At 41.3% G+C, this 336618-nt stretch carries 283 protein-coding genes, 1 tRNA gene, 1 other RNA gene and 5 pseudogenes; 134 read left to right on the top strand and 156 right to left on the bottom strand.

What is annotated here, in order from left to right:
- Positions 1 to 207: 207 nt before the first annotated feature.
- Complete coding sequence (locus tag C2M25_RS11840) at positions 208 to 801, top strand: acyl carrier protein phosphodiesterase (RefSeq protein WP_105181193.1); 594 nt, start codon at positions 208 to 210, stop codon at positions 799 to 801.
- Between the two features lie 320 nt (positions 802 to 1121).
- Here the strand turns inward: C2M25_RS11840 and C2M25_RS11835 are convergent, their stop codons facing one another.
- From C2M25_RS11835 to zigA, 3 genes are all read right to left on the bottom strand, one after another.
- A complete protein-coding gene (locus tag C2M25_RS11835; RefSeq protein ID WP_105174744.1) occupies positions 1122 to 1430 on the bottom strand; it encodes a hypothetical protein in 309 nt (102 codons plus the stop codon).
- A 109-nt stretch (positions 1431 to 1539) separates the two neighbouring features.
- The gene (locus C2M25_RS11830) at positions 1540 to 2208 is read right to left on the bottom strand and encodes a DUF1826 domain-containing protein (protein ID WP_105174743.1); all 669 of its coding nucleotides are present in this window, start codon (positions 2206 to 2208) and stop codon (positions 1540 to 1542) included.
- Positions 2208 to 3404, bottom strand: a complete 1197-nt coding sequence (zigA, locus tag C2M25_RS11825; protein WP_105174742.1) for a zinc metallochaperone GTPase ZigA — start codon at positions 3402 to 3404, stop codon at positions 2208 to 2210. The genes C2M25_RS11830 and zigA overlap by 1 nt, the downstream gene beginning before the upstream one ends.
- 172 nt (positions 3405 to 3576) lie before the next feature.
- On the opposite strand from zigA, the gene C2M25_RS11820 reads away from it, so the two are divergent.
- Positions 3577 to 4575, top strand: a complete 999-nt coding sequence (locus tag C2M25_RS11820) for a Kelch repeat-containing protein (protein WP_105181192.1) — start codon at positions 3577 to 3579, stop codon at positions 4573 to 4575.
- Positions 4576 to 4636: 61 nt separating this feature from the next.
- On the opposite strand, the gene C2M25_RS11815 is transcribed toward C2M25_RS11820, so the two are convergent.
- Complete coding sequence (locus C2M25_RS11815; protein WP_158679716.1) at positions 4637 to 7435, bottom strand: TonB-dependent receptor; 2799 nt, start codon at positions 7433 to 7435, stop codon at positions 4637 to 4639.
- Between the two features lie 314 nt (positions 7436 to 7749).
- Positions 7750 to 8535 (bottom strand): IclR family transcriptional regulator, encoded by a 786-nt coding sequence (locus C2M25_RS11810; RefSeq protein WP_063700483.1) that lies wholly within the window; start codon positions 8533 to 8535, stop codon positions 7750 to 7752.
- A gap of 432 nt (positions 8536 to 8967) precedes the next feature.
- Between C2M25_RS11810 and C2M25_RS11805 the strand changes: the two genes are divergently transcribed.
- From C2M25_RS11805 to C2M25_RS11790, 4 genes are all read left to right on the top strand, one after another.
- The gene (locus C2M25_RS11805; RefSeq protein ID WP_062565008.1) at positions 8968 to 10110 is read left to right on the top strand and encodes a Gfo/Idh/MocA family protein; all 1143 of its coding nucleotides are present in this window, start codon (positions 8968 to 8970) and stop codon (positions 10108 to 10110) included.
- Positions 10111 to 10129: 19 nt separating this feature from the next.
- Complete coding sequence (locus tag C2M25_RS11800; RefSeq protein ID WP_105181190.1) at positions 10130 to 11905, top strand: sodium:solute symporter family protein; 1776 nt, start codon at positions 10130 to 10132, stop codon at positions 11903 to 11905.
- Positions 11906 to 12167: 262 nt separating this feature from the next.
- On the top strand, positions 12168 to 13664 hold the full coding sequence (locus C2M25_RS11795; protein ID WP_105181189.1) for a hypothetical protein: 1497 nt from the start codon (positions 12168 to 12170) through the stop codon (positions 13662 to 13664).
- A gap of 263 nt (positions 13665 to 13927) precedes the next feature.
- Positions 13928 to 14929: a family 43 glycosylhydrolase gene (locus C2M25_RS11790; RefSeq protein ID WP_054560730.1), complete on the top strand. Its 1002-nt coding sequence runs from the start codon at positions 13928 to 13930 to the stop codon at positions 14927 to 14929.
- Positions 14930 to 14996: 67 nt separating this feature from the next.
- On the opposite strand, the gene C2M25_RS11785 is transcribed toward C2M25_RS11790, so the two are convergent.
- Positions 14997 to 15809, bottom strand: a complete 813-nt coding sequence (locus C2M25_RS11785) for a DUF2306 domain-containing protein (protein WP_234003579.1) — start codon at positions 15807 to 15809, stop codon at positions 14997 to 14999.
- 224 nt (positions 15810 to 16033) lie between these two features.
- On the opposite strand from C2M25_RS11785, the gene C2M25_RS11780 reads away from it, so the two are divergent.
- Complete coding sequence (locus C2M25_RS11780) at positions 16034 to 17137, top strand: helix-turn-helix transcriptional regulator (protein WP_234003578.1); 1104 nt, start codon at positions 16034 to 16036, stop codon at positions 17135 to 17137.
- 35 nt (positions 17138 to 17172) lie between these two features.
- Here the strand turns inward: C2M25_RS11780 and C2M25_RS11775 are convergent, their stop codons facing one another.
- The gene (locus C2M25_RS11775; RefSeq protein WP_105181187.1) at positions 17173 to 18900 is read right to left on the bottom strand and encodes a response regulator; all 1728 of its coding nucleotides are present in this window, start codon (positions 18898 to 18900) and stop codon (positions 17173 to 17175) included.
- A gap of 1 nt (position 18901) precedes the next feature.
- On the bottom strand, positions 18902 to 19441 hold the full coding sequence (locus C2M25_RS11770) for a heme NO-binding domain-containing protein (protein WP_105181186.1): 540 nt from the start codon (positions 19439 to 19441) through the stop codon (positions 18902 to 18904).
- 192 nt (positions 19442 to 19633) lie between these two features.
- Between C2M25_RS11770 and C2M25_RS11765 the strand changes: the two genes are divergently transcribed.
- Both C2M25_RS11765 and C2M25_RS11760 read left to right on the top strand, forming a co-directional pair.
- Positions 19634 to 21238, top strand: a complete 1605-nt coding sequence (locus C2M25_RS11765; RefSeq protein ID WP_158679715.1) for a sensor domain-containing diguanylate cyclase — start codon at positions 19634 to 19636, stop codon at positions 21236 to 21238.
- 116 nt (positions 21239 to 21354) lie between these two features.
- Positions 21355 to 22941 (top strand): RICIN domain-containing protein, encoded by a 1587-nt coding sequence (locus C2M25_RS11760; protein ID WP_105181184.1) that lies wholly within the window; start codon positions 21355 to 21357, stop codon positions 22939 to 22941.
- Positions 22942 to 22998: 57 nt separating this feature from the next.
- Here C2M25_RS11760 and C2M25_RS11755 read toward each other — a convergent pair whose 3' ends face one another.
- Positions 22999 to 24147, bottom strand: coding sequence for a hypothetical protein (locus tag C2M25_RS11755; RefSeq protein ID WP_105181183.1), 1149 nt, complete (start codon positions 24145 to 24147; stop codon positions 22999 to 23001).
- A 159-nt stretch (positions 24148 to 24306) separates the two neighbouring features.
- Positions 24307 to 25077 carry an AraC family transcriptional regulator gene (locus C2M25_RS11750; RefSeq protein ID WP_105181182.1) on the bottom strand — a complete coding sequence of 257 codons (771 nt, stop codon included), beginning with the start codon at positions 25075 to 25077 and terminating at the stop codon, positions 24307 to 24309.
- A gap of 156 nt (positions 25078 to 25233) precedes the next feature.
- Here C2M25_RS11750 and C2M25_RS11745 point away from each other — a divergent pair, with 156 nt between their 5' ends.
- Positions 25234 to 25482: a hypothetical protein gene (locus C2M25_RS11745; RefSeq protein WP_054560719.1), complete on the top strand. Its 249-nt coding sequence runs from the start codon at positions 25234 to 25236 to the stop codon at positions 25480 to 25482.
- 44 nt (positions 25483 to 25526) lie between these two features.
- Here the strand turns inward: C2M25_RS11745 and C2M25_RS11740 are convergent, their stop codons facing one another.
- Complete coding sequence (locus C2M25_RS11740) at positions 25527 to 26177, bottom strand: tellurite resistance TerB family protein (RefSeq protein WP_105181181.1); 651 nt, start codon at positions 26175 to 26177, stop codon at positions 25527 to 25529.
- A 182-nt stretch (positions 26178 to 26359) separates the two neighbouring features.
- Here C2M25_RS11740 and C2M25_RS11735 point away from each other — a divergent pair, with 182 nt between their 5' ends.
- The 5 genes from C2M25_RS11735 (at position 26360) to corA (ending at position 30105) form a co-directional block, all read left to right on the top strand.
- Complete coding sequence (locus tag C2M25_RS11735; protein ID WP_105174731.1) at positions 26360 to 26743, top strand: hypothetical protein; 384 nt, start codon at positions 26360 to 26362, stop codon at positions 26741 to 26743.
- Between the two features lie 167 nt (positions 26744 to 26910).
- Positions 26911 to 27123: a helix-turn-helix domain-containing protein gene (locus tag C2M25_RS11730; RefSeq protein WP_054560716.1), complete on the top strand. Its 213-nt coding sequence runs from the start codon at positions 26911 to 26913 to the stop codon at positions 27121 to 27123.
- Positions 27124 to 27154: 31 nt separating this feature from the next.
- A complete protein-coding gene (locus C2M25_RS11725) occupies positions 27155 to 27769 on the top strand; it encodes a hypothetical protein (protein WP_105174730.1) in 615 nt (204 codons plus the stop codon).
- A gap of 28 nt (positions 27770 to 27797) precedes the next feature.
- Positions 27798 to 29027 (top strand): serine hydrolase domain-containing protein, encoded by a 1230-nt coding sequence (locus tag C2M25_RS11720; RefSeq protein WP_105181180.1) that lies wholly within the window; start codon positions 27798 to 27800, stop codon positions 29025 to 29027.
- 121 nt (positions 29028 to 29148) lie between these two features.
- Positions 29149 to 30105 (top strand): magnesium/cobalt transporter CorA, encoded by a 957-nt coding sequence (gene corA, locus C2M25_RS11715; protein ID WP_055021294.1) that lies wholly within the window; start codon positions 29149 to 29151, stop codon positions 30103 to 30105.
- A gap of 60 nt (positions 30106 to 30165) precedes the next feature.
- Here the strand turns inward: corA and dps are convergent, their stop codons facing one another.
- The 7 genes from dps to C2M25_RS11680 form a co-directional block, all read right to left on the bottom strand.
- Positions 30166 to 30684: a DNA starvation/stationary phase protection protein Dps gene (gene dps, locus C2M25_RS11710; protein ID WP_063700453.1), complete on the bottom strand. Its 519-nt coding sequence runs from the start codon at positions 30682 to 30684 to the stop codon at positions 30166 to 30168.
- Positions 30685 to 30911: 227 nt separating this feature from the next.
- Positions 30912 to 31331 carry a CBS domain-containing protein gene (locus C2M25_RS11705; RefSeq protein WP_054551886.1) on the bottom strand — a complete coding sequence of 140 codons (420 nt, stop codon included), beginning with the start codon at positions 31329 to 31331 and terminating at the stop codon, positions 30912 to 30914.
- A gap of 79 nt (positions 31332 to 31410) precedes the next feature.
- The gene (locus tag C2M25_RS11700) at positions 31411 to 32316 is read right to left on the bottom strand and encodes a substrate-binding domain-containing protein (protein ID WP_234003577.1); all 906 of its coding nucleotides are present in this window, start codon (positions 32314 to 32316) and stop codon (positions 31411 to 31413) included.
- A gap of 213 nt (positions 32317 to 32529) precedes the next feature.
- On the bottom strand, positions 32530 to 33678 hold the full coding sequence (locus C2M25_RS11695; RefSeq protein ID WP_105181179.1) for a GGDEF domain-containing protein: 1149 nt from the start codon (positions 33676 to 33678) through the stop codon (positions 32530 to 32532).
- 65 nt (positions 33679 to 33743) lie between these two features.
- Entirely contained in the window at positions 33744 to 34214 is a 471-nt protein-coding gene (locus C2M25_RS11690; protein WP_105181178.1) for a CC0125/CC1285 family lipoprotein, read from the bottom strand.
- 11 nt (positions 34215 to 34225) lie between these two features.
- The gene (locus tag C2M25_RS11685; protein ID WP_105181177.1) at positions 34226 to 34918 is read right to left on the bottom strand and encodes an anti-sigma factor family protein; all 693 of its coding nucleotides are present in this window, start codon (positions 34916 to 34918) and stop codon (positions 34226 to 34228) included.
- Positions 34915 to 35406 (bottom strand): RNA polymerase sigma factor, encoded by a 492-nt coding sequence (locus C2M25_RS11680; RefSeq protein WP_105181176.1) that lies wholly within the window; start codon positions 35404 to 35406, stop codon positions 34915 to 34917. The genes C2M25_RS11685 and C2M25_RS11680 overlap by 4 nt, the downstream gene beginning before the upstream one ends.
- A gap of 170 nt (positions 35407 to 35576) precedes the next feature.
- Here C2M25_RS11680 and C2M25_RS11675 point away from each other — a divergent pair, with 170 nt between their 5' ends.
- On the top strand, positions 35577 to 36863 hold the full coding sequence (locus C2M25_RS11675; RefSeq protein ID WP_234003576.1) for a S8 family serine peptidase: 1287 nt from the start codon (positions 35577 to 35579) through the stop codon (positions 36861 to 36863).
- Here C2M25_RS11675 and C2M25_RS11670 read toward each other — a convergent pair.
- Together C2M25_RS11670 and C2M25_RS11665 are read right to left on the bottom strand one after the other, a co-directional pair.
- Positions 36860 to 37774 (bottom strand): surface lipoprotein assembly modifier, encoded by a 915-nt coding sequence (locus C2M25_RS11670; RefSeq protein ID WP_105181174.1) that lies wholly within the window; start codon positions 37772 to 37774, stop codon positions 36860 to 36862. The two genes, C2M25_RS11675 and C2M25_RS11670, sit on opposite strands and share 4 nt — an antisense overlap.
- A gap of 47 nt (positions 37775 to 37821) precedes the next feature.
- On the bottom strand, positions 37822 to 38565 hold the full coding sequence (locus C2M25_RS11665; RefSeq protein ID WP_105181173.1) for a hypothetical protein: 744 nt from the start codon (positions 38563 to 38565) through the stop codon (positions 37822 to 37824).
- A 176-nt stretch (positions 38566 to 38741) separates the two neighbouring features.
- Here C2M25_RS11665 and C2M25_RS22005 point away from each other — a divergent pair, with 176 nt between their 5' ends.
- Positions 38742 to 39011 (top strand): hypothetical protein, encoded by a 270-nt coding sequence (locus C2M25_RS22005; protein ID WP_234003575.1) that lies wholly within the window; start codon positions 38742 to 38744, stop codon positions 39009 to 39011.
- A gap of 59 nt (positions 39012 to 39070) precedes the next feature.
- Positions 39071 to 39412, top strand: a complete 342-nt coding sequence (locus C2M25_RS22000; RefSeq protein WP_234003574.1) for a hypothetical protein — start codon at positions 39071 to 39073, stop codon at positions 39410 to 39412.
- Between the two features lie 21 nt (positions 39413 to 39433).
- On the opposite strand, the gene C2M25_RS11655 is transcribed toward C2M25_RS22000, so the two are convergent.
- On the bottom strand, positions 39434 to 40024 hold the full coding sequence (locus C2M25_RS11655; protein WP_105181172.1) for a LysE family translocator: 591 nt from the start codon (positions 40022 to 40024) through the stop codon (positions 39434 to 39436).
- A 99-nt stretch (positions 40025 to 40123) separates the two neighbouring features.
- Between C2M25_RS11655 and C2M25_RS11650 the strand changes: the two genes are divergently transcribed.
- Both C2M25_RS11650 and C2M25_RS11645 read left to right on the top strand, forming a co-directional pair.
- Entirely contained in the window at positions 40124 to 40573 is a 450-nt protein-coding gene (locus tag C2M25_RS11650) for an Lrp/AsnC family transcriptional regulator (RefSeq protein WP_054551870.1), read from the top strand.
- 98 nt (positions 40574 to 40671) lie between these two features.
- Positions 40672 to 41481: a hypothetical protein gene (locus tag C2M25_RS11645; protein WP_105181171.1), complete on the top strand. Its 810-nt coding sequence runs from the start codon at positions 40672 to 40674 to the stop codon at positions 41479 to 41481.
- 24 nt (positions 41482 to 41505) lie between these two features.
- Here the strand turns inward: C2M25_RS11645 and C2M25_RS11640 are convergent, their stop codons facing one another.
- The 9 genes from C2M25_RS11640 to C2M25_RS11600 form a co-directional block, all read right to left on the bottom strand.
- Positions 41506 to 42207: a (2Fe-2S)-binding protein gene (locus C2M25_RS11640; RefSeq protein ID WP_158679714.1), complete on the bottom strand. Its 702-nt coding sequence runs from the start codon at positions 42205 to 42207 to the stop codon at positions 41506 to 41508.
- Complete coding sequence (locus C2M25_RS11635; RefSeq protein ID WP_105181169.1) at positions 42182 to 44581, bottom strand: GNAT family N-acetyltransferase; 2400 nt, start codon at positions 44579 to 44581, stop codon at positions 42182 to 42184. Before C2M25_RS11635 ends, C2M25_RS11640 begins: the two co-directional genes overlap by 26 nt.
- Positions 44582 to 44600: 19 nt before the next feature.
- Positions 44601 to 45788 carry an MFS transporter gene (locus C2M25_RS11630; protein WP_105181168.1) on the bottom strand — a complete coding sequence of 396 codons (1188 nt, stop codon included), beginning with the start codon at positions 45786 to 45788 and terminating at the stop codon, positions 44601 to 44603.
- Positions 45785 to 47077, bottom strand: coding sequence for a lysine N(6)-hydroxylase/L-ornithine N(5)-oxygenase family protein (locus tag C2M25_RS11625; protein WP_105181167.1), 1293 nt, complete (start codon positions 47075 to 47077; stop codon positions 45785 to 45787). Before C2M25_RS11625 ends, C2M25_RS11630 begins: the two co-directional genes overlap by 4 nt.
- Complete coding sequence (locus C2M25_RS11620; RefSeq protein WP_105181166.1) at positions 47070 to 48614, bottom strand: pyridoxal phosphate-dependent decarboxylase family protein; 1545 nt, start codon at positions 48612 to 48614, stop codon at positions 47070 to 47072. Before C2M25_RS11620 ends, C2M25_RS11625 begins: the two co-directional genes overlap by 8 nt.
- Before the next feature lie 466 nt (positions 48615 to 49080).
- A complete protein-coding gene (locus tag C2M25_RS11615) occupies positions 49081 to 49650 on the bottom strand; it encodes a PepSY-associated TM helix domain-containing protein (protein WP_105174916.1) in 570 nt (189 codons plus the stop codon).
- Positions 49643 to 49924: a hypothetical protein gene (locus C2M25_RS21995; protein WP_234003573.1), complete on the bottom strand. Its 282-nt coding sequence runs from the start codon at positions 49922 to 49924 to the stop codon at positions 49643 to 49645. The genes C2M25_RS11615 and C2M25_RS21995 overlap by 8 nt, the downstream gene beginning before the upstream one ends.
- Before the next feature lie 277 nt (positions 49925 to 50201).
- Positions 50202 to 50837 (bottom strand): response regulator, encoded by a 636-nt coding sequence (locus C2M25_RS11605; RefSeq protein WP_054560701.1) that lies wholly within the window; start codon positions 50835 to 50837, stop codon positions 50202 to 50204.
- A 3-nt stretch (positions 50838 to 50840) separates the two neighbouring features.
- Positions 50841 to 51737 carry a sensor histidine kinase gene (locus C2M25_RS11600; protein ID WP_158679713.1) on the bottom strand — a complete coding sequence of 299 codons (897 nt, stop codon included), beginning with the start codon at positions 51735 to 51737 and terminating at the stop codon, positions 50841 to 50843.
- A gap of 404 nt (positions 51738 to 52141) precedes the next feature.
- On the opposite strand from C2M25_RS11600, the gene C2M25_RS11595 reads away from it, so the two are divergent.
- From C2M25_RS11595 to C2M25_RS11585, 3 genes are all read left to right on the top strand, one after another.
- Positions 52142 to 52954: a MipA/OmpV family protein gene (locus tag C2M25_RS11595; protein WP_105181164.1), complete on the top strand. Its 813-nt coding sequence runs from the start codon at positions 52142 to 52144 to the stop codon at positions 52952 to 52954.
- A 15-nt stretch (positions 52955 to 52969) separates the two neighbouring features.
- A complete protein-coding gene (locus C2M25_RS11590) occupies positions 52970 to 53623 on the top strand; it encodes a hypothetical protein (RefSeq protein ID WP_105181163.1) in 654 nt (217 codons plus the stop codon).
- Between the two features lie 112 nt (positions 53624 to 53735).
- A complete protein-coding gene (locus C2M25_RS11585; protein ID WP_105181162.1) occupies positions 53736 to 55103 on the top strand; it encodes an alkaline phosphatase PhoX in 1368 nt (455 codons plus the stop codon).
- 14 nt (positions 55104 to 55117) lie between these two features.
- Here the strand turns inward: C2M25_RS11585 and C2M25_RS11580 are convergent, their stop codons facing one another.
- The 3 genes from C2M25_RS11580 to C2M25_RS11570 all read right to left on the bottom strand — a co-directional run bounded on the left by C2M25_RS11580 (position 55118) and on the right by C2M25_RS11570 (position 59263).
- Positions 55118 to 55810, bottom strand: a complete 693-nt coding sequence (locus C2M25_RS11580) for an ATP-dependent Clp protease proteolytic subunit (protein ID WP_105181161.1) — start codon at positions 55808 to 55810, stop codon at positions 55118 to 55120.
- 43 nt (positions 55811 to 55853) lie between these two features.
- Positions 55854 to 56774 (bottom strand): alpha/beta fold hydrolase, encoded by a 921-nt coding sequence (locus C2M25_RS11575; RefSeq protein WP_063700404.1) that lies wholly within the window; start codon positions 56772 to 56774, stop codon positions 55854 to 55856.
- 119 nt (positions 56775 to 56893) lie between these two features.
- Entirely contained in the window at positions 56894 to 59263 is a 2370-nt protein-coding gene (locus tag C2M25_RS11570) for a TonB-dependent receptor domain-containing protein (protein WP_105181160.1), read from the bottom strand.
- 415 nt (positions 59264 to 59678) lie between these two features.
- On the opposite strand from C2M25_RS11570, the gene C2M25_RS11565 reads away from it, so the two are divergent.
- From C2M25_RS11565 to C2M25_RS11555, 3 genes are all read left to right on the top strand, one after another.
- Positions 59679 to 60929 (top strand): MFS transporter, encoded by a 1251-nt coding sequence (locus C2M25_RS11565; protein ID WP_105174709.1) that lies wholly within the window; start codon positions 59679 to 59681, stop codon positions 60927 to 60929.
- Positions 60930 to 61114: 185 nt separating this feature from the next.
- Positions 61115 to 64624, top strand: a complete 3510-nt coding sequence (locus C2M25_RS11560) for an ImpA family metalloprotease (protein WP_158679712.1) — start codon at positions 61115 to 61117, stop codon at positions 64622 to 64624.
- Between the two features lie 139 nt (positions 64625 to 64763).
- A complete protein-coding gene (locus tag C2M25_RS11555) occupies positions 64764 to 65237 on the top strand; it encodes a VOC family protein (protein ID WP_105181158.1) in 474 nt (157 codons plus the stop codon).
- On the opposite strand, the gene C2M25_RS11550 is transcribed toward C2M25_RS11555, so the two are convergent.
- The gene (locus tag C2M25_RS11550; RefSeq protein ID WP_105174707.1) at positions 65234 to 66874 is read right to left on the bottom strand and encodes a hypothetical protein; all 1641 of its coding nucleotides are present in this window, start codon (positions 66872 to 66874) and stop codon (positions 65234 to 65236) included. The genes C2M25_RS11555 and C2M25_RS11550 overlap by 4 nt on opposite strands.
- A gap of 235 nt (positions 66875 to 67109) precedes the next feature.
- Here C2M25_RS11550 and C2M25_RS11545 point away from each other — a divergent pair, with 235 nt between their 5' ends.
- The gene (locus tag C2M25_RS11545) at positions 67110 to 68423 is read left to right on the top strand and encodes a DASH family cryptochrome (protein ID WP_105181157.1); all 1314 of its coding nucleotides are present in this window, start codon (positions 67110 to 67112) and stop codon (positions 68421 to 68423) included.
- 115 nt (positions 68424 to 68538) lie between these two features.
- On the top strand, positions 68539 to 70221 hold the full coding sequence (locus C2M25_RS11540) for a sensor domain-containing diguanylate cyclase (protein ID WP_063700393.1): 1683 nt from the start codon (positions 68539 to 68541) through the stop codon (positions 70219 to 70221).
- Here C2M25_RS11540 and C2M25_RS11535 read toward each other — a convergent pair.
- The 8 genes from C2M25_RS11535 to fucP form a co-directional block, all read right to left on the bottom strand.
- Positions 70207 to 70776, bottom strand: a complete 570-nt coding sequence (locus tag C2M25_RS11535; protein WP_063700391.1) for a DUF2799 domain-containing protein — start codon at positions 70774 to 70776, stop codon at positions 70207 to 70209. The two genes, C2M25_RS11540 and C2M25_RS11535, sit on opposite strands and share 15 nt — an antisense overlap.
- A gap of 119 nt (positions 70777 to 70895) precedes the next feature.
- Positions 70896 to 72563 (bottom strand): asparagine synthase-related protein, encoded by a 1668-nt coding sequence (locus C2M25_RS11530; protein WP_158679711.1) that lies wholly within the window; start codon positions 72561 to 72563, stop codon positions 70896 to 70898.
- Positions 72564 to 72668: 105 nt separating this feature from the next.
- Positions 72669 to 74552 carry a propionyl-CoA synthetase gene (locus C2M25_RS11525; RefSeq protein WP_105181155.1) on the bottom strand — a complete coding sequence of 628 codons (1884 nt, stop codon included), beginning with the start codon at positions 74550 to 74552 and terminating at the stop codon, positions 72669 to 72671.
- A gap of 149 nt (positions 74553 to 74701) precedes the next feature.
- Positions 74702 to 76918 (bottom strand): tetratricopeptide repeat protein, encoded by a 2217-nt coding sequence (locus C2M25_RS11520; RefSeq protein ID WP_105181154.1) that lies wholly within the window; start codon positions 76916 to 76918, stop codon positions 74702 to 74704.
- Between the two features lie 4 nt (positions 76919 to 76922).
- Entirely contained in the window at positions 76923 to 77678 is a 756-nt protein-coding gene (locus C2M25_RS11515) for a substrate-binding periplasmic protein (protein ID WP_105181153.1), read from the bottom strand.
- Between the two features lie 84 nt (positions 77679 to 77762).
- Positions 77763 to 78143 (bottom strand): hypothetical protein, encoded by a 381-nt coding sequence (locus C2M25_RS11510; protein WP_105174704.1) that lies wholly within the window; start codon positions 78141 to 78143, stop codon positions 77763 to 77765.
- Positions 78143 to 78514, bottom strand: a complete 372-nt coding sequence (locus C2M25_RS11505; protein ID WP_370626045.1) for a hypothetical protein — start codon at positions 78512 to 78514, stop codon at positions 78143 to 78145. The genes C2M25_RS11510 and C2M25_RS11505 overlap by 1 nt, the downstream gene beginning before the upstream one ends.
- 59 nt (positions 78515 to 78573) lie before the next feature.
- Positions 78574 to 79863 (bottom strand): L-fucose:H+ symporter permease, encoded by a 1290-nt coding sequence (gene fucP / locus C2M25_RS11500; RefSeq protein ID WP_105181152.1) that lies wholly within the window; start codon positions 79861 to 79863, stop codon positions 78574 to 78576.
- Positions 79864 to 80018: 155 nt separating this feature from the next.
- Between fucP and C2M25_RS11495 the strand changes: the two genes are divergently transcribed.
- Positions 80019 to 81149 carry an ROK family transcriptional regulator gene (locus C2M25_RS11495; protein ID WP_105181151.1) on the top strand — a complete coding sequence of 377 codons (1131 nt, stop codon included), beginning with the start codon at positions 80019 to 80021 and terminating at the stop codon, positions 81147 to 81149.
- 33 nt (positions 81150 to 81182) lie between these two features.
- Here the strand turns inward: C2M25_RS11495 and C2M25_RS11490 are convergent.
- Both C2M25_RS11490 and C2M25_RS11485 read right to left on the bottom strand, forming a co-directional pair.
- A pseudogene (locus tag C2M25_RS11490) lies at positions 81183 to 83221 on the bottom strand (prolyl oligopeptidase family serine peptidase).
- Positions 83222 to 83362: 141 nt separating this feature from the next.
- Positions 83363 to 84595 (bottom strand): TMEM143 family protein, encoded by a 1233-nt coding sequence (locus tag C2M25_RS11485; RefSeq protein ID WP_105181150.1) that lies wholly within the window; start codon positions 84593 to 84595, stop codon positions 83363 to 83365.
- Between the two features lie 236 nt (positions 84596 to 84831).
- Here C2M25_RS11485 and C2M25_RS11480 point away from each other — a divergent pair, with 236 nt between their 5' ends.
- The 3 genes from C2M25_RS11480 (at position 84832) to C2M25_RS11470 (ending at position 88065) form a co-directional block, all read left to right on the top strand.
- Complete coding sequence (locus tag C2M25_RS11480; protein WP_063700374.1) at positions 84832 to 85740, top strand: GGDEF domain-containing protein; 909 nt, start codon at positions 84832 to 84834, stop codon at positions 85738 to 85740.
- Positions 85741 to 85799: 59 nt separating this feature from the next.
- Positions 85800 to 86384 (top strand): YqaA family protein, encoded by a 585-nt coding sequence (locus C2M25_RS11475; RefSeq protein WP_063700373.1) that lies wholly within the window; start codon positions 85800 to 85802, stop codon positions 86382 to 86384.
- A 94-nt stretch (positions 86385 to 86478) separates the two neighbouring features.
- On the top strand, positions 86479 to 88065 hold the full coding sequence (locus C2M25_RS11470; protein ID WP_105181149.1) for an L-lactate permease: 1587 nt from the start codon (positions 86479 to 86481) through the stop codon (positions 88063 to 88065).
- Positions 88066 to 88122: 57 nt separating this feature from the next.
- Here C2M25_RS11470 and C2M25_RS11465 read toward each other — a convergent pair whose 3' ends face one another.
- Entirely contained in the window at positions 88123 to 90063 is a 1941-nt protein-coding gene (locus tag C2M25_RS11465; RefSeq protein WP_063700370.1) for a phytase, read from the bottom strand.
- Positions 90064 to 90121: 58 nt separating this feature from the next.
- A complete protein-coding gene (locus C2M25_RS11460; protein ID WP_105181148.1) occupies positions 90122 to 92422 on the bottom strand; it encodes a TonB-dependent receptor plug domain-containing protein in 2301 nt (766 codons plus the stop codon).
- A gap of 284 nt (positions 92423 to 92706) precedes the next feature.
- Here C2M25_RS11460 and C2M25_RS11455 point away from each other — a divergent pair, with 284 nt between their 5' ends.
- On the top strand, positions 92707 to 93624 hold the full coding sequence (locus tag C2M25_RS11455) for a GGDEF domain-containing protein (RefSeq protein WP_063700366.1): 918 nt from the start codon (positions 92707 to 92709) through the stop codon (positions 93622 to 93624).
- Positions 93608 to 94606, top strand: a complete 999-nt coding sequence (locus tag C2M25_RS11450) for an AraC family transcriptional regulator (RefSeq protein WP_063700365.1) — start codon at positions 93608 to 93610, stop codon at positions 94604 to 94606. The genes C2M25_RS11455 and C2M25_RS11450 overlap by 17 nt, the downstream gene beginning before the upstream one ends.
- Before the next feature lie 36 nt (positions 94607 to 94642).
- On the opposite strand, the gene C2M25_RS11445 is transcribed toward C2M25_RS11450, so the two are convergent.
- From C2M25_RS11445 to C2M25_RS11435, 3 genes are all read right to left on the bottom strand, one after another.
- On the bottom strand, positions 94643 to 95713 hold the full coding sequence (locus C2M25_RS11445; protein WP_063700363.1) for a cytochrome-c peroxidase: 1071 nt from the start codon (positions 95711 to 95713) through the stop codon (positions 94643 to 94645).
- Positions 95706 to 98357, bottom strand: coding sequence for a TonB-dependent receptor plug domain-containing protein (locus tag C2M25_RS11440; RefSeq protein WP_105181147.1), 2652 nt, complete (start codon positions 98355 to 98357; stop codon positions 95706 to 95708). The genes C2M25_RS11445 and C2M25_RS11440 overlap by 8 nt, the downstream gene beginning before the upstream one ends.
- 292 nt (positions 98358 to 98649) lie before the next feature.
- Positions 98650 to 101409: a cadherin-like domain-containing protein gene (locus C2M25_RS11435; protein WP_105181146.1), complete on the bottom strand. Its 2760-nt coding sequence runs from the start codon at positions 101407 to 101409 to the stop codon at positions 98650 to 98652.
- A gap of 261 nt (positions 101410 to 101670) precedes the next feature.
- Between C2M25_RS11435 and C2M25_RS11430 the strand changes: the two genes are divergently transcribed.
- The gene (locus C2M25_RS11430) at positions 101671 to 103023 is read left to right on the top strand and encodes a magnesium transporter (protein WP_105181145.1); all 1353 of its coding nucleotides are present in this window, start codon (positions 101671 to 101673) and stop codon (positions 103021 to 103023) included.
- Here the strand turns inward: C2M25_RS11430 and C2M25_RS11425 are convergent.
- Positions 103020 to 103919, bottom strand: coding sequence for a LysR family transcriptional regulator (locus tag C2M25_RS11425; protein WP_063700355.1), 900 nt, complete (start codon positions 103917 to 103919; stop codon positions 103020 to 103022). The genes C2M25_RS11430 and C2M25_RS11425 overlap by 4 nt on opposite strands.
- A 107-nt stretch (positions 103920 to 104026) precedes the next feature.
- On the opposite strand from C2M25_RS11425, the gene C2M25_RS11420 reads away from it, so the two are divergent.
- The 3 genes from C2M25_RS11420 to C2M25_RS11410 all read left to right on the top strand — a co-directional run bounded on the left by C2M25_RS11420 (position 104027) and on the right by C2M25_RS11410 (position 107475).
- Positions 104027 to 105670 (top strand): amidohydrolase family protein, encoded by a 1644-nt coding sequence (locus C2M25_RS11420; protein WP_063700353.1) that lies wholly within the window; start codon positions 104027 to 104029, stop codon positions 105668 to 105670.
- A gap of 94 nt (positions 105671 to 105764) precedes the next feature.
- Positions 105765 to 106502 (top strand): hypothetical protein, encoded by a 738-nt coding sequence (locus tag C2M25_RS11415; protein ID WP_199775176.1) that lies wholly within the window; start codon positions 105765 to 105767, stop codon positions 106500 to 106502.
- 67 nt (positions 106503 to 106569) lie between these two features.
- Positions 106570 to 107475, top strand: a complete 906-nt coding sequence (locus C2M25_RS11410; RefSeq protein ID WP_105181144.1) for a tetratricopeptide repeat protein — start codon at positions 106570 to 106572, stop codon at positions 107473 to 107475.
- Here the strand turns inward: C2M25_RS11410 and C2M25_RS11405 are convergent.
- Genes C2M25_RS11405 through C2M25_RS11395 form a run of 3 tightly spaced genes read right to left on the bottom strand, consistent with a single transcriptional unit; the run spans position 107472 to position 110294 of the window.
- Positions 107472 to 108020, bottom strand: coding sequence for a hypothetical protein (locus tag C2M25_RS11405; protein WP_105181143.1), 549 nt, complete (start codon positions 108018 to 108020; stop codon positions 107472 to 107474). The genes C2M25_RS11410 and C2M25_RS11405 overlap by 4 nt on opposite strands.
- 59 nt (positions 108021 to 108079) lie before the next feature.
- A complete protein-coding gene (locus C2M25_RS11400) occupies positions 108080 to 108775 on the bottom strand; it encodes a response regulator (protein ID WP_063700345.1) in 696 nt (231 codons plus the stop codon).
- Position 108776: 1 nt separating this feature from the next.
- Positions 108777 to 110294 (bottom strand): ATP-binding protein, encoded by a 1518-nt coding sequence (locus tag C2M25_RS11395; RefSeq protein WP_158679710.1) that lies wholly within the window; start codon positions 110292 to 110294, stop codon positions 108777 to 108779.
- A gap of 231 nt (positions 110295 to 110525) precedes the next feature.
- On the opposite strand from C2M25_RS11395, the gene C2M25_RS11390 reads away from it, so the two are divergent.
- Positions 110526 to 111407: a dioxygenase family protein gene (locus C2M25_RS11390; protein WP_105181141.1), complete on the top strand. Its 882-nt coding sequence runs from the start codon at positions 110526 to 110528 to the stop codon at positions 111405 to 111407.
- 63 nt (positions 111408 to 111470) lie between these two features.
- Here C2M25_RS11390 and C2M25_RS11385 read toward each other — a convergent pair whose 3' ends face one another.
- The 4 genes from C2M25_RS11385 to C2M25_RS11370 all read right to left on the bottom strand — a co-directional run bounded on the left by C2M25_RS11385 (position 111471) and on the right by C2M25_RS11370 (position 118912).
- Positions 111471 to 113990 carry a TonB-dependent receptor plug domain-containing protein gene (locus tag C2M25_RS11385; protein WP_105181140.1) on the bottom strand — a complete coding sequence of 840 codons (2520 nt, stop codon included), beginning with the start codon at positions 113988 to 113990 and terminating at the stop codon, positions 111471 to 111473.
- Positions 113991 to 114126: 136 nt separating this feature from the next.
- On the bottom strand, positions 114127 to 115107 hold the full coding sequence (locus C2M25_RS11380; protein WP_082423014.1) for a GGDEF domain-containing protein: 981 nt from the start codon (positions 115105 to 115107) through the stop codon (positions 114127 to 114129).
- A 224-nt stretch (positions 115108 to 115331) separates the two neighbouring features.
- Positions 115332 to 115634 carry a DP-EP family protein gene (locus C2M25_RS11375; protein ID WP_234003572.1) on the bottom strand — a complete coding sequence of 101 codons (303 nt, stop codon included), beginning with the start codon at positions 115632 to 115634 and terminating at the stop codon, positions 115332 to 115334.
- Positions 115635 to 115657: 23 nt separating this feature from the next.
- The gene (locus C2M25_RS11370) at positions 115658 to 118912 is read right to left on the bottom strand and encodes an nSTAND1 domain-containing NTPase (protein WP_105181139.1); all 3255 of its coding nucleotides are present in this window, start codon (positions 118910 to 118912) and stop codon (positions 115658 to 115660) included.
- A 238-nt stretch (positions 118913 to 119150) separates the two neighbouring features.
- On the opposite strand from C2M25_RS11370, the gene C2M25_RS11365 reads away from it, so the two are divergent.
- Both C2M25_RS11365 and C2M25_RS11360 read left to right on the top strand, forming a co-directional pair.
- Positions 119151 to 119579 (top strand): hypothetical protein, encoded by a 429-nt coding sequence (locus C2M25_RS11365; RefSeq protein WP_105181138.1) that lies wholly within the window; start codon positions 119151 to 119153, stop codon positions 119577 to 119579.
- Positions 119576 to 119767 carry a helix-turn-helix transcriptional regulator gene (locus C2M25_RS11360; RefSeq protein WP_054551820.1) on the top strand — a complete coding sequence of 64 codons (192 nt, stop codon included), beginning with the start codon at positions 119576 to 119578 and terminating at the stop codon, positions 119765 to 119767. Before C2M25_RS11365 ends, C2M25_RS11360 begins: the two co-directional genes overlap by 4 nt.
- Before the next feature lie 74 nt (positions 119768 to 119841).
- Here the strand turns inward: C2M25_RS11360 and C2M25_RS11355 are convergent, their stop codons facing one another.
- Positions 119842 to 121032, bottom strand: a complete 1191-nt coding sequence (locus C2M25_RS11355) for an MFS transporter (protein ID WP_105181137.1) — start codon at positions 121030 to 121032, stop codon at positions 119842 to 119844.
- Positions 121033 to 121299: 267 nt separating this feature from the next.
- Between C2M25_RS11355 and C2M25_RS11350 the strand changes: the two genes are divergently transcribed.
- Both C2M25_RS11350 and C2M25_RS11345 read left to right on the top strand, forming a co-directional pair.
- Positions 121300 to 122151: a universal stress protein gene (locus tag C2M25_RS11350; protein ID WP_105181136.1), complete on the top strand. Its 852-nt coding sequence runs from the start codon at positions 121300 to 121302 to the stop codon at positions 122149 to 122151.
- 104 nt (positions 122152 to 122255) lie between these two features.
- The gene (locus C2M25_RS11345) at positions 122256 to 124388 is read left to right on the top strand and encodes a TonB-dependent receptor plug domain-containing protein (protein WP_105181135.1); all 2133 of its coding nucleotides are present in this window, start codon (positions 122256 to 122258) and stop codon (positions 124386 to 124388) included.
- Between the two features lie 479 nt (positions 124389 to 124867).
- Here the strand turns inward: C2M25_RS11345 and C2M25_RS11340 are convergent, their stop codons facing one another.
- The 4 genes from C2M25_RS11340 to C2M25_RS11325 form a co-directional block, all read right to left on the bottom strand.
- On the bottom strand, positions 124868 to 125725 hold the full coding sequence (locus C2M25_RS11340) for an AraC family transcriptional regulator (protein ID WP_105181134.1): 858 nt from the start codon (positions 125723 to 125725) through the stop codon (positions 124868 to 124870).
- Positions 125726 to 125810: 85 nt separating this feature from the next.
- Positions 125811 to 128678, bottom strand: a complete 2868-nt coding sequence (locus C2M25_RS11335) for a prolyl oligopeptidase family serine peptidase (RefSeq protein WP_105181133.1) — start codon at positions 128676 to 128678, stop codon at positions 125811 to 125813.
- Entirely contained in the window at positions 128678 to 129229 is a 552-nt protein-coding gene (locus C2M25_RS11330; RefSeq protein WP_105181132.1) for a hypothetical protein, read from the bottom strand. Before C2M25_RS11330 ends, C2M25_RS11335 begins: the two co-directional genes overlap by 1 nt.
- Before the next feature lie 443 nt (positions 129230 to 129672).
- Positions 129673 to 129819 (bottom strand): DUF2986 domain-containing protein, encoded by a 147-nt coding sequence (locus C2M25_RS11325; protein WP_105174679.1) that lies wholly within the window; start codon positions 129817 to 129819, stop codon positions 129673 to 129675.
- Between the two features lie 156 nt (positions 129820 to 129975).
- Between C2M25_RS11325 and C2M25_RS11320 the strand changes: the two genes are divergently transcribed.
- Positions 129976 to 131466: a dipeptidase gene (locus C2M25_RS11320; RefSeq protein WP_105174678.1), complete on the top strand. Its 1491-nt coding sequence runs from the start codon at positions 129976 to 129978 to the stop codon at positions 131464 to 131466.
- A gap of 62 nt (positions 131467 to 131528) precedes the next feature.
- Here C2M25_RS11320 and C2M25_RS11315 read toward each other — a convergent pair whose 3' ends face one another.
- Together C2M25_RS11315 and C2M25_RS11310 are read right to left on the bottom strand one after the other, a co-directional pair.
- The gene (locus tag C2M25_RS11315) at positions 131529 to 132320 is read right to left on the bottom strand and encodes a putative porin (RefSeq protein ID WP_105181131.1); all 792 of its coding nucleotides are present in this window, start codon (positions 132318 to 132320) and stop codon (positions 131529 to 131531) included.
- Between the two features lie 126 nt (positions 132321 to 132446).
- Positions 132447 to 132875, bottom strand: a complete 429-nt coding sequence (locus C2M25_RS11310) for an OsmC family protein (RefSeq protein WP_105181130.1) — start codon at positions 132873 to 132875, stop codon at positions 132447 to 132449.
- A 245-nt stretch (positions 132876 to 133120) separates the two neighbouring features.
- Here C2M25_RS11310 and C2M25_RS11305 point away from each other — a divergent pair, with 245 nt between their 5' ends.
- The 3 genes from C2M25_RS11305 to C2M25_RS11295 all read left to right on the top strand — a co-directional run bounded on the left by C2M25_RS11305 (position 133121) and on the right by C2M25_RS11295 (position 141891).
- Positions 133121 to 133735, top strand: a complete 615-nt coding sequence (locus C2M25_RS11305) for a DUF1449 domain-containing protein (protein ID WP_105181129.1) — start codon at positions 133121 to 133123, stop codon at positions 133733 to 133735.
- A 56-nt stretch (positions 133736 to 133791) separates the two neighbouring features.
- Positions 133792 to 135879: an SPFH domain-containing protein gene (locus C2M25_RS11300; RefSeq protein WP_063700320.1), complete on the top strand. Its 2088-nt coding sequence runs from the start codon at positions 133792 to 133794 to the stop codon at positions 135877 to 135879.
- 63 nt (positions 135880 to 135942) lie between these two features.
- Positions 135943 to 141891, top strand: a complete 5949-nt coding sequence (locus C2M25_RS11295) for a DNA repair ATPase (RefSeq protein WP_105181128.1) — start codon at positions 135943 to 135945, stop codon at positions 141889 to 141891.
- Here the strand turns inward: C2M25_RS11295 and C2M25_RS11290 are convergent.
- Together C2M25_RS11290 and C2M25_RS11285 are read right to left on the bottom strand one after the other, a co-directional pair.
- Positions 141865 to 142029, bottom strand: coding sequence for a DUF2256 domain-containing protein (locus tag C2M25_RS11290; RefSeq protein WP_082873955.1), 165 nt, complete (start codon positions 142027 to 142029; stop codon positions 141865 to 141867). The two genes, C2M25_RS11295 and C2M25_RS11290, sit on opposite strands and share 27 nt — an antisense overlap.
- Positions 142019 to 143516, bottom strand: a pseudogene (locus C2M25_RS11285) (deoxyribodipyrimidine photo-lyase/cryptochrome family protein). Before C2M25_RS11285 ends, C2M25_RS11290 begins: the two are co-directional and overlap by 11 nt.
- Positions 143517 to 143685: 169 nt before the next feature.
- Between C2M25_RS11285 and C2M25_RS11280 the strand changes: the two are divergent.
- Together C2M25_RS11280 and C2M25_RS11275 are read left to right on the top strand one after the other, a co-directional pair.
- A complete protein-coding gene (locus C2M25_RS11280; protein ID WP_105181127.1) occupies positions 143686 to 143973 on the top strand; it encodes an EF-hand domain-containing protein in 288 nt (95 codons plus the stop codon).
- Positions 143970 to 144437 carry a hypothetical protein gene (locus C2M25_RS11275; RefSeq protein ID WP_063700315.1) on the top strand — a complete coding sequence of 156 codons (468 nt, stop codon included), beginning with the start codon at positions 143970 to 143972 and terminating at the stop codon, positions 144435 to 144437. The genes C2M25_RS11280 and C2M25_RS11275 overlap by 4 nt, the downstream gene beginning before the upstream one ends.
- Positions 144438 to 144492: 55 nt before the next feature.
- Here C2M25_RS11275 and C2M25_RS11270 read toward each other — a convergent pair whose 3' ends face one another.
- On the bottom strand, positions 144493 to 145092 hold the full coding sequence (locus C2M25_RS11270; protein ID WP_063700313.1) for an FMN-dependent NADH-azoreductase: 600 nt from the start codon (positions 145090 to 145092) through the stop codon (positions 144493 to 144495).
- A 188-nt stretch (positions 145093 to 145280) separates the two neighbouring features.
- Here C2M25_RS11270 and C2M25_RS11265 point away from each other — a divergent pair, with 188 nt between their 5' ends.
- A complete protein-coding gene (locus tag C2M25_RS11265) occupies positions 145281 to 147203 on the top strand; it encodes an alpha/beta hydrolase family protein (RefSeq protein ID WP_105181126.1) in 1923 nt (640 codons plus the stop codon).
- 54 nt (positions 147204 to 147257) lie between these two features.
- On the opposite strand, the gene C2M25_RS11260 is transcribed toward C2M25_RS11265, so the two are convergent.
- The 3 genes and pseudogenes from C2M25_RS11260 to yghU all read right to left on the bottom strand — a co-directional run bounded on the left by C2M25_RS11260 (position 147258) and on the right by yghU (position 149878).
- Positions 147258 to 147644, bottom strand: coding sequence for a hypothetical protein (locus tag C2M25_RS11260; protein WP_105174672.1), 387 nt, complete (start codon positions 147642 to 147644; stop codon positions 147258 to 147260).
- Positions 147645 to 147704: 60 nt separating this feature from the next.
- Positions 147705 to 149002 (bottom strand): annotated as a pseudogene (locus C2M25_RS11255) (MFS transporter).
- A gap of 36 nt (positions 149003 to 149038) precedes the next feature.
- Complete coding sequence (gene yghU, locus C2M25_RS11250; RefSeq protein ID WP_055021453.1) at positions 149039 to 149878, bottom strand: glutathione-dependent disulfide-bond oxidoreductase; 840 nt, start codon at positions 149876 to 149878, stop codon at positions 149039 to 149041.
- A gap of 111 nt (positions 149879 to 149989) precedes the next feature.
- On the opposite strand from yghU, the gene C2M25_RS11245 reads away from it, so the two are divergent.
- Both C2M25_RS11245 and C2M25_RS11240 read left to right on the top strand, forming a co-directional pair.
- The gene (locus C2M25_RS11245) at positions 149990 to 150364 is read left to right on the top strand and encodes an STAS/SEC14 domain-containing protein (RefSeq protein WP_105181125.1); all 375 of its coding nucleotides are present in this window, start codon (positions 149990 to 149992) and stop codon (positions 150362 to 150364) included.
- Positions 150365 to 150372: 8 nt separating this feature from the next.
- Positions 150373 to 151392 (top strand): endonuclease/exonuclease/phosphatase family protein, encoded by a 1020-nt coding sequence (locus C2M25_RS11240; RefSeq protein ID WP_234003569.1) that lies wholly within the window; start codon positions 150373 to 150375, stop codon positions 151390 to 151392.
- A 286-nt stretch (positions 151393 to 151678) separates the two neighbouring features.
- On the opposite strand, the gene C2M25_RS11230 is transcribed toward C2M25_RS11240, so the two are convergent.
- The 3 genes from C2M25_RS11230 to C2M25_RS11220 form a co-directional block, all read right to left on the bottom strand.
- Positions 151679 to 151966: a 2OG-Fe(II) oxygenase gene (locus C2M25_RS11230; protein WP_234003568.1), complete on the bottom strand. Its 288-nt coding sequence runs from the start codon at positions 151964 to 151966 to the stop codon at positions 151679 to 151681.
- A gap of 93 nt (positions 151967 to 152059) precedes the next feature.
- On the bottom strand, positions 152060 to 152650 hold the full coding sequence (locus tag C2M25_RS11225; protein ID WP_105181122.1) for a rhomboid family intramembrane serine protease: 591 nt from the start codon (positions 152648 to 152650) through the stop codon (positions 152060 to 152062).
- A 112-nt stretch (positions 152651 to 152762) separates the two neighbouring features.
- A complete protein-coding gene (locus C2M25_RS11220; RefSeq protein ID WP_105181121.1) occupies positions 152763 to 153449 on the bottom strand; it encodes a type 1 glutamine amidotransferase domain-containing protein in 687 nt (228 codons plus the stop codon).
- A 133-nt stretch (positions 153450 to 153582) separates the two neighbouring features.
- Between C2M25_RS11220 and C2M25_RS11215 the strand changes: the two genes are divergently transcribed.
- A complete protein-coding gene (locus C2M25_RS11215) occupies positions 153583 to 154494 on the top strand; it encodes a LysR family transcriptional regulator (protein WP_105181354.1) in 912 nt (303 codons plus the stop codon).
- Here C2M25_RS11215 and C2M25_RS11210 read toward each other — a convergent pair.
- From C2M25_RS11210 to C2M25_RS11185, 6 genes are all read right to left on the bottom strand, one after another.
- Positions 154491 to 155228, bottom strand: coding sequence for a dienelactone hydrolase family protein (locus C2M25_RS11210; protein WP_063700291.1), 738 nt, complete (start codon positions 155226 to 155228; stop codon positions 154491 to 154493). The two genes, C2M25_RS11215 and C2M25_RS11210, sit on opposite strands and share 4 nt — an antisense overlap.
- Before the next feature lie 89 nt (positions 155229 to 155317).
- Positions 155318 to 156547, bottom strand: coding sequence for a glycerophosphodiester phosphodiesterase family protein (locus C2M25_RS11205; protein WP_105181120.1), 1230 nt, complete (start codon positions 156545 to 156547; stop codon positions 155318 to 155320).
- Between the two features lie 35 nt (positions 156548 to 156582).
- Positions 156583 to 157440 (bottom strand): carboxylate/amino acid/amine transporter, encoded by an 858-nt coding sequence (locus C2M25_RS11200; protein ID WP_105181119.1) that lies wholly within the window; start codon positions 157438 to 157440, stop codon positions 156583 to 156585.
- Between the two features lie 99 nt (positions 157441 to 157539).
- The gene (locus C2M25_RS11195) at positions 157540 to 158967 is read right to left on the bottom strand and encodes an amidohydrolase family protein (protein ID WP_105181118.1); all 1428 of its coding nucleotides are present in this window, start codon (positions 158965 to 158967) and stop codon (positions 157540 to 157542) included.
- A gap of 147 nt (positions 158968 to 159114) precedes the next feature.
- A complete protein-coding gene (locus C2M25_RS11190) occupies positions 159115 to 161253 on the bottom strand; it encodes a M3 family metallopeptidase (protein ID WP_105181117.1) in 2139 nt (712 codons plus the stop codon).
- Positions 161254 to 161469: 216 nt separating this feature from the next.
- Positions 161470 to 161679 (bottom strand): hypothetical protein, encoded by a 210-nt coding sequence (locus C2M25_RS11185; RefSeq protein ID WP_063700283.1) that lies wholly within the window; start codon positions 161677 to 161679, stop codon positions 161470 to 161472.
- A 198-nt stretch (positions 161680 to 161877) separates the two neighbouring features.
- Between C2M25_RS11185 and C2M25_RS11180 the strand changes: the two genes are divergently transcribed.
- Positions 161878 to 162750, top strand: a complete 873-nt coding sequence (locus tag C2M25_RS11180; RefSeq protein WP_063700282.1) for a mechanosensitive ion channel family protein — start codon at positions 161878 to 161880, stop codon at positions 162748 to 162750.
- A 23-nt stretch (positions 162751 to 162773) separates the two neighbouring features.
- Here the strand turns inward: C2M25_RS11180 and C2M25_RS11175 are convergent, their stop codons facing one another.
- Positions 162774 to 163322 (bottom strand): HdeD family acid-resistance protein, encoded by a 549-nt coding sequence (locus tag C2M25_RS11175; protein ID WP_105181116.1) that lies wholly within the window; start codon positions 163320 to 163322, stop codon positions 162774 to 162776.
- 156 nt (positions 163323 to 163478) lie between these two features.
- Between C2M25_RS11175 and C2M25_RS11170 the strand changes: the two genes are divergently transcribed.
- The 6 genes from C2M25_RS11170 to yegD all read left to right on the top strand — a co-directional run bounded on the left by C2M25_RS11170 (position 163479) and on the right by yegD (position 171283).
- The gene (locus C2M25_RS11170; RefSeq protein WP_234003567.1) at positions 163479 to 165173 is read left to right on the top strand and encodes a mechanosensitive ion channel family protein; all 1695 of its coding nucleotides are present in this window, start codon (positions 163479 to 163481) and stop codon (positions 165171 to 165173) included.
- Between the two features lie 368 nt (positions 165174 to 165541).
- Positions 165542 to 167803 carry a TonB-dependent receptor gene (locus C2M25_RS11165; RefSeq protein ID WP_063700278.1) on the top strand — a complete coding sequence of 754 codons (2262 nt, stop codon included), beginning with the start codon at positions 165542 to 165544 and terminating at the stop codon, positions 167801 to 167803.
- A gap of 109 nt (positions 167804 to 167912) precedes the next feature.
- The gene (locus C2M25_RS11160) at positions 167913 to 168212 is read left to right on the top strand and encodes a hypothetical protein (protein WP_054551791.1); all 300 of its coding nucleotides are present in this window, start codon (positions 167913 to 167915) and stop codon (positions 168210 to 168212) included.
- 48 nt (positions 168213 to 168260) lie between these two features.
- A complete protein-coding gene (locus tag C2M25_RS11155; RefSeq protein WP_105181115.1) occupies positions 168261 to 168917 on the top strand; it encodes an HAD family hydrolase in 657 nt (218 codons plus the stop codon).
- Positions 168918 to 169008: 91 nt separating this feature from the next.
- Complete coding sequence (locus C2M25_RS11150) at positions 169009 to 169848, top strand: DNA ligase (RefSeq protein WP_105181114.1); 840 nt, start codon at positions 169009 to 169011, stop codon at positions 169846 to 169848.
- 67 nt (positions 169849 to 169915) lie between these two features.
- Positions 169916 to 171283: a molecular chaperone gene (gene yegD, locus C2M25_RS11145; protein ID WP_063700273.1), complete on the top strand. Its 1368-nt coding sequence runs from the start codon at positions 169916 to 169918 to the stop codon at positions 171281 to 171283.
- A 32-nt stretch (positions 171284 to 171315) separates the two neighbouring features.
- On the opposite strand, the gene C2M25_RS11140 is transcribed toward yegD, so the two are convergent.
- The 4 genes from C2M25_RS11140 to C2M25_RS11125 form a co-directional block, all read right to left on the bottom strand.
- The gene (locus tag C2M25_RS11140) at positions 171316 to 171780 is read right to left on the bottom strand and encodes a methylglyoxal synthase (RefSeq protein WP_063700272.1); all 465 of its coding nucleotides are present in this window, start codon (positions 171778 to 171780) and stop codon (positions 171316 to 171318) included.
- An 8-nt stretch (positions 171781 to 171788) separates the two neighbouring features.
- A complete protein-coding gene (locus C2M25_RS11135) occupies positions 171789 to 172421 on the bottom strand; it encodes a LysE family translocator (protein WP_063700271.1) in 633 nt (210 codons plus the stop codon).
- 98 nt (positions 172422 to 172519) lie between these two features.
- Positions 172520 to 174361 (bottom strand): S8 family serine peptidase, encoded by a 1842-nt coding sequence (locus C2M25_RS11130; RefSeq protein ID WP_105174665.1) that lies wholly within the window; start codon positions 174359 to 174361, stop codon positions 172520 to 172522.
- Positions 174362 to 174584: 223 nt separating this feature from the next.
- The gene (locus C2M25_RS11125) at positions 174585 to 175757 is read right to left on the bottom strand and encodes a multidrug effflux MFS transporter (RefSeq protein WP_105174664.1); all 1173 of its coding nucleotides are present in this window, start codon (positions 175755 to 175757) and stop codon (positions 174585 to 174587) included.
- 177 nt (positions 175758 to 175934) lie between these two features.
- Between C2M25_RS11125 and C2M25_RS11120 the strand changes: the two genes are divergently transcribed.
- Entirely contained in the window at positions 175935 to 176411 is a 477-nt protein-coding gene (locus C2M25_RS11120) for a hotdog fold domain-containing protein (protein ID WP_105181113.1), read from the top strand.
- Here the strand turns inward: C2M25_RS11120 and C2M25_RS11115 are convergent.
- The 12 genes from C2M25_RS11115 to bcsR form a co-directional block, all read right to left on the bottom strand.
- The gene (locus C2M25_RS11115) at positions 176408 to 176890 is read right to left on the bottom strand and encodes a bactofilin family protein (RefSeq protein ID WP_063700263.1); all 483 of its coding nucleotides are present in this window, start codon (positions 176888 to 176890) and stop codon (positions 176408 to 176410) included. The genes C2M25_RS11120 and C2M25_RS11115 overlap by 4 nt on opposite strands.
- The gene (locus tag C2M25_RS11110; protein WP_063700262.1) at positions 176880 to 178031 is read right to left on the bottom strand and encodes a M23 family metallopeptidase; all 1152 of its coding nucleotides are present in this window, start codon (positions 178029 to 178031) and stop codon (positions 176880 to 176882) included. Before C2M25_RS11110 ends, C2M25_RS11115 begins: the two co-directional genes overlap by 11 nt.
- A 151-nt stretch (positions 178032 to 178182) precedes the next feature.
- Positions 178183 to 179496, bottom strand: a complete 1314-nt coding sequence (gene fahA, locus C2M25_RS11105; protein ID WP_063700260.1) for a fumarylacetoacetase — start codon at positions 179494 to 179496, stop codon at positions 178183 to 178185.
- Between the two features lie 155 nt (positions 179497 to 179651).
- Positions 179652 to 180698, bottom strand: coding sequence for a 4-hydroxyphenylpyruvate dioxygenase (gene hppD / locus C2M25_RS11100; RefSeq protein WP_063700542.1), 1047 nt, complete (start codon positions 180696 to 180698; stop codon positions 179652 to 179654).
- Positions 180699 to 181012: 314 nt separating this feature from the next.
- Entirely contained in the window at positions 181013 to 183736 is a 2724-nt protein-coding gene (locus C2M25_RS11095) for a metallophosphoesterase (RefSeq protein ID WP_063700258.1), read from the bottom strand.
- Positions 183737 to 183852: 116 nt separating this feature from the next.
- The gene (locus C2M25_RS11090; RefSeq protein WP_063700256.1) at positions 183853 to 185283 is read right to left on the bottom strand and encodes a peptide MFS transporter; all 1431 of its coding nucleotides are present in this window, start codon (positions 185281 to 185283) and stop codon (positions 183853 to 183855) included.
- 244 nt (positions 185284 to 185527) lie between these two features.
- Positions 185528 to 189340, bottom strand: a complete 3813-nt coding sequence (locus tag C2M25_RS11085; RefSeq protein ID WP_105181112.1) for a cellulose synthase subunit BcsC-related outer membrane protein — start codon at positions 189338 to 189340, stop codon at positions 185528 to 185530.
- Positions 189331 to 190446, bottom strand: coding sequence for a cellulose synthase complex periplasmic endoglucanase BcsZ (gene bcsZ, locus C2M25_RS11080; RefSeq protein ID WP_105181111.1), 1116 nt, complete (start codon positions 190444 to 190446; stop codon positions 189331 to 189333). The genes C2M25_RS11085 and bcsZ overlap by 10 nt, the downstream gene beginning before the upstream one ends.
- Complete coding sequence (gene bcsB, locus C2M25_RS11075; RefSeq protein ID WP_105181110.1) at positions 190446 to 192695, bottom strand: cellulose biosynthesis cyclic di-GMP-binding regulatory protein BcsB; 2250 nt, start codon at positions 192693 to 192695, stop codon at positions 190446 to 190448. Before bcsB ends, bcsZ begins: the two co-directional genes overlap by 1 nt.
- Positions 192692 to 195358, bottom strand: coding sequence for a UDP-forming cellulose synthase catalytic subunit (gene bcsA / locus C2M25_RS11070; RefSeq protein WP_105181109.1), 2667 nt, complete (start codon positions 195356 to 195358; stop codon positions 192692 to 192694). Before bcsA ends, bcsB begins: the two co-directional genes overlap by 4 nt.
- A complete protein-coding gene (bcsQ, locus tag C2M25_RS11065; protein WP_063700246.1) occupies positions 195348 to 196070 on the bottom strand; it encodes a cellulose biosynthesis protein BcsQ in 723 nt (240 codons plus the stop codon). Before bcsQ ends, bcsA begins: the two co-directional genes overlap by 11 nt.
- Positions 196067 to 196294 carry a BcsR/BcsP family cellulose biosynthesis protein gene (gene bcsR, locus C2M25_RS11060; RefSeq protein ID WP_063700244.1) on the bottom strand — a complete coding sequence of 76 codons (228 nt, stop codon included), beginning with the start codon at positions 196292 to 196294 and terminating at the stop codon, positions 196067 to 196069. Before bcsR ends, bcsQ begins: the two co-directional genes overlap by 4 nt.
- Positions 196295 to 196415: 121 nt before the next feature.
- Here bcsR and bcsE point away from each other — a divergent pair, with 121 nt between their 5' ends.
- The 3 genes from bcsE (at position 196416) to tyrR (ending at position 201443) form a co-directional block, all read left to right on the top strand.
- On the top strand, positions 196416 to 198041 hold the full coding sequence (bcsE, locus tag C2M25_RS11055) for a cellulose biosynthesis protein BcsE (protein WP_105181108.1): 1626 nt from the start codon (positions 196416 to 196418) through the stop codon (positions 198039 to 198041).
- Positions 198042 to 198210: 169 nt separating this feature from the next.
- A complete protein-coding gene (gene bcsG / locus C2M25_RS11050; RefSeq protein WP_105181107.1) occupies positions 198211 to 199791 on the top strand; it encodes a cellulose biosynthesis protein BcsG in 1581 nt (526 codons plus the stop codon).
- 95 nt (positions 199792 to 199886) lie between these two features.
- Complete coding sequence (gene tyrR, locus C2M25_RS11045; RefSeq protein ID WP_054561931.1) at positions 199887 to 201443, top strand: transcriptional regulator TyrR; 1557 nt, start codon at positions 199887 to 199889, stop codon at positions 201441 to 201443.
- Between the two features lie 66 nt (positions 201444 to 201509).
- Here tyrR and C2M25_RS11040 read toward each other — a convergent pair whose 3' ends face one another.
- On the bottom strand, positions 201510 to 201998 hold the full coding sequence (locus C2M25_RS11040) for a hypothetical protein (RefSeq protein ID WP_063700238.1): 489 nt from the start codon (positions 201996 to 201998) through the stop codon (positions 201510 to 201512).
- 109 nt (positions 201999 to 202107) lie between these two features.
- Here C2M25_RS11040 and C2M25_RS11035 point away from each other — a divergent pair, with 109 nt between their 5' ends.
- Positions 202108 to 202638, top strand: coding sequence for a thioesterase family protein (locus C2M25_RS11035; protein ID WP_063700236.1), 531 nt, complete (start codon positions 202108 to 202110; stop codon positions 202636 to 202638).
- Positions 202639 to 202698: 60 nt separating this feature from the next.
- Here C2M25_RS11035 and C2M25_RS11030 read toward each other — a convergent pair whose 3' ends face one another.
- The 10 genes from C2M25_RS11030 to C2M25_RS10985 all read right to left on the bottom strand — a co-directional run bounded on the left by C2M25_RS11030 (position 202699) and on the right by C2M25_RS10985 (position 223716).
- Positions 202699 to 203943: a DUF642 domain-containing protein gene (locus C2M25_RS11030; RefSeq protein ID WP_063700234.1), complete on the bottom strand. Its 1245-nt coding sequence runs from the start codon at positions 203941 to 203943 to the stop codon at positions 202699 to 202701.
- A 246-nt stretch (positions 203944 to 204189) separates the two neighbouring features.
- Entirely contained in the window at positions 204190 to 208269 is a 4080-nt protein-coding gene (locus C2M25_RS11025; RefSeq protein ID WP_105181106.1) for a poly-gamma-glutamate synthase PgsB, read from the bottom strand.
- Complete coding sequence (locus tag C2M25_RS11020; protein ID WP_158679709.1) at positions 208259 to 212491, bottom strand: hypothetical protein; 4233 nt, start codon at positions 212489 to 212491, stop codon at positions 208259 to 208261. The genes C2M25_RS11025 and C2M25_RS11020 overlap by 11 nt, the downstream gene beginning before the upstream one ends.
- 26 nt (positions 212492 to 212517) lie before the next feature.
- Complete coding sequence (locus tag C2M25_RS11015; protein WP_105174652.1) at positions 212518 to 213261, bottom strand: hypothetical protein; 744 nt, start codon at positions 213259 to 213261, stop codon at positions 212518 to 212520.
- Positions 213251 to 213619: a hypothetical protein gene (locus C2M25_RS11010; RefSeq protein WP_105181104.1), complete on the bottom strand. Its 369-nt coding sequence runs from the start codon at positions 213617 to 213619 to the stop codon at positions 213251 to 213253. Before C2M25_RS11010 ends, C2M25_RS11015 begins: the two co-directional genes overlap by 11 nt.
- The gene (locus C2M25_RS11005; protein ID WP_105181103.1) at positions 213616 to 215514 is read right to left on the bottom strand and encodes a hypothetical protein; all 1899 of its coding nucleotides are present in this window, start codon (positions 215512 to 215514) and stop codon (positions 213616 to 213618) included. Before C2M25_RS11005 ends, C2M25_RS11010 begins: the two co-directional genes overlap by 4 nt.
- Positions 215501 to 218614 (bottom strand): poly-gamma-glutamate biosynthesis protein PgsC/CapC, encoded by a 3114-nt coding sequence (locus tag C2M25_RS11000; RefSeq protein ID WP_063700219.1) that lies wholly within the window; start codon positions 218612 to 218614, stop codon positions 215501 to 215503. Before C2M25_RS11000 ends, C2M25_RS11005 begins: the two co-directional genes overlap by 14 nt.
- Positions 218614 to 220506 carry a hypothetical protein gene (locus tag C2M25_RS10995; protein ID WP_105174649.1) on the bottom strand — a complete coding sequence of 631 codons (1893 nt, stop codon included), beginning with the start codon at positions 220504 to 220506 and terminating at the stop codon, positions 218614 to 218616. Before C2M25_RS10995 ends, C2M25_RS11000 begins: the two co-directional genes overlap by 1 nt.
- A 9-nt stretch (positions 220507 to 220515) precedes the next feature.
- Positions 220516 to 222729: a CapA family protein gene (locus tag C2M25_RS10990; RefSeq protein ID WP_105181102.1), complete on the bottom strand. Its 2214-nt coding sequence runs from the start codon at positions 222727 to 222729 to the stop codon at positions 220516 to 220518.
- A 333-nt stretch (positions 222730 to 223062) separates the two neighbouring features.
- Positions 223063 to 223716 carry an OmpW/AlkL family protein gene (locus tag C2M25_RS10985; RefSeq protein ID WP_105174647.1) on the bottom strand — a complete coding sequence of 218 codons (654 nt, stop codon included), beginning with the start codon at positions 223714 to 223716 and terminating at the stop codon, positions 223063 to 223065.
- Between the two features lie 234 nt (positions 223717 to 223950).
- Between C2M25_RS10985 and C2M25_RS10980 the strand changes: the two genes are divergently transcribed.
- Together C2M25_RS10980 and dapE are read left to right on the top strand one after the other, a co-directional pair.
- Positions 223951 to 225369 (top strand): MATE family efflux transporter, encoded by a 1419-nt coding sequence (locus C2M25_RS10980; protein WP_105181101.1) that lies wholly within the window; start codon positions 223951 to 223953, stop codon positions 225367 to 225369.
- 70 nt (positions 225370 to 225439) lie between these two features.
- Positions 225440 to 226618: a succinyl-diaminopimelate desuccinylase gene (gene dapE / locus C2M25_RS10975; protein ID WP_105181100.1), complete on the top strand. Its 1179-nt coding sequence runs from the start codon at positions 225440 to 225442 to the stop codon at positions 226616 to 226618.
- A gap of 55 nt (positions 226619 to 226673) precedes the next feature.
- Here dapE and C2M25_RS10970 read toward each other — a convergent pair whose 3' ends face one another.
- Positions 226674 to 228392, bottom strand: coding sequence for a lysophospholipid acyltransferase family protein (locus tag C2M25_RS10970; protein ID WP_105181099.1), 1719 nt, complete (start codon positions 228390 to 228392; stop codon positions 226674 to 226676).
- Positions 228393 to 228515: 123 nt separating this feature from the next.
- On the opposite strand from C2M25_RS10970, the gene C2M25_RS10965 reads away from it, so the two are divergent.
- Both C2M25_RS10965 and C2M25_RS22200 read left to right on the top strand, forming a co-directional pair.
- Positions 228516 to 229436, top strand: coding sequence for a 2-hydroxyacid dehydrogenase (locus C2M25_RS10965; RefSeq protein WP_105181098.1), 921 nt, complete (start codon positions 228516 to 228518; stop codon positions 229434 to 229436).
- Between the two features lie 97 nt (positions 229437 to 229533).
- Positions 229534 to 229668, top strand: coding sequence for a hypothetical protein (locus C2M25_RS22200; RefSeq protein WP_267894573.1), 135 nt, complete (start codon positions 229534 to 229536; stop codon positions 229666 to 229668).
- Between the two features lie 62 nt (positions 229669 to 229730).
- Here C2M25_RS22200 and smrA read toward each other — a convergent pair whose 3' ends face one another.
- From smrA to C2M25_RS10950, 3 genes are all read right to left on the bottom strand, one after another.
- A complete protein-coding gene (gene smrA / locus C2M25_RS10960; RefSeq protein WP_063700202.1) occupies positions 229731 to 230312 on the bottom strand; it encodes a DNA endonuclease SmrA in 582 nt (193 codons plus the stop codon).
- Between the two features lie 411 nt (positions 230313 to 230723).
- Entirely contained in the window at positions 230724 to 230969 is a 246-nt protein-coding gene (locus C2M25_RS10955; protein ID WP_054551958.1) for a hypothetical protein, read from the bottom strand.
- A 100-nt stretch (positions 230970 to 231069) separates the two neighbouring features.
- Positions 231070 to 231513, bottom strand: coding sequence for a hypothetical protein (locus tag C2M25_RS10950; RefSeq protein ID WP_105181097.1), 444 nt, complete (start codon positions 231511 to 231513; stop codon positions 231070 to 231072).
- 151 nt (positions 231514 to 231664) lie between these two features.
- Here C2M25_RS10950 and C2M25_RS10945 point away from each other — a divergent pair, with 151 nt between their 5' ends.
- Positions 231665 to 232048 (top strand): response regulator, encoded by a 384-nt coding sequence (locus C2M25_RS10945; RefSeq protein ID WP_105181096.1) that lies wholly within the window; start codon positions 231665 to 231667, stop codon positions 232046 to 232048.
- 99 nt (positions 232049 to 232147) lie between these two features.
- Here C2M25_RS10945 and rpsT read toward each other — a convergent pair whose 3' ends face one another.
- Positions 232148 to 232408: a 30S ribosomal protein S20 gene (gene rpsT, locus C2M25_RS10940; protein WP_036967030.1), complete on the bottom strand. Its 261-nt coding sequence runs from the start codon at positions 232406 to 232408 to the stop codon at positions 232148 to 232150.
- A 243-nt stretch (positions 232409 to 232651) separates the two neighbouring features.
- On the opposite strand from rpsT, the gene murJ reads away from it, so the two are divergent.
- The 16 genes from murJ (at position 232652) to C2M25_RS10865 (ending at position 251708) form a co-directional block, all read left to right on the top strand.
- A complete protein-coding gene (gene murJ, locus C2M25_RS10935; RefSeq protein WP_267894572.1) occupies positions 232652 to 234232 on the top strand; it encodes a murein biosynthesis integral membrane protein MurJ in 1581 nt (526 codons plus the stop codon).
- A gap of 73 nt (positions 234233 to 234305) precedes the next feature.
- On the top strand, positions 234306 to 235232 hold the full coding sequence (ribF, locus tag C2M25_RS10930) for a bifunctional riboflavin kinase/FAD synthetase (RefSeq protein WP_105181095.1): 927 nt from the start codon (positions 234306 to 234308) through the stop codon (positions 235230 to 235232).
- Positions 235233 to 235257: 25 nt separating this feature from the next.
- Positions 235258 to 238083, top strand: a complete 2826-nt coding sequence (ileS, locus tag C2M25_RS10925) for an isoleucine--tRNA ligase (protein ID WP_063700195.1) — start codon at positions 235258 to 235260, stop codon at positions 238081 to 238083.
- Positions 238084 to 238092: 9 nt separating this feature from the next.
- On the top strand, positions 238093 to 238593 hold the full coding sequence (gene lspA / locus C2M25_RS10920) for a signal peptidase II (protein WP_063700192.1): 501 nt from the start codon (positions 238093 to 238095) through the stop codon (positions 238591 to 238593).
- Entirely contained in the window at positions 238590 to 239030 is a 441-nt protein-coding gene (fkpB, locus tag C2M25_RS10915; RefSeq protein WP_063700190.1) for an FKBP-type peptidyl-prolyl cis-trans isomerase, read from the top strand. Before lspA ends, fkpB begins: the two co-directional genes overlap by 4 nt.
- Positions 239030 to 239959: a 4-hydroxy-3-methylbut-2-enyl diphosphate reductase gene (gene ispH / locus C2M25_RS10910; RefSeq protein ID WP_063700188.1), complete on the top strand. Its 930-nt coding sequence runs from the start codon at positions 239030 to 239032 to the stop codon at positions 239957 to 239959. The genes fkpB and ispH overlap by 1 nt, the downstream gene beginning before the upstream one ends.
- Before the next feature lie 38 nt (positions 239960 to 239997).
- Positions 239998 to 241023 (top strand): sensor histidine kinase, encoded by a 1026-nt coding sequence (locus tag C2M25_RS10905; protein WP_063700186.1) that lies wholly within the window; start codon positions 239998 to 240000, stop codon positions 241021 to 241023.
- On the top strand, positions 241020 to 241730 hold the full coding sequence (locus C2M25_RS10900; protein ID WP_325051034.1) for a LytR/AlgR family response regulator transcription factor: 711 nt from the start codon (positions 241020 to 241022) through the stop codon (positions 241728 to 241730). The genes C2M25_RS10905 and C2M25_RS10900 overlap by 4 nt, the downstream gene beginning before the upstream one ends.
- A 180-nt stretch (positions 241731 to 241910) precedes the next feature.
- A complete protein-coding gene (gene pilV, locus C2M25_RS10895) occupies positions 241911 to 242465 on the top strand; it encodes a type IV pilus modification protein PilV (RefSeq protein WP_105174641.1) in 555 nt (184 codons plus the stop codon).
- Position 242466: 1 nt separating this feature from the next.
- Entirely contained in the window at positions 242467 to 243456 is a 990-nt protein-coding gene (locus C2M25_RS10890; protein WP_063700182.1) for a PilW family protein, read from the top strand.
- Complete coding sequence (locus C2M25_RS10885) at positions 243444 to 243926, top strand: pilus assembly PilX family protein (protein ID WP_058585470.1); 483 nt, start codon at positions 243444 to 243446, stop codon at positions 243924 to 243926. The genes C2M25_RS10890 and C2M25_RS10885 overlap by 13 nt, the downstream gene beginning before the upstream one ends.
- A gap of 15 nt (positions 243927 to 243941) precedes the next feature.
- Positions 243942 to 246464: a PilC/PilY family type IV pilus protein gene (locus C2M25_RS10880; RefSeq protein ID WP_234003566.1), complete on the top strand. Its 2523-nt coding sequence runs from the start codon at positions 243942 to 243944 to the stop codon at positions 246462 to 246464.
- An 8-nt stretch (positions 246465 to 246472) separates the two neighbouring features.
- Positions 246473 to 246967, top strand: a complete 495-nt coding sequence (locus tag C2M25_RS21985; protein WP_234003565.1) for a hypothetical protein — start codon at positions 246473 to 246475, stop codon at positions 246965 to 246967.
- Between the two features lie 430 nt (positions 246968 to 247397).
- On the top strand, positions 247398 to 247910 hold the full coding sequence (locus tag C2M25_RS10875; protein ID WP_233999198.1) for a pilus assembly PilX family protein: 513 nt from the start codon (positions 247398 to 247400) through the stop codon (positions 247908 to 247910).
- An 11-nt stretch (positions 247911 to 247921) separates the two neighbouring features.
- Positions 247922 to 251131 carry a pilus assembly protein gene (locus C2M25_RS10870; RefSeq protein ID WP_105174638.1) on the top strand — a complete coding sequence of 1070 codons (3210 nt, stop codon included), beginning with the start codon at positions 247922 to 247924 and terminating at the stop codon, positions 251129 to 251131.
- Between the two features lie 151 nt (positions 251132 to 251282).
- Complete coding sequence (locus C2M25_RS10865; protein ID WP_063700174.1) at positions 251283 to 251708, top strand: type IV pilin protein; 426 nt, start codon at positions 251283 to 251285, stop codon at positions 251706 to 251708.
- Between the two features lie 6 nt (positions 251709 to 251714).
- On the opposite strand, the gene C2M25_RS10860 is transcribed toward C2M25_RS10865, so the two are convergent.
- Complete coding sequence (locus C2M25_RS10860) at positions 251715 to 252254, bottom strand: GspH/FimT family protein (RefSeq protein ID WP_063700172.1); 540 nt, start codon at positions 252252 to 252254, stop codon at positions 251715 to 251717.
- 72 nt (positions 252255 to 252326) lie between these two features.
- A complete protein-coding gene (locus C2M25_RS10855; protein ID WP_063700169.1) occupies positions 252327 to 252875 on the bottom strand; it encodes a GspH/FimT family pseudopilin in 549 nt (182 codons plus the stop codon).
- Between the two features lie 138 nt (positions 252876 to 253013).
- On the opposite strand from C2M25_RS10855, the gene C2M25_RS10850 reads away from it, so the two are divergent.
- Entirely contained in the window at positions 253014 to 253352 is a 339-nt protein-coding gene (locus tag C2M25_RS10850) for a P-II family nitrogen regulator (RefSeq protein ID WP_054551748.1), read from the top strand.
- Positions 253353 to 253410: 58 nt separating this feature from the next.
- Here the strand turns inward: C2M25_RS10850 and C2M25_RS10845 are convergent, their stop codons facing one another.
- Positions 253411 to 254169: an outer membrane protein assembly factor BamD gene (locus C2M25_RS10845; RefSeq protein ID WP_054551747.1), complete on the bottom strand. Its 759-nt coding sequence runs from the start codon at positions 254167 to 254169 to the stop codon at positions 253411 to 253413.
- Between the two features lie 129 nt (positions 254170 to 254298).
- Between C2M25_RS10845 and rluD the strand changes: the two genes are divergently transcribed.
- The 3 genes from rluD (at position 254299) to clpB (ending at position 258679) form a co-directional block, all read left to right on the top strand.
- A complete protein-coding gene (rluD, locus tag C2M25_RS10840) occupies positions 254299 to 255276 on the top strand; it encodes a 23S rRNA pseudouridine(1911/1915/1917) synthase RluD (RefSeq protein ID WP_054551746.1) in 978 nt (325 codons plus the stop codon).
- Positions 255277 to 255281: 5 nt separating this feature from the next.
- Positions 255282 to 256004 carry a peptidoglycan editing factor PgeF gene (pgeF, locus tag C2M25_RS10835; RefSeq protein WP_105181094.1) on the top strand — a complete coding sequence of 241 codons (723 nt, stop codon included), beginning with the start codon at positions 255282 to 255284 and terminating at the stop codon, positions 256002 to 256004.
- 98 nt (positions 256005 to 256102) lie between these two features.
- Entirely contained in the window at positions 256103 to 258679 is a 2577-nt protein-coding gene (clpB, locus tag C2M25_RS10830) for an ATP-dependent chaperone ClpB (RefSeq protein WP_063700164.1), read from the top strand.
- 60 nt (positions 258680 to 258739) lie between these two features.
- Here clpB and C2M25_RS10825 read toward each other — a convergent pair whose 3' ends face one another.
- Positions 258740 to 260254 carry a methyl-accepting chemotaxis protein gene (locus C2M25_RS10825; RefSeq protein WP_234003564.1) on the bottom strand — a complete coding sequence of 505 codons (1515 nt, stop codon included), beginning with the start codon at positions 260252 to 260254 and terminating at the stop codon, positions 258740 to 258742.
- A gap of 279 nt (positions 260255 to 260533) precedes the next feature.
- On the opposite strand from C2M25_RS10825, the gene gshA reads away from it, so the two are divergent.
- Together gshA and C2M25_RS10810 are read left to right on the top strand one after the other, a co-directional pair.
- Positions 260534 to 262108, top strand: coding sequence for a glutamate--cysteine ligase (gene gshA / locus C2M25_RS10815; protein ID WP_105181092.1), 1575 nt, complete (start codon positions 260534 to 260536; stop codon positions 262106 to 262108).
- 135 nt (positions 262109 to 262243) lie between these two features.
- The gene (locus tag C2M25_RS10810) at positions 262244 to 262852 is read left to right on the top strand and encodes a transglycosylase SLT domain-containing protein (RefSeq protein ID WP_063700155.1); all 609 of its coding nucleotides are present in this window, start codon (positions 262244 to 262246) and stop codon (positions 262850 to 262852) included.
- 44 nt (positions 262853 to 262896) lie between these two features.
- On the opposite strand, the gene C2M25_RS10805 is transcribed toward C2M25_RS10810, so the two are convergent.
- The 3 genes from C2M25_RS10805 to C2M25_RS10795 form a co-directional block, all read right to left on the bottom strand.
- Positions 262897 to 263736, bottom strand: coding sequence for a mechanosensitive ion channel family protein (locus C2M25_RS10805; protein WP_063700152.1), 840 nt, complete (start codon positions 263734 to 263736; stop codon positions 262897 to 262899).
- Positions 263737 to 263912: 176 nt separating this feature from the next.
- Positions 263913 to 265181 carry an HlyC/CorC family transporter gene (locus tag C2M25_RS10800; protein WP_138625242.1) on the bottom strand — a complete coding sequence of 423 codons (1269 nt, stop codon included), beginning with the start codon at positions 265179 to 265181 and terminating at the stop codon, positions 263913 to 263915.
- A 61-nt stretch (positions 265182 to 265242) separates the two neighbouring features.
- Complete coding sequence (locus tag C2M25_RS10795) at positions 265243 to 266046, bottom strand: cytochrome C assembly family protein (RefSeq protein ID WP_063700149.1); 804 nt, start codon at positions 266044 to 266046, stop codon at positions 265243 to 265245.
- 243 nt (positions 266047 to 266289) lie between these two features.
- On the opposite strand from C2M25_RS10795, the gene ffh reads away from it, so the two are divergent.
- From ffh to tyrA, 6 genes are all read left to right on the top strand, one after another.
- Positions 266290 to 267666 carry a signal recognition particle protein gene (gene ffh / locus C2M25_RS10790; RefSeq protein ID WP_063700147.1) on the top strand — a complete coding sequence of 459 codons (1377 nt, stop codon included), beginning with the start codon at positions 266290 to 266292 and terminating at the stop codon, positions 267664 to 267666.
- 235 nt (positions 267667 to 267901) lie between these two features.
- The gene (gene rpsP, locus C2M25_RS10785) at positions 267902 to 268150 is read left to right on the top strand and encodes a 30S ribosomal protein S16 (RefSeq protein WP_063700145.1); all 249 of its coding nucleotides are present in this window, start codon (positions 267902 to 267904) and stop codon (positions 268148 to 268150) included.
- A gap of 17 nt (positions 268151 to 268167) precedes the next feature.
- Complete coding sequence (gene rimM / locus C2M25_RS10780; RefSeq protein WP_063700143.1) at positions 268168 to 268701, top strand: ribosome maturation factor RimM; 534 nt, start codon at positions 268168 to 268170, stop codon at positions 268699 to 268701.
- Positions 268701 to 269468, top strand: a complete 768-nt coding sequence (trmD, locus tag C2M25_RS10775) for a tRNA (guanosine(37)-N1)-methyltransferase TrmD (protein WP_063700141.1) — start codon at positions 268701 to 268703, stop codon at positions 269466 to 269468. The genes rimM and trmD overlap by 1 nt, the downstream gene beginning before the upstream one ends.
- 33 nt (positions 269469 to 269501) lie before the next feature.
- Positions 269502 to 269861: a 50S ribosomal protein L19 gene (rplS, locus tag C2M25_RS10770; protein WP_063700138.1), complete on the top strand. Its 360-nt coding sequence runs from the start codon at positions 269502 to 269504 to the stop codon at positions 269859 to 269861.
- Positions 269862 to 270320: 459 nt separating this feature from the next.
- On the top strand, positions 270321 to 271454 hold the full coding sequence (gene tyrA / locus C2M25_RS10765) for a bifunctional chorismate mutase/prephenate dehydrogenase (protein WP_063700136.1): 1134 nt from the start codon (positions 270321 to 270323) through the stop codon (positions 271452 to 271454).
- A gap of 74 nt (positions 271455 to 271528) precedes the next feature.
- On the opposite strand, the gene nhaB is transcribed toward tyrA, so the two are convergent.
- Positions 271529 to 273109, bottom strand: a complete 1581-nt coding sequence (gene nhaB / locus C2M25_RS10760) for a sodium/proton antiporter NhaB (RefSeq protein WP_105181091.1) — start codon at positions 273107 to 273109, stop codon at positions 271529 to 271531.
- 268 nt (positions 273110 to 273377) lie between these two features.
- Between nhaB and fadR the strand changes: the two genes are divergently transcribed.
- The gene (gene fadR / locus C2M25_RS10755; protein WP_054561887.1) at positions 273378 to 274091 is read left to right on the top strand and encodes a fatty acid metabolism transcriptional regulator FadR; all 714 of its coding nucleotides are present in this window, start codon (positions 273378 to 273380) and stop codon (positions 274089 to 274091) included.
- A 55-nt stretch (positions 274092 to 274146) separates the two neighbouring features.
- On the opposite strand, the gene C2M25_RS10750 is transcribed toward fadR, so the two are convergent.
- Positions 274147 to 275028 carry an NAD-dependent epimerase/dehydratase family protein gene (locus tag C2M25_RS10750; protein ID WP_105181090.1) on the bottom strand — a complete coding sequence of 294 codons (882 nt, stop codon included), beginning with the start codon at positions 275026 to 275028 and terminating at the stop codon, positions 274147 to 274149.
- 281 nt (positions 275029 to 275309) lie between these two features.
- On the opposite strand from C2M25_RS10750, the gene C2M25_RS10745 reads away from it, so the two are divergent.
- Positions 275310 to 275915, top strand: coding sequence for a peroxiredoxin C (locus C2M25_RS10745; protein WP_063700129.1), 606 nt, complete (start codon positions 275310 to 275312; stop codon positions 275913 to 275915).
- A 67-nt stretch (positions 275916 to 275982) separates the two neighbouring features.
- On the opposite strand, the gene C2M25_RS10740 is transcribed toward C2M25_RS10745, so the two are convergent.
- Complete coding sequence (locus tag C2M25_RS10740; RefSeq protein WP_234003580.1) at positions 275983 to 278508, bottom strand: TonB-dependent receptor; 2526 nt, start codon at positions 278506 to 278508, stop codon at positions 275983 to 275985.
- Between the two features lie 265 nt (positions 278509 to 278773).
- Positions 278774 to 279252, bottom strand: a pseudogene (gene smpB / locus C2M25_RS10735) (SsrA-binding protein SmpB).
- 133 nt (positions 279253 to 279385) lie between these two features.
- On the opposite strand from smpB, the gene C2M25_RS10730 reads away from it, so the two are divergent.
- Both C2M25_RS10730 and C2M25_RS10725 read left to right on the top strand, forming a co-directional pair.
- Positions 279386 to 279826, top strand: a complete 441-nt coding sequence (locus C2M25_RS10730) for a type II toxin-antitoxin system RatA family toxin (RefSeq protein ID WP_054551726.1) — start codon at positions 279386 to 279388, stop codon at positions 279824 to 279826.
- Entirely contained in the window at positions 279823 to 280149 is a 327-nt protein-coding gene (locus C2M25_RS10725; protein ID WP_063700122.1) for an RnfH family protein, read from the top strand. The genes C2M25_RS10730 and C2M25_RS10725 overlap by 4 nt, the downstream gene beginning before the upstream one ends.
- A gap of 42 nt (positions 280150 to 280191) precedes the next feature.
- Here C2M25_RS10725 and C2M25_RS10720 read toward each other — a convergent pair whose 3' ends face one another.
- A complete protein-coding gene (locus C2M25_RS10720) occupies positions 280192 to 280554 on the bottom strand; it encodes an outer membrane protein assembly factor BamE (RefSeq protein WP_063700119.1) in 363 nt (120 codons plus the stop codon).
- A 117-nt stretch (positions 280555 to 280671) separates the two neighbouring features.
- Between C2M25_RS10720 and C2M25_RS10715 the strand changes: the two genes are divergently transcribed.
- Complete coding sequence (locus tag C2M25_RS10715) at positions 280672 to 280989, top strand: GIY-YIG nuclease family protein (RefSeq protein WP_105181088.1); 318 nt, start codon at positions 280672 to 280674, stop codon at positions 280987 to 280989.
- Here C2M25_RS10715 and C2M25_RS10710 read toward each other — a convergent pair whose 3' ends face one another.
- The 4 genes from C2M25_RS10710 to ilvC form a co-directional block, all read right to left on the bottom strand.
- Positions 280990 to 281901: a M20/M25/M40 family metallo-hydrolase gene (locus tag C2M25_RS10710; protein WP_158679708.1), complete on the bottom strand. Its 912-nt coding sequence runs from the start codon at positions 281899 to 281901 to the stop codon at positions 280990 to 280992. It abuts the gene before it with no gap.
- Entirely contained in the window at positions 281843 to 283027 is a 1185-nt protein-coding gene (locus C2M25_RS10705) for a tetratricopeptide repeat protein (protein ID WP_105181086.1), read from the bottom strand. Before C2M25_RS10705 ends, C2M25_RS10710 begins: the two co-directional genes overlap by 59 nt.
- Before the next feature lie 84 nt (positions 283028 to 283111).
- Complete coding sequence (locus C2M25_RS10700) at positions 283112 to 285025, bottom strand: methyl-accepting chemotaxis protein (protein WP_063700111.1); 1914 nt, start codon at positions 285023 to 285025, stop codon at positions 283112 to 283114.
- Positions 285026 to 285169: 144 nt separating this feature from the next.
- Positions 285170 to 286642: a ketol-acid reductoisomerase gene (ilvC, locus tag C2M25_RS10695; RefSeq protein WP_063700109.1), complete on the bottom strand. Its 1473-nt coding sequence runs from the start codon at positions 286640 to 286642 to the stop codon at positions 285170 to 285172.
- Positions 286643 to 286788: 146 nt separating this feature from the next.
- Between ilvC and ilvY the strand changes: the two genes are divergently transcribed.
- The 6 genes and pseudogenes from ilvY to C2M25_RS10665 all read left to right on the top strand — a co-directional run bounded on the left by ilvY (position 286789) and on the right by C2M25_RS10665 (position 292298).
- Positions 286789 to 287691: an HTH-type transcriptional activator IlvY gene (gene ilvY / locus C2M25_RS10690; protein ID WP_105174629.1), complete on the top strand. Its 903-nt coding sequence runs from the start codon at positions 286789 to 286791 to the stop codon at positions 287689 to 287691.
- A gap of 206 nt (positions 287692 to 287897) precedes the next feature.
- A complete protein-coding gene (locus tag C2M25_RS10685; protein WP_105181085.1) occupies positions 287898 to 288947 on the top strand; it encodes a GGDEF domain-containing protein in 1050 nt (349 codons plus the stop codon).
- 168 nt (positions 288948 to 289115) lie between these two features.
- Positions 289116 to 289949: a MipA/OmpV family protein gene (locus C2M25_RS10680; RefSeq protein ID WP_082873970.1), complete on the top strand. Its 834-nt coding sequence runs from the start codon at positions 289116 to 289118 to the stop codon at positions 289947 to 289949.
- A 1-nt stretch (position 289950) separates the two neighbouring features.
- Complete coding sequence (locus tag C2M25_RS10675) at positions 289951 to 290337, top strand: DUF3019 domain-containing protein (protein ID WP_105181084.1); 387 nt, start codon at positions 289951 to 289953, stop codon at positions 290335 to 290337.
- A 14-nt stretch (positions 290338 to 290351) separates the two neighbouring features.
- Positions 290352 to 291044, top strand: a pseudogene (locus tag C2M25_RS10670) (response regulator).
- Positions 291045 to 291050: 6 nt separating this feature from the next.
- Entirely contained in the window at positions 291051 to 292298 is a 1248-nt protein-coding gene (locus C2M25_RS10665) for an ATP-binding protein (RefSeq protein ID WP_105181083.1), read from the top strand.
- Between the two features lie 113 nt (positions 292299 to 292411).
- Here C2M25_RS10665 and C2M25_RS10660 read toward each other — a convergent pair whose 3' ends face one another.
- The 3 genes from C2M25_RS10660 to C2M25_RS10650 form a co-directional block, all read right to left on the bottom strand.
- Positions 292412 to 292627 (bottom strand): DUF3820 family protein, encoded by a 216-nt coding sequence (locus C2M25_RS10660; RefSeq protein ID WP_062564309.1) that lies wholly within the window; start codon positions 292625 to 292627, stop codon positions 292412 to 292414.
- 138 nt (positions 292628 to 292765) lie between these two features.
- Positions 292766 to 293047: a hypothetical protein gene (locus C2M25_RS10655; RefSeq protein WP_063700098.1), complete on the bottom strand. Its 282-nt coding sequence runs from the start codon at positions 293045 to 293047 to the stop codon at positions 292766 to 292768.
- Positions 293048 to 293331: 284 nt separating this feature from the next.
- A complete protein-coding gene (locus C2M25_RS10650) occupies positions 293332 to 294903 on the bottom strand; it encodes a cation:proton antiporter family protein (protein ID WP_063700096.1) in 1572 nt (523 codons plus the stop codon).
- A 221-nt stretch (positions 294904 to 295124) separates the two neighbouring features.
- Between C2M25_RS10650 and C2M25_RS10645 the strand changes: the two genes are divergently transcribed.
- Both C2M25_RS10645 and C2M25_RS10640 read left to right on the top strand, forming a co-directional pair.
- Positions 295125 to 295868 (top strand): sporulation protein, encoded by a 744-nt coding sequence (locus C2M25_RS10645; protein ID WP_054561870.1) that lies wholly within the window; start codon positions 295125 to 295127, stop codon positions 295866 to 295868.
- Between the two features lie 66 nt (positions 295869 to 295934).
- Complete coding sequence (locus C2M25_RS10640) at positions 295935 to 296375, top strand: GNAT family N-acetyltransferase (protein ID WP_442793013.1); 441 nt, start codon at positions 295935 to 295937, stop codon at positions 296373 to 296375.
- Between the two features lie 30 nt (positions 296376 to 296405).
- Here C2M25_RS10640 and C2M25_RS10635 read toward each other — a convergent pair whose 3' ends face one another.
- From C2M25_RS10635 to C2M25_RS10610, 6 genes are all read right to left on the bottom strand, one after another.
- Positions 296406 to 297758: a sodium-dependent transporter gene (locus tag C2M25_RS10635; protein ID WP_105181081.1), complete on the bottom strand. Its 1353-nt coding sequence runs from the start codon at positions 297756 to 297758 to the stop codon at positions 296406 to 296408.
- Between the two features lie 173 nt (positions 297759 to 297931).
- Positions 297932 to 299221, bottom strand: coding sequence for a sensor histidine kinase (locus C2M25_RS10630; RefSeq protein ID WP_105181080.1), 1290 nt, complete (start codon positions 299219 to 299221; stop codon positions 297932 to 297934).
- Between the two features lie 12 nt (positions 299222 to 299233).
- Complete coding sequence (locus C2M25_RS10625) at positions 299234 to 299941, bottom strand: response regulator transcription factor (RefSeq protein WP_063700088.1); 708 nt, start codon at positions 299939 to 299941, stop codon at positions 299234 to 299236.
- Between the two features lie 13 nt (positions 299942 to 299954).
- On the bottom strand, positions 299955 to 300356 hold the full coding sequence (locus C2M25_RS10620; RefSeq protein ID WP_105181079.1) for a DUF3019 domain-containing protein: 402 nt from the start codon (positions 300354 to 300356) through the stop codon (positions 299955 to 299957).
- Positions 300346 to 301185 (bottom strand): MipA/OmpV family protein, encoded by an 840-nt coding sequence (locus tag C2M25_RS10615; protein WP_063700084.1) that lies wholly within the window; start codon positions 301183 to 301185, stop codon positions 300346 to 300348. Before C2M25_RS10615 ends, C2M25_RS10620 begins: the two co-directional genes overlap by 11 nt.
- A gap of 166 nt (positions 301186 to 301351) precedes the next feature.
- The gene (locus C2M25_RS10610; protein WP_105174622.1) at positions 301352 to 302158 is read right to left on the bottom strand and encodes a hypothetical protein; all 807 of its coding nucleotides are present in this window, start codon (positions 302156 to 302158) and stop codon (positions 301352 to 301354) included.
- Positions 302159 to 302273: 115 nt separating this feature from the next.
- On the opposite strand from C2M25_RS10610, the gene C2M25_RS10605 reads away from it, so the two are divergent.
- Positions 302274 to 303425 (top strand): serine hydrolase domain-containing protein, encoded by a 1152-nt coding sequence (locus tag C2M25_RS10605; RefSeq protein WP_105174621.1) that lies wholly within the window; start codon positions 302274 to 302276, stop codon positions 303423 to 303425.
- Positions 303426 to 303532: 107 nt separating this feature from the next.
- Here C2M25_RS10605 and yhbY read toward each other — a convergent pair whose 3' ends face one another.
- Positions 303533 to 303829, bottom strand: a complete 297-nt coding sequence (gene yhbY / locus C2M25_RS10600) for a ribosome assembly RNA-binding protein YhbY (RefSeq protein WP_105174620.1) — start codon at positions 303827 to 303829, stop codon at positions 303533 to 303535.
- Between the two features lie 89 nt (positions 303830 to 303918).
- On the opposite strand from yhbY, the gene rlmE reads away from it, so the two are divergent.
- The 8 genes from rlmE (at position 303919) to C2M25_RS10560 (ending at position 311354) form a co-directional block, all read left to right on the top strand.
- Positions 303919 to 304548, top strand: a complete 630-nt coding sequence (gene rlmE, locus C2M25_RS10595; protein WP_105174619.1) for a 23S rRNA (uridine(2552)-2'-O)-methyltransferase RlmE — start codon at positions 303919 to 303921, stop codon at positions 304546 to 304548.
- Between the two features lie 66 nt (positions 304549 to 304614).
- Entirely contained in the window at positions 304615 to 306555 is a 1941-nt protein-coding gene (gene ftsH / locus C2M25_RS10590; RefSeq protein ID WP_063700076.1) for an ATP-dependent zinc metalloprotease FtsH, read from the top strand.
- 129 nt (positions 306556 to 306684) lie between these two features.
- Positions 306685 to 307533 carry a dihydropteroate synthase gene (folP, locus tag C2M25_RS10585; protein ID WP_105181078.1) on the top strand — a complete coding sequence of 283 codons (849 nt, stop codon included), beginning with the start codon at positions 306685 to 306687 and terminating at the stop codon, positions 307531 to 307533.
- Positions 307526 to 308881 carry a phosphoglucosamine mutase gene (gene glmM / locus C2M25_RS10580; RefSeq protein ID WP_063700072.1) on the top strand — a complete coding sequence of 452 codons (1356 nt, stop codon included), beginning with the start codon at positions 307526 to 307528 and terminating at the stop codon, positions 308879 to 308881. Before folP ends, glmM begins: the two co-directional genes overlap by 8 nt.
- Positions 308882 to 308950: 69 nt before the next feature.
- Entirely contained in the window at positions 308951 to 309700 is a 750-nt protein-coding gene (gene tpiA, locus C2M25_RS10575; protein ID WP_105181077.1) for a triose-phosphate isomerase, read from the top strand.
- Between the two features lies 1 nt (position 309701).
- The gene (gene secG / locus C2M25_RS10570; protein WP_063700068.1) at positions 309702 to 310049 is read left to right on the top strand and encodes a preprotein translocase subunit SecG; all 348 of its coding nucleotides are present in this window, start codon (positions 309702 to 309704) and stop codon (positions 310047 to 310049) included.
- Positions 310050 to 310125: 76 nt separating this feature from the next.
- Positions 310126 to 310210 (top strand) — tRNA-Leu (locus C2M25_RS10565).
- A gap of 199 nt (positions 310211 to 310409) precedes the next feature.
- Positions 310410 to 311354: a hypothetical protein gene (locus C2M25_RS10560; protein WP_063700066.1), complete on the top strand. Its 945-nt coding sequence runs from the start codon at positions 310410 to 310412 to the stop codon at positions 311352 to 311354.
- A gap of 42 nt (positions 311355 to 311396) precedes the next feature.
- Here the strand turns inward: C2M25_RS10560 and C2M25_RS21845 are convergent, their stop codons facing one another.
- Genes C2M25_RS21845 through C2M25_RS10550 form a run of 3 tightly spaced genes read right to left on the bottom strand, consistent with a single transcriptional unit; the run spans position 311397 to position 312390 of the window.
- Complete coding sequence (locus C2M25_RS21845) at positions 311397 to 311549, bottom strand: hypothetical protein (protein WP_165385100.1); 153 nt, start codon at positions 311547 to 311549, stop codon at positions 311397 to 311399.
- Complete coding sequence (locus C2M25_RS10555) at positions 311549 to 311953, bottom strand: VOC family protein (protein WP_105181076.1); 405 nt, start codon at positions 311951 to 311953, stop codon at positions 311549 to 311551. Before C2M25_RS10555 ends, C2M25_RS21845 begins: the two co-directional genes overlap by 1 nt.
- Entirely contained in the window at positions 311941 to 312390 is a 450-nt protein-coding gene (locus tag C2M25_RS10550; RefSeq protein WP_105181075.1) for a VOC family protein, read from the bottom strand. The genes C2M25_RS10555 and C2M25_RS10550 overlap by 13 nt, the downstream gene beginning before the upstream one ends.
- A 435-nt stretch (positions 312391 to 312825) precedes the next feature.
- Here C2M25_RS10550 and C2M25_RS10545 point away from each other — a divergent pair, with 435 nt between their 5' ends.
- From C2M25_RS10545 to C2M25_RS10520, 6 genes are read left to right on the top strand one after another with little or no spacing between them, the layout of a single operon-like run.
- Entirely contained in the window at positions 312826 to 313263 is a 438-nt protein-coding gene (locus tag C2M25_RS10545; protein WP_234003563.1) for a hypothetical protein, read from the top strand.
- A gap of 29 nt (positions 313264 to 313292) precedes the next feature.
- Complete coding sequence (locus C2M25_RS10540; RefSeq protein WP_063700060.1) at positions 313293 to 313769, top strand: hypothetical protein; 477 nt, start codon at positions 313293 to 313295, stop codon at positions 313767 to 313769.
- A 45-nt stretch (positions 313770 to 313814) separates the two neighbouring features.
- Positions 313815 to 314513, top strand: coding sequence for a molecular chaperone (locus C2M25_RS10535; protein WP_105181073.1), 699 nt, complete (start codon positions 313815 to 313817; stop codon positions 314511 to 314513).
- Positions 314513 to 315214, top strand: coding sequence for a hypothetical protein (locus tag C2M25_RS10530; protein ID WP_105181072.1), 702 nt, complete (start codon positions 314513 to 314515; stop codon positions 315212 to 315214). The genes C2M25_RS10535 and C2M25_RS10530 overlap by 1 nt, the downstream gene beginning before the upstream one ends.
- Positions 315174 to 317621: a fimbria/pilus outer membrane usher protein gene (locus C2M25_RS10525; protein WP_234003562.1), complete on the top strand. Its 2448-nt coding sequence runs from the start codon at positions 315174 to 315176 to the stop codon at positions 317619 to 317621. The genes C2M25_RS10530 and C2M25_RS10525 overlap by 41 nt, the downstream gene beginning before the upstream one ends.
- On the top strand, positions 317611 to 318462 hold the full coding sequence (locus tag C2M25_RS10520; protein WP_063700053.1) for a hypothetical protein: 852 nt from the start codon (positions 317611 to 317613) through the stop codon (positions 318460 to 318462). Before C2M25_RS10525 ends, C2M25_RS10520 begins: the two co-directional genes overlap by 11 nt.
- Here C2M25_RS10520 and C2M25_RS10515 read toward each other — a convergent pair.
- Positions 318443 to 319036 (bottom strand): helix-turn-helix transcriptional regulator, encoded by a 594-nt coding sequence (locus C2M25_RS10515; RefSeq protein WP_234003561.1) that lies wholly within the window; start codon positions 319034 to 319036, stop codon positions 318443 to 318445. The two genes, C2M25_RS10520 and C2M25_RS10515, sit on opposite strands and share 20 nt — an antisense overlap.
- A gap of 526 nt (positions 319037 to 319562) precedes the next feature.
- Here C2M25_RS10515 and C2M25_RS10510 point away from each other — a divergent pair.
- Complete coding sequence (locus C2M25_RS10510) at positions 319563 to 321785, top strand: TonB-dependent receptor (RefSeq protein WP_105181070.1); 2223 nt, start codon at positions 319563 to 319565, stop codon at positions 321783 to 321785.
- A 41-nt stretch (positions 321786 to 321826) separates the two neighbouring features.
- Here the strand turns inward: C2M25_RS10510 and C2M25_RS10505 are convergent, their stop codons facing one another.
- The gene (locus tag C2M25_RS10505; RefSeq protein ID WP_063700049.1) at positions 321827 to 322195 is read right to left on the bottom strand and encodes a hypothetical protein; all 369 of its coding nucleotides are present in this window, start codon (positions 322193 to 322195) and stop codon (positions 321827 to 321829) included.
- Positions 322196 to 322244: 49 nt separating this feature from the next.
- Here C2M25_RS10505 and C2M25_RS10500 point away from each other — a divergent pair, with 49 nt between their 5' ends.
- Together C2M25_RS10500 and ggt are read left to right on the top strand one after the other, a co-directional pair.
- Positions 322245 to 322790, top strand: a complete 546-nt coding sequence (locus C2M25_RS10500; protein WP_105181069.1) for a GNAT family N-acetyltransferase — start codon at positions 322245 to 322247, stop codon at positions 322788 to 322790.
- A gap of 76 nt (positions 322791 to 322866) precedes the next feature.
- Positions 322867 to 324525 (top strand): gamma-glutamyltransferase, encoded by a 1659-nt coding sequence (ggt, locus tag C2M25_RS10495; protein ID WP_063700043.1) that lies wholly within the window; start codon positions 322867 to 322869, stop codon positions 324523 to 324525.
- Positions 324526 to 324583: 58 nt separating this feature from the next.
- Here the strand turns inward: ggt and C2M25_RS10490 are convergent, their stop codons facing one another.
- Positions 324584 to 325786 (bottom strand): aromatic amino acid transport family protein, encoded by a 1203-nt coding sequence (locus C2M25_RS10490; protein ID WP_082873949.1) that lies wholly within the window; start codon positions 325784 to 325786, stop codon positions 324584 to 324586.
- A gap of 406 nt (positions 325787 to 326192) precedes the next feature.
- On the opposite strand from C2M25_RS10490, the gene C2M25_RS10485 reads away from it, so the two are divergent.
- Positions 326193 to 327098: a DMT family transporter gene (locus C2M25_RS10485; protein ID WP_105181068.1), complete on the top strand. Its 906-nt coding sequence runs from the start codon at positions 326193 to 326195 to the stop codon at positions 327096 to 327098.
- 21 nt (positions 327099 to 327119) lie between these two features.
- Here C2M25_RS10485 and C2M25_RS10480 read toward each other — a convergent pair whose 3' ends face one another.
- Complete coding sequence (locus tag C2M25_RS10480) at positions 327120 to 327998, bottom strand: flagellar protein MotY (protein ID WP_054561850.1); 879 nt, start codon at positions 327996 to 327998, stop codon at positions 327120 to 327122.
- Between the two features lie 216 nt (positions 327999 to 328214).
- Here C2M25_RS10480 and rnt point away from each other — a divergent pair, with 216 nt between their 5' ends.
- Entirely contained in the window at positions 328215 to 328895 is a 681-nt protein-coding gene (gene rnt, locus C2M25_RS10475) for a ribonuclease T (protein WP_063700039.1), read from the top strand.
- On the opposite strand, the gene C2M25_RS10470 is transcribed toward rnt, so the two are convergent.
- Positions 328879 to 330504, bottom strand: a complete 1626-nt coding sequence (locus tag C2M25_RS10470; protein ID WP_105181067.1) for a FapA family protein — start codon at positions 330502 to 330504, stop codon at positions 328879 to 328881. The two genes, rnt and C2M25_RS10470, sit on opposite strands and share 17 nt — an antisense overlap.
- A gap of 277 nt (positions 330505 to 330781) precedes the next feature.
- Between C2M25_RS10470 and ssrA the strand changes: the two genes are divergently transcribed.
- The 3 genes from ssrA (at position 330782) to C2M25_RS21730 (ending at position 332029) form a co-directional block, all read left to right on the top strand.
- Positions 330782 to 331140, top strand: a transfer-messenger RNA (tmRNA) gene (gene ssrA, locus C2M25_RS10465).
- Between the two features lie 156 nt (positions 331141 to 331296).
- On the top strand, positions 331297 to 331827 hold the full coding sequence (locus tag C2M25_RS10460; protein WP_158679707.1) for a hypothetical protein: 531 nt from the start codon (positions 331297 to 331299) through the stop codon (positions 331825 to 331827).
- Between the two features lie 61 nt (positions 331828 to 331888).
- A complete protein-coding gene (locus C2M25_RS21730) occupies positions 331889 to 332029 on the top strand; it encodes a hypothetical protein (protein WP_158679706.1) in 141 nt (46 codons plus the stop codon).
- Positions 332030 to 332052: 23 nt separating this feature from the next.
- Here C2M25_RS21730 and C2M25_RS10455 read toward each other — a convergent pair whose 3' ends face one another.
- From C2M25_RS10455 to C2M25_RS10420, 10 genes are all read right to left on the bottom strand, one after another.
- The gene (locus C2M25_RS10455; protein ID WP_105181065.1) at positions 332053 to 333312 is read right to left on the bottom strand and encodes a tyrosine-type recombinase/integrase; all 1260 of its coding nucleotides are present in this window, start codon (positions 333310 to 333312) and stop codon (positions 332053 to 332055) included.
- Positions 333293 to 333496 (bottom strand): excisionase family protein, encoded by a 204-nt coding sequence (xisR, locus tag C2M25_RS10450; RefSeq protein WP_063529155.1) that lies wholly within the window; start codon positions 333494 to 333496, stop codon positions 333293 to 333295. Before xisR ends, C2M25_RS10455 begins: the two co-directional genes overlap by 20 nt.
- 2 nt (positions 333497 to 333498) lie before the next feature.
- A complete protein-coding gene (locus C2M25_RS21725) occupies positions 333499 to 333651 on the bottom strand; it encodes a hypothetical protein (protein ID WP_158679705.1) in 153 nt (50 codons plus the stop codon).
- A 9-nt stretch (positions 333652 to 333660) separates the two neighbouring features.
- A complete protein-coding gene (locus C2M25_RS10445) occupies positions 333661 to 333930 on the bottom strand; it encodes a hypothetical protein (RefSeq protein ID WP_105181064.1) in 270 nt (89 codons plus the stop codon).
- A complete protein-coding gene (locus C2M25_RS10440) occupies positions 333930 to 334295 on the bottom strand; it encodes a hypothetical protein (protein ID WP_105181063.1) in 366 nt (121 codons plus the stop codon). Before C2M25_RS10440 ends, C2M25_RS10445 begins: the two co-directional genes overlap by 1 nt.
- A 1-nt stretch (position 334296) precedes the next feature.
- Positions 334297 to 334644 (bottom strand): hypothetical protein, encoded by a 348-nt coding sequence (locus tag C2M25_RS10435; RefSeq protein WP_016899775.1) that lies wholly within the window; start codon positions 334642 to 334644, stop codon positions 334297 to 334299.
- Between the two features lie 119 nt (positions 334645 to 334763).
- Complete coding sequence (locus tag C2M25_RS10430; RefSeq protein WP_105181062.1) at positions 334764 to 335351, bottom strand: 3'-5' exonuclease; 588 nt, start codon at positions 335349 to 335351, stop codon at positions 334764 to 334766.
- Between the two features lie 11 nt (positions 335352 to 335362).
- Positions 335363 to 335533 carry a hypothetical protein gene (locus tag C2M25_RS21720; RefSeq protein ID WP_158679704.1) on the bottom strand — a complete coding sequence of 57 codons (171 nt, stop codon included), beginning with the start codon at positions 335531 to 335533 and terminating at the stop codon, positions 335363 to 335365.
- Positions 335520 to 336284, bottom strand: a complete 765-nt coding sequence (locus tag C2M25_RS10425) for a hypothetical protein (protein ID WP_105181061.1) — start codon at positions 336282 to 336284, stop codon at positions 335520 to 335522. The genes C2M25_RS21720 and C2M25_RS10425 overlap by 14 nt, the downstream gene beginning before the upstream one ends.
- Before the next feature lie 108 nt (positions 336285 to 336392).
- Positions 336393 to 336618 (bottom strand): hypothetical protein (locus C2M25_RS10420; RefSeq protein ID WP_234003560.1); only part of this gene is annotated, 226 nt, incomplete at its 5' end.

Genomic DNA, 336618 nt, shown 5'->3' with positions numbered 1-336618 from the left:
CACCTAGCACCTAGCACCTAGCACCTAGCACCTAGCACCTAGCACCTAGCACCTAGCACCTGTAATCATTCCTACGCGATATAAAATCGCCGCTACACTCTTGCTAACTTGCTAACTTGCTAACTTGCTAACTTGCACCTTGTGCCCCTAGACCCTTTCACCTGTATTCTTTTACAATGCATAAAATGACTTAATTTAGAGAATGCGTTGAATTACTTGGCTCACCTTTATTTAGCACAACCGACGGCTGATTCACATTTTGGTAATTTGCTGGGGGATTTTGGTGGGCGTCGATATTCAGCACAGTTACCCAATGCGGTTAAAAATGGCCTTGAAAATCATTATTTGGTTGATAGGTTTACCGACTCACATCCCCTAGTAAAAGAGGCTAAACAGTACTTTTCGCCAGCACGTAAACGCTTTGCAAGCGTCGCAATTGATGTAGCATTCGATCACTTTCTTATTCAGCATTGGCAGCGCTTTAATGACCAACCACTGGCTGATTTCAAACAGCACAGTTATGGTCTTTTAAATGCACGCCAAGCCATGATGCCTTCACGCATGCAGCAAGTTGTGACCAGTATGACCAACAATGATTGGTTTAAAGAATATGAAACCCTCGATGGGGTCGGCCTTGCCCTTGATAACATCGCCAAGCGTATTCGCTTTGCCAACAACTTTGCAGGGGCCGCTGACGATATTGCTCGTCACTACCAACAATTAGACGCGGTGTTTTTAGCGTTTTTCCCCGAGCTGGTTGAGCATGTGAAGCAAATGGGAGTGGAAAAACTAAAGCTTTAAGCCGGTAGGTTGGGTAGAACGGAGTGAAACCCAACAAGTTAGCGAGTTACAAGGGGAAAGAGTAAAGGGGAAAGGTACGAGTTCCGAGGGACGAGATACGAGATGTAGGAGGCGTTTTAACGCCGAACAAAAAAGTCGATTGGGTATGGAACCCCCTTACGAATCCAAAACCAACACTATGCTGTTAGCACCTAGCACCTAGCACCTAGCACCTAGCACCTAGCACCTAGCACCTAGCACCTAGCACCTGTAATCATTCCTACGCGATATAAAATCGCTGCTACACTCTTGCTAACTTGCTAACCCGCAACTTATCCCATTTAATCGTCTGGACCTTTTAGGGTAAATACTAAGTGCTTGCGCATGTCTTTTAAAATCACGCCTTTTTTTAGCATTGCGCCACTAAGGCGCTTTTGCCATTTTAATAGCTCTGGGGTCGCTGCATCGAGTGATTGTTGGTTTTCAAATTGAAAACACAAAAGCAATGAGCCTGGGAATAAGTGGTATTCCACATCAAACCAGCATTGCAACATACCTTCGAGCTCTGCGCGACCTTGCTCTTCAAGGGTGTCGGCAACATTTAATACAAGGGCTTGCTGTTTTAATTGTACTTTAGAAAGCTTTTTCATTTAAAAACCAAAATCGAGTCGAAAAGTCGATTATAACTAAGCTTTGATTGCAGCAACAACTTCCTTGTTGTTTAAAACCCTTGATTCCTGAACGGCTGCTTGCCATTCACTAAGCAATAAAGTCGAGGGTTACGAGTAGCCGTTTTTCGCCAGCAACAAGTGCTGGTGAGCGATGTACAAGGCCTTTGCCTTCGTTATTTTGCCAAGTTTCGCCTTTAAGCAGTGCTACGTCACCGACATTAAGAGAGTGGATTTTAGTATTTGCTGTCATTAACCCAGACTCTTCATCGCTTAATCCTTGATGCCCTGCGCCAAGTTTTGTGCGATCAAGTCCTGCATTTTGCAACCACTGTGAGCCACTACCACAATAGGTGCTGACTAACCGGCAAGGAACTCTGTCAACATGAAAACGTGGGCACATGGCACGTTCAAGTACTCTTAGGCGTAATCCGGTGCGCTTTAATTCAAATAAATAACAAAACATATCAACTAACTTTGCCAAATCAGCTTTTAGCTCCTGCGCTGATGGGAGTTTTTCGAGGGCTTTATCAATGTCAGTTCGAATAGAGCCTTCGTTGATCACCGCGTTAATACTGAGATCAGGATTGGCTGCAATACTCTCGGCTACCTCTGCTTGCAGCTGTTCAGCTAAGCTGCGCTGCCAAATTGCAATGTTATGCTCTGGTTTATAAATTTGCGAAAACACCACAGGGCTTAATGCCGTTGCTACTGTTGTTGGGAGGTTATCAGTATCATGTTCAAATGCGTAAGCTGTCATTATGCTTCCTCCCAAACAGGAAATGGATCGGGCAGGGTTTGCCAAAGCGCTTTGCCTGCTAATAGTTCATCGTCGCTGAGTAAGCAGTTATCGAGAGCTTGAATGATCGCTGCTTGATTGAGGTTTTGACCAATAAAAACCAGCTCTTGGCGCATATCACCGAAGGGTTCTTGCCATACTTGGTTAATTGAATCTAAGTAGTCGCTATCTGTTGGCCACTGATCTTTCGATAAGGCTTTCCAAAATATCCCGCCAAAACCATAGCGGGCTATGCCGCCAGCTTGATTCCATTGGCAGGCAAATTGTGGTCGAGAGGCTAACCAAAAATAGCCTTTGGAGCGAAGTAATTTGCCTTCGCGTTGATTGTTATGAATAAAGTTATAAAATTTTTCAGGGTGAAAAGGGCGACGGGCTTGGTAAGTAAAGCTGCTAATGCCGTATTCTTCGGTTTCTGGGATATGCTCGCCGCGCAGTTCTTTTAGCCATCCAGGTGCTTGCTGGGCTTTTTCAAAGTTAAACAGGCCCGTGCCCAAAATTGTTTTGATATCAACTTGGCCATTCTCAATAGCAATAAGCTCTGCAGAGGTATTTAATGAGCTTAAAATGGCTTTTAAACTCTCAAGTTCATCGGTGCTAATTAGGTCTGTTTTACTAATTAAAATGACATCGGCAAACTCAACTTGATCAATCAGTAAGTCGGCAACGCTTCGCTCATCTTCATCGCCTAAATGCTCGTTGGTTTCTTGTAAAAATTTGGCTTCGTTAAAGTCGTTTAAAAAGTTAACGGCATCAACGACCGTGACCATGGTATCAAGCCTTGCAACATCAGACAGTGACACGCCATCTTCATCAGCGAAGGTAAATGTTTCGGCAACCGGAAGAGGCTCTGAAATACCGGTTGATTCGATAACTAAATAATCAAATTGGCCTGTTTGCGCTAAAGCGCGTACTTCAATGAGTAAGTCTTCACGTAGTGTGCAGCAGATACAGCCATTGCTCATTTCTACTAGTTTTTCTTCGCCGCGGCTAAGCGAAACATCGTTTTTAACTGTTGCTGCATCGATGTTTATTTCGCTCATATCATTGACGATTACAGCCACTTTTTTGTCTTCACGATTATTTAAAATATGGCTGAGCACAGTGGTTTTACCTGCACCTAAAAAGCCAGAGAGCACGGTGACGGGAAGTTTGCTCATAGTAGTGACCCTTAATAAGATTAAACAAAATACGCTAAATGTTTTGTTATAATATATCAATTCAATGTCATTTAGGAATAGTAATCGTTGTTCGAGTAAGACTATTTGGCAGTGTACGAATAGGTACAGCTGGCTTAGTCTTTAGCTAATCAACTGCTTATTAAGGATTTATATGCGATTAACCAAACTGTTGCCGCTTTTTATGGCGTGTTTGCCTTATACGTTATCGGCAGAGGAGGTGCTAGCACCTGAGCTCCCTGAGGCTATTCAAGAAATTTACCCAGCAGTCATGAATCAACAGATTTGGGTTGCAGGGGGTATCTCTACCGAGCTGCCAGCATCAGCGGGTAAGATGACCGCAAAAGTCCATTTTTGGTCACCCGAGTATGCAAGTTGGCAATCAGCCCCGAGTTTGCCTGAAGGGCGTCATCACACGTATTTAATTGCTGTAGAAAACAGATTATTTGCCTTTGGTGGTTTTGTTAATAGCCAAGGCCAGTGGACCAATAGCCGTGATGTGTTAATGCTCAATGAAGGCGCTGACGCATGGCAAAAGGTGGCGAGTTTACCTTTTGCGTTGAGTGAAACGGTTGGCGCAGTGCTTAATGGTAAAGTGCATTTAGCTGGTGGCCGCAGCCCACACAGTGAAAAAAATGGGCAATGGCAGCATAGTTTAGATGTGAGTGCGCATTTAGTTTTTGATCCTAACAACTTCACATTTACAGAAGCCGCGCCATTACCTTCGGCTAGAAACAGTGCGGCAAGTGCACAAGTAAACGGCCGTTGGTTTGTGTTAGGTGGCAGAACCGTTGGCGGCGAGCCTATCACTGACATGCTCGAATACTTACCCGAAAAAGACATTTGGCAAGCACATGCAGCACTCCCTAAAGCACGAGCAGGGCATGCGGCGGCAGTTATTGATAATGCTATCACTGTGTTTGGTGGTGAACATAGCCAAGGAGTTGACCGTGAGGTTTTTAGTTATGATTTAACCAAGCAGCAATGGCGAAAAACTTTCGAATGGCAAACACCTCGTCACGGTTTAGGAGCCGTTACGTTAAAAGGCCAAATTTGGCTAGTGGGTGGTGCCACAAAGGTAGGACTTTCTGAAACGAGCCTTGAAGTGAATAATGCACAAGTGATGATAGATAAAATTTATGATGATGCCTAACAAAAAAAGCCTCCTTAAGGAGGCTTTGGGTTAGGCTCATCACCTACAACAACATAATTGCTTAGAAGGTTCCGCGAATACCTACGAAGTATTGGCGACCTGTAAAGTTGGTTGTCGCAATGATTGATTCGTCGTTATTAAAGTAACGGTCGAAACGCTCATTGGTTAAGTTGGTCACGTTAAAGGTCAATGAATAGTTGTCATTGATTTTGTAAGACGTACTTAAATCAAGCTGTTGGTAGTCGTTTACATGACGAGGACCAGCGAAGAAACCAAATGAAGGTTCTAGTAAGTATTTCTCACGGTAGTTGTAAGATAAACGTACTGACGCAGGGCCTTTTTCATAGTAACCAACTAAGTTATATACATTTTTAGATAAACCAGTGTAGCTGAATGTTTGACCTTCAAAGCCATCACCAAAGTCAGTGTCACTGTCTGTGTAAGTATAGTTTGCTAACATACCTAGGCCATCGAATGGTGCTGGTAAGAAGTCAAAAGTGGTTTGGAAGCTAAGCTCAGCACCATTAATTGTTGCCGATGCCGCATTACGTGGACGATCTACCGATGCCCAATCAATTCCGGCAATTGTTTCTGGTGAGCTTGAGTTAAACACAAAGCCATCAATGTCTTTTTGGAACAAAGCAACACTCGCTAAACCTGTATCGTTGAAATACCACTCAAGTGATAAGTCGAGTGAATCAGACTCAAATGGTTCTAGAGCTGGGTTACCCGCAGAGCCTGTGAGTGTGGTGGTGCTAAAAGTAAAACGCGGCGATAACTGCGAAAGCGTAGGGCGCGTTACTGTTTTGCTAGCCCCAAAGCGTAAGTACACTTCGTCAGTTAATTCAGCATTTAAGCTTAAGCTTGGTAACACATTGGTGTAGCTACTGCCTGTTGAGCTGGTTTCACCCACCACATCGAAATCACCGGCACTGCGGATAACGATTTCAACTGGCAATGCACCTGTTGCTTCAACGTCGGTTGTTACCGCACGTACACCCACATTACCTTTAACTGGAATATCGGCAACATCAAAGGCCATGTTCGCTTTTACGTACGCTGCTGCAATATCTTCTTCAACTTTAAACGAGCTGATACTATCGAATTGTCTTTCAACACCGTATTTATTGTGGAAATCAACCGGATCACCAATTACAAAGCTGCGGATAACATTAGCGTTTGGTGCTTCACCTAAAAAGTCATCAACCGGGAAATCAAGTAGGTTAATTGCTGAAGTAGGTAATACTGCTGGTACGCCATTTGAACCAGTAAAACTGTTGCCTACATAGGCTTTGATTTCTTTTGAGCGCTGAGTATAACGTACACCTGTTTCTAGACTTGTGATGTAGTCATTGTCTAAGAAATACTTAGCATCAACAGAAAACGACAGAGATGTATCTTTTACGTCACGTGCATTGGAGTTACCAAATGCCACTCGGAAGTTATCTGGGTCATTTAAGTCGGTGCCTGTAACATAAAGGTCAGGAATGCCGTTATCTGGGTTACGTGCATCATACACTACATCAGCAAACGCTTGTAACAGCACACTTTTAAGGTCGCGAGATTGCTCACCTTTAGAGTAACCAAGATCAAAGTCGAGGATCCAATCTTCATTCGGTGCCCAGTTTACATGAGTGCCCACGGCAAGTGTGTCTGATTCCATCTTCGTTAATTCAGATACGCTTCTAAACTGAGTTTGCGGTGCAACGGCATAAACCAGGTTATCGTTTTCTACCACAGCTTCGGTTACGAGGAATGGGAAAATACCGCCAACACCACGACCATTCGGGTCATTTAGGTCGGCTGCAACCCACAGGCTCGGGTCTTGTGGACCACGGAATTGGAAACGAGCAGGTAACTGTAATGCTGTTTCATCTACATCGAATGTTGCATATAAACCATCGAAGGTAATGTTAAGCTCATCGCTAGGTTGAAATTCAATTACAGCATTTAAACCAGTACGAGTGCGCTCATCACCATAGTATTGAGTCAGCGGTTCGATAGGGTAAAGAGAGTTAGGGTAATCGATACTGCCATCATTCGTACCACCTGGCACTGTGGCAAGATCAGGGCGAATTTCAACACCATCCCCCGTACCTGGGCCAAAGTTTACATTACCCCAAGAGAAGTATTCGTCTTCACGGGTTTGACGTTCTGAGTACGTGACACCAACCAGTACGCCAAGTTTTTCATCGTCTGATTTCCAGTTCACAATGCCTGAAAGACGTGGGTCGGTTGAATCTGGCAGCTCACTGTATACACCTTCGGCTGACCAAGCACCAGAAAAGCCAACTTCATCTGCATCCAGTGGTTTGCGGGTTTTAATGTCTGCATTACCACCAATACCGCCTTCAAGTTGATCTGCTGACACTGTTTTATAAACGTCTAACTGACCAATAAGCTCTGAGGGCAACACATCTAAAGAAAACTGACGGCCAATGCTACGGCCAGATGCTAAAGAGCGACCATTTAAAGTAACCTGAGTAAAATCAACAGGTAAGCCACGAATTTGTACATATTGCCCACCTAGTCGACCATCGGTACTACCATTGGTACCGCCATTTGGGCTACCGCGAGGACGGTCAATTGAAATACCTGGAACACGCTGCAAAGACTGCGCGACGTTTTCATCAGGGAATTTACCCATATCTTCAGCGGCAATTGAGTCGAGAATTTTGTCAGAGCCACGCTTGGTTGCGATAGCTTCTTTTAAACTTAGTCTCACACCGCTGACAGCGATTACTTCAATATCATCTTGTGCAACATCCTTAGCTGTACTGCTTTCCTCTGCCATTGCTGTGCTACCCATCAGGGATAAAGCAACAGATAAGGCTATTTGGCTTTTGGTGAATTTCATCATATTGACCCCCATCGCTCTTGGCGAATTATTCTCGTGAATGTTCAAATGTCCATTCAGTGATATATAAAGACTAAAAAACCGTCAACGCGCTTTGCAGTCTGCGTTATCTAGATTTCTTAGTTAAAATTTCGCCAAGAATGATGTTTTATAAATGAAACAAAATGGTTGCTATTGTGTTAATTGTTATTTTGGGAAAATTCCTAAAATAGTATTAATAAGCTAGGCATTCACCAAAAAAACTGCTGATGCCAAAAGGGTAAAAATAGGCATTTAAATTTGTACGATGGCGGGATCATTAGGAAAAAAAACATCCTTTAGGCCTCTTCGTCAAAGCCCATTTTCTGTGAAATAAGGTGTGAGGTTTCTTTTAACTTTTTTATCACATGTTCAAAATCTGCATTACGCGATTCGTCTCGGTACATAAGAATTGAGGTGAGCAGTACAGCGACAGCATTATGATAATAATCGAAAATAGGCACGCCAATATCATATACGCCAGCGAGAACTGGGCTTGGCATGGCTTCGTGACCTTGTTCTTTTACGCGTAGCCAAATATTTCGCAGTGCCATTAAATCGAGGGATAATTCGGGATGATTTTCTTGGTAGGCTTTGAGCATTCGTTCACGGTTATCGTACGATGCAAACGCTAATAGCACATGGCCTGCACAGTTATCGGTAAGGGGTCCTCTTCCTCCAACAGGTAGGGTTAAGCAGTTACTGTTAGTGTCGTAATCTTGATGCGATAAAATTAATCCACCACCATCTGAATACACCACTAAGTGACAAGATTGTTGAATGTCACTACACAGCTCTTGAATGATAGGGAAGGCAACATTATTCAGGTGGTGAACTGGTGCGTAGCGATGCGTAAGCCGATAAAGCTTAAGTGAGAGTCTATAAACACGTTCAGTTTGAAAAAACTCAAGGTAGTGGAGGTCATTTAGAACCGCCACCATACGAAAAATTTCAGCTTTTGATTTCCCTAATGAGTCAGAAATTTGTGTCAGATTTAACCCTTCCGGGGTTCTTGCGAGTAATTCTATTATCGCCATGCCTTTCTCAAGAGCGGGCGCTTTATATTTAGTTTCTTTCTCTGTCATTGGGTACTTCTAATTACTTATTCTTAGCTTAAAACCTTATACATAAGTGTAGTCTCAAAGAACACTTATGCACTGAAATATCACCTGAACTTGGTAATAAAGTAGTTTGTATATCCCAACTGTTTTGATTTGGTCAATAAACCGTTTCTGATTTTTATTTAAAAATTAAGTAGTTGAAGCCATTTCCAAATAATGATTTGCGTAAAATTTTTGTTACCAAAGTGAGTGAATATGCCGCCTCTCGGTAATTAAGGTTTTTTAACGTACAGCTAATTAGAGTTTGAACAAATTGAAGATTGTTTTGTATGTAAAACCCATGTTGAGCCGAATTTCATAAAAAAAATCCCCTTCACAAAGCGCAGACAAGTGATTGACTGTTTAAGCGCAAGGTAACTAACGTGAGTTATTAACGTGCCTTGTAGGAATAAAATTGTGAAAGTAGGAATTTGTGGTTTAGGTGACCGATTAAGTTATGTTGCCAAAGTGATGCATGAGCTTATTCCAAATTTTGATTTGGTAGCATATGCCGACCCTGAGTCTGTAAAAGTTGAGTACATGCAGTCGCATGGTATCTCGATGCGCGCTTATGACGAACTTGCAGATATGTTGCAAAATGAGCAGCTTGATATGTTGATGATTGGCTCTCCAAATCATATGCATTTAGAGCACCTACGACTCGGCATTGAAGCAGGGTTACTCATTTTTGCAGAGAAACCTATTGTAATGTCTGAGCAACAGACCTACGACGTACTCGAGCTTATCGCTAAACATAATGCCTTCGATAAAATTTTAGTGGGTATGGTGCTACGTTATGCGCCTTTATATAAAGATTTAGTCGCGGCTTTATCATCTAAATTACTGGGTGAAATCACCAGTATTGAGGCATCAGAGCATATTCCGCCAGAGCATGGTGCGTTTTTTATGCGAGACTGGCGCAGACATCAAGGGCTATCGGGCGGCTTCTTATTAGAAAAATGCTGTCACGACTTAGATCTTTATCAGGGCATTGTGAAAAGTCGCCCAGCTAAACTTGCCAGTTTTGGCGGTCGAAGAACCTTCACGCCTGAGAACAAGCACTTAGGCAAGCATCCTGTCTATCATCAGCGCAAGTCGCGCTGGAATGGCATAGATGAAGTGTTTGATAACGATTCTGAGCTGGTGGATCACCAAACTGCACTGATTCAATATGAAAATGGCATAAATCTGAGTTTTCATACTAACTTAAATGTACCGAACGATTACCGACACTTTAGTGTATTTGGCACACTCGGTATGGCTGAAGGTGACTTTGTGCGTAACTATTTCAAAGTGCATGACTGTATTACCTCAGGGGCATTGATTGATAAAACGTACTTACACGATGATTCAATTTCGATGCACTATGGCGCTGAAGAAGAAATGGCGGCAGATTGGATTGCCTTTTTTGAAAGGGGGACTCCTTTACCGGTATCCATTGTTGACGCTTTGCAAGCGGGGCTCACCGCCATCAAGTTAGATGAAGCTAGGCAAACAGGTTCGATTATCGATATGACAGAAACATGGAAAAAATTTGATAGCTACCTAAATAAAAATTAAAACACATTGGGGGATTCACATGGTCTTAATTGATTGGTTAATAGTTGCATTTTATGTAGTAGCAGCGGTTGTTATCGGAATGCTCTTTACAAAAAAGGCCAGTGAAAGTACGGCTGATTTTTTTGTCGCAGGGCGTTCTTTACCTTGGTATATCGCAGGCACATCCATGGTGGCCACCACCTTTTCATCTGATACACCCTTGTTTGTAGCAGGGGCAGTGCGAGAGCAAGGCATTTACGCAAACTGGATTTGGTGGGTAAGTGTAATTGGCGTGATTATTTCGGTGTTCTTCTTTGCTAATTTGTGGCGAAGATCAAAAGCACTCACCGAAATTGAGCTAATTTCACAGCGTTATGATAAGAGCTTAGCCACTGATTTTTTGCGAATTTTTAAAGCTATTTTTGATGGTGTATTTGTTAACTGTATTATCATTGCCTCGGTGACTCTCGCTATGTCGAAAATTATTGTGGTGATTTTAGGACTCTCCCCCGAACCCTTATTCGACATTCCTCTGTTTGGCGCCATCACAGCGACCACGCTTATTTTGATTGTGCTAGCTGTTGCAGCGGTCGTGTATACCGCGATGTCTGGTTTATATGGTGTTGTGTATACCGATTTAATTCAGTTTGCCTTAGCCATTGTCGGCTCTGTGGTATTAGCTGTTATCGTTTATGTCGACTTACAAGATCACGGTGGCATCGTTGCTGCGGTAGAGGCCTCTCCTGGGTTTAATAGCGATACATTAAAAATGATCCCCGATTTTGAATGGGATCTTAAAACTGCGACTTTTGTTATTTTAGTGTGTATCGGCTGGCTAAATTACGCGCCCGGGTTTGGTTTTTTCTTACAACGCACACTGGCTGCCCGTAGTGAAAAAGATGCCATGTTAAGCTTATATTGGTTTGCTTTTTGCCATTTAGTGTTAAGAAGCTGGCCTTGGATCATCGTGGGTGTTGCCTCACTGGTTTACTTTCCGTCGTTGGTAGATGCAGAGCAATCATACCCAATGATGATCGATGAGTTTTTACCTGTTGGCTTAAAAGGCATTATGGTTGCCTCTTTACTTGCTGCTTTTATGAGTACCCTTGATACTCAGCTGAACTGGGGCTCGTCTTATTTAGTCAATGATGTTTACGAGCCTTACTTAGTAAAAGGCCGCGAAAAAGCCCATTACATCAAGGCAGCTCGCGTCAGTATGTTAGTACTAACTCTTTTTGCGCTGATTGTAACGACCCAACTTGAGAGTATTCTCGGCGCTTATGAATATATTTCGGTAATCATCATTCCAATCTCTGTGGTACTTATTGCCCGCTGGTATTGGTGGCGAATAAATGTGTGGTCAGAAATTAGCGCGCTTATTACAGCTGTTATTGTCGGTAATGCGATGATGTACATACTACCCGATGAAGGCGAGGCTAAGTGGTTTGCAGTGCGTATGCTAGCAACCACGATAACAACCTTGGTTGTGTGCTTAGTTGTTACCTTAATAACCTCAAGTAAAACCCCAAGCCCGAAAACTATCGAATTTTATAGCCGTTTAAAAATTCATGGCCACGGCTGGAAAAAAGTCAGAGATTTAACCGGTATTGAACCGATTGCGGCGGGGATTAAAGATAACGCCATAGCCTGTGTTGCGAGCATTGCGTTTATTTATTCGCTACTGCTCGGTATTGGTAATGCCTTATTTGAAGATTGGCAAACCTTTGGCTATTACTTAATTGTGATTGTGGCCTCTGGTTGGGTTGTAAAGCGTAAAATGCCAAAAGTGATAGCCTCATTAAGGCAAGAAGTATAACAATTTAAACTCCTAGTTGTGTCGCAAGCCATACGTTGTTTTTAAACATGCATCGTATGGCTTTTTTATTAACAAGTTTTGATTGGTAAATAAGAAAATTCATATTGATAAGAATGTTTTATTTTTGAATTACCAATAGTTTTAAAGTGTTAGATATGAAACGAATGAGTGGTAGTTGCTTGTTGTTGTGTAATTTAATTGTTGCTCATTTGTAAATTTAATAAGCTCGTTACATTCTTCGTTTTCATGTGGTTTAGTTGTTATGAATAGTAAAATCCATAAAATCATATCGGGTGTTGCCTTAGCAAGTAGTATTAGTGTGGGTGCTGCCGAGTTACCTAAAGAAGTTAAATGGATGCAAGATGCCAAGTGGGGGATTAGTCATCACTATCTTGCTGGTGGCACGTTAGATAATGCATGGTATCAAATCACAGACTATAACGAGTGGAATAACTACGTTAATGGTTTTGATGTTAAACAATACGCGGATAAAGCAGCCAAACTTGGTTATCGGTATGTAATTTTTACCATTACCCAAAACCGCGGTTACCTGTCGACGACCAGTGATATTTACGATTTGCACTCACCGGCATGTCCAAGTAAACAGATTGCACCGGGTTGTATCACACAGGTTAATTCTAATCAGGCTGATTACACGCCAACCCGTGACCTTGTTCTGGATCTGGCGCTGGCGCTTAAAGCAAAAGGCATCAAGCTAATTGCATATCTACCTTCACACTTAGGTGATAGATGGACGGGCAAAAAAGTGAAAGCGCCATACCCAGACTGGTTTATCAATGGCTTTGTGAGTGAAAGAGCACAAACGTGGGGTGACAATATTGCCGGTTGGTGGTTTGACGGTTGGTATCAAGCCCAAGAGTCGGAGCAAGAACTTGCGGCTAATAATGCTTACCCTGTTGCAGATCAGCTTGCGAAATCAGTGCGTAGTGGTAACCCGAATGCTGTGATCACGATTAGTGATGGTTTTGAGTACAGCTTTATTCCAAACGATCCGCAAAGTAACTACACCCAAGGTGAGCATAATGAACTGCCGCCTATTCCAAAATCAGGTGAAGTAACCACGGCGATCGGTACAAAAGTACAGTGGCATGGCTTTACGTATACCTCACAAGAAGACCCATTATTTGGTGGCTGGGGACAAGTTAAACGCAGCTTAAAATACAGCAATAATGAAGTAGCAAACCGAGTAAAAGACATTGCAAGGGCTGGGGGGGTGACGACCTTAGACGTGGCCATTAATCCAAATGGCAGTTGGTTAGTTGACCGCTTAGTGCAAATTCAAACGGTAGGAAACACGGTAGGCACAACAAGTGATACCACCTATTCAGGCCTCGAGCTGATAAACGATAATGACCCTCGAATTAAATATAGCGAAAATGGCAACTGGGTGAGATCTGAGCAAACTAATACTGGCGAATACCAACAAGATTTGCACATGACAACCGTTAACGGTGCGTCGTTTAGTTATGACTTTAGTGGTTCGAGTATTGTCTTTGCGACCTCAAAAGATATTAACCATGGTGACGTTGAGGTTTTCTTAGATGGTAAATCACAAGGCATATACTCTATTTTTGATGGTAACAACTACCGTCAAGTTCAAAGTATTGTGTTTGAAAAACATGATTTAGCAGCTGGAGCGCATACCTTAACGGTTAAAAAAGTATCGGGAGATGTTATGCCTGTTGATGTAGTGCTCTCGAAAAAAGCAAAGAAAATATATAAAGCCAAATCGCTCTAGCGATATCTAAATCAAGGGTGGATGGGGATCCCCCTTTTTATTCAAGCAAGTTTGAGGTTTATCTGAGAAGCCTTAAGCTTGCTGCTCCATATTAAACCTATTCCACGTAATGGTATTCCTTAAATTTCGCCAATAAAGCTTGGGCATCTTATAGCTTGTCCTTACATTTCTTTTCACTGTCTGTTAAAAATAATGTTATATTTGTGTTCTTACTCAAAAGTAATAAAATAATACAAATTAAAATTTAACGATCAGGTTTCAAGATGACATTACAAACAAATAGTCCGTTAGTAGAGCAGCGTGCCGATCCGTTTGTGCATAAGCACAGCGATGGTTTTTATTATTTTACAGGTTCTGTACCAACTTATGATCGCATTGAACTTCGTAAGTCTGCGACATTAGAGGGCTTAAAAGACGCTGAAACCTTTGATATTTGGTTTAAACATGACAGCGGCCCAATGAGCCGTCATATCTGGGCACCTGAAATTCATTACCTCGATGGCAAATGGTATATCTACTTTGCTGCCAGTGAAGAAGATGATATTTGGGCATTACGCCCGTATGTGCTTGAGTGTAAAGGTCAAGATCCGCTAAATGATGAGTGGGTTGAACTTGGCATGATGCAAGCGGCTGAGGGCGATGAAAAGTCGTTCACTGATTTTTCTTTAGATGCCACCATTTTTGAAAACAACGGTAAGCGTTACTTTTGCTGGGCAGAGAAAACCGGCGGTCAATTTGCTGCATCAAACCTGTATTTAGCGGAGATGGAATCTCCAATTAAGTTAAAAACAGCACAGTTTATGCTGACGACACCAGATTACGATTGGGAACGTGTCGACTTTTGGGTAAACGAAGGCCCGGCAGTACTTAAAAATAACGGTAAAATCTTCATTGCTTTCTCTGCAAGCGCAACAGGTGCATGTTACTGTATGGGCTATATGGAAGCCGATGAAAACAGCGATTTACTTGATCGTAATTCGTGGACTAAAACACGTATGCCTGTGCTTGAAACAAGTGTTGAAAAGAAAATTTTCGGCCCAGGTCATAACTGTTTTACAGTAGCTGAAGATGGTGAAACACCACTGTGTATTTACCATGCTCGTGACTATGAGCACGCAGTTGGTGAACCAAGTGTGGTGCCAAAAACAGACACCCGTCCACTTGAAGAGATTGTAAAAGATCCGCTTTACGATCCAAACCGCCACGCTCGAGTTATGGAAGTGAAGTACGACGAAAATGGTCGTCCACTATTTGAACTGTATTAATTTTATAGTGACGTAAATTAAGTTCATAAAGCCACCAATTTAGGTGGCTTTATTGTATGAGAGTCAGTTAGCCAACAATCGCAGGGTACCAGTTTGCCAAAGTCACCCCAAATAAGCCGATTAAGAACACGATTGATATTAGCGTCATTAAACAGGCTGTGCCGATAGTGATAAACGTAATATTTGTACGAGCTGCATAGTGAACAAGCTCGGCTATTAAAAGTGGTACTAAGTAAGAGCAAAGGCTAACAGCAAGTACGGCAGGACCTGTGAATGTGGCGGTATCGACGCCTAAGGTGCCAAATACTAAAAACCATGCAAATATCAGTAATCTAAAAAACAACACACCATTAGCAGCAAGATATAACCGTATAGCCCACCTTTGATGAGCGTTGAAGTTACGAACCCGTGCTGTTTTCACTGCAAATATACTTGATACGATAACAACTAAACCGCCAAACATTGTCAGCGCATGCATCCAGGTATTACCAACGGTGCCCCTTACTATCATTAAATACATGCCAGCAAATGAAATACAGCAAGCTAAAACAACAAATACACGGCCATTGTAGCGATGGAATGCTCTGTAGTTTGCCCTCAGTTTTTCAATGAGTTGTAAGCTTCCGGCAAGGATCATCACTACCGCAAATAATACATGCACTGCATACATGAAATTCCCTGTGGCATCATTAGCAACATAGGCGGTGCTATTAAGTCGGTTCCAACCTGATAGACCTGTAGTTAACCCTGTCATTCCATAACCAAGAATGAGGTAAATCACAAAGCAAGTTTGCGCCATTAGCAGGCTAATAAACCAAAGCTTTTTACTGTATTCGAGCGCTTTTAAAGGTGTGAGTTTGCTATCTTTGTTAAACATCATCAATTCCATTACATTTTTCTAATACCGCTAATATAAAGGGCTAGAGCAAGATTTCTTCTCAAATTCGAAATTTGATCAATGAAATATTGTGTTTACTTTTGAGAACTCACACAGGGTTTGACACATTCACTAACAAACTCTTTTTGCTATGTTGATTTTGAAAAAGTAAACTCATCTGATTGGTAAATAATTCATCAAACTCCCAATTTAAGGTATGTAGAGTTATGCAAAATACTTCCCCTTATTACTTACTCGTTTTTGTTTGTATGGGGCTCATGCTGCTAAATGGTATGAAAAAAGAGAAGCAGCTTATTCATTATCTGTTTGCTGTATTTTGCGGTTCGCTTTGCATGGTTGGGGTGCAAAAAATCAGTGCACCAAGTATTGGTGTTTACAGTTATTTAATCGGCTTATTTACCTGCGCAACCTGTAATATGTCTTGGCTTATATCACGCACTTTGTTTCGTAAGCATAAGCCTATTGCTTCGGTACATATTGCCGTGGCAGTTGCTATTGCGGGTTTAATTATGTTTAACCAAACTTGGCATTATTTGGTGAGTATTGATGTGCAAGTTTTCCCTGAGAGCCAATACATGTGGCGTTTAAAGCAAGGTATGGCCGAAATAACGGTGTTGCTATCTTCAAGTATTCTGGTGTTGTCTTTTTGGGAAGCGTTACGGGGCTATAAAGAGAAATCACAAACGCAAAAGTTACAGGCAAGTATTTTTGCTAGTTGCTACTTTTTAGCGGTATTTAATGCCAGCATACTGCCTAAGTTTTTATTCAGTGAAAGCGAGTTTCAACAATTTGAGCCGCTTATAATTACCTCATCTGCATTGTTGATTGTATTTGCAATGCAGCTAGTAATGTTTTTGCAAAACCGTGCCCACAGTAGCGTGCCTGAAGCTGTTGATAGTAAAGTGGTGAACTCTGAAAAGGTAATAAAAGCTACCCATCAGGCTGAACAATCCGAAAATAAAGAGGTAGAGCCTGAGCTTATTACTGATATAGAAGCACTGATCAATAAGCAGGTTTATTTGCAAACTAATTTGAAAATTTCTGATTTTGCCCAAGCATTAGCAGTACCTGAGTATAAGATCAGCCGGGCTATTCGTTATCATTTTAAAGCCGCAAATTTTAATTTATTTATTAATCAGTACCGAATACAGCATGCGCAAGGGCTGTTACTAAAAGACGAAGCAACTCATTGGAGTATACTCAGTATTGCAATGGAAAGTGGTTTTTCTTCGCTTGCTACCTTCAACCGTGTGTTTAAAAGTATCGTTGGGGTTAACCCAAATGAGTTTCGTAAGCAAAACACTCATTAGTAGAGCAAAAAATCATAGAGCTTACTGACTAGAAGTTACAGCTGCTTTTGCGTTAAATGCTCTGCAATGACCTCAAACATGGTTTGTACTTCTATTGGCTTGGCTATGTAACCTTGCATTCCTGATTCTTTCGCTTTAGTTAGGTCGGCTTCCATGGTGTTGGCGGTCATGGCGATGATTGGAATATGGGCAAACTTTGACTGCTGTTTAATTTTATTCGCTGCGGTATAACCATCCATTCTTGGCATTTGGCAGTCCATCAAAATACAATCGAATGTGCCTTTTTCTACAGCTTCAATCGCTGCAATGCCGTCTTCTGCAATATCAACAACAAAGCCATTTGAGCGTAGTATTTGCGATGCAACTTGTTGGTTAAGTGGGTTGTCTTCAACAAGGAGTATTTTTGAGCCTGCGAGCTTTTTAAAGCATGTGTTGTCGACACTGTTATCTTTTTTCGTGGCAATACCCATCACATGCTCGAGGGTTTTTAGTAAGTTTCCTTTAATAATCGGCTTTAATAATATTTCTTCAACGGTTTTATACAGTGTACTCAGCGTGTCTTTAACTTCTTGGTTTTCAAAAGATGCGAGAATAATGGTTTTTTTAATGTCGATAGAAAGTTGCTTTTTGAGGTTCTCTAGAATGTTATTTTGTTCGCAGTTTAATACGTGCCAGTCTAAAAAAATAAAGTCGTAGTTGTGACTAATATCACCGTTAGAAAGCTTTTCATCCATGCAATCAATCGTCTGTACATTGATGTCTAATGCATTGAGCATGGTGTTTAAAATAGCTTCAGGTTGGCCGCTTTGCTCAATAATAAGAGCGCGTTTATGTTTGAAAATATCTGTGTCGTGGCTGCTTTGCATAACCGATTGCGAAAATAACACATCAAAACTGAAGCAACTCCCTTTGTTTAATTGGCTTTTAACCTCAATATGACCACCCATAAGCTCGATAATTTTTTTACTAATTACAAGGCCAAGACCTGTGCCACCAAATTTACGGGTTGTTGAAACATCGGCTTGTGAAAAAGGCTTAAACACACTATTAACTTGCTCTTGAGACATGCCAATACCTTGGTCAATGACCTGAAAATTAATACAAATACTGGTATCGGTTTGTGATTTTATTGTCATTTTTAGCGTGACATTTTGCTGGTTTGAAAACTTAATGGCATTGCTCAGTAAATTTAATAAAACTTGATTGAGCCTAAGAGCGTCACCGATTAAAAATTCGGGTATGTCATCGTCAATTTCAAAAATGACTTCGATGTTATTTTTCTCAATTAAGCTACTGGCTAAATTAGCTAGGTTAGCGAGAAAGTCGTTCAAGTTAAAATCACTGTTTTCAAGTTCGAGCTTGTTGGCTTCTATTTTAGAAAAATCGAGAATGTCATTAATAATCCCAAGCAGTGATTTGGCCGAAAGCTGAATTTTTTCAACGTAATCATATTGTTTATCGGTTAATTCAGTATCAAGGGCGAGGTGTGCCATGCCTAAAATTGCATTCATAGGGGTGCGGATTTCATGGCTCATATTGGCTAAAAACATTGATTTAGCTTGATTGGCTGCATCGGCCAACTCTTTTGCTTTATTTAAATCTTGTGTGCGAAGAATAACTTCTTTTTCTAGATTTTCGGCCGCATGTTTTAGCGTCATATTGGCTTCATATAACTCTAAGGACTTCTGTTCTAACAAGGCTTCGGCTTGTTTTCTAGCCTGGCGCTCTCGTTCTATTCTACGTTTGTAGAGTTCTTCATCCACACTAATCTTCTTTTGTTAGAGTAAAGGTTGCCGACATATGATCAGCGCTTATATCCTTTTTAATCGTAATTTTTTCATTAAATTTTTCACACGCACCTTCAATTAATCCACCTGCTAAACAGGCGAAAGGGTTTCCAGAGCGATAGAACATTTGCATTTTGCGCTCACTAATACGCTTTGTTTCAAAGCTTGGTAACTCAGCATCGCTGTAAAGCTTTTTAACTTCTACATGAACATGGCGGTCGATGGTATCTAAAAAGTCAAACGTAGTTGAAACACTGGTGAAAAAGTGAGGAAAAAGGATAAAAAAACGATTTAATAAATACTTACCAAAGTGCGTGGCTAATTGTTCTGCAGGCGTATTGACGTGCTTACTTAACGAAGTAATAAGCATGATCATTTCAGCGTTGTCGTAATTACCAACACTGGTATAGGCCCCATTTGAAGCAAGTGAGTTTTCTTCAATGATTTTGTCTGCCACTTCATAAGAAAATTCATTTTCGACCATGTCTAAAAACTCGGTAAAGACGATACCTTTCATACAGTAGCCCTTCATAACTTCATACTAAAAGTTTAGATATAAACAGGGATTTTACAATTTATCAGTCACCAACATTAGTAGAGGTTCTGCCTTTATGAGACTGATTTATTAAAGCTTGGCAAGCAAACTGAGTAAACGCGGTTATACTTTTTAATACTAATGTGCTTTTTATTCTGCTTGGTTTGGTATTTTATGGTGATTGGTGCGAGGCTCAAAAAACGCTTATTACTTGCTTTCACCGCGGCGTGCTTTGCTATTTTGTTGGCGCAAACAATTATTCGGCATTTTTGGATTTTGCCTACGTTTGAAGCGATGACAAACCAAAATGATCGGATTGATATTCAGCGCGTGGAGTCACAACTTCAGCAAGAGATTGATGCGCTGTCAAAAATGGTCTTTGACAGCGCTGCTTGGGATACCATGTATGAAGCTGCACAGCAACGTGATTCCCAGTGGTTTAATAGTGACTATGTTATTGCAGACGCATTACAACGATTAGACGTAAATGGTTGGTATTTATATGATACACAGGCAAATATTATCGGCGGTGGTAGTTTTAATAATGATTATAAGTCTTACTCACCAACGATTTTAGAAACCCCAAATTTGTTGATAGAAAACAACCTAATAATCTTATCTGGCGATATAGATAATAGCCAATCTGAGTTAACTCATAAAGTCCGGTTTATTACCATAGATAACACGCCTGCCGTCACCGTCGCTTACAATGTAACGAAGTCCGATGGCACTGGTGAATTTGTGGCGACATTATTGCTTTGGAGCTTTATTGATGAAGACTTTGTCGAAAATCTAACACCAGGGTTAGCAAATGATATTAGCTTTTATGGCATTGATGAAGCACCTAAATATAGGGATCATCTAATTAGGGTGTTTGGTGAAAAAAGGAGTGCAGTCGAGACGACTCAACACAATCGACGGCTTTACTTAGGAGTCAATGATCAAGCAGGAGACTTACTATTTGTGCTATCTATCGCATCCCGTGAACGGACTTACGACCGAAGCTTGTTTGATAGCTCTTTAATTACCGGTTTATTGATCTCTGGTTCTGTATTTATTTTGTTTTATTTATATATAAATCAACAGGTTTTAAGGCCACTCAGAAAGCTCTACATATTGGTAAATTCAGCAATCAGAAATAACGACTTTAGCGCTCGGGATGAGTATTTTGGCAATAACGAATTGCATCAGCTCGGGCGAGGTATGAATGAGTTATTTACTTTGATAGAAAATCAACGCGCAGAAATTTTAGAGCGCCACCAGAAGTTAAAACATATCAGTAATACCGATTCAATGACGACGCTTGCCAATCGTCGTGCATTAGATAAATATTTTGCAATGCTTGCCAGCGATGTTGATTTAGCTTCACAGCCTATCTCAATGATTGTCGCCGATATCGATCATTTTAAACTCTACAATGACTACTATGGACATGATCAAGGTGACAAAGCGTTATGTGAAGTCGCCAATCTTCTTAAGGAAAATACCCAGCCAAGTAATCACTTTGTTGCCCGCTATGGCGGCGAAGAATTTGTAATTGTGCTCAGCAATACAGATAAGCAGGAGGCACTCAAAGTCGCCGAAACGCTACGAAACGCTGTTGTAACGGCACAGATTACCCACCAAGGTCGTGCAGACTTAAGCTATGTTACCTTATCGATAGGTGTTGCCAGTAAGGCTGCTAATGAGGCGTTTGATTCAGATAGCTTGTTTAAAATAGCAGATGACGCGCTTTATAAAGCGAAAAAGCAAGGTCGAAATTGCTGCGTTGCTGGGTAATTTTTAACATTTGTTTACATAAAATAAACATAGATGAGTGCTTTTGGGTACGGATAAATTAAACTATCTCTTTAATAATGTAATTTTATATTACAAATATAATAAAGGAGATAGTCTTGAAGATTTTAAACCAAACTAAACTGTTAGCATTATGCCTACTAGCAGTTGCGTGTTTTGCTCAGAGTGCTGTTCATGCACAACAGTGTAGTGCTATGCCTGAATCTGGCACTGTATATTCCATTATTAATAGAGGCTCTGGCCTTGCACTTGATGTAAATACCAGTGATTCTAGCTCAGCCCCGAATATTATTAGCTACGAATACTGGGGTGGAAATAACCAAAAGTTTCAGCTTATTCAAGAATCAGATGGCTATTGGATTATACGCTCTAAATTTAACAATAAAGTTCTTGATGTGTTGAACTCATCGCAATCAAATGGTGCAAATATAATTGCTTATGATGATTGGCAAGGGGCTAATCAACGTTGGTTGTTAAAAGCATCTTCATCGGGCGGCTTTAATATCGTCAATAAGTTAACCGGTAAATCTTTGACAGTTGCAGGCTCAAATAATACTGCAAATGTTTATCAAAATGATGATGCTGGGATCAGTTCACAAAGATGGTTTATTAATCCAGTAAATGGCGACTGTGGGACTACCGGAACCACTCCCAGTGACTTAATAGGCTTTGCATCTCAAGCAGGTCAAGATGGATTGAGCACAACGACCGGTGGTGGTAATAACACTGCCATCACAGTATATAGCTGTGATGATTTAAGTACTGCATTGAGTTCTGGCTCTGCTGCGGTTATTCAGGTCCCAGATAACACGGTGATTGATTGTCGAACCGCCAATAGAACGGTACCGGCTTGTCCACTTGATTGTGGTCAATGGGGAGATTACGGTAAAACGTGGTACAGAATTCCCGTTGGTAATCAAAGCTGTAGTGAGTTGGGAAGTAGCTCAAACTCAACCGTGAATGTTACCCGTAATGATAGACGTATCATTGTGCAATCAAATAAAACGCTGCAAGGGTTAGGTAAAAACTCGAAAATAATTGGTGCTAGCCTCGTTATTAGTAATCAGCGAAATATTATTATTAAGAACATTATGCTTGAAGATATTAATCCTGCGCTTGTTGAAGCAGGTGATGCTATTTCAATAGATGATAGTAGTCATGTATGGGTTGATCACATGGCATTTAATAAAATCAGTGATGGTTATATTGATGTAGACAATAGTCAAAACGTTACTTTAAGTTGGAATCGTTTTTATGGATATAACCCTCAAGTTTGCGCTAACCAGCATTGGTATACCCATTTATTTAGAAACTCTCAAATAACGGCGCATCACAATTTTTGGGATACAGCAGCAGGGCGAAATCCTAAAGTGGATGGCTATAATTCACGCGTGCATATGTTTAATAATTACTGGAAGAACATTACTTATTTTTCAATTAGTGCGGGGAATGGCGCCGAGGTTTTAGTGGAAAATAATTACTTTGAAAATTCAGCGAAACCTCACTGGAATCAAGGCTCTGGTTATTTTAGTGCCTCAGGAAATGTTTACACTGGAAGTTCTGCAACTGATCAATATCGTGATAGCGGAGCAACAGTATTCGGTGATATTCAACTTTACCCATATCGATTAGATGATCCAAGTTCTTTGGGCAGTAAAGTGAATGGTGGAACAGGTCCACAATAACTATCAATTGTGAGTTGGAAAAAGCTCAGCTATTGATTAATAGCTGAGCTTAACGCTTTAAATTGCAACCAAGCTCTGCTCAAGCATTGCTTTAATTTGCTTAACAATTTTAGCTTCTGTTTCTGGCTCAAACTGCTGGATACGTGGGGTGTGAATATGCCCTGTAGGGATGTCTGAATTAAGCTCATCACGTAGGCGAATACTACGATACGAAATTTCATTTGATAAGTAGCCGCCGCCACCGCCTTTTACTGCAATCGCACCTTCTAACTCTTTAAGTGATTTTGGCTCAAATGCTTTGTCAAGCGTGACGACTTTATGATTGTCGTTGATTGGGAATGGCCCTTTGGCTTTTTGCATCTGCTGAACTGGTAAGCTGAAAGTGACAAACTCATTGCCCGGAAGAGGGCGGTCGTTTAGGCTCGAAATTTTCGGTGCAGTGGCCGTGCCGCCATACACAATATTGGCGTTATCGGGTGCCGTTACACTGCGGCGTTTACCCGGAAAGCGTTCAAGATCAAAGTCTTTGCTGCCCATACTGATAGTGGCAATCATATCGACATTGTTAAGTGCATAATATGGCGCAAGTAATGATTCGATAATACCTTGGTCAAAGTCTTCGTAGCGTACTGGCACCATCACCGTATTGATCTCAGCGCTAATGCCATTGTAATTAATCACTTGGCCATCAAGTAATAATGCCGCAACACCTGATGGGTTACTTTGATTAATATTTCTATCTAATAAGAAGGGATCAAAACCTGTAATTAAAATGCGTTTGTCGGTTTTTTTACTGTAATCAAGGTCGGTGCGGCCACGGCTGCCATTTTCGAGCATTGTTAATAACTCGGTTTGTTCGCTGTCGGTCATTGCAAACTGGGGTTTGCTGGTACGAATAATCTTGCTTGAAAGTAAACGAGCCCAATACAGCTCTCGGTCGTCGAAGCTGTTGGTTTTAATTATACGTGCTTTGGCATCGCGCCATAATTGTTTAGCGTAATCATCAATAAGATCACTTGCTTGCTGATAATTAGCGGCAGCTTGCCACTGTTTTTCAAATTGGTTCACTTCATCAGAAAAAGCATTTAACACCTTTGGCATGGCTTTGCTGGCTTTTTCAATACGCAGTTCTTCAACGGTTAAATTGGCTGCAAATGCAGTAAATGACGAGGCGATTAAACCGGTGGCAAGTAAAACTTTTTTCATGATTATCCTATTTAGTTACAGCACGTTTAGTAGGCTTGGCTTAACTATCCTATGGATAAATGCCAAGCGCAAATAAAATCGCTCAGTATCAATTCTGTCTAGCACAGAAAATTAAACAGCCCAGTGGTACTTTAATTATTGGCTTCGTTATTTCGGGGACTAGCGCAAAATAAGCTTTGTTTGTTTAGTTTGAGAGTCTTTTAATAACTTGCGGTATTTTGCTGGGGTGATGTGCATTATCGCTTTGAATTCTTTAATTAAATGAGGCTGATCGGTAAAGCCACATTCAAGTGCAATGTCTGCAAAACTCATTTCAGGGTTATCTTTAATTGCTTGTTTAGCAAGTTTTACTCGGTAAATACGCTCAAAATACTTAGGGGTAACGCCGCATTGATCCTTAACTTGCCTTTCGAGCTGACGTTGACTGAGAGGGGCTAGTTGGTAAGCAGTTTCGAGTGGCGTTAACTCAATAAGATTGCGGATAAGGTGCTTTGAGTGTCTGTTACTGTGGTTAATGCTTTTATTATCAGTAAAGTGGCGGCTAATAAGCGCAACAAACACGGCTAAGCTGGCTTCATTTTGCAGACCTTCGGCAATTTCAGATAGGGACTGCTCTGCAAGGAGTGGGTGAGCGTTTCGCTTTAGTTCAGACAATACGGTTGGGTTGAAGCGAATACCACAAAACTGTGCATCGTGTGAAAATGTGATTTTAGATGCTTGAGTGGATGTTTCTTGCACTGCATAAGGGGCAGCAAGCGGCTTATCATCCAGTAAAATCTCGCCAGTAACAGGAAACACAAGGCCCGTTGCACCGTCGCAGGCAAGCCATTGTTCACCTTGAGAATGCGCTGTGGCATACCAAATAGCTTGTATGCTATCGGCAAGATTGCCCTTTGGGGTCATTAATTCGAGCGTTAAATGGTTACTCATTAAACTTTACTGTCTCTGTCGATAGCGAAAGTATCATCAATTGAATAGCGTTGTGTCAATTTTTAGTCCAAAAGTAAGCTACTTTAAGGGCTGTTATTCGCACCCTGTTTTTAATCCTGCTATGCTACGCCCATTAGCAATCACTGAGTATTTGAGATGATTAACGATAACGATGTAATTGAAACATTAGACGAGTTAGAAACATTTTTACGCCTAGTTGAAACTGGCGGTTTAGGGCTTGAGAATGTAACCGGTGTTGCCCTTGCAACCAATAATAGTGATGGCCGCCCATTTATTGCGGTACTTGATGATAAACATCAACTTTTACTTGGCCGTTACGTGACTAGTGAAGTGTATGAAAACGGTAAAGATATGGTGCGTTACGGCACTAAAAAACCGCATTAATCATTACTGGTTACGAGTTAAAGTGGGGCGAAGACGCCCCATTTTTATTGGTATTCGGCAAGCTCTCTGTGAATGCTCATTACCAGTTCACTAGGAATGCATAATTGATTAGCGAGCGTGTCTAAGTAGTGTTTAGAAATAGCTTGGTTTAAATCAATTGCGCTGGCACTAGCTGCATATACTTCAATACCCATTTGTGCGTTAGGCACAGCGGCAACTAACTCTGACAGTTGCATTGGCTTTCTTAGCTCATCGAACAGCATGGCCTTTTCTTGCACAGACAATTGCATTGTTTCTACTTGTGCGAAGATTTTTTGTCTTTCGGTTTCATCAATGTGGCCATCAGCATAGGCGGCTGCAATCATAGCGCGCATGAGTAATAATTGCCCATCACTATGGTTATCGTCGATGACATCATTAAATGACTGCTCGGGCAGCGTGGCGGGGGTAAAATCAAAACTACGAGAACTAGTTTGCTGAACTGGAGCCGCTTTTTGTTCTGAGTATTGTTTATAGGCTTTCCAAGCAAGGCCACCGACAGCAGCAAGCGCACCATATTTTACGGCTTTTTTACTGCTCTTTTTAGTTTTTCCGCCCATTAAGCTCGTTACTCCGCCGCCAGCAACGCCTCCTAAAAAACCACTCAGCGCACCTGATTTATTTAAATTACCCACTAACTTTTGTAAGTCTTTCATTGTTCTCTCCTTGCAGTTATGTGCCCAGACTAGGTGATTTAAAATGAAAAGGAAACGAGATTAATGTTACAAAACACATCAGCTAACAATTATCTGCTTTAGGTACTTATCTTTAGCTTGCTTAAAATACACCCAGTACTATAAGTTAGGGTTTCTGTTTAATTAATAATAAGGAAAAACTCATGGCAGATAATTACACACCACCTGAAGCAAGCCTTCAGATGGCATCTGAAAATAACTCAGGGCAGGGGAAGGTAGACGATTTACCCGAGGGCATTAAAGGCTTTAGTTGGGGCGCTTTCTTGCTAAGTTGGATTTGGGCAATTGGCAACAGCACTTGGATTGGCTTATTGGCCTTAGTGCCTTATGTTGGTTTTATTGTATCGGTGTATTTGGGCTTTAAAGGCCGAGAAATGGCATGGCAAAATAAACGTTGGGATAGCGTTGAGCATTTTCAACGAGTACAAAAACAATGGTCATTTTGGGGCGTATTGATCATTGGTGGCATATTTTTATTGGGTATTGTAGCGGCGATAGCTATCCCTGCTTACCAAGCCAATGTCTAACTTATAAATAGAGCGAAAAGCCAGTATTTACTGGCTTTTTTTATGCCTGAAATGGTCAAAATATGGGTTTAATTACTTACTGGGTTATTATGTTTTTCATTCTTTATTTTATGATAATCGTAAAATAAAGTTTGACAATCATAAATCCGCTGTGTACTTTTTAGACTATGAAAATACGAATCAATCTAGATATAGAATTGGCAAAGAACAAAATGCAGCTGAAAGAGCTATCTCAGCGCATTGATATTTCTATGACCAATTTATCATTGCTAAAAAACGGAAAAGTGAAAGCGATCCGCTTTAGTACCCTTGAAGCTATTTGTGAAGAGCTTAATTGCCAACCCGGCGATATTTTGGTGTACGAACGCGATAGCGAATAACTTTACAACGCAACAGGATTTTGGAGGGCATATGCTCAACCGTGACTATTTACTACCCGGCATAGCAGCAGGATTACTTGCTGTGATTTTTCCCATGTACTGGATCTCAGTTTTTGGCGAAACACTTGATGGCTTAGGAGAGGCGCTTAAGCTTGATTTACAAAGCTTAAACTTTTCAGACCTTGTGTTCGTGCTCATCGGTGCACTTGAAATTTACGTGTACCTGAGTTTACGCAAGGCACTAAAAGATATGTTCGATGTTGAAGGTGTACGCATACTGTTATGTGTGCTTGCGGTGCTGGTATTAGCTTTTCATGCCACTGTGTTATGCGATGTTTATCTTGCTGTTGCAGGTGATAAAGCATCGAATGATGTAATAGAAAGTATTTCAATTATTGCCATGGCGGTCTCTGCTGGGAGTTTAGGCTTGTATGCGTTAGTGGGTTTGATAACAGCCGCTTTATTACTGACAAAGCGCCATGGTATGTCATCGTTGCTAACGGTGTTTTCTATCCTAATGTTGCTGATGTGCATCTTACAGTTAACGGTGATTTTTGCTTATTTAAATGTGTTTTTATTCCCAGCAGCATTATTAATTTTAATGGTGTTCTTTATCAAAAAGCCTGAACAAATCGAAGTGATTTAACAACGCGTTGTAATACAAGGAATAGGGTATGAGCTGGTTTAAAACGATTTTGTTAACGCTATTTTTGTCATCTGTATGGGCTGCTACCTGCGTATATGGTGGTGTCAGTGGCTGGTTTTTAAAACCTATTGCCGAAACGGGCAACACTGAGCAGTTTATTGCAAACAGTCAGGCGCTGATTGCCAACAAACACGCAAACATCGCTTATGTTTTGATTGAAAATGGCCAAGTGTTTTTTCAAGATTACTCAAAAAGCAAAGATGAAATAACCGCCAATACTCTGTTCCCCGTGGCATCACTGAGTAAATTTATTACCGCCTATGGCGTGATGACTCTGGCTGAGCAACAACAAATTCGTTTAGAACGCGCGATTAATGAGCAACTGACGGGCTGGCAGTTACCTGAATCAGAGTTTGATAATCAAACTGTTAGCCTTGCTCATCTGTTATCTCATACTGCGGGGCTTGGTGATGGTTTAGGCTTTGCTGATATTGAGCTAAATGAAACCGTACCAAGCTTGCTTGAGTCACTAAACAAGCCGCTATCATCAACGGGTGTGCGTGAAATTAAAGTCACCAAGCCTGTGGGCGATTTTCAGTATTCTGGGGGCGGCTATTTGATGCTGGAGCTGCTGGTAGAAGAGAAAACGAATCAACGCTTTGCAACTTGGATGGCTGATAACGTCTTTAAGCCAGTTAATATGACTGATGCCAGTTACGATGTACTCACTGAGTTAGACAATATCGCACCTGCTTATGATAAAAGCGGGCAAGCTGCTTGGCATTTTCAATACGCATCGGCAGCGGCAACAGGCTTACTGGCAAGTAGCCATGACTTAATCGCTTTAGTGCAAGCATTAACATCACCTCAAACAGGGCAGTTAAGCCCGCAAATGATCAGTACCATGCGAGAGCCATTGGCTATTAGCTTAGGCGCACCAATTTGGGGGCTAGGTACCATGCTTTATGCGCCAACAGCATCGGGAGATTTTGTGTTTGGCCATGACGGCGCAAATGAACCTGCAATAAATAGCACGCTTCGTATTAACCCAGATAACAATGATGCAATTATCGTACTTAGTAGCGGCGGTGAACATATTGCATCAAAACTCGGGTATGAATGGACGCTTTGGCAAACCGGTTACCCCGACTTTTTAGCGTTTGATGTTGCCCTGCAAAGTGCTTTTATACCTTGCTTATTAGGCCTTGGCATCATCTTGATAGGTATGCTTGTGGTGCGCTTCAAAAAAGCGAAATAAGCAATTGATGTTAGGTTTAAATTATTTTTCTGCTTTACCCGGTAATTAGTAGCATTGTCATTGTTCATTAACGTGAACAGCTATAGTATTTGCTATACATTGATTATTCAGGGTAGGGCGCATGTTACGATTTTTTTCTATAGACCAAGGTGTGATCACAGAAACTGAGCCAGCTGCTGATACACCGCTTGTTACTTCTATTAAAAATGCCCACTGGATTGATACCATAAATCCGACCGAAGAAGAACGGCAAGCGCTGGCAAGCACGCTTAATATCACCTTACCCGGTGCTGATGATGTTGAAGAAATCGAGGCCTCTTCCCGTTGTTTTATCGACCATGAAGGCTTGCATGTGCATGCGCTTTTCATGTCACCAAATGAAGGGCGCTTTAATACGGTAACCGTGGCTTGTTTACTACAAGACAACTGCTTGCTGACAATCCGCGATGATGAACTAGCCGATTTTCGTCTTTTACGATTGCGTGCTCGGAAAGGGCAGGTAGCGTGTGATAATCCAAAGCAACTTTTGGTGACTTTATTTGACCAAAAAGTCGAAAACCACGCTGATATGCTTGAAGACATGCATCACCAGTTAGAAAAACTCAGTGCCTATGTACTTGAAGAGGATGACTCAGACTTAGAAGAAGCTGTTAGTCGAATTTCGCGCCTTGAAGATAATAACGGTAAAGTTCGTTTATGTTTGATGGATACGCGCCGGAATATCTCGTTTTTACTGCGCCATCTAGGAGCGCCGACAGAAGATCGCGAATCACTACGTGAAATTGTACTCGATATTGATACCCTTATGTCTCACTGTACATTTTTGTTTGATAAGGTGAATTTCTTAATGGACTCGACTCAGGGTTTTATTAACATCGAACAAAACCAAATTATAAAAACCTTCTCTATTGCCTCAGTGGTGTTTTTACCGCCGACCGTTGTCGCCAGTATCTATGGGATGAATTTTAACAGCATGCCTGAACTGCAATGGGCATGGGGTTACCCGTTTGCAATTGGCATTATGTTGCTGTCTGGCTTTGCACCTTACTTGTTCTTTAAACATAAAGGTTGGTTGTAACAAAGCATAAAAAAGCCCAGCAAATGCTGGGCAAGGGGTCTTCGGATAGACCTAGGGGGTTTAACCTTTCAATTCGCCGGTAGACGATTCGATATGTGCACGAACAAACCATTGGAATTGTTCTAAGTCAGCCAGTTGGCCGGTGATCATATCTTCAGAAACAGGGTCTAGCTCACCAAGCTTATCGATAGCTGCACGGTGGTCTTTATTAACACCATTATACACTTTATCAAGCGCTGTTAGGTGGTCAGTCACTAAGCCTTTACCAATTGAATAATCTTGCCAAGTACGGCGTTCTACAATTGATTGAGGTGTACCAACCGGTACGCCGCCCATGGTTGCGATACGCTCTGCAATCGTGTCAGTCATCTCTTGCACTGCGCTTACTTGTGGATCAAGCATTTCGTGTACACCAATAAAATTAGGGCCAACAACATTCCAATGAATGTGTTTTAAAGTGAGGTGTAAATCGATTAAAGCGACCATGCGCTGGTCTAGAATAGCAATCGTGTCCGCTGCAGCTTGGTCTTTAACACCAGGTGCTGTAAATTCTGCGACTTTTGATGATGAATTACTCATTACTCCTCCGAGATTATCTGTAAATTTCCTTTCGCTTTTAATCTAAAAAGCATGTGTAATTACATAGAAGCAAGCGTTGTGCCTGATAATCATAAAACTATAAAGTGTTGAATATAAATGGTTAATTTGATTTTTATCTTGGGCTGGAGTAGTTGTGGTTATGAGGGAGTATGAAAACTCTGCACACCTTCTGTAAAAAATTCAGTGTGCAGATACAAAGTTACGAGTTAAGAAAGTAATGCCGCCGCTAAACGAACAAAGTCTGATGAAGTTAGAATTCCCACTAGGTTGTTATCTTTATCAACCACCGGCATGCAGCCATGACGGTTTTCAACAAAAAACTTAGCAACTTCGTGTAGCGGTTGCTCTGGCGAGATACTGGTAAAATCGGTAGCCATAATATCAACTACTTTGGTTTGCTTTTCCTTGCGTTCAAGAGCGCTGGCGCTGTAATTAGCCATGATATTCATTACCTGAGCAATCATGATTTTTTGCGTTAACATGCCAACTAAACCACCGTGCTCATTGATCACTGGGATATGACGGACATTTTTCTCTTTCATTAGATTATGAGCATCATGCAGGGTATTTTGCGCGCTAATGGCGAATGGGTCTGGCGTCATCAAATCACTAACTAGGTGTGTCATGGCTACATCCTTACAATTAATCAAGTTGTGGTAAGTCTAGCGCTTATCGAGTTAATTGCACTTTAGTGAGATCAAAGTTTTAGTGATTAACCGTGCAAGTGCCAGCATTACTTTGCTGACAATAATGAAAGTCTAAATAATAGTGAGACTTAGCTGGGCGTTCACCTTTAGTGAGGTATTGATACATCAACTCGGCAGAAAGTCGGCCCATTTCAAAAGGGTTTTGACCAATATTGGCCGATGATAATCCTTGCTGTAATACTGCTAATTGCATTTGCTCAGTATCGGCAGAAACAATCACCACTTCTTGATTGGCAATACGTTGTTTATGTTTAGCAATCACGTTTGCATAGTTAGGGTTAAATTGAGCAAAACCGGCTACCGCTAGAAATAGTGGTGGATTTTCAAGGTTAAGCAGTTTGTCGAGTTGACCGAGTGACACCCCTCGCTTACCTAAGCTATATAAAGGGCAACGGTCAAATTCACTCCAGCCATTTTCACCGCTTAAACGTTTCTCTGTTTGCCCTGATAAGGCATAGCGAACGCCTTCAATACGCTTGTTTAAATTAGGCGTTGTTGAATGCCCTGATTGAATACACACTTGATTATTTGCCTTGTTGGTGAATTTTTTTAATTCGTTCCCCAAGGCCACACCATAATCAAAATTATTGGTACCCACATAAGCTAAACGGTACTGCTGATCTTCCTCAAGCAGATCAGAGTCAAAAGTGATCACTGGGATCTGGTTATCGTGTAACTTTTTTAATGCTCTTTCAACAAGGTAATTGGAATCTGTGGTTGCGATTAATAAACCACTAATATTATTTCTGCGAACAAGATCGGTGATCACTAATACTTGCGTGCGAATATCTTGAAAATCTTTGGGGCCGTCGTAAATACATTCAAAATCGAGATGCTGTTTTGCAAATTGCTCACAGCCTTTAAAAGCTTGCTGATAAAAGCTATCGTTTTTAGTTTTACCCACAACAGCCACCACATATTTAGCCTGAATTGGTAGGGAAAAAAACCAAAAACTGGCGCACAAAAACACCCAGTTTAATTTAAAATTTAATAATACTTTTAAAGACATAGCACTATATATTGCAAGTTAAGTATAAGCACGAGCTAATTATAGTGGCAGAGTTCGAATTTACAAGATTGATAGAAAGGTATTTGTTTTCGTAGTATCCCTAGTTATTTATTCCTTGTTTTGGCTGTTGGTTTCTATGCGATTACGACCATTATTCTTCGCTGCATAAACAGCTTTGTCTGCGCGGTTTACTAAGCTTTCAAAGCTGTCATTTGGTTGCCAATTGGTTAAACCAAAGCTAGCAGTAACCGATATACGATGTTCTCGATAAGCTATTTGACTGGTTTCAAATGTTTTACGTAGGCCCTCTAAAAATTGCTTAGCCGAGCTGATGTCGGTAGCAAAGAACAACAGTAAAAATTCTTCACCACCAAGGCGGCAACATAAGTCACCTTTATTTAAATGGTGTTTCATTAGATCAGAGAACACTTCGAGGACTAGGTCACCGCCATCGTGACCATAGCTATCATTAATCCGTTTGAAGTAATCAATATCAACAACGCAGGCAAATAAACTAGATGTTTGGCTAGGACTGAATAGCTGCTGCTGTTCAATAATGAATTGCAGTCCGCGGCGATTGTAGAGCCCGGTAAGCGGATCTTTTAGAGACAATTCCAAATAACGCTTTTTTTCATCCACTAACAGAGTTGTGATGAGACCGAGTCCAGTCATAACAAACACGGTTGCATGGGCAATGACGGTTAACGAATACAAGGTCGCTAAGTTATGTTCATGGGTAATAATACTTAGCTGCGAAATAGGCACTAAAAGAAGAATACATTGCGCCATCGATAACACAGTGTTGCCAATATTCTTTTCACATACAGCGCGTTTAGTGGTGAAGTAAATAAGTGCGGGTAACACGCTTAATGTAAAACAAGCTTCAACAAGGGCAAGTTGATTTATATTTTGAGTGAGCAGGGCAAATACAGAAAAAATAGCACCATGCGCAATAATTATCTTATTAAATCGGCTAGGTTCGTCGTGGTTATAAATGGATAATTGTAGCAACGTCATGGAAATCATATAAATCACCACGCCAGAGCGAAAACTTGGTGCAAGGTCTAATAAGTCTTGGATCCACAGCCATGCAAAGCCAATGACACCGAGGTAAAAAAACAGGTTAAATAAGCAAATCGAGCGGTTATTAAAACTACTGCGCATCAGGCGCGTGGCTATAATGGAACAGGTTACTACCGTGATGAGTAAGAAGATAAAAAAGCCGTGGTAAAAGTAATTCTCTACGTTACTAGCCATGAGTCGCACTGAAAAGCTCTAGGTAAATAAAGCTTAGCACAAGAAAAATTACTCACCTTTAAATGTTAGTTTTGTGTGTTGTCGCCTCCCTCAATTAGCGTGTATGCATCATGCGCTTTTTCACTTGGTTTTATGCCTTTTCCTAAAATGATTGTTAATCGTGTGACGATTGTACGCTCTAATAGCGTTGACTCATGCAGTGCTGGCGAAGTTTGACTTGTGTACGTTAACAAACCGCATTGGGCTCTTTGCTCGAAACGAGGTTTGATAGTGGGCTTGGAGCGTTCTACATCAACTGCCTGCTCGGCAACGAGAAACCAGTCATAACCGGTGTCTATCGTAATGTTGGCGGCTTGCAGCATACTTTGCTCAAGCGCTGAGCGCTTTGAACCGTGACGAGTTTCGTATCGAAGGATATATTGATTATCTGCGAGCTGCTTAGTTGTTAGGCCTGGTATACTTTTATCGGTCGAATGTTGGCTGCTGGTGCAGCCAATTAATACAATGGCGAAATAAGCTAATAACACGTGTTTCATGATTGTCTCGCTTATTGCCAATGGTTAGTCAGTGCTTGTTGTTCGGCGTTACGATCTAACGGCTGGCCTTGAATGTGCTCGTCGATGTAACTATCAAGCGCAGGTGTTTTACTTGCTAAGCGATAGCTTTGGCTTGACATTGCGCGTTGCTCGCTCGATGCATGAAGCTGCCAAATTCCTTGTTGTTTACAAGCAATATGTGTTTGCTGGGTACTTTTAGAATACAGCGTGTATTGACGGCAAAAATCGCCATTAGTATTAACAAAGCTAAGCTGTGCAGTTAGGCTTCTGTTTGTATCTATTACCGTGTTGTCGCCACTCAGTTTTTGATCTAATGCGTTGGCAATGGGTTGTTCCAAACCTTGTTGTTGAACAAAGCTAGCAATAGCGACTGTAAAAAGCACTGCAATACTTGCTGCAACGGCCATTTGTTTGCGTCCGGCAAGTTTAATTTGCTGCCATTTGGATAGCGAAACGACATTCTTTTTATTATGTTGCTCGATTGTTTGTGCAAGTTCATCAGACAAGGGCATTATATCAATCTGCGCTGCGTGTTGTTTAACTAGCATGTCAACTTCACATAGTTCAGCTAGGCGTAAAGCGAGTTGCTCATCTTCATCAATTGCATTACGTATTGCTTCCATTTCGTTTGCTGGTAATTCATTGTCTAAAAAAGCACTGAGTGTTTGGTCATCAATCTTCATGCGTTTTCCTTGGTGAAATCAGGCTTAATTAATTGATAAAGTGCGGCTCTGGCTCGTGACAATTTACTCATCACAGTGCCAACAGGTATCTCGAGGGTGTGCGCAACATCTTTGTAAGCCATACCTTGCACTGCCACGAGAGATACTATAGCGCGCTGTTCATCTGGTAAGCTTGTTAAAGCGTTATTTACTCGTTGCAAAGTCTCTTGAGTAGCGAAACTCTCTTGCTCATCGTCACAGACGGGTTCTTGAAGTTCAGTATTTTGAATTGCTTTTAAGCGCACTTTTTGCGAGCGGTATTCGTCGATCCAAACATTTCGACAGATCTTGAATGCCCATTTTAGTGGTTCAATATCATCGGGCATGCCTTTTTGTAAAAGTTTCTCGATGGTCATTTGTACAATATCATCGGCATCTGCTTGATTGCCGGTAAGCGAAAATGCAAAACGTCGCAGCGCTGGTAATAAACTGGTTACTGTATTTGTCATAGTTTCCCTTATTGGTTAGGGCAAGGGCCGATTAATGAAACAACTCATCAATGATTCAGCCAACTCACACTACTATAACGGGCAAGAAAAAGTTTTATTCCCAATAAATGCAATTTTTCTTTCACTGAAACGTTATAGTAATACCTAACTAAATGAGAAGTCACTGTAACATGAAATTGAAATCAGTCATTTTAAGTAGTTTGTTGTTTACTTCAAGTACGCTATCAGCAGCGATTATTAAGCCAATAAATGGTGTGATAGAGCAGATAGATCCTGTTGTTAATAAACTTGAACCGCGCATCACTAGCCAAGTAGAAAGCATACGCAAACATGAGTTAATCGACGACGCAACAGCAATTGTGACCTCGCTACCTATAAGGCTAGAGATACTCAATCAGTTACAGGCTCCTGCATTTGTTGAAGTCGATGTTGAGCATGGTTTTCGTGCAGTTGAAAGGCAATGGATAATGCTGGCGAATGAACAGCATCAGGCAAAACTCTTACAAATTGGCGCACAAATTATCGTCACTAAACAATACACGTCATTGGGTTTGTCATTAGTTCGGTTTGTTGTCCCGACCAATTACGATTCAAAAGCGCATTTGCAACGTTTACTTTCACTCGATGATGCATCGTTATTGGATAGAAATCATATTTATCAAGCGCAAAATGGTTCTCAGCAAGAAGCGCCTTCATCAAAGCCTACAGCAATGTGTGACTGGTTTGTAAAAATAGGCATGATTGATAGTGCGATTGACACGACTCATCCGGGATTTAGTAATACACAGATAAAAACGCAGTCATTTCTTACAAATGACTTAGTATCACCCGATTTGCACGGCACTGCGGTTGCTGGCGTTTTGGTCGGTAAGTATGGGCAGCTCATGCCGTTATTAACTGAGGCAACATTATACAGCGCGGCGGTGTTTTATCAGCAGTCTGATTTATCACAAGGGGCGACATTAGCAGCAATAGTTGAAGCACTTAATTGGTTGGTTGCTAACGAGGTGCCTGTTATCAATATGAGTTTTACAGGGCCCGACAACGCTATTTTAGCGGCAGCAATTAATGCCACAGCGGCTAAAAAAGTAACTTTAGTGGCGGCTGCAGGCAATGAAGGACCTGCTGCGCTGCCACTTTACCCTGCGGCATACCAACATGTCATTGCTGTCACGGCACTGGATAGCCAAAAGCGAATTTATCGCTGGTCAAACAGAGGTGATTATATTGATTTTGCAGCATTAGGCGTCAATGTCATGACGTTAAAAGCTGGAGGGGATCTTGGTCGGGAATCTGGAACCTCTATTGCCGCGCCGCGTATTTCAGCGGCGGCTGCATGTTTAGCGGCAAGGCCTAATACAACTCCTAAAAACATTTACCACGCGTTACAGCAACAAGCGAATGATTTAGGTGAAGTGGGCAAAGATACGGTGTTTGGACATGGTGTAATTGATTAAAAGCTGGCTTTTAATGACAGCGAAGCAATGCTTTGGGTATAGGTGTTTGCTGCCAACTTAGATTGATAATCGCCGTACTCTGCTTCAGTAACAATTTGCAAAGAGTCAAAAACAGAAAGCTGCCAAAATGCGCTGACTACACTGCGACTTTCATCCCGTGTTGGCTCGCTTTGTGTAAGTGATTGGTTGATAACTTCTTGGTAGTTTTTATCTTGATAGCGCCAGCTTAATCCTGCTTTATTGCTTATATCAAACGCTTTAAAACGATGAGTGATGCCCGTATTTAAGCCCCAACTTTTAAAGTTGAATTGCTCTGAATCAGCATTTTCTCTATCTAAACTAGCGCCTAAAAGCAGCATCGTTTTACCCTTATTAATAAAGTAATAAAGGTTTGAATCAAGCCCTAACCCTTTTGCATCGCGCATTGACTGTGTGGCGAATTGTTTATCTGATGCCCTAATCGCAGTGCGCAGATAGGTTGTTGGATTAACGTAATGGCCAACATACAAACTTACCTGATCCAAGGTTAAAAATGTTTCTTTTGCTACTTTTGCTAAAGCACCGTCATAACGTATACCTACATCAGTACCAGAAATGCTATAGCTAGAATCAAGGCTATATTGATGCAATGCCAAGTCATACTGGTCAAGCTGGTGATAATTGGTTTGCTCGTATCGATAACTTGGTGTGAACTTGAGGTTGTCAGTTGCATGTAACTCAGCACTAACACCAGCTTTAAGTATTGAACCTGTATCACTTTGTGAAGAAATATCATCTAACTCTTTAATGGCTAAATCAGAGTTAGTTGTTAAGCCAATTTGTGCATCAGCATGAAAAGTTGCATCCGTAGCAAACACTTGAATGCTTGTGGTTAACGCACTTAAGGTGATGAGCTTATTAATTGTACGCATAATAATCTCCTAAAGGAGCGCCGAGTGATAACCCGGCACGCTATTGGTTAAAGGCCTAAGTTCAGGCTGTTTTGAATGTTATTAACGACTTCGGTAGTTGTCGCTGCGGTTATTTGCTCAGCAACTTGTTGGTTAACGCTGTTGCTAACAGTTGATGAAATGCTTTGCTCAACACTACTTTGTACAGAGTTCATTGCAGCTTGTTGTACATTGCTAGTCAGTGATGATTGCAGGTCATTAGTGATTTGCGAGGCCTGACTTAAGCCTGCAGTGCTTAGCTCACTAGGCTCTAAAGACGTTAATACATCTGTTTGCTGACTCAATTGATTTTGCATTGCGTTGGTTATGTTCGAATTTGTGTTAGCGACGGCCACATTACTAATAGCAGTTGTCGCAGTTGACAGCATTGACTCACCTGCTAGCGCTACGGTATTGGCTGCTTGAGAAGCGCTTGATACTGAGTTTGTTAAACCAAGCTCGGGCATTGTTTCAGCAGGCTGCTGTTCATCGTTTTCAATCGTTGTTTGATTATTTGCTTGTCCGCTATTTGAACTTTCAGTATTCACACCAACTGATGAATTTTGTGTTGTTGCCGAGCCTGACAGTTGAGTTGATTGCATCATTGTCGTATTCGACGCTGCTTGGTTTGAACTTGTCGAAACTTGATTATCACTGGCTGTTTGCTGTTCAGATGCGACTGATAGTTGCACGTTAGCTGCTGATGAAGCCGCTGAAAAGCCTGTTGCAGTTACGACACAGATTGCGATAAGTGATTGTTTTAAATTTGTCATTGTCTCGTCCTCTTTTTTGCGAATTGACATAGAGGTAACGAGTGGGCGAATGGTTTATTCCAAAAAGTTTTAACTTTTTTCAATCAAATTAGCTAACTTATTGAAAGCTAGACAGAGATTTCACTTTTTGTTCATTCACAGGTCGCTAAACTTTAAATTTTAAAGATACCACTGCGATGAAAAAGAGTTTTGTTTTAGCCTTATTTTTTTGTTCTGGGCCAGTTTTGGTCAACAGTGTATGTGGTGGAACGTCTGCCAATGGCTATGTACGTAATGCAGTAAAACTACCCAGCAAAGGTGACAACTTTACCAGCTACAGCAAAGTGGCTGAGCTGGCAGGACGTACGTATGTTCATTCGCAGGTAAAAACATTATTGTTGATGCCTATCAAGCGCTCCAGAAATCCCATCCAGATAAACGATACAAATACGCTGAAACGGGCTTAGAAAATGGCGGGAAATTTAGTCCACATAAAACCCATCAAAATGGTTTGTCAGTTGATTTTATGACGCCGGTTGTTAACGAAAAGGGGCTATCAGTTCATTTGCCTACACATGTGTTTAATCGTTTTGGCTACGATATTGAATTTGATAAACAAGGCCAGTTTGAACAGTTTAAGATTGATTACACCGCTTTAGCAGCTCATATTGTTGAGCTGCATAAATCGGCAACAGCAAAAGGTTACGATCTTTGGCGAGTGATCTTTGACCCAACCCTGCAAGCTGGGCTTTATAAAACCAAGTATGCCGACTACTTAAAAGCGCATATTCAGTTTTCGACTAAAACATCCTGGGTGCGACATGATGAGCATTACCATGTCGACTTTTTAGTGCCGTGTGAAATATAAGCCAAGCAAAGCTTACTCAAATTAAAACAAACTAAACATCACTGAAGCGATTAATAGTATTGCCATTAGGTAGTTAAATGCTTTTAAGCGCTTTGGGTTGGCGAGCCAGTGTTGTAGCTTTTCGCCAAGTAAAGTCCACGAGCTGACACACGGCAGGTTAATTAAGCCAAATACGAGGCTTACGATTAACACTGAGGTGAGGTTTTTGTCTGGGGCATATAAGCTTACCGCGCTTAATGCCATTGCCCACGCTTTTGGGTTTACCCATTGAAATAGTGCAGCCTGAATAAAAGTAAACGGCTTACTCTCACTACTGGCTTTTTGTTGTGTGTTACTTGTGGCAATTTTAAACGCCAGATAGAGTAAGTAAGCAATACAAAATACTTTTAATATCAAATAGCTTGGTGGATACAAGTCAAATAGCTGCATGATGCCAAGGCCTACTAAAACCAGCATCAACATAAAGCCAAGCGTCACGCCAAGTAAGTGTGGTGTGGTTCTTTTAAAGCCAAAGTTAGCACCTGAGCTCATCAACATTAAGTTATTTGGCCCTGGGGTAATTGATGACACTAAAGCAAATAATGCCAAGGCTGTTAAAATTTCAAAACTCATCGCTATCTCTCCATTTGAATTTAGATGCAATTATAAGTTGTAATGCGCGCAATTTTTGCGCTTAATGTTGTTGTGTGTATTTAAAGTTCACAATCAAAAATGAAAAAAGATAAAATTAACGACAGAATATTGCATGAGCTTAAACGCAATGGCCGAATTGCTAATGCCGAGCTGGCAGATAAAGTGGGTTTATCGCCATCGGCATGCCTTCGAAGAGTGCAAGAGCTAGAAAAGCTTGGGGTTATTGCGGGGTATCGGGCGGTTATAAATAATCAGGCTGTTGGCCTAGGATTTATCGCTTATGTTGGGGTTGGTTTAAATGAGCACTCAACAGTATCTCAGCGAGCATTCGAACACGCTCTTGAGTTTATTGATGAAGTAAAAGAGTGCCACAATGTAACTGGCTCGTTTGAATATTTGCTGAGAGTCGAGACGGCGGATCTTAAGTCCTATAAAGCGTTTCATGCTGATGTGCTAGGCTCAATACCACAGGTACGTACCATTACAACTCATGTGGTAATGGAATCACCTAAGGACGAACGCGCTTAATAATAGAGTTTGTACCTTTTTTGTTATTAATTTATTGCGAGCTATAAGGCCTTAGTCTAGAATCTTCGCGTTAAAATAATAATATATAAGGAAATTACGTGAAAACGTTAAAGCCTTTTTTGGCGTTTATAGCATTAGGTTTATTAGCAGGCTGTCAATCGACAACCGAAACAGGTGTATCGATGGCCCGCTTTGAGAGCCCAGAGATCAACAGTGATCCCTTTCATTTTCGTGCAACTGTCGGTACAGATACAAGCAAGATCATTGCGAAAGATACCAGCGAGAGTACATCAACGAGTACAGCGTTAACGACTTCGATGAGTATGACCTTAGGTTATTCGACGGAGCTTACCGTAGGGGTTGGTATTGGTGGCGATCATGATTATGAAAAATACGCTATTAAGCATCAGTTTTATGGCAGCCCTTTAGAATCGGCCGCCGAGAAAAACTTCTCTATGGCCGTCAGCCTAGGCTATATTCGCAGTGAAGATGCGGGGTATGGTCCACTATTAGCGGGTAATTATGATGACGATACCTATGATTGGGATTTGTCGCACGATACTTATGATATTGCACTTATTTCAGGATACCGTTTAAGCTCAAAAGCCTTGCTATACGGCAGTGTCTTTTATCAAAAAGGCTCTATTGATGTTGATTATACCCAGATGTATTACCGTACAGAGGAAGGTGATGTATTTTTATCGGGAGCATGTAGTGATACGCCAGAGCAATGCCTTGATTTTAGTGCTGATCACGACGGTCATAATGCTGGTGTCAGCATCGCACTTGAATATGCATTTACGCATTGGTTCGCTATTACAGGTGAAGCAGTTTATAAATCGATGAACTGGTTTGATCGCAGTGAAAGCGAGACTGCGGCAAATGTAAACGTTGAATTTAGGTTCTAGGTTCGGTTTTTCGAGAAAAAGGCATTAGCAAGCGCTAGTGCCTTTTTTGTTTAACGGGCAGTTAGCGCAATAATCAGCGGCTACAAGTTGATAGTGTAAGCAGCAGGTTTTACGCTTAAATGTCAGCGTATTGTTTTGATCACGAAAGCGATGTTTACCACATAGCTTTTGCCATGGTTGAAAACGTTTTGCTATAAATTCTATCGATTTCTCTGGCCAGCAAGCGATTAACGCTGCGTGGAAAGTATCACTTTGTAAACGCTTTAATAACCCTTCATTTAACCTGTATTGCAATGGCAGGTTATCATTCCAAGCATGCTGGTGATCAATTAAATGATTGGCTGCCAGTTCTATCAAATCTGCATTATTAAAAGAGTCATGTTGAACCATGATTTTTAAATTAGCCAAACCATAAATATGTGAGCCCGTTACCCGCTGCTTAATATTGACCAGATCAGGAATGCAACCAAGGTGCTCTACACTGGCTACTAATAAGTAAATAACTTGCCAGCTCAGTTGTAAGTAGAGATTGATTGCGACATATCCCTCAGTAACATTTGCCCCTCTTAACTTTATAGCGTTAGCCAAATCGGTTAGTTGCTTGCTAGTTAAACATTGACTGCTAAACCATTGTTCATCGTTTGTTGGAGTTAAGAACGTCAGCAGTGAACACTGCTGACGTAAGGCTAACTCAAGCTTATTATGCTGTTGTGTTTGCAAGTGCATATTGCGCCAATGGGTTTTGCAAATCACCTGCATACTGCAAGCTTGAAGCTGGGTCGGTTATATCAACCATTTGTTGATTATTACGCAGCTGTAAGCGGTTTAAGCATGACAATGGGAATGACTCAGCAAATAAATCATGCTCAGCAAACTTGTCTTTTAGCGCTGGGTGGCTCGCCTGATACTGAACAATTGTATCGGCGACGGCTTGCCAAAATTGTTGTTCGGTCAGTAGGCCATCAGTTACTAAAATTGCCGAAAGGTAGCGGAAGAAGCAATCGAAAATGTCAGTAAAAATAGACAACACGGCAACGCCTTCTGGAATGGTTACCTTAATCCGCTTTATTTCATCATTCAGCTCGATGTTACTATTTAATAAGGCAATTTCTTCACCAATGTCTTTAATGAATACGCCTACCGGAACATGATTGTTAAATCGAACGATGAGGTTTTCACCATGTGGCATAAAGACTAAATCATACTGGTAAAAACAATGTAGCAATGGTGTCATATAAGCCTGTAAGTAGTGGGCTAGCCACTTATCAGCACTTAGCCCCGATTTGGCAATTTTAGCACTTACAAATGAACGGCCTTCGCTATCGATATGAAGCAGACTTGCCATAGTGGCAAGGCTTTCATTCTCGTCCATGTATTGAGCGGGATTTTCACGCCAAAGAGCCGCCATCATTTTCTTATAAGGGTTATCGCCAAGCGCAGGATGAGTGTAATATTGCTCATCAAAGCCAAGGGTTGCGACTTCTCTTAAAGGTTGAAACTTCAGTGATTTTAAATAGCTATCTTGGTTTACTAAGTCGAACAACCATTGATTTATTGCCGGAGTTACTTTCATATAGGCGCTCGATAAGCCCCGCATAAAGCCCATATTTAAAATTGATAGAGCGGTTTTAACATAGCATTTGTGTGGTTTGCTGATGTTATACAGGGTACGAATTGATTGCTGCGGTAAATAACTATCGTGCGAGTAGCCTAAACACACAATATGTTTTTGCGAGATGTGATAGCTATAAACATGGACTAATTTGTTAAACCACTGCCATGGGTGCATAGGAAATAACAGATAGTCACTTGGCTTTAAACCTTGCTCAGTCAGTGCTTTTTCAAAGCGTAAACGCTCAGCTACATCAAGCTCATCGGCAATCAAGTTCTCGTATTTATAATCATGGGTACTTTTATAAGTGGTATGCTGTTTGTGACACGCAAGCCATATAATTTGAAATGGGTTTGCGGCTTCCGGCGTATATTGGTGAAAATCTTGTGAGTTAAAACCAATGCGGCCATTGTTGGCTATAAAGCTTGGGTGACCCATGGTCATTTGGGTTTCGATCACTTGAAAATCTGCGTCTGCTAATTGCTGAGCGCTATAGCGATTATTTTTAAATTTAAATGCAAAGCCACTGAGTGTACTCGCGAGTTCTTCGAGATAGGTGCCAAGCATTGATTTGTCTATGTTTAACTTGTCATTACACTCAAGTACAAACGCGATAGCGTCTAATGGTTGGCTGTTGTTAAGCGCCATTTTAGTAATGCTATTTGGCTCAACTTGCAGGTGATTAAGCAACATAGGCTCACCTTTAAACTGATAGCTTTGTCCACCCATGGTATGCAACACATAATGGTTAGGTTTTTCACTGTCGTAGCTAAATAGTCGTTCGTGATAAAACTCACTGAGCATTTTGGCAATGAGCAAACGATTTGCGTATTGCCACGCTTGTTGGTCTAGATGTGAGGTACTGCAAGATGGCGTTGCTTGTTGCACTGCGGGACCTTGCTGTGAAGTGTCGAATCGAGACGAAAGATGCTGTAAGTAATTAAAATGATCTTTTTCTAAACTACCTAGTAATGCAGTTTTCTCACCTAATTTAATAACTTTATGATGGCTGAAACCTGCCTTTAAGTTAAGGCGATGAATTTTATGATTGGCTACATCTGGCTCCACAATCACTCGCTCACATGAGAGGGTATTAAACATAAACTCTAATACCGACTGCATAACAGCAAGGCTAAACCCTGCAACAGAGAACTGCTTTGGAGCGAGTAAAATATGCATGCCCAAATCGCCGTTTTTAAGCGCTAGGTGGTTCTCAAGTTTTAGTATGTGTGGTTTGTAAATTTCAATTAAAGCAATGGGTGTTTGGTTTATTTCAAGCAAATAGGCTTGTTGAGCCTCATCTTTATTGAGTGTTGTATAAAATTCTAAAATTTCTTCGGGTGAATGTTCCATTGCTCCCCAAAACTGAGCTTGGGGGTGTTTTAGCCAAGGGGTAATAGTCGTTAGATCGTGTTCAGGGTTTAATGTTCTGATTTTTACATCACCAAGCAAAGCGTGCTTGATAGGAGTTTCAGTGATGTTTTTCATAATCGTGTTCTCTTAAAGATTAATAACTGTGAATAGGGTCTGTTGAGGTATGTTTGTTGCGTAAAAAAAGCAGATAAAACAAACATAAAGTGATGGCAAAGCCGACAGAACCCGTCAGTAATGGGGTGTTAAGTTCAAAGCGAGATACTAAATCTCCCGCTAAAAATGAGGCGCAGATGACACCGATATTTTGCATAAAATGAAGCTTGGCAAAGTCGCTTGAGTAAAAACGTGGTTCGCTCATTGCAAACAACATGACTTGTAGACGCACGGTTAGTAAAAATAGCCCAATAGCAAATACAACACGGCCGAACACAAGCCATTGCCAGTGTGAACTAAGTTGTATAAATAGGCCGATACTGCTCAACACAAGTGCATAAGCGATTGTTTTACTGTGCTTATTGGTTGCGACTTTGTTTTTGGTTGTAATCAAAATGATAAGTGCAACCCAAGCTGGGATAGCAAACACAGCGCCAGCTAAAAGTGCATTGCTGAAATTGCTTACTTGTTGCCAAAGTAGCGTAAAGTATGGCGTTGCTAAGAACATGCTGAAGTACACGCCCATAGATATAACCCCTAAGCGAATAATGTAGCCAGGGAAACGCTGTCGTTTTACTGATGATGCGGTTAATTCCCGTGGCTTGTAGCTTACTTTTAATAAGTAAATTAAATACAAGCAGAGCATAACCTGTAAGCAGTCACCTGCAGCCATCACTAAATATAAAAAGCGCGGCTCAATACTTTGGATGATCAAGCCACCTAATAAAGCACCGCCAATACCACCAAAGTGTAAAAGCACGCTAAATAAAGCAACGACACCGAGGTGCTGTTGTTTTTCTTCGATACTTAGAACAAAGGGATAAATAAGCAGGTAACTTGCTTTAAATACCAGCATGAGCTGTGATAACAGCCAAAAGCTCCACACGTTTTCGCTGTAAAAGCACGCAACACCCAATAGCCCTGCAATTATTTGGGTGATCACCCATAAATACAGTTCGTGCACGTGCTGCGCTATTTTCGCCCATACAGGGAAAGCACACATCACAGTGATGCAGCAAACAGCGATATAGGCACCAATGTGATTACTTGATTGCAAGCCAAATTGGGCACTAAAAAACTGCGGGTAAAAGGGCAAAATCATGGTGTCGCAAACAACAGATATAATCGTCAGCAGCACCAAGCTTGACTTTAATGCGGGTTGTTTCATGCTATTTGCTTCTGTTTTTCGTTGACAACATCGGGTAAACCAAACTCTTGAAAGGCAATTTGTGTTTCAACAGGGTAGGGGGCATAACCTAAGATTGAGCGCAGAATATGGCTGTTTCTGTAGCAGGCCATGCCTAGATCTGGCGTTACAAAACCATGACTGTGCAGCTCAGCATTTTGTACAAACAACCTTTGTAGCTTGTCGATACTGTAATTTCGCTCAACAGCAAAGCACCCGTTATCTAGCCAATTTATTTCGCTCATTAAGCCACTTAGAAAATCGGGTAGCTGATAACTAAAGCCCGTAGCCATGATGACGTGATTACTATGTAAGCTAAACTCAGCCTGCTGTTCACTGTGTTTAAAAACTAACTTACTGCCTTGTTTTTTAATGAGCTCGCTGTTGGTCAATAACCTTGCTCGGTTTACCCCTTGAATATCAAGTTGGTAGAGCTGATCATAAATCTGATTAATTAACTCTGAGTTGATGCCTTTGTATAAATTACGTTGCTTGGCTAGTAACTCCTGTTTGGTTGTCTGTTCTAGGTTATAAAAGTAATCAACATACTCAGGAGAGGTCATTTCTAGCGTGAGTTTCGTGTACTCAAGAGGAAAGAAACGCGGCGCTCGCGTTACCCAATTGAGTTGGTAGTGATGCTGTTTAATGTCACACAACAAATCATAAAATACTTCAGCAGCACTTTGACCTGAGCCAATCACAGTGATGCTCTTGCTATTTACTAATTCATCCCGCTTATACAGATATTCTGTGGCATGGCAGAGCTGTGTATCTTCAGCCTGAACAGCGGGTGGGTAATAAGGTGAGGGACCTGTGCCCAGTACCAAGTGACGACAATAAAGCGTTTTTGTTTGCTTTGCAGATTCAACAGTGAGTACATAGAGCTGCTTTGTTTGATCAAACTGGCTATGAATGACTTTATGACCAAATTGTATGTTACTTAATTGGCTTGCTGCCCATTGGCAATACTGGTTGTATTGCTCACGCAGTAAAAAGAAGCTTTCTCGAATATAAAACTGATACAGCTTACCTTGTTGTTTCGCATAGTTTAAAAAGCTGTATGGATTGGTTGGATCTGCCAATGTAACTAAATCCGACATAAACGGTGTTTGTAACGTAACACCATCGAGCATAAGCCCAGGATGCCAATTAAATTCATCACGTTGCTCTAAAAATAGCGAATCAAGTGTTTCAATTGGTTCAGCTAAACATGCCAAACTGAGGTTGAACGGACCAAGACCCACAGCAATTAAATCGTACACTTTATACATAGCTAGTTTCCTCAACTTTTAGGCGTGCCTTGATGCTGTAGGCGCAGGCTTTAATATCAGCTGCAATGCTTTTAATGTCTTCAATTTGTGTGTTTGGATTAAGTAACGTGAACTTTAAGTAGTTGATACCTCTAAATTTGGTGCGAGCAATAGCACACTCACCTTGTTTGAATAGCTCATCTTTAATTTGATAATTAAGCAGGTTTAATTGCTCATCACTGAGGCTTTTATCGTTAAAGCGAAACACTAAGGTGCTGAGTTCAGGTTGGTGAATTAGCTCAAATTCAGGGTCTTGTTTGAGCGCCACATAACTACTACGGGCTAATGCCATAACAGAAGAAAACACTTTGCCAATCTGTTCGTGGCCCATAATGCGTAAAGTTAGCCAAAGTTTTAAGGCATCAAAACGGCGAGTCGTTTGAATGCTTTTATCAACAAGGTTTGGCGCTGCTTGTGGGTTGTCGTTAAATGGATTTAAATAATCAGCATGATGAGTTAAATGTTTAAATTGTTTTTTATTAGCAACAATAAATGCACTGCTACTGACAGGTTGTAAGAATGATTTGTGGTAATCTAACGTCACCGAGTCAGCCTGTTCAATGCCATTGAGCAAGTGACGGTGATTGTCTGCAGCAAGTAGTCCACAGCCATAAGCTGCATCGACATGAAGCCATAAATTATCAGCTTTGCACCGCGCTTTTAGCTTATCTATAGGGTCTATTGAACCAAAGTCAGTTGTGCCTGCAGTAGCAACAAGCGCTATAGGAATATTGCCTTGTGCTTTACACTCATTAATAGCTGTATCAAGTGCGGTTAGGTCCATTTTAAATTCTTTATCAACTGTAACCGGAACAACCGCGTTGTAGCCAAGGCCCAGTAAAGCGGCTGACTTTTGAATACTAAAATGGCTGATTTCAGAACAAAAAATACGGTAGCGATGGGCATCAGGACTTAAACCAAAATCGCGAATAAGGTGTCCAGACAAGCGCTCTGCAGCATGGTCTCTAGCAAGTAACAGCGCCATTAAATTAGATTGACTGCCGCCACTTGTGAATATGCCATCGGCAGTAGCACTTAAGCCAATGCGTTCGATACTCCAGTCAATTAACTTTTGCTCAATGAGCGTCCCGCCAGCACTTTGGTCCCAAGTGTCTAACGAAGAATTTATAGCAGTTAATAACTGTTCGGCTATTACCGCAGGGTAAGCAACGGGGCAGTTTAGGTGGGCAACATATTTTGGATGATGAAAGTAGACTGCATGATCTAAATATAGAGATTTTACTTCGCCTAGCGCTTGCTCAACGTTATTGAGAGGTTGATTTAGTTCAATACTGGCAATTTGTTTACTCAGCTCCTTATGACAGACACCAGAATGAACTTGTTTTGCTGAACGCAGTGCTTGATGGATAAGCGACAGTGTTTGCATTGAAGCCATCTCATATTTGAGCAAATTATTTTCGTTAAAAATAAATGCTTGGGGTTGTTCATCAACATTTATTGATGAATGAGTATTAAGCACGGGGGCTAATTGATTCACGACTCAATTCCTTCTCAGTTAATTTGAATCGGGATCGTAATGATAGTGATTCTCAATATCAATAATAATAAATCATTAATTTACTTTACAATTTAATTACCTTTTGTAGGTTGAAGGTGTTTTGTTTTTAATTTTATCTAGTAATAAATAATTGTAATCAGATCAAAGGTTATAACTAAATTAATCCCTTTTTTAGGTTCTAATTGGCAGCGTTGTTTTACTTTTTCGATGAAAATGAGCACAAATAAAAGCAATAAAGCCATCATTTAAGAAAACTTTAATAGGTAGGTGAGAGGTTTTAATCGCTAAGTAAACACATTTTGAGTTGCTATAAAATGCGTAAGCATAGGGAGGATTCTACGAATAGTTATTTTAAAAAAGCTGGGTTACAAAGTGGGTGAGGATTAAATTAAATGAAAATAATCTTGCCATTGCTCTTTACGAGAATGGCAACAGGAACTTTAGCTTATAAAAACACATAAGCAGCAGGGAGTAGCATACCGCTAATGACTAATACAGAGCGGCTGCCCCATGGGCTATTTTTACCCTTGATCATAAACAAGCCGCTGATTGCTAAAAACAGCAGCAGCCCAGCAAAAATATCAGAAAAAATCACCCAAGAAGCGTTTGTCTCGTTCAAGTGTAAACGGTTAAATGCTTGAAATACATGACGAGGCTCAATGGCTTCATAGTTTATGATATCTTTATTGAGTTTAAGGCTGAGGTTGTTACCGTTTTTTAAAAACACCTTAAACTCTTGCGGCGACACCCAATAAGAAGCCTTTACCGGCTCGCTTACATCAGCATGAGAGATAATTTGCTCAATCAGCAACTCGTCATTATCTAATTGCCAAGTTTCATCGCTCACACTGATTTGCTGGTGGCTTACTTTGTAGTTTGGGTTCCAATCATCTTTGTGGTTCACTGCAATGCCAGAAACCGCAAAGATAATTACTAAACCAACACAAAAGTAACCAATATCGCGGTGTAAGTTTCTGTTTAACTTAAACCAGTTGATACTTGATTTATTACTCAATGATTTCAACTCCGCTCGGTACGAGCTGATAAATAGCCATTGCTTCAGTCACTGAGTTTGCATCAAAACTTTCGCCGGCTTGCTGCGCTTTGTGAGCAAGTAGCGCTTTAGTGCGGCCAAGGCTAAGCTGAATTTTATCGAGCTTACCAGTTACGATAGCTTTACTTCCTTTAGCCGTCATCGGGAATACCATGTCGCCATCTTCAACTTTGATACGTAAGTTTTCAAAGCGCTTGTCGATGCAAGCGTCATCCAGCAACCACGTTTTTCGCAAACCCCAGTGATAGTCCCTTCTACGGTAATTGGACTTGCAAGGTAATCGTCTGGTGAGGCCATAACCGTCGAAATTTTAATGAGTTTGTCACTGTCGACTGGATTGCCAAATTGTAAGCTAAAGGCGTGTTGGCTAAAGCTTAAAAGTGCCAATGAGAATGCAATAAATGTTTTTGATTTTAGGAACATAGCGGTTGCTTCTTGAAATAAAATTAAGCCTTAGTTTAAGCGATTTACTTGTATGATAAAAGCTTAATGAGATTAAAAATGATTTGCAATCATATCAAACCTAGATCAATTGCTTTTAATGCTGCACGGGTTCTATCACGTACATCTAGCTTTCTGAGAATAAAAGACACTTGATTACGGATAGTCCCTTCAGACTTATAAAGTGCCTCGGCGATTTCACTATTTGAATAGCCTGCAGCGATTAAATTGAGCACTCTAAGCTCGCTTTTACTTAATTTATCAGGAGTTGCTAAAGAAGTATCGGTTGTTTTAGTGGGCTTATTCAAAATTCGCTCGGTGATCGCAGGAGCTAGCGCTGAGCCACCTTTAGCAAGTGTTTCGATGGCGCTGACCAAGCGCTCTAAATTAATATCTTTTAACGCATAACCTTTAGCACCATAGCGAATACATTCTAGCACTTGTTCACTATCATCAAAGGTCGTGAGTACCAGTACTGGTTGCCTCAGCTGTTGTGCTTGCATACTTTTCAGTACGCCAATACCGTCTAGAATAGGCATGCGAATATCAAGGAGTACAACATCAATAGAATGTTGCTTGAGCATCTCAAGAGCTGTTTGGCCATTGTCAGCCTCAGCCACGACTTGAATATTTGCTTTAAGGGCGAGTAAGCTTTTTAAGCCTTCTCTTAATAATGTTTGGTCATCAACGAGTAATACCCTAATCATTTTTTACGCCAAAGTATGTGGATTAAGTTTATGAGGTAGCGTTGCAGCAATCGCAAACCCATTATTATTTTGTTCAAACTCGATTGCCCCTCGCACTAAAGCTAAGCGCTCTTGCATGCCTGTTAAGCCATTGCCTAAGTTCAGCTTGGGCATTTCGCCGCCGTTATCATAAATAGTGAGATGCACTGAATCAGCTTGGAGGTCTAAGCTTACCGACAGCTCGGTCGCATCACTGTGTTTAATACAATTCGTAATCGCTTCTTGCACAGTATGAAATAACGTTTGTGCCAATAACGTATCACTTATTTTTATATTTTCATCGTAATTGAGTGTGACATTTAAGCCTGTAACATGGTTGCACAATGAATTCAGCGATGCATGTAAATCAATGGTTTGGTTTTCTCGCATTGACGAGACAGAGTCACGCACATCATTTAATAACAAGCGGGTAATTTGCTGTGCTTTAGTTATGTGTTTTGGTGCTTCATGGTTAGCACAATGATTGGCGACTTCTAGGTGAATACTGAGTCCCGTAAGGTGGTGGCCAAGGGTATCATGTAAATCTCTGGCAATACGAATACGCTCATCGCGAGTTGCGGTGTCGTTTAAAAGCGCTTGAGTTGCTTTTAATTCACGTAATAAATGGGCTGCTTGTTCTTTGGCTTTACGCTCAGAAATAAGCCGAGTAGCAAAGCGATAGGCAAAGCTATTGTATAAAGTGAAAGCCAACCCGTTGAGCAATACAAATTGCTTATCAAAGCCATAGTGAAGCGTCAGCGCCATCAAAAAGGGCAGGCAAATGAGTAAATAGAGGCTGGCTTTGTTTGGCTCGTAATCGCTCAATTTAACTAAGAAGATGATCAATAGAATTGCAACAAAGCCAATATTAAATAGCCACATCAATAGCACAACATTAGCGATAGTGAAGTTCAAAATACGGGTTTGATAGTGCTTAAATCGTGATCTGAAAAACTCAAAATAAATTAAAAAAGCAAAAAAGCTTATAAATAACACACTGATCAAAAAAGTATTTATTGTACTAAAACTTAGCTGCGCCGATTCTGCTCTTTGCGACCAAGCGTGCAGAGTATAAATAAACACAAACCCCCAGGTGATTGCTGAGAGTATGAAATCGCTTCGATGTATCAACGTTTGCAAGAGTTTGTTCATACGCTAAGTTTAATCCGCAATTATTCGTTTATGTATATGACAAATGTCACGATTAAATATGTGACATTTGCAGCAAGTCAGCCCTAATGGTGAGGCGTTAAACTACATTAAAACACCAATATAGGGACATTATCATGACCAAACATGAATTTCTGCGAAATAGTCTTTTTTCTTATCTGTTGATCACAGCTTATTTTTTAGCTGCATTATTTGTTGATGATGCCAAGGCCGATGAGCAATCACAGCAATGGCAAATGGAGGTCGGTGCTGCACAATTGGCCATTGATACAGCATGGCGAGATTACGATATTCAAACCATGGTCTTGCCATACTTCAACGCCCGAAAAGGCAACTGGCGCATTGGGCCTAAATATGGCTTAGTGCAATATGCCTTTTTACAAGGCGCTGAATTTGAAGCGTCAATGGGGCTTAGTTTCCGAGATGAAACCTACGATAGCAGTTTAATCTTTAGTGATGAGTTGTCGGATGATGAGGTTTTCACTGACTATAAAGACGGTAAAGGTGAGCTAACCTTCAAAACTCAGCTGCAATATAAACAGCTTTTTGTTCGTTTAGCGCAAGATATTTCGAATCACTCCGATGGACTTACGTTTCTTGCCCGCTATAACCTACCGATTTATGGCCAAGGATTAGGGTTACAGCTAAGTGCTGATCTCGGTTTTTATTGGCAAGATAAAAAATACACTCAATACCTGTATGGCATAGCTAATGGCAATATCGCCCCTGAGTTTGGCAGATATGAATATCAGCCAAGTGCAGCCCTTAACCCATTCACCTCGCTAAACCTGACTTATGTTTTTAATAAGCAGTGGTCTGTTTTTACGAGTTTGCGGTATGAGCAACTTGACTCAACTATCAAAAAAAGCCCGCTAGTGGGAGAAACTGCCAAGCAGCAATTCACTGCAACTATAAATTATCGTTTTTAGAAAAAGGGATGAGCAATGAATTATCTACTGAGATTATGCATTTTACTCTTACTTACTGGTTGTAATAGCGCTGAAGAGGAAGTGTTTGACGAAGACGATTTATACCAAGGTGTCTATGAAAATGACTATTATGTTTATAACTTTAGCGAGTACCCGGTTGATTTTTATATGATGAACCTACGAAATAACACACCAACAAGCGCAATTTATAAGGAGCAGAACTTCCAACAATCAATCGATGGCTACGGTGGTTTTGAAAAGCTTAACTTTAAGCGGTCTGTGGTCGGAAAGGTTGGCTTTGCAGCTTTTTATGATGCTGAAATAAAAGCTCATCTACAAAAGTGGGTTGTTAGTGATATAGCTAATTATGTGATCATTTATATGGATGGCGAAACGCTGAAACTGGCTTTTTTAGCACGCACTGAGGCTGTAGATAGTGGTGATTACCCTGTGGTTAGGCTGGTTAGTTTTATCGGCAATACGAACTACAGCTATAAACTTGCTAATAGTGAATTAACTGAAGCAACAGCAACAGCTTATATACCGCTAACTCATTGCGCTAGTGACTTACAAATTGCCGGTTTTGAATTTGATTTTTGTAACTTAGAGCAGCGTGGTTACTTAATTGTGCTGCTACCTAATGAGCAACTAGCAATCATCAAAGAGTAGTGCTTTATGACAATTTCGTGAATATTGTGATAATGTAACTTTTTATCGTTTCATTGCTTTATAATGCCTTTTTTATTTGTATGATAAAGCTGGTTTTTAGCTTGGAGTTAGCATGGTTTCACGTCGAGAATTTTTAGTAGGGGCGGGCACATTGGCCTTTTTAGGATTATCAAAAAGTGCCATAGGTAAAGTGTCGTTAGGTGATTTAAAAACAACGGCTGTGGGCTTTGGCCCATTAATTCCCGATCCAGATAAATTGCTCGACTTACCTGAGGGCTTTAGTTATCAAGTAGTTTCAAGCTTAGGTGAGAAAATGTCTGATGGGTTTACGGTACCCGATAAAGCCGATGGCATGGGCTGTCTAGCGCTTGGTAATGACCGTGTTGCATTAGTGCGAAACCATGAGCTTAAACCAAAAGACTTAGCGAAAGCTGAAGCAAGTATTGCCAATCATAAAACGCCGCTGGCTTTTGATACTAACAGTGACGGTGTGGCGTTACCGGGTGGCACAAGTCATATCATTTATAACCTAAAAACCCATCAAAAAGAGCAAGAATACTTGTCATTGGTCGGCACTATTCGTAACTGTTCTGGCGGTATCACGCCTTGGGGCACCTGGCTTACGTGCGAAGAAACCACAGATACCAAAGCTGATGGATTTAACCAAGATCATGGTTATATTTTTGAAGTACCCGCAAATAGCAAAGGCTTAATTAAACCTGAGCCATTAAAAGCCATGGGTCGATTTAATCACGAAGCGGCTGCTGTTGATCCGCGCACAGGCATTGTTTATTTAACAGAAGACAAAGGTGATAGCGTCTTTTATCGCTTTATTCCAAATGAATATGGCAAGCTGCATAAAGGCGGGCAATTACAAGCTATGGTGGTAAAAGGTAAGCCACAATTCGATAGCCGTAACTGGAATAATAAAGCCATGGGGCTACATCAAGAGCTTGAGGTTGAGTGGGTCAATCTAGATAACCCTGAAAGCCCGAAAGACGACCTACGCCTACGTGGCTACAAACAAGGCGCAGCATTGTTTGCTCGCGGTGAAGGTATTCACTGGGGTGATAAAGAGCTTTATTTCTGCTGTACCAATGGTGGTAAAAAACAACTTGGTCAGGTTATGAAATATCAGCCATCAGAATTTGAGGGCACAGATAAAGAAGCACAGCAACCTGGTAAAATCTCGTTGTTTGTAGAAAGTACCAGCAAAACCTTTTACAACTTTGGCGATAACCTGACTGTGTCACCTAATGGTCATTTAATTGTTTGTGAAGACCAATACACCGATGTGGTTGATAATCATCTTCGCGGTGTGACACCCCAAGGCCAAGTTTATAATTTTGCCCGCTTAGTGGCGCAAACCGAGCTGGCAGGTGCCTGTTTTTCACCAGATGGTAGCACTTTGTTTGTGAACGTTTACTCACCGTCAAAAACACTTGCTATAATAGGCCCATGGCATCAGTTTAGTGTTTAACAAATAAAAGAGCTTTACTCTAATTCATCAATTATTAGTAACGGAAAGTTCTTTGCTGAGCGGGGCTGCCAATCTGCAAACTCAATATTACTCACATTCAGTGTATTGAGTGCTTGTTTTGAGTAGCTCCAGCCTCTGGCTTTTTGTGCCACAGCTGCACGCTTTAGCTCTTCAGATAAACCAATGGTTAGCAAGTCATGCTTAACACCGCGTTTTGCATAAAAGGCTTTTTCACGTGCCACGGCTTTTGCGATTATTTCGTCGTATTGAGTGCGTAAAGCCTGCCACTTGGTTGTTTTTTCTGGCTCTTTTAAATGGCTTACCATGGCATCAATATCGCTATCTCGCCAGCGAGCTGAAGCGGCATCGCCGTGCCAACCGACAATGGCGTTATTAGCTATGGTAGTAGGGTTTCCTGCAAGCAATACATAATTAGCACACGACGAAAAGCAAAATTGTTTTACATGAACTTTTAAATTATGCGCCAAAATCAATTCTGCGAGATCCATACCCAAATCAACGTTTCCGCCACCACTGGTGATTTGTATGCTGTTTATGTTTGGTTGCTCAGCCAAAAGCTGTGCAACATGTTGATTGTTTTTGGCACTAATTTCGCCCTGATAAATAATGCGCTGCTCGCTTAGTGACACACCGGCAAAGCTTAACCAAGGGATAATTAAAAACAGACTAAAAAATACACGCAACATAAAACGCTAACCTTATAAATTGTATGATAATTCTATCACGCTTTTAGGGTTTTTTAGCGGCTTTTTTGGCGCTGACTTTAGCGGCGTGTTTGGCAATCCACTTAGTCATTTTTTTCATTAAGGCGGGTGGAAAATCATGGCCCATTCCGGGCACAACTTTTAGCTTACTACGCTTTATTAACAGTGCGGTGTTGATACCCGCAGACAGTGGCATAACAGGATCAGCACTGCCGTGGATCACTAATGTAGGGGCTTTAATCTTTTTTAGTAATTGCTCGCGATAAGGCGTTGCGGCAATGGCTGCAAGCTGACGTTTAAAGCCTGTTTGATTCGTGTGAGCCCGCTCAATATAGCGTTCTGCGTTGGCGTATAAAGCGTGTTCATCTTGTGGGTAGGCTGGGCTGCCAATGAGTTGGTTGAGCCTAACATTGTAATCAATAGCGGCTTCTTTATTACTGCTTCGGGGGCGTATTTTAGCGAGCTTTACTAATAGGTTTATGTTTGAACCCGAAAACGATAACGGCGAGCTACTCGACATAATTGAAGTTAAGCTCAGTACACGTTTTTTATACTTTGCCGCGGCAATTTGCGCAATCATGCCACCCATCGACGCCCCCACTAAGTGCGCTTTTTTGATATCCAGTGCATCCATTAATTCTTTTACATCGCGAGCCATGTCATCGAGCGAATAGGGCAGTTTTGCACGAATGGGTAATCGGCGGCTAAGCCAATGCTTTACAAGACTCGGCTTGCCTAACTCATCTAACGATGAGGATAACCCTGCATCACGATTATCAAAACGAATAACCCGAAAGCCTTTTTCGACCAAGCCAAAATAAAGTGACTCTGGCCAAACGGTAAATTGAGCACCTAAGCCAATAATTAAGATGATCACAGGTGCGTTTTCATCGCCTTCATCTTGATAACTAATACTGATACCACTGGCTGTAAGGATATGTTCCATAGACTGACAAATAAGCTTACGCAGGTATCATCAGCTTAGTGTGTGAAGTTGGCAGTTTAGTGACAGCAAGAAAAATAGACAGCACATGACTGCATGCTGTCTATTTTCAGGGAGTTTTCTTAGAAGTAAGCGGTAACGCCAATCCAGAAGTTACGGCCTTTATCTTTAACGTTGTAGTCGTCTGTGAATGTGACTTCACTAATTACACCGCGACCTGTTAGGTACTCATACTCACCATCGCCATTTAGGTCGGTATAGCTTGTGCTATAAGAGGTGAAATCTTCGTCTAATAGGTTGTTTACGCGGGCATTGATTTGCACGTACTCATTTACATAAAACTGCGCACCTAAATTAAGTAGGTTGTAGTTTTTGTAATACAGCGCTTTGTCGTGCACGTTATCCCAACCGCGATAACGGTCTGAACGATATACACCTTGTAGGTATAGGTTCATAAAGTCAGTCGCTTCCCAGTTTAGGGTAAGGTTTGCCATGTGCTCTGCGGAGTTCGTTAGTGGCTGACCTTGTTCAGGGCCGCTCTTTTGTTCGCTATCAGTCCAGGTATAGTTACCGTTAACAGACACTGTTTTGCTGATAGTATATTGGCCTGCAATTTCAACACCTTGTAGGTCTACTTCGTCGATATTGATTTTTTGGCTATAGCTATCGTAGCCAAGTTGATCGTACTGACCTAAGTTCACACAAGGGCGTACATCGTTAGTTTGCTCACAGCTTAAAATAGTGTCGCCGCTGGCAATTTTGTCTTCAAACTTGGTGTTGTAGTAAGTCACATTGATGTTGTGATCGCCATCAAGCGAAGTCCAGTAAAGGGCGATTTCAGAGTTCACACTGGTTTCTGGTTGTAAGTCTGGGTTACCCGCAAACGGGCTTGTGCCTTGACCGCCAAATCCGGTAATACCGTCATAAAGATCAGTGGTTTGTGGTGTTTTATAACCCGTACTTACACCCCCTTTTAGCGTCCAAGTGTCAGAGAGGTTATAGACACCGTAAACGCGCGGAGATACTTGGCTGCCAAATACATCATGGTCATCGTAACGAGCGCCTAATGTGAAGGTAAAGTTATCAGTTGCCATCCAGTTATCTTCGGCAAAGATTGAGTACATGTTTTGCTCTTGTACTTTGCCAGCTTGGTCACTTTCAAGGCCAAATACACCGTCTTTTAACTCGCCATCAATTAACTGTGCGCCAATTGCTAAATTATGGCTACCAAAGCTACCTGTGATAGGAATATCAAAACGTAAGTCATAGGTATATTGACTGCTTTCAAGTGGGCGAGCAGGGCGCGGTAGGAATGTTTCTTCAGCTAAATCTTTACGTGCTTGTTCGCCCATACCTTCGTATTCGCCAGTACCATCGTACATAGCTTGCAGCTCTAGGCGCTCGCTGACACTCAGTGGTAAAGTACGGCCATTATTTTGCGTATCAACATAAGAAACAGAAGCCTTCAGCGTTGCCCAATCAAGCTCGCCATCGTAGCTGATTGACCACCACTCACGGTCAAACTCTTGGTCTGCTGCATAACCTGCGCGCGGGTTTACTTGGCCGCGGCGGTCTTGCCAAATTGATTCAATATTATCTTTAGTGCCAAGCGGGTAAGTAATTGTGCCTGATTCGATGTCGTAGCTTGGCGTGTTGTCGTACACTTGGCTTGAATTATCATAATCAAAACGTAAATGATGAGACTCAAACGGGGTATAAGTTAGAGTAAAACCATACTGCTCGTTTGTGTTATCAACGGTACGACCGCCACTACCAAAACCTAATGAACGAGTATGAACAACACCATTTGGATCGGTTGCTGGTTCAAATGTTGGCGAAGATGCTTGTTGCTCGTAAACACTGCCGCGCACACCTAAGCTTAATACGTCTTTAATAAGTGGACCCATCACACTAAAGTCAGTGGTAATGTCATCGCCAAAATCATCGTTTTGCTGTAATGAACGGCTAAAAGACACTGCACCGCTCCAACTATCAGTGTGCTTTTTAGTGATGATATTAATTACACCACCCAATGCATCTGCACCATAAAGCGTTGATGCAGGGCCGCGAATTACTTCAACACGTTCAATGGCATCAACCGGTGGTACGTGGTTAAACGCGTTGCCACCAAAATTGTTTGGGTATATGTCGCCATGGTTATTTTGGCGTTTACCATCAATAAGTAACAGGGTGTATTCACCTGTTAAACCACGCATACTCACACTGCCTTGGCCCGTTTTATCTCGGGTTGTGCCAATGTCGATACCTTCTAAATACTGCACAGCATCAAGTACTGAGGTGAAGGCATGAGACTTAATATCTTCATTAGTGATAATTGAAATACTTGCAGGTGCTTCGGTAACTTTTTGCTCAAAACCTGTTGCAGTGATAACTAAGCGTTCCATATCTTGTTTTGGCTTAGCGTCATCAGCAAAGGCTGAAAAATGTGTTGCTATGGCAAGTGCCAGTAAGCTTGGTTTTATTGATTTCATTGTAGGTTTCCAGTTCTTTTTGTAGGTTATCCCTTTGAGGGACGTCGCGTATACTACAGAAATGAAAAATACGATCAATAACTATTATTATTTAGATTAATCTTTTTCAAGTTGGCTTAACATTATTCACAATTAAGTTGCGTTTGTTTTTTAGCTAATTAATACCAACCCGCTTAATTAAGTAGTCTATTTTGAGGCAATAAAACCTCGTTGATAGCAAGGCAAAAATTTCGTTATTTAGTTGTTCTAAATGAGAAATTTTTAACGCAGTTAGCGACAGGTTTAATCCCTCAAAATGATTAAGTATTATTGCGGGTTGGTATAACACGCTGTTACAAACAAGTTTTAGATTAAATGCCCAAGGCAGATTCAGTTCCTGTATAGTGTTTTAATCATCATCATAAAAATTAAAATAATGAATTCAGATATCTCTTTAGCGCGCTTTAAGCAGTTCCCAGTGCTTATGTGGATCTTCCTATTTGGCTCATTTATTACCCGTGGTAGCTATTACATGGTGTGGCCATTTCTTGCGGTGATCTTGTACGAAAAGTTTGCTTTATCGGCGACAGAAGTCGGTTTGGTACTTACCAGTGCCGCGGTGATTTCAGTGTTCACCAGTTTTATTGGCAGCAGCCTATCCGATAAAGTGGGCCGGCATACGCTGATGTACATTACCGGCGTGCTGTATATCATTTCTTTCTCGCTGTTAGCTGAGGTAGAAACCGTGGCCGGTTATGTGATTGTAATGACCTTATGCTCGATTGCGACTGCACTTTGGCGACCATTAACCAGTGCGGCGATTGGCGATATTATTGAGGATTCACAAACTCGTGAGCTGGCCATGCAGTCGCTGTACTTTATTGTTAATGTGGGCTGTGCGGTGGGTCCATTAGCAGGGGTATGGCTAGGTTTAACCGGTGAGCAGTCGAGCTTTTATATTACCGCAGGGGCATTTGCTATTTTATTGGTGCTGCTTGTTTGGGGCTTTAATTTTAGTGATAAAGCAGCAAAAAATACCGCAGCAATTGATGAGCCAGAAGAGAAAAAACCAGCTGTACAGGGCAAGCAAATCTTACGTATTCTATTTGCAGATAAGCTGCTGCAGTGTTTAATTTTAGCCAATATTTTGTGCATGTTTATTTATGCGCAAATGGATAGCTCACTCATACAATACCTAACTCGTGCAGAGGCGCCCGACCTACTTGCATTGATTTCTGCACTAATATTTACCAATGCGTTGGTGATCATTTCGAGTCAATTTCTGCTGTTAAAAATGATGGCACGATTTAGCCTAACGGTGCGCATTCAAATTGGCTTGGTGCTATTAATGGTGTCGCAGTTTTGGCTAGCACTTAATCCAATCGATTTATTCTGGGGCTGGATTGGTGCGATAGTGGTGATGAGTTTGGCCGAAACTATTTTGTTTCCGACGATGAACGTTCACCTTGATAGGCTCGCACCTTCTCATCTTCGTGGTGCGTACTTTGGTGCGGCTTCGTTTTATGATTTAGGGTTTGCTTTAGCACCACTCGGTGGTGGTTTAATTTTAGATTATTACAACGGCCCAACGTTATTTTTCGCAGCGGGAGGCCTTTGCCTTGTGGTGATTTATTTATACGCCATACTCGAAAAGTTACCCAGACCCGATTTTGCAAACCCGTCATAACCTTTAAAAAGCCCCTTTATGGGGCTTAAACAATTAATGACAGCGATATCAATTTACGTATTTTTTCCGAGATATTAGTTTGTAGTATCGGCTTATAATGTTAAAAAATTGTTTACCATACCGATAAGAACTCAATGAACGCACCCTACTTTTTGTGCAAACGCTCGCTATTATGCTCGGCTGTAATGCTAACACTTGCTGCTTGTGGCGGCTCAGGCTCAAATGAAACACAAACAACAACCCCTCCTGTAACCGAAACACCGCAAAACCAAGCGCCGCAAATCAGTGGTCAATCACAGACTTTACGTGTTGGTGAAACCCTGAGTTTCAGCCCTGAAGTCTCTGATCCAGATAATGACCCACTTACTTTGTCTGTAACAAACTTACCAAGTTGGCTAAGTTTTAATGAAGCCTCAGCAAGTATCAGTGGCACACCAGAGCAAGCAGGTAAGTATGCAAACATTGAGTTTACAGTCACTGATGGGCAGCTCTCTGCCCAGCTTTTGATTGATATTAATGTAGAAGCCAAACTTATTGAAAATACGCCGCCAACGCTCACGTCCACCCCATCGGATAGCAATGAAGGCCAAGCTTATACTTACCAGCTAACATTTACTGATGCACAAAATGACACTGTGGTAGTAAGTGAAGTTAGTAAACCCGATTGGCTTAGTTTTGATGCAAATAACCTCAGTTTTAGCGGCTCGCCCTTGTTTGCGAATACGGGCGAACAGCAAATTCGTTTTCGTTATTCAGATGGTGAAGTAACGCAGCAGGCAGAGCAAACATTTAACATCGCTGCCAGAGCAAACTCGGCGCCTGTGGTGTCTCCACTGAGTAGTGAAGCGCGTGCTGAGCAGTCATTGAGTGTGCAGTTAATCAGCACCGATGCAGACAACGATGAAGTGAGCTTAACCGTAACAGGTTTACCAACGTGGCTAAGTTTTGATGAGCAAACTAGCATCTTATCTGGCACCGCGAGTAATGAAGACCTTGGTGAACATAAATTCACAATCACAGCCTCTGACTCACGTGTACAAGCAAGCTTCGAGTTTGAGTTAAACATTACTCAAAGCTATGTAGCTGAGGCACTCGAAACTGGTAATGCGCTAGTTGTGCCAAACAGTGAATTGCTACTAGATGCGACACTTAATGAAATTGATAGCCATAAAGCGCGCTTTCAAAGCATTAAAAATAGCTTATTTGGGTTTGGCTCAAGCTCTGCCCTTGATGAATTAAGTTGGTATCCAACATGGGATGCAACGCTATTAACTGCTACGTATCCATTCAATGAGCCAGTACTACTTACCAACAATAGTTGGCAAGATGGTTACGAGACAAAAGTCAGAAACCTTGCCGTTGTCGGGACTAGTAATGGTGAGCAGGGCCGCTACTTGGTATTTGGTAGTAATCCTTATCGAAATACCATTAACGAGCAAATGACTCAGTTTTTGAAAAACAGCACCACCTGGTTAGCTGGTAGAGAAATAACCGCAGAGCAGCCACTCAAACTTGTATTAGCGCAACTTGATCAAAGCTATTACTTTCAAGATAGGATCAAAACGCGAGAGTGGTTTGATAGTCAATATGAAGGCATGGTGAGCTATAACGACAATACAAGTTGTGACAACGACGCTCTAGCGGCGTGTTTAACATCTGACACGGATGTACTGATTATCTCTCAGCATGAGCGTGAAGGATTAAATATTGATAATGTTGTGGCTGCAGTAAAGCAAGCGCAAGAAAACGATATAGCAGTGATCTATATTCAGCGTGATGGTAGCCAAACAGCACTAGGTAGAGCATTATTTGAATTACTCCATGTGAGCGTTGCAGGTGATAACTATTGGCACCGATTAGAACTGGCACAGTGGAACCCAATTACTATCAACGACAGCTTGCCAACTGATGCGCAAACTATTAAAGACTTACTTAGCCGCTTTAAAAGCAGCGAATTTAGTGTTGATTTAAGTGCTTGTGATAACCGTAGCTGCCCAGCTGAAAGCCAATATCAGCAACAATTTAGTGATGCGGCAACGATCATTAATTCGGTTTTTAGAGGTTTTGACCAAGCGAAAACAGATATCTTTACAGAGCAGGGCTATCGCTTTTACCAGTTACTGGCGCTGCTTGCAGATCATTATCGCCAAGTAGTGAACTTCCCGATGGATAAGCTAAGCACCGATAATACAAGCTTCTTTCGTGCCCTGTTTACTGATCATGCGGTATTAAATATACGTAAAGTCAATCCACTTCAAGTTGATATGGGTAATTTCAGCCGTAGTGATTTTAGTCATGTAACACCTAAAACCGTCACCGTGAATATGCAGAGTAAGGCGTATTTTCGCTCAACGGGTGTGTATGCCTTGCCGGGGCAAACGTTTGCTATTAAACGCACCGATAATCAAGCAGTGAATACTAAGGTGTTTGTTAATACTCTGCGTGATGGCGCAACACATTACATGAGCAGCAATGGCTATAATCGACCCGCTAAATTGCAGTCGGTTCATGTGCCTATAGAGACAAATGAAACAGTCTATTTTACGTCACCTTATGGTGGGCCAATTCAAATTGAGTTTGATAAAAATGATTTAGATGTCAGCTTTGAATTTAGCAATGTAGGTGAGCACCCTTATTGGCGTAGCAGCAGTGATGATGAGCGCTTTGCTGAGTTGCTTGAAAAAGGTGACTATGATTGGGCTGAGGTAGCAACCGGTGGCTTTGAAGTGCATTCAAAGCTCGAGAAAATGCGTATTTCAATTAACGATGGTTATTGGCCTGTAGCGTCTGACTTCGCCCATGCAGTAGAGCGTTATACTCATAACTATCCGCATGTACTTGCTGGTTTCAAAGGGCCGGGCATCGATGTGGTTAGCGAAATTCATGACTTTGCGAGTGCACGCAATATCGAAGTGCAAACAATAGATATTGTAAAACATATGAATGCAGACCAACCGACCTGTGGTTGGGGCTGTTCTGGTAATCCGTATGACGCAGGTTGGAATTTTAATCCAACTGGGCATGGCGATATCCATGAATTAGGACATGGTCTTGAAAGAGGGCGCTTCCGTATCGAAGGGTTTGGTGGCCATTCAAATACCAACTTTTACTCCTACTACAGTAAGTCGAAGTTTGAAGATGAAACGGGCTTTTCGGCATCGTGCCAAAACTTGCCATTCGAGAACTTGTTTGATCAGTTACAAGCCAGTAAACAAAGTGCAGATGCATTTGCTTATATGCAAGATTTAGCAATGTCAGAGTGGTCGCAAAGCCACGCTATTTATTTACAAATTATGATGGCCGCACAGGCACACAATAAGCTTGAAAACGGCTGGCATTTATACCCTCGCTTACACATTTTGGAGCGTGCGTTTAATCTAGCTGATAACAGCGAGACTAATTGGCAGGCACAAAAAGATGCACTTGGCTTTTCAAGCTACAGCTTGTCGGAGGCACAAAGCATAGGCAACAATGATTGGTTATTAATAGCGCTTTCAGAAGCAACCGAGCTCGATTTGAGCAACTACTTCAGCATGTGGGGCATGGCAACGTCAGACAAAGCAAAACAGCAGGTTAAAACGAAAAGCTACACGGTATTAGGTGATGTTTACTATGCCTCATCTGCCACCGGCTATTGCACCACGTTAAATCAAACAGAGGTTGCAATAGATGGGGCGCAAAGCTGGCCTGAATAATACACCGCTTTGTTAAGTTGATTGGTATTCATATTTAAAACGCCAGCGAAAGATTTCGCTGGCGTTTTTACTATTAGATTCGTGAAATTAGCTACAGCTGCTACCTTTATAACTCACACATTTATCGTTGAGGTGTAACATGGCTGTTTCTGCAATCCCAAAAGGTTTCCATGCGGTAACCCCGTATTTGATTATTGATGGCGCAACAAAAGCTATCGAATTCTATAAGCAGGCTTTTAATGCCGAGCTTATAATGCAAATGCCAATGCCTGATGGTGGGGTGGCGCACGGCGAGATAAAAATAGGCGACTCCTACATCATGCTTTCTGACACCTACCCTGAAATGGAATACAAATCTCCACAGCAGCTTGGCGGTACACCTGTCAATATGATGCTGTATGTTGAAGATGTCGATGCTGTTTTTGCCAAAGCGTTGTCGCTTGGCGCGAAAGAGCTACGCCCTGTGCACGACCAATTTTATGGTGATAGGTCGGGTACGTTAGCCGACCCTTTTGGCCATATTTGGAACATCGCGACACATAAAGAAGACCTAACTGAACAAGAATTAATCGAGCGCATGGGAGAGCTCATGAGTAAAGAGCAGGATGCTTAAAAAGTTGTTTCAACCGACATTCCTATTTGCCATGAATCAACGTCTTGGTAACTGCCCAGAGGCGTACTAAAGTCGATATGGATCACATTGTCGTTACTTGAGCGCGATGAATATAGGCGAATACCTAGACCTGCACTGGTTAGCATTGAATCTGAAATATTTGCAGTTTCAGTGCTGCCAAAAGCTTGGCCTACATCAACAAAGCCAACAAAGCCTACATCTACAAACTGATACAGATTGATGTTAGGGTACATTCTTAGTTCCGCCGTTGCTTGTACGCTTGAAGTACCATGTTGGTAACTTTCTGGGAAGCCACGCATACCTTCTTCACCCCCAACAGCCAGTGGTTTGTCAGCAAATTCATGGTTTTGCCAATGACCATTTAGATGCGCATAAAAAGCAAATGAGTCTGACCAGCGATAGTTCATTTGTGCTTTTGAATAAAGCGCTAAACGGTCATCAAGCTCAGTTCCGACATTGCCTTTGATTCCAGCGGCAAATCGATACAAGGCGTTATTGTTAAACCACGCTTTGGTAAGGTTTGTATCAAATAAAAAGCCTTGACCAAAATTTACGGTATCGATGGCAAACTTTGAATTTAGCTCCCAACCTAGGTTAACGTCTTCGTTGTGGTTTATTAGGTCAATATCGTGCAAAACGGCGTAATTGTCTTCTAGCCAATGTAATCCGACCCAAGGCGCTGCAATGGTGTAATCGTTAAGGCCTGCAAGCAAAGGCTCTGTTTCAAAAGGGCGGTAACTGACATCTTCGTAATCAATCCCAGCAAGCCAGTGAAAGGTTTGCTGACTGTCTTGCGATAAAATTCCGCCGTAAGCAAACTGGGCGATTAATTCATCAGTAAAAAACTCTGAACGTGTCATGCCATTTTGATAGATATAACTTTTTTGCTTTTGTGATTTAGCAAAGTAGCGCATAAGTGCGTCACTGCTGCGTTGATAAAAAGGCTGATGATAATCCACTAAAAACACTTGCCCGTCATCGTAATCATCAGCTTGTAAAGTGAGGGTTGCATGAGGCTGCCAAGGCACTGGCATTTGCAGCACTGAGTGGTAGCCTGAGCGTTCATGATCTGATTTATACTTTAATGATGCGCGAATACCGTAGCCTAAAAAGTTTTCTTCTTTAAAACCTAAGCTGTATTTATTATTGCCGCTACTACGGCCAAAATTAATGGTTGGCAATAAACTCCAGGTATCCCAGGTATCGATTTGCACCACGCGGGGTTCATCTTCAAGGCAATCTTTTGTATAGCTAACCTTGGCATCTCTTAAATATTTTTTGCTGCGCAGAATACGCTCCGCTTCTTGTAGCTGACGCTCACTGACTTGGTCACCCTCTTTGAAGGTAATTTGCTCACTAACAACTTTGTTTTTGGTATCTATGTGCAGCCAGTTGATAAAGCGATGTAGGGCGGTTGTTTCAGGGTCATTAGGATCGAAAATCGTATGCGTATCAATGTTGAGTTTATCAACAGTGATGTCTTTGTCTTCGCTTAACTCTGCAGTAGGTTTGCTTTTTACTTCACAAACCACATCTAAGCTTAAAGGCTCGTTTGCATAAACAGTCCCTGTAGCAGTGCATGTTATTAATAAAACGGGTGTTATTTTATTCATCATTATTATGCCTACTAAATACCAAGGAGATGCAGCGTGTTTGGCTTTATCAACCTTTAAATTCTTTACAGTTATCAGCATAAAATCGCTAACTTAAGAAAAACTTAACTAAAACTTAAACTTCATTGAAGATTGTAAGTTTATGATTAATAAACGTTATGCTAACTAACTGTGGCGAAGTTAATCGATAAATAGCTGGCTTACGTATGATTTCTTAAGGTTTCTAATTGAGTAAATAATGAAAAAGCGTGTTTTATATTGGCTGCAAAATGATTTACGCCTAGTCGACAATGAAATTCTATCTGAGTTAGCTGATTTTGATGGTGAGCTTGATTTAGTGTTTGTGATTGAGCCGCGCTGGTTTAGGCAAACTAACTATCAATCAAAACCGTATGGGACGCATAAATACCACTTTTTACGTGAAAGCCTAGCAGCATTTGCACAAGCTGTTGAGCAACTCGGGCAAACACTTCATGTAATTACAGGTGAGCCTGAGCAAGTAATCAGTCAGCGATTACAAAAGTACGATATTGAAACTTTGGTTTGTACCGAGCAAGTTGGCGTTTATGAGCAAAAACAGCTAAGTAAAATCACCGCATTATGCCCACAAGTGACGGTAAAAACGTATCAACAAGATACCTTGTTTAAAGCAACGGACTTGCCTTTTCAGCTTGATGATCTACCTAAAAACTTTACTGCCTTTCGCAAAAAGGTAGAAGCTGAGCCAACCTTTATAGCCGCGCCACAGCAAGCGGTTAGCCACTTACCTCATCCTGTACAACTATGCCCTGACAACCTTATTGCTGATGTTGCAACTCAATCGGGCGTTTTTAAAGGTGGTTTACTTGCAGCTCAGCAGCATTGTAATGCGTACTTCTCATCTCAGGCGCCAAGCAGTTATAAAGAAACACGTAATGAGTTAGACGGCTTTAGCAACAGTACTAAGTTCAGTGTATGGCTCGCAGGTGGCACAATTAGCGCAAAACAGCTATACCGAGAAGTGGAAGTGTATGAGCTACAAAACGGTGCGAATGAGTCGAGCTATTGGATAAAGTTTGAATTACTGTGGCGCGAATATTTTAAGTGGCATGCAATGCGCTCTGGCGCAACACTCTTTCAGTTTAAAGGGCAAAAGCACAGTGCACCGCTGACGACTTTTAACAGCCAGCGCTTTAATGCCTGGTGCCAAGGTCGCACGCCATTTGCTTTGGTTAATGCAATAATGCATGAGCTTAATGCGACAGGCTATATTGCTAACCGCTCTCGGCAAATTGCAGCAAGTTGTTTAGTTAACGAGCTTGAACTGGATTGGCGCTATGGCGCAGCGTATTTCGAACAGCAACTCATCGATTACGACGTGGCTGCAAACTGGGGGAATTGGCAATATATTGCGGGGGTCGGCGTTGACCCTAGAGGCGGTCGACATTTTCATATTAATAAGCAAACAGCCCTTTATGATCCTCTGGCGCGGTACATTCGAAAATGGCAAGGAGATCAAACCATCGTAAGCACAATCGACAGTGTTGATGAGGTGGATTGGCCAAAAATGTAATAGCCTGCGTTAGATCAATATTCTTCACGGATTTTTAGTGTTTTTTTATTTTGTTAACTAAAATAATGATTAAGGCTTACTTTTATTTCGGGTGAGCTAGTTAACAAGGCTAATTATGGCATTTAGTGAAGGGTATGATGCGATTAAATCGCAGCTTGGATTAGACATTGCTCAGCTAATTCTCGACAGTGGGGATGCGGGTGTCTGGCTTTGGAATGTACAAACAGGCGAAACCATTTTCAATGATAAGTGGGCCGATATTATCGGTTACACACTGCAAGAATTATTGCCAGTTTCAATAGAAACTTGGCTCAGCTTTGCTCACCCTGACGACCTATCAAAATCGGAACAGCTATTAAACGCTCACTTTAAAGGTGACTCTAAGCGTTATATTTGCGAAGCGCGAATGAAGCACAAACAAGGGCATTGGGTTAAAGTGCTCGATAAAGGCCAAGTGCAAAGTTGGGATGAAAATGGCAATCCTGAATGGATGCTAGGCGTTCATATCGATATTACTGAACAGTGGTTAAAAGAGCGAGAAATTGAGTTTTTACATGCTAAATTGCAAAAGTTTACTGATAACTTACCGGGGTTTGTTTATCAGTATGTGGTGGAAAAAGATGGCACCGCATATTTTCCTTTTGCCAGCTCCAAAGTCTTCAAGATTTATGGCTGCACAGCAGATGATATAAAAAATTCTGCAGATTTAATCATGCAAACGATTCACCCAGATGATTTAGAGCGAGTCGTTAAAAGCATTGAGAAATCGCGAGTCGAATTATCCGATTGGCATGAGGTATATAGAGTTAATCACCCAACTAAAGGTGTGATTTGGGTTGAAGGAAAATCCTCACCTATTGCCCGTGCTAATGGCAGTGTTGAGTGGAATGGTTATTCAGAAGATGTCACTGAAGAAGTTAAAAGCAACGAAAAAATACAGCTGCTTACAGCCGTTTTCTCAACAACAAGCCGCGGTATATTAATAACCACCTCTGAGCCTAAAATTGTGGATGTTAACCCTGCTTTTGAGCAAATTACAGGCTTTTGTAAGGCAGAAGTGCTTGATAAAAACCCATCTATACTTTCAGCTAAGCAGCAACCCACAGAGTTCTTTGAGTTGATGTGGGAGAGTTTAATACACAATGGGCGCTGGCAAGGTGAAATATGGAACAAGCGCAAAACCGGTGAAGTTTTTCCTGAGTTGTTAACCATAGATGCCATGTATGACGAACATGGTCAAGTGAGTCATTACATTGGTGCATTTGATGATATTTCGCAGGCAGTAGAAAAGCGCCAACTGCTTGACGAATTAGTCAATCAAGACCCTCTTACTAAGCTGTTAAATCGGCGAGGTTTAGATATTCAGTTACATTCATTTTCTCATCATGCGGCGAATGAAGGTAACCAGTTCTCGTTGATTTATGTCGACCTTGATAACTTTAAACTGGTGAACGATACCTTTGGTCACGAGCAGGGCGATAATCTACTTCTTGAAATCAGTGAGCAGCTTTCACTTCAGCTGCGTGATAAAGACATATTAGCGCGCATTGGTGGCGATGAGTTTGTGATTGTGTTGCCAACGTTAGCAAAACTCTCTGTTTGCCAAGACATTGCTGGACGCTGCCAAAAAGCAGTAGAAGGCGTAGCAAAGCGCTACGCAACAAAAGTGCCTGTGAGTGCTAGTTTTGGTATCGCGCTTTACCCAGAAGATGGTAAAAACGCCAAAGAGTTACTCGCCACAGCTGACGAGCAAATGTATAAGATGAAGCTTAAACATAAAGCATCACCACTCGGTTGATATTTCGACACTCGGCAATTTATTTAAAAGCGGAAGTAAAGCGCGCTCTTTGCGTAAGTCTTTGCGCTCGTTTTCTAAGTCTTTACGCTCTCGATATAGCGCTTTTTGCTGGCTATTATCAAGCTGATTGCTGTTAAGCTCTGCACGAATATCTTTTAGGCGACGGTCTATGTCGTCAATTCGGTCATCAATGTATATCAGCCTTTGTTGTACTTCGTACCTATCATTACCTTCTTGCCATGCTTTACGAAACGCCGTGCTATTACAAACACCATTGTAAGATGCGCCTTGCATACCAAGCGTAAAGCCATTTTCGGGCTCACAATACACTGCCAGACCTTGATCATATCCCACTTTATATTCAGCAATATCGGCACTTACGCCATATTCGCTGCATTGTGATAAGGCATCTATGCCATCACGATACTCAGTGCCATCTGCACCATGTTTATAACCAATACCATGCCAATTGGCTTGTAAACATTCATCTTTACTGACTGAGGTACAGCCTGCTAATACGATTAATGGCAGTAGAGGAAGTGTCCATTTTCTCATTAAAGTCTCAGCTTAAATTATTAATAACTGACTTGATTCTAGCCTGTAATATTATTTTTTAGAAAGTAGTTTTTGTATTTCATAATAATGCCCTCAGATGAGGGCATTATGACTATCAATTACCACTGACAAAACCGCTGAGCAATGCGTATATTTGGCTGGGCATTCTTTAAGTGAGCTAATTGTAATAAGCATAACGCGGTAAAGTGACTGCGTTTGATCAATTGATGGCGATCAAAGCGCATGATCTCGTACCACAGCTTAAAGAGCTCGCCAAAACGCATCAGATTGTTATTGTTAAACTGCCACTGTGATTGGTAATTTACCTTGATAGGGCAAGGCATATGACCCGGATAAGCTTGCCATGGTGCAAGCATAGCACGTGGGTAACTGGTTTTAAGCCAGCGTTGATAAAAGCGGTGCTTACGAACATATTCAACAGGGACAGCTAGAGGATATTGCAGTACTTTCCACGAATAAAACGGATGGAAGAACTCCATTTTAAATTCGCATACTTGCTCGTTCGGAATGCTTAAATGATGGTGTTGATCATTGAGTAGTAAAAACAATTGGAATGCTTTTTCCAGTGGTAATTCAGCCAAGGGTTTAAAACTAAGTTTTAGGTTATCAATTAGTTTTTGTTGCAGCATAGACGCATTATGAACCACTGACTTTGGCAAATAAGCGTACTGCTGATCTAAATAAGCTTGAATGAGCTTATCAAGATTGTTTTCTTTTGCCGCCTCATAAATAGCGTCGCCATAAAATACGGCACCTAAACCAACACTGCCACCATTACCTGACCAACTAATTTGTGGTCTTGAAACGGTTTTATATTCATTGTGATGTGCTTTGCGCCAGTATTTGCCAAGGCGCTGCTCAACAGAGAGCTTTTGCGTGTCGCGTACTTGCACAACTTCAAGTTTAAGGGCATTTTGCGAAGCATATTGTTTTGCGCAGTAGAGATCTTGGCTATCTGATTGCGAAAAATTAAACGACTTAAGCTCAACACCTTGGCGTAAGAGCTCGCAGTTAATTAACCGTGAATCAAGGCCACCTGACAGAGTGCTCAGCACTTTTTTATCGGTGTGCATCGCTTTTGTTACCACACTGCGAAAAGCCTGAGTAACGCCTTCAATTGCATCGGTCACCTCTCGGTTTTGTTTGGCAAGGGCGACCCAATCAAAGTAACGTTGCTTTACCACGCCGTGGCTGGCATCAAAACGTAATATTTCGCCTGGGTATGAGCATTTAATGTTTTTATAAGGCGTGTGATCTAATAGCGGGTAACCAAGCACAGCAAGTTCTGTGAGTGCTTCGGCATCGCTTTCAAGCTCAATACTCAGTTGTTTAAATATCCCCAAGTTGGTTGAAAACAGTAAGCCTTGCGCCGTTTTTAAGGTGTAAAATGGTTTTAAGCCAAGTGGGTCGGTGGCAAGTACTAAGCTGCCTAATTGGCTATTAAACTGGCAAAAGCTAAAAACCCCTTCACATTGCTGTAAGCAGGTGTTGAGCGAAGCTGTATTGGCCATGGCTTTTAAATCATCACTGCGCGAGCTGCTGAGTAAAGGATGACCAATCAGCGTTGCAATTTGCGACTCAGTTTGCAACCAACTCGCTTGTTGGTAAGCATCAAAGTCATAGTGAAAAATAGCTCCATTATCACAATCAAAGCGCTGAACATCTGCTTTTTTATAGCGATTAAATACATCAGCTAGTTGATTAATATAATGAAATTCTGTTTTGCCTAATTCATTGAATTGGATATAACCTGCGATAACAGCCATGTTAACCACCTTTTCGTTTGCTAACTTACATGTAAAGTTGCAAGCCATAGGCCAAAACGAATAAAGGCCTTAAACAAGGCCTTTGGGTAACATTACAAAAGCTGATCAGCGATTGTTAAGTTGTTGGTTGATTTCATCAAAAATACTTGCATCATCAATGGTGGATGGAATTTGTAGTTCTTCACCATCGACCAATTGACGTAAGTTCTTTCTGAGTATTTTCCCTGAGCGGGTTTTTGGTAAGCGCTCAACATGCAAAATATTCTTTAAGCAGGCAATGGCGCCAATTTGATTTCTTACCGATAGGATCAACTGTTGCTCGACTTCTTTGCTATCGCCAAGGTAATCGTCTTTGAGCACTATCATCGCCATAGGTAATTGCCCTTTGAGTGCATCGTTAACACCAAATACTGCGCATTCAGCAACAGCAGGGTGGGCTGCTACAATTTCTTCCATTTCACCGGTTGATAAGCGATGACCCGCAACGTTAATTACATCGTCGGTACGACCCATAATAAATAGATAACCATCGTCATCAATATAGCCGCCATCACCAGAAAGGTAATAACCCGGGTACTCGCTTAAGTAGCCCGCTTGAAAGCGTTCATTGTTTTGCCAAATTGTTGGTAAACAGCCAGGAGGTAAAGGCAGTTTAATAACCACAGCGCCACTTTCGTTTGCTGCGCACTGCTCACCATTCATATCAAGAATTTGTACATCAAATCCCGGTGTTGGCACCGTCGAACTACCCGGCTTAGTAGCAAGTTGTTCAATACCAATTGGATTACACGCAATTGCCCAACCTGTTTCTGTTTGCCACCAGTGGTCGAGTACAGGCAAGCCGGTGTTGTCTTTTAGCCATTCATAAGTGGGTGGATCTAGGCGCTCACCGGCCAAGAATAAACGTTTTAAACTTGAGGTATCGTATTGTTTAAAGCCCTCGGCGGTAGGGTCTTCTTTTTTAATTGCGCGAAACGCAGTTGGAGCACTGAATAAGGCGGTGACTTTATAATCTTCTACAACACGCCAAAACGCACTGGCATCTGGGGTTCTAATGGGTTTACCTTCATAAAGTACGGTGGCGCAGCGATAAATGAGCGGTGCATATACAATGTATGAGTGACCAACAACCCAGCCAATATCAGAGGCAGCCCAAAATACCTCGCCGGGTTTCATGCCATACACGGTTTCCATGCTGTAATGCATTGCAACTGCGTGACCACCGTTTTCTCGAACCACCCCTTTAGGTGTGCCTGTGGTGCCTGATGTGTAAAGAATATAAAGCGGGTCGTCGCCTGCAACAGGCACTGCATCGACTGCACTTGCTGTATCAGAGGCTGATTGCCAATCGATGTCTCGGCCATCTTGCATGTCGGCAATGGCTTGTTCACGCTGAAATACAATACAGTGTTCAACAGTATGCTTGGCAGTTTCGAGCGCTTCATCAAGCAGTGGTTTATATTCAATCACATGATTAATTTCGACCCCGCAAGACGCAGTAAGCACAAGCTTAGGCTTTGCATCATCAATACGCACCGCGAGTTCGTGCGGTGCAAAACCACCAAATACAACGGAGTGAATGGCACCAAGGCGCGCGCACGCTAGCATACCAATAACCGCTTGTGGGATCATTGGCATATAAATGACTACACGGTCACCTTTGCTAACGCCAAGGGATTGCATGAGTCCTGCAAATTTAGCAACTTGAGTTTGTAACTCGCCATAAGTGTATTGTTGTTTGGTATTGGTAACAGGGGAGTCGTAAATCAGTGCAGTTTGGTCGCCATAGCCTGCTTCGACATGTTGATCGAGGGCTAAGTAACAAGTGTTTAACTGACCATCGGCAAACCAATGGTAAAAATCATTATCGTCATATTGATAAGGGGCACTTGGCTCTTTAAACCAAGGAATTCGTTTACTTTGCTCAAGCCAAAACTGACCCGGATCGCGCTGGAACTGTTGATATTGTTGTTGATATTCGCCCGCCATTGTGAGGCTCCTATACTTTTTAGTGAGAGACCCTAAAAAATGTAGGTGTTTTTTTGATTAAATAATATGCGACCTTGGTCGGCATTAATTGGGCTAAATGTCGTGAAATCGCCCTGTTTAGGGGCGATTTTAGGGAATCGTGGTGCTAATTAAACCTGTTGTTCACTAATAAGCGGTAAGCAAATGAGGATCTTAACGCCACCTAGCTCACTATGCTCAGCTTTAATAGTGCCTTTGTGTGTTTCAATCAGGCTTTTACAAATTGCAAGCCCAAGGCCTGAGCCGCCTGTTTGACGGCTGCGCGACTTATCAACGCGGTATAAACGTTCGAATATTTCAACTAACTGATTATCGGTAACGCCGGGTGGGGTATCTTCAATACTAAAAGTAATACTCTGCTCTGAGGCCGTTGCTATAAATTTAATTTTGCCGGGTTTATCAGTATAAAAAGTACTGTTTGATAAAAGGTTCGTCAGTACTTGCTTAATTTTATCGATATCCCATGTCACTTTGATATCAGCAGCAACGCGAATGTTACTGGTAAATTCAAAACCTTTGTTTTCTACAAAAGCAGTAAAGTCTTGCTGCCAAAGGGATAGTACATCAGCAAGTAAATAGGGTTTTAAGTTCAGGTATAGGCTATCTGAATCTGCTTGTGCTAGTTGATGGATATCACGGATCAGTACATTGATATCGGTAAGTTTTCGATTAATGGCATCGTAAGAGGCATCTATGTCTTTGGCGATATTGTATTGCAATGCTTCAACTTGCAATTGCAGTGCAGTGAGTGGCGTGCGAATTTCATGAGATACATCGGCTAGTAAGCGGTTTTTTTTATCAACGACTTCTTGGAGTAGCTGGGCTCGCTCGCTGGCAAGTTTACGCTTTTTAAATGAGCGGTAACCAAAGCCAGATATCAATAAAATCACGCAGCTTAGGCCCAATAACGACGCTTTAAATTGCCATTCACTTTCGCTTAGTTGGGCCGCTTGAATTTGCTTTTCAGCACTCAATTGGTTGATTTCTTGCTGATTTCGCATAAAAGCTACTTGGCTTTGCATCGCGGCCACGGTTAAGTCGTGCTGATTTTTACCGGTACTATCTTCAAGGGTTTGATAGCGGTTTTGCGATTCAAATGCTTGTTTATACAGTTGTAAAGCAAGGTAAGAGTCAGTGAGTAACTTATTTAAGCTAATTTGATCTTCAACATCTTGTAGCTCATCAGCCTGTTTTAAAGCCTGCTCCGCGGTCTTAATTGCTTCAGCGTGATCATCAAGGGCTTGATTGATACGTGTTTGAGTGATCCCTAAAGAGACTAAATGGGAGCGAAAATTATAGTCAGTAGCGATTGCCAAAGCGCGGTTGATATAGGCTTGCGCTTCACTGATGTTGCCTTGCTTTAAAGCAATTAATGCCATTAAATTATATGAGCGACATAGCCCAGTGTTTGAAGATGATTGCTGATAATAGCTAATCGACTTTTCTGCGTAGTCTGTGGCTGTAGCTAGTTCACCTTGTTTTAGTGCAGCGTAGCCGACCTTCATGGCACTATTACCGATGTCGACTTTAGAGCCAATTTCTAAATCTAACACGTGAGACATTTTAAAGTGCTTTAACGATTGAGCACTGTCGCCCATACGGCGGTAAACTTCGCCAATTTCGTAAAGCGAATCGGCTATGCCTTTTTTGTCATCAAGCTTTTGATGCAAAGAAAATGATTGAGTTAAACTTGCGAGCGCCGCATTGTGATCGCCAATAATGGCTTCGATTATTCCTAGATTTAGTAATGCCGATGCATACGATTTGTCATCATCAAATTCATGTAAGATATTAACAGACTTTTGTGCCTCATTAAGGGCGGCTATGTATTTATCTTGCCAGCGTAAAATGGCTGCTAATCGCTCATAAGACTGAGCAATCAGCACTGAATCTTTTATCTGTTTGGCAATAGCTAATGCATCTCGGTAGTGCTGCTCTGCTGTTAGAAAGTTACTTTTTCTACCTTGTGCGTAGCCCTGAATAAGCATTGCTCGTACTGTGATAGCCTGATTACTTTGCTTTTGTCCGTACTCCAGCAGCTGCTCTGCATAGCTCAGTGCTTGGTCATAATCACCACTGCTGACATTCATAAATGCCAGCGATTCAAGCGCTTCTTGTATGATGTTAGACTCATTGACAAGGGTTGAGTCGTTAGTTAACTGCTCAAATATTTCAGTGGCTTGGTTTGGGTTACTGTTACGTAACGATTGTGCTTCGTTTAGCTTTTCTAATGCTTGTTCAGAAGTTATTGCAAAGGCGCTGAGCGATAAACAGCTAAGTGCACAAGCCAAAGCTAAGCTTTTGTAAAATAATGGAGTATTTTTCATTTTTTTATTTGGGTAAAGGCAACTGCCATTTTTGTAAAATTGCTTGGTATTGACCACTTTGCTTCAACGCTTCAATCGCGTTACTTAATTGCACAGCGAGTTGTTTATCTAAATTAAGATTTGCAGCTAAATAAAGACCTGAAGGAAAGTCATCTAAGTGAAGGCTTTTATGAATGTCACTCGGATCAACCCCAGATAATGCCAGTTCGTTTTGCAAGGTTAGGGTGTTGGTCAGTACAAAGTCGATGCGCTCTTTTTCAAGCAATTGCCAAAGTTGATGGTAATGACTGACTAGCACCAAGTTTTTATCTTCATTAAATCCAGCTTGCTTCAAATAATGCTCACTTGAATAGCCTCGAATAGTCGCGACACGGTATTGCTGAGCTTGCTTCAAGCTAATTATTTTGTGGCTTTTGCTGGTAAGGTCAACAAGGTAAGCGTCCGAAAAATAGGTTTGTGCTAACCACTGAAAGCGGTTTTCGCGAGCTGAGTTTTTTAGTAGCGAAATCATTAACATGTTTGGGTTGTTTTCGAGCTCATGAAAAGCCCGCGCCATAGGCATAATTGCGAATTCGCTAGGGATGTTTGCGTGTGTTAAGGCGGCTTTTACTACTTCAACAAGTGCACCATCGGCTTCGCCTTGTTGGTTTTTAAAATGGTAAGGAGGTAGATCTTCAGCGATAAAGGTCAGTGTTTTCGCCGCCGCTGCACAACTGATGAAACAAAGCAGGGTAGCAATCAGTAATGAGCGAAACAGCATAAAGATCCTTTATCCTTAAACAAGTAATTAACATACTAAAGAATCTTAATGAAAAGGTATAGGTTTTTAATTGGCAAGTCAGATTTAGTTGCTTTTTTTACTGCGGGGTGCCCCTAGCAAGATACCTATATGGCAAACACAGACAGATAGAAAAGCACTCAAGCCCAATGCACCGCCATAGCCATGCAAGCGCGGCACAAGGTATTCAAATAACAAAGCAAACAATATTGAAGCAATGGCTAATGTAAAAATGCCAAAGCGTTTTGGTGCACTCATGCCAATGAAAGTCCCCCCAAAAAACGCCACGCTGTAAAGTTCTACATCAACAGGGAGTAGGCTTAAAATCGCAAATGCAATGATGCTGGTGGCGGCTGAGGCGCGAATGCCATCAAAGCGATTATGATGCGCTAAAAAGTAAGTAGAGTAGGCGCCTAGTAAAGCGGTAATAGCAATAAACAAATCCATTAAAAGACTCCTTTTGCAAGCATGTAAAGCGCCACACTGGCAAAAGCAACGCTACCAAGACGACCACCAAAACCTGCAAATAGATTCATAGTTAATACGTAAAGGCTGGCACCAATTAAAGAGATAAAGCTCAGCTCCCAGTAGCTGTTGATTAAACTCGATGAGCACATACCAGCAAAGCTGCCAGCGTAAATGGCTGCATAAGGGTGGTTACCAAAACGAGCGGGAAAAGGAATAAATGTGCCAACTAATCCGGTAACAGCGGCAGATAATACAAGGGCAACATGGGCTTGATCATGAAGTAAAAAACAGGCAAAACAGCCAGCAGAAAAGGCCAAAAACTTGACCATGAAAAACGTAATATGTGCCATTAATTGACGATACACCTCGCTTAAGTAGGTAAACGAGGTGCATTATCTCATTGATGCGTTTAGTCCTGCAACTGCGCGCTGGCGGGTATTGCTGCTACTTTGGTATGGTGGCCATATAAAGCAACAATTAAAAAGCAAACCAGAGGTACAACAAACGAAACCGCAGTGTTAAAAGCATCTATGGTTGCAGCTTGGATCAGAGGTAAAAATGCGCCCCCTAAAATTGCCATTACTAAACCTGCCGCGCCCACTTTTGCATCTTCGCCGAGGCCTTCAAGTGCTGTGCCGTAAATGGTTGGAAACATCAAAGATAGACAGCTTGAAATAGCAACAAGTGCGACTACGCCCACTAAATTAACTTGGGTGGTAACAATAAAACAAAGCATGGCTGCAACTAAAGCCATAAAACGCAGTAATTTAGCGCCGCTAATAAAGCGCATTAGCCAAGTCATAATGAAACGAGATACTAAAAACACCAGCATAGAATATTGTAAGACTTGGCCGCCGGTGACTTCTGTAGTGTTAAGTGCTTCCATGGTGTAGCCAATGGTGAAGGTCCATACACAGGTTTGGGCGCCAACATTAAAAAACTGTGCCAGCACGCCAAATCGGTAGTGCTTATTTTGATACAAATGTTGAAAGGTCTTTTTAAGTTTACGCGGCTGCGTGGCGGCTTTTGTTACAGCGGCAGGAGAGCGGCTAAAAAAGATGCATAGCCATAGTAAGATTAAGCAACAGGCCATACCCACATACGGCACCATCACAGCATCGAGTTCTGCACTCACAACGGTTTTTAGTTGCGCTTCACTCATCAGGGCACGGCTTGCGCTATCAGCTTGATTTAAGTTCGGTAAAATCAACGTTGCCGCTAAAAACACACCAATATTAGTACCAACAGGGTTAAAAGCTTGTGCTAGGTTAAGTCTACGGGTGGCTGTTTGCTCGCATCCTAACTGCATGACATAGGGGTTGGCAGAGGTTTCTAAAATAGACAAGCCACCTGCAAGAATAAACAGGGCCAATAAAAAGTGGCTATAGAGCATGGTTTGGCTAGCAGGGTAAAACAATAACGCACCACAGGCGGCCATGGCTAAACCCACTAACAGCCCCGTTTTATAATTAAACCGTCTATTGATCATGGCTGCCGGTAAAGCTAAGCAAAAATATGCGCCGTAGTAACTAAACTGCACCAGTGCTGATTGCAACGCACTCATCGAAAATGTTTTGCTAAAAACTTTCACTAATGGGTCTGTCATATTCGCCGCAGTACCCCAAGCAGCAAAGCAAATTGTAAGCAGAATAAAAGGCCAAAGCATTTGGCGCGATACAATAGCGGACTGTGTTTGCATAGTTCACCAGATTAATGTGTTCATATTGTTGTGGCCGACAGTATTCACGACTATAAATAATAAATCAACCTAGTTGATTTATTATTTTGACTGGTAGATAGTACGCCAAAAAGGTCTAATAGGCCGCTAATCAAGCTTGTATCAAGAAGGATGTTATGAAGAGCAGTTTATCGCGAGCACCAAGAAGCAATAACGAGCGCGCAATCTTAAGTTTAATTAGGCAACAGCAAAGCATGCCTAAAGCACAAATAGCGAAAGCGTTAGCCTTGTCTGCTCAGGCGGCAACAGTGAATATCAACAAGCTCGAAGAAGATAAGCTATTGCTTCGTGATGCACCTGTTAAAGGCCGAGTAGGGCAACCTAGTGTGCCATTTAGGCTAAATCCTGATGGCGCATTTAGTTTTGGTTTGAAAATTGGGCGACGACGCTTCGACCTGATACTCGTTGACTTACAAAGCACGCAAACAGCATCTGTATCTGTTGAGGTGAACGAGGCATCGGTTGATGAGCTTAAATCATTCTTAGAAACATATATCCCAAAATTAATCAGTCAATTAGAACCTGAACTGCGCTCATATGTGTGTGGGCTTGGGGTCGCTATGCCGTTTGATATTTGGCAATGGCAAGCAGCTTCAGACTCAGCAACAAATACTCTTAGCCAGTGGCAAAACTTCGACTTAAAAGGTTACTTAGAAAGCCAGTTCCAGTTACCTGTTTATATTAGTAACGACAATAACGCAGCCTGTTGTGCAGAATTAAGCCTTGGTAACCCTAATAACTACAGCGATTTTTTGTATGTTTATTTGGGGGCTTTTTTAGGCGGCGCTGTAGTGATTAATCACCAGCTTCTCGAAGGTAAAAGTGGTAATGCGGGTGCTATAGGCTCAATGCTAAATGCTGATCGGGAGCAGTTACTTAGCCAATGTTCATTACTATCACTGCAAAGCGAGCTTGATAAGCAGCAACTTGGTATTTCTGTGTACGAGCTAACAGACAGTCAGTTTACAGAGCATAAACGACTCGTTCAGCCTTGGCTTGAAAAAGCCGCTGAGGCTATCAGTATTGCCATGCATAACAGTTTAAGTTTATTAGATATGCAAGCGGTGATTATTGATTCGCCACTACCGAGTAAAGCGCTTGAACAGCTCAAGCAGTTATCAATTGCAGCATTTGCACGTTTAGATAGTCGTGGATTACGTAGCTGTGAAGTGAGTTTAGGCGTGTGCGGGGAAAAAGCGCAGTCGATAGGATCTGCTCAACTTGCGCTTAGTCATCATTACTTTTAAGCAGGAGTGAGTGCCTCACTCCTGCTTAATTCATTACTTCTGATATTGCTTGAACCACGCAAGCGTGTATTCAATTTTCGAAATCATACGTGATGGACGACCCGCAATACCATGTGGTGAGCCCGGTACGCGAATAAGTACGGTATCGACCTTTTGCAGTTTTAATGCTTGATAGAACTGCTCTGATTCTGAAATCGGCGTACGGCGGTCTTCTTCACCTGTCATGATCAATGATGGCGTGGTTACGTTACCCACTAATGAAAGCGGCGAACGTTTCCAGTAGTGCTCAACATTATCCCATGGCATACCAGGGAACTGGTTACGAATTTGACCAATGTAGCTGTCGGCAGTTAGTGTTTTACTTAACCAGTTGATCACCGGCTTGGTAATTGCTGCAGCGTTGAAGCGGTTTGTTAAACCAACCGCATAAGCCGTTGCAATACCACCTGCTGAACCACCAGCAATAAACAAGTTATCTTTATCGATAAAGCCTTTAGCAATCATCGCATCAACCGCTGAGTTATGATCAGCAAAGTCTTCTTCAGAGCTGTATTTACCATCTAGCAGTAATGCAAAGTCTTTACCGTAACTTGTTGAACCACGGTAATTCACATACACAACCACATAACCTTCGGTTGCATAACGTTGTAATTCAGCAGTAAAGCTTGGGCCATAGGCAAGATGTGGGCCACCGTGAATTTCAACCATTAATGGGTATTGCTTGTTTTCATCAAAATCAGGCGGCGTGATGTACCAACCTTGAATGGCTTGGCCGTCAAACTGCGACTTAACATTCAGCTCGTGCACTTTACCAAGCTTTTTATGGCCTAACACATCTTCGTTTAATGAAGTCAGTGTTTTACTTTTACCCTTGTATAAGTAGCCTAAATCAGCTGGGCGGTATTCACTGCCTGTGGTGTAAGCAATCGCGCCATTATTGGCCATGCTAAAACTACCACTGATATACGGGCGACCAATAGAAGTGCCCGACACGGTATCAGTTAAATCAGTGACCTTACCGCGGCTTGTTACTTTAGCGAGCTTACGCTTACCAAAATCATCGTATTGAATAACAAAGTCGCCATCGCCTGACCATTTATAATCAGCCACAGAGCGGTCTAGCTTTTCAGTAATATGCTTGACTGATTTGTTATCTAGATCAAGTAACGACAAGGTTGAGTTGATATAAGGCACAGGGGCGTTATCACGAGCAATGAAGGCAAGTTCATCACCGTCTTTAGCGTAATGCGGGTTACTTTCTCTACCTGGTAAATCAGTTAGTTGCGTAAGCTCACCTGATTTTACATTGATTTCATAAAGATCAGACTCTGTTGTACGGTACTCCCAATCAGTATTGCGATCAGCAGAGAAAGCAAGCTTGCTATTGTTCGCGTTCCAAGCCAGTGGGCCATAGTGCTGGAAATCACCTGAGGTTAGCTGACGCGGCGTGCCACCCGAAACGGGGATAACGAAAACGTGACGATATGAAGGTTCTAAGAACCTGCACCATCAGCTTGATAACGCGCTTTCTCAATAACCTTAACAGGTTTTGACCACTCAGCACCTTTTGGTTTTTTTGGCAGCTTTACAGATTTTGCGAACGCAGATTTACCTTCAGGAATACTCATCGTAAACGCAATTTGCTCTGAGTCATTCGACCACGTTAAGTTGCCGACTGATTTTGGTAGTTGCGTTAAAAGTGCTTGTTTGTCTTGCGCTAACCAATAAACGTGAAGCTGATTTGAGCCGCTTGAGTTGCTGGTAAAGGCAATTTTTTGGCTATCTGGAGACCAGGTTGGTTGACTGTAGTTATGCTCATCAGAAAACAGTGGCGTGTGTTGACCAGACTTTAAATCGTACAGCCAAAAGCTACGTTTGTTGCCATCTTTCATGATGTCGTAGCCGCTGCGAACATAAACGATTTTTTTACCGTCTGGGCTTATTTGTGGGTCGCCTGCGTATTCAAGTTGAAAAATATCTTCAGAGACAAACTTGTCGCTAGCATATACCTGAGCAGTCGTTGCTGCGCACAGCAAACTAGCTCCAATAAGGATTGTTTTTTTTAATTGCATGGAATGGTCTTTTTTTAGCCGTAAAATTTTATCCTAAAAGCAGACCATTTACTGCGCAAGCACATTGAGACCAAAATGCCGTAACGAGAGTTAAATTGACTCAAACTCGATTTATGCTTGCTAGTACCTGATTTTAAAGGCTTAGGCAAACTTAAAATAGTCATCCCAACGACTATCTAAGCGCTGTTTGGCCTTAGCTAAATCAACCGCCGAATAAAGATCATTTTGCTGATTAACTAGCTCAAGCTTGATGAGTTTGTCTAAAGCATCATCAATTTCAAAGTCGAGCTGGCAATTATGTTGCTCGTTAAACCACTGTTCAATTTGACTATCTAATTGCTGTGCAGTCATCGCAGACTCGCTTTTTAGTAAAAAGGTGTAGGCGAGCAGCGCCTCTTTTACATCTTCTTCTTCAGCTGCGTCGACTAGGGTATGAAAAACCCCCGCATTGTTATCGAGGTTTTTAAAATATAAGTTGTCGGCCAGTGCTTTCATAAAACGAATTTTACGGTTTTTAAACTTGCTCCATTCTTTAAAAATAAAGCTGCCAAACACTCCCATGCCAATTGCAAAGGTAATAAAGTGCTGCTGACTCATATGCACTTCTTCACTGCGCCAACCACCCCAAAAGGCAATCATGGCAATCAGGAGTAAAATTGACGCACCTAATTTTGTTACCAACACCACAGCACCACCAATCAGTGCTGATGAACCAATAATCAGTTTATCTATTGGACGCATTTTTACTTCGCTATTCGGAAACAGCATTTCTAAATCGGCTTTTGGCACATTCTGGAATAATTTGACGATGGTTGAGTTTGGCTCAAAGCCCACTGGCATTTTGCCTTTTTCTAAAAAGTACTGCTCGTCTTTAAAGCGGATGAATATGGCAACACGATCATAGTTAGTAAATTGAATCTGCTTTTTCTTGAGGCCCCAAAAGCTGCGAAGCGTCTCTGTTTTTTGCGATTCGCCGCGACGGTAAAAGACCACTTCTGCAAAGTCATCAAACTCAACGGCTAAACGCACTTTAAATAAAGACTCTTCATTGAGCGCATCTTGTAAGTCTTGATTGGTAATGGTTTCAAAATTGGCAGCATTGAGTACGGTGGCAAAATCTTTTGCGAAGGCTGACTGGTAGCTGGCACGTTGCTCGTTAGTAATCGGTGATAGAGTGCGGGTGTCGCTATTTGGGTCAAATGGCGCATAGTTGTTTTTTAATGACTCCAGCAGCTCGTGATATTGATAATGGGTCACGCTTTGCAAAAGTGTAGCAAACTCCAAAAACGAACCTGATTGCGGTTCACCTAAATAGGCTTGGCAAAGGTTGATGATGTCGTGTTTTCGAAATGGAATAAATCGTGCGTCGCTCATTAATTCTTGCTGTGTCATTTAAATTGTCAGCGATGATAAAAAAAACACAGCAGAATTGCGACCGTTAGTGGCAAATAGCATGAACTTAGACTTTTTTACTGACTAAAACGGCTTATTTTTAGACTTTTTACTCCAGTAAAAACGCTGGTTTTTGCCCTTTAAAGCGGCTTTATCATGCACTTTTAAATTTGCTTTGCTAATGTTTAAGTCATTGCAGTATGTTGTCGTGATTAGTTATGAATAAACAGTCTTCTCCTCCAGAAATAAAGGCTGAGTTAAACTCAGTGCCACTCATAATAAAGCAGTTCTTTATTAGTTTTTTTATTGTCTTTTTGTTGCTGATAGTGATCACCTATCTGTATTACTTTAATCGACTCGAAAATGATATCTACTTAAATGGTGTGCTAAGTGATGCCATCAATTTGCTTATTTTGATTTGTATTTTTGCCTTTGTGCAAACCTCAGTGGTTGCTAAGCGCAGTTACTTATTTTTAAGTGTGGGTATCTTCCTTTGGAGCGTTGGGCTGACTTTTGATTTTTTAGACGAGCTGGTATTTCAACCAATTTGGGTTGGTATTTATATCGAAGATATTACCCGCACCTTAGGGATGCTAGTAACGGGGTTTGGTCTTTATCTTGCCCTGACTGATTTAGCGAAAACCCGCGAGCAGCTTGAAGAAGAGCTAAAAACAGATGTATTAACAAAGGCGTACAACCGTCGTTATTTTTATCATTATGTGCAGCAAAACCAAGATAAGCCGCACAGTATAGTGATTGCAGATATTGATCACTTTAAAGCGATTAATGATGAATATGGCCATGATGTTGGCGATCAGGTATTGATAGATTTTGTATATCAATGTCATCAAGCGTTAGATGAAAGCATTCTATTTGCGCGAATTGGTGGTGAAGAGTTTGCACTGTATGTTGCCACCGACGACGCTGATAAGTTACGTGCTACCTGTGAGCAACTGCTAAGCCTTGCCAATAATGTGATGGTGACACCGAGTAAAACGCTCAGCGTGAGTGTTGGTTCGGCGATAAAACGCGCCACAGAGACATTTAGCAACACCATGAAACGTGCCGACCAAGCGCTTTATTTGGCAAAAAACCAAGGCCGTAGCCGTTATATTCATAAACCGTAAGGGACGGTTAAGGGTTTTTGTTGTAACCTATATCGCAACAAAAATCCAAGGGATGAATAATGGCAATTGCTAAAAAGATAAAGCAAAAAACACGGCAGTTTATCGACTCTAAACATATGCTTAAATCGATTACGGTGGCATCATTTTTAGAGTCAACCATCGTGCCCATCCCCCTTGAAGCTGTGCTTATACCGTTAATGCAAGCACGCCGCGAAAAGCTCTGGTTAATTGCATTAATGGCGACCATTGGCTGTATTATCGGTGCTATTTTTGGCTATGCCCTCGGCTATTATCTGTTTGATGTAGTGGGGGACTGGGTGATTAATACCTTCTCGAACCCTGAGCAATTCGAGCAAGTTAAACAAAACATGCAAGCACAAGGCTTTTGGTTTGTATTGACGCTCGGTATTGTGCCCATTCCATTTCAAATTGCCATGCTGGCCGCTGGGGCAACTAAGTATTCAATTTTTCTCTTTTTGCTGGCTACGGTCATTGCTCGCTCAATTCGGTACTTTGCCCTTGCTGCCGTTGTTTATTACGCGGGTAATCAGGCTGAGCGAATTATTCAAAAGCACAAAACCAAAGCCTTAGTGGCTATTTCTGTGTTAGTACTGCTTCTTTGGTGGCTCAGTACACTCATTTAATACACTCATTTAACAAATAAAAAATACTGATTATGGTTATCCTGTCTATACTTTGAATTAAGGAAAGCGCTTAATAAAAACAACAGGATGACCCATGAATACCCTAGTGGCTGCACTACCTATTTTGGTGCTGATCTGGATGATGGTAAAACGCAGCCCCATCGCTTCTTATATTGCCTTACCCATAACAGCGCTACTCGCAGCCTTATTGCAACTGTTTTACTTTGAAGCTGATTTAAGGCTGTTGCTTGCTAATTCGTTTGCTGGTGTGTTGTCAGTCATGACCCCCATTTCGATTATTGCTGGGGCTATTTTACTTAACCGCATGTTGGCAATATCAGGGGCCGAAACCACGATTAAACACTGGCTCGAATCTATTAGCAGTAATCAGGTTGCGCAATTGATGATCATAGGTTGGGCATTTGCATTTATGCTCGAAGGCGCATCGGGCTTTGGCACGCCAGCGGCTATTGCTGCGCCTATTTTAGTCGGGCTTGGTTTCTCGCCTTTTAAAGTGATTGTTTTCACTCTTATTTTAAACTCAATTCCCGTTTCTTTTGGGGCTGTTGGCACACCAACATGGTTTGGTTTTTCGGCGCTACAGTTAGATGACCAGCAAGTGCTGGCTATCTCAAAATGGACGGCACTGTGCCATGTTATTGCTGCTTTGGTTATTCCTATGATTGCGCTGTGTCTTGTGCTGCCACTAAAAAAGGTGCGTCAAAATAGCGTATTCATTTATCTAAGCGTGTTTTCATGTGTCTTGCCTTATTGGTTGTTTGCTCAGTGGAACTATGAGTTTCCATCACTGATTGGTGGTGCAGTGGGGCTATTAGTCACTATTTATTTGGCAAGCCGGGGAGTGGGTTTAGATAAATCAGCTGCAAATACACAAAGCTCGAAAAACAAGGCTGAGTTCACACCTAAAACGCTGTTTGTAGCGTTATTCCCGCTATTACTCTTGATTGTTGTGCTGGTCATAACCCGTATTCATCAGCTGGGTATTAAAGCACTGCTTAACGACGAAACGCTCTGGCTGAGTGTCAATTTGGGCTTTGCGCAATTTGAATTAAGTAAAGCGCTGATCTTATCTTTACATGAGATATTCGGCACCTCAGTGGGGTGGTCATATAAAACCTTGTTTGTTCCAGCGCTGATCCCGTTTGTATTGGTGGTGTTGATCTGCGTGCCGTTACTTAATATGAGTAAGCCACAAGTAAAGAAAATGTGCTCAGACACCTTAGGCCGTATTGCTATGCCATGTATTGCTTTAATCGGTGCATTGGTGATGGTGAATGTTTTAATGCAAGGCGGCCATAATGCGCCCATATTTTATATGGCGAGTACCTTTGCTGATTTAAGCGGTGAGCACTGGGTGTTATTTGCCTCGTACTTGGGGGCACTCGGCACTTTCTTTTCAGGCTCGGCAACGGTGTCTAATCTTACCTTTGGCGGTATTCAATATGGTATTGCAGAGCAAGTGGGCTTATCAGAAACTTTAGTGCTTGCGTTGCAATCAACGGGAGCGGCGATGGGTAATATGATCTGCATTAGCAATATTATTGCTGTAGCCAGTATTGTTGGAGTGAATAATCAAGAAGGGCCCGTGCTTAAGAAAACCTTTTTGCCGATGCTGATTTACGGTGCAATTGTAGGATGTTTTAGTTATCTATTTTACTGATTAAATATGTGCAGATAAAAAGGTGCCCAGGTAAACCGAGCACCTTTACGGAGTAATTTATTGAATGGCTTTTTTTACTTCGCGCCAGTCAATAATCTTAAAGTTTTGCGGTGCTTGTGGCATACGGTTGTAACCATCTTGCACAATTAGCACCCCTTCAGGGTAGCCCGGTAGTGCAGCCGGCGTTACCGTTAGGCCATCGGTTTCTGATACGCCATCTATTGCTAACTCTAGGTTATTACTGATTGCAAACTTACCCGCAAACTCAAGGCTAGGGGTATTGCCATCAATAATTTTATAAAGCACATAGCTGTAATCACCTTGGCTAGAAACCACTAAATATCGAGCATCTTTTGCGTGGTAGATTTCCATGCCTTCTACATCATCAACGAGCATATCGTTCACGGTTTGTAGCATTACAGGTTTATTTCCTGCTGTTGGCTCAGCGCCAATAAACCAAATACCTTCGTCTTCTTCACCTAAAAATAGCTGTGCGCTTTTATCATCGGCACTACAACCTTCTGGTTGGCTAGGAACACTAAATTCGCGTACTAGCTGTGCTGATACGCTCTCATTATCACCAGTTAGTTTGTATTGCTGAAACAGGCCTGATTTATCATTCATAAACACATAGTTGCCTGTATTTGATGAATACATACACATACCGTAAATTTCGTTTAAAGTCGTTGGTAACTCAGCAAGATATTGCACTTGATTGTGAGTATCGACACTGTAAACACTGATACTGTTATGAGTACGATTACTTGCGGTGATCCACGTATTGCTTGCGTTGTTGATACTTGCATGTTGGCGCACATCAACATTATTTAAACGGCCTGTTTCTAGCGCTTGTAGCTCTTTGCCTGCAAGGTCATACACCATTAAACCGCGGCGTTTGTCGGTACCTAAGATCAAGCTTTTTGCTGCATTGTGAGGGTTTACCCAAATAGCAGGGTCATCGGCAGCATCACCAAAAGCACGTACCGCATCGCTTTGCGCTTGTGCATTGATATAAGTAACAGCCGCTGTTTTAGCGCTATTTTGCTGCTTGGCTTGTGCTTTAATTTGCCCCTCGATTTGACCTTTTAGGTAATGACCTGATTCATCATCGTATAGCACAATATCAGCTTGATTATTGTTAAAGCGCACTGCGGCAGATTCAATTGCTAGTTCTCCTGCAAATTGCCAGCTACTAAAACGCTTTGTGTTATTTTCGTAGCGATGTAATTGGTTATCTTCAGAGGTGGTAAACCATAAGCTGCCATCATTTGTTGTGCTTAAGCCGCCAACTTCAGGTGCTAAGCTGCCAAATGGCGACATCATAGCAAGGGGCTTTTTATCAGCGCGCGATTCAGCGTCGGCGTTAATTTGCCAAATACCCACTTCGCCTTCGCTTAGGTAAAGGGTTTTACTGTTATCATCAACCGCACAGCCCGATGTTTCACTCACACCGGCAAACTCGCGTAATTCAAGGTTTAACGCGCGCTTATTTGCCATATCAAACACCAGTGTTTCGCGGATAAGACCACGAGCGTCTGCCACAAATGCCGACACAGCCTGAGTGGTCGGGTTGGCAAATAAGCACACTGCCTCAGGCTTTGCTTTTGGTGGGCTAATACGGCTAATTTCAGTTAACTGCCATTTAGCTGCTTTTTGTAAGCTAAAAATCACCGCTTGGTCGGCTTCGTTGTCGATGCTAGCAACAAGGTAACTGTTTTTGTTGATAGCCTTAACAGATAACGCTTCGAAGTTACCTTTTTGTAATGCGTGCTGTTTACCTGTGGCATCAATAAGTTGCAGACCTTGGCTTTGTGAGCTTAAGAGCCAAGCGTCATCAGCAAGGGCTGCTGCTTGTGAGCCTTGCATATTTTCAGTTGTGCCAAAGGCTGTTAATTGGTTTTTACTTGGTGCCTCGGTTGCCGTTGTTTGGCTACACGCTGCTAGGGTGCTTAGTATCACTGCACTGGCAACAAGATTAAGTGGTTTTTTAAAATTCATGGGATCCCCAAATATACAACAAGGCAGCAATTCGCTGCCTTAATAACTCTTTTGTGTATTAAAACGCGTAGCGCAGCATTAACTGAATAACAGGGCCTGCTTCTTCAGACTCTAATTCATACTCGTCAAAGTCGCGGTTGATTTGGTCATCAACCGTGTCGAACTTGTTAAAGGTTTCGTCTTTACTTGCATCTAATAGGTTTGAGCCCACTAAACGAAGCGTGACGTCTTGCCAGCGTTTTTCTACGAATACTTCAAGGTCCGCGCCATAGTGTGTGGTCACTTCTTCACCCACGATACGGCCATAGGCATCACCTTGTTTACGGTAAGTTGCACCGAACGAAGCGCCTAAATCAGGTAGGTCTTGAATAAAACCCACGTTAAACACATAGTCAGATTGGTCGTTGAATTTACGACTACCGAAAGTGTCATCTACTTCTGAATCAAGCCATGAGTAGTTAAAGAATACCCCGGTGTTTGGCATGCTAATGGCGCTTAGCGGCGTTGATAAATCAAGCTCGATACCTTTTACATTGCCATCACCGGTGTTACGCGGTTGCAAAATGTAAGTACCATCACCTTCTGAGCCTTGTTGGCCTGTATTAGCTATTTCGATAAGGTCAGTGACATCACGGTAGAACACGTTGAGTCCTACTACGCCGCTTTTACCTAAGCGATACTCATAGCCTAAGTCCATACCCCACGATGATTCTGGTTGTAAGTCTGGGTTACCTAAAAAGTCGTTATCGCCTAATTCTTTTTCAAGTAGAGCTGGGGTGATGTAATCAAAATCAGGGCGACGTAAGCTACGTGCAACCGAGGCACTAACACGGCCATTTTCAGAGACGTTGTAGCGTAAATGTGCCGATGGTAAGAAGAAGTCATAATCGCTTTTAGCGCTCACACCTTCTACTTTGTCAGTAATGGTTGAATCAGTTGTTTCGTAGCGCACACCTAACTCCCACGAGAAGTCTTGGTCTTCGTGCTTCACTAGTGCAAATACATCTAGGCGGTCTTCTTCGAGTTTATTTACGCCACCGGCGGCTGCTTCAAACTCGTTGTTAAAGCCTGCCAGTGACATTGGTGTTTGGTTAAACTGATCCCAGCTTGTAAAGCTTTGTTCGCTTTCACCTTCGGCTTGATAAACCGCAGTATCGCGCTCTTTACCTTGTACAAAGGCACCGAATTGAATCGTTTTGTTCTCGCCTGCAAATAAGCTATGTTGCCATTGTAATGACCATTCTTTGTCATCAAGGTCTACAGTTTCTTCTTCTTCCTCAAACACCATAGGTAGCTCAGAGGTATCAATTTCTACTTCTTGCTCGTAAACAGACTCTTCAAAGCTTGCAAAACCAAGCTTGAATTTACTGGTGCCACCAAAAAGGGGTAACTCATAACCCGAGTTGATGTTGTAGTTGGTTTGATCAATGTAAGACACATTGGCGTTGTCGGTTTCAAGATTACCGCCTTCAACAATTGAGTTATTGATTGCTGTTGGGTCGTCATATTCAAATGAACGCTCATCTTCAGTACGGTCGGTATCGACCCAAATTGCGCTGATATCAAACTTGCTGCCATTATCAAAAGCAATTTCGTAGCTGGCATTTAGTGAGGTGTCGTCACCATCGCGGGTGTCTGTTTGATCTTCACGGTTATCGAATTCTTCGGTTTTGTAATTGGCGTTATTCTCTGGGCTGTCGCCATAGCGTAGGCTTGATTTTTGTTTTGGGTTATAACGGCCTTGTAAGTTAGCGCCAAGTAATAAACGGCCGCCAGCAAACTCAGTGCCGTAAACACCGGCAAAGCTTTCTTTTAATTCGCCATCATCATAACGCAGGCCACCCGCACGAAGGTAACCACCATCTAGGCTGTAACCGTCACGCAATACAATGTTTAGCGTACCGGCAATGGCATCGGCAGAGCGGTTTGCACTTGAAGCACGAATAATTTCTACACGCTCAATTAGCTCTGCAGGAATACGGTCAACAAAGAATGAGCGGTCTGCGCCTGCACCTGGTACTTCTTCACCGTTAATAAGAACCTTTGTGTAAGCCGGGCTTAAGCCACGCATACGCGCGCCATCAGACTCTAAAACATCCGATAAAAACGTCACACTCGGTACGCGTTTTAATGCATCACCAGCAGTAAGTGGTTCAAAACGTTGAAAGTACTCTTGTGAGTATTCAAGCGTCGGTGCCAGCTCTTGTGAGCGGTTGCGATAACCAATCTCGCCATAGACGACAAGCTCTTCAGAGACTTTTACTTTTTTCTCATCGCTGTTTTGTTCGTCTTGTGCGTATGCGGCAAATTGGCATAAGGCGAGGGCGCTTACTAACGCCTTCGTTTTAAATTGTTTCATGGGGTTGCTCCTGGTTGTCCTTGGTTTGACGAGCAAAGTACGCAGCTTAAATGACGCAAATGTGACAGAAAATCGCTAACAGCCAGTAAAAACAAGTGATTAGCGGGTTTTAAAAGTACTTTTGAGCTGCAATAACCCCATCTTTTTAAGGTAAATACAGTGCTTAGGAGGTTTAACAAGGTATGACTGTCGTTTTGCTGTCACATCATTGAGCTAATATGACCCTGCTGCTTTAAACGCTAACGAGTTAGCATGGCAGCGTGAATAATAGTTAGGTACTGAGAATGCGATATAACCCTTTTACTCATCATCGATTTTTAACCAATGCAGTTATTGCTCTGTTTGTAATTGCGTTTTTGCTAAGCGCGCAAGCAGGAGAATTAAAGTCTCTTGCTGATATCGCATGGTTAGATATTTTAGGTGAGGGGGGCATTGTGCTAATGACCCTTACTTGGATAGCTGCGCTACTTATTTCGAGGCCACCCGGCAAAGTCACCAGCTTTTTAGTGCTTGGGCTTGGGCTTTTTATGTTTTCAGCTTCCCTTGATTTATTTGATGAGTGGTTACATCAACCAACTAACACATGGCTTACTTGGATTGAATCATTGCCTGCGCCGATAGGCATGATTTTCACAAGCCTTGGGCTGTATCAATGGCACCAAGAGCAATACGTACTGAATAGGCAACTAAAACGTCGTGAAGCCCAGCATCGTGAGCATGAATTAGTGTGTTCAATAACAGGACTTTACAAGGCTGATTACTTACAAGCAGTGCTAAAAGAGCAGTTAAGTGAGCCACAGCCGTTGCAACTGGCCGCCATTGATATTCGCGGTTTTGCTGATTTTAACGCTGAATTTGGTTTTATCGAAGGCGACCGCTTACTCCGTGAAGTGAGCGAGCTTTTGTTGATGAATTGCCGCCTTAGCGATGTGGTGTGCCGCTATGCAGGAGACTGCTTTATGGTGCTAATGCCAAACACCAGCGCAGTACAAGCGAAAGAGCTGGTGGCGCAAATTACCTCGGCGCTGAGCCATTGTGCATTTAAGGTCGAAGGCGAAAAACACGCTAAGTTTCAAGATGTAACAGCGGCCTTAGTGGGCAGTATGCAAGGCGATACACCACACAGTTTAAGCTCGCGTTTACACGCTAAGTTACAACAACAAAAACAACAAAGAGTCAGCCATTGTGAAGCCGTATCTTAATCAAGATGACAAATACCTCACCGCACAGGGCCTGATCACCACGCTGGTGGAGCTGGCTTTAAGCCGCGGCATTGCACTGCATAAGTTACTCAGAGGCACTGGGGTGTTTGAGCAAGACTTAATGAGTGTGCAGCATCAGTTTAGTATTTCGCAGCAAGTACGCTTATTGACGCAGTTTAAGCAGTTGATGAAATCTGCCGACAGCGGCTTTTTATTAGGCAGTCAGCTGGCGAACGATACCTCTGTTGCTGCTCAAGGCGTGCTACATGCAGCGCACATCGGCCAAGCTTTAAAGCAGTTACACAATTTGCGCATGCAACTAGCTCCTTTGTTATTTAGTTATAGTTATGTACATAACGAGCAGTATTACATTGTGCTGCAAAATGCAGTGGGCTTGGATGATGAAATAAGCCAGTACGTTATGGAAATTTACAGCGCTGCGTTTTATCAAGTTATTAAAAAAGTGGCGGGTGAGCGAGTCCCTTGTCAGTTTGAGTTTGCCTATAAACGCGCCAGACATAGCCAAGAATACGAGCAGCATTTGGGCCTTAAAGTCGTTTTTGAAAAACCTATAACCCGCTGGGTATTAAATAAACACGCGCTTAGGCTGACTAACCCCGCGTTTAGTAGTTTTAGGTTCTCACAAATTAACTCGCAACTAGCGGCATTAAATTCTGCAAATAGCACTTTTGTGGAAGCCGTAAGCCGATTAATTTATCAAAATCCGGCGTTAAATTTAGACCAAGTCGCCAGCCAATTTGCCATGAGCCCTGCAACTTTCAAGCGCAAACTAAAAGCCCATGGCGTGCGGTTTTCTACCTTGTATGATGAGCAAAGTAAGCGCAAAGCGATTTACTTACTTGCCATGCGCGAGCAATGCAATGAGCAAGTCGCCATGCGCTTATCATTTTATGATATTGCTAATTTCAGACGAGCATTCAAACGCTGGACAGGGCTTACGCCAAGTCAATTAAAGGGGTAAGAGAGCCCACTCTTATTGCTAAGAGCGAGCATGCAGTTAAAGGGTTTCTAAAAATGCGATTAGCGCATTTTTTTCATCCTTACTGAGTGCTAACTTATGCAGTAACTCAGTTGTTTGTGGGTAGTTTGGATCATCTTTAAATTTTTTGCTCGGTTTTGGCCTTGCTCCACCTGCATTATAAAAGTTGACTATCCCTAGCAAATTTTGAAAGCCACCATGGTGCATCCAAGGCGTACTTTGTTGTAATGCTAAAAGAGAAGGGGTTCTAAACTTGCCTATATCAGCGGGGTCTTGAGTGGCATCAAAACGCCCTAAATCTTGAAGTTTTCGACCATAAAAATGCAGCCCCGTAACATGAAATTCATTGTCACTGAGTAAAGCGCCTTCATGGCAAGTCATACACCTCGCTTTGGTTCTAAATAGATGTAAACCTTCAAGTTGTTGATCGTCTAAAAGTGCAACCGCTTCACTAGGGTTCGTTTGTGCTTTATCGATAAAGCGCGTGAAAAGTGATTCAGGAATATCAAAGGTGCGTTCAAAGGCAACAAGCGCAAGAGCCAATAGCTCTTTATTAAGCGCTTCTTTGCCAAAGGCATTAAATATTGGGTTTTTATAGTCCTCAGCACTGTTTACTTTGTTAAGCACAAGCTCAACCGAACTGCCCATTTCTATCGGGTTTTCAATTGGCATTAATGCTTGCTGAGCTGCAGTTTTTGCTCGGCCATCCCAAAAAAATGTTTGCCAATGGTCAACACCAATAATGGCTTGGGTATTACGTGTGCCGACTTGACCATCAATGCCAACTGCTAGTTTACGCCTATCTGTAAACGCTAAACGAGACTCATGACAGCTTGCGCAGCTTACCGTGTTATCTCGTGACAAACGGGTATCGTTAAATAGCTTTTCACCTAATGCGATGATCTCATCACTTTGCTTAAACGGCTTGGCTTTTAAAGGTTTAAGCGGTGCAGCTGGCACATCTTTACTACTAATAATCGTTGGCCACTCATGCTGTGGCTTTGCGTATAATTCGCGTAATGACTGCTCTTGAGTAAAAGCGCTCGTTGTAAAAATGCTGCACGTTAAGAGAAGTAACCACTTATTCATAGTTATAAGACACCCCTAACCAAAACATTCTTCCAGGTTCAATCCCTGAGTTTCCTTCTGTAATAGCATGACTACGGGCGTTGAATAAGTTGCTGACATCAAGACGGAACTCAACAGATTGAGATTGACTTATTTGATAATTCCAACGACTACTTAAGGCAAACATAATGCGAGAATCAAAGGTATGTGCTTCGTATTTTGGTACAAATATTTCAACTGCTTCACACGTAGTACACTCACTACCAATACCAATTTGTTGATCGCTGCTAGACTTAATTGCAGTTGTGTAACTGCCGCTGTAGGTTGCTGTTAAACCAGTTGAAAACGTATCAGTCCAGTTAGTATTCCAACCAAAGTTAGCAGTTACTGGGCGACCAAAATTCGCTTTAAGGGTATCTAATTCAGATAAGCTCATGAGCTCACCTTCATAGTAAACCAGTGTCTCGATAGGGGTGTTGTCAGGAGTCGCGGTGTAGTCGCTATTGCTTTCACTATTTTGGCTATAAGATGCGTTGGCCCAAATTGAATGGTCGCCAAATTTTGCATCCCAAGACAGCGAGTATCGCTCGCTTTCGCCAGTACCATTATTATAAATAGTAATATACTGATAACCGTCGTTTTTTAGGTTGGTTTCTTCATTTCTGGATAACTGGTCTTTTTTGTCGCGATGTACGTATTTCACTGCAAAGTTACCGAAACTCTCGGTAGCATGGCGAAGACCTAACGCAATTTCATCATCGTAAGGGCTTTTCACATCGTCATAAATATAACGAAAGTTACCTGTGTAAGAAGAAGGAAGCCAAGCTTGTAAGTAGCCACTTTGAATAGGGCGGTACTCACGATAAGCGAACTTTTGTTGCTCTTTAATTTTATAACCGAGTAGGCCTGCATCGTAATAACGGTTCAAACCCGCAGTCAGTAGTGTATTGCCATCGTTAAATACGTCATAACCCATTGATAAGCGTGGCGCGATATTGTGATTTTTGAAAAAATCATCGTAGTCGTATCTAACACCTAAATGAAAATCAAATTGCTTCCAGGTGATCACATCGGTAGCATACAGTGCTGCTTTATTTAAGCTTACATCGATATTTTCACGTGGTGTGACAAGACGAGAGTTAAAATACTGAGCAGTTGTCGCGACGTTATTCGAGTAGGCAAGTAAGTGCTCTGGATTATTAAAATCGATACTGCCGCCTAATTGCTCGGCAAGGGTATCTAAATCAACATAAAAACTTTGTTCAACACAATCAAGAGTATAGCCACTACAGTTTAGTTGTGCGTTAGTTGATGAGTATTGAATTGGTGAGTCATACTTATAATAGTTTTGTTGGCGAGTTCGCTCATAATTTTGATGGTTGAGTTCAGCACCCACGCGAATTGCATGTTCGGTATTGCCCCACTTTTTACGCTCAAGTGTTAGGGTGTTTCGCCAATTAAAGGTGGTTTGCGTGTTATCAAGGTTGCCATAGCCGCCGTACTCTGAAACAGGAATTGAGTCGACGCTTTGATCGGCTAATTGACCCCATTCTTTGCCTTTAGCTTGAAGCCAAGTATAAAAATGCGCAGGCCCTGTACGGTTGTTATCACTTTGACTCATATTAAATTTGCTGCTGAAGTGACCAAAGCGTGTTTCTTCAGCTAAATTCGCAGTAAAGCCAAAACTTCCCCCTTCAACTTGATAGTCACTATTGAGCACGTCTTTCAAGTACGAGTCTGAAGTATAAGGGGCATACATAACGCTTAAATCGAGTGAATCAACCCAGCCATCGCGATAGCTGTATTTCAGTAAGGCGTTGATGTTTTCTCTACTTTCGACCTTTTGCGCCGAGAGCGAAATATCCGAAATATCACTTTTTAAATAGCTAACGCTCATTAGTAACGCATGCTGTTCATTTAACTTTTTTTGGATTGAAAAATCGATATTCGTTTTTTCATAGATTGGTGGCGCAAGGTCTTCTTTGCCTTCTGCGGTGTCATCAGACTCATCGTTATCGATTATATGGTACTCCCCCCAATCACTGCGGTTACCACGAATACCAAAGCTCACACGAGTGTCTGTAGAAAAAGGTGAAATCGTTTCGGCATCGACCACGCCACCAGAAAAGTCACCAAAGTCTGCAGGAATGTTATGATCGTAAACAGTAATCGACTCAACAATTTGACTGTTAATGTTCATGCTCTGCACACCGCCTGATACCTCATTTTCAGAGGCCCCAATACGGCTCGCGCTGGCAGGATCAAGACGATTGTTATAATTCATGCCATCAATCATAAAGCCTGTTTGCCAAGGCTTTGCACCCGAGATACTAATTTCAGGGGCGCTAATTTCAGCAAGGTTATCAATCGAGTAGTAGTCTTCACTTAATTGCACGCCCGGCAGTAAGGCAATTAATTCATTAATATCACCATTACCTTTGGGGGTTGCTTCGATAAAGTTTCTATCTAAATAGGCACGACCTATCACCTCAGGTACTTCAATCCCGATGTATTGCCCTTTAACAGTAATGCGCTCTATCTCTTTGCATTGCTTATTGTTCTTATCGTTACATTGAGGATCTGTTGCTTGTTGCTTTACTTCATTAGCGTGTATAGGGGCATTAAGTAAAAGCATCAAACACGCTGATAAGTAGCGCATTTGCATGGTAAAACTCCTGAAATAGTACCAATTAGATTAAAGAGAAGGCCGCATAAGAGCTGGCAATAGTTAATTACCTTTATTAAATTAATTGCTTTATTTGTTGCGTATTTTGCATAAAGGTAAGAGTGGGTGATTGTATCAATTAAAAATGCGAATAGAAATAGATCTCAATTGTATTTTGTTGTTTTTTAGCTTTGCATGGAATATTAAATTCCTTTGTTTGTATATATTTTGAATTTGTTGGGGTTTTAACATAGCGGGCGAGGCTGAAATGCCTCGCCGTATTATGAATGGGTTATTCTCCTAAAGGAGTCACATCGATACTGTCTTCAATACCATCATTGTCAGCATCGTTATCTGCAATTAAGCCGGATTCAGCAATTGCTTGTTCTGATGCGCCTGATAAGAAGAAGTTAGGTTTGCCATCGTGGTCTGTATCGATACTTGCTATCGAAGATGTAGGGAAATCATCTCTTTGAGCGACTAAGTTAGCATAAAGGGCTGTAAGTGATAGCTTATCTGCTTCTGCATTGACTGAGTGAGCAATTAATTCTTTTACCGCGGCATCATTGCCAAGTAGGGTCTGAAAAGTAATCAATGTTTCAAGGTTACTTTGTATAACTTTATCGTCTTGTAAGAGTACAAACGTATTTGCATTGGCTACAAATGGCTTTAACATTTCAATTGTTTCAGCATAAGCTGAGGCATATTGCTCGTTATTTACTTGGAATCTAGCTAATGATGAGGTGAGAGAGTAGCTTTCGAATAGTCCACCACTTGTTTTGCCAGTGCTAAGTGTCGCGTAAAGTGCTTTAGTAAGTAGAGATTTATAGTCATTAATATCAAGGTTTGATTGTTCTGATTGCAGTGTGGTCAAGCTGATATCTAACCAATTTAACGCCATATCAATTAGCCCTGCTTGTACAAGGTATCCGAGTGAACTTAATCGCCATTCTATTTGTGTTTGCTTTTTTTCAAACAAATTAATTAGAGTGTTAAGTTTTTCTGCGGTGTTAGCTATCGATTCAGGTTGAGATACGAGCCCGAAAGTAGCTAGCTGGTGATTCAATGCATAAGCAGCTGAGACGGTAGTGAAGTTAGTATTATTTTCAATAAAGTAAGTATCTATAATATCTGAACAACGCTGTGCGTAATTTTTAGCTTGTTGCTCATTACCTAATGCTATTGCAAGATTGACTAGTCCAGCACAACCATACCGGTCAGTAATGTAAGTAGGTGAAGTTTGACTTAAAATATACTCTTCAGAAAATAGTATATCTGCGGCGTAATTAGCCAGAATTAGGCCAAGTTCATTTTCACCTCGAACTCGAAGAATATCAGCTGCACCAGGTTGGCCTGATGAGGTTATAAGTGTCTGATAGAAGCTAATTGCATTAGGTGATTCGCCACTCATAAAGTATTCTTTCGCGTTTTGTACTGCATCATCTATGGTGATACCCGCTTGTAGCTTGTTAGCTACTTCATAAGCAAAAGAAAATTCAACAGCATCATCTTTGTCATCTTGATCTGTGAGTAAAGCAAAAGCGGGATTATTTGAAAGCTCTACATCATATAAAGCTTTAATATTTGCTGTTAAAACTTCTAATGGATAGGTATATGAAGCTAAAGTTGCTTCTGCATATGGGCTTGCAGTAAAGCTATATGTATTATCAAAACCAACAACACCATAATATGAAAGCGCTAAGTTCGTATAATATTTTGCCAAATCAACTTCATTTAGCTGAATAAAAGATTGAGCAGACCATGCAATGTAAAGTGCCCGCATACGCTCAGTTGGTTGGCCTTTGTAGTCACCTGACTTTTGTATAAAGTAACCGATTTTTTCACTTAATTCGGCCATGGCTTGAGTGACTTTTACTCCTTCATTTCTTACTGTTTCTGTGTGGGTTGCAGCATATTGCTCTTTAGAAGACTCAACGGTTTTTTTGATTGCAGATATGAACCTAATATAAGTCGCATTATATTCTTCTGTATAAACCTCACTTGCATAAAGTTTTAGTGTGTCTAACATAGCTTGAGCGGCCTCAGTTTGGCCAGCTGCGTTGTATTGATTCGTTAGAGTCAGATAAAAGCCCGGATCTGAGCTGCTGATATTTTCCAGTCCTTTTTCAGCAAGGTATTGATTGTAAAGAGTTGCAGCATCTTGTCTAAACGTTAAAGCTTTTTCACTTAAATTTATCAAATCAAGAGATTTAGCTGCATCTAAATAGGCATTTGCTTTTGTGTCTATTGCTGTAATTTTGTTGAAGTGTTCGTCAGCTTTCTCAGCAAAGCCTGCAATAAGGTAACCAATAGCTAATTGTGTGTTTACTTCGTCCATGTAAATATCATCATTGATATTTTCACTAATCGCTTGTGCTTGTTTTAAATGAGACTTATCTGAGCTGTAGTAGTAATTGAGCTTATCTTCGTTCGTAACATACGAAGGTTTTAATTCAATGGTTGCGGTGATAGGCGAGCTAATATTGCCATCGGTAAATTCAATAACAAAACTATCGTTAATTTCTGACAGCGTTTCTGCGGTAAATGTAAATGCCCCTGTTTGTTCATCTAGAGTAAGGGTACCGTTGGTAGGAGGCGTTACTAAAGAGACAGTTACAGTGTCACCGTCGGCATCATTAAAAGTTAATGAACCTTCAGTTGTTGTTGAGGTGGTTACAGTGATTGACTGGCTCGTAAGCGTTGGTGCATCGTTAACGTTGTTAACCGTAAAAGTAAGTACTGCATCAGTACTTAAGCTGCCGTCAGTGGCGGTAACGGTTACTGTGTCTTGGCCTGCAAAATTTTCTTTTGGGGTATAGGTAAATGTACCATCAGCATTTAAAGCAAATACTCCGTTACTTGCTGCAGAGCCGAGGGTATAGCTAACAGCATCATCATCTGCTGCCACAACTTGGCCCGTAATAGATGTATCTTCATCTAGTGTGAACATTAAGTTACTTGTGAACTCAGGTGCATTATTACTATCTGAACCACCGCATCCAGTGAGAGCAAATGCAATTACAAATGGTAAATACTTTATTCTGTTTTTCATGCTGATACCCGTATTTATTATTTAAAAATTATGAAGGGTTGAGATGTTATCATTATAATGCGAATGATAATAGATCTTAATTGCGTTTGGTTGTGCTTTTTTGTGCAATTGTGGTTCTCTAACTTGAACCGTGATTTAAAAACGATGTTTTACAGCTGGGGAGTAATTGCTTAGTTTCAAAAAAATATACCTTTTCAGAGCAGTTATTTTTTGCCAGCTGCGTTAGACTATTGTTATTGATGTAATTAACCGAGGTCTCAAATGATTGAGTATCCAGTTGACCAACTTCCCCAGTTAATTGATGACTTGCTTCAGTGTGACACCACAACACGCAAAAATAAGTTACTTGCTGATGCTAAAGAAAAGCTTTCTACGGAACATTTATCGTTATTGTTCGAAGCGTTACCTAAAGAGCAGCGTTTAGAAATATGGCAATTACTTGATGAAGATACACAACATGAAATCTTCATTAACCTAGGTGGCGATAGCTGTCGTTGGTTATTGCAAAGTCTAGATGAAGCCGAAGGCTTTAAGTTACTTGACGAAGTGAGCGTAGAAGAGTTACTTGAACTTGAAGAAATTATTCCTGAGCGCTTTGTTGATTATGCACGCAGACAACTTGATGAAGTTCAAACAAAACAGTACGACCTTGCACAGCAATATAATCCAGAGCAGTTAGGTCACTGGCTCGATTTTGATGCGCTAAAAGTGTCAGAAAAACTCACAGTGGCAGGCGCGCGTAAAATTTTTCAAAAAGGCTTACCGCAATACACCGAAGTGATTTATTTGGTCAGTCGCAAAGGTACATTAATTGGTGAAGTGGCAATTAATGCATTATTTAAAGCCAATGATAACGACAGCTTGCTGGATTACGCGAACCTAGATGTGTCGGTTTTACATGCTGATGACGACCTGTACGAAGCCGCTGAAGTGGTTATTCACAGTGAACAAATGGCAATGCCAGTTGTGAATGCCGACAACAAACTCTTAGGCCGATTATCAGTGTCATCAGCTTATGAATTGCGTCAAGAAGTGACCGACGAAGCCGCTGCAAAAGCCGGTGGTCTACGTGAAGACGAGGATCTGTTCTCAAGCGTCACTAAATCGGCAAAAAACCGCGGTATTTGGCTTGGTATTAATCTAGCAACGGCGTTTTTGGCCTCTTGGTTTATCGGTTTGTTTGGTGCAACTATCGAGCAAGTGGTTGCGCTGGCGGTATTAATGCCGGTTGTCGCTTCTATGGGCGGTATTGCAGGTAGTCAGACGTTAACGGTTATTGTACGCGGTTTGGCACTCGGTCAGGTTACCGACTCTAACCGCAAAGCGCTGCTGAAAAAAGAGCTTAGAGTAGGGGCGTTAAACGGCTGTGTTTGGGCCTTTGTGATTGGTGTGCTTACTTATTTTTGGTTCAACGATGGCATGTTAAGTTTAACCATCACTATCGCTATCTTACTTAACTTAGTGGCTGCTTCATTATCTGGGGTGGTGATCCCATCGATTTTAGATAAGCTTAAAATCGATCCAGCCCTTTCAGGGTCTGTGATCCTGACCACAGTCACCGACATCGTCGGTTTTGTTACCTTCCTAGGTTTAGGTAGTTTACTCCTTCTTTAAGGGATCGGATGCTGGCTAAAGTAGTGTTTAGCCAGCTCAACAAATGATTTCACCCGATTTGACAGCGCATACCTATGCGGATAAACCGCAGCAATCGTTAATGGTTTTAGGGTGTGCTCTGCTAACACCTCGACTAATTCGCCTGACTTAATAAACGGGGCGACTGAATAACGAGGCGCTTGAATTATCCCACCACCCGCTGCCGCTGCTTCATTTAAAAATCGGCCATTATTAGAGGTCATTGCCCAGTTAAATTTGCGGCAAACATGCTGACCATCTAGCAAAAATATCCATTGGTCATGACGAATATGATGACTGAAAAACAGTAATCTATGTTCAGATAAAGCCGCAATATCTGTTGGCGTACCATGTTTTTTTAAGTAAGCAGGACTGGCCCATAAAGATAATGATGAATGGCAAACCGTCTGCGCTATGTGGCTGGCATCAGGTAATGAAGGAGCAACTCTAAATGCCAGATCAATTTGGCTATCAAATAAATCAACAGGCGTATTAGACAATACAATATCTAATTTCACATCAGGGAAATCATGCTGATATTGACTAACCAAAGGTGCTAAATATTGGCAACCAAATTCAATACTGGCTGAAATAGCTAGCTTACCACTAGGCGTTTGACTAAGCCCGCTAAGCTCAGCATCAACTTCATTAAATTTATTCAGCAATGGCTTCATTTGCAGAACATAGTTTTGGCCTGCATCGGTTAAGCAAACTTTGCGGGTGTTTCGTTTTAGCAGCAAGCAGCCTAAGTTTTGCTCTAACTGTTTAACGTAGCGGCTAACCATGGTGGTAGACAGCTGCATCTGCTTAGCAGCTTGCGTAAAGCTTTGATATTCAGCAACTAAGCATATTGCCCTGACGGCTTCTAGTTTGTTCATTGTTATTATTTTTAAACTATAAGTTCATACACTATAAACTTTTGTGAGATGTAAAACCAAGCAATTCAGGTGTAAGTTGGGGGTTAAAACAAGAATAAGAGGTGATTATGAAATCGGGCATCAACACATTACTTGCCAGCATTGCATTGGCATTATCGTCGTCGGTGATGGCACAAACCATTGCATTACAAAATGTGAACCTAATCGACGTCGAAGCCTTGTCGGTTAATAAAGCACAAACCATCATCATAGAAGATGACAAAATCAAACAAATTGTTCCTGCAAGTTCTCGTCGCTTTGCCGATGATGTCATTAAAATCGATTTAGCAGGAAAGTATGTCATACCCGGTTTAATCGATACTCATGTGCACCATGCTACTTCGCCTGATGACTCAGATAACGATGAAATCACACGCACACGCTTGCGTCAGCTTTTACAGGGGGGTGTAACAAGTGTGCGCGATATGGGCGGCGATACCCGTGCTTTGAGTTCACTTAAAAGACGAGCCGATAACGATATTATTCAATCACCGGATATCTATTATTCTGTGATTATTGGTGGTAAAGCGTTCTTTTCTGACCCCCGCACAGTCGCCTCTGCAAAAGGTGAAATCCCGGGAGCTGTGGACTGGATGCGTGCCGTTGATGAACACAGTGACTTTGATGCCATTATGCTGCGTAGTAAAGGGTTGGGGGCAACCGGCATCAAAATTTATGCAAATGTGCCAGGATCAGTGGTAGCAAAGTTATCTCAAGCTGCTAAAAAACATGACCTCAAGGTGTGGTCGCATGCTTTTATTGGCCCAGCAACACCGCTTGAAGCGGTTAATGGTGGGGTTGAAACAATTTCACATGCTGCCGATTTTGCCGCGCAAGTAATTGAAAATTTCTATGATATGCGTCGTAAAAATGTCGCCTTAACAGAGCAGCAAAAAAGCGATGCAAAGCAACTAGAAGCTTATCAAACACTCATAAAACAGATGAAAAATAAGGGCACAATTCTAGACTCAACCTTAACGGTCTTTGATAAAACCAAAGCCTCACGTGGTGAAAAAGGGTTATTGCTCAATGAGTGGGGCGGGTTGTTTACGCAATTGGCTCATCAAGCCGGTGTAACTATTGCAGCAGGTACTGATGTGACCAGTGATAGATTTAATACTGTAACGCCTATGGTGCACGATGAAATGAAGTTATTAGTTGAACGGGCAGGTTTAACACCTTTAGAAGCTCTACAGGCTGCAACCATTAATGGTGCAAAAGTGATAGGCATTGAAAAGCAAACTGGTTCAATAAAGGCAGGTAAAACGGCGAATCTTGTGGTACTTAACAGTGATCCAAGTATTGAAATCACCAATAGCCAAAACATTGTTCATGTAATTAAAAATGGCCAATTTATCCACTTAGGTGATAATGAAAAATTACCGTTTGTGATGGCGCGTGAAGCGGCTGGGTTATTATTTTTATCGGGGCAATTAGGCAACTTGCCAACCACCATGGCGTTGGCAGGCAATGACATCAGCACCCAAATGACGCAGGCAATGAAAAACATTGGCTTTGTTTTGCAAGATCACAATTTAGATTTTAACGATGTTGTTAAATGCACCCTTATGTTGGCAGATATAAAAGACTGGCCTTTAGCCAATCAAGCCTACACGCCATTTTTTACTAAGTTACCCGCCAGAAGTGCTTTTGCAGCTAGCGGCTTGGCACTTGGCGCAAAGGTTGAAGTGGAGTGTATTGCTGCGTTGTAGCTAAAATTGTAAGCGAACATAAAATAAACACTTTTATTTACCTAATACACAGTTATTATGAATTGTGACTCAGTCAAACTAAAAGGACGTTAATATGGTATTAGGTAAAAAAGCAGCACTGGCTGCTTTATCGGTAATTTCAGTGTTTAGCGCATCAGCAGCACAAACCGCTTCGGGTGAACAAACTAAACTGAGTGAAGATCCCACCAAGGTCGTCACTCAGTTTGGCGCCAGTTATTCTGATGAATTAAGGATCACCGGTTCGCTAAGTTTGGGAGCAGTAAAAAAGCTTAATGCCAGTGTGAGTGCCAATGGTGATGAATGGCGTGTTGGTGGCTCGTGGCTATTTGATATTGGCATTGTTAATTTTAACTTTGGTAAGCAAAGTTATGATCAAGGAGCTGAGCGTACAACCTACAGTGTTGGCACCTTTATGCCACTGAGTTACTTTGATATTGCGCCCTATGGTTGGCAAATTTTCGCTATGGGGGGTTATAGCCATGTTGATGGTGAAATTGCTTGTTTAGCAGGGCAAGGAGCATGTTTAACAACAGAAATACCTGGCCCCGAGGGTTGGGTGCTCATTCCAAACAGCAGTGACGGTGGTTACTTAGGTGCATTTGCTTTAAAGCCATTATCCGAAAAATGGACATTAATGACTGCAGCAGCGTATTCGGTAGGTTCTAACGATTATTCAGGTTATTTCGCAGCCATTGGTGCAAGTTATCAATTTGATAAACAACAAAGTTTCAAGCTTTTTGCTGCAACAGAAGACAGTGATTATGGCTCAGATCAAAACTTAGTACTGGGTTACACTTATCAATTTAATTAAAAAATACTGTTACAAAGCATTAAATTTTGTTAGTTTTCTGAGTGAGTTATCACTGAGAAAATAGTGAATGAAAAAAAAGTTAGCCTTGTTATTACTAGGATTATCTTGCCTTAATGTCAGCGCCTCTGAAAACTTTAGTGATCATGAGATGTTTTGTGAGCAACAACCACAAATTAGTTGCTTAGATTACATTAATCAGCAGCTTGCAAGTAGTGAGTTGGGCTCTGCGCGTTGGTATGAGATTAAATCTTATCAGTTTGATTATTTCTACGACAAAATGGAATTTCAGACCTTGAAAGATAGCACTGAGCCCTTCATTTCAAGTGAAGAATTACCTGTTGTCTTTCAAGTGCAAGTTTACTTTTATTACGCTAAATCAATGCATTATTTAGGCGACTTTGAAACAGGTCGTAAATATGCCACTAAAGCATTTGAAAAACTGCAAGCAATCTTTGACTCTTTTGGTAACCCTATGCGCATGGTCGAATTGGCTAATTTGCAATACGTGTTTGGCAACAAAGAAACGGCACTGCATATACTTGATAGGGCAGAGCGCCGCTTTGGAAAAAGCAAAGATCCCATTTTTCACTTTGAACTGGCTTCGAATAAAGCCAATGTTTTTCATTCATTAGGTGATGTAGATGGCGCACTTGCAAGCCGACAAATCGCCGCTGATTGGATTTTAAAAACCAACCATAATCGCAAAATCTCTGTCGCTTTAGGTAATTTAGCGCGTACCCACCAACTTCTGGCAAATTATGAGCAAGCTGACGCTGTTTATACTCAGTCTCTTAAGTACATGGACTTAGACTCAGATCGCCATGTGATTGCCATTTATACGTTACGCCTAGCTGAAATTAATTGGCAAGCAGGCAAGCCAGAGCAGGCTCTAAAATGGTATAAGCAAGTGCATAAAGAAGACATTCGTCAATCACATGCGAAACTTTATGCACATCTTGGCAACGTACTCTAGATAGTGTAAAAACACCCTGGTTTTTCGTCTTCACCCGGCGCTAAAATTTGTAAATGGGTCGACTCACCTTGTTCCATCAAAGGCTTCATAGTTTTATCAAACTGCTTAGCGGCATGTTCAATTAACTTTGCTTGCTGTTCCAGTGCTTTAAAGTCAGCATCATGAGCAGCCATAAGTTTATTGAGCTCTTTAGCCAACTTATCTTGCTCTTTTAATAAGCTTTTATTAATTCGCAAGTGGTTCTCGTCTTCAATCACTGCTTCTTCAGTGATTGCTTCTATTTGCTCAGAGTACTCAGTAACTTGTAGCTCAATGTCACTAATAGGTTGCTCAAGTGCTTCTAGTTTTACCTGCTCACGTTCAAGCTCTAGGTATGCAGCAATCTGTTCGTTATTGAGGGTACTTTCGCTTATCTTTTTACAGTCTTTAAAAGTGATAACACGATAATCACCTTGGTTGTGTGCTGTACTGGCATTTGAGAGGCCGATACACGCTGTAGTGGCTGTGATTAAGAGTGCACTTGCGCTGATGCGTACTAAATTCATAATGATGTCCTAATGGGTTATGTTATTTAGTTAGTCGTCGCAAGTGTGAAAAAGGTTGTTTAAATTTTAAATTTATATCCCACGCCATAAATTGACTCAATGTAATGGCTATCAGGGTCGGCTTGAATCAGCTTTTTACGCAAGTTTTTAATGTGTGAATCAATACTGCGCTCGTAACTCTCAAAGTACTTCCCTTGGGTCATGGTCAGTAAATCTTGGCGTGAAAAAACTTTATTAGGTGAGGCAATTAATATTTTTAATAAACTAAATTCATTAATTGTAAGTTTCAGTTCTTCATTTTTTACCAGTACTTTGTATTCGCTCGGATCAACAATAATATTGCCTGCTGTGAATGTACTCGGTTTGTTAGTTGGCATTCGGCGTCGTTTTAAAATGGCTTTCACACGCGCCATTAACTCTTTTGGTTTGAATGGTTTAGTAACATAGTCATCGGCACCCACATCAAAACCAATTAAGTGATCAATTTCTTCGACCCGTGCTGTAAGCATAATAATAGGCACATCACTGTATTGTCTTATCTTGCTGCACAACTCGATGCCATTTGTGCCTGGCAGCATGATATCGAGAATAATCAAATCAGGGTTTAGCTCATTAACAGCATCCAGTGCGCAGTTGCCATCGTGAATTAGGCTTGTTTTAAACCCTTCAAGATATAAATACTTTTCTATTAATTCGGCAATTTTAACTTCATCTTCAATAACGAGAATATGCTGTTTAGCTAAGGTTTCTGACATATTAGTGCGCCTCTGCAAGCGGGAGTTTTAACGTTATACACAGACCGCCTAAACGGCTTTTAGTTGCATTTATTTTTCCTTGGTGGGCTTCAACAATTGTTTGGCAAATTGCCAAGCCTAAGCCAAAACCGCCGGTTTTTCTGTTACGAGAACTATCGGTGCGATATAAACGATCAAATAGTTTTTCAAGGGCTTCATCAGGAACACCAGGGCCTGAATCTTCTATCGACAAAAATACATGATGGTTAGACACGGTTAAATCTAACCAGACTTTTTGCTGTTCATCTGTATAGCGTAAATTATTTTCTAAAATGTTTTGTAATACTTGCGTAATACGATTTTGGTCAGCCAAAACCATTACCGTTTGCTCTGGTAAGGTGGCATTAAGCGTGATGTTTTTGGATTGAAATTTAAACGCATATTTATGCGCTTGTAGGGCCACTAAGGCATTAAAATCAATGGCTTCCATGTGATAGTTAAAGCTGTGTCTGTCGAGTGAGCTGACTTTATGTAAGTCGTTCACAAGTCGGCTTAACAGCGCCAATTCTTCTTGCAGTGAGCTTATTGCTTTTTGGTTTGGTTCGATAATGCCATCGTTAATAGCCTCTAGTTCACCCTCTAAAATAGTTAAAGGCGTGCGCAGCTCATGAGAAATATCCATGATCCATTGGCTTTGCTGCGATTCAAAGCGTCTGAGCTCTGTGGCAATACGATTAAAATCATCCGCTAAGGTAGCAAATTCATCACTGCTGTTGACGGTTATTTGGGTCTCAAACTCGCGTTCTGCAAGGGCTTTTGCGCCTTTTTTCAGCTGCGAAATTGGGTTAGTAAAATGACGTGCGAGTAAGTAACTAAACAATAACGCAATTAATAAACCAATCCCTGCTGTCCACAAACTGATATTAATTTGGGTACTAAGGTAATGCTGAGTCAGTGCGCTAACATGATTGCGGTTAGCATGCAGCTGAAGCACCGCAACAACGTCACCATTGTGAGTGATTTCTTGCTCGTTCACGACCTCTGTTTCGGTATAGCCAGCAATCAGTATTTCGCCTTTTGCATCAAGCAAGCTTAGGCGTTTTTCAAAGGGTATAAAGTCATCAGCCATGGGTTTATTGCGAGGCGGTGGCTCACGCATGTCAGCATAGTTTGCAGGCTCGTTAAACTCAGTTGATGGGTCAAATTCAGGTGCTTGATCGAACGATGGTGGCTTCCCAAAATCATCAGGGGGTGGCATAACCTCATTTTGCACATGCTTTTCGGGAGGGCCATTTTGTGTAAAAGGGCCGGGCTCTCTTGGTTGTGGGCTATTAGGCGAAAATAATAAACGGCTTGAATGAAAATTGCGGTTAATTAGCTCATACCACAGGGCTTTAGAATCGATAAACATGCCAATCGAACCCGTTTGCTGATACTGCTGGCTAATTTCAGTGGCTATACGGTTAAATGCTTCGTTATCTATATCTTCAAACACATTATTGAGCATACGCTTATTGGTAATTGCATTCAGGCCAAACATGGTCAATACCAGCAATAACGTAATAATAAGATTAGTAATTAAGAGTTTGTGAATTAACTTCATAGATATAATAGTAAAATGTAATAGCCAATATTGAATATACTATAAATGTCTATTTTTTGGCATGCGCATACTAGTCACTCTATAAAAGCACCACTTTTTCTACACAAAGTCTCTACATTTGTTCTTTATACTCGATGCTAATTACTCATGTTAGCGAAGGGGCACAAGATGACTTTAAAACCTGAACTTTATACTCGTAGAAAAATGCTAAAAACATTAGGTGTTTCAGTTGCTGCTGTGCCTATGTTGGCATTTTTAGGCTGTAACTCAGATACAGTATCATCAACAGATACAACATCAGATACAGACACTTCAACAGGCTCAGACACCAGCACTGATACAGGCGATACAACAACCACGAACGACAGTGATTATGTATCGGGCACAACAGCACTTATTACTGATGACTTTCCTGATGACAGTATTTTTGAAACATCAACAGCATGTGTGTTAGCACTTACTCAAGCAACAACCGAAGGCCCATGTTACTTCCAAGCTGATTCAGACGAAGATATTTCGGATGGTTTAACCGGTTTACCTATGATGCTGTGCTTACAGTTAATTGATAGCGACTGTAACCCATTAGCAAATTACGAAATCTCGGTTTGGCACTGTGATACCAGCGGTATTTACTCGGGCGATACTAGCAGTAGTTCTGATAGCTCACGTTTTGCCGGTGACTTCTGTACTGACGGCGATGCCGAAGCTGAGGCAAGTACTTGGTACCGTGGTTCATTGATCACAGATAGCAGTGGCCGTGTGAACTTTAAAACGCATTTCCCTGGTTGGTATTCTGGCCGTACTATTCATATTCACTTTAAAGTAGCAAACAACAATAACGACTATGTAATTAGCCAGTTCTGTTTTACTGATGCGTTTGCAAAAGAAATTTGTACCACTCACAGCGATTACAAATCACGCGGTGAACAAGATACAACTCTTGCTAGCATCGATAACGTGTTTGGTAGTGATTATGAGCAGTTTATTTTAAACACAGCACAAAATAGTGATGGCACTTTATTGGCGTATCACACTATTCAAATTAGTTAATTTATTCACTCATCATTGTAGGTTAGGGCGTGTTAGCAATTACTGCTTTCACGCCCTATTTTTTTAGAAGCTATAAGTGATGTTACCGTAAATAAAACGGCCATCTAAGCTGTATGGTGCAAAGCCACTATAAGGGAAAATTTGGTTGAAATCGCTATAACCTATATTACTTACAGTATCTTGAGGGTACTGATCGAATAGGTTATTGGCGCCTAATGCAAACTTCCACTGCTCATCAGGGCGGTAAGCCACTTCTAAGTCTGCAATCCATTTAGCATCAAGTACTTCATCACCATCTTCACTGCTTGCAGTATCAACTACTTCACCATAACGAGTTGCTCGTAATGTCGTTTGGAAGTTTTCATAATCCCATGTTGCAGAAAGGTTCCATTTATCGGCTGGAGTACCTTTTTCAAAGCGTGTGATTTCGCGACGAGAGAAATACTCGTAGCTATCGCCAAGCGCTTCTAATTCAGGTGGATTTTCTTTAACGTGTGTTACTTCAGTGTCGTTAAAGTTAACCGCTGCACTTAAGCGTAAATCACCATAGTTTTCTAAGCCTAGTGAGTAGGTCGCAACAATATCAACACCTTGCGTACGTGAATCAATGGCATTAGTAAAGTAACGAACGCGCTGCGTATTTACTTCGCCCGCTTCGGCTAAAATCGCTTCAACTTCTGAGCCACTTAAGTTTTCAGACAAAACGATACGGTCGTCAATTTCAATGCGATACGCATCTAGGGTTAAGCTAAAACCGCCTTGCGTAAAGATGAAACCCGCTGTCATATTTACTGATTCTTCTGCTTCAAGTTCACGTGCACCTAAAGCTTGCGCTGCTGGCTCATCAACTGGGAATAAGCCCACTTCATTTGGCACACCATTTTCAAAAACAGTGCTTACTGATTTATATGAAGTTTGGGCAAGTGATGGCGCTCTAAAACCTGTGCTAATTGCACCACGTAGCGACAGCGACTCGTTAATGCTGTAGCGTGAAGCAAGTTTAGAGGTAAAAGTACTACCAAAATCACTGTAATCTTCAAAACGACCTGCTAATACAAGGTTCCAATCTGTCGTTAGGTAAGTATCAAACTCTGCAAATACCGCAATGTTATGACGGCTTTTATCTGTTGCACTTTCTGGTGAGAAACCAGGTAACACTTGCGCGCCACCGGCAGCAACTGGGTTGCCATCGTCATCTAATACAGTGAGGTAAGAGGCTGTTTCACCTGCTTTGATTTGGTAGTTTTCGTGACGATACTCAGCACCAATAGTAACAAACACATCATCAGGTAAACCTAAATCTAGTGTGTTGCTAGCATCCATGTTTACTAAGTATTGTTCATACACAAGCGAGCCATCATCAAATTCTGTTGGGCTGCTAACACCCATCGAGGTATTTAAGCTGTTGCTTACGCCAATACCAAAATCGTTACGACCATAATTGGTGCTTACATCCCAAGCCCAATCATTAGTTTCGCCATTTAAGCCAATTGCAAATGAGTAGTCATCTACATCGGTATCAATTTGCGGTAAGAAACCGTCAGGGTACACTTCAGTTAAGTTACGTGAATCGTTGGCACGACGATAAAAACCACCTGAGTTACCTTTACGGTTTGAGTAACTAGCAAATGAGTAAAGCGATAGCGAGTTATCAAACTCGTAACCTAGGTTATAAAAGAGCGCGAAGTCTTCGATATCGGCTTTACCAAAACGGTGGTTATAGCGGTCGAAGTCAAATTCACGCGAATCTAAATCGCCATTTTCATCACGGCTATACTGCTCACGTGCATCAAAGCCAGAGCGGTTTGTTGGCTCGTTATTACGTGACTCAATTGACACGTTAATAAAACCATTATCGCCTAGTGCGAAACCTGCATTAGCACTTGCTGTGCGCGTAATGCCGTCGTTTACTTCACGGTCGCTGCCAGTTTCAAAGCTTAAGTTGCCTTCGCTATCTGTTGTAGTGTTTAGTAGCTGAGGAGAGCCTGCCATTTGTGTGTCGTATTCACCGTATGTGTAGCTCACACTACCGCCTTCATCGGCATCTTTTAATACAATATTGATCACACCGGCAATCGCGTCAGAACCGTATTGAGCTGCAGCGCCATCACGCAGAATTTCAACACGCTTAATCGCAGAAGTCGGAATATTATTTAAATCTACGGCCGTTGAACCACGGCCAACCGTACCATTTAAGTTTAATAATGCACCGGCATGGCGGCGTTTACCATTAATCAGAACTAATGTGTGATCCGGAGCAAGGCCACGTAAAACAGCCGGTTTTGCGTGGTCAGTACCATCAGCAATGGTGGCACTTGGGTAGTTAAAGCTTGGTAACTGTGATGCTAATACTTGGCTCATATCAAGCTGACCTGTGCTTGATAAATCGCGGCTTGTTAATAAATCGACAGGCACGGTACTTTCAGAAATACTACGAAGGCTTCGGCGAGTACCAGTAACAGAAATAACTTCAACATCTTGAGCGGTGTTGTCAGTTGTTTGCTCAGCAGCGATTGCAGTCACTGATGTAGCGAGTGTACTTGCAATTGCGAGTTGCAAAGGTACTTTTTTAAAAAATGTCATTGTTGGATCCCTTCTGACGTTGATTTCGCTTCGCAGTTTATCAATAAAAAAGGAACGAACAAATAACATAAAAGTATACTTTATGATTATCTGAACAAGCTATTTAGCTCACTGTTTTTACATTGTATTTACTTTGTTATGCGCTAATGCTTATTTTATTTCTACCCTCTGTTTTTGCTCGGTATAAAGCAGTATCTGCTGCACAAATTAATGCCTCTGAAGTACGATATTGATTATTAAACTCACAGGCAATTCCTTGGCTTACACTTATTCTAAAATCACTTGGTAAACCTATATCAGTAAATGGCATGTTATTTACTTTTATTTGAATATGTTTAGCAATAGCGGCGGCCGTGTCTTTTTGGCAGCGGGGTAATATAATGGCGAACTCTTCACCACCATAACGCGCTGCTAAACAATCACGAGAAGGGAGTGATTCTGCGATTATACTTGCTACTTTTTGTAAGCATTTATCGCCTTTTACATGACCAAATCGGTCATTGAATAATTTAAAGTAATCAATGTCGATTAATATAGTGCTAATGGCTTGGTTGGTTTGTACGCTTTCTTGCCAATGCTCTTTTAATGATTCCTCAAGGGTTAATCTATTTGCAAGGCCGGTTAAATGGTCAGTGGTAGCCTGTTTAATTAAACGATTGTATTGCTCTTTGTGTGATGATAAATCGTGTAATACACAAATAAATAAATTTTCTGCAACGGCAATGTTTTTTGGCAGGCTCGATATACATAAATCCGCCTCAAGGGTTTTACTATCGGCACGGTTTATTTTAACTTCGTTTGGCCCAAGACTTATCGGCGAGTCTTTATGGTCTAACCAACTGAGTAGGGTATACATGTATTTATCGCGGTCTGTGTCGTGTAGGTAATGTAAAATGTTTTGCCCGATTAACGCTTCTTGGTTGTCACCTAAAAGCTGTGCTGCCATCGGGTTTGCAAATTCAAACGTGCCTTGGCCATTAATGATAAACACTCCCTCAGGAATGTTCTGAAACATTTGGGCAATCAGCGCAAGTTGCTCTGAATTGATAGACTGCGGTAGTGCGTTTTTCGCTTCTGGTTTTGCAGTGCTTGGTTGTTCATTTTTGTTAGTAGACACGTTCGTTTCCTTTTTGCCGATGCAAACGATTTTGGTGTCTATAAAGTTACTTAAAAAAGTGCAAATTAACCTTCTGGTAATCTTCTGGTTTTAATTTGTTGTTTTGTAATGTAAAAAAGCTCCTAAAAAGGAGCTTTTCACGAGAGGTATTTAGTCTTCTTTATCATTTTTTACTTGCGGGTCGGCACTTTCATAGCTTGTGCCATTGCACTCTACGATGAAAATCATACACGCAGTACCGCTATTATCATCTGTATCGGCAATCTCAATTGTTTGACCATTGTTAGTGACTTTAAAGCAAAGTCTTGCTCGCAATTACCTTCAAGGTTTGCAAATTTAGCACCTGTAAATTGAAAGCCCGCTTCAACTGTTGCGTTATCAAGTGTATAAATACCTAGGCTGTTTCTTTCATTGACAGTACCGCCACCAGAAACTTGCTGACCGTCTTGGAAGTATGTGAATACAGCTTCATTTTCAGTGTTAAGTGTAATGTTCACTGTAAAATTGTAAGTTTGACTTTCGCTCATTGTTATTACCTTCTAGTTGTTTTTTATAGTTCAAAGTTAGTAATGCCTAACTCTATTAGTTTATTTTTAACTGCGCTTACCTCACTTACCTTATTTAAACAGGTGTAAGCTTGAATAAGTGGGTAAGTTCTTTTTATGCTTTTATTACCATTGTTGTTTTTATAAATTGTATTTATAGTTGCTTGGCAAAATTGTTGTTTTGCTATTTTGTCTTCAGCAAGCTTTGCTTTAATTAAGTTAATCTTTATTAGAATAGAGTTGTTTTCTATTTTTTTAGTATCAGACAATATCTCAATAAAATCTGAGTTTCTTTCTAATTTTAATAAATGGGATTCGGCTTCACTTAAAAGATTTCTATTTATTAAATAATGAATGACACCTATTTGAATGTTTATTAAAGTTGTATTTGAAAACCCTTGGTTATCAATGTAACTCAAAACATCTTTTACCCTTTCACTAGTTTTATTTTTATCTAACAGCATTAATTGGTATGCAAGCGTTCTATAAAAGGTGCGTTGAAAGTTTTGATTTTTTGGATCTTGTATTCTTGCTTGATTAATCGCATTGGTTGCTTTTTCTGCTTTTAAAAATGCCGCTTTCTTGTTTGGGAAGTAGCTCAATAAAAAGCTTTGCTGCATATAAGTGTTTGCTAAATGACTTTGCAAACTTGCATCATTCGGTGATGTTTTAAGCATGTTGACTAGCTGTTGAGAGGCTTGCTCAAGCATTTCGAGTGCAGCGTTTAAATTACCGAGCCTTTCTTCTGTGGTTGCAATCCAGCTGATAGTATCTGTCTTATCGCGTAATAAATTTTTGTTATTAGGTTTAAGTTCAAGAGCTTGGTTTTTAAGTTTTAAAGATTCAGTAAAACTTTGTTTTGCAAGTGCGTAATTAAACTGTTTTAAATACAGCGAGCCAAGTGAATTGTGTGAGTAAGATAGCTCCATAATTGAATTAAAGTCATTAGGGGCAAGTTGATACATCTTTTCACTGTAAGCCAAGTAACTTTTGAACATTGGCTCAGTCGCTAAGTAATTACTTTGCTCATAAGTTAAATTACCAAGCCAAAAAGCATTAGCCCCTGCGAGCATTAGTAAATCAAGGTTGTTGGGTTGAATTTGTAGTAATGATTCTAGGCGCGTTCGCGCATTTTCAAAGGCGGTGAAGGCTTCGTCGGTTTTGCCACGAGAGTAGGCGACTTCGCCCATGGCCTCTAAGGTTTGAGCGTATTGAAAACGGTTATTAAACTCGGCTTGTTTATCGCTAAAGTCAAACAACGACGCTGTTTCTTCGTCTTGATTGGTAAAATACTCAAGGGCTTTATTGCTGATACCATCCAATAAATCCATACGTTCAACGCTTCTGAGTTTATCGGCAAATTCACCAACCATAAAACCCAATAAACTCTCAGCTTCTTGGCGTTTTTGTTTTGCTATTTGTTCGGCGTGATAGCTGCGCACGCTCATAAATGTGGCAATAAAGGTTAAGCACACAAGTGCAGCCGCCGTTATTTGTAACACGCGTTTTTTACGTTTCGCTTTGTTGTTAGAAGCTTTAATTAACGCTTGGTCGTCGCTCGATAAGCTAAACATAGGGTTTTTAACTAGGCTTTGTGCTTCTTGCAGCGGTTTACCTTGGGCTAATAAAAAGTCGCTGTGTTTTTGTTCAATCAGCCAGCGCTCGGTGGCTAGTTGCACACGGCTTTGAATTGCTAAGCTTTGTTGGTGCTCTTGCACCCAATCTATGGCGCGTTGCCAATGGCGTAGCAGGGCTTCGTGGGCAAGGCTAAAACAGGCTTGTTCATTTTTAAGGTGTGATACAAACAAGCGGCTATCGACCATAGCCTGAACAAGCTTGGTCGCAGCTGGGCTGGTTAATTCGCTCCAATGTGCAGCACGGCTGGTGAGCGTTTCGCCATCTGGGTTTAAGGTGATCAGTTTAGAAAGGACTGCGGCAAGTTCAGTTTGTTGGTCTTTGGGTAATTGGCAAAATACCTGTTCGGCTTTTTGGCCGATGGCTCCTTCGATGGTGCCAAGCGCTTGGTATTCAGAAAACAATAATTCGTTGTCTGGGCTGCGCTGCAAGTAAAGCTGCTGCAAGGTGTATTGCAGCATCGGCAATGCATCAGGGTTATTGGCAGTATCGTTACAAAGTTGTTCATCAAGCGGTGTGTGATGCTCTGGATGATGTTGCCAACTTAAGCCTGCTGCAAGTGCTGGCAAACGGATCATTTGCTTAAGCTCAGAGCGAGTTGGCGCTAATAAATCAAAGTGTGCGCCATTGGCTTTACCTGCCATTAAACTTGGTTGACTCACTACTTGCGGGTAAAAGTCATTACGACAGGCACTAAAAATGATCATGCAGCCACTTGTTGCTAAGCGCTCAATAAGTGCTAACAGCTGGTTGCGCTCGTCATCGCTAAATAAAGGTGATGACAATAGCACTTCGAGCCTGTCGATAAATAAAAATAAATAGGGCGTAGTGCGCTCTTTATTTAGCGCTGCAAGTGCTGCTTTACAGCGAGAAATAACCTGTTCTGGATCTGTTAGTAACAATTCAGCCAACGCATCGGCGCTTATATCGCTAAGTACAGGTGCGTCGTTTATTTCTAAATCGAGCAAGGTTGAGGCTAAATCAAGCAGTAAGCGCTCTTTGCTGACATCGGCAAAGTCGAGTTGGCAGTAACTGTGTACTCTAATGCCATCGTAGCCATTACTCGACATTAAAGCGGGCAATACACCTGCGTTAACTAATGACGATTTACCTGAACCACTGGCGCCTAAAATTAAGCAAAATGCGCGACCAAACTCAATTTGAGCCGACACTCGCTGTAACAAGGTGGCAATTTGTTTGTTACGACCAAAAAATACATCGGCTTGCTCTGGTGCAAACGCACTTAAGCCAACAAAGGGCGAATCACCTTGCCAACTGGTTTGGCTGGCTTTTTGTTCTTCGTTGAGTGGAAAGTTGATTTCGGCAATAACCCGATAACCACGTTTACGAATAGTTTCTATGTAATGCGGGTCGCTTGCTTTATCGTCAAAGGCTTTACGTAATTGGGTGATCACTTTATGTAGGGGGTTGTCACCCAGCGCTACATTTGGCCAGCATTGGCTGATAATTTCTTCGCTTGTTAGAAGCTCACCTTGTTTTTCGCAAAGCAGTAGTAATACATCCATCGCCTTGGGTTCAAGATGTTTTGTTTGTTCACCGCGTCTGATTGAATTAGTAGCCGGAGTAACTTGCCATTCGCCAACGAAAAACAGTGCCGTATTCATAGTGTTATCTTCATTGTTATTGTTAGAAATGCAGCCCGATTGGACCGATTTTATATTAGATTACGGAATTCTTTGATTAATACAATATTATGAGGTTAACAGCAAGCGCCTTGCCTTTTCTGACATTAAAAAATCATATTGATGTCGTGTATACAAAACTTTTTGTAAAGTTTGTTTGACTTTTTGTATTGCTAGGTTAATCTTTAGTCAAGTTTACTTTACTTTTAAGGTGAGAATAATGAATCAAACAGGATTAACCTTTAAACAACGTAATAAGCAGAACACGCTAAACCTCGCGAAATGGACATCAGCATGGGTGATTACTTTAGCAATGGCCTCATTTGGGCCGCATCTTTTATGGCAAGAGCAGGCTATTTTTAGTGTTGTGGCAATCTTAATTAATGTAGTAGTTGGCATCATGATGATTTTATCGAACAAACGACAACTACAAGGAATGGATGAGCTGCAGCAGCGTATGCACCTTAATGCAATGGCCATTACCTTGGGTGCAAGCTTAGTATTTGGTTTGGCTTATTCGGTGGTGCAATCAAGCGGTTTAATAAGCTTTAAAGAAGATATATCTCACCTCGTGCTCTTTATGGGTTTAACCTATTTAGTGAGTCTTTTAATGATGAATAAGCAGTTAAACGACGAGGGCGAAGAATGAAAAACCGCTTGAAAGTGCTCCGTGCAGAGCACAACTACACCCAAGCGAAACTCGCAGAGCTTTTGGATGTGTCTAGGCAAACTATTAATGCAATAGAAAAAGGTAAATTTGACCCAAGTTTGCCATTAGCATTTAAAGCCGCGCGTTTATTCAACCTGAGTATCGAAGAGATATTTCAGGATGAGTAAGTCTGATAGCCTTCAGCCTTCAGCCTTCAGCGATCAGACTGAGAGCTGAGAGCTGAGAGCTGAGAGCCGACAGCTTAAGGCTTACAGCTTTGTTTTTTCATCTGCATCGCACTTAACGACCACATTAAAAAACCACCTAAGAATAGTGCCGCCGAAACATAGCCTGTTTGACTAGGCAGTGCGCCTTCGGCAATAGCCATGCCGCCAAGCCAAGGGCCAATCGCATTGGCTGTATTAAACGCACACTGTACTAGCGCACCAATCATGGCATGCCCTTGTGGTGATACATCCATTAGCAGCGATTGGATCACGGTACCTAAACCAACACTAAAACCAATAAAGAAAATCACCGCATATAACAGCCAAATATTATGGCTTGCGCTTACATAACTGGCTGCAAATACCACCGCACCAATCAGCGCTGCGCCTGTGGTTTTCAGCGGTGAGTGGTCGGCGGCTTTACCTAATACGTAGTTACCTAAAGTACAGCCAATACCAAACATGATCATCGCAATAGAGATAGTGTAAGCAGGGGTATGGGTGACTTCTAAAATAGTGTCGGCAATGTAAGTGTAAACACAAAATACACCACCAAAACCAATAATGATGATACCCAGAATGGTCCATACGAGCTTGTTCTTTAATACACTTAGCTCATCGAGAATCGATGTTGGCGCGGTATTTTTTACGTTAGGTACGTATTTCACAATCAATACCAAGGCAACTAACGCAAGTACAGCGGTACCCGCTAAACAATAACGCCAGCTAAAGTTTTGCCCCACTAGGGTGACCATGGGCACACCAACAATAGTGGCAATGGTTAAACCCATAAATACTTTTGACATAAAGCTTGCGCGTTTATCGGCAGGGGCAATGTCGGCTGCCAATAAAATAGCAGCGGCAAAGTAGGCACCGTGTGGTAAACCACTTAAAAATCGAAATAAAATAAGTTGCTCAAGCGAGTTTGCAAAAGCACTTAAGCCATTGAATAAAAACATCATAGTGACAAACATCAACAGTGCATTGCGCTTACGCATGTTGGCGGTTGTGATCATAAATAGCGGTGCACCGACGACTACGCCTATCGCGTAAGCACTAATGGCATAACCACTTTGCGCTGGCGTAGACGAAAATGTTTCGCTGATCAGGGGCAACATTGGCATCATAGAAAATTCTGATAGGCCTAAAATGAATGTGCCTAAAGCCAATACTATCAGAATGGTAAACGTGCTTGCGTTGCCTTGGGAGTTGGCTACGTTAGTCATGTAATTCCTTTAAAATAAATTTAAAAACAAAATAGATTTTTGATAATTGAAAATGCCAGTAACAAATACTTTGTTCTGGAGTAGAGATGTGTGCCCAGAGCTATTGTAATACAAATTAATGGGGTTGATACAGTACTTTTTGGAACGTTCTATATTAGTTTGCTATAAGAAAATAACCTGAACTTCTTAAGTCTTTGCTGTTCAAAATAAATACAGAGAAAAAGCCAACTATACTTGGTTAATTAAATTGGTTTGAAGGAGATTGTAATGAAAAAGATATTTGCTTGTATCGACGGTTCATGCATGACCGATGCGGTGACAGAAGCGGCTATTTGGATTTCTAAGCGCTCCAGCCATCCAATTAACTTTCTGCATGCATTAGAGCCACCTTTGCCGCAGGGCAGTGATGATTTAACCGCAATTATTGGTTTAGGTTCGCAAACCTCATTGTTAGAGCAATTGGCAAAACTTGAGCAAGAACGCAACAAAGTGGCGTCGCAGCATGGTCAATTTTTGCTAGATGAAGCAATGAAAAAAGCCGAGCATGCAGGCCTAACCGAGATTGAGCAACAGCAGCTTTCAATGAGTCTTGTTGATGCCTTACTTGAACATGAAGACAATGCCCGTGTGATGATTATTGGCCGCTCTGGTAAAGGCCATTACGATGATTTTAAAGTACTGGGCTCGCACATTGAAACGCTGATCCGTCAGGTGCATACCCCGGTTGCGATTGTGCCGCCGCAATTTCATGAGCCTACAAATTTTATGCTGGCTTATGATGGCAGCGAAAGTACCGACAAAGCGATTACACAAATTATCAATGGCGGGATTTTATCCGGCTTAGATTGCCACTTGGTGATGGTTGATAAACAAGACGGTCACTGCCAAGACAAACTTGATACTGCCTCAGCAAGGCTGGCTGAAAACGGCTTTAATGTGAGAGCGCGCATGCTCGATGGCGATGTTTACCAAGCGCTGTGGCGATATAAAAGTGACCACGCCGTTGACTTAATGGTGATGGGCGCATTTGGTCACTCTAAATGGCGGCAGTTCTTTTTAGGCAGCACGACCTTAAAAATGCTTGAAGATAGCCGTATTCCTTTAGTGGTGCTGCGCTAAGTTATTCACCTGTGACAGGGTGCGACAATATGTCACGTGTTCAGACTAATTAATGAGTTTTATAATCGGCGTCATTAATTATTTGCTTTGATTTTAAAAGAGTTATGAACACGCAATTTTCTCGCCCTGGTTTTTTATTTTCTAAAATTGCTGCAGCACTCAGCTGTGTATTAAGTATTTCGGCCTTTGCTGATGATTCTATTGAAGTGATAGAAGTACAAGGTCATGCCCAAAATAACCACCAATTAGTTGGCTCTGCAGACGCGTTACTGAAAGATTTAGGTGTTGATTTTTCAGCAGCCGGAGGGGTGTCTAACTTGCCAGTAATGAACGGCATGATGGGCGATAGAGTTAAAGTATTAGTCGATGGTGCTGATGTTACAGCAGCGTGTGCTAACCAAATGAACCCGCCACTCTCTTATGTATCGGCAAACCAAATTGCCTCTTACAGTGTCGTTGCTGGTGTATCACCGGTAAGCAGTGGCGGTGATAATATTGCTGGTGTTATTAGGGTAAATACGATTGCCCCTGAATTTAGTGATACAGACTCAGTGAACTGGCGCGCAGGCTATGTGACAGCAGCATACAAAAGCGTTAACGATAGCCAAGCATATGCGCTAGGTGCCAGCCTTGCGAGCAAACAGTTTAGCTTGTCTTACCAAGGCAGCTTTGAAGATGCGAACAGCTATGATGATGGGCATGGTGAGCGTGTACTTGATACCTTATATCGAGTGCAAAATCATGCCTTAACGGGCGCTGTTCGTGATGAGAAACAACAGCTTGTAGTTAAACTGACGCATCAAAAAATTCCTTACCAAGGCTTTCCTAATCAATACATGGATATGACCGATAACACCAGCTATGGTTTTGTTGCTCAGTATCAGCGTGAGCTTGAAAATGGTGATTTGCAGGTGCAAGTGAATGCGCACGATGTAAAACACGAAATGGGTTTTTTCAGTAATGAGAAAACCGGCATGATGCCAATGAATACCGATGCACAAGATTACAGTTACCAAGTTCATTGGCGCACTGATTTATCAAAACAGTCATCATTAATGCTAGGGCAAGAATATTACGGTTATCGAATTGATGATTGGTGGCCAGCGGTTACAGGGTCAATGATGATGGGCCCAAATGAGTACGTTAACATTAACGATGGCAAACGTGACCGCCTTGCGGCATTTGCTGAGTACCAAAACCAAGTAAACCAAGCATGGTGGGTGTCGGCAGGTGTTCGAGTTGAGCAAGTCACCACAGATGCTGGCGAAGTGCAGGCTTATAACGAAGGTGGCATGAGCGGTATGGCTAATATGGGCTCAATGATGGATATGTCAAAAACCGACGCCCAAGCTGCGATGGAATTTAACCAATTAGACCGTAAACGTGACGACACTTTAGTTGATATCAGCTTGCTTGCTCGCTATCAATTATCGAATAACGATGAGCTGCAATTTGGTTTAGCTCGTAAAAACCGCGCACCTAATTTATATGAGCGTTACAGCTGGGGTGTAGGTACGATGGCAACCACCATGATTGGTTGGTTTGGTGATGGTAATGGTTATATTGGTAACCCAGATTTAGAAGCCGAAACAGCTCACACATTGAGCTCTAGCTACACCAAACTTGCCAAAGACGACAGCTGGCAAGTAACGGCAAATGTTTGGTACACGCAAGTAAATGATTATATTGATGCTGAAGTGACTAAGAGCTTTAATCGCACTGACATGGCGCATACCAAGCGTAATATTCTTACCTTTACGAACCTAGATGCCACTCTTTACGGTGCAAAACTGGCGGGCTTGGTAGAGCTTTACAACACAAAGCAAGCAGGAAAGTGGCAGTTAAAAGGCTCACTAACCAGTACTTATGGCGAACGTGATGATAGCAATGAAGACTTATATCAAATTATGCCACTGCACACTGAGCTGAGCCTAGAGCACGAATACAAAGGCTGGCAAAACGCACTGAGCTGGCAATGGGTTGATAGTAAAACCCATGTTGATGAGCGCCGTTTAGAAAACCAAACCTACAGCTATCAGTTACTGGCTATATCAAGTCAGAAAACGTGGCAAAATTTAACCTTTAAGTTAGCAATTACCAACTTACTTGATGAATACCACCAACAGCCACTTGGCGGTGTAAGTATTGCTAATTATAAGCAAGACATGAGCAATGGTTTTGAGCAATTTGCAGGGCAAGGCCGCTCGTATAATGCCAGTGTGAGTTATAGGTTTTAGAGAGCGAGTTGCTAGAGTAAAGTTAGCAAGCTGCTAGGGGAAAGAGTAAAGAGAGCTGTCAGCTATCAGCCGTCAGCTTTCAGATTAAAAACCAGAGTTTCTAGTTACGAGAGTAAAGTTAGCGAGTCAGGTCACGTGTCCGATACAAATGTGAAATAAGCTGTCGTAGGCGTGAAATTTATTTCGCGCGAGGGTGCTTGTATTGAGTGGTGGTTGAGACGCGCCAAGCAAGCGTGACGCCTACGGTGTAGGAGGCGTTTTAACGCCGAACAGCTTTATTTTATTCACGGCTAAAGCCGCTCCCACGTTTTTTGATGTAGGCGTGAAATTTATTTCGCGCGTTATCTTTTTATATTGCGCGATGTAAAATCGCGCCTACAATCTTTGTCTCGCAACTCGCAACTCGCAACTCGCAACTCGCAACTCGCAACTCGCAACTCGCAACTCGCAACTCGCAACTCGCAACTCGCAACTCGCAATCATTTTATCGGCAAATATATATCCGTTTGCAGGTCACATTCATCAACTTCATGGATGAGGTTGAGGTAATGAAAGAAGCAAGGGAAGTCTCTGACTTCTTCGCCGCTTTGCACCAGCCATTCACGGTATAAGTAGTAAACTGTATCGCTAATGGTGTCATGAGAGCCATTATGACGAACAACGGCGCAGCGTCCTGCTGGAATTTCACCATTTCGCACACCTTGTGGGTTTTCAGTAATCGGTGAGGTGATACTGCCTGCAAAGTCAAAACGAAACGCATGGTCTTCAGTGGTGGCCGGATCGCTATACGGGATCCCATACGTGTTACTGGTTTTAACAGGTGAAAAGCCTGATTCTTTGCGCCACTCAATAAATTGTGCAGCGGTATTCATCAGGGTATTAGCAGCGCCATGGTGGGTTAATAAAGCCACCGGCTGTGCTTTAAAATCAACAATGTTTACATTCATAGGGCAAACCTTTTTGTCAGGTAATGAAAATTCAAACTGTGTGTGCCAATTAGGCCAGTTTGGTTTGCTTCTGAATTCGCTTGGCGACTGCGTAAAGGTGCGCTTAAAAGCACGGCTAAATGCTTCTGGGCTATCAAATTGTGCTTCTAATGCAACATCAATAATTTTAAGTTGATGTTCAAATGCAAGTCGAAATGAGGCACGCTTTAAGCGCGCAAGCTGCGCATATTTGGTAACGCTTAGGCCAACTCCAGCGACAAATAAACGATGAAAATGATATTTCGAACAACATGCCACCTCACTGAGTGTCTCCAGTGATAAAGGTTCATCAAGATGCTGGCTAATGTAGTCACAGACCAGCTCAATGCGTTGTTGTTGCTTCGTTTTCATGGTTACTCGTTAATGCTTTTCAGAAGTGGGGCCAGTTTGCCATGGCCCCTAAGTCGTTACCTGATTGAAATTGCGCATTTTGAGTTTAGTTGATAGCCGTCACCTTAAAGGTGTTTTGATAGAGCAATTGTTGGTTTGCGCCCATCACATCTAGTGTCCACGTACCTGGCGTCGATGTTTCATCTAAAGTGCGGTAGGTAGACCATTCGGTAATTGGGTCGCCCCACAGAGTCTGATAGTAAACAAAATCAGTGAGCGCTTTATCGTCAGGAGTGAAGTGCCATTTGGTAAACACAACAAGTCGATCTCTACGAGTATCGAGGCCATCACGATTCATGTAAAACTCTATGCCAAAGCGTTGTTCATCATCGAGTTTATAGCTGAAATTTAATTGCTTTGATAGCTGTTCTATTTCAGGTTCACCGTTAAACTTATCGGAAAGTACTAGTTTAAATAAGCCTTTGCGTTCTAACTCCAAAATTGCATTCGGGTAATTCAAGCCATAAAGCTTAGTTAAGACACTTTGAAGACCTTTTAGCTCATTCTCGGAGTAGTTTCCTTCTTGCATAATGATTGATATTTGCTCTCGAACATGTTGGCGAGATTCATTATCAACTTTATTTGCATAGCTATTGAGCATAGATAAACACTTATCTACATCTCTGATTTCATTATCAGCGATACAATAGATAGAGGCTAAATTAAATGCATTATCGACACTATGTTCTTTATCAAAGGCCGTTTTAAAGAACTCTTTTGCTTTATGATAATCCGGTTTAACTAGCTTACTCACAGAGTATATATAGCCTAAACGCTCTTGCGCTTGCTCGTAGCCTAAATTTGCCGCTCGAGAGTAATACTCAATAGCTTTTTTAATATCGATTGGTCTATTATCACCACGATGATAATAACTACCGACATTAAACATTGCTCGGTCATGATCTAAGTTGGCAGCTAATTGGTAGTAATCAAAGCTTTCTTTTTTACGATCAGTTTCTATTGTTTTACTGTCAAAAGTATCTGCTAACAATATGGCATCACGTTGAACCGCTTTCTTTTCTGATTCAGTATAATTAGTCAATGTACTGTTTAGATTAAGTTTTCTTTCAAGAAAGTCGTTAGCTAAAGCTGCTTCTATTTGATCGTAATACCAAATCTGATGGCCATGCCCAGAGCGTTCGAAAAACGCTTTTTCAACATCATGACCTAAACGCTTTAAAACATAGTAAAAGCGATTACTTTGCTCAAAGCCCGATATTTCATCTTGTTTACCAGCAATAATAAGAACAGGGGCTTTTAAAGATGTAGCCTGATAGACGGGGGAAATATCTTTTAAATCTTGGCTATATTCACCAACCGTGCGCTCTATAAGCTCTTGATAATCTTTAGTTAAAGCGATATTACTTGCGTTATAAAGTAGAGGTAAGTCATAAATACCAAAACTTGCAATCACGCATTCATAAATATCAGGGTGTTTAATTGCCAGCATCACCGCAGAATAACCACCATAGCTTGCGCCAATAGAGCAGGTATGTTTAAAGCTATATTGTGAACGAATATGAGCCACTGCGGCAGAAATGTCTTGTTCGATAAGGTTACCAAATTGACCAACACCGCTTTCTAAAAATTCTTTACCAAACCCTGCTGAGCCTCTGAAATTAGCACGTAAAATAGTAAAGCCTCGAGAGGCAAGGTATTGCACTTCAGGGCTAAACTCATCACTTTCACGAATACCTATTGGGCCACCATGTGGCATCACTAATAATACCTGCTTATCGTTGTTAATAGGTTTGGTTAAGTAACCTTCAAGATTAGTTCCATCGTAGGCTTTAAAGTTAAAAAACGTTGTTTTAGCGTACGTTGCGTCTTTATTTTTGGCGACAGAAAACATTAACTCTATGTGATTTGTTTCTGATTGGTATAAATAGTATTTGCCAGGCACTGTGGCTGAGTGACTAAATAAAATTTGTGTTTTACCATCGATAGAGCTATCAACCCAAAAAAACTGTTCGCCTCCTAAAGCTTCCGCAACTTTGCTATGCAATTGCTCGTAGGCGTCAATAAAATAATCGGTAGTATATTTACCATGCTTGATATACGAGGCGGCAATAAGATTGCCATTATCATCAAGTTCGGCGGACTGAATGTCATATTTTGGATGTTGATAAAGTGTGTCGGTGATTTCTTGCGTGTTAATATTAAAAAGGCTCACCTGGCTCTTATCGGTATTTTTGTTGGTAATGACGGCAAGGTGATCTTGGTCAGTAAATCCAATTGGAAAAAACTGATAATCTGCGTCAGTGAGAGTAAAAATCGGGATCCACTTATTAGTACCAATAACCTTATAGAAGAACTGTAAACTCTTTTCGTCTTCATCAAATTTCGCAGTAAAAAGCTGTTGTTTGTGCTCGTCAAAGAAGTAGCTAAAGGCACCTTTTAAACCTTTCTCGATGGGAGTATAAGTGCTGTAATCATCACTGTATAAGGCTTTTAAGGGCACTTGATAAAGCAGTGTGTTTTTCTTATCTGGTTTAGCAAATAAGATATGTTCAGGATCACTGAGTAATCTATCTACAATGTAGCCTTTTGCTTTAACTCTATGCTGTTCAATTTTTGGTTTTTTTTCGCCTTCAATAACATTCACGACGACTTCAAAATCGTCACTATCGCGACTTTTTACACTGATAAAAATATCATCATCTGTTAACCATTGATAATTATAAAAATCATTATCCTCGTCGAGTTTGACGATATAGTACATTTTCATCGAATCCATATCGATGATATTGAGAGTTTTGGTTTTGTCTTCCTGCGCTTCTAAAAAGCTGATCCAACGGCCACTGGGCGATACTTTAACTTGGCTTTGATCGGGCGAGTACATTAAGTCTTCACTCGATAACATTTCAGCATGCAAGGGAAAAATAAAAAATAATAAGATAAGTAGCTTTTTCATTATTTTGCTTCCTGCTGCGAAAATGTTTGTTCCAAATAATCAAAGAATGAGTCTTCCCCAGGGCCGCCATAATTTAGCGAGCGACCAGACAAAATCGTTGGGAAGTTTTGTTCCATGTATTGCAGTGCTTCAGAACTACGGTTTTCTAAAACAATATGAGAGCGTGTGTTCCAGTAACCTACAGTTGTTATGTCTAAATGGCCAACATAATTAACTTTGTTAGGGGCAAGTGTGAATTGCCAACTTTCTTCATCGTTATCAAATTTGAGAAATGAGTAATGACTTAAGTTCAAGCGTGTGATGGTGTAATCACCCAATGGTAGATTCGCTAAAATATAATTGCTACCACTTCGAATGTCCTTAGCCGTAAGAACAAGCGACTTTGGACCATCAATATAAATGGCTTTTAAACTGCGGTTAGTTTCAATGCCAATCAGTAGGTAGCCTTCATCGGCTTTAGATAGTGTGTCTCGGTCTTCTTTTATGTTGGTAACTTTAGATGCGCATGCACTTAACAAAAGCGCACAGCTAAGCAGCAATAAACGTCTCATTCCCTTGTATCTTATTGTTGTTATTTTATTAATTTTAAAATACTTAAAAATCGGAACTATGTGAAGCACAATTTGTGAATGAGTGTGAAAAGAGCTGAGTTGCTAGGCGTGAAATTTCTACGCGCAAAAACAGAGTATCTAGCTACGAGAGTAAAGTTAGCGAGTCAGATCACGTGTCTGATACAAATGTGAATTGAGGTGTTGTAGGCGTGAAATTTATTTCGCGCGAGGGTGTTTTTTTGTGTGGTGGTTGAGACGCGCCAAGCAAACGTGACGCCTACGGTGTAGGAGGCGTTTTAACGCCGAACAGCTTTATTTTATTCACGGCTAAAGCCGCTCCCACGTTTTTTGATGTAGGCGTGAAATTTATTTCGCGCGTTATCTTTTTATATTGCGCGATGTAAAATCGCGCTTACAACCTTACCGCTGACAACTAGGTATTTTTAACTTTCCTGCTCAGCTTCTTGCTGTGCTAATTTTTCGCGATCTGCCTTTGAGATGTATGCCGGCTTATTGCTTTTATGCAACTTGGCATTGGCGCGCTTATCTTTTTGCTTAAGTTTAGTGAAGATCTTTTTTCTGCGGTTCATGAGTCTAACAAACGAATTAATAGGGTGAGTGGCTATTGTACCTTGTTGGTATTTTTAAGCGATCTATTTTGCTTGAATTAGAGATGTTATGTCGGCGTTATAAGCGTTACAATCAAGGCGACTTTCTAAAAACCTTCTTAAACTCTGGAGCTTATCTTGAAACATTCATTACTTGCTGCATTTTTATTAAGTGCTTTCTCTAGTCAGGCAGCTGTGTCTGAGCAAAGTGAAAAGCTGGCTAACTACGCGGTAGAGCAATATCAACAAGCGCAAATTCATACCTTAGAGAATTTAGTTTCGTATCCAACGGTAAATAAAGAAGGTCTAGCGACTCCTGATAACCCTGATTTCATTGGCTTTAAGTCGTTCTTAAAAATGAAAGCGGCGCAGTTTGGTTTTGATTATCAAGATTTAGGCTACACAGTGTTAATTGGCATGGGTAACCAAGCTGACAAAGTAACCATAGTAACCCATGGTGATGTGCAACCTGCAGATGCTAGTAAATGGCAGCAAAGTCCATTTGAAATGGATAAAACCTCTGAGCCAGGAAAGCTAATTGCACGTGGTACAGAAGATGATAAAGGTGCAATTGCGACTGCACTGCATGCAATGAAGGCGATTAAAGATAACGGTATTACTTTAAATAACCGTATTGAATTAATGGTTTACCTTGCAGAAGAGTCTGACTGGGCACCACTCGAAGAGTTCATGAAAACCTATCAGCAACCTAAATATGCTGTCACTATTGATGCTTCATACCCTGTGGTTGTTGCAGAAAAAGGCTGGAGCTTAATTGCGCCGACTTTCTCTGCGACCTCAGCACAAACAGGCTTATATGTTAGTGGCTTAAAAGGCGGCGCCTTTGTTAGCCAAATCCCTGAAGATGCCAGCGTGTTAGTACATAACGCTGATGCGGCGACAGTGGCTAAATTACACGACAATGTCGCTCAGCTTAAAAACGTCAAAGTGGCGATGACAGAGCAAGACAATAGCTTGTTAGTCCAAGTGAAGGGGATTTCAGCGCATTCATCTGAGCCAGAAGCGGGTGAAAATGCCATTGCGCACCTTGCAGAAATCTTTAAAGGTATTGATCTTGAGAACAATAGCGATGGCCAAGCAATTGAGTTTATCAATCAGCTAATCGGCCTTGATTTATACGGCGCGCAATTCGGTGAAATTGGTTACAAGCATGACTTTATGGGCCCGATGACTGTTTCGCCAACCTTATTAAGCCGTGACGGTAACGACATTAAACTGTCGATTAATATGCGTCGTCCGGTAGGTAAACAAGAAGCTGTGCTTAAGCAGCAAATTAATGAAGCGCTTAGCGCTTGGCAAACCACTAATAATGTCACTTTAAAAGACACTAAAGTGGTAATTGGTACGCCAATGCTGTTAGATGGTGCGCCTCATGCAGAAGCATTACTCGATATCTTTAAGCACTTTACTGGCGATAAAGACGCGGGCTTTGTGTCAATTGGTGGTGGCACAAATGCTAAACTATTTGATAATGCGGTGTCATTCGGTCCATCAATGCCAGGTAAAAAGTACACAGGCCACTCAGAGCATGAGTTTATTACTGAAGAGCAGTTAGCACTGAACTTAAAAATGTACACTGCAATGATGATGAAGCTAGGTAATATGTAATTCTATAAACTGAAAACGCCGCTTTATAGCGGCGTTTTTTTAAACTGGTGACTCATTCCTATTTAGAATTGGGCAACAAACTTAAGGTTATAAAGTTCAGCAGAGCCGCTTTCAGTGTAATTCGCGGTTAAATAATAGCGATCGTTAATAAAGTACTTACCTTGTAAAACGATTTCAGAATCATCCAACCCTGCACCTATGGCATAGTGATCGCCGAAGTAGTAGCTGATCATGGCATTGCTTGCTGATTCATAAAGGCTGTCTTGGTGGCCAACATCGACGGTAATGTAATGGCTGCCGCTTAAATGATTAAAGTATCTGGCAGAGACATTCCAAACGTCGAGTTCATCATCTGTTTCTGCGCTAAAACCAAGGTAATCCTTATCGTTGATTTGGAGGTTATACTGCGCTTTCAAGCGGAAATAATCATCACCGTAGCTACGCACATCCCTATTTATAGAGACTTTTAAGGCATCGGCAAATAAGTAGCCAATTCCTAGAGTGTAATTGTCTAAATCTCTCACATCCCTCATATCGGCTATAGCAAACCAGTTGTTCAAAAAATACTCGCCTGATAAACCAATATCATTGTAATAGTCTCCCCCTGAGTAATTCACACGAATGTTTGAATCTGTATCTAGGTAGCCATAATCATCGAGCACACCCGAGCTTTGCTGCTCCTCAAAGTAGTAATGACTCACTAATTGGTAACCATTAAAACTATATCTGTTACTCTCTATATGCGTATAGTCGATACTATTGAACCATTGTTTACTCACCTGTTGTTCTGTTGCAATTGAGCAGCTTGAATAAGCAAGTGTTGCCAGAGCAATAGGGGTTAGTTGTTTAAACATACATATCCTTGTTGTATTTAGTTTTGTTTCATAAAGATAATACAACAAGCAGCTACTTACATTGTAATAAAGTGTTGTGGGTCTGTTAGTTTGTGAAAAGGCCAAGCAGTGCTTGGCCTACAGAGATTAATTAAGTGTTGTGGTGAGTGATATTTCGGCATTCATCAGTTTAGAAATAGGGCAGCCTTGCTTAGTTTGTTCACAAAGTTGCTCAAATTTTTCGCTCGAAATTTCTTTTATCTTTGCGCTGACATCAAGTGCAATGTGGCTCACTTCGAAGCCGTCATCAACCTCATCAAGGCTCACTGTTGCTTTGGTAGTTATGTCGTCAGCGACAAAGCTTGCTTCTGTTAGTGCCAGCGATAGCGCCATGCTAAAACAGCTACTGTGTGCCGCTGCAACGAGTTCTTCAGGGTTAGTACCTGGCTTATCTTCAAAGCGAGTGTTAAAGCCAAATGGTTGGCTATCAAGCGCGCCACTTTGACTAGAAATATAGCCTTTGCCAGATTTAATATCACCCGACCAACTCGTATGTGCAGATTTTTTAATCGTCATCGTCATCTCCTTTGTAAATTTTTTCGACAACCGTGAAAGGCTTTCAGGGTTTTGTGCCGAAAACTGTGAGTTAACGATATAAGTGCAACTTAAACGCCAATCTGTATGAAAAAGCTTAATAGTTGCTGAATTTTGTTGTATATATAAATGAAACTTGAATAGGTGAAGTCAATTCAGTGATAATTATTTACCTATTTAAGGGTCTTGATTGGCGCTAAATAATTATAAAAATGGAATGTAGTAATATGGAATTTTTGAACCTCGCTTTTAGTTTTCCTTCGGTTATTTTATCCGCTCTACTTTTTGTTGTAGTTATATTTTGGGCTATCACACTGCTCGGATTCGCAGATATTGATATGTTTGAGTCCGATGTCGATAGTGATGTATCACAAGCAAGTTCAGGAAGCATTTGGCATACATTAGGATTTGGTGATGCACCACTTACTGTATCGGCAAGTGTGTTGGTGATGACCAGCTGGTTAATTACCATTTATGCACACAAGTTTTTTGCAAGTGTACTTGGCAATAGCATTGTTTTTTATGTGCTTGGCGGTTTGTTGTTACTTATTAGCCTTTTGGTCGCTATCCCTATTTCTGCCCTTTTATTACGCCCATTAAGACGCTTTTTTGCGAGTAAAAGTGCATCACAAAGTTCAGATCTACTCGGCTTAGAATGTGTTGTTGCCACAGGTAAAGTGACTGACTCATTTGGTCAAGCGCGCGTTAAGTACCAAGGTACAGAGCAATTGATTGAAGTTCGTGCAGAAAATAATGAGCAATTCTCTTCTGGTGACACTGCCGTGTTGCTTGAGCACATCAAAGATAAACACTGTTACATCATTACCGCAAAGCCTTGGTGATCCTAGGCTTTAAGAAGTAATAAAAAATAAAATCGATAATCACGTTAGGACATAACATGGAATATTTAGATAACTTAATACCAATATTGGTTTTTGTGGGGATAGCGATCGTCGTTATTTTCGCAATTCTATTAATCATCGGTAAGTTCTACCGAAAAGTAGAGCAAGGTCAAGCGCTTATTATCAATAAAATGAAGAACGAGCCCGATGTAACTACAACCGGTGGCATCGTTTTTCCAGTCATCCATAAAATGGAAGTAATGGACATTTCGACTAAGCGTATGGTTCTTGAGCGTAAAGATAAAGGCGGCTTAATCTGTAAAGATAACATTCGTGCTGATATCGCGATTACGTTTTATATTCGTGTAAATGAAAACAAAGAAGATATTTTACGTGTAGCTAAGCAAGTGGGGTGTGCAAGGGCATCTGAGCATGAAACATTGCAAGAGTTATTTGAAGCGAAATTTTCAGAAGCGCTTAAAACAGTGGGCAAACGAATGGATTTCGTTGAGCTTTTCACTCATCGAAATGAGTTTCGCGATAATATCAAAGAAGTCATTGGCCAAGATTTATCAGGGTATACCCTTGAAGATGTGGCTATCGACTACTTAGAACAAACCTCAATAGAAAAGCTTGATCCTCAAAACATTCTCGATGCAGAAGGTATTCGCCGTATCACTGAGATGACTGCAATACAAAATGTTTCGACCAACCAATTAAAATGTGATGAACGTGCAAAAATTGAAGTTCAGAATCAAGAAGCAACTGAAAAATCTTTAGAGATTGAACGTCAACGTGAAGATGCCGTTGCTCGTCAAAGACGCGAAATTGAAACCGTTAAAGCTCGTGAAGAGTCAGAAGCTGAAAAAGTTCGTCAAGAAGAACGCTTAAAAGCAGAACAAGCACGTTTACTAACCGATGAAGCAATTGGTATCAGCGAACAAAACAAACAGCGTGAGCTTGATATTGCAGAGCAAAATCGTCTTCGTGTGCTTGCTATTGAAGAAGAAAAAGTTTCACGAGCTCGTGAAATCGAGGTTATTGAGCGCGAACGAGAGACTGAAATCTTACGGATCAACAAAGAAAAAGCACTGGAAGTCGAGCGCAAAGAAATTGCCGATGTTATTCGTGACCGTGTGATTGTTGAAAAGTCAGTTGCTGAAGAAGAAGAGCGTATTAAAGACGTTAAAGTGCTTGCCGATGCGGAGCGTTCAAAAGAAGCCATCATAATTCGTGCGAAAGCAGAAGCCGAAGAAGCCTTGGTGAAAGATATTGAAGCAGCAAAAGCGCAGGAGCAAGCGGCTGAGTTTAAAGCAAAAGAGCTAGAAACAATGGCCAATGCAGAGCTTCGTATTGCTAATCAACAAGCCGAGTCGAAGAAAATTCTCGCTCAAGCCCAGCAAGTTGAAGCTGCTGCGAAAGGGCTTGCTGAAGCTGATGTTATAAAAGCAAAAGCTGAAGCGAATGCACTGCAAGGTGAGGCAGACGCTAAAGTTCTTCGTCAAAAACTTGAAGCTGAAGCACAGGGTAACCGTGAAGTTGGCTTAGCACAGGCACAGGTTCAAAGTGCAATGGCTGAGGCTAATGAGAAGCAAGGTGAAGTTGAAGCAATTAACCTTGAACGTAAGATGCAAGCAGAAGCGAAAGGTCTTGAAGAGAAACTACAAGCACTTAACTCGATGAATCAAGATGCACGTGATTATGAGAGCTTTACATTACAGCTAAATCAACAAAAAGAATTAGTGTTAGCAAAACTATCAGCAAGCAAAGACATTGCAGAGCACCAAGCTCATGTAATGGCTAAAGCGTTAGGTGATGCTGATATTAATATCATGGGTGGTGATGGTCAGTTCTTTAATCAGTTCATGAGTGCGATAAGTTTAGGTAAATCAATCGATGGTATCGTTGATGAAAGCAAAACGGTACAAACTATCTTTAAAGATCATTTAAATGGTGACCGCAATTTAATTGAAGATTTAAAAGGGGTGTTAGCGGGTGCAAATGGTTCGGCAGAAACACTAAAGAACTACAACATGAGTAAATTGCTTAAACAATTGAGCAATACAACAGCTGCAGAAAAAAGTCAGCTATTAAGCATGTTAGGTAATTTAGGCACCAAAGCAGAACTCGAGTCTAAAGACTAGCCTATTTTAGCCGTAGCATGTATTTGCTGCGGCTAACTTCTTTTAAATATCAGGACTGATTGCATGACGGATCAAACACAACAAGCATTAGAGCAGGGCTCGTACGATTTAATTAAACGCCGTTTAAATAATTTTGGTAGTAGCTTAAAAACACAAGTCGATAACGTTAATAAACAACGAATTGTGGAGTTTGGTAGCACCGAGTTACAAGTTAAAGGGCGGGTAAGAGTTCGTACCGAACAAAACTGTACACCACGCGATATTGCGATTGTTGGCGATAAAGTCATTTTTGCTTACAACGTTTCACTTGGTCTGAAAAAAGAAACGTCTATCAGTGATGTCTTCAGTGTTCATAAGTTAATTGAGCAGGATGAACATTATGAAGTTGAACCTTATCCTGAGCAAACTCGCTTTTTAACGGATAAGCGATTTATTCGCGATTTTGAGGAACTCTATACTTATTACAAGCAAACAAGTCTTCAGCATCTTTACCAGCAGAATGGTAAGTTGTTTGCACTATTCCAAATTGGTGACAAGTTAACGGATGTAAGAGTATTTCGCTGGGAAATTCACCCAGATAACACAATTAATTACATCGATAACCGCGGCGAACGAGATATACAAAATGCCCATGACTACGATTTTGAATGGTTAAAAACAGACCGAAGTCATCACGTTGAAGGACGACACGCCCACGTTAATATCAATGATCAAGTATTCGTAGAAACGCTAGGTGGCACATTAACCATCAAAGTTGAAAACAGTACGGATACGGGAGAAGGCATCTACTTTGAGCCCGTTGATGATAAAAATCAGTCACTCGCTGATAGTGGTATTGAATACGCGCAAGTTGGTGAGCTAATTTTATTAAAGATACTTCCGTATCGTGAAAAGCAATGGCGATACTTTATTTTTAACACGCGCACTCAGCAAGTGATAAGACAAGATGCAATTGGTAGTGCCTGCGTTAGTTTACCTGAAGATCATGGCATTATCTTTCCTGGCGGTTATTACTTACAGTCAGGTCAAGCTCGTTCATTTGAAGAGCAAATTAAGGACTTAGATTTTCACCGTCAAGTTAAAGCGCCCAATGGTGAAGACGTTTTATATGTGTTTTATGAACCAAGCGAAGGGCGCTATGCGCTATTTGCCTATAACATTATTGAGAAAAACCTACAAAATCCAATCTACTGTCACGGCTATGGTATCTATGGTAACGGTTTAACACTAACTTTTAAGGCTGATAAAGACGAAGCCGAACGTGTACACCCAATTCAAATTTGGCAAAGTCCTTTTGTTTCATCGGAATTTGCAGCAAATGCACCGCCTGCAACCAGCTTATTCGGCAAAATAGGTAACCCAGAATTAGTTCGAGGTATTTCTGATTTATACAGTGTCTGTAAGTCTATAAACGAGCAGAATCCTAATGTTTATCATTATGAGGATCTGATTGCATTAAGCCGCAATATCTTCGACCGCTACCATTGGTTGAATGAAACTGATTTTGCAGACATTGCTACTTCTTTACATTCAATTTTTGAAACGGCTGAACAAGTTTTAGACGAATTTGAAAAAGTGACTGAAATTCAAAATAAGGCCAAGCAAGCCTTAGTTGAAATTAATTCGCAATTTACAGAAGTAAGCCGTGAAATTAGGCCCGATAGTTTCAAGTTAGCACCTGAATTTGTCCAAGGTATTGATGCGCTTAAGGTTCTAAAGGGACAAATAATCAGCCTTGAAGATGTTAAATACATTAATGTTGAGGCGTTGTCTCAGCTACAGCAGCAAACGGATGAAAAGCTAGAACAGCTAAGCCAAGCAACTGCTGAATTTTTACAAAAAGATACGGCTCTTGAGCCTTACCATAAAACACTGGCTGAACTTGAAGCGTTAAGTAATAAAAGTGAGAGTGTTACAGAGTTAAAATCGTATGTTGAGCAATTAGATACTCAAAGTAGCGAACTTGATTTACTTAACCACACCATGCTTGATCTTGATATCGCTGATAGTCGCGTTCGTACACAAATACTTGAAGATATCAGTGCGGTATATGCGCTAGTTAACCGTGCAAAAGCAAGTATTGAAATTCGCCAGAAGAGTTTGGGTAGTGTGGAAGCTAAGGCTGAGTTTGCGGCTCGATTTAAATTGTTCTCACAAAGCATAACGAATGCCCTAAACAATGCGAAAACACCAGATGCGTGTGATGAACAGCTTTCTCGTTTGCTTATCCAGCTTGAAGAATTGGAATCACAATTTAGTGACTTTGATGAGTACCTTGCGGAAATTATTGCTAAGCGAGACGATGTCTACGAAAGCTTTGAGGCCCACAAGCAAAGCCTTATTGATGCAAGACAGCGACGGGCACTAAATTTAGCCAATGCGGCTGAGCGGATTTTACAAGGTGTGAATCGCCGTGCGCTGAGCTTTTCTGAGTTAGATAAACTGAATACTTATTTTGCATCAGATCCTATGATCAGCAAACTAAGAGCGTTGTGTAATGAGCTTAAAGACATTGGTGATGAAGTTCGTGCTGATGATATTCAAGCAAAACTTAAAGCGAGTAAAGATCAAGGGATACGTGCACTGCGCGATAAACAAGATATTTACAGTGACGGTGGTAGCACAGTAAGTATTGGTAAGCATGCATTTAGTGTTAATAAACAACAGTTAGATTTAACCTTGTTGCCCCGTGATGAGCAGCTGATGTTGCACTTAACTGGGACTGACTATTTTGAACCAATTAGTGATGAGCAATCACTTAACGTTTTAGCTAAAACACAGCACCTGTGGCAGCAAACGCTCGTATCTGAAAGTGATCTTGTCTATCGAGGTGAATACCTTGCTGCGCAAATGATTCTAGCCTGTGAAAACGCTGAACATCCATTGAGTTTTGATGAGCTTCAACAAGCTGAACAAAATGGCTCTTTACTTAAACTGATACAAAAGTTTGCTGAGCCTCGTTATCAAGAAGGTTACGAAAAAGGTATTCATGACCACGACGCGCATGCAATTATTAAATCACTTTTGCAGCAAAAAACATCCCTCGATTTACTTATCTATCCGGCTAGCTGTCGGGTGATGGCGCAACTATTTTGTGCGCAGTTATCAACACAGGATGTAAATACTTTTTACCATCAAGCAAGTAATGCAATGCTGATGGAGAAGCATTTTAATGCGGGACATTTTGCTGAAACCTTGATGATGCAAATAAGCCAACTTATCGATGCATTTAGTCAACAAATGTTAGGCTTTTGCCAACAATTAACGGATTTCTCATGTGAACTAAGTGCTGAGTATTTAGTTAAGCAATTAGGGCAACAACAAAGCGCAGAGCAGCTTCAATTTGTACTAATGCAGCAAGCTTTAAACTTAGCTAAACAGTTTGCAAGTGATGCAAAAGCGAAGGGGTACTTTGCCGATTTAAATCAAGCATCTGAGAATGTTAGTAATCTAAATGACCGTGCGCAGTTATTTTTAAGCTGGATAAGTGCTTACTGCCAACATCAACCGAGTATGCCATTGGCTGTGCAGTTAGAAGCCGCTAACTATTTACACTTAAGTGATAATACGCCAATCAAGCACAGGGTTTTGGATATTCAGGTTAATACAGCTGTTACGGATTTAATGGGACAACATAAGCGTGTTGTTGAGCAAGCAATGGACGTTAATTATGCGGAGTTTTATGCACGAACTCGGCACTATATAACCAGCCAAGTTCCAGCATTTGAACAGTATCACCAGTTGAGAAATACTATTTTAAATCAGCAAAAAGAGCGTCTTCAGCTAGACGAGTTTAAAGCTCGTCCATTAAGCTCATTTGTTCGAAATCAACTGATCAATAAAGTGTACTTTCCAATTATTGGCGATAATTTAGCGAAGCAAATTGGCTCTGCAGGTAAAGATAAGCGCAGTGATTTAATGGGGATGCTATTACTCATTTCGCCGCCAGGATATGGTAAAACAACCCTGATTGAATATGTTGCGAACCGTCTTGGCTTGACGTTTGTAAAAGTGAATTGCCCATCAATTGGACACGATCAAGTATCGCTCGATCCTGCCCAAGCTATAAATGCAACCGCTGAAAAAGAAATAGCAAAAATCAATCAAAGCTTTGAAATGGGTAATAACGTCATGCTTTATCTTGATGATATTCAGCATACAAACCCTGAGTTTTTACAAAAGTTTATTTCGTTATGTGATGGTTCACGCCGAATTGATGGTGTTTGGAATGGAAAAAGTAAAACTTATGATTTAAGAGGTAAAAAGTTTGCTGTTGTGATGGCAGGTAACCCATATACAGAATCAGGTGAAAGCTTCAAAATTCCAGATATGTTAGCTAACCGTGCTGATATTTATAACTTAGGCGACACGCTAGCAGGTTGCGAGCAAGAGTTTGCCATGAGTTTTATTGAGAATGCGTTAACATCGAATGCCGTTCTTGCTCCGTTAGCAAATCGTAATATGGACGATTTGTATAAGTTGGTTCGTATCTGCCAAGGTGAAGATATAGCTTTAAATGAACTTGAGTACGGCTATTCACAAGCTGAAGCGAATGAAATAAAGGCCGTATTAACTCGCTTGATGACCGTTCGCGACACCGTATTGAAAGTGAATGCTCAGTACATCGCTTCTGCTGCACAAGACAATAACTACCGTACAGAACCGCCATTTAAACTACAGGGTAGTTATCGGAACATGAATAAAATGGCTGAAAAAGTCGTTGCAGCCATGAATGAAGAAGAGCTTGAGAATCTGATCCGAGATCATTACCGCGGTGAAGCTCAGACCTTAAGTAAGGGCTCTGAGGAGAATCTGCTTAAATTAGGAGAATTACGAGGTACATTAACTGAGCAGGAACAGACTCGTTTTACTCAAATCAAAACAGATTTTTGTCGTCTGAATAAGTTAGATGGTGCTGGTAGTCCGGCCATGATGGCTGTCGAGCAAATGGGATTCTTAAACGAGTCTTTAGAGACCATTGCGAGCAAATTAAGTAAGACTAATTTGAGTCATGATTATAGTGAATTACTAAGTAGCCTAGGTATCAATCTAAAAGAATTAGATACCAAACCAGCTCTACATTCATTGCAAAGTACGATTCAACAGGGCTTTGTGCAAGCGCCATATCAAGATAGTTTTGAGCAGTTAAACCAGCTGTTAGCAACAAGCAATACGACTGAGCAGCTTAATGAATTAATTGCGATATTAAAAAACCACAATTATCAACAGCCTTTAGCCGTTTTGGCTGAACAATTCGGGCAACTTGATAACCGTAAAGAACTACAAGAGCTAATTGAAACGCTGAAGCAAACCCAGTGTCAATCACAGCTAGGAGAGTTAACGTCAGCAGTCAAAGACACCGATAATCGGGCTGTATTAAATGCAATTTTACAGCAGCTAGCCAAGCTTGATAGCCGCAATGAGTTAACGGAGTTAACCGAGGTGGTAAAACAATCAAACCCGCAGAGTCAGCTTGCTGATTTGGCTGAGCAGCTTACTAAAGCGATTAATGGAAATAACACTAAGCAAAGTTTTGCTGGGTTACAAGATGCCTTGAATTTGCATACTCAACAAGTAAGCCACCAAGACCAGTTAGCTCATATCGCGCAACTTTTAGAAGTTCATTCACCTAAAGTCGCAATTGAAGAGTTAAAAATGAGTCTATTGGCAGCGTCACAGCAACAACTTCAGCATTTCACAGCGCAATTGGAAAAGCTCATTACTGATAATCAGCAAGATGATTCGCTGCATGCAATTTTAGCTGCACTCAAAGCGTCTGCAGATAACTGCTCTCAATCGGAGTTATTAGGGCAGTTGTCTGAACAATTAGCCGCATCAAATAATCGCGATTTACTTTCGTTAATAGTCGAACAAAATAAAGTGCAGGCTGAATTTAATTCAGACTATGCTGCACGTCTTGAGGCTTTGTTGAATGAACTTAAAAATCAACCAGCCCGCGTTATTGAAAAAGAAACGGTTACAAGCTCATTGCCTAGACAAACTTTGTTGTAATAACTTCGCTTCACGCTTGCAACGCTCTGAGCAGTATTTAACATGCTGCCAGTCGCGTTGCCACTTCTTACGCCACATAAATGGCCTGTCGCAAACGGGGCAGGTTTTACTAGGTAGATTAAGCTTTTTATGAGCCATGGTGTTGCTTTTTAAGGCTTGTAACATGCTGGTGCAGCACGACCTTGGCACCTTGCTTTACATCATCACGTTCTCGAAATGACCATAATCGCTCACGTGCTTGCTTGGCTGCCTGTTCAATATCGACCATGGGCTCAGGGTAGTCTTCGCCGAGTTTAAAGTTATTAAATAAGGCCTCCATTGGCGGCTGTTGCCATGGCTGGTGGAGATCTTCTATAGGTAAATTTTTAAGTTCAGGGCACCATGTTTTAATAAACATGCCATCTGCGTCTTTGTCTTCAGATTGCTTGATTGGGTTGTATAAGCGAATCGTGTTGGTTCCTGTGACCGATGCTTGCATTTGAATTTGTGGGTAATGAATTCCCGGTTCAAAATCTAAAAAATAACGCGATAAAATTAAACTAACAGGATGCCAATGAATGTTCATATGATGGGTCATAAAGCTGACTAACATAGCGCGCATTCGAAAATTAATGTAACCCGTTGCTGCGAGGCAGCGCATACACGCATCAATTAAAGGAATACCTGTTTGACCTTGTTCAAAGCGTTTTAAGTGCTCTGCAACGAGTTCATCATCGCGATAAGGATAGTGTAGGTAGCCAGCATTTTGCGGTGCAAACTCCATGCTGCACTGAGTTTCGAACTTTTGCATAAAATGACAATGCCAGTGAAGCCTAGATTCAAAAGCATGTAATGAACGACGCCAGCTTAAAGGCTGCTTAGCTAAATAGTATTTTAGGGTTTGATAAACCTGCCTAAGGCTCAGGTTACCAAAGGCTAAGTAAGGCGAAAGCCTAGAGCATGAATCTCTACTTTTTGATGGGCTTGAAATGCCACTTTGGTAGTTCATTGCTCGTTCTTCTACAAAGCTCTGTAGGCAAGCTCTGGCTGCATGAGGGCCACCATATTGAAACTGCGGGTCGTGCTCTAGAAAATCATCAACACAGGTCGCTGCTTGGTAATTATTAGGCAAAATTGCATTAAATGCTTGCCAATTTGGCGTTACAAGACGTTGGTTCATCATGCCATGCCAATAAGTTTGCCAGTCAAAGTGTTTAGGTCGCGCGCGCTTAACGCCCCCAAGTGGTGTTTCATACCATGGAATCGCTTTGTTGTTTAGCCAACTCTTCACCAACCTGTCTCGCTCAAAGGTATTGTATAGACCTATTTCTTGATGACTATAAACCCCCTGCAATATCAAAATCTTCACTAAGGGTTTCTAACAAGGTAATCATTTCTTGATTATAAATGGCGATTTCAGCGTTGTATTTTTCAAGTTGTTGGTTGATGTCTTTAAGTGACTGAGCAACAAAACGCCAGTGCCTTAAGCTGTAATGGGGATCTTCGAGTAATAGTGGCTCAAAGTTATAAATCAGTATGCAGGGCAGGTCTGATGCAATCGCATTGGCAAGTGGTTGATGATCAGAGAGTCTTAGGTCACGTTTGAACCAAACAAGATTCACTTTTTGCTTTTTTGAGCCTGCCATAATCGTCGTGTTGGAAAATTGTTTTGCTCTTCATACGTAACAAGTCACAACTTCGATTAATTGCTAACGTAATCCACAAAGTTTCCACATTTGTTGCATATTGCCCACACACTTTTGGATGGTATTCAGATTATGCTTACGGTCAATTGAATGACATAAGAGGTTCGCTATGAAGCATTTATCTGCACTTTCTGTTTTAGCTATTTCGTTGTTAGCCACAGCGCCCGCTTGCTTTGCTCGCGACCATCAAGGCGGTCCACCCCAGCGACCTGACTTTGCATCGATTGATATTGATGGCAATGGGGTGATTGATTTTACTGAGTTTAGTGAACAGCCTATGCCTGAAGATATGCTGCAAACCATTTTTAATGACATGGATGCTGATCAAAATGGTGAAGTAACTGAAGACGAGTTCAACAACCATAAACCACCAAAACGTAAGGAAAATCAACGATGATCAACAGTGTTTCATCGGGTGCGAATTTTCAGCCCATGCAACGACCTCAAGCAGAGCCGTTAACCAGTGAACAAACAGAGTTAATGAATGAAACCTTAGCTCAGTTTGATCCTGAAAACTTAACTGCAGAAGATGCACAATCTATTATGCAAACATTTATGGACGCAGGTATTCAACCGGGTCAAGAGATGGAAGCAATTATGGCTGAAGCTGGCTTTGATGCCGCTGAAGTCGGTGAATTAGGTCGCCCTGAAGGTGAACGCCCGCCTGGTCCACCACCGCCGCCGCCAAGTGGTAACTCACTCGAGCAGGTTGATACTGAAGAAGTTGTCAGTTATTTAGATGAGTTGTTAGCGCAATATTCTGATCAACTGGGAGAAGAAGATAAAGAAGCGATTCTAGCCTCTGTGCAAGAAAAGTTTGGTTTATCTGAAGGTGATTCGCTGTTATCGGTCACAGCGTAAATCACAAAGCGGTCATGATGACCGCTTTTTTATATCTAGCTTTATTAATCACTTATTAAAGCGACGCGGTAAAAGCCTTTATTTTGTTTTGTGCTGCTTCTAAGCTTTGCTCTGCACCCGGCATCGCAAGGCCTTCTGCATAGATAAAGTTAACGTCAGTCATACCCACAAAACCAAGTACATCTTTTAAGTATTTAGTTTGTGTATCCATCTCTGTGCCTTGATACATACCGCCACGTGCAGCAAGTACCACTACTTTTTTGTCTGTAATTAAACCTACTGGGCCTTGCTCAGTGTATTTAAACGTAATACCAGCACGAGCAATACGATCAATCCAAGCTTTAAATGTTGATGGAATACCAAAGTTGTACATTGGCATGCCAATAACAATCAGGTCGTTATCGTTAAGTTCAGCAATTAAATCGTCAGAAATTGCAGCAAGTGCTTTTTGCTCATCGCTGCGCTCGTTTGCATCAGTCATCCAAGCAGCCATTTCTGTCTGCGTTAAGTGAGCAATCGCATTGTCGCTTAAATCGCGAGTTGTTACTGAAATTTGTTGGTTGTTAGCAAGCTGCTCAACAAAATGTTGGCTAAGTTTGCTTGAATTACCTTGTTCACCATTTAAAGATGAATTTAACACAAGTACTTTTTTCATCATGTCACCTAAGAAAACTGAAGTTATGCAGCCATTATAATTAGCAAAAAATAAATTAATAATGCTATTAATCGAGTGTTATGTTCGCTTTAAACGAATGAATGGTGTGCCTAAATTTGTGAACTGGTCTTTTTTTATAATTTAATGTTATTATTGCCGGTACAATAAAAATAGAAATGGACTTTATTATGAAGTACTTACTGCTTACACTTTTGGCAGTGCTCAGCTTAATGCCCCGTGCTGCTGAAAACACCCAACTCCCTGTAGAATCTTTCGCCTCTTTACGGGCTTTTAGCCAAGTAAAATTTTCGCCAAATGGTAAAAATTTATCGTTTATTCGAAATGTAAATGGTGAGTTAGTTTTAATGGTTTATAACCGTGAAACTAAACAAGCTGATTCTATTATCCGTTCAGATAACCACACTATTTTCTTCGATTGGTATGAATGGGCAAATGATGAAGTGCTACTTTTAGGTGCGCGCTATATTCAACGTCAATTTGGCGGTCCTAAATATTCATCGACTCGCATGTATGCCTACAATATTAACGATAAAGGCAAGGCGAAACTAGCCAATGAACCAAACTATAACCGTGATGAACGCCAACCTCAATTTGGCGATCAGGTCATCAGTTTTTTACCTAATGATAAAGATAAAATCTTAGTGCAAGGTGACTTTGATGTTGCCAATGCGCCTGGTGTGTATGAACTTGATTTAAATACACTTCGTAAAAAGAAAGTGCAGCGTTCACGTAACAAAGTCATTGCTTGGAAAGCAGACCGCCAAGGTAATGTACGAATTGCTCTTAAAATGGATGAAGATGAATTTGAATATATTCTTTACGATGAAGATAGAGATAATCGTAAAACGTTATTTAAATATAAAGCATTTAGCCCTGATGTAGTGACTGTTTTGGGCTTCGATAAAGACCCTAATATTCTTTATTTCAAAGCACTTAAAGATGGCTATGATGCGCTTTATAAAATGGACCTAGCAACCATGAAAAAAGAGTTAGTGTTCAGCGATGACAACTATGATTTTGACGGCTCTATTTTTTATTCGCCACTTACCGGTGAGGTAGCTGGTTTTACTCATTCGCATCTAGAAGATGGCATTCGTTATTGGAACGATGACTTGAATAAATTATACACTGCATTACGTGGTGTATTACCAGCAGATAAGTTTGATATTGATATTATTGATACCAGTAAAGATCAGCGTCAATATGTGGTTTATTTGACAAGCGACGACAGCACAGGAACTTACCTGCTTGGGAATCGTGATACTAACGAGTTAACCGTATTTGCATCGGCATTCCCGGATATTGATGACACAGTTTATACTGGTAAAAAGAAAATCAGTTATAAAGCCCGTGATGGCTTAACTATTGAAGGGTATTTAACTTTACCTGTGGGTTACAAAGAAGGGGATAAATTACCCACTATTGTGTTCCCGCATGGTGGCCCTATGGCTCGTGATTATGCTGGTTTTGACTATTGGACAGCATTACTTGCCTACAATGGTTATGCAGTACTGCAACCAAACTTCCGTGGTTCGAGTGGCTATGGTCATGAATTTGAGATGGCCGCAGTTCAAGGTTTTGGTAAAGAAATGCAAGATGACTTGCAAGATGCTGCTAATTGGCTTGTTAAGGAAGGTATCGCTAATGGAGATAAAATCTGTATTGGTGGGGCAAGTTATGGTGGTTATGCCGCATTAATGGCGGTGGTTAAGCACCCAGAAACATTCAAATGTGCAGCAAGCTTTGCTGGCGTTACTGACCTTGAGCGTATTGTTAGTAAGGCGCGACATTTCACTAATAAAGAAATTGTGCGTAAGCAATTTGGTACTGATAGCGATAAACTAGAAAAGGTGTCGCCTGTTAATTTTGCGAAGCAAATCAATCGCCCGGTGCTATTGGTTCATGGCTCAGATGATAACGTGGTGCCTGTTTATCATAGTCGTGAAATGGATGATGAACTTAAAGACGAAGGCAAAGATGTTACTTACATTGAGCTCGAAGATGGCGACCATTACTTATCGCACCAGCCGTATAGAATTAAAACGTTGAAAGCGTTTTTAGAGTTCTTCGATAAGAACCTGAAAAACTAGCAAAGAAAAAGGCGACCTAGGTCGCCTTTTTTAATACCTGATTCTGCGTCAATTTTATTTATAGGCTAATTCAGCATCAATATTGCGCATTAAGTTGGTAACCCAGTTAATGTATTGGCGGTGGATTTTTTTGCCATTGTAATCAAGGTTTATCGAATCTTTGTAATCAATCGAGTATTCTTGTTCGTTAAACGTAATATCAACGCGTAATTGATGTTTACGAATATCAAGTTTACCTAAGATTTGACCTTCAGCGTTTGAACGACACGTCCAACCTAGTTTCATACATGCTTTTAAAATATTGGTTTTGATACTTTCAAGGTCATGTTTACCAGATGCCATTTGCGGTACAGGGTTTGCGTCAAAGTTACGAATAGGCACACTGGTGCTACAAGCAGAAAGTGTAAGTAGCGTTAAAAGTGCAAAAGCTGCCTTTTTCATAGTAAGTCCTTTTTTGGGAATAAAAAACAGCAAGATTATGCGCTTTTTTTAAGGTAGGGTCTAGGTATCAGGTAAAAACCAAGCACTTATAGCACCGACTAAGCCTAAGATACTGTAGAAAAAAATTAATTCTGCCGTTGTTAAAAAACTATTCAATAAGCCAACACTACCTAGCAGTAATAAAATAACCCCGATCACCGTATTACTGACAGAGACGTAGTCAGTGCGCTTGTTTCCTTCAGCCATATCAACAAGGTAGGTTTTACGACCAAGGCGAACCCCTTGATGAGCTACGGTGAGTAAAAAATAACAGAGCGGTAATAGCCAAAACTCATTGAGCGTTTGTGGGCTAAGATAAGCTACTAAATAAACGGCGAAACCGTTGAGGGTGACGAGCATTGCAGCAAACACTAATACTTTGCGGCTCGATAAGTCACTTAATCGACCCCAGATAGGCGCAGAGACTAAGCTGGCAAGCCCAGAAAGCGCCATAAACGTAGCAAGTAGTGAAAAGTCGAAAGCTGTTCACTGGCAAGAACGATATAAAACGGTGCGCTTAAAGCAGAGCATAACAACAATGCTCGAGTGACAATAAAATGAGCAAATTGCTTATCTTGGTAAAGCAGTTTTAATTTTGATAAAGCATGTAAAAAGCCGTTTTCAGCGCCTTCGGTTGCGCCTTTGTATTCTTGAATGCGGCTATAACTGAGTGCTGCAAACAGCCACATTAAAGCGGCCAGCATTAATGCAACATACACCCCATTTTCATAGCCAAGGCTTTGTAGATACCATAAACCAAGACCAAAAGTGAGCGTTGCAAATCCGGCAAAACTCGCAGCAAGACCGCTAATGCTACCACGCTGCTGTTTTGGAATAACCTTGCCTAATACATCTTTTGCAGCGATGGAATTAAAGCCACGGGCTAGGCTAAAGACAATTAAAATAGCGATGATAGCAAACCCAGCAGTTGCACCTTGGAGTGTTAAAGCACAAATCAGCATACCAACAATACATAAAGCCTGCACAATTGCGCCAATCACCCAAACCCACTTTCTGACTGGGAGCTTGCGAATAGCACTGGCGATGGCCAGTTGTGGCAGCATTGAGCCTGACTCACGAATAGGCACAAGCCAAGCAATAAAGCTACTTGGTACATTAATGCTTTGTAATAGCCAAGGTAGGGTCACTTTAGGGTTTAACAAGGCATCTGCAAATTTACTGAATAGCTGACTTACTAATAGAGTAATAAAATTGCCGGGTACCACTTTACAAGCGGCTTCATCAATTGCTTTACAGGCACGGGCGTCTTCGGTGTTACTAAGGCGTTGGTAGATGTCTTCTTTACTGAGCTTTTTCATAGGGTTCAGAGGTTATGAAAAAGGGCAATTAAGCCCTTAAAAATCTTCCTTAGAGTGGCGCTCCGCTAACTGCTCAGCTTCATCACCCCATGTTTTGTTAACTCTGCGACCTCGTTTTACTGCAGGGCGGCGCTCAATTTGTTTTGCCCAGCGCATCACATGACTATATGACTCAACATCTAAGAACTCAGCTGCATCATATAAATTGCCAAGTACTAAGCTGCCATACCACGGCCAGATTGCGATATCGGCGATTGAATATTCGCTGCCAGCCATGTAGTCATGGTCGCTTAAATGACGGTTTAGTACGTCTAACTGGCGTTTTACTTCCATGGTGAAGCGGTCAATTGGGTACTGCATTTTAAATGGTGCATAACTATAAAAGTGACCGAAGCCTCCGCCTAAGTAGGGGGCAGAGCCCATTTGCCAAAATAGCCAATTACGACATTCTGTTTTACTGGCGTGATCGCTTGGGATCAGCGCATCAAATTTCTCAGCCAAGTATTGTAAAATTGCACCTGACTCAAACACGCGAGTAACGGGCGTTGTACTGTGATCCATTAAGGCTGGGATTTTTGAATTAGGATTAACACTTACAAACCCTGAAGAGAACTGGTCACCATCGCCAATTTTAATTAAAAATGCATCGTAGTCAGCTTCATCAATACCAAGCTCTAATAGTTCTTCGAGCATGATAGTCACTTTTTGGCCGTTTGGTGTCGCAAGCGAGTAGAGTTGAAGATCGTGTTTACCAACGGGCAAGTCTTGCTCGTGGGTTGCACCTGAGACCGGGCGATTTGTCTTCGCCCATTCACCACCGTTTTCTGCATCCCATTGCCACACTTTAGGTGGTGTATAACTGTCGGTATTACTCATTGAAACTCCTAAATTGTGCTTTAATGAATGTCATTACGAAACTACCATCCTAGTTGATCAGATAAAGCAAGGGAAGTACAGTTATTAATTATGAATAACAAGGAGGATGACATGAAAAAGCATGGTTTAGCCATTGGCCTTGAGCGCACTGGCACGACTTTTTATCTCACAATGAAAATTGTGGGGAAGCTCACGCATGACGATTACAAAACTCTTACCCCTCTTATCGATAATGCAGTAGCGGCAGTTCCGAGTGCAAAAATAAGAGCCTATGTTGATATTACTGAGTTAGAAGGCTGGGAGTTACAAGCCGCGTGGGATGATTTTAAGCTAGGCCTTAAACACAACAAAGAGTTTTGCCGTATAGCAGTAGTTGGTAACAAACACTGGCAACAAGTGGCAAGCAAAGTGGGTAACTGGTTTATCAGTGGTGAAGTGAAATACTTTGAAGACCCGATTATTGCCACTGAGTGGTTGCACGAATAAGGAATTAAGTGATAGAAAACAGCCAATTAAAGGTGGCGACATTTAATTTATATAATTATTTAGCGCCACCTGACGCATTTTATGATTTTCAGCGCATTTATAGCGCTGAGCAATGGGCCAAAAAGCAGCGCTGGTTGGCCGATTATCTTAAAAATCAGCAGCCAGACATTATTGGCTTTCAAGAAGTGTTCAGTATCAATGAACTGAAACAACAAGTTAACGCAGAGGGTTACCTCTATTTTGCAGTCGTTGATGAGCCAACGGTGATTGATGACTTTATTTATCGCGATCCGGTTGTGGCTATTGCCTCACGCTATAAAATTGTTGATGTCAGTCAGGTTGAGGCAGAGCAAGATGATATTTTAGCGATGGGCTTGAGCGATAATTTTAACTTTAGCCGCAGTATTATTCGCGCGACACTTGAAGTACCTCACTTAGGACACGTCGATTGCTATGTAGTGCACTTTAAATCAAAACGTAGCATGCTCTATCACCAAGATGATGAAAGCCACAGCGAACAGCAAAACTTAGTTATGCAGTTAAAATCGCAAGCCCTTGGGCGCTGGGCATCAAGCATACAACGTGGCAGTGAAGCAGCACTGTTACTCGTTGAAATTATTAAACGCAGAGCGCATAGCAATAACCCTGTGATTGTGATGGGGGACTTTAATAATGAGTTACACGATGGCGTTCTTAACCATTTAATCGCTGATCATCTTCGCTTTAGCGGTCATAGGCAAAATAGCCCATCTCGTTCAGAGTTCAAACTACAAGATAGTTGGCAACTCTATCAGCGCCATGTTGTAACAGAAGACGATAGAGAAGCCACCCACTATTTTGGCAGTAGCAGCTCAGTATTTGATTATATTTTGTTATCTCGAGAGTTTGATGCCGGGTTTCAGGGTAGCTTTTTTGAAGTAGTTGATTATCACACCTATGATCAGCACTTAATCAACCCCCAGTTTGCCTATGATGATCAAAGTACCGACCATGGCGTTGTGATGGTGACAATGAAGTTAAGGAGTTGAAACTGACCACTTTCTGCTGCTAGTGTTGAACTATAAGCTATAAGGGAGCAAGCTTTGATGGTTAAACTCAAATGGAAGTTAGTAGCGGGTATTCTAGGTGGAGTAGTACTACTTTTATTCGTAATAAAGTACACATCTGTTATTGTTCAAATGAAAGATAACATTACTACGTCTTTATTTTACGTATTATTTTTACTTACAGTAGTAGCACTAGTATTGTTATTTAGGTTTTTTATGAGCCTATATAAACAATTGAAATATAGCTCTAAACGTGGGAGTTAACTTATTAATTTTTTATCCAGCCGATACTTAAAAGATATCGGCTGCCAGACGTTACCCGCGTTACCTGATGTTCGCAGATATCAGGACGGAATAATTTGATTCGTGAGCTTTCATAGAGTGGGGCAGAGCAGATAAACTCCCCACCTGCACGCGCTTTTTTGAGTACAATATTAAGCCTGAAATGTTTACCACTAGCGACTTTATCGGTGTGAGCCGCTATTTCACTGCCCTCAGGAAAACGCAAAATATACATATCAAATTTAATTGGCCAGCGGGCTGTGCAAATTAGCATTTTATCGTAGCCTGACAGTTGCCTGCCTTTTTCAAAACGAAAGAGCTTCTTAAATAGTGTAGGTGTGGTCATTATTATTTAAAAGCTGTCAGTTTAAAGCTTAGGGCTCTTTTGCTTATCACGCTTTGCCATAATATAGCCGATTAGTGCGCCGCTAATTGCGCCGAATAAATGGCTTTCGAATGAAATATGAATGCGCTGCGGGAAGACACCCCAAATCAGGCCGCTGTATAACACAACAACCGCAATACTGATTAAAATGGCTTTGAATGAGCGGTGCATAATGCCGTAGCTAATTAAATAGCCCCATAAACCGTAGATAACACCACTGAGCCCTACATGAATATTGCTGCGGCCAAATAGCCATACTAGTAATCCACCAATGAGCGCAGTGCCTGCAAACACCAGCCAAAAGCGTTTTACGCTAAATTGGCAAACTAGCCAGCCGAGAATAGCAAATGGCACTAGGTTACTAAAAAGGTGTGCCCAGCCACCATGTAAAAATGGCGCAAAAAACACCCCTGATAAACCAGACATTTGCCTTGGCAAAATACCTAAACCGTTTAAGTTTATGCCGGGTAGGGTATTAATTATTTGCAGTACCAAGCACATCAGCATAATGCCTAAAATTGCGAATCGCTTACTACTGATAGGAGGAATTTTGACAGCTTTTTTTTCAGTCATGATGAGAAGCTCTTAAATCAATGTGACCGAATGAGTATAACTTATTAAAAGTGAAGGTAAACACCTTGATATGCAAGGTGTTTACTAAAGGTCTAGGTCATGTTGAGCTAGTTTAACCTAATTTGGTTAATAGTTTTTTCGCAGCAAGTTCAGAACTTGCAGGGTTTTGCCCTGTGATTAGTAGGCCATCTTCAATCGCAAGCTCGCCCCAATCATCGGTTTTTTGATACTGACCACCTTGTTTGATTAGCTCATCTTCAACAAGTAATGGCACAACATTGGTAAGTTGTACGGCATCCTCTTCTGAGTTACTAAAGCCGGTTACTTTTTTATCAAATACCACAGATTTACCAGCTGCATTTTTCGCATTCAGTAATACGGCACTGGCGTGACATACTGCACCGACTGGCTTATCTGAATTAAGAAATTGCTCAATTAAATTGATCGAATCTTGGTTATCAACTAAATCCCACAAAGGGCCATGGCCGCCTGGGTAAAATACCGCATCAAAATCATCAGCTTTAACTTCAGCAAGTGGTTTAGTATTGGCCATTAAGGTTTGTGCTGCGCTGTCTTGATCAAAGCGTTTTGTGGCATCGGTTGCTGCATCAGGGGCTGCACTGTTTGGATCAACCGGAGGTTGGCCACCTTTAACAGAAGCTAACGTTACCTCTGCACCGGCATCAATAAAGGCGTAGTAGGGTGCTGCAAATTCTTCAACCCAAAAGCCTGTTTTATGGCCTGTATCGCCAAGTTCATCGTGTGAAGTAAGTACCATTAAAATTTTCTTAGCTGACATAGTGAACCCTCTTTGTGTATTAAACATCGTTGATAACACTATAGGGCTGAAAATTGAGTTAAACAACGCAGATAAATTTGACTTCATTGGTTTAATAATTGATACAATCATTCAGGTTCGGTTAGGAGTCTTTATGAAAGTATCGTTTGAGCAACTAAAAAGTATGGTGGTGTTTGCCCATATTGTGCAGCAAGGCAGCTTAACTAAAGCGGCTCAACAACTTGGTTTATCAAGGGCTGTAGTTAGTTATCATTTAAAGAAATTAGAACAGCAATTAAAGCTCACGTTACTTAATCGCTCAACGCGTACCATGACCCTTACCGAAGCGGGTATGGCTTATTATGAACGTTGTCAGGCTATCACCGAGCACGCTGAGGCTGCTAATTTACACCTTGAGAACTTAAAGAGTGAACCGGTTGGGGTTATTAAATTGAGTTGTCCGGTAAATGTTGGTTTGCAACTTGTAGTACCGGCACTGGCTCAGTTTAGGCGTTTGTATCCGAAAATTGATATCGATTTACAGCTCAGTGATGATGTGGTTGATATCATCAAAGAGGGCTATGACTTAGCGATTAGAGGTGTTGCCCTTGAAAGCTCAAACTTACAAGCGACTAAACTTGCAAGTATGGCGACCTGCTTATGCGGTTCAGTCGATTACTTTACAAAATACCCTATACCAAAAAGCATTGCTGATTTAGCAGAGCATACATGGGTGGTGTATCAACCAAGTAGTGCTGTTGTCACGCTCGAAAAAGATAAACGCCGCTTTGATGTGGCTGTTAGTGGTGGCATAAGTACCAATAATGCCGCTGCGCGAACTGCCTTTGTTGAAGCTGGGCATGGTTTAGCGAAAATCCCAGTTTATGATGCATTGCCAAGGATCAAAGCGGGATTGTTACGCACAATATTAGATGATTACAAAACTGCCGATATTGAACTTTATGGTGTATTCCCGCCAGGGGCGGCGGGAAGCAAAAAACTGCGGGTTTTACTTGATTACTTGAAGGATTATTTTACTAATCAAGTAGCCACTATGACGATTTAAACAAGCGTGCGATTAAATAAAGCAACGGCTTGTTGGTACATGCTGATGGCAAGTACTGGGTCATATCGGTCGCCTTCGTCGCGCATAAACGCATGTTGGGCGTTCACTTCTTGCCACTGGTAATTAATGCCTGTTGCCACAGCTTGTTGGTAAATTTTAAGGCGGCCCTCTTTTGGTACATGAGGGTCTTGTTTACCCCAAACAAAGTGGATCTCACCTTTAATATCTGCCATGCGCTCAAATGAGTTATTACCCGCTTGCGCCGGTAAGGTATCGCTGTGTATATCTGTTGCGTATAAACAAAAAGCGGCTTTGATACTTGGGTTTAATGCAGCACGGTATGCAAGGTGACCACCAATACATACGCCCATGGCACCGACATTTCCTGTGCAGTAATCTTGCTGACGTGCAAATGCAATTAAAGCGTCAGTGTCTGAGTCATGGCTCTCAAGCGGTTTTGCCCATTTGTCGGCATTGCCTTTGTCTTTTCCAGCATCATCATAGGCAAGTACTGTCCCAATAGGATTTAACTCATGAAAAACTTCTGGCACTAACACAACAAAACCATGACCAGCAAGTATTGCCGCAGAGCGTGCAATAGGGGCTGTTTCTTGGAAAATTTCAGAATAGAAAATAACACACGGGTATTTACCTTCTTCTACAGGGCGATAAATACTGGTGCGCATTGTGCCTGTGTTGGTCGCTATGTCGTGGCTATGGTGCTGAATAATCATGTTAATCCTTGTAAAAAACGGTTTAGCTAATAATACCTCAGCCCCACCTTTTGGACGAGTCAAAGCCCTTGAAATTTATTGATGCTCAGCTATTTTATTGAGGCAGGGTACTGCATACAGCTTGCGTAATAGGTAAGAGTAGCAGGCCAGTCAGAGAAAATAGCCATCACACCCACCTGCTTAGCAAGGACGTCTATCACATTCATCATTTGCCCATCTTGTTTAATCACGCTGGCAATCGACTGGTAATAATAACCACCGCCCTTAGTTAATGGACCAGAGCGCTCTAAACTCCAAGTAATGATGTTCAGCCCTGCTTGTTTAGCTTTAATAGCATAAAGCGATGGCACGATTTTACCTGACTCATCAAGGCTTAAAAGCATCCATATTGGCGGTGCGATAATGCGTACTCCATCGTCATACAGAGCCTGCATTGATGGCTGCCAGGTGGTGTCATCCATGGCATCAAAGTCTGCTTGCTCATCTCGGCCATCAAGATAAATACTGTTGTTTGCAAATTCAGGGTGATTGTTTAGCCAATACTTCACATCTTCAAGATTAAATGATTGCGGATACACATCATCGCTATTCACACCTGTAGCTCGGTACTCATCAAGCATTTTTTGCGCATAATCTTGCTGGCTAAAACCGTTAAATGGCATGCTAACTTCTGGGCTTTTTAGCTCGGGTGTCATTTTTACCCCCAGTGATTTGAATAACTCAATGCTTTGCTGGTGGGTCATTACGGTGCCACTGTTTGCGTATAAATCAGTGCGCCAGCTTGGTGTGCCTTGCATATATTCTGCGACCGTTTTGGCATTTGCATTGGCACCATCCATTTTAGCTTTTAAGGTTAAAAACTCAGCTTGGGTGATATCGCTGGTGCAGCATTTAGCCTGAGCTGGTTGGCCGTCTTTGGCCGGGGTAAAAGGTTGGCTGCATTTTGCAGCGAGCTCAGAAATCGCTAAAATGTTGGTAGTGGTGTGTAAATCACACTGTGAATGACGACACACGAGTTGTTTGTCTTTAGTAAAGGCGACGTCACATTCAAGTACGCCAGCGCCCATTCTTGCAGCAGCCAAATATGACTCTTTGCTGTGCTCAGGAAACTGCATAGGGGCACCGCGATGACCAATTACAAAATCAGTTTTATAGAAAGGGCCATTACCGCATGCCGAAAGTTGCTGCTTTAAAGGTCCATCTGTCATCTTGTCGATTAAATAGTAAGGCCTAGCACCCACTTGCACTACCTGCTCCTCAGGCAGATTCTTACAACCTTGAATAACGAAAACTAAACAACATAAAACCAGTGCGCGCATATCAGCATTCCTCTAATCTAATAGAGTTTAGCCTATCATTGCTCCATGGCAGTTTTATTAAGTTTCTGATTTATAATAAGTGCTAATAAGATAATCGCTGCGCCGATGGCAAGCTTGATGATATCGGCATCACGATTCCATATCACAATGTTAACGATGATCCCTGCTGGGATCAGGAGGTTATTCATGACAGCCAAGGCACCTACATTAACGATGGTAGCGCCTTTATTCCAAGCGAAATAACCAAGCCCTGAAGCAATCGTGCCTAAGTAAATTAACACGCCCCACTGTGTCGTTGTGGTGGGTAGCTTACTGGTATCCCCAAATAAACCGTAACAAATCAGTGCGACAATTAAAGCGCCAATAAAGAACCAAGCAAACACCCGAGAGTGGGGGAGTTGCTCATCTTGCATTAAACGTTTGTAAGTTACTTGCCCAGTAGCGAAGCAAATATTGGCAGCCTGCACCATTAACATACCAATAAGATAGTTTTCATCGACGCCTTCATAGCGAATAGCGACGGCGCCTAAAATAGCTAGCATTGCGGCTAATAAAAACTTGGCATTAAAACGCTTTTCAAGCAAATCGTTTAACAAAGTGATGTAAAGTGGCGTCATTACCGTGAATAGCAGTACCTCGGGCACGCTAAGGTACAAAAACGAATGGTAATAGAAGCTGTACATCACACCAAGTTGTACTGCGCCTATTGCCATGAGCTTTAGTGCTAAGGCTTTAGGGGTTTTACGCCAGTGTAAAAAGGGCAAAAACACGCAAGTTGCCAAGCCAATGCGCATTAACACACTAAACCATGCATCCACTTGGCCTGCTAAATAAACACCAATAAGACTAAACGAAAAGGCCCAAAGCAGGGTTACAGCAAATAAGTAGGTCATGTTATTCGAGTTATGTGCAAAAAAGGGCAGTGTATATGAGATGGCTGAAAATTAAAATTGCCCATGACGGATAATACGCGATCATGGGCAATGGGGGGGTTAGGGTTGGCTGGCAACAAAGGCTTTTGCTTGTTGCTTTAATCGCTCGAGTGCGTTGCTATCGTAAAACGTGCTGTGCGAGACAACACCCTTTAGTGTTTGTGTATTACGAATATCAATAAGCGGGTTTTTTGAAAGCAAAATGAGATCGGCTACTTTGCCTTCACTAAGTGCACCGTATTGCTGTTGTTTATTTAAAAATTTAGGCCCCGCGAGTGTTGCAGCTTGCAGCGTTTGCAGTGGTGTTAGGCCATATTCAGTAAAAATACTCAGTTCTTGGTGTAAAGAAAGCCCCGGATAAATATACGAATTTAAAAAGCCTGCATCTGTGCCTGCAATAATGCTCACACCTGCTTGTTGGGCGATAGGGAGTAACTGTGCAGTTTTAATAAAACGCTCTTTGCGCTGTTTGATTTGTGCAGGGGTGTCTTTGTTAGCTCTATCAACTCGCCATTGATACGTCGCTTTTAAACCCTTACCTAAATAATCTAAATAGGCATCGTCCTGATGATTATCTTCATCAATGTAAGCCGTTATTTTGCCACCAATCAAGGTTGGCACCACGGCGGTGTCGTTGTTAGCAAGAACCGTAAACTTCTCGATGGCTGTTGGTTCATCAAACTGCGCGGTGATAATGGGCAGCGCAGTGCGATAACTCAGCTCTTTTGAGGCAACCTTTGCGGAAATATCCGCTTCGTTTTTAGCCGCAGCTTTAAGCATATAGGTCATATGCTCAATGGCATCAAGACCCGCCTTGGAGACATCAGTCACAGACAATGAAAATGGAATATGCCCTGAAATTTGATAGCCACGCTTTTTGACCTCATGCACGGCTTTTAGGTAAAGCTCAGGCGTTAAAGCGCTGTCAGTAATTTTGATAAAATCAACGTCCATGCTGTCTAACAGATCCATTGCAGCATGCATTTCTTCAGTCGTTTCTACTTCTAAATCACCAGGCCAAATAGACCTTTTACCTTCTAATTTCGGGCCTGAGGTGAAAATAGTTGGGCCCACTAACTGACCTTGTTTTACTTGTTCTCGCCAGCTAAGTACAGATTCACTTAAATCAGCCGCAGCATCACGAACGGTCGTTATGCCGTAGGCTAAATACAGTGGCAATAGCTGTTTATTCTCTTCAATAAGTTCATCACCACCGCCAAAGTGGACATGCATATCCCATAGACCAGGCATGACATACTGACCTTTTGCATCAATCAATGTTGAGCTTTGATAGTGGTTACTTAAAGGTTTATCGCTACGTTTGATGATAATTCCATCGCGAATGGCAAGAGATTGCTTTGCTGCGATAGCCCCAGTTTGCATATCAATAATTTGGGCGTTTTCTATCACGATGTCAGCGCGCTGATCTGGGGGGGATGAACATGCAGCTAAAGCTGTGCAAAGTCCTAAAAGTAAAACGTTTTTCATGTGTGAACTCGTGTTTTTCTTTGAGATTAGCAAAAACGAATTAACTGACAACGGCTTTGAGGTGAATAGGAATAAAAGCGGGGTGAAAATCTAATTAATAATTAAAAAGCATGAGGGTTGCCCCTCATACTCTAAACAACAGTGTGATTATTCAACTAAACCACGACGCTTTAATAGTGCGTCTGTTGTTGGTTTTTGACCACGGAACTCAATGTAGCTTTGCATTAAGTCGCGGCTGTTACCTTTTGATAAAATCTCTTTGCGGAAATTATCACCGTTTTCACGTGTTAAACCACCTTCTTCAGTCATGTGTGCAAACGCATCTGCTGCGAATACTTCAGTCCAAAGGTAAGCGTAATAACCCGCTGAGTAACCACCTGCAAAGGTATGGCTGAAGTAGCAAGACTTATAACGTGGTGGTACTGGGTAATATGCAATACCATGCTTGTCTAATGCATCATGTTCAAACTTTTGTACGTCAGTGATGTCAGCATCAACACCAAATGAGTGCCATTCCATATCAAGCAGTGCCGCCGCTAAGTACTCAGTTGTATCGAAGCCTTGGTTGAACTTTTGTGACTCAAGTACTTTCGCAAGTAACGCTTTTGGAATTGGTTCACCTGTTTTGTAGTGCTTGGCGTAGTTTGCAAGTACTGTCGGTTCTATATTCCAGTCTTCGTTTGCTTGTGAAGGGAATTCAACAAAGTCACGAGCAGTTGCTGTACCTGCTAAGCTTGGGTATTTAACATCAGAGAATAAACCGTGCGCAGCATGACCAAATTCATGGAACATCGTTGTTACTTCAGAAAAAGTCATGAGTGTTGGTTGACCTTCAGCTGGCTTAGGAATGTTCTGTGCATTGTAGATCACAGGCATCGTGTCTTTTAGACCGCTTTGACTAACATAGGCACTCATCCACGCACCACCACGTTTACCTTCACGTGCATAAGGGTCCATGTAGAATAGGCCGATAGCGCTACCGTCTTCGTTAAATACTTCAAATACCATGACATCTTCGTGATAAACCGGTAAGTCTTTACGCTCTTTAAACGTAATGCCGTAAAGTTTATTCATCGCAAAGAATAGACCGTCGTGGATCACTGACTGCATTTCAAAGTAAGGCTTAACTAAAGCAGGGTCTAAGTCGTACTTTTCTTGACGAACTTTTTCAGCGTAAAACGCCCAGTCCCAAGGTTGAAGCGCAAACGTTTTACCTGATTTTTTGATTACTTGTTGAATTTGCTCTGCTTCTGCTTCTGCTTTAGCAACCGCTTTCGGCGCTAAGTCATCAAGAATACCGTAAACGTTATCAGTTGTTTGCGCCATACGTGTCGTCATTACATATGAAGCCCAATCTTTGTAGCCAAGTAATGCTGCTTTTTCTGCGCGTAACTTGGTTTCTTTGATGATGATAGGGCCGTTTGTCGCTTGCGCACGCGTTGCCGATGTAGTCCAAATTTTTTCGCGTAACTTACGGTTTTCAAGGCTTTGTAAGATAGGTTGGCGAGTCGTGTTCACGAGTGTGATCATGTAACCTTCTTTGCCTGCTTTTTCAGCAGCGGACGCAAGGCTTGCGATTTCGCCTTCAGATAAACCCGCAAGCTCGCTTTTATCTTTAACTAAAATCACATCTTCTTTGAATGACTTTAAGATGTTTTGTGAAAACATCGTTGAAAGCTTGGCAAGCTCTGCGTTGATTTCACGCATTTTTGCTTTTTCAGCTTCAGTTAGTTTTGCACCCGCATTAACAAACTTTTTGTAGTAATAATCAACAAGGCGTTGATCTTCAGCATTTAATGACGCTTTGTTGTCGTAAATGCTTTGTACGCGAGCAAATAATGCTTTGTTTAAGTAAATATCGTCTGTGTGAGCAGACATAACGGGTGCCATTTTTGCGGCGATACGTTGGTACTCACTGTCAGAGATTAAACCCGATAAATTAAAAAATGCTGCAGAAGTACGGTCTAGTAACTCACCCGATAATTCCATTGCAACAAGGGTATTTTCGAATGTTGCTGGTTCTGGGTTGTTTGCAATCTTTGCAATTTCAGCTTTTTGCTGAGCGATCCCTGCTTCAAACGCTGGCTCGTAGTCTTTGGTTGAAATTTTATCAAACTCAGGAGCCATATATTGTAAAGGGCTTGGCTTGAAAAGAACGTTTTCAACATTGGCTGTTTGTGTTTCAGCGGCAGTTTCAACTTGAGTTTGAGTGTCGGCTTGTTGCGAACTACAAGCAGATAATAAAAGCACACTAGCAATTGTAGTTGCTACTAAGGTCTTACGCATGAGAGCTCCAAAAAAGTGGATAAATCTTTTTTAACTTACCAAATTTTTGGCTAGAAACAATCAAGTTTGTCGTCTGAATGGGGAATTTGAACGCAAATAAAGCTGTTGAGGGATAAAAATGTGTAAAAAGCCATCAATTGTGTATCAATGGCTTGCTTAGTAATAAAGTGGCGCATACTGCCAATTTAAATCCTGCTGGTAATAAATCACCATAGGTTAGTTATAACCCAATACAAATTTTTTCTCTGAGCCAAAGTTTTCTGGCATGGCGTTACCAAACTCTTTGTTAATTAAAGTCAGTGAGTGCTCTTGCTCAGCAAGTAAATTTAGGATTCGGTTACGATACTCTAAGCTTGATTCAAATAAGTTAAGATCAACCAAAGGTTGTAAAGTTGCAAGTTTTTGTGTGAGTGTCATTTGTGACATTGTGTTCTCCTCGTGCTATTCAAAGCCTGTGAAACCTCAAGCTCTCTCTATGTATATAGCAGTTATGGTCTAAAACAGTTAATAATTAGCGCATATTGCGCATAAAGAACTTAGTATTTACCAAGTTTTCACCTATTATGCCGTGCTAAACTTAGTCACAACTGAATCAAACTCATTTTTTACTAGGAATGTTAATTTATGACCCTTGCTGATCTGCAATCTGCATTATCGTTTGTATTGTTCACCTATAACGATGTGCAAATTACCGTACTTAAAGTAATTCAAGTGCCTTTGGTGCTGTTTTTAATGTGGTTTGTGGTCACCTGGATTGGTCGATTAATAAAAAAAGCATTACTGGCAAAAAACCTAGGCCCTGATACGGTTCATCTATTCACGCGTATTTACCTTGTTGTGACCATCGCTGTGCTTGTGTTTACTTCGCTTGAGGTACTCAACATTCCGCTAACAGCGTTTGCATTTGTGTCAGGTGCCATTGCAATCGGTGTTGGTTTTGGTGCGCAAAACATTATCAATAACTTTATTAGTGGTTGGATATTAATGTGGGAGCGTCCAATTCGAATCGGTGACTTTTTAGAAGTAGGTACAGCTAAAGGGGTGGTTGAGACAATTAATACCCGTTCAACGCGTATCCGTCGTAACGATGGTGTGCATATGCTGGTACCAAATAGCCAATTATTAGAAAATACCGTCACTAACTGGACCTTAATTGACCGTAATGCCCGCTCGTTTGTAAATGTTGGTGTTGCGTATGGCTCAGACGTTGTGCTTGTTGAGAAGCTGATGAAGCAAATTCTAGATGAGCATCCTGCTATTTTAAAAACACCTGCATCATCTGTGTTATTTGATGACTTTGCTGATAGCTCTTTAACTTTTAGCGCTATTTTCTGGGTGTGCGCTGAATCAGAAGCACCGCTTCGTCAAGTACGCAGTGAGCTGCGCTTTAGCATTTATAAGGTATTTGCCGAAAATAACATTACTATTGCATTCCCGCAGCGCGATATTCATATCGATGGTGAGATAGCTTTAACAAGGCGTAACAGCCAAAAATAAAAAAAGCGGCTTAGCCGCTTTTTTTATGCTTGTTCATTGAGCTTTTTCAGCTTTAAGGCAAGCAACACCATCATTATGCCAAATACGACGGCATAGGTTGCAACCAGCCACAGTAGGGTAATGATACCCGCGCCAGGGTTAAATATCAGATAACCACCAAAAATAATCGATATAATACCGCTGCCAATCAATAGCCACTCATTCGTGATTTCTTTTCGTAGTTTACTGGCAATAACAATTTCAATAACCCCAATAGCAATGGCCCATGCGGCTATAAAGTAAAGCATTAATATGGCCGTTACATTTGGGGCGAATAGCGTTACAAAGGCTGCGGCAATCGAGATTAAACCACCCACTAATAGCATCCACCAAAGTGGATTTTCGTTTTTTGAAGCAATAGCTAACCAAGTTCTAATGGCACCATCGACAAAAAAGTAAGCGGCAAATATAAACATCAGAATCGCTAATGAGGCTTCAGGGGCGAACCAACCACACAAGCCAAAAATGATGGCGATGCCACCGTGGATCATTAATGATGACCAATGGGGGATCAGTGAACTTGAGATTTGCATAATAGTATCCTTTGCTTAAGTCTCTCTATAACTAACATTTCAGCGCTTACTTGCAAAGATTTTTAATTATTTTTTGTACAGTTACACAAACCATGCTCTAATTTAATTAGATGATTTTTTCAGCGTTAAAAAGTTTTTGCGGACAAGGAATTAAGTGTGAACAGTGGTACGACTAAGTTTTCATTGCAATTTAGCACGTTAGTAGTGTGTTTTTTACTGTTGTTTAATGCGCCTTTATGGGCAACAACCACCCCAGAAGTGACCGTTAAATCCTTAATTGATAAAGACAACAAGGAAGAACAAGCCGAACAAAAGCCGGCCAAGCAAGAGCCTGAAGCGAATACACCTGCTACAACGGAAAAGGTGCAGGAGCCTCTTGAAGATGACTTACCCTATGATGCCTTTGATCGAACTACGCCTCGCAGCTCCATGCAAGGCTACTTAAAAGCAACCCGCGCTCGCGATTTTGAACGTGCTAGCCAATATCTTGATTACCGTAACTTACCGAAAGAAGTTGAGGCGCTTGGCAAAATTCAGCTTGCAGAAAACTTATCGGTGGTGCTGGATCGTACCTTATGGGTTGATGTTGATAGCTTGAGTAACAAGCCTAAAGGTAAACAAAAAGAAAGCGTACCTAGTTATCGTGATCTGGTTGGAGAAATCAGTACATCACAAGGCAAGGTGCAAATTTTATTGCAAATAGTGCCGGATGATAAAACAGGTAATCGGATCTGGAAGATATCGAATGCAACGGTGAGTCAAATTCCTCTGCTCACTAAAGAGTATGGTTATAACCGAGTCGGTGAGTGGTTGTACGATAATCTGCCTGATATTGAGTTTTTAGGTGTGATGCTTTGGCAGTGGATATATTTTGCCTTCTCTTTTGTGTTGTTTTTGGCAATCGCGATTATTATTACCCGTTTAATTACGTTTATTCTTGCACACTTAAAAGTACCTGTAGAAAAAGATGTCATTGGTTTCATTAATGGCCCGATCAGCCTGTTGCTTGCAGTACTTATGGCGCGCTCACTGAACGACCAATCTAATGTCACCATAGCAGTGATGGCGCTATTTCATGGTGCAACTGTATTATTAATTGCATGGGGTTGGATTTGTTTAAGGGCTGTCGATCTCGCCAAGCACAGGTTAAGTCAGCGTTTTATCAAGCAAGACAAGCCACAAGCGGTATTCTTATTACGACCAATTAGTAATGTAGCTAAAACACTGATTGTTATTTCGTTGTTATTTATGTGGTTTGAAAACTTAGGGTTTAATGCCACTACATTATTAGCGGGGTTAGGGATTGGTGGCCTTGCTATCGCCCTTGCAGCGCAAAAAACAGTTGAGAATATCATTGCTGCAATCACACTTTATATTTCTGCACCGGTGAAAATAGGCAGTTTATGTAAGTTTGGCAGCCACCTGGGCACCGTTGAAGAAATAGGCTTAAGGGCTACGCGAATTCGAACCCTTGATCGCTCGGTTATCTATGTGGCGAATGCAAAGTTTGTAGATATGCAGCTTGAGAACGTCTCTGAAAGAGAGCGTATTTCTTATCGACCAAAGTTGATGCTCAACGCTAATACCAAACAACAAAACTTAATCTCGTTTATGCAAGCTGTAAGAGAGCTTTTGGAGCAACATAAACATATTGCCTTTGAACCATGTCGTGTTCGCTTTAAAGGCTTCACACCTTGGGCTTTACAAGTGGATGTACTAAGCTACGTAGAGACCGTCGACTTTGCTTTTTATATGGAAGTAATTGAAGAGTTAAATTTAGCAATCTTAGGCTTATTGAATGAGCACGAATGTGAATTAGCTAATCCAGAATTCGCACGAGTTACTGATTAGTTGCTAAAAAAGGGGTAAATGAAAGGTAATCTCATTTGTACATAATGTCTAAACATTGTTGCATGTGGATGAACAGGACATATGTCCGCTCAAGTGAAAAATAATTGCATAAAATCTTCTAAATGCGGCGATGTTGCCGCTAATTGTTGTAAAAAATTTGTATATTTCTAATTTTTAATGCAGTAAAAGTGTCATAAAGTGTTATAATCGTCAGCGTTCGTTCAGCCTCTTTATCTCGTTTTGCACTCTCGAACTAGAGGTCCGCGCAGCTTATTACAAGGCGCGAAAAATTGGCCGAGCCCGTCAAATGAATTGACGCAACATCATCACCGTTGAATAAGAGTGCATAAAAAAGGTTAAAACCCGACATGAAAGCAATGAAAAGATCTACGTTAGCAACACTTATCAATGCAACGTTGTTCTCTGCCGTAGCAGGTACTTCATTTTCAACTCTTGCTGCAGACGAAGCGCCAGCAGCAAAAAGCAACCAACTAGAAGTTATTCAAATCACCGCTCGTAAACGTGTAGAAAACGCACAGGAAGTACCTGTAGCTGTATCTGCATTACAAGGTGACAGCTTAGATGCTTACAGCTCAGCTGGTATGGATATTCGTTTCATGAACGCGAAAATCCCTAGCTTATCAATCGAATCTTCGTTTGGTCGTTCTTTCCCACGCTTTTATGTTCGTGGTCTAGGTAACACTGACTTTGACCTAAATGCTTCTCAACCAGTTTCGCTAGTTGTAGACGAAGTTGTTCAAGAGAACGCAATCTTAAAAGGTTTCCCTGTATTTGACGTTGCACGTGTAGAAGTTCTACGTGGTCCACAAGGTACTTTATTCGGTCGTAACACACCAGCTGGCCTTGTTAAATTTGATACAGTAAAACCATCACAAGAATTTGAAGGCTATGGTTCAGTATCTTACGGTAGCCGTGGCGCAGTTGATTTTGAAGGTGCTGTTGGCGGTGGCTTAACAGACCGTTTATCAACGCGTGTTTCTGTACTTTGGCAAGAAAAAGACGATTACATCGATAACCGTGCGCCAGGTTTTGAACAAGATGACGTATTAGGTGGTTACACTGAAAAAGCGGCACGTGTTCAGTTCTTATATGAAGGTGACGATTTCACAGGTCTTTTCAACTATCACGTACGTGATATGGACGGTACGCCAATCGCATTCCGTGGTAACGCTATCAAAGCAGGCACAAACGATTTAGCTGATAACTATGAGCACGATGTGGTTTACCACGATGCTGCTTCTCGTGCGACACAGCAAGTTGAATCTCAAGGCGCAAGCTTAAAGCTTGAGTGGGATATCAACGATTTAACTCTTACCTCAATCTCTGCATGGGAAAGTGCTGAAATCTATTCTCGCGCTGACATTGACGGTGGTTACGGTGCAAGCTACTTACCAGATATGGGCCCAGGTTTTATCCCGTTCTACTCTGAAAGTGCTGACGGTATTCCAGATCAAGACCAATACACGCAAGAACTTCGTTTATCTAGCAACTATGCTGGCGACGTTAACTTCCAAGTAGGTGTTTTCTACTTTGACGAAGCGCTAACAATCGAAAACTTCAGCTACGACACTTATGGTTCAACGCCAGGTGAGTTAAACGGCTATGTTATCCAGCAACAAGATACTAAAGCGTGGGCGGTATTCGGTTCATTAGATTACACAATCACTGACGACTTAAAAATCACTGCGGGTCTTCGTTACTCAGATGATGAGAAAGAGTTCTCAGCAGACCGTACTTTAAGCCCAATTGGTGGTAGTGCGTTATACCTTACAGAAAACCCAAGTGACGACCACGTTAGCTGGGATTTATCTGCTAACTACAAGATCAACGATGACGTAAACTGGTACGCACGTGTTGCTAACAGCTTCCGTGCACCAAGTATTCAAGGTCGTATCTTATTCGGTGACGAAGTAACTGTTGCTGAGTCTGAAACTGTGACGTCATTCGAAACAGGTATCAAATCAGACGTACTTGACGGCCAAGGTCGTGTAAATGCAACTGTGTTCTACTACACAATGGATGACCAACAATTAACAGCTGTAGGTGGTGGTGCAAACTTCAACCGTTTAGTTAATGCTGATAAGACAACTGGTTACGGTTTTGAGTTAGACACTGAGTGGGTATTAACTGACAACCTAAACGCTACATTTAACTTAAGCTACAACAACACTGAGCTTAAAGATAAAGACTTAGCCGTTGACGTATGTGCACAGTGTACTGTTACAAACTCATTAAACAGCGCAGGTCAAGCTGTTCTTGATGGTAACAGCCTACCGCACGCACCTGAGTGGATCTCAAACTTAACTTTACGTTATAGCCGCGAAGTTGCTGACGGTGAATTCTTCACTTACGCTGACGTGTCTTATCGTAGCGAAATCAACTACTTCTTATATGAGTCAGTTGAGTTTGAAGGCAAGCCATTAACTGAAGTAGGTCTACGTGCAGGTTATGCTTGGGCAGAAGGCGACTACGAATATGAAGTGTCAGCATTCGTACGTAACATGTTCGACGAGCAGCAATCAATCGGTGCTATCGACTTCAATAACAACACAGCAATGGTGAACGAAGAGCGTTACATCGGTGCTGAGTTCAAAGTAAGCTTCTTCTAAGCTGAAAGATAAGTACTATTAAAACCCGCTGTATAGCGGGTTTTTTCGTTTATAATCGCGTTGGTAACTGCTAAAGTGGCAGGATTAATTTAAGAGAAAGAGAATAGCTATGGCTGGATTTTGGAACTACCGTGTAATTTTTTGTGAAGCAACAAAAGATGAAGCAGCACAATATCAAATTCACGAAGTTGAATATAACTTAAATGGTAAAGTGACTAATTGGTCAGAAACCGGTGCTGCACCATTTGGTAATACAGTCGAAGAACTTGAAGCAGATGCAGATCGTTTAAAAACAGCGTTTTCTAAGCCGATTTTAAAAGTGGTAAGAAAGCAACGTGGCTACGAGCTGGTTGATGTTGAAACCGGCGAAGAAGCATTTGCTGAGCCACCTGCGGGTTTAACAGAATAATCATAATTAAAGGTGCCTTTGGCACCTTTTTACTTTGAAGGAATGAGGATGACTTTAAAAGCAGTATTGTTTGATATGGATGGCACCTTGGTGGATTCTGAAAGTGTGCATTTTAATATTTGGAATTATTTATTAGCCCCTTTTGGCGTGCAATATGATGAAGCCACGTTTTGCCAACGCTTTTCTGGTAGACCCACCCTTGAAGCAGCTAAAGAGGTCGTTACAAATTATGGGCTTACTATCAGTCCAGAGCAGTTAACGGATGAAAAGTACGCTGCGTTTGGGCGTTTTGTTAGCAGTAATTTACCTGCTTATATGCCTCACGCAAAAGCAGTGCTAGAGCAAGTCAAAGCCAGTGGTTTAAAAATGGCATTAGTAACAGGCAGTGCAAAAGATGAAGCCTATCCTATTTTAAAGGGCTATGGCATTTTTGATTGGTTTGATTGTGTCGTTACCAAAGATGATGTTAACAATCCCAAACCTGATGGCGATCCATACCAATTAGCCCTCGATACATTAAATATCATGGCCGATGAAGCCGTCGCAGTCGAAGATACTTTCACCGGCGTCACTGCTGCGAGTAATGCTGGAGTTGCTGTGTATGCGGTGCCGAATCATTTCACGTTAGAGCATGATTTTAGTAAAGCCGCGGGTGTGTTTGCTGATTTGAGCGAGTTTTTCAAATGGCTACAAACTAGACTATAATTAACTGGCTATTGCTAAGCCGCTATTGTTAAGTAGCTATTTTTAACTAGTAATAGCCAACTAATACTCACACATTTGCAAGGAAGCAATGATGGTTATTCTCACTCGCGCGCTGCTGTGCGCAATCACGTTATTTATCGGCATTTCAGCCGAAGCACAACAAGCTCCTTCAGTCCTCTTAGCGAACGTTTATGAAGCCGAAAAGGTTAATGTAAGCGATTATTTAGTTAGTGAAAAATATGATGGTGTTCGGGCCATTTGGACGGGGAGTCAATTAGTAACCCGGAACGGTAACCCAATTTATGCTCCCAAGTGGTTTACCGCGCCGCTGCCAGGGGTTTGGCTTGATGGAGAGCTTTGGACTAAGCGTCAAGACTTTGCAAACCTAAGCGGTATCGTTCGCAAAGTCACACCTGTAGAGTCTGAATGGCAAACCGTCAGTTACATGATATTTGATATGCCGGATGCGACAAAGCCGTTTAGTCAGCGCTTTGAAAATTACGCACGGTTAGTCAGTCAGCTGAACAGCGAGCATATTAAAGCTGTTGAGCAAAAGCACTTTAACGAGAACACGCAACTGAGCTTATTTATGGATGAGCTAATCGCACAAGGTGCTGAGGGTGTGATGCTGCATCTAGCCAGTGCTAAGCATAGTGCAGGGCGCAGTGATGCTCTTTTAAAATTAAAGCCCTACCTTGATGCCGAAGCGGTTGTGGTAGGTTACATCGCAGGAAAAGGAAAGTACAAAAATATGCTTGGTGCACTCAAAGTTCGAAACAGTGACGGGCTAGAATTTAAAATTGGTTCGGGATTTACCGATCAGCAAAGAACATCACCTCCCGCAATTGGAAGTACCATTACCTATAAATATCATGGTTTTACTAAAAATGGTTTGCCACGCTTTGCAAGCTTTTTACATGAAAGGCCATAGTGTCATTCAAAAATGGCTGCGACTGTGGTAAATTTCGCGGCCTTTTTATTGATGTATAGGTGTTAGAATGTTTGCAGGCTTTGATTACGGTAGCTCAAATTGTGCAATTGGTGTAATGGATAATGAGCAACAAGTGTCTTTAGTGCCCCTTGAGCAAGGCAAACAATATTTACCATCAACACTCTATACTCATCACAGTGCTTTAGTGGTTGATTTTGTAGCAAAACACCTTGCTGGCAGCCCATTTGAGCAGGATTTTAAAACTGAGCGTCAAGCGCTTTTAAATACCATCCCTCGCATTAAATCCGATTTAGATATTCAAGCTGGTGATGACACCTTATTTATTGGGCGAGAAGCGATCAGTGAATACGTGCAATTTCCTGAAGAAGGTTACTTTGTAAAATCACCTAAATCATTTTTTGGCGCCGTGGGCTTAAAGCAAGGACAAATTAACTTCTTTGAAGACATTGCGACGGCGATGATCTTAAAAATAAAACAACGCGCCGAGCAATCACTGCAAGAGTCATTAACCGAAACGGTCATTGGGCGACCGGTAAACTTTCAATCAGTTGGTGGTGAAGAGTCTAATCAACAAGCGCTCGGCATATTAGAGCGAGCGGCAAAACGTGCAGGCTTTAAAGAGGTCTCATTTTTGTATGAGCCATTAGCTGCGGGAATTGATTATGAAACCTCATTACAGCAAGACCAAAAAGTGTTAGTTGTCGATATTGGCGGGGGTACTAGCGATTGCTCATTTGTACAAATGGGGCCGAGCTTCCGTGCAAATCAGTGCCGTGACAATGACTTTTTAGCCCACAGTGGTAAGCGTGTGGGGGGGAATGATTTAGATATTGCGCTGAGCTTTCATGGTTTAATGCCATTGCTTGGTTTAGGCACAGAGTTTAAATCGGGTCTTCCGCTTCCGAATCAACCGTTTTGGCAAGCGTGTAAAATCAATGATGTGAACCTACAAAGCCAGTTTTATAGTGATGCTCATCATCGAGAGTTATTGACCCAGCTGCGTGAAGTTAAAGAGCCAGGACTATTTAAACGCTTAATTCAATTGCAGCAAAATAAGCAAGGTCACCAATTAGTGCAGCAAGGTGAAGCGGCAAAAATTGCATTGTCGTCAGCGAATGAATTTACTACTGATTTGCATTTCTTAGATTCAGAACTAACACAGTGTTTAACGTTGAAAGATTTAGCCTTAGCTGTTGATGACTCGATAAGCCAGATAGTGGGCTTAGCGAAACAAGCGATCAAAGAGGCAGGCACAACGCCTGATGTCATTTACTTAACGGGTGGTAGTGCGCAATCACCGCTTATCAAGGCTGCGTTACAGGCCCATTTAGGTGACATTACTATGCTGAACGGGGACCACTTTGGAAGTGTAACTGCTGGCTTAACTAAGTGGGCGCATAAGCTTTATAGCTAATCGCCCCCACTTTGAGATATCGACTTTAAGAATTAAAGAGTCACTTGGCGCGTTGCGAGATATTTTTCATAATCTGGTAACGTGCGGCACAGCTCAGTTTCCATCATAGGTGAGCTTAATAGCATATCAGCACTGACTTCATTACAAGCAACAGGAATATTCCAAACCGCAGCTAAACGTAGTAATGCCTTTACATCAGGGTCGTGTGGCTGCGATGCAAGTGGATCCCAGAAAAACACTAACATGTGCACTTCATGTTCAGCAATTTTAGCACCGAGTTGCTGATCGCCACCCATAGGGCCGCTTAGCAGCTTAATCACTTCAAGCCCTGTAGTACGCTCGATTAAATGACCGGTTGTACCCGTACCATACAGCGTGTGCTTGCTTAAAATAGCTTGATGCTTTTCACACCACGCCTGAAGAGCTGCTTTTTTGCCATCATGGGCTACGAGGGCAATATTCTTTTTGGCTGGTAAGGCTTGTTGTTTTTGTTCCATAAGTGCTCTTATATCAATAGGTTAATTGCTAATGCAATAAACACCAGTCCCGTGATCCGATCAATCCAAATTTGGGTTTGTGGGTGATCACGAAAATAACTGGCTATCTTATCGCCGAAATAAATATACGTGCAGTCGATTGGAAAAGCAAAAAGCGGGTAAAGTAAGCCAAAAAAAGCGAGCTGAAAGGTCGTTGAAGACAAGCTCGGATCGACGAACTGCGGAATAAATGCAATAAAGAATAGCGCGACTTTTGGATTAAGTACCTCGGTCATCATTGCTTGAAACATCACATTTTGCTTTTTACTGGTACTAACATGAGGCTTTTCATCACAGTCAGGTTCAGGCTGTGTGAAGGTGTCTTTTAAGGTCATTATGCCTAAATAGCACAGGTACGCTGCACCTAAATACTGAACTGTGGTATACGCGACTGTAGATGCTTTTAAAATAGCAGTTAAACCCACCACCGCAAAAAAAGTATGGACCACACCACCTAGGGCAAAACCGAATGCACTTTGCATTCCTGCTTTACGGCCATTGGCAAAGGTTTGTGCCATTAAAAATGCATTAGAAGGGCCGGGAGCCACGGCAATTAAAAAACTGGCGCCTAAAAACGACAGTAACGATTCTGGATTGATCATCGGCACAAAGATAAAAAGCTAGGTAATTGATTTTAACAAGCTTCTAGAAAAAGAAAAAGCGGGCAATCAATGCCCGCTGATTTGGGTTGGGGAAAGTATTAGAATGTCACTGAGCTGTTGTTTGAACAAACAGTTGTGCTTTGTGCTTCACATACTTGGTAAGTGTAAGTGCCGCCACCTTTCGTTGTAATAGTGTCAGTATAGCTGTTAGTGTTTGCCACTGAGCCTACTTTGCTACCATTACGGTACACATCAACAGTGCTTGTAGCAGCACCACTCCAGCTTAAATCAACATACGCAGTGCCTTTTGATTTATAACCTGAAGTAGAAAGGCTAATGTCATCGCTACCCGGTGTTGTGCCGCCGCCATTATCGCCACCACCTGCACAGCCATTGGCTGTTAGGTATGCATCTGCATCAGCTGCTTTAACAATACCGTGACCGAAGTAAACATCGTGACCAGAAGCACCTTGGTCTTGTGCTGTCGCTTTTAACGCATCACGAATTTCTGTACCTGTACACTCAGGATGGTTTGACCAAACTAGCGCTGCGATACCTGAAACAGCAGGCGTTGCCATTGATGTACCGCTCATGAAACCATAATCACTGGTACCAATTGCGATATCAATTGTTGTACTTGAAAGTAGAGCTGAGCGGTCTTCAAGTGCCGCACCTACAGCAGGAATTGTTGTATCGTTAGTATCGCCTAATGTAGCGTATAGCATACCTGCTTCGTTATTGATGATAACGGCGCCGATACCGCCTGAGTTCTCGCAGTTATTTACTTTGTCGTAGAACGAAATATTACCGCGGTCAATCATACAAATTTTGCCCGCTGCGCCAGAATCAACACTTTCAGCAGTACCCATGTAATACGCCGTGCCTGATGCATTACCCGCGTTTTCCATTGATGAAGTAGCAAAGCCTGCGCCATCAGCTGCTAAGCTAGCTGACGTTGCCATACCTGCTGGGTAAGTTGAAAGTGTATCAACACCGCCTGCTGTTACTTCAACACAGATAGTTTCATCGGTAGTTACACGTTTACCACGACCTGTTGTACAGCTAGGGAATTGCGAAAAATCTGCAATTTGGTTGTTCGCATCATTTGCACCAACCATCATGACTGAAGAATAACCTGCAGGGTATGAGCGCACGCTGTTACCATCGTTACCCGCTGCAGCAACCACTAAACCGCCGGCGTTAGTAAAATTAGCAAACGCGTTAGATTCGGTGCTATTTGAACCACCGCCACCAAGGCTCATGCTGATAATATTTGCACCAGCTTGAGAGCATAAGTCCGCTGCGTGTGCTAAATCTGAAGAATAACCCCAGCCTTCAGCATTAAATACTTTGATGATGTGCATTGCCACACCCGGTGCCATCCCAACCACACCAACATTGTTGTCTGCCGCACCAATTGTACCTGCTACGTGAGTACCGTGTGGGCCACCATTGTCGTACCAATTGCCAGTGCCACTGTCGTTATCACCTGTGATATTACCCCAAACGAAATCAGGGTTTGTTGCATCTAGACCTGAGTCAATTACACAGACTTTCATGCCAGCGTTCGCATCGAAGGTAACTTGATCAGCTTGTGATTGATAAACTGCATACGGCGTTAATTGTTGCTGCATTGCATTACCGGCGTCATCGTTATACAGCGCCATGGGTACACGCTTTTGATCTTCTTCAATTAGTTTAATATGAGGGTTGTTCAGTAAGCCTTTTACACTTGCAAGATCATGACCTGTAAATTGCGCTGCAATAAAGCCATTACCATCAACTTTAATATCACCACCGAGCTTTTTAGCGAGTGCTTTAACTACGCCTTTATTGTTGTTGTCTACTTGGATGATGTAACGATCGTTTGCTGCATTTGCAGTTCCTGCAGCACATAGTCCACTGATGATAAGTGCTAATGCTAATTTATTCTTTTTCATAATTCGTATCCCAAACATGTTGTTGAGTTAACTAAATGTTAACGTGAGTAAACAATAGTTTAATGGCGCTATAGGTACAAGCAAAATAATCCACAAAACTGGAACAAATTATTCTAGAAAGATACTTTTTATAACGGTAGGAAATAACAGGATGTCTAAACGGGTAAATAGAGTATAACGATTCTCATTTACCCGTCATGACGAAAAGTATGATAAAACTTTTTTATGACAAGTGCTTATGCTTGAACAATAAGTAGGTAAATGGGATGAGCATTAAAAAGTGCACGCCAATTAATACCGGGGTAGTCAAATTTAAGAATTGCGTTATAAACACTAATAAGCTTGCACCACTCATTTGCATCAAACCAATGAGTGCAGAAGCGGTGCCTGCTTGTTTAGGAAACAAACTTAATGCACGGCCTGCTGATGAGCCAAGTGTCAGTGCAAAACCAAACGCAGCAATAAACATCGGAAACATCAACGCAAGCGCAGTACGTTGTTGGCTAAAGGCCAACATTAAGGCACCTGCGATTACAAGTAACAAGAGTCCTGCTTTTAACGCGCGTTTGGGTTGGCGTTTGATGTACAGTGGCATAATAAAGCTAGCAACAATGCTCAATACTGCATTACAGGTAAACCAGAAAGTAAAGTCGGTCACACTGCCACCTAATTCAGTAATAAGCCAGCCTGGCGCTAGCGTAACGAAGACTAAAATAGCTGACATAGTTACCAAGCAAATTAAGCTATGGAATAAAAACAATGGCGTGCTGATGATTGGCATAAAACGGCGTAGGTCAAGAATATGACCACTATAGACGCTATCGGCAGGGCGGGTTTCTTTGTACATTAACAAGGTTATGAATAAACCGATAAGTGCAAATGCTGCCATGAATAAAAAGTTCATGCGCCAACCAAACTGCACTGTGAGCCAAGCACCTAAAATCGGCGCGAGGGCAGGGATAAAGCAGACGATACCATTGAGATAAGTAATGATTTGACCGCTGCGTTCACTACCAAATCGATCTCTTACAATCGCAAATGCCACGACAAACGTGGCACAGGCCCCCAAGCCTTGCAGTGCTCTTGCCATCATCAGGCTCGCAAAATCAGGTGCTAAATACGCCCCAAAAGCCGCTAAACCATAAATTGTCACACCGGTAATTGCCACTGGCTTACGACCAAACTTATCTGCTAATGGCCCTGCAATGAGCTGTCCAAGCCCAACGGTAAGCATAAAAATAGCGACGGTTTGCTGAATTTGCTTTTCTGAAGCGTTAAATTGTTCTGCAATGGTCGGAAATGCGGGTAAGTAAATATCAATTGCTAACGGGCTAAAAATAACCAGAAGGCCAAGAATAAATAGTAAGCTGAGGTTTTTGTGCTGGCGTGACTGCATTCGCTCTCCTTTAAAACGGTATTTTATGTGCCCCTAAAGGAAAAGAAAAGCGTTCACTTGGCTAAAAGTGTAATACATACGTAATCATTAAAACTGCTTACAAAAACTTTCCATTTCGCTATCTGGTCTGATGTGTTAGTTTTTTATCTCACATCATAAAAATAATGGATAAACGTCGTGAGCTCACCATCATCATTATTAAAAATTTGGACGAAATGTCAGTCACTGCCAAAGGGTAACTGGTTGTTTAGTAAAGCCGTGTGTTTTAAAGCCCCTTACTTTGGGTCAATAAAGCCATTGATCACACATTTAACTGCTGGGCATTGCAGTGCAACCGTTAAAAACCGCCGAGCAATCCACAATCATATAGGGACTATTCATGCAATTGCACAGTGTAATGTCGCTGAGTTATGTGCAGGTTTAATGGTTGATGCCACTGTGCCGGCAAAAACGCACCGTTGGATCCCAAAAGGCATGACTGTGAATTATTTAGCGAAAATTGACACAGATATGCGTGCTGTTGCCCAGATAGACGTGCCGAGTGAGTGGTTAGAAAAGCAGGACTTGCTAGTACCCGTGAAGGTTTATAATAGCCGCGATGAACTTGTTTTCACCGCGGATATCACAATGTATGTAACCGCTAAAAAGCGTTAAGACTTATCAGCGGCTTGTTTGTTAACAAACGACAAGTCGTTGTCGTCATCAGCCAATAATGAAGAACTTGTTTGTTCTTCAGGCTTGATTGGCGCCACATTATCTTCTTCGTGACGATGTTTTAAACTACCTTCAATGATTGCGCCGGCTTCGATGCTCAGTGTGTCATGAAAAACATCACCATGAACTTGTGCTGTGCTTTCAATCGTCACTTTGTTGGCAATCAGTGAACCGATAATTTTACCTTTGACGATAACACTATCAGCCTCAATGACACCTTCAATCATGCCAGTGTGACCAATCACTAAATGTTTAACACGTAAATCGCCTTCGATGCGTCCATCAAGCTGAACTTCACCTTGGCTGCTGAGGCCGCCAGTTAAACGAACGTCTTCAGAAATAATAGAAGGAGTGTGGTTGGTTCTTTTTAAAGATGAGCCAGACGAGCTAGCTGCTGATTGTTTTTTTTTACCGAACACGAGAAAGCGCCTTTGTTATTTTAACCGGGTTGACATGTTTGCCATTCACTAAAACTTCGTAATGTAGGTGAGTGCTGGTACTACGGCCAGTACTACCCATTAAACCAATGACATCGTCTTTAGTCACTGTTTGGCCTTTTTTAACCTTAATTTTATTAAGGTGACCAAAGCGAGTAACGAAGCCATTTTTGTGTTGTAGTTCGATAAAGTTGCCATAGCCGCCATTACGACCAGCACGTAAAACGGTGCCATCAGCGGGAGCAAAAATCTCGGTTTTATGCCAACCTGCTAAATCAACGCCTTTGTGAAAAGCACGGCGGCCATTCATAGGATCTTTTCGAAGACCATAACTACTTGAAATGTAGTAATCGGCAGCAGGAAGTGTTTGTGGTAATTCGCTGAGTAAGTTTTCAAGGTTATTTAATGCCAGCAATTTGTCGGCAATCGCTAAAAACTCAGCGGGAATTTTTGATTCGTCAAATAAATCTAATGGACCACCTTGTGCCGTTTCGCTACCGTCTAAAACAGAACCGTCAGCAAGGCTACTATCAAGGCCTGCACCTTCTAACATGGCAACAATTTCTTGGTGACGAAGCTTAATTTGCTCATCTAATACAATAAAACTGCTGTTATAAGCAGCATCAAGACGCGCTAAGCGCTCAGAAATACTCTCTAAGCGTTTTACTTGTTTAGGTTGCTGTTCATCTTCTAAAGGCGCGTGAAACTCTTCAGCGTGCTCCTGAACAGGCAAAAGTAATGGCTCTGCGTCGGTTGGCAGTGCAGGTTTGTTCATTGATTCTGGAAGCGATTCAATCATGCTTTGCAATAGCGCTTGTTTTTGTTCAAGGACTGCCAATTGCTCTAGCTGTTTTTCATAAACAGCTTGTTGCTGATAATGCTGTTTTTGCCATTCTTGTTGTTTTGTTAGCTGAGTTTGTTCGATGCTAGTGATCTTGTCAGCTTGAGAAATGATTTGCAGTGTTGAAATACTTAACCAAACAAGAGCGGTTAAAATGACTAGTAAGGTCGTTAATTGCACCCAAGGGGCTAATACTAAGTGTTTTACTTCGCCATTTTGACGGATCAACAGCTGACGAGCTGGAAAAAACGTGCGATAAAAAGACTTAAGTTTAACTAACATGGCGTACAAAATTTGACTAATAACCGAGCTAAGATAGCAATCTCATTTAAAAAAGCCAGCAAAAAATTGTAACTCAACTGAAAAAAATGCAAAAAAAAGGGCAAAAAATGCCCTTAATCGTTGTTCTGGAAATAAAAATAGCGAGTTATTTTTATTTGGCAGGTAATACTGTACCTTCGACTGAACCAAAACCAATGCGTGCAAAACCGTCTTTTTCACACCAACCACGCATGATTACGTTGTCGCCGTCTTCTAAGAAAGTACGTTGTTCGCCATTAGCTAGCGTGATCTTTTCTTTACCACCGCGAGAAAGTTCTAATAATGAACCTGCTTCTTCGTGCTCAGGGCCCGATTGCGTTCCTGAACCTAACATGTCGCCTGGTTGGAAGTTACAGCCATTTACAGTGTGGTGAGTGACCATTTGCGCAACGGTCCAGTAAGAGTGCTTGAAGCTTGATTTAGATACCTGTGTTGGTGCTTCGCCAGCTGCACGCATCTTTTCTGTTTCGATTTGTACATCCATTTTGATATCGAATGCACCAAACTCACGGTTATGAGCTGACTCTAAATAGTCCATTGGTTGTGGATCGTTTTCGTCACGTGTCCAGTTTGTTCTAAATGGTGCCAGAGCTTCTGTTGTAACAATCCAAGGAGATACAGTCGAAGCGAAGTTCTTCGCAAGGAATGGACCAAGCGGTTGGTATTCCCATGCTTGTAAGTCACGTGCAGACCAGTCATTAAATACACAGAAACCAAATACGTGGTTTTCAGCATTTTCAATGGCAATCGCATCGCCTAATTCATTCCCTTTACCAAGGTAAATACCTAACTCAAGTTCGTAGTCTAGGCGTTTACAAGGGCCGAATGAAGGGACTTCTGCATCTGGCGCTTTAGTTTGACCGTTAGGGCGGTGGAACGTTTGACCAGAAACATCAATTGACGATGAGCGGCCGTGATAACCGATTGGTACCCATTTGTAGTTAGGTAGAAGTGGGTTATCAGGGCGGAACAAACTACCTACCGCTGTTGCGTGGTAAATAGACGTATAAAAGTCAGTGTAATCACCAATGCGACATGGCAGCGCAAATTCGATGTCTGCTTGAGCGATAAGCGCTTCGCTTAATTGTGCTTGCTCACTGGCACCTTCACGGAGTGCTTTTGATAGAGCAAGACGAAGTGCAGACCAATACTGCTGACCAAGACCCATAAATTCATTGAGTGTAGCTTGGCTTGCTGCTTTAACGGCAACCTGTGCATCACCAGAGAATAAACCAAGCTCATTTACTTTTGCTAAATCGATAACTTGATCACCAATTGCTACAGCGCCACGGAACGCTTCGTCTGAATTTTTACGACGTACTTCTGCAAAAGGAAGGTTTTGAATTGGGAAGTCACAGTTCGCTTCGTTAGCAGATGCAACCCAGCTTTTTAGATTAATATCGTGGGTTTCGTTAATTAGGCTCATACTCTTTCCTTATTTGTTCGCGCTGATTTATTAGTTATCTATATGGAGGCAATCAACGCAATTTAAACAGTTAGTTTAAAACAGAATTTAAAACGACAAAAAGCAGCGTGTGAATTTACCCAAACCACACGCTGCTTTTTATTCATCATGATGAACTAGATTACACCACGACGCTCTTGATCACGTTCGATTGATTCGAAAAGGGCTTGGAAGTTACCTTCACCGAAACCGCCGTCATCTACACGTTGGATCATCTCGATGAAGATAGGACCAAATAGGTTCTTCGAGAAGATTTGCAGTAGGTAACAGTTTTCGCTTTGGCTATCTACAAGGATTTGATGCTTACGGATCTTCTCTTTGTCTTCTTTAACCCAAGGCACACGGTCGAAAATGGTGTCGTAGTACTCAGGGATGATATCAAGCGTGGCAATCGTTGATTGGTCAAGCTTATCAAGTGAGCTTACTAGGTCATTCGTTAGGAATGCTAAATGCTGTACACCCGGACCATTGTACTCGTTTAAGTACTCATCGATTTGGTTGTTGTTATTATCTTTACCTTCGTTGATTGGAATCGAGAAAGTACCGCACGGAGATTTAAGTGCGTAAGATAATAACGCTGTTTTTTGACCTTTAATGTCGAAGTAACGAACTTCAGTAAAACCAAATACGTCTTTATAGAAGTTAGCCCATGTTTCCATCGTGCCTTTATAAACGTTATTGGTTAAATGGTCGATACGGATGAAGCCTTTGTCTTCAACAATGTGTTGCTCGCTTAAATCTTCAAAATCTGACTCATAGATAGAACCTTTGTCGCCAAATTGCTCGATGAAATAGATTAAGCTGTCACCAATACCGTAAATAGCTGGGTAAGGTAAATCTTTATGTGTTGAATCTGTCGCAGGTTTTGCACCGCGCTCAACAGCAACCTCGAATGCTTTTTGCGCATTCTCTACACGCCAACCCATAGAACAAATTGCTGGGCCGTGGCTTTTAGCAAATTCAGCAGAGAAACCATCACGCTCATTGTTTAGTAAAAAATGAATGTCATGTTGGTTATAGTAAACGATGTCTTTACCTTTGAATTTTTTTAGCTTTGAGAAGCCAAAATCAGTAAACACTTTGTCCATGTAATCTGCATCTGGTGTTGCGTATTCAGTGAATTCAATGCCCACTAGGCCTAACGGATTATTTACTTCGCTCATTGTCATTACTCCCGCAATTATAAGCACTGCGCTAAAAAAGAATTATTGTTCTGCAATGAGCGGATGATTAACCAGAATCTCAATAAGGGGAAGATCCCCGCATTATTTAGCCAAAGCCTCTTTTGTAAATTAAATGGGACAATGATTTTAATTTCAGCAATTGCACTATCAAAGGCAGTGAGTAAGCCACTATATTGACTAACAGAGGGTATCCTTTTTTATATCTTCTATATGTATTTAATGGTAAATTTTTGTATTTTTCAGGCAGTAAAAAAGGCCTTGCACGGCCTTTTTTATTAAGTCGCTTGTATTGATTAGTTTACAGTTTGACGTGCTTTGTTAAAAAACTTGCTGCGCTGTTGTAACCAAGGGTTATCTAAAACTTGTGGTGCTGCTTGATAATGGCGTTCAACCACTTGGTTTAGGGTACGGGTTGATTGCGTAAAACTAAGTTGCTGCTGTGCAGCACCCATATTGGCAATCTCGGCATCAGTCATCGCACGACCAGCAAATAACAAGGCGTTTAAGTATCCCGGCTTAGTTTCGTAGTCATTATCGGTTAAAAGTAAGGCCGCATTGTTGATTGCCCAGCGCTCATTGATTTCACCTTCGTCTTTAATACCAATCAGCTTACCATCAAGATAAATTTTCAGTGCGCCATTGTTTGGAGCAGCGTAAAACACAAAGGCAATACGATGCCAGCTGTTTGCCAAAAGCTCGCCAAAGTAACCACTGTCACTAGTGGCAATACCAATGGCGTTATCTCGGCTAACGTACAAGTCTGCGTCATCACTGTTAGTGATATCGGTTTGTAGTAGTGAGCGCCACTCATTGGTGCTTTGTTCTGGCCACATAATATCCATCACTAAGGTGTAATCAGCGATAAGGCCTTCTGTTTGGTAATCACCGTTTGCGGCACTATTAGCCGTTAAGGTTAAGCCTTGCGTTGGGCTATGGCGAGCAAAGGCGAGCACGCCTGAGGCACCCGTTGGTAAATCAGCAATTTCAAGCTCTGTAGTGGTGGCAAATTGACTATCTTCTGGCCCCCAGTTTTTGTCTTCAGGGTCGAAAAAGCTGAGTGTTGCAGGGCCAACGTCACTGCTAAAGCCTTGCTCAGGATTGTTAAAATTCCATACCGTGACTGCATCATCTGTTTTACACGCATTCAGTGTGTTATCGGTATCAAGATATAAACATTGGCTGGTGCGTGCTCGCGCGTAATTATCAAGTAGCCACCAACTTTCAGCAACCAATTGGGCTTCTAAGCTTGGCAGAGCAGGGAAGAACAACCCGCTATTTAGTGCTGGGCCTTTAAATAAAGCAACCTGGTAAGTGCTTGCGTCATCAAGGTTATCTGGCACTAACGAGACCCATTCAGGCTGGCTTTCGCGCATGCTTTTCAACTGGCTGCCAGTCACCTCAACTTGATAAATTGAATTAAAGCCTGGGGTGTTTGATGGTTGGCGTTCAACCTTAAATGCGGCATGGAAGTCTTCTTGGGTTAACGTACCCGGTAGCCAGCGATCTTGTACTTGGCTTGCATCAAGCAAGGCAGCATCAATCTCGGGGAACTGCTGCATAGCAGCTTTGGCAGTAATCGTCGTGAGCTCTTCTGCAGAAGGGTAATTTTCTGAAACCGCAATTTCGGTGTTTGCATCTGGGGCATAGCGACCCATGATTTCATCGATGGCGTTTTTAGTGCTTTCATCTTGGGTCGTAATGCTGGTGGTTGCGACGGTATTGTAATCAACATCCGCAAGTGTTTTGTCTTCAAGGTTAAAAGTTAAGGTAAGATCAGTCAGACCTTGTGCAAAAAAGTTTGGCTGAATAACAATACTGCCGTTATCTAAGGTTTGATAACTTTCACCGCCATGAGTATGCCCACCAAGCACTAAATCAATTCCCGCCACATTTTGTGCAATGCGGGTGTCAGTGCCTTCACCTAAGTGACTGACCATGACCATGTAATCAACATCTTGACGGTATTGGTTTACAATCTGCTCAGCCACGTCTTGCCACTGCCAATTCATTTTAAAATTAGCGATAAAATCAGGAATTGGCTCGTCTTCAACTGGTTCATCAAGTTCATTCCAAGGCACTGAAGTCATGCCAAAAAAGCCGATACGAAGGCAACCAACTTGGACAACAGAAAAATCGACACCGGCAAACGACGTCTCGCTGCTACCATCATATTCGGTGTTACTTGAAAGTACGATGGCATTATCGTCATCGGCAAAGTCCAGCAATTGCTCAGGTCCCCATGCATAATCGTGGTTACCTATGACACGTACGTCAAAGGCCATGGCTTTTATAGCTTCGACAGTGGCTAACCCTTGTGATGTTTGTTCCGCTACGGTGCCTTTTTCATAATCGTCACCACCATTGGTGAATAAAGTATTAGGGTTTTCAACTTTAGCTTTGTCGTAGTAACTGCGAATACGGCTGAATAACTGCTCTTTAAAGCCAAAGCGCGCGTGTAAATCTGCAACATGAATAAAGCGTACCGTTTGGTTACTGGCTGTGTCATTACATTGCTCGCCAATGGTTTTACTGGCCGCAGGAACGGTGCGAGACATTAAAGCAAAACTACCAAATTCTGTAATAGCACTGACAGCAAATCCATCATCGCTTTGTTCAGTACTGAGAGTTTGCCACTGCTCATCAACTAACTGCACTATGCTAAAGGCAAGGTTGGTTTGTTCATCTGGTAACTTAATCGCTAAACTTAATGGCTCAGCAAATATCAGGTTATTTGGGCGAAAGGTATGAATACTCGATACAATACCTTGCTCGATATCCGTGCTTGAAGCGCTTGTCTCTGTATAAGTAAATGTGGTGTCTGTCGTAACTGTGTTACTTATTGCATTAAGTATGACATCGCCCTGTGCAAATTCAGCTGATAAGCCATTTTCGACAGAAATAATCAAACCAGACTGATCAGGAGCTGTTGCGACTTCTTTTGTTGTTTTATCGCCACCGCATGCTGTCAGTAATAAGCTAGTCAGAATAATGACCAGTAGTTGAGTGTTAAAGCGCACTTACTCAGTTCCTTTGCCAAAACAAATTAATATCAGAATATAGTATCAGTTTTAAGGACGCAGAGGGAATAGGGGAGAGAGAAATTCCCCGCAGCGGGCGCTACGGGGAATAAGTATTATTGCTTTTCAGCAGACACTTCTAGCTCTTCAGCTAGGATGTGTTCAGTCGTTTGTGGCTCGTGTTGGCCTTCAGCACCGTGCATCCAAGCGACTAGTTTGTCGCTTAGTAAGTACATGATCACTGCAGAAAGAACCGCAGTTGCGCCTAAGCCAATGAAGATACCCATCGCGTTGTCTAACGCTTCTTCACCTTCACCTAGGAATGAACCTACGAAACCTGCAATTTTGTTTGCAACCGCTGTACATAGGAACCAGATACCCATAAGCATTGAAGCTAAACGTAGAGGTGCAAGTTTACTCACCATAGATAAACCAATCGGCGATAAACATAACTCACCTAATGTGTGGAATAAGTAGAATAAAACTAACCACATCATGCTGATTTGTAGGTGCTCACCTTGACCTTGTGTCATTAGCGCTAGGATCATCGTGATGAAACCAAGTGCTAAGAAAATAAGTGCAATAGCAAACTTAACCGGAGAGTTTGGTTCACGTTTATCAAGTTTCAACCAAATGATGGCAACTAAAGGTGCAAATACAATGATGAAAATTGAGTTTAAAGATTGGAACCAAGAAGCAGGTACTTCAAAGTTAAATAGCATACGGTCAGTGTAATCGTTAGCGAAAAGGTTCATTAAACCGCCCGCTTGTTCAAAGCCCATCCAGAAGATGATACTGAATACACTCATAGTGAAAATAACTTTAATACGGTCAGTTTCAACTTTCGTTAAAGGCTCTTTAGTATTTGATTCAGATTGTGCTTGAGAAAGCTTAGCCGAAGGAACAACACCGATTTCGCCTAAGTATTTATTACTTAGTGCAAGTTGAAGAAGAACTGAGATCACCATACCTACACCAGCTACGATGAAACCCCATTGCCAGCCCATTGCTGCAGCAGCATAACCCGCAACTAGAGGACCTAATGCACCACCTAGGTTGATACCCATGTAGAAGATAGTGAACGCACCATCACGACGTTGGTCACCTTCTTTATAAAGGTCACCTACCATGGTTGAGATATTTGGTTTAAATAAACCGTTACCTAAACAAAGTAGTGTTAAACCAATATAGAAAACGTTTTCTTCTTGGCCAGCTAAATAGCTGTGAGGAACACCCATAGTGAAATGGCCTGCAGCCATTAATAAACCACCAAGTATAATCGCTTTACGTTGTCCTAAGACGTTATCGGCTAACCAACCACCGAATAGTGGTGTGATATATACAGCCATAGTGAAGGTACCATAAAGGCTTAATGCGTCTGCATTTGACCAACCAAAACCACCTTCTTGTACAAGCGCTACTAAATATAAAACTAAAATGGCGCGCATGCCGTAGTAACCGAATCGTTCCCACATTTCTGTGCCGAACAACAGGAATAACCCTTTAGGATGCCCTAAAAAGTCACCTGCTTTAGGTAATGAACTCATATTTACTTCCTAACTCTAAGTTTTTATTTGAGGCCTTATTGTTTTTGCTTTGGTCGTTCTATGTATTTATTTAGTGAACGGGCGGCCATGTTTATTGATGCAGCTAAGATAATGGTTTGTTGCTCAAGTTTTATACTTGAAGGTAAGAGACACACCCTTATCCTAGCTACAAGTGCGCTACAGTATACATAGACCTTATGGTGAGGGGAAGATCTTGCGACACTTGCTCCTTGTGATGCGATGGTTAGTAGCTTGCATAAGGCACAACAGGTTTACCCGGGAATGCCAGCTCGCTATACACCGGATTAAAGTAATAACGGAAGTACAGCTGAGCGTAATTCGGTTCATAAAAATCGGCTCTATCTAGGTTGAAGTAACCACCAAAGAACCAATGAGGCGTGAATCGATACTCAAAACTTGCCCCTAAGTTATACGATAAGCCACTGCTGGTATCGCCCTCAAAGTAAGGCACAACACCCGTTACAGCTGTTTGAGCTTCTGCTTGGCCTTGCAAAATAGGGTCGTTCGGGAAAAATGCGATGTCGTCAGTGGTGGTGGTAGACCAAGACACCCCAGCCCGAAGCCTATATACAAAATTATGACCAATTCGTTTATCAAAAATCACAGGTAAAGACGCGCCCAAGTAGTTTTGTGGGCTGTAATAGCCACCATGCCCCCAGGTTTCTTCACTTAAATTATACTTATATGACCAGTGTAATAAGTTAAGACCTAGGCTTAATTCGGTGTTTCTTTCGCGAATATAGCGATAGTAACTCCCCCCCATTAGGCTGTAGCTTTGGTTGTCTTTGACATTTTTACCTTGCAAGAGTTGATAGTTGGTACTGCCCCAAAACCCCCAATCTAGGCCTAGGTCATGAGATAGACTAAGTTGTAATTGCGTAGCTCTAACACCGCCCCATACTTGGTTGGTAAAGACATCTTCAAGTCCGGCGTAAGATAATACAGAGCTAGTGACTGGGCGTTTATTAAACGTGACGCCATAACCAAAGTCGCCTAAATCACCTTTGTAATTAACGCCCCACACGATATCTTCGACTAAAAAGCCAAGTGGAGTGGTACCAACATCAATGCGCCATTGCTCGTTTTGCCAAGCAAGGCCAATATCCATACCTTGTTGCTTTGGTTTTATGCTTAAAAGTGGGCAGTCAAAAATACAGAGGGCCCCTTGACCATAGCGGCTACCTGCAAAGGTTTCATCAAAGCGGGTTTCTTGGCTCGATATCGTCATTGGGTCTAATTTCACAATCCCAGTGCCACCCCACAGTGGAAAACCGGCTTCGATAGGCGTTGCACCAGCGCCGAGGGTTGACTCATTTTGCGTGCTTGTTTGGCTACTTAAGTTGATAGCGGCTGTGATATAGGCTTGTTCATCGCGCTCGATGCTTTGTAATTGGCGCTTGGCATTATTGACATACCATGCTTCATTTTCATCAAGGGCATACAGCTCATAGTTCTGCTCATCGCTTAAGTTGCTCGTTGCCGTATCTGGATCAACTGCCGCGCGGTACCAGTTTTGAGCAAGCGTAGTTTGTTGCTTAGCTTGTGCAACCGCTGCCGCTTGATAATAAAGTTCTTGGTTATTGTTTGATTTAGCCAGCAATATTTCAGCTAGATTAATGGCACTTTGTGTATCTTCAAATTGTTCAAGTGCGGTCATTAATTGCTGCTGACGATAGCTTTGTTCACTTGAAACCTGATTAATTTGTCCAGCAATGATGCGATCAGCTAAATCATCTCTTTGCTGCTGACGAGCGAGTGTCGCAATAGCTAAAGCAGTATCCGTTGAGACAGTTTGCCCATTTGCGATGTGTTGCTCATAGCGGGTAATAGCTTCTTTACTATTGCCTTGCTCGATATGAGCATTGATCAGCGCCTCTGACAGTTCTGGGTTATCAGGGTAGCGTGTTGCAAGCTCTGAGAGCTTAGTAACTCTAAGATTACTATCACTAAAGCGATTAACGTAATTAACTTGAAGTGCTAACCATTGTGATTGCTCTGCATCGGTTGCGTTACTCGGCAGGTGATAGTCTGCAAACCAGCTATCAGCAGTGTTTTTATCGTTGCTTTCAATTAGCCAATTAGCATAAGTCATATGCCAATAAGGGCTCAAGCTTGGGTCACGATTGAGGGCTTTTTTCAGTTGTCTAATCGCATACTGCTGCTCATTAATTTGTTGCCATTGGCTGGCAAGCTCAGCTTGCATTAAAGGTGTCAATGGCTGTGCTTCTAACTCGGTAAGCTTATAAATCACCGTGGCTTTATTGCTAGCTGTGTTGTTAGCAGACAATCTTTCTAGCTTAGTATTAATACTCAATTGTTCTGTGAGTACATTGATTTGTTCGGTGCGTGCGTTATTAGGAATGTAATCTAAGGTTGCCAATGCTCCTTGATAGTCATTCAACGAACGTAAAAATAGGGCATGGCTATAACGTAAATCTGCATCTAGCGGAAATTGCCACAAGGTTTTTTTATACAGCGCTTTCGCATGATCAACTAAACCCTGTTGCTGGTATAAATTTGCAAGGTCGTAATATAGCCAGCTTTGACGAGGGCTTTGTTTAATTGCCGTAAGTAGCACATCAACCGCTTCATCAAGCTTACCTTGTGAAGTTAGTTCGTCTGCTCGAACTCGTAGTTGCTGTGTTTGTAATAGGGTGTAATCTTCAGTCAGTAGCGCTTGTTGCTGACGAGTTAAGCTATTATAAAATTGATGACTACGAGCATAATTGCCATCTGAGGCCGTTAATTCGAGCATGGCACGCAAAGTAGGCTGTTGCAGAGGATCGTCTTTTAGCACTTGCTTATAGAGATTCATCGCGTTTTGGTATTGCCCAGCTTGTTTGGCAAGTTCAGCGCGGTAAAACAACACGGTATTAGGGTCTTCATTTAACGTATCTGCTAAATCAAGCTTAAGTGCAGCCTGTTTTAACTCATTGCTACTAATGGCCGATTTAGCTTCATCAATGTATTGCCAAAAACGTGCGGTATTGGCGAGACCTTTTAATACCGTTATGCGGTTTGCATCTATGCTGTATTGTTGTGCTTTTTTAAAGTACTGGTAGGCATTGGCATTCCTGCCTTGTCTTAAGTTTAATAAACCTAGGCTATTGTATATTTCAGGATCTTGAGGACGCCCTCGCAGAGCTTTATTGAAGAGCTTTTCTGCCGTATCAAAGTGACGTTTTTCAAGTTCGACACTGCCTTTGAGCCATGCCTGATAAGCAGGATCCGCTTGCTTTTTTTGTTCAGCCAAATGTGCTTTTTTAAAGTCACTAAATTGCAGCTGACCTTTACTGCTTTTAGGGTAGGCAGCAAAGTAGTCTTGATAAGCAAGCTTAGTGTGTTTATTAAGCGGCATGTTTTCAAGCGCTGCAAGCCAAGCAAATTCGGCTTCTACACCATATTGATTGCTGTGTGCATAGTGGCTAAGTAGCTTAATGGCTTCTTTATTCGTTGGGTTCCGTTTTAATAGATGCCTCGCATAGGCAAGCTCAAAACGGCCACTATGAGGGTAGCGTTTCATTAAAGAACGATAACCGCGCAGTGCTTGTTGATACTGACTTGAATCTTGAGCAAGCCAGTTGATGTGCTCAAGCTCATATTCAATATTCGGGTAAGCAGATTTAAATAGGCGGTTGTATATTTGCACTGCTTCGCTGTACTGACCAGCTCTGGCACGAAGCCTGGCTTGTTGAACCACTTCTTTGTCTTGATTATTGACTCGTGCGAGCATAGTTAAGCTTGTTATACACGGATGCGACATCTTACTGAGCTCTGCTAAACGTGCATTGGCTTTATCGACTTCTTTTAGGCTATATAAAACACGCACCTCTGCGCATTGCACTTGGGTGTTTTTAGGTGCAATGCTTTGCAGCTTTTCTAAGCTGTCGCTCATCAATTGATTATCACGCTCAATTTCACCTAGTTGCACTTGGCTAATTAACCAATCAATTGATTGACTATCAAGGTCCTTGTTAACTGCTGCGGATGCACTGGAGCTTGCTAAAACTGCAGCAAGTAGCCACTTTATCGGCATTCATTGCTCCAGTTAGTTGTTAAGGCGCCGTTTTTATCAATACTAAAACGTTTGTTCAATGCGCTATTACCAAATAAATACAACACGCTGTCGTAATAGCGGCTGGTGGTAAAGCGGGTATCCATCATAATTTGCTGCTGTAACGCAGTGACAGCTTGTGATGCATTCTCTTCAGCAAGCAGTGGTAATAAAGCAGCAACAAAACCACTTGGGGCATTGCCTGCTGTTCTGCCCGTGACGGCATTGGTTTCTAATGGCACTTTGCCAGAAGAGACTATGCTATCAATAAAGGGTTTAAACTGCTTAGCAAGGGCATTTTTATAAGGTGCATCTTCTGCCATCATGCTGGCCCAAAGATAAACGCGGATTGCATTGTAACTACCTGTGGCTGGCGTGCTTTTATCATGATAAAAGCCTTTTTCAACGCTGTAATTAACCCAGTCAGGGCTCATGCCTTTTGGTGCTGTATCTATTAATAACTGCGCCGAGTTTTCGTGTAATGTTTGCCAAGGCGAGTGAGGGTATAAATGTGCAAATTGCGCAAAAATAAATAGCGGCGCATAACTTGGATTTAATTTCCAGCTACTGTCTTTTTCAAAGCCTGATGGCCCAGGTAACAAGGTCAGGCCAAGGTTTGGTATCTGCGCGGTTTCTTCACGAATAATGCGCTCAGCAAGCACTGAGCTGAGCACTGCGTAGCGTCTTTCATTCCATAAAATAGCCGCTTGTGACAGGGTATAAGCAATCCATAAATCTGAATCAGAAGCTGGATTAGAATCAATAATTTGCCCTTGGCTTTGTTTAATGCCCCATTGCCATGCTGGTAAACGGGTACTTAAATCACCTTCAGAAAGGTGTACTTCAGTCCATTCAAGTAACTTATCGAAGCTGGCTTTATCATTGGCAAGTAAAGCAAAGAATAACGCATAAGATTGCCCTTCTGAGGTGGTGATGTCGTATTCACTGCCTAAATCAATTACGCGTCCTTCAGGTGTAATGAAGTGGGTTTTAAAGTTATTCCACTGCGGCCAAGCGCTACAGCTTAATTGGGCTAAGGCACTGCTTGAAAAAACAAAAACGAATAGTAAAGAAGCGATAGTTTTCATTATGCCTGATCTCCTTCAGATAAACGTTTTTTGGTCAGTAGCGCAAGCACTCGCCACAACATAAATGAAATAAGTAGTAGTGTAAGTAGCGACAGAATCGCTAACAGGACTGGGCGGTCTGAAAAGTGGAACCAAATAAGTGTATGAATAGGCACATGACCAACAAAATACTGCTCATCTGTTTTAATCGTTTTGATGCCTTGGCTATTGATAATGGCGGAGCTTCCCATTATTTGAGCAGTTTTATCTTCATTTAATAAGGCATCAGTGAGTAGCGCATATGCACTTTCATTACTGGCAATTAAAGATACCACTGAACGGTCTGAATCGAATGGTGACTGAAATCCTGACATCACAGCTAAACGACCAATGCTGCTGATGTTTATTTTAATTTTTTCAGCGCCTTTTGTGTCGTATGCACCATTGTAGATAGCTTGATCAACAATGCGTTGGTTGTTGTTGATAAGCACACTTAGGGCGCTATCTTTGGCAAGGGATGTTAAGAATGAATCAGCCTTACCAATGATAATAATGTCCTTATCGTTTAGCGCTAATTGGTTACTTGGGAATTGAATTTCTAAACGGTGCGCAGGGTAGCCGGTAATAGCGCCTAAATGACCCGCAAAATTAAGCAATAAGCTAATCGCGTTAACCGAGGCGTTAGCTTCCATCACTAAAGTACTTTGGTGTAAATCGGCATATTTTGTAAATGGAAAACCACCACTTGCAAAGGCACGTAAGTTTGGCATGGCAATATAGTGATGGAAGTCACTCACATCAATCGTAGAGCTGCCGTCAATAGCGCCAAATTCACCACCGGCTGGAATGGCACTACATTCACCGGTTTTCACAACAGCAAAGTTAAAGTCATAAGTCAGCTGGTTATTTGTTGTTAAATCTAACCCTGTTAATTCAAAGTCTTGACGAGTTTGAGTTGGATTAAAATCTGATAGAAGCGGCAACAACGTATTGGTTGTTATTGTTTTACCGCCTTCGTTATCAAGAATAAAACCATCCACAAACTTACCGTTGATCAGCATGTTCAAACGCGACAACATGTTTTGTTCAACAGGTGTGTTGCGATAATTCAATGTAATCGGAATACCATTTTCACGCCAAGTAAATAAATCGGGTGCAAAGCGTAAATCTAAACGAACTGGCAGACCGCGATAACCTTCTGACTGCAGTTGAGTAGGGTATTCAATAAACTCATCAAAGCTCACTGGGCGATCAGAGCGCACCCACAGTGGGGCATCGTAGGCTTTTCTAAGTGGTAAATTGCTAATTGCATCAATGGTTGCGCTGCGACCTGTCATCACTTTATAACCAAAGACTAAACCAACAACGGCTTCTTTTAATTGCGCCGTGTCTTTACCTAAAACAAGCAGTACCTTGGCGTAACGGTGAGTTGGGCTGCTGATTATTTCGACTGTTGGTTTATCAACATTAGGGTAATTTAATAAAAAGTCAGGCTTGTTGTCATTGGTGGCAAAAACCACACTATGCTCTGTTGGGGTGGCATTGATTTGCACAGGGAACTGCGCCTTGCGCCATTTTGCTTGCGCGCCAAAAAAGCTTGATAAGGTTGTGGCAGCTTCTAACGTATTTTCATCGGGTTGTGATGCAAAAACGAATGGCAAAGTGACCTTATTGTAGTCGCGAGAGTCAAAAAATGGTGCAGGGAAATACTCTAACAAGCTTTCAAGTGCCAGTGCTTGACGGTCAATAGAAATACGGCTGCTTTTACTCAGCTCAGCCCAAATTGCATTACTATAATCATCCTGACAAACCATGTCGTAATAACCCACTAACTCAAAACGAATTTGGTTAAAGTCTTTAATTAATTTAGGGTTAAGCACGATGCTACGCTCAGCGACAGTGCCGATAGGCGTGTTCTTATCATCGATAGGCAACACAGTAACAAGATTTTCATTTAAGAAAATTTTTAAATGTGACACTCGACCTATCAGGGATGGTGACGTTGTATATGAAAAATCGAGGGTTAGTTTTTTACCTAACTTATCAAGACGGTTCGTAAAATCAACGCGGGTACTATTGCTCACACCATCAAGTTTAAACTTGCTTAATCCAAGCTTTTCAAAGCTTAGCGTCATGCTTTCAATTGGCGCTTGTTCAGGATAACCATGATCAAAAATCGCTTTATTAGAAAGAGGCTCAGCACTTATCGCCCAGCCAGATAAGCTGAGTGTGATAACAGCGAATAACAAGGTTAAAAAAGTTCTTATCATGATGTTTTTAGTACTTTTGTTGGTTTTTTGGGTAATAACGACGCCACAAAGTACAAGACTCTTGATGCAAACGCAATCGCGGGTCTTAATTCATTTGGGGCATGGAAAATCAAGTTCTTAAAGCCTTTAATACTGGTATAAAAAACGTGAGAAAAGCTATACGAAGGCTTGTCGTGTTTAAAGTTTTCTTGCCAATCAAGCCAAGCATCAGCACGTGAGAAAGTGCATTGAATAAAGGCTGTTTGTTTTTCTAAATCTAAATCTCTGAGGGTCAGACCCAACTGCTTATCGCGGGTGTTACAAATATAGGTCGGGAATGAAAACTGTTTCAAGCCACGACTCATTAGCAGCTCTACCTTATCATTTACACGGCACAGATGATTGTGTTCAGTTTCAAGACCAACGCCATTATTTGAGTAGTCCGTAATTTTCACTTTAATGGTGCGGCCATTGGCTAGGCGAATAGCCGCAGGGAAATTTGCTTTGATACGGTGTGAGCTACGTACTTGTTTCGCTTCAGCGGCAACAGCCACAGCAGCACCCAAAATTATCACGTTATAGCTTGCCCACAGCATGCTAATGACGAGTACGCCTATTTGTGAACTATCGCCGAAAAGCAATCTAAATACGCCGTAGGTCATACCTAACACGTTAACCAGTAACAAGATTATATAAGGCTTCGAAATCGTCCAGTCGTAGTGATCTTGCTTGTTTAAGCCACCTTTTTCGGTCACGTTAAACTTGCCCTTATTCGGGTTGATAAGCGCAACTGTAGTGGGTTTTAAAATATACCAAGCAAGTACTGATTCATAAACTTCGCCCCAAAATGAATAGCGGTACTTTCCTTGAATTCGGGAATTGGTGATTTTTACCTGTAACAGCGTTGGCACAATATAAAGAAAGATAGCAACAAACGGTGCATAGATAATTTGCGCATTGAAATAAATTAATGCCAGCGGCGCGGTTAAAAACACAATGCGCGGGATACCCGATAAAAAGTGCAACATAGCGTTTAAGTAACACAGTCGCTGTGCAATATTTAAGCCCTTACCAAACAGTGGGTTATCTAATCGGAATATTTGCGCCATGCCGCGTGCCCAACGAATACGCTGGCCAACGTGGGCAGATAAGCTGTCAGTGGCAAGGCCTGCAGCTTGCGGAATATTAATGTACGTTGTTTTGTAGCCTGCGCGCTGCATTCTAAGCGCGGTATGGGCGTCTTCTGTGACGGTTTCTACCGCAAAACCACCAATTTCTTCAAGGGCACTACGCCTTAACACAGCACACGAACCACAGAAGAAGGTTGCATCCCACATATCATTACCATCTTGGATTAAACCATAAAACAGCATGTTTTCATTAGGGATTTTTCGATGGTTCTTTAGATTGCGCTCAAATGGATCGGCAGAGAAAAAGTGGTGAGGTGTTTGTACTAAACACACTTTACTATCATTGATGAACTGCCCCATTGTCATCTGTAAAAATGAGCGAGCAGGGATGTGATCACAGTCAAAAATAGCAATGTAGTCGCCATTCGTTACTTTCATCGCATGATTCATATTACCGGCTTTGGCATGTTTGTTATCAGGACGAGTTAAATAACCAACACCAATTTGCTTTGCAAATTCTGCAAACTCAGGGCGCTTACCATCATCTAAAATATAAATGTTAAGTTTATCTGCTGGCCAATCGATACTTTGCGCAGCAATCGTAGTGGGCTTTACTACCTCTAATGGCTCATTATAAGTTGGAATATAAATATCAACCGTTGGCCAATTTATAGTGTCTTTTCCTAATGCGATGGGCTTACGGTGCAGTGGATTGATAGTTTGGAAGAAACCTAAGATCAGAACTAACCAAGCGTAACTTTCAGCAAGTAATAAACCAATCCCGAGAGCAAGGGCTAATGGGTCACCCCAGTTCAGGGTATCTGTATAGCGCCACCATAGATAACGTGTTGACGTTGTCACAGATAGGGTGATCATCACAATGGTTGCTATTTGTCCTTCAACACGTCTGAGTGAATAAGCAACCACCAAAATTAAACTAATGAACACTGCTTGTGCTTCAATACTAAATGGTACGGTGATAAAAACAGCTACAGCAAAAATAAGTAGGGTTAAAAACGCGACTTTTAAGGTGCTATTTTGCCAAATGGATGAGCGACTCACCGCTTTATATGATTTAGTTTTGGTTTGTTTTTTTGCGACTAACCAAAGTACTTTAAATGAGCGTACAAGCTTGCTGTCTGCCAGTCTTAATAAGCGTGCAGAGCGTGTTATTTTGCGCCAAGTTTTACGCTGTTCAATGGTTATGTGCTGCTGTGAGGTTGTGGTGGTGTTGAATAGCGCAAGATAAATACTTTGCAATACAATTCGAACACAGTTACTCGGTGTCAAAATAGGTTGAGATACATGGGGGTATAAACGCTGTAATTTATGTTTAATTTCTCGTTTTTTGTTGTTATCTAATTTAATAAATAATGACAAAAAAAGCACAAAGAAAGGCAGTAAAAATGCACCCAACAAGCTCATTTTATGTTGATTGTAATAACCATGAAACTTAATGAATACAAACCGTACAAGCGGCTTGGTTAAAACTAAGCTTAATAGCACTTTTAATAAGCGTTGCGATACACTTACAGAACTTATTTTATTGCTCATTCTGACTCGCACGGCTTACAAGCCAACCTGCTAGCGTTTCAAAATCGTCATTAGCAACGCTATACGGTGCACAGTTAATCGCCACATTGCGAAACGCGGTGGCTTCTTTGATCACTTCATCTTTGTTGATATATAAAGGCGCAATTAACGGCAGTTCACTTTGCCAAAGCTGCAATAGATCTGATTCAAGCTCAGAGGCAGAGTTATATTTATTAGTTAAAAAGTAATGCTGCCATGATGACTCTGCCTGTTTAAGTGTGTTTAAACGCTTGAAAGCAAAGCTGTGACAAATAGCATCACAATTAATAATCTCAAGGAATATATCGTCTTCATTTAGCGGGTAGCGATGCACATCGACATGGGCAGGGCAGTCAAATAAAAACCAGCTGTCATCGCTGTCATTAAGTTGCTGACAGCTCTCGATAATGCTCGAAAAGTCTAAGCCTAAGTTCGAGCGGCTACCATAAGGTAAAAACCTTACACCATCGTTATCTTGGTGGAACTGCTCACATGCTGAAGCGAAGTCTGGGTAATCGCTCCAGCCAAGCAGATGCTCCCAGGCAAGTCCAAGGTGTAGGCCTAAGTCGCCTTTAGGGTCTAAATCGATGGCATACACAGGCACATTTGATTTTCTTAAGGCGCAAGCAAGATTGGCCACAATCGATGTTGTACCTGTCCCGCCTTTAATTCCTTTTAAAAAAATCCGCTTCATTTATGAGTCTTTATTGCGCTTTTGTTAATTTTTTTAGTGCTCTGTGTTTGTGTCGTTGCTAATGCAATATCGTTAAGCAAAGGGTATTTTTCAATCGTTTTGCGATTTTTTTCGACATCAACAATTTCAACATAATCTGTTTCCTTGCCACCAAATTGACGTAACAACTTCTCAATATCATATTGAGTTAAGGTGTGTGAATTTTTTACTGCAAAGTCATTCATCTAAAAAACCGTAATGAGAAAAATTAGCTTAAAAATGTTCACGATCCATGGACATAATTTGCATTATATATAGAATAGCGTTTAAAACTAGTACTAAAGTATCTTTTTTAAGGGTTTGTTAGTGCCTCATTTAAATATTACAGGACTAAACGGAGCTTTCTCTGAGCTTAAGCGAGGCGCAAATTATGCTTTACTTGCCCCGCTAGATAATCAGCTATTAGAGTTAACAAGGCATCTTTTAACCAGTCATAAAGACTCGGTTTTTTTGCTCTCTGAACAAGTCGAACTATTTTTCGAAGGAGAGGGAAGCGAGTTATTGTTCACTTTGTTCGAACAAGGGGTACTACGTCCTTTCCATTTACATCATAATGAGAATGTATCAAAAAGTTTGCATTTTTCCCGTGGTGTTATTAACGAAATAAAACAGTATGAGCAACTAAAAAACAGTACGGTTATCGTGCATGTCGATTCAGAGCAGTTAGTTTCCTTGAATGAGCAACAGCTTGGTGAAAAACTCAAGCTTTATCTGGCTTTGTCACAGTCAAAAAATGTCACTTTAGTGTTTTTAATGTCAGGAGCCCATGTCAGTGAATTGAGGCGCCAGTTGTTAGCTTTAAACCGTTTCTTTGACGGCTTAATTTACATGACTCAAGAAGCATCTATCCGTACCCTTGAGTATGATTATTGGTGCCACAAAGAAGGTGTCATTGCTGGACGCTCAGTCAATTTGCAGCTTTATGATGGTCAGCTTGCATTAATTGAAGAAGAGCAAGAAGCCGATGAAAAGTCGCAGCCAACGGCTCAAGATTTTGATGAAGACGAGGTATGGCTAACTCGCAGTGCTGTGCCTGAGGGGACAAAGCTCCCTGTTTTTTATAAAATTATTGATGACAATGATGCTCTTTTTTCTAAAGGGCTAACTAAAAAGTCAGCGACCTTAGTATTTGCCGTTAGCCGCTACACTGATTTAAAAGTATTAGCCAAAGATTGCTTCTCTCTTCGTAAAAAATGTGGTCGTCGGTTGAAATTGGTTATTCAAAATGTTGATGGCATTATTCGCCATCAAGATGAGTGCCTATTTTTAACCTTAGGGGTTAATCTTATTTTATATAGTTATTCTGAGCCTTCGCGATTACTGTCACAAATTCAGTCAATTCAAGGGTTTCAGTTTTCAAGACCCCTACCAAAATCGATTGATGATGTTCTAAAATACAGTGAAAATGTATTGGCTAAAGGGTATTTACCTCCTGTTAAATTCGCAGAGCAGGTTGCGAAGCATAGTGATTCTGCTGCCAACCTTGGCGTAAGCGGCGTACTTGTTTTGATGCAGCTTTTGCCACGTATTGATGCGATACACCCATTGCATTTATTCCATGTAAAGCGCGAAGGGGATATTTTTAGTTTTGCTGATGGTACGGTTTATCTTTACCTACATGCTTGTCGAGAACACGATGTTGAAAGCGCAATTAAGCATTTATTTAAATTACAGGTGAGTGACTTCTTTATGTCAAAAAATGTCATTGCTGATCATTTTTATATTCAGCAAGAATGTCGCCGCATGCAACGTCATTTTGCTAATACTGAAATAACAGACTTTACTCAGCAATTACAAGAAAATGTAAGCTATATTTTTGACGCAAAAGCATCAGATATAGCAAGTTTAAACACTGAAACACCGGAATTTAAAAAAGTGATTCGACCTATATCCGAGCCAGTAAAAGTGACCTTAAAAGGTGAACTATCATGAGCTTAAATCAGTTTTTTATAACTTTTATCATCGCAATGTTAATCGGCATTCTGCTGAGTAATACAGGTAAGTTATTGTTTAAAAAAGCAGTCGTGCTATACCGAAAACTAACATTTAGGCATGTATTATTAACGCCTTATACGCCAAGACGACTCAAAAAGGATAACAAGTGAGGCTTTCAGGATTAGGTTTTTGGAATTTATATTTTTTAGTTAAGTTTGTTCTGTATAGCCGAGGTGATATTTCGTTTGATTTATTTGCAAACTTAGCTTTTTTTGCTTTTCTCGCTATCTCTTTTCAACATATTTGGTTGGCTCGTATTAAGCAGATTCTGAGTGTGGTAATTGGTGTTGCCTTGTTGTATCACGATTCATGGTTGCCCCCGATTTCTCGGCTCACCAAGCAAGCTGGCAATGTACAAGATTTTAGCATCGGCTATTTTTTTGAGATCACGTCGCGCGTTATTAGTTTTGATTTGATTTTTGCGCTTTTCGCTTTGGTGGTTTTTTATTGGTTTACTGTAAAGTGGTTACGTTATACCAGTATTTCTATTATTGGTTTTCTTTATGCGTATTGGCTCGGTGGGTCAGCTGCAGATAATGAGGTTCCACCTCAGTTTGCAACCAATAGCCACGTTGTACAAAAACAAGTTCCCGTTTTAGTCTCTGACACTGCAGCGCAAAAGACGCCAGATCAACAGTTACAAGACTTTTACCAGCAGCAAAATTTATTACAAAGTCAGTTCCCAAATGCATTTAATGGCCAACCATTTGATGTCGTTGTATTGAATATTTGCTCTTTAGCGACAGCAGATTTAAACGCCATCGGTGTCGAACCCCGTAATCTGTTTGCTGATTTTGATATTTTGTTTAGCCAATTTAACTCAGCAACGTCGTACAGTGGTCCTGCTGCAATTCGTTTATTACGAGCAAGTTGTGGGCAGACAAGTCAAGAGCAACTATTCAAACCGGTTGACGAGCAATGCCAACTATTTACTAACCTTGCTGAACTTGGCTATAAAACCAGTGTGGCGCTAAACCACGATGGTCATTTTGATGACTTTATAGGTTTGATCAGGCAGTACGGCGGTGTGTCTGTGCCTAAACTGGATTTTAGTCAATTTAGTGCTGCGCAATATGGTTTTGACGGCAAACCGATTTATTCTGATGCAGATATCCTTACTAATTGGTTGAAAAAGCAAGGTTCTAGTGAGCAACCTAGAGCTCTTTATTACAACACCATTAGCTTACACGATGGCAATCAAATTGCGGGTCGCGAACGGATGAATAGCTTGGCAAGTTATCCGCTTAGACAGCAGCGCTTATTTAGCGATATTGATAAGTTTATAACTGAGTTAGAAGCACAAGGTCGCAACGTGCTGTTGGTGGTTGTGCCAGAGCATGGTGCGGCACTGCAAGGCGATAAACTACAATTTTCTGGATTACGTGAAATCCCGAGTCCATCGATAGTGTCGGTGCCTACGGCAGTAAAATTCATCGGGCCTGACATTAAACATAATGGGCTTAATGTTGTTGATGAGACAATGAGCTATTTTTCTCTTTCAGAATTAATCAATAACACGATGAAGCTCGATTTGTTCACAGGGACGGTACCCATTAATCGCGTGCTTGATAATTTACCGACCTCAGCCAAGGTCGCCGAGAATCAAGATACGGTTATGATGTACATAAAAGGGCAGCCTTACATTCAGTTGGATGGGGGAGAGTGGACCAAGTATCCGACTAATTAAGTTCTTTTGTCCAAAATAGTTTACAATAGACTACCCAGTTGCAGGGAGTTAGCGTATTATTCTCATACTATAGGTTCCCGTTTTTTGAGGATGTAATGCGTTTAGATATCCACTGTGCTGACCGAATTGGTATCGCACAAGAGATTCTCAATATCTTGGTGAGTTACCAGGTTGATTTAAAAGGCATCGAGGTAGATTCGGTTAATTGTCGAATGTACGTCAGCTTTCCGCCTATTGAATTTGAACAATTCCAAAAAATCATGCCATCTATCCGTTTGATAGATGGTGTGAAAGACGTTCGTACGACTGCATTCTTACCTTCTGAGCGAGAGCATAATGAGTTAAATACATTACTGCGTGCCTTACCTGATGGTGTTATATCTATCGATGCTAAGGGCTGGGTGCGTTTATGTAATGATGCTGCGTGTCGTGATCTGCAATTATCTGAAAGCGAAGTGATTGGCGCTAACATCAATAACTTGCTTAAAGGTTTTAACTTTACGCGTTGGCTTGAAGGCAAAGAAGTTCTTGGTCAAACTACCCGAGTTGAAGTCGCAGGTGAGGACTTTATTGCCGATATTCTGCCTATTTCAGTACCACAAGGTGCTGAAGGGGATGTGTTAGCCGGCGCTGTAATCAACATCAAATCACAAAGTCGCCTAGGTCAACAAGTTAGTGCGTTTCGTCGTTATGGCCAAGAAAGCTTTGCAACCATCCATAATTTTAGTACTGCAATGCGCCGTGTGGTTCGTGAAGCGCGTAAAATGGCACAGCTTGAAGCACCAATCCTGATTACTGGCGAAACCGGTACTGGTAAAGAGTTACTTGCTCGTGCTTGTCATTACGCCTCAAACCGCTCAGTAAAACCATTTATCGCTCTGTCGTGTGCTTCATTGCCTGATGATGTCGCTGAGTCTGAGTTATTTGGTTATGCAGGCTATGAAGAAAACGCGGCACCAAAACGTGGCGTTTTAGAGCAAGCTGATGGTGGCACTGTGTTTTTAGACGAAGTTGGTGAAATGTCGACTCAGTTGCAAACTAAGTTACTGCGTTTTTTACAAGACGGTACCTTCCGAAAAGTGGGTGATGAAAACGAAGTAAAAGTAAATGTGCGTATCGTAGCTGCAACACAAAAAGACTTACCCGCAATGGTGCAAGAGGGGACATTTAGAGAAGATCTCTATTACCGAATTAATGTTTTAACCTTAGAGATTGCGCCATTACGAGATAGAAAAGCTGATATTGGTCCGTTAGCAGAGCACTTTATTCAAAAGTATGCCCAGCAAAATGGTCATTCTGTGCCAGTGATGTCTGAAGATTGTTTACGCTTTTTACAAGACTATCCATGGCCGGGTAACGTGCGCCAATTAGAAAACGCGATTTACCGTGCGGTATCCTTGCTAGATGATAACGAATTGCGTATTGAGCACTTGCAGTTACCAACGTTTACCCATGATTTAGGTTATCTTGAGTCTGACTTTGAAGGAACCTTAGACCAAGCGGTAAAACGTTTTGAGGCGACATTACTTCGCAAGCTTTACCCCGCTTATCCAAGCTCTCGTCAATTAGCGAAAAGGTTAGGTTTGAGCCACACCGCAGTGGCAAATAAGCTGCGCGATTACGGTATTAACCGTAAGACAGTGAAGGTTTAATTATATAGCTTAATTAAGCAAAAAAGGCTTAGGTAAAACCTAAGCCTTTTTCTTTTCGATTAAAAACTATTGCTTGGTACCCATGTCTTTGGTAACACCATCAATGGCGATACTTTTTATACCTTCATCGTCGAACTTAATAACAACACTGATGTTATTGCGGGCAAAAAAGTAGTCTCGATTATCAAGGCTGATAACATAATCACCTTTGACTGAATCGCTGAATTTGCGCTTTTCGAGTTTTAGGGTGTGATCAGCAATCTGCCAGTTGAAGCCTTCAATAAAGCCATTATTAAATTCCTGAACCCATACCTGTTGCTCGTCTTTGCTGAGTGTAATCGCCACTGAGTATGACTCAGGTAATGACATATCATAACTTTTATCACCAATAGTGAACTTCTCAGCATCTTGTTGCCAAGCAAAGCCAAATTTAAAGGCTTTTTCAACACCCGTTGGGTATTTTAAAGTACCGTCACCTGGAAAGTTGAAGTCAGCAAATGCTGAGCTGGTGAAAAAACTTGCAGTGAACAAAGTTACCAAACTAAATAATTTCATTAGGTTATTCTTTTTTTATACTAATATATGCACAGATTAGAGCAGAAAATTCGCCTTAGCAATATGCTGTGATACACTTTGTTCATTATCAACTGGTTAGACCTTTACTGTGAACCTCTATTTTCGACTAATACTGCTGTTTTTTAAAATTAAACGTAATCGTGATTATCAACAATTATTAGACACGATTGATATTGAATTCAAAGCGTTACCGACCGATTGCGATATTAACTTTCATCTGACCAATTCTCGCTACTTAGCAATGATGGATCTTGCCCGTACTTGGATGACTGAGAGAGTGGGCTTGCTAAAGCACATTATGAAGCGCCGCTGGTTCCCAATCGTTAACGCGACAGCTATTACCTACATTCGTGATATTAAACCAATGCAAAAGTACACCGTTAGTACACGCTTGGTTGGTTGGGATCATAAATACTTTTACATTGAGCAAAAGTTTCACTCTGAACGAGGCTTACATGCGATTGCTTATGTGCGCGGTGTATTTAAACGTAAACAAGGTGTTGTCAGCGTTGAAGAGATGCTTGAAGTTGCAGGTTTTAGTGGCGTAGCACCTATTTTGCCCGCAGAAGTGATGCACTGGAAAGAGATGTTAGAACAGAAGAAACTCACAAATAAGTGATACCTCAGGTTAGTTAAAAAAATGCCAGCTAAGCTGGCATTTTATGGCTTTATAAACAGTTTACTCTGCTGCGCAAACTGCTTCACTAACAAACGTTAAGTCGTTTACGTGTGCTGGGCCATCCATTACGAATGTCGCTTCAGCGGTATTTTGATCTAAGGTATAAATTTTCGCGTTTTCGCCGTTTTCTCTACCTGATATGTAAATTGTACCGTCATCTGCAATCGCAATGCCTGACGCCCAGTTTACACCGTGCTCACCGATTTGAGTTAACTCAAGGCTGCCTTCATCTAATGTGTAAAGTGCTTTACCAGTTAATACGTAAAGTACGTTGTAGTCACTTGAATAAGCGATGTCGCCATCAGAGAATGAGTCGCCTTCATACGAAAGCTTACCTAATACCGTTTTCTCGCCTGTAGTTAGGTCAAAATCATACATGTATGTCTTGCTTGTCGCACGTAAAGACAGACCGTCTGCAGTCACTGTTGAGCGGTAAATTGGGAATGATGTCGCATCTGCAACCTCAGCTTGCGTGTCGGTAGCTAAATCTAAGCTATAGATTTTTGACGCTTTGCTGCTGCTATCAAGCTGCTCCATGAAGTACAGCATACCGTCTTTGCTAGCAATATTTGATGCTGTATTGTTTAGACCAGCAACAACCGTTACAGCGCTTGATTCTGGGTTAAAGTGATACACATAGCCTTCAGTCTCAGAACCAAAGTTATTAATACCATATAAACCGGTTACAACTGCACATGGTTCAGGTACCTCAGTTACTACGACGTTATCGATGAATGCACCTACTGAATCAGATGTACCCGCGCCTGCAAAGCTCAACACTGAGCTTGCGCTGTCAGCTTCAACTGTAAAGCTGTATTTAGTCCAGCCTTTTGTGCTGCTGTTGACAACGGCTAATGATTCACCATTCCATAAAACTTCTGCTTTGTTTGTTTCTTCATTACCTACTACACGCGCAGAGTAATAAAAGCTCAATTCGTACTTTTTACCAGCTGCTGTCGCAAGAGCTTGTGTGATGCTGTAGTTAGATCTTGAATCTAGCTCAATGTGCTGCTCACCATCTTGTGCTGGAATAATCCCAAGTTTATTCGTTTGAATTTCAAATCTAGCGTTAGCGCTTCGAGTCCAACCAGGAATTGCATCAAATAACTGCCATTGACCATTGTGATCGGTCACTGTATCTGTATTTTCAAATGATCCGTTTTCTACTAAATTTGTGCCTGCCATTGCAATACCTGACGCAATAGCTAAAGGTAATAATGCTAGTTTAGTAACCAAGCTTTTCATGACACTCTCCGTTATGTGATTAACATAAAATTAATATTGAATAGTATAATTTTACTGCTTTAAAAGGCTTTTGTTCAATTAAGGAACAAGCCGTATTTGCGGTGATTTTACGTTTAATCGGTTAACTTTATGATTTGTAAAAGCTTGTTTTTTGATCGGAAATTTCTGATTTTTCAAGATTTTTTAACAGCTCAAAAAAACCAAACCCTTAAGTGTTAGGGTTTGGTTTTGGCTCTAATTCTAAAGTTAGTCCTGGTTTGACTTGTTCGCGAACCATCCAGACTTTTGATTGCGACTGAGTTTACCTAGTAGCTTAATCGCTCTTTCTAAAGTGATGCGTTGATCTGCAATATCACGATAAATTTGATTTGCGCGCTTTTTGCGTTTTACGGCAGCGCCAGCATCTAAAAATGATTCGATTAGTTGATTAAAGTATTTAACAGGTAATGATTGCTGTTGTTCCTGTTGTTGACTAGATTCATCTTCTTCTAGCTTTTCTAATAGGCTTGATATTTCTGCTTGGCAAAACTCATTTTGCGCAAGATGAGTTTTCTTTAAAACGGCTAACTGTTGTTTCATGTAGTCTATATCTATGAAATTGAAAGCAACAATCATGTTTAGCGTGGTAAGTGCTGTACGAAACTCTTTTGCTGAGCAGCGTTCATCAAATAAATGGCGTATGATTTGATGTATTTTCTGCCATTGTTGCCACGCATACACGTAGTTTAAACCCGCACCTTTAATGTTTTGCATGCCTACAATAACTTGATGCGTATTTGGCAGACCTAATTCGGCGATTGAAGTCGTTAGTTCATCAGCAGATAAATTACTGTTTTCATGCACTGTTAGTTTAGATTTAGTTATAGCTAATAAGCGCTCTTTTATTTCATTCGCATTACCAGCCATATTTTCTTGCAAAGTAGCCAATGCGTTTCGTTGAAACAGGTGACGGAAATTACACAAAATAACACTTATTTGTGAGTCTGAAATATCACCCAAAATTTCTTTTACACACGCTTTATTTAGTGTCCCTTCACTCAACGACATTAATTTATCAGCATTAGCGTGCCCAAAAGCATGTGCAAAACGAGCCTGGACTTGCTCTGTTGTGAGCAAGTTAAGTTGCACCTTCAGGCTTTCGAGATCTTCAATATCATTGTTTTCAATAAGCTTATCAATTCGTTCTGTTAGGGCATGAATAAAATAACTATAAAAGCCATCAACGTTGCTGCCTATCACTACAATTCGGTCAAAACGTAAATCATGGCTCAAAATATTCGCGAATACCTTCGAACGTGCAACACGGTCATTACGATTATTAATCAATGCAATGACTTGTGTTTTGGGGCAATCATTAAGCCTATAAAGGTCAAGTCTTCGCCAATTTTCGAGCGTTGCTAAACGTTCATTAGCAGACATACTATTTACAAAAGACTGCTCTAAATTGTTTATAGGGGCGCGAGGAAAGTGTTGTAATACGCCGATGTCAGGAATAATTCGCGCAGAGGTCTCTTTAAAAACATAGTCTTTACTGAGGCCAATGTGTTTGGCCATTTTGCATACTAAAGCAATATTTGCTGGATGCTCTTGGTATGGATAAAGCGCCCGAATATCATCAGTAATTTGTAAACCATCAGCCCAGTGTACTTGAATTAGGTTAGAATTTTTCTGTTTTGCATTAGTATCAAGTAGCGGCGCCATATTCTGTTCGCTAGTGAATACTAAACTTTTTTCCCCAATGAAATGGCTTGTTTCATTGGCAACATCAATACCTGTTGGCCCTAATATATCTTCATGATCTGGGTATGCATTGGTGATAGTTGAAAAGTTGTCTTGCATCCAATTGCGTAAAATTCTCACATAGCGTGGGGTTAAGCCCATGCATTCCCATAGAAAAACATCAGCTTGTACATTTTTTGCAAAATGTAAAACATCACTTTGCTCCCAAATACTGGCTTTATCAAAAGGTCTAAACAGGGGAATTTCGAATTGTTCACCACTTGCTCTGGCATAGATCATAGTTGCCTCGCAACCCGTCGTTTTACTAACGACTTTTAATGTGAGGCTACTAAATAACGCTGCTTTTAAACGCTCAGTTCCTGATTTTCCTCGTGTACCCCAACCCCCAATTGAAACAGGAATTTGAGCTCTATCAGACTTTATTTGGCGGCTTATCTTCACATGTCTTGCCCAAAAGTAGGCAATAAAGCTAAGCACAAAGAATATAAGCTGGCCTATGCTATTTTGGTAAATCGAATACGCATACTCTTTAAAGCTAGACCAAATATTAAATAGAAAAGGTGTAATTGCGAGCTTGTTGTATAAATGACTGATACTTGCTTCAACGGGGAAGGTGACATCTAGCACGCTGCCATATTGCTGAAATTCCAGCTTAAATCCTTTCTTTTGTAGTATTTCTAAAAAGTGTCTTTGCTCAACTTCAGAGCCATTACGCAACTCGTTTAATTTTTCAAAGTTAAACGATATCCAGCTATAACAGTAAAGTCGTTTAAAAAGGCGCTTTGGAGGCGTGACTATTAGAATACCATCGGGGGTGTAAGTTTTTGCCGACGTTTTTATGTGGTCTTGAGAAAGGCTACTTAATAGAAAGTCGAGTAATGGTAAGTGTTCACGAGCGCTAAATTGTTGTTCATCAAAGCGTGGTTCGCCAGGAACTTCCGTTTGACTAATTTCAGCCACTGTACTGCTAGGCACATGCATAAATGCACTCGGTTTTCTTGCTTGTAAGTGATTGTAGCTTTGGCGTTTATCAGTACTGGGTGTTTTGAATTCATGCCATAGTCGCCAAAAACGAAAGCCACGCTTGTAGCCATGCTGCACTTGCCATGATTTGTTATGCGCATTGACATTGTAGGCTTCGAAATTTTGTGCCTGATTGCTTAATAGCCGACCAAGAACTTGTTCATCCCAATCGGCTAAATTTAGATTATTTTGGGCGCTTAAGTCGACTTCCAACTGAGCCACTTGCTGCTGGTGCATAAAGCTGACAAGTTGTTCCCGTACTCGGCTGATAATTCGACGAATAGCGAGGCTCGGTTCATTTTCTAGGCGCTGATTTAAAAATTCCACAAACGATTTAAATAGGCTATTCGTTTGCTGCTCTGTCTGACAATCCACTTGCAGATTAAACATGATGCGAGGGCTTAATTCGAGTAACAAGCGCTTTTCAGCAAAGCTAACTGTTGCTTTTAATTGTTGCTGCCAAATTTGCAATCCTTGTCGGTGTTCACTAAACCGTGGATCGGCTAATTGTTTAATGAGGGTTAATCGTACAGCTTGCTGTGTTTCATATTGTAAACCCTCTAAGACAAGCTGTTGTGAGCATGACCAAGGTAACACTGCACATTGCTCGTAGACACTTTGTCTTACTCTTGGATATGGATGTTTTGCAAGTAAAAATAATAGTTTAACGTTAACCTCACTGAGGTTAAGTTGTTTGCTTATAATGCTAGCAAAGGCACTGAGTAAAAATAATTGCCTGCGGTCAATTTGCGCGCTGTCAGGTAGCTCCAAATCGATATGAGAGCGCATAAAGTAGCGTGTGAATGTTGGCCTTAAATTAATTAAGATTTCTAAAATATCGACCTTTGCTGCATGCGGTGTGGTAGGCTTTTCAAGAGAATGCAGCAGGTTTTCAACTAAATCTGCATTAAAGTCAGGATCATCCACATATTCACTGAGTAGTTGCACTTGATTAGCCAAAGCGCGAAAAATTGAATTGCGAATTGCTTCATTGTCCGTTTTTTCTAATAACGATAGGAAGAAGCTTTCTAAATTCAGGTTCAGCCATGACTGTGCAATTTCGTCAGCATGAATGCGCAAATATCGATTTGCTAAATCGCCGAGTTTCCCGATTAAAAATTTCAGTGATTGTTCAAGTTCGGAGGTTTTATCTTGGTAGCGATTAATCATTGCACCTTCGTCAAACCAGCGCTGAAAAGCCTCTTGATCTTTTTTGAGCTGTATACGGTCTGCACCTAAAATATATGCGTAATCAAGAATGTGAAACTCACGCTCGGCCTTTAACTCGGCATGGCTTAAGCGCTCTACAAAACGGCGATGATCGGTATCAAGTTTAAGCAGCTGATTCTGTAAAGTGTCAATTTTGTGTGTCAAAAAGGCAATTGCTTGCAGCAAAAGCCAATCATCTTCATCGTCGTCATCAGGTTGGTTTTGTATCAGCTGCCATTGGCTTAATTCATCAACCAGCTCACGATATTTTTGACGGTATAAATCTAACCAAAAACTGGCAATATCCGCAAAAAGCAATGTTTCTAGACGTTGTTTAAGTTGTTTACTGCTCATAATCACTGTGCTCTAGCAAATGGTTAAGTTGAAGTGCAGGGAAAATAATTTCATCATGAGCAAAAGGTGCAAAGCCGGTGTGCTGGTTATTACCCGATGAAAACTCGACACTAATATTATGATTGTTCCAGACCCAGTCTTGCTGCCAACTAAGTTTCAGCCAGCCATTTGTGAAACTGCCTAAATTAACTTGTTTTTGCCATGCAAAGCGAGTGATGTATTGCCACGTCGCAGTGGCTCTATGATCGTCAGCAAAGCGATAGTAGCTATCTAGGCCAACTTGAAAAATGTGGCCATGATAATATTGATTCCAACTTGAGTTGAATTTTAAGTAATCGAGACTTAACCAATCATCATTAGAGCCAGAAGAGACGCCAAAATTAAGGTAGTTATCAACCCAAGGTTGATAACGGTACTGGTAATAACTCAACCAGCCAGATGCATGATTTTCACGGTAGAAGTTGAAAATGCTCGAGTTGAGTTGCTCATCTGCTAGGTAATCATCTAAATCTGCGCTGCTATAGCGAATATAAGGGGTTACTTGCCATTGGTGACGGTGCACGGTATCGCGCTGCCAGGACTGACCAATACTGATACTTGCATCTAATGCATACTGAAGATCAAAGCTGTCATGACTAGGTTGCCAACGTGAGTTGATTTGTGTGTCGATATACCATGGGCTGTTTTCATCTTGCCAAGAGTGGTATCCATTTATGGCAAAAATATCAGCTTGGGTATCGCTCAGTGAGTAATAGCCTTCTAATTGATACCAGTGGTTATCATCATTGACTCGTAAGCGGGCACCTATATCTATTTCTTCACGGGCAGGAATATCTTCGGCACTTTGGAAAATTGTTTGCTGATCGTAGCGAATAAATCCCTGCCAATTTAATTCATCACTATGCAAGTTTACCTGCTCATTGATGATAGATGGCTGCTCTGGGGCTTGATAAGTGATCAGTTCAGGCAGCAAGGTTTTTGCTTGTGAATAAGGCGAAATTTTATTGCTTTGCTCACTCAGCTGCCAGCTATATAGGCGTACGTACTGCAACTTATCAGCAGTAACTTCAATCTTCCCCGCAGGGTGGAAGAACCGCCTTTCTGTGCGCTTAAATTCATTCATTTCTTCTAACTTAATGAGTCTGTCAGCAGGTAACTTGGCCATTAAAGGCGTATCAGGTGTCACAGTGTAAAAGAGTAACGTTGTTGGCAGTGCTAAGTGTTGCCAGCGACCTGCAATATATTGCTCAGCTTCGATTGTTAGATGCTGCGATAGATAGGGGTTCAACCACCTGAGCGAAATGATATTGTTATCCAATTCACGTTTGTTAAATGTGAAAGGAATGCTTTGCTGTTCAGTGACTGACCAAATCTTTTGAACACTTGCTAATTGCAATGACAGGTTAGCAACATTTGCACGCGCCAACTCAGCAGTAGAGAAGTTAAATTTAAAACGGATCTGTTGCCCTTCAGTTTGTGCTAAATCAATGTTTAATGTGTGGAATGGGCGCAGTAGAATGCCTTCATTGGAACCTGCCTGTGTATTAAGTAGTGTAAAACGATCGGCAAAACTGCTTTGCGCAGTACTTTGCATATCAAATAATCGCGTACCAGCAAAGTCGAGCAAACTATCTAATGGCTGCCATTGACCATAACTTTCTATTCTGTTTTGTAAAAAGGTTGACTTAGCATCCGCATCTAAGGTTTCTAAGCGCTGTAGAAGTTGTGTGTATTGGTTATTGGTAAGGCGTTTTTTACTGAGTAAATAAAGCCCATTTAGTAGCAGGTCTGCTTGTGTTGCGTCAGCCGAGTAAATGAGCGACATAATATCGTTTGATGTAGATTTATTTGCTGCATCAGATACATAATCGAACTGGCTAAATAAAGACTCAGGAATGAAATTGACATCAAGATAACTCGTATGGTCAGCTGTTATTGTAAGCGCTTCTCCAGCTTGAAGGCGTACTACCAGAGTGGCTGCCACTGACGCTGCTTGTTGGTTTTTAACAAACAAGGTAGTCGCCGGTATATCGCTAAAAATTGGCATAAGTTTATGCTGATATTGGCTCTGTGCCATAAGCCAAGCCGTTTGATACTCACCGTTTTGCTTGGCTGCTGTGCGTGCCTTAATAACTAAATTAATAGGCGTTTGGGCAGTAAAAAACCACGGCATTGCTTCTGTGATGACGGTATTTTGTAATTTACCTTGGCTGTTAATGAAGGTTTCTTGCGAGCCCGCTTTTAGCTGATACCGAGCTTCATCAATAAAGGGGTGTGCACTTAAAGTCTGATAGTTTAGGGCTTTAAAGCTTTCAGAGACTTTAGTTGGCACAGTTGATGAGTAAGCAAGCCACGCAGCCAAACGATGCTTTTGCTGTTTCACAGCTAAATTAATCAAGATAGGCTGGCACTCTTTTATGGTTGTTAAGTTACCTGCACACAGTGCAAATAGTTTAATATCTTGACGTTCTGTTTGATAACTATCAATCAAGGCTCTTGCTGCAAATTGCTTCAGCTCTAATTGCTGTGTACTTTTGTATAACCCTTCTAAATAACTATTTGCTAAATGAAATTGCTGTTGTTCACGTAAAATTGCCACTCGAAGTTGCCAAGCCTGTTCTGCAATTGCTGTATCAGCATTTTGTGTCAGAGGCTTTAAAAATGCTAAGGCATCGAGTGGTGCGCTCGATGCTAAGTCTTTGGCTGTGAGTAATGATTGTTCTGCATTAAAGGCCGTGACGTTTTTACGTGCTGGCGCATAGGGCTCGATGGCCGCTAAATAATCGGCATGTTGTTTGTGTAGGTCATCTGCAATCAATTTTGATATCGCTGGGCGTAGATTCTTAGTACTGACTGCTTGTTGATATATAACTTCATCACTAGGCAGATCGGTCAGTGTTCTTGCATAGAGCGCAAATTCAATTTGATTCGACTGACTACTTAAGCTTTGAATAGTCAAAGACTGGCTGTTAAGCGGCACTGAAATTATTAATGATTGAAAGTCTTCTGTTGCTTTTAGGTTTACTAACCAGCTATTTTCACCTGAAGACAGCTTTAACTGGCTATCTTTAGTGCTTTTAGCAATTAAGGTTAGCCAAGGTGTTGCACGTTTTTTGCTTGATAAATCAAATAGCTGTGCTGACTGATTTAAAGTGGAAATGAGGCGAAGCTGTTGATTTATACGTGGATAAAACTGATCGTCAACTAAGCGTTGTTCAACGAGTTCTGAAACCATACGACTATTAGTCTCCACTGCGCTAAAAGTGCGGTAACTACCCCAAAGTTGAGATTGCCCAGTCATCATTGATAGCAAGTTATTGTGACGTTTAGTGGCAAGAGGGTTATTTGCTGTAAATACATCATCACTAAGTACGTGTAATGAGTGGTCGTTATAAACCGCTGAAATGGCATCATTTGCGACTTGGTACCAATAAGGTAGCAAGTGTTTTTCTTGTTCTTTTTCAGCAACATTATCATCATAAATCGCACGATGACTTTGCTCTAGTTTGATAAAAGCATCGGTTTTACTTTTTATCGTTAAGTATTGCCCCGCAGCAATTGCTAGGTACTCAGTATTTTCAAGGCCTAGCGACTGTTCTTTATATTCTAAGGCTTGACTATTAATGGTATTTATTTTGGCGACCAATTGTTTATCGACATACGCATAAACAACACCTTTTTCATCAGGTTGTTGCATATTTTGACGAACAGATAATTTAAGTTTTTTCGCCGCAGAGAAAAACAAGGTAACTTCGTCATCTTTGTTTAGTTGATAATAACGCTCACTACCTCGGCGATTTTTAGTTACAACGGAGGGCTTAGCAAGCGATAAAGCACGTCTAAAGCTATCTACATTTTGTGGTATATGACCAACCATGGCTGTGAATGTAGTATCTTCATCCAGATGATTTTGGATGGCGACAATTCGGTTATGGCCCATAGCTGGCAGCTGGCAACGTTTCGTATCGCAAAGTAAGTCACGATGCACTTGCAGTCGTTGTTGTATGTATTGTGTATTCCCCGCACTAATAATAAATTTATTAAGGTGATCAGGGGCAATGTCTAGCCAATGTCCTTTAGGAAGCCAAAGGTAGTGATGCTGTTTGGCATTAAAGCGCATATCTTGGCTGGTGGTAAAGGGTGCGAGCTTAGGCGAAGTTTGCAGCCAGATTGCAGGCTCAAGAACACCTCTATTTATATCAACAGCGTATGTAGGCTGCATTGAAAGCAGCAGTAAAATGATAGCAATTATGAAATAAGGCATTGGTTAAACAACTTTAATAGCTGGTTATTAGAAACTAATCGCTCACGCAACTGGCGACTTAACTCGATATGAAAAAATTGGCTGTTCTTTGGGGCCAGTGATGCAAGAATATTTGTCGTACCTCCGAGTTCTTTAACATCCAGGCCGTAAACCATCGCAGTGATCTTTAGCTGCTCGTTTAGACAGGCAGTTATTGCAATCGTCCGTGTACTAGGTATTACATGACCATTACTGATAATGGCATCTGCCTTTTTACCCTCAGGTGTTTTTCTGTTTTCTTTAGCAAAACCATGTAGTTGATAAATAGAGAATGATTCAACATGTTCAGCGTAGGCAAGAATAAAGGCATTACTCGCGCTTTGTTTATACTTTCCAAAGTCAATAAGTTCTCCATGTTCATCACGGGTGTTACGGTGTTTTGTGTTGCTTAAAAAAACTTGGCAGTGATTAAATAGTGCCTTTGCAATAGTATGAGTATGTTTGTCATAGAAGCGATGAGGTGCATAAGCAATACATTGTTCACCTTGCTGTCTATAATGAATTTCGCCGCCCGAATTTAAAGATTCATTAGCAACTAGTGCACCTTGTTTGGTAGTGAAGTGCGCAAGAGGATATTGCTGATCAGCAAGCCATAACTTTAAGTTCAAGGTTAGTTCATTCAAACTAGGTGTTGCGTGGCATGCGGATACAAACAACCACACTGCAATCAGCATCATTTTAGTTTTCATGGTTCCACCACCTTACCTTTTGCTCTTGCAGAGGGTATTCCTCAAGTACAGAAATCCACACTGTGTCAGTTGCTTGTAGTGTTAGTGAATGTAATTCAGCAATGTCATTAGTGATTGTTTGAGTAATACTCGGATAACTTGTTAATTGGCTATTTTTTGGGTGAATTAAAAATGCATCGAGTAATGCAGATTGGTGCAGCATAAAACGTTGCTTGGCGATGCTGTATTCACTGGTGAGCCCTGACTTGTAGTCAGCATTTTGTGTGAGCGATAACTCAACCGGTTCGCTGCTATTTGCACGAAAGACTTTAAATACGACGCTCATAGGGCGCTGTTGTGCTGTAAACTCAAGTGTCAAAGGCGCACTTTTATCAAGCTGGTAAATACGTTGCTTAATCCAAGGGCGTTCTCCATACCAGTTTGATAGATCGTTTTGGCCTGTGATTGCAATTGCTGCAATGTCTCCACCGATAACTCAGACACTGTGACTTCTTTACTGCTGTTGTTAGATAAGCGATAAACTAAGTTGTTGTCCTCAGAATCGTTATAAGGAGAGTAGTTATTTTTTTTGTATAAACCATAGTTAAAGACTTGTGGTGGCAACTTGGGCATAAAGTAGCGATCAGGGCTTAATACTAAAGCGACATTTGACAGAGGCAGTTTGTCAAATAGCTCTTTAGATTGATAAAAAGTTGTCACTAACTCCGGCTCTTTTGGCGGAGTAAAAGTACGAATATTAGTAAAGTGTGCTAACTGCGTTAACTCATAATGATTTGCAGCTCGTTGCTCATACCAAGCGGCAATATCGTAAAAGCCATTTATCGGTTCAGGTAAATATTGATGAGAAATTGCTCGTTGATAATTAAAATCAGCAAATCGAGATTTTAATCGAACGTAGACATCTTTCTCGGCACTAATTTTCAGGTGATGCGCATTATCAGGGGTACGTAAATAGTAGCTGTTGAGCATACCAACACGCTGCCTTTGTGTATTATCGGTGATCACGCGATCAAAATCGGATACGTCGCCTTTTAAAGTGACACTATAGTGCTCAATCGCCTGGTTATGTTCATCATAAATGATTACGCTGAGCTGATTCGTTTGTAAGGCACGAACATCAATATTGAGATTGCTACTTGGCTCTATATCAAAATTTACACTGGCAAATTCATTCACCAAATAGCTGCCTGCATAACTTGTTAAAATTGCGGCGCCTGATGCGGTTCGCCAACTAGTTAGTAATGGCTCTTCACTGCAAATAGTGACTAGCCCAGCATCAATCAGTTCTGTTTTATAATTATTGTTGTTATCAGTTACCGCGAAACTAATCGGTGTTGGCGCTTTAAATTGATGCTTATCGTGCCAAGTTAGCGATGGTAAATACTGATTTGAATTGACTGTGAAATTAAGGCTATCAGTGACATCTAGGCTAATGCTGGCGCATAGACCAAGTTCCGTGTAATAGGCACCTAAGTCGTGCTGCTGCATACTAAAGTCATAGGTCGTGACATTGTATGGCAGGGTTTCATACAAAATGTCAGATTTAAAGTCGATCCCAGGGATCCCTTGAGGTGCAATTTTTTGCCACCAAAATGCCATTGCATTACTAATTTCGGCGTTGGTAAGTGTGTTTTCGCCCATAGTAAGATAATCAGTGGCGCGTCTTCTTCTTTCTAAAGGGCGTTTAAGCCAGCTATTGAGAGGATCGATACTTTGTTCAGGCGTTTTGGCATGGACACGAACAACCACACCTTGTAGTGATTTTTCTTCTGGGATTAATGTTAAATCTAAAGTTTTTGCATTGGGGTAATGAGTAATTGGCAGATAAAAAGATTGTCCAGAAGCAACATTAAGCGATTGCTTATTCTCAATAATTTGTTTGATCTGTTGCTCTTCACTATTGTTAACTAGCTTTGAAGCGTGATGGTAAATTTTATCTAAAATCACATTACCTTTATCGTCATAAAGAACGTATTTAATTGCGTAATTTACCGGTAATTCAAGAAACACGGATTGGTCAAACACGGCATTCGATAGAATTCGTAATGAATGAGTACGCTGGTTAGAAAATGTAAAACGCAGTGGTTTTTCGCTGCTTAACCACTGTACATTAGAACGTGTTTCCGTATTGCTACGCGCATCCACGGGTTCCGCTGAGTCTAACCACACTAAAAAGCTACGCCCTGCAAACAGCACCGTGAAAAGTAATAACAAAATAAGCATTAGGGCGAATAAACGTTTAATTAAATACACGTTGACCTCCTCCCATTAGCTGATTAAATGCATGAACATCAATTAGTTGATTATTCGTCGGGTTGTAGATGGCAAGAATGCTATTGTTTTGCTTTATCATTAGCGCGAATTTATCAAGGTGTTCCAGTTTGATGGTTTGTAAACTACACGCGGTTATTTGGTGACAAAGATCTCGCAATGATGTGAGGCGTTGATTAGCGACATAGTTATTTACAAGTGTTTGTAGCTGTTGGTTTTTATTATCATCCAATGGTTGCCAGTTATAAGGCGATAAAGTAGCAAGGTTGATTACCTTGACCTTAGAGTTACTAGATATGGCTAATAAACGCTGCAACACGCTACTTTGATCCATCGAAAACTGTTGTTTAAAATCAGAAGCAAGCCACAAGGTTGCCAGCTCACTGTTAGCATTAAATTGCTGATAGCCAGATTGCGGTGAACTGCCAATTTCAAGGCCTCGTGTGGCTTGTTGTCCCATGACTGTTTGATAATTGACACCTAAAGCGATGAGCTCATTATCAAGCTGCTTCATTAAAGGAATCGCAGTATCACTTATTTGTGTTGTTGAGAATGCAATTGCATTTGGGCGTATCCATGAAGGTGCACTATGACTGCGAATTTGAATATTCAAACTAGGCTGATTTTGAGTAAAACGTAAGAAGCTTTGGTGAATGATATTGAATAAAGAGTCAACATTATCTGCAGCTAACACATTTGCTTGTGGATGAGCATAAGGGTGAGCACCTGCGACGAGTAAGTTTGCAGCATTCGCTCTGGCAAATAACTCACTAGCAAAGCTTAACGTATTACTTTCAAACAAAGGTCTAGGGACACTTAAGGTAATTGCTTCGTGCTCGGTTAAATTAAACAAGAAAATCCCTTGGCCTTGTTGTAATGCTACAGGAGTATCTAGCGGGCTCAATAGTAAATAACGTCCACTGTTGTTTTTCACAAGCCTCAATTGATAGCTTAAAAGCTGTGCGGTGCCATTAATTTGTTTTAGCTGATTTAGCATATCTTCATTCAGCGCATCATTTCCGATGCGATCAATCAGCTTATAAAGTGGTGTTAAGACCTCGAACTCCCAAAGCGCTACCTGACTTTTAGAAAGTGGTTGATAGTCAAAACTGCCTTTTTTGCTTATATGGGCAGAAAATTCATCTACTATTTGATTGATTTCTTCATTTAATTCATTGAGTTGTAGGTTGCTGTAATGGAAATTCTCACGGTAAATACTGGCCAAAATGTTGGTGTAATTATCGCCATCTAGAAACATTTCAAACATTGAGCCAGAAAAATTTGAAGAAGGCAGGCTGCTACTGGTTGCCGTACCAAAGAAGGTTGTTTCACTACCTACAAAGTCGTGTAGCTCGCGCTGACTAACGGAATGAGGTAATTGGTTGTAAATCCAATATTGACTGCTTGCTTGTGTGGCAGCATCTGAAAACAACGCTGAGGTATGGCGGTTAGCCTCTCTAATTTGTAGTATTTCCGTACCTTCTAATGCAGAAATAAAAGCCTGATAAAATGGGCTTTGTTGGTTTTCTTTTGCTAAGGTTTTTAGTGGTGTTTTACTTGTGCCGAATACCAAGGCCTTACTTTGCAGTTGTTCGAAAATAAGACCAGCAGAGTCACTGGCTAAACTTTCAGTAATGGGAAATGGCACGGTGACCAATAAAGGGGTTTTAGGATGTTTGTTTAAAACAAACAGTCCTCGCTGCCTATCTTCAATTGTATCAATCAGATAAATATAGTTTTCGTCACTTTGTAGTAAAAAGCCTATGCTTGTAAATAGAGGCGTGAGATCAGCAATACCTTGCTGCTCAATGATGGCCTGATCAAGTTTATACACAGCATATTTAAACTCAGAAACCGTTTGATTCGCTTTATAGCTACTGACGCTTACTTTATTACTTCGGCTTGTATATAGGTAACTTTTGTATTGGCTAACTTGCTGATTTAGCGTAATGACATGCATCTGTTCAGTTTCTGGTTTAAGACTCGGCGCAGAGAGCATCGAGGGTAGAAGCATAACGATAAAACCAACAATAATTGCAAGTAACCCACCCACGATAGAGGTTTGCAATGTTGCTCTGACAACAAGACCTAACGCATTCTTTTGATAGATCTTTAATGCCAGTAACGTTGCTAACATATAGCCAAACGCAAAGGTATCAGTCACTTTTATGGTAGGAAAATACCAAACCACAATGTAGTTAAGGATTAGTTTATAAATAAAGCCGATAGTGAAGAACAGCATTAATAATCTGGCACCTTCAATATTGGCGTGTTTAAGTCTGGTAAAGTGAATAAGCGAGCCACCGATTGCTAAAATTATGGCGGTTTCAGCAAATGAAGTCAGTAATTTACTAGGTTGGGTTAATTGCAGTGCCAACAGAGCTGGCAACATGATTCCGTTAAACTCCCAGCCATATTTAATATTTGCGCGAGAGGCTAGAAAAGCAGTAATGACAAGAATGATATAGGCTTTTGGGGCTGCAATGATGGACGCAGCGACTGCTTCGTACATAATACCCAAATTAGCAATACTAAAGTTTGTAAAAGGCATGAGTACAAAACGTACGAGAATAAATGTAATAAGTAACTGAATAAAGGTTACTTTTAAGCCATATTTAAAGCCTCCGTTCCACATTACATTTGCTGTTAAGGCGATAATGATAAGACCAAGCGAATAGAGCTGTGAAGCATAATCAAAGGTGATATCCCAGCGACTCAACTGATTAGCAATCACTGGCCAGAATAAGGTGTCCATACACACACGGACTAGAATACTTAACAATATGATGGCAAAAAAACGGTCACGACCAAACATTTGGCTGTAGCCAAATTTTTCCATCATATAGTGTGCACTGAATCGCATTAAGGCATAGACAACGATAGCTTCAATGATAATAACTGCTGCAGAGGTCGGGCTAATGATAAGCAAAGGGACTATATAACCTGGTACAACAAGACCCGTTAATGGAAAACCGAAGCGCAAGTTAAGCAAGCATACTACTGCGGTACCTACCCAAACTGTTGTGATAACAGATTGACCAAGGCCACTACCCGCAGGGAAGAGTGCTAACACAAAGTCCATTAAACTTGTCCCTCATTGCGAGCTACATGGTTTTCGATAAACTCGAATAATATACCTGACACTTGGAAAGGCTCACCGGAAGCTGCTTGTGAACCATCAGTATGAAGGGCTTTAATATTCAAGGTGTAACTTTGTTCTCCCAACTTTGCGGGTAAGGCTACTTCTGCTTTGTTCAGAGTGATATAACGTAATTTGCCCTTAGCAATTTCAGCGTCTAAGTCGCAGCTTTTGCAAAGTAAATCCAGTGCAGTCATTTCAAAAATGGCGAGTTGGTGCTGTTTGGCAAATTGCTCAAGGGATGCGTTTGTTTGAATCACTTGACCAAACAAATTAAATAGCACGGTTGCAGAGCGGGTGTGATTAAACACCATTTCTAAGGTTGTTAGCTTTTGCTCCATTTCATTAATAGATTGTTTAACCTGCTCACTAATCGGCTCATGAAGCTTTAAGGTTAGCAACTGATTTAATAGGCTATTGTTACTCGCTTGAGTCGTTTTAAATATATGATAATGGAAAAGCAATTCAGCAACTTGCGCAGCGAATTTATTGACGTTTTTTTCAAACGCTTGCTGGTTGAAGTATTGGTTGGGGATAACAGATAATGCCCAAAAGCCACGGACGTCACCGGCATAAACCAAGGGTGCCATAAATTCGATTTCACCTTCTTTAATATGTGTAAAGAAGGGGCGGGTAATTTGTACAACCCCTAATGATTTTAGAGCTTTGCTGTAAGGTGTGCGCTTGTAATCACGGCGCATTTCTTGAATATCATCTAAATTACAATTAATTGCACGAATTTCAACAACACGATGATCATCTTCTTTTCGAGCAAGGAAAATTGATTTTTCTAAGTCTAATTGTTGGCTAATTAATTGAATGATTGGGTCCCATGGCGAAGCTTGCTCAATAAAGCTTTGTGGAATAAAACGGCCCATCATTTTTTGCTGAATATTGTTTACAACGGTGTTCAGTTCATTATCTTCAGACATCTTTCTAACAATAATCACCCAAAATAAAGTGATAAAGGTCAGTACAATATATTGCCCGATAGGGATGAAAAGTTGGTTCATCTCAATGAATACATAACCTATTAAGCACCATAGCAATACGCTGTTTAAGGCAATAATAAAAGAGTAAATAAGCGACAGCTTTTGAAAGCTAAAAAGCAGTACAAGAACAAGCGCAAGCTCAACGAAAATAGTCAGTAAGCTATTTAACTGTTTTACAGTCGTTTGTTTATCAATACTGTCAGCGAGGTAGGCTATCAGTATTAAAGGATCATTTAGGCCGTCGAGTTTTGGGGCATGAATGAAGACATTAAAAGCGGCCGTTTTTTGGCCAACGATAATGATTTTATTTTCAAGCTGCTCACTCATTACGTCTACATCGAGCACCCGTTCAGCACTAAACTTTGGTAGCGCAGTGACAGCTAAATCAAAGTCGATAAGTTGTACGTGTTCTGCATCGTAATTAAATATCTGCTGCCAAATACTTTTGCATTCAAGCTCATTTGATTGCGGAATGCGCATTTGATAAGTAGCCCAATTATCAATTTTTGGTACGCAAAACTCGTTCCCTGCGTAAGGGTAATAAACATTTTTTTGTTGTACTGCAACTAAAGGTTCATCAGCAAGCACTACAATCGCTCGTGGTTTATATTCAACCAATTTTTCAACGAGTTGCTGGTGATTTTCAGTTAAACTTGCGCTGCTGATCAGGACTACATTGGTTTGCTGAGTGTGACTTAGTGACTCTAAATTTTGATAGAAAAAAGCATTGCTAGCCTGAAAAAGGTTGAACACATTGCTTAACAAGACCACACAAAATAAGCTTAAGGTAAGCCAAAAAGCGCGCACGTTTTTTAAACGCAACAATTGTTGAACAGCAGACACATCTCCTCCTTAATCAAGTATTGTGAATGTAAGTTTTACATTCGTATCATTACTTGCTGAGATCTTTAAAAAGTCAAAACCGTGCATTTTCTCGGTTTGCCATAGTCCATTATCTAAGCTGATAGCATCTTGCCAGCTAATTAGTGCAACATTATCTAAGCGAGAGATTGCTTCACCTGTACTTGGTGCGTAATGCCTAAATTGTAGTTTTACGCCCCTTGGTGGAAGTTCTTTTGGTCCTAAAGTGAATTCATCTGACGGTAAACTAAAGTCATGGCTAAAAGCGTGCCATGCTTGATCACCCCCTTCACTTACATCAATTTTATGCTGTGAAAAAGTAAGGTCGTCAATTTCGGTTGTATAACTCAAAAGCGCATCAATTTTTCCACCGTTTTCTGCTTGTAAATAACCATAAAAAGAGAAGTCTTTACTCAGTAGTGGATCGCCATTTTCATCTGTGAGTTCCATCACTCGCATTGTGTGTCTAAACGGTATTATCGATGGCGTATTATCGAACTCATCTCTACTAGAGCACAGCGCTTGTATGCCTGCATAAGGTTTATCTGTACATGGAAATACACTGTCACTAGTATGATCCCAGCGGCTCACTTCAAATGCTTCGCTGTCGTTATCCCAATCTTCAAAATCGCCAAACACCATTATATCGCGTCCAAATACCGCACTGCTGAGCTCGCCGCTGGTTACTTCTATTGATGATAAAAATGCCGCCGATGAAGGGCTGTATTGTCGTAAGTCAATAATGTCGCTGCTGCCATCTACCTCAATCGTAACGTCAGTTGTGCTCTGTGTTGCTTGGTTTTGGCTGAAATAGACTTCACCATAATTATCACGAGGAATTAAAGTGATATTGTCATCAGAAAACTCAGCAAGGCGTCTTAATAAGTAGTGAGTTAGAAATCCTGTTGTGAACCGTGGTTTATAATCTTCAACAAAAATAGGATAAGCAAAAGCCCGGTTGACGGTTTGCGTATTGGTATTTAAATCGATCATTACTGCAACACCGAGTAAGGTATCAAGGCGAGGTTGATCAAAGACAAAGTTACCCAACCCCAGCACTGCTGGAATATCGTTATAAACAGCAAAACCTTGCGCCACATGAGGGTGATGAGCAATAAGGAGATCTGTATTTTGTTTTGATAATGCTTCAAAGCGACTGCCAATATAGCTTGAAGGTGAGTAGGTGTATTCATCTCCACCATGCATTTGGGCAATGATAAATTGCGAAGAATCCTGTTCTTCTAATGATGATCTAACGGTATCTGAGTTGGTTAAATTTGCGGCCCCGCCTTTTGTTAAATCAGCAATATAACTATATTCATGTTCTTCACCAGTAATCGAGGTAGCGGCAAATAACACCAGAGTTACATTATCGAGCGTTTTACTGGCGGTAGTCATTGCTTGACTCTCATCAAGACCTGCACCGCTATGAAGTAAACCTGCATTGCTTACTTCAATGAGGGTATCTTCTAAGCCGGATTGCAAGTAATCGTAGATATGGTTATTTCCAAGACCAACATAATCTATGCCTATCTCAGTGAGCCCTTGTAGTGAGTCTGGTAGACTAAAAAAGCTAAACTCTTTGGTTGGATGGACGGTTGCAGGATTAGTCGTCACTGGCGACTCTAAATTTACAGACGCAAAGTCAGCATTTTGAAATAACGCTGCGACATCCGCAGTAATTGCAATGCTGTCTGCTCCTGCGGTATCTGGGTGGATCAAGGCATCAGTTACATCGGGAATAGACGTGCCCATGGTTTTTAAATTGGGATCTAAATAACGACGGCCAAACATAGTATCGCCAGCAAATAAAAGGCTTTTACTGCTCGATGCTTTAGTTTGGAGTTGAACTGTCTTTGTTGATGAGTCAGGTTGATTAACGACAATACTTGCTCGCGGAAAATATCCCGCTTGCTCAACCATAATCGCATGATTGCCATAAGCAAGGTTACTAATACTTATTGTACCATCGCTATCAGACTGATAGGTTTGCCCTGCTAAGGTAACACTGATATTGCTAAGAGGTGTTTGATTTTCATCGGTGATCGTAAAAGAAATATTTGCACTACCCGCAAGCAGCTTTTCGCGATCGCTGATTGCGATCTGCGTTTGCTCATCTGGTTTATCTTCGTTCGGGTCTTTTACCTTACATGCTGTTAAATTAAGACACGTAAGCAGAACTAAAGAATTAAAAAATATTTTCAACTAACGCCCCTCGTTATCACGCAATTTACATTCTATACGTCAAAATTATTATGGTTATTTTATAATTGCTGGCTAATAGGGACAACAATTGACCAGCTCTGAAAATTCAGATATTGCCTGCTCTTTGGCATTGTTTCGACGATATTTTATACTGGCGACTTAATAACCAATAATAAAGGTGTAGCTTAGTAAGTAAGTGTAGTTCAATTTTATTGGTTGGAGGAATTTGTCTTAGAATTTAGATAAATAGCAATTTGGTACTAGGAAGCGAGCGAAAATAAAAAAGGCCAATAAATGGCCTTTTTGTGCGTATGGGCTTTCACAAAATGAAAGTTAGAATTTGTATTTCACACCGAACATAGCAACAACTGGGTCAATTTTTACTGTTGAAGTTAGCGCTTTTGCACCGTCTGCATAAACAGTTGCGTCAGTTTCGATATCAATAAGTGAAACCATGCCATGCAGACCCCAGTTTTCACTCATCATGTAGTTAAAACCTGCTTGAGCTGCAATGCCGAAAGAGTCATCTAGTTTAACTTCTACATCGTCAGTACCTAGTGTTGCTTTTAAAGCCGCAGAAGGTTGCTCATCAAAGAAAGTTGTATAGTTAAGACCTACACCCACAAATGGACGGAACTTATACGTTGAGTCTAAAAAGTGGTATTGCGCTAAAAGTGTTGGTGGTAAATGCTTGATAGTCGCGATTTTGTTACCAGCTAAACCACCTGCGCCTTGAACATCATGACTAAATGGTGTTGCTGCTACTAATTCAATTACCCAGTTGTCATCAAGCGCGTAATCTACAGTAATACCTAGCTGAGTATCATCATCCGCACGTAGGCCTAACGTTGGCGCTTCATTGATTTTTGAGCTGTCGTTATCAGGGTTTACATTAATTGCACCTACGTTCACGCTTAAGTTTGCGTTTGCAACAGGAGAGAGTGCTAATAGTGAAGTAAGTAATGCAATGCTTAATTTAGTTTTCATGTTGTTCTCCGCGAACTACTTGTCTGATTTGGTTGAGGCTATTATTACCAAGTTGCAGCGGACAAAACCTGTTCTAGATCAAAGTTTCAAAAATGTTTGAACACAGTGAAGTCATTTATTGATTTAGATTAAGTTTTTAAACAGGTACGGCGAAAAAAAGATTGACTGTTATTGACTCTATATTCAGCTACGGCTGTTAAACTAAGGGTGTTGTTTGCTTATTAGGTGTTTTTCATGGCTGATCCTCAGCATTTATTTCTTCATGGCTCGATTTCAAAAGCGTTACTTAAATTAGGTATCCCGATCATCTTAATCAATATTTTGCAGTCTGCTTATCAATTAACAGATGCATTTTGGGTAGGGCGCTTAGGGGCGGAGCAAGTAGCGGCCGTTTCTGTCAGTATGCCTGTTACCTTTTTAGTGATTGCAATTGGTTCAGGTTTAGCGATGGCGGGGGCTATTTTATCTGCTCAGTACATGGGAGCTGGCCAGCAAGATAAGGTTAATCATGTTGCTGCGCAAACCATGTTGATGGTGACGCTTACGGCTTCGATGCTTGGTTTAGCAGGTTATGTGTTATCGCCATACTTTTTGACTTTGTTAGGCGTTGAAGAGCAAGTGTTTGGTGATGCCCTTAAATTTATGCATGTATCCTTTATTGGTGTTGTGTTTGTGTTTATTTATGCCATGTTCCAAGCCTTAATGCGTGGTATCGGGCAAACCAAAGTGCCACTGTATATAGTAAGCGGTACTGTATTACTCAATTTTGTACTCGACCCTTTACTGATTTTTGGGTTTGGTAATTTCTCTGGGTTTGGTGTAATGGGCGCTGCATTAGCCACACTTATCACGCAAAGCTTAGCGGCTGCAATTGGAGTATGGGTATTTTTGCGGGGGCGTCATGGAATTCAACTTAAACTCTCAAGCTTTAAACCTGACTGGCAATATATGAAGCAAGCCTTCTTTTTAGGGGCACCAGGCTCGGTTGAGCTTTCAGCGAGAGCATTTGGTTTAATCATAATGTCGTTTTTGGTTGCCAGCTTTGGTACGCACACCATTGCTTCTTATGGTGTTGGCTCTAATATTTTGCAAATGGTGATGATCCCTGCAATGGGCCTTTCAATGGCTGTTTCGACCTTGGTGGGTCAAAACATGGGAGCAGGAAACCCGCAGCGTGCGGCACAAATAACACGCTTAGCCTCGCTTTGGGGGTTACTAGGCCTGACATCCGTGGGCGTGATTGCTTATTTGTTTGCTGAATACTTGGTGGCTTTTTTCATTCCTGATGATGAGTCTGTGATTGCTGGTGGTGCAGAGTTTATTCGTGTCATGTGCTTAACTTGGGGCGGGATAGGCGTGCAGCTTTGCGTAGTCGCTGCATTTAGGGCTTCAGGAAACATGCTAAATGCGATGGTAGTGTCACTGCTTTCGCAATGTGTTATTCAATTTCCTGCCGCGTATATTTTGTCTAAGCATACTTCACTGGGACCACAGGGCATATGGTATTCCTTTGCTATCACCAATGTACTTGTGGCAATCATTACTTATCTTTGGTTCGCAGCAGGTCGTTGGCAACGAACACAATTAACCAAAGAAGATAAAGACATAGCCAAGGTGACCCAAGAAACACTTATTGAAGAAGGAAATCATTAATTTAAGTTTCACACTGCGGTCATAAACTCTCGTTGTAATAACCCTAGCTTTCTAACTGACTAGGGTTATTATGAGTTTGATATCAAATGCAGAGTTAGTAACGCACCTGTCGGTGCAATCTGAGGTGGTTGAAACATTACAAACCTTGCTCCGATTTAAATCGGTCACACCTGCTCAAGCGGGTGCAATTGATTGGCTTGAAAGTAATTTAAGCCAGCTCGGCTTTGATTGTGAGGTATTTAGCTTTAATCATGTTTCTAATTTAATTGCTAAAATCACCTTTGGTGAAGGCCCTATCGTTGCTTTTTCTGGCCATATTGATGTGGTACCCGCTGCGCAGGGTGATTGGCGAGTTGATCCTTTTAGTGGCGAGATAGTCGATGGCAGTGTCTATGGCCGCGGCGCAGCAGATATGAAAGGCGGTGTTGCTGCTATGCTTTGCGCAACAAAACGTTTTTTAGCGCAAAAGAGCAATAAGCACGGTACATTCTACTGGTTAATTACCTCAGATGAAGAGGGTGAGGCTGAATACGGCTCCTTATTGATTGCTGAGCGTCTAGCCAAACAAGGTGTTGTGCTTGATGGTTGCCTAGTTGGTGAACCGACGAGTCATCAGCATGTGGGTGATACCATTAAAAATGGCAGACGGGGGGCGTTGTCGGCTCGATTATCTATTGAAGGTAAAGCTGGCCATGTTGCTTATCCTGAAAACACCATAAATGCAGCCCATTTAAGTGCAGAGGTTGTAAAGCGCTTAACGGCAATTAGCTGGCACAAAGATGAAGCCGGTTCGGCAACAACACTACAAGTAACCGGCATTAATATTGCCAATGTGGTGGATAATCTTGTTCCTGCTCAGTGTGAGCTAACGTTTAACGTGCGTTATAGTCATGGCTACAAAAGTAAAGACGTTAAAGAAGAAATTCAGTTTGCGTTGGCAGATTTAGCATCCCAGCTAACGCTTGTTTGGGAGCGCCCGTGCGAATCATTTTATACCTTGCATCGTGCCAGCAATTGCTTGTTGCAGCAGCTTGAACAAGCCGTGCATGAAATCACTGGCAGCTTTCCGATGCTTAGTACTAGTGGTGGCACATCTGATGGCCGCTTTTTTGCTAATGAGCATACTCAGGTGATTGAATGTGGCGTGAGAAACCATACCATTCATCAAGTTAATGAGCATGTCCCAATCGCAGACTTAATCACCATTGAGCAAATATATTCAGCTGCGCTTAGAAATATATTTAGTTAAAAATGAAAAAGTCGGCGAATATGCCGACTTTTTCCTTTTAGTTATTTTATAACGACTATTCTCGTGCCTGTCCTAAGTATCGTTTGGCCTTACTCGCTTTTACTTTATCTAAGTCGACAAGCACTAATCCATCAATGCAGTTATTAAACTCAGGGTCGATGCTAAAACTTAAAAACTGTACGCCACCAGGTTCGCAAAGCTCCGTGTATTGTTTAAATAAGGTAGGGACTTGCGCGCCAATATTGGCAAGTACATGCTTAAGTTCAACAAAGTCTTCTTTAATGTCATCCCCAGCAAATAACTGAGCACATTGTTCTTTTTGTGATTCGGTATGGCGATATTCATTATTGGGGATAGCTAACACTTGTTTAGCACCATAATAATGTTGGTAATAATGAACGAGGAGTGATTTTGCTTGCTCAGGGAGTGCGTTAGACACGCTGACTGCGCCAAACAAATAGCGGTATTGCGGGTATCGGTTCACAAATGCGCCGATGCCAAACCATAAATAATCTAGGCTTTTTCTACCCCAGTATTTGGGTTGCACGAAGCTGCGACCAAGCTCAATGCCTTTTTCAAAATACGGCGTCATAGCATCGCTGTAGCTAAATAGGCTATCGGTGTATAAACCTTTGCGGCCATGTTGTTTTATAATGTCTTGTGCGCAGGCAAGTCGGTATGCGCCAACTAGTTCAAGTTGTTTAGCATCCCAAAGTACAAGGTGTTGATAATCCATGTCGTATTTATCTATATCTCGGCGTTTGCCACTGCCTTCACCGACTGCCCGAAACGCAATTTCACGTAGTCGTCCTAGTTCACGGAAAATTGGTGAGCTACCACAGTATTGGTATAAGTAAATTTTCATACCATCAGAGGTTTCACCTAATAGCTCACACTCTTCAATGGCTTTTTTAAGGTCTTTCGTTGCTTCTGGGCTGGCAATGGGGGTTTGCGTTTTTAACGGCAGCGGTTTTTTAGTGATAAGTCGATACAGTTGCTTTCTTATCAGCTGAGCTATTTCTTTATCTTTTAAATTCTCGATTAAATATGACTCAGGTGGGATGGACGCGCCAATTTCAAACTCTAATGATTTTTGTCGTTGTTTAAACATCTCTTTGACTAATAACAAACTGGCTAAGGGTTTGTAGATCATTGAGGTGCCATAGAATAACGGGCTGTTTTTCGCTTTAATGTAAATTGGCAAAATAGGTGCGTTGGCTTTCTTTGCCATACGTAAAAAGCCAGTATTCCATTTACAGTCTTTAATGCCCGTTGGACTTAAGCGTGACACCTCTCCTGCAGGAAAGATTAATAACGCACCGTCTGATTTTAAATGCTGTTGGATATTAGCCAGCTCTTTCTTTTTGCTTGTACCAGAGAGGTTATCAACGGGTAGGAGTAATGAGTGCATCGGAGTGATTGACATCAGCATGCGGTTTGCAACGACTTTTAAGTCAGGGCGCACACTTGATAAGACTTTTATTAGCGCTAATGCATCAAGAGAACCGATAGGGTGGTTAGCCACAATGACGACATTACCTTCACTAGGAATATGTTCCATTTGCTTTGGCTTGTAGCGCGTGTCAAAGTCTAGCTCATCAAGTACTTGCTCTACAAACTCAAGTCCTTGTAAGTGTGGGTATGCATCACCAAAGGCAACAAACTCTTGCTCATGTAATAAATAACCCAGACCTTTCTTTACTAAGCCTTTTACTTTTGGTGAATTTTCTAACTGTGGTAAATTTGCTTCTATTACTTTATCAACACTGATCATACAAACCTCAAACATAAACGCATTCAGCGATGAGGTTAGGGTAAGAGTTCGCTGTGACAGTTAGGTTGCAGTTGTGTGACTTTTTAAAGAGCGCTTCGAGTACGAGGCAAAATGGAGAAGACAATGATTTTACTTGTAGCTGTAACAGGCCGAGATTGCAGCCAATTAATTGCTCGATTACAAGCGTTATTACCAGAGGTTGACGTGCAGCTCTGGTCTGAATGCACCGACTACGAAGCTGTAGAGTTTGTACTGGCTTGGAATGCCCCTGCTGATTTATGGCCTAAGCTAGTAAATTTAAAAGCAGTTTCTTCATTTGGTGCAGGCGTTGATAGCATCGACTTAACGAAGATAGCTGCGCATGTTCCCGTTGTTAGAATTGTTGATGATAACCTTGCTAATGATATGGCAGAGTATGTGTTGAGCCATGTATTAGCACACAAGCTTAGACTTAAAGAATATTATTTAAAACAATCAGCCTGCATGTGGAAGCCAAAGCGAGCGTATTCACATCAACATGTGGGTATCTTAGGTTATGGCGAACTAGGTAAAGCCTGTGCAAAGCGTTTACTCGCGAATGGCTTTAAAGTGAGTGCTTGGTCTAAAAGTGAAAAACACGACGCTGAAGTAAATACCTATTATACACAGCAGGGATTAGATGACATGCTTGGTCAAATTGATTATCTCGTGTGCTTGTTGCCACTTAACCAACACACTCAGGGTATCATTAACAAATCACTGCTAAGTAAATTGCAAAATCATGCGGTGCTTATTAATGTTGCCAGAGGCAAGCATGTTGTCGATGAAGATTTGCTCGAGGCACTTGATAGTGAGCAATTACGTGGCGCTACCCTTGATGTGTTCAGCGAAGAGCCTTTACCTAAGGTGCATCCTTATTGGTTTCATGAAAAGGTGACCTTAACACCTCACTGTGCTGCATTGTCAGATTTAGAGACTGTGACGCTGCAAATCGCGGGTAATGTCAAAAGGTTAATTGAAGGTGAAAGTCTAATAAATCAGGTTGATAGAACAAAAGGTTATTGACACATTACAAATTAGTTTAATATACACCTTGTTAACATCTGTAACTTTGCTATGCTGTTGTTGCTCAATAAAAAAACAATAATAAAAAAGAGGCGTTATGAAATCTAATCAAGGTGGAGCTAAATTTAGTCTAGTCGTAGTGTCAGTAATTGTTCTTGGTGTTTCAGCATGGTTTAATCAAGCGAATGCATCAGATCAGCCAGCTCAGGTTATTGAAGTTAGCCAATCATAACCAACCAATCACAATTAGTATGTGCAGCATGTATTGATGCTGCACTTTAATCCTTTATTCTCTTAACTTCTTTTTGAATGGATTTCTCTGTTCTCGTGTTTCTTCTCGTCTGACTTTTTAATCATCACATACGTTGCACCGCTACCACCATGATGCTTAAGGGCGCTATGAAAGGCTAAAACCGCTGGAATTTCTTGCAGCCACTTATTGGTGTAGCTCTTTAATATGCCCGGTTGAGATTTGTTTTTGATGCCAATCCCATGACGAATAAGCACGACACGAATATTTCGTTTGTGGCAGTCATCTATAAAATTAAATAACGTACTGCGAGCTCGATTGAGAGGTTGGCCATGCAAATCAAGTGTGGCATCGAGTTGATACTTAGCTAAACGAAGGTTTTTGTATACTTGGCCTTGTACGCCATCTTTTTTGAATGCCAGTATTGCATGGGGATCTAATAGCTCAACGAATTCACTGCGTAAATAATTCTCGTCAATTGCTAAATCACACTCAGCTGCTTTGCGTTTTTCTTGCTGAGCTAAAGAAGGGCCTAGTTTTGTAGAATCAAATTGAACAGTGTCATGTTTGAGAGGTTTTACGTCTTCCATTGATGAAAGAAATAAGTCGAAGTCGTTTAATGACATAATGTACCCCAAAATTTTCTATACCCAAACCATCTCAAGGTGCGAGTTTCAGTTGGAATTAAAAGCGATTTAGGCAAGGCATTGATTGCAAATAATAGTGGTTCTATTGTTAAAATCAATAACGCAGTATAAATCCCTTTTAAACCAACCCTCCGGGCGTTTCACAGGCACTCACTCTCATCGTTGTTACTTCTTAAAAGGGACTACCATTCTTGCAAAGTAACGCCTTGATATTAAGCACCTGTGAAACGCTGAATTCTGCATCTTGAGGTGGCTTGGGTATATATACGCCGTTTATGGTATCTCAGTTCAATTATTTTGTAAGTAAAAAAAAGCCCAAGCAGAGGGCTGCTCGGGCATAAAAGCTGATAGATGGGATAGCCTATTCTATCAATTTATCTTAGGAGAAGATTAACCTTGATTGATATTCAACTGGCCAAATGTGTAGACCTTGAATAAATAAAATGTATTGATCAACACCAAGCTCATATTTGAGATAACGCTCGATGACATGAGATCTAAACTAAACGATAAAAATAATAAACTACACGCGCTAATCGCCGCAAAACGCAGTAATGTAAGCTGGTTAATAAAAAATGCACCTAATCCTAGTGCAAGTAACGTTAAGTTTAAAAGCCAATCTAGCTCGTTTAGCATGGTCGTATCTGATCGTGTCTGTGTTGAAAAAGGAGCGCCATTATGGTGATCTTTTACACAGCTTTCAACCAAGTAATTTTTAATTTTCGGATTAGATTTTTTAATCCATTATTAGTTTTTTCATGGCAGCAAAAAATCCACTTTGTTCTGTCACACGATACTTCTGACAGGTGTCTGGGTTACGCTTATCTTGGCATAGGTAAATAACGTTGCGCCTAAGGTCTGCGCGGGGGCTCAGGGTTGAATCAAATAAGTTTGCACCATAGCCAAATACGCCAGGCCAAAATACACTTTGTGAGACCATGCCAAGCTTTTCATAAGTGATTAGCACGGGCTTTGGCGTAATTAGTAGAATTAATACAACCGCGGCAAGTGTATACCAACGTGTTTTGCTTTTTTTAAGTTCGACTTCAGGTGCGGCTTGTTGCCCAGCTTGTGCGCGCGCTTGTTGTTGATTTAAGGGTCTTTGGCGTTTTGCTTGCGTTGGTTTCTTTCGTGCAGGTGCTTTACCAAGTAAAGATTGTTTTTTTATTTTGTTAGACATAAAGCTTATCTGGCCTTTTAAACATAGGTCTCTATAATGAGATTATAACGAAGTTTTTGATATAATAGTCAAATTCAAATCACTTATAGCTTAAATGCGTTACACTCTTCAGTGCAATGAGTGTTTATCTTCATAGTTTAAGAGGAATAGTATGGATACGCAGCTTTCAATTCTTATTGTGGGCGACGTAGGCACAGTTCGCAGTTTTTTAAATCAAACATTGATGCACCTAGGTATCGATAATGTGCGTGAGGCTTCTACGGCCGCGCAGTGTTTAAGCGCATGTAAAGAAAAAGAGTTCAATATTATCTTCTTAGATATTGAATTACCCGATGGTGACGGCAAAGAGATTATCTCGCAAATCAACGAAATTTCGCCTGAAGCGAATGTTGTGATGGTTTCGGCTCATTCAACGGTCGAAAACGTTAAAGAAGCGATTGAGAAGGGCGCTAAAGGGTTTGTAGTAAAACCTTTCACACCTAAGAAAATTGCCGCCATGCTGAAAAAGTTTTACCCAGAACTCGAAATTGTCTAGCTAACTGGTTTAATGAGGCATAGTGAAAACGTGCCTTGTTAAATTACAGATAAAAAAAAACCGGCATAAGCCGGTTTTTTTATATTCATCAAAAACAAATTATAGCGCTTTGATTTTAGCTGCTAAACGGCTCTTATGACGAGCTGCTTTGTTCTTGTGGATAAGACCTTTAGTTGCGTAACGGTCTAGGATAGGTGTTGCAACAGCGAATGCTGCTTGTGCAGCTTCTTTGTCGCCCGCTTCAATTGCAGCAACTACTTTTTTGAAGTAAGTGCGCATCATTGAACGACGGCTTGCGTTATGTTGACGATTTTTTTCGCTCGTAATAGCGCGTTTTTTTGCAGACTTGATGTTAGCCAAGGTTTGCTCCTAACAATCTTAAAATAAGCTTAATTTAAAGGCCGTGGAATATGCCTGTTTTTATCATGAATGTCAACGAAAATTTGACATCTCAAGAAAAACTGCTCCTTATAACGAACATCAATTTGCCGCTTTAGCAGTTAATATCGCCATTGTAACAAAGGGTCGGGTTCGAGCCTAGTGCTTTAAAGATATTTTAGGCATAATCGCCCATCTTAAAGGTTTTTTGATAATGGGTTTAAGGTGGCAAAAGGATTATTTCGTTCTGGAATGATTGTTAGTGCAATGACAATGATTTCACGTGTTTTAGGGTTAGTACGAGATGCTGTTGTGGCTAATCTGCTTGGGGCCAGTGCCGCAGCCGATGTGTTTTTATTTGCCAATCGAATTCCTAACTTTTTAAGACGTTTGTTTGCTGAAGGAGCTTTTGCCCAAGCTTTTGTACCGGTTTTATCTGAGATAAAAGAGCAACAAGGTGACGATAAGGTGAGGTTGTTTGTGGCTCAAGCAGCCGGCACCTTAGGCACCATTTTATTGATTGTCACCCTGTTTGGGGTGGTTGCCTCTCCAGTCATCGCAGCATTATTTGGTACCGGTTGGTTTATCGATTGGTGGCAAGGAGGCGAAAATGCCGAAAAGTTCGTACTGGCCAGTGCGCTGCTAAAGCTGACTTTCCCTTATTTGTTTTTTGTGAGTCTGGTTGCCCTGAGCGGTGCGGTTATGAACGTCTATAATCGCTTTGCTGTGGCTGCATTTACGCCTGTGCTGTTGAATGTATCAATTATCACGTGTGCTGTTTTTCTACACGATAAATTTTCGGTAGGGGCATACGCACTTGCCATTGGCGTGTTTGTGGGGGGCTTAGTACAGTTACTGTTTCAGTTGCCATTTTTGTACCGTGCCCGTATGTTGAGCCGCCCTAAATGGGGCTGGCAAGATGAAAACGTTAAGAAAGTTCGAAAGCTCATGCTACCTGCCTTGTTTGGTGTTTCGATAAGCCAAATAAACTTGTTACTCGACACCATGATTGCCTCGATGTTGATGACCGGCTCTATCGCGTGGCTTTACTACTCAGACCGTTTAATTGAGTTTCCTCTTGGCTTATTTGGTATTGGTATCGCGACAGTCATTTTGCCCGCATTATCTAAGTTACATAGCACTAATAGCACAAAAGATTTCCAGCTAACCCTTGATTGGGGTGTGCGCTTTGTTATTTTCTTAGGCTTGCCTGCCATGTTTGGTTTAATGGTGATTAGCCCGCTCATTATTACGGTTTTATTTGACCATGGCGCGTTTCAGGATGGTGAAGTTGATCATGTAAAAGCGGTTAGTTATGGAGTGATGGCCTACTCGGTAGGATTGGTTAGCTTTATGCTAATCAAGGTGTTAGCACCGGGTTTTTATTCACGTCAAGATACTAAAACCCCTGTAAAAATAGGTATTAAAACACTGGTGTTAAATATGGTGTTTAACATTATGTTGGCCCCCTTTATTGGCTATTTGGGGTTAGCGTTAGCAACCGCGATGTCGGCCAGTTGTAATGCCTATTTGTTGTATCATCAATTACGTAAAGATGGCGTCTATCAGTTTTCTGCGATGAGCCTTAGCTTTACCTTTAAGTGTTTGTTTTCAAGTTTATTAATGGCTGCTTCAGTGTGGTATGTTGGCCAGCAATTTGCGTGGAAAACATGGCACTTTAGTGAGCAGGTAGTGCTATTGACGGGGTTATTGGCACTTGCTGCTTTTGTGTACTTTGTAGCCTTGTTCATTTTAGGTGTGCGACTAAATACGATAAAAAGTGTTGCAACTACTGAATCAAACTAAAAAAAAGATTATAATCGGCGCTTCAAGCCCGATATCAATGTTTTGGGCTCGCTGATAAAGGCAAAAAGGTGGCATGGAGTTAATTAGAGGTATTCACAATATTCGCGCGCAGCATTATGGCTGTGTGTTGACCATTGGTAATTTTGATGGCGTGCACTTAGGTCATGCAGAAGTGATTAAAGGCTTGCTGCAAGACGCAGAAAAGCATCAATTGCCAAGTACCGTGATGTTATTTGAGCCTCAGCCACAAGAGTTTTTTGCTAAAGATAATGCACCTGCGCGTTTAACTCGACTACGTGATAAGCTCAGCTTACTAGCAAAGCTAGGTGTTGAGCGGGTGATTTGCATTAGCTTCAATCAGCAATTTGCCAATATGGAAGCAGAGCAGTTTGTCAGCCCAGTTTTGGTTGAAAAGTTAGGCGTTAAAGCGCTGACAGTAGGCGATGACTTTTGCTTTGGGAAACGTCGTCGTGGTGATTTTGCGCTATTAAAAACCATGGGCGCTGAGCTAAATATGGATGTGAAAAGTACTGCAAGTTTTCGTAGACTCAATGATAGAGTGAGCAGTACCCTTATTCGCCATGCGCTTGCTGCAGGGCAATTAGAAGATGCAAAAACCATGTTAGGCCATGGTTATGCAATTTCTGGACGTGTTATTCATGGCTGGGAAAAAGGTCGTGAGTTGGGGTTCAGAACTGCCAATATTGCGTTGAAGCGCCAAGTATGTCCTGTAAATGGTGTATTTGCAGTGCGAGCAACCGTTGGTGAAAAAGAATTATTTGGGGTTGCAAATATTGGCAACAAACCCACATTTAATGGAACACGCGCATTGTTAGAGGTTCATCTTTTCGACTTTGCGAAAGATATTTATGGACAATTTATGCACGTGGAGCTAATCAAGAAGCTTCGCGATGAGAAAAAATTCGAGACATTAACACAATTGACGGCGCAGATTGCAGATGATGTAACCGCCGCTAAACAGTGTTTTGGTTTAAATTAGGTAGCCGATACGGAAAGTAGGATTAATGAGCGACTACAAACATACTTTGAATTTACCGGAAACAGCGTTTCCAATGCGCGGCAATTTGGCACAACGTGAGCCAAACATGCTTAAAACATGGTATGAAGACGATCTTTACGGTCAAATTCGCAGCGCTAAAAAAGGTAAAAAAACCTTCATTTTGCATGACGGCCCTCCGTATGCAAACGGTGATATCCATTTAGGCCACTCGGTAAACAAAATTCTTAAAGATATTATTGTTAAGTCAAAAACCCTGTCTGACTTCGATGCACCTTACGTGCCGGGTTGGGATTGTCATGGTTTACCAATTGAATTAATGGTTGAAAAGAAAGTAGGCAAGCCGGGCGTGAAAGTGTCTGCTGCTGAGTTCCGTGAAAAGTGTCGTGAATACGCTAAAAAGCAAGTTGAAGGTCAAAAAACAGACTTTAAACGTCTAGGTGTATTTGGTGATTGGGACAAGCCTTACTTAACAATGAACTTTGACTTTGAAGCGAATGCGATTCGTGTTCTTGGTCGTATCATTAAAAATGGTCACTTACACAAAGGTGCTAAGCCTGTTCACTGGTGTACAGATTGTGGTTCAGCACTTGCTGAAGCGGAAGTTGAATATCAAGATAAACAGTCTCCAGCAATCGATGTACGCTTCGAATTTGCTGATCAAGATGCTGTAATCAATGCGTTTGAACTAGCTGAAGGCCATACAGGTACTGGTGCAGTGAGTACTGTTATCTGGACGACAACACCTTGGACACTACCTGCTAACCGTGCAGTAGCAGTTCACGAAAAGCTTGAATATGCCCTTGTTCAAATTGACGATGAAGGTGCACAGCAGCGTTTAATCTTAGGTTCTGAGCTAGTTAAAGATGCTATGGACCGTTATGGCTTTAAGCATTACCACGTACTAGGTTATGTGAAAGGTGCGGCACTTGAGAACTTACAGGTTGCTCACCCATTCTATGACTTCACAGTGCCTGTGATTGTTGCTGATCACGTTACAACTGATTCTGGTACTGGTGTTGTTCATACTGCACCTGGTCACGGTCAAGAGGATTTCGCGGCCGGTCTTGCTTATGGTTTAGAAGTGGCTAACCCAGTTGGTGCTAACGGTGTTTACTTACCTGACACACCAATGTTTGCTGGTCAGCACGTATTTAAAGCAAATGCGAGCGTTATTGACGTATTAACTGAAAACAATGCGTTATTACATCACCATGCGCTTACACATAGTTACCCACATTGTTGGCGTCACAAAACGCCAATTATCTTCCGTGCGACGCCACAGTGGTTCGTAAGTATGGACCAAGCTAACCTTCGTCAAGATTCATTAAGAGAAATCAAAAAGACTGAGTGGTTACCTGAGTGGGGCGAAAGCCGCATTGCAAACATGGTTGAAGGTCGTCCTGATTGGTGTATTTCACGTCAACGTACATGGGGTGTGCCAATTGCATTATTCGTTGATAAAGACACGGGTGCACTTCATCCGAATACACAAGAGCTTATCGAAGAAGCTGCAAAACTGGTTGAAAAATCAGGTATTCAAGCGTGGTATGACTTAGAGCCAGCAACTTTACTTGGCGATGATGCTGAGCAGTACATGAAAGTACAAGATACGTTGGATGTATGGTTTGACTCAGGTGTGACACACGCATGTGTGGTTGATGCACGTGAAGATTTAACCGGTCCTGCTGATCTTTACTTAGAAGGTTCTGATCAACACCGTGGTTGGTTTATGTCGTCAATGATGACATCGGTTGCTATCAATGGTCATGCGCCATATAAGCAAGTGCTAACACATGGTTTCACCGTTGATGAAAATGGCCGCAAGATGTCTAAATCATTAGGCAACGTAATTTCGCCACAAAACGTGATGAACAAACTAGGTGCTGACATCTTACGTTTATGGGTTGCATCAACTGATTTTACAGCTGAAATGACTGTATCTGATGAAATCTTTAAACGTTCAGCAGACCGTTATCGTCGTATTCGTAACACGAGCCGTTACTTACTTGCGAATTTAAATGGTTTTGATCCTAAAACGGATCAAGTTGCTATTGAAGACATGGTTGAGCTTGACCGTTGGATTGTGGGCCGCGCAGCTGAGCTTCAAGATGAAATCTTAGCGGCTTATGACAAGTATCAAATGCTACTTGTAACGCAAAAGCTAATGAACTTCTGTACTGGTGAGCTTGGTTCTTTCTACCTAGACGTTATTAAAGACCGTCAATACACAGCGAAAAGCGACAGTCATGCGCGTCGTTCATGTCAAACTGCGCTTTATCACATTGCCGAAGCAATGACGCGTTGGATGGCACCGATCTTAAGCTTCACCGCGCAAGAAATTTGGGAAGCATTACCAGGTGAGCGTGACAAGTTTGTATTCACTTCAGTATGGTACGATGGCTTGCAAGCCTCTTCACAAGGTAAATTCAGCAACGATGATTGGTTAACAATCCTAAACGTGCGTGATGAAGTAAACCGTGTGCTAGAAGCCGCTCGTAAAGAAGAAGTTATTGGTGCAACTCTACAAGCAAACGTAAACATTTATGCAGGTGAAGAGCTAAGCGCGAAATTAGCTGCATTAGGTGATGAACTGCGCTTTGTACTATTAACGTCAGGTGTGACAGTTGAAACTGTGACAGCACAGCCTGAAGGTACTCAAGTGACTGAGATTGATGGTTTATTCATTAAAGTTGCAGCAACAACCGCTGAAAAGTGTGAGCGTTGTTGGCACTACTGTGATGATGTAGGTGCTGATCCTGCACACCCTGAAATCTGTGGCCGTTGTGTAAGCAATGTTGACGGCGATGGTGAACAGCGTCAGTTCGCATAGGAGTTGTTTGTGAGCAAACTAGCCGGAAAAAGTGGCTTGGTTTGGTTATGGCTGAGTCTACTACTTTTAGTAGTAGACCATGCGACAAAAACACTTGTCGTTAGTACCATGGCCTACGAAGAGTCGATTGATATTCTGCCGTTTTTTAATTTCACTTATGTACATAACTATGGTGCGGCCTTTAGCTTTTTAAGTGATTCAGGTGGCTGGCAGCGCTGGTTCTTTAGTTTGATTGCAGTGTCGATCAGTGTGCTTTTAGTGTGGTGGCTGAAACGCTTGCCAGCGTCTAACAAAGTATTATGTTCTGCGTATGCGTTAGTATTAGCCGGTGCGATTGGCAACTTATACGACCGCATCGCTTATGGCTATGTCATTGACTTCCTGCATGTATATTACGAAAACTGGCACTTTCCTGTTTTTAATATTGCCGATTGTGCAATTTGTATCGGTGCCGCATTACTTTTATTTGATGCCTTCACAGGCGAAAGTCCTAAGGAGCAACGAGCATGAGCCAAGCTGTAATTGGTGAAAACTCTGAAGTGATCTTTCATTTCTCAATTAAGTTAGAAGATGGCTCAGCAGCCGATTCAACGAAGGTGCATAATAAACCTGCAAAATTGCGAATGGGTGATGGTAGCCTGACAGAAAATTTTGAAAAGTGTTTACTCGGTTTAATGGCTGGTGACAGCAAGTCATTTGCATTAGAGCCTGAAGATGCATTTGGTCAACCAAATCCAGATAACATTTATTATGTAGACCGCAGCAAGTTTGGTGCTGAGACCCCAGCTGAAGTTGGTAATATTATTGCCTTTACTCAACCTGATGGCACAGAGTTACCAGGTCTTGTTCGTGAAGTTCAAGGTGACTCAGTCACGATTGACTTTAACCACCCACTTGCCGGGCAGCGCTTAACCTTTGAAGTTGATATTTTAGAGGTAACAGGTTAATGGATATTTTATTAGCGAATCCACGCGGCTTTTGTGCTGGCGTTGACCGTGCAATTAGTATTGTGGAGCGCGCACTCGATATCTTTGAAAAGCCAATCTATGTGCGCCATGAAGTCGTTCACAATCGATATGTTGTTGATGGCTTAAAAAATCGTGGTGCTGTGTTTGTTGAAGAGCTAGATCAGGTTCCTGACGACAGCATTGTTATATTCAGTGCGCATGGTGTATCGCAAGCTGTTCGTAGTGAAGCAAAGCGTCGCGACCTTAAAGTGTTCGATGCCACGTGCCCACTGGTAACAAAAGTGCATATGGAAGTAACACGCGCAAGTCGTAAAGGCACTGAGTGCGTGTTAATTGGTCACCATGGTCATCCTGAAGTAGAAGGCACAATGGGGCAGTACGACAACGAAGCGGGTGGTATTTACTTAGTAGAAACCCCTGAAGATGTTGCTGGCCTAACGGTTAAAAACCCTGAAAACCTGTTTTACTGTAGCCAAACGACGTTATCTGTAGATGATACGGCAGATGTGATTGATGCACTTCGTACTAAGTTTCCGGCAATTGATGGCCCGCGTAAAGATGACATTTGTTATGCTACGCAGAACCGTCAAGATGCAGTCCGTGACTTAGCAGATAAAGTGGATGTGCTGCTTGTAGTAGGGGCTAAAAATAGCTCTAACTCAAATCGTTTACGTGAACTTGCTGACAAAATGGGCACCACTGCTTATTTAATTGATGATGCGAGTAATGTTGAAGCGGATTGGTTCAACAGTGTCAATGCAGTGGGTGTGACTGCAGGTGCATCTGCACCAGAAGTTTTAGTTCAACAGGTTATTACTCGTTTAAAAGAACTAGGTGGCAATCAAGTTGTTGAAAATCCTGGTGAAGAAGAGAACATAGTATTTGCCGTTCCTGTTGAGCTACGCTAATCTAAGCAAATAGTAGTCAACAGTTAAAAGAGGAGCCCATGAGCAAACAGCCAAATTCAAACGGCTTGCTGATTGCGGCTCTTTTTCAATCCCGAGGTGTCCTTGCCACCCTGATCGTCAGCCAAGTCATTGCTATTTTGCTCGCCTTCTCACCCATGAGTTTAGGTGATGTTTGGTTACGCCTTGCTATATTTAGCTGCTTTTTACATCTAATCTTTCTTTCTAGCTTGTCGATACTGTATGTGTGCCGAGCCTTACTTACAGAGCTGTCACATTCAAAGCAGCTATTTATTCTGATATTCACATTACTGGCATCAACGTATGTTTTTAGTTGGCTGTTTTTGTCAGTGTTTTCAGATGTGTTCGCTATGGAGTCGAGGGCTAACTTTATTGTCAGCAATTTACTGATCATATTTTTGGTAACGGCGCTATTCAGCCAATTTTTACTTATTCATAATCAAAAAGAGCAGCAAACTAAAGCGTTAGCGCAGGCTGAGCTTGATGCCTTACAAGCCAGAATACGCCCCCACTTTTTGTTTAATAGTTTAAACACAGCTGCTGAGCTGACACATTATGATGCTGAGGCGGCTGAACAAGCAATTTTAGCGCTGGCGGCGCTGTCACAGGCTGCTATGCGCAGTGGTAAAGCCATAAAGCTTGTTGACGAAATTACTTTGTGCCAACAGTATGTAGCCCTTGAACGTTGGCGCTATGGCGAACGCCTAGCATTAAGCTGGCAATTACCTGGCGAGTTGCCAGACATTGATATTCCGTGTTTAACAATACAGCCAATTATTGAAAATGCGGTATTTTATGGCGTCGAGCCAGCAGAACAAGGCAATATTTCTGTTGAAATGCATCAATCGGATAAAGCTTATACCTTTATTATAACGAATCCTGTAGCTGCAGAAGTGAATAACTCACGAACAGGAAATGGGATGGCACTGGATAATATCCGCCAACGTTTGGCGCTTTTCTATCAACAAAAAGCACAGCTGACGACCACAATTCGTGATGATGTATTTAGAGTGAAGCTGGTAATACCAAAGCAGAGGGATGCATGATAAAAGTTTTGATTGCCGATGATGAACCACTAGCAAGGGCACGTATAAAACGTTTATTAGCTGCGTATGAGGGTTGCACTATTGTTGGTGAAGCAAGTAATGGTGAGCAAGCAATTGAACTTTGTAAGCAACTACAGCCCGATTTAGTGATGCTTGATATTAATATGCCTAAGCAGTCTGGCCTTGAAGTGGCCGCAGAGCTAAAACAGTTTTCGATCCCGCCTGCAGTTATGTTTTTAACGGCCCATTCAGAACATGCTCTAACTGCATTTGAGCTCGCTGTTGATGGCTATTTAGTTAAACCTGTTTCTGAGCAAGCATTAGCTAAAGCAATGGCACAACTGAGTAAATTAAACCGTACTCAAGTAACTGCCCCCGAAAATAACTACATTAGTTATCAACTTGCAGGTGTAATACGACGAGTTAATGTAGATGATGTGGTTTGCTGTATCGCAGAGCAAAAATATACTCGAGTAGTGTTTTTTGAAGGTGAGGCACTTGTTGAGCAAAGTTTAAAGCAACTAGAGCAAACCTATCCGCTGCAGCTACTTAGAGTTCACCGTAATACACTTGTGAATAAGCAACATATTGTTAGCCTTAATAGCCCATCTTCAGGTGGGCATACAGTTACGATGAAGCAGTATGAAGAGCCTTTGACAGTTAGTCGCCGAGAGCTTAAAAATGTTAAAGCTGTAATGGGTAAATAATAACAATCTTCATTGCAGCATCTTATCTTCAATAATTACTTTCTTATTAGTCACTATCTAACTTTGAGCAAAGTTTAAGTACCGTTTATCGCGCATTTTGACCGCTCGTCCATATACAGATTGTTATTTATTTTTGCCGTAATATTCTTACGGTATGTAAAAGTATCTATTAACTTCATCATGATTAAACATTCTGAGCAGCAAGGCTTTACGCTTATTGAAGTACTTATTGCCTTTGTTATTTTAAGTTTTGGTTTGTTAGGTGCCGTGGCCCTGCAAGCAAAAGCGAAGCAGGCAAGCTTTGATTCTATGCAGCGTGCAGCTGCTGTAGCACTTGGTAATGACATTATCCAGCGTATGCGAGCGAACGACTCACCTGGCTTTGCAGCGTTATATAATGGCACTTTCGATAGTAATACAGCTCTAAACACAAGTTTGAGTTGCTATAACTCAGCATGTAGTGCTCAACAATTGGCAGAATTAGATAAACAACAATGGGTGCGTGCAATTCAGGCTCGTGAAAACACCGGTGCTTTAGACGATGCAACTGTGTGTATAAATAGCACCCCAGTAGCGGCAGGCAATGCGAGTGAATTTAATATTGAGGTTGTGATCAGTTGGCAAGGCCGTCAAGAGCTTAGTGCTAATAAAGATACCGCTGCAATTGATTGTGGTTCTAAAGGCGATAAGCGACGTTTGATTGTTCTACAAAGCTATATTTATTTAAGGTCTTGATATGAAAAAGCATAATGGATTTACTCTCGTCGAGATGATGGTTGCTTTATTCATCGGAGGTGTGGTGCTCGGCGGGGTGATGTTTACCTATATAAGCATGAAGTCAACGACTCGTGACACGATGACAATTGGAGAGCTACAAGAAACTGGCAGACTGGCTATGAATATCATGCAACGTGATATTGAACAGATTGGTTTTTGGGGCACGTTTTATGAAGACTCTTTCTCAGATGCAAATACAAACAGTTTAGGAAATCCCGGTAATGATTGTTCAGAAGGCCTTAATAATGGCAGCTTTCCAGATACAGCTGCAACCAGTAACTTTCGCTCCGTTTATGCAGTGCAAACAACCGGTAACTCAGCCCTTGGATGTATAAACAATGTTGAGAAAAATACAGATGTACTGCAAATTAAGTTTTTAGAAGGCTTACAAATTCAACCTGCCAATACTAGCGATAACTATTATTATTTCATCGCCGAGCAAGAGCTTGCAGAATTTCAGCGCGGCCCAATCGCGGCAGCGGCTGTAAATGGCAATGCCACGATTTGGCGCTATCGACATCATGTTTATTACATCGCCAAGCAAACTTACACCATTAATGACCAAAGAGTGTCTGTTCCTCTACTTCGACGTAAACGCTTAACTCCGGATGGGGGCATGACAACTGAAACGGTTATGGAAGGGGTAGAAAATATGCACTTTGTGTTTGGTCTTGATACTACAAATAACAGTCGTGTTGATACATATAAAAGTATCAGCCAGATGACCAACACTGATTGGGAAAATCGCCGTGGTATTTTGACAGTGCAAGTATTCTTACTTGTGAGATCGCTTTTACCAGATTCAAACCTTAAGTTGAAAAATCAAACTTATACATTGGGTGAAGACGCAAATAGCCGCGTTCTTACATTTGACGATAACTACCGACGCGCACTATTTACGACCACTATCCGCTTGAACAATGTTGGGGCAAACTTATGGCGCATTTAACTATGATGCATAAGCAACAAGGTGTTGTATTAATCGTTGCTTTGATCATGGTTATTGCGATAACCGGTATTGCTGTGACTTTGATGAGCAGCAGTAGTGTAGATATTAAAATCACAAATGCCGCTCAAGAGAGAGAAGCGGCAGAGAATGAATTAATTGGTGATGTACAAAACGTCATTGCTAATGAAGCAAAAAAATTAGGTAACAGCCGGTTTTTCTTTAGTAGAGGGCAAGTTCCTGAAACAGGCCTAGATCTAGGTAATACAAATGACACATCTAATACCATGTTTAACAAAAATGAAGGCCCTATGGCTTTAAGGTGCCCAAGACGTTTTGATGATACTGCAGGCTTAAGATGCAATATGGTTGAGATTAATTCAGTGATTGAATATGGCTCTAAAAGTAAGCATAACCTCACTATTACAACAGGGATTGCTCAAGAAATGCTGAGCTTAAATAGTGGAAATTAATGGAGTAAGGCGAGTATGAAAATGAAGTTAAACAGCCTATTTTTTATTTTTGCATGTGTATTTTGCCAAAACCTTTATGCTGAAGATATAGATCTATATGTAAATTATGACGTAGCGGAAGACGAAAAATTACGGGTCTTACTTGTTTTTGATACATCAAATAGCATGGCATTCTCTATAGAAACGGGCAAAGCCTGTAGAGATAAAGGAAAACTAATACTATGCCCTGAAGGAAGTCGTTTAGAAGTCGCACAGGAGGCGATGATTAAATTAATCAATGACAATACTGATATTGAGTTTGGTTTAATGCGGCTTATTAAAGGTACTGGTGGTTATATTGTCCATGGGATTGGAACAAATCATAATGCGATTAAAAATACTCTCAGAAATTGGGACATCACTGATCTAGAATTAGGGACCCCATTAGTTGAAACTATTACTGAAACATGGCGATACTTAATAGGAGATGACCTTTTTTTCGCGAATCTGGTTGAACCAGCTAAAAGAGATAGTTCAACAGAATCAAATGGTAAGTATATTTCTCCTTTCAAGCAGAACTTAGGTGATCCAGTACGATGCGATAATAGCGTAAATATTATATTGATGACAGACGGTGAACCTTACTATGATGTCGGTCAGGATAAATATATAGAAAACTTATATAAAAGTATTTATGGCACTTCACCTAAAAAAGTGGGTAATAGTCATTTACCCTCAATGGCAACAATTCTTCATGGTAAAGAGAATGAAAATAGGGATATATACCCTGAAACAAGTGTTGTAGATGGCGCAAATGTTTACACGATTGGTTTTGGTAAAGGCTTAGTTAAAAACGCAGGAGACATTTTACAGGCGACTGCTGATAATGGTGGCGGTAGTTATATTTTCGCAGAATCTGCAAAAGCGCTAAGTGATGCATTTGATAATGTTCTTACCGAGATTAGAGAGGTCAACTCAACTTTTTCTTCACCATCGGTAGCATCAAATAATTCAGATAAATTATCACATCGTGATGCAGTTTATTTTCCTATGTTTTTACCTTCAAACGATGCTCGGTGGCGAGGGAACCTTAAAAAGCTAAAAGTGTCTGGTGGTGTCGTAGTTGATGCCAACCTTGACTCCGCTCTTGGTAATGACGGGGCGATTTTATCAACAGCAAAAACATACTGGCAATCTAATAGCAATCTCATTGCTGATGGTGGATACGTTGAGAAAGGAGGCGTAAATGCTTATTTAGCTGAACAATCGAGTATCCCAAATAATGGCCGAAAAGTAATCACAAATTTATCGGGCGGTCGAATGCTCAATTTTACGGCTTACAGAGTCATAATCCATTATGGAAATCGATTTAAGGCTGCCGTTGATTTTGATTCAGATCCGGATGAAGTCTTTGATCTTATAAATTGGTCTCGTGGACTTGATGTTGATGATGAAGATCAGGACGGTTTAACAGACGATTCTCGTCATGATATTTTTGGTGATGTTCTGCACTCTAAGCCTGTGACGGTAGATTATGGCAACAATGATGTTCGTATTCTTATTGGGACTAATGCCGGTTATTTACATATGTTTCAGGACAAGAACGATGTTTTAAGTGAAAGCTGGGCATTTATGCCTGCGGAACTGTACTCAATTATTAAGCCATTACGCGATAAAAAGTTACACACAAAAGTGTATGGAGTGGATGGCCCAATAACCGTTTATTTTGATGACAAAAATGAAGACGGCATCGTTAATAATGATGACAGGGTATGGGCATTTTTCGGGTTACGTCGAGGTGGTAGTAGCTATTACGGTTTAGATATAACTAACCCTAATTCACCTTCTCTGATGTGGGGAGGGCCATTAAAAAGTAGTGATGGAAAATTTTTAGAACTGGCACAAACATGGTCTAAACCTCAAATTACATTTATCAACCTTAAAGGCTATGAAGATAGACCGCTATTGGTATTTGGTGCCGGCTACGACACGAATAAAGATAATTCAATCTCAGCAGATTCTAAAGGGCGAGGCTTATACATTGTCGATGCAGAAACAGGTAAACAAGTATGGGCGTTAACAAATTCAGAAGGTGGCTTTAAAGGTGAGCATAGTATAGCGTCTGACATACATTTACTCGATTCAGATTACGACGGCTACACTGACAGACTGTATGCAAGTGATACTGGCGGTGGGATCTGGCGAGTTGACTTAGCGACAAACAACCTAAAAAATTGGACGCACTTTCAACTTGCAAAATTAGGCAATAATAACCGCCGCTTTTTTTATGAGCCATATGTTTCAAGAACGTTGTTCAGTAAAGTAACAGAAACAACAATTGACGGTGAAAAAACTTACTCAAGAATTGATACTCCTTTTGATGCGGTATTGATTGGTAGTGGTGATCGTACAGATCCATTGAATTTAAAAGTCAGTGATAAGCTCTATATGATTCGAGATGTAAACACGGTAACTCGAAGCTTTGAAGAGGATGAAATTCCAGATTTAATTTGGCAATCAGATTTAATGAATGTAGAAGTGACCCGTTTGCCAAAGTGACCGACAGTTTGAAAGACTTTGTTGAATTAGAAGCTGATTTAGCTGAAAAAGATGGTTGGTTTTATAATTTAGGGTGGGGTGAAAAGGCAACTTCGAAAGCTACCGTGTTAGGGGGCGTTGCTTACTTTACTACCTATAAACCAGATACCAGTTCTTTATCGGATTCTCAGTGCTCAATTGCAGAAGGTCAAGGTTATCTTTATGCATTTCATCTTCACTATGGGACCAAAGTGTATGATTGGTTAAGAACCCCAACAGCGGCAGAACTACCAGATACACCAACTATGTATGTTGAAGATGGTGATGTGTATATATTTCCATTACCAAATAAAGACCCAAATTGTACTGAAAACTGTGAGAAAATTGAGGCTAAAGTAGTTAATGGGCCTACTCCTAGCGTTGACGAAAATGGCAATGTTCAGCTTTATGATGAGGAGCCACTTAAATTAGAAGTTCATCAAAGTTATATTTATAAGCAAGAACAAAATGATAATAGCCAGTGATTAACTGATTTGTTATTTTATTTTAATTTTAACTGAATCCTTCTTTTTCAACCCAGTTCTTCTGGGTTGATATTTTTATTTGTTTTTACTGTGCGCTGCCTTTATTTATATATTTTTTATAATGTTGTCTTGAAATATTTACAATTAACTTATTGTATATAAATCGCTTTTTACGCCTCTCTTTCCTCTGCTGTTAATTATTTGATTTTTAATGGCTTTTATTTCTTTATTCTTATCTGGTTTCTTGTTTTTAATTGGTAAATATTTTAATAAATAAGTGGAATGATATTGTATATTTATTATAATACTTATTGGTTAGCCTGAATTGGTTGTATGTTTTAAATTTAAAAACACTTTTTACCTGTCTTTTTATGCTGACTTAAATTATTACTAGGCGAAATGTAGATGAAATATCACGCGAAGGTTTGCTATGGAAAACTATCAAATTAATCAAAATGTAAAACACAGTGTTTCAAGTATGCACAAACAAAAAGGTGTTGTTTTGATTATTGCACTAATAATGGTTGTTGCGGTGACTGGTATTGCAGTGACCTTAATGAACAGCAGCAGTGTAGATATTAAAATAACGAACTCAGCGCAAGAGCGTGAAACGGCAGAAAATAGCTTAATTGGTACGGTGCAAAAAGTTATCGCTAATGAAGCTGCAGCAGGTGGCAACAGTGCTTTTTTAATGAAAGCATCTGAAATACCTGAAGGCGGTTATGGCATGGGGGATATGGATGGCGCATCTAACACTATGACAAATTTAAATAATGGTGCGCTAGATTTACCTTGCCCACGTAAATTTAACTTCACTGCTGGTGTGTCTTGTAACATGGTCCAAGTCGATACAACGATTACTTATGGCACTAAGAGTAAACATACCTTAACGATCAGCACAGGTGTTGCCCAAGAAATGGCTAGCCTAAATACGGGCGGTTAGTGGAGAAAGTGATGAATATAGAAAAAATTACTCAACGAATACTGCTATCTTCATTAGCAGTCATTAGTTTTCTGGGCCACGCCGAAGATATTGAGTTATATGTAAACCACAATGTTAACTTGGACGAAAAACCCCGAGTTCTTATAGTTTTCGATACCTCAGGTAGTATGGCATTTTCAACCAGCTCTGGTAACAGCTGTGGCTTCTCAAATGGTTTATATATCCCATGTTCAGATAGTCGCCTAGGGGTTGCACAAGACGCTATTACTAAATTGGTTGATGGTAACGATGACATCGATTTTGGCTTAATGCGTTTTAATAGCACTAATGGTGGCTATGTGCTAGCTGGCATTGGTTCACAAATATCGGCCTTGAAAACCACAATTGCGGGTCTTCCTGCCGATGGCGGGACACCACTGACCGAAACGCTATGGGAAGCTTATCTTTATATAACAGGGCAAAGTCTCTTCTACGGCGAAAAGGTTAATGCTGCTCTTCGTGATACTACAATAGAAAGAGGCACGCCTTATACAACATCAGTGCGAGTCTGCTCTGGTAAAGGTTGGAGTAAAGTTTGTTGGTACGAGCCACGTATTGAGTATACCTATTCCTATATTTCACCATTTGATAATTCAGAAGAAGTAAAACGCTGTGATAATTCAGTAAATATTATCTATATGACTGATGGTGACCCGTCGGCTGGCTCTGATAATGAACAGGACTCTAATATTAGTGCATTACACAAGTCGTACTTTGGTAGCTATTTAAGTGATGATGATAAAATTGCTGGTGTGTATTTACATAAGCTCGCAAAAGTTATTCACGGTACTGATGATGTTGAGGTGGATTTAAGGCCAACGACGACTGATATTCACGAAACAGGACGAGTTTATACCATAGGTTTTGGTAGTGGTATGAGTGATAATGGTAAGCGCTTACTATCTGAAACGGCATCAGAAGGTGGTGGTAAGTACCTTCATGCTAATACTGCAGAACAACTTTCTGAGGCCCTTAAAAATACCATTACTCAAATTCGAGAAGTGAACGATACGTTCACGGCACCATCAATTGCAAGTAACAATGTTGACCAAACTCGTAGTCGCGAATCGATTTATTATGCGATGTTTTACCCTAAAACAGGTGCTCGTTGGCGTGGAAATCTGAAAAAGCTAAAAGTATCTGGCGACCAAATTACCGATAGAGATGGTAAGCAAGCTCTCAATGAAGATGGTTTAATTGATAAAGATGCAAAAACTTTTTGGCTGCCTAGCGGTGAGAGCGCTGATGGTAATTCAGTTGAGTTAGGTGGTGTAAACCTGTATTTATCTAACTCTTCGAGCGTGCCAAATGAAGGACGCAAAGTACTAACAAATGTCAACGGCCGCATGCTTAACTTTACCCGTTATCGGGTAGTGTTCCATTACGGAACTATAGCCAAGGCTGCCGTTGATTTTGAAGCTGATCCGGATGAAGTTGAAGACCTTATTAACTGGTCAAGAGGCCTAGATATTGATGATGAAGACAAAGATGGATCGACAACGGATTCGCGTAAAGACATCTTCGGTGATCCACTACATTCAAAACCTGTAACAATTGACTATGGTAATGATGATATCCGAGTTTTAATTGGTACTAATGCAGGATACTTGCATATGTTCCAAGATAAAAACGATGTACTGAGCGAAAGCTGGGCGTTTATCCCTCGAAGCTTGTATAAAATAATAAAGCCACTTCGTGATAACCAAGCAGATACCAAGGTTTATGGTGTTGACGGGCCAATCTCTGTATTTTTTGATGATAAAAATAGTGATGGCATCGTAAATGGATCAGACCGTGTTTGGGCATTCTTTGGCCTAAGACGCGGTGGTAATTACTACTACGGACTCGATATAACTAACCCAGACTCACCAAGTCTGCTGTGGGATCAGCCAATTGTAGGTGGCACAGGTGACTTTAAAGAATTAGGGCAAACCTGGTCTAAACCTTCAGTTACTTATGTGAATCTAGATGGTTATAAAGACAGACCTGTGCTTATTTTTGGTGCTGGTTACGATACTAACAAAGACAATGTTATTCGTACTGATGATTCTCATGGTAGAGGTATTTTTATTGTTGATGCGCAAACAGGCAAAAAAGTGTGGGCATTAACGCCGAGTGAGAATGGCTTTTTAGGAAAACATAGTATCGCGTCAGATATCAGTATCTTAGATTCTGACTATGATGGTTACATTGATAGGCTATATGCAACGGATACGGGCGGTGATGTGTGGCGTGTTGATATGCCTTCTGATAGCCCAACAGATTCAGAAAACCCATGGACACATTTTAAATTAGCAAGTTTAGGGAGTGCGCTTTCAACGCAAGATCGCCGTTTCTTCTATAAGCCTTTGATTGCTAGAACCATGTTTAGCAAAGTTTCAGAAACAACGGTTGATGGGAAGGCAGTAACTACCCGTATTGATACACCATTTGATGCTGTGCTGATAGGCAGTGGTAACCGTTCTAAACCAACCGGTACAGTCACTAATGATCAGCTGTTCATGATCCGTGATATCAATACAGTTACTCAGCCTTTTTTAGGTAATGATGTACCAGCAACCATTACACAAGCTGACTTGATGAATATGGATTCTGATCCATTTGGCAATGCACTGGACGACGTGGATAAATTTACCGATTTAGAAATTGAGTTAGGTGAGTATCATGGTTGGTATTACAACTTATCTTCTGCAGGTGAAAAATCCCTTGCAGCAAGCACTGTGATTGGCGGTGTTGCTTATTTCACCACGTATACGCCTGCTTCAGCGACAGAAACGGCTAATCAGTGCTCACTGACGGGCGGCTCAGGAAGTTTATATGCTTTCCACTTACATTACGGTACAAAGGTGTATGACAGCTTAAAATTTACCACCTCGAATGATGTGCCAGATACGCCTCAACTTTATTTTGGTGTAGGTGACAGCTGTGTAGATGGTAATAGCGATGGTTATTGTGATGACAACACCGATGAAAAGGTTAAAGAACAAAGCCAGTTTTTAACTATAGGTCCAGGTATTAAAGGTGAGCAAAACCCACTGAAAGTACAAGAGATCCAAGGCCCTGGTTTAGTCATCGAAGACGGTAAAATTAAACTAGTTAGTGATGCAGTGCCAATTGGCTTTGGTTTTAAAACACAGCAAACCTTCATCTATAAGCAAGAGATAAACGATAATAGCCAATAATGGATTAAGCGACTGCTCTGCCTTACATGTTAAGGCAGAGCATGTACTGCTATTTGAATACCCGGCTTAATTGCATAATTATTGTTAGGCATCTATGATGGGAACAATGAGAGGTAACTCCTCTAAAAACAACTATATAGGTTTTTAAACTATGAACTTTATAAGAACAAAGGATCATAATGGTTTTACGCTAATCGAGCTGATGATTACCGTAGCTATATTAGGGATTATCGCGAGCATTGCTATTCCTAGTTATTTTGAGCACGTAAAACGTACAGCGCGAACAGAGGCAATTACTTCGTTATTAGATGCAGCTAATAAACAAGAGCAATACTTTGTCGATAATCGTGAATATACAAGCGCAATTGCTGATTTAGGTGTTTCTAGTTCTACAGAAAGTAACTTTTATACGATCACTGTAGAAGTAGACAATAGTGCGGGTACATTTGCATTTAAAGCAACACCTAAATCAGGCCCACCGTTACAAGATACCGAGTGTAAAACATTATCTATATCTGATACGGGTTTAAAAACATCAACAGGGTCTGCTGATTCAAGCACATGTTGGGGTAAATAAGCTTTATCAATTATCAGTTTGGCATTTATCAGTATCAATTAACCTGACCCGTCCAATTGGACTAACGCTTATAGCAAGCCCTTTGAGGCGTGCTTTACTATATTCTGGACAATAGATAAATTTCCCGTTACCTAGCCCCATCGGCATACCTGATGGGCTAAATGTGACTGAATGACGTGGATAAGTCAGCATATCAAATTTATTAATCGCTTCGATTTCCATTAATTTGGAATCACCACTTTCAAATACACCAAGCTCACCTTTATCAACAAAAACAGTTAAAGATTTATGCCATACTTCCTTGTTGCAACGATTGTTTTTTAACGCGCAAAAGGTGACATGGGCATCATTTGTTTGCGCTTTGAGGCGAGTAAATTGAAGCGCTCTTTTTACCGTATGCATGTTGCTATCTAAACGGTTTTTGGCCAGAAGTGGCTTATATTCAAATAAGGCGAAATGCAGCAGGAGTGATAAAATTGATAACACTATTAGGCTTTCAATTAACGTCGCTCCGTTGAGGCTGCGCAGAGTTGTAAGTGCCTTCATCCTTGAAGACTCCAAAATAGCGACTGTTTATTTAACTATAATTCGAGAGTGTGGGCTGTCAATTTACAAAGCTTAATTACATACATCTGTCGTAGTGCCAATATATAAAGCAGTCCCTGAGGTAAATACTTCTAGTTGTTTGTTATTATCGTTATCGGCTTTTGAAGGGCAGTAAGTAAACGTTCCTTGACTTGACGAGAGCATACCGCTGGTATCAAAAATAATAGAATTATCACCAGTGAAATTTAACTGACTATTCTCTGGAACTTCTTCCATGACTCTTAAAATGACATCGCCTACGTTGGGGTTGTAAACACCATTTTGGTTTGAATCAAAGAACACAAAAACGCTGCCATTATCCCAATTTAATAAACAACGAGTGCGTATGTTGGTTTCAATACTGTTGGTGTTACCACTGCAAACAACAATAATTGCATCACTACTTGTTGCTTTTGCGCGTGCAAAACTGAGTGTGCGTTTTAACTCTAATAAATAGCTTTCGGCGCGGTCACTTTCTAGCATGTCAGAGCTATCCCAAAGAGCGATAACGGCAACTATACCAACAATGGCAAGCGTGACCATTAGTTCCAATAATGTAAAACCTCGTTGTAATGATTTCATTGTTGTCTCTATTTTGAATCACTTTGTTTAATAATATCATGATTGCTGATTTAATCACCGTAATTCATAGCTTTGTTTGCCATCAGCAATGGGATTGTCTAAAATCGAGGCAATCGAGAAATAATAAGTAACCCGAAAATGAAAAAAATCGAAGCAATTATTAAACCATTTAAGCTTGATGATGTACGCGAAGCATTATCGGACGTGGGCATCACAGGGATGACGGTAAGCGAAGTAAAAGGCTTTGGCCGTCAAAAAGGGCACACCGAGCTTTATCGTGGTGCTGAGTACATGGTGGACTTTTTACCTAAGGTAAAATTAGATATCGTATTAAGCGACGAAGATGTTGACCGTGCTATCGATGTTATCGTTAAAACATCGCAAACAGGTAAAATTGGTGACGGTAAAATCTTTGTTACTGACGTTGAACGTGTTGTACGTATTCGTACCGCTGAAGAAGACGAAGACGCGATTTGATACTAATCCGCAAACATTAAAAAAGGCGCCTCAGGCGCCTTTTTGCTTTTAGTCTATTTTAACGCTTATTAGCTTCACGTGTTGCTTTAGCGTGTTCACTTAGCTCAGGTAAACCAAGCTTGTTGTAGCTTTTTTCCATGATCTCAAGTGCTTGATCAAGGTAGCTACTTTGTGAGTAGTGCTCAACTACGTATTTGCCACGGTTTGCTGCAGCAAGGTATGCCTCTCGCTCATAGTAGTATTCAGCAACTTTTAACTCATAGCGAGCCATTTTATTCAGTAGCCACACTAAACGTTTTTTCGCTTCTGGTGCGTAGGCACTGTTAGGAAAACGTTTTAAAAGCGTTGATAAATCAGTAAATGCGACACGAGTACGGTTTGCATCTCTGTCAGCACGGTCTACACCAAAATATTCTTGGAATGCATTTTCATCCGCTTTGATATTTACCAAGCCACGCATGTAGTACATGTAGTCTAAATCTTTATGGTTTGGGTTTAAGCGAATAAAACGGTCGATTGTTGCGAGTGCTTGCTCAGTATTACCTGCTTGATAATGCGCATACACTAAGTCCATTTGTACTTGTTTTGATAAAGGACCAAAAGGGTAGCGAGAATCAATAGCGCTTAATAGCTCAATTGCACGGGCATATAAACCAGAATCTAATGTTTGTTTTGCATCTTCATATAAAGCTTGCGCAGATTTATTAGGAACGCGTTGGATATCTTCTTGATCGGGTGCTGATGAACAGGCACCTAAGCCAAGTACAGATACTGAAAAAACTATGGCGAACGCACGTTTCCCTATTTTATTTATCATTTTATTTCTTACCTTCGATGTCTTCGGCTAGGCCAAGTGAGGAAAACCGAGTAAACTATACGTATTATATTAAAGCGATTCTAACCCAGTCGAGCACAGCTTGCACTGGTAAATTGGGTAAAGTTACTAATGTCAGAGCAAATTTCTCTCCAAGCCGAGGTTCCAATTGACCTTGGCGGTAAACGTCTAGACCAAGTATTAGCGCAATTGTTCCCTGATTATTCTCGATCACGTATAAAAACGTGGATTTTGGATGATAAAATCACTGTAAACGGTGAAATATTAAACACACCGCGCGAAAAACTACTCGGTGGCGAAATGGTGAGTGTAGAAACAACCATCGAAGCCCCTCGTGAATATGAGGCACAAAATATCAAATTAAACATCGTTTATGAAGACGATGATATTTTGGTAATTAATAAACCAATGGGATTAGTCGTTCATCCAGGTGCGGGTAACCCAGATGGCACGGTATTAAATGCTTTACTGCACCATTATCCTGATATTATTAATGTACCTCGTGCGGGAATTGTGCATCGTCTAGATAAAGACACCACTGGTTTAATGGTGGTGGCGAAAACAATTCCGGCACAAACACATTTAGTGTCTGCGCTACAAAAGCGTGAAAACTTCACCCGTGAATACGAAGCAATTTGTAATGGCACAATGACTGCTGGTGGCATGGTTGAAAAACCAATTGGTCGTCATGCAACAAAACGTACTCACATGGCCGTGCATGAAATGGGCAAACCAGCGGTTACGCATTATCGTGTTGCAGAAAAATTCCGTGCACATACACGCTTACGTTTACGTCTAGAAACAGGCCGTACTCACCAAATCCGTGTACACATGGCTTATTTAAACCACCCATTAGTTGGCGATCAACTGTATGGTGGTCGCCCACGTCCGCCTAAAGGCGCGACGCCAGAGCTGTTTCAAATGCTACGCGACTTTAAACGCCAAGCATTGCATGCTGTAAAACTATCAATTGCACACCCAATTACGGGTGAGTTAATGACCTGGCAAGCCCCTATTCCAGATGATATGGCAGCTATGACAGAAGCATTACGCGCTGATACTAAAGCAAACCCAAATATCGAGTTTTAAGCGTTATGATCACACCAGCATGGACTGCCCCAAACACTGTTAGTGCACTGAGTACGACCCGAAAGGGCGGTGTATCAGTTGCACCCTTTGATAGTTTTAATGTGGGTTTACATGTTGGTGATGATGAGCAAGCCGTGCTTGCAAATCGCGCGTTACTTACAAATCAGCTACCAAACCCCGCTGTGTGGTTAAACCAAACACATAGCAGCGATGTAGTCGTGATTGATGAAGAGTCTGATCTAAGCCTAGTGCGCTCTGCTGATGCGCTCTACACCCGCTTAGTAAAGCAGCCGCTTGCTATAATGACTGCAGACTGTTTGCCGGTACTACTTTGTTCGAGTTCAGGCGATGAAGTCGCCGCAGTACATGGTGGCTGGCGTGGTTTAGCGCAAGGTATAGTGGCAAACACGCTTTCGCATTTTCAAGCGCCAGCGAGCGATATTATTGCTTGGTTAGGCCCTGCCATTGGTCCTTCGCAATTTGAAGTCGGGCAAGAAGTAAAAGACTGTTTTTGTTCGCAAAACCCACTGCATCAACAAGCCTTTATAGCTAAACATGAAAAATACTTGGCTGATATCTACTTACTAGCACGCCAGCAATTGGCACAATTAGGCGTGGTCAAAATACACGGTGGTGAGCACTGTACCGTCACTGATAAATCACAGTTTTTCTCTTATCGACGCGATGGACAAACAGGCCGTATGGCAAGCTTGATCTGGCGCAATTAATACGCCTTTTTTGCGATTAAATTTTCTTCTTTTACTTGAACAAATCACTAAGCATACCCATTAATTAAGCAATTAGATTTTTTAATAGGTAAACCCTTATGCGTTTAGATAGATTTACAAGTAAATTTCAATCTGCGCTTTCAGATGCGCAGTCATTAGCACTTGGGCGCGATCATCAATTTATTGAGCCTGTGCATTTAATGTATTCATTGCTTCAGCAAAATGGTTCAAGTGTGCGTGCACTACTTGCACAAGCCGGTGTGAGTGCTGATGAGTTAAACACCAAGTTATCCCAAGAAATCGAAAAACTGTTTAAAGTTGAAGGTATTGGTGGTGATGTTCAGCTGTCAAATAACCTGATTTCGTTAATTAACTTGTGTGATAAGTATGCTCAAAAGCGAAAAGATAAGTTCATTTCGAGTGAGTTATTTGTCCTTGCAGCGTGTGACGATAAAGGTCCATTAGGCGATATTTTTAAAGCGCTGAATATTACTTCTAGCAAAATTGAAGCGGCTATTGAGGCTATTCGTGGTGGTCAGAAGGTTGACGACCCAAATGCTGAAGAAACCCGTCAGGCATTAAAAAAATTCACCATCGATTTAACTGAACGAGCAGAGCAAGGTAAGCTTGACCCTGTTATTGGCCGTGATGACGAAATTCGTCGTACGATCCAAGTATTACAACGCCGTACTAAAAATAATCCGGTATTAATTGGTGAGCCGGGCGTAGGTAAAACAGCGATTGCTGAGGGCCTTGCGCAGCGAATTATCAATGGTGAAGTACCTGAGGGCTTAAAAAACAAGCGAGTATTATCGCTCGATTTAGGTGCGTTGGTTGCCGGTGCTAAATACCGTGGTGAATTTGAAGAGCGTTTAAAATCAGTTTTGAATGAACTTGCCAAAGAAGAAGGCCAAGTCATCCTCTTTATTGATGAAATTCATACCATGGTAGGCGCTGGTAAAACAGATGGTGCTATGGATGCGGGTAATATGTTAAAGCCAGCACTTGCCCGTGGTGAGTTACATTGCGTGGGTGCCACAACACTTGATGAGTATCGTCAATACATTGAAAAAGATGCGGCACTTGAGCGTCGCTTCCAAAAGGTGTTTGTTGATGAACCATCGGTTGAAGACACCATTGCGATTTTACGTGGCCTAAAAGAGCGTTACGAGCTACATCACTCAGTTGATATTACCGATCCGGCCATTGTTGCCGCGGCGCAGTTGTCGCACCGTTACATTAGCGATCGCCAATTACCAGACAAGGCAATTGATTTAATTGATGAAGCGGGTTCTTCAATTCGTTTGCAAATCGACTCAAAACCAGAGTCTTTAGACAAGCTTGAGCGTCGTATTATTCAGTTAAAACTGGAAGACAATGCATTGGCGAAAGAAAAAGACGAAGCGAGTCAAAAGCGCCGCACCGAAATGCAAGAACTGATCACTGAACTTGAAGCGCAATACCGCGAGCTAGACGAAGTGTGGAATGCCGAGAAGGCCTCATTGCAAGGCACGCAAGTAATTAAAGCTGAGCTTGAACAGGCGCGTCTTGATTTGGAGGTGGCACGTCGTGCCAGCGACTTACAACGTATGTCTGAGCTGCAATATGGTCGTATCCCTGAACTTGAGCGCAAACTTGACCTTGCTTCACAAGCTGAAATGCAAGAAATGAGTTTGCTTAAAAACCAAGTAGGTGAAGACGAAATAGCGGAAATTCTATCGCGCTGGACAGGTATCCCGGTATCGAAAATGCTGCAAGGTGAGCGTGAAAAGTTACTGCAAATGGAAGATCAATTACACCACAAAGTGATTGGTCAAGATGAAGCCGTTGTGGCTGTTGCGAATGCAATACGTCGCTCTCGCGCAGGACTTGCTGATCCTAATCGTCCAATCGGTTCATTCTTATTTTTAGGCCCGACAGGGGTGGGTAAAACTGAGCTGACAAAAGCATTAGCCAGCTTTATGTTTGACACCGAAGATGCCATGGTTCGCATTGATATGTCGGAGTTTATGGAGAAACACTCAGTGGCACGTTTAGTGGGTGCGCCTCCGGGTTATGTTGGCTATGAAGAAGGTGGCTATTTAACTGAAGCTGTACGCCGTCGTCCATATTCAGTCATTTTATTGGATGAAGTCGAAAAAGCGCATCCTGATGTATTTAACATCTTACTGCAAGTTCTCGATGATGGCCGTTTAACGGATGGGCAGGGGCGTACCGTTGATTTTAAAAATACGGTGATCATTATGACCTCTAACTTGGGTTCAGATATTATCCAAGAGCAAGCGGGTTCAAATGATTATGCTGGGTTAAAAGAAAAAGTGATGGGTGTATTGGTGAGCCAGTTCCGCCCTGAGTTTATTAACCGTATCGACGAAACCGTGGTATTCCATCCGCTTGCTAATGAGCACATTAAAGAAATTGCTGATATTCAGTTAAGTAAGTTACGTGAGCGATTAACGGAAAAAGGCTACATTCTTGAAGTAACGGATGCAGCGCTAAATCGCATCGCTGAAAGTGGTTTTGATCCAGTCTATGGGGCAAGGCCTTTAAAACGTGCTATTCAACATACCATTGAAAACCCATTAGCACAGCGCTTACTTGGTGGGGATTATCAACCGGGTGCTATCATCCATATTGATGCTGACGAGAATGGTCTCGTTTTCTCTAGTCGATAATTGGTATTAAAAACAAAAAGCCGCATCGGTAATGATGCGGCTTTTTTGTATTAATCAGCTTTAAACTTTAAAGGTTAATAGCATATCGTTTACTTTGCGTGAGCCTTCAACAAGTCCCGCTGCATCTTTCGCTACGTTGTAACTATGCTTTAAGTTTTCTTCGCTATGACCTCTGATACTTTCAACATTTTCACGAATATCGGCGCTGACAACTTGTTGTTCCTCAGCAGCTGTTGAGATCTCAGTGGCAAGACCTGATATTTCATTGATCTGTGCAAAAATGCTCGCAAGCTCAGTTTGTGTATGGGCGGTGGTATCAACACACGAGTCTGCTTGCTCTTTTGTTGATTGCATCACTTTAGACCAGCTAAATAATGTATCTTGAATCTCTTTAATCGAGCTATGAATTTGTGCTGTCGCATTTTGAGTGCGTGAAGAAAGTGCACGTACTTCATCTGCTACAACCGCAAAGCCTCGGCCATGTTCACCTGCACGTGCTGCTTCAATGGCGGCATTCAGTGCTAATAAGTTTGTTTGTTCGGCAATGCCTTCAATCTCACTCATTACTTGGCCAATTTTGTCTGCTTCGCTAGCAAGAGAATTCGCGGTGCTTGCTGCTTGTTCAACTTGGTTAGCCAGATCAGACACCATACTGCTGTTATCTTCAATATGCAGTTTGATATCGTTACAGCTTTGATAAGTTGTTTTAACCTTATCAGCAGTGTGATGTGTATTTGCAGAAATCTCACCAATAGTTGCACTCATTTGTGTCATTGCTGTAGCAATGTCACTCAACCGTTGTCCTTGTGCCGCAATACCTTGTTCTGTCAATGACGATTGTTTGTCTAAGTTAGTGGCGATATCTTTAAACGAGTACGTAGAGTCTTTCACACGACCTAATACAGTTCTGAGCTTAGCAAACAGCATTTGCTGATTGTAGGCAGCAATACTGAAAGGGTGTGAACCGCAATAGACGTAACGTGAGACAGAATCAAATTCAGCACGTTGCTGCTTTAAATGGTTTGGTGTAACAACGAGTTCGTCATAATTTAAAGCAAAAAGCAGGACGACAAGGGCGCAGCTAGCTAAGGTAACCATCCACGAGGTAGTTAGCGCTAATCCAACCACGCCAGCAACCAATAAAATCGCAGACAATAATTGTCTGAGCGAAATATTCTCACGAAATGATGAGATAGATTTTCCATCATTAATTTTAGTGTACAGTGCCATCGCACGGGTTTTTAATTGCTCAGATGGTTTGGTACGTACTGATTGATAGCCAACTAATTGGCCATGTTCATAAATAGGCGTAACGAACGCATCGACCCAATAGTAGCGACCATCTTTACAGAGATTTTTTACCATGCCACGCCATGAGTGACCCTGCTTTAATTTATCCCACATCTCTTTAAATGCCGCTTTAGGCATATCTGGATGGCGTACAATATTATGATTTTTTCCGAGTAACTCTTCTTCGGTATAACCCGCAATAGTACAAAATTCCTTATTTACGTATGTGATTACACCGCGTAAATCTGTGGTAGAGACCAACTCCTGTTTTTCGGAGTATGTCACTTCTTGATTGATGATTTCTTGCCTGAATTATTATGTTTAGCCTCAGTCTTTTATATTAGTTAAAAGGTCTAATATCCTCAAGAAATAAGCCTAAATTGTATTTTTCATGATTTTAGCATCAATGAAGTGCCACCAAAGCAATTGTATAATAGCATCCACAATGGCAAGATTGAGCTTCAAGTGTATAGGTACTGAATGAAACTGATTTTTCGCTCTTGAGTAATTATTTTTTGCCCCCATACACTTAGGATTACAGCCACGCGGCTCGAGGAAGCATTTTTGATAAAACATGATTTAAATAAAACGCTAGAAGCGTTAACGGCACAATTTCCTAACGCAATTAATGGGATTAAACGTGGTATCGAGCGAGAAGCTTTAAGGATCAAACCAAGTGGTGTTATTTCACAACAAGGCCATCCACAAGGCGTGGGTAGTGCTTTAACAAATGATCACGTCACCACCGATTTTTCTGAATCGCTTTTAGAATTTATTACACCGGTTAGTACCTCAGCAGAGCAAACCCTCGCTCAGCTTAAAGACCTGCAAAAGTTCACGCTTTCTCATATGGGCGATGAGCTGCTATGGCCTATCAGTATGCCATGCTTTATTGAACACCAAGATGATATTGTATTGGCGCAATTTGGTGATTCAAATATCGGCCGCATGAAAACACTTTACCGTGAGGGTTTGAAAAATCGCTATGGCAGCATGATGCAAGCGATTGCCGGTGTGCATTTTAATATTTCATTTCCTGAGAGCTTATGGCAAAGCCTGTATAGCTTAAATGGCAGTGAAGGAACACTCGCTGATTCTATTTCAAGTGGCTATTTGGGTCTTATCCGCAACTTTAAGCGCGAACTTTGGTTGATCAGCTTTTTGTTTGGTGCATCGCCAGCATTGTGTAACTCTTTCTTGCAAGGCCGTGAAACTGACTTACCTTTTAAAAAGCTAGGTAAAGGCACGCTTTATTTAGAAGTAGGGACTGCACTTCGTCTTGGTAATTTAGGCTATACCAACAGCGCACAATCGTCTCTACGTGTTATGTATAATTCATTAGAAGAATACGTAGCAGGTTTAAAAGAAGCGATTCATACCTCATCTGATATCTACAGCCATATTGACGATTACACGAGCGCAGAGCCAAAACAGTTAAACAAAAATATTCTGCAAATCGAAAACGAATTTTATTCTCCAATTCGTCCTAAACGAAATGCTGCATCGGGCGAAACCCCGACAGATGCATTACTGCGTGGCGGTATAGAGTACATTGAAGTTCGTGCGCTTGATGTAAACCCATTCAGTGAAACCGGTATCGATTTACAGCAAATTCGCTTCTTAGACGTATTCTTAACATATTGCTTATTGAACGACTCTCCAGAAATGGATTGGCAAGAACAAAAGTTAAGCACAACTAACCTTGATGCCGTTGTTAATGAAGGTCGAAATCCAGAGTTAACCCTCAACAAACAAGGCAACAAGGTTCGTTTGACGGACTGGGCTGCGGCAATTTTTAATGATTTAACAGCCGTTGCCCGTTACATGGATAGTGCATACGGCGTGAGCTATTACAGCGAAACCATTGCTGAGCTTGCAACCTGGGTAAACAGCCCTAGTAAAACTTTCTCTGGCAGATATGTCGGAGCACTGGCAAGTAAAAATCAAGATAATGGGCATTTCGCGTTAGCACTTGCAGAGCAATATAAACAAAATCATCTTGATGCTGAATATCAATTTTATGATCATGCTTTTTTAACCAAACAGGCATCTGACTCTGTACTTAAAGAACGTGAAGTGAAAGCGGCTGACAGTGTGTCTTTTACTGCATTTTTAGATGACTATTTTGCTAAAGCTTAGTAAGGTGAGGCATAAAAAAACGCAGCCTAAGGAGGCTGCGTCAAAGATTCTTCAGGGATGAAACAATGCTATACTGCTGCATTCATAAGTTCAGACTGACCTGATAAGAAAAAGTTCAGCGAGATCCATAAAAAAATGAAAAAAAGTATAATTATTTTATCGCTGGCCGCATCACTGGCTGGTTGTGCAACCGCTCCGCCAGAGCAACCTCATGATATATGTAAGATTTTTGAAGAAAAGCCTGATTGGTATTACGATGCACGTGATGCACAAGAAAAGTGGGGCTCACCTAAACATGTGCTTATGAGCATGATGTATCAAGAAAGCTCATTTCGTCATGATGCAGCGCCGCCAATGGAATATTTCTTATGGGTTATCCCAATCGGTCGTGCAAGCTCTGCCTATGGTTATTCACAAGCAAAAACACCAACGTGGTCAGATTACATCCGTGAAACAGGTAACAGTGGTGCGGATAGGGACGATTTTGACGATGCTATCGACTTTATGGCGTGGTTTGTTTACAAAACACATAAAGTAAATGGGGTATCTAAATGGGATGCCTACGCCCAGTACCTAAACTACCATGAAGGGTGGGGCGGCTACAAACGGGGTACCTATAAAAGCAAAAAATGGCTGATGAATGTGGCAAATAAAGTAAAGCATCGAGCTAGTCGTTATGGTGCACAACTTAAAAAGTGTGAAGCCGATTTAGATAAAAACTGGTTCCAACGTTTATTTAGTTAATGACTAAATAGAAAGCCCGCTTCAATTAGCGGGCTTTTTACTATCTATTTACCAGGAAACTGGTGAATATGGACATCCCTTTGCGGGAATGGAATCGTGATATCAGCGGCGTCAAAGGCAATTTTAACGCGTTCGTATAAGCCAAAATACACCGGCCAGTAGTTATCTGACTCAACCCACGCCCATACCAACATACCAATATGGCTTTCACCATGTTGACTAACATGGACTGTCGGTTTTTTATCTTCAATGTCTTTTAATACCAAATCATAATCATCAAGCACGCTCATTAACACGTCACGGGCTTTATGCACATCATCGCCGTAACTGATACCAAATTCGATAGCAACGCGGTGAGTTGGCTCTGCAAACTTATTTTTAACGCAGCCATTTGATAGCGTGCCATTTGGGATAATAATTTTTTCGTTGTCGTAGGTGAGTAAAACAGTGACAAAAATTTGTATCTCAACCACTTTACCCATGTAGCCTTGTGCTTCGATGACATCGCCGACTTTAAAAGGTTTAAAGAACAAGATAAGCACGCCACCTGCAAAGTTAGCTAGACTGCCTTGTAATGCCATGCCCACTGCTAGGCCTGCTGCACCCAGCATAGCTATAAATGAGGTTGTTTCTATACCAATCATCGACGCGACAGATATCAGTAACAGTACTTTTAGAATGACTGAGATAAAGGAAACTAAAAAGTGCGTAAGGCCAACTTCGAACTTGACCTTATTCATTGATTTTTCGGCCATATTGGCAATTCTACCAATTAACCACCAACCTATAATTAAAACTAGGATTGCGAGGATAAACTTTGGCCCGTAAAGCATCAGCAATTCGATAGCTTGGTTATAGATTTTTTCGATTGATATTTCGTCCATTTTCATTCCTTGTTATATCAATGTATATGCAAAAGAAATAATAGTAGACGAATAAGGCTGTTGTGTGTGGCTTGCGTGGAGAAATACGAATTTTCAGATATTTTCGATTTGTCAGTAACAAAAAAGGAGTAACTAGCTACTCCTTTTTTCTAATTTAATGCCGGAACTGTTAACGGTTATTCTGTACGTTTACTTGGAATAACTTTAACCAGTTTCACCATATTTTCTTTTATTTCTAACACTTCGATTGGGTAACCCGCAATTCGTAAACTTAAGTTGGTATCTGGAATATCTTCCAAGTACTCAACGATTAAGCCACTGAGGGTTTTTGGACCATCGATCGGTAATTCCCAACCCATTTCTTTGTTTAGATCGCGAATGTTTGCACCCCCATCGACAAGCACTGAACCATCATCTTGCTCTGTCACTTCTTCACTTGGTGTGCGTGATTGTGTTGTCGTAAAGTCACCTACAACTTCTTCAAGGATATCTTCAAGCGTTACTAGACCTTGAATATCACCATATTCATCAACCACTAAGCCAATGCGTTCTTTCGATTGCTGGAACTTAAGTAATTGCGTGTTTAATGATGTACCTTCAGGAATGAAGTAAATTTCACGAACAGCACGCAGTAGTGATGGTTTATCGAACTGCTCTTTCGTTAATAGGCGTAATGCATCACGTGAGTGAATAAAGCCAACAGCATCATCTATTTGGTCACGATACAATAGTACGCGAGTATGCTGTGCATGCGTAAGCTGACGGCTAATAAGTTTCCAATCATCATTGATATCAATAGCAACAATTTCGTTACGCGGGATCATGATATCTTCAACGGTGACTTGTTCTAAATCTAAAATTGAAGTCAGCATGCTTTGGTGGCGAGCAGGTAATAGTGCACCTGATTCATTGACCACTGTTTTTAATTCTTCTTTACTTAAGCTGTGCTCTTCAATTTGTGCTGTTGTGATACCAAACAAGCGTAACATGCCGTTGGTCATCCAGTTTACGACAAGCACAAATGGGAAAAGAATTTTCAAAAGGCCTTTTAATACAATTGAGCTTGGGAAAGCGACCTTTTCTGGATAAAGCGCTGCCAGTGTCTTTGGCGTTACTTCGGCAAAGATTAAAACCACTAAGGTAAGTGCGCCGGTTGCAATGGCAATACCGAGATCACCATATAGGCGAATACCAATAATCGTCGCAACCTGTGCTGCAGCGATATTAACTAAGTTGTTACCAATCAAGATCAGACCAATGAGTCTGTCAGGGCGACTTAAAAGTTTGCTGACACGTTTCGCGGCACGATGATCTTCTTTAGCAAGATGGCGCAAGCGAATACGGTTAATTGACATAATTCCAGTTTCAGAACCAGAAAAATAAGCAGAAATAAGTATCAATAATCCCAGTATAATAAACAGGGAACTAGTCGATATGTCGTCCAACGATGGATCCTTTTTTTATAAATCAGTGCATATTAAGCTAGAGACAGCTTGCTGAGTCAAGTTAAAACTTATTTAGAATCACTTCTTGGATGAAACGGCTGCCAAAATAAGCAAGTGATAAGATAAAAGCGGCTATCATGATCGAAAACACCACAGGCTTACCACGCCAGCCTTGACGCAAATGTCCCACAGTAACAACCGTGAAAATCAGCCATGCAATTAACGATAAAACAGTCTTATGAATAAATTCACTCGCAAACATACCTTCTAAAAAGATAAATCCAGAAAGAAGTGCAAAAGTGAGCAAGATAGTGCCGAGTGTGAGTAATTGATAAAGCTGACGCTCAACCACCATTAAAGGAGGTAAGTGGCTGTGTACAATTGCCAAGTCTTTGCGTTTTAAACGCTTATCAATAAAGTAGAACTGCACGGCGTAGAGTGTTGATATGATCAATACACAATAGGCCAACAGCGATAACGAAATATGAGTGACTAAGCCAAGTTCGACATCGATTGAATGTAAAATCACATGATGCGGTATAAATAAACTGGCTAAAGTTAGTATGGCTGCAAAGCCATAAACTACGGGCAATAATAATGTAGCAGGGAATTTAAGGGATACTGCCGTCACGGAGACCACAATGACCCAACAGGTTAATAGTGCAACGTTGACGATACTCAAATCTTGTCCGTCAGCACGAAATACAGAATTAACCAGCAATAACATATGAGCAAGGATAGCCACAGTGCTGAGTATCACCGTGAGTTTTTGGCTTGGACCTTGTTTGTGGAAAAGACGTGAAAGCACATGCGACGTTGCTAACACATAAAACAAACTAGCAATAATAGTTAAACTAATAATCATCGTGTTTTGGCCACTTAATTTATATCGATAAATCCTTGTCTCTTTGATGCCATTGTATTTTATAGCAAGGAAAAAGCATAGAGTTTGTAAAAAGAAACTCAAACAGCGCACTTGAACACTGTATTGTCGACCATCATTTACGGTATACTGCTAGGAATTAAATTTTAATATTGCCTGTATGGTCGTCAAACTTGTCTGTTTTATGTACATTGCAGGTGAAACACGTTTTATCGGAACCTTTACATGTTTGAGAATCTCCAAGAACGCTTAGGTAAAACCTTAAAAAATATCAGTGGCCGCGGACGCCTAACTGAAGACAATATAAAAGATACATTACGCGAAGTCCGCATGGCATTTTTGGAAGCGGACGTTGCCTTACCTGTTGTTCGTGAGTTTGTTAAGCAAGTTAAAGAGCGCGCAGTTGGTGTTGAAGTAACGAAAAGCTTAAGCCCAGGTCAAGTCTTTATTAAGATTGTTCGTGAAGAACTTGAAAAGGCCATGGGTGAAGCAAATGAAGAACTGAGCCTTAATGCACAGCCGCCAGCGGTAGTGATGATGGCGGGTTTACAAGGTGCGGGTAAAACCACCAGTGTTGGTAAATTAGCTAAATTCTTAAAAGAGCGTAAAAAGAAATCTGTATTAGTTGTGAGTGCCGACGTTTACCGTCCTGCGGCAATTAAACAGCTAGAAACACTTGCGAGTGAAGTGGGTGTTGAGTTCTTCCCAAGTGACATCTCACAAAAGCCAGTCGATATTGCGACGAATGCTATTTCACATGCGAAGAAGAAATTTATTGATGTGGTGCTAGTCGATACCGCAGGTCGTTTACACGTTGATAGCGACATGATGGATGAAATTAAAGCACTACATAGTGCAATTAATCCAATCGAAACTTTATTCGTCGTTGATGCGATGACAGGTCAAGATGCTGCAAACACCGCAAAAGCATTTGACGAAGCGCTGCCACTAAGTGGTGTGATCTTAACCAAGACTGATGGTGACGCCCGTGGTGGTGCTGCATTATCAATTCGTCACATTACTGGTAAGCCAATTAAATTTATGGGTGTGGGTGAGCGCACTGATGCACTTGAACCATTCCATCCAGACCGTATCGCTTCGCGGATCCTAGGCATGGGTGACGTACTTTCATTAATCGAAGAAGTCGAAATGAAAGTCGATAAAGAGAAAGCGGCTAAAGTTGCAGAGAAAGTATTTAAAGGTGATGGTTTTACATTAGAAGATTTTGCTGAGCAACTTCGTCAGATGAAAAACATGGGCGGTATGATGTCGATGCTTGATAAGTTACCGGGCATGCAAAACCTTCCTGATGCTGTTAAAGGCCAAATGAGTGATAAAACCTTTGTACAAATGGAAGCAATCATTAGCTCTATGACACCAAAAGAGCGTGCTCGCCCTGAAATCATTAAAGGTTCTCGTAAAAAACGTATTGCTGCAGGTTCTGGTACACAGGTGCAAGAAATCAATAAACTGCTTAAACAGTTTACGCAAATGCAGAAGATGATGAAGAAGATGAAAGGTAAAGGCGGCATGATGAAAATGATGCGCGGCATGAAAGGAATGCTTCCGCCGGGAATGCTAGGCGGCGGTCCTAAGTTCTAAGCATTCATGCTTTCATTAAAAAAGGAGCAAGTCGCTCCTTTTTTAATGGATAAATTATGCATAATTGTTACGCTGATGTAATATCTAACGCTCAGATCAGTGTTTAATCAACTTAACTTACATTTTGCCGCAGTTCTTACTTGCAATATTACAAAAAACTCGTACAATTCCCCGGCTTCCCATATTGGGGAGTAAATCTTATTAATGAAAACAGTCAATCTATGTAGAGGACGGTATGGTAACTATTCGTTTGCAACGTGGTGGCGCTAAAAAACGCCCTTTCTATCAAATTGTGGTTGCGGATAGCCGTTTCTCGCGTGACGGTCGCTTCATCGAGAAAGTAGGTTTCTTTAACCCTATCGCTGCAGGTCAGGAAGAAAAAGTACGTTTAGATTTATCTCGTGTTGATCACTGGGTAGGTCAAGGCGCATCTCTTACAGATCGCGTAGCTAAGTTAGTTAAAGACGCTCGTAAAGCGGCTTAATAGGCGTAAGTGTAACCATGAGTCAAGAGAACACCTCGATTATTACAGTAGGAAAGCTCGGTGCCCCATATGGTATAAAGGGCTGGCTTAAGGTGCATTCATTTACTGATGATCCCGAAGGGATCTTCGATTTCAGCCCATGGTTGATAGGGCAACAAGGTAAATGGCAGACCTTAGAAGTGGTCGACTGGCGTCGCCACAACAAAGGCTTTATCGCTAAAGTTGCGCAAGTAAACGACCGAGACGAAGCAATGGCTTTGACCAATGTAGAAATCTCAGTAGATGCAGCGCAGCTACCAGAATTACCGCAAGGTGAATTCTATTGGCGAGATCTCATCGGCATGTCTGTTGTAACCGATAAAGGTTATGACTTAGGTATTGTTGATGACCTAATGGAGACAGGGTCAAATGACGTTTTGGTTGTGAAAGCAAACAAAAAAGATGCATTTGGCCAAGCAGAACGTTTAATTCCTTTCTTAACAGATTCTGTTATCAAAGAAGTTAAGCATGATGCGAGAGAAATTACCGTAGACTGGGACCCAGGGTTTTAATGTCACAAACGAGTTCATTATGGGTTGGGGTTATTAGCCTTTTCCCGGACATGTTTGATGCGATTACCACCCAAGGTGTTACAGGTCGCGCAGTTAAAAATGGTCTAATCGACTTTAACTGCTGGAATCCACGTGACTATGCGACTGATAAGCATAGAACTGTGGACGATCGTCCTTACGGGGGCGGTCCTGGCATGTTAATGATGGTTGAACCATTGAAACAAGCTATCCTTGACGCTAAAAAGGCGGCAGGTGATGGCGCTAAAGTAATTTATATGTCCCCGCAAGGGCGCAAATTAGATCAGCAAGGTGCAACTGAGCTTGCACAATCAGAAAAGTTGATTCTAATTGCCGGTCGCTATGAAGGTATAGATGAGAGAATCATAGAATCATACGTTGACGAAGAATGGTCAATTGGAGATTTTATTCTGAGTGGTGGTGAATTACCCGCTATGACGCTAATTGATGCAGTAGCACGATTAGTTCCAGGTGTGTTAGGTCACAATCAGTCAGCAGAGCAAGATTCATTTTCGGATGGATTGCTTGATTGTCCACACTATACACGGCCAGAGACATTGGATGATAAACAGGTGCCTGCTGTATTACTCAGTGGAAACCACCAAGAAATCGCTAAGTGGCGCTTAAAGCAATCACTTGGTCGAACTTGGCTTCGTCGTCCTGACTTGTTGCATAACCTAGCTCTGACTGAGGAGCAAGCGGCACTACTTGCAGAATTCAAGCAAGAGTACCAACAAGCTTGTGGCTAGAAGACAGTTACACCTAGGAAAGTGAGAAATATAATGGCAAAAGTAAACCAAAACATTATTAAAGCGCTTGAAGAAGAGCAGCTTAAATCAGACGTACCAGCATTCGGCGCTGGTGATACAGTAGTTGTACAGGTACGTGTTAAAGAAGGCGAGAAAGAGCGTCTACAGGCCTTTGAAGGTGTTGTAATCGCTAAGCGTAATCGTGGTCTTCACTCAGCATTCACAGTTCGTAAAATTTCGAGCGGTGAAGGTGTTGAGCGTGTATTCCAAACGCACAGCCCTCTTATCGATAGTATCTCAGTTAAACGTCGCGGTGCTGTTCGCCGTGCGAAACTTTACTATCTACGTGAGCGTTCTGGTAAATCTGCACGTATTAAAGAGAAACTTAACTAATACGCGCGTTTTTACTACGCAAAATAAAACGGGTTGCAGCCTCTGGTTGCAACCCGTTTTGGTTTTTAAAGCGAAAATTTCTCATCACTCCCTTCTCTATAGCATCTCTGTAAACACTTCGTCTTTTGCAGCATTCTATATAATACCAATCCGCAATAATACTTAATCATTTTGAGGGATTAAACCTGTCGCTAACTGCGTTAAAAATTTCTGATTTAGAACAACTAAATAACGAAATTTTTGCCTTGTTATCAACGAGGTTTTATTGCCTCAAAATAGACCACTTTATTAAGCGAATTGGTATGAATCATTTTGTTATTGATTAGCAGCCGGTACATTAGTGTTGTATCTTGCTAGCCCTTTGTACTTCAGTCTTTATCCTGTTACTATAATTCGTATTGAAAGCTTTACTTTTTCGTATATATAAATTTACGTTTTTAGGGTTTGAGGTGTAATAACGTGGTAACAGTGAATGATCTAGCTGATTTAAGAGCTGGAATAGATGAATGTGATGCGCAATTGGTGGCATTACTGGCTAAACGTAATGGTATAACAGAAAAAATTGGGGCAATTAAACAACAAATTGGCGCACCATTACATGCACCTGATCGTGAGGCAGATTTACTTGCTGCTCGTCGACAAGAAGCTGTCGCTCAAGGGGTTAATCCTGAGTTAGTGGAAGATATACTTCGCCGTATGATGCGTGAAGCATATCAAAATCAGCAAGGTAGCCTTGCTTGTGCTGCACCTCAGTTATCGCCGATAGTGATTGTTGGTGGTGAAGGGGCAATGGGCCAGTTATTTGCTCAGCAGTTTAAGCGTTCTGGTTATGAAGTTCGTATTTTAGATAAAGCACAACAAGCACAAAGTGAAGCGATATTAAAAGGGGCTAAATTAGTTCTTGTTAGTGTGCCAATTAATGCGCTTGAGCAAGTTGTTGCCGCATTACCGACGCTTGATGATGATTGTTTGTTAGTTGATATTACCTCGGTTAAACAAAAGCCTTTAAAAGCACTTATGGCAGCTCATAGCGGTCCTGTCGTGGGATTACACCCCATGTTTGGTCCAGATATTTCGCATTGGGTTAAGCAAACGGTCGTTGTCTGTGAGGGACGCAATCATGAAGTAGCGCAAGGTTTATTGGCACAATTACAGGTGTGGGGCTGTCAAGTTGTTGAAATGGATGCTAAAAAACATGATGAAGCAATGCAGATCATTCAGGTAATGCGCCACTTAACGACTTTTGTATACGGGCAGTTTCTTGCAAAGCAAAGTCATACACTCGCAGAGCTTCGTAGCTGTTCATCACCTATATATCAGCTCGAGTTAATGATGGTAGGGCGCTTATTTGCCCAGTCACCTGAGCTTTACTCTGACATTATGCTGGCACAATTCGATGATGTAGAGTCACTACTGGCTAATTACCAAGAAACCTTTGCTGAAACGCTCGAAAAGCTTAAAGCAGGGGATAAAGCATCATTGATTGCAGCCTTTGCTGATGCGAAAGAATACTTCTCAGATGCGACAGCACATTTCTTAACGCAAAGCCGCAGCTTACTCAACAAAGCAAATGACGCAAAGGTACTCGATTAAATTGTGCTAATCGATAAAAAGCCCGCAACTAAGCGGGCTTTTTATTATTTCAAATTCTCTTGAGTCTCACCAATCTAGTGACCACTTACTGAGCCGGGTAACGCACCTGTGTGGTGGTTAATTAAGCCCCATTGATACAGCAAGTCCGTCATGTCTGAAAGGCTGAATAAAGTCATACTTAAACCGACAATCGTCAACACGATGGTATAAGGTAGCGCCATGTAAACCATGCGGCCATAAGATAGCCTTAACACAGGGGCTAACGTCGATGTAAGCAAGAATAAGAACGCAGCTTGTCCATTTGGGGTGGCAACACTTGGCAGGTTGGTACCGGTATTGATTGCTACAGCTAACAAATCAAACTGATCACGAGTAATTTGACCTGCCTGTAATGCAGCAGCCACTTCATTGATATACACAGTGCCGACGAAAACGTTATCGCTGACCATCGACAGAATACCGTTGGCTATAAAGAACATCACCAGTTGTAGCTGACCCTCAAAGGTCAGAACCCAAGATATTACAGGCGTGAATAAATGTTGGTCGATAATCACCGCAACAATCGAGAAGAATACGCACAGTAAGGCTGTGAATGGCAAGGCTTCTTCAAATGCTTTACCAAGCTGATGTTCTTCAATGATACCGGCACTGGCTGTTGCAAAAATAATTACAGATAAACCAATTAAACCAACTGTTGCCAAGTGAAGGGCCAGACCAATGATCAACCAAACAGCAATAAAAGCTTGAATAGCTAAGTTCACTTTATCGCGTGTAGTGCGTTTTTTCTCAAGTTTTTTAGCGTGATCAGCTAAAATCGTGTGAATTGGTGCAGGTAGTTTTGCACCATAACCAAATGCTTTAGTCTTTTCGAGTAAAAAGGTTGTAGCAATACCGGCAAACATCACAGGCAATGTGATTGGCAGCATACGGAAGAAAAATTCGCCGAATAACCAGCCAGCACGCTCAGCAATGATTAAATTTTGTGGCTCACCCACCATAGTACATACACCACCTAAAGCTGTACCGATTGATGCATGCATTAATAAGTTACGTAGAAAAGCACGGAACTCTTCAAGTTCTTGACGGTTTACTGGGCGCACTTGGTTGTCATCATTAATATCATGCTCACTGTTTGAGTCTTTACCAGATGCCACCTTATGATAAATGCTGTAAAAACCCATTGCGACCGCAATGACCACAGCCATTACAGTTAACGCATCTAAGAAAGCAGATAAAAATGCGGCTGAAATGGTGAACGACAGTGATAACACGGTTTTACTACGCACCGAGACAACAAGCTTTGTAAAGATATACAAGAGTAAATCTTTCATGAAGTAAATGCCTGCAACCATAAAGATAAGTAGCAGAATTACATCGATATTTTGAACTATTTCATGTTCAACTTGGCCGGCGGTCGTCATCCCAATAAACAACGCCTCTATTGCTAACAATCCTCCTGGTTGCAGAGGGTAGCATTTCAGTGCCATTGCTAATGTGAATATAAACTCTAAAACTAGCACCCAGCCAGCAACATAGGGATTAAGTTGAAATAAAATAGGGTTAATCAGTAAAAAAGCAACAATGGTGTATTTATACCATTGTGGCGCTGTACCCAAAAAATTCTTAAATATTGCTGTCAAAATGCTTTGTTGCATTGATGTACCCCAAGGTTGAGCTTTATTATTAATGCTAAATTAATGCAGATGTTTCTAGCTGTAAATAGATACTGTTTAATATTTTAGTATATCTAAAGTATTGTTGTTTGGTGCGCTTTTAAGCCAAAAGGTCATTTATTTACCTAGATCTTCTAGATTTTTATGCACACCAGAGTTAGTTTACTTGTTAGTTGCTGATCATCTGGTACAATCAGTGGGTTGATCGCCAAAGGCGGTAAAAGTAGTTGCTAACTCAAGTGGAAATTGAATGAGAATTTTTAAAGCGAAAAGCCCAGCAGGTTTTGCTGAAGAATACATTGTTGAATCTATTTGGAATGGTGACTTTCCGCCTGGCTCAATTCTTCCTGCTGAACGTGAATTGTCAGAACTGATTGGTGTCACACGTACAACGTTACGTGAAGTACTTCAGCGTCTAGCCCGTGACGGTTGGTTAACAATCCAACATGGTAAACCAACTCGGGTAAATAACTTCTGGGAAACTTCAGGTCTTAATATTCTAGAAACGCTAGCACGTCTAGATGAAGACAAAATGCCAGAGCTAACTGATCAATTACTTTCGGCACGTACGAATATCAGCGCGATTTACACTCGTGCAGCAATCAAGCTAGCGCCAGAGCGCGTTATTGAAATTTTATCGCAAAGTGAAGAGCTTGAAGACAGTGCTCAAGCATTTGCTGATTACGATTATAAAGTTCATCACGAATTGGCTGTCGCAGGTAATAACCGCATTTACGTGCTTATCTTAAATGGCTTTAAAGGCTTCTATTCAAAAATTGGCTGCCATTACTTCTCTGATTCACGTACACGTGAATTAGCACGTCAGTTTTATAAAGATTTAACTGAATTGGCAGAGCGCCGTGAACATGACGGTGCGATTTCTATGATGCGTAAATACGGTCATCAAACAGGTGAAATCTGGCAGCAGATCCGTGGTGACATGCCGGAAGATATCATGGACTAAGTGTCTAATATTGATCTATTATTTTAAGAACCCAGCGAAAGCTGGGTTTTTTGTTTTAGTTATTTCTAAGCACCGGAAGCACTTCAGCGCTTTCATCATCAAGCATCGCTAAAACACTGTTAAAATTATGTTTGGGGTACCAGCCTAGTTGCTGCTGCGCTTTAGTTGAATCGTATACTCGGTCCAAACTAGTTGGTAATGCCCAGCCTCGCTGCTTGAACGCACCTGCTAAAGTAGGGATCCGTTCTGCAATAAGTTTATCTGCTTGCCTATACAATTGCTGGCAATCTTCTTTTGAATAGGGCGTAACACCGGAAATGATGAAGCGATTAAAACCATTGAGTTTTTTCTCAATCGCACATAAATGTGCATGAGCAACATCACGCGCGTCTATACCTCTACTATTGCGAAATAGCGCCATAATATCAGCAGGTTCAGGAAAGCAGCGAGACATTTGTAAAACCGTGATAGGCAATGTGTGCTTTATTGAAATCGCCTCAAGTTTGGCTTCTGCGGCAATTTTAGTTTTATGATAAATAGATTTTGGTTTTGGTATAACCTGTTCGGTTATCCAGCCAGTTTTACCTAATGGTGTGGATGCTGAACCATAAAGCGCTGTGGTGCTGGTAAAAATAAACTGTTTTACACCAGCTTCTATACCTAACAGTGCAAGTTGTTCGGTCGCGTCCACATTTATAGTGTAAAAATTATCATCAGAGTGCAGGCCAACATGTGGGGCATGTAAAGCAGCTGTGTGTATTATCATATCTACGCCATCTAGCGCTTGTTTAATTAAATCATGATCACGTATATCCCCCACATAATCAGCAGTGGAGCAGGGGGTTTTATCTAAACCAACCACATCATAATTTGTCATTAACTTAATATAGATTGCACGTCCAACACGACCTGCTGAACCTGTGATCAGGACTTTCATTTTTCTACCAAGTGATTCGCGTCATGCATATTTTATCAGATTTTAGCCGCTGATTTTGCAGCTATTGGCTACTGTTCTATTTTGGGAATCGCTCAATATGGTTACGAATCAATTTTTCCGATTGAGCATATCGCTTTTTTCGATTGTTCATTTGTCTGTAACCTCATTAAACTATCTTGCAAATTATCAATGCTTACTCTTGGTTTTTGCTATTTAGTAACCATATCTAAGTGAGTATTGCATAGGCAATTGGAAATAAACTCAAATATTTGGAGATAAAAATGGGTGTATTAGTTGGCCGTCAGGCACCAGACTTTACTGCAGCAGCTGTTCTTGGTAACGGTGAAATCGTTGAAAACTTCAACCTAAAAGAAACTATCAAAGGTAAAAAAGCAGTTATCTTCTTTTACCCGTTAGACTTCACTTTCGTATGTCCTTCTGAGCTAATCGCTTTCGACAAACGTTTTGAAGAGTTCCAAAAGCGTGGCGTTGAAGTAATCGGTGTTTCTATCGATTCACAATTCTCACACAACGCATGGCGTAACACTGCCGTTGCTGACGGTGGTATTGGTCAAGTTAAATATGCACTAGTTGCAGACGTTAAACACGAAATCTGTCAAGCATACGACGTTGAGCACCCTGAAGCTGGTGTTGCTTTCCGTGGTTCTTTCCTAATCGACGAAGAAGGTAACGTACGTCACCAAGTAGTTAACGACCTTCCTCTAGGCCGTAACATCGACGAAATGCTTCGCATGGTTGACGCACTAGCGTTCCACAGCGAGCACGGTGAAGTATGTCCAGCTGGTTGGACTGAAGGTAAAAAAGGTATGGACGCAAGCCCTGCAGGTGTTGCTAAATTCCTTTCTGAAAACGAAGGCGACCTATAATTTAGGCCTAAGTTAAAGAATTAAAAAACCCGCCAATTGGCGGGTTTTTGTTTTAAGCTCAACGAGGTTAATTAAAACGCATTGTTAGTTTAGTATAGAAATAACGACCACGTGGGTTATGTACGCTTGATACATAGCCATATAAATCGCTATCACCATCACCGATTGCAAACGGAGGATCTTCATCAAATACGTTGTTAATACCAACAGATAACTTTAACTTCTCAGAAAAGTTATACGCAGTTTGGAAGTCCACCAATGTTTGTGAGTCGACAGTTCGAGATGTATTGCTATCAAAATCTAGATTACCATCGAAATCAATGTCAGGAGTGTCTTCAAACTCACCAATGTAACTTACATTAATGTTTGTATTGAAATCACCCATTTCCCAGTTTGTTGAGAAAATCCAACGGTTTTCAGGATAACGATACTCGCCAGTGTAATCACGGCCATCTTTCTTAAATTCGTTTTGGTAAGCCCACTCTAAGTTGAATTTTAAGAAGCCGTAATCGCTCATTGCATGTGTATAGTTTGCTGATACATCGACACCAGACACTTCTTGTGATGATACGTTCTCGAAGGTACTGTAAACCTTTTGAATTACACCTAAACTTAAACCATTTTGCGGCGCTAAACGCACACAAACAGTGCTGTTTTGATCGTTACAGTTTTCATCATAGATTGGGCCAAACTCTTGTTCGTCGATCTTGTTGTCTTGCGTTATGCTCCATACATCGACACCGAAGCCAAATTCAGCAGTTGGTGCCCAAATGAATCCCACATTCCAAGACTCTGATTCTTCAGCTTCAAGGTTCGGGTTACCCGCAAATTGGATATTGTAATCTAGGGCGTTACAGTCAAGTCCAGTTGCCTGACAGCGGTAAGTATCTACAAAGAACTGACTTTCTTCCGACGGACCTAAACCAATTTGTGCCAGTGAAGGCGCGCGGAAACCTTGAGCCCACGAACCACGAACAGTGATCGAATCTGTTGGTGCCCAACGAACAGCCACTTTAGGGTTTGTTGTTGAGCCAAAATCGCTGTAGTCATCGTATCGACCTGCTAATTGAAGCTCTAGGTTATCAGCTAACGGAATTGAAAACTCAATATAAGCTGCGTATTGGTCGCGTTCAGCAGCGGCTGATACAGACTCAGTACCAAAGATTAAACCACGTTGGAATTGATCGTCTGGAATATCGCTTACATCTTCTTCACGGTATTCAATACCAGCAGCCATCATTACTACATCATCGCCAAAGCTAAATGCTTCGCCACTGATATTTGCATCAAATGAGGTCATATGAGACTCACCACGGCGTACTAAGCTTGTAGTAATACGGTCAATAACTGCTTGGTCATTATAGGTGCCACCAAATGGGTTATAGTTACCTGCATCGATTTCTTGTTGCAAGAAATCAGTGCGCACCCAACCTTGGCTTCTGTCACCCGTTTGCATTGATTTACTGCGACCTTTTTGAACTGCAGCTTCCCAGCTCCAATCACTGATCTCACCTTTTAAGCCTGCAACAAAACGCAGCGTATCTGATTCAATATCCCATTGACGAGGGCCGGCGTCTACGGTTCTATAACGACCAATTTCGATATCTTGGCCAAATGGGTTATTTGGATGACTTGCTGGTACGGTTAAACCGGCATCTTCATCAAGAGGCGTCGGTGCACCTGCAGCTTGCGAACTATTGTGTTGTACTGCAACCTCTAAAAATGCCGATATGCCATTATCAAAGTTATATTCAAACTGTGAAATAGCACCAACACGTTCAGATGCAGGGGTTACGTAACCATACGGGCCGTAGTCAAATAAGCAGCTGCCACTTGCAGTTGCATTTTCTGCCGGACAGGCCGGATCAATGGTTTTTTCGCCATCTACATAAAAGTAGCCCGGGAAACCACGGGATGAGCGAAAATCCATACCACCGTATGGTTCTTGATTTGCTGTGCCCAGACGACCCATTTCATCAGAAGAGAGTGCGGTGTTGTTGAAGTAATCAATAATAATTGATGCGCTGCTTTTCTCTGTACTGGTACCCCAAACTAGGCTTGCTGTTTTTTCTTCATAACTCGGTCCATCAGTGCCACCATATCCAAGGTTAACCTCTAGACCGTTAATATCTTTCTTTAAGATAATATTAACTACACCTGCAACTGCATCAGAACCATAAATAGCTGATGCGCCATCCTTTAAAATATCGATACGCTCAATCGCAGAGACAGGGATTGAGTTGATATCAACAAATGAATTAGTAATGCTTTCAGCAAAAGCGCTAATAGATACACGACGGCCATTAATAAGTACCAATGTTGCGTCTGAGCCTAAGCCCCGAAGGCTGACAGCAGCAGCACCATTAGCTGTAGAGTCTTGGTTATTACCGCGAGTAGAGAAAGTACCATTACCGGCAACAGGCATACGCTCTAATAGTTGTTGTAGGTTGTCGTAGCCCATGTTATCGATGTCTGCACGACTGATTGATTGAACCGGTGATGGCCCTTCAATATCAGAGCGCTTAATGCGAGAACCTGTAACTTCAATACGTTCGACCTTTTCAGCTCCGTCTGACTCTGCAGCAGCAGACATAAAACTTGTGCCTGCTAATGCTGCAACTGTAAATGCATAGAGAGGTCGTTGTATAAAGCGATGAGTGTTCTTCATATATTTCAATCCTTGTATAATTGTGAAAGTATTGTGAATTGATCACAGCAAAGATTGATATCATGTAAACGTAGGTGATTGAAATAGCAAAAAAGTATGGGTTTATTAAAGGGGTAGGGTTCTTAAGTAGGGAAAGTCAGGGCTAGTAAGGGGTACGAGCCTACCAAAAAGGTTAGGCTCATTTCATAAATTAAGCTTTATGCTTCATTAGGCGTTCTTTTTCACGTGCCCAATCTTTATTTTTTCCGTCTTCACGTTTGTCGTGCATCTTTTTACCTTTAGCAAGGTGGAACTCCAACTTCACCCAGCATTTTTTCCAGTACATTGCAGTCGCGATTAATGAAAATCCGTCGCGTTCTGTTGCACCGATTAGACGATCGATTTCACGCTTATTTAAAAGTAACTTACGATAACGAAGTGGATCGCAGATTACATGAGTAGAAGCACTGTTGAGAGGCTGAATTTGACTGCCAAGTAAAAATGCTTCGCCGTTTTTAATGTGAATATAAGTCTCAGAGATGTTTACTTTACCAGCTCGGATACTTTTTACTTCCCAGCCCTGTAGTTCAACCCCTGCTTCGAACTTATCGTGTAAAAAATACTCATGACGCGCTTTTTGTTAAGCGCGATGGTATTACTTGTCGATTTAGATGATTTTTTCTTAGCCATAGTGGCTCATATTATACGTAAAAACAGCGTTTTTACATCGCTTTTTTAAGGCTTTGCAGAAATTTTCGCGTCACTAAAATTTGGGGAAATAGCTAAAGCTTGCTAAAATTCGCCGACAAAGTTGGGAGTGAATATGCCGCAGATAGAAAAAAGTGCGCTGGTAATGTATAGCAGCAAAGAAATGTTTGATTTAGTGAATGATGTTGATGCTTATCCTGAGTTTTTACCACATTGTTCAGATGCAAAAATCATTACTCAGCAAGCCAGTGGCATGACGGCCAGTTTGGAGATCTCAAAAGCGGGTTTAAAAAAGTGGTTCACGACTGAAAATACTTTTATTGACGAACAAACGGTTGCCCTTCGCTTAGTTGATGGCCCTTTTAAAAAGTTGCAGGGTAAATGGCACTTTTTACCCCTGGACGATAAAGCATGTAAAGTGCAGCTTCACCTAGAGTTTGAATTTGCCAGTAAACTCATTGAGCTTGCGTTTGGCAAAGTGTTTAACGAAGTGGCTAAGAACATGGTTAATGCATTTACACAACGCGCTAAAACGGTATACGGAGTTCGCCCATGATAACGGTAGAAGTGGTGTTTGCTTTACCAACAACAGCAACCAGTTTATTAGTAGAAGTGCCAGTAGGTACTACTGCTGAGCAGGCGGTTATTAAATCTGGTATTATCGAGAAGTGCCCTGAAATTGATGCAAATGATTTAACTCTGGGTATTTGGAATCGCACATGTAAGCTTAATCAAGAAGTGAAGCAAGGGGATCGTATTGAGATTTATCGACCTCTTATTGCGGATCCGAAGGATGCACGTAGACGCCGAGCAGAAAAAGCAAAAGAAGAAGGCCGAGCTAATAAAATTACAGGCGGGCGCCCACTTAATAAGGCATAAAAAAGGGTAGCTTAGGCTACCCTTAATTAATCCGAATTAATATTACTCTTGTTCTAACGGTGTATTAAATTCGCTAGGTTGCTCATAATCACCCGATAATGAAACAAGCTTATCATTTTCAAAGTTAATAACGAGCGATTTACGCTGTTCGTTACTACGGTCGATATTAAATACATACAGGTAATGCCAAGTATTGTTATCGAAAGAGTCTTCAGCGACAGGCTTTCCTAGTACGTAAAGAACTTGCTCGCGAGTCATATTAACACGTAGCTTATCTACATCTGATTGCTCTAAGAAGTTACCTTGTGGAATATTGATACGGTAAACCCAGCTTGAACACCCTGCTGTAGCACTTAAAGTAAGGGTAAGTACTAACCAAAAAGAAAAAGTTTTAAACGACTGCATTATTTGTTTGAATCCTTATTTTTTATACACTGCATGATACCGATTAGTCACAGAAGGTAAAACCCTTTTCAGTAATTGTTTTTACTGAAATGCGATTAACAATCACGAGGCACAGATTTGACCACAGCAAACCCAGAAAGTTTACAGCAGCCTATAAAAAACAACGATAATTCAGAGACTCTGTGGCATTTGTATATAGTGCAAACACGTTTAGGTCATTGGTATACTGGGATCAGCACCAATGTTGAAAAGCGTTTTATGCAGCATCAAGCAGGGAAAGGAGCTAAAAATCTAAAGGGAAAAGGGCCTTTAACACTTGTCTATCAACAACAAGTGGGCAACCGAAGTGAAGCTACTAGATTAGAAATTAACGTAAAAAAACTCAATAAAGCGCAAAAGAAGCAGTTCGTCTTAACATCTGAACTACCGAAGTAACTAGCTAGGTAGCTTTTCGACAAATTCAGCTATTTTTTTCATCGCAGATTCAAATAAAGTAAAGTCGATGTGCGCCGTAGTGTCGGTACTTTGGTGGTGGTGTTTGTCATGCCCTATGCCAAAGTAAATGTAAGGGATCCCCGCCTTAGCGAATGAATAATGATCGCTTGCTCTGCGCCAATCGACATTGAGGTCAAATAACCGATTTAGTCTTGCAGATGAACTTGTTGCCATAAAGGTTATTTGTTTATCCGATAGGGTTTTAATGTCAGTTTGATATTGTGCTAATGATTGATTATCTAAAAACGCATAGATACGTGGCTTTCTTGGGTTCACAACGAGCATATCTAAATTGATATTAAGTTTTATCTCGTCTTTATTAAGCGTTGATACTAAATATTCGCTACCGTGCAGGCCATTTTCTTCTGCGTCGGTTGCTACAAAAACTAACTGATATTGTTTAGGCTTTTCTACAAAGTAACTGGCTAAATACAATAAAGCAGCAACACCGCTGGCATTGTCATTGGCGCCCGGGTAAAGCCGACTTCCTTTTTGCCCTAAGTGATCATAATGGGCTGTAAAAATGATTTTTTCACACTTCTCGCAATGACTACTTTTGGTCGCAACAACGTTCCGCCCAAAAGCCTTGCCAAAGAGCCCTGACTGATAAGCAAATGTTTGCTCATCAACAGTGTAACCAAGTGAAATAAAACGCTCAGAAATAAACTCAGCGGCTAACTGAGCGCCTTGAGTCGCCGTTTTTCGCCCTGTAAATTGAGCTGATGTTAGCGTGACGACGTCTTGCTCTAAGTTTGTATTGGCAAAAGCTTGCCCGCAGTGAAGCAGCAGGGCACTACTGGTAATGAGTAAGCTTAGCTGTATGCGAGTGAAGCGCTTGTAATTTACCTTCATAACGCTGTTTATCATGATCAAAGTCTGCTTTGTCGTTTGCTAATGTTAAGTGCTTTTTAGCAAGCTTTAGGTCACCTAATTGGTAATAGGTACGTGCTAAACCAAAATCAGTATCATGCAGAGTGGGGTTTAAGTCACGGGCTTTTTTGTAGTGCTTAATGGCATCTTGATAACGGGCCGTTGTATAGGCGTCATTACCTAAAGAAATATGATAATAGGGGTTGGCTTGGCGCTTTTTATCAAGCTTGGCTAATATTGCTTGGCCGAGGTCTTGGCGATCAGTGAGGTTATAGAGCCTTGCTAAATTACCCAATGCGGTGTTGTTATCTGGATCTAAACTAATCGCGTATTGATAGGCTGTTTCAGCATTTTCATAGTCACTTGTTAATCTGAATAACACCCCGAGGTTGCCCCAAGCGCCTGAATAGTTGCTATCAATATCCACAGCCGCTTTGTAATAGCTAAAAGCAATATCATAATCATGCTTTAACATCGCTGCTGCGCCTTTATTGTTATAAAACATTGCTGTGATGCGGGCTTTATTAATGTTACTGGTTTTAAATGCTTCTTGGCGGCTATTTGGGTCAAAATCTATGATTAAAGAGCGTTCTTCTGGATAAATGACTTTACGATTCACCACTTGTTTTTCAGACTCTCTTACTTTTAAGTTGATATGACCGGTAAGTAAATTAAAGCCATTATCAAGTGCCCAATACTCTGGAATGTGTACTTTTTGAAATTGCCCATCAAGGCCAAGGTATTCCGCAAGGCTATACGCTAAAATCGATAACGATAAACAGTTGGCGTTTAAATTTGAATAGGCTTGAGTGGCCGTTAAGGTAGCGCCAGATTGATAGGACAACGAAGCATCACCATTTTGCAACAAAAATTTGAGTAAACGCTTAGTGCTTTGCAATGACCGACTGTCTTTTGGAAAGGCACTATCAAGTTGTGTCCGAACATGTTCGCTCAGAGCAAAGATCTCTTCCTGAGTTTCAACCTCAATTGGACTGAATTCAGTACTTTGCGTTAAAGCTAGTGGGGGAGGTGCTGATTTATTTTCTGTGCTACTACACGCGGTTAATAAGCAAAAGCTTGATACTAAAACGATGGTAAATGATTTCATCTGACCCTCTTAATTCTTGGCCTAATACCATTTAAGTATAGGCCGTGAATGAAAAAGGGTCTGTGTTAACTGTTACAAAACGTGTCAGCGTTTATCGAAGGTAGCAACAAGGTCGTCAAGGGTTTGCGCACTGTTCGCTAAGTCTTTGATTGCTTGCTCACTGTCGATTTGTTCACGCATAACATTGTCACTAATATCACTTATTTGCTCAATGTTACGGCCCACATCTGCCACTACGTTACTTTGCTCTTCGGTCGCAGTTGCTATTAATGTCGCCATATCGTTTATTTCATTAGCAGCATCGTTGATGGCATTGAGCAATTCAACTGAACTTTGCATTGCATCAACACTCAATTGAGCTTGCGATTTCGAGTGGTTGATGTGATTAACCACTAAATCAGACGTGTTCGTTAGCTCACTGATCATGGTTTGAATTTCAGTTGTTGACTGTGACGTGCGATTTGCAAGTGCTCTTACTTCATCTGCGACAACAGCAAAGCCTCGACCATGCTCACCGGCACGAGCAGACTCAATCGCCGCATTAAGTGCTAATAGATTAGTTTGCTCAGAAATCCCTCTGATAGAGTCAACGATACTAGCAATAGCTTGCGTTTTGTTTGCCAGCTCGTTTACTTGCTCGGTGATATTATCGATATCACATGCCAGCTCAATAATTGCTTCTTTACTTTGCGTTACCTGAGTATGGCTTTGTTCAGTGTTCTGCTTACTATTCTCAGTGAGTTTAGCCGTGTTCGCTGCGCTTGAGGCAATTTCTTGCACTGTCGCCCCCATTTCATTAATCGCTGCAGCAACCGAGATAGTTTGCTCTTTTTGATTATCAAGCGCTTCAGAGTTCTTCTGTGCTTGTTTAAATACATGCGCAGCACTTTGTCGGATTTCACTACTTTCTTGGGCAACTTGGCTGATTGCAGTTTCAATCTTAGAGATAAATTGGTTAAAGCCTGCAGATAAGTTAGCAAGTTCTGGCTGCTCGGAAGCAGGTAAACGATAAGCTAAGTTTGCATCACCTGAACCTAAACGCGTAAATAACTCAGCCATTTTCGACAGTGGCGATGAAAGCGTACGAGCAAGCACTAAACCGGCAAAGCTTGCGATCAGCGCAATGACGATTGCAAAGCTAATAATTTGCCATTGTAACACTTGGATACTCGAAAACACTTCATGCTTAGGTACTTGGGCAATAACAAATAAATCAGTGTTTTGAATTGGGCTTGCCGCCACTAAGGTTGCTTCACCATTAAGGTCAATTTCTTGTAAATTGAAGTCGCTTTGCGTTAGCAGTGTACGCGTGATGCCCGTTTTATAAACGTCATCCAATTTAGCTTTAGCGACTTTGTTCTCGTCTTTATGAAGTTGAATTAGCCCGTTTTTGTCTGCAACAAATACAAAGCCTGTTTTTTCAATTTGGAAGCGTTTTAGCATGGCCTGCATATCGTCAATGCTTTTAGCAAGACCTGCTAAACCAATGCCATTAGTTTGCTGGTGGTTAACAAACATTTTTACATCAGTGGGTGATTCTTGATAAATACTGATAGAAAAAGGCTGCGCAGTTTTGGTAAACGCAAAAAACCAGCCATCTTGCTCTTGCGTTAAAACACGTAAGAAGCCGTCTTGGTTCCAATATTGTGCCGTTTCACGATTAGCCCACGAAGCAGTTGCTAAATCGTATTGCTTAACAAGTCGGTTAAGCTCTTTTAGCAGTGTTTTATCATCAGTATTGCCTGAACGCGCCCACTCTAATACAAATTCGTTACTAGAGAGTTGCTCAGCGGCACTGATCATTTGATTTATATCGTGAGTAATATAGTTATCAATTGCTTGAAGTTTGCTAGGTAGCTCAGATTCAATCATTCGTTGTTCGATGATTTGTTTTGCACTGTATATCGCTGTTGCGCCGATTAACGCAGCAACAATGAGCGCAATTGAACTGCCAAGCAGTGTAATTTTTTTAGTAATGGTGAGTTGATTTAACGCCATGAAAGTGTCTTAGTTTACAACATTTAAGTCAGTAATTTTAGCATACACTTTATAGATGACGAATCAATGTAGGGACAAAAAAAAAGCCCAAAGCATATAAGCAATTGGGCTTGGTTTCTAACAAGCGAAACTTACTTTCCAGGGTTAAACAATTTTCTTCATTGCTGACATGTAACCACGTAGCTTGCTACCAATGATTTCAACCGGGTGCTCGCGTAGTGCTTTATTCACGGCAATCAAGGTTTGGTTATCAACTTGGTTGCTAGCACTATCAAGACCTTTACCAATCACATCAGTGTCGATGTCTTTCATAAAGTCTTGTAGAAGCGGTAAACACGCGTGGTTGTATAAGTAACAGCCATACTCTGCAGTATCTGAAATAGTTCGGTTCATTTCGAAAAGCTTCTTACGCGCAATAGTGTTTGCGATAAGCGGCGTTTCGTGTAGTGATTCATAGTAAGCAGATTCAGCGATGATACCTGCTGCAGTCATGGTTTCGAAGGCAAGTTCAACACCTGCTTTAACCATGGCAACCATTAAAATACCTTGGTCGAAGAATGCTTGCTCGCTGATTTCTTGGTCAGTATTTTGTTGCTTTTCGAATGCAGTTTCAGCTGTTTCTGCGCGCCATGCTAGTAATTTTGCGTCATCTTCAGCCCAGTCAGCCATCATACCGCGTGAGAATTCGCCGCTGATGATATCGTCCATATGCTTGTTATAAAGTGGGCGCATTATTGTTTTAAGCTCTTCACTTAATTCAAATGCTTTCACTTTTGCTGGGTTTGATAAACGGTCAAGCATGTTAGTCACACCACCATACTTAAGTGCTTCAGTGATCACTTCCCAACCATATTGGATTAGTTTTGATGCGTAACTTGCATCAATGCCTTTTTCGACCATTTTATCGAAGCAAAGTAGTGAACCTGTTTGTAACATGCCACATAGAATCGTTTGCTCACCCATTAAGTCAGACTTAACTTCTGCAATAAATGATGATTTTAGTACACCCGCACGATGACCTCCGGTACCTGCTGCATATGCTTTCGCTTGCGCTAAACCATGACCTTGAGGGTCGTTTTCTGGGTGAACTGCAATTAATGTTGGTACACCAAAGCCACGTTTGTATTCTTCACGTACTTCTGAACCAGGGCACTTAGGTGCAACCATGATCACTGTTAAGTCTTCACGGATTTGCATGCCTTCTTCAACAATGTTGAAACCGTGTGAATAAGCAAGTGTTGCGCCTTGTTTCATTAACGGCATGATGGCATTAACAACAGCCGTATGTTGTTTATCAGGTGTTAGGTTTAATACTACATCTGCTGTTGGGATAAGCTCTTCATAAGTACCTACGGTAAAACCATTTTCAGATGCGTTTAAGAAAGATTGACGACGCTCAGCAATCGCTGATTCACGTAATGTGTAAGAAACATCTAAGCCCGAGTCACGTAAATTTAAACCTTGGTTAAGGCCTTGTGCGCCACAACCGACAATAACGAGTTTTTTCCCTTTTAAAGCATCTACGCCATCAGCAAATTCTGATGGGTCCATGAATTCACATTGCGCTAATTGCGCTAACTGCTCTCTTAAAGGAAGAGTATTAAAATAATTCGCCATTGTTAGTGTCCTATAAATACAAGTTTGTTAGAAAATCAAAGAACCGACGTAGTGTTCTTTGTATGTGTTAACACTATGCAATTTTTAACCTTGCGTAAAATGATATATTTGAATTAAAGTATTTCATAAAATGAAATGGTGACCGTATGGATCATAAACATCTTAATTATTTTTTAGCTTTAGCTAAGACGCTGCACTTTGCCAGAGCGAGTGAGCTTTGCCATATCAGTGCGCCAACCTTGAGCCGTAACATCAAACAACTCGAAGAAGAGGTTGGGGTGGTATTGTTCAATCGGGATAATCGTACGGTTAAATTAACCCGCGAGGGAGAGTCATTTATTGAATACGCCAATGCGACGCTCGCTAACTGGCATCGTTTCAAAGCAAATGTACAAGAGCCACAACAACATATTTATGGCAATGTCAGTATTTATTGTTCCGTGACAGCCTCATATAGCTTTTTGCATCAAATACTCGAGCAACTGCGAATGCAGCACCCATATATAGAGATTACTCTCAATACCGGTGATCCCGCTCTTGCCATAAACCGCGTATTAGATGGTCATGAAGCGATGGCGATTGCCGCTAAACCAACAAAGTTGCCAGGGCAAATAGCGTTCACCAGTATTGGCTATTCGCCTTTGGTTTTGATTGCACCCAAAATTGCTTGTCCAATTAGCGATAAGCTTTCAGCAAGTGAGCCAATTGATTGGTCAGATTTAGAATTTATTGTTGCAGAGCAAGGTTTATCAAGGCAGCGGCTTGAGCAATGGTGGCGTAAAAAAAATATTCACGGTCGAATTTACGCGCAGGTTGCAGGCCATGAAGCCATGGTTTCTATGGTGAGTTTGGGATTAGGTATAGCCATGGTGCCAAAAATTGTACTGGATAACAGCCCGCTAAAAGATAAAGTACAAATAGTGAGTGATGCAGAGCAGACAATTACGGGTTTTGAAATTGGCCTCGCTGTTTTGAATAAAGAGCGCCACGATCCCGCACTCAATGCAATTTGGAGTATTGCTCAATCGCTTACTCAGCAAGCGATTTAACTTACTTTCTCGCAACTACTACTTTATTGTGAACAATATTATATTGATACAAATATCCTAATTATGCTTAGGTATTTAGTATTGGTTTTTGTAAAAAAAGTTCGTGGTTTTTGCTGGTTTTGCGTTTGCAAAATCCTTTTTCATTGATTTTTTTAAAGGGGTTGATACCGTATTTTAAAATAATAAAATTTTCATGGCGTAGACTCATGATACTCACAGCGCAAGCCGACCATTCTTTAAGCTACTCTAGCCACTGTTTGAAGTTAGCTATCCCGTTTATGGTGAAATATAAAATGCCAATTACGCCACTCAATTACGCGCTTTGGTATTGCTACGTGAGTGAAAAGAATCAAGATTTAAACAAAGAACTTGATAGTATTATTAAAAAATATAAAACCTGTGATCATGAGCAAGCGAAGCGACTCTTCAATAAATACCTTTCTAAAGACGATCTAAGTCTGTTTTATCAGCTCTCCACTGGTTTTAATAATGTCGTTGGCAAAGTGCACCAAGACATCAATGAGGCATTGACTTATTCCGCTGAATTTAATCTGGCTCTACAAGAGTGCCGTGAAACGTTAAATAAAGCAGACATCAGCCAAGAGAGTGGTTTTGATGATGTGCTGGATTGTGTTGAACGCTTAAGCGATGAATCAGCGGCACTGCAAAGCCGAGCTCAAGATTTTCAAAATCAGCTTGCGATGGCTTACTCTGAAATTACAGAACTAAAACAAGAGCTTGTTAGGTCACGAAGTAAGGCAGAAAAAGACCCTCTGACTGGGCTTTATAACCGCGGTAAATTTGATGAAGATATCGCGCGGTTTTGCCAAACCAATGACTTAGCAGAAGTCGCTGTCCTTACTATGGTTGATATCGATCATTTTAAACAATTTAACGATACATTTGGCCATCAAAAAGGAGACCAAGTTTTGCGTGCAGTGTCTGCAAAACTCCTTAAGCATGTCTCAAGTGTCGGTCAAGCTTATCGTTATGGGGGGGAAGAGTTTTGCTTCACCGCGCAGTTTGCAAGCATCAGTGATATGACCAACTTCACTCAACAACTACGTCAAGCTGTAACCAAATTACAAATCAAAGACCCTAACTCTAACAAGGTGTTAAGCCAAGTAACCGCTAGTTTTGGTATTGCGATAAAAGCTAAAAATAGTAACCCAGAACAACTTATAGCAAAAGCTGATAAAGCGCTCTATTTAGCCAAAGAGCATGGCCGAAATCGCATCGAAATCGTCGAAGAGTAACAAACTTAACCGATATATGTATCAAATTTGTGAATAGTTGTAACCTTGCAACGACAGTTTGTTCACATCTTGGTATTATGTTCTTATTGCAGAAATCTCTTTGGTCGTACAATAACAATGAAATCTCAAACGATCAGGATGTGCGCAGTGGTGTATGCCTTGTTTGGCATGCTATTGAGTCAAGCAAGCGCTGATGATTCAACGCGCACTGAACGTGAAAGCCGTGTGGCAAATCAACAGATTGATACCCAGCAGTGGCACCTAAGTATTAATACCGGAGCAGGGGTGATCACGAATCCCCTTCATGGTGGTGATAACTTACCTTTAATCGTGTTGCCTGAAATCGCTTTTTATGGTGAAAAATGGTTCTTTGATAATGGCCGTTTAGGTTATTCATTCCAAGAAAGCGATACTCATGTTGTTAATTTCGTTACTGAGTTCAACCCTGAGACTCGTTTCTTTATTGATTTTCATCCAAGCAATGTTTTTGCACTGCAAACATCGAATAGCTTTATTGTTGAATCGACCACCAGTAATGAACTGGCAGAAAAGTCGGTATCGACGAACGATATTAAAAAAAGACGTTGGGCCTTAGATGCCGGTATTAGTTATCACTATATACACAGTAATCATGTGATTTCTTTACAAGCACTTGCTGATGTCTCTGGTGTTTATAAAGGTCTGCGTAGTGCCTTGCAATGGCAATCACATCACCGGATAGGGAATTTATCAGTCGCACCTAGCCTGGGCGTTTGGTACAAATCAGCCAGACTAAATGATTATTTTTATGGTTTATCGGCTAAAGAGTCCTCATATGGGGAAATAGATGTTGGCAGTAGCTGGCAACCTTATGCTAAAATCGACGCCCGTTGGCCCCTGAGTGAGGCCAACTCTCTTCGTTTTCATTTAGCATATTATGACTACTCAGCCGTGGATGACAGTCCGCTTTTTGAACACACGTACTCGATGACTGCATTTATAGGATTCAATCATATTTTTTAATATGAAGTATTTTGTTTTTAGTCTGTGTGTGTTTGCTGCTGTTATTTGGGCTACCCCAAGCCATGCGCAAGCGACTCAGTTTGATATCACGCCAAAAGTGTGTGTTGTATTACAACAGCACGAATTTTGTGATCTTGAGTTAAAAGTTAGCTGGCAAACAGCACAACCTCAAGATCTGTGTCTGTTTCAAAATAATCAGCAAATTCAATGCTGGAACGACAGTAAAAAAGGGCTGTACAGCCATAAAGCGCGGGTTCAGGTTGAAACAATATACTCCTTAGTCAATCCGCACACGGGGAGCAAAATAGCGACCGCAAAAGTCGAAGTGCAAAGCACCGAAGCAAAAACAACGAGGCGTAGATTACGCTCACCGTGGAGCTTTTTTTAATTCAGGAGCAACCAATGGCAAAGATTTTACTTGTTGAAGATGATCTCGGCTTACAGCAGTTAACACGTGATTACCTTCAGCATAATGGGTTGGATGTTGCGGTCCTTGAACGCGGCGACGAAGTATTTGAATACCTAGAAAACAACCCCGTTGATTTAATGATTTTAGATGTGATGTTACCGGGTAAAGACGGGTTTAGTGTGTGCCGCCAGGTACGTGATAAATTTAGCTTACCTATCTTAATGCTGACTGCAAAAGGTGAGGACTTTGACCAAGTGATTGGCCTAGAACTCGGCGCAGATGATTATGTTATTAAGCCTGCTGAACCACGCGTTTTATTAGCGCGCATTAATGCGCTGTTACGCCGTGGACAAGCTAGCACTAAAGCACCTGAAGAGCTGAGCTTTGGTGATTTAAGCATTGATAAAACCAGCCGCATTGTTACACTTAAAGGCAATGAAATTACACTTACATCTCATGAGTTTGAGTTGCTTTGGTTACTGGCGTCAAACGCAGGTGAAGTGTTAAGTCGTGAACACGTGCATCAACATATGATTGGTCGTCAATATGATGGTTTAGACCGTACAGTTGACGTACGCGTGTAACGTATCCGTAAGAAACTAGGTGATAATAGTGATAAACCATACCGAATTAAAACAGTTTGGGGGCAAGGTTACCTCTTCGTATCTGATGCATGGGATATGTAATCATTAATGGGGAAACTATTTGCTAGCTTATATCTTTATATAATAGTTTCTCTGTTTCTCGTTAGTGGGGTCATAGAACAGTTATGGCCCTACGAAGAAACTCAACAACAAATTGCCCTTGACCAAGAGTTTGGTAAATCCCTTTGGTTATTAAGCCAAACTGATAATGGCTTAGCAAAACTTCAGCAAGAATTTGCAAGTGAGGTCATAAATCTCACTGATCTAGCACTCCCTGATGACCTAAAAAAACAGCTCAACAATGACCATTACCTGTATTTGTTTAATCAAGAACAAAAAGTGGTTTGGTATATAGCCCTTAATGACACACAGCTTTTACATGTAGGCCCTTTGTCTGTATCCAATCCTAATTTTAGCTCTGTTTGGCCCTACTTTTTATTATTGACCGTGATTGGCGTGCCAATAGGGCTATGGAGCCTATTGCTGTGGCGCGATTTTAATAAACTTACTCTTGCTTGTGAGGCAGTAGGAGGGGCACAAGACTTTGAACTTCACGATGCCTCTAAATCATTTTTTCTGCCGATTACGGATACACTCAACGCGATGCAAGAGCGCATTCAATACCTTCTGGCAGCGCAGCAAGAGCTGACTTCTTCCGTTTCGCATGAATTTAGAACCCCCCTTGCGCGGTTAAAGTTCGCTGTTGCGATGCTTGAAGAGCAAATCGAGAATGAAAAATCCTACACTTACATTGATAACATGCAGGCAGATATTGCAGAGCTTGAAGCACTGGTGTCAGAAATGCTTGAATACGCGCGACTTGATTCACACCAACCAAGCTTAAAGCCCCGTTCCTGTGACCTGACAGCGCTTATTAACAGTGTGGTGAATAAGCTTGAGTTTGCTACTGATATAGAGGTCGCAGTGAGTGCTCCTAAGCTGCTCTACTACGAGTGTGACGAGCATTTTATGGCGCGTTGTATTCAAAACCTATTAGGTAATGCACAAAAATACGCAAATCATAAAATTCATGTCAGCCTTGAAGAGTTGGGGGATTCGATACAAATAAGTGTTGAAGACGATGGTCCTGGGATCGCTAAATCTGAATGGCAAAGTATTTTTAAGCCATTTACTCGTTTAGATAAAAGTCGTGATAAGAAAACCGGCGGCTTTGGATTAGGGCTTGCCATTGTCGCTAAAATTGTTAGTTGGCATCAAGGGCAGTCTGAGGTGTGTGATTCACCATTAGGTGGAGCTAAATTTACGATTCATTTGTTTAAAAGTAACTCGCTTTAAATTACAGGCATAAAAAAAGCGCCTAGGGCGCTTTTTAAAGATTAAAACCAAAAATAAACAAGTAGCAAAGTAATAGACCGCGGCTATTTATAAAAGTTCGAAAAAATATTTAATTATTTTTCATCTAATAATGGCATTAGCATTTTTTCGAGGCCATTGAGCTTCACTTCATACATCATCGCCAGTTGTGCACCTAACTGAGAGTCTGGAAATCCTTGTTGTTTAAACCACACTAAATACGGTTCAGGGAGCAACAATAAAGGGCGACCAGCATATTTTCCAAATGGCATCTTGGTATTTATGGCGCGTTTGAGTTGAGCTGTATCCATCTTTATCTCAAAGAAATTTTAAAGTCAGATAATACGGTAAAAAGGGGAGAGAAAATAGGCTGTGACGGGCAAGAAACAGCCTATTTAGTGAGGGATGTAGGCCCTCTAAATTACAACCACTAAATCGATTACAGCAGTTTAGTGTAGTTGGTAACGACGCTTTTTCGTAAAGCCAAGCTGTTTTAGCTTAACGACGATAGTCGGGTCGTCAATTCGCTCAGGTGTTTCACTGTCACGAAGAAAATGATCACTTGGTACTTGATATACATCGAGCATCTTGTTGAACAGCACCGTTCTGATATCCATTGCAGTCATGCCATTCTTTTGTAACTCATCAAGTTGCTGCTGAATATCTGAAAGTTTCCCGGTACGTGCATCATCCGTGTTTGCTAAAAACTCGTTGGTAAACTTATTTTTCATTTAAACAACCTCAATCCATCTAACAAGTGCTGTGAAATAAACAGCGGTACAACAACACTGTTAAACTTTTTTGTGTTAAAAATAGATACTTAGCTAAGCATCTTGAAATTAATTCTACTCTTTTTTTTAGCCTGATTGCTAATCTGGATGTAAAGCTTTGTAAATAAGCTTGACCCAATAGGGGGACTGATTTGATTTGCTAAGAAAACTAGTTAGCCAACTAACTGAATACAGTGAAAATAATTCTCAGTACCATGAAAAGGTACCGAGAATATTTTTTTACATTAAGAGAAAAGTTTTTGTTTTACATGCTCAGCGAAGCCGCTACCAGCTTCTAAATAGAAGTTATATGTGGAATCAACCCCCATATCTTCTAGTTCTTTTTGCTGATCTGGGTAGTTTGCAATGGCTGTCACCTGACCTTGATAGCCTGAAGCTCGAAGTTGTTCCAACGCAAATATATTTTGCATATGCTTTGGCATTGCAAGCATCACCATACCCACATGGGAGTGATTCACTCGCTGCCAAAAGTCTGGGTCAGTTGCATCGGCTAGTAACACTCGGCGGCCACGTTTAATGTGTTTTTCAACCACATCAGGCTTGATATCAATGCCCGCAACGAGATTTGGGTGTGTTTGACTGATTGTTTCATAGGCACCCGTACCAATGCGGCCCATTCCAAATATAACGATTTTAGTGTCATTTAGATTTACCGGCAGCTCTTCTGCAAGGCGGCTGTTACTTTCAAATTTAAGCAACCAATGTTCAATTTTTACATACACTTCATTCGAGCGTTTATTTAAAGGCGATGCGAGTATAAAGGTGATTGACACAGCGATAGCCATAACGGCGAGCCATTCAGACGTGATTAGATTGCTAGTGGCTGCAACAGCGCAGACAATCAAGCCAAATTCACTGTAATTAGCTAAGCTAAACGCGCTTAATAGTGAAGTACGGGCACGTAATTTGAAAGCGTTTGTCAGCACATAATAAAGTGCAACTTTTAATGGCAAGACTAAAATTACGATGAGTGCAACAATCACTGCGTTGCTGGTCAGCTCTGCATTCAAACCAATATTTAAGAAAAAACCAACCAGTAATACGTCTTTTAAATTAAGCAGTGATTTTGATAGCTCGCCAGCTTTTTTATGAGACGCGAACATCATACCGATGATCAACGCACCTAAATCACCTTTAAGGCCTGCAAACTCGAAGGCTTGATAACCAATAATCAGCGCAAAGAAAAAGCCAAACAGGGGCAATAACTCACCGTGTTTTGAGCGATTTAATACCCAGAACATCACAGGGCGTAAAATAGGTAAACCAACCAATAATGCCAAAGCCCAAATGTTCGGGGCCTTACCAGTACTGATGGCTAAGAATATGACGGCAAAGATATCTTGCATAACTAAGATACCAATGGCGATTTTACCATGGAGGCTTGCCATTTCACCGCGTTCTTCAAGTACTTTTACAGCAAAAACGGTGCTTGAGAAGCTAAAAGCAAAACCGACTAACAATGCACTTTGCCAAGTAAGTTCGTTAAATAAAGGCAGGGCAAGGGCTCCTAGCAACAACATAAAACCACTGAAGAGCGTACTGCTTAAAACAATATGCATTGAGGCGGGCGCCCAAACTTGTGGTTTCATTAAGTTTGATACTTTGAGCTTAAGACCGATGCTAAACAATAACAAAGTAACACCCAAGCTTGCCAATGTATTCAGCAGCTCGGTTGTCTTATATCCATATAGGTTGAGTGCAAAACCCGCTAATAAAAAGCCGATAAGAGGAGGCAGCTTTAGCTGGTAAACAGCAAAGCCACAAACGAACGCGGTAGCAAAGTAAATTAGTTCCATAGTTTTTCTTTTGACTTCATTTGTTAGAAGTGTAGCGAAATATTTGTTGTTGGAAAACAATATCAGACAGTAAGAGTTCAAAAAATAAGCACTTATACATGATTTATTGATTAATCCGCCAAAAGCATCATTTTTTCGCTGACATTAGCTTTTAATTGTGGTTAAGATGCATTAACAAAGGAATTTAAGCCATAGGTTAGAAGCTGGCTTAAGGAGAAAAGATGTTTAAGAAAATCCTTGCATCAGTAGGTATTGGTGCAGCAAAAGTTGACACTGTACTTGAGACAGAGCATTTACAACCGGGTCAAAAATTTAATGCCGTTATTGTTATTAAAGGCGGCGATGTTGATCAAGACATATCGGGTTTAGACTTAGCTCTGATGACGCGTGTTAAAGTCGAAGGTGAAGATGGTGAGTACTTTACAAACCATGTGATTGAAAAGTGGCGAATTACAGATATCGGCACGATAGCAGCAGGTGCTGAAAAACATATTCCATTTGAAGCACGCCTGCATTCAGAAACACCGATCACCGAAATTAACGCTGGTTATAACCAATCACATGTGTGGCTTGAAACAGGCCTAGATATTGATTTAGCCCTTGATCCCACTGATCGTGATGCACTTCACATTTATCCTAATGATGCGGTGAGCACGTTAATGGAAGCGATGGATAGACTTGGCTTTAGTTTAGTCAAAGCGGATGTTGAAAAAGGCTTCTTAAGAGCGCCGACATTCCAGTCACATTCGGGTTGTTATCAAGAGCTAGAGTATCGTCCAAATAGCCGAAGCCTGTTTGGCTTGCAAGAGATTGAGTTGTCGTTTGTGCCTGAAGCACATAAAACCCATGTGCTCATCGAGCTTGATCGTGCCTTTAGAGGGGATGGTTATGTCGATTTAACGATTGAGCATGATCATGTAAATCTATCGCAGCTGTGTGATCAGCTAGAACGATTATTTGCTTAAAGACTAACGACTGAATAGCGAGTTAAAACCCAGCTACGGCTGGGTTTTTTGTCTTCATAAAGGAGCATTATGTTTTCTATTAAAAGTTATAACGAACTCAGTAAAGATGAGTTATTTGCCATTTTACGAGTGCGGGTTGATGTATTTGTGGTAGAGCAAACTTGCCCTTACCCAGAAATTGACGAAGTGGATAACAATGCGCAGACCCAACACGTGTTCTTGATTAAAGGTCAGCAGGTGGCAGCCTATGCACGATGTTATAAAAAGAATGAGCAATTTAGCGCATTTGGTCGAGTGCTGGTTGCAGAGCAATTTCGTGGTGAAGGACTCGCAACCAAGCTGGTGCAAACCGCGATAGATACATGTAAAGAGCATTGGCCTGATAAAGCGATTATGATTGGTGCTCAGTGTTACTTAACAGCGTTTTATCAGCAATTTGGTTTTGAGAATGTGGGGGATGATTACTTAGAAGATGGTATTCCACATCAAGATATGTGTTTGAAGTAGCCTAATGGCCACTTCAAACATAAACATTGATTAGTTCAACAGTGAGTTAGCAAATACCAGTGCGATGGCAAGTGGGCAAATAAACTTGATGTACCATGGCCATACTTTCCAGAAGAAACTATTGGCAGCTTCCGGGCATCCTTGTTGAATTTCTTTTAGTAACGATGCGCGATGCCAAATCCAACCAACGAAAATACAGCACATTAAGCCAAGAACAGGTTGTCCAATCTTAGTGGTTAAGGTGATCACAAAACCAAATAGCGTTCCTAAGTTAAAGACAATTGTAAAACTAATCAGGGCAATAATACCGCCAATAATCCAAGTTGCTTGTACACGCTTTAGCGCAAAACGCTCAACAGCATAAGAAACGGGTGCTTCTAGCATCGAAATTGATGAGGTTAACGCTGCAATACTCATTAACGCAAAGAAAGCAAAACCAACAAAAATACCCACATTGCCCATACTAGTGAAAAGTGCCGGTAGTACTTGGAATACAAGCGTATCTTCAGAAAGTAGTGCACCTTCTGCTGAGAAAATCTCAACGCCCTGCGCCTGTGCTACATACATTGCGGGGATAATAAGTAAACCGGCTACAAAGGCAATAAACACATCGATTAAAGTCACATAAGCGCCTAACGATACTAGGTTTTCTTTTTTGCTGATGTATGAGCCGTAGATGATCATTACGCTAGTACCAAGCGATAATGAGAAAAATGCTTGTCCTAACGCATTCACTAATAACTCAGGGTTTAAAATCGATGAAAAGTCTGGCACTAAATACGCTTTTAAGCCTTCCATTGCGCCATCTTGAGTCATTACATAGATGATTAGCATAAACAAAATACCTAACAGGGCAGGCATTAAGCGCTTAGACCATTTTTCAATGCCGTTTTCGACGCCTTTAGAGATAATCGCAACGGTTAAAATAATAAATGCGGCAGTAAATATTAGGTTTCTTGATAGTGATTGCTCACTAAGCCAAGCGCCAGCGTGATCTTGGCCCGCTAATTGTGCAACAGGTTCTAGGGTCGCACTTAGCATCCAACCTGCCACGATAGCATAGAAGCTAAGGATGAGACCGGCACAAATAATACCGCCAAAGCCCACCATGAAGGCGAACTTCTTTTGCCATGCTTGATTCGTTACTTTTCGAAGTGAAGTGACGGCATTAGCTTGACCATGACGACCAATCACTAACTCAGCCATTAAAGCAGGGTAAGCAAGGCAAAATGCTAATATTAAATAAGCCACTAAAAATGCGGCACCGCCATTACTTGCAGTTTGCGTTGGGAAACCCCAAATATTTCCTAAGCCAACAGCAGAGCCTGCTGCAGCCATAATAAATCCAAAGCGGGAGCTGAACTCCCCACGTGATGCGCTCATATTATTGTTACTTCTCTATTTGTGACGGCGCTGACAATCTACTTGAATTAACACTAAATAAAAAGGGTTAATCTAGGTCAAATTCGTTCTATATATTGTTATCTTTGAAGTCAGCGTACATTTCGTGCAATTGTTCTCTACAATACGAGACAATTAACGTAATTGAAACATGTTTAAAGGCTTTTATTTTGAATTGAAAGAGTAAAACACGCGCCACCTAGCTGCTTACTTTTTGATACTTCGACCGTACCATGATGCCAATCAACAACTTTTGCAACGATAGCAAGGCCGAGCCCGTAGCTTTCGCCATCTCGATTGCGATGCGTTTGTTCTTGGAAAAATGGGCTAAATACTTTTTGCCAGTTTTGTTCGCTGACACCCGGGCCGTCATCTTCAATTTTAATCATAACGGACCCACTGGTACTCGTAGCACTGAGTAAAATTTCTGATTCAGCAAAGTCGCAAGCATTACTTAATAAGTTAACAATGGCGCGAGCTAACCAGTGTAAGTCAGCACAAATATCACCGCCTTCAACGTGGTGATTAATACGCAAGCCCTGTTGTTCAAGCTTAGGCTCAATCTGATGGATTAAAGTCAGAATATAGGTTTCTAGATCAGAATGATTAAAGGTCAGTTGATTCGCTTTTTGCTCAAGGGTTGCAAATGCTAGATAGCTTTTTAGCATTGACTCCATTTGATCTAAGTCGTTTTCCATTCGTGCAAGATACTCAAGGCGCTTTTCGTCATTGCTACAATCTTGCGCTGCCTCTAGGCCAAACCGTAAACAAGCGATAGGTGTGCGGATATCGTGAGATAAACTCGATGCCATCAACTTATTCTCATCAAGAAGTTTTTCAATTTGACTCGCCATGCGGTTAAATGTCAGCTCAACATCTTTGATATAGGTAAAGTGAGATACGTGAATACGACTTTTTAAGTCACCTTTAGCAAAGCGCTTTGCTGCTTCATTCAAAACGGTTAAACGCTTGGCGAGTGGCGCAATAATAAACCCCATAAATATGCATAACCCTGCATAGAACAACAAGGTCAGTAATACATCGTTGCCTTGCTCATGCGTTAAATCTTTATCTAAACGCATTTTTAGATGATGCGTATTAAGTGCTGCATCACTGTAAAGTAAATAATAGCCTTGTTGATCTTCGAGGATAAGGCCGCTCGGTTGGGTTATTTGTGATAATAGTGAATGGGGAAGTGCAAGCGATTGTGTCGGACGATATTCAAGTTGCACTGCAAAGTCTTGATTAATATCCGTGATAGCTTGCTCGCGCTGTTTAGCGTCAAGCTTAGCGAGTTGTTTTGCAAACCCTTTAATCATTTGTGTTTCGCTAGAAAACACATCTTGAGGTGTTTGGGTTTGTTGGCTAAAAGCATCAATTAGCCAACCCAAAACAATGATTGAAAGCAGGGCGCTACCGAGTAGCGAAATATAAAACTTTTTCACAGGCGCGAGTCGTTATTGCCAAGCTGTGGCAACGAGTAAATAGCCTTTGCCCCAAATAGTTTTAATTTTTTCAGGGTGCTGTGGGTCATCATTAAACTTTTTTCGTAATGATGAAATCAGCACATCAACACTTCTGTCCAAGCCATCATATTCACGCCCTTTCGTTGCCTTAAATACCGCATCACGAGAAACCACTTGGCCTGCATTACTTGCTAAATAATGGAGTAAAAGGTACTCAGCGCTTGAAATATGGACCTCTTCGTCTGCTAGGTAAACTGTGCGTGACTCCGTATTGATTGATAACTTACCTACATTAATAAGCTCAGAGTTTGTGCTTGATTCGTGTGTATCTGACTTAGAGCGAAGAGCCGCTTTTATGCGTGCTAGTAAAGCGCGAGGGCGAACGGGCTTCATCATGTAATCAGTTGCACCTACTTCAAGGCCAATCACTTCATCCATTTCATCATCACGCGCTGTTAGCATGATAATCGGGGCCTGATAAAACTGTCGTAAATCGCGGCATACACTAATACCATCTTGGCCTGGTAGCATAATATCTAACAACACTAAATCTGGATTTGTTTTGCGGACTTGCTCAACGACTTGGTCGCCACGCTGGCATAGTGTCGTTTTGTAGCCTTGTTCAACTAAATATTCCGCAACCCAATTGGCGAGGGAGATATCATCTTCAACTAATAAGATAGTTCCGTAATGTTCCATTATTTACTCCTGCTTAGAACAGTCGCCAACGACGTTTCTTCTGACGATTTTTATAGACCCACTGTAATTGTATTTCAGTGCTTGCGACAACCTTACCGTTATCACTACTTATAAGTTCAAAACCAATGGTTTCTGCTGAATCAAATTGGTATCTAAATAAGCCTTTTTGTTGCATCAACCAACATTGCATTATGTGCTTGCTCTGTGCGTTGCGTAAGCAGTAATTGCCAATTTGTTGCTGATGCCAAGTTATATCAACCTCAGCATAGCAATTTCTGCCCTCTCGTAGTGCAACGCACGTATCGGGCAGGGCAATGAGTGCATTTTCAGCTTTTTTCTCACCTTCTGGCTGTTGCTCGGCTAGCAATGGCCCTGACAGTAATAAGGTAAAGCACAAGTAATACTTAGAAAACATAACGCACGCCTACCTTGGCTTTATGCTGATACTCTTGAGAGATAATAGGGCTTTGGTGAATATCGTTTGAAAACCAAGTCGATAACCAACCAGTTAAAAACACCCAATGTCTGTTAATTGGGTATTCTGCATGAAATTCAAAAATAAGACTGTAAGAGGTATCTGGGCTATATACAGGGCGAGTTGCCAAGGCTTCAGAGTCTGAAATGCCAAAGTAGTAATTTGTAAAGTCTTCTGAGTAGGCACTTAAACCAACGCCAGAGCGAAACTCCCAATTCCGCCAAGGGATAATCTGGCTAAAAAACGAATTCATTACCCAGCCATTGTGTGCTCCCGACACGTCATGTAAGTACTCAAATGAAATTTGCGAGTTTTCAAAGCGGCGCGATAAACGAAGACCTACATCAAAATCGTAGTCGCGCGTTCTAATACCTTCGAGCTCTTTAATGACGTCATTGCCGTAAATGTTTAAGCCTGTTTCATCAAAGCCTGATTGAATATTAGTACCGACAATATCTAAGCCCCATTCAAATTTATCGATAACGCTGTAACCTAAGGTTAAACCACCACTGAGTTGGCTTTGATCGTAATCGAGGTAAAAGCTGTCGTAAGAAACGGCGAGGTGAACGTCTGGCTCTATGCCATCATTGTAAGAATCCATGCCTACAAGGTAAGAATCTTCAATGTAGTACCCTAAACCTATGCCCCAGTCCCATGCAAAGCCTTGGCTTGGTTCTAAAGTATTGTCTGCATAATAGCGGTTACTTGCTTGGCTTGTAGCGCTAAGCAAGGTTAAACACGTCAATAATAGGGCACTGTAAACTCGCAACGTTGCATCCTTGTCTGTGAGAAAGGGTAATAGCTTATAGTATATTGTTAAGGAGTTCCTGTAATCTGTAAAAAAATGTAGTAGCAGAAATTGGAAGTGTAAGAAAGTGTTACGAATTCAAAGAGGGGTGCTGCTTGCCTATGGGCAGACAAACAGCGTATTCAAATTACTGCACTTTTATTTTATCGATTAAAATGCTGCTCAAGTAATACTGCATCATAGGTGTAAGTGCACTAATTTCTGTTCGGTTACAGGGACCTTGCTCTTTTTTAAAGGCGTTCATTCGTGTAATCGTTTGGTAAGCTGGAATCGTTACGTCTTGATTAACACGCGCCATACGAGCTTGTTCAGAGTTTTGCTCGTGCACAAAACTCGCAACTTCTAATTCATTCTTTATTAGTTGCTGTTGTTCAAAGCTATAAATTAGCGGTTCACGGTGAAAGCTTGCGCTATCTATTGATGATTTTGCAAACCAAACAACGTCACCGGTTTTTTTGTGGGTAAGGCGCATACTTACCTGACCTAAAATCGTTGCACATTGCTGAACAGGGAACTGTTTTGCTACTTCTTCGAATAAAGGCAATGGTTTTTCGGGTTTCACCAATTTGTATTCTGTGTCTTCAATGAGCTCAAGGTCTAACTGATGAATTGATAGGGTATAGTCAGCTTGTGCGCCTTCAGCGACAACCTTTAATTGCTTTGCTGTCAGTGCTTCAGTGATTTGCGAATAAAGTGTATCTGTGACACTGGTTTTATCAGCAACGATGCTCACCGTTTGGTTTTTACTTACAGCATGTGCAGGTAATTGTACTGATTTTACTTTAGGCGCCGCATGCTCTGTTTGATACTCAACTTGAAAACGTTGGCTCTGTAAGCTAGGTTTTTTTGGCATAGCAAGTAATGGTGCAGGTTCAGGTTTTAAAGCGCAACCGGCTGAAATTAAAGTAAAAAACAAAACTACAAGTAAGCGCATAAAGATTAATCTACCCATAAATATTTAAGATTAAGCGTATTGTACGTTAGTCGAGACAAAAGTTCATGATAATATGTGATCAGAAACTTCCTAATCAGACTTAAAAAAATAAATAATGAAGTACAGCTTATCCTTAATACCTTTTTTCCTTTGTTCTTTATTACTGCTCTCAATGAGTAGTGAAGCTGCTTCGAGTGATAAACAATGGCAAACTTTCGTTGCTGATTACAATAAACACCTTACCCGTAAACTACGCAGTAAAGGAATTCCGGGCGGATCTCTGGCAATTGTTAATATTGGTCAGGATGATTTTATTCGTGGCATCGGGCGAACAAAAATTGAAAATGGTCGTAATGTTGATAAGCATACCCGGTTTCGTTTAGCGTCAGTTTCAAAAACCTTTGCGGGTTCTTTAACTGCAAAGCTGGCTGCACAAGGGGAATTTAATATTGATGATCCTATTAGTAAGTTTATTCCCGCTTTTGCTAACACTGCTTATAAAGATGATTTAAAAATTTACCATATACTCAGTCATTCTAGTGGCTTGGTCCCTAATGCGTACGATAACTTAATCGAATCGCGGATGAGTTACCCCGATATCGTTGCGCAACTATTAACCGTTGAGCCTATCTGTAAACCGAGCGAATGCTATGGGTATCAAAATGTGATGTTCAGTTTGATTGACTCTGTCATTTTTCAATCAACTCAGATGGATTACTCACATTGGATTTCTGAATATATTTTTGCGCCATTGAAAATGGTCGATGCCAGTGTAGGCTTTGATGAGATGGTGAAAGACGATAACTATGCACATCCTCATGTACGCGGCCGAAAACGTTGGTATACATCACGATTAAAGAAGAACTATTACAAGGTCCCCGCAGCTGCGGGAGTGAATGCCAGCGCAAATGATATGGCTATCTGGTTGAATGCGCAGCTAGGGCAGTACCCAGATGTATTACCGCTAGAAGCATTAATAAAACAAACACGTCCTTATACTCACACCAAAAAAGAGACTCGTCGTAGAGTTTGGCGCGAACATGTTAAAGATGCTTATTACGGGCTAGGCTGGCGTGTATATAACTATGATGATGAAGTGCTGTATTACCATAGTGGTTGGGTACAGGGGTATCGCAGCGATATTGTGGTATTTCCGCATCTGAATATAGGTTTTAGCTTAGTGCTAAATGCAGAAACGGGTTTGATCAATGAATTAACTACCGAGTTTATCAACCGGGTACTTAAGTACACCCGAGAACAAAAATAGTGCGAGTCAAAACGTTTAGTTACAAATTCGTGCAAAATTATTTTTGCCAATAAAAAAGCCAGCATTTTAGCTGGCTTTTTTATGATTAGAGATTACTCAGGCGAAAGTTAACCGCGTGGTAATTGAATCTTTTTCTCTTCGCTTTGGCGATACAATACAATTGTGTGACCAATTGTTTGTAATTTAGTTGCGCCAGTTTCGCGAACAATCGCATCAAAAATCAATGCTTTAGTTTCGCGCTCGTCAGTAGGTACTTTTACTTTGATTAGTTCGTGGATATTTAACGCGTTTTCAATTTCAACTAAAACGCCTTCTGTTAAACCGTTTGCACCAAGTAAAACAACAGGTTTTAAACTGTGTGCTTGACCTTTTAAAAACTGCTTTTGTTTGTTCGATAATTTCATGATGTTACAAATTTTGCTGAATATGGCTTGAATTAAGGGTATTCTAACGCCATCTAGAGAATATTACTAATTAGTTACGTATTAATTTTATGGCAAATAAAAAACATTCGGCCAGTTCTAAGCGTTGGCTGAAGGAACATTTCGACGATCCTTATGTTCACGAAGCGCAAAAGAGAGGTTGGCGTTCTCGTGCGGTATTCAAATTAGACGAAATTCAAAACAAAGATAAATTAATCAAACCATCGATGACAGTGGTTGATTTAGGTGCTGCGCCGGGAAGTTGGTCACAGTATTTAGCCGAAAAGGTTGGTGATAAAGGCCAAGTTATTGCTTGTGATATTTTACCAATGGATTCACTCGCAGGTGTTGATTTCCTACAAGGTGACTTTCGTGAAGAAGCAGTGCTTGATGCACTTTTAACTCGCATCGATGGGAAAAATGTTGATGTAGTTTTTTCTGATATGGCACCGAATATGAGCGGTAATACATCGGTAGACCAAGCGGGTAGCATGTATTTAGTTGAATTGGCATTAGACATGTGCCACCAAGTTTTAAAGAAAAATGGTGCATTTTGTGTCAAAGTCTTCCAAGGCGAAGGATTTGATCAATACTTACAAGAAGTACGTAATAGCTTTAAAGCGGTCAAAATTAGAAAGCCTGACGCATCGCGTGCCCGTTCTCGCGAAGTTTATATAGTGGCGACAGGCTACAAACTGTAGTACAGTTGTGCTGCGTTAAGTAGAATTTAAATTAATTGGATACAAGAGGTTAACTCCTTGAGCGATATGGCGAAAAATCTAATACTCTGGCTGGTCATTGCAGTAGTGCTAATGTCAGTGTTTCAGAGCTTTAACGGTGGTGATCAAGCTGATCGCCAAACAAGTTACACTCAATTTGTTAGCGACGCTCGTAGTGGCGCTATTCAAGAAGTTTCTATTGAGAGCACCACAGGTACAATTACGGGTACCAAAACAAATGGTGAGCGCTTTCAAACTATCATGCCAATGTATGACAAAGACATCTTGAATGATCTTTTAAAAAGCAATGTAAATGTTAAAGGTGTTAAGCCTGAAGAGCAGTCTTTCCTTGCCAGCATTTTAATCTCTTGGTTCCCAATGTTACTGCTTATTGGTGTATGGATTTTCTTCATGCGTCAAATGCAAGGTGGTGGTGGTAAAGGTGCGATGTCTTTCGGTAAGAGTAAAGCGCGCCTGATGAGCGAAGACCAAGTTAAAACAACGTTTGCTGATGTAGCGGGTTGTGATGAAGCGAAAGAAGATGTAACTGAACTGGTTGACTTCTTACGTGACCCATCTAAGTTCCAGAAACTGGGTGGTAGCATTCCGAAAGGCGTGTTAATGGTAGGTCCTCCTGGTACCGGTAAAACCTTGCTTGCTAAAGCGGTAGCTGGTGAAGCAAAAGTGCCGTTTTTCACAATCTCTGGTTCAGATTTCGTAGAAATGTTCGTTGGTGTCGGCGCATCACGCGTACGTGACATGTTCGAGCAAGCAAAAAAAGCAGCACCTTGTATCATCTTTATTGATGAAATTGATGCCGTAGGCCGCAAACGTGGCGCAGGCATGGGTGGTGGTCATGATGAGCGTGAGCAAACACTTAATCAAATGCTTGTTGAAATGGACGGTTTTGAAGGTAATGAAGGTATTATCGTAATTGCTGCAACGAACCGCCCAGATGTATTGGACCCTGCGTTATTACGACCAGGTCGTTTTGACCGTCAAGTTGTTGTTGGTCTTCCTGATATCCGTGGTCGTGAACAAATTCTTAAAGTTCACATGCGTAAAGTGCCGTTAGGCGACAATGTAGAAGCTGCGGTAATTGCACGTGGTACGCCAGGATTCTCTGGTGCTGATCTTGCAAACTTAGTAAACGAAGCCGCTTTGTACGCAGCACGTGGTAACAAACGTGTTGTAAGCATGGCTGAGTTTGATGCTGCAAAAGATAAAATCATGATGGGCGCAGAGCGCAAGACCATGGTGATGAGTGAGCAAGAAAAAGAAATGACTGCTTACCATGAAGCAGGTCACGCGATTGTTGGTCGCATGGTGCCTGAACATGATCCAGTGTATAAAGTGTCTATCATTCCTCGTGGTCGTGCACTTGGTGTAACTATGTACTTGCCTGAGCAAGACCGTGTGAGCCACTCTAAAGAGCTTTTAGAGTCAATGATTTCTAGCCTTTACGGTGGTCGTATTGCTGAAGCACTTATCTACGGTGATGATAAAGTTACCACAGGTGCAAGTAATGATATTGAACGTGCAACAGATATTGCTCGTAAAATGGTTACTCAGTGGGGTCTAAGTGAAAAACTAGGTCCATTACTTTACGCTGAAGATCAAAACGAAATGTACATGGGTGGCGGCGGCAGTCGTGCTATGAGCATGTCTGATGAAACAGCAAAAGTAATCGATAGTGAAGTTCGCTTATTCTCAGACCGTAACTATCAACGTGCAGAGCAAATCCTTAAAGATAACATTGATATCTTACATGCGATGAAAGATGCACTAATGAAGTACGAGACGATTGATGCGGGTCAAATTGATGACTTAATGGCACGTCAGCCTGTACGCGAGCCGCGTGATGTTCATGATCGTCGCTCTGATGATAAAAAGCCAACCACATCTACTTCTAAAGTAGTGGAAAGTGAGGCAAAAGAGTCAGAACAAACGTCAGAAACAAAAACAAATGTTGATGACAAAGCCGAATAGTCGGTACAATTAGACACAGAAAGGCCCCGCTAGTCGGGGCTTTTTTATTACAAAAAAATGCGCAATTTTCAAACTGTTATCTAGAATAATAAATGCGCAATTGACGCTAATTAATAGCATAGGTGTTCAATGACCGTTCTTAACTTACCTCGAGGTCGTACATTACACCTCGACTCCCCAGTCGTGATGGGGATTTTAAATGTCACTCCAGACTCTTTTTCTGATGGTGGTAGTTACTGTCAGCTAGACAGCGCTGTCAAACAAGCTCAAACGTTATTAAATCAAGGCGCAAAAATAATTGATATAGGTGGTGAGTCAACCCGCCCTGGAGCACCTGATGTATCTCTTGAAGATGAGCTCGAACGCGTTATTCCATTAGTTAAAGCCCTAAGAGCAACCAGCGATTGTATTATTTCTATTGATACCAGCAAAAGCGAAGTGATGCGCCAAGCGATTATTGCAGGAGCTGATATCATCAATGATGTCAGAGCATTGCAAGAACCAGGGGCGATTGAGGTATTGGCCCAATACCCAGGGGTAGCAATTTGCTTAATGCATATGCAAGGTCAGCCCCGAACGATGCAAAGTAACCCACACTATGATGATTTGTTTGCTGATATTAATGAGTTCTTCACCGAGCGTTTAGCCGCGTGTGAGCAAGCGGGTATTCAGCAACAACGTATTATTTTAGATCCAGGTTTTGGTTTTGGTAAAACTTTGGCTCATAATTATCAAATACTTAAAGAATTTAATCTATTTAATAAGTTCAACTTACCAGTTTTAGCAGGTCTTTCTCGTAAATCAATGATCGGTAATTTATTAAATAGAGACACGAATGAACGCTTAGCAGGAAGCCTTGCTGGTGCACTGATTGCAGCACAAAATGGTGCAAAAATCATTCGTGTTCATGACGTACAAGAAACAGCTGACGTGCTAGCGGTTTGGCAAGCATGTGAACGAGGAATTTCAAATGAGTAACACAAGAAAGTATTTTGGCACAGATGGTGTGCGTGGCATGGTGGGTGAGTTTCCAATCACTCCTGAATTTGCGCTAAAGCTAGGTTGGGCTGCAGGCCGCGTTTTATCAAAAATTGGTACCAAAAAAGTCATTATTGGTAAAGATACTCGTATCTCTGGCTATATGCTCGAAACATCACTTGAAGCCGGTTTAATCGCTGCGGGTATTGATGTTGTATTATTAGGCCCTATGCCGACACCGGCAGTGGCTTACCTTACGCAAACGTTCCGTGCTGAAGCTGGCATTGTTATCAGTGCATCTCATAATCCTTATCATGATAATGGCATCAAGTTTTTTAGTGGTCGAGGTTTAAAGCTTGCAGATGAAGTCGAGCTTGAAATTGAAGCCATGATGGATGAACCGATGACTTGTGTGGCTTCTGATAAGCTTGGTAAAGCTCGTCGATTAGAGACAGCAGATGGCCGCTACATTGAGTTTTGTAAAAGCCAGTTCCCACAAGGCTTATCGCTTGAGGGCTTAAAAATTGTGCTCGATTGCGCAAATGGTGCCACTTATAACATCGCACCTTCTGTAATGCGTGAGCTTGGCGCAGATGTTATCTGTCATGCCTGTGAGCCAAACGGGGTAAATATTAACCTTGAGTGTGGCGCAACCCACGTTGAAACCCTTAAGCGTAAGGTATTAGAACACAATGCGGATGTCGGTATTGCTTATGACGGTGATGGTGACCGCGTAATGATGGTTGACCATAATGGCCGTGTATTTGATGGTGATGACATTGTTTATATCATTGCTTGCCAAGCTGCAAATGACGATATGTTAGGGGGTGGTGTCGTTGGTACGGTAATGTCAAACATGGGCCTTGAAAATGCCTTAAAAGCCCGAGGAATTGAATTTGCTCGTAGTAAGGTCGGTGACCGCTACGTGATGGAGCTACTGCAAGAAAAAGGCTGGAAAATCGGTGGTGAGAGCTCAGGTCACGTGTTAAACCTTGATTTGATCAGCACCGGTGATGGCATTATCTCAAGCTTACAAGTGTTAGCTGCGATGGTTGCACAAAATAAAACGTTGCAAGACCTCGGGGCTGGTTTTACAAAGTACCCAATGAAAATGATTAATGTGCGCTACCCTCAAGGGACTGATCCGACACAAGATCAATCTGTAATCGATATGGTTGCACAAGTCGAAGAAAAATTAGGTGATACAGGGCGTGTATTACTTCGAAAATCAGGAACGGAACCTGTTGTGCGAGTAATGGTAGAAGCTGAACAGGAAAAAGTTGTTCTTGATAGCGCACGTAAAATAGCCGCAGTTGTCGAAACTGTGAGCAAACAAACCGTGGTATAACAATAACCTCTTGTAACTTTGGGCAAGTCGAGTTAGTATCTTGCCCGCTTTCTAATGTGGAGTGGAATAATGGCAACACGTAAGCCGATGGTCGCAGGTAATTGGAAAATGAACGGCTCTCTAGAGCTTGTTGAACAGTTATCAACTGCTATCAAAAATGTTCAATCGGATGAACTGGATATAGTGGTGTTCCCACCATTCCCATTGTTGAGTTCTTTGCAGCAGCAAAACGTTACGTTTGGTTCGCAAACAGTCTCTGAAAACCAAGCAGGTGCATTTACGGGTGAAGTAGATGCTCAGTTAGTAAAAGACTTAGGCGCAACTTATACGTTAGTGGGACATTCTGAACGTCGTAGCATTTACGGTGAATCAGATGAGGTTGTTGCAGATAAATTTGCTCGAGCGCAGCAAGTTGGCTTAACTCCTATTCTTTGTGTGGGTGAAAGTGAACAGCAACGTGAAGCAAATGAAACTGAATTAGTGGTTGCAGCACAAATTGATGCTGTAATTAGCAAATTAGGTGTAGCAGCACTGAAGAATTCTGTGGTAGCATACGAGCCCGTTTGGGCCATTGGCACAGGTAAGACTGCCTCTCCTGAGCAAGCGCAAGCTGTACATAAGTTTATCCGTGAGAAAATTGCTTCTGTGGATAGCGATATAGCACAGCAACTAACCATCTTATATGGTGGTAGCGTGAATGAAAAAAATAGCGAATTATTATTTGCACAACCAGATATAGACGGCGGCCTTATTGGTGGCGCAAGTCTTAAAGCAGATTCATTTACTGCTATCTGTGAAAGTGCAAAAGGGACCGTATAAGATGTACGAAATTTTATTAGTAGTTTATTTAATCGTTGCTTTAGCATTAGTTGGTATGGTTTTAATCCAACAAGGTAAAGGCGCAGATATGGGTTCATCATTTGGTGCAGGTGCTTCTGCAACAGTGTTTGGCTCATCGGGTGCTGGTAACTTCATGACTAAAACAACAACAATCTTAGCAACGATCTTCTTCGTACTAAGTATTGTTCTAGGTAACCTTACAGCAGGTCAAATTAAAAAGACTGATGAGTGGGAAAACCTAGAAGCTGCGCCAGCTGTTGAATCTGTAACGCCAGCACAAACTGATGTGCCTGCAACAGAAGAAAAAGCGTCTGACGTACCTAACTAATTAGCTTTGCTAATTACTGTTAAGCAGTTTTCACTCCTCAGGTAAACGATAAGCTTAACAACATACAGAATTGTATGCGGATGTGGTGGAATTGGTAGACACGCCATCTTGAGGGGGTGGTGGCTTCGGCCGTGGGGGTTCAAGTCCCCCCATCCGCACCAAAATTAAAAAGCCGTAACTCAGTGAGTTACGGCTTTTTTCGTTTTAGTGACATATAAAATGCAATACGCACCTTTATAGTGCTTTTATTCTAATTTTATTTGCCTGCCTGAATTCAAGTTGTTGATTTATATTGAAAATCAAACTTGGAGTCTTCCTTGCTTAACTTGAGTTGGTATCCCATTAATTTAAGGAAGCAAAATGGCCAGAATGAGTTATTTAAGTGCTATAGAACGCTATGAAGAGCAACAAGTGCTTATTCATAATTTACTGCTTTCTATACTCGCCAGTGTTCAAGCGTCTTTAACTAATAAGCAAGAATATCAACAGTTAGTCAATCAATATCCATTTTTAGAATTACAATATTGTTTAAACGAACAAGGTATTCAACAAGGGGATAATGTTTGCTTTAAACGTCAATATAAAAAGAAGCTCAGTCATATTGGTGCAGGGCAGGACTTAAGCGCTCGACCTTATTTTTTACTCGCTTCTGCTACGCCGGAACCGCACTTTACATCGCCGTATATTTCCACGGCGACAAAGCACCTGTGTATTTCTGTTATTAAAACAATTCCTGCAGGTAATAATTTGCAGCAGTTCTTAGTCATCGATGTGTGTTTAACTGAACTGATTGAATTTATTATGGGGGATATAAAGCGAGCACGAATGACACCCTACTTTAAGGTGGGTTATGGCTTGATTGTTGGTTGCTTGTTCTGTTTGGTGTTCTACCTGCTATATAAAGTATTTGCCGGCATGGTGGACTTAGTCTTAAGCGAAGACACCCAGTCAGACCCGCTCAAACCATTTACCATTATAATCTTTGTTACGTTAGCGTTGGCCATTTTCGATTTAGGCAAAACTATTCTAGAAGAAGAAATTCTCATGCATAAGGATATTTTTCGCCACAGCTCAACGAGACGTACGATCACACGCTTTATCTCAACAATTTTGATAGCAGTATCGATAGAAGCCTTACTAACCATGTTTAAAGCAGCGCTCGGGCAAACTGAGTATGTAATTCCTGCCGTGCTTATGATGTTTGCTGTTGTTGGTTTATTAGTTGCTCTTGCAATCTATGTATACTTAGGTGCCAAGGCTGAAGATGTGCTGACTCAGGTACAGCGCTTAAAAGTAAAACACTAATGACTAGGGCGCTTTGTTTAAAACCCAGCGCCCTGAAATTGATTAAAGTGTGCCGCCAATGCCAATACTTGGGTTAACGTACACAGGGCCTACTTTAAACGGCGCATTAATATCTAGGCTTGCATAGGGGGTGCAGGCATTTAAAACTAAAACTGCAGCCGCAAGAGCAGCTAAGCGAATCATTTTCTTATTCATTACATTTGCTCCTGAATTACAATACCAGCGCCTGCTGGATCACGAATAATTGCGACGCTGCCACTTCGTACTTTGTCATTTGGTGCCATTAGAACTATGCCGCCTGCTGCGGTTACTTTTAATAGGGTCGCGTCAAGATCGGCTACTTTAATGTAATTCACCCATGTGTTGCCTATCTCGGCATCTGGTTTTTTTACAAAGCCAATCGCAGGTGTGCCATTTAAGGCTAAGTAACTGTAATTGCCATTATTAAGCGGTTTATTTTGTGCTGAATAATTACCAAGTGATTGGTAAAAGGCTTTGCTCTGCTCTGGGTTATCACTCCATACTTCTTGCCAAATCCAGCCGTTATCAGTTTGCTGAGCTTCAGGGTCACCATTTACTGTATTGATCAGCGAAAACACAGCCCCTGAGGATCTTCTAATACAGCAATAGTGCCACGGCCTTTAATTTCGGTACTGCTTACTAAGACTTTACCTCCGGCTTTGATCGTTTTTTCGCTTACGGCAGCGATATCTTTGCTACTGATAAGGCTTAGCCAATGGCTGGCATTTTGCTTATTATCAAGTTCTGCCATTCCAGCAATTAATTTTCCGTCTAATGATGCCAGCGTGTAGCTGTCGTTAACGGCTTGAAATTGCCAACCAAACACGCTGCTATAAAATGCTTGAGATTGTGCCAAATTAGGTGTGATCAAATCATGCCATACAACGTGCCCTGAGTTTTTTGTTCCCGAATCACTGATTGCAGGTAGTTCACTTGAAGTAAGTTGGCAACCAGTCATTGAGACCGCTGTGACTGCTATTAAAATTGCAGCACGTAAGGGGGTGAGTAATTTCAAAGTTTGCTCCTTGCAAAATGGGGTCAAATAAAAGCATAGACTATTATTTGTTTGTTATTCAATCAAAAGGAGGTTGTTTAATGATCTAAAACCATAATTGAGCCTGTTTTAGTTGATCGGTGTTTAATTAGGTTTATCAACTGCTTTTGAATTAATTAGCGAAAAATCATCAAATAAATCTTTTCAGCATCAAATCCAAGTCATTTTTAGTATTAAAAGCAATGAGTTAATTATTAACCTTGTGAAAGAAACATTATAGCGTTTAATTTTCATTCACTTAATCACGCTGTGTAATCAACGACTTAAACGCATCTAAGCAAAATTCAACAATGTTAAAATCTTAATTCACATAATCTAAGACCGTTAACGAGATGATTCATATGGAAGTGAAGTGGCTAAACGATGAAGTTATTCCCGGTCTTATTAGTAGGTTGTGTGATAAATCCCTGTTTTGCATTTGATGATGTGAGTTTGACGCTAACTGGAGAGGTTAGTGCAAAGTGTGGGTTTGAAGCACAATCGGCGGAACTGCAGTTTTCAGAGAGTGGCATAGTTAACACGGTTTTGGTAATTAATTGCAATACACCGATGAAGGTGTCTATACACTCTCAAAATGGTGGATTACGTCATCAGCAAAGCAATGTGATTAACAACTACAGAATGAGCTTGTCAATTGTGAATACAGCGCTGAAAAAGTCCTACTTGGCAGAGCAGCTTCACAACAAACAAGTATTCTCAGTGAGTGATATTTTGTTTGAGCGGGTGATGGATGTTCAGTTTCAGCTTACCGAACCACTTATATATGCGGGTGAATACAAGGATATCTTGCGCATAGAAATGACCCCAACCATTGCCTCTGGTGGTGTTTGGTAGTCGCTAATAATTTTATAAGGAATAGTGGAATGAAAAAGCTAATAGCACTATCTGCAATTGCAATGCTCTCGTCAGGCGCTGCACTTGCTGAAAACATTAATATCAGCGGTTCTGTCGCTTCGGTTTGTGAGGTAAGTAATTTAGATACATCGACTTACTTTCCAAGTATTGCTAAAGATCAAACGACGACACTGGATTTTGAATTGCAATGCAATGACTCAGATGGTGCCACACTGACATTAACAACGTCTGAAGGGCACTTACAAAACGCTGATGACGAGGATGATGGTGTCGGTTATACCGCCGCGTTAACTGCAGCGCCATTTGCTTTTACGCTTATTGCTGATGATGGTGATAACGATGAAAGCGCTGAACAAAGTCAACCTGGTTCTGCTGCTTTGGCAGTAGGGGGTATTCCTGGCACGATTGTACTGACTATTACAGAAGACCCAATATATTCTGGAACGTACTCAGACACTTTAATGCTAACTGTTACAGCTAATTAAGTTATTTTAGGCAGCCTAGGCTGCCTTATCATCAAAGGAGAGATGATGCTCAGACTTATCTATTTATTCTCACTTCTTCTTTCATTTCACAGTGTCGCATTTCAAGTTCAGCCTATGGTTGCTGAATTAGCGCCAAGTGGCTCTAATGCACAACAAACAATTCGTGTAATGAACAATTCATCAGCTTCGCTCGCTATTGAATTAACAGCATTTGACTTAAAAATTACACCCTCGGGTGAGGAGCAGCTGACCACAAACGATGCAGATTTTTTCATACTGCCAATGACAACCATTATTGCACCTGGAAAGTCTCAATCAATTTTAATTCGCTATGTGGGCGATCCTATTTTAACAGCCTCTAAATCATACCGGGTTGGCGTTGACCAAGTAATGATTGATACAGGTGAATCGAACCAATCGGGTGTTGGCATTGCGACTAGCTTTCGTACCTTATTTACTGTGGTACCCGAAGGGGCTACAGCAAAACTTGTAATTGAACAAAAGCAGCAACAGCAAGAAGGGCTTTGGAAAGTACGGTTAAAAAATGAAGGCAATAAATTACTGCGTTTATCTAAATCAACTTGGTTTATTGAACAGCATGATGACACTATGAACTTAGCTGGCGATGAGTTAAGTCGTGCATTATCAGGCAAGCTTTTATTGCCACACTCTTCTCGTGAGGTCTTACTAAAAGTACCTAAGCAGTTTAAAGCCGAGCAAAGTCAGTTAAAGGTACAATTTTAATGCGTATCTTTGCAGTATTAATTTTATTTAATTCGCTGTTCTGCACTGCTGTGGAAGTAAGCCCAATGGTACTAAGCTTGGATCCAACCAAGCCACAGCAAGTAACCTACAGTACGATACATAATGTATTTAACCGTGAAGTCGCTTTTGATATAGAAATATTTGAGGTTGATTTTTCTGGCCCGGAGCCAATGTTTCGTTATCAAGAAAATAGCCCTGTTTGGGTGTTTCCTCCAACATTGTTTTTGCACCGTGGTGAAAGTCAACGAATCCAAATGCGCTGGGTAAGTGAAGCCCCGAGCCTAGACAAAACCTATCAAATTAGTTTAGTTGAGCAACCACTTTTAAACTCTGCAAATGCGTCTGGGCCACAACTGACGATGTTGCTTAATGTGAATTTAATTGTTCATGTACATCAAGAGAGCTTTTTACCTGAACTTGTTGTCGAAAAGAGCTTATGTAGTAATTACAGCTGTGAAATAACGGTAGCAAATAATGGTAAGGGGGCTGCCCGCCTGAGCGAATATGATCTTGCTATACATTTGTCTCATCAACAAATCGCTTCATTTAAAAAACAACAACTAAAAGCATCGGGTTATGACGTGTTCTTTGCGCCACAAAGCAAACAGCAAGTGCTTATTCCGTTGAAGGATAGTGTTAATGCAGAAGTTATCTCGCCAGACGTTGCGCTATCTCAGTAGTCTGCTTTTTTGCTTTGTGTGTATGTCTTTGTTTAATGCAGGTTTAGCCTATGCAAAAATAAATACCACATTAAAAGAGCTTGAACTCACTGTTAGCTGCTACTTAAACAAGCAACCTCATGCAAACATTTCATTACTAGTAACTCTGGATGATTCATTGCTATTAAAGCATTCAGAATTGATGGAGTTTTTAAGACCAATAGCAAATACCCAAACGCTTGAACACATAGAAATGCTTGTTGATGAAAGAGGCTTAGTAAATATAGAAGAGCTTCAAACATTGGGCATTGGTACTGTGTTCGAACTGCTTGATTTTAGCTTAAAGATAACCTTGCCAATGAGCATGATCAAAGAGAAAAGTATTACCGCAGTGTCAAAGCGAAACCAACAACAAGCAATAAAAAGCGCAAACTACAGTGGCTACATTAATGTGTATTCGAGCTATGTGTATCAATCAAATCAAGCACAAGATTATGAACAAAAGCAGCTAACAGTAAGGCCTGAAGCGGTTTTAAATCTAAAAAATTGGGTGATTGAAAACGAAGCCCAGTTTGTAAATACACCAAGTAACCATGACTTTAAGCGTTTAGGCACGAGAGTAATCCATGATTTACCCATTCATGGCATGCGTTTTTCATTGGGCGATAATTACAGTGCGGGTAGTTATTTTCAATCAACAACTCGCATCCTTGGGCTGTCGCTTGCCTATGATTTTACTCTTGTTTCTGACAGAACAATTCGACCAAGTGCATCGCAGCGCTTTACGCTAGATAGCCCATCTTCTGTTGAAGTATATATTGATGATCGCTTATTTAGACGCCTGAACTTGCCTGCCGGTATTTATTCACTGGACGATATTCCGTTAATAGAGGGCAATAATCATATTGTTTTAAAGATCACGGATAATGCGGGTGTTACAAAAGAGGTCAACTTTACACTTACCACAGGCCTCGATTTGTTCTCTGAAGGGCAGCTTGAATACGAACTTCACTTTGGTTACCCAGCACAATTAGCAGATAAATTAGCCTACGATTATGATCAGCCTTTATTTTCAGGCTTTATTGACTACGGTATCTCAACAAGTTGGACTGCTGGTTTTTCAGCCCAAGGGAATGAAGAAACACAGCAACTCGGCTTTAAGCAAATATTTGCGACCCCAATAGGGCAGTTATCATTTGAAAATGCAATTAATCTTGATGAAGCGAATGGCTATGCATATCGATTTGCCTATAGCTCATTTAGACAACCATCTCAGACTGGAACCGATTTCAGCATTGGCTACGAATACAGTAGCCCTGACTTTTATCAGATAGCTTTTAATAATGAATTGAGCTCGCTTGCTAATTCTAGGCAGCACTTTATACAAGCAAATCTCAACTTTATGAGTGACTCATCAGTGCAAACGTCGCTTTTTGCAAATGTTTCTAGACGTCATGAGCAAACGGGGGTTGAAAAATCAACGGGGGTGACTGTTTCAGGCAATATAAACACTCACCAGTGGTATTATTCACTTGGTGGGCAGTGGCAAGAAACAGAGCATCAACAACAGTGGAGTTTTAATTTCTCGCTGAGTTATCAGTTTTCGCACAGGCAAAGATTAAAGTTATCGCACCAATCTAAATACGATAAATCCAGATTGGAGTTTGCTCAAAATGAAGATCAGCGCTTTGTTGGTGCACTAAATTTACGTGCAGGGTTAGAAAAAAATAACAATAACGAAGCCGTGTTTGATCTCAACAGCCAATACAATACAAATCGATTATCGATGAGTTTTGACCACGGCACTTACTATCAGCATTTAAACGGCAATGTGCTGCATCATCAAAGCCGTGTTAGTGCTGCCGCAAGTATTGCATTCGCTGACTCTCAATGGGGGGTGGGTAAGCCTATCCAAAATAGCTTTGCTTTGATCAGCGCGCACCCAAGTTTAGCTGAGAAAACAATTAACCTAGGATCACAAGGGGCTGATTTTTTAGCCACTAATTCAGACCTACCAACCCTCTTACTCGCTAATATAAATGCCTATGACAGAACCACCGTTGCGGTTGATGTTGAAAACTTAGCGCCTGGATATGACTTAGGAGCTGGTAGCATCAGTTTTTATCCTTCTTATAAAAGTGGCCATGATGTTGTAATTGGTTCACAGAACAATATTTCCATGCTGGGAACGTTAAAAAATAGCGAAAACGACCCGTTAGCACTTCAAGTTGGTGAGGCGCGTTGCATTGAGGAGCAAGCAGCAGAGCCTTACTTATTTTTTACAAGTAAAACAGGGCGCTTTGCACTGACTGGTCTAAAACCATGCCAATATCAAATTGTGCTAAAAAATGTCATCCATGAGCCCTTAATTATCGATATAGATACACAGCAACAGCTGCATAATAAAGGAGTGATTTATGTACATTAAGCGGTTTCTATTTTCAGCACTTTTAATTAATGCTCTATTTTATACATCGGCGTGTTTTGGCCAGTGTTCTGCAAAAATACAAAGAATTGAGCATCTATTCGATAACTTACAGGATTACCGAACACTACAAAATCAAGATGCTGAAAAGCAGATTAAAGTAATCATAGAGGGCGACACAAGTTGTTCATACTATTTGCAAGTCTCGAGTGAAAATAACCAACAATTGCGTGGTCAGTATCAACACATCCCTTATTTCATTGGAAACTCAAGTTCGATTTTTAATAATTCATCGGTCAATAACCTTGCTATTTCTGACAATACAACAGATTTACGGTTTGTGGTTGCAAAAGGTAGCATTGCACGTGCAGGTCAGTATCAAGATACCGTTAAACTCGTACTTAAAAGTCAATTTCATGAAGTGGTTGATGAGTTAGATTATGATTTAGATGTATCAATCCCTACTCATGTTGCACTGTCTTTTTTAGGTTATAACAGTGCTAACACAAGTATTGATTTAGGGGAGCTTATACCTCAAAAAGAATATAGCTTGCTGCCTAGTTTACAGGTTGTTGCAAATACAGATATCACAATGACTATTTGGTCAGAGCATAATGGTAAACTGATTCATGAGCTTTACCAAAGCAGCTATGCAATTAACTATTCACTGGCGCTTACTGGGGACTATGTCGAGCTAAATCACGCAATGAAAAGAAGGTTCTTGTTTACCAAGCAGACAGATTTTTTAATTCCTTTAAAAATAAAGTTAGCTGCATTTAGTAACCAAGCTGCAGGTCAGTATCAAGATACCATTCGCTTCCAAGTTAGCCCGCAAGCTTATTGATTTTATTTATGTTCCTTTCGCACCACTGTAAGGCTTTTTGTTTGTTTTTAACATTAATCTTCTGGTAAATCTTGTGCAAATGAACTCGCACTGTCGCTTCGCTAATAAATAAAGCATCGGCAATTTGGGGGCATGTTGCGCCAGAAGAAAGCAAGTGCAGTACTTTAGATTCTTTAAACGTTAAGTTATTTGATTGAATTTGATTTTTTTGCTCAGTTTCGAGCATCACTCTCATCCATTTATCGCTCACCGTTCTGGGAAACCACAAGGATCCCTTTTTAATTTCTTGCAGTCCCTGTTCAAAAATATCTGTCTTAGTGTTTTTAAAAAATAACCCTTTTAGTTTTGGCCAGTCTTTTAATGGCAGCACATCCGCTCTATGAGGCATATTAAAAATTACCAGATGATGATAACCATGAGTTTTCATGAACTCACTTATTAATTCACGGTTTGTCAAGGTGTCTAAAGAGTCGTAATTAAGCAACAGAGTTTTATCATCGTTCGCAATACAGTAAGGAAGAGTCGAAGCAGGTGACACAGAATCAGCCGCGTTTTTATTAAAAAGAAAATCCATATTCACGCCAAAAACTATCGGTAAATGATAACAAGTAAATTGTGTTGCTGATTATTACGTGTAAAAAATGAAATTCCAACAGAGGAAAATCTTGCGCACATTTTTGTTTAGTTAGCTTTTGCTAACTTGGCTGCACTTTATTAAACATTACCTGAGCTAGGTACTCTTTTGAAGGTGAGAAATTTCTGAAATTTATTTCTACTTGATTGAAAAGCAATAAAAATAACGTTCATTTTTCGTTCATTTTAATTGTGTTACCCAGAAAGTTTACTGCGATAATACAAAACTAAACATTTATTTTTATTTGCTTTTTTGTAAAGAATCTAGTGGTTTATAATTCGAAAACATGGAGGTAATGCGGTTTATTTATACAGTTTTTGATAAAAATTAAAATAATTATACATATTTTCACAAAACTGACATATAATACCCCTCCAGAGGAAAGATGCTTATACCTAAGCGTCTTTTTTTATGCCTGAAATTTACGGGTAAAAATACACACACACGGTATCCTTTGGAGTTTTAATTGAAATTACGTCACCTCTCACAGTTAACTGTAGCTATTGTTGCTGCATTATCTACTTCAGCCTTAGCTGAGCAAGAAAAAACCACTGCTAAACAAGATGCTTTCGAAAAAATCGAAGTAACAGCGCGTAAGCGTACAGAAAGCATTTTTGAGTCGCCAACAGCAGTGACATCAATCGGTGAAAACCTGATTGATAAAGCGAACATGAGCAACCTAGAAGACATCGGTAAATACGTACCTAACCTAAACATCACTCGTTACGGTGTAGGTAATGCAGCACATGCATCTGTGTTTATTCGTGGTATTGGTTTACAAGACCACGTGATCACAACTGATCCGGGAGTAGGTGTTTACTTAGATGGTGTTTACCTTGGTCGTCAAATGGGCTCAAACTTATCATTACCAAATGTTGAGCGTGTAGAGGTATTACGTGGTCCACAAGGTACCTTGTATGGTCGTAACACGTTAGGTGGTGCAGTAAATATTATTACTAAGCAACCTGGTGACGAAGGCATTGTAACGACAACGGCAAAAGTAGGTAGCCGTGGTCGTTTAGCTAGTGACGTTTACTTTAATAACAGCCTTACCGACACTGTAAGCATGTCTGCAAGCGTGTCTTATAAGCAACGCGATGGTGTAGGTGAAGCGATTAACCTTGCTAATCCAGAAAAAGAAATTGGTGAAGAGCAAGAGTTAAGCGGTCGTATGGCGCTTAAATGGCAAGCAAGTAGCGATTTATCTTTTGTGTTTTCAATTGATGGTGTTGATAACGAATCAGGCCAATCACCCTACACAATTGAACTAACAACGCCACTTGACCCAAATGACCCATTCAATGGTGATTTCCCATTACTTACAGAAGACATGTTACCAAGCGATCCTGATGATTTAGCATCAACAGTAGAGGGTATTGAATCGACGGCTTACTCAGGCTGGGGCACGTCTTTAACCGCTGATTGGGATATTAATAACACCTATACAGCTAAGTTCATCACAAGCTACCGTAGCTCAGAATACGAAGGGGGTCTTGATGATGACGCTGTTGCCCTTAACTTATCTGAATTCCCAGAAGAAGGTGGTGCAGATCAATATTCATTCGAAATCCAGTTAAATGGTAGCTTCGATAACATGGACTTTGTGTCTGGCTTATACTTCTTTAATGAAGATGGCTTCACAAGTTCAGGTCCGTTTGTATTTAGCCCATTCAACACACCAGATGGCCTTTTGAATGACGGTACTACTGCGTCATTTGGTGATTACGGTTACTTTGATATCAACCAAGAGACTAACTCATACGCAGCTTATATCAATGCAAGCTATGACCTAAGCGACGATTTAACAGTGGGCGGTGGTCTGCGTTATTCGAAAGATAAAAAAGAAGCCGATGCCTTATTCCCAACGTTTGCAACACGCAAATACGTAAGTGCTGATTTTGATGCAGTAACATGGGATTTAAATGCGTCGTACCAGCTAAGCAATAACATGAACGTGTATGGCCAAATCCAAAAAGGTTATCAAACAGGTGGTTTCCCACCGCGTCCATTTGGTGGTCCTGATCAATTTGTTTCTTTCGATGAAACAAAAGCTATTAACTATGAGCTTGGCCTAAAAGGTCAGGTACATGAAGATGTATCTATGATGCTTGCGGTGTTTGTTACTGACTACACAGACCTTGCATTACCATTCTCAGATCCAACTGCAGGTGGTGGTTTCGTTACTATCGTAGAAAATGCAGGTGAGTCTAAAGCACAAGGTATCGAGCTTGAGACAACGATTGCGTTTACAGATGACTTTACGCTACGTAGCGCAATTGGTTATTTAGATTCAGAAATCACAGAAGTTGATGACGGTGTATTAGGTATTGGTAAAGGTGACTCACCAGCACTAACACCACGTTGGACTGTGATGGTCGCACCTTCTTATTTCATTGATTTAAGTAACGGTGGCACAGTGGCAGTAAACGCTAACTATTCATACCGTAGCGATATGCAAGGTCAATCAGTTTACAACCAAAGTGAACACATTGATTCTCGTGAATTAGTGGGTTTCAACATTTCTTACTTAAACCCGAACGGTGACTTTGAAGTGACTCTTTACGGTGAGAACGTGTTAAACGAAGTATACGATGTGGGTCGTTTACAACAATCTGGTTTTGTTGGTGTAATGCGCAGCAACGACCGCAGTGAATTTGGCTTAAAATTCAAAAAAGAATTTGAGCTTTAATTACTAACAAAAAAGGGCAAGTAAATACTTGCCCTTTCTTTTTAATTATTTTTCTCTTGCTCGCGTTTTTCGCGCGCTTCTCTTAATTCTTCAGCCAGTTCTTTTGCTTTTTGTTTGGTTTTTTCAGAAAGCTCACCAGCCGCTTCTTTACTCTCAATCCATGCATCTAAGGCAATTTCTTTACCGTCGTCATACATGCTCAAGCCCATTTTCTTACTCTCTTCGAGTAACTCTTGCAGTGAGTCGTCGTTAAACTCATTGGTGGCGTCTTTTACGTCGCTCCAAGCATCACTTAGCGCTTGCTTTACTTCCTCTTTTGCTTCGCTGGCATCTTTCTTGGCTTGCTCTGCATCTTCACAACCTGTTAAGGCAATACAGCCTAATAAAACTAAGCTTGCTAATTTGTTCATATTTTTCTCTAATGGTTAATCAACTATTAAGCAGTATAAGCAATAAAAAATGAATATAGCTAGAACAGCACGATTAAGTTTTCGGTTAATGGATGAAAATGATGCCGAGCTACTTTATGAGCTCGATAACGACCCAAAGGTAATGAAACATCTCACTCGCGGCAAAGTATCCAGTATGCAGAGCATTAAAGAGGTGTTTATTCCACGCTTGAATGCGTATCGAAATGAGCAAAAAGGCTGGGGGCTTTGGCAAGTAAATATCATCGAGAGTAATACTTTTATAGGCTGGGTATTAGTCAGGCCCATGGGCTTTTTTGAACAGCCTGATTTTAGTGATTTAGAAATTGGCTGGCGCTTTAAACAAATGAGCTGGGGTAAAGGTTATGCGTCAGAGGCCGCACTTGCCATTGCCAAAGCAGTTAGCGAGCCAGAGGAAGTAAAGTCGCTCAGTGCCACAGCACTAAAAGATAACCTGGGCTCAATAAAGGTGATGGAAAAACTAGGCCTCAAGTTTGTAAAAAACTACAACCATAAAGATGAACATGGTGAATTACCTGCAGTACTTTATACATGTCCTAAAGAGCAGCTCAGCTAAGTTAATCGTAACTAATTGACCTTAAGGGTTTCACATGTCTAAATGGTCAAAATAACATCAAGAAAAAGGAAGTACCATGGCAAATTTAGTCAAATACGCGGCACATCTGTTGATCGTAACCGCAATATTCTTTCATCCGGCAAGCTTTGCAAAACAAGCGGCCGTCGCTATGCCAGATAGTTACAGCAGTGATACGGCACGGGCTATTTTAGAGCAAGGCGGTAACGCCGTTGATGCGGCAATTGCAGCACAGTTTGTATTAGCGGTTACTTTACCAGAAGCCGGAAACATCGGTGGTGGTGGCTTTATGCTGATCCAAAAAGATGGCAAAGGTGATTTTATAGATTACCGCGAAACGGCGCCAACAGCAGCTCATCGCGATATGTACCTTGATGATAAAGGCGATGTTATTGATAACATGTCAGTGTACGGTATTCACGCAAGTGGTGTTCCGGGCAGTGTTGCTGGAATGTGGCTTGCCCATCAAAAGCACGGCAGCTTAGAGTGGAAAACTCTGCTAGAGCCTGCGGTTAAATTAGCAGAGCAGGGCTTTATTGTGCATCCTAAGCTAGCTGCGAGTATCGAGCGTTATAGTGCGCGAATGGCCAAAAAGTCGGTAAACATTAACTTTGCTGATTACTTTGCCGATGCTAAAGCAAATAAGCTATTTAAACAGCCGGAACTTGCCGCCACACTAAAACGTATTCGTGATCAAGGTAAAGCTGGTTTCTACGAAGGTGAGACAGCAAAGATCATAGCGTCATTTATGAAGCAGCACGGCGGCATTATTACTGAGCAAGACTTAAAAGCTTATCAAGCTAAGTCACGTACACCAATTAAGGGTAACTGGCGCGGTTACGAAGTGCTCACATCGCCACCGCCAAGTTCAGGTGGTATTGCTATTTTGCAGTGGCTAAAAATGTACGACTTGGCAAAGCCAGAAGGAAAGCTTGAGCACAACTCGACCACCTATGTCCATATTTTGGCTGAAGTAGGTAAACGCGTATTTGCCGACAGAGCAGAATATTTAGGTGACCCAGATTTTTATGAGGTGCCAAAAACAGCTCTACTTGCAGATGATTATCTTAGCAATCGTGCAAGTACAATTCGCCCAGATGCCATTTCGACAACTGAGAACATCAAACCGGGTTTACACGAAAGTGAGCAAACAACGCATTTTTCTATCCTAGATAAGTGGGGTAATGCCGTTGCTAATACCACGACCATCAACTTAAGCTTTGGCAGTGGCGTGGTTGTATCGGGCGCAGGATTTATTTTGAATGATGAAATGGATGACTTTAGTGCCAAGCCAGGTGTGATGAATGTATTTGGTGCTATTGGTGGTAAAGCTAATGAAATCCAACCCCATAAACGCATGTTGAGCTCAATGACACCGACCATTCTGCTTCAGGATAACAAAGTTAAAATGGTAACTGGCTCTCCGGGTGGTACCACGATTATTAGCTCTGTGTATGAGTCAATTTTAAATGCGGTTGAATTTGATATGACAGCAGAGCAAGTGGTAGACAGCCCACGCTTTCATCACCAGTTATGGCCTAAAAATGTGATTAGATACCACACTGGTCTTGAACCAAAGGTTGTTAAAGCGCTTGAGAAAATGGGTTATACACTCGATGAACGCCATTTTGGTGATATGCATGTGATCATCAATAAAGACGGTAAATTAGATGCGGCATCTGAAGCATCTGGCCGTGGTAAGGCGATGGTATTTTAATTAAATCTTAAATCAGACACAAAAAAAGCACCCTCGGGTGCTTTTTTTGATGAGCTGTTTAACCAATCGCTGGAATAAGCCCCGCCATTTGTAAACCTTGAGCACTAATAATAAGCACACCAAACAGGGCGGCCAGTGCTAAGCCAATATTACCGCCTTTAACTTGATAACCCGCATCAGGTTTGCTGCTTCGTTGCTTATAGACCATAGCAACCGGTAAAAACACCGCTAAAATAACCAGCGCAATGGCGGCGTAGCCAAGTGCCATAATAAACCCTTGTGGATAGAATAGCGCAAAGCCTAGCGGTGGAATAAAGGTGATCAAGGCTGTTTTGATGCGATCTTTACTACCATCACCTTTTTTAAATGCATCAGCAAAAAAGTCGAACAAACCTAAACTCACCCCCAAGAAAGACGTGGCTAATGCTAAATCAGCAAAGATGTTCACAGCGGTGGCAACGTGTGGGCTGTGAGCAATGCTAGCAACACTGCTTACAAAACCGGGTAACCCTTGGCTTTGTAGTAAGTCACTTTGACTCATCATACCTTGGCTAAGTAATTGCCAAAAAATGTAAATGACTAAAGGCAATGCGGCACCTGCCACCATTACTTTACGAAGTGTTTTGATATCTAAACCCACGTATTTCACAATCGATGGAATAGAGCCATGAAAGCCAAACGAGGTAAACACCACCGGGATTGCAGATAAAATCAGACCTTGTTCAATAGGCATTTCAAGTAAGTGTTGGCCATGAACATAAGGTGTCAGCATATAAAATAAGCTGGCTAGTACGCATACTTTAATAGTGAACAGTACGCGGTTAAGCTTATCGACTTTGCTGGTACCGAGTGTCACCACAGTACCAATCACAATAGCCAGAATAACTGAGCCAACTTGCGGCGCTAAAGAAAGCGATAAACCATTGTTGAGCTTTTCTTGTAATTGCGCACCACCACCTGCGATATACGCAGCGCATAATGCGTAAAACAAAAACATCACTGAAAAGTTAGCGACCCATTGCCCACGTTTACCCAACCATGACTTAGCTAACGTATTGAGGGTTGCATCTCTGTCGGCATATTGATGCAGCTCTAGCATCAGCAATGCTGTGTAGGTCATTAAAACCCAAGTTAAAAAGATTAGTGATAACGCTGTTGTGAAACCAAGCCCTGCGGAGGCGATAGGCAATGCCAGCATCCCTGCACCTATGGTGGTGCCAGCAACAATTAACATGCTACCTATTGTTTTATTTTTAAGCACTTTTTGCCCCTTAAACTTCGTGAGAGGCAAGCAAGATATAACTTGTTTAACAAAACTTAAATAGTTTTGTTATAAATCAAAGAAATTAAATGTAACCTATGATTTACATGTGCAAACAGGCTGTTGAAATCAGCAAAAAACTTTTTGCCAAATAGCATGAGTATTCGTGTTGACAAAATCACCATTTAGGCGGATTCTTAAGCTTCTTCAACTTACTTTATTAAATACCATGATGCAGCTAAACCAACGACCAACAAACAATTGTATGCGCCTGACCTCATCAGTCGTATGGTCTGTTATTTGCTGCGGTTAATTAAGTAAGTTTTACTAACCGCGTTCTAAGCGGTTGGTTATTTCCCTTTTAAATTTTCTTCCGCTTTTTTCGCCTTTTTAAAGGAATAAGCTTGTGCCTGTTAAAGCCTCATATTTTTTAATGGTGGTGATTTGGTCAACAACACCACTGGGTATTGTTTGGAGTAGTGAAACGGTAGCACCAACCCTAGCTGTGTTTTTACGGATGCTGGTGGGACTGGTGTTGGCTTCGTTTGTCGTTGCTGTTGCCAATATCCGAGTGCCCTGGCATCGCCGTGCTTTATTCCTTTATGGCTATTCAAGCATAGGTATTTTTGGCGGCATGTTATTAAGCTACATGGCCGCTAAAACAGTGCCTTCTGGGTTAATATCATTGATGTTTGGTCTTGCGCCAATTTTATCGGGCTTACTTGCGCAAAAGATCTTGAACGAACCTAAGTTTAGCGCCATTAAGCTTGCCGCACTTGGCTGTGCCTTAATTGGTTTATTTTTAGTAAGCCAGCGCCATATTCAAGGGGGAGTAGAGCAGCTTAGTGGCCTGTTATATGTATTTATGGCAGTGTGCTTTTTTAGTTTGAGCGGTGTGATGATCAAACGGGTAAGAATTGCTATTCATCCAATGGCCACCACATTTGGTGCGTTGGTTTTTGTAACGCCTCTGTTTTTTATTACTTGGTTGCTGGTAGATGGCCGACTTAATAGCCAGATATGGAGTGCAAAATCACTGTACTCAATTGTTTACTTAGGCGTGTTTGGTTCATTAATTGGTGCGCTGGCGTATTTTCATGTATTGCAGAAATTGAACGCGAGCACGGTCGCATTAACAACCTTGATAACACCAAGTTTTGCAATTGCTTTAGGTGGTTTGCTTAATGATGAGCCCATTGACCAAGCTCTGATTGTTGGCGCGACCATCATTATGATTAGCCTCGCGTTTTTTCAGTTTGGTGATAAGTGGCTAAAGCGCTTTAAGCGTGTGAAGTCGGTAGAAATGAGTTAAAGCTAGTAGCCGCTTCGGCGGCTACATTTTTGCAATTTGAATGACTAAACGACGGTTTTTGTTTCTGTCTAAAATGTTGTCATTGCTGGCAACATGGCGCTTTTCACCGTAACCATCGGTATCTACTTTGCTTTCATCAACCCCTAAGCTAACAATGTAATCTTTAATCGCTTTAGCACGTTTTTTTGATAATTCGAGGTTGTTCCAGCGACCACCGTAACTGTCGGTGTAAGAAGATATTGAAATAGATTCGATGTTGGTGTCGTACTTTAAGTATTCGCCAATTTTATCTAAGCGTTTTTGTGATGATTTAGTCAGTTTGCTGGTATTAGGCTCATAGTTCATCACTGTGAACGAAATATCTTCAAAGCTGTAAGGCAGCATTGCATCTCGGCACTGTAAAAACGCCCAATAGGCTTGCTTAAAGTTGACACTCGATAAACCAACGGCAATTTTATCGGCACTGTTTTGCCAGTCTTGGTAATAAAATGTCGGTTGGTAACCTTTTTCAAGTTCGGTGAGCATTTCCCAAGCGGTTTTGTTGCCAAGCTCGCCGTCAAACTTACGTAATAGCTTCATATTCGCTAAGTCGCGAGCGGGCATACCAGCACGCCAACTAGGTGGTACGGCTTTTAGACCAGCAATACTGTAGTTGTCTGGGCGTACAACCATATCAAGGTTAAAGTTTACGTCTTTATTTTTACTGGCAGTGGTACTGAAAATTGCTTCACCATAGTAAGGAACTTCATGATTTAATTGGCATTCTAAGCGAGATGTTTTAACCATTTGCCAGTTCGACATATCAGCATTAGCGGTATACTCACGCATGGCAGCATGCGCATTTATACTTGCAACTGAGGTTAATAGGCCTAGGCTTAAAGGAAGTAATGAAAGCTTCATCACGGTAATTCTCCAACAAATCATCAATGCCAAATAATTGGCAATTTTTGTGTTTAATTGCATTAGCACACTAAACACAGGGCTAGCTGATTAATATAAAGCAAGTAATGTGCCTAAAAACTCAGTAAGAATCTGCGATTTCACACTATTTACTCTAGCAGAGTAGCCGTGGTTTTTGACATAATAGCCAGCTTACACTGGCAAACCAAGAAGACTATGGAAAATACTGAACAAACTCTTTTCGCAAAACGCTTTCGTGGCTTTTTTCCTGTTGTGATTGATGTTGAAACCGCAGGTTTTAATAAAGAGACCGATGCGTTATTAGAAATTGCTGCATCTGTCCTTAAAATGGATGACGACGGCGTGTTAAGTATTGATCATACAGTGCATTTTCATGTTGAGCCATTTGAAGGCGCGAATATCGAACAAGCGGCCATTGAGTTTAATGGTATTGATCCTTTTTCTGCGCTGCGTGGTGCAGTGCCTGAGGAAGAAGCGATTAAAGAAATCTGTAAAGTCGTGCGCAAGGCACAAAAAGCAGCAGGTTGTCAGCGTGCAGTGGTTGTAGCACATAACGCCGCGTTTGATCACGGCTTTTTAAATGCCGCCATTGAGCGTTGTAAAATTAAACGCACGCCATTTCATCCATTTGTTAGCTTTGATACCACATCACTAGCGGGTCTTGCACTAGGACAAACAGTGCTAGCGAAAGCATGTAGAACAGCCGGTATTGAGTTTGACAATAAGCAGGCTCACTCAGCATTATATGATACCGAGCGTACTGCAGAATTGTTCTGTTTAATCGTTAATCGCTGGCAACAACTTGGCGGTTGGCCATTGCCTGAAACTGAAGCAAGTGAAGAAGAGCAAGACTCAGCCACTAAAACGACTGAGTGATCTTACCTTCAAAAAAACGCACCATGTTAGGAGGGTAAATACGTGAAAACTGTTTACTCTCTTGCGCTATCTTAAGCTCCACCCCTGGATGCATTAATTCATTCACTTTTAAGCGGCTTGTTGCTAATAAGCGCGCAATCTTAATTTTCACTAAGTGTTTCTTTTTCTTCGTGCTGGCTGTTTTAATTTTGATCTGCTGCTCACTGGCAGTGATCTTTTTAATATAATGCGCACGTTGAGCTGGGTCGGGTATTTTATTAGCCTTTTTGCGTGCTTGCTGTAAGGCAGCTGCTTTTGTCGCTAATAACTTTTCAAAGTCATTAATTTGTTGCTGCTTTTGGCGTAAATCATGCCAGTACTGAGCAATGAAAACCCGTGTTTTAGTGCCTGATGGCGCACCAAGCTCGCCGGTTTCTATTCGCATCGCATCTAAAATATTGCCACCAATAATTTTGCCTCGCGGATTATTGGCTTTGCCGACTCGAATAAGGCGGCGAGCGCTTAAATCACAATGTAAAGCTTGGCGTTCAATGAATAAATCTTGCTCTGTTTTTATATGGCAGTACTGAGCATAACCCACTGAGATAGTGCGCGAAGCCGTGATGTTACAGGTAAAGTTTTCGACGTTTTCACGTTTTCTGCCAACAGCCCCAAGCATGACGGTGACTTCACTTTTACTTTCAATTGTGGCTGATTCAACAAAGCCTAATACAGTGATATCACCCGTGGCTTTGACGCGCATACCATCTTTTACATCACCACTAATAATAACACTGCCATCAAATTCGACATGGCCCGTACTTACATCAACATGATGAAAGCACAATACGTCGTCTACGCGCATACCGCGGGGTAGGGCAACAGGCACGCCCTTCGCATCGGCAATCAACATATCACTATTTTTTGGATCGATGCGCGTTCCTTCGAATGGCTCAAGGGGTAAGTCTTTACCAGGTTTTGCAGGCATCACATCCCCAAACACTGTAAAGCCATCTTCACCGGGGGTTGCAGGGACTCGTTGCATTAATGGCGTGCCAGGTTTAACGGTAATAATGGCACCTAAATTACGCATGTCGACTTTACCGCCAGAGGTCGCTTGCGGGCTAAGAACGCGGTCTTGTGCTGTTGAGCATAAGCGCACGAATTTAGCATCGGTGCCTTCTTTAGGCATTCGGCCATGGGCAACAATCGCGGTGTAATGGGCGCCAGGTGGTTGCTTAAATTGTTGGCCTAAGAAGGTATCGAGAGCACGTAAACTAATGCCTTTAATCACGCCCGCCTCTGCAAGTACCTCTTGCGCCATATCCATGCTGACAATTTTACCGCCACGGGCTGTTGTTAGGCTTGCTTCAACCACCATGTTTTTAGCATCAACTTTCACTTCAAGGTGAGCGTCAACGGCTTTAGCAACCACTAACGATTGGTTTTGATATTGGCTGCTAGGTATAAACAACTTGCCTATATTGGCATCAATATATTCGTAATTTGCGTAAGGCGACTGCTCAAGTAATTCAATTAATTGAGAACTCGTAGTAGGAAAACCCGCATCTCGAGGATGCTCACACAAAGAGACATAGCCACTTTGTTCATCGAATGAAAACATCGACATCTGAAAAGCCCTGTAAAAAACTGCCTGTTGTTATAGTTATGTGTTGTTACAGGTTATTTTGAAGAAGGGTAACAACGTTTCCTATTTCAGCACAACTTTTGTACTATGTTAAGAATTTGTATGATTAAAATGTGAAAATATGTATAAAAACTGATTTTTCCTGCCTGAAAATTCAGCATTCAAAGGCACTTAGCAAAAATTTCCTGATTAATGCCTTGAGTCTGAATAGGCTACTCAGTTATACTGCATGAACACTCTGGATGAGATACCAAATTCAGGGGCTGATTAGGATTCGACGGAATTCAAGACGCCCGAGGTGCATGTCGAGGTGCGGTTGGCCTCGTAAAAAAGCCGCAATTTAAAGTAATCGCAAACGACGATAACTACGCTCTAGCGGCATAATAGCCCGCTAGCACTTCTCCGGTGTATGTCTGTGGACCCGGTTCTGAAGTGTCACCCTACACGGACTCGCTACGGAAACCCTGGCCGGGGTTGAAGGGCTAAAACTAAGCGGCCTCGCCTTTGCAGATCGTGTTCGTCCGAGCTGTATAAGGTTAACTAAAAGACGATACTAAGCATGTAGTACCAAAGGTCGAGGCTTTTCGGACGGGGGTTCAAATCCCCCCAGCTCCACCATTAAAAACCCTTGTAATTCAATGAGTTACGAGGGTTTTCTCTTTCAAATGGATCTGTATTGGATCAATTTCATAGTTTCCCTTCATAAATAGCTATAATCAGTTATGATGATTTAGTAGTACAACTAGTATCAAACTTAATTAATGGAGAATAATTATGAGAAAAAGCAGTTTTATGGACAAGCACGCCTACCCTGATACATTTAAACTAAATGATGGAGATACTTTAAAAGGAAACAGAAATGGCAGTGAAGTGATGATCCCGTACACTAATGAGCCTAATGTTAAAATTGGTGATGTTTTATTTCAAAGTGCAGGGGCAAATGAAATTGAATTTAAAGTAATGGACTGTCATTTCGGTGAAGACCAAACTATGGGAATAGGCACTGAACATCCTCACTTACTTCGCATGGTTGTCGAAAATCAAACTTCAAAGCCACACCAATCTTCTCCAGCAAGCCAAACATTTAATATTGGAAACCTTTCTGGCAGTAATGTTCAAGTTGGAAATAACAATACTCAAAATTTTATAAACATAATTAAAGAGCTAGAAAGTAAGATCGATAAATTGGAAGCCACTACTCAGGAAAAAGAAGAAGCAAAGGGGCTATTATGGCAGCTAATGGATAATAAGCTTGTAAACACAGTGGTAGGTACACTAGCTTCAAATGCTTTGAAAAGTGAATAATAACTAAACCTGCTTTATTAGCAAACTTTAATAATTACCCCTAAATATGGAGATTTGAATAATGACAGAACAAGAACGTATTGAGCAGTTAGAGAAAAAAGTTGAATTATTAGAAAAGACAATCGAAGAGCTGAAAAATGAATTGCCTAATATTGCTGAAAGTGTAATTAACCAGAAAATTACAGAGGCAATGAGTCGATAAGTAAGCATTTAAAAACCCGCGATTTAGCGGGTTTTTGTTTTGTGATTCACTACATCAGTAAGTTTACTAGAGAAAATTTTCGATACTCTCGCGGCCATGTCTGGTATTTCTTCGTTCATCCATTTGCCGTAATGCTTTTCTAGCATGGTGATGGATGTATGGCCCATTTGGCGAGCTATCCAACGTTCGGCTACGCCTTTGGTTAGCAGCTGGCTTGCAAATGTGTGGCGAGCTTGGTTTATAGCGCGGTAGCGAATACCACACTTTTTTAAATGCTTTTGTAAAAATCGTTTATTAACATTTTGGCCATCGGTATGTGGCTTTTGGTTTAGGGTGTTAATAAACACAAATCTTAGCTCAGTTTTTTCATAGCTGCGGTTGTCATCTTTTAACACGTCGACGTTGATTGCCGGCATTGCAAATGAAAGTGCCTTTTGACGAATTAATATTTCGTATGCTTGGTCTAGTAGGTCGATGGTTCTATAACTGCCGTCATTTTTCGTGTAGGCATAATCGCCTTTAGTAACACCACGCCTGATTTTTATTTGTCGTTTTACAAAATCAATGTCTTCCCATGCAAGCGCGTAGCACTCAGATGCGCGTAAGCCTGTCCAACAAGCAAATAAAAACCCGTTAAGCTCACTTTGATCAGCGGTTGGCTGCGACTCTATTAACTGCAGCTCGTCTAAAGTGAACGGATCACAATTTTCTGAGCGACTTCTTTTTAAATTTGGTAAATGGTCGAGTGGATTGAAGTCTATTAACCTATCTGCCATTGCATCTTTGAATATGCCACGTAGGGGAATAAACACATCGTTAATTGTTTTATTCGATAAAAACGTGGTGAGTGTTAAGTCGCGCCAGTCTCGGATCATGGTTAAGGTAACTTTGTCTAACTTTAACTCGCCAAATTGCGGGCGGATGTATAACTTACACCTGGCTAAATTGTGCTTGTAGTTATCTGCCCGGGTGTTGGCTTTGTTTCTTTCAAGCCATTTGTCTAAAGCTGTGTTCACTGTTGGTACTGCACCTTTTCCCTCAAACAATCTTACCTTTGCTGAATCAGGAAAATGCTTAGCGTAGTTAAATTGGTTGGTTGCAATTTCATGCAGTATGGCGGTGCGTTTATTCGACGCAAACTTGATATTTGATTTAGATATCAAAATGCCTTTAAGGGGCTCTATGCAACGCACACCACGGTAACTGAACATAATACGTATGTTTTTACCGTGGATAGTGACACCCTCATACTTTTTACAAAACTCAAGCAGCGATGCCGTCATTATCAAAATACTCGTCTAATTTTTCATAGTTATATACAACAACACCGCGTACTTTTTTCCAGTGTACACCCTCTATGATTTTACCTGTTTGGCGCATTCTATTGAGTGCATCATCGGTAAAGCCTTTGTGCTGCTCGATGATCTTGGCTTTCACCCAACCAAGTTTTACATATGTTACGGTCATAGTTATTCTCCAGCCTGCAGTTCGTCTAAGTGGGGAAGTATTTCTAGTGCTTCGTCTAGGTCTTCACACTCATATTTAACGCGACGGCCATTGGTGCGAATTTCAATAACTACGCCATCGGCCTCTTCTAAAATAGTGATTACTTTCTTAGCCATAGTTTTACCTCAAAATAAGAGTCGTTCTTGCCTTGGCTGTTTAGCCTCAGGCCTATTATCAGCATCAACCACTTCTATAAATGGCTCTTGCTGATATTGGTTACAAAGCTCTGTGATGAACACTTGGGTTTTGTGTACTTGGCATTGGCCATAGCGCGTTTTAGTTTGCTGCTGGCCGTATCTATCTATGTGAGGGCAGTGTTTATCTTCTGCCTTACCAATGTGCTTATAGGCCTGACAGCTAATACAGGCCTTTGGCATGGTGATTAAATTACCCATTATGCAGCCCAAAGCTCACTAAGCTCCCGCTCTAGTCGGTAATCATCTAAACGTTCTTCTAACTTTTCTCGTGCTGATTTTTGACGCTCGCTATAAGGAACTGCTCGCGGAGCGTCTTTCTTAGGTGAAGTTTGCTTTGCGATACTCACCGTGATTGGTTTATTTTTGGTTTTAGGTGTAGCGCTTCGTTTTTTATAAGGCTTTCGAACACAGCCACAACCAAGGACTCTGCCTAAATTACCTTTTTTAACTGAACGCTCAGTGCCACAAATACAGCGACATAAAAAGTATTGTCCACATGCTTCCTCACATACCACTGTCCAATTGTTGAATACATCGCCGGCTGTTATTTTTCCTGTAGCCATTTTATTGCTCCTCTCGCTTTATTCTTTCCTTTTCGTGGCGAGCTTTAAGTTCACTTAGATGCTCATTTTTTGGGTAAGCAAACATGCGACCATCGTTAAAATAACCTTGAGCCAGTTCAAACTCTGGTTTTGGAAATTTGATCCCCGTACCATCGGGAATAAACCCGATAGGGTTTTCATACCAATCAATTGCCATCCAACCAGACTCTTTAACGTCTGAGCTATCTACTTTAGCTCCAAGCGCCTCTTGTATTTTTTTAGGATGAAATGGATCACAAGACCTTTCAAAATAAGCAACACCGCTGAACGGTGGCGGAGTATCTTCATTTGTTTTATAAAGTAATGTCATGCTGCTTCCTTAGTGTGTTTAGGCTTTTTTACCTGCTCAGTCTGGTTTTTACGTTGATAGTATTGACGTATGCGGGCCCTTTGCTGGGCCACACAGTTGCGTTTAAATTTGTGCATAACTTACTGTTTCAAATAGATTGAATGGCAATGTGATATCTGTTTGTAGATATCGCTAATGTATTTAGCCTGGTGTTTTGCATCATCTAATGCGTTGTGTGGGTTACCTTTAAATGCATTTGATTTTTTAGGATCAATACCAAGTACTCGACGGCCAATATCAACCATGGTGCGAACATCACGGTCATTGCTAAAATGCCATGGTTTAGTCATATTGGTGGCTTTGTAGGCGTTAGTTAGAATGGTGTTGTCGAATGTGGCACCATTACCCCACACAATGCGCTTTTTGTAGCCCTCTATTTGGTACATCCAGTCGCTGAATTCGAGCAGGGCATCTTTAAGCGGCATGGTGTCGTTGGTGTTAAAAATCGAACGTGCATCATCGCTTTTTTTCATCCACCATTTAAGTGTTGAGCCATCTACCTCGCCGTATTTCATGGCATCCTCTATGTCGATGACTTGGTAAAATTCTGCACCAATATTGCCTGTAAGTGGGTTAAAGAATACGGCACCTATTGATACGATCACCGCATTCGAATGTTGGCCAATAGTTTCTAGGTCGATCATGACATCGTTGAGTTCTGTATTCATGGTGTTTCCTGTTATGTCCAAGGGACTAAGCCCAGTTGTTTACGTTTATCGTTCCACTTTTTAACCAGTTGGCAGGCTTCTTTTTGAAGCTTTTTGCTAGTTAGTAAGCGGCTGATCTCTTTTTGGTCTTTAGCTTTAAAGCTGACCAGGGTTTCAAGCGTGGCTTGCTCAAAGCTGTTCATCTTCATTGCTTAAAGTAAGTAGGTCTGTAGCTGTTAGTTCCCAGTTATTGGCTTTAACACGGCGTAACCAGTTACCACAGAGCTCTAAGGTGTCTTTTTTAGGGCGCAAGCCACCTTTAGGGGCTTCGACTAATTCGGCTTCATCATCTTTGTTGAGGATGATTAAACCACCACGGCCACTTTGGTGTAGGTAGAGTAGTGGGGTTTGCTTTGCGTCGTGGCCTTCGACCATTCCACCAATGTGATACGGGTAGGTTTGTACAATGTCGGTATCGCCACGGTAGATTTGCACTATGTCAGCGGCTGCTAAACGATTTTTAAGTTCGCTTATTTCGGTTTTAAGCTGGGCTGTTGTTTTGCGTTCGCTTTGATAAAGGCGTTTTTGTTGCTCAGTCGCTAAGCGCTGGCTTTCTAGCTTGTCTTTGTAGCTTTTTATTTTGTCGCGTAGCTTTTTAGGTGTGCCGGCAATTTCTTTATACGCAGCTAACGTAATTGTTAAGTCTTTTACTTTAGCTAATGCTTGATCACGTTCTCTTTGTGCTTGCGCAAGCTGTTGATCGGCACTTTTTGCATTTTTAAGTACAACTGCAGCACCTTGCTCATAGTCTTTTACCAAAGCAGTAAGCTTGTCATTTTGTATTTGTAGCTGCTGTTCGTTTTCAACCATTTGGTCAAACTCAGCAACTTCTTGGTTATAAGCCGCAACTAAAGTATCGATTGCATCTACGACTGATAAAAGTTGATTACTCATGGTGTTTATCCTGGTGTTAAACCCAGCTTTCTAGGTTCTGTTCAAAAATCAGCAATGCGATTAATAACGTGATGAATAGCATTGCTGATAGGGCTTTCTTAAGGGGTTTCATGCTGCCAAAACTGCTTTTGGGATACGTGTGTTTTCAATCAGGCTTAAAAAGGCTTTAGTCATGCATAAATCACGGCGGGCGCTAGCATTTAAGGCGATTGAGCCAAGCACTACTTGATTGTTGATATCAAATAAAATGATTAAGCAGTATTTGGTACCTGACTCGTAAATGCGTAGCTCTTCCCCTTGCATACGTTGGTTCATGAAATTGATGCGTTGTTTT

It is taken from the genome of Pseudoalteromonas sp. T1lg21, from assembly GCF_002964625.1.
GTDB lineage: Bacteria > Pseudomonadota > Gammaproteobacteria > Enterobacterales > Alteromonadaceae > Pseudoalteromonas > Pseudoalteromonas gelatinilytica.
Note: the sequence above shows the minus strand (reverse complement) of the source record. Positions and strands in the feature narration are given on the sequence as shown.

Bases quoted from the DNA above. Each gene is read 5' to 3' on its own strand.
- C2M25_RS11835 (WP_105174744.1), bottom strand. From the start codon at position 1,430: ATGAAAAAGCTTTCTAAAGTACAATTAAAACAGCAAGCCCTTGTATTA.
- C2M25_RS11830 (WP_105174743.1), bottom strand. From the start codon at position 2,208: ATGACAGCTTACGCATTTGAACATGATACTGATAACCTCCCAACAACA.
- zigA (WP_105174742.1), bottom strand. From the start codon at position 3,404: ATGAGCAAACTTCCCGTCACCGTGCTCTCTGGCTTTTTAGGTGCAGGT.
- C2M25_RS11820 (WP_105181192.1), top strand. From the start codon at position 3,577: ATGCGATTAACCAAACTGTTGCCGCTTTTTATGGCGTGTTTGCCTTAT.
- C2M25_RS11815 (WP_158679716.1), bottom strand. From the start codon at position 7,435: ATGATGAAATTCACCAAAAGCCAAATAGCCTTATCTGTTGCTTTATCC.
- C2M25_RS11810 (WP_063700483.1), bottom strand. From the start codon at position 8,535: ATGACAGAGAAAGAAACTAAATATAAAGCGCCCGCTCTTGAGAAAGGC.
- C2M25_RS11800 (WP_105181190.1), top strand. From the start codon at position 10,130: ATGGTCTTAATTGATTGGTTAATAGTTGCATTTTATGTAGTAGCAGCG.
- C2M25_RS11795 (WP_105181189.1), top strand. From the start codon at position 12,168: ATGAATAGTAAAATCCATAAAATCATATCGGGTGTTGCCTTAGCAAGT.
- C2M25_RS11790 (WP_054560730.1), top strand. From the start codon at position 13,928: ATGACATTACAAACAAATAGTCCGTTAGTAGAGCAGCGTGCCGATCCG.
- C2M25_RS11785 (WP_234003579.1), bottom strand. From the start codon at position 15,809: ATGATGTTTAACAAAGATAGCAAACTCACACCTTTAAAAGCGCTCGAA.
- C2M25_RS11780 (WP_234003578.1), top strand. From the start codon at position 16,034: ATGCAAAATACTTCCCCTTATTACTTACTCGTTTTTGTTTGTATGGGG.
- C2M25_RS11770 (WP_105181186.1), bottom strand. From the start codon at position 19,441: ATGAAAGGTATCGTCTTTACCGAGTTTTTAGACATGGTCGAAAATGAA.
- C2M25_RS11765 (WP_158679715.1), top strand. From the start codon at position 19,634: ATGGTGATTGGTGCGAGGCTCAAAAAACGCTTATTACTTGCTTTCACC.
- C2M25_RS11755 (WP_105181183.1), bottom strand. From the start codon at position 24,147: ATGAAAAAAGTTTTACTTGCCACCGGTTTAATCGCCTCGTCATTTACT.
- C2M25_RS11750 (WP_105181182.1), bottom strand. From the start codon at position 25,077: ATGAGTAACCATTTAACGCTCGAATTAATGACCCCAAAGGGCAATCTT.
- C2M25_RS11745 (WP_054560719.1), top strand. From the start codon at position 25,234: ATGATTAACGATAACGATGTAATTGAAACATTAGACGAGTTAGAAACA.
- C2M25_RS11740 (WP_105181181.1), bottom strand. From the start codon at position 26,177: ATGAAAGACTTACAAAAGTTAGTGGGTAATTTAAATAAATCAGGTGCG.
- C2M25_RS11735 (WP_105174731.1), top strand. From the start codon at position 26,360: ATGGCAGATAATTACACACCACCTGAAGCAAGCCTTCAGATGGCATCT.
- C2M25_RS11730 (WP_054560716.1), top strand. From the start codon at position 26,911: ATGAAAATACGAATCAATCTAGATATAGAATTGGCAAAGAACAAAATG.
- C2M25_RS11725 (WP_105174730.1), top strand. From the start codon at position 27,155: ATGCTCAACCGTGACTATTTACTACCCGGCATAGCAGCAGGATTACTT.
- C2M25_RS11720 (WP_105181180.1), top strand. From the start codon at position 27,798: ATGAGCTGGTTTAAAACGATTTTGTTAACGCTATTTTTGTCATCTGTA.
- corA (WP_055021294.1), top strand. From the start codon at position 29,149: ATGTTACGATTTTTTTCTATAGACCAAGGTGTGATCACAGAAACTGAG.
- dps (WP_063700453.1), bottom strand. From the start codon at position 30,684: ATGAGTAATTCATCATCAAAAGTCGCAGAATTTACAGCACCTGGTGTT.
- C2M25_RS11705 (WP_054551886.1), bottom strand. From the start codon at position 31,331: ATGACACACCTAGTTAGTGATTTGATGACGCCAGACCCATTCGCCATT.
- C2M25_RS11695 (WP_105181179.1), bottom strand. From the start codon at position 33,678: ATGGCTAGTAACGTAGAGAATTACTTTTACCACGGCTTTTTTATCTTC.
- C2M25_RS11690 (WP_105181178.1), bottom strand. From the start codon at position 34,214: ATGAAACACGTGTTATTAGCTTATTTCGCCATTGTATTAATTGGCTGC.
- C2M25_RS11685 (WP_105181177.1), bottom strand. From the start codon at position 34,918: ATGAAGATTGATGACCAAACACTCAGTGCTTTTTTAGACAATGAATTA.
- C2M25_RS11680 (WP_105181176.1), bottom strand. From the start codon at position 35,406: ATGACAAATACAGTAACCAGTTTATTACCAGCGCTGCGACGTTTTGCA.
- C2M25_RS11675 (WP_234003576.1), top strand. From the start codon at position 35,577: ATGAAATTGAAATCAGTCATTTTAAGTAGTTTGTTGTTTACTTCAAGT.
- C2M25_RS11670 (WP_105181174.1), bottom strand. From the start codon at position 37,774: ATGCGTACAATTAATAAGCTCATCACCTTAAGTGCGTTAACCACAAGC.
- C2M25_RS11665 (WP_105181173.1), bottom strand. From the start codon at position 38,565: ATGACAAATTTAAAACAATCACTTATCGCAATCTGTGTCGTAACTGCA.
- C2M25_RS22005 (WP_234003575.1), top strand. From the start codon at position 38,742: ATGAAAAAGAGTTTTGTTTTAGCCTTATTTTTTTGTTCTGGGCCAGTT.
- C2M25_RS22000 (WP_234003574.1), top strand. From the start codon at position 39,071: ATGACGCCGGTTGTTAACGAAAAGGGGCTATCAGTTCATTTGCCTACA.
- C2M25_RS11655 (WP_105181172.1), bottom strand. From the start codon at position 40,024: ATGAGTTTTGAAATTTTAACAGCCTTGGCATTATTTGCTTTAGTGTCA.
- C2M25_RS11650 (WP_054551870.1), top strand. From the start codon at position 40,124: ATGAAAAAAGATAAAATTAACGACAGAATATTGCATGAGCTTAAACGC.
- C2M25_RS11640 (WP_158679714.1), bottom strand. From the start codon at position 42,207: ATGCACTTGCAAACACAACAGCATAATAAGCTTGAGTTAGCCTTACGT.
- C2M25_RS11635 (WP_105181169.1), bottom strand. From the start codon at position 44,581: ATGAAAAACATCACTGAAACTCCTATCAAGCACGCTTTGCTTGGTGAT.
- C2M25_RS11630 (WP_105181168.1), bottom strand. From the start codon at position 45,788: ATGAAACAACCCGCATTAAAGTCAAGCTTGGTGCTGCTGACGATTATA.
- C2M25_RS11625 (WP_105181167.1), bottom strand. From the start codon at position 47,077: ATGTATAAAGTGTACGATTTAATTGCTGTGGGTCTTGGTCCGTTCAAC.
- C2M25_RS11605 (WP_054560701.1), bottom strand. From the start codon at position 50,837: ATGATTAGGGTATTACTCGTTGATGACCAAACATTATTAAGAGAAGGC.
- C2M25_RS11600 (WP_158679713.1), bottom strand. From the start codon at position 51,737: ATGTGGCTATTTAATATTGGCTTTGTTGCAATTCTATTGATCATCTTC.
- C2M25_RS11595 (WP_105181164.1), top strand. From the start codon at position 52,142: ATGACCAAACATGAATTTCTGCGAAATAGTCTTTTTTCTTATCTGTTG.
- C2M25_RS11590 (WP_105181163.1), top strand. From the start codon at position 52,970: ATGAATTATCTACTGAGATTATGCATTTTACTCTTACTTACTGGTTGT.
- C2M25_RS11585 (WP_105181162.1), top strand. From the start codon at position 53,736: ATGGTTTCACGTCGAGAATTTTTAGTAGGGGCGGGCACATTGGCCTTT.
- C2M25_RS11580 (WP_105181161.1), bottom strand. From the start codon at position 55,810: ATGTTGCGTGTATTTTTTAGTCTGTTTTTAATTATCCCTTGGTTAAGC.
- C2M25_RS11575 (WP_063700404.1), bottom strand. From the start codon at position 56,774: ATGGAACATATCCTTACAGCCAGTGGTATCAGTATTAGTTATCAAGAT.
- C2M25_RS11570 (WP_105181160.1), bottom strand. From the start codon at position 59,263: ATGAAATCAATAAAACCAAGCTTACTGGCACTTGCCATAGCAACACAT.
- C2M25_RS11565 (WP_105174709.1), top strand. From the start codon at position 59,679: ATGAATTCAGATATCTCTTTAGCGCGCTTTAAGCAGTTCCCAGTGCTT.
- C2M25_RS11560 (WP_158679712.1), top strand. From the start codon at position 61,115: ATGCTAACACTTGCTGCTTGTGGCGGCTCAGGCTCAAATGAAACACAA.
- C2M25_RS11555 (WP_105181158.1), top strand. From the start codon at position 64,764: ATGGCTGTTTCTGCAATCCCAAAAGGTTTCCATGCGGTAACCCCGTAT.
- C2M25_RS11550 (WP_105174707.1), bottom strand. From the start codon at position 66,874: ATGATGAATAAAATAACACCCGTTTTATTAATAACATGCACTGCTACA.
- C2M25_RS11545 (WP_105181157.1), top strand. From the start codon at position 67,110: ATGAAAAAGCGTGTTTTATATTGGCTGCAAAATGATTTACGCCTAGTC.
- C2M25_RS11540 (WP_063700393.1), top strand. From the start codon at position 68,539: ATGGCATTTAGTGAAGGGTATGATGCGATTAAATCGCAGCTTGGATTA.
- C2M25_RS11535 (WP_063700391.1), bottom strand. From the start codon at position 70,776: ATGAGAAAATGGACACTTCCTCTACTGCCATTAATCGTATTAGCAGGC.
- C2M25_RS11530 (WP_158679711.1), bottom strand. From the start codon at position 72,563: ATGGCTGTTATCGCAGGTTATATCCAATTCAATGAATTAGGCAAAACA.
- C2M25_RS11525 (WP_105181155.1), bottom strand. From the start codon at position 74,552: ATGGCGGGCGAATATCAACAACAATATCAACAGTTCCAGCGCGATCCG.
- C2M25_RS11520 (WP_105181154.1), bottom strand. From the start codon at position 76,918: ATGAAAAATACTCCATTATTTTACAAAAGCTTAGCTTTGGCTTGTGCA.
- C2M25_RS11515 (WP_105181153.1), bottom strand. From the start codon at position 77,678: ATGCTGTTTCGCTCATTACTGATTGCTACCCTGCTTTGTTTCATCAGT.
- C2M25_RS11510 (WP_105174704.1), bottom strand. From the start codon at position 78,143: ATGGATTTGTTTATTGCTATTACCGCTTTACTAGGCGCCTACTCTACT.
- C2M25_RS11505 (WP_370626045.1), bottom strand. From the start codon at position 78,514: ATGGCACATATTACGTTTTTCATGGTCAAGTTTTTGGCCTTTTCTGCT.
- fucP (WP_105181152.1), bottom strand. From the start codon at position 79,863: ATGCAAACACAGTCCGCTATTGTATCGCGCCAAATGCTTTGGCCTTTT.
- C2M25_RS11495 (WP_105181151.1), top strand. From the start codon at position 80,019: ATGAAGAGCAGTTTATCGCGAGCACCAAGAAGCAATAACGAGCGCGCA.
- C2M25_RS11485 (WP_105181150.1), bottom strand. From the start codon at position 84,595: ATGAGCGACGCACGATTTATTCCATTTCGAAAACACGACATCATCAAC.
- C2M25_RS11480 (WP_063700374.1), top strand. From the start codon at position 84,832: ATGAATAAACAGTCTTCTCCTCCAGAAATAAAGGCTGAGTTAAACTCA.
- C2M25_RS11475 (WP_063700373.1), top strand. From the start codon at position 85,800: ATGGCAATTGCTAAAAAGATAAAGCAAAAAACACGGCAGTTTATCGAC.
- C2M25_RS11470 (WP_105181149.1), top strand. From the start codon at position 86,479: ATGAATACCCTAGTGGCTGCACTACCTATTTTGGTGCTGATCTGGATG.
- C2M25_RS11465 (WP_063700370.1), bottom strand. From the start codon at position 90,063: ATGAATTTTAAAAAACCACTTAATCTTGTTGCCAGTGCAGTGATACTA.
- C2M25_RS11460 (WP_105181148.1), bottom strand. From the start codon at position 92,422: ATGAAACAATTTAAAACGAAGGCGTTAGTAAGCGCCCTCGCCTTATGC.
- C2M25_RS11455 (WP_063700366.1), top strand. From the start codon at position 92,707: ATGCGATATAACCCTTTTACTCATCATCGATTTTTAACCAATGCAGTT.
- C2M25_RS11445 (WP_063700363.1), bottom strand. From the start codon at position 95,713: ATGAATAAGTGGTTACTTCTCTTAACGTGCAGCATTTTTACAACGAGC.
- C2M25_RS11440 (WP_105181147.1), bottom strand. From the start codon at position 98,357: ATGCAAATGCGCTACTTATCAGCGTGTTTGATGCTTTTACTTAATGCC.
- C2M25_RS11435 (WP_105181146.1), bottom strand. From the start codon at position 101,409: ATGAAAAACAGAATAAAGTATTTACCATTTGTAATTGCATTTGCTCTC.
- C2M25_RS11430 (WP_105181145.1), top strand. From the start codon at position 101,671: ATGATTGAGTATCCAGTTGACCAACTTCCCCAGTTAATTGATGACTTG.
- C2M25_RS11425 (WP_063700355.1), bottom strand. From the start codon at position 103,919: ATGAACAAACTAGAAGCCGTCAGGGCAATATGCTTAGTTGCTGAATAT.
- C2M25_RS11420 (WP_063700353.1), top strand. From the start codon at position 104,027: ATGAAATCGGGCATCAACACATTACTTGCCAGCATTGCATTGGCATTA.
- C2M25_RS11415 (WP_199775176.1), top strand. From the start codon at position 105,765: ATGGTATTAGGTAAAAAAGCAGCACTGGCTGCTTTATCGGTAATTTCA.
- C2M25_RS11410 (WP_105181144.1), top strand. From the start codon at position 106,570: ATGAAAAAAAAGTTAGCCTTGTTATTACTAGGATTATCTTGCCTTAAT.
- C2M25_RS11405 (WP_105181143.1), bottom strand. From the start codon at position 108,020: ATGAATTTAGTACGCATCAGCGCAAGTGCACTCTTAATCACAGCCACT.
- C2M25_RS11400 (WP_063700345.1), bottom strand. From the start codon at position 108,775: ATGTCAGAAACCTTAGCTAAACAGCATATTCTCGTTATTGAAGATGAA.
- C2M25_RS11395 (WP_158679710.1), bottom strand. From the start codon at position 110,294: ATGTTTGGCCTGAATGCAATTACCAATAAGCGTATGCTCAATAATGTG.
- C2M25_RS11390 (WP_105181141.1), top strand. From the start codon at position 110,526: ATGACTTTAAAACCTGAACTTTATACTCGTAGAAAAATGCTAAAAACA.
- C2M25_RS11385 (WP_105181140.1), bottom strand. From the start codon at position 113,990: ATGACATTTTTTAAAAAAGTACCTTTGCAACTCGCAATTGCAAGTACA.
- C2M25_RS11375 (WP_234003572.1), bottom strand. From the start codon at position 115,634: ATGAGCGAAAGTCAAACTTACAATTTTACAGTGAACATTACACTTAAC.
- C2M25_RS11370 (WP_105181139.1), bottom strand. From the start codon at position 118,912: ATGAATACGGCACTGTTTTTCGTTGGCGAATGGCAAGTTACTCCGGCT.
- C2M25_RS11365 (WP_105181138.1), top strand. From the start codon at position 119,151: ATGAATCAAACAGGATTAACCTTTAAACAACGTAATAAGCAGAACACG.
- C2M25_RS11360 (WP_054551820.1), top strand. From the start codon at position 119,576: ATGAAAAACCGCTTGAAAGTGCTCCGTGCAGAGCACAACTACACCCAA.
- C2M25_RS11355 (WP_105181137.1), bottom strand. From the start codon at position 121,032: ATGACTAACGTAGCCAACTCCCAAGGCAACGCAAGCACGTTTACCATT.
- C2M25_RS11350 (WP_105181136.1), top strand. From the start codon at position 121,300: ATGAAAAAGATATTTGCTTGTATCGACGGTTCATGCATGACCGATGCG.
- C2M25_RS11345 (WP_105181135.1), top strand. From the start codon at position 122,256: ATGAACACGCAATTTTCTCGCCCTGGTTTTTTATTTTCTAAAATTGCT.
- C2M25_RS11340 (WP_105181134.1), bottom strand. From the start codon at position 125,725: ATGAAAACGAAGCAACAACAACGCATTGAGCTGGTCTGTGACTACATT.
- C2M25_RS11335 (WP_105181133.1), bottom strand. From the start codon at position 128,678: ATGAAAAAGCTACTTATCTTATTATTTTTTATTTTTCCCTTGCATGCT.
- C2M25_RS11330 (WP_105181132.1), bottom strand. From the start codon at position 129,229: ATGAGACGTTTATTGCTGCTTAGCTGTGCGCTTTTGTTAAGTGCATGC.
- C2M25_RS11325 (WP_105174679.1), bottom strand. From the start codon at position 129,819: ATGAACCGCAGAAAAAAGATCTTCACTAAACTTAAGCAAAAAGATAAG.
- C2M25_RS11315 (WP_105181131.1), bottom strand. From the start codon at position 132,320: ATGTTTAAACAACTAACCCCTATTGCTCTGGCAACACTTGCTTATTCA.
- C2M25_RS11310 (WP_105181130.1), bottom strand. From the start codon at position 132,875: ATGACGATTAAAAAATCTGCACATACGAGTTGGTCGGGTGATATTAAA.
- C2M25_RS11305 (WP_105181129.1), top strand. From the start codon at position 133,121: ATGGAATTTTTGAACCTCGCTTTTAGTTTTCCTTCGGTTATTTTATCC.
- C2M25_RS11300 (WP_063700320.1), top strand. From the start codon at position 133,792: ATGGAATATTTAGATAACTTAATACCAATATTGGTTTTTGTGGGGATA.
- C2M25_RS11295 (WP_105181128.1), top strand. From the start codon at position 135,943: ATGACGGATCAAACACAACAAGCATTAGAGCAGGGCTCGTACGATTTA.
- C2M25_RS11290 (WP_082873955.1), bottom strand. From the start codon at position 142,029: ATGGCTCATAAAAAGCTTAATCTACCTAGTAAAACCTGCCCCGTTTGC.
- C2M25_RS11280 (WP_105181127.1), top strand. From the start codon at position 143,686: ATGAAGCATTTATCTGCACTTTCTGTTTTAGCTATTTCGTTGTTAGCC.
- C2M25_RS11275 (WP_063700315.1), top strand. From the start codon at position 143,970: ATGATCAACAGTGTTTCATCGGGTGCGAATTTTCAGCCCATGCAACGA.
- C2M25_RS11270 (WP_063700313.1), bottom strand. From the start codon at position 145,092: ATGAAAAAAGTACTTGTGTTAAATTCATCTTTAAATGGTGAACAAGGT.
- C2M25_RS11265 (WP_105181126.1), top strand. From the start codon at position 145,281: ATGAAGTACTTACTGCTTACACTTTTGGCAGTGCTCAGCTTAATGCCC.
- C2M25_RS11260 (WP_105174672.1), bottom strand. From the start codon at position 147,644: ATGAAAAAGGCAGCTTTTGCACTTTTAACGCTACTTACACTTTCTGCT.
- yghU (WP_055021453.1), bottom strand. From the start codon at position 149,878: ATGAGTAATACCGACAGTTATACACCACCTAAAGTGTGGCAATGGGAT.
- C2M25_RS11245 (WP_105181125.1), top strand. From the start codon at position 149,990: ATGAAAAAGCATGGTTTAGCCATTGGCCTTGAGCGCACTGGCACGACT.
- C2M25_RS11230 (WP_234003568.1), bottom strand. From the start codon at position 151,966: ATGCTAATTTGCACAGCCCGCTGGCCAATTAAATTTGATATGTATATT.
- C2M25_RS11225 (WP_105181122.1), bottom strand. From the start codon at position 152,650: ATGACTGAAAAAAAAGCTGTCAAAATTCCTCCTATCAGTAGTAAGCGA.
- C2M25_RS11220 (WP_105181121.1), bottom strand. From the start codon at position 153,449: ATGTCAGCTAAGAAAATTTTAATGGTACTTACTTCACACGATGAACTT.
- C2M25_RS11215 (WP_105181354.1), top strand. From the start codon at position 153,583: ATGAAAGTATCGTTTGAGCAACTAAAAAGTATGGTGGTGTTTGCCCAT.
- C2M25_RS11210 (WP_063700291.1), bottom strand. From the start codon at position 155,228: ATGATTATTCAGCACCATAGCCACGACATAGCGACCAACACAGGCACA.
- C2M25_RS11205 (WP_105181120.1), bottom strand. From the start codon at position 156,547: ATGCGCGCACTGGTTTTATGTTGTTTAGTTTTCGTTATTCAAGGTTGT.
- C2M25_RS11200 (WP_105181119.1), bottom strand. From the start codon at position 157,440: ATGACCTACTTATTTGCTGTAACCCTGCTTTGGGCCTTTTCGTTTAGT.
- C2M25_RS11195 (WP_105181118.1), bottom strand. From the start codon at position 158,967: ATGAAAAACGTTTTACTTTTAGGACTTTGCACAGCTTTAGCTGCATGT.
- C2M25_RS11190 (WP_105181117.1), bottom strand. From the start codon at position 161,253: ATGCGTAAGACCTTAGTAGCAACTACAATTGCTAGTGTGCTTTTATTA.
- C2M25_RS11185 (WP_063700283.1), bottom strand. From the start codon at position 161,679: ATGTCACAAATGACACTCACACAAAAACTTGCAACTTTACAACCTTTG.
- C2M25_RS11180 (WP_063700282.1), top strand. From the start codon at position 161,878: ATGACCCTTGCTGATCTGCAATCTGCATTATCGTTTGTATTGTTCACC.
- C2M25_RS11175 (WP_105181116.1), bottom strand. From the start codon at position 163,322: ATGCAAATCTCAAGTTCACTGATCCCCCATTGGTCATCATTAATGATC.
- C2M25_RS11165 (WP_063700278.1), top strand. From the start codon at position 165,542: ATGAAAGCAATGAAAAGATCTACGTTAGCAACACTTATCAATGCAACG.
- C2M25_RS11160 (WP_054551791.1), top strand. From the start codon at position 167,913: ATGGCTGGATTTTGGAACTACCGTGTAATTTTTTGTGAAGCAACAAAA.
- C2M25_RS11155 (WP_105181115.1), top strand. From the start codon at position 168,261: ATGACTTTAAAAGCAGTATTGTTTGATATGGATGGCACCTTGGTGGAT.
- C2M25_RS11150 (WP_105181114.1), top strand. From the start codon at position 169,009: ATGGTTATTCTCACTCGCGCGCTGCTGTGCGCAATCACGTTATTTATC.
- yegD (WP_063700273.1), top strand. From the start codon at position 169,916: ATGTTTGCAGGCTTTGATTACGGTAGCTCAAATTGTGCAATTGGTGTA.
- C2M25_RS11140 (WP_063700272.1), bottom strand. From the start codon at position 171,780: ATGGAACAAAAACAACAAGCCTTACCAGCCAAAAAGAATATTGCCCTC.
- C2M25_RS11135 (WP_063700271.1), bottom strand. From the start codon at position 172,421: ATGATCAATCCAGAATCGTTACTGTCGTTTTTAGGCGCCAGTTTTTTA.
- C2M25_RS11130 (WP_105174665.1), bottom strand. From the start codon at position 174,361: ATGAAAAAGAATAAATTAGCATTAGCACTTATCATCAGTGGACTATGT.
- C2M25_RS11125 (WP_105174664.1), bottom strand. From the start codon at position 175,757: ATGCAGTCACGCCAGCACAAAAACCTCAGCTTACTATTTATTCTTGGC.
- C2M25_RS11110 (WP_063700262.1), bottom strand. From the start codon at position 178,031: ATGTTAGTTAAACTTAAGTCTTTTTATCGCACGTTTTTTCCAGCTCGT.
- fahA (WP_063700260.1), bottom strand. From the start codon at position 179,496: ATGAGCCTAATTAACGAAACCCACGATATTAATCTAAAAAGCTGGGTT.
- hppD (WP_063700542.1), bottom strand. From the start codon at position 180,698: ATGAGCGAAGTAAATAATCCGTTAGGCCTAGTGGGCATTGAATTCACT.
- C2M25_RS11090 (WP_063700256.1), bottom strand. From the start codon at position 185,283: ATGAGTTCATTACCTAAAGCAGGTGACTTTTTAGGGCATCCTAAAGGG.
- C2M25_RS11085 (WP_105181112.1), bottom strand. From the start codon at position 189,340: ATGCCGATAAAGTGGCTACTTGCTGCAGTTTTAGCAAGCTCCAGTGCA.
- bcsZ (WP_105181111.1), bottom strand. From the start codon at position 190,446: ATGAAAACTATCGCTTCTTTACTATTCGTTTTTGTTTTTTCAAGCAGT.
- bcsB (WP_105181110.1), bottom strand. From the start codon at position 192,695: ATGATAAGAACTTTTTTAACCTTGTTATTCGCTGTTATCACACTCAGC.
- bcsA (WP_105181109.1), bottom strand. From the start codon at position 195,358: ATGAGCAATAAAATAAGTTCTGTAAGTGTATCGCAACGCTTATTAAAA.
- bcsQ (WP_063700246.1), bottom strand. From the start codon at position 196,070: ATGAAGCGGATTTTTTTAAAAGGAATTAAAGGCGGGACAGGTACAACA.
- bcsR (WP_063700244.1), bottom strand. From the start codon at position 196,294: ATGAATGACTTTGCAGTAAAAAATTCACACACCTTAACTCAATATGAT.
- tyrR (WP_054561931.1), top strand. From the start codon at position 199,887: ATGCGTTTAGATATCCACTGTGCTGACCGAATTGGTATCGCACAAGAG.
- C2M25_RS11040 (WP_063700238.1), bottom strand. From the start codon at position 201,998: ATGAAATTATTTAGTTTGGTAACTTTGTTCACTGCAAGTTTTTTCACC.
- C2M25_RS11030 (WP_063700234.1), bottom strand. From the start codon at position 203,943: ATGAAAAGCTTGGTTACTAAACTAGCATTATTACCTTTAGCTATTGCG.
- C2M25_RS11025 (WP_105181106.1), bottom strand. From the start codon at position 208,269: ATGAGCAGTAAACAACTTAAACAACGTCTAGAAACATTGCTTTTTGCG.
- C2M25_RS11020 (WP_158679709.1), bottom strand. From the start codon at position 212,491: ATGCAGCCTACATACGCTGTTGATATAAATAGAGGTGTTCTTGAGCCT.
- C2M25_RS11015 (WP_105174652.1), bottom strand. From the start codon at position 213,261: ATGAAAACTAAAATGATGCTGATTGCAGTGTGGTTGTTTGTATCCGCA.
- C2M25_RS11000 (WP_063700219.1), bottom strand. From the start codon at position 218,614: ATGGACTTTGTGTTAGCACTCTTCCCTGCGGGTAGTGGCCTTGGTCAA.
- C2M25_RS10985 (WP_105174647.1), bottom strand. From the start codon at position 223,716: ATGAAAACTAAATTAAGCATTGCATTACTTACTTCACTATTAGCACTC.
- C2M25_RS10980 (WP_105181101.1), top strand. From the start codon at position 223,951: ATGGCTGATCCTCAGCATTTATTTCTTCATGGCTCGATTTCAAAAGCG.
- dapE (WP_105181100.1), top strand. From the start codon at position 225,440: ATGAGTTTGATATCAAATGCAGAGTTAGTAACGCACCTGTCGGTGCAA.
- C2M25_RS10970 (WP_105181099.1), bottom strand. From the start codon at position 228,392: ATGATCAGTGTTGATAAAGTAATAGAAGCAAATTTACCACAGTTAGAA.
- C2M25_RS10965 (WP_105181098.1), top strand. From the start codon at position 228,516: ATGATTTTACTTGTAGCTGTAACAGGCCGAGATTGCAGCCAATTAATT.
- C2M25_RS22200 (WP_267894573.1), top strand. From the start codon at position 229,534: ATGAAATCTAATCAAGGTGGAGCTAAATTTAGTCTAGTCGTAGTGTCA.
- smrA (WP_063700202.1), bottom strand. From the start codon at position 230,312: ATGTCATTAAACGACTTCGACTTATTTCTTTCATCAATGGAAGACGTA.
- C2M25_RS10955 (WP_054551958.1), bottom strand. From the start codon at position 230,969: ATGCTAAACGAGCTAGATTGGCTTTTAAACTTAACGTTACTTGCACTA.
- C2M25_RS10950 (WP_105181097.1), bottom strand. From the start codon at position 231,513: ATGTCTAACAAAATAAAAAAACAATCTTTACTTGGTAAAGCACCTGCA.
- C2M25_RS10945 (WP_105181096.1), top strand. From the start codon at position 231,665: ATGGATACGCAGCTTTCAATTCTTATTGTGGGCGACGTAGGCACAGTT.
- ribF (WP_105181095.1), top strand. From the start codon at position 234,306: ATGGAGTTAATTAGAGGTATTCACAATATTCGCGCGCAGCATTATGGC.
- ileS (WP_063700195.1), top strand. From the start codon at position 235,258: ATGAGCGACTACAAACATACTTTGAATTTACCGGAAACAGCGTTTCCA.
- fkpB (WP_063700190.1), top strand. From the start codon at position 238,590: ATGAGCCAAGCTGTAATTGGTGAAAACTCTGAAGTGATCTTTCATTTC.
- ispH (WP_063700188.1), top strand. From the start codon at position 239,030: ATGGATATTTTATTAGCGAATCCACGCGGCTTTTGTGCTGGCGTTGAC.
- C2M25_RS10905 (WP_063700186.1), top strand. From the start codon at position 239,998: ATGAGCAAACAGCCAAATTCAAACGGCTTGCTGATTGCGGCTCTTTTT.
- C2M25_RS10900 (WP_325051034.1), top strand. From the start codon at position 241,020: ATGATAAAAGTTTTGATTGCCGATGATGAACCACTAGCAAGGGCACGT.
- pilV (WP_105174641.1), top strand. From the start codon at position 241,911: ATGATTAAACATTCTGAGCAGCAAGGCTTTACGCTTATTGAAGTACTT.
- C2M25_RS10890 (WP_063700182.1), top strand. From the start codon at position 242,467: ATGAAAAAGCATAATGGATTTACTCTCGTCGAGATGATGGTTGCTTTA.
- C2M25_RS10885 (WP_058585470.1), top strand. From the start codon at position 243,444: ATGGCGCATTTAACTATGATGCATAAGCAACAAGGTGTTGTATTAATC.
- C2M25_RS10880 (WP_234003566.1), top strand. From the start codon at position 243,942: ATGAAAATGAAGTTAAACAGCCTATTTTTTATTTTTGCATGTGTATTT.
- C2M25_RS10875 (WP_233999198.1), top strand. From the start codon at position 247,398: ATGGAAAACTATCAAATTAATCAAAATGTAAAACACAGTGTTTCAAGT.
- C2M25_RS10870 (WP_105174638.1), top strand. From the start codon at position 247,922: ATGAATATAGAAAAAATTACTCAACGAATACTGCTATCTTCATTAGCA.
- C2M25_RS10865 (WP_063700174.1), top strand. From the start codon at position 251,283: ATGAACTTTATAAGAACAAAGGATCATAATGGTTTTACGCTAATCGAG.
- C2M25_RS10860 (WP_063700172.1), bottom strand. From the start codon at position 252,254: ATGAAGGCACTTACAACTCTGCGCAGCCTCAACGGAGCGACGTTAATT.
- C2M25_RS10855 (WP_063700169.1), bottom strand. From the start codon at position 252,875: ATGAAATCATTACAACGAGGTTTTACATTATTGGAACTAATGGTCACG.
- C2M25_RS10850 (WP_054551748.1), top strand. From the start codon at position 253,014: ATGAAAAAAATCGAAGCAATTATTAAACCATTTAAGCTTGATGATGTA.
- C2M25_RS10845 (WP_054551747.1), bottom strand. From the start codon at position 254,169: ATGATAAATAAAATAGGGAAACGTGCGTTCGCCATAGTTTTTTCAGTA.
- rluD (WP_054551746.1), top strand. From the start codon at position 254,299: ATGTCAGAGCAAATTTCTCTCCAAGCCGAGGTTCCAATTGACCTTGGC.
- pgeF (WP_105181094.1), top strand. From the start codon at position 255,282: ATGATCACACCAGCATGGACTGCCCCAAACACTGTTAGTGCACTGAGT.
- clpB (WP_063700164.1), top strand. From the start codon at position 256,103: ATGCGTTTAGATAGATTTACAAGTAAATTTCAATCTGCGCTTTCAGAT.
- C2M25_RS10810 (WP_063700155.1), top strand. From the start codon at position 262,244: ATGAAAAAAAGTATAATTATTTTATCGCTGGCCGCATCACTGGCTGGT.
- C2M25_RS10805 (WP_063700152.1), bottom strand. From the start codon at position 263,736: ATGGACGAAATATCAATCGAAAAAATCTATAACCAAGCTATCGAATTG.
- C2M25_RS10795 (WP_063700149.1), bottom strand. From the start codon at position 266,046: ATGATTATTAGTTTAACTATTATTGCTAGTTTGTTTTATGTGTTAGCA.
- ffh (WP_063700147.1), top strand. From the start codon at position 266,290: ATGTTTGAGAATCTCCAAGAACGCTTAGGTAAAACCTTAAAAAATATC.
- rpsP (WP_063700145.1), top strand. From the start codon at position 267,902: ATGGTAACTATTCGTTTGCAACGTGGTGGCGCTAAAAAACGCCCTTTC.
- rimM (WP_063700143.1), top strand. From the start codon at position 268,168: ATGAGTCAAGAGAACACCTCGATTATTACAGTAGGAAAGCTCGGTGCC.
- trmD (WP_063700141.1), top strand. From the start codon at position 268,701: ATGTCACAAACGAGTTCATTATGGGTTGGGGTTATTAGCCTTTTCCCG.
- rplS (WP_063700138.1), top strand. From the start codon at position 269,502: ATGGCAAAAGTAAACCAAAACATTATTAAAGCGCTTGAAGAAGAGCAG.
- nhaB (WP_105181091.1), bottom strand. From the start codon at position 273,109: ATGCAACAAAGCATTTTGACAGCAATATTTAAGAATTTTTTGGGTACA.
- fadR (WP_054561887.1), top strand. From the start codon at position 273,378: ATGAGAATTTTTAAAGCGAAAAGCCCAGCAGGTTTTGCTGAAGAATAC.
- C2M25_RS10750 (WP_105181090.1), bottom strand. From the start codon at position 275,028: ATGAAAGTCCTGATCACAGGTTCAGCAGGTCGTGTTGGACGTGCAATC.
- C2M25_RS10745 (WP_063700129.1), top strand. From the start codon at position 275,310: ATGGGTGTATTAGTTGGCCGTCAGGCACCAGACTTTACTGCAGCAGCT.
- C2M25_RS10740 (WP_234003580.1), bottom strand. From the start codon at position 278,508: ATGTCTGCTGCTGCAGAGTCAGACGGAGCTGAAAAGGTCGAACGTATT.
- C2M25_RS10730 (WP_054551726.1), top strand. From the start codon at position 279,386: ATGCCGCAGATAGAAAAAAGTGCGCTGGTAATGTATAGCAGCAAAGAA.
- C2M25_RS10725 (WP_063700122.1), top strand. From the start codon at position 279,823: ATGATAACGGTAGAAGTGGTGTTTGCTTTACCAACAACAGCAACCAGT.
- C2M25_RS10720 (WP_063700119.1), bottom strand. From the start codon at position 280,554: ATGCAGTCGTTTAAAACTTTTTCTTTTTGGTTAGTACTTACCCTTACT.
- C2M25_RS10710 (WP_158679708.1), bottom strand. From the start codon at position 281,901: ATGAAGGTAAATTACAAGCGCTTCACTCGCATACAGCTAAGCTTACTC.
- C2M25_RS10705 (WP_105181086.1), bottom strand. From the start codon at position 283,027: ATGAAATCATTTACCATCGTTTTAGTATCAAGCTTTTGCTTATTAACC.
- C2M25_RS10700 (WP_063700111.1), bottom strand. From the start codon at position 285,025: ATGGCGTTAAATCAACTCACCATTACTAAAAAAATTACACTGCTTGGC.
- ilvC (WP_063700109.1), bottom strand. From the start codon at position 286,642: ATGGCGAATTATTTTAATACTCTTCCTTTAAGAGAGCAGTTAGCGCAA.
- ilvY (WP_105174629.1), top strand. From the start codon at position 286,789: ATGGATCATAAACATCTTAATTATTTTTTAGCTTTAGCTAAGACGCTG.
- C2M25_RS10685 (WP_105181085.1), top strand. From the start codon at position 287,898: ATGATACTCACAGCGCAAGCCGACCATTCTTTAAGCTACTCTAGCCAC.
- C2M25_RS10680 (WP_082873970.1), top strand. From the start codon at position 289,116: ATGCTATTGAGTCAAGCAAGCGCTGATGATTCAACGCGCACTGAACGT.
- C2M25_RS10675 (WP_105181084.1), top strand. From the start codon at position 289,951: ATGAAGTATTTTGTTTTTAGTCTGTGTGTGTTTGCTGCTGTTATTTGG.
- C2M25_RS10665 (WP_105181083.1), top strand. From the start codon at position 291,051: ATGGGGAAACTATTTGCTAGCTTATATCTTTATATAATAGTTTCTCTG.
- C2M25_RS10660 (WP_062564309.1), bottom strand. From the start codon at position 292,627: ATGGATACAGCTCAACTCAAACGCGCCATAAATACCAAGATGCCATTT.
- C2M25_RS10655 (WP_063700098.1), bottom strand. From the start codon at position 293,047: ATGAAAAATAAGTTTACCAACGAGTTTTTAGCAAACACGGATGATGCA.
- C2M25_RS10650 (WP_063700096.1), bottom strand. From the start codon at position 294,903: ATGGAACTAATTTACTTTGCTACCGCGTTCGTTTGTGGCTTTGCTGTT.
- C2M25_RS10645 (WP_054561870.1), top strand. From the start codon at position 295,125: ATGTTTAAGAAAATCCTTGCATCAGTAGGTATTGGTGCAGCAAAAGTT.
- C2M25_RS10635 (WP_105181081.1), bottom strand. From the start codon at position 297,758: ATGAGCGCATCACGTGGGGAGTTCAGCTCCCGCTTTGGATTTATTATG.
- C2M25_RS10625 (WP_063700088.1), bottom strand. From the start codon at position 299,941: ATGGAACATTACGGAACTATCTTATTAGTTGAAGATGATATCTCCCTC.
- C2M25_RS10620 (WP_105181079.1), bottom strand. From the start codon at position 300,356: ATGTTTTCTAAGTATTACTTGTGCTTTACCTTATTACTGTCAGGGCCA.
- C2M25_RS10610 (WP_105174622.1), bottom strand. From the start codon at position 302,158: ATGCGCTTACTTGTAGTTTTGTTTTTTACTTTAATTTCAGCCGGTTGC.
- C2M25_RS10605 (WP_105174621.1), top strand. From the start codon at position 302,274: ATGAAGTACAGCTTATCCTTAATACCTTTTTTCCTTTGTTCTTTATTA.
- yhbY (WP_105174620.1), bottom strand. From the start codon at position 303,829: ATGAAATTATCGAACAAACAAAAGCAGTTTTTAAAAGGTCAAGCACAC.
- rlmE (WP_105174619.1), top strand. From the start codon at position 303,919: ATGGCAAATAAAAAACATTCGGCCAGTTCTAAGCGTTGGCTGAAGGAA.
- ftsH (WP_063700076.1), top strand. From the start codon at position 304,615: ATGGCGAAAAATCTAATACTCTGGCTGGTCATTGCAGTAGTGCTAATG.
- folP (WP_105181078.1), top strand. From the start codon at position 306,685: ATGACCGTTCTTAACTTACCTCGAGGTCGTACATTACACCTCGACTCC.
- glmM (WP_063700072.1), top strand. From the start codon at position 307,526: ATGAGTAACACAAGAAAGTATTTTGGCACAGATGGTGTGCGTGGCATG.
- tpiA (WP_105181077.1), top strand. From the start codon at position 308,951: ATGGCAACACGTAAGCCGATGGTCGCAGGTAATTGGAAAATGAACGGC.
- secG (WP_063700068.1), top strand. From the start codon at position 309,702: ATGTACGAAATTTTATTAGTAGTTTATTTAATCGTTGCTTTAGCATTA.
- C2M25_RS10560 (WP_063700066.1), top strand. From the start codon at position 310,410: ATGGCCAGAATGAGTTATTTAAGTGCTATAGAACGCTATGAAGAGCAA.
- C2M25_RS21845 (WP_165385100.1), bottom strand. From the start codon at position 311,549: ATGAATAAGAAAATGATTCGCTTAGCTGCTCTTGCGGCTGCAGTTTTA.
- C2M25_RS10540 (WP_063700060.1), top strand. From the start codon at position 313,293: ATGAAAAAGCTAATAGCACTATCTGCAATTGCAATGCTCTCGTCAGGC.
- C2M25_RS10535 (WP_105181073.1), top strand. From the start codon at position 313,815: ATGCTCAGACTTATCTATTTATTCTCACTTCTTCTTTCATTTCACAGT.
- C2M25_RS10530 (WP_105181072.1), top strand. From the start codon at position 314,513: ATGCGTATCTTTGCAGTATTAATTTTATTTAATTCGCTGTTCTGCACT.
- C2M25_RS10525 (WP_234003562.1), top strand. From the start codon at position 315,174: ATGCAGAAGTTATCTCGCCAGACGTTGCGCTATCTCAGTAGTCTGCTT.
- C2M25_RS10520 (WP_063700053.1), top strand. From the start codon at position 317,611: ATGTACATTAAGCGGTTTCTATTTTCAGCACTTTTAATTAATGCTCTA.
- C2M25_RS10515 (WP_234003561.1), bottom strand. From the start codon at position 319,036: ATGGATTTTCTTTTTAATAAAAACGCGGCTGATTCTGTGTCACCTGCT.
- C2M25_RS10505 (WP_063700049.1), bottom strand. From the start codon at position 322,195: ATGAACAAATTAGCAAGCTTAGTTTTATTAGGCTGTATTGCCTTAACA.
- C2M25_RS10500 (WP_105181069.1), top strand. From the start codon at position 322,245: ATGAATATAGCTAGAACAGCACGATTAAGTTTTCGGTTAATGGATGAA.
- ggt (WP_063700043.1), top strand. From the start codon at position 322,867: ATGGCAAATTTAGTCAAATACGCGGCACATCTGTTGATCGTAACCGCA.
- C2M25_RS10480 (WP_054561850.1), bottom strand. From the start codon at position 327,998: ATGAAGCTTTCATTACTTCCTTTAAGCCTAGGCCTATTAACCTCAGTT.
- rnt (WP_063700039.1), top strand. From the start codon at position 328,215: ATGGAAAATACTGAACAAACTCTTTTCGCAAAACGCTTTCGTGGCTTT.
- C2M25_RS10470 (WP_105181067.1), bottom strand. From the start codon at position 330,504: ATGTCGATGTTTTCATTCGATGAACAAAGTGGCTATGTCTCTTTGTGT.
- C2M25_RS10460 (WP_158679707.1), top strand. From the start codon at position 331,297: ATGAGAAAAAGCAGTTTTATGGACAAGCACGCCTACCCTGATACATTT.
- C2M25_RS21730 (WP_158679706.1), top strand. From the start codon at position 331,889: ATGACAGAACAAGAACGTATTGAGCAGTTAGAGAAAAAAGTTGAATTA.
- C2M25_RS10455 (WP_105181065.1), bottom strand. From the start codon at position 333,312: ATGACGGCATCGCTGCTTGAGTTTTGTAAAAAGTATGAGGGTGTCACT.
- xisR (WP_063529155.1), bottom strand. From the start codon at position 333,496: ATGACCGTAACATATGTAAAACTTGGTTGGGTGAAAGCCAAGATCATC.
- C2M25_RS21725 (WP_158679705.1), bottom strand. From the start codon at position 333,651: ATGGCTAAGAAAGTAATCACTATTTTAGAAGAGGCCGATGGCGTAGTT.
- C2M25_RS10445 (WP_105181064.1), bottom strand. From the start codon at position 333,930: ATGGGTAATTTAATCACCATGCCAAAGGCCTGTATTAGCTGTCAGGCC.
- C2M25_RS10440 (WP_105181063.1), bottom strand. From the start codon at position 334,295: ATGGCTACAGGAAAAATAACAGCCGGCGATGTATTCAACAATTGGACA.
- C2M25_RS10435 (WP_016899775.1), bottom strand. From the start codon at position 334,644: ATGACATTACTTTATAAAACAAATGAAGATACTCCGCCACCGTTCAGC.
- C2M25_RS10430 (WP_105181062.1), bottom strand. From the start codon at position 335,351: ATGAATACAGAACTCAACGATGTCATGATCGACCTAGAAACTATTGGC.
- C2M25_RS21720 (WP_158679704.1), bottom strand. From the start codon at position 335,533: ATGAACAGCTTTGAGCAAGCCACGCTTGAAACCCTGGTCAGCTTTAAA.
- C2M25_RS10425 (WP_105181061.1), bottom strand. From the start codon at position 336,284: ATGAGTAATCAACTTTTATCAGTCGTAGATGCAATCGATACTTTAGTT.